Source organism: Methylomarinum vadi (assembly GCF_000733935.1).
Taxonomy (GTDB): Bacteria; Pseudomonadota; Gammaproteobacteria; order Methylococcales; family Methylomonadaceae; genus Methylomarinum; species Methylomarinum vadi.
In genome coordinates this window covers 3,806,887-4,268,259 of the sequence record NZ_JPON01000001.1, presented here as the reverse complement: position 1 = coordinate 4,268,259, position 461,373 = coordinate 3,806,887, and the positions used below count along the sequence as shown (strand labels likewise).

At 51.4% G+C, this 461,373-nt stretch carries 379 protein-coding genes, 8 tRNA genes and 15 pseudogenes (2 of these 402 cut by a window edge); 163 read left to right on the top strand and 239 right to left on the bottom strand.

The window, feature by feature from the left end; translation table 11 throughout:
• From EP25_RS22250 to EP25_RS0121125, 13 genes are all read right to left on the bottom strand, one after another.
• Window positions 1-82, bottom strand: partial view of a glycosyltransferase gene (locus EP25_RS22250; protein ID WP_036300845.1) — the 5' portion only. 7,898 nt of this gene lie to the left of the window's left edge; 82 of the gene's 7,980 nt are visible here — the first part of the coding sequence; it begins with the start codon at window positions 80-82; the stop codon falls past the left edge of the window.
• A gap of 141 nt (window positions 83-223) precedes the next feature.
• Window positions 224-1,417 (bottom strand): FkbM family methyltransferase, encoded by a 1,194-nt coding sequence (locus EP25_RS0121180; protein WP_152555708.1) that lies wholly within the window; start codon window positions 1,415-1,417, stop codon window positions 224-226.
• Window positions 1,414-2,700: a glycosyltransferase family 4 protein gene (locus tag EP25_RS0121175; RefSeq protein WP_031435691.1), complete on the bottom strand. Its 1,287-nt coding sequence runs from the start codon at window positions 2,698-2,700 to the stop codon at window positions 1,414-1,416. The genes EP25_RS0121180 and EP25_RS0121175 overlap by 4 nt, the downstream gene beginning before the upstream one ends.
• Window positions 2,697-3,095, bottom strand: coding sequence for a hypothetical protein (locus EP25_RS0121170; protein WP_152555707.1), 399 nt, complete (start codon window positions 3,093-3,095; stop codon window positions 2,697-2,699). The genes EP25_RS0121175 and EP25_RS0121170 overlap by 4 nt, the downstream gene beginning before the upstream one ends.
• A 33-nt stretch (window positions 3,096-3,128) precedes the next feature.
• Entirely contained in the window at window positions 3,129-4,157 is a 1,029-nt protein-coding gene (locus tag EP25_RS0121165; RefSeq protein ID WP_031435689.1) for a radical SAM/SPASM domain-containing protein, read from the bottom strand.
• 20 nt (window positions 4,158-4,177) lie between these two features.
• Window positions 4,178-4,924, bottom strand: coding sequence for an FkbM family methyltransferase (locus tag EP25_RS0121160; protein WP_152555706.1), 747 nt, complete (start codon window positions 4,922-4,924; stop codon window positions 4,178-4,180).
• Between the two features lie 9 nt (window positions 4,925-4,933).
• Window positions 4,934-5,830: an NAD-dependent epimerase/dehydratase family protein gene (locus EP25_RS0121155; RefSeq protein ID WP_031435687.1), complete on the bottom strand. Its 897-nt coding sequence runs from the start codon at window positions 5,828-5,830 to the stop codon at window positions 4,934-4,936.
• On the bottom strand, window positions 5,827-6,396 hold the full coding sequence (gene rfbC, locus EP25_RS0121150) for a dTDP-4-dehydrorhamnose 3,5-epimerase (protein ID WP_031435686.1): 570 nt from the start codon (window positions 6,394-6,396) through the stop codon (window positions 5,827-5,829). Before rfbC ends, EP25_RS0121155 begins: the two co-directional genes overlap by 4 nt.
• A 10-nt stretch (window positions 6,397-6,406) precedes the next feature.
• A complete protein-coding gene (rfbH, locus tag EP25_RS0121145; RefSeq protein ID WP_084191128.1) occupies window positions 6,407-8,014 on the bottom strand; it encodes a lipopolysaccharide biosynthesis protein RfbH in 1,608 nt (535 codons plus the stop codon).
• A complete protein-coding gene (locus EP25_RS0121140) occupies window positions 8,004-8,216 on the bottom strand; it encodes a hypothetical protein (RefSeq protein WP_031435684.1) in 213 nt (70 codons plus the stop codon). Before EP25_RS0121140 ends, rfbH begins: the two co-directional genes overlap by 11 nt.
• 22 nt (window positions 8,217-8,238) lie before the next feature.
• On the bottom strand, window positions 8,239-9,324 hold the full coding sequence (gene rfbG / locus EP25_RS0121135) for a CDP-glucose 4,6-dehydratase (protein WP_235185970.1): 1,086 nt from the start codon (window positions 9,322-9,324) through the stop codon (window positions 8,239-8,241).
• Window positions 9,285-10,058, bottom strand: a complete 774-nt coding sequence (gene rfbF, locus EP25_RS0121130; protein ID WP_031435682.1) for a glucose-1-phosphate cytidylyltransferase — start codon at window positions 10,056-10,058, stop codon at window positions 9,285-9,287. The genes rfbG and rfbF overlap by 40 nt, the downstream gene beginning before the upstream one ends.
• A 468-nt stretch (window positions 10,059-10,526) precedes the next feature.
• A complete protein-coding gene (locus tag EP25_RS0121125; protein WP_031435681.1) occupies window positions 10,527-11,963 on the bottom strand; it encodes an MBL fold metallo-hydrolase RNA specificity domain-containing protein in 1,437 nt (478 codons plus the stop codon).
• 287 nt (window positions 11,964-12,250) lie between these two features.
• Here EP25_RS0121125 and EP25_RS22720 point away from each other — a divergent pair, with 287 nt between their 5' ends.
• Complete coding sequence (locus tag EP25_RS22720) at window positions 12,251-12,571, top strand: hypothetical protein (RefSeq protein ID WP_051906957.1); 321 nt, start codon at window positions 12,251-12,253, stop codon at window positions 12,569-12,571.
• 483 nt (window positions 12,572-13,054) lie between these two features.
• On the opposite strand, the gene EP25_RS0121115 is transcribed toward EP25_RS22720, so the two are convergent.
• The 12 genes and pseudogenes from EP25_RS0121115 to EP25_RS0121055 form a co-directional block, all read right to left on the bottom strand.
• Window positions 13,055-14,914, bottom strand: coding sequence for a SurA N-terminal domain-containing protein (locus EP25_RS0121115; RefSeq protein WP_031435680.1), 1,860 nt, complete (start codon window positions 14,912-14,914; stop codon window positions 13,055-13,057).
• 97 nt (window positions 14,915-15,011) lie between these two features.
• Window positions 15,012-15,088, bottom strand: a tRNA-Asp gene (locus EP25_RS0121110).
• A 6-nt stretch (window positions 15,089-15,094) separates the two neighbouring features.
• Window positions 15,095-15,170 (bottom strand) — tRNA-Val (locus EP25_RS0121105).
• A gap of 13 nt (window positions 15,171-15,183) precedes the next feature.
• Window positions 15,184-15,456, bottom strand: a complete 273-nt coding sequence (locus tag EP25_RS0121100) for an HU family DNA-binding protein (RefSeq protein WP_031435679.1) — start codon at window positions 15,454-15,456, stop codon at window positions 15,184-15,186.
• An 816-nt stretch (window positions 15,457-16,272) separates the two neighbouring features.
• A complete protein-coding gene (lon, locus tag EP25_RS0121095) occupies window positions 16,273-18,696 on the bottom strand; it encodes an endopeptidase La (RefSeq protein WP_031435678.1) in 2,424 nt (807 codons plus the stop codon).
• A 199-nt stretch (window positions 18,697-18,895) separates the two neighbouring features.
• The gene (clpX, locus tag EP25_RS0121090) at window positions 18,896-20,170 is read right to left on the bottom strand and encodes an ATP-dependent Clp protease ATP-binding subunit ClpX (RefSeq protein ID WP_031435677.1); all 1,275 of its coding nucleotides are present in this window, start codon (window positions 20,168-20,170) and stop codon (window positions 18,896-18,898) included.
• A 163-nt stretch (window positions 20,171-20,333) separates the two neighbouring features.
• Window positions 20,334-20,765 (bottom strand): annotated as a pseudogene (tnpA, locus tag EP25_RS0121080) (IS200/IS605 family transposase).
• A gap of 814 nt (window positions 20,766-21,579) precedes the next feature.
• Window positions 21,580-22,215 (bottom strand): ATP-dependent Clp endopeptidase proteolytic subunit ClpP, encoded by a 636-nt coding sequence (gene clpP / locus EP25_RS0121075; protein ID WP_031435676.1) that lies wholly within the window; start codon window positions 22,213-22,215, stop codon window positions 21,580-21,582.
• A gap of 139 nt (window positions 22,216-22,354) precedes the next feature.
• On the bottom strand, window positions 22,355-23,653 hold the full coding sequence (gene tig / locus EP25_RS0121070) for a trigger factor (RefSeq protein WP_031435675.1): 1,299 nt from the start codon (window positions 23,651-23,653) through the stop codon (window positions 22,355-22,357).
• 109 nt (window positions 23,654-23,762) lie between these two features.
• Window positions 23,763-23,847, bottom strand: a tRNA-Leu gene (locus tag EP25_RS0121065).
• Window positions 23,848-24,033: 186 nt separating this feature from the next.
• Complete coding sequence (locus EP25_RS0121060) at window positions 24,034-24,900, bottom strand: ion transporter (RefSeq protein WP_031435674.1); 867 nt, start codon at window positions 24,898-24,900, stop codon at window positions 24,034-24,036.
• Window positions 24,897-25,472 (bottom strand): NADPH-dependent FMN reductase, encoded by a 576-nt coding sequence (locus tag EP25_RS0121055; RefSeq protein WP_031435673.1) that lies wholly within the window; start codon window positions 25,470-25,472, stop codon window positions 24,897-24,899. Before EP25_RS0121055 ends, EP25_RS0121060 begins: the two co-directional genes overlap by 4 nt.
• A gap of 23 nt (window positions 25,473-25,495) precedes the next feature.
• Between EP25_RS0121055 and EP25_RS0121050 the strand changes: the two genes are divergently transcribed.
• On the top strand, window positions 25,496-26,248 hold the full coding sequence (locus EP25_RS0121050; protein ID WP_031435672.1) for a ceramidase domain-containing protein: 753 nt from the start codon (window positions 25,496-25,498) through the stop codon (window positions 26,246-26,248).
• Here the strand turns inward: EP25_RS0121050 and EP25_RS0121045 are convergent, their stop codons facing one another.
• The 4 genes from EP25_RS0121045 to EP25_RS0121030 form a co-directional block, all read right to left on the bottom strand.
• Window positions 26,249-27,124, bottom strand: coding sequence for a ribose-phosphate diphosphokinase (locus tag EP25_RS0121045; RefSeq protein WP_031435671.1), 876 nt, complete (start codon window positions 27,122-27,124; stop codon window positions 26,249-26,251).
• A gap of 9 nt (window positions 27,125-27,133) precedes the next feature.
• Entirely contained in the window at window positions 27,134-28,669 is a 1,536-nt protein-coding gene (locus tag EP25_RS0121040; protein WP_031435670.1) for a thymidine phosphorylase family protein, read from the bottom strand.
• A gap of 443 nt (window positions 28,670-29,112) precedes the next feature.
• Window positions 29,113-29,565: a Fe-S cluster assembly sulfur transfer protein SufU gene (gene sufU / locus EP25_RS0121035; RefSeq protein WP_031435669.1), complete on the bottom strand. Its 453-nt coding sequence runs from the start codon at window positions 29,563-29,565 to the stop codon at window positions 29,113-29,115.
• Entirely contained in the window at window positions 29,565-30,788 is a 1,224-nt protein-coding gene (locus tag EP25_RS0121030) for a cysteine desulfurase (protein ID WP_031435668.1), read from the bottom strand. The genes sufU and EP25_RS0121030 overlap by 1 nt, the downstream gene beginning before the upstream one ends.
• A gap of 87 nt (window positions 30,789-30,875) precedes the next feature.
• Between EP25_RS0121030 and EP25_RS0121025 the strand changes: the two genes are divergently transcribed.
• On the top strand, window positions 30,876-31,442 hold the full coding sequence (locus EP25_RS0121025) for a Uma2 family endonuclease (RefSeq protein WP_031435667.1): 567 nt from the start codon (window positions 30,876-30,878) through the stop codon (window positions 31,440-31,442).
• On the opposite strand, the gene sufD is transcribed toward EP25_RS0121025, so the two are convergent.
• From sufD to EP25_RS0120975, 10 genes are all read right to left on the bottom strand, one after another.
• Window positions 31,437-32,759: a Fe-S cluster assembly protein SufD gene (gene sufD, locus EP25_RS0121020; protein WP_031435666.1), complete on the bottom strand. Its 1,323-nt coding sequence runs from the start codon at window positions 32,757-32,759 to the stop codon at window positions 31,437-31,439. The two genes, EP25_RS0121025 and sufD, sit on opposite strands and share 6 nt — an antisense overlap.
• Window positions 32,759-33,508, bottom strand: a complete 750-nt coding sequence (gene sufC / locus EP25_RS0121015; RefSeq protein WP_031435665.1) for a Fe-S cluster assembly ATPase SufC — start codon at window positions 33,506-33,508, stop codon at window positions 32,759-32,761. Before sufC ends, sufD begins: the two co-directional genes overlap by 1 nt.
• Before the next feature lie 72 nt (window positions 33,509-33,580).
• A complete protein-coding gene (locus tag EP25_RS0121010) occupies window positions 33,581-33,967 on the bottom strand; it encodes a type II toxin-antitoxin system VapC family toxin (RefSeq protein ID WP_031435664.1) in 387 nt (128 codons plus the stop codon).
• The gene (locus EP25_RS0121005; protein WP_031435663.1) at window positions 33,964-34,191 is read right to left on the bottom strand and encodes a hypothetical protein; all 228 of its coding nucleotides are present in this window, start codon (window positions 34,189-34,191) and stop codon (window positions 33,964-33,966) included. The genes EP25_RS0121010 and EP25_RS0121005 overlap by 4 nt, the downstream gene beginning before the upstream one ends.
• A 171-nt stretch (window positions 34,192-34,362) precedes the next feature.
• Entirely contained in the window at window positions 34,363-34,587 is a 225-nt protein-coding gene (locus EP25_RS0121000) for a hypothetical protein (protein WP_031435662.1), read from the bottom strand.
• A 3-nt stretch (window positions 34,588-34,590) separates the two neighbouring features.
• On the bottom strand, window positions 34,591-36,036 hold the full coding sequence (sufB, locus tag EP25_RS0120995) for a Fe-S cluster assembly protein SufB (RefSeq protein ID WP_031435661.1): 1,446 nt from the start codon (window positions 36,034-36,036) through the stop codon (window positions 34,591-34,593).
• 21 nt (window positions 36,037-36,057) lie between these two features.
• On the bottom strand, window positions 36,058-36,507 hold the full coding sequence (locus tag EP25_RS0120990; protein WP_031435660.1) for an SUF system Fe-S cluster assembly regulator: 450 nt from the start codon (window positions 36,505-36,507) through the stop codon (window positions 36,058-36,060).
• 84 nt (window positions 36,508-36,591) lie between these two features.
• Entirely contained in the window at window positions 36,592-37,011 is a 420-nt protein-coding gene (locus tag EP25_RS0120985) for a hypothetical protein (RefSeq protein ID WP_031435659.1), read from the bottom strand.
• Between the two features lie 76 nt (window positions 37,012-37,087).
• A complete protein-coding gene (locus EP25_RS0120980) occupies window positions 37,088-38,770 on the bottom strand; it encodes an ABC1 kinase family protein (protein ID WP_031435658.1) in 1,683 nt (560 codons plus the stop codon).
• A gap of 14 nt (window positions 38,771-38,784) precedes the next feature.
• On the bottom strand, window positions 38,785-39,414 hold the full coding sequence (locus tag EP25_RS0120975; RefSeq protein WP_152555705.1) for a DUF6781 family protein: 630 nt from the start codon (window positions 39,412-39,414) through the stop codon (window positions 38,785-38,787).
• Between the two features lie 385 nt (window positions 39,415-39,799).
• Here EP25_RS0120975 and purE point away from each other — a divergent pair, with 385 nt between their 5' ends.
• Window positions 39,800-40,297: a 5-(carboxyamino)imidazole ribonucleotide mutase gene (gene purE / locus EP25_RS0120965; protein WP_031435656.1), complete on the top strand. Its 498-nt coding sequence runs from the start codon at window positions 39,800-39,802 to the stop codon at window positions 40,295-40,297.
• A complete protein-coding gene (locus EP25_RS0120960) occupies window positions 40,294-41,388 on the top strand; it encodes a 5-(carboxyamino)imidazole ribonucleotide synthase (RefSeq protein ID WP_031435655.1) in 1,095 nt (364 codons plus the stop codon). Before purE ends, EP25_RS0120960 begins: the two co-directional genes overlap by 4 nt.
• Window positions 41,389-41,468: 80 nt before the next feature.
• Here EP25_RS0120960 and EP25_RS24095 read toward each other — a convergent pair whose 3' ends face one another.
• On the bottom strand, window positions 41,469-41,594 hold the full coding sequence (locus EP25_RS24095; protein WP_268745426.1) for a hypothetical protein: 126 nt from the start codon (window positions 41,592-41,594) through the stop codon (window positions 41,469-41,471).
• A gap of 673 nt (window positions 41,595-42,267) precedes the next feature.
• On the opposite strand from EP25_RS24095, the gene EP25_RS0120950 reads away from it, so the two are divergent.
• Window positions 42,268-42,915, top strand: coding sequence for a DUF4339 domain-containing protein (locus tag EP25_RS0120950; RefSeq protein ID WP_031435654.1), 648 nt, complete (start codon window positions 42,268-42,270; stop codon window positions 42,913-42,915).
• 95 nt (window positions 42,916-43,010) lie between these two features.
• On the opposite strand, the gene EP25_RS0120945 is transcribed toward EP25_RS0120950, so the two are convergent.
• From EP25_RS0120945 to EP25_RS0120935, 3 genes are read right to left on the bottom strand one after another with little or no spacing between them, the layout of a single operon-like run.
• The gene (locus EP25_RS0120945; protein ID WP_031435653.1) at window positions 43,011-44,078 is read right to left on the bottom strand and encodes a DUF763 domain-containing protein; all 1,068 of its coding nucleotides are present in this window, start codon (window positions 44,076-44,078) and stop codon (window positions 43,011-43,013) included.
• A gap of 16 nt (window positions 44,079-44,094) precedes the next feature.
• Window positions 44,095-45,669, bottom strand: a complete 1,575-nt coding sequence (locus tag EP25_RS0120940; protein WP_031435652.1) for a GTPase — start codon at window positions 45,667-45,669, stop codon at window positions 44,095-44,097.
• On the bottom strand, window positions 45,650-47,392 hold the full coding sequence (locus tag EP25_RS0120935; RefSeq protein ID WP_031435651.1) for a GTPase: 1,743 nt from the start codon (window positions 47,390-47,392) through the stop codon (window positions 45,650-45,652). The genes EP25_RS0120940 and EP25_RS0120935 overlap by 20 nt, the downstream gene beginning before the upstream one ends.
• A gap of 118 nt (window positions 47,393-47,510) precedes the next feature.
• Between EP25_RS0120935 and EP25_RS0120930 the strand changes: the two genes are divergently transcribed.
• Window positions 47,511-47,930 (top strand): hypothetical protein, encoded by a 420-nt coding sequence (locus tag EP25_RS0120930; RefSeq protein ID WP_031435650.1) that lies wholly within the window; start codon window positions 47,511-47,513, stop codon window positions 47,928-47,930.
• Between the two features lie 72 nt (window positions 47,931-48,002).
• On the opposite strand, the gene EP25_RS0120925 is transcribed toward EP25_RS0120930, so the two are convergent.
• The 5 genes from EP25_RS0120925 to EP25_RS0120905 form a co-directional block, all read right to left on the bottom strand.
• Window positions 48,003-48,659 (bottom strand): DUF2959 domain-containing protein, encoded by a 657-nt coding sequence (locus EP25_RS0120925; RefSeq protein WP_031435649.1) that lies wholly within the window; start codon window positions 48,657-48,659, stop codon window positions 48,003-48,005.
• Window positions 48,660-48,664: 5 nt separating this feature from the next.
• A complete protein-coding gene (locus EP25_RS0120920; RefSeq protein WP_031435648.1) occupies window positions 48,665-49,219 on the bottom strand; it encodes an amino acid kinase family protein in 555 nt (184 codons plus the stop codon).
• The gene (pabB, locus tag EP25_RS0120915) at window positions 49,219-50,592 is read right to left on the bottom strand and encodes an aminodeoxychorismate synthase component I (protein ID WP_031435647.1); all 1,374 of its coding nucleotides are present in this window, start codon (window positions 50,590-50,592) and stop codon (window positions 49,219-49,221) included. Before pabB ends, EP25_RS0120920 begins: the two co-directional genes overlap by 1 nt.
• Window positions 50,593-50,709: 117 nt before the next feature.
• Window positions 50,710-51,759 carry a hydantoinase/oxoprolinase family protein gene (locus EP25_RS0120910; protein WP_031435646.1) on the bottom strand — a complete coding sequence of 350 codons (1,050 nt, stop codon included), beginning with the start codon at window positions 51,757-51,759 and terminating at the stop codon, window positions 50,710-50,712.
• Window positions 51,759-52,769: an ATP-grasp domain-containing protein gene (locus tag EP25_RS0120905; protein WP_152555704.1), complete on the bottom strand. Its 1,011-nt coding sequence runs from the start codon at window positions 52,767-52,769 to the stop codon at window positions 51,759-51,761. Before EP25_RS0120905 ends, EP25_RS0120910 begins: the two co-directional genes overlap by 1 nt.
• Here EP25_RS0120905 and EP25_RS0120900 point away from each other — a divergent pair.
• On the top strand, window positions 52,764-53,459 hold the full coding sequence (locus tag EP25_RS0120900; RefSeq protein ID WP_031435644.1) for a HisA/HisF-related TIM barrel protein: 696 nt from the start codon (window positions 52,764-52,766) through the stop codon (window positions 53,457-53,459). The two genes, EP25_RS0120905 and EP25_RS0120900, sit on opposite strands and share 6 nt — an antisense overlap.
• A 36-nt stretch (window positions 53,460-53,495) precedes the next feature.
• On the opposite strand, the gene fae is transcribed toward EP25_RS0120900, so the two are convergent.
• The 8 genes from fae to EP25_RS0120860 all read right to left on the bottom strand — a co-directional run bounded on the left by fae (window position 53,496) and on the right by EP25_RS0120860 (window position 60,662).
• Window positions 53,496-54,005 (bottom strand): formaldehyde-activating enzyme, encoded by a 510-nt coding sequence (gene fae, locus EP25_RS0120895; protein ID WP_031435643.1) that lies wholly within the window; start codon window positions 54,003-54,005, stop codon window positions 53,496-53,498.
• 104 nt (window positions 54,006-54,109) lie between these two features.
• Entirely contained in the window at window positions 54,110-54,970 is an 861-nt protein-coding gene (locus EP25_RS0120890) for a triphosphoribosyl-dephospho-CoA synthase (protein WP_031435642.1), read from the bottom strand.
• Window positions 54,967-55,887, bottom strand: a complete 921-nt coding sequence (locus EP25_RS0120885; protein WP_031435641.1) for an ATP-grasp domain-containing protein — start codon at window positions 55,885-55,887, stop codon at window positions 54,967-54,969. The genes EP25_RS0120890 and EP25_RS0120885 overlap by 4 nt, the downstream gene beginning before the upstream one ends.
• A gap of 42 nt (window positions 55,888-55,929) precedes the next feature.
• Complete coding sequence (mch, locus tag EP25_RS0120880; RefSeq protein WP_031435640.1) at window positions 55,930-56,913, bottom strand: methenyltetrahydromethanopterin cyclohydrolase; 984 nt, start codon at window positions 56,911-56,913, stop codon at window positions 55,930-55,932.
• 4 nt (window positions 56,914-56,917) lie between these two features.
• Window positions 56,918-58,021 carry an ATP-grasp domain-containing protein gene (locus EP25_RS0120875; protein ID WP_084191126.1) on the bottom strand — a complete coding sequence of 368 codons (1,104 nt, stop codon included), beginning with the start codon at window positions 58,019-58,021 and terminating at the stop codon, window positions 56,918-56,920.
• Between the two features lie 4 nt (window positions 58,022-58,025).
• Window positions 58,026-58,988, bottom strand: coding sequence for a beta-ribofuranosylaminobenzene 5'-phosphate synthase family protein (locus EP25_RS0120870; protein ID WP_084191125.1), 963 nt, complete (start codon window positions 58,986-58,988; stop codon window positions 58,026-58,028).
• 59 nt (window positions 58,989-59,047) lie between these two features.
• The gene (locus tag EP25_RS0120865) at window positions 59,048-59,737 is read right to left on the bottom strand and encodes an HAD family hydrolase (RefSeq protein WP_036300838.1); all 690 of its coding nucleotides are present in this window, start codon (window positions 59,735-59,737) and stop codon (window positions 59,048-59,050) included.
• The gene (locus EP25_RS0120860) at window positions 59,727-60,662 is read right to left on the bottom strand and encodes a hypothetical protein (protein ID WP_031435636.1); all 936 of its coding nucleotides are present in this window, start codon (window positions 60,660-60,662) and stop codon (window positions 59,727-59,729) included. Before EP25_RS0120860 ends, EP25_RS0120865 begins: the two co-directional genes overlap by 11 nt.
• A gap of 325 nt (window positions 60,663-60,987) precedes the next feature.
• Here EP25_RS0120860 and EP25_RS0120855 point away from each other — a divergent pair, with 325 nt between their 5' ends.
• The 4 genes from EP25_RS0120855 (at window position 60,988) to EP25_RS0120840 (ending at window position 66,914) form a co-directional block, all read left to right on the top strand.
• Complete coding sequence (locus EP25_RS0120855; RefSeq protein ID WP_031435635.1) at window positions 60,988-62,547, top strand: Re/Si-specific NAD(P)(+) transhydrogenase subunit alpha; 1,560 nt, start codon at window positions 60,988-60,990, stop codon at window positions 62,545-62,547.
• A 12-nt stretch (window positions 62,548-62,559) separates the two neighbouring features.
• A complete protein-coding gene (locus EP25_RS0120850) occupies window positions 62,560-64,011 on the top strand; it encodes an NAD(P)(+) transhydrogenase (Re/Si-specific) subunit beta (protein WP_031435634.1) in 1,452 nt (483 codons plus the stop codon).
• Window positions 64,012-64,266: 255 nt separating this feature from the next.
• Window positions 64,267-65,652 (top strand): hemolysin family protein, encoded by a 1,386-nt coding sequence (locus tag EP25_RS0120845; protein ID WP_160172765.1) that lies wholly within the window; start codon window positions 64,267-64,269, stop codon window positions 65,650-65,652.
• Window positions 65,649-66,914, top strand: coding sequence for a hemolysin family protein (locus tag EP25_RS0120840; protein ID WP_031435632.1), 1,266 nt, complete (start codon window positions 65,649-65,651; stop codon window positions 66,912-66,914). Before EP25_RS0120845 ends, EP25_RS0120840 begins: the two co-directional genes overlap by 4 nt.
• A 233-nt stretch (window positions 66,915-67,147) precedes the next feature.
• Here the strand turns inward: EP25_RS0120840 and EP25_RS0120835 are convergent, their stop codons facing one another.
• The 9 genes and pseudogenes from EP25_RS0120835 to EP25_RS0120795 all read right to left on the bottom strand — a co-directional run bounded on the left by EP25_RS0120835 (window position 67,148) and on the right by EP25_RS0120795 (window position 74,401).
• Entirely contained in the window at window positions 67,148-67,996 is an 849-nt protein-coding gene (locus EP25_RS0120835; protein ID WP_031435631.1) for a hypothetical protein, read from the bottom strand.
• 118 nt (window positions 67,997-68,114) lie between these two features.
• Window positions 68,115-68,546 (bottom strand): annotated as a pseudogene (gene tnpA / locus EP25_RS0120825) (IS200/IS605 family transposase).
• 63 nt (window positions 68,547-68,609) lie between these two features.
• A complete protein-coding gene (locus EP25_RS0120820) occupies window positions 68,610-69,206 on the bottom strand; it encodes an SMI1/KNR4 family protein (RefSeq protein ID WP_152555703.1) in 597 nt (198 codons plus the stop codon).
• Window positions 69,184-69,510 (bottom strand): reverse transcriptase N-terminal domain-containing protein, encoded by a 327-nt coding sequence (locus EP25_RS23125; RefSeq protein WP_084191124.1) that lies wholly within the window; start codon window positions 69,508-69,510, stop codon window positions 69,184-69,186. The genes EP25_RS0120820 and EP25_RS23125 overlap by 23 nt, the downstream gene beginning before the upstream one ends.
• 565 nt (window positions 69,511-70,075) lie before the next feature.
• A complete protein-coding gene (locus EP25_RS0120815) occupies window positions 70,076-70,546 on the bottom strand; it encodes an REP-associated tyrosine transposase (protein ID WP_152555702.1) in 471 nt (156 codons plus the stop codon).
• A 256-nt stretch (window positions 70,547-70,802) separates the two neighbouring features.
• Window positions 70,803-71,609 (bottom strand): response regulator, encoded by an 807-nt coding sequence (locus EP25_RS0120810; RefSeq protein WP_031435628.1) that lies wholly within the window; start codon window positions 71,607-71,609, stop codon window positions 70,803-70,805.
• A 7-nt stretch (window positions 71,610-71,616) separates the two neighbouring features.
• Window positions 71,617-72,201 carry a c-type cytochrome gene (locus tag EP25_RS0120805; RefSeq protein WP_235185969.1) on the bottom strand — a complete coding sequence of 195 codons (585 nt, stop codon included), beginning with the start codon at window positions 72,199-72,201 and terminating at the stop codon, window positions 71,617-71,619.
• A complete protein-coding gene (gene soxC / locus EP25_RS0120800; protein WP_031435626.1) occupies window positions 72,188-73,456 on the bottom strand; it encodes a sulfite dehydrogenase in 1,269 nt (422 codons plus the stop codon). The genes EP25_RS0120805 and soxC overlap by 14 nt, the downstream gene beginning before the upstream one ends.
• A gap of 57 nt (window positions 73,457-73,513) precedes the next feature.
• Window positions 73,514-74,401, bottom strand: coding sequence for a LysR family transcriptional regulator (locus EP25_RS0120795; RefSeq protein ID WP_031435625.1), 888 nt, complete (start codon window positions 74,399-74,401; stop codon window positions 73,514-73,516).
• A gap of 420 nt (window positions 74,402-74,821) precedes the next feature.
• Here EP25_RS0120795 and EP25_RS0120790 point away from each other — a divergent pair, with 420 nt between their 5' ends.
• Window positions 74,822-77,215: a Lon protease family protein gene (locus tag EP25_RS0120790; RefSeq protein ID WP_031435624.1), complete on the top strand. Its 2,394-nt coding sequence runs from the start codon at window positions 74,822-74,824 to the stop codon at window positions 77,213-77,215.
• A 39-nt stretch (window positions 77,216-77,254) separates the two neighbouring features.
• Here EP25_RS0120790 and EP25_RS0120785 read toward each other — a convergent pair whose 3' ends face one another.
• The gene (locus tag EP25_RS0120785) at window positions 77,255-79,678 is read right to left on the bottom strand and encodes an EAL domain-containing protein (RefSeq protein WP_051906954.1); all 2,424 of its coding nucleotides are present in this window, start codon (window positions 79,676-79,678) and stop codon (window positions 77,255-77,257) included.
• A 51-nt stretch (window positions 79,679-79,729) separates the two neighbouring features.
• On the opposite strand from EP25_RS0120785, the pseudogene EP25_RS0120780 reads away from it, so the two are divergent.
• Together EP25_RS0120780 and EP25_RS0120770 are read left to right on the top strand one after the other, a co-directional pair.
• Window positions 79,730-80,637 (top strand): annotated as a pseudogene (locus EP25_RS0120780) (tyrosine-type recombinase/integrase).
• A complete protein-coding gene (locus tag EP25_RS0120770) occupies window positions 80,634-81,731 on the top strand; it encodes an IS91 family transposase (protein ID WP_036300033.1) in 1,098 nt (365 codons plus the stop codon). The pseudogene EP25_RS0120780 and the gene EP25_RS0120770 overlap by 4 nt, the downstream one beginning before the upstream one ends.
• A gap of 693 nt (window positions 81,732-82,424) precedes the next feature.
• On the opposite strand, the gene EP25_RS0120755 is transcribed toward EP25_RS0120770, so the two are convergent.
• From EP25_RS0120755 to EP25_RS0120710, 9 genes and pseudogenes are all read right to left on the bottom strand, one after another.
• On the bottom strand, window positions 82,425-83,672 hold the full coding sequence (locus EP25_RS0120755) for an IS256 family transposase (protein WP_031432313.1): 1,248 nt from the start codon (window positions 83,670-83,672) through the stop codon (window positions 82,425-82,427).
• 332 nt (window positions 83,673-84,004) lie between these two features.
• Entirely contained in the window at window positions 84,005-85,411 is a 1,407-nt protein-coding gene (locus EP25_RS22715) for a PAS domain S-box protein (protein ID WP_031435622.1), read from the bottom strand.
• Complete coding sequence (locus EP25_RS0120745; RefSeq protein ID WP_031435621.1) at window positions 85,408-88,260, bottom strand: chemotaxis protein CheB; 2,853 nt, start codon at window positions 88,258-88,260, stop codon at window positions 85,408-85,410. Before EP25_RS0120745 ends, EP25_RS22715 begins: the two co-directional genes overlap by 4 nt.
• A gap of 427 nt (window positions 88,261-88,687) precedes the next feature.
• Entirely contained in the window at window positions 88,688-90,076 is a 1,389-nt protein-coding gene (locus tag EP25_RS0120735; protein ID WP_031435619.1) for an MBL fold metallo-hydrolase RNA specificity domain-containing protein, read from the bottom strand.
• Between the two features lie 488 nt (window positions 90,077-90,564).
• Window positions 90,565-91,998, bottom strand: a complete 1,434-nt coding sequence (locus tag EP25_RS0120730) for a TAXI family TRAP transporter solute-binding subunit (protein ID WP_031435618.1) — start codon at window positions 91,996-91,998, stop codon at window positions 90,565-90,567.
• Window positions 91,999-92,560: 562 nt separating this feature from the next.
• A pseudogene (tnpA, locus tag EP25_RS0120720) lies at window positions 92,561-92,992 on the bottom strand (IS200/IS605 family transposase).
• Between the two features lie 187 nt (window positions 92,993-93,179).
• Window positions 93,180-93,290 (bottom strand): annotated as a pseudogene (locus EP25_RS23110) (IS4 family transposase); the annotation flags it as partial.
• 83 nt (window positions 93,291-93,373) lie between these two features.
• Window positions 93,374-97,891 carry a PAS domain S-box protein gene (locus tag EP25_RS22710; protein ID WP_051906953.1) on the bottom strand — a complete coding sequence of 1,506 codons (4,518 nt, stop codon included), beginning with the start codon at window positions 97,889-97,891 and terminating at the stop codon, window positions 93,374-93,376.
• A complete protein-coding gene (locus EP25_RS0120710; protein ID WP_051906952.1) occupies window positions 97,888-99,990 on the bottom strand; it encodes a PAS domain S-box protein in 2,103 nt (700 codons plus the stop codon). The genes EP25_RS22710 and EP25_RS0120710 overlap by 4 nt, the downstream gene beginning before the upstream one ends.
• Window positions 99,991-100,263: 273 nt before the next feature.
• On the opposite strand from EP25_RS0120710, the gene EP25_RS0120700 reads away from it, so the two are divergent.
• Window positions 100,264-100,488, top strand: a complete 225-nt coding sequence (locus tag EP25_RS0120700; protein ID WP_031435615.1) for a hypothetical protein — start codon at window positions 100,264-100,266, stop codon at window positions 100,486-100,488.
• Window positions 100,489-100,555: 67 nt separating this feature from the next.
• Here the strand turns inward: EP25_RS0120700 and EP25_RS0120695 are convergent, their stop codons facing one another.
• Window positions 100,556-101,329 (bottom strand): hypothetical protein, encoded by a 774-nt coding sequence (locus tag EP25_RS0120695; RefSeq protein WP_152555701.1) that lies wholly within the window; start codon window positions 101,327-101,329, stop codon window positions 100,556-100,558.
• Between the two features lie 215 nt (window positions 101,330-101,544).
• Window positions 101,545-102,216 carry a DUF2076 domain-containing protein gene (locus EP25_RS0120690; RefSeq protein WP_031435613.1) on the bottom strand — a complete coding sequence of 224 codons (672 nt, stop codon included), beginning with the start codon at window positions 102,214-102,216 and terminating at the stop codon, window positions 101,545-101,547.
• A gap of 48 nt (window positions 102,217-102,264) precedes the next feature.
• Here EP25_RS0120690 and EP25_RS0120685 point away from each other — a divergent pair, with 48 nt between their 5' ends.
• A complete protein-coding gene (locus EP25_RS0120685) occupies window positions 102,265-102,708 on the top strand; it encodes a hypothetical protein (protein ID WP_031435612.1) in 444 nt (147 codons plus the stop codon).
• Here the strand turns inward: EP25_RS0120685 and EP25_RS0120680 are convergent.
• The 4 genes from EP25_RS0120680 to EP25_RS0120665 all read right to left on the bottom strand — a co-directional run bounded on the left by EP25_RS0120680 (window position 102,667) and on the right by EP25_RS0120665 (window position 108,069).
• Window positions 102,667-103,269 (bottom strand): hypothetical protein, encoded by a 603-nt coding sequence (locus EP25_RS0120680; RefSeq protein ID WP_152555700.1) that lies wholly within the window; start codon window positions 103,267-103,269, stop codon window positions 102,667-102,669. The genes EP25_RS0120685 and EP25_RS0120680 overlap by 42 nt on opposite strands.
• Before the next feature lie 166 nt (window positions 103,270-103,435).
• Entirely contained in the window at window positions 103,436-104,503 is a 1,068-nt protein-coding gene (locus tag EP25_RS0120675) for an efflux RND transporter periplasmic adaptor subunit (protein ID WP_031435610.1), read from the bottom strand.
• Between the two features lies 1 nt (window position 104,504).
• Window positions 104,505-107,753, bottom strand: coding sequence for an efflux RND transporter permease subunit (locus EP25_RS0120670; protein WP_235185968.1), 3,249 nt, complete (start codon window positions 107,751-107,753; stop codon window positions 104,505-104,507).
• 142 nt (window positions 107,754-107,895) lie between these two features.
• On the bottom strand, window positions 107,896-108,069 hold the full coding sequence (locus EP25_RS0120665) for a rubredoxin (protein WP_031435608.1): 174 nt from the start codon (window positions 108,067-108,069) through the stop codon (window positions 107,896-107,898).
• A gap of 478 nt (window positions 108,070-108,547) precedes the next feature.
• On the opposite strand from EP25_RS0120665, the gene EP25_RS0120660 reads away from it, so the two are divergent.
• Window positions 108,548-108,847, top strand: a complete 300-nt coding sequence (locus tag EP25_RS0120660) for a hypothetical protein (protein ID WP_031435607.1) — start codon at window positions 108,548-108,550, stop codon at window positions 108,845-108,847.
• A gap of 65 nt (window positions 108,848-108,912) precedes the next feature.
• Here EP25_RS0120660 and EP25_RS0120655 read toward each other — a convergent pair whose 3' ends face one another.
• From EP25_RS0120655 to EP25_RS0120635, 5 genes are all read right to left on the bottom strand, one after another.
• Window positions 108,913-109,491, bottom strand: coding sequence for a Uma2 family endonuclease (locus tag EP25_RS0120655; protein ID WP_031435606.1), 579 nt, complete (start codon window positions 109,489-109,491; stop codon window positions 108,913-108,915).
• Window positions 109,492-109,578: 87 nt separating this feature from the next.
• Entirely contained in the window at window positions 109,579-110,358 is a 780-nt protein-coding gene (locus EP25_RS0120650; protein ID WP_152555699.1) for a hypothetical protein, read from the bottom strand.
• Between the two features lie 66 nt (window positions 110,359-110,424).
• Window positions 110,425-110,961 (bottom strand): REP-associated tyrosine transposase, encoded by a 537-nt coding sequence (locus EP25_RS0120645; RefSeq protein ID WP_031435604.1) that lies wholly within the window; start codon window positions 110,959-110,961, stop codon window positions 110,425-110,427.
• A gap of 79 nt (window positions 110,962-111,040) precedes the next feature.
• Window positions 111,041-111,385: an REP-associated tyrosine transposase gene (locus tag EP25_RS0120640; RefSeq protein ID WP_152555698.1), complete on the bottom strand. Its 345-nt coding sequence runs from the start codon at window positions 111,383-111,385 to the stop codon at window positions 111,041-111,043.
• Between the two features lie 157 nt (window positions 111,386-111,542).
• A complete protein-coding gene (locus EP25_RS0120635; RefSeq protein WP_031435602.1) occupies window positions 111,543-112,895 on the bottom strand; it encodes a prepilin-type N-terminal cleavage/methylation domain-containing protein in 1,353 nt (450 codons plus the stop codon).
• An 892-nt stretch (window positions 112,896-113,787) separates the two neighbouring features.
• On the opposite strand from EP25_RS0120635, the gene EP25_RS0120630 reads away from it, so the two are divergent.
• From EP25_RS0120630 to EP25_RS22230, 4 genes are all read left to right on the top strand, one after another.
• A complete protein-coding gene (locus tag EP25_RS0120630) occupies window positions 113,788-114,681 on the top strand; it encodes a hypothetical protein (protein WP_031435601.1) in 894 nt (297 codons plus the stop codon).
• 491 nt (window positions 114,682-115,172) lie between these two features.
• Window positions 115,173-116,555, top strand: coding sequence for a hypothetical protein (locus EP25_RS0120620; RefSeq protein WP_031435600.1), 1,383 nt, complete (start codon window positions 115,173-115,175; stop codon window positions 116,553-116,555).
• Window positions 116,552-117,181 (top strand): hypothetical protein, encoded by a 630-nt coding sequence (locus EP25_RS0120615; protein WP_031435599.1) that lies wholly within the window; start codon window positions 116,552-116,554, stop codon window positions 117,179-117,181. The genes EP25_RS0120620 and EP25_RS0120615 overlap by 4 nt, the downstream gene beginning before the upstream one ends.
• Window positions 117,157-118,959 carry an ATPase, T2SS/T4P/T4SS family gene (locus EP25_RS22230; protein WP_051906948.1) on the top strand — a complete coding sequence of 601 codons (1,803 nt, stop codon included), beginning with the start codon at window positions 117,157-117,159 and terminating at the stop codon, window positions 118,957-118,959. Before EP25_RS0120615 ends, EP25_RS22230 begins: the two co-directional genes overlap by 25 nt.
• Before the next feature lie 87 nt (window positions 118,960-119,046).
• Here EP25_RS22230 and tnpA (EP25_RS0120600) read toward each other — a convergent pair.
• Window positions 119,047-119,478: pseudogene (gene tnpA / locus EP25_RS0120600) on the bottom strand (IS200/IS605 family transposase).
• A 175-nt stretch (window positions 119,479-119,653) separates the two neighbouring features.
• Here tnpA (EP25_RS0120600) and EP25_RS0120595 point away from each other — a divergent pair.
• The 7 genes from EP25_RS0120595 (at window position 119,654) to EP25_RS0120565 (ending at window position 126,718) form a co-directional block, all read left to right on the top strand.
• Entirely contained in the window at window positions 119,654-120,031 is a 378-nt protein-coding gene (locus tag EP25_RS0120595) for a GxxExxY protein (protein ID WP_031435597.1), read from the top strand.
• Window positions 120,032-120,096: 65 nt separating this feature from the next.
• On the top strand, window positions 120,097-121,317 hold the full coding sequence (locus EP25_RS0120590) for a type II secretion system F family protein (RefSeq protein WP_031435596.1): 1,221 nt from the start codon (window positions 120,097-120,099) through the stop codon (window positions 121,315-121,317).
• Between the two features lie 104 nt (window positions 121,318-121,421).
• On the top strand, window positions 121,422-121,877 hold the full coding sequence (locus EP25_RS0120585) for a hypothetical protein (RefSeq protein WP_152555697.1): 456 nt from the start codon (window positions 121,422-121,424) through the stop codon (window positions 121,875-121,877).
• Between the two features lie 21 nt (window positions 121,878-121,898).
• On the top strand, window positions 121,899-124,229 hold the full coding sequence (locus EP25_RS0120580) for a DUF3438 family protein (RefSeq protein WP_031435594.1): 2,331 nt from the start codon (window positions 121,899-121,901) through the stop codon (window positions 124,227-124,229).
• Window positions 124,229-125,320, top strand: a complete 1,092-nt coding sequence (locus EP25_RS0120575; RefSeq protein ID WP_051906947.1) for a hypothetical protein — start codon at window positions 124,229-124,231, stop codon at window positions 125,318-125,320. Before EP25_RS0120580 ends, EP25_RS0120575 begins: the two co-directional genes overlap by 1 nt.
• A 125-nt stretch (window positions 125,321-125,445) precedes the next feature.
• Window positions 125,446-125,871, top strand: a complete 426-nt coding sequence (gene hemJ, locus EP25_RS0120570) for a protoporphyrinogen oxidase HemJ (RefSeq protein WP_031435592.1) — start codon at window positions 125,446-125,448, stop codon at window positions 125,869-125,871.
• A gap of 1 nt (window position 125,872) precedes the next feature.
• Entirely contained in the window at window positions 125,873-126,718 is an 846-nt protein-coding gene (locus tag EP25_RS0120565) for a sulfurtransferase (protein ID WP_031435591.1), read from the top strand.
• Between the two features lie 863 nt (window positions 126,719-127,581).
• Here the strand turns inward: EP25_RS0120565 and EP25_RS23095 are convergent.
• From EP25_RS23095 to tnpA (EP25_RS0120505), 10 genes and pseudogenes are all read right to left on the bottom strand, one after another.
• Entirely contained in the window at window positions 127,582-128,058 is a 477-nt protein-coding gene (locus EP25_RS23095; protein WP_084191121.1) for a protein disulfide oxidoreductase, read from the bottom strand.
• Complete coding sequence (locus tag EP25_RS0120550; RefSeq protein WP_235185967.1) at window positions 128,058-128,807, bottom strand: M48 family metallopeptidase; 750 nt, start codon at window positions 128,805-128,807, stop codon at window positions 128,058-128,060. The genes EP25_RS23095 and EP25_RS0120550 overlap by 1 nt, the downstream gene beginning before the upstream one ends.
• Window positions 128,804-129,463 (bottom strand): transglutaminase-like cysteine peptidase, encoded by a 660-nt coding sequence (locus EP25_RS0120545; protein WP_031435588.1) that lies wholly within the window; start codon window positions 129,461-129,463, stop codon window positions 128,804-128,806. Before EP25_RS0120545 ends, EP25_RS0120550 begins: the two co-directional genes overlap by 4 nt.
• Window positions 129,450-131,354, bottom strand: coding sequence for a bifunctional diguanylate cyclase/phosphodiesterase (locus EP25_RS0120540; protein ID WP_031435587.1), 1,905 nt, complete (start codon window positions 131,352-131,354; stop codon window positions 129,450-129,452). Before EP25_RS0120540 ends, EP25_RS0120545 begins: the two co-directional genes overlap by 14 nt.
• 16 nt (window positions 131,355-131,370) lie before the next feature.
• Window positions 131,371-131,757 (bottom strand): group II truncated hemoglobin, encoded by a 387-nt coding sequence (locus EP25_RS0120535; protein WP_031435586.1) that lies wholly within the window; start codon window positions 131,755-131,757, stop codon window positions 131,371-131,373.
• A 517-nt stretch (window positions 131,758-132,274) separates the two neighbouring features.
• On the bottom strand, window positions 132,275-134,215 hold the full coding sequence (gene ftsH / locus EP25_RS0120530; protein WP_031435585.1) for an ATP-dependent zinc metalloprotease FtsH: 1,941 nt from the start codon (window positions 134,213-134,215) through the stop codon (window positions 132,275-132,277).
• Window positions 134,216-134,339: 124 nt separating this feature from the next.
• On the bottom strand, window positions 134,340-135,122 hold the full coding sequence (locus tag EP25_RS0120525; RefSeq protein WP_160172763.1) for an alpha/beta hydrolase: 783 nt from the start codon (window positions 135,120-135,122) through the stop codon (window positions 134,340-134,342).
• Between the two features lie 133 nt (window positions 135,123-135,255).
• A complete protein-coding gene (gene bfr / locus EP25_RS0120520; protein WP_031435583.1) occupies window positions 135,256-135,720 on the bottom strand; it encodes a bacterioferritin in 465 nt (154 codons plus the stop codon).
• A gap of 25 nt (window positions 135,721-135,745) precedes the next feature.
• Window positions 135,746-135,946 carry a (2Fe-2S)-binding protein gene (locus EP25_RS0120515; protein ID WP_031435582.1) on the bottom strand — a complete coding sequence of 67 codons (201 nt, stop codon included), beginning with the start codon at window positions 135,944-135,946 and terminating at the stop codon, window positions 135,746-135,748.
• A gap of 402 nt (window positions 135,947-136,348) precedes the next feature.
• Window positions 136,349-136,780 (bottom strand): annotated as a pseudogene (gene tnpA, locus EP25_RS0120505) (IS200/IS605 family transposase).
• 123 nt (window positions 136,781-136,903) lie between these two features.
• Between tnpA (EP25_RS0120505) and doeB2 the strand changes: the two are divergent.
• The 5 genes from doeB2 to EP25_RS0120475 all read left to right on the top strand — a co-directional run bounded on the left by doeB2 (window position 136,904) and on the right by EP25_RS0120475 (window position 143,881).
• Complete coding sequence (doeB2, locus tag EP25_RS0120500; protein ID WP_036300827.1) at window positions 136,904-138,100, top strand: N(2)-acetyl-L-2,4-diaminobutanoate deacetylase DoeB2; 1,197 nt, start codon at window positions 136,904-136,906, stop codon at window positions 138,098-138,100.
• Complete coding sequence (locus EP25_RS0120495; protein WP_031435580.1) at window positions 138,084-139,355, top strand: aspartate aminotransferase family protein; 1,272 nt, start codon at window positions 138,084-138,086, stop codon at window positions 139,353-139,355. Before doeB2 ends, EP25_RS0120495 begins: the two co-directional genes overlap by 17 nt.
• Window positions 139,352-140,608 carry an ectoine hydrolase gene (gene doeA, locus EP25_RS0120490; RefSeq protein WP_031435579.1) on the top strand — a complete coding sequence of 419 codons (1,257 nt, stop codon included), beginning with the start codon at window positions 139,352-139,354 and terminating at the stop codon, window positions 140,606-140,608. The genes EP25_RS0120495 and doeA overlap by 4 nt, the downstream gene beginning before the upstream one ends.
• A gap of 15 nt (window positions 140,609-140,623) precedes the next feature.
• Window positions 140,624-141,985, top strand: a complete 1,362-nt coding sequence (locus EP25_RS0120485) for an NAD-dependent succinate-semialdehyde dehydrogenase (protein WP_031435578.1) — start codon at window positions 140,624-140,626, stop codon at window positions 141,983-141,985.
• Between the two features lie 360 nt (window positions 141,986-142,345).
• The gene (locus EP25_RS0120475; protein ID WP_031435576.1) at window positions 142,346-143,881 is read left to right on the top strand and encodes a hypothetical protein; all 1,536 of its coding nucleotides are present in this window, start codon (window positions 142,346-142,348) and stop codon (window positions 143,879-143,881) included.
• 80 nt (window positions 143,882-143,961) lie between these two features.
• Here EP25_RS0120475 and EP25_RS0120470 read toward each other — a convergent pair whose 3' ends face one another.
• Complete coding sequence (locus EP25_RS0120470) at window positions 143,962-144,396, bottom strand: DUF2750 domain-containing protein (RefSeq protein ID WP_235185966.1); 435 nt, start codon at window positions 144,394-144,396, stop codon at window positions 143,962-143,964.
• Between the two features lie 172 nt (window positions 144,397-144,568).
• Here EP25_RS0120470 and EP25_RS0120465 point away from each other — a divergent pair, with 172 nt between their 5' ends.
• Both EP25_RS0120465 and EP25_RS0120460 read left to right on the top strand, forming a co-directional pair.
• Window positions 144,569-145,033, top strand: coding sequence for a putative molybdenum carrier protein (locus EP25_RS0120465; RefSeq protein ID WP_031435574.1), 465 nt, complete (start codon window positions 144,569-144,571; stop codon window positions 145,031-145,033).
• A 67-nt stretch (window positions 145,034-145,100) separates the two neighbouring features.
• Entirely contained in the window at window positions 145,101-145,313 is a 213-nt protein-coding gene (locus EP25_RS0120460; RefSeq protein WP_031435573.1) for a (2Fe-2S)-binding protein, read from the top strand.
• Between the two features lie 113 nt (window positions 145,314-145,426).
• On the opposite strand, the gene EP25_RS0120455 is transcribed toward EP25_RS0120460, so the two are convergent.
• The 4 genes from EP25_RS0120455 to dapA form a co-directional block, all read right to left on the bottom strand.
• Complete coding sequence (locus EP25_RS0120455; protein WP_031435572.1) at window positions 145,427-145,864, bottom strand: Hsp20/alpha crystallin family protein; 438 nt, start codon at window positions 145,862-145,864, stop codon at window positions 145,427-145,429.
• Window positions 145,865-145,987: 123 nt separating this feature from the next.
• Window positions 145,988-149,848 carry a phosphoribosylformylglycinamidine synthase gene (gene purL / locus EP25_RS0120450; RefSeq protein ID WP_031435571.1) on the bottom strand — a complete coding sequence of 1,287 codons (3,861 nt, stop codon included), beginning with the start codon at window positions 149,846-149,848 and terminating at the stop codon, window positions 145,988-145,990.
• Window positions 149,849-149,890: 42 nt separating this feature from the next.
• Window positions 149,891-150,553, bottom strand: coding sequence for an outer membrane protein assembly factor BamC (bamC, locus tag EP25_RS0120445; RefSeq protein ID WP_031435570.1), 663 nt, complete (start codon window positions 150,551-150,553; stop codon window positions 149,891-149,893).
• Between the two features lie 4 nt (window positions 150,554-150,557).
• Window positions 150,558-151,433, bottom strand: coding sequence for a 4-hydroxy-tetrahydrodipicolinate synthase (gene dapA / locus EP25_RS0120440; RefSeq protein WP_031435569.1), 876 nt, complete (start codon window positions 151,431-151,433; stop codon window positions 150,558-150,560).
• Between the two features lie 207 nt (window positions 151,434-151,640).
• Here dapA and EP25_RS0120430 point away from each other — a divergent pair, with 207 nt between their 5' ends.
• Window positions 151,641-153,368 (top strand): DEAD/DEAH box helicase, encoded by a 1,728-nt coding sequence (locus EP25_RS0120430; RefSeq protein WP_031435568.1) that lies wholly within the window; start codon window positions 151,641-151,643, stop codon window positions 153,366-153,368.
• 59 nt (window positions 153,369-153,427) lie between these two features.
• On the opposite strand, the gene EP25_RS0120425 is transcribed toward EP25_RS0120430, so the two are convergent.
• The 4 genes and pseudogenes from EP25_RS0120425 to EP25_RS0120405 form a co-directional block, all read right to left on the bottom strand.
• A complete protein-coding gene (locus EP25_RS0120425; RefSeq protein ID WP_084191178.1) occupies window positions 153,428-156,661 on the bottom strand; it encodes an FAD-dependent oxidoreductase in 3,234 nt (1,077 codons plus the stop codon).
• Window positions 156,662-156,771: 110 nt separating this feature from the next.
• A pseudogene (gene tnpA, locus EP25_RS0120415) lies at window positions 156,772-157,203 on the bottom strand (IS200/IS605 family transposase).
• Window positions 157,204-157,259: 56 nt separating this feature from the next.
• A complete protein-coding gene (locus tag EP25_RS0120410; RefSeq protein WP_031435566.1) occupies window positions 157,260-157,676 on the bottom strand; it encodes a hypothetical protein in 417 nt (138 codons plus the stop codon).
• A gap of 221 nt (window positions 157,677-157,897) precedes the next feature.
• A complete protein-coding gene (locus EP25_RS0120405; protein WP_031435565.1) occupies window positions 157,898-158,530 on the bottom strand; it encodes an MlaC/ttg2D family ABC transporter substrate-binding protein in 633 nt (210 codons plus the stop codon).
• A 752-nt stretch (window positions 158,531-159,282) separates the two neighbouring features.
• On the opposite strand from EP25_RS0120405, the gene EP25_RS22700 reads away from it, so the two are divergent.
• On the top strand, window positions 159,283-162,870 hold the full coding sequence (locus EP25_RS22700; protein WP_235185965.1) for a response regulator: 3,588 nt from the start codon (window positions 159,283-159,285) through the stop codon (window positions 162,868-162,870).
• Window positions 162,871-162,872: 2 nt separating this feature from the next.
• On the top strand, window positions 162,873-163,880 hold the full coding sequence (locus tag EP25_RS0120390) for a response regulator (protein WP_031435562.1): 1,008 nt from the start codon (window positions 162,873-162,875) through the stop codon (window positions 163,878-163,880).
• Window positions 163,881-163,976: 96 nt separating this feature from the next.
• On the opposite strand, the gene EP25_RS0120385 is transcribed toward EP25_RS0120390, so the two are convergent.
• Entirely contained in the window at window positions 163,977-164,567 is a 591-nt protein-coding gene (locus EP25_RS0120385; RefSeq protein ID WP_031435561.1) for an LOG family protein, read from the bottom strand.
• Between the two features lie 279 nt (window positions 164,568-164,846).
• Complete coding sequence (locus EP25_RS0120380) at window positions 164,847-165,470, bottom strand: helix-turn-helix transcriptional regulator (RefSeq protein ID WP_031435560.1); 624 nt, start codon at window positions 165,468-165,470, stop codon at window positions 164,847-164,849.
• 204 nt (window positions 165,471-165,674) lie between these two features.
• Between EP25_RS0120380 and EP25_RS0120375 the strand changes: the two genes are divergently transcribed.
• On the top strand, window positions 165,675-166,043 hold the full coding sequence (locus EP25_RS0120375; protein ID WP_031435559.1) for a group I truncated hemoglobin: 369 nt from the start codon (window positions 165,675-165,677) through the stop codon (window positions 166,041-166,043).
• Between the two features lie 65 nt (window positions 166,044-166,108).
• Window positions 166,109-167,095, top strand: a complete 987-nt coding sequence (locus tag EP25_RS0120370) for a 2Fe-2S iron-sulfur cluster-binding protein (RefSeq protein WP_031435558.1) — start codon at window positions 166,109-166,111, stop codon at window positions 167,093-167,095.
• Window positions 167,096-167,392: 297 nt separating this feature from the next.
• Here the strand turns inward: EP25_RS0120370 and EP25_RS0120365 are convergent, their stop codons facing one another.
• Complete coding sequence (locus tag EP25_RS0120365) at window positions 167,393-167,809, bottom strand: hypothetical protein (protein WP_051906942.1); 417 nt, start codon at window positions 167,807-167,809, stop codon at window positions 167,393-167,395.
• A 546-nt stretch (window positions 167,810-168,355) separates the two neighbouring features.
• On the opposite strand from EP25_RS0120365, the gene EP25_RS0120360 reads away from it, so the two are divergent.
• Both EP25_RS0120360 and EP25_RS0120350 read left to right on the top strand, forming a co-directional pair.
• Window positions 168,356-168,937 (top strand): hypothetical protein, encoded by a 582-nt coding sequence (locus EP25_RS0120360; protein ID WP_051906941.1) that lies wholly within the window; start codon window positions 168,356-168,358, stop codon window positions 168,935-168,937.
• Between the two features lie 743 nt (window positions 168,938-169,680).
• Entirely contained in the window at window positions 169,681-171,828 is a 2,148-nt protein-coding gene (locus EP25_RS0120350; protein ID WP_031435555.1) for an FAD-dependent oxidoreductase, read from the top strand.
• Window positions 171,829-171,978: 150 nt separating this feature from the next.
• Here EP25_RS0120350 and gltA read toward each other — a convergent pair whose 3' ends face one another.
• Window positions 171,979-173,286, bottom strand: a complete 1,308-nt coding sequence (gene gltA / locus EP25_RS0120345) for a citrate synthase (RefSeq protein WP_031435554.1) — start codon at window positions 173,284-173,286, stop codon at window positions 171,979-171,981.
• Window positions 173,287-173,338: 52 nt separating this feature from the next.
• Complete coding sequence (locus tag EP25_RS0120340; RefSeq protein ID WP_031435553.1) at window positions 173,339-175,339, bottom strand: amylo-alpha-1,6-glucosidase; 2,001 nt, start codon at window positions 175,337-175,339, stop codon at window positions 173,339-173,341.
• Between the two features lie 188 nt (window positions 175,340-175,527).
• Here EP25_RS0120340 and EP25_RS0120335 point away from each other — a divergent pair, with 188 nt between their 5' ends.
• Genes EP25_RS0120335 through arsS form a run of 4 tightly spaced genes read left to right on the top strand, consistent with a single transcriptional unit; the run spans window position 175,528 to window position 178,905 of the window.
• On the top strand, window positions 175,528-176,574 hold the full coding sequence (locus EP25_RS0120335; RefSeq protein WP_031435552.1) for a methyltransferase domain-containing protein: 1,047 nt from the start codon (window positions 175,528-175,530) through the stop codon (window positions 176,572-176,574).
• A gap of 5 nt (window positions 176,575-176,579) precedes the next feature.
• The gene (locus EP25_RS0120330) at window positions 176,580-177,260 is read left to right on the top strand and encodes a hypothetical protein (protein WP_031435551.1); all 681 of its coding nucleotides are present in this window, start codon (window positions 176,580-176,582) and stop codon (window positions 177,258-177,260) included.
• Complete coding sequence (locus EP25_RS0120325) at window positions 177,257-177,943, top strand: TIGR04282 family arsenosugar biosynthesis glycosyltransferase (RefSeq protein WP_031435550.1); 687 nt, start codon at window positions 177,257-177,259, stop codon at window positions 177,941-177,943. Before EP25_RS0120330 ends, EP25_RS0120325 begins: the two co-directional genes overlap by 4 nt.
• Before the next feature lie 8 nt (window positions 177,944-177,951).
• The gene (gene arsS / locus EP25_RS0120320) at window positions 177,952-178,905 is read left to right on the top strand and encodes an arsenosugar biosynthesis radical SAM (seleno)protein ArsS (protein WP_031435549.1); all 954 of its coding nucleotides are present in this window, start codon (window positions 177,952-177,954) and stop codon (window positions 178,903-178,905) included.
• 9 nt (window positions 178,906-178,914) lie between these two features.
• Here arsS and EP25_RS0120315 read toward each other — a convergent pair whose 3' ends face one another.
• Window positions 178,915-181,614 carry a bifunctional diguanylate cyclase/phosphodiesterase gene (locus tag EP25_RS0120315; RefSeq protein WP_160172762.1) on the bottom strand — a complete coding sequence of 900 codons (2,700 nt, stop codon included), beginning with the start codon at window positions 181,612-181,614 and terminating at the stop codon, window positions 178,915-178,917.
• Window positions 181,615-181,907: 293 nt separating this feature from the next.
• Here EP25_RS0120315 and EP25_RS23540 point away from each other — a divergent pair, with 293 nt between their 5' ends.
• Window positions 181,908-182,075, top strand: a complete 168-nt coding sequence (locus EP25_RS23540; RefSeq protein ID WP_160172761.1) for a hypothetical protein — start codon at window positions 181,908-181,910, stop codon at window positions 182,073-182,075.
• A gap of 509 nt (window positions 182,076-182,584) precedes the next feature.
• Here the strand turns inward: EP25_RS23540 and EP25_RS0120300 are convergent.
• Window positions 182,585-183,865, bottom strand: a complete 1,281-nt coding sequence (locus EP25_RS0120300; RefSeq protein WP_031435546.1) for a hypothetical protein — start codon at window positions 183,863-183,865, stop codon at window positions 182,585-182,587.
• A gap of 774 nt (window positions 183,866-184,639) precedes the next feature.
• Between EP25_RS0120300 and EP25_RS0120290 the strand changes: the two genes are divergently transcribed.
• The 5 genes from EP25_RS0120290 to EP25_RS0120265 all read left to right on the top strand — a co-directional run bounded on the left by EP25_RS0120290 (window position 184,640) and on the right by EP25_RS0120265 (window position 192,097).
• Window positions 184,640-186,727, top strand: a complete 2,088-nt coding sequence (locus EP25_RS0120290) for a fused MFS/spermidine synthase (RefSeq protein WP_235185964.1) — start codon at window positions 184,640-184,642, stop codon at window positions 186,725-186,727.
• Between the two features lie 900 nt (window positions 186,728-187,627).
• Window positions 187,628-188,515, top strand: a complete 888-nt coding sequence (locus EP25_RS0120280) for an NAD(+) kinase (protein WP_031435544.1) — start codon at window positions 187,628-187,630, stop codon at window positions 188,513-188,515.
• Between the two features lie 2 nt (window positions 188,516-188,517).
• Window positions 188,518-190,197, top strand: a complete 1,680-nt coding sequence (gene recN, locus EP25_RS0120275) for a DNA repair protein RecN (protein ID WP_031435543.1) — start codon at window positions 188,518-188,520, stop codon at window positions 190,195-190,197.
• Window positions 190,194-191,216, top strand: a complete 1,023-nt coding sequence (locus EP25_RS0120270; RefSeq protein ID WP_031435542.1) for an agmatine deiminase family protein — start codon at window positions 190,194-190,196, stop codon at window positions 191,214-191,216. The genes recN and EP25_RS0120270 overlap by 4 nt, the downstream gene beginning before the upstream one ends.
• Window positions 191,213-192,097 carry a carbon-nitrogen hydrolase gene (locus tag EP25_RS0120265; RefSeq protein WP_031435541.1) on the top strand — a complete coding sequence of 295 codons (885 nt, stop codon included), beginning with the start codon at window positions 191,213-191,215 and terminating at the stop codon, window positions 192,095-192,097. Before EP25_RS0120270 ends, EP25_RS0120265 begins: the two co-directional genes overlap by 4 nt.
• 35 nt (window positions 192,098-192,132) lie before the next feature.
• Here the strand turns inward: EP25_RS0120265 and EP25_RS0120260 are convergent, their stop codons facing one another.
• Complete coding sequence (locus EP25_RS0120260; RefSeq protein WP_031435540.1) at window positions 192,133-192,447, bottom strand: H-NS histone family protein; 315 nt, start codon at window positions 192,445-192,447, stop codon at window positions 192,133-192,135.
• Window positions 192,448-192,526: 79 nt separating this feature from the next.
• On the bottom strand, window positions 192,527-193,285 hold the full coding sequence (locus EP25_RS0120255; RefSeq protein ID WP_160172760.1) for a DUF2914 domain-containing protein: 759 nt from the start codon (window positions 193,283-193,285) through the stop codon (window positions 192,527-192,529).
• A 140-nt stretch (window positions 193,286-193,425) separates the two neighbouring features.
• On the opposite strand from EP25_RS0120255, the gene EP25_RS0120250 reads away from it, so the two are divergent.
• The 4 genes from EP25_RS0120250 to EP25_RS0120235 are packed head-to-tail and all read left to right on the top strand — an operon-like array spanning window position 193,426 to window position 199,574.
• Entirely contained in the window at window positions 193,426-196,263 is a 2,838-nt protein-coding gene (locus tag EP25_RS0120250; protein WP_031435538.1) for a 2-oxoglutarate dehydrogenase E1 component, read from the top strand.
• The gene (odhB, locus tag EP25_RS0120245; protein WP_031435537.1) at window positions 196,253-197,473 is read left to right on the top strand and encodes a 2-oxoglutarate dehydrogenase complex dihydrolipoyllysine-residue succinyltransferase; all 1,221 of its coding nucleotides are present in this window, start codon (window positions 196,253-196,255) and stop codon (window positions 197,471-197,473) included. The genes EP25_RS0120250 and odhB overlap by 11 nt, the downstream gene beginning before the upstream one ends.
• A gap of 7 nt (window positions 197,474-197,480) precedes the next feature.
• Window positions 197,481-198,923, top strand: a complete 1,443-nt coding sequence (lpdA, locus tag EP25_RS0120240) for a dihydrolipoyl dehydrogenase (RefSeq protein WP_031435536.1) — start codon at window positions 197,481-197,483, stop codon at window positions 198,921-198,923.
• Window positions 198,924-198,935: 12 nt separating this feature from the next.
• The gene (locus EP25_RS0120235) at window positions 198,936-199,574 is read left to right on the top strand and encodes an MBL fold metallo-hydrolase (protein ID WP_031435535.1); all 639 of its coding nucleotides are present in this window, start codon (window positions 198,936-198,938) and stop codon (window positions 199,572-199,574) included.
• A 32-nt stretch (window positions 199,575-199,606) separates the two neighbouring features.
• Here EP25_RS0120235 and EP25_RS0120230 read toward each other — a convergent pair whose 3' ends face one another.
• Genes EP25_RS0120230 through EP25_RS0120220 form a run of 3 tightly spaced genes read right to left on the bottom strand, consistent with a single transcriptional unit; the run spans window position 199,607 to window position 203,871 of the window.
• Complete coding sequence (locus EP25_RS0120230; protein ID WP_031435534.1) at window positions 199,607-200,125, bottom strand: DbpA RNA binding domain-containing protein; 519 nt, start codon at window positions 200,123-200,125, stop codon at window positions 199,607-199,609.
• Window positions 200,126-200,134: 9 nt separating this feature from the next.
• Window positions 200,135-201,421, bottom strand: a complete 1,287-nt coding sequence (locus tag EP25_RS0120225) for a peptidylprolyl isomerase (protein WP_031435533.1) — start codon at window positions 201,419-201,421, stop codon at window positions 200,135-200,137.
• An 11-nt stretch (window positions 201,422-201,432) separates the two neighbouring features.
• A complete protein-coding gene (locus tag EP25_RS0120220; protein WP_327036942.1) occupies window positions 201,433-203,871 on the bottom strand; it encodes an LPS-assembly protein LptD in 2,439 nt (812 codons plus the stop codon).
• 271 nt (window positions 203,872-204,142) lie between these two features.
• Here EP25_RS0120220 and EP25_RS0120215 point away from each other — a divergent pair, with 271 nt between their 5' ends.
• The 3 genes from EP25_RS0120215 to EP25_RS0120205 are packed head-to-tail and all read left to right on the top strand — an operon-like array spanning window position 204,143 to window position 206,023.
• Window positions 204,143-205,144 (top strand): aminoglycoside phosphotransferase family protein, encoded by a 1,002-nt coding sequence (locus EP25_RS0120215; protein ID WP_031435531.1) that lies wholly within the window; start codon window positions 204,143-204,145, stop codon window positions 205,142-205,144.
• Complete coding sequence (gene murU / locus EP25_RS0120210; protein WP_031435530.1) at window positions 205,141-205,806, top strand: N-acetylmuramate alpha-1-phosphate uridylyltransferase MurU; 666 nt, start codon at window positions 205,141-205,143, stop codon at window positions 205,804-205,806. The genes EP25_RS0120215 and murU overlap by 4 nt, the downstream gene beginning before the upstream one ends.
• A gap of 10 nt (window positions 205,807-205,816) precedes the next feature.
• The gene (locus tag EP25_RS0120205) at window positions 205,817-206,023 is read left to right on the top strand and encodes a dodecin (RefSeq protein ID WP_031435529.1); all 207 of its coding nucleotides are present in this window, start codon (window positions 205,817-205,819) and stop codon (window positions 206,021-206,023) included.
• Window positions 206,024-206,114: 91 nt separating this feature from the next.
• On the opposite strand, the gene EP25_RS0120200 is transcribed toward EP25_RS0120205, so the two are convergent.
• The 3 genes and pseudogenes from EP25_RS0120200 to tnpA (EP25_RS0120185) form a co-directional block, all read right to left on the bottom strand.
• Entirely contained in the window at window positions 206,115-206,357 is a 243-nt protein-coding gene (locus EP25_RS0120200) for a Rho-binding antiterminator (protein ID WP_031435528.1), read from the bottom strand.
• Entirely contained in the window at window positions 206,354-207,400 is a 1,047-nt protein-coding gene (locus EP25_RS0120195; protein WP_031435527.1) for a hypothetical protein, read from the bottom strand. The genes EP25_RS0120200 and EP25_RS0120195 overlap by 4 nt, the downstream gene beginning before the upstream one ends.
• A 273-nt stretch (window positions 207,401-207,673) precedes the next feature.
• Window positions 207,674-208,105 (bottom strand): annotated as a pseudogene (gene tnpA / locus EP25_RS0120185) (IS200/IS605 family transposase).
• Window positions 208,106-208,184: 79 nt separating this feature from the next.
• Here tnpA (EP25_RS0120185) and EP25_RS0120180 point away from each other — a divergent pair.
• Complete coding sequence (locus EP25_RS0120180; protein ID WP_031435526.1) at window positions 208,185-208,526, top strand: HIT domain-containing protein; 342 nt, start codon at window positions 208,185-208,187, stop codon at window positions 208,524-208,526.
• On the opposite strand, the gene EP25_RS0120175 is transcribed toward EP25_RS0120180, so the two are convergent.
• Complete coding sequence (locus EP25_RS0120175; RefSeq protein ID WP_031435525.1) at window positions 208,515-208,913, bottom strand: flagellar basal body-associated FliL family protein; 399 nt, start codon at window positions 208,911-208,913, stop codon at window positions 208,515-208,517. The two genes, EP25_RS0120180 and EP25_RS0120175, sit on opposite strands and share 12 nt — an antisense overlap.
• A 147-nt stretch (window positions 208,914-209,060) precedes the next feature.
• On the opposite strand from EP25_RS0120175, the gene nagZ reads away from it, so the two are divergent.
• Genes nagZ through EP25_RS0120160 form a run of 3 tightly spaced genes read left to right on the top strand, consistent with a single transcriptional unit; the run spans window position 209,061 to window position 211,349 of the window.
• Window positions 209,061-210,080 (top strand): beta-N-acetylhexosaminidase, encoded by a 1,020-nt coding sequence (gene nagZ, locus EP25_RS0120170; protein WP_031435524.1) that lies wholly within the window; start codon window positions 209,061-209,063, stop codon window positions 210,078-210,080.
• Complete coding sequence (locus tag EP25_RS0120165; RefSeq protein ID WP_031435523.1) at window positions 210,073-210,618, top strand: hypoxanthine-guanine phosphoribosyltransferase; 546 nt, start codon at window positions 210,073-210,075, stop codon at window positions 210,616-210,618. The genes nagZ and EP25_RS0120165 overlap by 8 nt, the downstream gene beginning before the upstream one ends.
• On the top strand, window positions 210,612-211,349 hold the full coding sequence (locus EP25_RS0120160) for an S-methyl-5'-thioinosine phosphorylase (protein WP_407661380.1): 738 nt from the start codon (window positions 210,612-210,614) through the stop codon (window positions 211,347-211,349). The genes EP25_RS0120165 and EP25_RS0120160 overlap by 7 nt, the downstream gene beginning before the upstream one ends.
• Before the next feature lie 183 nt (window positions 211,350-211,532).
• Here the strand turns inward: EP25_RS0120160 and EP25_RS23665 are convergent, their stop codons facing one another.
• Window positions 211,533-211,700 (bottom strand): hypothetical protein, encoded by a 168-nt coding sequence (locus tag EP25_RS23665; protein WP_200875061.1) that lies wholly within the window; start codon window positions 211,698-211,700, stop codon window positions 211,533-211,535.
• A gap of 137 nt (window positions 211,701-211,837) precedes the next feature.
• Window positions 211,838-212,692: a TraB/GumN family protein gene (locus tag EP25_RS0120150; RefSeq protein ID WP_031435521.1), complete on the bottom strand. Its 855-nt coding sequence runs from the start codon at window positions 212,690-212,692 to the stop codon at window positions 211,838-211,840.
• 25 nt (window positions 212,693-212,717) lie between these two features.
• On the opposite strand from EP25_RS0120150, the gene EP25_RS0120145 reads away from it, so the two are divergent.
• Window positions 212,718-213,428 carry an ABC transporter permease gene (locus tag EP25_RS0120145; RefSeq protein ID WP_031435520.1) on the top strand — a complete coding sequence of 237 codons (711 nt, stop codon included), beginning with the start codon at window positions 212,718-212,720 and terminating at the stop codon, window positions 213,426-213,428.
• On the opposite strand, the gene EP25_RS0120140 is transcribed toward EP25_RS0120145, so the two are convergent.
• Window positions 213,422-213,898 (bottom strand): FKBP-type peptidyl-prolyl cis-trans isomerase, encoded by a 477-nt coding sequence (locus EP25_RS0120140; protein ID WP_031435519.1) that lies wholly within the window; start codon window positions 213,896-213,898, stop codon window positions 213,422-213,424. The genes EP25_RS0120145 and EP25_RS0120140 overlap by 7 nt on opposite strands.
• A gap of 61 nt (window positions 213,899-213,959) precedes the next feature.
• Here EP25_RS0120140 and greB point away from each other — a divergent pair, with 61 nt between their 5' ends.
• Window positions 213,960-214,454, top strand: a complete 495-nt coding sequence (greB, locus tag EP25_RS0120135) for a transcription elongation factor GreB (RefSeq protein ID WP_031435518.1) — start codon at window positions 213,960-213,962, stop codon at window positions 214,452-214,454.
• A 217-nt stretch (window positions 214,455-214,671) separates the two neighbouring features.
• Here the strand turns inward: greB and EP25_RS0120130 are convergent, their stop codons facing one another.
• Window positions 214,672-215,577, bottom strand: coding sequence for a LysR family transcriptional regulator (locus tag EP25_RS0120130; RefSeq protein ID WP_031435517.1), 906 nt, complete (start codon window positions 215,575-215,577; stop codon window positions 214,672-214,674).
• Window positions 215,578-215,802: 225 nt separating this feature from the next.
• Here EP25_RS0120130 and EP25_RS0120125 point away from each other — a divergent pair, with 225 nt between their 5' ends.
• Window positions 215,803-217,416, top strand: coding sequence for a proton-conducting transporter transmembrane domain-containing protein (locus EP25_RS0120125; protein WP_031435516.1), 1,614 nt, complete (start codon window positions 215,803-215,805; stop codon window positions 217,414-217,416).
• 134 nt (window positions 217,417-217,550) lie between these two features.
• On the top strand, window positions 217,551-217,898 hold the full coding sequence (locus EP25_RS0120120; protein WP_031435515.1) for a putative inorganic carbon transporter subunit DabA: 348 nt from the start codon (window positions 217,551-217,553) through the stop codon (window positions 217,896-217,898).
• 10 nt (window positions 217,899-217,908) lie between these two features.
• On the opposite strand, the pseudogene tnpA (EP25_RS0120110) reads toward EP25_RS0120120, so the two are convergent.
• Window positions 217,909-218,340, bottom strand: a pseudogene (gene tnpA / locus EP25_RS0120110) (IS200/IS605 family transposase).
• Between the two features lie 72 nt (window positions 218,341-218,412).
• Here tnpA (EP25_RS0120110) and EP25_RS0120105 point away from each other — a divergent pair.
• From EP25_RS0120105 to EP25_RS0120095, 3 genes are read left to right on the top strand one after another with little or no spacing between them, the layout of a single operon-like run.
• Window positions 218,413-220,716 carry a YbcC family protein gene (locus EP25_RS0120105; protein ID WP_084191118.1) on the top strand — a complete coding sequence of 768 codons (2,304 nt, stop codon included), beginning with the start codon at window positions 218,413-218,415 and terminating at the stop codon, window positions 220,714-220,716.
• A gap of 1 nt (window position 220,717) precedes the next feature.
• Window positions 220,718-221,692: a sulfate adenylyltransferase subunit CysD gene (gene cysD / locus EP25_RS0120100; RefSeq protein ID WP_084191117.1), complete on the top strand. Its 975-nt coding sequence runs from the start codon at window positions 220,718-220,720 to the stop codon at window positions 221,690-221,692.
• Window positions 221,692-223,020, top strand: a complete 1,329-nt coding sequence (locus EP25_RS0120095; protein WP_051906938.1) for a sulfate adenylyltransferase subunit 1 — start codon at window positions 221,692-221,694, stop codon at window positions 223,018-223,020. Before cysD ends, EP25_RS0120095 begins: the two co-directional genes overlap by 1 nt.
• Before the next feature lie 148 nt (window positions 223,021-223,168).
• Here EP25_RS0120095 and EP25_RS0120090 read toward each other — a convergent pair whose 3' ends face one another.
• The 4 genes from EP25_RS0120090 to surE are packed head-to-tail and all read right to left on the bottom strand — an operon-like array spanning window position 223,169 to window position 227,949.
• A complete protein-coding gene (locus tag EP25_RS0120090) occupies window positions 223,169-225,907 on the bottom strand; it encodes an Hsp70 family protein (protein WP_031435511.1) in 2,739 nt (912 codons plus the stop codon).
• Window positions 225,908-225,947: 40 nt separating this feature from the next.
• Window positions 225,948-226,532, bottom strand: a complete 585-nt coding sequence (locus tag EP25_RS0120085; protein WP_200875060.1) for a YqaA family protein — start codon at window positions 226,530-226,532, stop codon at window positions 225,948-225,950.
• Window positions 226,533-226,534: 2 nt separating this feature from the next.
• Window positions 226,535-227,194, bottom strand: coding sequence for a protein-L-isoaspartate(D-aspartate) O-methyltransferase (locus EP25_RS0120080; protein WP_031435509.1), 660 nt, complete (start codon window positions 227,192-227,194; stop codon window positions 226,535-226,537).
• Entirely contained in the window at window positions 227,194-227,949 is a 756-nt protein-coding gene (gene surE, locus EP25_RS0120075) for a 5'/3'-nucleotidase SurE (RefSeq protein WP_031435508.1), read from the bottom strand. Before surE ends, EP25_RS0120080 begins: the two co-directional genes overlap by 1 nt.
• Window positions 227,950-228,012: 63 nt before the next feature.
• On the opposite strand from surE, the gene EP25_RS0120070 reads away from it, so the two are divergent.
• Window positions 228,013-228,582 carry a Smr/MutS family protein gene (locus EP25_RS0120070; protein WP_031435507.1) on the top strand — a complete coding sequence of 190 codons (570 nt, stop codon included), beginning with the start codon at window positions 228,013-228,015 and terminating at the stop codon, window positions 228,580-228,582.
• Here the strand turns inward: EP25_RS0120070 and EP25_RS0120065 are convergent.
• Window positions 228,541-229,335 (bottom strand): undecaprenyl-diphosphate phosphatase, encoded by a 795-nt coding sequence (locus tag EP25_RS0120065; protein WP_031435506.1) that lies wholly within the window; start codon window positions 229,333-229,335, stop codon window positions 228,541-228,543. The two genes, EP25_RS0120070 and EP25_RS0120065, sit on opposite strands and share 42 nt — an antisense overlap.
• 226 nt (window positions 229,336-229,561) lie before the next feature.
• Between EP25_RS0120065 and EP25_RS0120060 the strand changes: the two genes are divergently transcribed.
• Window positions 229,562-230,377, top strand: coding sequence for an aspartate-alanine antiporter-like transporter (locus EP25_RS0120060; protein ID WP_051906937.1), 816 nt, complete (start codon window positions 229,562-229,564; stop codon window positions 230,375-230,377).
• A gap of 75 nt (window positions 230,378-230,452) precedes the next feature.
• On the opposite strand, the gene tnpA (EP25_RS0120055) is transcribed toward EP25_RS0120060, so the two are convergent.
• Window positions 230,453-230,884: an IS200/IS605 family transposase gene (tnpA, locus tag EP25_RS0120055; RefSeq protein ID WP_031432165.1), complete on the bottom strand. Its 432-nt coding sequence runs from the start codon at window positions 230,882-230,884 to the stop codon at window positions 230,453-230,455.
• 82 nt (window positions 230,885-230,966) lie between these two features.
• Here tnpA (EP25_RS0120055) and EP25_RS0120050 point away from each other — a divergent pair, with 82 nt between their 5' ends.
• Window positions 230,967-231,797 (top strand): aspartate-alanine antiporter-like transporter, encoded by an 831-nt coding sequence (locus EP25_RS0120050; protein WP_051906936.1) that lies wholly within the window; start codon window positions 230,967-230,969, stop codon window positions 231,795-231,797.
• A 27-nt stretch (window positions 231,798-231,824) separates the two neighbouring features.
• Here the strand turns inward: EP25_RS0120050 and EP25_RS0120045 are convergent, their stop codons facing one another.
• The 3 genes from EP25_RS0120045 to EP25_RS0120035 form a co-directional block, all read right to left on the bottom strand.
• A complete protein-coding gene (locus tag EP25_RS0120045; protein WP_031435503.1) occupies window positions 231,825-232,934 on the bottom strand; it encodes a DUF6765 family protein in 1,110 nt (369 codons plus the stop codon).
• 86 nt (window positions 232,935-233,020) lie between these two features.
• Window positions 233,021-233,260 carry a hypothetical protein gene (locus EP25_RS0120040; RefSeq protein WP_031435502.1) on the bottom strand — a complete coding sequence of 80 codons (240 nt, stop codon included), beginning with the start codon at window positions 233,258-233,260 and terminating at the stop codon, window positions 233,021-233,023.
• On the bottom strand, window positions 233,247-235,073 hold the full coding sequence (locus tag EP25_RS0120035) for a Na/Pi cotransporter family protein (protein WP_031435501.1): 1,827 nt from the start codon (window positions 235,071-235,073) through the stop codon (window positions 233,247-233,249). Before EP25_RS0120035 ends, EP25_RS0120040 begins: the two co-directional genes overlap by 14 nt.
• A 459-nt stretch (window positions 235,074-235,532) precedes the next feature.
• Between EP25_RS0120035 and EP25_RS0120030 the strand changes: the two genes are divergently transcribed.
• Window positions 235,533-236,885, top strand: coding sequence for a P-loop NTPase family protein (locus EP25_RS0120030; RefSeq protein ID WP_031435500.1), 1,353 nt, complete (start codon window positions 235,533-235,535; stop codon window positions 236,883-236,885).
• Window positions 236,886-236,926: 41 nt separating this feature from the next.
• Window positions 236,927-237,427 carry a hypothetical protein gene (locus EP25_RS0120025; RefSeq protein ID WP_031435499.1) on the top strand — a complete coding sequence of 167 codons (501 nt, stop codon included), beginning with the start codon at window positions 236,927-236,929 and terminating at the stop codon, window positions 237,425-237,427.
• Here EP25_RS0120025 and EP25_RS0120020 read toward each other — a convergent pair whose 3' ends face one another.
• Entirely contained in the window at window positions 237,428-238,927 is a 1,500-nt protein-coding gene (locus EP25_RS0120020) for an FAD-linked oxidase C-terminal domain-containing protein (protein ID WP_031435498.1), read from the bottom strand.
• Window positions 238,928-239,084: 157 nt separating this feature from the next.
• Entirely contained in the window at window positions 239,085-240,179 is a 1,095-nt protein-coding gene (locus EP25_RS0120015) for a DUF2066 domain-containing protein (RefSeq protein WP_152555695.1), read from the bottom strand.
• A gap of 105 nt (window positions 240,180-240,284) precedes the next feature.
• Between EP25_RS0120015 and purM the strand changes: the two genes are divergently transcribed.
• Entirely contained in the window at window positions 240,285-241,328 is a 1,044-nt protein-coding gene (gene purM, locus EP25_RS0120010) for a phosphoribosylformylglycinamidine cyclo-ligase (RefSeq protein ID WP_031435496.1), read from the top strand.
• A gap of 249 nt (window positions 241,329-241,577) precedes the next feature.
• On the opposite strand, the gene EP25_RS0120005 is transcribed toward purM, so the two are convergent.
• A complete protein-coding gene (locus tag EP25_RS0120005) occupies window positions 241,578-242,309 on the bottom strand; it encodes a PEP-CTERM/exosortase system-associated acyltransferase (RefSeq protein WP_051906935.1) in 732 nt (243 codons plus the stop codon).
• An 802-nt stretch (window positions 242,310-243,111) separates the two neighbouring features.
• Complete coding sequence (locus tag EP25_RS0120000; RefSeq protein ID WP_031435494.1) at window positions 243,112-243,963, bottom strand: PEP-CTERM sorting domain-containing protein; 852 nt, start codon at window positions 243,961-243,963, stop codon at window positions 243,112-243,114.
• Between the two features lie 869 nt (window positions 243,964-244,832).
• On the opposite strand from EP25_RS0120000, the gene EP25_RS0119995 reads away from it, so the two are divergent.
• The gene (locus EP25_RS0119995; protein WP_031435493.1) at window positions 244,833-246,443 is read left to right on the top strand and encodes an FAD-binding protein; all 1,611 of its coding nucleotides are present in this window, start codon (window positions 244,833-244,835) and stop codon (window positions 246,441-246,443) included.
• A gap of 2 nt (window positions 246,444-246,445) precedes the next feature.
• Here EP25_RS0119995 and EP25_RS0119990 read toward each other — a convergent pair whose 3' ends face one another.
• The 3 genes from EP25_RS0119990 to EP25_RS0119975 form a co-directional block, all read right to left on the bottom strand.
• Window positions 246,446-248,143: a tetratricopeptide repeat protein gene (locus EP25_RS0119990; RefSeq protein WP_031435492.1), complete on the bottom strand. Its 1,698-nt coding sequence runs from the start codon at window positions 248,141-248,143 to the stop codon at window positions 246,446-246,448.
• A 351-nt stretch (window positions 248,144-248,494) separates the two neighbouring features.
• Window positions 248,495-249,241, bottom strand: coding sequence for a PEP-CTERM/exosortase system-associated acyltransferase (locus tag EP25_RS0119985; RefSeq protein ID WP_235185963.1), 747 nt, complete (start codon window positions 249,239-249,241; stop codon window positions 248,495-248,497).
• A gap of 332 nt (window positions 249,242-249,573) precedes the next feature.
• A complete protein-coding gene (locus EP25_RS0119975; protein WP_031435490.1) occupies window positions 249,574-250,047 on the bottom strand; it encodes a cyclic nucleotide-binding domain-containing protein in 474 nt (157 codons plus the stop codon).
• Between the two features lie 501 nt (window positions 250,048-250,548).
• Between EP25_RS0119975 and EP25_RS0119970 the strand changes: the two genes are divergently transcribed.
• The 4 genes from EP25_RS0119970 to EP25_RS0119955 all read left to right on the top strand — a co-directional run bounded on the left by EP25_RS0119970 (window position 250,549) and on the right by EP25_RS0119955 (window position 257,402).
• On the top strand, window positions 250,549-251,445 hold the full coding sequence (locus tag EP25_RS0119970) for a MaoC family dehydratase (RefSeq protein WP_031435489.1): 897 nt from the start codon (window positions 250,549-250,551) through the stop codon (window positions 251,443-251,445).
• A gap of 216 nt (window positions 251,446-251,661) precedes the next feature.
• The gene (locus EP25_RS0119965) at window positions 251,662-252,939 is read left to right on the top strand and encodes a TolC family protein (RefSeq protein WP_031435488.1); all 1,278 of its coding nucleotides are present in this window, start codon (window positions 251,662-251,664) and stop codon (window positions 252,937-252,939) included.
• Window positions 252,932-254,260 (top strand): efflux RND transporter periplasmic adaptor subunit, encoded by a 1,329-nt coding sequence (locus EP25_RS0119960; protein ID WP_031435487.1) that lies wholly within the window; start codon window positions 252,932-252,934, stop codon window positions 254,258-254,260. The genes EP25_RS0119965 and EP25_RS0119960 overlap by 8 nt, the downstream gene beginning before the upstream one ends.
• A complete protein-coding gene (locus EP25_RS0119955) occupies window positions 254,253-257,402 on the top strand; it encodes an efflux RND transporter permease subunit (RefSeq protein ID WP_031435486.1) in 3,150 nt (1,049 codons plus the stop codon). Before EP25_RS0119960 ends, EP25_RS0119955 begins: the two co-directional genes overlap by 8 nt.
• Before the next feature lie 3 nt (window positions 257,403-257,405).
• Here the strand turns inward: EP25_RS0119955 and hypF are convergent, their stop codons facing one another.
• The gene (gene hypF, locus EP25_RS0119950) at window positions 257,406-259,658 is read right to left on the bottom strand and encodes a carbamoyltransferase HypF (protein ID WP_031435485.1); all 2,253 of its coding nucleotides are present in this window, start codon (window positions 259,656-259,658) and stop codon (window positions 257,406-257,408) included.
• A 385-nt stretch (window positions 259,659-260,043) separates the two neighbouring features.
• Here hypF and EP25_RS0119940 point away from each other — a divergent pair, with 385 nt between their 5' ends.
• From EP25_RS0119940 to EP25_RS22695, 3 genes are read left to right on the top strand one after another with little or no spacing between them, the layout of a single operon-like run.
• A complete protein-coding gene (locus EP25_RS0119940; protein ID WP_084191115.1) occupies window positions 260,044-262,104 on the top strand; it encodes a TonB-dependent receptor plug domain-containing protein in 2,061 nt (686 codons plus the stop codon).
• Window positions 262,086-262,727, top strand: coding sequence for a YfiR family protein (locus EP25_RS0119935; RefSeq protein ID WP_152555694.1), 642 nt, complete (start codon window positions 262,086-262,088; stop codon window positions 262,725-262,727). Before EP25_RS0119940 ends, EP25_RS0119935 begins: the two co-directional genes overlap by 19 nt.
• Window positions 262,728-262,730: 3 nt before the next feature.
• Window positions 262,731-264,863, top strand: coding sequence for a putative bifunctional diguanylate cyclase/phosphodiesterase (locus EP25_RS22695; RefSeq protein WP_051906933.1), 2,133 nt, complete (start codon window positions 262,731-262,733; stop codon window positions 264,861-264,863).
• Window positions 264,864-264,910: 47 nt separating this feature from the next.
• Here EP25_RS22695 and EP25_RS0119925 read toward each other — a convergent pair whose 3' ends face one another.
• From EP25_RS0119925 to EP25_RS0119845, 17 genes are all read right to left on the bottom strand, one after another.
• Entirely contained in the window at window positions 264,911-265,495 is a 585-nt protein-coding gene (locus EP25_RS0119925; RefSeq protein WP_031435481.1) for a PhnA domain-containing protein, read from the bottom strand.
• A gap of 198 nt (window positions 265,496-265,693) precedes the next feature.
• The gene (gene waaA / locus EP25_RS0119920; protein ID WP_031435480.1) at window positions 265,694-266,953 is read right to left on the bottom strand and encodes a lipid IV(A) 3-deoxy-D-manno-octulosonic acid transferase; all 1,260 of its coding nucleotides are present in this window, start codon (window positions 266,951-266,953) and stop codon (window positions 265,694-265,696) included.
• Window positions 266,954-266,996: 43 nt separating this feature from the next.
• A complete protein-coding gene (rfaD, locus tag EP25_RS0119915) occupies window positions 266,997-267,941 on the bottom strand; it encodes an ADP-glyceromanno-heptose 6-epimerase (RefSeq protein ID WP_031435479.1) in 945 nt (314 codons plus the stop codon).
• A gap of 5 nt (window positions 267,942-267,946) precedes the next feature.
• Window positions 267,947-268,393 carry a 50S ribosomal protein L9 gene (rplI, locus tag EP25_RS0119910; protein ID WP_031435478.1) on the bottom strand — a complete coding sequence of 149 codons (447 nt, stop codon included), beginning with the start codon at window positions 268,391-268,393 and terminating at the stop codon, window positions 267,947-267,949.
• Window positions 268,394-268,437: 44 nt separating this feature from the next.
• On the bottom strand, window positions 268,438-269,349 hold the full coding sequence (locus EP25_RS0119905) for a YybS family protein (protein WP_031435477.1): 912 nt from the start codon (window positions 269,347-269,349) through the stop codon (window positions 268,438-268,440).
• A gap of 15 nt (window positions 269,350-269,364) precedes the next feature.
• Window positions 269,365-269,592, bottom strand: a complete 228-nt coding sequence (rpsR, locus tag EP25_RS0119900; RefSeq protein WP_031435476.1) for a 30S ribosomal protein S18 — start codon at window positions 269,590-269,592, stop codon at window positions 269,365-269,367.
• Between the two features lie 26 nt (window positions 269,593-269,618).
• The gene (gene rpsF / locus EP25_RS0119895) at window positions 269,619-270,041 is read right to left on the bottom strand and encodes a 30S ribosomal protein S6 (protein WP_031435475.1); all 423 of its coding nucleotides are present in this window, start codon (window positions 270,039-270,041) and stop codon (window positions 269,619-269,621) included.
• 330 nt (window positions 270,042-270,371) lie between these two features.
• Window positions 270,372-271,577 (bottom strand): flagellar hook-length control protein FliK, encoded by a 1,206-nt coding sequence (locus EP25_RS22690; protein WP_031435474.1) that lies wholly within the window; start codon window positions 271,575-271,577, stop codon window positions 270,372-270,374.
• 28 nt (window positions 271,578-271,605) lie between these two features.
• The gene (gene fliJ / locus EP25_RS0119885; protein WP_031435473.1) at window positions 271,606-272,058 is read right to left on the bottom strand and encodes a flagellar export protein FliJ; all 453 of its coding nucleotides are present in this window, start codon (window positions 272,056-272,058) and stop codon (window positions 271,606-271,608) included.
• Window positions 272,055-273,428: a flagellar protein export ATPase FliI gene (gene fliI, locus EP25_RS0119880; RefSeq protein ID WP_031435472.1), complete on the bottom strand. Its 1,374-nt coding sequence runs from the start codon at window positions 273,426-273,428 to the stop codon at window positions 272,055-272,057. The genes fliJ and fliI overlap by 4 nt, the downstream gene beginning before the upstream one ends.
• Entirely contained in the window at window positions 273,425-274,162 is a 738-nt protein-coding gene (locus tag EP25_RS0119875; protein ID WP_031435471.1) for a flagellar assembly protein FliH, read from the bottom strand. Before EP25_RS0119875 ends, fliI begins: the two co-directional genes overlap by 4 nt.
• On the bottom strand, window positions 274,149-275,153 hold the full coding sequence (gene fliG / locus EP25_RS0119870) for a flagellar motor switch protein FliG (RefSeq protein WP_031435470.1): 1,005 nt from the start codon (window positions 275,151-275,153) through the stop codon (window positions 274,149-274,151). The genes EP25_RS0119875 and fliG overlap by 14 nt, the downstream gene beginning before the upstream one ends.
• A complete protein-coding gene (gene fliF / locus EP25_RS0119865; protein ID WP_031435469.1) occupies window positions 275,146-276,915 on the bottom strand; it encodes a flagellar basal-body MS-ring/collar protein FliF in 1,770 nt (589 codons plus the stop codon). The genes fliG and fliF overlap by 8 nt, the downstream gene beginning before the upstream one ends.
• An 18-nt stretch (window positions 276,916-276,933) precedes the next feature.
• Window positions 276,934-277,245, bottom strand: coding sequence for a flagellar hook-basal body complex protein FliE (fliE, locus tag EP25_RS0119860; protein WP_031435468.1), 312 nt, complete (start codon window positions 277,243-277,245; stop codon window positions 276,934-276,936).
• A 56-nt stretch (window positions 277,246-277,301) separates the two neighbouring features.
• On the bottom strand, window positions 277,302-278,675 hold the full coding sequence (locus EP25_RS0119855) for a sigma-54-dependent transcriptional regulator (protein WP_031435467.1): 1,374 nt from the start codon (window positions 278,673-278,675) through the stop codon (window positions 277,302-277,304).
• Entirely contained in the window at window positions 278,662-279,879 is a 1,218-nt protein-coding gene (locus EP25_RS0119850) for a sensor histidine kinase (RefSeq protein WP_031435466.1), read from the bottom strand. The genes EP25_RS0119855 and EP25_RS0119850 overlap by 14 nt, the downstream gene beginning before the upstream one ends.
• Before the next feature lie 108 nt (window positions 279,880-279,987).
• On the bottom strand, window positions 279,988-281,415 hold the full coding sequence (locus EP25_RS0119845) for a sigma-54 dependent transcriptional regulator (protein WP_031435465.1): 1,428 nt from the start codon (window positions 281,413-281,415) through the stop codon (window positions 279,988-279,990).
• Between the two features lie 338 nt (window positions 281,416-281,753).
• Here EP25_RS0119845 and EP25_RS0119840 point away from each other — a divergent pair, with 338 nt between their 5' ends.
• The 3 genes from EP25_RS0119840 to EP25_RS0119830 all read left to right on the top strand — a co-directional run bounded on the left by EP25_RS0119840 (window position 281,754) and on the right by EP25_RS0119830 (window position 284,143).
• A complete protein-coding gene (locus EP25_RS0119840) occupies window positions 281,754-282,998 on the top strand; it encodes an HlyC/CorC family transporter (protein ID WP_031435464.1) in 1,245 nt (414 codons plus the stop codon).
• A gap of 117 nt (window positions 282,999-283,115) precedes the next feature.
• Window positions 283,116-283,760: an FHA domain-containing protein gene (locus EP25_RS0119835; protein WP_031435463.1), complete on the top strand. Its 645-nt coding sequence runs from the start codon at window positions 283,116-283,118 to the stop codon at window positions 283,758-283,760.
• Between the two features lie 2 nt (window positions 283,761-283,762).
• Window positions 283,763-284,143 (top strand): PilZ domain-containing protein, encoded by a 381-nt coding sequence (locus EP25_RS0119830; protein ID WP_031435462.1) that lies wholly within the window; start codon window positions 283,763-283,765, stop codon window positions 284,141-284,143.
• Here the strand turns inward: EP25_RS0119830 and radA are convergent.
• From radA to EP25_RS0119810, 4 genes are all read right to left on the bottom strand, one after another.
• Window positions 284,137-285,513, bottom strand: a complete 1,377-nt coding sequence (gene radA / locus EP25_RS0119825) for a DNA repair protein RadA (protein ID WP_031435461.1) — start codon at window positions 285,511-285,513, stop codon at window positions 284,137-284,139. The genes EP25_RS0119830 and radA overlap by 7 nt on opposite strands.
• Window positions 285,506-286,594, bottom strand: coding sequence for an alanine racemase (gene alr, locus EP25_RS0119820; RefSeq protein WP_031435460.1), 1,089 nt, complete (start codon window positions 286,592-286,594; stop codon window positions 285,506-285,508). Before alr ends, radA begins: the two co-directional genes overlap by 8 nt.
• A complete protein-coding gene (gene dnaB, locus EP25_RS0119815; protein ID WP_031435459.1) occupies window positions 286,591-287,985 on the bottom strand; it encodes a replicative DNA helicase in 1,395 nt (464 codons plus the stop codon). Before dnaB ends, alr begins: the two co-directional genes overlap by 4 nt.
• A gap of 121 nt (window positions 287,986-288,106) precedes the next feature.
• The gene (locus tag EP25_RS0119810) at window positions 288,107-290,785 is read right to left on the bottom strand and encodes a bifunctional acetate--CoA ligase family protein/GNAT family N-acetyltransferase (RefSeq protein ID WP_031435458.1); all 2,679 of its coding nucleotides are present in this window, start codon (window positions 290,783-290,785) and stop codon (window positions 288,107-288,109) included.
• Window positions 290,786-290,888: 103 nt separating this feature from the next.
• Here EP25_RS0119810 and EP25_RS0119805 point away from each other — a divergent pair, with 103 nt between their 5' ends.
• Window positions 290,889-291,287 carry a hypothetical protein gene (locus tag EP25_RS0119805; protein WP_152555693.1) on the top strand — a complete coding sequence of 133 codons (399 nt, stop codon included), beginning with the start codon at window positions 290,889-290,891 and terminating at the stop codon, window positions 291,285-291,287.
• 386 nt (window positions 291,288-291,673) lie between these two features.
• Here the strand turns inward: EP25_RS0119805 and EP25_RS0119795 are convergent, their stop codons facing one another.
• From EP25_RS0119795 to tnpA (EP25_RS0119780), 3 genes and pseudogenes are all read right to left on the bottom strand, one after another.
• Complete coding sequence (locus EP25_RS0119795) at window positions 291,674-292,183, bottom strand: response regulator (protein ID WP_031435455.1); 510 nt, start codon at window positions 292,181-292,183, stop codon at window positions 291,674-291,676.
• A 7-nt stretch (window positions 292,184-292,190) separates the two neighbouring features.
• Window positions 292,191-293,750 carry a PAS domain-containing protein gene (locus tag EP25_RS0119790; protein WP_235185962.1) on the bottom strand — a complete coding sequence of 520 codons (1,560 nt, stop codon included), beginning with the start codon at window positions 293,748-293,750 and terminating at the stop codon, window positions 292,191-292,193.
• A 765-nt stretch (window positions 293,751-294,515) separates the two neighbouring features.
• Window positions 294,516-294,947 (bottom strand): annotated as a pseudogene (gene tnpA, locus EP25_RS0119780) (IS200/IS605 family transposase).
• A gap of 401 nt (window positions 294,948-295,348) precedes the next feature.
• Between tnpA (EP25_RS0119780) and EP25_RS0119775 the strand changes: the two are divergent.
• From EP25_RS0119775 to EP25_RS22685, 4 genes are all read left to right on the top strand, one after another.
• Window positions 295,349-295,720 (top strand): roadblock/LC7 domain-containing protein, encoded by a 372-nt coding sequence (locus tag EP25_RS0119775; RefSeq protein ID WP_031435453.1) that lies wholly within the window; start codon window positions 295,349-295,351, stop codon window positions 295,718-295,720.
• A gap of 357 nt (window positions 295,721-296,077) precedes the next feature.
• Entirely contained in the window at window positions 296,078-296,653 is a 576-nt protein-coding gene (locus tag EP25_RS0119765) for a protoglobin domain-containing protein (RefSeq protein WP_031435452.1), read from the top strand.
• 291 nt (window positions 296,654-296,944) lie between these two features.
• The gene (locus EP25_RS0119755; protein ID WP_235185961.1) at window positions 296,945-298,531 is read left to right on the top strand and encodes a sensor histidine kinase; all 1,587 of its coding nucleotides are present in this window, start codon (window positions 296,945-296,947) and stop codon (window positions 298,529-298,531) included.
• A 1-nt stretch (window position 298,532) separates the two neighbouring features.
• A complete protein-coding gene (locus EP25_RS22685; protein ID WP_051906931.1) occupies window positions 298,533-301,826 on the top strand; it encodes an EAL domain-containing protein in 3,294 nt (1,097 codons plus the stop codon).
• Between the two features lie 87 nt (window positions 301,827-301,913).
• On the opposite strand, the gene EP25_RS0119745 is transcribed toward EP25_RS22685, so the two are convergent.
• A complete protein-coding gene (locus EP25_RS0119745; RefSeq protein ID WP_031435448.1) occupies window positions 301,914-302,537 on the bottom strand; it encodes a DUF2202 domain-containing protein in 624 nt (207 codons plus the stop codon).
• Window positions 302,538-302,765: 228 nt separating this feature from the next.
• Here EP25_RS0119745 and EP25_RS0119740 point away from each other — a divergent pair, with 228 nt between their 5' ends.
• Entirely contained in the window at window positions 302,766-304,145 is a 1,380-nt protein-coding gene (locus EP25_RS0119740; RefSeq protein WP_036301483.1) for an NfeD family protein, read from the top strand.
• The gene (locus EP25_RS0119735) at window positions 304,145-304,879 is read left to right on the top strand and encodes a slipin family protein (protein ID WP_031435446.1); all 735 of its coding nucleotides are present in this window, start codon (window positions 304,145-304,147) and stop codon (window positions 304,877-304,879) included. The genes EP25_RS0119740 and EP25_RS0119735 overlap by 1 nt, the downstream gene beginning before the upstream one ends.
• A gap of 5 nt (window positions 304,880-304,884) precedes the next feature.
• Here the strand turns inward: EP25_RS0119735 and EP25_RS0119730 are convergent, their stop codons facing one another.
• Complete coding sequence (locus EP25_RS0119730) at window positions 304,885-305,355, bottom strand: YbhB/YbcL family Raf kinase inhibitor-like protein (protein WP_031435445.1); 471 nt, start codon at window positions 305,353-305,355, stop codon at window positions 304,885-304,887.
• A gap of 401 nt (window positions 305,356-305,756) precedes the next feature.
• Between EP25_RS0119730 and EP25_RS0119725 the strand changes: the two genes are divergently transcribed.
• Both EP25_RS0119725 and EP25_RS0119720 read left to right on the top strand, forming a co-directional pair.
• On the top strand, window positions 305,757-306,488 hold the full coding sequence (locus tag EP25_RS0119725) for a glycosyltransferase family 2 protein (RefSeq protein WP_031435444.1): 732 nt from the start codon (window positions 305,757-305,759) through the stop codon (window positions 306,486-306,488).
• Window positions 306,481-306,759, top strand: coding sequence for a lipid-A-disaccharide synthase N-terminal domain-containing protein (locus tag EP25_RS0119720; RefSeq protein WP_031435443.1), 279 nt, complete (start codon window positions 306,481-306,483; stop codon window positions 306,757-306,759). Before EP25_RS0119725 ends, EP25_RS0119720 begins: the two co-directional genes overlap by 8 nt.
• A gap of 463 nt (window positions 306,760-307,222) precedes the next feature.
• Here the strand turns inward: EP25_RS0119720 and EP25_RS0119715 are convergent, their stop codons facing one another.
• The 9 genes from EP25_RS0119715 to recQ all read right to left on the bottom strand — a co-directional run bounded on the left by EP25_RS0119715 (window position 307,223) and on the right by recQ (window position 318,714).
• Entirely contained in the window at window positions 307,223-308,488 is a 1,266-nt protein-coding gene (locus EP25_RS0119715) for a sensor histidine kinase (protein ID WP_031435442.1), read from the bottom strand.
• Complete coding sequence (locus EP25_RS0119710) at window positions 308,472-309,161, bottom strand: response regulator transcription factor (RefSeq protein ID WP_031435441.1); 690 nt, start codon at window positions 309,159-309,161, stop codon at window positions 308,472-308,474. The genes EP25_RS0119715 and EP25_RS0119710 overlap by 17 nt, the downstream gene beginning before the upstream one ends.
• Before the next feature lie 33 nt (window positions 309,162-309,194).
• Entirely contained in the window at window positions 309,195-310,778 is a 1,584-nt protein-coding gene (locus EP25_RS0119705; protein ID WP_051907034.1) for an ArnT family glycosyltransferase, read from the bottom strand.
• Window positions 310,779-310,879: 101 nt separating this feature from the next.
• Window positions 310,880-311,449 carry a cytochrome b/b6 domain-containing protein gene (locus tag EP25_RS0119700; protein WP_031435439.1) on the bottom strand — a complete coding sequence of 190 codons (570 nt, stop codon included), beginning with the start codon at window positions 311,447-311,449 and terminating at the stop codon, window positions 310,880-310,882.
• 2 nt (window positions 311,450-311,451) lie between these two features.
• Entirely contained in the window at window positions 311,452-312,384 is a 933-nt protein-coding gene (locus EP25_RS0119695; RefSeq protein ID WP_031435438.1) for a cation diffusion facilitator family transporter, read from the bottom strand.
• Between the two features lie 7 nt (window positions 312,385-312,391).
• The gene (locus EP25_RS0119690; RefSeq protein ID WP_051906929.1) at window positions 312,392-314,320 is read right to left on the bottom strand and encodes an LTA synthase family protein; all 1,929 of its coding nucleotides are present in this window, start codon (window positions 314,318-314,320) and stop codon (window positions 312,392-312,394) included.
• Window positions 314,311-315,018 carry a phosphatase PAP2 family protein gene (locus tag EP25_RS0119685; protein ID WP_031435436.1) on the bottom strand — a complete coding sequence of 236 codons (708 nt, stop codon included), beginning with the start codon at window positions 315,016-315,018 and terminating at the stop codon, window positions 314,311-314,313. The genes EP25_RS0119690 and EP25_RS0119685 overlap by 10 nt, the downstream gene beginning before the upstream one ends.
• Window positions 315,019-315,206: 188 nt before the next feature.
• Window positions 315,207-316,283 (bottom strand): lytic transglycosylase domain-containing protein, encoded by a 1,077-nt coding sequence (locus tag EP25_RS0119680; protein WP_031435435.1) that lies wholly within the window; start codon window positions 316,281-316,283, stop codon window positions 315,207-315,209.
• A gap of 292 nt (window positions 316,284-316,575) precedes the next feature.
• Window positions 316,576-318,714 carry a DNA helicase RecQ gene (recQ, locus tag EP25_RS0119675; protein WP_031435434.1) on the bottom strand — a complete coding sequence of 713 codons (2,139 nt, stop codon included), beginning with the start codon at window positions 318,712-318,714 and terminating at the stop codon, window positions 316,576-316,578.
• An 88-nt stretch (window positions 318,715-318,802) separates the two neighbouring features.
• Here recQ and gshA point away from each other — a divergent pair, with 88 nt between their 5' ends.
• Both gshA and EP25_RS0119665 read left to right on the top strand, forming a co-directional pair.
• A complete protein-coding gene (gshA, locus tag EP25_RS0119670; RefSeq protein ID WP_031435433.1) occupies window positions 318,803-320,389 on the top strand; it encodes a glutamate--cysteine ligase in 1,587 nt (528 codons plus the stop codon).
• Window positions 320,390-320,400: 11 nt separating this feature from the next.
• Window positions 320,401-321,123 carry a phosphoadenylyl-sulfate reductase gene (locus EP25_RS0119665; protein WP_031435432.1) on the top strand — a complete coding sequence of 241 codons (723 nt, stop codon included), beginning with the start codon at window positions 320,401-320,403 and terminating at the stop codon, window positions 321,121-321,123.
• Between the two features lie 111 nt (window positions 321,124-321,234).
• Here the strand turns inward: EP25_RS0119665 and EP25_RS0119660 are convergent, their stop codons facing one another.
• From EP25_RS0119660 to EP25_RS0119645, 4 genes are read right to left on the bottom strand one after another with little or no spacing between them, the layout of a single operon-like run.
• Window positions 321,235-322,038, bottom strand: coding sequence for an ABC transporter permease (locus EP25_RS0119660; protein WP_031435431.1), 804 nt, complete (start codon window positions 322,036-322,038; stop codon window positions 321,235-321,237).
• Window positions 322,039-322,040: 2 nt separating this feature from the next.
• Window positions 322,041-322,769, bottom strand: a complete 729-nt coding sequence (locus tag EP25_RS0119655; RefSeq protein WP_031435430.1) for an ABC transporter ATP-binding protein — start codon at window positions 322,767-322,769, stop codon at window positions 322,041-322,043.
• Window positions 322,766-323,728, bottom strand: coding sequence for a PQQ-dependent catabolism-associated beta-propeller protein (locus EP25_RS0119650; protein ID WP_031435429.1), 963 nt, complete (start codon window positions 323,726-323,728; stop codon window positions 322,766-322,768). The genes EP25_RS0119655 and EP25_RS0119650 overlap by 4 nt, the downstream gene beginning before the upstream one ends.
• Window position 323,729: 1 nt before the next feature.
• The gene (locus tag EP25_RS0119645; protein ID WP_031435428.1) at window positions 323,730-324,914 is read right to left on the bottom strand and encodes an ABC transporter substrate-binding protein; all 1,185 of its coding nucleotides are present in this window, start codon (window positions 324,912-324,914) and stop codon (window positions 323,730-323,732) included.
• A gap of 176 nt (window positions 324,915-325,090) precedes the next feature.
• Between EP25_RS0119645 and EP25_RS0119640 the strand changes: the two genes are divergently transcribed.
• From EP25_RS0119640 to EP25_RS0119615, 6 genes are all read left to right on the top strand, one after another.
• Window positions 325,091-325,495: a PilZ domain-containing protein gene (locus EP25_RS0119640; protein WP_031435427.1), complete on the top strand. Its 405-nt coding sequence runs from the start codon at window positions 325,091-325,093 to the stop codon at window positions 325,493-325,495.
• Window positions 325,496-325,624: 129 nt separating this feature from the next.
• Complete coding sequence (locus tag EP25_RS0119635) at window positions 325,625-326,470, top strand: MOSC domain-containing protein (RefSeq protein WP_031435426.1); 846 nt, start codon at window positions 325,625-325,627, stop codon at window positions 326,468-326,470.
• 114 nt (window positions 326,471-326,584) lie between these two features.
• A complete protein-coding gene (locus tag EP25_RS0119630; RefSeq protein WP_031435425.1) occupies window positions 326,585-328,246 on the top strand; it encodes a glutamine--tRNA ligase/YqeY domain fusion protein in 1,662 nt (553 codons plus the stop codon).
• Between the two features lie 82 nt (window positions 328,247-328,328).
• On the top strand, window positions 328,329-329,207 hold the full coding sequence (locus EP25_RS0119625; protein WP_031435424.1) for a fructosamine kinase family protein: 879 nt from the start codon (window positions 328,329-328,331) through the stop codon (window positions 329,205-329,207).
• A 50-nt stretch (window positions 329,208-329,257) separates the two neighbouring features.
• A complete protein-coding gene (locus EP25_RS0119620; protein ID WP_031435423.1) occupies window positions 329,258-330,034 on the top strand; it encodes a TIGR01458 family HAD-type hydrolase in 777 nt (258 codons plus the stop codon).
• Window positions 330,035-330,344: 310 nt separating this feature from the next.
• On the top strand, window positions 330,345-330,956 hold the full coding sequence (locus tag EP25_RS0119615) for a FlgO family outer membrane protein (RefSeq protein ID WP_031435422.1): 612 nt from the start codon (window positions 330,345-330,347) through the stop codon (window positions 330,954-330,956).
• Window positions 330,957-331,091: 135 nt separating this feature from the next.
• Here EP25_RS0119615 and EP25_RS22680 read toward each other — a convergent pair whose 3' ends face one another.
• Window positions 331,092-333,530 carry a mechanosensitive ion channel domain-containing protein gene (locus EP25_RS22680; RefSeq protein ID WP_160172757.1) on the bottom strand — a complete coding sequence of 813 codons (2,439 nt, stop codon included), beginning with the start codon at window positions 333,528-333,530 and terminating at the stop codon, window positions 331,092-331,094.
• A gap of 240 nt (window positions 333,531-333,770) precedes the next feature.
• Entirely contained in the window at window positions 333,771-336,038 is a 2,268-nt protein-coding gene (locus EP25_RS0119605; protein WP_031435420.1) for a DNA internalization-related competence protein ComEC/Rec2, read from the bottom strand.
• Between the two features lie 45 nt (window positions 336,039-336,083).
• On the opposite strand from EP25_RS0119605, the gene EP25_RS0119600 reads away from it, so the two are divergent.
• The 5 genes from EP25_RS0119600 (at window position 336,084) to EP25_RS24195 (ending at window position 344,379) form a co-directional block, all read left to right on the top strand.
• The gene (locus EP25_RS0119600; protein WP_235185960.1) at window positions 336,084-336,758 is read left to right on the top strand and encodes a MarC family protein; all 675 of its coding nucleotides are present in this window, start codon (window positions 336,084-336,086) and stop codon (window positions 336,756-336,758) included.
• A 125-nt stretch (window positions 336,759-336,883) separates the two neighbouring features.
• On the top strand, window positions 336,884-337,366 hold the full coding sequence (locus EP25_RS0119595; RefSeq protein ID WP_327036941.1) for a DUF2062 domain-containing protein: 483 nt from the start codon (window positions 336,884-336,886) through the stop codon (window positions 337,364-337,366).
• Window positions 337,367-337,491: 125 nt separating this feature from the next.
• Window positions 337,492-339,693 carry a cation:dicarboxylate symporter family transporter gene (locus EP25_RS0119590; protein ID WP_031435417.1) on the top strand — a complete coding sequence of 734 codons (2,202 nt, stop codon included), beginning with the start codon at window positions 337,492-337,494 and terminating at the stop codon, window positions 339,691-339,693.
• 449 nt (window positions 339,694-340,142) lie between these two features.
• Complete coding sequence (locus tag EP25_RS0119585; RefSeq protein WP_036300810.1) at window positions 340,143-342,428, top strand: bifunctional diguanylate cyclase/phosphodiesterase; 2,286 nt, start codon at window positions 340,143-340,145, stop codon at window positions 342,426-342,428.
• A 13-nt stretch (window positions 342,429-342,441) separates the two neighbouring features.
• Window positions 342,442-344,379 carry a sensor histidine kinase gene (locus EP25_RS24195; RefSeq protein WP_031435415.1) on the top strand — a complete coding sequence of 646 codons (1,938 nt, stop codon included), beginning with the start codon at window positions 342,442-342,444 and terminating at the stop codon, window positions 344,377-344,379.
• 460 nt (window positions 344,380-344,839) lie between these two features.
• Here EP25_RS24195 and tnpA (EP25_RS0119570) read toward each other — a convergent pair.
• Window positions 344,840-345,271 (bottom strand): annotated as a pseudogene (tnpA, locus tag EP25_RS0119570) (IS200/IS605 family transposase).
• Window positions 345,272-345,399: 128 nt separating this feature from the next.
• On the opposite strand from tnpA (EP25_RS0119570), the gene EP25_RS0119565 reads away from it, so the two are divergent.
• The 6 genes from EP25_RS0119565 to EP25_RS0119545 all read left to right on the top strand — a co-directional run bounded on the left by EP25_RS0119565 (window position 345,400) and on the right by EP25_RS0119545 (window position 349,654).
• Entirely contained in the window at window positions 345,400-346,596 is a 1,197-nt protein-coding gene (locus EP25_RS0119565) for an integrase arm-type DNA-binding domain-containing protein (protein WP_160172756.1), read from the top strand.
• Between the two features lie 122 nt (window positions 346,597-346,718).
• On the top strand, window positions 346,719-348,065 hold the full coding sequence (locus EP25_RS0119560) for a Fic family protein (RefSeq protein WP_031435413.1): 1,347 nt from the start codon (window positions 346,719-346,721) through the stop codon (window positions 348,063-348,065).
• Between the two features lie 84 nt (window positions 348,066-348,149).
• Window positions 348,150-348,881 carry a DUF6387 family protein gene (locus EP25_RS0119555; protein ID WP_031435412.1) on the top strand — a complete coding sequence of 244 codons (732 nt, stop codon included), beginning with the start codon at window positions 348,150-348,152 and terminating at the stop codon, window positions 348,879-348,881.
• Between the two features lie 77 nt (window positions 348,882-348,958).
• Window positions 348,959-349,174 carry a helix-turn-helix domain-containing protein gene (locus EP25_RS0119550; protein WP_235185959.1) on the top strand — a complete coding sequence of 72 codons (216 nt, stop codon included), beginning with the start codon at window positions 348,959-348,961 and terminating at the stop codon, window positions 349,172-349,174.
• Window positions 349,171-349,311, top strand: a complete 141-nt coding sequence (locus EP25_RS24280) for a YqaJ viral recombinase family protein (RefSeq protein WP_084191109.1) — start codon at window positions 349,171-349,173, stop codon at window positions 349,309-349,311. The genes EP25_RS0119550 and EP25_RS24280 overlap by 4 nt, the downstream gene beginning before the upstream one ends.
• Window positions 349,312-349,393: 82 nt before the next feature.
• Window positions 349,394-349,654, top strand: coding sequence for a hypothetical protein (locus EP25_RS0119545; RefSeq protein ID WP_152555692.1), 261 nt, complete (start codon window positions 349,394-349,396; stop codon window positions 349,652-349,654).
• A gap of 317 nt (window positions 349,655-349,971) precedes the next feature.
• Here the strand turns inward: EP25_RS0119545 and EP25_RS0119535 are convergent, their stop codons facing one another.
• From EP25_RS0119535 to EP25_RS22675, 12 genes are all read right to left on the bottom strand, one after another.
• The gene (locus EP25_RS0119535; protein ID WP_152555691.1) at window positions 349,972-350,598 is read right to left on the bottom strand and encodes a PEP-CTERM sorting domain-containing protein; all 627 of its coding nucleotides are present in this window, start codon (window positions 350,596-350,598) and stop codon (window positions 349,972-349,974) included.
• 473 nt (window positions 350,599-351,071) lie between these two features.
• Window positions 351,072-351,968 carry an Ntn hydrolase family protein gene (locus EP25_RS0119530; RefSeq protein WP_031435407.1) on the bottom strand — a complete coding sequence of 299 codons (897 nt, stop codon included), beginning with the start codon at window positions 351,966-351,968 and terminating at the stop codon, window positions 351,072-351,074.
• Window positions 351,969-352,115: 147 nt separating this feature from the next.
• Window positions 352,116-352,191 (bottom strand) — tRNA-Asn (locus EP25_RS0119525).
• 18 nt (window positions 352,192-352,209) lie between these two features.
• Window positions 352,210-352,286, bottom strand: a tRNA-Arg gene (locus EP25_RS0119520).
• 77 nt (window positions 352,287-352,363) lie between these two features.
• Window positions 352,364-352,454: transfer RNA gene (locus EP25_RS0119515), tRNA-Ser, on the bottom strand.
• A gap of 9 nt (window positions 352,455-352,463) precedes the next feature.
• Complete coding sequence (gene csrA / locus EP25_RS0119510) at window positions 352,464-352,655, bottom strand: carbon storage regulator CsrA (RefSeq protein WP_031435406.1); 192 nt, start codon at window positions 352,653-352,655, stop codon at window positions 352,464-352,466.
• A 97-nt stretch (window positions 352,656-352,752) separates the two neighbouring features.
• Window positions 352,753-353,979, bottom strand: coding sequence for an aspartate kinase (locus EP25_RS0119505; protein ID WP_031435405.1), 1,227 nt, complete (start codon window positions 353,977-353,979; stop codon window positions 352,753-352,755).
• Between the two features lie 34 nt (window positions 353,980-354,013).
• Complete coding sequence (gene alaS / locus EP25_RS0119500) at window positions 354,014-356,626, bottom strand: alanine--tRNA ligase (RefSeq protein WP_031435404.1); 2,613 nt, start codon at window positions 356,624-356,626, stop codon at window positions 354,014-354,016.
• A 59-nt stretch (window positions 356,627-356,685) separates the two neighbouring features.
• On the bottom strand, window positions 356,686-357,150 hold the full coding sequence (locus EP25_RS0119495; protein ID WP_031435403.1) for a regulatory protein RecX: 465 nt from the start codon (window positions 357,148-357,150) through the stop codon (window positions 356,686-356,688).
• A 179-nt stretch (window positions 357,151-357,329) separates the two neighbouring features.
• Entirely contained in the window at window positions 357,330-358,376 is a 1,047-nt protein-coding gene (recA, locus tag EP25_RS0119490) for a recombinase RecA (RefSeq protein WP_031435402.1), read from the bottom strand.
• Between the two features lie 164 nt (window positions 358,377-358,540).
• Entirely contained in the window at window positions 358,541-359,608 is a 1,068-nt protein-coding gene (locus tag EP25_RS0119485; RefSeq protein ID WP_036300805.1) for a cytochrome-c peroxidase, read from the bottom strand.
• Window positions 359,609-359,695: 87 nt separating this feature from the next.
• Window positions 359,696-360,274: a DUF1264 domain-containing protein gene (locus EP25_RS22675; RefSeq protein WP_031435400.1), complete on the bottom strand. Its 579-nt coding sequence runs from the start codon at window positions 360,272-360,274 to the stop codon at window positions 359,696-359,698.
• A gap of 146 nt (window positions 360,275-360,420) precedes the next feature.
• On the opposite strand from EP25_RS22675, the gene EP25_RS0119475 reads away from it, so the two are divergent.
• From EP25_RS0119475 to EP25_RS0119435, 9 genes are all read left to right on the top strand, one after another.
• Complete coding sequence (locus EP25_RS0119475; RefSeq protein ID WP_084191108.1) at window positions 360,421-361,086, top strand: alpha/beta hydrolase; 666 nt, start codon at window positions 360,421-360,423, stop codon at window positions 361,084-361,086.
• Window positions 361,087-361,162: 76 nt separating this feature from the next.
• Window positions 361,163-361,603 (top strand): NUDIX domain-containing protein, encoded by a 441-nt coding sequence (locus EP25_RS0119470; RefSeq protein WP_031435398.1) that lies wholly within the window; start codon window positions 361,163-361,165, stop codon window positions 361,601-361,603.
• Between the two features lie 20 nt (window positions 361,604-361,623).
• A complete protein-coding gene (locus EP25_RS0119465) occupies window positions 361,624-363,261 on the top strand; it encodes an aminoglycoside phosphotransferase family protein (RefSeq protein WP_152555690.1) in 1,638 nt (545 codons plus the stop codon).
• Entirely contained in the window at window positions 363,249-364,139 is an 891-nt protein-coding gene (locus tag EP25_RS0119460) for a GAK system ATP-grasp enzyme (RefSeq protein WP_031435396.1), read from the top strand. The genes EP25_RS0119465 and EP25_RS0119460 overlap by 13 nt, the downstream gene beginning before the upstream one ends.
• A 1-nt stretch (window position 364,140) precedes the next feature.
• A complete protein-coding gene (locus EP25_RS22215; protein WP_036300802.1) occupies window positions 364,141-365,235 on the top strand; it encodes an HprK-related kinase B in 1,095 nt (364 codons plus the stop codon).
• Window positions 365,232-366,206, top strand: a complete 975-nt coding sequence (locus tag EP25_RS23655; protein WP_200875059.1) for a histidine phosphatase family protein — start codon at window positions 365,232-365,234, stop codon at window positions 366,204-366,206. The genes EP25_RS22215 and EP25_RS23655 overlap by 4 nt, the downstream gene beginning before the upstream one ends.
• Window positions 366,206-366,901, top strand: a complete 696-nt coding sequence (locus tag EP25_RS0119445; protein WP_031435393.1) for a histidine phosphatase family protein — start codon at window positions 366,206-366,208, stop codon at window positions 366,899-366,901. The genes EP25_RS23655 and EP25_RS0119445 overlap by 1 nt, the downstream gene beginning before the upstream one ends.
• Window positions 366,834-368,228, top strand: a complete 1,395-nt coding sequence (locus EP25_RS0119440) for a metallophosphoesterase (RefSeq protein ID WP_084191106.1) — start codon at window positions 366,834-366,836, stop codon at window positions 368,226-368,228. Before EP25_RS0119445 ends, EP25_RS0119440 begins: the two co-directional genes overlap by 68 nt.
• Entirely contained in the window at window positions 368,225-368,494 is a 270-nt protein-coding gene (locus EP25_RS0119435) for an amphi-Trp domain-containing protein (RefSeq protein ID WP_031435391.1), read from the top strand. The genes EP25_RS0119440 and EP25_RS0119435 overlap by 4 nt, the downstream gene beginning before the upstream one ends.
• 22 nt (window positions 368,495-368,516) lie before the next feature.
• On the opposite strand, the pseudogene EP25_RS0119430 reads toward EP25_RS0119435, so the two are convergent.
• A pseudogene (locus EP25_RS0119430) lies at window positions 368,517-370,391 on the bottom strand (sensor histidine kinase).
• A gap of 79 nt (window positions 370,392-370,470) precedes the next feature.
• Here EP25_RS0119430 and EP25_RS0119425 point away from each other — a divergent pair.
• Entirely contained in the window at window positions 370,471-371,145 is a 675-nt protein-coding gene (locus EP25_RS0119425) for a LuxR C-terminal-related transcriptional regulator (protein WP_031435389.1), read from the top strand.
• Between the two features lie 265 nt (window positions 371,146-371,410).
• On the opposite strand, the gene EP25_RS0119420 is transcribed toward EP25_RS0119425, so the two are convergent.
• Window positions 371,411-371,656 (bottom strand): hypothetical protein, encoded by a 246-nt coding sequence (locus tag EP25_RS0119420; protein ID WP_031435388.1) that lies wholly within the window; start codon window positions 371,654-371,656, stop codon window positions 371,411-371,413.
• A 469-nt stretch (window positions 371,657-372,125) separates the two neighbouring features.
• Complete coding sequence (locus tag EP25_RS22670) at window positions 372,126-372,791, bottom strand: cold shock domain-containing protein (protein WP_051906919.1); 666 nt, start codon at window positions 372,789-372,791, stop codon at window positions 372,126-372,128.
• 367 nt (window positions 372,792-373,158) lie between these two features.
• On the opposite strand from EP25_RS22670, the gene EP25_RS0119400 reads away from it, so the two are divergent.
• The 5 genes from EP25_RS0119400 (at window position 373,159) to EP25_RS0119380 (ending at window position 378,917) form a co-directional block, all read left to right on the top strand.
• Complete coding sequence (locus EP25_RS0119400; protein WP_031435386.1) at window positions 373,159-375,525, top strand: hypothetical protein; 2,367 nt, start codon at window positions 373,159-373,161, stop codon at window positions 375,523-375,525.
• A 152-nt stretch (window positions 375,526-375,677) separates the two neighbouring features.
• A complete protein-coding gene (locus EP25_RS0119395; protein WP_031435385.1) occupies window positions 375,678-376,325 on the top strand; it encodes an START domain-containing protein in 648 nt (215 codons plus the stop codon).
• A gap of 360 nt (window positions 376,326-376,685) precedes the next feature.
• Window positions 376,686-377,279: a hypothetical protein gene (locus tag EP25_RS0119390; protein WP_152555689.1), complete on the top strand. Its 594-nt coding sequence runs from the start codon at window positions 376,686-376,688 to the stop codon at window positions 377,277-377,279.
• A gap of 125 nt (window positions 377,280-377,404) precedes the next feature.
• Window positions 377,405-377,785 carry a DUF4870 family protein gene (locus tag EP25_RS0119385; RefSeq protein ID WP_036300797.1) on the top strand — a complete coding sequence of 127 codons (381 nt, stop codon included), beginning with the start codon at window positions 377,405-377,407 and terminating at the stop codon, window positions 377,783-377,785.
• A 274-nt stretch (window positions 377,786-378,059) separates the two neighbouring features.
• Window positions 378,060-378,917: a pirin family protein gene (locus EP25_RS0119380; RefSeq protein WP_031435382.1), complete on the top strand. Its 858-nt coding sequence runs from the start codon at window positions 378,060-378,062 to the stop codon at window positions 378,915-378,917.
• 179 nt (window positions 378,918-379,096) lie between these two features.
• Here EP25_RS0119380 and EP25_RS22665 read toward each other — a convergent pair whose 3' ends face one another.
• From EP25_RS22665 to EP25_RS0119325, 12 genes are all read right to left on the bottom strand, one after another.
• Window positions 379,097-379,795: a cell wall hydrolase gene (locus tag EP25_RS22665; RefSeq protein ID WP_051906917.1), complete on the bottom strand. Its 699-nt coding sequence runs from the start codon at window positions 379,793-379,795 to the stop codon at window positions 379,097-379,099.
• A gap of 332 nt (window positions 379,796-380,127) precedes the next feature.
• A complete protein-coding gene (locus EP25_RS0119370; protein WP_031435380.1) occupies window positions 380,128-380,844 on the bottom strand; it encodes a M48 family metallopeptidase in 717 nt (238 codons plus the stop codon).
• A complete protein-coding gene (locus EP25_RS0119365) occupies window positions 380,844-384,128 on the bottom strand; it encodes a type I restriction endonuclease subunit R (RefSeq protein WP_031435379.1) in 3,285 nt (1,094 codons plus the stop codon). Before EP25_RS0119365 ends, EP25_RS0119370 begins: the two co-directional genes overlap by 1 nt.
• Before the next feature lie 23 nt (window positions 384,129-384,151).
• Window positions 384,152-385,315, bottom strand: coding sequence for a Fic family protein (locus EP25_RS0119360; protein ID WP_031435378.1), 1,164 nt, complete (start codon window positions 385,313-385,315; stop codon window positions 384,152-384,154).
• A 247-nt stretch (window positions 385,316-385,562) separates the two neighbouring features.
• Window positions 385,563-386,099 carry an REP-associated tyrosine transposase gene (locus tag EP25_RS0119355; protein ID WP_031435377.1) on the bottom strand — a complete coding sequence of 179 codons (537 nt, stop codon included), beginning with the start codon at window positions 386,097-386,099 and terminating at the stop codon, window positions 385,563-385,565.
• Between the two features lie 244 nt (window positions 386,100-386,343).
• Window positions 386,344-387,636 carry a restriction endonuclease subunit S gene (locus EP25_RS0119350; RefSeq protein WP_031435376.1) on the bottom strand — a complete coding sequence of 431 codons (1,293 nt, stop codon included), beginning with the start codon at window positions 387,634-387,636 and terminating at the stop codon, window positions 386,344-386,346.
• On the bottom strand, window positions 387,627-387,962 hold the full coding sequence (locus EP25_RS23970) for a hypothetical protein (protein ID WP_235185957.1): 336 nt from the start codon (window positions 387,960-387,962) through the stop codon (window positions 387,627-387,629). Before EP25_RS23970 ends, EP25_RS0119350 begins: the two co-directional genes overlap by 10 nt.
• Window positions 387,963-388,038: 76 nt before the next feature.
• Window positions 388,039-390,024, bottom strand: a complete 1,986-nt coding sequence (locus EP25_RS22210; RefSeq protein WP_235185956.1) for a type I restriction-modification system subunit M — start codon at window positions 390,022-390,024, stop codon at window positions 388,039-388,041.
• A 158-nt stretch (window positions 390,025-390,182) separates the two neighbouring features.
• A tRNA-Ser gene (locus EP25_RS0119340) sits at window positions 390,183-390,270 on the bottom strand.
• Between the two features lie 192 nt (window positions 390,271-390,462).
• Window positions 390,463-392,355, bottom strand: coding sequence for an ATP-binding cassette domain-containing protein (locus EP25_RS0119335; RefSeq protein WP_031435375.1), 1,893 nt, complete (start codon window positions 392,353-392,355; stop codon window positions 390,463-390,465).
• Entirely contained in the window at window positions 392,346-393,572 is a 1,227-nt protein-coding gene (locus EP25_RS0119330; protein ID WP_031435374.1) for a competence/damage-inducible protein A, read from the bottom strand. Before EP25_RS0119330 ends, EP25_RS0119335 begins: the two co-directional genes overlap by 10 nt.
• Window positions 393,569-394,480 (bottom strand): AEC family transporter, encoded by a 912-nt coding sequence (locus EP25_RS0119325; protein ID WP_031435373.1) that lies wholly within the window; start codon window positions 394,478-394,480, stop codon window positions 393,569-393,571. The genes EP25_RS0119330 and EP25_RS0119325 overlap by 4 nt, the downstream gene beginning before the upstream one ends.
• 257 nt (window positions 394,481-394,737) lie before the next feature.
• Here EP25_RS0119325 and pyrF point away from each other — a divergent pair, with 257 nt between their 5' ends.
• Together pyrF and EP25_RS0119315 are read left to right on the top strand one after the other, a co-directional pair.
• A complete protein-coding gene (pyrF, locus tag EP25_RS0119320; protein WP_031435372.1) occupies window positions 394,738-395,460 on the top strand; it encodes an orotidine-5'-phosphate decarboxylase in 723 nt (240 codons plus the stop codon).
• 131 nt (window positions 395,461-395,591) lie between these two features.
• Window positions 395,592-395,668: transfer RNA gene (locus tag EP25_RS0119315), tRNA-Arg, on the top strand.
• A gap of 134 nt (window positions 395,669-395,802) precedes the next feature.
• Here the strand turns inward: EP25_RS0119315 and EP25_RS22660 are convergent.
• Window positions 395,803-398,790 carry a S8 family serine peptidase gene (locus tag EP25_RS22660; RefSeq protein ID WP_051906915.1) on the bottom strand — a complete coding sequence of 996 codons (2,988 nt, stop codon included), beginning with the start codon at window positions 398,788-398,790 and terminating at the stop codon, window positions 395,803-395,805.
• Between the two features lie 331 nt (window positions 398,791-399,121).
• On the opposite strand from EP25_RS22660, the pseudogene tnpA (EP25_RS0119305) reads away from it, so the two are divergent.
• The 4 genes and pseudogenes from tnpA (EP25_RS0119305) (at window position 399,122) to EP25_RS0119285 (ending at window position 403,054) form a co-directional block, all read left to right on the top strand.
• A pseudogene (gene tnpA, locus EP25_RS0119305) lies at window positions 399,122-399,553 on the top strand (IS200/IS605 family transposase).
• A gap of 394 nt (window positions 399,554-399,947) precedes the next feature.
• Window positions 399,948-402,215: an esterase-like activity of phytase family protein gene (locus tag EP25_RS0119295; RefSeq protein WP_036300793.1), complete on the top strand. Its 2,268-nt coding sequence runs from the start codon at window positions 399,948-399,950 to the stop codon at window positions 402,213-402,215.
• A gap of 163 nt (window positions 402,216-402,378) precedes the next feature.
• On the top strand, window positions 402,379-402,519 hold the full coding sequence (locus tag EP25_RS23525) for a hypothetical protein (RefSeq protein WP_160172754.1): 141 nt from the start codon (window positions 402,379-402,381) through the stop codon (window positions 402,517-402,519).
• 106 nt (window positions 402,520-402,625) lie between these two features.
• Window positions 402,626-403,054 (top strand): efflux RND transporter permease subunit, encoded by a 429-nt coding sequence (locus EP25_RS0119285; RefSeq protein WP_031435369.1) that lies wholly within the window; start codon window positions 402,626-402,628, stop codon window positions 403,052-403,054.
• A gap of 41 nt (window positions 403,055-403,095) precedes the next feature.
• Here the strand turns inward: EP25_RS0119285 and EP25_RS0119280 are convergent, their stop codons facing one another.
• From EP25_RS0119280 to EP25_RS0119270, 3 genes are all read right to left on the bottom strand, one after another.
• On the bottom strand, window positions 403,096-403,434 hold the full coding sequence (locus tag EP25_RS0119280) for a type II toxin-antitoxin system PemK/MazF family toxin (protein ID WP_031435368.1): 339 nt from the start codon (window positions 403,432-403,434) through the stop codon (window positions 403,096-403,098).
• Complete coding sequence (locus EP25_RS23965; protein WP_235185955.1) at window positions 403,434-403,619, bottom strand: hypothetical protein; 186 nt, start codon at window positions 403,617-403,619, stop codon at window positions 403,434-403,436. The genes EP25_RS0119280 and EP25_RS23965 overlap by 1 nt, the downstream gene beginning before the upstream one ends.
• A 356-nt stretch (window positions 403,620-403,975) precedes the next feature.
• The gene (locus tag EP25_RS0119270) at window positions 403,976-404,575 is read right to left on the bottom strand and encodes a Uma2 family endonuclease (protein ID WP_031435367.1); all 600 of its coding nucleotides are present in this window, start codon (window positions 404,573-404,575) and stop codon (window positions 403,976-403,978) included.
• 819 nt (window positions 404,576-405,394) lie between these two features.
• Here EP25_RS0119270 and EP25_RS0119255 point away from each other — a divergent pair.
• Window positions 405,395-405,913, top strand: a complete 519-nt coding sequence (locus EP25_RS0119255) for an REP-associated tyrosine transposase (RefSeq protein ID WP_051906914.1) — start codon at window positions 405,395-405,397, stop codon at window positions 405,911-405,913.
• Window positions 405,914-406,219: 306 nt separating this feature from the next.
• On the opposite strand, the gene EP25_RS0119250 is transcribed toward EP25_RS0119255, so the two are convergent.
• Window positions 406,220-408,019: an ABC transporter transmembrane domain-containing protein gene (locus EP25_RS0119250; RefSeq protein ID WP_031435365.1), complete on the bottom strand. Its 1,800-nt coding sequence runs from the start codon at window positions 408,017-408,019 to the stop codon at window positions 406,220-406,222.
• A gap of 229 nt (window positions 408,020-408,248) precedes the next feature.
• Between EP25_RS0119250 and EP25_RS24315 the strand changes: the two genes are divergently transcribed.
• From EP25_RS24315 to EP25_RS0119235, 3 genes are read left to right on the top strand one after another with little or no spacing between them, the layout of a single operon-like run.
• Window positions 408,249-408,893 (top strand): LexA family protein, encoded by a 645-nt coding sequence (locus tag EP25_RS24315; protein ID WP_031435364.1) that lies wholly within the window; start codon window positions 408,249-408,251, stop codon window positions 408,891-408,893.
• Between the two features lie 12 nt (window positions 408,894-408,905).
• On the top strand, window positions 408,906-410,201 hold the full coding sequence (locus EP25_RS0119240) for a Y-family DNA polymerase (protein ID WP_031435363.1): 1,296 nt from the start codon (window positions 408,906-408,908) through the stop codon (window positions 410,199-410,201).
• A gap of 45 nt (window positions 410,202-410,246) precedes the next feature.
• Window positions 410,247-410,828, top strand: coding sequence for an NUDIX hydrolase (locus EP25_RS0119235; RefSeq protein ID WP_031435362.1), 582 nt, complete (start codon window positions 410,247-410,249; stop codon window positions 410,826-410,828).
• A 166-nt stretch (window positions 410,829-410,994) separates the two neighbouring features.
• Here the strand turns inward: EP25_RS0119235 and ggt are convergent, their stop codons facing one another.
• A complete protein-coding gene (ggt, locus tag EP25_RS0119230) occupies window positions 410,995-412,548 on the bottom strand; it encodes a gamma-glutamyltransferase (RefSeq protein WP_031435361.1) in 1,554 nt (517 codons plus the stop codon).
• Window positions 412,549-412,700: 152 nt separating this feature from the next.
• Between ggt and EP25_RS0119225 the strand changes: the two genes are divergently transcribed.
• Both EP25_RS0119225 and EP25_RS0119220 read left to right on the top strand, forming a co-directional pair.
• Complete coding sequence (locus EP25_RS0119225; protein ID WP_031435360.1) at window positions 412,701-413,081, top strand: cupin domain-containing protein; 381 nt, start codon at window positions 412,701-412,703, stop codon at window positions 413,079-413,081.
• A gap of 64 nt (window positions 413,082-413,145) precedes the next feature.
• Window positions 413,146-413,562 carry a VOC family protein gene (locus tag EP25_RS0119220; protein WP_031435359.1) on the top strand — a complete coding sequence of 139 codons (417 nt, stop codon included), beginning with the start codon at window positions 413,146-413,148 and terminating at the stop codon, window positions 413,560-413,562.
• Between the two features lie 60 nt (window positions 413,563-413,622).
• Here the strand turns inward: EP25_RS0119220 and EP25_RS0119215 are convergent, their stop codons facing one another.
• The gene (locus EP25_RS0119215) at window positions 413,623-414,219 is read right to left on the bottom strand and encodes an amidohydrolase family protein (RefSeq protein ID WP_200875058.1); all 597 of its coding nucleotides are present in this window, start codon (window positions 414,217-414,219) and stop codon (window positions 413,623-413,625) included.
• A gap of 79 nt (window positions 414,220-414,298) precedes the next feature.
• Here EP25_RS0119215 and EP25_RS22200 point away from each other — a divergent pair, with 79 nt between their 5' ends.
• Window positions 414,299-415,879, top strand: coding sequence for an IS1182 family transposase (locus EP25_RS22200; RefSeq protein ID WP_051906911.1), 1,581 nt, complete (start codon window positions 414,299-414,301; stop codon window positions 415,877-415,879).
• Between the two features lie 75 nt (window positions 415,880-415,954).
• Here EP25_RS22200 and EP25_RS0119205 read toward each other — a convergent pair whose 3' ends face one another.
• From EP25_RS0119205 to EP25_RS0119165, 8 genes and pseudogenes are all read right to left on the bottom strand, one after another.
• Window positions 415,955-416,599 carry an amidohydrolase family protein gene (locus EP25_RS0119205; protein ID WP_200875057.1) on the bottom strand — a complete coding sequence of 215 codons (645 nt, stop codon included), beginning with the start codon at window positions 416,597-416,599 and terminating at the stop codon, window positions 415,955-415,957.
• A gap of 228 nt (window positions 416,600-416,827) precedes the next feature.
• Window positions 416,828-418,141 carry an IS1380 family transposase gene (locus EP25_RS0119200; protein ID WP_031435356.1) on the bottom strand — a complete coding sequence of 438 codons (1,314 nt, stop codon included), beginning with the start codon at window positions 418,139-418,141 and terminating at the stop codon, window positions 416,828-416,830.
• A gap of 89 nt (window positions 418,142-418,230) precedes the next feature.
• Window positions 418,231-418,362 (bottom strand): annotated as a pseudogene (locus EP25_RS23315) (IS1380 family transposase); the annotation flags it as partial.
• A gap of 1,016 nt (window positions 418,363-419,378) precedes the next feature.
• Window positions 419,379-420,293 carry a 3'(2'),5'-bisphosphate nucleotidase CysQ family protein gene (locus tag EP25_RS0119190; RefSeq protein ID WP_031435354.1) on the bottom strand — a complete coding sequence of 305 codons (915 nt, stop codon included), beginning with the start codon at window positions 420,291-420,293 and terminating at the stop codon, window positions 419,379-419,381.
• 14 nt (window positions 420,294-420,307) lie between these two features.
• A complete protein-coding gene (locus EP25_RS0119185) occupies window positions 420,308-421,285 on the bottom strand; it encodes a phosphotransferase (protein WP_031435353.1) in 978 nt (325 codons plus the stop codon).
• 636 nt (window positions 421,286-421,921) lie between these two features.
• On the bottom strand, window positions 421,922-424,987 hold the full coding sequence (locus EP25_RS0119175) for an AAA family ATPase (protein ID WP_031435351.1): 3,066 nt from the start codon (window positions 424,985-424,987) through the stop codon (window positions 421,922-421,924).
• On the bottom strand, window positions 424,984-426,117 hold the full coding sequence (locus EP25_RS0119170) for an exonuclease SbcCD subunit D (protein ID WP_031435350.1): 1,134 nt from the start codon (window positions 426,115-426,117) through the stop codon (window positions 424,984-424,986). The genes EP25_RS0119175 and EP25_RS0119170 overlap by 4 nt, the downstream gene beginning before the upstream one ends.
• A 49-nt stretch (window positions 426,118-426,166) precedes the next feature.
• Window positions 426,167-427,003 carry a hypothetical protein gene (locus EP25_RS0119165; RefSeq protein ID WP_031435349.1) on the bottom strand — a complete coding sequence of 279 codons (837 nt, stop codon included), beginning with the start codon at window positions 427,001-427,003 and terminating at the stop codon, window positions 426,167-426,169.
• 146 nt (window positions 427,004-427,149) lie between these two features.
• Here EP25_RS0119165 and EP25_RS0119160 point away from each other — a divergent pair, with 146 nt between their 5' ends.
• The 3 genes from EP25_RS0119160 (at window position 427,150) to EP25_RS0119150 (ending at window position 432,260) form a co-directional block, all read left to right on the top strand.
• Complete coding sequence (locus tag EP25_RS0119160; RefSeq protein WP_031435348.1) at window positions 427,150-428,199, top strand: helix-turn-helix transcriptional regulator; 1,050 nt, start codon at window positions 427,150-427,152, stop codon at window positions 428,197-428,199.
• Window positions 428,200-428,334: 135 nt separating this feature from the next.
• Complete coding sequence (locus EP25_RS0119155) at window positions 428,335-429,498, top strand: cysteine desulfurase family protein (protein ID WP_031435347.1); 1,164 nt, start codon at window positions 428,335-428,337, stop codon at window positions 429,496-429,498.
• A gap of 233 nt (window positions 429,499-429,731) precedes the next feature.
• Window positions 429,732-432,260, top strand: coding sequence for a DNA phosphorothioation-associated putative methyltransferase (locus tag EP25_RS0119150; protein WP_031435346.1), 2,529 nt, complete (start codon window positions 429,732-429,734; stop codon window positions 432,258-432,260).
• A gap of 398 nt (window positions 432,261-432,658) precedes the next feature.
• Here the strand turns inward: EP25_RS0119150 and EP25_RS0119145 are convergent, their stop codons facing one another.
• From EP25_RS0119145 to EP25_RS0119135, 3 genes are all read right to left on the bottom strand, one after another.
• Entirely contained in the window at window positions 432,659-433,192 is a 534-nt protein-coding gene (locus EP25_RS0119145) for an REP-associated tyrosine transposase (RefSeq protein WP_031435345.1), read from the bottom strand.
• 255 nt (window positions 433,193-433,447) lie between these two features.
• The gene (locus tag EP25_RS0119140) at window positions 433,448-433,771 is read right to left on the bottom strand and encodes a type II toxin-antitoxin system RelE/ParE family toxin (RefSeq protein ID WP_031435344.1); all 324 of its coding nucleotides are present in this window, start codon (window positions 433,769-433,771) and stop codon (window positions 433,448-433,450) included.
• Window positions 433,759-434,016, bottom strand: a complete 258-nt coding sequence (locus EP25_RS0119135) for a type II toxin-antitoxin system Phd/YefM family antitoxin (RefSeq protein WP_031435343.1) — start codon at window positions 434,014-434,016, stop codon at window positions 433,759-433,761. The genes EP25_RS0119140 and EP25_RS0119135 overlap by 13 nt, the downstream gene beginning before the upstream one ends.
• Before the next feature lie 429 nt (window positions 434,017-434,445).
• On the opposite strand from EP25_RS0119135, the gene EP25_RS0119130 reads away from it, so the two are divergent.
• Window positions 434,446-434,784, top strand: a complete 339-nt coding sequence (locus tag EP25_RS0119130) for a UPF0175 family protein (protein ID WP_031435342.1) — start codon at window positions 434,446-434,448, stop codon at window positions 434,782-434,784.
• Between the two features lie 41 nt (window positions 434,785-434,825).
• A complete protein-coding gene (locus tag EP25_RS0119125) occupies window positions 434,826-435,260 on the top strand; it encodes a DUF3368 domain-containing protein (protein ID WP_152555688.1) in 435 nt (144 codons plus the stop codon).
• Window positions 435,261-436,091: 831 nt separating this feature from the next.
• On the opposite strand, the gene EP25_RS0119120 is transcribed toward EP25_RS0119125, so the two are convergent.
• The gene (locus tag EP25_RS0119120; protein ID WP_031435340.1) at window positions 436,092-437,636 is read right to left on the bottom strand and encodes an ATP-binding protein; all 1,545 of its coding nucleotides are present in this window, start codon (window positions 437,634-437,636) and stop codon (window positions 436,092-436,094) included.
• A 186-nt stretch (window positions 437,637-437,822) separates the two neighbouring features.
• Window positions 437,823-439,403: an IS1182 family transposase gene (locus EP25_RS22195; protein WP_051906908.1), complete on the bottom strand. Its 1,581-nt coding sequence runs from the start codon at window positions 439,401-439,403 to the stop codon at window positions 437,823-437,825.
• 470 nt (window positions 439,404-439,873) lie between these two features.
• Here EP25_RS22195 and EP25_RS0119110 point away from each other — a divergent pair, with 470 nt between their 5' ends.
• From EP25_RS0119110 to EP25_RS0119100, 3 genes are all read left to right on the top strand, one after another.
• The gene (locus EP25_RS0119110) at window positions 439,874-440,380 is read left to right on the top strand and encodes a general stress protein (protein ID WP_031435338.1); all 507 of its coding nucleotides are present in this window, start codon (window positions 439,874-439,876) and stop codon (window positions 440,378-440,380) included.
• A 156-nt stretch (window positions 440,381-440,536) separates the two neighbouring features.
• Window positions 440,537-440,905 (top strand): NifB/NifX family molybdenum-iron cluster-binding protein, encoded by a 369-nt coding sequence (locus EP25_RS0119105; protein WP_031435337.1) that lies wholly within the window; start codon window positions 440,537-440,539, stop codon window positions 440,903-440,905.
• Window positions 440,906-441,004: 99 nt separating this feature from the next.
• Window positions 441,005-442,417 (top strand): cytochrome c peroxidase, encoded by a 1,413-nt coding sequence (locus EP25_RS0119100; RefSeq protein WP_031435336.1) that lies wholly within the window; start codon window positions 441,005-441,007, stop codon window positions 442,415-442,417.
• 439 nt (window positions 442,418-442,856) lie between these two features.
• Here EP25_RS0119100 and EP25_RS0119095 read toward each other — a convergent pair whose 3' ends face one another.
• Genes EP25_RS0119095 through feoB form a run of 4 tightly spaced genes read right to left on the bottom strand, consistent with a single transcriptional unit; the run spans window position 442,857 to window position 449,050 of the window.
• Entirely contained in the window at window positions 442,857-443,792 is a 936-nt protein-coding gene (locus tag EP25_RS0119095) for a SufB/SufD family protein (RefSeq protein ID WP_051906906.1), read from the bottom strand.
• A complete protein-coding gene (locus tag EP25_RS0119090; protein ID WP_031435334.1) occupies window positions 443,779-444,501 on the bottom strand; it encodes an ATP-binding cassette domain-containing protein in 723 nt (240 codons plus the stop codon). Before EP25_RS0119090 ends, EP25_RS0119095 begins: the two co-directional genes overlap by 14 nt.
• 4 nt (window positions 444,502-444,505) lie before the next feature.
• Window positions 444,506-446,494, bottom strand: coding sequence for a heavy metal translocating P-type ATPase (locus tag EP25_RS0119085; protein WP_051906903.1), 1,989 nt, complete (start codon window positions 446,492-446,494; stop codon window positions 444,506-444,508).
• Between the two features lie 24 nt (window positions 446,495-446,518).
• Entirely contained in the window at window positions 446,519-449,050 is a 2,532-nt protein-coding gene (gene feoB / locus EP25_RS0119080; protein WP_051906901.1) for a Fe(2+) transporter permease subunit FeoB, read from the bottom strand.
• Window positions 449,051-449,413: 363 nt separating this feature from the next.
• On the opposite strand from feoB, the gene EP25_RS0119070 reads away from it, so the two are divergent.
• Both EP25_RS0119070 and EP25_RS0119065 read left to right on the top strand, forming a co-directional pair.
• Window positions 449,414-450,112 (top strand): metal ABC transporter ATP-binding protein, encoded by a 699-nt coding sequence (locus EP25_RS0119070; RefSeq protein ID WP_031435331.1) that lies wholly within the window; start codon window positions 449,414-449,416, stop codon window positions 450,110-450,112.
• A gap of 5 nt (window positions 450,113-450,117) precedes the next feature.
• Window positions 450,118-450,888, top strand: a complete 771-nt coding sequence (locus tag EP25_RS0119065) for a metal ABC transporter permease (RefSeq protein WP_031435330.1) — start codon at window positions 450,118-450,120, stop codon at window positions 450,886-450,888.
• 11 nt (window positions 450,889-450,899) lie between these two features.
• Here EP25_RS0119065 and EP25_RS0119060 read toward each other — a convergent pair whose 3' ends face one another.
• Together EP25_RS0119060 and htpX are read right to left on the bottom strand one after the other, a co-directional pair.
• Entirely contained in the window at window positions 450,900-451,124 is a 225-nt protein-coding gene (locus EP25_RS0119060; protein WP_031435329.1) for a DUF2835 domain-containing protein, read from the bottom strand.
• A gap of 40 nt (window positions 451,125-451,164) precedes the next feature.
• Entirely contained in the window at window positions 451,165-452,040 is an 876-nt protein-coding gene (gene htpX, locus EP25_RS0119055) for a protease HtpX (protein WP_031435328.1), read from the bottom strand.
• Window positions 452,041-452,150: 110 nt separating this feature from the next.
• Between htpX and EP25_RS0119050 the strand changes: the two genes are divergently transcribed.
• The 9 genes from EP25_RS0119050 to EP25_RS23310 all read left to right on the top strand — a co-directional run.
• On the top strand, window positions 452,151-453,266 hold the full coding sequence (locus tag EP25_RS0119050) for a PQQ-dependent sugar dehydrogenase (RefSeq protein WP_031435327.1): 1,116 nt from the start codon (window positions 452,151-452,153) through the stop codon (window positions 453,264-453,266).
• Window positions 453,263-453,868, top strand: a complete 606-nt coding sequence (locus EP25_RS0119045) for an NUDIX domain-containing protein (protein ID WP_031435326.1) — start codon at window positions 453,263-453,265, stop codon at window positions 453,866-453,868. The genes EP25_RS0119050 and EP25_RS0119045 overlap by 4 nt, the downstream gene beginning before the upstream one ends.
• Before the next feature lie 106 nt (window positions 453,869-453,974).
• Window positions 453,975-454,871 carry a tRNA 2-thiocytidine(32) synthetase TtcA gene (gene ttcA / locus EP25_RS0119040; protein WP_031435325.1) on the top strand — a complete coding sequence of 299 codons (897 nt, stop codon included), beginning with the start codon at window positions 453,975-453,977 and terminating at the stop codon, window positions 454,869-454,871.
• Window positions 454,872-454,873: 2 nt separating this feature from the next.
• Window positions 454,874-455,593, top strand: coding sequence for an SAM hydrolase/SAM-dependent halogenase family protein (locus EP25_RS0119035; protein ID WP_031435324.1), 720 nt, complete (start codon window positions 454,874-454,876; stop codon window positions 455,591-455,593).
• Between the two features lie 64 nt (window positions 455,594-455,657).
• The gene (locus EP25_RS0119030) at window positions 455,658-457,292 is read left to right on the top strand and encodes an AMIN domain-containing protein (protein ID WP_051906900.1); all 1,635 of its coding nucleotides are present in this window, start codon (window positions 455,658-455,660) and stop codon (window positions 457,290-457,292) included.
• A 251-nt stretch (window positions 457,293-457,543) separates the two neighbouring features.
• Window positions 457,544-458,359 (top strand): hypothetical protein, encoded by an 816-nt coding sequence (locus EP25_RS0119025; RefSeq protein WP_152555687.1) that lies wholly within the window; start codon window positions 457,544-457,546, stop codon window positions 458,357-458,359.
• A 91-nt stretch (window positions 458,360-458,450) separates the two neighbouring features.
• The gene (gene galE, locus EP25_RS0119020) at window positions 458,451-459,497 is read left to right on the top strand and encodes a UDP-glucose 4-epimerase GalE (protein WP_031435321.1); all 1,047 of its coding nucleotides are present in this window, start codon (window positions 458,451-458,453) and stop codon (window positions 459,495-459,497) included.
• A gap of 56 nt (window positions 459,498-459,553) precedes the next feature.
• Window positions 459,554-461,134 (top strand): peptide chain release factor 3, encoded by a 1,581-nt coding sequence (locus EP25_RS0119015; protein WP_031435320.1) that lies wholly within the window; start codon window positions 459,554-459,556, stop codon window positions 461,132-461,134.
• A 171-nt stretch (window positions 461,135-461,305) separates the two neighbouring features.
• Window positions 461,306-461,373 carry the beginning of a hypothetical protein gene (locus EP25_RS23310; RefSeq protein WP_152555686.1) on the top strand. It continues 202 nt past the right edge of the window, so only the first 68 of its 270 coding nucleotides appear in the window; its start codon is at window positions 461,306-461,308; the stop codon falls past the right edge of the window.

The window sequence follows — 461,373 nt, the reverse complement described above, 5'->3', positions numbered from 1 at the left end:
ACCAGGACTTCCAAAAGGAGATTTCCGTATGCAACGCTTTTTGCCATCGTTCGTAGCTGGATTCGTGATTGGAGTTGGACATGACCTATAACCTTACTAATTATGATTGTTGCCGAATATCTCCAGGCACCGAGAATTCAGCGGTATGTGTAGTTGACGCTCAAACATTCATTACAATTGTAGCTGCTGCATTTCCCGCCATCGTGTTTCGTCGAATCGGAACTCATGAAGCTTTAGCCGGATAAACCGTTAACGGCTTGCCGCCTACCCGTTCATTCGGCAACGCGTAAAGCACAGCACCCGTACCGCACCATCCGTGCATTCTGAACAATAACCGATACTCCGGTAAACAGTGCCAAAACCAAAGCGGTATGCGCCACAGACCATCGCTATTGTGGTATACGGTAACTGCGATGATCGGTCGGTATTGTTGCAGCGTACGCGCGCCTCCTTCCAGCGCGTTGAGCTCTCCGCCTTCCAGATGAAACTTGGCGAATGTTACCGGGATATCCAATTCATCCAGGGTGTGGGTTCGGACGATGTGCGACGCACCGGATTGCAAACGCGACGCCATGTCGAATCCTTCAGAAAACGGCTGACCGGCATTTTTTTCCGCCAGTGCGGTTTGCAGAACGTCGATTCTCGTGGCCAGCGTTTCCGGTAATTTCGATTTCCACTCGCGCAATCTTTCGGCATTTCGAGGGTCGGCCTCGACCGCCGCGATGCGGCGGAACGAACCGCCGGTTTCATCGACGAATCGCTGGCTCACCACACCGTTCCACGCCCCGGCGTCGAGAAAATATTCGTGATCTGTCAATAATGATGTCACCGGCTCGATAAAATAACGGTCGCCGATCGACACCGGAGCGCCGCTAAAACGCCATTCCGCGCGCGCCAGACGCCAAGCCAGAAATTGAAGATAGGCGGCCCGAGACCAATCGTCCCGCCAACCACGAAGTACGCGTTCGATATTACACCAATCGTCGTCGGTCAATAGGCCGGCGAACCAGCCGTTGCTCATCGGCAAACGATCGGCGTAAGCCTGTAACAGGTCGTAAACCGGATAGATATGTCGCCAGCCCATCGTCTCCAAGAAATCACGCACAGGCTGGTACGGGGTGGTCACGATACAGACCGCAATCATGAAATCACGGCGATCGGCAAGCGGCGAGTTATCCGGCTCAACGACCGGAATTCGCCCGTTTATAGGCTCGGACCGCGGTTGGCGATCTACCGCATAGACGACGTCGATATCTAGCCGTGCAAACAAATCCGCCGCCAATTGCCCCAAGTTGCCTGCACCGTACAAAACCAGCGGCCGATCCACTGGGCAAGGCTTTAGCTTCGAGGTGCCCCTGCGACTTTTTAGATCGGCCAGCATCTGCAGCGACTGCTCCAGCCCCGGCAGTTCACTCATCGCCAAGCCCCCAGTCGCTCCGCCCACGATGCAAGACGCCGGTCAGCGGGGAAAAAGTGGCGATAATGAAATACCGAACTCTTGGTTTTTTCGTACAAAAAATGCGGCCCGCGAACCATTTTCCGGGTATCTGACTGGCCGGAAAAGCGCCAGCTTTCGTTCCCTTGGCAGGCGAGAAACCAATCCGCCGGTGTCGTTCCGAACACCGCTTTGAAATCGAACGACCTTTTCGGCTCCTGCAGTACGGCTCGATAATGGGCGGTTAACTGATGGGCGGTTTTTTCGATCGAAAATCGTTTGCGAACATCACGCGCGGCATTGACCGACATCCTGATCCTTTCGACATGATCTCGGCTCAGGCGCTCGATCGCGTCGGCAAAGCCTTGCGGGCCGTCGACGATTAACCCCGTTTCTTGATGCTTGACCAGGCAACTTTCCGCCGGGTTGTTCATGACCACCGGCACGACGCCCATGGCCATCGCTTCCAACAGCGCATTTTCGGTCGTGCCGTAATGCAACGGATTGAGTAAATAAGCCAAGATGTCCAATTTTCTCAGCTCCGTCGCTACATCGGCGACATAGCCGTTGAGCTGCAATCGTCCCGCCATACCTCTGGCTTCTGCATCCGCGAGCAGGGGGCCTGCGGCGCCGGAATCGCCGATAACATGTAAGCGGAACGACGAATTTTTGACTGCGTCAAGATAATCCGACAGGTCAGGATGCAACTTGGCATAGTTCAACGTGCCGACGTATCCGATTATAGGCGGTTTGCGGCCGCACCGCACCGGGGCCGGCGGCATGTCGTCGAAACCGCCCGAGCTAAAGACGGCCGCTACCCGACGCCGATCCGACTCGTCCAGCGCGGCCAGGCCGGGACTTTGCCAGGAACAGGGAGAACTCAACAAAAAACGGTGCGGCAGCCTTGCAAAAGAAGGCGGAATCTCGGGAGCATGCAAACCCGAAACATGGCTCCAAACAATCAAGCGCATCGCCGGCAGATCTCCCCACGCCAGTATTTCGGCCAATGCCGGATGATGCCACCATTCCAACTGCACGATATCGGCGGATTCGGCGTAACGGCGCAATTGCTCAGCGTCGGCGCCGACCTCGACACGGCCGCCGTGGCGCCGAACATGGTCGACGAACTGGAGTTTTTCGGGAGGTTCCAGAATAGCGACGGTATGCTGGATTCCGTCTTGGCGCTTGGCCGAAAACTCGACCAGCCGGGACAACACCTTTCCCACGCCACCGCCTAAGTGGGCCGCGATATGGAGCACCTTCATAAGGCGTTCAAAACCCCACGACCGGCTTCGTAATCCGCCAATAGGCCATGCCCGACGGCTTGCTCATGCCAACACGGATCGCAGGCGACGATATCCTCAAAACGACACGTTGCCTGCGCCGCCAAATGGCGTAAAGGCACCTCAACTTCCCCCTTGCAAATTGCATCGATGTCGGGACAAAGCTCCTGCACCTTTCCGAAAGCTGCCGACGGCAAACCGCCTCCCGCCACAATCAGGGTCGTCGCCGGAAAGTGTGCCTGAATCACCCGAGCGATGTTTTGTAGATAACGGAGGGAAACGTTGTATAGCGCGCTGATACCCAATGGCGGCAAGACGCTGGAGCGATTGTCGGCGCGATATTCGTCTACGTTGAAATACGGGGGAAGTATGAACAAAATGCGCTTCCTTACCATGACCGCCCCTCCTCGTCAACGCATCGCATCGGCGGTCGCCGGTACGATACGTTGCAACAACGACGCTGCATGAGCGTCAATATTGTCGGGCAGACAATGGCTCAATTGACCGCAATCGGCGCAAGTCGAATTATCCTTGCGACACCCCCGAAGGTGCGCGATACGATGACGCTGCATTGCTTCGCCGTTCCAAATGGCTTTCAGGGTCTCGGTGCGCGTGTCGCCAACAACCAGCTTGCGCGCCCAGTCGAGAAAACACAAACTGACCGTGCCGTCGGTATTCACCGCCATCGAGTAAAAAATATAGGGGCAGACCGCCACCTCCCCGATCTCGTTGCCGTATATCCCTTCGGTTATCTGGATTCCGGTGCGCTCCTCGACGTCGAAGGTCGGCCAGCAGGGAGCGAAATTCTCGATGAAAACACGATCGGCGATTTCGCCGAAGATGTCGAAAAATTGTTGCCGGTCGTCGTCGCTCAGTATATCGCCCGGAATCTTGATGCAAATCTCGCAATCGCCTTTGCGCTCGTACAATCGCCGAATATTGTCGACGAAACGCTCTAAATCCACACGGGTCCGGGTGAATTCCCAAAACTGCGCGTCGGACATGCCGTCGACCGAAATATTGATCCGGTCGATGCCGGCATCCAGAATCGGTCCGACCTTATCGGGGGTAAGCAGATAACCGTTGGTCGTCGTATCGATATATTGAACATGGCCGCTGGCCTTGGCATAACCGACCATGTCGGCGAAACGGCTATGCAATAGAGGCTCACCTTCCTTATACAGGCGAAGCACCTTTAACGGATTGTCGAATTCTCCGAGGTCGTCGATGACTTTTTTATAGACATCGAAATCCAAGCGTCCCTGCCAGCGTCCGGTGGACTTGATCAGTTCCCGGTCGCCAGTCGGACAGAATGTACATTGAAAATTACAGGTGTTGACCGGATCAATGAAAAGAACGAACGGCGTGCTCAGCGGGATGACGTTTTGCAGCGGTGTGCGGTCTTCGAGATTGATTCGGGGTTTGATGGTTGCCTTCATCGTCTTGTTGGTATTTCTGGTCAGATCAATTTATCGGGAGAACCGCAACGAGCATGGATATCCCACCACACTCCGGGCGGTGACCTGCGCTCGTTATCGCGGCTACGAACCTGCTGCTCGTAGAGATGCAAGAACGATGCCGGATCATGCCATTCCCCCGGCACTTGCTCCCCCAGCGGACCCGAGCTACCGGCCGGAAACCGATGGTTTACCGCCTCATCAGCCAACTCGGCGACCAGGGCTTGATTGGACAACTTAAAACCGTCGTAGCCCAATGCCGTCAATTTTTCGACATATCGGAAACCGAAACGACAATCCTCCATGCTGATATAGGCAGGAATGTAAGGCAGCGGCTCGAGCTGATCGATCACGCTTTCGTCCACACCTTCGACATCAATCTTCAAAAAATAGGGGACGCCGTGCAGGGCAAACAAATGGGCGAGAGGAACGCATTCGACTTGAACAGCCTCTGTCCCGCCTCCGTTGCGATCCGCCCATTGAGACTCCAGACTGCTCCAATGGGAGTTCTCTCTGCTGATATGGAAAGGCACCCGGCCGTAGTCGTTCCATATCGCCAACTGGTGAATAGACAACCGACCCGACCTGATTTCACCGTCGAATCTCGCTCTCGCCTCGCTCGCCAACCCGGGATTCGCTTCGACCGCAACCACCCGGACGGCCTTTTTCAGATAATAGGCGGTATCGTCGCCGTTATTCATCCCCAAATCGAAAATCAATCCGTTGCTGCGCACATATCGCTTATTCACATCGAGTCCTCAGTCACTATTGTTTGTCGCCGCTTGCCTTAACCGTCTCAATCCGTCCGACAGCTCGATTGCCGGCCGCCATCCCGGCAAACATTCGGCTTCCTCCCACGGCCTGAAAATTTCCCGCTCGCGATAAGAGCGTGCCCCCCAACGCACCCTCACCGGGTTATCCGGATTCAGCGCATTGAACGAATCGACCAATTCCTTAATCGTCACCGCTCTGGCGGACGGCAGACGATAAATCCTGCGTTCTCCCTTCGCCAGCTCGGACACTCTGGCGCAGGCAATTTTAAAGCCTTTGCAAAGATCGTCGACATGGACCAGATGGATACGCTGCTCGCCGCCGGACATATCCAATATATCGTTCGACTCGGCATATAACTTTAGTAGATTAAGCAATTTCAGTCTGGGGTCGCCTTCGCCGTAACTTTCGTAAAGATGCAGTTCCAACAAGCGCAACCCCGTCGAACTCAGATAATATTCGGCCAGGGTCGAGAAAGCCTGTTTAGTCGCCGCATACAGATTAACCGGACAGTATCCCTGGTTCCGGTAATGTTGCCACGAGGTACCGGCGTACACCAAGGCGCCGCACCCCGCCTCGCGCATCGCATCGAGCAAATAGGCGCCGAATTCGACATTCGATTTGACCAACGCGCCGACATCTTCATAGCGGTGTTCGGAAACATAATGCGCAGCCAAATGGACGACCACATCGGGGAGGAATGCGCTTACTGCCTCTCGGAATCCTGCGCCGTTTTGATCGACTGTCCAGGTACGGATGCTCAAGCCTTCGAACGCGTTCGACGCTTGCCTCGATAGACAGGCAACTTCATGCTCTTGGGCAAGCAAATAGGGAACTAAATGGGAGCCTAGAAAACCGGTCGCTCCGGTAACCAATATCTTCATGCCGGACGATAAACGAACGGAGACCGGTAATCTTGAAACGGCGGATGAGTTTGATCGCGCTCGGACAAAATCGGACGCCCGGTCGCCCACGGAATATCTAGCGAATCCCAGCGTATGCCGGCATCGCATTCGGGAGAATAGGTCTTGGATACCTTGTACATCATCGTCGCCTGCTTGCTCAACGTACAAAAGCCGTGGGCCAAACCGCTGGGAATGTAAAGCATGTTGCCTGTCTCCGCCGAAATTTCGAACACCTGGTAATGCCCGTAGGTCGGCGAACCGCGCCTCAGGTCGACCACCGCATCCTGTACTTTGCCGTACGCGCAATAAACCAGTTTCACCTGATCGTGCGGGGGATGTTGAAAATGCAGCCCCCGAATAACACCCAGCGTCGATACCGAATAGAATTCCTCGGCGTAGTTGGTTTCCAGCCCCAGCTCTGCAAAACTAGGCTCATGGAATGTTTTAACAAAGGCTCCCCGGTGATCCTTAAAGCGGTTCGGCAACAGTTCGACGCATCCCGGGATACGCGACTGATAGACCTTGAATAACGAACAAGCGCTCATAACCGTCTACTCACACTCTCTTGACGAAGTCCTTCAATCGATCGTAAGTGAAATCCAACATGTCCTCGCTCAATCCCGGGTACAGTCCCAGCCAGAAACTGTCGTTCATGACCCGGTCGGTGTTGTCCAGTGCGCCGCAGACCCGGTACTGCCGACCCTTCATGTAGGGCTGTCGAAGCAAATTGCCGGCAAACAGCAAACGGTTGCCTATCTTGTTTTTAGCCAGAAAGCTTAACAAGTCCACCCGGGAAATCGCCGACGGTCGACGAATAGTCAGGGTGTAACCAAACCACGAGGGAGAACTAGCGGCACTCGCCTCCGGCAGGATGAAAAAATCCTCCAATGCCCTGAATCGCCGTTGCAGATGGTCGAAATTTCGTTTTCGCGCGGCGATGAATTGAGGTAGCCGATCGAGTTGGGCCAAGCCGCAAGCGGCCTGCATGTCAGTAATCTTCAGGTTGTAACCCAAATGCGAATAGGTGTATTTGTGATCGTAACCGAACGGCAGATCGCCCAGCCGCCAGCCGTAGCGCCGCCCGCAGGAATCGTCGTGACCGGGCTCGCAATAACAATCCCGTCCCCAATCCCTCACGCTTTCGATGATCTTGTTCAGTTTACGGTCCTGGGTAAAAACGATCCCGCCCTCTCCCATCGTTATCTGGTGGGCCGGATAAAAACTGCAGGTCGCAACATGGCCGAAGGTTCCGACATGCCGCCCTTTATAGGTCGAGCCCAGCGCATCGCAACAGTCTTCAATGAGCCACAAGCCGTGTTTTTGCGCAAGTTCGACGATTACATCGAGTTCGAACGGATTACCCAGGGTGTGGGCGAGCATGATCGCTTTGGTTTTAGGCGAAACCGCTTCGGCAACTTTTGCCGGATCGATATTGTAGCTTGGAATCTGGATGTCGACGAACACCGGCACCATGCCCAATTGAAGGATCGGATTGACCGTCGTCGGAAAACCGGCGGCCACGGTGATGACTTCGTCGCCGGGCCTTAACGCTTTCTCCCCCAACTTCGGGGAAGTCAACGCGGCTAGCGCCAATAAATTGGCTGAAGACCCCGAATTGGTCGTCGAAGCGTAGGCCACTCCGACGAATTCCGAGAAACGTTTTTCAAAAGCGTCGTTGAAGCGCCCGGTGGTCAACCAACCATCGAGGGCGGCTTCGGTGATCGCGGCAATTTCCTGGTTCCCCACGACCTTGCCCGATACCGGTACCGGCGTTGTGCCAGGTTCGAATGTCTTTGGTCGATAGGTCTCGTCGCAATAAGGAACGGTCTCCCTAACGACATTATGTCTTAACACGTACCGGAGTTTTTCCGGGCTCAGCGCGGTGGCTTTGTTTACTACGATTCGGGCGGGAAGCCGATACTGGTTTTCCAACCGGATGTAACCGGCCTTAGGTAGAGGCGGGCAGCCTTCGGCGTAATCGCCCTCTTCGATTTTGATCGACCAATCCTGTTGACCAGAGCCAACGGTAATAAAAGCGAAGCGTACGTCTCCGTACTGATCCTGAGCACTCAGCGCCAGCGCCGGCCTTTTTCTTCGCGCCGCCGGATCGGTAAACGGAAATGGTAAAACGCAAATATCTCCGGGCGCGATCTCACAGATCATTCCATACGTCCTCGTCACGGCTCGCCAATACGTTTTGTGCAAACCCCGAGCGTTCTTGCGCTTTCAACAGGCCGTTTTCGTGGCTCTCGGCCTGGCAGGCGGGCGAAACGGCGATTACAACCTGTTGCGATGCGTATTGCGCGAGATTTAATTCGACCAGTCCGTCAACCGGAACGTTAACAACAAATTTTTCTGCTTTCATGAAGATTCACTCGATAGGCAAGTTAAGCAAAATACTCCCGAATCTGTTTCCGGCAAAAAACCGACATATCGACGCCCGCGCTCTCCGCCCGATACCAATCCACGGTTTTCTCCAAGGCTGTGGGCAACGACCAACGCGATCGCCAGCCCAACCTGTCGCGGGCTTTAGTGCTGTTTAACCTTAATGCGCCGGCCTCATGAAAGCCTGGTTTTTCTTCCACTGCCCAATTCGCGTACTGCCATTTCCCGGCGAGAAACTCGACCAGCCATTGGACCTGCCGCATATCGCCCGACTCGGGCCCGAAATTCCACGATTCGGCATACGCATGCCCGCCGTTGAACAATCTTTCCGCCAACAGCAAATAGCCGGATAACGGTTCCAGCACGTGTTGCCACGGCCGAACCGCTTGCGGATTACGTATCTTGACGGAACGGTTGTTTTGAAATGCTTCAATCACGTCCGGCACCAGGCGATGTTCGGCCCAGTCGCCGCCTCCGATAACATTTCCAGCTCTGACACTGGCGATGGCCGCACTCGTGGACTCGAAAAAAAAGGAATGCCGGTAGGAGGCGATCAACAACTCCGCGCAGCCTTTGCTGCTGCTGTACGGGTCGTGACCGCCCAAGGGATCGTTTTCACGATGCGGCTCGCCGGCCTCCATACTCTCGTAACATTTATCGGTCGTCACCATCACCGCGGCGCGAACCCCTTGGCAGGATCGAATAGCCTCCAATACGTGCAAGGTTCCCATGACGTTCGTTTGATAGGTTTCGACCGGATGATGGTAACCATAACGCACTAAGGATTGCGCGGCCATGTGAATCATGATGTCCGGGTTAATGGCCGACACTGTTTTTTTGACTAGCGAAAGATCGCGAATATCGCCGTGGAGCGATGTCATTCGTTTGCCGACGTCGGCACGCTCGAATAAATTGGGCTCGGTCGGAGGCTGGAGAGACAAGCCGTAGACATCGGCCTCCAACATCTGCAACCATAGCGACAGCCAGCTGCCTTTGAACCCCGTATGTCCGGTAACCAGGACTTTTTTGCCTCGCCAGAAGGTTTCGTTTATTCCCATATTTTCCAAGGCGCGTAACCCGAAACCCATAGGCTTTCCAGATAATTCTTATCCCTCAACGTATCCATGGGCTGCCAGAAATCCTCGTGTTTGAAAACGGCCAATTGCCCTTCCCCGGCCAGCCGTTCCAATGGTTTCTGTTCCCAACCGGTCTGATCGTCGTCAATGTAATCGATGACTTTCGGCGACAACACGAAATAACCGCCGTTGACCATCGCGTTGTCGCCTTTCGGTTTTTCCTGGAACGACACCACGCGACTGCCGGAAGTTTTTAAGGCGCCGAACTTCGCCTGCGGGTAAGTCGCCGTAATCGTCGCCAATGTGTTTTGCCGCCGATGAAATTTGATACTCTCGGTAATGTCGATATTTCCTATCCCGTCGCCGTAAGTAAAACAGAATAATTCTTCGTCCTGCACATAGCTTTTCACCCGCTTCAAGCGCCCGCCGGTACCGCTGTCGTCGCCGGTATCGACCAAGGTGACTTTCCACGGTTCCGCTTTGTTCTCGTGGACGTGCATCTTGTTGCTGGCCATATCGAAAGTAACGTCGGACATGTGCAAAAAATAATTGGCGAAATACTCTTTAATGATGTATCCCTTGTAACCGCAACAAATGATAAATTCGTTGATGCCGTGGCACGAATAGGTCTTCAAAATGTGCCACAATATAGGCTTGCCGCCGATTTCCACCATCGGTTTCGGTTTGATATAGGTTTCCTCGCACAGCCTAGTGCCCAATCCGCCTGCTAAAATAACCGCTTTCATGATTCCCCATAGCCAATAATTATTTGCCAGTCAGCATAATATTAGACGAGAAAACAGGCGGCCGGGCCATTCCTGTCCGCAATCGGCGTTTATGTACCTTAATTGCCGCTATGATGTTTAACTTGTTCCCCGCCTTATGGTAAAGAGGGCGCCGTGAGAAATATTGAAGATGCGAGCAAAGCAAAAAACGGGCTCTTTCCTTTTGAAGATCAATTAACAACAGTTTTTCTTTGATTGATGAAAGGCGACTATGCATATCAAAGGTTTGCATTATACCATACCATTGCATAGGCGCGATTTACGCCTTCCGCACTTACAACGCAGATTGGTTTACTGCGCTTGCCTTGTTCGATACAAGCTTTCCTCCCAATTGCTCGCTCTTGTCATTTTTCAATGGCTTGTGCCCGTAACGACGCAAATACCGGTTTCGTCTGATGTTAAACAAATCGTATTTGTTGTTAGGGCGTATTAAGCCAAACTACTGCCGCCACACATATGTATCTTAATCCCCGCGAACTGCGATCGTAATTGCTTCTGCAATGCCAATTTGGCCGGCTCGTCGCCATGCACCAGCCGGATTTCGCTAGGTTTAAACCGCATCCCAGCGATAAACCGAATCAGAGCGGATTGGTCGGCGTGGGCGGAATAACCGCTCAGGGTATAAACGCCGGCATTGATGGTATAACGGCGCCGGTCCAATTCGACGTAGCCGTTCTTTTCCGCATACTGCTGAATGTCCCGACCGGGCGTACCGGCCGCCTGATAACCGGAAAACAGGATGTCGGTGCGGTTGTCTTCGATCAATGCTTTCAAATAATTGACGATGCGACCGCCGGAACACATGCCGCTGGCGGCGATGACGACGCACGGACGGGCGGTTTTGCGTAGATAATCCACCGTCATCAGATGCTCGTCGTGGCTGTCGATCGTCGTGATTTGCTCGAACGATAACGGATGCCGGCCCTGCCGTAGCTTGCGGCGGGCCTCAGCATCCCAATGCGGTTTTAGTTTTCGGTATGCCTCGGTAAAGCGGTGGGCCAACGGCGAATCGATGATGATTTCCAAATCGTCCCAGTACAGTTTCCCGGCAAGCAAGCGGTCTTGGTGGCGATAGATGATATCTTCCAATTCGTATAGCAGTTCCTGTGTTCGGCCGATGCTGAAGGTCGGTATCAAAATAACGCCTTTGTTACGCAGACAATGTTCGATGCACTCTTTTAACATCGCTTTGCGCTGCCTGCGGTTTTCGTGGTTCCTGTCGCCATAGGTGCTTTCCAACACGACGATATCGGCCCGATAGGGCGAACGCGGGGACGGCAGCAGCGGCGTATAAGGCCCACCCAGATCGCCGGAAAAGACGATACGCTGTTTGTTCGCGGCAGTGTTGACATCGCATTCGATATACGCCGAACCGAGAATATGGCCGGCAGGCTTGAATTTAAGCGCGAGTTGGATACCCTCCCCGTCCGATAAGGGAAGCCGGTATTTTTTTCCGTAAGGGACGGCGACGATTTTTTCCTGCAACAACCGGAGGAATTTATCCAATAGCCGAGCATCGCGGGTAAAGCCAATCTTCACCGCATCTTCGAGCACCAACGGCAACAGGACCGCGGTCGGTTCCGAACAAATGATCGGGCCATCGTATCCAGCCGCCAACAAATAAGGTATTCTGCCCACATGATCGATATGGCAATGCGTGACCAATAAAGCCCGGACGGTGTTAATAGGAAAATCGATCGCGAGATGTTCGAAACCCGCGCCTTGCGGCGAGGTTTCCGCCCCTTGAAACAAACCGCAATCGATCAATACGGAATTATTGGCATCGACAAACAATTGGTGACAGGAACCCGTCACGCCATCAACAGCGCCATGATGGATTATCGATGGATACGAATTTTTCTTCATAAGCGTCTCTTGGTTTCCTAATCATAGCGCGAAGGGTGATAAGGTTTGCAATATGTTCTCGGCTCTTTCACTTGCCGACATAACTAAACCCAGCATTTGGAGAAGTTGTAAAGTAAGTATTCAGCATGAAACAATCCCCCATATTTCATAGAGCAAAGTCTCAATCAGATCAGGATATAGTAGCCCTCATAGCCACATAGTCGACTGACCACTCATTTGACGGTGATAATATAGATGTAGAAGCCACAGGACTCCAAGCGAAATCATTTCTCTCTCAGGAACAGAATTTGTCACCGGCGTTGCGTTCCACCTTGAATATCCTTTTATTGGTTGTTCAATTGCTGACCAACCGACTAACACTCACAGTCGAAACAGCAGCAAGGCTGCCTTCAACCGATCCTACTCGACCGCGTAAAGCGTCAACAAAGGATGCAACCAAGACGCGCGGCAGTCAAGCAGGTAATGTCGGCACGACGTTGCGACTCATTGATGATCCCGACGACATTCAAATGCTCAAAATCGAGCGCACCTCGTTGCCGCCGGGCGACTACCATGAAGTCGGGTTTCAGCCTCACCAAGTATTCGACCTCGATATCCGGCGCGTATGACCGAAAACCGGCCGTAAAACCTGGAAGATAAAGTGGTCAACGCTTTACCGCGCCTTTTCCTGAGACAGTCAATAAAACGGTTCAATACGGCAATGGCGTCAAGGTGTAAGCCGTCTATCTGTCACAATTCCAATTGACCCCATATCTGCTGGCTCAGGACTATTTTCAAGATCAACTCAATTTACCGATCAGTGTCGGCACGCACTAGACTTTTAACCAGCAGGCCTATGCGCTGCTGTAACAGTTTGAACAGAAACTGCTCGCCTCTCCGTTATTGCATGCCGACGAAACTGGCATCAACATTGATGGCAAAAATAGTGTCTGCACGAAGATAAAAAGAGACGAATACTTTCTACCTTTTTGGCTACTTCGTCTACAACCTTATGAATATTGAAATTTACGTCTTTTTATCTCTAGATCACGAAATTGGGCCGTCCCCCCTCTAAGCCGAGGTACGACCCATATTGACTGTGCGCCTAAACGCTATTCTTGCCGGATGGATATATCGGCCTGACTTTCCAATTCGTTCAATACGCCGGAGAACGTCGTTTGGCCCAGGGCTTTGGCGAGGTTTTTCTCCGCCAGTTGTTGTTTTTGCTTGTCGCTTTCGGTCATCACTCCAGCGGTCACCTTTGACAAACTGGCGACTGTTTGCGAGCCGTCCGCTGACTCGGCCAAAATAATGGTTGGCTTTCCATCTACCGGTTTAGCGGCTTTAAAGATGGCCTGATTAATCGGCCAAGGCAACTCCCCGCCGTTGCGGGTCAACCCCTCGACCTTCTTGGCCGTTAACTGGTATTTTTTAGCCGCATCGTCAATGCTCTGTCCTTCTTGCAACGCTACTTTTATTTCCTCCGCCTTGGCAAGGGTGAGTTCACGCGCTTTCTCCGCCTGCAAAGCATTTATAATGGCCGGCTTGACCTCCGCCAATTCACGAGACATTGCCGGTTTATGCTCTTTTATTCTTAACACCACCAGCCTATCGCTACCCAGCTCGACCGGCTCGCTATTATTACCTTTCAACACATCTTCGGAAAATGCCATGTTCCGGATAGCTTCCTCGGCCGCGATACCTTCACCGCTATTGCGGCCAAACAATCCGGTTTGTTTAGCCGGAATACCGACGGCATCTTCAACTGGCTTTAAACTACCGGGGTTCTCGAAGCTGACATCCGTGAGTATTTCACCCAATTCCAGGAAACGATTTTCCGCCTCGGCCCTTTTATAAGCTTTGCTGATTTCAGCTTTTACACTTTCATACGGTTTAACTTTGCCCGGCTCCAACTCAGTGACTTTGATCAGATGGTAACCAAACGCCGTTTTTACCGGCTCTGAAACTTCGTTCAGCTTTAATTTCATCGCGGCATCTTCAAAAGCTTGTTCCATGACACCAGGCTCGAACAAGCCGAGATCCCCTCCTTTTTTAGCGGTTAACGTATCGTCGGAAATCTTGGCGGCCAAGGTTGCGAAATCCGTATCTTTCAACTGTTCTTTTGCTTTCAAAGCTTTTTTTCGCACCTCTTCCTCTTTTTCACCGTCCTTGAAAGCAAATAAAATATGACTGATCTTTCTACGCTCTTTCGTCGTGTACAGGTCCTTATGCTCCTGGTAGTAAGCTTTCAGCTGCTCTTCGCTGGCATCGATATCCCGGGCCAACGCATCCAGCGATAACTCGACATATTCGATTGCCACCTGCTCTTCCGTTTTAAACTCATCCTGATGCTGCCGATAATAAGCCTCGATCTCGTCATCGCTCGGTTGTTCGGCGACCTTCATCAGCGGTACGGTGATGTATTCGACATCGCGTTTTTGATTTTGTATGGCAAAAAAGCGATCGATGTCGGCCTGAGTGACGAAACTGCTTTCGGTAATGGCTTTTTGATATTGCTCCATGACCAAGGCTTTTTTGATGCGGTTGACGAACTCCGCCGACGACATGCGTTGCGCCCCTAATAAGGCCTTATACTGCTTCTTGTCGAACTTGCCATCCGTCTGAAAATATTCCAATGATTTGATGAATTCCCGCGCGGTTTCATCGGTAACCACCAAACCTTCATCCTGGACATGCTGCAGCAACACTTCGTCACGAATCAGTTTATCGAAAGCCTGTTGCTTTATGACTTCCTCGTCAAACTTCATTCCGGCAAGATTCTGCGCATATTGGGAGTAGGCCCTGTTCAGATCATTCTGGTAAAACTCTTTATCGCCTACCGATGCGATTGGCGCTTCTTTACCTCCCCCCAAATAATTTTGAATCCCCCATAACGCAAAAGGGACACAGATTAATATCAAAATGACCCATGCAAATATGCCCTGCGACTTTTCTCTAATTTTTTGTAGCATTGTTCCTGCCTTTTACAGAATGAAAGCCCGTTCATTCAGGCTATAACAAATTTCATGCAAAAAAAACCCCGAACCAACAGGTCCGGGGTTTATTATCTGGCGGAGCGGACGGGGCTCGAACCCGCGACCCCCGGCGTGACAGGCCGGTATTCTAACCATCTGAACTACCGCTCCAAAGTCTGGTGGGTGCTGAGGGGATCGAACCCCCGACCCTCGCCTTGTAAGGGCGATGCTCTCCCAGCTGAGCTAAGCACCCGACTAAAGAGAGACTAGTTTACAGCATCTTTTAAAGATTTACCAGCTTTAAATGAAGGAATTTTTGCCGCCTTGATAGTAATTTCCTCACCCGTTTGGGGGTTGCGACCTTTTCTTTCGGCTCTTTCTTTAACTGCAAAGGTACCAAAACCGACCAACGCGACCGAATCGCCGTTTTTGAGAGCGTCTGTGATGGCATCGATGAAGCCGTCCAAGGCACGGCTTGCGTCTGCTTTTGTCAATTCAGCTGAATCCGCGATTGCATCAATAAGTTCCGATTTATTCATTTATTTCCCCTTAGGATGTTAATTATTAATTGTTTACTTAGATTTATACCCGTTCGCTCACTGCCTCTCCTACAGTTCTATTTATCGACAATAAAAAAAATCCCTATCATGGCAATGACATGACATTTTGTTTTTCAAAGGGATAAATATTGATCTGCGTGCAGCGCGCCGACCTAAATCATAAGCGCTTATCTTGTGAACTACCCGTTTCTAAAAAAAAACTAACCCCAGCGTCTTATCAGAAACGTTGATATTTATATCAACTGGTCTTTGTAAGTGTCAAGCTTAAAAACCTTATAGCCCTTGATATTTATGGATTTGCGGGATATTTGGCCTATTTCAGCTCAACGCGAACTTTTTCTTAAACATCGAACGCAAATTCTAGTCGAGAAAAGAAAAAAAAGGAAAAAACCAATCAAAAAACCAATCATTAATCCTTTAAATTTTTTGGTCTCGATTTCCCACCCAGTAAATTTGCCTTATAAGCTCAATACCCATACATTTCGTGTAGCTTCAAGCCGTCTTCTGGGCTATTGTTCTGCTCTCATCAAATTTAGGCACCTTAAAACTTTCACCCTCCGGTCGGAGCCACAAAAACCATGCGGATGCGCTAAGCGCATCATGTCGCAATCGATGCGGTAGTTCGTAGCCTGGATGCAACACAGCGGAATCCGGGAATAGCGTGGTTACCAGGTCCCGCATTCCGCTATGATTCATGAGGGCTACGAGCCTGGTGTAATTTAACTTTCCCCGCAGGTTGTTAGTCGCTATCGCCTCTTCCCATTTGCAGCGAAGGGGCTTCGCCAAAACGACTTTTTAATGCGCCATAACGGTTTGCTCTTTTTTAGCCGCTTTCTTCCGCTCTCTCCCTACCGGTAATTTGTCTCCGTTCGGGGATGGCATGTGCTGCAAGGCGACTTCCAACACCTCGTCGATCCAACGTACCGCTTTGATTTCGAGGTTTTGTTTAATATTTTCCGGAATTTCGGTCAAATCTTTTTCGTTCTCAGCCGGAATCAACACGGTGGTAATGCCGCCCCGGTGCGCGGCCAGCAGCTTTTCCTTCAACCCGCCGATCGGCAAGACCTCCCCACGCAAGGTAATTTCTCCCGTCATCGCAACGGTTGCCCGCACGGGCACCTTGGTCAATGCCGAAATAATCGCCGTACACATGGCAATACCCGCGCTAGGCCCATCCTTCGGTGTGGCACCCTCCGGCACATGGATATGAATATCATTTTTTTGGAACATTTGTTCATCGATACCCAAGCCTGGCGAGCGGCTTCTGACAACGGATACGGCGGCCTCGATCGATTCCTTCATAACATCGCCCAATTTACCGGTCGCCAATTGCTTGCCTTTGCCGGGCATGACCGCTGTTTCGATGGTCAATAACTCACCCCCCACTTCCGTCCAAGCCAGGCCGTTAACACGCCCAACCTGATCCTCGTCTTCGGCGACGCCATAGCTGAAGCGTTTAACGCCCAGATATTTATCCAAATTGTCGCTGGCAACGACTTCCTTGCCGGTGCTGTTTTTCAATAACAAATCCTTGACCACTTTCCGGCAGATTTTGGAAATTTCCCGCTCCAGACTGCGTACTCCGGCTTCACGGGTGTAATAACGGATAACGTCCTTAACCGCTTCTTCGGTAATCTCGATTTCGGAAGGCTTCAAACCATTATTCTTGATTTGCTTAGGAATCAAGAAACGGATAGCGATATTGATTTTTTCATCCTCGGTGTAACCCGCTAAACGAATCACTTCCATTCTGTCCATCAATGCCGCGGGAATATTCAATGTGTTGGCTGTAGCCACGAACATCACGTCGGACAAATCGAAGTCGACTTCCAGATAATGGTCGGCAAAGGTATGGTTCTGCTCGGGATCGAGGACTTCCAATAAAGCCGACGCCGGATCGCCACGAAAGTCGGCCGCCATCTTGTCGATCTCATCCAACAGGAACATCGGATTACGCGTTTTTACCTTGGCCAAGTTTTGTAGAATTTTGCCCGGCATGGAGCCGATATAGGTACGGCGATGCCCTCTAATTTCGGCCTCGTCCCTAACGCCGCCTAAAGCCATGCGCACATATTTGCGGTTGGTGGCGCGGGCAATCGATTGACCTAACGAGGTTTTACCAACGCCAGGCGGTCCAACCAGGCATAAAATCGGACCTTTGAGCTGTTTGACCCGTTGTTGCACGGCCAAATATTCGAGAATCCGCTCTTTTACCTTTTCCAGACCGTAATGTTCCGCTTCCAGCACCTCTTCCGCCAATTTCAGATCATGGCGCACCTTGGTTTTCTTTTTCCACGGCACACTGACCATCCAGTCGATATAATTGCGTACCACCGTGGCTTCGGCGGACATCGGCGACATCAGTTTCAATTTATTCAATTCGGCATCGGCCTTGGCTTTCGCTTCCTTGGACATACCGGCTTCCTTGATCTTTTTTTCCAGCTCTTCGATCTCGTTGGCGGCATCGTCCATTTCGCCCAGCTCTTTCTGAATGGCCTTCATTTGCTCATTCAGATAGTATTCCCGCTGGTTTTTTTCCATTTGTTTTTTCACCCGCCCGCGAATTCTTTTTTCCATTTCCAGCAAGTCGACCTCGCCTTCCATTAAGGTCATCAATGCTTCCAATCGTTTGGCAACATTCGCCATTTCCAGCATTCTTTGCTTTTCCTCGACTTTCATCGACATGTGCGCGGCCATGGTATCGGCCAAGCGGCTGGGATCGTCGATGCCGGCCAGCGAGTTCAATACCTCAGGCGGAATTTTATTATTCAGCTTGACATATTGGTCGAATGAATTGATCGCGGTACGCTGCAACACTTCCAACTCCTGCTCGGAAATATCCAACACTTCTCCGATTTCGCTGACCGTTGCCGCCAAATACCCATCAATCTCTCGATAGGACTGTACATTGCAGCGCTGACTCCCTTCCACCAGCACCTTGACGGTACCGTCGGGCAGTTTCAACAATTGCAGAATATTCGCCAAGGTGCCCGCCTGATATAAGTCGTCGAAGCCAGGATCGTCTATATCGGCTTGTTTCTGCGCGACCAGCAAAATTTGTTTGTCTTCCTTCATCGCCGCATCCAATGCGTCGATCGACTTGTCCCTACCCACGAACAATGGAATCACCATATGCGGATACACGACCACGTCACGCAAGGGCAAAACCGGAATCAAGTTGTCTTTCATTAATAAATCGGTCATTTCAAATGTTTCCATTAACGGAATCTCAAGGTTACATCGAATAATGTAATGAATATGGTGTCACTTATGCAAAAAGCAAGCGTTCAATAAAATCATCGGCACAAAAAAAGGGCGCTATCGGTAAAAACGCCCTTCTTTCACGGAAACTGCTGTCTTCGATTAAAAAATCACTCTGTCACCGACGCTTGCAATCGAGCACCCCCATAAATCAGCCTTACGAATCCGATGCCGCTTTTTTCTGTTCAGTTTCATAGACCAAAATTGGTTCGGACTCACCTATTATAACGCCTTCGTCAATCACAACTTTTTTAATGCGATCGTTCGAAGGTAGCTCGTACATAGTATCCAACAGGACATTCTCGACGATGGTACGCAAACCTCTGGCCCCGGTTTTCCGCTCCATCGACTTACGAGCGATTGCCAGCAACGAATCTTCCCTGAACTCGAGCTCCGAGCCTTCCATCTCAAACAGATGTTGATATTGCTTCACCAAGGCGTTCTTAGGTTCGGTTAGAATTTTTACCAGGGCAGCTTCATCCAACTCTTCTAATGTCGCGACCACCGGCAAACGGCCTACAAATTCAGGAATCAGGCCGTATTTGATCAAGTCTTCCGCTTCCACTTCGGCGAAAACTTCCCCGATATTTTTGCTATCGTTCTTACTCTTGACTTCGGCTGAAAATCCGATGCCTCCTTTTTCGGACCTCGATTTGATCACCCTGTCCAGCCCGGCAAAAGCGCCGCCTACGATAAACAAGATATTCGCGGTATTAACTTGCAAAAACTCCTGCTGGGGATGCTTTCGGCCACCTTGCGGCGGCACCGAAGCAACCGTGCCTTCGATCAGTTTCAGCAACGCTTGTTGAACACCCTCGCCGGATACGTCGCGCGTAATGGAAGGGTTGTCCGATTTACGGGAAATTTTATCGATTTCATCGATATAAACAATGCCGGTTTCCGCTTTTTCAACATCGTAATCGCATTTTTGCAGGATTTTCTGAATGATGTTCTCGACATCCTCGCCCACATACCCCGCTTCGGTTAAGGTGGTCGCATCGGCAATGGTGAACGGCACATCAAGCAATCTTGCCAGCGTTTCGGCGAGCAGCGTTTTCCCCGAACCGGTCGGCCCTATCAGCAAAATATTGCTTTTCGCCAATTCGACTTCGTCTTTTTTGCTTTTGCTACGCAACCGCTTATAGTGGTTGTAGACCGCAACCGCGAGAATCTTTTTAGCGTTTTCCTGGCCGATAACGTAATTATCGAGTTCTGCCTTGATCTCTTTGGGTTTCGGCAATTGTCCACTGCCAATCGCGGAATCGTCCTCGGACAATTCATCCCGTATGATGTCGTTGCAGAGCTCTACACATTCATCACAGACGTATACTGAAGGTCCGGCAATTAACTTTCTGACTTCATGCTGACTTTTGCCGCAAAATGAACAATACAGCAGCTTTTCATCATCATTGCCGTTTCGGTCTTTACTCATATACTTAGCTCCTACTCAACATCAGACCCGATGTATTCAATGTCTCAACAATGCAAGAATATATCGAATCTTAGAAAATATCCACTAAACAACCACCCGCTCAAGCGGGTGGGTTCCAATAACGGACTGAAAGTCCGGATACGCGTCGACTAAACGACGCGTCTTAGTCGGGCTCCATCTTGAAATTATCGTTTGGATTAGGTTCAAAGTGATGCTCCAAATATTGCTTTATCATCTCATCAGTCATTTGCCCCACTGTGGCGCAAAAATAACCGCGGGCTCAAAAATGTCGACCCCAATATCGCTTTTTCAAGTGCGGGAACTCTTCGAACAGATAGCTCGAAGTTCGTCCCTTGATTCGCCTCATGATTTCGCTTGGGGCCATAGTCGGCGGCGCACTCACCAAAATGTGCACATGATCTTTGCTCACGACACCTTTGATAATCCGTATCTCAAAGGCTTCGCATGTCTGCCGCACCAAGTCTCTCACTCGTTCGGCTATTTCATCCTTCAGCACTTTATAACGATACTTCGTAACCCAAACAAAATGATACTCAATTTGGTAAACCGTATGGCTGCCGTATCTATAGTCCATCGCCACCTCCTTGGGCAAATTATCGCAGCTAAAGCTGACCGGCTAAAGCCGGTGGTTTAAACCTTATGATGGATAATTAATAGCTTAACCCAGCCTTATGGCTGTAGTGCCATATAATACATAACCTATTGATTTTAAAAAACATAAAATCATGCCACTTTTCATATTTGCAGTGCTATGAAATTTATTTTCCTTTAATTATCAAATGCTTAAAATATTACCAACAAAGCTAGGTTAACAATCGAGGCCCAACAGCGCAATTGTTAAATATGGCGCAAGAGGATAGCGCCCGCTTGAAGAAAACAGGAAGGAAGTCACATTGCTAATCTAAGTCCCAACAAAAAGCAACACTGTCTGCCAAAAACCAGGTTGCCATCAGATAAAGGTAAACAACCGTCCTCTTGCATGGCGACATATATTGTTCGCACTTCAAATTTCGGTTCTTTTGATGCCCTCATCCAACCTTCGCCCGAAGGGGCGAAGGTATTAAGGTGCCGAAGTTTGAAGTGCGATGACTATAATTGCTTAGGTTTAGCCTTATGTTTACTAATTACGACAAGTAAGGACTATGCTGAAAATAACTTTCCGATATGGTTCCCATACTCTGCGTGGAAACCCAATCAGGGACGCTCCAGCGCCCCGAACCGCAGAGCGCGGGAACGATACTGCAGATCCCGGAAGATATTGACAGCCGTATCCTAAGCAAATTCGATAAATCCAGATTTTACCTGAATACCCCCCGCTCCGACGGTAGATTGCTTAGCAAACGAAGCGGAGTAGCGAAATGAAATAGAAACCGGCGAAAGACTTACGATTAAACTTGGCGATGTGCCAACACTTTATCGATCAAGCCGTATTCCGCCGCATCGGAGGCGCTCAGGAAATTATCCCTATCGGTATCCTGCTGAATCTTTTCCAAACTTTGCCCGGTGTGGTGGGATAAAATCCGGTTCAATCTGTCTCTGATTGAAAGGATTTCCCGGGCATGGATATCGATATCGGAGGCTTGCCCCTGGAAACCGCCCAACGGCTGATGAATCATGACGCGGGAATGCGGCAGACAATATCTTTTACCGGCGGCGCCCGCAGTCAACAATAAGGCGCCCATGCTGGCCGCCTGACCGATACACATGGTGCTGACATCCGGCTTGATGAATTGCATGGTGTCGTAAATCGCCATGCCGGCAGTCACTGAACCGCCAGGTGAATTGATATATAAATGAATATCTTTATCAGGATTTTCCGATTCCAGGAACAATAACTGGGCCACTACCAGATTGGCCATATAGTCTTCGACCTGGCCGACCAGAAAAATAACCCGCTCTTTCAACAATCTCGAGTAGATATCGAACGAGCGTTCACCACGCGCAGTCTGCTCAATGACAATCGGCACCAGACCTCCGGCGGCCTGCGGCGCGATTATTTTATCCGTTTCATTATGATGACTCATTATGCGGTATGACCCTTTGCTTTAGTTTACATCCGAAAACACCGATCCATGGCAGTTTCTCCAGCGGAACCGGATCAGTATGACTTACCAGTCCCCTCTATTTTCGTGGTGACTTCTGTCGCGTATCGGAAACAACGAATTATTGTTCCTTACTCATCACGTCGTCGAATTTGACCGTTTCGTCGGTCACTTTAGCCTTGCCGACAACCCATTCCACCGCCTGGTCTTCCAACACCATTTGTCTGACATCGTTTAGACGACTGTCATCGCCATAATACCAATTAATGACGTCTTCCGGTTTTTCATAGCTTGCCGCCATGTGCTCGACCGTCTCACGAACCTTATCGTTATCGATCTTAAGGTCGTTTTTCTGGATAATTTCACCCAAAATCAAGCCCAGCGCCACACGTCGCTTGGCCTGGGCCTCGAACATATCATTAGACAAGCTGAGGTCATCTAAATTCATGTTTTGTCTTTTGGCTTGTTCCTGATAAGGCTTCATCAATTGTTGGATTTCTTGATCAACCAATGCCTTCGGAATGGTCACCGCAATGTTTTCGTACAACGCATCCATCACAGCATTTTTCAACTTACCTTTTAACGCCTGTTCCAGCTCTCTTTCCATATTGTTTTTAACGTCGGCGCGGAAAGCATCCAGTTCGCCATCTTCGATACCATAGGACTTGATAAAGTCGGCATCCACTTCAGGTAGCATCGGCTCTTCAACCTTGACCATTTCGATATCGAATTTCGCCGCCTTACCGGCCAACTTTTCGTTACCGTATTGCTCCGGAAAGGTGACATCAAATGTCTTGCTGTCGCCTGCCTGCAAGCCAACCAACTCCTCTTCGAATCCGGGAATCATTTGCTTGTCGCCTATAACGACCTGATAATCTTCGACCTTGCCGTCGGTAAAATTCTCACCCTCACACTCGCCGGCGAAATGAATGGTTACTCTATCATTTTCCTGTGAAGCGCGCTCCACTTCACTCCAGCCTTTTTTCTGTTCCTGCAACCTGCGGATCATATTATCCAGGTCGCTCTCTTCAATAGTTGCATCGGCACGAGTGATTTCAAGCTGATCGACGCCATCCAATGAAATTTCCGGGTAAACCTCGAATTCGGCGATATATTCCAACCCCTCGGAATTGCCGGACGGCTGTATATGTGGATGTCCCGCCGGCACCAAATCCTCTTGCTTTAGCGCTTCGAAATAGGTGTTCTGAATCAAATCGCCGGCTACTTCCCCTCTGACGCGTTCGGCAAATTGTTTCTTGACGACCGAAAGCGGCACCTTGCCAGGACGAAAACCATCGAGTCTGACTTCTCGCGCCAGTGACTTGAAGCGCGCTTCCATTTTTTCCTGAACGACTTCTTCAGGGACGCTGACAGTCATCTTGCGGCTCAATTCGGATGTCTTTTCGACAGAAACTTGCATTACTTTACCTCAAAAAATTAAATGTTCGGTTGTGTCCTGGATACCGGCAATCGGCTTTATGAAGCTGGGAAATTAACGGTGGCCATCGTTAACTAAATACTGGGGATAATGGTGCGAGCGGAGAGACTCGAACTCTCACGGGCTACCCCACTGGAACCTAAATCCAGCGCGTCTACCAGTTCCGCCACGCTCGCAATCTTAAAGAGCTCGCCATTATAAACATCTGCATAGCTAAATACAACTGAATATTGAAGATTTTATCGAGCGATTATTTTGCCGGTACGAATAATTTTCTGTTTCAGAGTTCCTTCGCAAGTCCTTCATGTTTAAAATAAAATTTACCGTTGCGGAAGTTTGTCATCCTTGGCACGATGCAAAAGTTAGTCCGAATCCAATGGATGTCCGCAGTATTTACAGAACGAGGCATCATAGTCGTGACCGGTCTCTCCGCAATCGGGACACGCTTGATTATTGATCTCCTCCATTTTACCGACCTTCAACAATTCGGCACTGTAGATACCGGTGGGCACCGCGATAATGCCGTAACCCATGATCATGATGGTCGAGGCGATTATCTGGCCCAACGGCGTTTGCGGGGCAATATCGCCATAACCCACCGTGGTCAACGTAACAATCGCCCAATACACGGACTTAGGGATACTGGTAAACCCAGCTTCGCTTCCCTCCACCACATACATCAGGGAGCCGAAAACGATCACCAACGTACAAACGGTATAGAGAAACACCAGAATCTTATGGCAGCTTTGGCTCAGGGCCTGCATCAAAATCTGTGCTTCGCTCAAATACTCGGACAGTTTCAAAATCCTAAAAACCCGCAGCAAACGCAACACCCGCACGATCAGCATATATTTGATGCCGGGAAACAAAAAATTCAAATAGGTCGGAATGATCGACAGAAAATCGACAATGCCGAAAAAACTCCGGCAGTATAACCAAGGACGGCGTACGGAGATCAAACGTAGCGCATACTCCACTGTAAACAATAGAGTAAAGAACCACTCTGAATAAAAAAACCATTGCGCGAAGCGTTCATGCAAAGTACTCACACTGCCCAGCATGACCGACAATACACTGCACACAATGCTGATAATTAACACCAAATCGAAGATTTTGGCCGGTCTCGTTTCCGCGCCAAAAATGATGCTATGCAATGATTCGCGCCAAGGCGACAGCACCTCTCCCTCGTTATAACGCGGTTTTTTCGGAGAGGGTTTGCGAGGCTTCATCGCGCTTGTCTATCTATCGTTTCAGCCAATTTTTGCCCCAAATCAAGCACAGCCTGGTGTTGTTGCTTGTCCACTAACGAACCGTCTTCGGCGAAAGCCTGCGCGGCCTTGGCAATAGCCTGTTGATCGGGCAATACGGTCACGCCGATATTGTTGAGCAACAAGCGCAGAAACACCAGGCCGCGTAAGCCGCCCAGCGCCCCAGGCGATGTCGCCATAATGGCCGCATACTTCCCCTTGTAGGCAAGCAGCGGCGCCTCATCAACACTTTCCTTACGGGAGGCCCAATCAATCATGTTTTTTAGCAAGGGGCTGAAGGCGCTGTTATATTCCGGCGAAGCGATCAGGAAACCGTCATGGGCAATCAATAAATTCTTAAATTCCCTGGCCTTGTCGGGCATGCCTTGTTCCTGCTCCAGATCCTGATTGAAGATAGGCGCGGGATAGTCGGCCAAGTCGATGATCGTGACTTCCGCGCCTGCTTGCTCGGCCCCTCGCGCGGCGATGGCCGCCAGTTTTTTGTTATACGATTGCTTCCGGCCGCTACCGGCGAATGCTAATATCTTGTTCATGTCACTTCCGCTCGATTATCAAAATGCCGACTAACAAAGCCAACCGGTCATCTGTTGTTCTGCTGCTGATTGGATTTATTGTTCTGTTCATCGCTATTGTACAGACCACCGATCCTTTGCCTCAAGATAACGCATACCATCAATTCGCGGATAAGCGCCCCTGGCTGTCGCTACCTAACTTTTTCGACATAATCAGCAACCTGCCTTTCGCCGGGATAGGAGTGGCCGGACTGATCCTGTGTTTAAAGGACAATCCTCGTTTAATCATTGTATCCTGGTCTGTATTCTTTACCGGTCTGACGCTAGTCTGCATTGGTTCCAGTTATTACCATTGGCAGCCGAATAACGCAACCCTGTTTTGGGACCGCCTACCGATGACTATCAGCTTCATGGCGCTATTGGCTGCTTTGTTGACGGAAAATGTCTGGCCGCGCCGGGAACAACTGCTGCTGCCTTGCGCGTTACTGCTGGGGTTATCCAGCGTCGTGTACTGGCGTGTCAGTCACGACCTGCGTTTTTACGCCTTCGTCCAATTCGGTACCCTGCTTGCGATACCGCTAGTCGTGATGGTTGGCAAAAAACGTTATACCCACCGCCATTACCTACTCTACGGCCTGCTATTCTACATCCTCGCCAAGCTCTTCGAACTGAACGATCGCGAAATCTTCCGGCTGACCGGCCAATCCCTCAGCGGCCATACCCTGAAACACCTGGCGGCGGCCGCGGCGACCTATTGTGTCTACCGCATGCTAAAACAGCGTTCCGCCCTCGTTTAACTACATAATGACCCTGACCGCCCGCGCCAACAGCTCGTTCAGATAAATACAAGCGGTCGAGTGGCTGATACTGTCGCTGCTCCAAATATGTCCGACCCCGGCCTTGTTAATATGTTGTTCGGCATCACCGCAAAACAATGGATGAGTCACCACGGCGCAGACTTGTCCCGCACCCGCCGCCATCAATAATTCTGCAGCCTGAGCCAAAGTTCTGCCGGTGCTCGCCATATCATCGATAATCACGACGGATTTATCGGCGAAGTCAAAAGCCGGCAGGGTGACCGACACATTTTTATCGCCGCTGCGCCGTTTAGTCGCCACGGCGTAATCGAAGCCGATCTTGTCGGCGATCGCCGCCACCCATTGTTCCGATTCGTCGTCGGGACCTAACAACACGGCATGAGTTAGCTGTTGCTTTAAAAAACGCGCAATGGGTTCGGCGGCCGTCAGGCTGACTGCATTCTGCAACGGGATAGCCTGATCGAGCGAAGAGATGCGATGCAAATGCGGATCGACGGTGATGACATCGTCGAACAAATTGGCCAACAACTGACCGACGATGCGTTGACTGACCGCTTCGCCCGGTTGATTGGCGATATCCTGGCGCATGTAGCATAAATAGGGCGCCACCAGCGTCAATCGTTTCGCGCCTAACTGGCGGGCCGTGTTTGCCGTCAGCATCAACTCGATAAGCTTATCATTGGGCTGATTGAGACTGCGGCAGACAATGACATGTTCGGGCAAATCGACAGGCAAGCGCACCAAACTTTCACCGTCGGGAAAATGGTGCAAAAACACCTCTTTAACCGGAAGATTCAAGGATGCCGCCAAACGTTGCGCCTGTGGTAAATAATCGGAAAAAGCGAGAATCAACATGGCGGCCACCTAAAAGGAAATCTGCGGCTTAAGTAACTGCGCATCATCGCCGATCCGATAGCCGCTGTCATGGCGGGCCAGGCTTTTGGCGAATTTAAAATCGGCCTGAAATTCGGCATGAATGCGATATAAAGGCTCGCCCTTTTCGACTTTATCCCCCATCTTCTTCAACAAATCCACCCCGGCTTTTTTATCCATCGGCGCCCCGGCCAGACGGGCGATTTTAGCCGTCTGGAAATTATCGATATCGGTCACCACTCCATCTTCATCCGCCAATACTTCATAACATAATTCGCCGGGCTTTAAATCGATTTCCTTTTCCCCTTGCGCCTTAATGATTTCATTCATTTTCGTCCACGCCCTGCCCGACTCCAGAATGTCCCGAGCTATCGCATAACCTTGCCCGCCGCGAACATCGGGGTCGAACTCGATGATGCGTCCGGCCAATTGCAAAGATTTTTGCCGCAAATCGGGTGGCGCACTAGGATCATTATTGAGCACCTTCATGATATCGCGTGCTTCCAATACCGGCCCGATCCCCAAACCGACAGGCTGGCGACCGTCGGTGATCATGACTTCTAAATGCAAATTCAGCCGGTCGCCGACAAACTCGAATAATTTCCTGAGCGCCAACGCTTGCCGCATATGCCTGACCTTGGCCGTCGGCCCGACCGGAATATCGACAATCAAATGGGTCGAACCGGCGGCCAGTTTTTTCGACAGGATCGACGCCACCATTTGCCCTTGCGAATCGATGCCCAGCGGACGCTCCACCGAAATCAACAAGTCATCGACCGGCGCCAGCTTGGCCGTCCCTCCCCAGGCCAGGCAACCGCGTTCTTCGTGAACAATTTCCAATAACCTCTCCGGCGTGAGGTCGACACTGGCCAATACTTCCATCGTATCGGCCGTTCCGGCCGGCGAGGTGATCGCCCGACTGGAAGTCTTCGGAATCAACATGCCGTGAGCCGCCACGATCGGCACCACCAGCATCGAAGTGCGGTTACCGGGAATGCCCCCGATACAATGCTTATCCACCACCAATGGTTCGTGCCAATCCATGCGCTCGCCGGAGTTCAACATGGCCCGGGTCAGATACAACAATTCATCGCGATCGAGATTATTTTGCCCGGTGGCGACCAAGAAAGCGGCCATTTCCATTTTTGAGTAGCGGTTTTCGACGATATCGAGAGTAATGTTATTGAAGTCATCCTGGTCCAAGCGTTCGCCATTGATCTTGCGCCGAACCGCGTCCATTGATTTAGGCGGTTCGGCATGATTGACCGTTACCAAACCGCCCTCATCCAAATTCAATTGGCTAAAAGCTTGTTCGGACAAGCCTAATTCGCCTGGCAGCACAATACTATTGTCATCGACCACGTTCAGCACCGACAAGACTCTGTTGCCATTGGCGCTGACTAAAATCTTAGACAAGGCCTGAAATCCTTCGGCCCGATAAATCTCGCATTCGCGGTTCATGTAAGCGACGTTTTCATGGTAAGTATCGATTCCCACCCGCCGGATTTTTAACATATCAACACTCATAACCTGCTCTTCTTATCATTATTTTATCGGCAGCGCCTAGTTGTAATATTAGCAGGCATTAATAGCAAGGATGGAAGAATTGATGTATTGATTATGCAGGAACTATGAAAGGGCAAAAAGCGGAGAATAACTAACTGAGATAACAATGCAGCGGGACCTCGGAACCGTGCCATCCCAAATTCGGCCATACACTGAATAGGTTAGGCACCCCGCGTTTTGTTGCCTTGGGGGTAGGCGGAATTCATCCTTGTAGCCTGGATTTCGGCGCTCCCTGCCGAAATGACGAAATTTAATAGAAGACACGAAATTTAATAGAAGATCGGGAAATGAAGAACGCAATCTTCAAAATCAATTAGCAGCCGAATCCATTGGCCATGCCGTTTATTCAGCCCGGCATGAACCTTTGACTGGGTTTAATTTCGTTCTATAGTCGTGAGCGTCAATCACTCGGTGGAGACCGATTTTTCCTCGTTCTTGATCGCCGCGTCGAGGGTATGCCAAGCCAGAGACGCACATTTGACCCGCGCGGGATAATCGCGCACGCCGGCCAGTACGGCCAATTTTCCGATCGCCTCCAGATTCAATTTTTCATCTTTGCCCGTTACCATTTCATGAACCTGATGAAACAATTCCTCCGCCTCGGCCATGGTCTTGCCCTTGATGATCTCGGTCATCAACGATACCGAGGCCGTCGAAATGGCGCAACCGGACCCTTGGAAACTGGCATCGGTGATCACATCGCCATCCAGTTTCAAATACAAGGTCAAGCGGTCGCCGCACAACGGGTTGAATCCCTCCACTTTCCGGTCCGCGTCTTCGATAACCCGAAAGTTCCGCGGATTCCGGTTGTGATCGAAGATCACTTCCTGGTATAAATCACGCAATTCGTCAAACATTAGCCAAACACCTCAATTAGGGATTTAATTCCTTCGATTAACACATCGACCTCTTCTTTGGTATTGTACACCGCGAACGACGCCCGCGCCGTCGCCGGTACGGCGAAGAAATCCATCACCGGCATCGCGCAATGATGCCCCGCCCTGACCGCGATACCGAGACTGTCCAGCATCGTGCCGATATCGTGCGGATGGATTTTATCCAGCACAAACGACAGGATCGCACCTTTGTGCTCCGCTTCGCCGATGATGCGCAAACCGTCGATTCGTCTCGCCTGCTCGGTGGCGTAAGCCAGCAATTCGGCCTCATAGGCGGCGATGTTATCCATGCCTATTTCGGATAAATAATCGATCGCCGCGCCCAGACCGACCGCATCGGCGATGCTGGGCGTGCCGGCCTCGAACTTATAGGGCAACGTATTATATTCGGTTTCCTCGAACGTTACTTTTCGAATCATGTCGCCGCCGCCTTGGTACGGCGGCATCGCTTCCAACAACGCCTGTTTTCCGTACAGCACGCCGATACCGGAAGGCCCGTACAGTTTGTGGCCGGAAAAGGCGTAAAAATCGCAATCCAGATCCTGTACATCGACCGGCATATGCGGAATCGCCTGGGCGCCGTCCAATAAAACGGGAATATTCCTGGCATGCGCGGCGTCGATGATTTGCTTGACCGGATTAATCGACCCCAAGGCATTGGACATATGTACGACCGAAACCAGGCGGGTCTTGTCATTGAGCAGTTTCTCGAATTCGTCGTAGATCAGCTCGCCGTGCCGATTGATCGGCGCAACCTTCAGTACCGCGCCGGTCTGCTGACACAGCAATTGCCACGGCACGATGTTGGAATGATGTTCCATCGCGGTAATCAAAATCTCGTCGCCTGCACCGATATTCGCCCGTCCGAAAGTCTGCGCCACCAGATTGATCGCTTCGGTGGTCCCCTTGACGAAAATGACCTCCTTGGTGCTGGCGGCATTGATGAAATGCTTGACCTTCTCGCGCGCGCCTTCGTAGCGGTCGGTCGATTTGACGCTCAAGGTATGCACGCCGCGATGCACATTGGAATATTCGTGCCGGTACAAATGCGAAATACTGTCGATCACCGCATTGGGCTTTTGACATGTCGCGGCATTGTCCAAATATACCAAGGGTTTGTTACGAATTTTTTCCTGCAATATAGGAAAATCCGCCCGGATTTTATCTATCGGTAACGCTGTCATTATGCTATTGATTGTTAAAATTAATATTTGATTTACTCGAACTGCCGATTTATAGTTTTTTTCAAGCCAAAACCATTGCAACGAATTATGACGCCTTCCACTGCCCCTTTGCGAAAACACCTGACCGACCTGGAAGAATGGCACAAAATGGGCGAATCCGGCATTTTCCCGCCCGACAGCCACCTGGAACTTATTAACGGAGAAATTGTTGAAATGTCGCCGATAGGTTCCAATCATGCCGGCCATTTAAAAAGGCTCAATCGCTTATTGAATACATTGCTTAAAAAAGAAGCCATCGTCTCCATTCAAGACCCGCTTCAACTTGGCGATTTCTCGGAACCGGAGCCGGACTTGATGCTATTAAAGCCTAACCCGGATTTTTACTGCTCGCGACATCCGCAGGCCGGCGACGTTTTGCTGCTGATCGAAGTCGCCGACAGTTCCCTGGAATACGACCAGACCCATAAATTGCGCCTATACGCCTTACACAACGTTCAGGAATATTGGTTGTTGAATCTGAACGATTCCTGCCTGGAGGTTTATCGCCGTCCGCGCGGTGAAACCTACGAGGAAAAGACCACGCTGCGCGACGGCGATACAATCAATCCATCGCTATTGCCGGATATCGCCATTCAGGTCGCGGCCATATTATAACCATTCCATCTCGACCCCTTGCTGGGGGAATCGCTGCAGCACCTGAGCCAAAACCAGGTCATGCAGGCCCTTGATGTCGACCTTGTTGACCATTTCGTTGGCGAAGGCGAAGGTCAGCATGTTTCGGGCCGTCTTTTCATCGATACAGCGCGATTGCAGATAAAACACCGATTTTTCGTCCAACTGCCCCACCGTCACGCCGTGCGAGCATTTGACGTCGTCGGCATAAATCTCTAGCTGCGGCTTGGTATCGGCCTCGGCGTCATCGGACAACAGCAGATTGCGGTTATTCATTTCCGAGTCGGTTTTCTGGGCGTCCTCGGCGACAATCACCCGACCTTGGAACACGCCTCTGGCCCGCTGATCCAATACCCCTTTGTACTGTTCTTTACTGATGCCCTGAGGCTTCAGATGGTTGATGCGGGTATGATTGTCCAGATGTTGACGCTTGATACCCAAGTACAAGCCGTTCAATTCGCATTCCGAGGCGACATCCAGATCGCAATGAATATCGTTGCGCGCCAACAAACCTCCAAAGGCGAAATTATGATGTTGGAAACGACTGTAGCGTTCCTGCTTGATATACGTTCCGCCGAAATGATATGCCTTTTCCGATTCGGTTTGCAGCTTGTACAATGTCAAGCTGGCATTCTCGCCGACGAACACCTCGCTAACCGCCGCGGTCAGATAAGCCTGTTCCGCCCCGGCATAAGTCTCGACGATTTGCGCTTCGGCCATGCGCTCGACAATCGCTAGATGGCGTGTGGTCGCCAGTAAATCAGGCTGCGTCACCATATGCAGAAGTTGCAATGGTTTTTCCAACACAGTTTTCGCCGGCACCTGCAAAAACAGGCCATCGGCGAACCAGGCGCCGTTGAAGGCGACCAAGCTGTGTTCGTCATGGGCAACAGCCTGTCCCAGATAGCGTTGTACCGTCTCGCCGTTCTGCGCCAGGGCATCGGCCATGCTCTTGACCACCACGCCTTCCGCCAAACCTTCCAGGTTCGACAATTCCGGCGCATAGCGGCCATCGACGATGACGACCGTCCAGGCATCCGTCAAACGATATGACGCCAACCAATCGGGATCGATCGGGGCCGCGTACTCGGCAACGACCGGCGTAAACAGTTTCTTTTCGATCGCCGAGACATTGGTGTAACGCCATTCCTCTTCGCGAATGGACGGAAACCCTTTGTTCGAGAATTCCTTCAAAGCCTCGGCACGGAAGGCCTGCAACCAGGGCAGATCATGGCCAGGCAGGCGTTCGATGTTTTCATATTCGGCCGCGTAGCGGCTCGTGGCTTGTTCGATACTCATCATGCCGCCTGCTCTTCAACCCAGCTATAACCTTTTTCTTCAAGCTCCAGCGCCAGCTCCGGACCGCCGGACTTGACGATGCGGCCATGCGCCAGCACATGAACGAAATCCGGCTTGATATAGTCGAGCAAGCGTTGATAGTGGGTGATCATCAGAAACGAGCGTTCCGGCGAGCGCAACGAATTGACGCCGTCGGCGACGACCTTCAATGCATCGATATCGAGACCGGAATCGGTTTCATCGAGTATGCACAATTTCGGCTCCAGCACCGCCGCCTGCAGAATTTCGTTGCGCTTTTTCTCGCCGCCGGAAAAACCTTCGTTGACGGCGCGGTACAAAAACTTTTCGTCCATCTGCAGCAACTTGACCTTGTCCTTGACCAGCGTCAGAAAATCCATCGCATCGACTTCATTCAGGCCGCGATATTTGCGGATCGAATTCAAGGCCGCTTTCAGCAAATAGATATTGCTGACGCCGGGAATTTCGACCGGATATTGAAAGGCCAGGAACAGCCCCTCGCGGGCACGGATTTCCGGGTCCAGCGCCAACAAATCCTGGCCCTGATAACTGACCGTACCTTCGGTCACGGTATAGCCGGACTTGCCCGACAACACATGCGACAAGGTGCTTTTGCCGGCGCCGTTAGGCCCCATAATCGCATGCACCTCGCCCGGATTGATCTGCAAATTCAAGCCTTTCAGAATGGCTTTGTCGTCGACGTTGACGTGAAGATTTTCTATGCTAAGCATTTATCTAATTACCTATAAGTTCAGTAAGCCGGATAGAGCAATGCGCTAGCCGGAATTTAATTTCAAAAGTTGTTAAGCGATAATCGAAACCGGATATTCAGCAAAACTACCGTCAACCGTGACAATGGTCATCGATTCTTGAATGGCCTGCGCAATCAAAAGCCGGTCGAAAGGATCGCGATGAACGGCCGGCAAGGCTTGCAAAGCTTCGATATGAGCCAGTTCAATTGGCAACACAATCAAGCCATTATCCTGTTGCTGAATATCGAGCATATCCCGCCAAGGCGTATTGAATTGCAACTTGCCTAATTGCTGTTTGATTTGCATTTCCCAAACCGACGCCATGCTCAAATACAGCGCGTTATTCTCATTTTCACACGCTAACCGTACCGCCTCGGTTATTTTTTCAGGCGAAGCGTTTAACCAGAGAAATATATGCGTGTCCAGTAATAATTTCACGCACCATTACCTAGCCAAAATTCGTCCGGTAATTCCGCATCAAAATCATCGGCGATTTTGATTTGTCCACGAAATTGTCCAAACCTGCGTTTCTTTTTGACATCGGCTTTAGGCTCCTCAAGAAGAACAATGACTTTGACTCGTTGACAAGGCCAATCTTCGGGAACGTGCAATTGGATTTGGTGCTTTTCATCGATGTCAGCTTGTAATTCAATAACTTGCATGACGAGCCCTCATTTCTATTTCGTTATCTCAACGTTCTTTAAATCAGTAAGGATTAAGTAAAAAGTAAGGTGGGCAAAATTCTATGAAACCCCATCATTTTAATATTGTTGGTTTCACACACGGAACGCGAGCGTTACACTCCACGCGATCATATTTGACTAAATATATCCTCAATGGTCCCTATCACCTTTCTTATAAATCCATTTCTCAATCATACCTTCATTGATAGTTTTCAGATGTTTTCGAATATTTCCACTAGCTCTTTGCAATGCGCCATCGCTTATCATGGCACTTGGATGAGGCATGGCAACAAATTTCGATTTTGCTTCTCTTTCCTTAAATGAATTCCATTTTTCCAGGTTGAAAGGAGTGAATTGCCATTTTATCGTCCCCATAGTTCAACCGACCGCGCCTTCCAGGCTGATACCCAATAGGGCCTGGGCCTCGACCGCGAATTCCATCGGCAATTCCTTGAATACTTCCTTACAAAAACCGTTAACGATCATCGACACGGCATCCTCGGCCGAAAGCCCGCGCTGTTGACAGAAGAATAATTGGTCTTCGCTGATCTTGGAGGTCGTCGCTTCGTGTTCGACCTTGGCCGAGGGTTGCTTGACCTCGACATACGGAAAGGTATGCGCGCCGCAACGGTCGCCGACCAACAGCGAATCGCATTGGGTATAGTTGCGGGCCTGATCGGCGCTTTTCGCCACCTTAACCAGACCGCGATAAGTATTTTGCGCTTTGCCGGCCGAAATACCCTTCGACACGATGGTACTGCGAGTGTTCTTGCCGATATGAATCATCTTCGTGCCGGTGTCGGCCTGCTGCATGTTATTGGTCAAGGCCACCGAATAAAACTCGCCGACCGAGTTATCGCCCAACAAAACGCAACTAGGGTATTTCCAAGTAATCGCCGAACCGGTCTCAACCTGGGTCCAGGACACCTTGGAATTCACTCCACGGCATTCGGCCCGCTTGGTCACGAAATTATAGATACCGCCCTTGCCGTCCTTATCGCCCGGATACCAGTTTTGCACGGTGGAATATTTGATTTCGGCGTTATCCAACGCCACCAGTTCGACCACCGCCGCATGCAATTGGTTTTCGTCGCGCATCGGCGCGGTACAACCTTCCAGGTAACTGACATAACTGCCTTCGTCGGCAATGATCAACGTCCGTTCAAACTGGCCGGTATTGGCGGCATTAATGCGGAAATAGGTCGACAACTCCATTGGACAACGCACGTTTTTCGGAATGTAGACGAAGGAACCATCGGTGAACACGGCCGAGTTCAGCGCGGCGAAGAAATTGTCGCCGGTCGGCACGACGCTACCCAAATATTGCTTGATCAGTTCGGGATAATCGCGAATCGCTTCGGAAATCGGACAGAAAATAACGCCGGCATCCTGTAATTTGTCTTTGAATGTCGTCGCCACCGACACGCTGTCGAACACCGCATCGACCGCGACACCGGCCAGACGCTCTTGCTCGTCCAGCGGAATGCCGAGTTTTTTATAGGTTTCCAGCAGTTCCGGGTCGACCTCGTCCAGGCTCTTTGGTCCTTCCTTCTTTTTCGGCGCCGAATAATAACTGATCGCCTGATAATCGATCGGATCGATGCTCAGCTGCGCCCAATCCGGTTCCTTCATGTCCCGCCAGTGCCTGAACGCCTTCAAGCGGTATTCGAGCATAAACTCGGGTTCTCCCTTGACCAAAGACAAGCGACGTATGACATCCTCGTCCAAACCCGGCGGGAAGGTGTCCGCTTCCAGCTCGGTCACGAAACCTTGCTTATATTCCCGGCCGATCAGTTGTTCGATTTCTTGCGCACTTGAAGACATAAACACTCTTTAAATGATGAATTAGCGATATAAACTGGTTACGGGAATGGTGACTTCCCGCGGCGTTGTCACCGGCAGAATCAAATCCGCCAGCGTTACCGATTCCAGCGCATTAAAAATTTTTTGATTGATCAGGTTCCAGCCGCCTTGAATATGACAACCACTGGCCTGCTCGCAGCTTCTATGCGAATGACTGCATTCGGTCAGCGCAATCGGCCCTTCCAAGGCACTGATCACGCTAGCCACGGTAATTTTTTCCGGCGACCTAGCCAAAACGTAACCGCCTTTAGCGCCGCGTACAGAATTCAATACGCCGGCCTTCGCCAGCATTTTCAACACCTTGCTGACGGTTGGCTGGGCAATGCCGGTCATTTCGGAGATCTCCAAAGCCGCATGTGTTGCCGCGTTATCTTTGGCCATATGACTCAACACCACGGTCGCATAATCAGTCAATTTACTCAGCTTTAGCATGACCTCTCCTCCCAATTGTGGACCATTTTAGTCCTAATTAATTCCATAGTAAAGCCCTTGGTTATTTGCCAGAGTAAAAATTTGTTATCTAGGCTTGATCGTCAAAGCGCCAATAGCGACGCCAATATCGAAACCACGGCCATATCCCGCTAAGGCCAACGAAACTTCCCCCTTGGTCATCACGCGCCCTTCAACCGACTTGGTCGCACCGGCATGGCCATCCAGAAAGGCATAGGTCCCGAAGACCTCTTGTATGTTTTTGACCTCGGTAATCACCCCGGTACCGTGATTGATCTCCGACTTGCCGATGGTAAATCCTCCCCCTCGGCTGATTATGGAAACATTGGCGCGTTGACCGTTGCGGCAACTCACCAAACCCTGCCCTTTGTATTCCTTATAAACAAAGGACCATCCCTGTAGAGAATAAGTCAAAGTGCAGGTAGTCATCTGCGCCGCAACCGACAGTGGCAAGCATAATGTCAGGATGGTTAATAGATAACGCATGTCTTCCCCTCACTTTATTCAAAACAAACAGTATGTCAATGCAAGATTAATTCAAGCTGAAAAGCCTCTTATTCAATCATCGGCTTTTACCACTGCGCCAAATGGAAAACAATAACCAGATGCCACCCATGGTCGCAAATAAATAACCAAAAAAACCGAAAATCGGCAAGCCCATAATCTCCGGCCCACCGCGGACGGTCATGATAATCGAGGTACCGATAATCAATGCCGCCGTGACGATGCCCATGGTCAAACGACTGATAGCCCGATCAGTCTTATCGATAAAATAATCCAAACGGCGAACGTTGATATCAACTTGTATCGCGCCTTTACGCGACGCCCGCAACAATTGGTGCAATTCCTTGGGAAAACTGGACAGCATGTCCACCACGCTGATTAAATTGCGCCACCCGCGTTTGGCGATGGCGTCCGGTTTGTAGCGGGAAACCATCAAATCGCGAATATAGGGCGAGGCAAACTCCAGAGTTTGAAACTCCGGATCCAAATGCCGCCCCAACCCGTCCAGCGTGATATAAGCCTTGATCAACAATGCCAAATCGGGCGGCAACGACAGATTGTGGTCGCGCAGGATGGACATCAAATCGCCCATCATCATCGGCAGGCTCAAATCCTTCAACGGCAGCGAGCTGTATTGATCGACAAACGCTTCAATCTCGATCGCCAGGGCCTGCTCGTCGGTCTTGATGACATCCGACCAATCTTCCAAAATTTCGACGACCTTTGCCGGCGTTTGGTTGACCATTCCGTAGAGAAAACTGACCACCTGCTCGCGGCGTTCCTCGGTCAAACGGCCGACCATGCCGAAGTCAATAAAGGCAAGCTTATTGTTGGGTAGAAAAAAAACATTGCCCGGATGGGGATCGGCATGAAAAAAACCGTCTTCCATGATCATCTTAATGACCGCATGCGTACCGCGTTCGGCCAACAGCTTTCTATCCAAGCCAGCCTGATCAACCATAACCAGATTCTTCCCTGGAATCCCATGTATGTATTCCTGGACATTAAGCCGCTCTCCGGTCCATTCCCAGTAAACCTTGGGAATGACGATATTGCTGTCTTCCGCCAGATTTGCCGCCACTCGTTCGGCGCTACGGCATTCGGCGGCGAAATCGAGCTCACGACGCAATGATTGCGTAATCTGCCTCACTACCTCGCGCGGATGATAGCGCCTGAATTCGACGGCATCCGCTTCGATAATATCGACCAAACGTGCGAGCAAGCGTAAATCGGCTTCGATGATCCGCCGAATCCCCGGGCGCCGGATTTTCAGCACTACTTCAGTGCCGTCCTGCAACACCGCCCTATGCACTTGCGCCAATGACGCCGCGGCGATGGGCTTCTTGTCGACTTCGAGGAAAATTTCGTCAATCTTGCCTCCCAGGTCGTCCTCCAACTGCGGCAGCAACTCGGCAAAATCCATGGGCGGCGCCTGGTCCTGCAACTTACCGAATTCAGTGATAAATGGCTCGGAAAACAAATCGACGCGCGTCGCCAGAATTTGACCGACTTTGATGAAGGTCGGTCCCAGCTCCTCCAACACCCGTCGCATGCGCGGCGCGGTATCCATTTTGCCGTATTCGTCGGCATGCTGCCAATGCAACGTTCTGCCAACTTTTTCCAGCGCATTGCCGATGCCCAACAAATGCACAAAGCTGCCAAAACCGTAGCGTATCAAGACGCCGGCAATTTCCTGTACCCGCCCCAGATCTCGAGCAGCATTGAGCATTTCCCACAGCATAAATGTGTCCTTGCTTATTTCTTGTCTTGTTCGGGCTGCAGGCTTTCGGCTATTCCCGCCAGGATGCCGCTGCCTATCTTGGCCAATGTTGCCGCCGTATCACGCGCCGTGGACACAGCCGAGCTTTCACCCGTTACGGTAATATGCTTGATCGATTCCAACATGGATTTGGTTTCGCGACCCACGGCCGTCCCTTTGATTTGCATGTGTTTGAAAAAATCTTCGGCAACTTCCGCTGCCATTCCGCCGCTTTCCTTGGCGATATCAGCGATCGTATCCAAAAACATTTCCTCCAACCCCTTCAAATCGTCCATCGACTTCTTCAGGTCGGTCTGGGAAAAATTTTCCATTCTCGAAGAAGCCTCCTCTACGGCTAGCTTCGTGGCTTCGGCCGTACTGGCCAAGGCATCGTCGAGGGCTTTTGTCGATTGCTGCAAGACATTCCTGGTCGAATCGTATTGCTTGTTCATGCCAGAACTGATCCCCTTGCCTACCGCCTTAACGACATCGTCGATGTTTTCCCGATCGAGTTCCCGCTCGGTCAACGCCTTTAACGTAATAGTTCTTACTTTTTGATATATATCCTCACCCGATTCAATGGCTTCGCGAACCGTATCTTCGACTTGTTGCGCAGTATCGTTCATATTCATACCTTATAGAGTTGGAAACAGATCAACCAGACAATTTGACCAGGCGATACAATGGATTAGTTCGAAACTGTCTCTGCATAATTTTTATCTGGCCGAGTTCGATTTTAAGACAAATAACGCTTTCTTGCTTGCCTGAATAAAAATAAGGACATGTTTTCGCAATTAATCCAGCTAGCGCTTTCTTACATAAATGCTATTTTATGCGATAATAGTAGGTTTATTTTTGGCGCAAGCTTATGCGGAAGCCTTTTCGGACAGCACCACTATCGACCCGGCAAACCGGGCAATAGTGTCGAAGATGCCCGTAAAGCTAATTGATCCGATCGCTTTCGCATGTTTCGAATGAACCGCTATAAATGCTAATACAGGAGATTAGGGCATGACAGCATTGATTGGCATTATCATGGGCTCGACTTCCGATTGGGAAACCATGCAGCATGCCGCGCAAACCCTCGAACAATTGAATATACCCCATGAGGTGGAAGTGGTGTCTGCGCACCGGACTCCTGACAAATTGTTCAAATACGCCGAAACAGCGGAAGGCAAGGGCCTGGAAGTCATTATTGCCGGCGCCGGCGGAGCCGCCCACCTGCCGGGCATGACCGCGGCCAAGACCGTGTTGCCGGTACTGGGCGTCCCGGTGCAATCGAAAGCGCTTAACGGCATGGATTCGTTGCTGTCGATCGTACAAATGCCCGCCGGAATTCCGGTCGGCACCTTGGCCATCGGCCGCGCCGGCGCGATCAATGCCGCCCTGATGGCCGTCGCCATCGTCAGCAACAAACATCCCCAATATCGCCAATCATTGCTCGATTATCGACAACGACAAACCGACAAGGTAACAGCCAATCCCGACCCCCGCAAGGTAAACGCATGAAAATAGGCATTTTAGGAGGCGGCCAGCTGGCCCGCATGATCGCCCTAGCAGGCTACCCTTTGGCGCAAAATTTCATCATTCTCGATCCCGGCGCCGATGCCGGCGCCGTCCCCCTGGGCGAACACCTGCATGGCGCCTACGACGACATGAAGCTAGTGGCGGAACTGGCTAAAAAAGCCGATGTCGTGACCTATGAATTCGAAAATGTACCCGCCAAGGTTGCCGAATTCCTCAGTGATCACACGCATATTTATCCGCCGGCCAGGGCGCTGGAGGTCGCACAAGACCGACTCACGGAAAAAAACTTTTTCCATCAATTAGAAATCCCCACCGCGCCGTTCGCTCCTGTCGACAGCCTGGAAGATCTGCAGCAGGCGATGACCGAAATCGGTTATCCGGCCATATTGAAAAGCCGGCGCCTGGGTTATGATGGCAAGGGCCAAGTGGTCCTCAAGTCGGCCGAGCAACTGCCATTTGCCTGGGCATCGATGCAAGGCGCAGCCTCGATCGTCGAAGGCTTCGTTCCATTCCAACGCGAAGTGTCGATCATCGCCGTCCGTAGCCCCAGCGGAGCAACTGCGTTCTATCCATTATCGGAAAACCGACACAGCGGCGGTATCCTCCGCGTCGCCGAATGCCGAGAAGACGATCCGCTGCAAGCTTCCGCCGAGGACTTTGCAACCCGCCTGCTGGAAGCATTGAATTATGTCGGCGTGATCACCTTAGAATTGTTCGACATGAATGGCCAGTTGCTAGCCAACGAATTCGCGCCACGGGTGCATAACTCCGGCCATTGGACCATCGAAGGCGCCGAAACCAGTCAGTTCGAAAATCATCTGCGCGCAATCCTGGATCTGCCGCTGGGTTCGACCAGGGCGCGCGGCCACACTGCCATGGTCAATTTCATCGGTGGCGTGCCGGACAGCGAACAAGTGCTGAAGATTCCCAACGCCCATTTGCATCTTTATGACAAGGCAGCGCGCAAGGGCCGCAAAGTCGCCCATGCCACGATCCGTTCCGACGATATCGAACAATTCCGTCAATCATTGCAGCAATTGATCGTGTTGGCCGAAGCGAGCGACGATTCTTGATTAATGCATGTTAATTGCTTAATGAAAATCGCCTTACTTTATAAATAGCTTGTAGCGTGCGGTGAGGTACGAACCGCACGCTACAGAGCCATCTGCAAGACAGCCTCAACCACGCCCTCGGCCCGACCGGCGACCAAGGCCAACTGACCGCCAGCCCAAAGCTTCGAAGCCTGGGGCAAGGCCAGCCAACTCGATAACTTCTCCACGCCTGATATTCAGGCTTCTAAATTGATTAACCGGCAGCTAACGAATCAACCGCTGTCACTATTCCTGCGTCGTAGCAGTCCGCTATTGGCCGAAGCCCTCCATCGCAATTTTCAACCCAAAGCATTTTTGCCATCGAAAGATCAAATCCGGCTCGGGACTCGATTTGTGTGAAAGCTTCGATCGGGTGGGCTTTTTATGCCCGACAAATTCGACTAATCAAAACTACGCGGGCTGCTGAAATTTGATGTGAAAGAGATAAAACCGAAAAAAGTCGGCCAACCAATGGAGTGATGAAAGACAAAGGACTCATTACGAATTTAATTTTCATCCGACCCCAACTAAAACGGAGTATGAATTTGATTAGACCATGAGCAGATCTCATCACGCTATCGATGCCAGTCAACCATTCTGACCGGCAGAGGTTTCCTTGTGGATTTTTCGGAGAACGAACTCAAAATTCATCATTTCCGCTCGAAAATCCCAAGACGATTGCGCCCACATCCTTAGATAACGAAGAAACTGCAAAACACCTTGCCAAACAGACCGGCTTGGAGTAGCTTTAACCATTGAACGGGTTGGAAAGTGGCGTTGGAATCCCTGTTCATCGCAAGATAATTTTACTTCTTCAGATATTCTAAGCCAAAGAGGCTGGTATCCGAAAAGGGGGAAGAGATGAGTAAAGATTATTTTTTCAGCAAAAATAATCAACAAACCGGTCCGTTGGACCTGGAAGCGATCAAAAAGAAGATCGCGGAAGGCACCATCACCTCTCAGACACTCGTCTGGCGCGAAGGCATGGATAATTGGAAGCCTGCCGATCAAATCCAGGAATTATCGACATTCTTCAAGAGCGGCGCCAAACCGCCTCCCTTACCCCGAAATCCGAAGACGCCCCCACCGCTGTCTGATGACGATATCCCTGCAGGATTGACTCCCTTTGAAGAAAAGGCTTATCGATTTGCGAAAGCCATGTACCCTCCCTGGAAAGGAAGGCATTTTCCGATCGGTGCCTATGTTCGGAAAAACCCGAAGCACGCTGTTTATGTAGTAGCCGGGACGTTCGCCGCCATGATCGCTGTCCTTATCCTGTTCGTCTTTTCTCTATCTTCCGACAAGGAACAAATCCAACAGTATACTCAGGGCCCGCAGGAAATGCCGATGGGCCAGACGCCCCCTCCGGGCTGGCAGGCCCAACACCGGGCTATAATGGATGCGCAACGAGAGATCGGCCAAATGAGTCACGACGCCTACATTTACAAGCGCGACCGGGAGGATAAAATGGATGATTTTCGCCGGAAGATGGAGACAAACGACGATTAGCCAAATTGTCGGGCAACGAAAAGCAGTTGCCCGACCTACCCTAAGTTAATCCATTAGAAAGCTCAGCAATGAGGGACTGATATATTCCCTTCCGCTTACCTCAGCCTTCCCAACCGTTTCAACGCATCCAGTTTCTCGCTGCGATCGAGTTTTGCCCGATTCAGGGCGTTGTGCAACACTTCGATCGTGCGATCGTAATTCTCCCGGTCCACCGGAAACGGCGTACCGTCCTTGCCGCCATGGGCGAAAGAGAAACGCGCCGGGTCCCTGACGCTGGTCTTGGTGCCGTATATCAATTCCGCCGTCAAAGCCAAGGCCCTCAGCGTTTTCGGGCCGACGCCCTGAATACCGAGCAACGTGGTAAAATCGGCCGGCGCCTCTTCATAGGTTTTTAGCAAGATTTTGTGGAGATACTTGGAATTAATATCTTCGCTGCGCACCCAATGCCGGCGCGGCATCAGCAATTCCGGCCGCCGTTGCAGCACTTGTTCCATTTCCCTTTCCGGTTGCGCCGCCAGTTGCGTGACCCGTTCCCGGGAAATCTTGCTTTCCCGGGCAACAAAATTCAGCACCTTGCCGCGATGATCGCAACACACGGCGCTATGCGGTTCGTTGACGAAATCGGTTTGTTCGTTGCCTAGCCAATGGTAACGCCTGGCCATCCCGGAAGCCTCGTTCATGCCCTGCTGCACGACGCACCAGCGACCGTTAGCGGTGAAGAAAAAAGCATGGTGATAAATCTGGTAGCCGTCTTGAACGGCGGAGCTGTCGACCTTGGCCGACAGCCGGCTGGCCGAGACCAGTTTTTCGCCGTCATAGCCGGTAGTTTCGCATGTGCGGCGAATCTCGTCGGGCGTCTTGCGCGACACCTTGCCCTTACCGCCCGCCGCATAAAAGTTCAATTCGCGTTCGAGCCCCTTGATACCTTCCTTGACCGCGCCGCAAGTGGTGGTCGTTACGCCGCTGGAATGCCAATCGAATCCGAGAACGCAGCCGAAAGCCTGAAACCAAAAGGGGTCGGATAGCCGCTGCAACGCGCCTTCGGCACCGAACTCGGCCACCAAATGACAAATGATCTCGCGCGCCAGCCGGGTCATTCGTTCGAATAGCCAGCGCGGCGCCCTACCGCCGTGCAAAGGCAATTGACTGTAACCGGTTCTCATTAGAAACAGTCGACCGCTATTCGATCAGCATGCGTTCCAGTTGACGGTCATGCTGCAACGGCTTGGACGATTCGGCCCTTTCCCGGCACGCGGCAATCAATTCCGACAATTGACCATACAACAACCGATGTTGCCGTATGTCGTTTTCCAAGGCTTGCTTGATTTCCCCTTCTATTTGCACAAAAGCGGAATCCAGGCCTTTTTTAAGCCCCGCCAACGCCGCCTTTTGCAATGACGGCTGCAGTTTCTTATGTAAAAAATAAGGCGCCAGCCAACTGAGGCCGATCAATAAGACACTGTGTATGGCGAAATCGGTGCCGAGATAAGACTTCCCGGTTTGCGCGCTCTGGTAAAAACCGGTCACGACCAAATAACCGACCAAGGTCATGGCCGCCAACGGCAAGACGAATTCGGCAAAGCGCAGGAACTTGATCAAAAAACGTTGCAGACTATTGCCAGGCCGGATTAAAGCTTTACGGCAGGACAATTCCGTCTGCGTGCCGATGATTTTGGCCGCGTTTTCCCGTAACGGCGCCAGCGCGGCTTTCAACGGTTTGGCCGGTATATCCAGTTGTGCGGCCTTCACGACCATGCCATCCAACAAATCATTGAAGCGGCTTTGCGCCCAATCATCCCATATTGAAATATCCGGCTTGCCCCCGCCTTTTTCCGCATAGGCGCTCGCCAATTGCATCAGCGGCCAGTTAAAACCCTCGCTTAACAACTGTTCGGTTTTTTGCCATTGCTGGTTACAACAATCCTGCAAGCGCTGAAAATCCAGTCCCGCGAGACCTTTTTGGCATTGCTGCATCGTCTCCAGCAATTGTCGGATGCGCACCTCCCGGCCGCGCTGTTCCAGCTCCTGCAAACTGTAACCGGTCGACAATCGGTCCAATTGATCCACCAGTTCGCCGAACTCATCCTGTGTGTTTTCGGTACATATCGTGCGATAAACCAAAGGATCTTCGAAACCGGCCTTGGCCAGCTGCCGCCTGAAATCCTGATATTGCTCGGTTTGCCCCCTATCCCATTGGTTCAAAACGAACAACCAGGCATGGCGAGCGCCCTCGGCCAATAACAACCGCCAGGCTTTGTTATCTCGATACCGCTCCGGACTGACGACATAGAGCAATACGTCGATATGCGGCAGCCATTCCAGCACCAACTGTTTGTTACTCTGTTCAACGCTGTCGAAATCGGGCATATCGACCCAAATTATATTGCTCTTGCTATCGTCCCGATGGCGACTGATCGTGATTTTTTCCAACGGCAAGCCGGCCGGCAATTGTTTCAGAGCGACCGCCTCGTGATGGTACAAGGTAACTTCCCGCGAGGTTGGCCTTTCTATGCCGGTCCGGGCGATCGCCTGGCCTGCCAAACGATTCAGCAACGAACTCTTGCCGACGCCAGTCCCCCCCATGAAAGCGACTATCAACGGCCGGCTGTCGATATCGGCGAATAAATTGTCGGGCGTGCGCGTGTCGATCGATAGAATTTCCTCAGCCTGTTCGGGTTCGAGTCGCCTATCCGCGATCGCCTGTCGGGCCCAGGCCTGGGCGCGCCCTACCAAGTCAGAGTATGCGTAAGCCATGTTTTTTCTCTTTTAAATACTGTTCAGCCTGTTGTAATTGTTCGGGAGAAATATTGAAGCGTTTATGGCCGGCCAAATGTTCCGGCAACCGATATAAGGCTTGTTTTAATGTGTCTTCGAATAATAAGGCCGTAACGGTCTCCAGTTGATGCTGTTTCAATTCCGCTTCCAATTTGTTCATATAGCTGCCGATCGCACTTTCCGCCAACAACGAGGTGACCGACAACATCGCCGGCGTCAACAACAGATCATGGACGCCGATCCCGCCGGTCTTGATCGCCAACGCCATCGCCGTGGCATCGGTCGTGATGCGGGTCGCGCGTAGCGCATTCAGCGTCATCGGCTGCTCCAGCAACTTGTTGTACAGGCGATGGGCGGTCGCCTCGACATCCTGTTGAAAATTGGCATGGTAATGCCGCACTTCGGTCTCGTATTCTTGCAGAATAAGCTGTTTGCGCTTCCTGAGAATGTTGCAGGCATCCCGCCACCAACCGTGATCGCCCGTCTCCGTCTCGGCTTTTTGCAACAACCGGTCGGCCAACTGGATAATGACATGTTCGCCGATCTGCTGCAGCAAGCTGACTTCCTGGCTAACCCCGTCCAGCGATCTGTTTTTGCCCAATTCGATCAGTTTCCTGACCGGCCAGGTCATGACGCGCCGGGTTTTACTCAATACCTTGGCGATGCCGGGAATTTCCAGCAGATTGAGCAACTCCAACAACGCCGTTTGAAAGGTCAGATAATGATGCGGATGATCCAAATAATCGCGTTGATATTCCTTGACTGCATTGGCGAGACTACGGTCCACCATCGCGCGCCAATTTTCACTCGCTTGCCGTTCCGCGTAAACGGGCTCCAGCCAGGATTGCCAATACTTGCTCAAAAGTTGCTGTTGGTACAACGCATGTTTGGTGGGCGCCACTTTTTTAACCAGACCTGAAAACATCGCCCCGGCCGACTCCGGCCAAAGCGGCGCGCCGGTTTGCTTGTTGAAAAACAGCGGCACGACATCCGGAAACGCATCACGGCGAACCTGCAACCATTTTTCCTTTAACGAGGGAACGATGAACTGTTCACTGCCTTCGATCAGCTTGTTCAAACAAATCAATGTCGGCTGATGGAAGGATTCGATGGTCGCCATGATTTCCCAAACCGATTGATCGGCATATTTCTCCTTGCTGACCACCAATACAACGATATCGGCCAGGGCGATTGTTCTGATCACGCCCTCCTTGTAATCGGCCGAGTCGATGGAATCGAAGTCGGGGGTGTCCCATAACACGCAGTCAGGTAATAACGCGGAACTGGCCGCAGTATGCGCCAAAGAATAACAATCGTAACGGGAATTGCTCAGTTGCTGTTCGGCCAATTGCTGAAAACGGCCGAAATAGTTTTGTAGGCCGACACAATCGTCGATGGCGGTATTATGACAAAAACCGTGCGGATGCACGGTATAGCCGGCCAACGGACTGACTCCGGCGATTTCATCGCCCAACAATAAATTGACTACCGAGCTCTTGCCTGCCTGGGTAGGACCGATGACGGCAATTTGCAAGGGAAAGTGTTTTCTCGCTTCCTGTATCTGTCCCTTGCGAATAAAAGCTTCGGCATAGATCAGCTGTTCAACGCGTTGCTGGTATTCGGTGAGCAGCGGTTCCCTCTCATTCATTTGGCCGATGACGGCCTGATAGCGCTGCTTAAGAATTTGGATAAATTCCAACATATAATATGGGCTTGGGTTTATAATAACCGAGTGATTTGCTTTGTTTCAAACCTGAAGTAAGCTCATCATTATAATTATAAATACCAGGTTTGTTTATCTATTCATCGAGGTTTGATCTATGAAACTCTCCACTCCTATTGTTATTTTATCTCTGTGCGCCTTGTTACTCGGCTGCTCAAAAAGCAACGAAATCAACGGCCGTAGTTTACGTACCGCGAATAGATCGGTCAGCTTCATTAAAGACCGCCTGCCTGTCGAACAACGGGTCGCCTTCGAAATTTCGTTCTGGTCGCTTCGTGATGCAATCCGAAACAATGAAGAATTTTTGGACACGATCGACGGCAAAACGCCGGAAGAGATGATCGATCTGGGCAAAAAACTGTTTCAAAAACGAAAAAGCGAAGGCTACAAGGATTATGAACAATTTGCCAGCTGGGAACAGATGATCGACCATTACACTCAGGAACGGATCGATCAGAACCGACGCAAAAAAGCCGATCCGCGCGACCGACAAAACAACGTTTTGTACAAGCTGTAAGCCCTTGAGCGGCTACACGGCTTTCTCTCGAATTTAGTAAGCATACTAGGCGGGATGCCTTTGCATCCCGCTTCAACTGCCGGGATTCGGCAAGGCTTTTTGTTCGACCAATGTCGACACAAACTGGCTTGCCTCGTTGATAGTCTTTTCCATGATCGCGATCAGCTTGGAAATATCGATGCTGATTTCGACGAACTCATGCTGCAACGCGGCGATGGCCTGCGCGTTCAAATTATGCTTCAGAAACAAGACCTGATCCTGAAACGCGCCCAACACCGGATGAATACGAGCCTCGGCCTTGCTCAGAGCCGAAATCAGTTTCTGATATTGACGCCTGGCCTTAGTGAGTTGCTGCCGGCTACGTGCGCGTAAGGAACGATTACTGTAAAGTTCGAGTTCCGCCTCCCATTCATTGAACAAAGCTTCGCTGACTTCCTCGATCAATTTGATCCGATGACTGACTTCATCGCTCTTGCTGCGGCAAAATTCATACTGCTTTTTTAATTGTTGGTAACGGTACTCCAGCGACAAATCCGGCAAGCTTAATAAGGTCTTAAATTTGTGCAGGGAATCTTCGAATTGATCGCGGCTGTCTTGCAAACTTTCACAGGCTTGGTCGACATGGACGACGACAATATCGCGTTTGTGATGGCCGAGCAGCGACTCTCGCCCTTTATAATAAACCTGCCGCATGCCTTTGCGGAAAATTGTTTTGAATAGCTTATACATGAAGGTTACAACTGCTGTGGATTGAGGAAATGAGTAGTAAAAGACGCTTGTCCGCTATAACGATGAAAGGCTCGGTCGACGATCCCCAGCGCCTGCAATTGCTCGAGACCGGCCCTGTCCGGCAATGGCGCGGCCTTGACCAGGAACAGTTCAGAGGCCTCTAATCGCGCCGCCAGCCACGCCGCGAGACTATCCGATGTCACCTCCCAACTGGCGGGAACGCCGCCTTGGTCCAACTCAGCCACTTGCGGCGACCAGATCACCACAGGCACACGATTGAGTTCGTCCGCGATCTCGCCGACGAGAGAAACAATCCGCCAATTCGGCCTTAGAGTTTGCAGCAATAACGCCATTTGCTGCATCGCCAGAATCGCCATACAATGCGCGGCCCGGTCATCGAAGCGCCATTGGCCTTGCGCCATTCTGACCTGATCGGCAAAAGCGCCGCCACCCGGCACGATGACGACAGACCGCCCCCGGGAACGGCGATCGACTCGTTCCAGGCTGTCCAGCAAACCGGTCGAATGGCTCAGGCTTCCTCCCAACTTAATGACTTCCATCAGTGCCGAAAATATTCCAACAATTCCAACAACGCGGCCGCCTTGTCGAAACTCTCCTGATATTCCTCTTCCAGCACCGAATCGTTAACGATGCCGCCACCCGCCCAGAAACGGATCATGTCATCGGAATGGACCAGCGTGCGTATGGCGATATTGGTATCCATATTGCCGTCGAAACCGATATAACCGATCGCACCACAATACACGCCCCGGCGATTGGGTTCCAATTCCTCGATAATCTCCATCGACCTTATCTTTGGCGCTCCGGTTATCGAGCCGCCGGGGAAGCAACCCCTGAGTAAATCCAGCGCATGGTGTCCTTCCGCCAGCATACCCTTGATCGTGCTGACCAAATGATGCACCGTCGCATAGCTTTCCACGGCAAACAATTTTGGCACCGTTACCGAACCTTTTCGGCAATTCTTGCTGATATCGTTACGCAGCAGATCGACGATCATCACATTCTCGGCCCGATCTTTCAGGCTGGCGGACAAGGCGCTGATCTGCAACCGGTCCTGGTCCAGCAGCAATTTTCTAGGACGGGTCCCCTTGATCGGCTTGGTCTCGACTTCGCCGTCGGTGACTTTCAAAAAGCGTTCCGGCGATGAGCTGAGCACCCTCACCTCGGGGAAATTGATATAGGCGCTGAACGGTGCCGCGTTGATTTTGCGCAACTGTTGATAGGCCAACCAGGGATCGCCACTGCAGTGGCTGACAAAACGCTGCGCTAAATTGACCTGATAACTGTCTCCTTCCTTGAGGTAATGTTTAATTTTGGCGAAGGCTTTGGCATAGTCTTCCTTGTCCATATTAGAACATGGCTTATCCAGTACCTGGAATTGTCCAAGCTCAGGGTAAGCCGGTAACAGGCTGAACTGGTCGATCAAGGTTTCCCAATCGTCTTCCTGGGTTTCATGGCCGACCAGCCAGCTTTCCTGGCGTTTATGATCGATGATGACCGCCCAGGAATAAATACCCACGGCCATCTCGGGAATGTGTTCGGCGTCTTCGGCGATGATCGGCAATTTTTCCAGCCGGCGCGCCAAGTCATAAGAAAAATAACCCAGCGCGCCACCATTGAAGGGAAGATGATCGATTGATTGCTTTTTCTCACCCAATTGTTGTTTGAGTAATTCGAACGGGTCTTCCCTGGAGATAACACAGTGCCCTCCGTGTCTGATTTCCGTCTGTTCACCCTGGGTAACCAAGGTGCATAGCGGGCCGGCGGCAATGATATCGAAGCGGCCCTGACTGCTTTTCGGATAACCGCTGTCGAGAAAAACCGACCACGGTTTGTCGGCAAGCGGACTAAACAGCCGGGCGCTATCGGCAAAATACGGCAGGGGATGTTTAAGTTGTTTAGAAGTTAACATTCAATATGCCTGCCCTTGCCCCGATAAAGTGAAAAGATGAGCGTGTTGCAAGAGCATGTTCTGGGATTACGGAGATCGCTTCGGTAAATTGTGACAATTCTATAACAGCCGTTCGAATTAACAAACCCTAAGCGCCAGACTGGCGACCGCCACCGCCGGCGCGCAATCGCCACTATCGATTTCCACATCCGACTCAACATCTCCGATCAGCTCGTTAAAATCCCGATAAACATAACCAAACTCATTGGCAATTTCCTTGACCAGAAAACGCCCGATCCCGGCACCGACTAATTGGACATTATCCAGCCTGCTCAATCTGGACAACTGCTTTAGGCACCCCTCCCCGATTTGCCTTTTCTGAATATCCTTCAAATGTTTGGCGAAATCCAGCCAAAGAGACCAGTCCTCCTCGACAAAATCATAACCTGTCATGCGCGACAAACGCCGGGCGCTGGCCAATGGCGTCTTCTCGCCGCCATCGGCCGTTTCACTTTGATCGTGCACTTCTTTCAAGTCTCCGGTCAAACGATAGACATCGGCCATCGTGGCGAAATATTCGGCCATCAATCCCATGCTTCGGCCCTTGAATACGGCCTGGCGGGCAAGAGCCATCACCGGCGTCCTGACTATGCCGGTATAGACCAGTTCGGACGAAACCAGCCGCTGATAATCAGTACTCCCCAACGGAGCGACTTTATCATCGGCAAATAACAAAATATCGGTTGTGGTACTGCCAATGTCAACAAACAGCCCCGCATCGACCCGTTGCGCTGCCAACAAAGCACTGGCCAGCCAGTTCATAGAGGCGATATCGAGGCAATCCTGTTTCGATAACGACGTGGTCGCGGACAAAAATCCGCGCTGCCTGGCATAAATCCAGCAGCTATCCGGGGACAAAAAGTCTTGCATGGCCGCGACGATCTCTCTGACACCCTGTTCTCTGCCAGCGAACAAATCGACCAGCTCGCCGGTCATGGTCAGGGCATGACGACATTCCCTGCATTGAAACTGCTGCAATACCGCTTGCACGGCCTGGCGCAAATAATCCATTCCTTTCCATAATGGACAGGAGTAAAGCGCAATATCGAGCACCTTCCCCTCACTGTCCAACAGAGCCGCCTTGAGATGCGCCCCGCCAATATCCCAACCAATTATTTGTTGTTGCATCAATGAATACCCGCGTGAATATCGACCGTTATCGTTTGGTTGACGTTTTTACGAAGTGCCGGCGCCTCATCCAGCAATTTTATAACCTGCTCGGCAACATTGATGCCGGTCGCGGCCTGGATACCGCAATAGGAAGTGGTCAAACGCGGATTGATTTCAAGCACGACCGCGCCATACTGTTGCGATTCGATTAAATCGATACCGGCATACCCCCATAATCCGGGAATCGCCACCGCAACCTGCTCTACCAGCGCTTGGTAATCGCTGGCAAGCTGATCGGCCACATTGACTCGGCAGGCCGTCAACTGTAAACGGCCTTTATCGATTAACAGTTCTTGTTCGTTACAGCACAACAACCAGCCCTGGCCATGACGGAACAAACAGGACAAACTCAGCGAACGCCCGGGCAAATAAGGCTGCACGACAAGGTGTTCCGCCCTAGCCGGTTTATCAACAACTTGCTGCCATTCTTGCCGACCTAAAACGACAAAACTGCCTTCGCAACCGACACCATCGTCTGGTTTGACGACCATGGCGTCATGATCCAATGGACTGACATCAGCTAAATACTTAGTCTCGACAGCATTGATCTTGGATCGAAGAAGGTGCCGGCAAGTCCGATATTTGCTCGCGCATAACCTTAACGCTGACGGCGTCGATAATAGTGCACCTACTTTCGTTTTTTTGGCCAATTCGGCCAACGAGGACAATACATCGTCCGTTTCCGGCGCTATCGGCCAGAACAAATCACAGTCAGGCAACATCATTTCTACGACGAACTGATACTGCTGGTTTTGCTCTAGGTAGACAATGCGAGCCCTCTCGGGCACATCCTCCAAAGAACAGCGCCGGTCGAGCAAAATAATCGGCTCGATATCAGGCAACGACTTCAATTCCCTAACTAAAGCCTGTAACATCATCTTTCCTTCCCTTGCCAGGGAATCCGGCAACGGCCGACCGGCCAAACCGCCGCCGCAAATGAATTCGAACAACAAAACTTTCAAATGCAAATAATCCCCGTAATAGATTTAAAAGATGGTCATGTCGTCCACGCCCGTCACGGCGATCGCGACCGCTATCAGCCGCTCAAAACCCCCCTGTGTTCCTCTTCATCACTTTGCGCCGTGATGGAGACTTTTCTGGACTTACATGACTTTGATACGTTTTATATCGCCGATCTTAACGCCATTACCCGGCAAGGCGATCACGCCGAACAAATTCACGAGCTAAGCGACCGTTATGGCAATATCCAGTTCTGGCTGGATAACGGTAGTCAATTAATGGAAGTGGATGAACCCCGCGCTTCAAACTTAACCCCCGTCATCGGCACCGAGTCACAGCACCATTTAGGTGTAAAGCCGCGACAGAATTATATTCTATCGCTCGATTTTACCGGCGAGGAACGCCTGGGCCACCCGCTGTTATTTGAAAACAAGGATGTCTGGCCGCAAAATGTCATCATCATGACTCTGGCACGGGTCGGCAGTCATAGCGGCCCCGATACCGTTAAACTGGCCGAATACAAGAAAAAACACCCCGACAAACAATTTATTGCCGCCGGCGGAGTCCGTGACGGTAACGATCTAAAACGATTAATCGACATCGGCATCGATAAGGCCTTAGTAGCCAGCGCCCTCCATTCCCGCGCCATTACCGGCGAGGACATCAAAAAACTGCAGACAAAAAAATACCCCGTATAACCGGGGTATTTTTTATCCACTGTCGGTAAGAAAAACTTACTTTGCAGCGAATGGGTGCTCTGCAGTTGCTTTTCCGGCAACGACTTCAGACGCAGTAGGAGTACCAGCAACAGCGCGCTCGATAGCTTCTTTTGTCGCTTTGTAGTTGTACTCTTGGATTTTAGCGTCGTCATCGGCCAACCAGTGAATGAATACACCTACACAAACGAACAAATCGTCCGCTTCGTCAGCTGGGATAGTGCCATCTTCTACAGAATCAGCAACAGCCATCGCAACACCACGTTGAGCAGGACCGAACATTTGTACGGCTTGCTTGGAGCCTTTGATGGTTACCTTGTTGAACATAACAGTTGCTGGTTTAACCATCAAGTTAGGGGCAACCACTGCCAACAGACTGGAGAAACCGTCTTTATTGTTTGTCAAACAGTTAGCAAAAGCGGACTCGGCAGCGGAACCACGAGGCCCCAGAATCAAATCGATATGAGCAACTTCATTACCATCGCCAACCAAAGACTCGCCAACGCGTACGTTGTTGATTTTAGCCATTTACCTATCTCTCCAAAAAAAGTGAATAAAGAATGAATAAAGAATGAATCAAAAAACCGACATTATTTATGTCTTATTGTTACAGCCAATTCCTTTTCGCCGGATCAACTGGACACATCACCGATCAACTGTTGCAAAAACACCGCCAGCACTGTTGCAACGGTTATATCAGCTGTCGTGCCCGGATTGATACCTTTCGCCTTGAACGCTTCATCGATGCCATGCAGCATCGGTAGCAGCGATTCAGGATTACTGACCGTGAGCAAGGACTCATGAACCCTTTTCATTTCGCCCGCTACCCAGTCTGTATATTGCTGGCCATATTTCCGTTCAATATGGCTATCAGCGTAGCGTTCCAACATGCCCGCATAGACAGACAACGCCGCCCAATTCCGATCACCAAATTTCGCGAAAGTGGCATTATACATGAAAATAGTAAATCCAAAAATATCTTTATAATTTGAAGCAAATTGATAAGCGATTCTATCTTTGTTACCAGCTATTTTCATGGCCTCGGTCAGAGTCACCGTTGCCTCCTGCCTGACATCTTGCTCGCCGGAATCGCCTAAGCCGCCTGGCGAAGCCAGCACGATGGCCTGGAACACCCAATCGGCATCCCGACGGGTCGTGTTCGCCAACAAGCGACACACGGCTTCGCGCAATGACTGTCCTTGCTCCAGATCGGCGGCGACTTGCAGCAACGGCGCGCATAACAGGATGATCCCCAAATTGGTATTACAGCCTACGGCCTCACGGGTCGCCTTTACCGCGTAATAAATTTTCTCGCCCAAAGAATAATTGGGATCGGTGATCGGTTCTGAACTTACCCGGTAACTGATTCTGAAATCCTCGACCGTCATGTCATGGCCGTCACTATGCACACTGACATTGCCCGGCTTGAAGGCAAGCAACTCCACCTCGCAGGCCTCTTCATAGGCCGAGATTAACTGCTGCCGATTAATCATGAGGCATCGGCACTCTGAGTCGCCTGATTGGCACTTAGATAACGGGAAAACAAGTCTTCCGCCAAACACTCGGCGATATTGAACCCGCAAACGCTCTCCAAACCTTTCCAGGCCGGGATGCTGTTGACCTCGATAATTTGATACCGCCCCTCCCTGTCCCTGATGATATCGACGCCGGCATAATCCATCTCCAACGCGGTGGTCGCTTCGACCGCAAGTCGTGCCAGTTCGTCGGTTAGCTCGACAGCTTCGCAACTAGCGCCGCGGGCGACATTGTTCAACCAGGATTTACCGCGCCGGCGCATCGCCGTCAGCGCCCGGCCGTTGACCACAAACACCCGGGTATCGGAATAACCTTCGCCTTCACAATGAACAAAACGCTGCAGGTAATAAATCCCCCGGCTACTGGTCAGCCAGAACAAATCGGTCATTTTCTCGATACGGCGAATCCCCTCGCCCTGAGAACCGAACAACGGCTTGCTGATCAGCATATTGCCCGCCTTCAGCTCGCGTTCGGCGATCGCCAACGCCTCGCCCCGCTCCCTGGCGATCCAGGTAACCGGTGTCGGCAAACCGGCGCGATGCAACAGAAACGTAGTCATTCCCTTATCGACGCTGCGCTCGACCGCGCGCCCGTCGTTATAAACCGGCACGCCGGCCAATTTCAGCGCGTGCAGGATGTCCAGGTAGAACACCACCTCTTCCAACGAACCTCCCGGCACGCCGCGGACAAAAGCGGCATCCGGTAAAGTTTGCTCGAAACCGGGAATGACTATTGGCAATCCTTCGTCGCCGAGCTGCATTCTGCACTCGGTCAAGGAAACGTATTCTCCGCTGAACCCCCGGTTGGCGAAGGCCAGGCGCAGTTGCCTGCCGTGCCAACCCGGATCATCGGTAAAAATCGCTATACGGCCCAATCGTGTGTTTCAAAAAAAGTGATAATCAGGAACGGCGCAACCTTAGGCGCCGAATGACAAATCGAGCAACTCGTTATCCAGCTTGCCGGCGCGGAAACTTCTGCCGGATTCGACCGCCGTCACGATGACGCTGGCCGGACTAAACAACATGCCGTCGATCTTAAAGAAATCGTAATTATAAGACTTGAAGACTTCGGCGAACGGTTTGCCGTAATCCTTGGACGTCGAGCTCGGCAATTCCTTGGCCAATTTTTCAGCCGCTTCATCGCTACCCTTGACGTAAAGCTGGACCTGGCCGGCGAACAGAATGGCGTCATTGGTGCGACCCATCGCCTTGACGAAATCCGGATGCGGCGGACAAATCGGCGCACTACCGCTACCGTCTATGATGTTTTCCAATGGAAAATGCAATTCGTGGGCCTTGTGCATGGCCACTTCCAGCACCCTGCCGACCACTTGCACGCAGCCCGCCAGACTGCTGGTCGGGGTTACGATAATGGTCAACTTTTCGGCGGCGACTCCGCACGCGGCGGCGATTTTTTCGACGATGGCCAGCGGCGGTACGGCATCGTTTTCGATTACCAGCACCGTGCTGTCGGCGCTGTCGCGATAATCCAGTTCCTTATAAAGCTCTTCGACCGGCTCGACGACGCCTTCCTTGACTTTGGTTGCCATGGCTCGGGCCGGGCCGGAACCCAAGGCGTAGTATTTTTCATGCGACAGACTCCAACCGGCATATTGACTGCCAAGACAGGCCAGTACCGGATTCGTGCTATGCACATTGACCGTCAACGGCCAGTTTTTGGTATAACAACTGTGCGACAATGAAACAGTGCCCATGCCGCCCAGACAGATTTCGGTGATGATACGGCCGGCCTCCAGGCCGCCAGGCGCGTTAATACCCGCATCGATAATCGTGCTGCCACTCTCCAGCGTTTTGACCTCGATTCTGAATTTATCCGCTTGCTCGATCAATTGCTGAACCAAAGGTTGGGTGAGTTGATTAACGCTCGCTGTGTATTGCATGATATTAACTACCTGTGTTTAAAAGTTTTTCGACAACCTGTTGTTTATTGCGTAGACGATCCATCAGTTGCTGCCGGTTTTGCGCGCGGGCAATGATACTGCAAATCGGTTCGCCCTGCCCAATTCTCGACCCCGACCTGGGCCGGTCGGCCGTCCATCGCGGCCAAGTAATTTTTTCATCGATCAGGATTTCTCGTTCGGCGTAAACAATTTTATAGGCCGACAGCCGCTCAGGACGAACCGCTTCAGCCACCGTCCCCCGCAAAACGGCTTTTATATGGGCCTCGATGATATCCTCTCCATACAACTGCAGACTCGCCGGCGGCCTGGCATTGACCTCCAAGGCGTAACAACGCCCGTCCCGCAATATAAAATCCAAACTATTCAGCCCCCGTAGCCGAAAGCATTGCGCAAGTTTTGCCGCCCAGCCGGCGACCAATAACCGAACCGGTCCTGGCAATTCCGGCCAGGAAAGCACACCGGCAAACAAAAACGGCTGCGACGAATTGTTAGCGCAGAGCAACTGTCGCTGATAGCCGACGATGGCCACCCGACCTTGTGCGGCCACGAACAAAACCGACATCGCCATGCCATCGATATAGTGTTGCCAATAGCACGATTCAACCCCCGCGACCGAATCGGGCCTATAACGATGAATCCCCAACCCGCCTTCACCGGCCAGCGGTTTGACCAACCAACGACCTTCCGAGACGGGCGGCGTGAACGAGACGGCCGGATGCGCTATACCCAATTCGTCGAGCCGTTGAAAGAAAAAAGCCTTATCCTGCACCCTGGCGAAACGGCTCGCGGCATTACCCAGAAGCGTAAACCGGCCTTGCAAAAAATCCAGGCTCGGCAAATTGCTTTCAAAGCCGCTACCGTAAATGGCATGATTCAGGCCATGCCGGCTTTTCATCGCCAGAACCGGTTCTTGGATATCGGCCAACGCCAGCCCCGGCACAAAACAATAATCCAAGGCCATGGCCCGTGTATCGCTATCGCCATAACAATCGATCGCAACCGCGTCATAACCGGCTTCGGCCAAATAACCGGCCAGCATACGCGCGGATTTGGCGATGACCAGAATTTTGCCGGGGAAAACGGCCAAGACCTCAAACTACCGAGACATTCGCGCTGCTATTCCGGGCGCTGGCCACGGCGAAACTTAAATGGGGAACTTCAGAAAAATTACGCTGTAATTGCATTAATAAAGCCTCGGCCTTGTCAGCACCCTCAACCGCACAAAAGCCGGTGGGACCCCAAGATGTCTGGCCGATGGCAACAGCGCCCTGCCGCTCCAGCCACGCCATCGCCTGGGCCACTTCGGGACTGGTAAATACGCCGCCCTGCACCGAAGCGAAATGCTCGCCGACGGAACGTTGCAATTGCGTCACGACATCGCCGAAGCCGACGATATCCTGCTCGGCAAGGGCCGGCAGCCCTTGCATCAACAACAAATAACATAACCGCGCCGCTTCCTGTTGCGGAAACGGCGGTAGCTCCTTAAAGGCGGCGACTTCCTGCTTGCCATGCAGCCCTTGCCCCCTATCGTCGAACGCCAGAATGAACCGCCAGTGCTCCGGCACATCCATATGAACGATCATCGGCGGCGTCGTGGTCGCTTCGCCGCGGCCGCCGTCTACGACAAGCCCTCCTTGCTCGAACACGCCGATGCCGATTCCGGAACGGGCACCGCGGTCGGTCAACTGGGCGATTTCTCTCACCGACAAACCCAAATCATAATAAGCATTCAACGCGGAGCCGATGGCTAGCGACAGTTGCGTGCCGGAACCCAAACCAATATGCTCAGGAATCGCCGAATGAATCGTAATCGCAACCGTTTCCGGGACTTGCAATGTATTGCATAACGCTTGGGCACATTTCTCCGCCCGTCCCGCAACCGATCCGTACACCTGTAATGCGTCGGCTGCCGACAGGGTCAGACGAGTACTGATTTCATTCAGGGCCATGCCGATACTGCCGAAATGGCGCCCCAATGCCCCGCTCAAATCGATAAAGCCCATGTGCAGCCGGGCCGGAGCAATCACCGAAACTTGTCTATGCTGAACCTTCAAAACCTACCTAATTATCGCCGGGCCAATAGCCGACCCGGCAGCCTTTGAAAAGCTATTTATTATACAGGATCGAAAACGTTGAGTCGGACAAATTCGGCCAGTTGCCCTAAATCGGTAAACGTGAAATCAGCGGTCTCGACACAATCGAAGGCGGCCGGAAGCACTGAAGGTATGAAGGCGATCCTGGCGCCGGCCTGCTTCGCGGCAAGAATGCCGGCTCGGGAATCTTCCACAACCAGACAGCTGGATATCGGCACATTCAACAACGAGGCGGCGCGATAAAAAATATCCGGCGCCGGCTTGCCTTTTGCCACTGAATCGCGGCTGACCACTAAGGGAAAAGTATTATCCAAGCCGGCATAGCGCAGGCATTCCAACGCGTTATGATTAAGGCTATTGGTCGCCAGGCAAAAAAGTAACTGCTTGTCCAGGACAATCCGCAACATGGCGGAAAACCCTTTTTTCACGGCGATTCCCTTAGTCGCGACGTGCTCTCGCCAGCATATTCCGCTAAGCCGGTCGAATTGATCGCGGTCGAAATGGCCGCCACACTCGGCGGCGACGCGTTCGATGACGTTACCATAATCGAAGCCCGATAACGATAGACAAAAATCATCGCCTAGCCGAAAGGCCATTTTCGCTGCCGCCTGCTGCCAGGCGGCAAAATAAGTGCTTTCGGTATCCAGTACCAAACCGTCCATGTCGAAGATGACAGCCTTGAGACGAGACAATCTCGGTTCAGATTTCATGCAACACTTTAATATATTCTCCTTTCGCTTCCCTGCTCGATCCGACCACCAACCATTTACGCCCCTCCATCGTCTGTTCCAGTTGCCCGGAAACTTCGACCGACTCGCCTATTCGAGCCTGGCCGGTATAGGTCGCAGTAAAGCACACTATTTTATCAATCTCGTCATGATCGATAGCAAATTCAGCCGGATAATCGAAGGCTAAGCGATCATCGATCACTCGGGCCTTAATTGTCACCGCGCCGAGCTTTGTCATGTTACCGTGCGGTTTATGACTTTTCTCGACGATCATGCTCAAATCGACCTTGCGGCGATTAAACATCGCCTTGTTAAATTTGCGCCGCTCATGGCGCACGTACTCCGGCAAATTCAAATGGCAATCGCGGCGCCGATAGGATTCAAGCCAATCTTGCTCGGACAAGGCTTGACACTCCCCTTGCCGCAACAAGACTTTTATCGCTCTTCGGCCTTGCCGAAAGGTTTCTCGGCCGTAAAACACTAAATCGATATCGGAAGCGGGATTGTGGAAGGCGGGCAATAAGGAACCGGTCACGCCAACATCGTCCAATACCACGCCTTGCTGTTGTAATAACAAGCATAATCGTCGGCAATCATCCTCGACTTCGTCCTTGGGCTGTTGAGCCATTAACTGCGCCAGTCTATGTCTGGGTCGAAAATGCTCGTTGATATTGCAAACCGGTACGCCATGGAGTTTGGCATCCAACTTTTTCGAATGGCACAAATAGTGCGGGTAAGCCTGTTGCAGGAGAAGATTAGCCTCGGCAGTATGAACCTTTCGCCATTGCCGATAGCTCCGCACATAGCGTAAAAAACACAAGACCTTACCGTCCTCGACCACATCGCTCACAACTGCAAAGACCAGTCCTTCGGCCGTCGCAATAAAATCTTTGGGGTTGAACCTCATCGATTACTGTCTAAATTTAACGAAATCATTGAATTGATTCTTTATGAAAAAAGCGCACATATTCGGCAACTGCATTAGGAGACCTAGAGCAGCCTAATAAATTCATTGGCTTGCCGATATGTTCATTGTATTGCATTGTAAAACAATATTGGCCATCCACCGAAAAAGCGTTGAAAAAAAAGAACCAATCTCCTATGCTGCAAACAGGATTTTCCGCTGTCAGGCGCCGGCCTTTGATTGCACATCTTGAATGCCTAATTTTAACGGCGCGTGATACAAATCTTGCTGTTCTCACCCTTAAGCCTCGACCACTGCAGGAGAACGTATGAAGATCGGTATACCAAAAGAAATTCACGAAGGTGAAAAGCGTGTCGCGACGACACCGGAAGCAGCCGAAAAACTCATCAAACTGGGTTTTACAATCAGTATCGAAAGCGGCGCCGGACTCAGCGCCGACACTACTGACGAAGCCTATCGCGAAATCGGCGTCGAAATTGCCGAGAACGCCAAAGCCATTTGGGCAAATTCCGATATTATCCTGAAAGTCAGGGCACCGGAACGACACCCCGAATTGGCCATCGACGAAGTGGAGTTGATGAGTGAAGGACAAATTCTGATCAGTTTCATCTGGCCGGCACAGAATGAAGAACTAATGCAGAAACTGGCGGCCAAAAAAGTGACGGTATTGGCGATGGATAGCATCCCGCGCCTATCCAGGGCACAAAAAATGGATGCGCTCAGCTCGATGGCCAATATCGCGGGTTATCGCGCCGTCGTCGAAGCGGCGCAACACTTCGGACGCTTTTTCACCGGGCAAATCACGGCGGCCGGCAAGGTCCCTCCTGCCAAGGTGTTGGTAATCGGCGCCGGTGTTGCCGGGCTGGCCGCCATCGGCGCCGCCAAAAGCATGGGCGCCATCGTCAGAGCCTTCGATACCCGCCCCGAGGTCAAGGAGCAAGTCGAGAGCATGGACGCGGAATTTCTGATGCTGGATTTCAAGGAAGAAGGCAGCGGCAGGGGCGGTTACGCCAAAACCATGTCCAAGGAATTTATCGAAGCGGAAATGGCCCTGTTCGCCCGCCAGGCGATGGAGGTGGACATCATCATCACGACCGCGCTGATTCCCGGCAAACCAGCGCCGGAATTAGTGACCACAGGGATGGTGGAATCGATGAAACACGGCAGCGTCATTGTCGATTTAGCCGCCGAACAAGGCGGCAACTGCGCACTGACGGAAAAGAACAAGGTCGTCGTCAAACACGGCGTCACCATCATCGGCTACACCGACTTGCCCAGCCGCTTATCCAATCAATCCAGTCAGCTTTACGCCACCAACTTGCGCCACCTATTGACCGATTTATGCCCGGAAAAGGACGGTAATGTCTTCATCAACATGGACGATGAAGTGATTCGCGGCGCCACCGTGATTCTGCAAGGCAACATCACCTGGCCTCCGCCACCGCCGACCTTGTCGGTCTCTCCGGCGCCGCAAACCGAGGCGCCGGCGGCCAAACCTGAAGTCGAGGAAGCGCCCGGCCGCTTCACGGCCGTGAAGCAATTTCTTCCGGTAGCTCTTGTCGCATTGCTGTTATTCACCGTCGGCATGGTCGCGCCGCCCGCCTTCATGGAGCATTTCACGATCTTTGTACTGGCGTGCTTCGTCGGCTATCAGGTCATCTGGAACGTGACGCCGTCGCTGCATACGCCGTTGATGAGCGTGACCAACGCAATCAGCGGCATCATCGTCATCGGCGCATTGATTCAGGTCTCTTCGTCGGATATGACCATCGTCATCCTGGCGGGGCTAGCCATACTCATCGCCTCGATCAATATCGCCGGCGGTTTTCTGGTGACCCGCCGCATGCTTGAAATGTTCAGAAAATAGGAGATCAGGATAATGTCACAAGGTTTAGTCACAATGTCTTACATTGTCGCCTCCATACTGTTCATTTTGAGCCTAGGCGGCCTAAGCAACCAGGAAACGGCCCGACGCGGCAATTACTATGGAATGGCCGGCATGCTTATCGCCATCCTTGCCACCGTGGTCAGCGACGCCGTTTCTTCCTATACCATTCTGATTGTCGCCCTGTTGATCGGCGGCATGATCGGCGTGTTCGCGGCCTTCAAGGTGGAAATGACGCAAATGCCGGAGCTGGTCGCGCTAATGCACAGCTTGGTCGGTATGGCGGCGGTATTGGTCGGTTACGCCAATTTTACCGACGCTTCCTCGCCCTTGGCCGGCGTCGAAAAAAGCATTCACGAGGTGGAAATTTATATCGGCGTTCTGATCGGCGCCGTGACCTTTTCCGGCTCGGTGATCGCGTTCGGCAAACTATGCGGCAAAGTCACCGGAAAACCGGTTTTACTGCCGGCCCGCCATTGGCTGAATTTGCTGTTGCTGATTATCGCAATCGGTCTCGGCTATTTTTTTCTGCAAGGCGGCGAAACCGGCGGCGGCTATCGTCCATTCCTGGATTGGGCCAACGACTTATTCACGCAAGGCGTTGAAACCAGCGGCGGCACCTGGCCATTGATCCTGATGACCGTTATCGCGCTGCTGTTCGGCATCCACATGGTCATGGCTATCGGCGGTGCCGACATGCCGGTCGTGGTCTCGATGCTGAACAGTTATTCCGGTTGGGCCGCCGCCGCGACCGGTTTCATGCTCAGCAACGACTTACTGATCATCACCGGCGCCCTGGTCGGCAGTAGCGGCGCCATCCTCAGCTACATCATGTGCCGGGCCATGAACCGCGACTTCCTCAGCGTCATCGCCGGCGGTTTCGGCAATGCCGGCGGGGAAGCGGCCGAGGTCGAAGGCGAGGTCCAGCCCATCGATATCGAGGAAACCGTGCAACTGCTGCGAGACGCCAAAAACATCATGATCATTCCGGGTTACGGCATGGCCGTGGCGCAGGCCCAGCATACCGTCTACGAGATCACCAAGATTTTGCTGAACCAAAGCAAGAATGTTCGTTTCGGCATCCATCCCGTCGCCGGCCGCATGCCCGGCCACATGAACGTCCTGTTGGCCGAAGCCAAGGTGCCCTATGACATCGTGTTCGAGATGGACGAAATCAACGAGGATTTTCCCGATGTCGATATTTCCATCGTGATCGGCGCTAACGACATCGTCAATCCGTCCGCAACCTACGATCCCAACAGCCCGATCGCCGGCATGCCGGTATTGGAATGTTGGAAAGGTCATGCCACGATCGTGCTGAAACGCAGCATGGCCTCCGGTTATGCCGGCGTCGGCAACCCGTTATTCGTCCATGACAAAACCCGTATGCTGTTCGGCGATGCCAACGACAGCCTGCAAGGTATACTCAGGGCTTTGCAGAACTAAACTCGGTCGCCGCCGTGGCTGTTTCACCGAACAGTCACGGCTTTCCGTTTACTCAACAGTTTTTAACCGAACCTTCATTCCTACCTGAGTTTATTGGTTAACCGCCCGTTGACACAAAATTGACATGGATGGCTGCTAAACTTGACCGGTACAGTTTTAGTTGCAAAATTGGATATCATCTCGTGGCATGGAGATTAGTTACAGCATTTCTCCGAATCCTTTTCTAAAACCAAGCTCTACACCGCAGGATTGATATTGGACACGTATCTCGCCCAACTGACTGTATTCTGGAACGATTTTATACTCTTCCTCACTCCAGACAGTGAAAAGCTGCGCGACGGCGGAATTATCGCGCGTTTAATCGTTCAGGCATTGTTGCTGATTGGTTCGGCGTTGTTCTCGAGTTCCGAGACAGCCTTGTTTTCGTTATCGAGACTGGATTTACAAAATCTGCATAATCAAAATCATCCCCAGTCATTGACCATCCACGCCTTATTAGAGCAACCGCGACGATTAATTATCTCTATCTTGTGCGGCAATGAGTTGATCAATATCGCCGCCGCCGCCAATATGACCGTGATTCTGGTCGAACTATACGGCGAAGCCAAGGCCGGCTGGATCACACTGTTTGTTATGGTGCCGTTATTGCTGGTTTTTGGCGAAGTGACTCCGAAAACCATCGCCGTTTCCAATCCGGTGGGTGTCAGCACCCGTATCGTCGTTCCGGTCATCCGCAACTGGATCCGGATCGTCGCCCCCTTGCGCTGGGTAGTGTGGAGAATTTCGGACCGGGTCACCAATTTTCTGGTCGGTCAGGAAAAGTCGCCCGACAATATTCTGCACGTCGACGAATTCCGCACCCTGGTGGACGATGTCGTCAAAACCGGCCAATTGGGCAGCAGCCAAAAATTGATGATCTTCAATCTACTGGAAGCCGGCGCTACTGAAGTGGTCGAAATCATGATCCCGCGCACCAAAATGCCGTTCATCAATAGCAAATGGCCGGTCAGCAAGGTCATCACTTATTTTCGTCAACACAAACAACATCGTATCCCGGTGTTCAAAAACCATCATGATAATTTGCTTGGTTTCGTGCATGCCGCCGATATCGCCGCCTTATTGCTGGAACAAGACAACCTGGACGATCTCGACCTCGCCGCGCTGATTCACCCGCCGATCGTCGTACCGCTGACCAAAAAGGTCGACGAAATGTTCGATTTCTTCAAACTAAACAATGCCAGGGCGGCAGTCATTTTGAACGAATTCGGCGGCGTCGAGGGCATGGTGACATTGGAAGGTGTACTGGAATTCGTGTTTGGCGAAATCTGCCCCAAGACCGAACTGCCGGGCGTCGTCCATGAACCGAACAGCGATATCTACGAGGTTCCGGGCGATATGAAGCTAATCGAATTCGAGGATTTGACCAACTTCGTCATCGACGATGCCCGCATGACCACGGTCGCCGGCGTCCTGTTCCGGCGACTGGACCGCTTGCCTCAAATCGGCGACCAGGTGCAATTGGACGATTATGTGCTGACCGTGCTGGAAATGGACGGACACCGCATCGCCCGGGTGCGGGCATCCCGTGGCGAAAAAATAAAGGCCTCGACCAGCATTAAGGAAGAAGGAGAACAAGCATGAACGCCTTACTGACACTGCTGCTAATGTTGTTTCTGTTGCTGTTGAAAGGTTTTTTTTCCGGCTCCGAGATCGCCCTGGTCAGTTCCGACAAAATCAAGCTGAGACACCAGGCACGGCTGGGCAACAAAGGGGCCCAGTCCGTGTTGAAATTATTCAAGACACCCGACATCCTGCTCGGCACGACGCTGGTCGGCACCAATATCGCCACAGTGGCGCTGACCACTTTGGGAACCTTATTGCTGGTCGACGTGTTCGGCGAGGACGCCGATCTCTTTGCCCTGCTGATCTATTCACCGTTATTCCTGATTTTCGGGGAAATCGTACCGAAAAGTATTTACCAGCAACATGCCACTTTGATCGCCCCCTATCTCGTACGAGTCCTGTCGGTCTTTACCTGGCTGTTTTTCCCGGTAATTTTCATTTTCTCCCGCATCGCTCGTCTGCTGGCACGGCTGGCGGGCAGCGTCAAATCCGATTCCAGCCTGTTCATCTCGCGCGAGCAAATGCGCTCCTTGGTGGAAATGGCGGAAATGGGCAGTAACCTCGATGTATTCGATCGTTACCGCATCAAACGCGCGATCCGTTTTTCCGACACCACCGTCGGCCAAGTCATGACACCGGTCGCCGACATGGTGGCGCTGGACAAGGACAGCTCGCTGGGAAATGCTGTCAGACTGGCCAAATCGCTCAGCTTCAACGACATCCCGATCTACGACGGCAATATCAGCAACATCATCGGCATTTTGTCGTTGACACCCTGGGAAGTCATGGAGCTGGACCTGAACAACGACAAATTGTGCGAAATCATCCGTCCCGCCTTATTCGTGACCGAAAACCAATATCTGGAGGAGTTGTTTCAGCTGTTCGACAAACAAAACTGCCAAACCGCCATCGCGGTCGACGAATTCGGCACCTGCATCGGCATGATCAATAAACAGGATTTATACGAGGAAGTCGTCGGCGATCTCGAAGACACCCCGGAAGACCAGTCCCGCCGCCGCTACCGCACCCGCATGATGTACCAGAAACTCAGCGAGGACGCGATATTGCTCGATGCCAAACTGCCGATCTCCGAAGTCAACGAAATTCTGGGCACCGAGATCAACAGCCAGGACTATTTTTCCCTGGGCGGCTTGATGCTGGCCCATCTGCATCATTTGCCGGCGGTTGCGGAAAGTTTCGAAGACTATGGTTTCCGCTTCACGATAGACGCCATGAGCGACCGGGCGATCAAAACGGTGCGCATCGATAAGATAACCTAACGAGCAGAACCCTGAACTTTGTCTGAAATCTTGAAACGATAGTTCCAATTCCTCCTGGCATCGAGAGGCTAAATTCGGCCATTTTACGACATCAAAATTTTCAGCTTACAGCGTCTACAACACAGTAAGCTGTCGTTCAACATAGAGCTAACCAGATCAATGGAGCATAACGGAAGTGGGTTTGCTTTAGCGTTTTTTAAGCAAAATTTGTTTCTGCTTATTCGGCCGAACCGCTAATGCATTCCACCTTCCGCGGGTTGTTCAAAAAAAGACCGGTAAAGCTTAGTCATACTTTTTGCTGTTGAACGAATTCTGTCATCTTTCGATTGATCAGACTGCATCTGTTTAATTGCTTCATAATAACGCGCCGCTTGCTGATGGCTCGATGACTGCTTTTCCTGTAGGAGTTTTCCCATTTTTTCTACCGCAACCCCAAGGACGGCGAGGCGGTCGGCAAATTTGTGACTGTGGAATTTTGCTAAAATTTCTTCCATTGTTAATTGAGCAAAAAGCAAAGTATTTTTACGAATTTGATCTTCTTGCTGATTGAAGGGACTTTGCGCTACATAAACAATTTTTTTGACCCGGTAGTGATACGTTCTTGTAACCGGCTTATCGCGTACCAACACGATGGAATGAAGCGGTGGAACCAAACGTTCCAGTTCAACTTCATGAATATCCCCTAACGGATATATTTCTCTCGTGTATTTTATTTCCTGGTCGATGATGGCTTCCAGATCACCAAAACGATCCTTAATAACCAAAACCAGTCCTTGTTCAGCCACATATTGCCGCTCGATAATCACCTTGATTGTTTCAAACTGAGAATAATTGAATGGCAACCATTGTTGGAATTTCAACATCAGTGTGTTGGAAGTCGCTCCCGATCGACGATAATCACCATCATTAAAACCGGCAGCCTGCCGCCAGGTTAGCGGCCATAGCGCCGTTCTCTCATCATCAAAATATTTGATCCCAATTTCGTCTATATCTGCCGGTTTGTTTAGATATGTATCCGGACTAACCAGTGATCTGATTTGCAAGGCCACGGCTTCATTGAAATATAAAACGCCATTGACCATCTCTGTACACCCGGCAGTTTCCAGGCATCGAATTAGAAACTAAACAACCACCCGCTCAAGCGGGTGGGTTCCAATAACGGACTGAAAGTCCGGATACGCGTCGACTAAACGACGCGTCTTAGTCGGGCTCCATCTTGAAATTATCGTTTGGATTAGGTTCAAAGTGATGCTCCAAATATTGCTTTATCATCTCATCAGTCATTTGCCCCACTGTGGCGCAAAAATAACCGCGGGCTCAAAAATGTCGACCCCAATATCGCTTTTTCAAGTGCGGGAACTCTTCGAACAGATAGCTCGAAGTTCGTCCCTTGATTCGCCTCATGATTTCGCTTGGGGCCATAGTCGGCGGCGCACTCACCAAAATGTGCACATGATCTTTGCTCACGACACCTTTGATAATCCGTATCTCAAAGGCTTCGCATGTCTGCCGCACCAAGTCTCTCACTCGTTCGGCTATTTCATCCTTCAGCACTTTATAACGATACTTCGTAACCCAAACAAAATGATACTCAATTTGGTAAACCGTATGGCTGCCGTATCTATAGTCCATCGCCACCTCCTTGGGCAAATTATCGCAGCTAAAGCTGACCGGCTAAAGCCGGTGGTTTAAACCTTATGATGGATAATCAAAATAGGCGTTCGCCGAGAAATGCTCGAGTTTAAAGGTAAAGCCACTATGCCGAATCACCCAATCCTTACGCGGTCCATCGCCTTGCAATTCCAGCAATAAATAATCGCCGCTGTTGTTTCCTTCAACAACCGGAACTAGCAACGGATTAACAGGTTCCGCACTCAGATATTCTCCCCATTCCCAATAGACGCTGAACAGCCGGTCAGAAGAAATAAATCCGAAAATCTCCTGTAAAGCCGAATGGGAAACCCCGTCTTTCCAACGATATAAAGTTTTGATGGTTTCAGGCAAACGATAGGGTGCAAACCTTTGTTCCAAGCGACTAATTCGCTCTTCAGTAAGCCCTCGATCACTCGTATCCAAATAAATACCGTGTAATTTCAATGCTTGTTCAAAACGCGTCAGCAAGCTCTTATCGAAATTTACTGCCATTTTTTTATACGAAACGGTTGAGTTCCGATCCGGCTGCGAATGTCCTACCACCAACCAAATGGACAAAATGATAAACAAGCATACATTCATATTTCTTTTGATGCAGGCACACCATTCATACCTTTTATTTTCTAATACAGGATCCATTTTTAATTGCCCACTTTTTGTCCAGATACCGCCATTCAGAACATTCTACTGATTGACCGTTTGGGTCGGTTAACGACCTTTTCAATAATAGGGCCGTAAGCTGGGTTGAACAATGTGAAACTGCTTTGCCGCTAAACGAGTGAGTCAGCAGCCATTGTAGGGCTTTCACCTTGTTATGCCTGCCTTCCTGTGTGGCCTTCACAATACGCGCTTGCAGCCTCCTGACTTGACGTTGAACATCAGCCCAATTGATGCTGTGCCATGTAGCGCCTGAAGGCGCACACGCCTGTGTTGCAGCGCTCATTTGCTTTCCTTCTGAAAAAAAAGGTTCTACAAACTCTCTTGTGACGAGAGACCCAGTGGAAGTCTGCCCGCTTTCGCGTAGAATGATGTTTCAACCCCTATCCACCCGATTACAAGGCGGCATTCGCTTTTTCCACTTTCCTTTACCCACACTTCCGCCGGCGTTCCTTGCGGTTCGTCTGCCCCTGTTCAGGGCGGAAATACGGGCTTACCGTGTTTCACATCCGTTACACGAATAGCCTAGACCCTGCCTATTCCCCGGAGATCTTTGTCCCTGTGTCCGCACACTACAAACGAACAGCCGATCACATACCTTTTGGTTCAAGCCTATCAGCATCTTGGGCTTGTTTTACATAACGAGGTTTATCAACAGTTCACCTATGTTAGTCTTACTATCCAGCCTATCACCCCAGCCACCTAATGCTGGCAGCCTTTGGAATCACCTCGCGGCTCTTCCTTATCTTGCGAAGGGCTTCATTGTCTCGATGGCTTCAAACCAAGCCGTTACCAGCTTCGCTTGCATCGGTAGGCTATCGTTGAGGGAACAACGAGTCTCACTGCCTCTTTCAAGGTGAGACAATAACGGATGTGACTTCACGTCGCACGTAATGAATATAATCAAAATGCCGCTGAAAATCTCTATCATCTCGGATTTGGTGCTCCCAATAACGGCGTTGCCATAGGCCACGTTCTTTTTTACGCAATCGACTGCCGGATACTCTTTCGCCTTTCTCGATAGATCTGGAAAAATGCGATTTGATCAAACGCCAACGCAGCAAATAATCGTCGTCTTCGGGTAATCGCCAAATACAGTGTGCATGTTCAGTTAATATCACTATGGCTTCAATGATCAGGGGATGGTGTTGTTTCGTATATAGGAATGCTCGGCGTAAATCGTCGACATGACGAACCAGCAAGTCATTATGTTTTTGTTGAGCAAGATTGACGGTAAAGAAATAAACGCCGCTTTTTGCATGGCTACGAATGTAAGTACGCATAATTGATTCATTCATAAGCTGGGTTTCATTATCATTCAACCCAGCCTACTTCTGCAAACCCAACATTGGCTTATTGTCAATTTGCCGACATTAATAAAACTAGCCAGCGTAGCTCCGATTAGCGATAGCGTAATCGGAGGAATGTTGACTTCGAAATGTGCGATTACGCAAGCTAATCGCACCTTTTTGAATGACAGCTTATTTTGCCTTTTCCTGTCCCCGAAACTTAAATCTTATCTGGCGACAAAAGGTCGAACCCAGACAAACCATACCAATTACGGTCTAATTCACTTTATTATGCCTCCTCCAACACCCTAAACAACATTTCCTTTACCGTTTGCGGCTCGAACGGTTTGTCGCAGATCGCGGAAACGCCCGCTTTGGCGACACTGTTCAAACGAGCTTGGTTTTGTTCGCTGGTCACCATCAGGATCGGGATGAAGGCATTTTTTAAGTGCTGGCGGATGGCGTTGACCAGTTGCTGCCCGTCCATTTCCGGCATGTTGTAATCGGTCACGATCAGGTCGAATTGCTCCTGGCATTCGCCGAATATCTGCAGGGCTTCCAAGCCATCGCCCGCTTGTTGGATATGTTTGATTCCCAGGTTAGTCAGCACCCGGCTGATATGCTTTCTGGCCAAGGCACTGTCGTCGACGACCAATACCCGGAGATTTTCCGTGTCATAATGGGCCAATTCCATTTCTTGCGGATCGATGTATTGTACGGTCGCGCTCAACGCATTCTGCAAGTCGACCTTGTGGAAAGGTTTGGGCAGGATCGCCACGACACCGGCCTGTTTGATCGAATCCAGCACGGCAAAATCGGTTTCGCTGGAGATCAGCATGAAAGGAATGTCTTTAGAGGATTCGCCGCCCTTGATCCGCTCGACCAATTCCGTGGCGGTCATATCGGGCAAGTACATGGCGCTGATTACGAGGTCGGGACGGTACTGATGCACTTTCGCCAATGCTTCTGAGCCCGTTGCTACGCCGTCGATTCTATCGACTCCTTCATCGTGCAAATGGTTAACGATGATTTTCAACTGCGTTTTGGACGGTTCGACCAGCAATATCGACAAGTCCGCTATGTTAATCGCATGCATGAGTTAGTTAGTGTTGTTGATAAACATTGATGAATCCATCCCGGTTCGGCATTTTTACCTTGGCTAAGGTCGAGGCATTCATGACCTCCAACTGATTGATTATCCCGTTCAAATAAAGCAAATAGGCCGTCACTGCGTAGATTTGATCGTTATCCAGGCTACCTGGGGCATCTAACGGCATGGAACGCCGGGTAAAATCGAACAGGGTCGTCGCGTAAGGCCAGTAGGTTCCGATCGTTTTGTCCGGCGGCTCGTCGGTCAGGCCGTGGGCCGCTCCCGCCAGCTCTTCGGCGCTGCCGCCGCTTCCTTCCTCGCCATGACAGCTTTGGCAATGGCGTTGATAAATCGCTTTACCGGTTAGCGCGTCACCCTGTCCCGGCGGCAGACCGGTACCGTCGGGAAACACGTCCAGATTCCAGGCTTGTATGAGTGCTCTCGGTGCAGGCTGGCCCAAACCGGGACCCTTTTGCCGGCATTCGGCGGTTTCTGCAGCCGCCAGCAGCACGAAAAACAACAGCGCGATCTTGTGCGCTTTCCTGCGAACCATTAAAGCCGTTAACCTGCTGTACTGCGTATGTTCAAGCATAAACATGGCTCACCTCTCCGCGTTCGGAAACTTCCCAGCTGACGATGGCATTGTAATGAAAATAACCGTGCCTACCTCGTTGTTCGATCAACGCATCCCGCTCCGGCTGGATATAACCGCTTTCATCGATGGCGCGGCTTTTCAACACGGTTTTTTGCCCGTTCCATTGCCAGGGAATGCGGAAGCGGGTAAAGCATTTCGCCAGCACAGGCGCTTGCAGCTCGGCTTCGGCCCAACTCTTGCCGCCATCGGCCGAGACCTCGACCTTAGCGATGCGGCCCCGCCCGCTCCAGGCCAGTCCGCTGATTTGATAAAGGCCCGGCCGTTCTAGCCGATGCCCGAAGGAAGGATTGGTAATCAACGATTTCGCTTCCATGACGAAACTGAACTGACGCGCCTTGCCGTCGGGCAGCAAATCGGTGTATTTGGCGGTTTCGTTGCGCGCCATGGTCGGCCGATTGGTGAGATGCAAGCGCCGCAGCCACTTGACATGGGTAACGCCTTCCCACCCCGGAACGATCAGGCGCAATGGGTAACCGTTTTCGGGGCGGATACGTTCGCCGTTCTGATACAAAGCCAATATACAATCATCCAGGGCCTTTTCCAGCGGAATGCTGACATTCATGACGGCGGCATCGGCGCCTTCGGCAATGAGCCACTTCGCCCTGCCCTTGACTTTCGCTTCTTCCAACAGGATGCGCAACGGTACGCCGGTCCATTCGCTGCAGGATGCCATGCCGTGAAAATAACCGACCGCCGTTTGAATGGGTTCGCTTCGCCAACCGGCGTTACTATTGCCGCCGCATTCGATAAAACACAGTTGAGAAGACATCGGATAACGCAGCAGGTCTTCCATGCTAAACAGCAGCGGCTTGTTGACCAGACCGTGCAACAACAAACTGTGATGTTGCGGGTCGATTTGCGGCACGCCGTTGTGGTGGCGTTCGAAATGCAAACCGCTGGGAGTGATCGTGCCTTCCAAGTCATGCAACGGCGTCCAGGAAACTCCGTTGCCCGGCGCCATGCTATTGGCCATGACCCAGCGGATGGTCCGCCTTTCGTGCGGCGAAGGCTGGCCGTAATTGGAAAAAGGTTGGCCGGGCTTCCGCATCCAAGGTTGGCGCGACTTTTCATGTTCCGAGGCTGCCATGGAATCGGCCGTCATCGCCGCGATGGAAAAAACCAGCCCTTTTTTCATGAACAGGCGGCGATCGAGCAACCCACCGCCGGCGACTGTTTGCATTACAGATTTTTTATCCATGCCTTCCCCCATGTGTTGACGCAGCAACGCCCGTTACCACAACATAGCAAAAATTCGCTAGGATTTAGCAAAATATTTGATTAAGAATTCGACAAAACTCGACAACTTCGCCGGATAAAAGCGTCTTTGCAAATAGGTCGCGTACACCGACAACGAAGGCAGCTTGTATTCTGGCAGTACTTCCACCAGCCGCCCCTGCTGCAGATAATCGTGGACCGACAGCTTTGGCGCCCGCATAATGCCCATGCCCAGGGTTGCCGCCTGTGATAAGGCGCGGCCGTTGTTAGTCGCGAAATACCAATCGATTTTGATTTTTCGCGTCTCGCCTTGATCATTGAAAACCCAGTAGTCGCCATGCGGCGTGTTGACATAATGCAGGCAGCGATGCTGGGCCAGTTCCTCTAAATTCTGCGGAGCCCCATTTTGCTCGATGTATTCGGGCGAGGCATACGTACCCAATTCGGTATCGGTGATCTTACGGGCCACGACCCCCGGGTCCAGGCAATCGGTCACTAGGATGACCATATCGAAACGACCGTCGCGCAGATTTTGATACTTATTGTCGAGAGACATCAATATTTTGACGTCAGGATATTTTTGTTGATAAGACTCGATGGCGGGAACCATATACAAGCCGCCGAAATCGATGGGGGCACTGATTTTCAAGACCCCTTTTACGCTCCCCCCCAATTGCGCGGTCGATTCGTCCAATTCGGCCAAATCCTCCAAAAGCTGCTTACTGCGAGTATAGTAAGCTTGCCCGGCTTCGGTTAAATTCAGACTGCGAGTGGTTCTGTTTAACAGCACAACGCCCAAAGACTGTTCCAATTGGGACACATATTTACTGATCATCATCGCCGACAGATTCATTTCCCTGGCGACCGCTGCGAATGTACCCAGCTCGACAATACGACAAAAAACCCGCATATTGTTTAATTTGTCCATCGATACACCCTACTTATAAATCTATAATTTATGATTTATAAACTAAATTGTCGTTTATGCCAAAAATTCCCTTTAATATAATTGGAACCGGAGATAGTAGAGCATCCGTTTGGATTTTCGATGTGTGGAGCTGGTTCGAAGTCATTCGACTTCGGCCGGCAACATATGGCGGATTTCCGAGCGGATCTTTTTTTGTGACCACTACACCTTTTTCCACCTGTAAACATTTCAGTACGGTATATTGCCGTATCTCGCCTCGCTACATCACACGATACTAACTCGACGGCATAAGGCGGCAATAGCGCTCCTTGCCACAAAGGCAAAGGCCCCCTCTCTCCCGGCAATAAAGACAGCCCTTTCATGGCTGTGCTATTATTTTTGAAAGCCAGCCTTCCTTTTTCTTCTTATCGAACAATTGCCATGAAAAAAGCTCTCGACCCAAGTGAACTGTACAAACCTTGTAACATCGAACATTTTCACTTCAAGAGTACCGAAGAACTGGAAGACGTCGATATTTTTCTGGGCCAGAACCGCGCCACCGATTCCATTCAATTCGGCATGCGGGTCGGCCAGCGCGGTTACAATATTTTCGCTTTGGCGCCCTCAGGAACCGGCAAACTCACCACAATCCAACAACTGGTCAAACAGGAAGCCGCCCAACAACCGGCGCCTTCGGATTGGTGTTATGTCAATAACTTCAGCGCGCAAGCCAAACCCAAGGCCATAAAATTCGCCTCCGGCAAGGGCAAGGAATTTCAGGATGACATGGAACAATTGATCGACGAACTCAGCGTTGCGATCCCGGCCGCCTTCGACGGTGACGAATATCGCTCCAAGACCGAGGAAATCGAGGAAGAATACCGGAAACGGGAACTCAATGAAATCAATCAACTGCGCGAAGAGGCAATCAATTCCCACATCATCCTGACCGAAACCCCGACCGGTTACGCCTTCGCGCCGGTCGACGACGAAGACAAAATCATCAGTCAAGAACAATTCAACAAGCTGGACAAGGAAAAGCAGCAACAGTACCAGAAAAGCATTCTCGAGCTGCAACAACGCCTACAAAAACTGCTGAAAAAATTTCCCGCCTGGCGCAAGGAAACCAAACGCAAGCTGCAAAACCTTAACCGCGAAGTGGCGGCACTGGCGGTCAACCATTCCATCCATGATCTCAAGGAGAAATACGCCAAGCATCCCGAGGTGCTGAGTTACCTGGAAGATGTCGACGACGATATTCTGCAGCATGTCCGCGACTTCATTCCGCATCGCGAACAACAAATCGTCCTACCCTTCATGGAAGCGGCCCAGGAATCCAATCCGTTCAAGCGCTATCATGTCAATCTGATTATTTCCAATGGCGAACGTAAATCGGCACCGGTGGTGCTGGAAGACCATCCCAACTATGCCAACCTATTGGGGCGCTGCGATCATCAAGCCTACATGGGGGCCTTGGTCACCGATTTCACGATGATCAAACCCGGCGCGTTGCATCGTGCCAACGGCGGCTATCTGATCATCGATGCCCGCAAACTGTTGATGCAACCTTATGCTTGGGAATGTTTGAAGCGGGCGCTACAAGCCGGCGAAATCCGTATCGAATCCCTGGAACGCTCCCTTAGCCTGGTCAGCACCTCGTCGTTGGAACCCGAGCCGATCCCACTGACCCTGAAAGTAATCATCTACGGCGACCGACTCATTTATTATTTGCTCAACCTATACGATCCCGAGTTTCAGGACCTGTTCAAGGTCCCCGCCGATTTCGACGATAGTGTCGACCGTATCGATAAGGAAAGCGATTATGCCAAACTGATTGCGACCCTGGCCAGGCGCGAAAAACTGCGGCCTTTTGGCCCGCAAGCCGTTGCCAGAATCATCGAACAAAGTGCCCGCCTGACCGGCGATGCGGAAAAACTTTCCACTCATCTGCGCAGCATCAAGGATTTGTTGACCGAATCCGATTATTGGGCGGGGTTTCATGGCCATGACATCGTTGCCGGCAGCGACGTCCAACAAGCGATCGAGCATAAAATCCATCGACTCGACCGCATTCGCGAAAAAATGTACGAAAATATCCATCGCGGCACCGTCATGATTGACACCGACAACCGCGTGACCGGTCAGATTAACGGTTTATCGGTACTGCAGTTAGGTGAATTTATGTTTGGACAGCCTTCCCGCATCACCGCAACGACTCGATTAGGCAACGGCAAAGTCGTCGATATCGAGAAGGAAACCGAATTGGGCGGCGCCATTCATTCCAAGGGCGTGCTGATTCTATCCAGTTTTATCGCTTCCCGATACGCCCGTAAAACCCCATTTTCACTGACCGCCAGCTTGGTATTCGAGCAGTCCTATGGCCAGGTCGAAGGCGACAGCGCCTCGCTGGCGGAACTATGCGTCATTTTATCTTCTCTGGCGGAAGTGCCGCTGCGTCAGGACCTCGCCATCACCGGCTCGGTCAATCAATTGGGCCAGGTCCAACCCATCGGCGGCGTCAACGAGAAAATCGAAGGCTTTTTCGATATCTGCAAGCAAAAAGGCCTGACTTGCGAGCAAGGCGTGATTATTCCGGCCAGCAACGTGAAATATTTAATGTTACGCTGGGATATCGTACATGCCGCTAAAAACGGCCAGTTTCATATCTATGCGGTTGAAAATGTCGATGACGCGTTGGAGTACCTGACCGACATAGAAGCCGGCCAACAAAACGAACAAGGAGAGTTTCCGCCCGAATCGTTCAATGGCCGGGTACAAAAACAATTGGAAAGCTTCAATACCCTTAAACAAAAATTCCTGGCCAAGGAGAAATAAATCATTGGCCTGTGAGATGATTTGTTTCAGGCAGGTAAATCAGTTTTTGAACTGGAAATCCTGCTCCAGGAAAGCTTCGAAATGTTCCACGACGACCGGGGCGGAAAAATAAAAGCCCTGGCCGTAATCGCACCCCATGGCGTGCAACAAGTCCCTTTGTTCTTCTTGCTCGATCCCTTCCGCGATAACCTCGATATCTAAAGCATGCGCCATCTTCACCATGGCCTTGCACAAGGCCAGATTTGTTGAATCCTCGGTCAAACCGTTAATGAACGATTGATCGATCTTGATGAAGTCGATGTCGAATTGCTGTAAATTGGCCAGCGATGAAAAGCCCGTGCCGAAATCATCCAAGGCTATTTGCACGTCATTCTCGGCATATCGATCCATTTGTTTACGAACCGATTCGCCGGAATCCAACAATAAGCTTTCGGTAATCTCAATGATGATGCTCTTTGCCTGAATACCTTTTTCTTTTAGATAGGCCAGCCAACGATGCTGTGTTTCATGATGGACATGAAATTGCAGGGGCGATTTATTGATACTGAGTTGCAAATCGGGTTTATATGCCTTTTGCCACGCCTCGACTTGCCGCACGCTTTCATAAAACACCCAATTACCGATTTCATGAATGATACCGCTGTCCTCGGCAATTCCAATAAATTCATGGGGATTGACCACGCCACGCTGCGGATGGCGCCAGCGTATCAAGGCTTCCGCCTTCTGCACCTTGCCCGTGGCAAGCTCGACGATGGGTTGGTAAGCCAGCTCGAATTGCTGACTGATCAGCGCGACTCTCAGGTCATTGGCGATACTGATTCGATGCTGCGCTGCATCTTGCATGGAACGGGTGAAGTATGCCAAACAATTGCGACCGTTTTTCTTTGCTTGATACATCGCCTGGTCGGCATTACGCAACAAATCTTCCCTGTTAGTCGCATCATCAGGATAGATCGTGATGCCGATACTTCCCGATACATAAACCACTTCCTCCCTCACCACAAAAGGTTGCTGTAGTTTTCTCAGAATGTCGCCGGCTATACGCTCCGCGATATCCGGCGCACCGATATTTTTTAAAATCACGGTAAATTCATCGCCGCTGAGACGGGCAACGGTATCGGATTCACGCACGGAACTCTGCAACCGCCTTGCCACATCGACCAATAATAAGTCGCCACATGAATGTCCCAGGGAATCGTTCACCTCCTTGAATTGATCGAGATCGATGAACAATAATCCCAATTTTTGCCGCTCGCGATGGGCGGCCTTCATTTCCTGTGAAAAGCGATCATAAAACATTTGCCGATTGGGTAAACCGGTCAACACATCGAAATTGGCCTGGCGCCACACCGCTTCCTCGGAGGCCTTTTTCTCGGTGATATCGAAAAACAATCCGATGCGGTAGTGCACCGTTTGATCGGGGTTATAGACATTGTTGATCGTTAACCATTCGGGATAGACGGTACCGTTTTTTTTTCGGTTCCATATTTCGCCATGCCAACGTCCATACCTGTCGATGTCCTCCCACATTTGCCGGTAATACTCATGGGAATGGCGGCCCGATTTCAGGATTGAGGGTTTCTTGCCGACGACATCCCTCAGGCTATAACCAGTAATCTCGGTAAAAGCCGGATTGATGGTAATGATGTTATTGTTGACATCGGTGACGATCATGCCTTCGCTGCTGTTTTGGAAAAGGAGATTGGCCACTTCCCGTTCGGTGATGTTGACATGGGTTCCGACCATGCGTAACGCCTTGCCCTGATTGTCCCGACTGATGACCTTGCCGCGGGTCAGAACCCAATAGCAGGTGTTGTCGGAATTAACGATGCGGTGTTTGTTGGCAAAGGTTTCTGTCTCGCCATCGAGATGATCTTGCAGGTCTTGTTTAAGTTGTGCCAAGTCGTCCGGATGTATCTTGCTGAGACGACCTGAAGAAGACTGCTCGTTGCTAAGCAGGTCGAACAGCGGCAAATTACAATCGGAATGGCTGATTTCCCCACTATTGATATCCCAGTCCCACATTTCATCGCCCGCGCTTTCCATGACGAACTGCCAGCGCTGCTCATTGATGTGTAAAGCTTCCTCGGCCCGCTGGCGGGCAATTTTCTCCTGCATCAGTTCCAGCATACGGGACGACAAACTGTCGTACATTATCAACACGGTATCGATCAATACATCGATCGAGGAACTCATCTGTTCTTCGGCCCGAACCTTGGCGTCGGCAAGAGGCATGCCGGATTCGATTGACAAGACAGTCAACGCCATACGCCGGTCCTCGTCGAGGATATGAAAAGCCAGCCAATGAGTCAGAAACTTGACGATGTCGTTGATCATCTCATTCCGACTCTTATTATTCAACTGGGCTTCAAGCTCGGCGACCTGGTCGACAAACGAGTTGGACGAAGCCGCTAACGCGGAGAAAAGCGGCAGTAGCCGGTAATTTATAAAATGTAATCTCACGCCCTCTTTTAAGAGGGATTATTCCATGACGAATCATGAGGTTACGCGACAATGACAACATCATTCGAATCCCATTTCAAGCAAAACTATCAAAGCCATCTGAAACACCTCAAACTTAAAGGGTTGCAGCCCAAGACGATCGAGGCCTATGCCCGTGCGATTCGACGTATCGGCCAGTATTTCAACGAAGACATCAATGCGTTGACCGAACAGCAACTGACCGATTATTTCACCGATTTGCTGGAGTCGCATTCTTGGAGTGCGGTCAAGTTGGACCTGTACGGTCTCAAGTTTTATTACACCCATGTACTGCGCAAGCCTTGGGTCGCGCCGCAGTTGGTCAAGCCGCCGAAGGCGCAACGTTTGCCGGATATCGTCACTGTCGACGAGGCGCGGTGTATCTTCCAGTCCACGCGTATTCTCAGTTACCGGGTGTTCTTTTTCACGCTCTACAGTCTAGGTTTGCGCCTCGGCGAGGGATTGCGTCTTGAGGTTGGGGATATCGATGCCGGTCGCCAACGCGTGCATATCCGAGATGCCAAGGGCAATAAGGATAGACTGGTGCCGTTGCCGGCTGCCACCCTGGATTTGCTACGCCGCTTCTGGCAAGTTCACCGGCATCCGGTCATGTTGTTTCCCAATCGCCATGGCGGTTTGAAGGGCGCGCAGCGCGCGCAGAGCCCTTTGGATCGCGGTGGCGTGCAAAAGGCTCTGCGCCAAGTCGCGCAAGACTGCGGTTTAAAAAAAAGATTACCCCGCACTGTCTGCGGCATAGCTATGCCACACATTTGATTGAAGCGGGCGTCGATCTACTGGAAGTGCAGAAAATCCTCGGTCACCACAGTATCCTCACCACTGCCCGCTATACTCACCTGACCGACGGCACGAATCAAAATACCGGCCAGTTGATTAATGCCTTAATGAATGGCTTCGACATCGACTGGGGGGCGGTCAAATGATCTTGCTTTCCGCCATCATCCAAACCTTCGAAGCCGAGTTTCTGGTCGCTTACCAGGGTCGCTTGTCACCCAGTCAGCGTCAGGCGCTGGCCGCGATGAAACACTGCCGCACGTCGCAAGGCCCTGTGATGTTGGCGCAATGCGATGATTGCGATCGGCAACGCTTGGTGCCGCATTCCTGCGGCCATCGCAGCTGCCCGCATTGCCAGTCGCACGAATCGCAACAATGGCTGGAAAGGCAGTTGCAGAAGCAGGTGCCGGCCGAATATTTTTTGCTGACGTTTACTTTGCCCAAAGAACTCAGGCCGTTGGCCTGGCAACAGCAACGTACGTTGTATGATCTGCTGATCCGCTGTAGTTGGGATACCGTCAACACCTTCACCCGCAACGATCAACAGCTTCAGGGCAATGCCGGTGCTATTGCTGTGTTGCATACCCATTCCCGCCGATTGGATTACCATCCGCATGTACACTTGGTGATGCCGGCGGCCGCCATCGATCCTGATAAACGACTGTGGCGCACCAAACAGGGTAAAAAGGGCCGGAAAGGCTATTTGTTCAATCACAAGGCAGTGGCCAAAGTGTTTCGGGCCAAATTGCTTGAAGCGATCTCGCAGGCCGGTTTGACATTGCCTGACTACTATCCGCAACAATGGGTCGTTGACGTCAAGTCGGTCGGACGCGGCGATAAAGCCTTGGTTTATCTGGGACGTTATCTCTATAAGGGCGTTATCCAGGAAAAGGACATTATTGCCTGCCGAGATGGCCAAGTAACCTTCCGTTACCAGGACAGCAAAACCAAAAAGTGGCAGACTCGAACACTACCCGGCGTGAAGTTTCTGTGGCTGATGCTCCGCCATGTTCTGCCCAAAGGCTTTAGGCGGACTCGCAACTTCGGCTTTTTGCACCCCAACAGCAAACGGCTGATTCGTCTGCTGCAAGTCTTGCTCGGCGTCAATCCCAATCGTGCTATCGCTTGGCTCAGGCCCCGCCCGAAACTCCAATGCCCATGTTGTGGTGGAACCCTGCAGATTATCAAAACGCGCATTCTCGGTTCTTCGGCTGTCATGGCATTGAATTCGACCAAAGCGTAGAGGCAAAACCGGTTATGTAAGCGGCATTTCTCACTGACCCAAACCGATCATCGGGCATTTTAGCACCGAGGCTTTCGTTCGGTCTGAATTCAGGGCAAAATGCCGCTAAAATCCGAAATTCCGGGTGTGATGATCAGCATCACGCCCATTTCAGCCCGTTTATCGACGTCAACGCTTGAAATGGGCCAACACATCCCCCAATCCTTCGAAAAGCTATTTTCTTATATAACGCTCCCTCCGAATACCGGGCTTGTCCAACAAACGGTTCAGATTGTGGCTCGCTCCGCGATTACAATCTAACCTTATTCGTTATGCTGCAGGCCATTTCCTTCATTAGGGAAGAACAGACGAAAACCGATTTTACCTTGGCTGTTTCCACCACTTATCTGCCATGAACCTAATTTCTCTTTGATATACTGCATCTTAGCGTCCAACCTTTTCTCTGATACAAAATAAAACGATTGTGCGCGTCCTGCTGACAGCTCTTATTGTTTAACGAGCAATAACATCCCTGCGCCGAATATGAAACGGATTAAACAGAACTGATAGGATTAACCTAAAAAAATTAACCCTCAAATTCTTGATAGTTATTAGCGTTGCCTCGCACCATTTTTCGCATTTGCTTTCGACTGGCTTCAAAGCTATTGTGCCTAGAGGCAGGAGCTATTGTCAAATCTGGTGTATAGAAGAGAATCAAGCGGCGTCCTGTTTTTGATCTCCCGTTTGTTTAATACCGTCGACGAATTTCACGCCGGTAATCACATCGGCTAAATGTTTATAGCCCCTAAGCCGAAACCATCTTCTCTGGGCTGTTTCGATCAGTTTAAACGCCATCGCCAACGTGGTTATCCGGCTGCCGCAATTCTTGGTCTTAGTCGTTCTCAATCTCACCGTAGCAAAGACGGACTCGATCGGGTTGGTCGTTCGAATATGCTGCCAGTTTTCAGCAGGATAATCATAAAATGCCAACATCGAGGCTTTGTCTTTTGCCAAGCATTCCATAGCCTTCGGGTATTTCGGACTAAACCGTTCGAGGCAGTGATCAAAGGCTTGATAGGCCGCCTCCCGCGTCTCGGCTTGCCAGATATTGTGCAACGCCTCTTTAACCTTGGGTTGCATGGCTTTGGGCAATTTCTCCAGTACATTGGCTGTCTTATGCACCCAACAGCGTTGCTGGTCGGTCTGCGGCCAAAGCTTAGCGACGGCTTTCCAGAAACCGAGAGCGCCATCTCCAATCGCTAATTTCGGGTCCGTAGAGAGGCCACGCTGCCTTAAATCCATCAACACCTCTTCCCAGCTCGCAGCCGATTCCCGGTAGCCATCGACTAAGGCGATGAGTTCTTTGCGCCCCGTTTCATCGGAACCAATGATGACTAGTAGACAGAGTCGATCATCCATTCTGACGTTGCTGTAAATACCATCGGCCCAGACATACACATATCGTTTATTACTCAGATCCCGACGCGTCCAGTCCCGATAGTGATGCTCCCAATCCTGCTTGAGCCGACTGATCGTCGCAGCGGATAAGCCAGGAGCGTCCGATCCCAATAGGTGTTTTAAGGTCTCCGGGAAATCTCCCGTCGAGATTCCTCGCAAATACAGCCAAGGCAGAAATTCCTCGATGTTCTTGCTTCGCTTCAAATATGGCGGCACCAAGCGACTGTTAAACTTGATCCCCGAACCGGATCGATCCCGAACCTTCGGGACTTTGACTTCAATATCACCCAGCCCTGTTTGAATTGAACGTTCAGGCAAATAACCATTTCTAACGACCGCTGCCTTACCTTCGTCGGTCTTCAGCCCGCTATGCTGATCAATAAAGGCTTTTACTTCCGCTTCAATCGCTACCTCCAGCATTTTACGGGCACCGTCTCGCAACACTTCTTGCAACGGATCATTTTGCTCTAGCTTATTCAGGTTGATGACATTACTATGTACCATGGTGGTGTTTCCTTCTCGTTTGGTGGTTGATCTGGCGAGATCTTAGCCAAACAGGTTACACCGCTTTCTTCTCAAGTCATACACCAGAAATGATCATAGCTCTAGAGGCAGTTGAGCCGTTCGAGATACAACGCTCTGAAAAAATCAAACTTTTTTCATGCTGCGCGATTGAACGAAAAAGCAAGCGCTTTCTCAAGCTTTTGTGATTTATTACAAAGTATTGTTTAAAAGAGGAAATTCGACAAGTTGCAAAATAGAGGAATAATTAGGCATAAAATGGGTAATAAAAACACCCACTTTAGATGTTGAAATTGGCGTTTAGAGACGTTCGGTTATTCAGTTAACGAATCGAGATAACTTCTGAGGTTAGCATTTTTGCCATCCAAGCATAGTTTTTTACGGATATGCTTTCGATGACTACTCACGGTGCCTGGGGAGATATTTAATGCGGTGGAGATCATCTTAGTGGACAAACCTTGTCTAACCAATGAAGCCACCTGTTTTTCCACCGGCGTCAATTTTTGATAGGCTACTGCTAGATTCGCACTGCGCCCATATGATTTCACTAAGTTCAAGAGATTGGATTCTAGTATGGTCATTAAATGAGAAATTTGCGACTGTTTTTCGCACATCTTTTTCAATTTTCTCAATATAGGCAGGACTGTCGTTTCCACCTCTTGTGACAACAAGAGCTGCGCTTCGGTTTTGTCCGATTCTCTCTGTTTCAACATGACATTAAGCGCTGTGTTGACAGCTACCGTTTCCTCTCTTGTCTTTTCAAGTTCTTCTATTGTCGACACCACCTGGTTCGCCAAACGTTGACGGGACTCGAGTAACACAATTTCGGCCTGCTTTTGCGCGGTAATGTCGGTAAGCGAAGCCACATAGTGCGTAATATAACCACCATTATCAACTACCGTCCTCCAAGTAAGCCAACTCGGAAAAACTTCGCCATTTTTCCGTTTTATCCAAACTTCCCCTTGCCAGTATCCATTTTCTGCAACGGTTGCCCATAATGTTTTATAGAAATCCTCGTCATACAGGTCAGGACGAAGAAGGTCGGTCTCTTTACCTATAACATCCTTGCTGCTGAACCCCGTTAATCGGCTGAATGAATGATTGACGCGTAAAATGAATTTTTGAGCATCGGTTACAATAATGCCTTCTTGAGTTTCGAATGCCGCAGCGGCAATGCGCTGTTCTTCCTCTGTTTGCTTACGTTGACTTATATCGATAAGAGTGATGCGAAGCAGTGGAGAATGATTTTCAGATTCCGACCGACGACAATCAAGTTGAGCATGAAAAAAAGTATCACTGGACCGCCGGATGAGTAATTCGCAAGTTCTTTTCTCCCCCCTTTGCATCACTTGTCGAAAAAATCGATACCAACGATCTTTGTCCTTATCCGCGATAAACAAAGCAAAAGGGCGATTTATAAGACGCTTACGTTCAGTTTTGAGTTGCTTCACTGCGGAAAGATTAATTTCAGCAATGACACCTTGCGCGGTGAGAGAAAGATAGCCTACTGGGGCAAAATCATAAAGTTCCAGATAATGAGCGCGTGAAGCTTCCAATGCACTATGAGCTTGCCGTAACTCCTCGTTTTGCATTTCCAATTCAATTTGATGTAATTGCAGTTCTTGCAAAATCTTGTCAGAGGAGGTTTGGTCCGCGCTTTGCTCAAAGCTAGTTTCTGTCAGTTGACGTGATCTTCGGGGCTTTTGATTGTTCTCATTCACTTCTCGACCTCAATCGCTAACAATATCAGTTTAGATTTCACCTCCTTGTTAATTGGACGGCAGGCATTTAACCTCACCTTGCGCCGTCCAATGTCGGGAAAATCACATTCAACGGCATAGTTGCTTAAATGTTGTTCATCCTGCCGGATAGTTTCAAATAAATCGTGCAAGGACGGCATATTCCAAGGACATTGATCAATTTCATTAATTCGATAACCAATACTCTCTTCAGGCCTAAGCTGAAATTCCTGATGAAAAGAAGGACTGGCCGCGATGATTATTAAATCACCATCAAGGACAATGAATGGTTCAGTGACCGTATAGGCGATGTTTTCAGCCAACAATCTTGTTTCTTGCATGGCTACCGCCTTGATTCGCTCAGTGATATCGGTAAAAGCCATCACTACCCCATCCACCATATTATCCAATGTAAGATAAGGCTGGATACGAACCATCATGAAACTATCACTGCTAACTTGAATTTCATGTTCGTAGGGAGCAAGTGAAACAAGCACAGCTTGGGCGGCAACCAATAGCTCATCTGCTCCTGCAACTGGCTTGATGTCATTTAGCGAACGACCTATATCCGTAGGAACCAATCGATAGATCCGTTCTGCCTCGCGAGTATAACTTCGTATTATTAGATCTCGATTAAGAAAAATAATGCCGACGTTAATGTTTTCCAACAAATTTTTCATATCGTTCTGCATGTCGGCCAGCTGCTCGATTTTGGAATGCAGTTCGGAATTAACGGTAATCATTTCTTCATTGACCGATTGCAACTCCTCTTTGGATGTCTCTAATTCTTCATTAGTCGATTGAAGCTCCTCATTGGTCGCCTGCATTTCTTCATTGGCTGCTTGCAATTCTTCAACGGTAGCTTGATGGTTTTCTTTCAAATTCGCTAACTCATACTCCAGTTGATCGATGCGCCTTAATTCTGCCGGTTTGACGTTCTGTTCATCCGCCGGCTGACTAATTTTGCGAATAACATCCTGAAAACTGACTAACAATAAGTCTTGCTTATAATCGATTTTCGGCATAGGCCGAACGCTAAGGTTGACAGCGATATAATTATGAGCGGTTCTAACTTGGGCTTGTCGGTCTATAACTGAAACCCCTTTCTTTACCGCTTTTTGAATGGCCTTGCGTAATTCGGATGCCAAACCTTCACGCGCCATTTCTATGATATTAAGACTTGCATGTCCTGGCGCAGGACGTAAATATTTACCGGTATCGCCGTGGACATAGAGCGCGTTTCCTTTGAGATCGGTGATAACTGAAGGAGGGGCGAAATATTGCAGCAGCAGCCGACGGGTAAGTTCGACCAAATCAATTTCCTTTGATTTATTACATTCCGCCATTAGAGATTTGTCCCCTCTCTCTTTTCGTTTAGCGAAATGCGAAATCACGGCACGATGAGAAACTAACGAGTCACTTTTACTGTAAATTTTCCAATTACGATTTACCGTTGAAAACAAATCCGTATGATTACCGATATTTTCCGATGGAGACAACAACAAAATACCTCCTGGATTCAGCGCATAATGAAACGTTTTGACCAATTGATTTTGGTGCTCGGGTTTCAAGTAGATCAAAAGGTTACGACAACTGAGAAAATCAAGTTTAGTAAAAGGAGGGTCATTCATCACATTCTGAGTAGCGAACACCATCATTTCTCGAATCTCTTTCTTGACCCGATATCCTGTATTTTCTTTGTGAAAAAAGCGATGTAATCTTTCGGGTATAACATCTTGAGTAATATTAGGCGGATAAATACCCGATCGTGCAAAAGTGATTGTTTCTTCGTCCAAATCGGTCGCGTAGATTTGCACTTTGAATCCTTGCAACTTCTTATCCATTAATTCCCTTATCAACATAGCAATGGAGTATGCCTCTTCACCGCTAGCACAGCCCGCCACCCAGACGCGAAACACATCGCTATTCGATTTATTCATAAAAAGCCGAGGCAAAATTTCCTTCTGCAAAATGACAAAAGCTTCGGCGTCGCGAAAGAAACTAGTGACATTGATCAACAATGCCTTAACCAAAGCATGTGCTTCGTCCGGATTTTCCTGTAAATAGCGCGCATAAATATCGCTATCATCGATATTGTGCTGCAACATGCGGCGCTCAATGCGGCGACTAATAGTCGTTTCTTTATATAAGGAGAAGTCGTGCCCCGTGATACTGCGTAATTGACACAGGATATGATTAATACCACTGACAATCTTTATTTCCTTTGCCGGTTTCGTGCGACTAAATTGAGCTCGCACTCCTTGCAATATTGCGTCCGGCATTTTTTTTACCGGAAGGACGTGACAAGCATAACCAGACTTGATTGTGCTTAAAGGCATGCCATCATATTTTGCCGTCTCCGGGGATTGCGCCAAGGTAAGGCCTCCCGCGCCAAGGATGGCACGCAATCCCAAAGTGCCATCGGTACCGGTCCCGGAAAGGATAATACCGACGGCATTTTCCTGCTGATCCTCAGCAAGCGAACGAAAAAAAGCATCGATCGGCATGCGCTGTCCTCTTGGTAACTCGGGAAGCGTCAATTGGAGGAAACCATGGAAGATCGCCATATCTCGATTGGGAGGAATAACATAGACGCAATTGGGCTCAACCAAAGCTTGATCTTCTGCCTCAAGCACAGGCATTTTGGTAGTACGTTGGAGAATTTCGACGAGCAGACTATCGTGGCTAGGATCCAAATGTGGGACCAACACAACAGCCATACCACTGTCAGTCGGCATGCAGCTTAAAAATTGCTCGAACGCTTCTAAACCGCCAGCTGATGCGCCAATACCGATTATGGGGAAAAATTCAGATGTGCTGTTAGAAACCATAAAAATTCTTGCTAACCCTAAGCATCGATACGATTACATTATTGTTACTCACGTTTATGTATATCGCCATTAGCCTCTTAGCCCGCGTGAAGCAACGCGGAATGCAGGATTTCGTAACCACGCCATCCCGGATTCCGCTACGCTGCATCCAGGCTACGAACTCCTTTTGTTTCCGTTTATTAATGAGGTGCTTATTTAACACCGTGGAGTGATCTGAATCCATATCATCATCAAATTCCGGGAGTGCTTGAGGAGGCGCCAGGGTTCGGCAAAGGCTTTGTCAGTACAGGTTTTTGCTCCTGCAAAATCTGCATTCCACCGTCCTTGGCGGTCAGATGCAGGCATAGAGCCTACAGGGACGCATCCACGGCGCCAAATTTTAATCTCCGATGAGTATAATTTTAATTGTCTGTTCCACAATGCTCTGTCATAACGCGAGCTTTTGTTGAAAATTTGGTTTTACCACATCGCTCTGATATTTATCCTGTAATCGCTGCGCCAACACATCCATTGCTTCGGGCTCGCCATGTACCAGGACGACGCGCGGTCGGTTCTCGAAATGACCGTACCAATCCAGCAGCCCTTGTTGATCGGCATGCGCCGACAAGCCGCCGATCGTATGTATCTGTGCCTTGACCTGTATGGTCTCGCCCCACAAGCTAATCTGTTGGGCACCATCCACCAAGGCGCGGCCTAAGGTCCCGCTGGCCTGGAAACCGACGATCAGAACATGCGCATCTTGCCGCCAAATATTGTGCTTGAAATGATGCTTGATCCGGCCGCCGGTACACATGCCGCTGCCGGCGATGATAATGGCGCCCGATTGAATCTGGTTGATCTTCATGGAATCCTCGCTCCGTTGCGAGCGATGCAGATTCGGCAGCATGAAAGGGTTACCGCTCTGTTGATAGACTTGTTTGGCCCGCTTATCGTAGACCTTGGCATGCCGGAAATAAACGTCGGTGGCCTCTATCGCCATCGGGCTGTCGAGAAACACTTCCCAGTCGTCGATCTCCCATTCCTTGAAATTTTGTTTGAAGACATACAGCAGCTCTTGCGTCCTACCCACGGCGAAAGCCGGGATCAGGATATTGCCTTTGCCGCTGCGCGCATTGGAAATGATTTCTCCCATCTCCTGCCAGGTCTCATCCCAGTTTCGGTGCAGACGGTCGCCGTAAGTACTCTCCATGACGACCAGGTCCGCGTGCCTAATAGGTTTTGGATCGCGCAGGATAGGCGCGCCGCGATGCCCGAGGTCGCCACTGAACACGATCTTGCGGGTTTTGTTGCCTTCGGTCAGCTCCAATTCGGCAATCGCGGAACCGAGGATATGGCCGGCATCATGCAGGGTCAATCTTACGCCGGGCAGAATTTCCTGGGCTTCGTCGTAATCGAGCGAGCGAAAATGTTGATGCGCCTCCCGCGCCTCGTTGCGGGTATACAAAGGCTCAAGCAATTCGAGTCCTTTGCGTTCGCGCTTTTTGTTTTCCCATTGCACCTCTTTTTCATTGAGATAGCCGGAATCCTCCAGCATGATTTTGCACAAATCGACCGTCGCTCGATGGGTATAAATCTTGCCGCTATATCCGCGTTTGATCAATAATGGCAAGCGGCCGGAATGATCGATATGGGCGTGGGTCAACACGACGGCGTCGATCGCCTCGGGATCGAACCTAAAAGGATCGCGGTTATGCCGCTCATGATCGGAGGAACCTTGAATCAACCCGCATTCAACCAACAGCCGATATTCGCCGACATGAATTAAATAACAGGAGCCGGTTACCTCCCGTGTCGCGCCAAGAAATTCAATCTGCATCTGACTCTGCTCCTAATTAATTATTATTTGTGTATCGAGCAATCTTTGCCAATCCGGCGCGATTCGCGGTCCCGAATGGACTAACCAAAGAGCCAATCAATTACGCTCATATTCGCTGATTCCCGTTAATGATGCTCCGCATCATCGGTTTCAGTCAACCCTAATCATGGGCTAAGAACTCAAAAATAAAGACATCGCAAAACATGAAACCAAACCCATTGCGTTATCGTGGACCGACCGAAACAGGCTTGGCACAAGCAGTTAAATTCGTTACTCTCGAGGATAAACAGTCGCTTGTTGGTTAATCCACTGACACATTGTTCAACCCAGCCTACGGCCCTGCAACTTGCAACGAGGCAGACCGACCGCTTTTGGCCGATTAATTAAGCCCGTCATAAATTTTCAATCGATTAGCTAAGCGATGCTATCCATGGACAAGCGAATGCTTTTCTTGCTACGCATTTTTTCGATTTTCTGCGACAGAAATGCTATTCGCCGACCTTGCTCTCCGGTGTCAATCTCTCACGCAGATCCCGCAGCGCATCGAGGGTTGCATTCATGATAATCTCTTGGTCCCGGTAGCCCATTTCCTCGCCCAGGGGCGAGAACACCGACAGTGACTGGCGGCGGCATTTCTCCAGGTGCCGGTTGTAGCTAGCAATGAGTGAGTCCAGTTTGTTTAGGTCTAAGGAGCGCCCAACCTTTTGTGGATTGAAATGACGAATCTCGTCGTTGCTTACACGCTGGCCGAACATCAGGTACATATCGTTTTCTAACGATACTCGGGTGAGGTCGATAAGGGCCAGGCGGTGGTTATTTATAAATCCAGCCAGGTTGAAGAACAGACTCACCGCCATGATGGTGTAGACCCAGTTGCTGGGCGGCATGATATCCACCAGCCAAGGTATGTGCTCATCGGCAAATTCTGCACCTTGATTATCGAAGAAACCACGAGCCGATTCCGAAAGCGTGAGATTGTTGGGTATCTGTGCGCTCCGGTTGCGGTCAATGAATTTCGGATAGGCCCGAGCTATCAGGGACATTAGCCCGATGATGTCGGAATGAGCGGCGCAGCCGTTACTGATGAGAAGAGTGTCAAGGCGAAGTAGCGGTTTTTCCTCGGCTGGCAGAACCTTCACCGGGTCGTACTGACCAGCTACCAGAGTGCCGTAGTTCATGAACGGGAAACGCCGAGCCAGGGCTTTGGTCTGCTCTAGGCCGACAATTTGCAGGCCCTTTTCTCTCACTGCTGTTTGGATCAGTTCTGCATCCTCTTCTATGACAAAAAAAGCCAGGTCCAGCTTTCCGGTTGCGGCTAGCTCGGCCTGCCGTTTCAAAGGATAGTGTTCTAAAGTGATGTTAAGCGAAGCCAAATCCTTACCTCTAAACAGACGCTCTGCGAGAAAGGCGGCACCGCTATGCTCAGGACCGACGCTGATTCGCATATCCTGCATGTCTTTGAGTTTTCGGATCGTGTCCGCATTGCGGCCCAACAACATGAGGGCTTCCGTACGCCCGACACGTCCAATCAGTTCCAGGCCAGGGTAGTCGGCCCAGTTAAAACCGTCCTGAACCAAACCAAACTGTATTTCGCAGGATTCTTTGGCAGCGACTAACCGTTGAAGGTTGTTCAGCGACCCATTGCTGGCGACGTTCTGGATCCGCCCCTCGGTCTGTGTTGCGGCACCAGCAAGTTGCTTGATCGCTGCATGGTATTGTCCCTCAGTAGATCCCGAGAGTATGGCAACGTCCAGGTAGGAAAGATCGGTGCTTAGATCCAACCCTCGGAAAAACAAAGCCCCCAAAGCTATGGCTATAGCGAGCACCGAGGCCCTTAGCGCGAAGCGGCCCCATAGCATCATCTTGTGTCGGGATACCAAGTCGGCCGTTTTCTCCAAACGTTTAGCAGTTCTTTTTGGCATCGGATGGCATGGCTATAGCTATTTCTTGAATCATGCTGATTATAAAAAGGTTAGGAAATTCAATGGCATTGTGCAAATTTTAATTATAAGTCATCCAGAGTAATTCAACCAAATGGTTCAAATCATGCTTTTATAAGCTCTCTAATTTTATTAGGTATGCGCCATTTTGTATGAACGCATAGGTGTAATCCTACTGACAAATTTCGATTTTTTCAGTATTACTCGAAAATTGATTTTGTCACCAGGATACAGACTGATTGAATTTATAAGAGTCAGGCAAATAATTCGACGGTAAATACCTACAGACATTCCGGCATGAACTGCCGGAATCTAGTGCTCACGAATGAGTATTTATGCAACATGATTTATTGCCAAGGACTTATTCAAGAATAGATTGCCTAATTTAAAGGTCAAAACGTGATAATTTTGTAGGGAATTGATATCTTGATTTATAAGAAATAACAGATAATTCAGATTCTGATACTAAACAACCACCCGCTCAAGCGGGTGGGTTCCAATAACGGACTGAAAGTCCGGATACGCGTCGACTAAACGACGCGTCTTAGTCGGGCTCCATCTTGAAATTATCGTTTGGATTAGGTTCAAAGTGATGCTCCAAATATTGCTTTATCATCTCATCAGTCATTTGCCCCACTGTGGCGCAAAAATAACCGCGGGCTCAAAAATGTCGACCCCAATATCGCTTTTTCAAGTGCGGGAACTCTTCGAACAGATAGCTCGAAGTTCGTCCCTTGATTCGCCTCATGATTTCGCTTGGGGCCATAGTCGGCGGCGCACTCACCAAAATGTGCACATGATCTTTGCTCACGACACCTTTGATAATCCGTATCTCAAAGGCTTCGCATGTCTGCCGCACCAAGTCTCTCACTCGTTCGGCTATTTCATCCTTCAGCACTTTATAACGATACTTCGTAACCCAAACAAAATGATACTCAATTTGGTAAACCGTATGGCTGCCGTATCTATAGTCCATCGCCACCTCCTTGGGCAAATTATCGCAGCTAAAGCTGACCGGCTAAAGCCGGTGGTTTAAACCTTATGATGGATAATTAAACCAGCAAAGCCAACATTAGACCCATCCCTTTATACCCAAATCTAAGTTTCCCGCACACAGCGCGTATACCCATGGCGAAGTCAATGACGCGCTGTAATCCTTGCTAGAGTGATTTGGCGCCAAGCTCACCATCGCCTTTGCGCCCCAAGAATCCACCCAAACTCGCAATCAATCGAATCGCTTCATTGAGTTTGGGTGGTTCAGGCGGCAGGGGGTTCAAACGTTGATCTCCAAGATCGATCCGTGATAACTCTTCCTTGAATCATCCCGTGGTGACTAACATCTCCCCATGCAAAAAATTCAGATCTTACCGTTTTTGGTGACTTGTGTATAACGGGATGTTTTAGTCCTCTTCAGAAACTGTTCCATTTCTGCTGCGGGCATCGGCTTTCCAAAAAAATACCCTTGGGCCTCGTCGCAACCGAGTGCTCCCAAAACTTCCAATTGCGCTTCGGATTCAACTCCTTCTGCAATTACAACTAGATTTAGCGCATGCCCTAAGTTGATTGTGGCGGTAGCGATTACTTGGTCGTCCTGGTTAGTTACCAAATCACGCACAAAAGACTGATCGATTTTCAGTTTGTCCAGCGGAAAACGCTTGAGATAGGACAAGCTCGAATAACCGGTTCCAAAATCATCAACCGCAATTTTTACCCCCATTACTTTTAACTCATTCAATATGTTTAGTGTCTTTTTGACATCCTGAACCAGAATACTTTCGGTAATCTCGATTTCCAGGCAAGAAGCAGGTAATCCAGTATCCCGTAAGATGTTGCCGATCGTTTGCAATACATTTCCATGTGAAAACTGACGAACGGATAAATTAACTGAAACGGTTACTTCGGTCAGATCAGCCTCCTGCCAAGCCCTATTTTGACGACAAGCTTCCTTTAACACCCATTCGCCTATCGCTACTATTAGGCCTGTTTCTTCAGCTATCGGAATGAATTTAGCCGGCGATATCGATCCCATTTCCGGATGTTGCCAACGGAGCAGCGCCTCCATACCAATTAATTCACCTCTGCTAAGATTGATCTGTGGTTGGTAATGCAGGGAAAGCTCATTGTTTGCAATGGCTTGTCGAAGCGCGTTTTCGAGCTTCAGGCGCTCCATCGCATAGGCATTCATCTCCATAGAAAAGAAATGGAATGAATTGCGCCCAGAATCCTTGGCTTTATACATTGCGATATCGGCGTTTTTAAGCAATTCCTCGAAAGTAATACCATCCTTTGGAAAAATCCCAATTCCAATACTACAGGTAATTTGCAGCGAATGTTCCGCGATGCTGTAAGGCTCGCACACTACCGCCAACAACTTCCGTGCGACGCGAGCCGCTATGGAGCTATCAGCCGACAACAGTAACAAGAACTCGTCGCCACCAAGGCGACATACTGTGTCAGTATCACGTACAACGTTGTAAAGACGCTCGGCGACCATCTGTAATAATTGGTCGCCAAAAACATGTCCCAATGAATCGTTAATGTTCTTGAATCGATCTAGATCGATAAAAAATAATGCGAGCTCCGTGTTGTTACGTTCCGCCAAAGCAAATGCTTTTTGAGCTTGCTCGCGCATTAATATCCTATTAGGCACACCTGTTAAAGCGTCATAATAGGCAAGTTGCTGGATACGCTGTTCAGATTCCTTGTGTTGGGTGATATCCGCCGCTAATTTTACGTAATGGGTAATTTCACCTATTTCAGAACGTACAGCCGATATTGCAGAAAGGGACGGATAACTATCGCCAGCCTTGTGCCGCACCCAAAGTTCTCCTTGCCAATATCCCCATTCGTTGATGTGCTTCCACATTGCTTTATAGTAGGCATTATTATGGAGCCCCGATTTGAGCAATCTGACGTGCTGACCGATTGATTCCTCGGCAGTGTAACCAGTCATTTCGGTAAAAGCCTTATTTACCGCGACAATATTTAGACTCGCATCGGTAATGATGATAGATTCATGACTGGAATCAAACACCGATGCCAAAAGCCGCAAACGTTCCTCACTGAGCTTACGAGCAGAAATATCGGTGTGGGTGCCAATAAAGCGCAAGGGATTTCCATGTTGGTCGTATTCTACAACCGCTCCCATCGCCAAAATCCATTTCCATTCGCTATCAGCGGTACGCATTCGGAATTCGGCTCGAAAATTGTTTCGCTCTCCAGAAATGCAACCGCTATAAGCGGCCAGCCATCCGGCGCGATCATCCGGATGAATGCGCTGAAAATAGTTCTCTGCATCTTCACGAAAACCAACTGATTCATAGCCTAACATCGATGCATATTGGGCGTTGTAAGTTCTTTCTCCAGTGTTGATATTGACATCGTATATGCCTAGCCCGGATGCAGCGATTGCCAAATTAAGGCGCATCTCGTTTTCTCTGACGGCTTTTTCGGCTAATTGGTGTTGCTCTTCAAGGACAAAATTGTCAAGCGCGATAGAGATATCAGTCGACATATCGTCTAGCAAGCGGACAATGTCTTCGGTAAAAAAATTCAACTCCTGGGAATAGAGGGTCATTACCCCAATAACAGCTCCTTGTTGCCGCAACGGAAATGCGGCTGATGATCGGATTCCGGCAGCTTTGGCGGCTTGTTGCCATGGAATGGTTCTAGGGTCGGTCAAAAAGTCATTACAGACTTGATGAATTCCTTCGTGTAAGGCTATCCCGGAAGGCCCTCTCCCCAAAAGCGATTGCGAATCGCTGGATATCGAAATGTTGCGCACATATGACGAGCAAGGCCCAAATACCGATATTGGCGCCAAACTATGCGTCTTTTCGTCAACCAACCCGATCCAGGCGCACGCTAATTCACTAAATTCCACTGCAATACGAACAATATTTGAAAACAGTTCATTCCTAGATCGAACGCGGACAATGGATTCATTCGTTTCGGCCAGCGTGGCATATAGTTTGTTCAGACGCTCGATGCGCGCTTCAGCACGTTTGCGTTTGCTGATGTCTTGGACAGTGCCAACTACGCGTATTGGAATCCCAGCCTCGTTACAAATAGTTCGGCCTCTTTCGTGAATATGCTTGATAGATCCGCCATTCGTCAGTAACTGGTACTCCAAATCGTAACTCGTTGGCTTTTTTATTGACTCGGCATGCACCTTAATTACCAATGCTTGATCATCTGGATGTACGAATTCCAGAAAATCTTGATGAGTCGCACTGAATTCTGAGTACGAAGTTTCGAAAATACGATAGACTTCATCTGACCAGATAAGACTCTGGTGCTCAATATCCCGTTCCCAACTTCCCAGTTGCGCGATTTCTTGAGCTTCGGCAAGGCTTGCTTGACTCTTGCGTAAAGCATCCTCAGTACGTTTTCTTTCGCTCATATCACGGAGAAAGGCAAGCAATCTTTCGTCAGGTAACTGTCGAACATTTACCTCTCCGACAAAAACCGAACCATCTTTACATCGGAACCGCCACTCGCTTTTTACCGAGACACCTTTCTTAAGGCGTGCAAGTTCAGGCTCAACGCGCAATACTTCCTCGGGAGAAAGGATGTCGGGAATCGACAATTGTAAGATTTCCTCACGTGAGTAACCGAGCATTTCGCAACCGGCAGCATTAACATCCAGATAGTTTCCTTCTTTGTCTGAGGTGAAAATACCATCGGTAGCTTGTTCGACCAATGTGCGAAAACGCTGCTCGCTGGTACGCAGTTCTTCTTCATGCCGCTTACGTGAGGTAATATCACGAATGCTACAAAAAACCAGAATACCATCTGCCGCATTTAAGGTGTTTAGACTGACATCAATGGGAAATTCCGCTCCATCCTTGCGTACACCATACAATTCCAATCCCTCACCCATTGATCGAGCACGAGGATGACCCAAATACTTTTTTCGGTGCTCTTTATGCTGTATACGCATCCGCTCCGGTATCAGTTTTTCGACGAGTATCCCTGCCATTTCCTCATGCCCGTAACCGAATAACATTCCAGCCTGCGAATTCGCCAAGGCAATTTGCCCCTCGGCATTAATAACTAACATCGGCTCTGGAACTGATTCCAATAAACTGCGGAATTTCTGCTCGGCGATACGCCGCTCGGAAATATTTCTTACAATGGCTGCCGCGCCCACGACTTTACCGGCCAGATTCTTCACAGGAGAGACGCTAAAGTCGACAGATATCTCCAAGCCATCGTGGCCAATTAAAATGCAGGGATCGCTGTACACAACCTCGGTATTTTGATGAAGCGCCTGAACAAAGGGGTTATCCAATGCCCGCCGAGTTTGACCATCAATCAGTTTTATGCTCTCCGCAGAAATCCCATGCATTTCATCAATACGCCATCCCGTTAACGATTCGGCGATCGGATTCAAGAAACGGATGCAGGCTTGCTTGTCGGTGACAATCACACCGTCATGAATACTGTTCAGGATAGTCGCATAGGTAATCTGATTCTCTTGCATCTGTCTTTCCATGCCATGCCGATGAATCGCCATCGGTATGGTGACCATTAAATCCCTTTCCTGGAAAGGCTTGAGAATGTATCCAAATTGCGCAATGTTTTTGGCACGATTGAGCGTTGCTTGATCCGAATGTGCAGTCGCATAAATGACTGGGATATCCAAAGACGTATAAATTTGCTCGGATGCCTCGATTCCATCCATCTTGCCCTTAATCTGGATGTCCATTAACACTAAGTCGGGCTGCGTCTGCGTAGCAATATCAATGGCCAGTACCCCCGTGTCGGCAATCCCAACGACTGTATAACCGAGCCGTTGCAGTCTATCCTGAATCTCTTCTGCAATGAGGGCTTCGTCTTCAACGATTAGAATACGCTTTTGCGTCGTACTCATGTTCTCTCTCCATGGGAAGCCAATGGAACAGTCAAACGCGCTTCTGTCCCAGGATCAGTCGGCATAAATTCGATTTGACCGCCGACCTGTCGGGCTAAAGATCGGATTAGACGCAATCCCAAAGAGGGGGAGGTGTCGACATCGAGATTTGTTGGAAATCCTATGCCATCGTCGCACACACTTATGACGCAAAAGTCATCTGCGCGGCGTATGACAATTCGCATTTTTCCTGCCTGCGATCCGGAAAATGCGTGCTTTACAGCATTTGTTATAATTTCATTCAATATCAATCCGCACGGGACAGCCGTATCAATACCCATCAGCACGACATCCATCTCAGTCGTCAATTGAATGTGGTTCGTAACTCCGTAAGTGCTGATTAATTGCTCGCTCAGATTCTTGGCATATTCAGCAAAATTTACCGCCGCCATATTTTCCGAGCTATACAAACTTTCGTGTACTAGAGCCATTGAACGCACTCGGTCTTGACACTCCTGCAAGATCGTTAGCATCGATTCGTCGCTTGTATAGGTCGATTGCAAATAGAACAAACTGGATATGACTGCCAAATTGTTTTTGACCCGGTGGTGAATCTCCTTGAGTAAAACGTCCTTCTCTCGAAGAGACTCTAGTATTTTTTGCTCGGTTTGTGTTCGCTCGGTGATGTCGCGAATGGCGCTGGATACTAACACACCCTCTTCAGTTTCCAGTGGACTGAGACTGATCTCAACGGGAAATTCCGTCCCATCTTTTCGCAAACCATGCAATTCTAATCCGGCGCCCATCGGTCGCACTCGCGGGCCGTGGAAATATCCCTCTCGATACGCCGGATGCTGCTCCCGAAATCGTACCGGAATTAAAATTTCAACATACTGTCCCAGCAACTCCGAACGCTGATATCCGAATAGTTTTTCTGTCTGTGAGTTTACTAAGACAATTTTGCCCATGGCGTCGACAATTACCATGGCGTCAGGCGCTGATTCGAGCAAACCGCGAAACTGTTTTTCTGCCCGCCGGCGCCCGGTAATATCCGCAACTATTTTAGACGCACCAATAACATGGCCGTTAGCGTCTTTTACGGGCGACATGGTCAGCCAAACTTCGATTAGTCGGCCATCTTTGTGACGTCTTATAGATTCGTAGGGTTCAACGCGCTGGTCATTACGAATTAATTCGAGTATTCGCGCTTCTTCTTCCAAGTGATCGTCCGGAATTAGCATCGTGATATTCTGGCCGATTGCTTCGTCAGCTCGGTAACCAAACAGACTTTCCGCGGCAGGGTTCCAGCTCAAAATAAAACCGTCAAGATTTTTGCCTATGATTGCATCGGTTGCCGATTCAACAATGGCTGCGAGCCGTGAGCGTTCGTTTTCCGTACTTCGACGCTTACTGATATCGCGAATTGCAGCGGATACCAACACACCGTCATCTGTCTCTAATGGACTTAAACTGATTTCGACAGGAAATTCCGTTCCATCCTTCCGCAAACCGTACAATTCCGTTCCTGCTCCCATAGGCCGCACCCGCGGACCATCAAAGTAATTGCGACGATGTTTAACATGTCTGCCACGAAAGCGTTCCGGGATCAGATTCTCAATATGATGCTCCAACAACTCTTCCCGGCGGTAACCGAACAGTTTTTCTGTCTGTGAATTTACAAGTACGATTTGCCCCATGGCATCGACGATTACAATGGCGTCCGGAGCCGATTCCAAAAGGCCTCGGAACTTTTTTTCAGCCCGTCGCCTTTCTGTTACGTCACGAACTACACATAAAATGGCATGTTCATCCTTATCGCCTATCGGACTAAGCATAATATCGACCGGGAACTCGCTGTTATCCTTGCGTCGACCGAACAACTCCAAATCGGCTCCCATTGGTCGGGGACGGGGATTGTTTAAATAGCTTGAGCGGTGCTGACGATGGCATGTCGCGAAACGGCTTGGTATTAGAACTTCAATTTCTTTTCCAATGAGTTCGTTTCTACCGTACCCGAACATTGCTTCTGCTTGAGAATTTGCTTCTGAAATACAGCCCAATTTACTTACAACCAATAAACCATCCGGAGTATGGTCAAATATCCGCTTATGAATATCCATTAATGTTTATTTCATTATTTTTATTATGGAAAATAAACCTCTTATCTTTATAATACCAACTAAAGCGTCGGAGCCAAGAAACCGGAATAAGCAATTGATATATAAGGAAAGATACATTCTAAATGAGATGTAATATGGGGTGTTTTGAATCCAACACCACACTTCAAATAGAAAGCTTATGCATCGTGCCACACAAATTACTGAACTTCCAGCCTTGACCGTCGATTTTTTGAATCGCAGCGATTTATTAATGGATAACATCTTTGCGAGCCTTTGGAAGCAAATCGGGATGAAAACCTTCTGCATCGCGCCGGTTTCAAGAAGCACTCGGGAACGCCCATCGATGAAGTGTTTTATGCACTGACGCTGTGGTTGAAAAAGGCGTCGGTCGAGGTGTTTGTTCGCGAAGGTTTACAAGGCGGCATGGGCAAAGATGTGCTTTACGACACGATGAAGCGGGAGGATTTGAATTGGCGTAAACGCGAAAAGGTGCGCTAAAAAGAATGTGCCGACGCAAGGAGGCGCATCCTATCGGAGCACCTTATGGGCTTGCCTAAATAACCGGTTAACTATCGTCGTTCGCCCCCCAGGATGGATCGTACATAAAAGCTTGCCAATTATGTTTCATAAATTCAGAGATTAAATCCTCCGGCGGGCCGTTCCGCCCTACCCGGCTAAGTACCGTTCCGTATTCCTGCAGACTGATGTTTTTCCATCGAAGAAACCGACAACGCCGGATAACCGACTGATTGCGGGTAAACGACATTATCGGGGAAGAACCGTGACGCTGCCGTATCAAACAAACGACGGCTTCCCTCAACAATTGATAAATACCGCGTTTGCGATAACGAGGCAAAATGCACGTCTTGGTGATTTCAAAGACCTCGCGTCCATCGTCCGTTTTTCCACCCAGTTTGTATCCAGAAACACCGACCATGTTATTTTCCACCAATGCTACAGCAAGTTGGGACTGCTGCAGAAGCTTTAGCGCATCCTTAAAAGCCCATGCGCGCTCTTGATGCAAAGTCCATCTATCAAACCAGATACTAGGGTAAAGCCGGTATAAAAATCGATCGCCGAATTTCGATTGCCGTTTAGAACAACGAAGGCCGATCCATTCAAGCGCCTGACGCAGAAAATCATGAAGACGTCCGCGTAGACGCCAGAATAAGATGTCGGGAGCATGATAAGTGGCATCGCTTTCCATCTCGATCAGCCGTTTCAATTCCGGCAAATGCGAACGTAATACTTCGGCAGCCCGTGCACCGACATAGATGTCGAGGCCGGAATGAACTTGTTTGTGATGCTTTCCCATTGTGAACGTCTTTCCATTCAGCACATTGGACGTTTCTTACCGCCATTTATTCCCGACGGTAAGTAAAAGTGCTTTTACCAATACCGTGTTTCCGGCCGCTCAAAAAAATCAGCAACCGGGTTTCGCTTCTTTCCATATCCCCACAATTTGGTTTTCGGTTACTCGTTTGTCCATAGACAAAAAATTGTATCGCGCTACGTTTCCGCTGTATTAATTTTGGGGATATTTAGGCTATTCGATTATCCCCAGTCCGAATCAAAATCATCGAAACCGCTTTCGTCCAAAAAACTATCGTCAGCGTTGCTGGAAAAATAATTATCGCTCATATCGCTATCGGCTAATTGATCGGAATCGCCGTAATAATTATTGATAACGGTCTGCTCGCCTACTTGCTCATCGGCGGCGGATTGGTCCCACGATGAGGGTGAACCATGATGGCCGAGTAGATTGCCAATGCCATGGTATAAAAACGACCCGGCTACGACACCCGCCGCCGTGCTGGCGATATTGCCCAAAAAGCTGGAACCGAACCCCGCTCCTGGGTTCTGCGGCGACATCCGAGAAAAATTAGCATTGTCCGACGCCGACGGAACCTGATAACTGTCAGCGCCTGGGACACTGTTCTCTTTCTTAGGCGTTGCCCACGGATCGTTATGCAGAAAGTCAGAGCCGGATGCCGTAGCATTCTTTTGCTGCCGCAGTTGCTGTTGCAAATCCGCGATTTGAACTTGGGCGGCGTGCAGTGCCTGATCCTGTATCAGACACTTTTGCACCAATAAATAGGTCGCATCCGGCTGATTGCTAATCGCGCTGCTAATGTATTTGTCCGCCTCTTGATCCTTTTCGGTAAGTTTCACGTCAACCAATTGCTGTAAAAATTGACTGAGTTTTTCGCGTTCTTGTGTATTCATAATAACTCCGTTATTTAGCTAATAATGCCAATCTTGTAAGAGAATGAATTGCTGTTTATCTTGGAAGACCTTAGCCTCTTAGAATCGAAAGTTCCAATTGCAGACATTGACCATCCAACCAGCCACAAGTTCTCCTTCGATAGGGACAAAAAAGAACGTTTTCGCCTGATCAACCCCGATGAGATATTTCACAGAATCTTCAGCGCCGTCCCCTTGGAATGGCATCTCGTGCAAGGTAAACGAGTCGTCGCCGGATTAGGCAGCCTTCCCGCCAAGAAACCGGGGTTTGAGCAGAAAGGATTCTTCGCCAAACTTAAAAATTTCCTGACTTTTACTGACCAGGGAATTGCCAGCGCAGGTAAAGACCATGTTTTGCCGGCACCGGTCGCGCTGACCCTGGTATTGCTGTTCAACGAAACCGGCGGAGCGTCAATTGGTTACAATGGCCGATTAACGCATTTCATCCAGCAACAGCTTGATTTTGTCCAATAGCCGACGCTGTTGTGCCGGAGGCAATGTTTTCAAGTCCCGTTCGAAATCGGCCAGGCTATAACCGGCCTGCCCGTTTTCCTGCCCCGGTAACGTCACGCCGCAGTCGGCCAGGACTTGGCCTATCGGTTGCGCGGCGCCCTGCAGGGAGATCTTGCTGGACAGCACCGTCCTGATGATGGTGTGAACGCGAATAAAAATCGACTGGCCGGATAACACATCCTCGACGATACGTTTTACCTGTTCATCGGTATAACCTCGCCGCTTGGTATCCGGATAGGTGCGCATTTTCAAGGCCACCGGCTCGTTGTCGTCGATTTGATAGTCGAAATCGAAAGCGCTGCCCTTGGAAGTAATCAAATTGTAGGAGTCCAGGGCGAATTGCAATTGTTTGTTTTTACAGACGACCTCCAATCTCAGCGTGTCGTACACGCCGCGCCGAGGCAACGGCGAACGCGCCAGGCTGTAATTCACATTGGTCAATTTATCCCATTCTTGATGATAGCTCCACGACTCCATATCTTGCCGGGTCTCGCCTTCGGACAACGTTGCAAATGCCAGCAAAAGCCACCCTATGACGGATTTAGTGCAATTGCTTTTACAATTTAAGCGCTGAAACATATTTTATGCACCTTTCACTATTCAAAGCCAAACTGCTTTTTATCATACCAGCTAACGGATAGCTTTCTACTGCCGTGCATAATCATGACTTCGAATCGTTCATTCGGGTTTACCGATCCGCTAGATCTTCCGGCGCCACCAACTGCTCACCATCTTGCAAGCCGCTGATTACCAACACGCGATCGTTGCTTTTTTCCCCTAAACGCACAAAGCGTCTTTCCACGACACCGTCACGCCACACCCACACTACGTCCAATTGTCCGACGCGTTTAATGTAACGGGCCGGAATCAACAATTTCCGCTCCACTCCCAACGGGATACGGATGCGGGCAAACATGCCGGGCAATAAATGGGAATCGTGATCGATTTTCGCCTTGACCAGAAAACTACGCGAACCGGGTTCGGCGGCCGGAACGATCTCCTCGATGACGACCGGCATTTTCCGACGCAAGGCATCGATCTCGGCTTGCAACGTTTGCCCCGGTTGTAATTGCAATGCCAACGATTCCCTGACATAGGCCGCAACGCGCAGCTTATGCGGATCATAAATCGACAACAGCCGCATCCCCGGCGTCGCCATATCGCCTTCTTCGACGAAATGATCGACCACTAATCCAGAAAATATCGCTAGAATCTCGCTATAGCCCAAGGCATGTTCAGCCTCGGCCAGGCGTTCGCCGGCGGCGGAATATTGAGAACGAACACTATGATATTCGGCCGTGGCCGCTTCCAATGCGGCCAATGTCGCGCTGTGTTTGGCGTATAAATCGCGGGTGCGTTGATAATGTAATTTCGCCCGCTGTAATTGCGCCGATAAGGCATTGCGCTGATCGCGGGCCTGCGCAACACGGGCTTTCAAATCGACATTATCCAATTCGATGAGAAGATCGCCCTTGTCGATGCGATCGCCGGCATGTACATGCACATGTTTGACCCGCGCCATGATTTGCGAGGCAACCGAGGCGGATTGTTCGGATTGCAGCGTGCCGGCGATTTCCTCAAATTGCGGCAGCGATTGCTTTTTCACTTGCCATGTCTGACCTTGGTAGGCCGGGCCGGCCGCGAGCGTAGCCGGCGCAATTTTGTCTTCGAATGCCCCGGCCATCCATAAAATCATCAACACCAGCAAAGCCATTGCCGCCAGCGCCATCAACAAGGTTTTCGTTTTATTATTCATGTCATTCCGCGTAAATCAGGTAATAAACCGTCGGCACCACCACCAGCGTGAACAACGTGGACGCCAGGATGCCGAAGATGATGGCGATGGCCAGGCCGCTGAAAACCGGGTCCAACACGATGACGATATTACCCAGCAAGGTGGTGCCGGCTGTCAGCAATACCGGTCGCATCCTGACCGCACCGGCCTGCAGTAAGGCATCGCGCAGTCCCATGCCTTCTTCCCTGGCCTGAGTGATGAACTCGACCAATATCAAGGAATTACGCACGACGATGCCCGCCAGGGCGATCATGCCGATCATCGCCGTCGCGGTAAACAAGACCGGATCGGGGCTGCCGTCGATAAAGCGTTCGCCGAACTGGTTGAGCAGCCAAAAACCGGGCATGATGCCGATGATCGTCAGTGGAATCGACGACATGATGATCAGAGACAGGGTAGCCGAATCGGTTTGTATGCGCAGCACGAAAAAGATACCGACCAGGGCAAAAGCGAACGCCAAGCCCATGTCCCGAAACACGCGCACGGTGATTTTCCATTCGCCCTCGCCGCTCCACGACAGCGTCACGTCATCCGGCAAATGCCAAGGCATGCCGCCGCCCGAAGACAGAAAACTGCGTCGCTCCCAGGAAGGCGCGTCGGTTTCGCCGCCGCCCATATCCGCATTGACGTCGGCGATGACCTCGGCCGGCGTGCGCCCTTCCAGTTCGGCCATAACGTAAACGACCGGCCGCAAATCCTTATGAAAAATCGGCTGGTCGGCGGGGATTTCAATAAATTCTCCCAATTCATGCAACGGCACCAGGTTGCCGCCCCGCCCCTTGATCGTCAACGAGTCGAAGTCATGCCGACTGCTGCGATCCGGCTTGGCCAATTGCAACTGCAAAGCGACCGGCTGCACTTCCCGCTCCAGATTGAGATAACCGGCTACCCGGCCCTGATTGGCAATACCCACTGTCGCCGCGATATCCTGGGTGGAAATGCCGGACAGGGCCGCTTTTTCCTTGTCGGTTCGATAGCGCCAACGCTTTTGCGCGGCGGCGACGCTGGAATCGATATCGACGACGAATGGTTCCTGGGCCAGACGGTGCATGACGCCTTGCGCGGCCTGTTGCTGTTGTTCGTAGGCGGTGAAGGTTTTACCGTAAATCTCCGCCACCAGCGTACTCAGCACAGGGGGGCCTGGCGGCACCTCGACCACCCTGACCGATATGCCATCGTGGTTGAGTGGCGCCAATAATTTCCGCAGCCGCAACAACACCGCATGGGACTGATGTTCGCGCTGCAGTTTCGGCGCCAGGGTCAGGCGGATATCGGCCAGATTGGGCGCGATGCGGTAATCGTATTGTCTCACCAGACCGTTAAAATCGATTGGCGACGGTTTGCCGACATAAGCCGCCTGGGCGTAGATTTCCGGCAGTTGCCCGGCCAGCGTCATAGCATGGCGGGTGATCGCCGCGGTGTATTCCAGATTGCTGTTTTCCGGCATATCGACGATGATCTGCATTTCATCCTTGTTGTCGTAAGGCAGCAGTTTCAACGGCACCATCCGCAACACCGGCAACATGGCGGTAATAAGGAACAACACAATCATAATCCCAACCAGCAACCAGGCCGACCGACGGCTGGCGATGCAGGGTTGAATCAAGCGCGCATAAAAACCCTTCATCGCTGTCGAAGTACCGGCATCCTCGACCGGCTTCAGCGCCTTGCTGGCCAGCCAGGGCGTCACCATAAAGGCGACCACGGTCGACAGCGACACCGCCACCGGCACGTTGAACGCCATCGGCGCCATATACGGCCCCATCATGCCGGTGATGAAAGCCAATGGAATGAAGGCGAGGATAATCGTGATCGTCGACATCAACAAGGCCGGGCGGATCTCGGCCATCGCCGCGATGATACGCTCGAACTGGCTGCCCTGCCCCTGGCGCATGAAGCGTTCGATGTTATCGATGCCGGTGATCGGGTCGTCGACCAGCAGACCGAGCGCCAATATCAAGGCAAACAAGGTCACCCGGTTGATCGTGTAGCCGAAAGCCATGTCCAGCGCCAGCGTTGCGCCATAACAAATCGGAATCGCCAAACCGACCACCAACGCCGGCCGCCAGCCCAAAAAAACGCCAATGAAAATCACCACGGTGGCGATGGCAAAAGCGAGACTGCTGGTCAGGTTGTTGACCTTGTCGTTGGCCGTTTTACCGTAATCGCGCAACACTTCCACCTGCACTTCCGCCGGCAATAATTTGCTTTTCAAATCCTCTATACGCCGATGAATATCGTTGGCGACAGCGACGGCATTGGCGCCGCGTTTTTTCGCTACCGCCAGCGTCACCAGCGGATAATCGTCCGGATAGCCCCGGGCCAACGGATGATTTTCGGCAAAACGCAACCAACTGTACTCGTCGACTTCGGCCGGCCCGTCTTCGATCTCGGCCACATCCTGCAAATATACCGGAACGCCGTCGACCCGATTGACCACCAATTCCCGCAGTTCCCCTGCCGAATAAAGAAAATCGCCGACTTCCAGTTGTACAGATTGTTGCCCTATTGACACCAAACCCGCCTGATGCAACTGATTGCCGGTTTTAATCGCAAGCAGCACCTCTAACGGCGAGGTGTGTCGTGCCGCCAGACTCTGCGGATTCAAGTAAATATTGATACGGCGCGGACGGCCGCCGCTGACGGTGATTTGATTGGTGTCCTCGATCTGCTGTAAATCGGTGGAAATTTCGTCGGCGAAGCGGCGCAGTTCGTAATCGCCGTATCGGTCGGGTTGTTGGCTCCACAAGCCGATCACGACGATCGGCACATCATCGACTTCGATCGGCTTGACGATCCAGTTGCCGACCACGGCAGGGACCTTGTCCTGATTGGAATACAACTTGTTGTAGACATTCAGCAGGGAATCCTCGCGGTCCTCGCCGACATAGAAACGCAGCGTGACGATGGCCTGGCCGGTCACGGAGCGGGAATAAACATGTTCCACGCCCGTTATCTGCGACAACAACTTTTCCAGCGGCACGGTGACTTGCTTTTCCACCTGCTTGGCCGACAGGCCGGGGGCTGATACCAAGACATTGGCCATCGGAACGACGATCTGGGGCTCTTCCTCGCGCGGCGTCAGCATTAACGCGATCACGCCCAACGACAACGAAACGATAAAAAAGAATACCGGCAGACCGCCGCGCAAGGCGTAAGCGACCAGGCGATCCAATAAATGATTATGAGTGGAGGAAGGAGATGTATTCACCGGCATCCATTATTAAATAACTCTAATATTAGATGCATGGTAATTAGGTTGCGCCGGAATTGTCAATTTCCGACCCGCTGATGGAGCGGCCGTCCCTGGCCGGCAATGCCGTTATCAATAGCTAACGGCAATATTATTGATCTTATTTCACCAAGGTAAACATCACCTTAGCGGCGCCGCAGCCTGGGCATTCCCAATCGTCCGGCAAATCTTCCCAGCGTGTTCCGGGAGCGATACCGTTTCTGGGATCGCCTTTCGCTTCGTCATAAATGTGACCACAGGTTTTGCATTTATATTTTTTGAATTCTTCTGCCATTGTTCAATCCTTATTATTAGCTAATAAAAACCTCTTGATTGTAACCAAACAATTCCAGGAAAAAAACCATGAAATTTATAGTTGATTGCCAATCTCGTTCGGTGATGACGATTCAAAAGAAACATCAATTTTTTTCCTTGTCATTTCACTTGAAAGGCCTGCTTACTGCCACACAATCAAATTGAAACAGCGACGAATAGCATTTCATCTCTCCACATCGATCACCATAAAAGCATAAGAAACTTTTAGCACCGATCAAGCACTAATGTATTAAATGACTGACAAATACGAGAGGGTTTTGAGGTTATAAAACCTTGGCTGCAAGCACCTCACTGCGGCTAATATCGGAAAATTTCATTCAAAAAATAACTCTAATCGAACAACGAAGTTTTTAACCACAGCTTTTTCCGGTTACAATCACTTGTAAGCCATTGCTTTCGTTACTTAAGTTGCCAACCAAACTCTTTATATCAACGTTATGACTTCCAGTAATTCCAAGCCTTATAGCAGACGCCAGCAGGAGCGGCGGGTGAAAGAAAGGCGCGCCGTCGATTACCCGTTCGGCAGTCCGGAATGGCTAGCCTGGGTGCAGCAGGAACATTTTTTATGGCCCAAGCAGGACCGCCGTCGAGGCGACCGGCGGGTTGAAGACCGAAGGAAAAAATCCAACCACGCCAACCAACGAAACGCAAGCCGCCCACTACAACTGCAAAATCTGTTAAGCGAGGAAGAAAAACGCATGATAGCCGAGTTGATGCGGAAAAATCATTCCGATTAAATGAGGGAAGGCGGCGAAATCGGTTGACCATTCACCAGCTTGAAATAATATGCAAAGACCGGTAGTTAAGCTGTCCCAACTTCCTCAAACTCGACGTTCTCGAATATTCCGGTAAGAGGTACGGACAAATCCAAACTTTTGAATTCGCAGAATTCGTCGCGCACCGAATCGTGCAATAACCAATCATTGTCCGGAGTCCGCCGATAAAACTCCAACCGTTTCGTTTTGATATCGACAATGACATATTCTTGCAGCGAGGCCAATAACCGATACGCCGCAAACTTTCCACCCCGGTCGAAGGCTTCGGTCGACTCGGACAGAACCTCGACGATCAAGATGGGATGAGACAAAAACTGCTCGGCCTTATGATCCTCTTCATGACAAGGCACCATCACATCGGGATAAAAAAAAGCATCCGCCCGCTCGACACGCAATTTCATGTCGGCGATATAGGCCTGGCATGGCTTACCCTTCAGGCGTTGTTTAAATGCGGCAAAAACATTGCCGCTTACCACAACATGTTCACGGCGGGCTTCGCCCATCGCGAACACCTCGCCGGCAATATATTCGTATTTTTCCTCCTGCCCTTCTTCGCAAAGCAAATAAGCATCGGTGTCAAAAATCGGTTGTTCGGCCTGTTGCATAAAATTCTCCAGACAAATACCGCCTTATATCGGTCGGTGTATAACACAGCATGGATATAGCGATTTTAGGGGATGCTTACATCAGCATCACAGTTGATCGCAAGGAATGTTGCCGTTTGCATAGGGATCGGGCATTCTTAAATACAACACGCGGTCATCGCCACGGTCACTCGCATTCGGATTATTGTGAATTGCCGTATCGATCTTCGCATCGCCGGGCGCTATACCCGCACCTGGACCGGCTGAAACCAATCGAGCATATTCCAGCTCGTATTTTCCAGTCACTGCATTGTATGGGACCTGTAAAACAATAGGCCGATTCCATGCATCCATTGCCTGTGCGTTTAGCGAATCATTAATGATGGCGTGTACTTTCCCTGATGTATTGGTGGCCGGATCGTAAATCTGGGTTGCAAGACTAGCAAACGAACTATCAATACCGGAATTAGGGATCTGTCCGCTCATCAAATAAGGACCACGCCAACCTACGCCGGTCCTCGGATTATAGTCACGCCATTCCTCATCGGCATCGAACACACCATCGAAATTTATCGTATCGCTATTATGCGTATCTGAATCGTCATCCAATCCGTTATCTCGATTGAACAAATAATGTAGGTTGTATCCTGTCGTAAAGTATCGATCACGCGGATATTCCCCCAACAAATCCCCATAAAACCCCGGCCCCGAAGCTCCACCCATGATGGCCTCCTTCACCGCCAGCATCGTCGCATCGGTCGCCTGGCACATCGCCATACGTCCGGTGCCACCGACATAGGGAATCGCCAAACCGGCCAACGCAATCAAGATCAGCAATACAACCGTCAACTCCATCAAGGTCATGCCTGATTGATTTCTTAAACTCATCATTTATACGTCCTTACGACTTTATTAACATTCCGTAGGATGGGTAGAGCGCAGCGAAACCCATCATTAGATATACTCCCAAATATCCAATTTTTTATCGCTATGATCCACTCCCCAATTCGCCGGATAAAAACCCTGTTTGACAAACTTCATAAAAGAGGAATAAGGCCAATCGACTACCCGCGATACCCAACCATGCTTGACCGGATTGTAATGAATATAATCCACATGACGTTGAAAATCGGTCTCGTCCCGAATCGCATGCTCCCAAAAACGCCGCTGCCAAATTCCGCGCTCCCCTTTTTTCTCCCGACTGTCCGACCTTGCATCAATCGACGGCAATTGCCTCGAAAAATTTGCTTTGATCTGACGCCAACGCATGGAAAAATCGCAATCGCCATCGGGCAACGTCCAGATACAATGCAAATGCTCCGGCAGAATCACGATCGCATCGATGTGGAACGGGTGCCGTCTATTCACCTCGGCAAAAGCCACCCTCAATTCATCGACATGATCGACCAATAGCTTCGAACGCCGATCATACAACGCCACGGTAAAAAAATAACACCCTCCCTCAATTCTCAATCGTCGGTAATTGGTCATACGACCCACCTATATGACATGTATTTACAGAAGTGTAGGATGGGTAGAGCAACGCGAAACCCATCGTTTATCCAGGACATCAACCTGTATCAAACTGATGGGTTTCGGCTATCGCCTCTACCCATCCTACCTTGCTGCCCGACCTTGCATCAATCGACGGCAACTGCCTCGAAAATTCCGCTTTGATCTGGCGCCAACGCATGGAAAAATCGCAATCGCCATCGGGCAACGTCCAGATACAATGCAAATGCTCCGGCAGAATCACGATCGCATCGACGTGGAACGGATGTCGTTTTTTCACCTCGGCAAAAGCCACCCTCAATTCATCGACATGATCGACCAATAGCTTCGAACGCCGATCATACAACGCCACGGTAAAAAAATAACACCCTCCCTCAATTCTCAATCGTCGGTAATTGGTCATACGACCCACCTATATGACATGTATTTACAGAAGTGTAGGATGGGTAGAGCAACGCGAAACCCATCGTTTATCCAGGACATCAACCTGTATCAGACTGATGGGTTTCGGCTATCGCCTCTACCCATCCTACCTTGCTACCCATCCTAGCTTGATAAATTTACCAGTTAATGGATATAAGTTGATCACCAGGAATAATAGGTATTTTTATATCCGGTTTAAGTTTTAATTCACCGCCTAACTCTGGAGCAGTAGTTCCTGTACATTCAAACGATTTCATGCCGTAACAATGGTTTACACCACCGATAACTTTCCATTTTCCTGAATTAGCGACACAATTTGCTTGTGTAAATGTTGCACTGGAAAATGTATCAACACAAGTTGCCGGGTAAGTGGCAACCGTGTCGGCAGCATTGCAGTTCGCGGTATCAGAACTGTAGACACCTATAAGCGCCGAACCTACAGGCAACTTTGATCCAGCATTAAAACCGAATGTTATCAACTTCGATAATCCATCTTCGGTAATCGGTACAGAATTATTGCTAAAGCCACTATTGATTTCCGTAGCTCCGGTTGTGGCATTAATTGCTCTATAAGTCACTTTCAGACAAATGTTCTCAGAATTGAATGACCATATTCCGCCGTTTGTTAGACAAAACGCTTTGGATGTGGGCAATGAGGCTGTGCAATCCGTCCAAGTTCCTGAATTATTGAGGCAATCAGTTTTATTGGTTTCCGGCCCGCTACAACTCCCTCCGCTCCAGTTGGCTGCAGTACAAACTGCTGATTCCTCAATAACTGATGCATCACAAGGAACTGGCACGGCTGGAGAGTAAGAAGCGGAAATATTTGCGGTAATTCCAGCTTCTATGTTTTTTTTCCATTCTTCTTCTAACACAGCGGCTTTTAAATCTTCGTCGAAACCCATTCCTCCGACAATCTGGTTTTTCCCTAAGCTTTTTATAATCAAGTCATTGCCAGTAATTGAATATAGCCATCCAAAATCAAAATCAGAAATATTTTGGGACTCTCTGCCCCAACCATCTGTATAAGTATCGGGATCCGTTACTCCTGATGAAATACGTAAATAAGGACCATTCCATCCAAAACTTAATGTGTCACTCGTTCCGGCGGTATACCCAGTCTGATTAACCCAACTATCCGCAGTTATGGCATTACAGTCCGCCGCCGCTGTTCCTGAGGTAGTTTCATCAATAGTTCTATCAACCGTGCAATAATTTTGGTCCACCAATTCCCTTAAATTTACCGGCAATCGCCCCATATCCGCCACAAACCCCGAGATATCGGGCTGGCCGTTGATGGTACGCTTCGGGTTGCCGATGATGGCGGTGCGGATGCTTTCCAGGCGGTCGCGGGTTTGTTCGTAGCGGGCCGAATAGCCGATATCCACCGTGGAACGGATGGCGATGGTGCCGACGACCGAGATCAGCATCAGCACCACCAGCAATTCCAGCAGGGAAAAACCGTTTTGAATGGATAAACGTGGCTTCATCGATTGAGCAAAAAATTAAAACATTTAAGCAATAAATATACCCATGAAGCAATCCAAGCATAAATGATGGGGTCACAGGATTTTGGCAGGTACGCAAGCTTCGCTTTAGCTCCAGCATTTGTCCTGCCTTATTTCACTCAGAATTTGGCAAACAATAACTTCCCGATGTAGATACCCTATTCTGCATCGTAACCTAGACCGTAACGTTCCTCTCCCGGAGAGGAGAATGTCGAAAAGGGATGGCGAACCGAATGTAATAAAAGGTATCTTTTTGATTATGTTGGGTTACGCTGCGCTAACCCAACCTACAGTCTGGCTTTTATGGCAACCTCCGGAGCGCGAGAACGGCCGCTGGAAAATAATTTACGACCAGTTCCTAGGGAGAACTTGACGGACTCTTTTCGCCGGTTAAATTGGAAAGGAAGGGGTAAGGCGACGGAAATTTCAGCCGGCCTTGATCGGTGTCGCTGACGCCCTGTTTCTACTGCGGGCTGATTACCGGTTATAAAGCCTTGATGGGTTTTACCCGCAGGGTACAAGCTACTTAGGCGCTAGCATTCGACGAGCAACGGCAAAAATGCGGGATATGCCGCAGCTGAAATAGGTTATTTCACACAGTTTTTTATATTTCTGGGCAACCTCAAGCATTGTTCGCTCAACAAAAACAGCGAGTTAACTTGTTGGCACGGTCTCTGCTATATATCAACCGTCTAACAAGTTCGTTCGCCTCAGGGATGAGACACGGCCGGGACCGGCCGTAACGGGAGGAGAGTCACGAACATGGGGGAAGGGCTTCCCCCCCACTGCCGGGCGCTCTGGTACAGCTAAGGGCAGTGACTTCGTTAGGGTCACTTAAACCATTAACTAACGAGAATACGGGGAGAAACCCTACATGAAACATTATAACAAGATGGCCCGCCAAGCGGGTATGACCTTAATTGAATTGACCGTCGTCCTGCTGGTGTTGGTCGGTTTGGCCGGTCTATTGATTCCTTATGTCGGCGGTTTTGTCGGCCGTACTCATGACTCATCCGGCGCCGATAGCTTAGCAGAGGTTGCTAAAGCAATTGCAGGCTATGACGCCAAATATCAAGGATATCCAGGAAACCTAGACAGACTGATCGATTCGACGGGTGCTGCAACAAGTTATTTGATGAATAACGCAATTGTTGCGCCAGTTAACGTTAATGCAACAAACACACAATCTTTATTCAGAGCCGGGATTACCTCGCTCAGAGGCATGTGCGATGATGCCGCGGATGCCGACTGCACTGCATTCAATCCAACATTCAACTATAACGACAGCACAGGCGATTGGGCCATAAACATGATGGGAGCTATTAATGGTGTAGCGCCGGCTGCGACTGATTTTTTATTAACTGTTCATCCTGATGAAGCCGCTGCTACTGCGGCTGCTATTGCTAATCCCGGAATTAACAACGTTGAACACATCTGTGGCATCCAAAATGCTGCCGCTGACACAGATGGTGACGGCACGGTAGATAACATCTATGTCATGTTGGGAGTGGGACCTGAAAGTGACATGATTGGACGCACTATACAGCAAGCGCCGGTTCATTTCGCTCAAGTCGGCGCGATGAATGCGAACAACCGTTACAACCGTTTTGTGGCAATCTTTAGAGTTGACAATGATAATGACGTGGGTCGAAACGGTTCAGCCGACAATGCCACTTTACTATGTACAGCCATGGCTATGTCGGATATCGAGGGCCCTCAAGCATCTTTGCAACGCTTTTATGATCGCGCTGATCAAGAAGGTAGCTAATACCTAGTTAAATAATGTTTTGAACTCGATGACGAATTCCAAAACATAGCAAGTAATTAGCAAGTAGCCCGAACGAAACCATCGCGTAATACGGGAAAGCCGCAAACGTCTTTTCCCGGATTCTGCCAACGTGCCATCCGGGCTACTTGGAGCGACACCTTCCTACTCACCGGACCGCAAACCTCCCCTCGGTTTTTCGTGGTCCGGTTTCGTCTAACAAGGATTTAAGACTACCAACCCAGGGACTTCTTAATTAAGGACGATTTTGGGACCGGACAGGGATGCCGGTTCCCCTTTTATACCGCTGCATTTTCGTCGAGAGTGCAGCGGTATGATTGTTTTCGATGAGCGGACTTTTAACGAAGAATTTGGAAGGGTCGATCCGCCCCAGATCGGCGAATTTTATCGACCTGACGATGGGGTTCCCTGCTTTCCGTCCATCCTGCGAACTCGATGTTTTTTGGCTTTATAGATAAGAATTACAATAAGCAATGAAGCTCCCCAGTTTTGGCAAGCGCGCCGCCCACACCCTGCTGTTCATTACCGAAGTCAAGACTTTCCGCGTCGATGCCGACCGCAAGGGCGTTCTGCTGACCGATCTGGAAACGATCGAACGCGGCTGCGAAGAACCGGCCAGGCTGGCGAAAACACTGCAAAAAATCAGCGATCAAACCGTCCCGTTCGGCCGCAAACTGTGGCTGTTGTTCCTGCGCCTCCCCACCCATCTGGTCAATGTACCGAGCCTGCAAGTGCAAGGAGTCGACGAAAACACATTGACGCAGGCACTGCAATTCGAGCTGGAAGGCATCACCGGACAGTCCTCGCAAGACAGCCGTATCGCCTTTCGCTTCGTCAGGAGCGACGACGACATGAGCGATTATTGGTTGACCCAGATCGATCAATTGGCGCTGGACGATCTACTTAAGGCGGCCAAGCAATGCAAAACCAAGCTGGCCGGCCTGCTCCACCCCGGCGGCCTGCCGCTGGCATTGGCCAAGCCGGAGGCCCCGGAATGGCTCAGACTGGAAGCCTGGCCGAATCAGCTGCATGTGTTGCGGCAAACCGAGGATCATTCGAACCTGCAGGTCTTTTCTTTCGACAACCCGCATTGGCGCTCGGAACTGGAGCAATGGCTGGATGACGCCGGGACCGACACGCCCCGTGAAACCCTGCTGAACAACAAGCTTGAAGTGCTGCCCGACAGCGACGCGCAATTCCGCCTGAACGAGGAACACGACCTGAATGCCTGGCTGGGATTATGGGCGCAGACCTTGATTGCGACCAAACATCCTCCGATTCCGCTCATCACGCCGCCGTCCCGCTACAATCCCGATATCGCCTGGATGGCCGGCACCGGGGGCGGCGCCCTGTTGTTGTGCCTGCTGCATGCCGGTTGGTTCATCCAGCAAAGCCGTCATTACCAGGCCGAAGCCGATGCCTTGAGCCAAACGGACCGCTCCATGCAGGCGTTGCGCAAACAGATCAATCAGAGCCGGGACCAGAAAGCGGCGTTGGAAAAGAAACTGGGAAAACTGACCGGCGATGCCGATCTGATCCCCAACACGCTGGCCACGTTGCAGCACCGTCCCGCTCGATTATTGCGGGAACTGGCCAATGGCCGCGACCAGGAACTGGTGGTGGAAACGATCGAACAGCGCAACAACGACATCGTCGTCACGGGGGTAACCTTGAAGCCGCATCTGGCCAATCAATTGGCGAGCCATTTGCAAGCCAACCTCGCCGACCTGAATTGGCAAGTGCAGGCGCCGACCAAAGTGGCGATGGATTTATTCGAGGATCACGGGCCTTGGTCGTTCGAATTGAGGCTGATCGACGAGGGCATTCCGGGCTTCGGCGAGGACGAGAAGTCATGACGATGACGCCCGAACAACAACGCGAACTGTGGCTGAAGCGGATATTGCCGGGACTGCTGATCTCGGTGATCTATTTCGTCTTCATCAGCGGCATCGTCAGCGACCAGGCGAAAACCGCCGAGGACGCCTACCGCCTGCTGATGCAACGGGGCATTTCCAGCGCCGCCCTGCCGGGACTGGAAAATCAAAAAAACCGCTTGCAGGACGAGCTGTTGAAGCTGAAGCAAAAGGACGAAGCCGTGCAAAACGGACTGTCGGAAAAAGCCGGATTTCTTTATGGGGGCAACGACAGTCATGAGGCGATCGACCGGATCGCGCTGCTGCTGGATCAGCACCGCCTGCGCATCAGCGAGGAATCGGCGAACGAACGAAAACAACTCGCCCATATGCCGCAATCCATCGTGGATGTCCGGCAATGGCTGAGCGACGCATTGAAGATGGACGACCAAATCAGGACTCATCGCATCCGTTTTGTCGGCCGCTACGTGGATGTCTACGCCATGCTGCGGCAGCTGGCCGATGAAAAGATCAAGGCGCTACCGGTATTTTTGACCATGGGCAATCTGCCCGATGACGAACAACACGAAGTGGGACTGAAACAATGGATGCTGGAACTGTGGATTTGAAACACTCGGCTTCGTCCGAAGAACTGCGCACCAACGAAAGAGAAGCGATAGCCGGATGGAATGCGACGATTTTCCGGGACGGCGACGCCAGTCTCGTACACGGCTTCGTCGCCGACATCACCGGCAGCGGCGCCCGCCTTGTCGTCAGCGACGAGGTCGACTGGATCGGGGAAAACGTCAGACTGACCTTGCACGTCGAGGCGGAAAACCGCCGTTTCACCCGCATGGCCGAGGTATGCTGGCTGAAACAATACGGCCAGAACGTACATTTCGGCGTGCAATATGTCGATCATGTCGGTTTCGACCCGGAAAGCCATCAGTTGAACATCGAGGATGTCAAGGTTTGTCCGACCTGCGCCCTGAAACTGCCCGGCAATATCGCCTTACGACAAAAAGCACTCCCTTTTTTGTTACAGGACGATGTCACTCATGTCGCCTGCAGCGGTCCGGCCAATTCGCAAACGGTCAAATTACTGGAACGTTTCCTGAAAACGGAAATCAAGCTGTGGCGGGCGCCCACGAACTTACTGGAAATTAAGTTAAAGCAAGTTTACGGCAGCAACCCGGGACAAATCCAGGCCCTGCCCAACGCCGTCGCCGGAGAAAACAATCAGGCCGCCGCCGTCAACCTGGGCGACGACCTGCTCTATGCGGCCTATATGCGCCAGGCTTCCGACATTCATATCGACCCCAACTTCGACGGCGCGACCATCCGCTTCAGAACCGACGGCCAACTGGAGGTCTACAACAAGATCAACAGCCATGTCTACACCGAATTGGTCAGCCGGCTAAAGGTCATGGCCAGCCTCGATATCGCGGAAAAACGTTCGCCGCAGGACGGCCGTTTTTCCCATCGATTCGTCGCCGGCGAACGCCGCATCGACGTCCGGGTCGCGACGCTCCCGACCAAGTACGGCGAGCGGGTCACGATGCGGCTGCTGGCCGTGCAAACCGATTCGCTGACGTTGGACAAACTGGGCTTCACATTCAGGCATCAAGAGTTGATCGAGACCTTCCTGCGTCGAATACAGGGCATGATGATCATGACCGGGCCGACCGGAAGCGGCAAGACCACGACCCTGTATGCCGCGATCCGGATGCTGATGGCCGAGCGCAACGTCAACATCATAACGATCGAGGACCCGATCGAATACGAAATCGCCGGCGTGGCGCAATGCGAGGTCGACGCAAATGATAAGGTCAGTTTCGGCAAGGCGCTGCGCAGTATTCTGCGGCACGACCCGGACGTCATCATGGTCGGCGAGATCCGCGACAAGGAGACCGCCGACATCGCCATCAAGGCGGCGCTGACCGGCCATATGGTCTTGGGAACGTTGCATACCAATTCCGCCGCCGCGACCGTGACCCGCCTGCTGGATATGGGCGTCGAACCCTACCTGGTGGCAGCGGCCCTGAGGCTCGCCATCGCGCAGCGATTGTTGCGCCGTCTGTGCAAGCATTGCCGCATCGCGCGCCCCCTGACGGAGCTGGAGGCGATCACGATCGGCCGTCCCGAGCTGGTCCAGAAGAAAATTTACGATCCCTGCGGGTGCATTTATTGCGGCGGCAAAGGCTATGCCGGCCGCATCGGCTTGTATGAGATGCTCGAATTGAAAGAGGACTGGGCGCGTTCGGTGGCCGACGGCGAAGGCGAGGCGCAACTGGTGACCAAAATGCGCGATGCCGGCATCAAGAGTTTGCTCGACGATGCGATCGACAAACTGTTACACGGCGAAACGTCGATCGGCGAGGTGATACAAATTGCTTCGTCGTGGTGATTTATGGACTAAACAACCACCCGCTCAAGCGGGTGGGTTCCAATAACGGACTGAAAGTCCGGATACGCGTCGACTAAACGACGCGTCTTAGTCGGGCTCCATCTTGAAATTATCGTTTGGATTAGGTTCAAAGTGATGCTCCAAATATTGCTTTATCATCTCATCAGTCATTTGCCCCACTGTGGCGCAAAAATAACCGCGGGCTCAAAAATGTCGACCCCAATATCGCTTTTTCAAGTGCGGGAACTCTTCGAACAGATAGCTCGAAGTTCGTCCCTTGATTCGCCTCATGATTTCGCTTGGGGCCATAGTCGGCGGCGCACTCACCAAAATGTGCACATGATCTTTGCTCACGACACCTTTGATAATCCGTATCTCAAAGGCTTCGCATGTCTGCCGCACCAAGTCTCTCACTCGTTCGGCTATTTCATCCTTCAGCACTTTATAACGATACTTCGTAACCCAAACAAAATGATACTCAATTTGGTAAACCGTATGGCTGCCGTATCTATAGTCCATCGCCACCTCCTTGGGCAAATTATCGCAGCTAAAGCTGACCGGCTAAAGCCGGTGGTTTAAACCTTATGATGGATAATTAAAACCACGGAATGATGAACCGCGCTGCCACAAAGGCACAAAGTTTCCAAGACAAACATTTCTCGGCGGCTCTATTGTGAGACAACAAAAAGCAACAATGAACGAAAACCGGATAACAGAACAGATCATCGGCTCGGCGATCGACGTTCATAAAACACTGGGGCCCGGCCTGCTCGAATCCATCTATGAAGAGTGCCTAGCCATTGAACTCGGCGAGAAATATCTGAATTTTCAACGCCAACTGTCATTACCGATTCAATATAAGAATCATACGCTCAAGGATAACTTCAAGATCGATATGGTGGTGGAAAATAAAATCGTGATCGAGCTGAAAGCGGTGGAAAGACTGATGCCGGTCCATGACGCCCAGTTACTCACCCGTCTCAGGCTGACCGGATGCAAGGTCGGCTTGTTAATTAACTTCAGCGTCCCTCTGTTACACAAAGGAATCAAACGCCTAGTGAATGATTATTAATTGCGAAGCAGGTGCAATCGTAAAACTCTGTGTCTCTTAATCTCTGTCGATATCATTTTTTAACCATGCCTGTTTTCAGTTATTCGGCCCGCGACCGCAGCGGCGTACAACGGAACGACTCGATCGAAAGCCCGTCTCGCGAGGCGGCCATCGCCAACTTGCGGAGCCAGGGCCTGCTTCCGCTCAAGATCGCCGAGGTCAAGAACAAACAAGAAAGTTCCGCCTCCTTCAGCTGGAATCCGCTGGATTACCGGTCCATTCGTCCGGATGACATCGAGCACGAATTCCATCAGATGGCTGTGATGCTGCGCAGCGGCATCAGTCTGCTCGATGCGTTGAACATGACCGCCCGTCATTGTCGCATCGGCGCCCGCGGCACCTGGGTGGATCTTGCCAAGCGGATTCAGCAGGGCAGTTCGTTTACCGATGCCTTGTCGCAGCACAAGATTTTCAGCAATTTCACGATCCAGCTGGTTCGGGTTGGGGAACAGACGGGCCATCTGAACATCGTCATGGACCAGGCCGCAGAGGAAATGAAAGCCAGCCGCAAGCTGAAAAAACAAATCGTCTCGGCATTGCGCTATCCCGCCTTCACTCTGTTGTTCGCGATCGGCCTGGTCGTCTTCATGTTGACCAACATCATTCCCGAAATCAAAAAACTACTGCAAATCATGGGCAAACCGATGCCGCCGATTACGCAAGCATTGATTGATCTGTCGGACTGGTTTCTGGCCAACGGCATCTTTGTGGGGGTCTTTATTGGCTCCACCCTATTTACTCTTATTGCGTTATATCATGTCCCCAGAACCCGCTGGTGGATGGACCGCATCGCCTTGAAGCTGCCAATATTTGGCTATGTATTCAAACTTTCCGGCACCGTGCTGTTCGCTCGCGCGATGGGGCTACTACTGCGCAGCGGCGTGGTGATCGTCGAAGCACTGGAAACAATGGAAAAGTTGCACGGCAATCGTTTTATGGCCAGCAAGGTCCATATTGCACGCAACCGGGTCATGCAGGGCTCGTCGTTAACCGAGCCCTTGGAAACCGATAGCGGCTATATGCCTTTGCTGCTGCAAATGGTCCGGGTCGGTGAAAGTTCTGGAACTCTGGATGAGATTTTAATCGAAATGACCGACTATCATGACGAGCTATTGCAACAGGCGATAGCTAAATTGACCGGGATGATCGCACCGCTGATGACTATTTTCGTCGGAGGCATCGTCGGCTTCGTATATGCCGCGTTTCTGGTCGCGATGTTTTCCGCTGCCGGGGGGAGTCCTTCATGATGCGCAGCCTACTTATATTATTATTGCCAAGCCTTGCGCTGCCGGTTGTTGCCGATCATTCGACAACGCGAAATTCCATTTACAGCAAGCACTCGCAGATGACGGTGGAAAAGATTAACCAGACCACCGAAATGCAGCGCGACCCGACCGTCATCGTGGATAAGCTTAAAGACGCTTTCAAAAGTACTTCAGGCAGGCCTGCCCCCAAAACCGAACAGGCGCCGTCGCTGACGCCGGATAGCGGCGCCATTAAAGATCCCACGCAAATGACCGGGAGCTTTAGCGAAGCATTAAAACGCTTATCGGCCCGGCGCGGCGGCAGCGGCGACACCGAATTTAAATTGCCCGAAATCACACTGGCGGCAAAAACCTTCAGCGAGGACGGCAAAAACTCCTCGGCATTATTGAGCATTAACAAAAAACTCTATTTTGTTAAACCCGGCGGTAACTTTTCTTTTATGCAGGATAACGCAATCTATGAAATAGCGGTGGAAAGCATCGACATGCATACCGTACGCATCCGGATTTTTCCTCTGAATGAAACGTTGATTCTACGCTAAATAGGTATTTCAGGAATATTTATGAACCGCTTTTTCAAAAGCAGCATTTGTGGCGCGTTTATCGCCGTGACTTTAATGACCCCGGCTACCGCCTGGCCGGCCGCAAAAAACAATCCCCCTATTATCGAACGCATCGAGTTCCATGACATACCAATGGCGGAAGCCTTGCGACTTTTATCCGACCAATACCGGTTGAATGTGATTACCTCGAAAAAAGCCGCCGACGTCAGGGTGACGATGTTTCTGAACAAGGTCACCCCTGAAGATGTGTTGGAAACCCTGGCCAAGACCTATAATCTCTGGTATCGCAAGGACGCCAATTCGAATATTTACCGCATGTACACGGCGGAGGAATTTCGCCTCGGCAACGTCGAGGCTAACCGCGAACATGTCAAGGTCTTCACCGCCCGTTATCAGAACGTGCTGTCGATCGCCTATGCCGTTCAAAACCTGTATCCGGAACGGGTGCAGATGGCATTAGGTCAGGAGCAGGATGAAATCTATCAGGATCTGCAAAACCGTTTCCGCCGTTTCGATCTGCTCGCCAACCGAAGCACTATCGATACCGGCACCAACAACGGCGGCGGCAACAATAATTTGAATAACAACAGCAACTTTAACAACCAAAACAACAATAACCAAAACAACAATAACCGGAACAATCGCGGCAACCGTTCCGGCCGCGGCAACTTTCAAGCGAATAACCGAGGCAATGTTCTTTCGCTGCTCAGCAACGAGGAATTGCAAAAAAACCTACAGGACGTCATTTCCGGCAATATTCAGGCAAGTACCGGCCAAATTAGTCAACATATCCAGGAAGACGCGCCGATCTTCCTGACCTTGCTGAAAAACCAAAACAATATTCTGGTACGAACGCGCGATCCGATGGCGATCAGAGAAATCGAAAAATTGATCGGTAACTTGGACAAGCCGCCGATTACGGTTTTACTGGAAGTAAAAATTCTAAGCGTTGCCTTGAACGATGACTATAGCTCCACGTTCGAGTTTTCTATCGGTGACGACAATATCAACATCACCGAAAGTAGCGATCCTAATTTCACGTCAATAGCAAATAATGCCACCGATCTTGTACGGGGTGCATTGGGGGATCCATCGATTGTAGCGGGTTATCTCTCGAAAAATCTTACGGCTCGTCTCAAATTATTAGAGGATGAAGGTCGCATCACCGAACTGGCAACCCCGGTGGTATCGACCGCCAATCAGGAAGTAAGCCGGATTACGTTGGCCGAAGAACGGCCCATCACCGTCGATTTCAACGTTTCCACCAGCAATACGACCGCAACGGGATCCGGTACAGTCGTCAATCAAATACGTAATGACCCCGTGGTGGAACGCCAGCAGATCGGTACGACTTTGATCATGACGCCGAGCATCAGTAAAGACAACAGCGTCAACCTGAACCTGCTGATTGACCAATCGGCGATCAGTCCAGTTCAATCCGAAATTCCCGTCGATACGGGGTCCGGAACCATACAAAATGTACCGGTCGATGTCGTTTCGCGCAAAAGCTTTGCCGGCAATATCGTCATTCAAAACAACATGCCGGTGGCGATCGGCGGCCTGATCACCGAAAGGGCCAGTGACGCCGAGAAAAAAGTGCCGGTACTCGGAGATATCCCAGTGCTTGGCATGCTATTTACCGACGAACTGAGGGAACGCAAACGCGAGGAACTAATCATCATCATCCAGCCGCATATCATGAGCAATGGCGAAAAGGATTTTAAATTCAGTAAGGATTTTCTGGACCGCAACAGTGTGCATCCCTATACCAAGAACCAAGACAATCTCGATATTTATTCCAACGACGGCGGGGTACACAAAGACTACAAGCTGGAACAGCCTTATAAGGAATATCGTTTTCAGGACAAACAGGACAGTCATCGCTGGAACAGTCCGGAACAGGAACGGAAAAAACAACGAAAAGCTGACAAACGAAAAAATGCCGCACAGCAAACCTATATCGAGCTGACAAAATACGCCTCCAAGGCTGTCAGATTACCCGCCCACGAACGGGAACAAGTATCCGGTATCCGCCCCACGGAATTGGCGCGGAAAAACGATGTCGACTTGTTAAAAATAAACAACGGTAGCCTGCGTGCCGTTCCGGTTGCCAGTTGGAAAAAAGGCGGCGTGCATGTTACGGCATTGGAAGTACATAACATTTCCTCTTCGCCGGTTAAGGTCGATCACCGCAAACTGAACGGCCGCTGGTTGGCTTCGACGATCGAGGACACCACACTGGCACCGGACAGGCAATTCGGCGATTCGACCTATTTGTATCTGGTTTCCGCACAACCTTTTTGGGACATCATCGACAAGGCTGGTCAATAATGCAAAACAAGGTTTTATTTTCCGTCGGTTGTTTGCTTCTTGCCGTGCAAGGAATTGGATTCGCCAACAATCGAGCGTTTAACTCAGACAACCTCAATATTGAGTTTTTTGATCCCGGTGCAGAAACGGCCGACGAGGGCCCTGCCCTACATATGGTGATTTACCGGGAAGAAGATCAAGCAGCTATGGAAAACCCTAACGATAGCCTAGCGGATGAGATCACTGAACAAGATGTTCTGATGGAGTTTTATATTAACAGCGGCTATCGCCAGGATGAATTAGATTGGAATATTGCTTCTCCGATTGGAACTCCCAATATTCTCTCGGAATTAAGCTGGGATGACCTTGAAATCGTAACATTCGGTCTGGGTGCAACGATGTATTTACCAGCCAATATAGTCTTGGATGGAAAATTTACCTATGGCCGCATTTTTAATGGCGATAATCAGGATTCAGACTATTGGGGTGACAATAGAACCCAGGAATTCTCCCGTTCCAATAACAATGCCGACGAAGGAGACACAATTGATGCTTCCATTGGTTTAGGTTACCGATTCAATATGATTCCATCCTCACGCCGTTTCAAAAAACCAGTCCTGAGTTTCACTCCCATGTTGGGATTCTCCTATCACGAGCAGAATCTGAAAATAAGAAACGGCAAACAAACTATTCCGTTAAAGTACAATTTTGGCGGGCTGAACAGCAGTTATGATGCTACTTGGTATGGTCCTTGGGCTGGTTTCGATAGTGAATTAAGCATCGTGGACCGAGTCAGCTTTACTACCTCCTTTCAATATCATTACGCCTTTTACGAAGGCACGGCCAACTGGAATTTGAGAGAGGAATTTGCTCATCCGGAAAGTTTTAGTCATGAAGCCAAAGGCGCAGGTTTAGATCTATCGTGGGGCAGTTTAATTCGGCTCAATGATAACCTGCATTTAACCTTGTCGGTTGATTACAAAAACTGGAAAGCCGATAACAAAGGATTTGATACCACTTATTTTTCGGATGGAAGAATTCTGGAAACAAAACTTAATGAAGTGAACTGGGAATCACTAGGCGCCAACTTAGGAATGCAATTTAGCTTTTAATTAGAAAAGCGAGATAGAATCACCAGAATGCATGTTCTAGCTCTGCAAGGACTTTAAGGAATCTATCGGCTCTGAAGAAAATAACATGTCATAATTCATCATCATGCAAAAACGAAGGACAACCGATGCTCTGGTTAAAAGCATTACATTTAATTTTCATGGTGACCTGGTTCGCCGGCCTGTTCTATCTGCCCCGCCTGTTCGTATATCATGCGATGAGCGAGGACGCGATCAGCCAGGAACGCTTCAAGGTTATGGAACGCAAGCTTTATTTCGGCATCATGACGCCCGGCATGATTATCACGCTGATTTTCGGCGTCTGGATGCTGCTCGATTACGCCTGGGCCCTATACGGTAGCAGCGGCTGGCTGCACGCCAAATTGACGCTATTGCTACTGTTGGTCGTTTACCATCTTTTCTGCGGCAAATGGCTGTTGGATTTCAAACACGACCGCAACCGCAATTCCCATGTTTTCTTCCGCTGGATCAACGAAATCCCGGTGCTGTTTTTGTTTGCGATCGTCATTCTGGCGACGGTGAAACCATTCTGATATGAACGGCTCGGCATTGATCAGTTGCGAGGAATTACGGCAAAATCCGCACTCGGATAAACAAGTCATCCTCGACGCAACTTTCTTCCTGCCCAGACAACAGCGCAACGCCAAAGAAGAATATCGCCAATCCCATATTCCCGACGCGCTGTTTTTCGATATCGACGAAATTGCCGACCCAAATGCTCCGTTGCCTCATACCCTGCCCAACGCCGAGCGGTTCGCGGAGGCCGCGGGAAAGATGGGCATCGCCGACGATACGCCGGTCATTGTCTACGACAATAATCATTTTTTCGCCGCGGCCCGTGCCTGGTGGATGTTTCGAGTTTTCGGCCATGACCATGTCAAGGTATTGGACGGCGGTCTGGCCCGCTGGGGGCAGCTGGCCTATTCGGAAGAATCGATGCTCCCTTCGCCCAGGCCGCAACGATGCTTCGGTGCCCGTTATCGCTCCGAACTGGTCTGCGATATATCAACGATGAAGCAGATTCAACAAGATTCCGGCCGGCAAATAATCGATGCCCGTTCGCCCGAAAGTTTTCAAGGACGACGTTCCCTCAGCGAACCCGGTTTACAGCCCGGCCATATACCTGGCAGTATCAACATCCCCTATTCCGGCCTGACCGACTCCGAACAACGCCTGCTGCCGCCCGCTGATCTGCGCGAATTGTTTAGCGCCGCCGGAGCCGATTTGACCGAACCCATCGTCACGACTTGCGGTTCGGGCGTGTCCGCCTGCGTGCTGGCGCTGGCCCTGTATCGACTGGGAATAGAGATTGTGCCGGTCTATGACGGCTCCTGGGCCGAATGGGGACGACACCCCGACACGCCGAAACAAACACTTTGAATGCAAGCCGCGGCTTTATTTCTCGTTTCAGTCTGCTTCATAGCGGGCTGCAGCAAAATCGATAGCCGTATCACACTAGAAAATCCATTCGCATACCCAGGCTCCTCGGTCGCCGATGGCAGGCTGGGATCTTTCGGCCAAAACGATACCGGCGACTGCTTCTTTCTGGCCGCCTTACTCGCGCTGGGGCAGGACGCGGACGGTCGAAAATTGTTGTATTCGACTATCCGCCCAGCCGCAAGCGGCGATGGCTGGTCGGTCGTGTTTCCCAACTTTCCCGCCCAAACGATCCCCGTCGACAGGCAGGAACTTGAAAACTATCGCCTGCGCAATTCGGACGGCGACGGTTTCTCTCCTCCCGCCCTGGGCGATCCCGATGTCGCGATTTTGGAAATCGGCGCCGACAAATTCTGGAAACAACAAATCAAAACGGAAGGCTTATGGGACGATGTGCCGATGAATGCGCTATTCCTGTTTTCACGCGGCGAACAATGGTTGCTCCTGAACCGCGACCGGGCAAAAGGGGCAACCATTGCCGACATCGACAAATACAGGCGATTCGCCGGCAATGCTGTCCACGAAATCCCCATCGCCACCCAGGAACAGGCAAATATTGCGTTACGGCGAATCCTTGCCGACGATACCGACGGCATCAGCATGGTGCTAATCGACTACAGCGACTACCATGCCGCCGCGATCGTCGCGATCGATTTTGCCGACGGCAGCTATCTGACCCTGGACACCGACCGAAACAGCCTCGAAAAGCACGACCTGGACGATCTCGCAAAAGGCTTGGCCAGTGCGCGTTACGCGCTCAACTATGCTGAATTTTGGGCGGCAAAGAAGCCTTTCGATCGTATGCTTCACCAGCCGCTCAGCCATAAGCGAAAACGGATCCCTAACTCGCTACTGAAGCCAACGGAAGTCAACCAAATATCGCCGTCGCCGCCGATGAAAAACAATGCCGGGACGCCTTTAACTCCATAATGCCCGGCTATCTCGCCATCGGTATCGTTGACGACCGGCCATTGCAGGCCATGTTGACGCAGATAGCTTGTAACCGCACCGTCATCGCCCGACCTGACCGCGACAGTGATGCCGGGATAATCGCGTAACACTTCATCCATCGAGCCTTTCATCATATTGCAGATGCCGCACCATTCGGCCCAGAAATAAATGACGGCCGGTCCTTTTTCGATAGCCGCCATGGCCTCGCGACCGCCCAGGGTTTTCTGCAATATAGCCGGAGGCTGACCGGTCGCCAATCCGCGATTAAGAAAAAATTGGCCGCCGAAGATCAAAACGGCAACGGCCAGATAAAACAATATTTTCTTGACCATCACAATCCGAGCATCAAGCTTTGACCGTGCTGTTTCAACCAACCTCTTCGTTGCCGGTAATCGGGAAGATGATCCGCCACCAGTTCCCAAAAATCGCGCGAGTGGTTGCGGTGGCGGATATGGCAAAGTTCATGCACGACCACATATTCCATGACGCTCGGCGGTGCGATGATCAACAGCCAATTGAGGTTGATGTCGTTGTTCACGCCACAACTGCCCCAGCGGCTCTTCTGGGTCTTGATGCGCAACGAACGGGGTGTGAGCCGATGCTTATCGGCATGCAGCTTGATATAGCGGTGGCCTTCGGCCCTCGCTTGCTCCTTCATCCATTTGATCAAGGCGACGCGGATCAACTCGCTATGCCCCGCTACCGTCGAATCAGGACTATGGGCGATAAAACCGTTTTCCTCGGCAAACTCGATCTTAATACGGCGCAATGCGCTCGGCTTGATGATCAGCGGAAAATAATCGCCTTTGAACGGAATCTTGGCGCCATCGCCATAACTGGCCGGCGCCAGTTTGGCGATGCCTTGACGATGGCGCTGCATTTTTTCGACGGCGGCACTGATCCAGTCCCGTTGCGCGTAAACAAAATCATGGATTTTACGCTCCGCGACCTGTGGCGGCGCGACCACCTCTATCTTGGCGCCGGTTACGACGATGCGGGTTTTCTTGGCGCGCTGACTGCGGCGAATTTGATAATCGAATGGCAAGGGTTTGGCGGAAAGGCCACGAAAAATGTGTTTCAAAACGATTGTTCCAGCATGCGTTGTTTCAGTTGAGACCACAAATCCAGACGGTCGGAATTACCCACTAGGCGATCGTGGCCGCGTTTTTTCGCCAGCCACAAGCCGATACCGTTAAAACTGTAGACCGGCAGCAGGTCCGTCCTTCGATCGGCCGTTTCTATGCTCGGAATCAAATTATCCAGCACCATCGGCACGGCGCGCGGGGCGGCAAAATAAGTCAACACCATGTGCGCTTGATTGAGCCGGATCGCCTTGACGTAGGTCAGGCGCATTTTGTCTTCCGGCACGCCCAATTCCTTCAAGGTGAAATATTTGGCGATGCTATAGTCCTCGCAATCGCCGGCCCCCCGTGCCAAAAATTCCACCGGTGTCGCCCAATAATCCAATTTACCCCATAAATCGCTGTCGTCGACGAAGCGAAGCCGGCGATTGAAAAAATCGTTTACGATGCGCAACTTTTCCGGTTCCGGCAATTCTTTCGCCGTCTGCATCAACTTTTGCCACTCTTGCACGCGTTCGGCCGCCGGCTGTCCGTATTTTTGCCGCAAACTCTCCAACAGCGCCTGGCTGACTTCCAACGTCGCCGACACAACCAAGGCCCATAGCAGGCCGAACAGAAAGAGGCTCGGTCTGTGTTTGAGGTTAGCGGCTGGCACCGGTAATTCCCATTCCCTTCAGGATGACACAATCCTCTTCGGCCGCGACGTCTTCGGCAAACAGCGTAATATTCAGCAGCTCGCTGACTTCCGCCAGCGTTTTGACGAATGCCTGTTTTTTCGGGTCCTCATCGATATGCTGCCCGATCTCGCGGGCCAAACGGATATAGTCCGGTTTCAGTGCCTTGCACAATGAAACGGACATGGACTGGGGGTCGAGGCGTTTGATAATCACTTTGGCCCCCAATTCATGCACGAACTCTATGAATGCGCGATAAACGTCCTCCTCCTTGGCGACGGCATAGGCAGTCAGACTGAACACCAGTTTGCCGGCTTCCTGGGGCCTGCTTTTCAACCGCTTGCCCAACCAGGCACGAAACTCGGCACTTTTTACCGTGCGCGTCGACAGATTGACGGCCAACGCGTGCCGGCATTGCCGTTGCAAGAGAAAACTCAATACTTGATCGGTCACCTGGGTTTCCAGCGTGACGATCTTGGCGAATTTTTCGGCGATGGAAATAAAGGTCGCCATCGCGATCGGCTCGCCCTCGCCATCATAGGCACGGGTAAAGGCCTCTTCCATCAACAGGCAATCGTCATGAAAACTGGTGATACGACTGACGAATTCCAGCTCATAGCGTTTCAAATCGATGCATTCGAACACCAGTTCTTTCCAGGCGGCAATATCGCGGGCCGGTTTTTGACTGGTTCTGATGAAATAGCCGTTACTGCCGATGATTCTGGCTTGTTCATAGGCTTCGTAGGCAGACTCCAATAGGGTATCCGCGGTCGTCACGGCGCAATACGGCGCCACACCGATATGGGCCACATCGTTTTTTTGATAGCGTCGGCCGAAACGGGCGAATTCCGTGCTTAATTGTTCGGCGCATTGTCGAGCTTGGTTGATATCGCCACTTCTAAGCAACATGACGAATTCGGCTCCGTAAAAACGATAACAATTGGCGACTCCTTTGGGTAATTGACGGCAACAATTTTCCAGCAACTCGGCAAAGTCCTGGATATACCGATCGACTTTTTCATAGCCTTGTTCGTTGACAAAGCGGGTCAAGCTATCCAGTTTGACTATATAAATGTACGCCTCTGAATCTTCCATGAACAAATGTCGCAAATCGTTTTCGAAGACCTCCTTTTTATGCAAACCGGTCAAGTCGTCGCGCAGCATTTGATCGCCCATGTCTTTCAGTTTCAGCTGCAACTTATCGATGATGGCAGCCACCTTTTGCGACATGCTGTTCATCGCCTGAGTCAGGTTTCTGACCTCGGTGGTCCAGGGAATGTTATCGATCGTGCTGAAATGGCCATCGGCAATCGTCACGGCCAGTTGCTCGAGTTGCTTTAAAGATCGCAAGGCCATGCGTAAGGCAAGAAGCAACAAAATCAGCGCCGCCGCGAAAACCGCAGCCGAATAATAAAAGGCGCTTTTTACTTGTTCATAGAGTTTGTGATAGGCATAACCGGGATTGACCGTCACCGATACGGTCCCCGTCACCTGCCAACCGGTGCTGATCTCGCTCTGCGCCTCGGCCAGTTTCATCGGCAACCATTCGATAAACCACTCCGGCACGCCTTTTATCTGCTGGTCATCGCGCAACTCGACCAATTCCTTGCCATCCACATTGACCAAGCGGATTTCCCGGTAATAGCCCCGGTCGAATATGGCCTGGATCATCGTTTCGATGACGGGGTCTTGTTCGTCCCTTAGATAAGGACTCAACGATAAGCCCAACGATGTGGCGGTATCCTGGGCATGAATGGAAGCCTCGCCTTCCAAATAGGTCTTTATATTTCTGACGCTCAACACAAAATTGATGCTGAATATCAGCAAAAACAACAAGGAAATAAGGATGACCAGTTGTTTCGATAAAGACATAATAACCGCCGGGAAGTTATTGATTAATCATATGGCTGGCCAGTTGCGCCAAGGCCTGGCGTAAACCGTCGCGCAAGCTCGGGTCCATCTCGACCTCGGCAAGCGCCTTGTTCATGCATAGCATCCACTGATCGCGTTCCGCCGGGCCGATGGCGAAAGGAAAGTGCCGCCGTCGCAACATCGGATGGCCGAATTCCTCGATAAACAGATTCGGCCCACCCAACCAACCGGACAAAAACTTAAAGAGCTTGTCCTTTGCCACCGCCAGGCTTTTTGCGTGCATTTTTCTTATGCCTTCGGCTTCCGGCAGGGTATCCATATAAAAATAAAAGCGGTCCACTATACTTAAGACCGCTTTTTCGCCCCCTATCAGTTCATAAGGCGTGATTGTGTGTTCAGACATGTGTAAATTAATCGATTGTTCGATGTCGATGCGTCATTTTAACCCAGCTTTGTCAATGTAGTGCCATAAGTCTTCAAGCCATTGATTAATATGCATTAAAAATCATGCCACTTTTCTTGCCTGTAGTGCCATAAAATTATTTTTTCATTATTTATCAATATATTACAGATTTCAATGCTAAGACTGGGTCAACTGTATATACTCCAGCGTTCAGCAAAGATGATACGGATGCTGCGAGGGTAATGACCGCGCTAAAAACGGTGAACTAGATACGATTGAGAGAAGGAGGGATGATTCTTGGCACTCTATGCAATCCGATCGATTCATGACATTCGGCAAAAAAAATACGCAATTGACGATACAACCGGAAGCGGGCGAAACAACCATACTTTAACCGTCTTTGCCAATGCCCCCTATGAGAGAGGTTATGGTGACGGCAAAATCCTAAATATTAGGATCGGCGATAGTCGCTGTTCGGGAGTGCAAACAAGCACTCCCGTTGTGTCGACGACACGGATTATTTCTTCAACAATTCGGTCAACTCCTCGCGACCGATAACTTCTCGCTCCTGCAATAAATCCGCCAACTGGTCCAAGATCTTGCGCTGTCTGGTCAGAATATCGCGCGCCCTCTTCTGCGCTTCGTCGATAAGTGCTTTGATCTCGCTGTCGACCAATCGTGCCGTTTCCTCGCTGTAATTGCGCTGCTCGGTTTCCTCGGTGGGAAGGAACTGCAGCTGCTGGCGTTTGCCATAAGTCAGGGGCCCCAGCTTCTTGCTCATACCCAAATAACAAACCATGTTACGGGCGATTTCGCTGGCCTTTTCCAGGTCGTTCTGGGCGCCGGTGGAGATGCTGCCGAGAACCAGCTCCTCGGACATGCGCCCACCTAGCAGTATCGCCAACTGGTCTTTCAATTCATCCTCGGTGGACAGGAATTTTTCCTCCACCGGTAGCTGCAGGGTAAAGCCCAGGGCCGACACGCCCCGCGGAATAATGGAAATCTTATGTACCGGCTGGCCTGTCGGCACCTGCTCCGCAACTAGGGCGTGGCCCGCTTCGTGATAGGCCACCCGACGTTTCTCGTCGGGGCTCAAAGCGCGGTTTTTCTTTTCCGGCCCGGTCAGAACCCTATCGATGGCGGCTTCGAAATTAGCCATCGTCACTTTGTCCTGCTCGTGACGCGTGGCGATGATCGCCGCTTCATTGGCGATGTTGGCAAGATCCGCCCCGACTAGGCCTGGCGTGCGCCTGGCGATCACGGCGAAATCGATGTCTTCGGCCAGGGTCAAGTGCTTGCAATGCAGTTTCAGGATTTCAACCCGATCCAGCATATCGGGCTTGTCGACAACGATTTGCCTATCGAAGCGCCCCGCCCGCAACAATGCCTTATCCAGCACCTCCGGCCGGTTGGTCGCGGCCATCACGACGACGCCGGAGGACGGATCGAAACCGTCCATTTCGGTCAGCAATTGGTTCAAGGTTTGCTCCCTTTCGTCATGGCCTCCCATCACCACCGGACCGCCCCGGGAACGTCCGATGGCATCGAGCTCATCGATGAAGATGATGCAAGGCGCTTTCTGTCTGGCCTGTTCGAACAATTCCCGTACCCGCGCGGCACCGACGCCAACGAACAACTCGATAAACTCGGAACCGCTGATATTGAAAAACGGTACCCCCGCTTCGCCAGACACGGCCCGTGCCAGCAACGTCTTTCCGGTTCCGGGCGATCCGACCAGCAAAACCCCCTTGGGCATGCGGCCACCCAGTTTCTGGATTTTTTCCGGGGTGCGAAGAAAATCGATCGTTTCCTTCAATTCCTGCTTGGCATCGTCGGCGCCGGCGACATCATCGAACGTTATCTTCGAACCGGTTTCTGGATGAATGCGGATTTTATTGCCGATATTTAAAAATTCGCGACCGGGGCCGCCGGCCGCGGTACGGCGAAAGAACCAGGACCAGATGAACACCAAAATAACCATGGGGATAACCCAATTGAACAGGATGTTACCCAGCCAGCTTTCGCTGCTTCTTACCAGATATTCGACATCATGGCTTTCCATCAGCTCGGCCAGTTCCTCGTTCCATAACGGGAACGTGGTAAATTCTTCGCCGTTCTTCATATTACCGATCATATATTTCTCGGTAACGACCACCCTTTCGACTTGGTTTTCCTTAACCGCCTTCAGAAATTGGTTGTAGGGAATTTCCTCCCGGCTTAACTGCTCCGCATTGTTGAATATCGACAACAGCATGATGACGGCCAAGGCAATAGCCAACCACCGCCATTTTCCACGGGCATTCTGCTTCTTATCCGAAGGTTGATTGATGTCGTATTCGGTTTCCTTGGACGAAAGCTTGTCGTCCACAAATGACAACAATTTTTTCAGCAATTGATAAAGATTGCCAAGGAAAGCCTTTATATAGCTCAGGAAATCGTCTTGTTTCGAATTATCCATTACCCAATGCCTCGTTATAAAATTTTTTTTAACAATATACCTTTATCTCATCGACATGCAAGACAAATACGACATCGGCTTTAGGGGGCAATAATTTGCCCTTAAACCAGCGAACGCGAAAGCGCTATTTATTTGATTTAACATCTAAAAACTGGCCGATTATTCGATAATAACTCGGACTGAGGGAAATGGAATTGTGATCGCTATCGGGCAAAACGTGAACCTCGCGTTGCCGTTCAGGGAATCCGGCAATCAGATTGTCCGTACTCCACGATTCTATAATCCGGTCATTCTCCGCCGCCAGAATTAAAACCGGAATTTTGATTTTTGTTGCCCGGGCCAACGAATCGTAGCTGTCGGTTAAAATCCATGAAACCGGGAAAAAAGGGAATTTTTTCTGCGCGACATTCTCGATGCTGTCGAAAGGCGTAACCAACACCAGTCTGCTGATATTTCGTTGCGCGGCAAGATAAGTCGCCACACCACTGCCTAAACTTCGGCCGATGACGGCTATTTCCGTATGCAGCGGCTTGAGCCGGTCATAAATACTGAGCGCATCGCTATAGAAAGCGGCTTCGGAAGGTTCTCCGTTACTTCCGCCATAGCCCCGATAATTGATCAAATAAACGGTTTTTTCGGGCAAGACTTCTGTAAAACGGGGCGCATTGAAGCCCACCGCTTCCGCGTTGCCGCCGAAATAAAGCACCGCTCTGCCATGCCCGGGATTGACGACGAACAACTTGATATTAGTGCCGTCTTCTACGCGAATGTCTTTCTCAAGCAGGCCTGGATGAGCAATATACGGAGTTGGATGATAGAGGAAAAAATCCTGGAAAAAGTACAAAAAACCGCCAAAGGCTATGTAGTTAAGGGCTATCAAGCCAATGAAGGTTTTATAGGCTTTCACGATGAGACAGGTTGTTTAATTACTGGCACCGCCCCGTTTGTTTAAACCGGCACATAGCTGACAGCACATTGTCATCACAATCGTTGGCGTTTCGACGACTGTCCGCAAACAATCCGCCGAAACGAAGAGAACTTTACATCTGCGATTGCAGATAATTTTGTAAACCGACTTTATCGATCAATTCCAGTTGTGTCTCTAGCCAATCGATATGCTCTTCCTCGCTCTCCAGGATAGCGGCAAAAATTTCCCGGGAAATATAATCCTTAGCCTCTTCGCAATAGGCGATGGCCTCTTTTAACAAGGGCACCGCCTGTTGTTCCAATTTCAGGTCGCACTGCAGCATTTCCTGAGGATTTTCGCCAATCAGCAACTTACCCAGGCTTTGCAGGTTCGGCAATCCCTCCAAAAACAAGATGCGTTCGATCAAGCGATCGGCGTGTTTCATTTCATCGATCGATTCATGATATTCCTTGTCGTTGAGCTGATCGAATCCCCAATTTTTATACATTCTGGCATGCAAAAAATATTGGTTGATGGCCGTCAACTCATTCTCCAGGGCCTTGTTCAAATAGTCTATGACTTTAGTGTCGCCTTTCACGCCGTTCTCCCGTGTGTCTTTGAAATTAAGCCGCTAACTCGTTCGTTGCTTCATTAAGCTTATGCTCCTTATTATGATTAAGCAACTCACGAATGTCCTTATTACATTTTCCACAATCACCGCCCACACCGAAACATTCAAACAACTGACGCCGTGTACATAAACCCTCGTTAATCGCTAATTCCAACTGACTGTCGGTTACCGCTTTACAGATACAAACATACATAGCTAACCCTCATCAATTTTTTGCTAATGATAACAATTATTATTTAGATGTAAAGCAATAATTTTTCAATACGGTATTTTAAGTTCTAACCGCTTAGCGCCTTTACGACATCTTGCATAATTTACGCGATCTGTTTCAGCTAGCTCCTATAAGAACAGCCTTATTCCACCTAGTCTTCTTGGGGGCAACATTTATCTGGATAAGGCCTCTGATTTCGCAACTCCTTACACCCTGGCACAACCCTTGCTCAAAAACTTTATTAACAAGTGCATTGAATTCAATACGCACCAAAATGTCACATAATTGCGTGGTAATCGCACCAACTAAACAACCACCCGCTCAAGCGGGTGGGTTCCAATAACGGACTGAAAGTCCGGATACGCGTCGACTAAACGACGCGTCTTAGTCGGGCTCCATCTTGAAATTATCGTTTGGATTAGGTTCAAAGTGATGCTCCAAATATTGCTTTATCATCTCATCAGTCATTTGCCCCACTGTGGCGCAAAAATAACCGCGGGCTCAAAAATGTCGACCCCAATATCGCTTTTTCAAGTGCGGGAACTCTTCGAACAGATAGCTCGAAGTTCGTCCCTTGATTCGCCTCATGATTTCGCTTGGGGCCATAGTCGGCGGCGCACTCACCAAAATGTGCACATGATCTTTGCTCACGACACCTTTGATAATCCGTATCTCAAAGGCTTCGCATGTCTGCCGCACCAAGTCTCTCACTCGTTCGGCTATTTCATCCTTCAGCACTTTATAACGATACTTCGTAACCCAAACAAAATGATACTCAATTTGGTAAACCGTATGGCTGCCGTATCTATAGTCCATCGCCACCTCCTTGGGCAAATTATCGCAGCTAAAGCTGACCGGCTAAAGCCGGTGGTTTAAACCTTATGATGGATAATTAACCCACTATGCCCTTGCATTGGCGGAATTAACGGGAGCAGCTCTATGACAAGCTATTGGCAGGAAACCATGGAACAGGCAGTCACTGTACGTCGCCAGTTACATGCCGATCCCGAACCTAGCTGGGAGGAAACGCGAACCGCCGAAAAGATACGCCAGATATTGACGGCAATGGACATCGCTTGGCGTCCCTGTGCCGATACCGGCACCGTGGCCTGGTTGAACCGATCCGGAACCAAAGCGCCGCATATCGCGCTGCGCGGCGACATCGACGCGCTTTCCATCCACGAGCAGTCCGGCAAGGATTGGTGCTCGCGCCAGACGGGATACATGCATGCCTGCGGCCACGATGGTCATACCGCCACACTCCTCGCTACCGCGCGCTGGCTCAAACATCATGAACAACGACTGCCCGGTCCCGTCACCTTGCTGTTTCAACCGGCCGAGGAAGGCGGTCACGGCGCCAAGCGCATGATAGAGGAAAGCGCCTTGGAAGGCGTCGACGAAATCTATGGTTGGCACAATTGGCCGGCGCTGCCGTTCGGCAAACTGGTCTGCCCCGATGAGCTGGTCATGTGCGGAAACGGCACCTTCGTCATTACATTGACAGGCGTAGGCGGTCATGCCAGTCAGCCGGAACTGTGCCGTGATCCGGTGCTGGCGGCCGCCGCAGTCGTCATGGCTCTGCAACAGATCGTCGCCCGCCGTCTTGCGCCGCAACAAGCCGTCGTGGTCAGCGTCACATCGATAGAAGCGCCCAGTCAACCTACCGTCATTCCGCAACGGGCCGTGTTGCTTGGTAGCATACGCGTGCCCAACCGTACCAGCCGCGACCGGGCCAACCAACTGATTCGCGAAATCAGCCGGCAAACCGCGCAAAGCTACGGCGTCGACTGCGAGGTAGAAATTCTGCCGCGCTATGACGCCACCATCAATCATCCGACACAGGCCGCCCGCGTTCGCAATCTTTGGCAAGAGGAATTCGGCACCGATGGTTTGGACCGGCAAATCCCTCTTCCCATCATGGCCTCGGAGGACTTTCATTATTACTTGCAGGAAATTCCCGGAGCCTTTGCCTTAATCGGCTCCGACGACGGCCAGGATCACGCCTACCCCTGCCACAGCCCCCACTACGATTTCAACGATCGTTTAATACCCTACGTCACGCGCCTGTTCGCGCGCCTGGTGGGCGCACCCGTGCCCCCTTCAACCAAAGGAGATCAATATGAGCATATTCGATGAGCGAGAATCCGAGATCCGAGCCTATTGCCGGCTCTATCCGGTGGTATTCGACAAAGCCAGCAATGCCCGGCAAACCGACGAGGACGGCAACGAATACATCGATTTCTTCGCCGGCGCCGGCGTGCTCAATTTCGGCCATAACAACGAGCGCATGAAGCTAGCGGTCATCGATTATATCCAAAACAACGGCGTCACCCATAGCCTCGACCTGCACACCACCGCCAAGCGCCGTTTCATGGAACGATTCGTTCAAGTCATACTGGAACCGCGCGGCATGCCTCACAAACTGCAATTCATGGGGCCCACCGGCACCAACGCGGTCGAGGCCGCGCTAAAACTTGCCCGCCGCGCCACCGGCCGGCGCGAGATCGTCGCCTTCAGCCACGGTTTTCACGGCATGACGCTCGGCGCGCTCAGTTGCACCGCCAATCAGCATTTTCGCGCCGCGGCCGGCGTGCCGTTGGAGCATGTGCGCCATTTTCCGTTCGGCTGCGAGAAAATGTGCCCGGGTTGCCAATTAGGCTGCGGCATGGCCAGTATCGAGCAGTTGCGCGCCTATTATCTCGACAGTTCCAGCGGTATCACGCCACCGGCGGCATTCCTGGTGGAAACGATACAAGCCGAAGGCGGGGTCAAGGTCGCCAGTAAAACCTGGCTGCAAGCTCTGGAAAAACTGGCGCGGGAGCTCGATTCATTGGTGATCGTCGACGAAATCCAAGTCGGCTGCGGCCGCACCGGGTCGTTTTTCAGTTTCGACGATCTCGGTATCGACCCGGACATCATCTGCCTAGCCAAGGGAATCGGCGGCATGGGCACGCCAATGGCGATGAACCTGGTCAAACCGGAAATCGACCAACACTGGTCGCCGGGCGAACACACCGGGACTTTCCGCGGCCAGGATTTGTCCTTCGTCGCCGGCGCCGAGGCATTGGCTTATTTCGAGGACGACAGTCTAATGCAGGAAGTCCGCAGCAAAAGCCGAATCATGAACGAAGCCATGACCGCCCTGGAAAAACGCCATACAGCAGTCGAGATCAGCGGCAAGGGAATGATCATCGGGCTCGATGTCGGCGACGGCAACCGGGCCAAGGCCATCGTCGAAGAATGCTTCCGGTCCGGGCTGCTGATCGCCAGCTGCGGCACCGGCGGACGAGTCGTCAAATTGATTCCTCCGTTGACGATTCCCGAAGACGACCTGAAAGACGGCTTGGACATTTTGCTAAGCGCAACCGATAAAGTAATGGAGGCCGCATGAAACAACGTGACGACATGACCTTTCCTTTCGAGGAATATCAGCGCCGTTTGACCGAACTGCGCCAGCGCATAGAACAACGGCATCTGGATGCGGTGGTCATCAGCGATCCGGAAAACATCATGTATTTGACCGATTACCAAACCACCGGCTATTCCTTTTTCCAGGCGCTGGTCATCCCGTTGGACGACGAACCCTTCATGATTACGCGGGCGATGGAGGAATCCAATATCATCGCCCGCACCTGGGTCGAACGCACCCGCCCCTATCCCGATACCGGCGACGCGATACAAATGCTGGTCGATGCCTTGAAGGAATTCGGTCTGGCCGACAAACGCATCGGCTATGAACGCAACAGTTACTTCTTCCCCGCCTATCAACAGGACCGTGTGCATACGACGCTGACCGAAGGCAAACTGCTGGATTGTTTCGGCATCGTCGAACAAGGCCGTATCCGCAAGTCCGCGGTCGAAATCGAACTGATGCGCAGGGCCGCTGCGGCGACCGAGGCCGGCATGCGGGCCGGCATCGACGCCTGCGAGGTCGGCGCCAGCGAAAACGACATCGGCGCCGCGATCAGCGCCGGCATGTTCCGAGCCGGCGGAGAACCGCCTTCGGTCATGCCCTACGTCACCTCCGGCCCGCGAACGATGATCGGCCACGCCACCTGGGAAGGCCGCTGCATTCAGGCCGGCGAACATGTATTCCTGGAAGTCGGCGGTTGTTATCGCCGCTACCATACCGCAATGATGCGTACCGTGGTTTTAGGTAAATTATCCGACTCGATGTACAAAGCCCAGGAGCGGATGAAGCAGGCGCTGGATGCGGTTCATGAATTTGTTCAGCCGGGCATGACCGTCTCTGACGTGGACAACCTGGTTCGCAACATCATTTCCCATAACGATGTCGGCGCACAGCTGATTACTCGCTCCGGTTATTCGATCGGCATCGCTTTCCCGCCGAGTTGGGACGAAGGCTATATCGTGAGTCTGAAACAAGGTGACTCGACCGTGTTGGAACCCGGCATGACCTTCCATATCATCCCTTGGATGTGGGGCGTGGACGGCGACAAAACTTGCGGGATCTCGGATACCATTCATATCACCGAAGACGGTTGTGAATCATTCTTCACGCTGGAGCGAGATTTTGTCGTGAAGCCGGCCAAGGCCAATAAAAAGTCACTTAGCGTAGAAAAGACCCCGCCTCAGCAAACTTCTAACAAGAAAGTCGTCGAAGAGGCCGTCACTAGTACATAACAAAAGGAGGTTACCATGCTGATCGCAACCAATCCCTACACCGGTGAAAAAATAGCCGAATACCCCAGCCTGAACGAAACCCAATTGCATGAACGCATCGCTTTGGCTTACCAGGCCTTTCCCGCTTGGCGCGCGACAACTTACTCGGAAAGAGCCGAGGTGTTACGCGCCGTGGCCACCGTACTTCGAGAACATAAAAGCCGATTGGCCGACCTGATGGCCGATGAAATGGGCAAACCGGTCAAGGAAGGCGGCCCCGAGGTGGAAAAAGCGGCCTTGTGCGCCGACCACTACGCCGAACACGCGGCAGACTACCTGGCCAACGAGGTATTGGCTTCCGACGCCTCGCTCAGTTATGTATGTTATCAACCGCTCGGCACCATCCTCGGCATACTGCCCTGGAACGCACCGCTGTGGCTGGCGTTCCGTTTCCTAGCCCCGGCGTTGATGGCAGGCAATACCTGTGTCTTGAAACACGACCCCCATGTCCCCGGATGCGCCGCCGCGATCGTCGAAGCCTTTGCCATGGCCGGCGCACCGCACAATATCGCGGTCAATCTGCCGGTGACCACGCCATCGGTTGCAGCGGCGATACGAGACCCCCACATCGCCGCCGTCTCTTTCACCGGTTCCAGTGCCGGTGGCAGTAAAGTCGCCGCGCTAGCCGCCGCGGAACTGAAACCCTCGGTTTTGGAACTGGGCGGGTCCGACCCCTGTATCGTACTGGCAGACGCGGACCTGGAACGCGCCGCCGATGTTGTGACATTGTCGCGCATCATCAACGCGGGCCAGTCCTGTATCGCGGCCAAACGAGTCATCGTCGAACAAAGCATCCACGATGACTTCGTCCAGCTCCTGAAAACTCGCCTGGAAAAACTGAAGTTAGGCGACCCGCGTTCATTCGATAGCGACATCGGCCCGCTGGCCCGCGACGATCTTAGACGGAATTTACACCGTCAAGTCAGCGAAACGATCGCGGTCGGGGCCCAATGCCTGCTTGGCGGCGAAATCCCGGCGACTCCCGGTTTTTTTTACCCGGCGACGCTGTTGACTGGCGTAACGCCAGAAATGGCCGCATTCCGCGAGGAAACCTTCGGCCCGGTCATGACCGTCATAGCCGCCGACGATTTCGGGGCGGCAATAGGCCTGGCCAATGACACCGATTACGGCCTCGGCGCCAGCATATGGACGGAGAACGACGAATTGGCGCAACGCGCGGCTAAACTGCTGAATGCCGGGCAAGTCGCCGTCAACGGTATCGTCAAAACCGACCCGCGCCTGCCCAGCGGCGGCATCAAACGTTCCGGCTATGGCCGTGAGCTGGGGCCTCATGGCATCAAAGAGTTTGTCAATGCCAAGCAAGTTTGGATCAAATAAAATCCTTCCGCAAAGCGACGACGAAACCCAATATCTGTAAAAATGGGATAAATGTTAATGATATGATTCGACCTTGAGCCAACATTGAAAATTCGACTTCAATTATCCTTTTGCATGTTGACAGAGTCCGTATTTCAAAATGCTCATTCACCATCGTCAAGATAACTTCGGTCGCCCCTACCCGCTTATGTCCGGTTATAATACGCATTATCGAATCCGTGACACGCGACTGCCTTCAAGGCTGACTGCGTCCAGCCCAAAAGGCCATCGTTTCATGACAAGCATGTTGAGTATCAAACCGGAATCGACGTCTTCCCTAACCTCGAAACGTTAAAAACAGTATGTAGGAGCGACTGCAACATGACCGCCGAATTCTTGATTTACCTTGTAGTGCAGATTGTCGGAACCGGAGCCGCATTCTATCTCGCCTATCGATCCTTCCAAAAACGCCGCATTCAGTTAGGCGCCGAACCGACCCTGCCTCAATACTTCATTCGCAGAAGCACCTACTGGATAGGCATCGCATCGTACTGCACATCAATGGCGATCCTGTATTTATTACTGACCTGGCAGTGGCTCCCACTGGAACCGTTGGTCACGCTGATCGTGAAAAACCTGCGTTCGCAAGAATTGGTAAACCTGCTGAACGGTTTGGACGGCAGCACGATTATCCCGTTGATTGCCGCCGGCCTGTTTCTTTTTCTTATCTCGTGGGAAATCAAACTCAATCCCATCCTTATCCTGCGGGACAGCATTCATGATGCGTTTGCCATACCGACCAAAGCGGTCGAGGTTTACAATGCTTTGATAGCATCGAGACTCTCAGCGGTCGACGACGATTTGAAAAAACGCATTGCCGACCGCCTCCTCGTGGCGAGTATCGACCCCGGCGATTTCGATAAATCCAGTAATACCGTCGAATATAAATGGGCGCATAACTGTCTTCTTTTCGACCAAATCCAAAATTACGCCAACCAAAACTCGTTTCGTCGTTTGTTTAATGAGCCGTCTCTGAAATGGGGAACGATCTGTATCTCTTACAATGAAATGTCCGAGAAAATCGCGGTCTGGAAGGAAGCGGAGCCTCATTACACCAAGACGGTAAAATTGATTAAGGAACTCGATCAGCTCACCGGCCTGCTCTGCCGGCTGCTCGCCTGCCTAGTGGTATTCGGCAGCGCCAGCGAAGACGACATCTGGCGGACGGTGAAACAACTTGGCGGCAATGTTCACGAAGCCCGCCTGAAACACACCTATAAATACGTCATGCTGTTCACGGCCGCGGCCACCATCGGCGTCATGCTGGGTCGGGAAATTTCGGTTTTTCTACACAATACGTTTCTTTATCCCAACCAACCGTTAGAACATTTCGATGACACCACGCTACGCTGGATCGCCTATGTCATTCCGATGTATGTCCTACCGATCACACTGGTTTTTATCTCGCGAACCCTGACCTTCCGGCGGCAAAAAGAACAGTCCGACCGCTATTACGGTTTTTACATGACTATGATGATTCTAGGGTTCATCGTCAGTACGACGGCATCGGTCCTGGTTCTTGAGTTAACCTTGTACCATCGTGAAGATTTCAATTTTCTGGAAAGCTTCATTCAACATATGCGCTGGGGCATTCTACCCGCTTTAGTGTGTGGTTTCGTGGCCTATCGAATGGATACGCCCGCCAGTGAGTCGGAAACTCTACCCGAAATTATACTGGGTGCCGTGTTGCGTTTTATCGGCTGGGGTTTCGTCGCTGTTGTCATCATGCTTTATACGACCGACGATTTGACCCTGGATGAACCGAATCTGCGCTTTACCCTGGTGGGCACGGCCTTTTTCGTCATCGGCCTGATAGGCGCTTCCGCTCGCTTCAAAACAGCCAGGCCGGAGGATTAACGAATTGGGGAGAGTTTAGGGGGCCTACCTGAATATTTCGACGGCGCTTGCTTTTCGATACAAGAATACGCGTTATCGTCTTAACCCTCCATCGTATATTCACCCGCATCTATTATTCCTTCGAGAATACCGAACAATTGCCGAGGCGTCACCAAACTCCCTCGGCCTGTTTCGCGCGGCATCACTTCCAATACCACGTCATTCTGTTCCAACCGCGTCAATGTCCTTTCCATGAAGAACTCCAACGATTCGGCCACGGGAATCATGACTTCCCAGTCGCCTACGGCCGCTTCCTCGGCATAACGTTTATAGGCGAAAAGCGGCTGGATTTCCCGGCCGTCCCGCCCGTAGGTCATCCAATAGGCGCCTCCTTCCTTGAGCCCCCACACTTCTTCGGTCTCATAAACCCGGGAAATGAAATATTCCAGTAATTGTGCATCCGTCATAGCCGGAATTGCAGCATATTCGTCTTCGTAAGGTTCGTAACGCATCGTAAAACCATTTACCTTTAACAAGATATATCCTAACAGCAATATCTGAACCAACAAACCGCCGCCTTTTTAATCAATGAGATAACCGACTTTTGCAAAAATTTATCGGCTTAACCCGAACGCGGCATAGTACAATAATGTACGGTTGTGTGATACCTGACAAAATCTAACATGCGTTGCCCTGCCGTCTAAAATCATGGCGATAAAAATCATTTCCGGTGGACAAACCGGCGTCGACCGGGCTGCGTTGGACGCAGCCTTGTCCGCCAATGTTCCCTGCGGCGGTAGCTGTCCGGCCGGCAGGATGGCCGAGGATGGCAATATCCCATACCATTATCCTGTAGTCGAACTGGCCGGCGCCGACTATGACCGAAGAACCGAACAAAACGTCATCGACAGCCATGCGAGCCTGATCATTTATTTTTCGCATCTATTCGGCGGAACGCTCAAAACGCTCGAGTATTGCCAACAACACCGCAAGCCTTATTTGTTGCTCGACGGCGATTCGGTCAACAGTTCACAGGCCGCGCAACGCATAACGGATTTTGTCCAGCGCCACTCGGTTGCCTGCTTGAATGTGGCGGGCCCCAGAGCTAACGATGCAGAAAATGCCTATGAATTCACGCTGCAAGCGGTAAAAAAATTTTTAGCAACCCGATAGTTGCAGTTATCCCTTTGTTCGGTATCATGGTTTTATTTTTTTTTACGAGTTTTACCAAACGCTGATAATGAATCCATCCAACCGGGAAGAAGAGCAAGAAGTGATTTGCGATTGCAGCGGCACGACCGCAGCGAAAATCAAGCAATTGATTGACCAGGGCGTCGACAATTTGGAGCGGATTTCGAGAATCACCGGCGCCTGCTCCGGCTGCGGATCGTGCGACAGCACGGTGATGGAATTATTGGAAGAACACGCCAAATCAGATTGCGGCACTCATTAAAAAATCCGCTACAATTCAAGATCCGCCGCAGAACTTACAGATTGCCGGCAATTATTCCTCAGCGTAACCCGCTTGCGTGTAAAAAAACGGAGCCCGAAGGCTCCGTTTCCTTTTTATTCTTCCGAAGCAACACTGATTTTCTTCGGCTTGACCGCTTCCCGTTTGGGGATGACAATTTCCAGCACGCCGTTTTTGGACTTGGCGCTGATGCCTTCTGGGTCAGCGGTATCCGGCAGGCTGAAACGGCGGTAGAAGGAACCGTAGGAACGCTCGATGCGTTTATAGCCTTTCTCCTCGGTCTTGGACTCGCTTTCCTTCTCGCCTTTGATCGTCAACACGCCATCTTCCATGCTGACATCGATTTCTTCCGGCTTGACGCCAGGAATATCGGCATGCAGCACGAAACGATCGGATTCTTCCTTGATATCGACGGCCGGCGCCCATTGCGCAGTGGCGATAGAGCCGCCTTCGGCATCGCCTTCATGCATGCGCTCCAGCTCGCGTTGTAGTTGATTCAACAGGTTCCAGGGTTCATAACGGACTAAAGCCATAGTTTCCTCCCATCCTTAATAGGACATTGAGTGTTATTAAATAAGGGCACGGCACATAGCCGCACCCCTGTAACCAAAGGAAAGCTTTCTTTACCCGTATATATGGTAGCGTTTTTTTAAATTTCAACCCACCCAAACGCGCGCGTTTCTGAACATGCGCATCCAGGCGCCGTCCTCGCGCCAGTCGTTCGGATGCCAGGAATTCTGCAGCGCCCTGAAACAGCGCTCCGGATGCGGCATCATGATCGTAAAACGACCGTCGGTCGTCGTCAGGCCGGTGATACCAAGCGGCGAACCGTTCGGATTGGCCGGAAAATCGGTTGCCACGTTGCCGTAGTTATCGACATAACTGAGCGCCACCTGCGCCTCTTCCGGACTGCCGGAAAATTCGGCGCGCCCTTCTCCGTGCGCAACCACGACCGGCAGCATCGATCCTGTCATACCGGCGAAGAAGATCGACGGCGATTCCTGCACCTTGACCATCGCGACGCGCGCCTCGAACTGCTCGGAATCGTTGCGCTTGAAGGCCGGCCAGTGCTCGGCGCCGGGGATGATTTCCTTAATGCCGGACATCATCTGGCAACCGTTGCAAACGCCCAGGCCGAAGGTATCGGGACGCTTGAAGAAGGCCGCGAACTGCTCGCGCGCCCTATCGTTGAACAGAATCGACTTGGCCCAACCGCCGCCCGCGCCCAACACGTCGCCGTAGGAAAAGCCGCCGCAGGCCACTAAGCCTTTGAAATACTGCAAGTTCACGCGACCATGGATGATGTCGCTCATGTGCACGTCGATGGCCTTGAAACCGGCGCGGTCGAAGGCCGCCGCCATTTCGACATGGCCGTTGACGCCCTGCTCGCGCAGGATCGCGACTTTGGGCCGTTCGGCGTTGCTGAATGCGGCCGCGACATCGTCATTGACGTCGAAGCTCAATTGTGCCGACAGGCCCGGGTCGTTGTCGTCGGCGATACGCTCGAACTGTTGTCTGGCGCAGTCCGGATTGTCGCGCAAGGCCTGCATCCGGTAGCTCAGTTCCGACCAGCATTGCTGCAGTTCGGCGCGATTGTTGCTGTAAAGCAGCTGGCCGTTATGGCTGATCTTCAGCGTCTGATTATCGGTCACCCGGCCGATCTCGAACGTGCAATGGCCCAGTCCGGACAACAACAGCGCATTCAGAACCTGTTCGCGGTCTTCCTTGGCGACCTGAATCACCGCGCCAAGTTCCTCGTTGAACAAGGCCGCCAGCGCGTCGTCGCCCAGCAAATTCAGATCGAGATCGACGCCCTTGCGGCCGGCGAACAGCATTTCCGTGACGGTGGCAAGCAAGCCGCCGTCGGAACGGTCATGGTAGGCCAACAGTTTGTCCTGCACGTTCAGGGTTTGAATCGCGGTGAAAAAGGCTTTCAACAGGGCCGGGTTGACGTCCGGCGCTTCGTTGCCCAATTGCTTGTAGACTTGGGCCAAGACCGAACCGCCCAGACGGTTCTTTTTCTCGCCAAGGTCGATCAACAGCAATACGCTGTCCCGGTCTTGCAGTTGCGGCGTCAACGTGCGGCTGACATCGGCCACCGGCGCGAAGGCCGTGATAATCAACGACAACGGTGACGTCATCGTCTTCTCGCCGTCCTCGTCTTGCCAGACCGTCTTCATCGACAGTGAGTCCTTGCCGACCGGAATCGAGATACCCAATTCCGGGCACAGTTCCAGGCCGACTGTCTTGACGGTGTCGAACAGGGCCGCATCCTCGCCTTTGCTGCCGGCTGCCGCCATCCAGTTGGCCGAAAGCTTGACCTGGCCCAGTCCGTCGATGCGGGTCGCGGCCAGGTTGGTCAAGGCCTCGGCGATCGCCATGCGGCCCGAGGCCGGCGCATCGATCAAGGCCAGCGGCGTGCGCTCGCCCATCGCCATCGCCTCGCCGGTCACGGCATGGAAACCGGAGGCGGTCACTGCGACATCGGCCACCGGCACCTGCCACGGACCGACCATTTGGTCGCGCACCACCAGACCGGTCACGGATCGGTCGCCGATATGGATCAAAAAACTCTTGTCGGCCACGGCCGGAAACGCCAAGACCCGTTTGACCGCCTCGTCCAGCGTCACATCCGTCAGATCCAACGCCGACAAGACCTTGTCTTCGTGAGTCACGTCCCGGTGCATTTTCGGCGGCTTGCCGAACAACACCGACATCGGCAGGTCGACCGGCTTTCCGCCCAGCCACTTGTCGCTCAGGGTCAGATGCTCTTCGTCGATGGCTTCGCCGATCACCGCATACAGACAGTGTTCGCGCTCGCAGAAGACCTTGAATTGGTCCAGCGATTCGGGCTTGATCGCGACGACATAGCGCTCCTGCGCTTCGTTACACCAGATCTGCATCGGCGACATGCCTTTGTCGGCGTTTTGCACGTCGCGCAGCTCGAAGCGCCCGCCTCGGTCGCAGTCGTGGATGATTTCCGGCACCGCATTGGACAAACCGCCGGCACCGATATCGTGGATCGAGATGATCGGCGTCTGATCGCCCAGGGAATTGCAATGATTGATCACTTCCTGGCAACGCCGCTCCATTTCGGGATTTTCCCGCTGCACCGAGGCGAAATCCAGTTCCTCAGCGCTTTCGCCGGAAGTTTGCGACGAGGCCGCACCGCCACCGAGGCCTATCAGCATGGCCGGCCCACCGAGGATGATGATCAGCGCCCCGGCCGGTATCGGTTGTTTATCGACCAGCATCGGCCGGATATTGCCCATGCCGCCGGCAATCATGATCGGCTTGTGATAGCCGCGATAGACATTGGCCTCGCCGGTTTCCGAGGGTTGTTCGAAAGTACGGAAATAACCGGCGATATTCGGACGGCCGAATTCGTTGTTGAACGCGGCGCCGCCGATCGGGCCTTCGAGCATGATGTCCAAGGCGGAAGCGATGCGACCCGGCTTGCCGAAATCTTCTTCCCAGGGTTGTTGGTAACCGGGAACTTTGAGATGCGACACGCTGAAACCGGTCAAACCGGCCTTGGTCGCAGAACCCCGTCCGGTCGCGCCCTCGTCGCGGATCTCGCCGCCGGAACCGGTCGCCGCGCCCGGATGCGGGGAAATCGCGGTCGGATGGTTGTGGGTTTCGACCTTCATCAAGATATGCGCATCTTCCACGACATAACCGTATTCGTGGGTGTTGGCGTCGCGGATTAAAACCTTGGTTTTCGCGCCTTCGACCACCGAGGCGTTATCGCTGTAGGCGGACAGGATGCCTATCGGACTTTTTTCGGCGGTATTGCGGATCATCTTGAATAACGACTGCGCCTGCTCGACGCCGTCGATGGTCCAGTCGGCGTTGAAAATCTTGTGGCGGCAATGTTCTGAGTTGGCCTGGGCGAACATCATCAGCTCGACGTCGGTCGGGTTCCGGCCTAGTTCGGTGAAGCTGTCGGTCAGATAATCGATTTCGTCGTCGGACAAGGCCAGGCCCAACTCGCCGTTCGCAGCGACCAGGGCCTCCTTGCCCTGCTCGATGATCGCAACGGTTTGCAAAGGTTTGGGTTCGTGTTCCTCGAACAAATCCAGTCCCGACGCATCCTCGACCACCGTTTGAATCATGCGGTCGTGAATCAAATCGTGTAGGTGCGCTTTGCTTTCGCCCGCTAATGGATTTTTAGCGGCGACACGGTATTCGATGCCGCGTTCGATGCGCCTAACCTTGTCCAAGCCGCAACGTTCGGCGATCTCGCTGGCCTTGCTCGACCAAGGCGAAATGGTGCCCGGTCGCGGTATTACCAGGAAAGTCTCACCCTGCACCTCCTTCGTTGGGGCTGCGTAACCGTAATCCAACAAGCGTTGCAGAATATGCCGCTCTTGCACCGTTAATTCGGTTGCGGCATCGATAAAATGCACATAACGGGCCGAGACGGTTTCGATGCTTCGATCGATGGCCTGCAAATCGACCAACAATTTGTTGAGGCGGAAATGTGAAAGAGCGAAAGTTCCGGGAAATGTGATCATGAGTCTGGTATGAATGAAAGGAAATTCTGAAAAGTCCGAAGACTATTTTTTTTTCTTTGCGTCTTCGGCAAGATCTTCGTTGATCGTATCGCGCAACAGGGTCAGCAGTTTCATGGCCGCCCCCTGCGAGCGGGGCTGATCATTTTTATCCAGTACAATCACCTCGGTCATGAGTGCATTTTTTTTTGCCATTCGGATATGAAATTCCTTTTCCTGAGTAGGATCGTCCCCGAAAAAAAACACCAACTCATCCCAAAGGGCCCCGTCTTCAACCTTACGGGCTTTCGGATCGTACTGGACGTCGTAACTATACTGATCTTCATTACGGCTGAGGATTTCTATCGAATGATGACTGAGCGCCTTGCCGACATAACGCCAGGCGATCGCGATAGGCTGCTCGATACGTAAACGGGTCGCGCCACCGTCGTAATCGACCAGTTCGACCGGAATGAATGTTGGGGCGGCGGCAGGGGTGGAAGGGATGGCGGCATTGGGTATGCCGGTCGGCTGCCGATCAATGGGTTCGGCCAGCAAAGCCTTATCGCTAACGGCATTATCCTTTAGATCAGGGGGTATCTGCAGCGGCGCAATCTCGGTGGAATACTGATAGTCCTTTTCCTTATCGGGAAAATAACTCTTAATCGCCGAACAGCCGCCGAGCACCGACCCAACCGCGACCGCCAGAATCCCAATTCTACCCATCATTAACTTAAATGGCCCCAGCCTGGCGCATCGCATCGCGCACCGCGTCGTAACAGTCTTCCGTCAGCCAGGTCAACGGCAAGCGGATGCCTTTGGCCATCAGCCCCATTTCGGCGACGGCCCACTTAACCGGAATCGGGTTGGATTGGATGAAAAGCGTCTTATGCAGCGCGGCCAATTTTTTGTCGATGGCCTCGGCGATCTCGCGGTCGCCATTGATGGCCGCACTAATCATTTCATGCACCAATTTGGGAGCGACATTGCCGGTCACCGTGATACTGCCGTTACCGCCGAGCAGGCAGAATTCGCGGCTGGTGGCGTCATCGCCGGTGTACAGGGCAAAGTCATCGCCGGTCAATTCGCGAATTTGCTTGACCCGCTGCAAATCACCAGTGGCTTCCTTGACGCCGACGATGTTGCCGATACGGGCCAATCGGCCGATCGTTTCCGGTAGCATGTCACAAGCGGTGCGGCCCGGCACGTTGTAGAGAATCTGAGGAATGTCGACCGCTTCGGCGACCGCCTTAAAATGCAGATACAAACCTTCCTGGGTCGGCTTATTGTAATAAGGCGTCACCAGCAGACAGGCGTCGGCGCCCACTTCCTTCGCTCTTGCCGTCAATTCGATCGCTTCCGTCGTGGAATTGGCGCCGGTCCCGGCGATCACCGGAATTCTACCGGCGACGAAATCCACCACCGCTTTGATGACATCGCAGTGCTCTTCTTCGTCCAGAGTTGCAGACTCCCCTGTAGTGCCCACTGCGACCAGTGAATCAGTGCCTTGCTCTATATGGAACTCAACCAACTTTTTTAAGCTATCCTTGTCCACGGCCCCATCTTCTTTCATCGGTGTTACTAAAGCAACGATGCTACCTTGAATCATGCAAATCTCTCATCCACAATTAACATTAAAATCTTGCCATTATACCAAGCAAACCATAAAAACCCAGTCGCTTCGTTGAATTGTCGGCCACGGCATGCCCCTCTCTCCATTCGAATAATAATTCTATTGAAAACTACATAATTATCATATAATGAGCGGTTATCTTCGTATCAGGCGAAGTCACTTCTTTATTTTGCAGGTTTTTTCATGTCCGACTCTCATTCCCCCGCCACTTCTTCTTTTCAGGATCTTGGCTTATCGACTCCCGTACTAAAGGCACTGGAAAGCGTCGGTTACGAAACACCTTCGCCCATACAAGCGCAAATCATCCCCTTCATACTGGCCGGCCGGGACGTCCTCGGTCAGGCGCAAACCGGCACCGGCAAAACGGCGGCTTTCGCCCTGCCGGTTCTGTCGCGCCTCGACCTGTCGCAAAAAGATCCGCAAGTCTTAGTCTTGGCGCCAACCCGGGAACTGGCCATACAGGTCGCCGAAGCCTTTCAACGCTATGCCTCTCAGTTAAAGGGGTTTCATGTCCTGCCCATCTACGGCGGGCAGGAATACAGCACACAACTGCGACAATTGCGGCGCGGCGCCCATGTCATCGTCGGCACGCCTGGCCGGGTCATGGACCACATGCGCAAAGGCACGCTGAAACTGGATAACCTGAGCTGTCTGGTTTTGGACGAAGCCGATGAAATGCTGCGCATGGGCTTTATCGACGATGTCGAATGGATACTGGAACAGACGCCGGCCAGCCGGCAAACGGCGCTGTTTTCGGCGACGATGCCGGCGGAAATCCGCAAAATCGCGCAGCAGTATTTGGACAATCCCGAGCAAATCACCATCAAGGTCAAGACCACGACGGCGGAAAACATTCGCCAGCGTTACTGGTTCGTCAGCGGCACGCATAAACTCGATGCCCTGACCCGCATCCTGGAAGCGGAAAGTTTCGATGGCATGATCATTTTCGTCCGAACCAAGACCGCCACCGTCGAGCTGGCCGAAAAGCTGGAGGCACGCGGTTATTCGGCCGCCGCCATCAATGGCGACATGTCCCAGGCCTTGCGCGAACGCGCCATCGAAAGCCTGAAAAACGGCAAACTGGACATCCTGATCGCCACCGACGTCGCCGCCCGCGGATTGGATGTCGACCGCATCACCCATGTCGTCAACTACGATATCCCCTACGATACCGAATCCTATATCCACCGCATCGGCCGGACCGGACGCGCCGGCCGCAGCGGCGATGCGATTTTGTTCGTCTCGCCCCGGGAAAAACGCCTGCTGGGCAATATCGAACGGGCCACTCGGCAAAAAGTCGAGGAGATGCAGCTTCCTTCCACCGAATTCATCAATAATGCGCGCATTAAGCGATTTAAACAGCGCATCACCGATACGCTGGCGAGCGAGGAATTGAGCTTTTTCGTGCAATTGGTCGAACAATACCAGGTCGAACACGATGTGCCCGCCGTCGAGATCGCCGCCGCCTTGGCCAAGCTAACGCAAGGCGATACGCCGTTGCTGCTGAAAGAATTGCCGAAAAAAGCCCGCAAGCAGGAGGCGCAAACCAAACAAGCAAACCAACCGAAGCTGAGTCGACCCAAAAAAGAGCGGCAACAAGGCGCGCTTGCAATGGAGCAGTTTCGCTTGGAAGTTGGCAAAAGCCATGGCGTCAAGCCGGGCAACATCGTCGGCGCGATCGCCAATGAAATCGGCCTCGACGGCGAACACATCGTCAACTTGAAGATCGAGGAAAACTACAGCACCGTGGAAATGCCCGCCGGCATGCCGAAGGAACTGTTCAATGCTTTGAAAAGAGTCCGCGTCGCCGGTCAGCCGCTCAATATTTCCAGAACCGACCCCTCCTTGCTGAAAAAGGCGAAAAGCAAAAAACGCGTGGGATCGAAATCGAAGCGCGGAAAAAGCAAGTAGGCACGTGGAATACTCGTTGCGGCATCGCGAGATGACGGGGTTGCACCCCCCCTTTGAACTCAAATCCGTCCCAGCAGATAGGCCAACCACAAGGACGACAGTTTTTCCTGCACCGAGTTTTGCCGTAGCCGGGCGTGCAGATTGTCGAAATCGACCCGGTCCAGTTCCTGATCCTGGTTGTAGCAGGAATAAACGAAATAGGGTTCGCCGGTTTCCGGGTCGATATGCTTACACAGACATTGGGCACAGACCCCCTTCATCATGCACTGCATCGGCGAATTGATCGAACCGATCGCCTCGTGGTGTCTCTTGAAATATGGCTTTAGCGCACCGTAACGGGCTTGCTTGACGGCCGCCATCATCCTATCGGAACCGATCACGATCATGTGATCGACATCGTCTAAATGAATCGGCGTCGCCCCCAACCTTCCTTCGGCATAGGCCTGCATGGCTTCGATGATATTGCCGACGAAACTTTTATCCTGCGGCCGGATCGCCGGGATCGGCGTATTACCGGGAAGTTTGTCGACCGACCAGACGATCAAATCGGCCGCGGCTTCGATTTCCTCGACCTTGAACACGTCCTCGCGATTTTTGTAACCGGCGAAATAAATCACCTGGTTGCCGGCGGCGCGCAACGCCTTACCGATGGAAAACAACACGGCATTACCGAGGCCGCCGCCAATCAACAAAACGGTTTTGCCGGACGGAATATCGGTCGGCGTGCCGGTAACGCCCATGACCACGATCGGATCGCCCGTTTTCCAGGTCGCGCACAACCGCGTCGAGCTGCCCATTTCCAACGCGATCAACGAAATCAGGCCGTTGTCCTTGTCGACCCAGGCACCGGTCAGCGCGACCCCTTCCGAAGCCAGCACCGTGCCCTCCTCCACCGGCGCCAAGGTTTCGAAATTCTGCACCCGGTAAAACTGGCCCGGCGCGAACTTCCGCGCCGCCAACGGCGCCCTGACGATGACTTCGATGATGGTCGGCGTCAAGCGGTTAACCGCAACGACATAGGCGCGCAACGCATCATCCAAGCGCGCCTGGAATTGCTGCAATTGATGTTCACGTTGATCTTGCCCCGAGGGATCGAGCTTGGCAATATCCCTGGCGAACAGCTCGACGATATAGGGATATCCGTCCTTGGCGCCGGCCATCGCCTTGACCACGTTGCCGGCATAGACGGGATGATTGTCGCCGTAAAAGGAAATATATCTGCCTTGGCGATGATAGGAGGTGAATGGTGCCGGTTTACCGATCTTGGGCTGTGTCGTGTCGGCGATAGGCCGCAACTCCGGCCGGCTGCTTTCTCCTTCCGGCTCATGGCGCCGATAGAACTTGCCGTCCATCTCGAAAGTATCGGGATGCTCCGATTCGTAAATGGTATTGGGCGAGGTGCCGGCGGCAATGAACAGGCTTCGCAGTGTTACCTGCAATTCATCGATTGCCCGCCAACACCCCTCTTGCTGCTCCAGCTTCTCGAAGCGCACCGCTTGTAAATGACCGTAGGCATCGGGGATTGCTTCAAGCGGACTCAACCCTTCGGCCAGCATGATACCTTCCGCCAATGCTTCGTATATTTCCTCGTGATTTTGCCGGTAGGCAGGGGAATCTTTGATGCCTTTGCGATAAAACAGCGTCACACCCCCCCATTTCTTCAATAAAGGCAAAAAATCGGGCATTTCGCCGGCCGCTTCGGCACGGTTGCGCTCCAATTGGATCAGGCGGCCGTGCGCCAAGAATTCATCGAGAATCAAACACTCTTCTTCATCGTAACGGGCCCTGACCGCATCCTCGCCATAGACCGCCACCAACTTTTCGTAGCGGTGGAGGATTTTTGCTACCTGTACCGGATAATAAGCCAGCAGTTCGGTGGCGGTGTCGACCGCGGTCAAGCCGCCGCCGATCACGCCGGCCGGCAAGCGTACCTGCAAATTCGACAACGAAGCCTCCTTGGCCGCGCCGCTCAATTGCAAGGCCATCAAAAAGTCGGAGGCCATGCGGATGCCGCGGATCAGGTTGTTTTTCAGCTCGATGATGGTGGGCTTGCCGGCGCCGCTGGCGATGGCGATGTGGTCGAAACCTATGTCCCAGGCCTCGTTGACCGTCATCGTGCCGCCGAAACGCACGCCCCCGTAGCAGCGGAAGGCGGAGCGGCGTAACAGGTTCAGATAAATGACCTTGAGAAAGTTCTTGTCCCAGCGCACGGTAATGCCGTATTCGGCCACCCCGCCGAAACCGAGCATGACCCGCTTATCCAAATCGTCGTACAAGTCTTTGAAATCATGAATCGGTTGCGGCGGATTCTGGCCATCTCCGACTAAATATTCCGGCAACGGCTCGATCTTCAGCCCATCGATGCCGACCACGCCGAAACCTTCGTTCAACAGATAATGCGCCAGCGTATAACCGGCCGGCCCCATGCCCGCCACCAACACGTTTTTGCCGTTGTAAGGCAAGGCGCAGGGGCGTTTGACATTCAGCGGATTCCAGCGCGTCAACAGACTGTAGATCTCGAATCCCCAGGGCATGAACAATACATCGGTCAACACGTTGGTTTCGATTTGCGGGATGTTGACCGGTTCGGTTTTCTGGTAGATGCAGCCCTTCATGCAGTCGTTACAGATGCGATGACCGGTGCCGGGGCACATGGGATTGTCGACTATGATCAACGCCAGCGCGCCGATATTGTCGCCCTGACGCTTGACAAGATGCATCTCGGAAATCTTTTCCTCCAGTGGACAGCCGGTAATGGTGACGCCCAGGGGATTGCTCTTAAAACTACCGTCTTTCTTGTTTTTCATCCCTTTGGCGTAGGAATCGGTGGCGCGACCATGACAATAGATGCAATGATCGACTTCGTATAAAACCCGACGCTGATCGAAACGCTTGTCGGTCAGGGCGAAACCGTCGCGGCGACGGTGGTGATAAGGCGCAGCGGTCCAAGCCCGGTAACCCGACTGCGGAATGGTGGCATGTTCCACCAGATTATTGAAATCGGTTTTCTTCGGCGTCTTGAAACTGACCCAGTCACTGACAAATTCCTTTACAACGGGATCTAACAACGCGGCATAGCTCCAGCGACGAATGATATCCAGCAATATTTCGGAAAATTCCACCGGACTTTCCGCTTGCAACGTATCGCCCAGCACGGCAACCGTCTCGGCCCTGGAATGCAGGCGTTGTTTAAAAACCGTCATGTCTTCAACTTTGCGCAATTGCATCAAATCGGCCACCAATTGGCCCAGCGACGCTTCCGGGTCATGTTGCCAGGCAACGGGACTGATCATGGCGGCAATCAACCGGTCGAAGCGTTGACGACTAAACAACCACCCGCTCAAGCGGGTGGGTTCCAATAACGGACTGAAAGTCCGGATACGCGTCGACTAAACGACGCGTCTTAGTCGGGCTCCATCTTGAAATTATCGTTTGGATTAGGTTCAAAGTGATGCTCCAAATATTGCTTTATCATCTCATCAGTCATTTGCCCCACTGTGGCGCAAAAATAACCGCGGGCTCAAAAATGTCGACCCCAATATCGCTTTTTCAAGTGCGGGAACTCTTCGAACAGATAGCTCGAAGTTCGTCCCTTGATTCGCCTCATGATTTCGCTTGGGGCCATAGTCGGCGGCGCACTCACCAAAATGTGCACATGATCTTTGCTCACGACACCTTTGATAATCCGTATCTCAAAGGCTTCGCATGTCTGCCGCACCAAGTCTCTCACTCGTTCGGCTATTTCATCCTTCAGCACTTTATAACGATACTTCGTAACCCAAACAAAATGATACTCAATTTGGTAAACCGTATGGCTGCCGTATCTATAGTCCATCGCCACCTCCTTGGGCAAATTATCGCAGCTAAAGCTGACCGGCTAAAGCCGGTGGTTTAAACCTTATGATGGATAATTAACGCGCTATCCCAGTTTTCGGCATCTTCGTGTTGAAAGTGCTTGTCCAGCTTGGCAACGACCTCATTACGATAAACAAACACCGTATCGAATTCTTGACGTATGTGCTTGACTTGATTGATACGGTCTTCATCCACATCGAACAACCGGGCTACGAATTGCCCGACCAACGGCGCCATTTTGACCAGCAATTCGGAAACATTGACCGGATCCATCCCATTGCCTTGACAGCTACGGTAATGCTCGTATTCGGAAAATAAACTGGGGTCGTGGTGCCTTACCGAGCGATCGAACAAAGCCAACAAATCCTGCAACCGGTTGGCATCGTATAAATCGCCATAGCTGAAACCGGTCAATCCCAGTTTTAACGAATGGTTATTGGCGAGCTTTCGCATGGCTGTTTTCCTACATTGGCACAAAGAGATCGTTCAGTTATTAAGGCTCATTCCCGACCAGCAATTCTCAGTTTGAGCATTTTAGCGGTGTTTAGGGCCTGAGGCGTGTCTGTCGAGGAACGCCGTGAACCCGTCCTTGGGGGCTTGACGGCGGCATCCTCGCCAAACACCCCCAAGCCCTCTCTGTTATCCAAATTGGGAATTGCTGCATTCCCGACACGCTAAATCTCTTCCTTGGGATTGGCCCTATTATTTTTGTCCACCAGTGTTTGAATAACCCCCTCGAGCGAACCGGTTTGGGCGATTTCTTGGTTGAAAGTCGAACGATAGTTCGTCACTAAACTGACGCCTTCGATGATAATATCGTACACCTTCCATTCGCCTTGCTTAGTGAGCAACATCCGGTAATGAATATTGACAGGCTGTTTACCCGGTTGATGGACTTGGGTTTTTACGATGGTCTTACGATCATCCTTGGTATCGTTATAGGGTTTGAAGGTAAGAGTCCATTCCTTGTATTCAAGAAATGCCCGAGTATAGGTACGTACCAACAGTATTTTGAATTCCTGCATAAAACGCTGCCTTTGTTCCGGCGTCGATTTACGGATATTCTTGCCTAAAACCAGCAGCGATACCCTACGCATATCGACGAATTTGGTTACGATACCATCGACGAATTTTGTCGCCTTGGCGAAATCATTTTGATAGGCCGGCTGTTGCAGCGTCTTTTCGATTTGCTCCGAGCTGGTTTCGATGACTTGCCGCGCTTGGGCGACATCCTCGGTCGCCGGAGCCGCGGAAGACATCACGATGAGTCCCCAAAAAAACAACGGCAGCAATGGTTTGTTAATCATAATTATCTCCAGAATAAATAGAGTATTGCCCCTTTCCTAGGCAAAATAAAAGAATCATTTCGTCACGCCTTATTTTTCTTTTATATCTTATTGTTAGTAAAGCTGCAGTTACTCATAAAGCCAATGGCCGATCGACTACAACTATATCGTTAGTTCCGGTGCATCGAAACAAATTTAATGGCGAATTCTTAATCACACTTTAATTGCACGTTGCGGGAAAAAAAATCAGCCGGGATCTTCAAACAACCATTACGAAATCTTGCTGTTCAGTAATTGGACAGACTGCCATCCCCGGAGTTTTTTGTATTGTGTTTTCAACAAATTGAGACGCACTTAACAATTAAATTCGGCGAATTATATTAGCCTCCAATTTTGGTGTTTATTTTTTTCCATGTTTTCACAACAGCAGAAAAAGGAAACACAGGTCTGCATTTAGAACTCGCCATTAATGCTTAAGTGTTCAAACGCGCTTATCACCTTCTTCGATCCCTAACAAAACAACTATAACCAAGCAGTTGGCATTGTTTTCATAAAAGGATAAGTGAACGGGTTCCGATTATGTTCTTCATTAACTCGAAAAGAATTTTTCGCGACGCCAATGCCACAGCCCCTGGAAGCATCAAGGAATTTCTGCTGTTATTTCTTCCGATCTGTATATTAGTTGCGGCAAGGACATGGCTATTAGGCGACTCACGCCTTCAGACGGAATTGTCCATGGTTAAGGCTGAAGAAGAAGCTATGTGGACCTCGGCATGAGCCGCCTCGACCAGGCGTTAGCCATACCGATCCGTCATCTACTCAGTCTGAACCATGAACAACCGGTGCGAGGTGTGTATGAGGCCTTGACAAAAACGGATCCCAAACCGATGGAGAACGCCTTTATCTCGCTGATGTCGCGCAATCCTAGTTACGACAAGGCGCGCTGGATCGACCAGCATGGCATCGAACGGATCAGGGTAAATAACAGAAGGGGAACACAATACCTGGTACCTGGCAACGAGTTGCAAGACAAACACGACCGTTATTTTTTCAAGGATGCCATGAAACTGAATCGCGGTGAAATCTACATTTCGCCTCTCGACCTGAATATGGATAACGGCAGCATCGAGGTTCCCTATAAGTCGACGTTACGCGTTGCCACGCGGCTCTTCAACGCGGCCGGTGCCGCCCGCGGCATACTCATTATCAATATCGCCGCCAGTTCCATGCTGCAAGCCTTCGTCGCTAGCGCCGGCCCAGCGGCAGACCGTTTAATGCTGCTCAATAAAGACGGTTACCGGCTCAAGAGTCCCGATTCGAGCGACGAGTGGGGATTCAAGTTCCAGCGAAACGACACCCTAGGCAGCCGGCATCCGCAGGCGTGGAAGCAAATAGCGAAACTGGATTCCGGACAAATACGCCAGCACGATGGCCTTTGGACCTGGAATACCGTTTCTCCTTTACCGGTCGGCAATAATTGGTTGGGGCATGATATCCGCTGGAAAGAGGTCTCCCATTTGCCCGCCAGCGATTTGGCCGCGCTGGCCAAACAAGTGTGGCCGGCCAAGATCGCCAGCGCCTTGATCCTGCTGGCGTTATTCGGTTTCGGCATCGCGCGACTGGTACAATCGAAGAACGCTCGCGGCGAGGCGGAAAAGGCTGCGGCACTGGCACGCAGCGAAGTGGAAGCGGCACATCGCCTGCAAGAAGCCCAGGCCAGTTTTCGAATGTTGTTCGAAGCCAATACCAGCGGCCTATTGGTGGTGAATGGCGATGGCCTAATCGTGATGGCCAATCCGGCCTTCGAGAATATGTTCGGCTATCCGCTGGCGGAAATCATCAACCGCCCCGTGGAAATACTGCTGCCCGAACAAGAGCGGAAACAACATCAGGCTCGACGCCAGCAGTATTTACGTCAGCCCAGTTCCCGCGCCATGGGCGCCGGTCGCGACCTGTACGGCACCCACAAGAACGGCAAGGTGTTTCCGATAGAAATTGGTTTGAGCCCCTATCGCGACAACGATCAAGACTTCGTGCTGGCGACGATCGTCGATATTTCCGAACGCAAACGCATACAGGACGAACTGGTTCGAATCAATGACGCCTTGGAACAACGCGTCGAAGAACGAACTGCCGAACTACAAGCGGCGCAACAGGAGGCGGAACGCCTGGCCAACATCAAGGGCAATTTCCTGGCCAACATGAGCCATGAGATACGCACCCCGCTGAATGCCATATTGGGTTTGGCCTATCTGCTGGAGCAAGCCCAGCTAGAAACGGAAGAACACGATTTGGTCAAGAAAATTCGCATCGCCGGTCGTTCCCTGTTAGGTATCATCAACGATATTCTCGATTTTTCCAAAATCGAATCCGGCCGTTTGGAAATCGAACAGACGCCCTTCCGGCTGAACGACGTACTGGATAATGTCGCCACCCTGATGTCGGTCGTCGAGTACAGCGACAATGTCGAATTACTCATTGGCCCAGCCCCGGAAGGTATGGAATTCCTGCGCGGCGACGCCTTACGACTCGAACAAATTCTGGTCAACCTGACCAGTAATGCGCTCAAATTTACCCGACACGGCAATGTGACATTAACCGTAACACCTATTACGAGAAACGATGACAAGAACGTCTTGCGTTTCAGCGTGAGCGATACCGGCCGAGGCATCGCCAAGGATAAGCAAGAGGAAATTTTTAGTGCATTCAGCCAGGAAGATACATCGACGACACGACAATTCGGCGGCACCGGTCTCGGACTGTCTATCTGCCGCCGTTTAGTACAAATGATGGGCGGCGGAATAGGCGTCAGCAGCGAGTTGGGCCAAGGCAGCGAATTTTGGTTTGAACTGCCGGTGGAAGTGATCGAGCCACTCGAATATGTGCATCCAGAAATGACTTTCCAGAACGTGCTGATCGCCGAAGATCATCCGGTCGCTCGGGAAATGCTGGCTGCCATGGTCCGTAGCTTGGGTTGGAATCCGGACGTGGTTTCCTCGGGTGAAGAAGCCATCGAACGCATCAGGGTTGGGGCGGAAAACAATAAACTTCCCGACTTAATTCTGTTGGACTGGCGCATGCCGGGCATGGACGGACTCGAAGCGGGACAGAAAATCAAGGCGATTCTAGGCGATATTCCCAACGCCCCCATCATTGTGATGGCCACGGCCCATGATCGAAATCTATTGAGGAATGAAGCGGGAACGGGGCTGGCCAGCGCCATTCTAAGCAAACCGATCACGGCATCGGCGTTATACAATGCGCTCTCCGAGGCAAGAAAAAACCTCGCCGGAAAAACCTCCACCAAGAGCCCCCTCACAGCGGCTAACGGGCGACGGCTGGAACGATTGCGTATTTTGGTGGTGGACGATAGCGAAATCAACCGCGACATGGCGAGCCGAATTCTGCAATCGGAAGGCGCCATCGTGGAGTTGGCGGACGACGGCCAATCCGCCTTGGCATGGTTAAAGAAAAATCCTCAATTAATCGATGTAATATTGATGGATGTCCAGATGCCGGTGATGGATGGCTATACCGCAACCCACGAGATCCGCCAGTCGCTGGGACTCACCGCCCTACCCATCATCGCCTTGACTGCAGGGGCTTTCAAGAACCAACAGGCTGCCGCGATGGCCGCGGGCATGAACGGCTTTATCGCCAAACCATTCGATGTAGAGGACCTGATCAGCCGATTGCAAACGTATGTCGATCAACAACAAGATGTCAAACCGGAGCCAGTCGCCCCCATACCGGCCAATCAAGACGCTGCCGATTTACTTCCGCTCATCGATATGCGTCGCGCCATGAGCAGCTGGGGAGATAATACGACCTATTGCAAATATCTGCGCAAATTTGCCGATACCCACGGTCGCGACGGCCTCGAGATCGGCGACTTGGTTAGCCAAGGCAATCTCGATATGGCGCTCGCTTTGACCCATAAATTAAAAGGAACGGCCGGCAACCTGGCAATGATGGCCGTTTGGAGTCAGGCCGAAGAAATCGAACGGATTCTTTCCACCTCAGGAGAAATGGGCAGTCGCTTGGAAAGATTACAGTCGGCTCTCGACGATACATTTTCTGAAATCCGGCGACTCACCGAAACCTCCCATTTACAGCAAGCGGAGATTTCCTGTGTAACGAACAGCGAAGCTCCCCGGCAGTGGCTGCGGGAACTATTACAGGCACTCGATAAGGACAATCCCGATGATGCGGAACCTTCGTTGCTTGCCCTGGAGAAAATATTGCCAAAACCGATGCTGGACCCTATCCGCGAACTGATTGATAACTTCGACTTTCGCGCCGCCGAGGAACAAACCAAACACCTTATGACACACTTAAAGATCGAAATGCAGGACGACTAATCATGATCAACGGACCCATTTTATGCGCCGATGACGAACCCTATAACCTAGGCGTTTTGCGCATGGCGCTGAAGCAGTATCATTCCCTGGTATTTGCCCGCAACGGTCGGGAAACCCTCCAGGCCGTCAACAAACATAGCCCTTCCTTGATATTGCTCGATGTGCAAATGCCTGACATGGACGGTTACGAAGTGTGCCGCCAACTCAAGAATGATCGAGAAACCGAGAGTATTCCCATCATATTCGTCACCGGCATGACACAAGAAATCGACGAACAGGCCGGCTTCGAGGTCGGCGCGGTCGATTACATCACCAAGCCGATTTCGGCCCCCATCGTTCAGGCCAGGGTGCAAACCCACTTGTCGCTGGTTCGGGCCGACAAACTCGAAAAGAGCTATCACGATGCCATTCACATGCTAGGCAAGGCCGGGCATTATAACGATACCGACACCGGTGCCCATATCTGGCGAATGGCCGCTTACGGTCGTGCCATCGCCGAGGCAGTGGGTTGGGATGAAGAAAGTTGCAAGCTACTGGAATTGGCCGCGCCTATGCATGATACCGGCAAAATCGGAATTCCCGACGCCATATTAAAAAAACCGGGAAAACTCGATGTTGACGAGTGGCATATCATGAAAAGCCATGCCAGTATCGGTCACGGCATCCTCAAACAGAGCAACGCCCCGATCTTTCAACTCGCGGCGGAAATCGCGCTGAATCACCATGAAAAATGGGACGGCACGGGTTACCCGCATGGTTTATCGGGCATGGCAATTCCTGAATCGGCCCGCATCGTCGCCATCGCCGACATATTCGATGCCCTTTCCATGAAACGCCCTTATAAAGATATCTGGCCACTGGACAAAATTTTGGATTTCTTGGCTCAAAACGCCGGCAACCATTTGGAATCCCGTTTGGTCGAGGCGTTCATGGACATTCTGCCAAAAATTCAAGAAATCAAGGCGGAATGGGATGCCCGCGAGTTGGCGGTTGAAACGAATTTTTCCTGATCAATAGGTCAAAAAGGAGCGAAATCAGTCGATTCCATTGCTTGGTTCGGCAAGTGCGAAACTATTCTCTAACCGCAGGTTTTACAAGTTTGACCTTTAGGTCTCGTCCTTGCCTACCCAATGGGCTACTTCCGGCGGCCGATAAGCACTGTAACGGTCCAACAACCGGCCGGCCTCGGTTTCCACGATCAGCATCGCTCGCTGATGGGGTTTAACGAACTGTTCCGCCAATACATGGTCCATGAACCGGACCAAGGAATCGAAATAGCCTTCCACATTGAGGACCCCGCAAGGCTTATGGTGAAAACCCAATTGTCCCCAAGTCCAGATTTCGAACAATTCCTCCAGGGTGCCTATGCCGCCGGGAAGTGCTATGAAGCCATCCGCCAGTTCGGCCATCAACATTTTGCGTTCGTGCATAGATCGGGTAATATGCAGTTCGGTCAGACTATCGTGCGCCACTTCCTTATGCGCCAAAGCCTTGGGAATCACCCCGACCACATCGCCTCCGAGCTGCAACACTCGATCGGCCACCGCCCCCATGACGCCGATGCTGGCGCCGCCGTAGACCAACTGGATGTTTCTTTCGACCAAGGTTTCGGCCAGGTCACGGGCGGCCGAGGCATAAGCTTCCAACCGTCCCGGACTGGAGCCGCAATAAACGCAAATACTTTTTATTTGATTCATGTTTTTTCCGCCATCATGAAGCATCGCTATTGAAGTAAGGCATTGTATAGCTTAGTGAGTATGCATCTCATACCTTTTCAAATTCGGCAAAGCCGCAAGCTCTGAAAAAATGTAAGTATTGTCTGACCTCGGGTCGCGCATAACGAACACATTTGAGCTTGGGAAAATGAAAACAAAAAAGCATCGGACAATACGGCCCTGAACCCTTACGTCCACGTCGGGATAACCAAATAGCTTACTTTCATCGCACGCTCACCGCAAATGCAAACTAATCCAAAACTAGGTCTTGGTAACGAATCGGCAGGAACAACCGTCTTTCGCCATGCACTCGACCTGTTCCACCGGGTTGTCCAGTAAATGTCCGATCAACGCGCGATCGAATTCGCATAATTCCGTGTGCTGTTGAGCCAAATCGTGAAAAACGCAATTGATTGCGGAAATCGTGACGGTATCGCCCTGTTGTTCGATATCGGCCTGATACCCTAGTTTATGCATTATCGCCGTCAACGTTTGCGCCTTCTCATTCGCATTCTGGCCGAAAAACTGCCCTTCCAGACTGGCGGCTATCTTACGCCCTAGGCGCTGCATGAAAGCCGAAAAGGCTTCGGACCCCATTTCGTGTTTCATTTCTTCCAGGACTAAGTTGCAAAACCAAGAGTATTGCTTGGTGAAATGATTGATACCTTTTTCGGTCAGGACGTAATTACGCGCCGGACGGCCTCCGGTGCTGTTCAAATAAGTCGCCTGAATCAAGGACTGACTTTCCAAGCCGGATAAATGCTGTTGAACGGCATTGCGCGAAATCGCCAACTTTTCGGCCATCGCGTCAATGCTTAAACCGCTCTTGGTGCTTAACAGCAAAGTAAGGATTTGTTCCTGCCTGGATGGAAGTTGATTATGCATTGATGGTTTTTCCCTAACGTTTACCGGAGTCAATATATAGCGTACATAAAGTATAACTAACGGCTTATTTTAGTCTTTATGAGCGAATAGAAGGAAATTATTATAAACTTTTATAATATAATTATTGCATAAGTTACGTATCGATTCTATACTAGTCTCGCATTTTATAGATGCTTTTTTCACTAGCAACAACAGGGGTAGATAATGACCGAATCACTTTATGAACAACTGGGCGGCGAAGCAGCCGTCAATGCGGCGGTCGATATTTTTTATCGCCGCGTATTGAACGACTATCGCATCAACCGCTTCTTCGATAACGTCGACATGGAAGAACAAGCCGCCAAGCAGAAAGCTTTTCTGACCATGGCCTTCGGCGGCCCCAATAATTACACCGGCGCCGATATGCGCCAGGCTCACGCCAAACTGGTCAAGAAAGGTCTGGACGACAGCCATTTCGATGCCGTCATGGAACATTTGAGTGGCACCCTGGAAGAGTTGAACCTGCCGCAAGACTTGATCGGTCAGGTTGCCGCGATTGCCGAAAGCACGCGCGAAGACGTATTAGGCCGCTAACCACTATCGCGCCTTAATAATTACCAGGGTGATTGTTAAGGCGTACCCAGGATGCAGAATCGATCATGACTGTCAGAAAAATCAAACTGGACGAACAAACCGTCCTATGCCAACCCGACGAGCCCTTATTGGATTCCTTGTTGCGGGAAAATATCGAAATCAGCCACGGCTGCCGACAAGGGGCCTGCCAAAGCTGCATGCTGAGGAGTTTGAAGGGCAAGCCGCCCGCCGAGGCGCAACACGGCTTGAAAGAAGGCTTGAAACGACAAAACTATTTCCTCGCCTGCTTGTGTTATCCGCAGCAAGACATGGAAATCGCCTACAGCCATCATCGCGACTATGTGACTTACGCCACCGTGAAAGCGAAGCAGATGCTCAATCCGGAAATCATGCAATTGGTCATCGAAACCGACGAGGGGTTGGATTATTACGCCGGACAATTTGTCAACCTGAAACGCGAAGACGGCCTGACCCGCAGCTATTCGATCGCCAATCACCGCATGCATGGACGTCAGTTAAGTTTTCATGTCAGACGATTGTCGGGAGGACAGTTCAGCGAATGGGCCCACCAGGAATTGCAAGTCGGCGACCGCCTGGCGGTTTCCGAACCGCAAGGACTTTGTTATTACCAACCGGGACAACCCGAGCAAAACCTGCTGCTGATCGGCACCGGCAGCGGGCTGGCGCCGCTGGCCGGCATCATCAGCGAGGCGCTGCATGACGGCCATCGGGGCGACATTCATTTGTATCACGGCAGCAGCGATTTAAACGGTCTGTATTGGGTCGAGGAAATGCGTTCGCTACAACAACGCTACGCCAACTTTCATTACACGCCTTGTATTTCGCGAGGCGAGCCGAACCCCGACAAGGCCCGCGGCCGCGCGCATGAGGTCGCATTTAAGGACTTAACGGCGTTGAAGGGCTGGCGCGTGTATTTATGCGGTCATCCCGACATGGTGGCGGCCAGCAAGCGTCAGGCTTTTATGGCCGGGGCTTCGCTGTCCGACATCTATGCCGACGCCTTCCATGTCGCTTCCAGTTCAGTGGACTAATACCGGCTCTCCGAGATGATCGAACCGCCCGCCTAGCAGGATTTCATTCCGACCTTTTTGCCTCGACACTAAGTCATCACCGCAGGTGCTAGCTATGCGAAGTACCAATCTAATCAGCATTTACTAAGACCAAGGCAAATCACATTCCCTTTATGGCACTGAGAAACCTAGAATAGATTTATTCAGCGCCCCAAAAACGACTTTTTTACCGTCCCGACCGAAATTCACGGTAAAAATAGAACGTTTTAAGCGTATTTAGTGTGAGAGTTTATTATGACACTTGTAATCGATCATCGTTTAATTAAAACCGCATCCGCCATTACCCGGAACAAGTTTTGCCGTAACATCCAAACCGTTGTTATTACAAAATTCATAGTTTCCGTTGCCGATATCATGCACGGAATAGCAGTAGTTAAAATTACCGCCGCCATAGGAGTAGCAAATACCTCCGGCGCGATTAGATAAACGCCAGGTACCGACCGATGTAGTCGGATCGACCGGATCGTTCGGGCCTTTCTTGTAATCGATCAGATCTCCTCCGGGTTCGTGATATTCTTGCCATTGATCGCCATTGGCCTTTTCGGCGCAAACGGTTTTATCAACTAAGATATTGTCTATACTTAAGTCTAGCTGAGTCGCTGCATCGCAAACCGCAAAAGCTTCCCCAGACACGGCGATAGATGCTGCTAATCCTAGGACGATAACATATTTCATGGCCTTGCCTCCAATATAAAACTTTCAGATGAGATAGATTGTTCCAATTTAAAATTCTGGCAGTAGTGCTGACACTGGGAGAACACTCTGCCATCTATATATTGGTGGTCTTGCCTGCACCGTAGAGTTAATCGCTCTGGCCAACAACCTACCTCGTTTCAAGGCCAGTGGTTATTAACCTGATTACTAATTTTTCCTATACTTAGATGCGTAAGGGAAATACCACAATATTTCTTTTATAAGCCAATCATATTGTATTTTCAATTTCGTATCTAATAAATGTTAGTCGAATTGTATAACTTTGTTGACACATGGATTCATTATTCCTCGCATGGGAATTTCTGTGCGTGGAAACACAATTCTTATAATCTACTAAACTTTAAAACGTTGTGCGCAATCCTGGTCTAACCACAAAATTCTGTCAGTTTTTTTTACAAACATTTAAGCACAAACCAGATTCGCGAAACCTAAGTATTGATTAAGCAACATAAATTAACAAATGGCTTGGTAATTGCATTTATATCACATACAGTTAAGGAGATCGCAATGCAGACAATACAGGTTATTTTTCAGATTCTTCTGGCTCTCTATGTGATCGGAGCTACAGGAGTGGTTCAAGCCAGTTTCGTGGATTATTATGATGTCGGAAACTGGACCACCAATATCGATCCGTTCGGTTCGGATGCATCGATCGATCTCAGCGACGCACCGAATTCCATTACCCTGATCAGCGGAAACAATGGAATAAGTTACCCCGGGTTCTTGTCGAATATCGACTTTAGCATAACCGCCCAAGCTACAAGCACAATCTCTTTCGATTGGACTTACGCAACTAATGATAGTGATGGGTCTGCTCAATGGGACCCATTTTTTCTGTTGCATAACGGCGATGAATATTTAGTGTTATCAGGTTCTAACGCCGTGAATCAAACAGGGCATTTTGAATTCGACGTCCAGGCCGGTGATCTGATCGGATTCCGCATGCAATCGTTAGACAGCCTCTTTGGCTCAGCTTCAACGACCATTAGCAATTTCAATACCCAAGCGCCAGTGCCGGCACCCGGAGGCCTTCCCCTTCTCGCTATTGCACTCGCAAGTTTGAAAGCATTTCGCCGCAAACGCAGTTAGATCCGGTTTGAAAATCTACCGATCCTTTTCCACGAAACGGCAAAAGCGACGGTATCCTCGCATCCAGTGCGGCCGGGCTTTATCGGCAAAGGCGCTTCTAAGTTTTTCGGTTTTCAATTGGCTGCGGCCATAATAATCCGCTTGCATCATAAGTTACGAACCCAGCCATTTTATTGTTCATTCCCGGTTTCCGGCCGATACTTCAAATGACGCCCTTTAAATCGGCATGACGATTCTCGAACGAATCGGACAAGCCTGCGAAGCCCGATGTCACAAAAGGATCTCGGTTGCGCGCAAAATCTCACGGGCAAAAATGAAATCCCGCCTCGCTCACTTCTAGCCACAACGGCATAAGGTTCGATACGGGCGACCATTTTTGCGCCCTGGCATTGCACTTTACCGCATTAGGCTAATCTTATTTAAAATTTCGGCACAGAAATGCCTGTCAGAGACGCTGTTAATCCATGAAGGCTTTAAAGATAGAATCTCCTGAACCCGCAGGTCCAGTCCGGCTTGCCAGCGCTGGCCGAGTTAGTTCGTGCAGCACCAACACGATGTAGCGACGAATCGATAATGGAAGACCACGGTCGCTTGTAAGTAATCGACCATTTATTCGACCAACAAACATCGCCGATCAATTTAAAAAGAGCGAATAGCATGTGCGGAAATCATCCTGGTAAAGAGATCCGGCCCCGGCCAAGCACTGACAACCACACGGCACTCCTAGCGATAGAGCGTGCTCCATGAAGTTATCGAAATGGCTGTTGTTATTGTTAATCGCGGTTGCTGTCGCGGCGTTTATTGCGTTCGATCTGCACCAGTATCTGACCCTGGAAACGTTAAAGACCAAGCAGGCCGACATCGAAGCCTACCGAAGCGCGCATCCGGCCCTGGCCATCACGGTCTATGCCTTGGTTTATATCGCCGTTACCGGCCTATCGCTACCCGGCGCGACGGTTTTGACCCTGGCGGGCGGCGCCATATTCGGCCTGCTCTGGGGCAGCCTGATCGTTTCCTTCGCTTCCACTATAGGCGCGACGCTGGCCTTTCTCGCCGCGCGCTTCGTGTTTCGCGATGCGGTCAAGGCCCGTTTCGAGAAACGCCTGCAGACCATCGACGAAGGCATCGCTCGCGACGGCGCCTTTTATCTGTTCACGTTACGGCTGGTGCCGCTGTTTCCGTTTTTCGCGATCAATCTGGCGATGGGATTGACGGCGCTTCGAACTTGGACCTTTTATTGGGTCAGCCAGGTCGGCATGCTGGCCGGCACCGTCGTTTACGTCAATGCCGGCACGCAACTGGCACGGATCGATTCGCTGTCCGGTATCCTGTCGCCGGCGGTGTTGGGCGCGTTCGTGCTGTTGGGGTTGTTTCCGTTAATCGCAAAAAAAATGGTAGAAGCGATACGGCGACTGAGGGTCTACCGACATTGGCCAAAACCCAGGCAGTTCGACAATAATCTGATCGTCATTGGTGCCGGTTCCGGTGGCCTCGTTACGGCCTATATCGCGGCGGCGGTCAAAGCCAAGGTCACGCTGATCGAGAAGCACAAGATGGGCGGCGACTGCCTGAACACCGGCTGTGTACCGTCCAAGGCGCTGATCCGTTCGGCCAAATGGCTGTCGCATCTCAAGCGCCACGAAGAATTCGGCATCAAGCAGGCCCAGGCCGATGTCGATTTCGCCGCCGTCATGGAACGGGTGAAGCTGGTGATCAAAACCATCGAGCCGCACGATTCGATCGAACGTTATCGCGGGCTCGGCGTCGAGGTCGTGACCGGCGAGGCCAAAATCCTTACTCCGTGGGAAGTCCAGGTGACCACGGCTGAGGGCGTGAAAAAGCTGACTACCCGCGCCATCGTCATTGCCGCCGGCGCCCGTCCGTTCGTGCCGCCGATCCCGGGCCTGGACAAGATCGACTATCTCACTTCGGACACTATCTGGAATTTGCGAGCGCTGCCGAAGCGGCTATTGGTGCTTGGCGGCGGGCCGATCGGCTGCGAATTGACGCAATGTTTCGCCCGCCTGGGCAGCCGGGTCACCCAGGTGGAAATGGCAGAACGCATCCTGGCACGCGAAGACCCGGAAGTGTCCGAGACGGTCATGCAGCGCTTTAAACAAGAAGGCGTCGACATGCGGGTCGGCCACACGGCCAGGGAATTTGCCGTCGAAAACGGCGAGAATATCCTGTTCGCCGAACACGAGGGGCAAACGGTCAAAATCCCGTTCGACCAAGTACTGGTCGCGATCGGCCGCGCCGCCAACGTTACCGGTTACGGCATCGAGGAACTCGGCATTAAACTATCGCCGCGCAACACTATCGCCACCGATCCGTTTCAATGCACCAATTACCCAAACATTTACGCGGTCGGCGATGTCGCGGGACCCTATCAATTCACCCATACCGCCGCTCATCAAGCCTGGTACGCGGCGGTGAACGCCCTGTTCGGCGGATTCAAGAAATTCCGCACCGACTATTCGGTCATTCCGTGGTCGACCTTCACCGACCCCGAAGCCGCCCGGGTCGGTCTCAATGAACAGGACGCCCGGCAACAAGGCGTCGCCTATGAAGCCGTAACCTATGGCATCGACGACCTGGACCGGGCCATCGCCGACGGCGAGGCGCATGGTTTCGTCAAGATTCTAACGAAGCCGGGTAAAGACCAAATTATCGGCGTTACCATCGTCGGCGAACATGCCGGCGATCTGATCGCCGAATTCGTGCTGGCGATGAAACACGGCATCGGTTTGAATAAGGTGCTGAGCACGATCCATATCTACCCGACCCTGGCCGAGGCTAACAAATACGCGGCCGGCGTCTGGAAGAAAGCGCATGCGCCGGAAGGTTTGCTGCGCTGGGTCGCGCGTTATCACCGCTGGCGTAGAAGATAAATTCGACCGTGTATTCCACTGGAAAAGACCGATTAATGGTTGAAAGCAAAAATCAGATCCGCTCCGATTAACGTAATCGGAGACATGATTGGCTCAACATTGTTATCCCTTCTTCGATTACGCTGAACAAGAAGAGCCGCGTGTGTCGCCTTAGTGATGCTTCCTTACCGCGATCGGCTCGACATTGCGCCGGGGCTCTCCGGTATAGAGCTGCCGTGGCCGGCCGATTTTTTGCTCCGGATCGGCGATCATTTCGTCCCAATGGGCGATCCAGCCGACGCTGCGCCCCATGGCGAACATCGCCGTAAACATATTACTGGGGACGCCCAGCGCCTTGAGCACGATGCCGGAATAGAAATCGACATTCGGATAAAGCTTTTTATCGATGAAATAATCGTCTTCGAGCGCAATACGCTCCAGTTCCATGGCCAGCTTGAACAAGGGGTCATCTTTTAGCCCCAGTTCATCGAGCACTTCATGACAGGTTTGCCGGATCAGTTTGGCGCGAGGATCGTAATTTTTATAAACCCGATGACCGAATCCCATCAAACGGAATGGATCGTTTTTGTCCTTGGCCTTTTCGATATATTGGCCGATATTCGAGCTGTCACCGATTTCCTGCAGCATGTTCAAGACCGCTTCATTGGCGCCGCCGTGCGCCGGCCCCCACAAGCAGGCGATGCCGGAAGTCAAACAGGCGTAAGGATTGGCGCCGCTGGAACCGGCCAGGCGCACGGTCGAGGTCGAGGCGTTTTGTTCGTGATCGGCATGCAGGACCAGGATGCGGTCGAGCGCTCGCACCAACACCGGGTTCTGTCGGTACTCTTCGCACGGATTGCCGAACATCATGCGCATGAAGTTCTCGACGTAGCCGAGATCGTTGCGCGGAAACAAAAACGGCAAGCCAATGCTGTACTTATATGTCATCGCAATGATAGTAGGAATTTTGGCGATGATGCGGATTGCCGACAAATCGCGGTCTTCCTGCGAATTGATGTCCAACGCGTCGTGATAAAACGCCGACAGCGCGCCGACCACGCCCACCATGATCGCCATCGGATGGGCATCGCGGCGAAAGCCCTTTAAAAAATAATTGAGCTGATCGTGTAGCAAAGTATGGTAGGTCACGCGATGAACAAAACCATCGAGTTCGTCCTCGTTGGGTAAATCGCCGTAAAGCAATAAATAACAGACTTCCAGAAAACTGCAGCTCTCGGCCAACTGTTCGATCGGATAGCCACGGTAGAGCAGAATGCCGGCCTCGCCGTCTATGTAGGTGATTTTCGACGCGCAACTGGCGGTCGAGGTAAACCCCGGATCGAAAGCAAAAAGTCCGCTTTCCCGATAAAGCGAGCGCATGTCGACGACATCCGGTCCGAGCGACCCCGATAACAGTGGTAGCGAATAGGAACTTGAGGAATTATCGTCGTTTAACGTGTAATGCCGTTTGTTGTTCATGGCTTGATCCTCCGAAAGACTGTTATCCTTTCGGTGGACTTGTTTTTAGACGTTAAGTTCTATCTTGGCGAGCAAGCGTCAGCCAAACCCGCAAGACTTCGGCGACACTCCAAGCCTGGGCGAAACAACCACGGGGCAGAAAAGGCGGAATCGCGTCGAAGATTTCAGCAATTTGTCCGAGACAGCCTTCGTTAAGATGCTGCCGAAAAGGTTCGAGAAACGACAACGCCTTTTCGCGATCCCGATACACCCGGTAATGCGCATCGACAAAGGGGCCTATCAGCCAAGCCCAGACCGTACCCTGATGATAGGCGCCATCCCGCATCTTGCGATCGCCTTGATATTGGAGAACGTAGCCTGGATCGCTGTCGGCCAGGCTGCGCAGGCCATAAGACGTCAGCAATTCCCGCGCGCATAGGTCGACCACGGCCCGTTGTTGTGCCTCGCTAAGCGGGCTGTGCGGCAAAGACACTGCCAGCAACTGGTTGGGGCGCAACCTTCCATCGTAAAGTCTGCCGTCGCCATGAAGCTCCCCTTGTTCGCCGTGGATGACATCGTACAGACATTGCCGGTCCGCGTTCCAAAACCGGCGGAAGCTTGATTTGACCCGTTGCGCGCTGTGTCGATAGTCTTCGGCCAGGTCTTCTCGTCCGACTTGGGCGGCCAATCCTTCCATGACCGATAAGGCGTTGTACCAGAGCGCGTTGATTTCCACGCATTTGCCGCTGCGCGGCGTCACCACCCAGTCGTCCACCTTGGCGTCCATCCAAGTCAGTTGCATGCCGGTTTCGCCCGCCGTCAACAAGCCGTCTTCGGAATCGACCCGAATGCCGTAGCGGGAGCCCCGCCTATGCCAAGCGATGATATCGACCAAGACCGGAAACAGCTCGGCAGCCAAAGCGGCGTCGCCGCTTTCATGCGTGTAGCGATCTAGGGCGTGGATGAACCATAAGGTCGCATCGACGGTGTTGTATTCGGGATCACCTCCCTGATCCGGAAAGCGGTTCGGAATCATTCCGGCGCTAACGTAACCGGCAAACGTGCGCAAGATGTCGGCGGCGATAGCGAAATGTCCCAAGGCCAGCGTCAATCCCGGCAAGGCGATCATCGTATCGCGTCCCCAATCGGTAAACCAGGGATATCCGGCAATCACCGTTTTTCCTGCCGAATCCCGCCCGCTTCGGCGATCGACGATGAATTGCTCGGCAGCCAAAGCGAGTTGTTCGATCCATTCCGGCACATCGTCCGGTAACGCTTGCAACCAGTGTTGGCGTTTGCTTTGTATTTGCCGAGCGACTCGATCGTAATCCTCTGCCGCAGACACGTCCCCGGTCAACAGCACCGTCGCTTTTTCACCTTCGGCCAAAGTCAGATGGAACATCCCCGGACGAAACAAATCTTCCGTGTCATCCAGGCCGCGTTGAGTTTCCTGCCGGTATTTGAAATACCGGTACCAGAAAAAGCCGGGAATATATTCGCCCCGATCGCAAACGACCCGATAAACTTTTGCGCCGGGAAAGGCGATCACTTCGAAGCCACCTTGAATTTGATGAATTGCCGGCGCCAATTCGCCCTGTTCGAGGCCGTGATAATCACGATAAGCGCAAAGCGGAGTCAGGTCGAACGATATACCGGCCGATGCCCGGAGAATTTCGATAGTGGCCAATGTGGTATTACTGCCTGGCTGCATGACGACGCGTTTTTCGATCAGCGCATCGGCAATGGCATAGCGCCAGACCGGCAGGCCCTGGTCGAGGCGGAACGATTCCAGTAATGTAAAGCCCTTGGGCGCGATTGTTCCATCCGCGAATACATTGCTAAAGAGGTCGTAGCGCCGCTTCAGGTAACAGGCGGCCACATCGAGCTTGGAAACCAGGAGAACCCGGCCCGTCGGTGGACTCAATGCCGCCATTAACAACCCGTGGTAACGGCGGGTATTCGTCTCGGCAACCGTACCGCAGGCAAAACCGCCGATACCGTTGGTAACCAACCATTCGTGAGAGATGGCCTGTTCGAAATTGCCGCAGGCAGCCCGCCCTAGCTCAAAAAACATCATTATCTGCTAATGGCATCGAATGGCCTCCTATGGAAACTTGACTGGTTATCCCTAAAATGTTTTTTGGATACGTTAAATTTGATTATATGAAACTATGTGGAACAATATAAGTCGTTATCAGAAATGATAAATCGCATAGACTCATAGTCAATCTTTTATGGAAAGCAGAATCAATCGGAGTTCGCATGACTGATAGCGCCATCAGTGAATCTGTACAAAATTATTACGGCGAGGTACTGCAATCCAACGCCGACCTTAAAACCAGCGCCTGTTGCACATTGGATACGATGCCCCGGCATCTACGCCCCTTATTGTCCGACTTGCATCCGGAAGTGACCGCACGTTTTTACGGTTGCGGTTCGCCATTGCCTCCAGCACTGGAAGGCTGTACCGTGTTGGATCTCGGCTGTGGCTCCGGCCGCGACTGTTATCTGTTATCGAAACTGGTCGGCGAATCAGGCCGTGTCATCGGTATCGACATGACCGAGGAACAGCTGGCGGTCGCCAAGCGCCATTGCGACTGGCATGCCGAACGCTACGGCTATGCGCAGTCCAATGTCGAATTCATCTATGGCCTTATCGAGGACTTAGCAACTGCCGGTATCGCCGACAATTCCATCGATGTCGTCGTCTCCAATTGCGTGATTAATTTATCGCCCGATAAACGCCGTGTTTTAAAGGAAATTTTCCGCGTATTAAAGCCAGGCGGAGAACTCTATTTCTCCGATGTCTACGCCGACCGCCGCATTCCGCCAGCGCTGAGAACCGATCCGGTGCTGTTGGGGGAATGTCTGGGAGGCGCCTTATATTGGGAGGATTTTCGCCGCATCATGCAGGAGCTGGGTTGTCCCGACGTGCGCGTGGTCAAGGAAAATCCAATCAATCTGGACGACCCCGAGGTCGCCGCCAAGATCGGCATGGTGCATTTCCGTTCGGTCACGGTGAGGGCCTTCAAAATGCCGCTGGAAGACCGTTGCGAGGATTTCGGCCAGATCGCCGTTTATAAAGGGACGATCGGCGAGCATCCACACGCTTTCGACCTGGATGACCATCACCACCTGGAAACAGGGCGGCCGCTAAGGATATGCGGCAACACTGCCGACATGATCGGCTCCAGCCGTTATGCGACTCATTTCGATATCGTGGGCGACAAATCGACCCATTTTGGCCTGTTCGATTGCGCCCCCCCCAATACCAGCCGCAACCTGGAATCCGGATCCGCCTGTTGTTAAGTACGATGATTGCAATCAGTCAATTGAGCATCGTCGTGCCCATTGGCCCCGGCGATACGTCCTGGCAGGTTCTATTAAACGATTTGGCGGCATTCGGTTCCTCTCCGGAAATCATACTGTCCGCCTGTGAACCGCAACCCGATGGCATCGAACTACCAGAAAACGCCTGCTGGCTGTGTGGCGCACAAGGCCGCGCGCGGCAACTCAATAACGGCGCCCAAAAAGCGCAACGCCCGTTCATCTGGTTTGTGCACGCCGATACTCGCTGTGGCGAGGAGGTCAGGACCTGCTTGCTGCATTTTATCGAAAGTGACAAGGACTATCTGGGTTATTTCAAATTGAGTTTCGCCGCCGACGGGCCGGCATTGACCCAACTGAATGCATGCGCCGCCAATATTCGCTCGAAATTACTGGGACTGCCATTCGGCGACCAGGGATTTATCGTCAAAAAATCTATTTTTTTTGCTATGCATGGCTTCGATGAAACAATAAGATTGGGTGAAGACCTCGATTTTGTCGTACGTTTTAAAGCATCCGGTTTACCAATAGGTGAACTTCCGGCTATGCTTATCACTAGCGCCAGACGTTATCGCCAGCAAGGCTGGCTAAAGACGACCCTGCGTCATCTGTGGTTGACCTGGCAATTGACCCGACAATCAAAACAACGCTTGAGCGAGGCCTCATGAGTGGAGCAATAGCCATTTTCGTGAAGACGCCGGGATTGTCGCCGGTCAAGACCAGACTGGCGCCCTTTCTAGGAAAAAAATTGGCGGAAGTGTTCCACCTAGCCTCAACCGCAGCCGTGCGGGAAGTCGTGCAGAAAACCTGTAAGCAGGAGGATGTCCAGGGTTATTATGCCGTGGCGGAACAAACAGGCTTAAAACATTCATATTGGCAGGACTTGCCTTGTGTTTGGCAAGGCGAAGGCGGATTGGGCGAACGCATGGCATATGTTTATCAAACCTTGCTAAACAAGCACGATTTCGTTATTTTGATCGGCGCCGATATTCCGCAAATGATCGCTGGTGAACTACTTTCGGCATGTGTCTGGTTAAGCCGGGAAGAACATGCCCGCATGGCCTTCGGACCGAGCGTCGACGGCGGCTTCTGGTTATTCGGCGGCAATTGCGAAATTCCACAAAAACTCTGGACCGAAGTCACCTACAGTCGAGAGGACACCGGCACTCAATTTCTGAATAAAATCCGAAAATTTGGCGAGTTAAAGCAGATGGATTTGTTACAGGATGTCGACGACACGGAAGATATGCTTCAACTTAAACAAACGTTGCAGGAAATGCCGGAACCTTTGCCGGCCCAACGCGCATTGTTACGGCTATTGTATGCTTTACCCGAACCTTCTTCGCCTTGAGTTACCAGATGCGTGACGTAAAACCTTTATTACTTAAAAGTGATTTCCCCCCTATCCGAAGAGGACAATTGCAGACCCTGCAAATGAATCTGGGTTATCTGTGCAACCTGAGCTGTACCCATTGCCATGTGAATGCCGGTCCGAAACGGACCGAATTGATGTCGCGAGAAACCATGCTTACCGCATTGCAATTTGCCGAACGCTATCGATTAGAGACGCTCGACTTGACCGGCGGTTCGCCGGAGATGAATCCCGCTTTTCGTTGGTTGGTACGGCAGGCAAAACAACGGGAATTACATGTGACGGACCGGTGCAATCCGACTATCCTGATGGAACCCGGTTATGAAGACATGGCCGAATTTCTGGCCGAACAACAAGTGGAGGTAATCGCTTCCCTGCCCTGTTATTTGGAAGATAATGTCGATGCGCAACGCGGCAAGGGTGTATTCAAAGCCTCGATCGCTGCCTTGCAGAAACTGAATAGTTTGGGTTTCGGCAAACCGGGCGGCGATTTAGTCCTGAACCTGGTATTCAACCCGCAAGGCGCCTCCTTGCCACCGCCCCAGCAAGAATTGGAGCAAGCTTACCGAGGTTTTTTACAGGATCAATTCGATCTGCAATTTAACCGCCTTTTCACCATCACCAACATGCCGATACAACGCTTTGGCGCGGTGTTGGCGGCAAAAGGACAATTCGCGGCTTATATGGGTCGCCTCAAACAAGCCTACCGCGCGGAAAACCTGGAACAAGTCATGTGCAAGACCCTACTGAGCGTGGATTGGCAAGGTTATGCGTACGACTGCGATTTCAATCAAATGCTGGAACTGCCTTTGTCCGGCCGCCCCACCCATATATCCCAGTTATTGGAAAACATGCCGGACTCGATGCCGATCGCCGTTGCCGACCATTGCTACGGCTGTACCGCCGGACAAGGCTCGAGCTGCACCGGCGTATTAAATTGATGCGTTATTTCAATTCAACGCCAATTTAACTCCCTGATGAAGAAATAAGTCGACAGGCGCGGTCGGTTTGGAAAACCAGAAGCCCTGCACCGCATCGCAACCGTTATCGATCAAATATTGCAATTGCTCTTTCGTTTCCACTCCCTCCGCGATCACTTTCTTTTTCAAGGCATGGGACATCGCGATGACGGCATGGACCACGGTCTGGTCGGCCGCGCTATGCAAAACATTACGGACAAAGGATTGGTCGATTTTGATAAAACTGGCCGGCAATCTCTTTAGATAAGCCAACGAGGAATAGCCCGTACCGAAATCATCGATGGCGATCAGTATGCCGGCATTCACCAGTTGTTCCATGGCCTTGATCGCGACATCCGGCGTTTTCATCAACGCGCTTTCGGTAATTTCGATTTCTATCCATTCCCGCCGGGCCTCCGCGGCATCGATTTGTTGGATAATATTCTTGGCCAATTCCAAATTTATCAGCTCTATCGCGGAAATGTTGATGGCGATTTTGCCGAAATCGATCCCGGCCTCGAACCAGCTAACAGCCTGCCGGCAAACCCGATTGATGACCCAACGGCTCAACTCGGCGATCAGCCCGGACTCTTCCGCCAAGGGAATGAATTCCAGCGGTGAGATCGGCCCCAAATCGGGATGATTCCAACGCATCAGCGCTTCGTAACCAATCAAGCGGTGGTTTTGCGCGCAATGTTTGGATTGATAATAAACCTGCAATTCGAAATCGTCATCATAGCGTTGCAGCGCCAGCGCCTGGCGCAGGCCTTGCTCGAGCAACAGTCGGCGATTGGCGATATCCTGCATATCGACCGAGCAAAACGCGTAGCCCTTCTTCTCCTTTTTGGCAAAATACATGGCGTTATCGGCATGTTGTAATAAAGTCTCCGCATCAATGCCGTCTTCTGGATAAATCGCTATGCCGATGCTGGTACCCAAAATAAATTGCTGGCCGTTCAAGTCGTAAGGCGCGAGCAGTTGTTGCTGTAATTTTTCCGCGACAATCTTTGCCGCTTCGGTGTCTGAGCCTGGCAAAATCAAGGTAAACTCGTCGCCGCCCATACGTGCGGCCATATCTGATTCGCGCAATACCGATTTTAACCTGCCCGCCGTCTCCCTGAGCACTTCATCGCCCGCGGCATGGCCGAGACTGTCATTGACCATTTTAAATCGGTCCACATCGAGAAACAGCAAGGCCATCGTTTCCTGTTGCCGATGCGAAAGCGCGATCATTTGTTCAAGCCGGTCGGTAAACAAACGCCTGTTGGCCAAGCCGGTCAAATCATCGTAATACGACAACCAATTCAGGCGGTCGCAAGCCTGTTTCAACAAGGTTATATCGTGAGCGATTCCCTCAACGCCGATACAGTGGCCATCATCATCGAGTAGTTGATTTTCCAACACTTCCAAACAATGCTTCTTGCCCTTGCTGTCGAGTATCTCCACTTCATAAGGGGGAACTTTCTCGCCATTCAGGCAACGCGCGGTATAGTCCTCGACTTTTTCATTATTGGGATGGTCGGTCAGATAAGTGCTGATATGCGTCAGCATTTGTTCGACCGGATAACCGAGAATCGTAGTCACCGACGGACTCAAATAGGTGAATACTCCATTCAAATCGTGTTGGTAGAAAAAATATTCGTCCTCCAGGTTTTCCACTAAACTACGGTATTTTTGTTCGCTGTTGCGGAGCTGTTTGGTGCGTTGCAGCACTTGGTTCTCAAGGTCCTGCTTCAGCAGGTTAAGTTCGCTATTGGCTCGTTGCAGTTTCCTGCCTGTACTCGTGATGCGCCGGTTCTGGCGCTTGATTTGCCCAATCCAGACCAGCAGAATTAATAAAAGCAATAATAACGTAGCAACAACCTTGGCAATGGTTTCATAATCGATCGGCAATTCGTCCGGCGCATACCATTTTTCATTGATGGCTTTTTTCTCCTCAAGACTCAAGGAATCCAATCCCTTCTGTAAGATCCCCGCCAATAACGGCCAATCGCTTCGTACTGCAATACTTTCATTGGAACTGTTATGATCATAAAAGGCTGGAAACTTGATCTGACTGAACTGGTATTTATTCTGCAGGTAATAGCTGCTGGCGAAGAAAATAATGGCGGCATCGGCCTGTTGATTTTCGACGGCAATCAGCGCCTCGCGCATGTCGTCGGCATAAAAAGGCGTAATGCTGGGGATTTCTTCTAAAATTCTGAGCGAATATTGGTAATTCTTCACCAGGGCAACCGTTTTACCGGCCAAGTTACTGCGATCTTTGATTTGCTGATTGTTCTTATGTGTCACAATGACCAGCGATTTGAAAACATAGGGTTTGGTGAAGGCGAATTGAAATTGCCGTTCCGGTCTGTCGACCATGGTCGCAACGACATCGATCTGTTTATCTAGCGCGGCCGGATAGATATCCGTCCACAAGGTCCTGTCATCGATCTCGAAACGAATATTCAGTTGGCGGCTGATCAATTGAATGGTTTCGACGGCGATACCTTGCAATTGGCCTGATTGATCGACAAAACTGTAGGGAGGAAAATGGCCGTCGAAGGCGATACGAATAGGCTGATGCGCCTCCAACCAAGCTTGTTCCTCGGCGGTCAATGTAACCGATTGTAACGCGGCAGATTGTTGCTGCGCCTGTGCCGTTATTATAGGTTGATTTTGGCGCACGAACATAAGCCCCAGAGTCACGACAACTCCGGCCAAGATAATCTTAACGGCCCTTGACACAAGCTTCTTTTGGATTGACATAATAAAAAATCTTAGACATCGAATCTTACATCTTACTTAAACTTAATCGAACTTAAGTTAAGTGGTTCGCAAATAAGCGAAAAATAAACCTATCCGATGACTTGACAACCGGGCGATAAATAACCACTTAATCAATGAGATTACCGCGAAGCGACATTGGTTCCTTAACTTGCGGAGTGCTAAAAAGTTTTATGCCTGTGCACTCAACCAAGCTTCCAGCAAGAGGTGAATAAATGTATTCGTTTTTACCAGACAAATCCTACGCCAAGAAATTGATCAGGCCTTGGAAGATTTCCAGCTTTGCTATCGGAATGGGCTGGCTGCTTTATGGCGCCCTAAACTATGAAATCGCGGACTGGGATGTAGGAATATCATTGATTATGGATGGGCCAACTTATTAATGGCTCCCTGGAGTATCTATATCATTTTGTCTGCGATCAGGCATCGACCTAAATCCTGGATGTGGCATATATTAGGCGCCCTGCCAGCTTGGCTATTTGTCGTAGACTGGATCTATATGCTTTGTCACATGGCAATGGGAAATCAAACGTTCAGAGAAGCAAACTTTTATGCCTCCTCGGCTCTCTATTTGTTAGCAGGCGTAATCTGGCTTTACCGCGGTTCGCTTAAAGAATTCCTGGAAAACCTTAAACAGATAACGGACAAATGAAATGGAAATTTGATTCCTGGAATTTTAGCGAAGTTATCGATTTAAAAAGGCCGGACACGCTAACGCCGAGTCCGGCCAGCACAAAAAACATTATCTTAGCTTTGTCAATGTAGCGCCATAACCCTTTAAGCCATTGATTAATATAAATTAAAAATCATGCCACCTTCCTTACCTGTAGTGCCATAAAATTGCTTATTCTTTATTTATCAATATCTTACAAATTTCAATGACAAGGCTGGGTTAAAATTCCTTGGCATTCCATTGATAAGATCCTATGACTGCGTCGCATAACCCGGCTTCCTGCCCTTCTACCCAACCTTGACCCTCATCGAATCCGGGCGGCAAATCGGCTTCTGTCGGGCCAAACTGCCGAGTTCTGCATCCTTTCGACCTGGGGTTCTTGCAACAGCATTGTAACGCCGCCACATGTTTTTTCACTCGTGCCGCATCGACTTTAATCGGCGGCATCCAACTGCTGTTCCGCGAACTCACTGTCAACCATGAACTCAAGGTCGAATCTGGATGATCGGTCGCGGCATTGAAGATATAGCCGCAAGTACCCGACGTCGTCATTTTGTGACAGCTGGTGCAAAGTTGTTGCTCTCCGTCTATCGAATCGGTCGTCACCTGGAGAATATCGGCATTGTTGAAAAAATTCTTGAAAGGGTCGCCTACCGCTAAAAATGGTAACTTGGCCATCGAATAAATATCCGGTAAACCATGTTTGGAATTGATATAAGGACTGTACTTGAAACCGTGGGCATTGTGGCATGCTACACAACCGGCGGAAGCGGTTTCCTCGGGAGATTTGAAGGCTTCATTCGCGTCGCGATACCAAAGTTCCTCGGGAAAATCTTGCGGCGGCCTTGCCTGGGCGGGATCGAACAGTTTTAAAAACTTTTCTTTACTCGGGAGAGGCTTGTCTAATGGCGGTAAGAAACCAACAACGGCAGTGCCATATTGCGTAATGTAACAGCTTTTTCCAGTCTTGGTATTGCGCAAAATAATGCCAATATCATTGAAAGTGTTGTAAAGATAATAAAGTTCTTTCTTTTCGTCACTAGAGGCATTTTCGTATTGCTCCTTGCGTTGATGCTGATTCATGCCTAGATTGGCCTTGGTTTTACGAAACCAGTTTTTCTCCAATTGATTGCCTTTTTGACGGCAATTTAACACCATAACGTTTTCGTTATCGAGTTTACGAACCTGTAGATGCGAATAAGTCCAACAGCCCATGTCTCCGCCTAACCAATGCGGGTTATCGCATTTTTTACCGAATGACAATAATTGTTCCCAGTTATCCGATTTTATTTCCTGCTCGTCGACATAAATAGGGACTTGTTTACCGTCCAAACAGGATAGAAGCGGCAATTGACCGTTAATCCCAAGTTCGGTCTTGCATTCTTCGACATATTGATAGACATCGTAATCCGAAGAAGATTTTTGACCATCCGGAATCAACAGGAAAAATGAAACGATCCCTAAGATTATCAGGGACAGTAATAATGCAACAGTTTTCATATTTCACTACCTCTTAAATTGTTAGGTTTATTATAGAAAAGAGGTTGTTATTTATTTTAAACCATCAACAATCATCCCTAAATTGCAAGACTGTCATGATTTCAGTTTGTCCCACGACAGAGTTTTCTTGACAAGTTCATAACGCTTAACCCAGCTTTGTCAATATAGCGCCATAATCCTTCAAGTCTTTGATTAATATACATTAAAAATCATACCACTTTCCTTAGCTGTAGTGCCATAAAATAATTTATTCATTATTTATCAATATCTTACAAATTTCTATGGTAAGGGTGGGTTAACATATATCCATGCAAGCAAACGCTGAAGTTACTCATGTCTGCCAAAGAATAAGCTTATATAGCGACCTCCCTGGTTTCGTCAATTTAATCGATAAAATTCAGCCTGATACTAAAAAATAAGATCGCTGATAAATGATAAATTAGGACTTGAAAAAAATTTAATTCGGTCATAATATCGCAGCGAAATGCTCAGGATATTTCGTTTGATTTATCTAAAGCGAAAACTTACCAAAACAAATTTAAACACAAGAGGTGTTAACCAAGCTCGACTGAAATTTTCTTCGTAAATTAACTAACTAGGCGGTGACGTGTGGATATTATTCAACAAAGTGAAATAAGACGCGACATATCTCCTATCTTCTTATTCGCGTTGACCTTATTCAGCAGTGCTTCATTGATGTTTGTTTTACAACCGATGTTCGGGAAGGCACTCCTGCCCTTATTGGGAGGCTCTGCTTCCGTGTGGAATACCTGCATGGTTTTTTATCAGAGTGTTCTCTTTCTGGGCTATCTTTATGCCCATTTGCTTTCCACTCGGTTGAGTTATCGCAAGCATCTATTGATACATGCTTCGTTATTAATCATTAGCCTGTACTTTCTCCCGGTTGCGATACCGGAAGGCAGCAGGCCGCCCATTTCGGACAATCCGAGTATTTGGCTACTAACGACCTTGTTGGTTTCAATTGGCTTGCCTTTTTTCATCCTCTCGACCAATTCGCCATTGTTGCAGAAATGGTTTTCCAAACTCGGCCACCAAACGAGTAACGACCCCTACTATTTGTCCATAGCCAGCAATTCCGGCAGTTTGATTGCCTTGCTTAGCTATCCTTTTTTATTGGAACCCAGCATCGGTATTACTCAACAACAGCAATGGTGGAGCATCGGTTTTCTATTGCTTACTTGTCTGATTGCACTCTGCATGATGCTGTTGAAAAAAGAACATTTTCAACATTCCGCCATACAGAAAAAATCGACAACCGTTTTATTGCAAAAGCCAAGCCTCAAGGACCAATTCGAATGGTTGTTGCTGGCTTTCGTCCCCTCTAGTTTATTACTGGGCACGACCAACTTCATCAGTATCGATATCGCCACAGTGCCGCTATTGTGGGTCATTCCCCTAGCCCTGTATTTATTTTCTTTTATTTTGGTATTTTCCGGGTACGGCGAAGCCATTCATAAAAAAATCGTTTTGATGCAACCCTGGGTAATCGCGTCCTTTCTTATTTATTATTTTTCACATCAGAAACTCGCCTACTTTTCGCTGGAGTTATTGTTACACTTGGCGGTCTTCTTCATCTCCGTCATGGTGTGTCACGGAGAGCTCGCTAAGAAACGGCCGTCTACCGATTACCTGACCCAGTATTACTTAATCATGTCATTCGGCGGTATGCTCGGCGGCATCTTCAACAGTTTTATCGCGCCGTTGATCTTCAGCTCGATTTACGAATACCCCTTGATGATCGTCTTGGCATTGTTGCTAAATCCCATTCATAAAAGCGTCAGGCTGTATTTAAAAGAACATTTCGCGAAAATCATATTCAGTATTTATATTTTCACCTTCGCGCTAATTTTATCGATCAATATCAATCACTTTAACAGCGCCTTTCTGATCGGCTGCGCTATCATCGCCTTGATGACCATCGCTTATTTTTTCTTCAGAAATATCGCGCTCTATTTCCCGTTAATCGGCTTACTCGTTGTTTCCTGCGCAGTCCCGGAAAAGCAGCAAAGAGATCAATTGTTGCACCAAAGCCGGAATTTTTATGGTGTATTGTCCGTCAAGCAGATTGCCGACTACGATGTTGGCGACAGCAAGGAAAAGGTGCACGAGATTTATAGCGGCACCACGAAACACGGTCTGCAAGTGGTCAACGATTCGAGTCGTCAATGTACGCCAAATGGTTATTACAGCCCGGCCGGCCCTCTCGGAGCCATTTTCTCCAACTACGACAGCCGCAACGATAATTGGCGCATTGGCGTCGTGGGTTTGGGTGCCGGTGAAATGGCCGGTTATTCGAAAGCCTCGCAAAGCTGGACATTTTTCGAACTGAATCCGGCGGTCGTCGATCTCGCCACTAATTCCGATTACTTTACGTACCTGACGCAGTGCATCGACGATTACAATATTGCAATTGGCGACGCTAGAATCACGCTGGAAAAGCAACCGAACAGCTACGATCTATTGGTCATCGACGCCTTCACTTCCGACTCGATACCCACGCACTTGCTGACCAAAGAAGCCATGGAACTTTATTTTTCCAGACTGAACAATGACGGCCTGCTGGTCTTTCACATATCCAATCGTTATCTGGAATTGAAAAAGGTCCTGGCCGATCATGCCGAAAAGTTAGGCCTTACCCTGTTGGTGCAGGAGTTCCGCCCTGAACGGGAAATCCCTTTGGCCTACCGTTCCGATTGGGCTATTTTGGCTAGAGACGGAAAAAATCTAGAACCGCTACTCATTAGCGATAGCGAACAACGCTGGATAAAGCCAGGGCATTACGCCGATGCCCGTTCCTGGACCGACGACTTCACCAGCATCATGAACGTATGGAAACAGTAATTTTATAAATTGAGGCAAGAGGGGCATGGGCACGAGTTTGTCTTTGCCCCTCGAATAAACCATCGGTTTTCAATCACTTCTTCGATGTAATCCATTACCCCTTTGCGCGTTTTTGCGTTGCGACTTGCAGTTGATTCAGGTCATCCTCAATTTTGCCAAGCGACTCCTTTAACGTAACGACCACCCCCATCACTTTTGTTATAGTACTCCGTTTCCGCAATCGTTTTCAGGGCGTCATGCGCCTTTTAAGCCTGACCCTCGCCAACACCTTACCTAGCTTGGGAGGCCGAGGCCATTAATGCTTGAATCGTGGGACTGACTTGTTTTTTGGCATGGGCCAATTTCACTAAAGGCAGCTTCTAATAATTCAAAATTTGGCTATTTTGATGTGTGTAAGTTATCGAAAAAATTGGATGGCCAAATTCGCATAACGTTATTTTTAGAGGCTGCCTAAATTACGATCGATGACTTGAAAAGTCATTAGACTTAAGATCTTTGATCGAATGTTTCACTTTTTTCGCAATACTTCCTCGGCGCTGACCCGTTTCAATCGTTACCTCATCCCAAATCTTTTCTACTTGTTGCTTATCTATTTAAACCTCGCTTAATTTTTTATTATGGGTTAATAACAGGTATTATCGTACTCATTGTTTTAAACAAGGGCCTTATTGGATGGAATCGACTGCAAGGATGCTGTCGTAAAGCCTCCAAGGAAGGATTTACCTAGCACCTAAATATACGAAGATGATGAGCAAAGCCAATAGTCTATAGAATTTAGGTGCTGGGTGAACGGCGTCCTCTGATAGACGCCCTTGAGCCGAAATTTGGCTAACCATGAGTATATCTTCTTTTTTTTAGATTTTTGTATAATCCGGATTTATCCAGCCACTAGCACACGCAATGCAACTATCCCCATTTCAGACCATCGGTATAATCGGTAAACCCAGCGACCCCGGCATTGCCGAAACTTTGAATAGATTGTACCGTTTTTTAGTCGACCGGCATTTCACGATATTTATCGACGAGCGTAGTGCGGAATTCATTAACGAGGGCACTTGCCAAAGCTGCCCGATAGAGAATTTGGGACAGCATTGCGATCTAGTCATAGCATTAGGCGGCGACGGGACTTTTTTGTCCGCCTCGCGCGCCATCGCCTCCTACGATATTCCGTTGATCGGTGTCAATTTAGGCCGCCTGGGCTTTCTGGTCGACATTTCTCCGGAACAGTTGTCCGCTAAGCTCGATCTGATTCTGCAAGGCAAATACCGTGAAGAAAAACGTTATTTATTGCGCGCCAAAATTATCCGCGACGGCCAAATCATCCACCAGCAAACCGCCGTCAACGAAGTCGTCGTTCACCGCTGGGTCACACCTAGCATGATCGAAATCATCACCACTATCGATGGACTTTATTTGAATACGCAACGCTCCGACGGCCTGATCATTTCGACGCCGACCGGCTCGACCGCCTATTCGTTGTCCGCCGGCGGCCCGATTCTGCATCCGGCATTAAACGCGCTGGTGCTGGTACCGCTGAATCCGCACATGCTATCGAACCGGCCGTTGGTCATCGACGACAATGCCGAAATCGAAATATGCTTCAGCCAAACCAAGCAAATCAATGCCTTGGTCACCTGCGACCATCTGGAAATACCGGAAGTCCTGATCAGCGATAAAATTTTGATCAAAAAAGAAGCAAAACCGATTAGAATTTTGCATCCTGAAGACCACGATTTTTTTCATATTCTCCGAGAAAAACTGAACTGGAGCCGCGGTTACAATATTTAATCATGCTAGTTAATATCACTATCAGCGATCTCGCCGTCGTCGACCAATTAGACCTCGATCTTGAGCCCGGCATGTCGGTGTTGACCGGCGAAACCGGAGCCGGAAAATCCATCTTGCTGACCGCGTTGGGCTTGGCTTTGGGCGACCGTGCCGATTCCGGTTATATTCGCCCCAATTGCAAGCGCGCCGAAATCAATATCGAATTCGATCTGCATGATGCGCCAGCGGCGCAAAACTGGCTGCAAGAAAACGAATTGGATGACGAGCAGCATTGCCTGATTCGACGCGTCATCAATCAAGACGGCCGTTCCAAGGCTTATATCAACAATCGCCCGGTCACCCTGCAAACGTTGCAAGACCTTAGCCGCCAATTAGTGGAGATTCACGGCCAACACGCCCACCTGACCTTGCTGAACGGCGAGGAACAACGGCGCCTGTTGGACGGCTTTGCCGCCAACGACAACATGCTGGATGAATTGAACGCCGTCTACCGAAGCTGGAACCAAAGCAGACGAGAGCTCGATAAACTGCTGAAGTCCCGCGACGACCGGAACGAACGAGAGGAATTACTAAGCTACCAATTGGAAGAGCTCCGCCACCTCGATCTGGACCATTTCGATTACCCGGCGCTGGCCGAAGAGCACAACACCCTGGCCAATCTCGGCCAGATCCTAAACGTAGGGCAACAACAACTGGATATTCTTTATGAGAATGAACAGCAGTCGGTTAATCAAATGCTGAACCACAGCATTCAGGCCTTGACCGATCTCAGCCGATACTCTTCCGATCTCGGTGCCATCGCCGAACAGTTGAACGGAGCACAGATTCAGATCGACGAGGCTTCGCATCAGCTGCGCCGTTATCTGGAATCGCAGGAGGCCGACCCGCAACGCCTGAATTGGCTGGATGAGGAAATCGGCATTGTCCATAATCTGACCCGAAAACATCACTGCGAACCGGAAGCCTTGCCCGAAACTGCCTTACAGATGGAGCAAGAGCTGAACAATCTAACCCACAGCGACGAGCGCATCGAAGCATTACAACAACAGTGCGAGCAATTGCTGCAGAAATATCGCCAACAGGCCGAAAAATTGAGCCGGCGACGCCAACAATACGGTCAACAATTGTCCGACCGGATTTCCGCGATGATCCGCGATTTAGGCATGCCGCACGGCGAATTTATCGTCACCGTCGATTACGAGGAAAACGCCAAACCGACGTTGAACGGCAACGACCGGATCGAATTTTTGGTCAGCGCAAATCCGGGATTGCCGGCCAAGCCGCTGGCCAAAGTGGCCTCCGGCGGCGAACTATCGCGCATCAGCCTGGCCATACAGGTCACCACCAGCACCGACAAGACCACGCCGACGATGATTTTCGACGAAGTCGATTCCGGTATCGGTGGCGGGATCGCCGAAATCGTAGGCCAGAAAATGCGTAGCCTGAGCGAAAACCGCCAGGTCATGTGTGTGACCCATTTACCGCAAGTCGCGGCCCAGGCGCATCATCATCTCTTCGTCGCCAAGAACAATAACAAGAACATGACGTCATCCACGGTCAGATCATTGAGCGAGGACGAACGCATCAGCGAGATCGCCCGCATGTTGGGCGGCGTCAAACTCACCGAAAAAACCCTGGCCCATGCCCGGGAAATGCTTAACTCAGGAGACTCTATTCAATGATCCGTTTTCCAGCCGAATGGGAAGCCCAATCCGCCGTCGTTATCGCCTGGCCACACCCAAGTGGCGATTTCACCAATCTGACAGCGGTGGAAGATAGTTACCGCTTCATCGCCGCAACCATCGCTCGTTTTCAGCCGCTATTGATCGTTTGCAAGAACGACGAGCATCAACAGCGCATCGAAGCACAATTGGATAGCAGCGATAAAATCCGTTTCATTCAGGCCGACTATAACGATATCTGGCTGCGCGATACCGTTTTCCTGACGGTCGAAAACAACGGCCAAGCCGAATTGCTCAACTTCCGTTTCAACGGCTGGGGTAACAAATACGAACATGGCGCCGACAATGCGTTGAACAAGACTTTGTTGCGGCACGCTGTTTTTGCCGGCCTTCCTTACCGCGACATCGACTTCGTACTGGAAGGCGGCAGTCTTGAATCGGACGGCCGAGGCACCTTGCTGACCACCGCCAACTGCCTGCTGAACCCAAACCGCAACCCCGAGTTTAATCAACACGCCATTACCAGACAACTGGAAAAACAGCTAGGCGCGGAACGCATTTTATGGGTGGAACAAAGCAATCTGGCCGGTGACGACACCGACGCCCATATCGACACCCTGGCCCGCTTCTGCAGTGCGGATACCATCGCCTACACCGCATGCAGCGACAGGAAAGATCCGCATTATGACGAATTGAAACAAATGGAAGCACAGCTCAAGACCTTTCGGACCACCTCAGGTCAGGCCTATAAGCTGGTTCCTTTACCGCTACCGCAAGCCATTTTTGATCCGAGCAGTCAACGCCTGCCCGGTAACTACGTCAACTTTCTTATCATCAACGACGCGGTGATGGTGCCGGTTTACGACGACCCGATGGACCAAGTGGCACTGGACAGGCTAAGCGAATGTTTCCCCGATCGGGAAATCATCGCCACTCCTTGCCGCCCCATTATTCATCAATACGGAAGTTTGCATTGCATGACCATGCAATTTCCGGCCACCGTGGATTTAAAACTATGAGTAAACGATTGAAAGTCGCCGCCATTCAGCAACCTTGCGGATTGGACCGTGAATCCAATCTGAATTATTCGATTCAACAAATTACGCAAGCGGCCGAACAAGGCGTTGACCTGGCGGTATTACCGGAATTGCATTTAGGTCCTTATTTCTGTCAAACCGAAGATACCGAGGTATTTAAACAGGCCCAGCCTATTCCCGGACCGACCACGGAAATATTAAGTCGGGTCGCCAAAGACAATAGTATTGTTATTGTCTCGACAATATTCGAGCAACGCGCTCCCGGTTTATATCACAATACCGCCGTGGTATTCGATAAGGACGGCGATATTGCCGGTAAATACCGCAAGATGCATATTCCCGATGATCCCGGTTATTACGAAAAATTCTATTTCACGCCGGGGGATTTGGGTTTCAAGCCGATTAATACCTCCATCGGTAAATTAGGCGTATTAATCTGCTGGGATCAATGGTACCCGGAAGCCGCACGCTTAATGGCGCTGGCGGGCGCAGAGATATTAATATACCCGACCGCCATCGGTTGGGATTCTAACGATAGTAATGAGGAAAAACAGCGGCAGAAAAATGCCTGGATTACCGTGCAACGAGGCCATGCGGTGGCTAATGGTTTGCCTGTTATTTCCTGTAACCGTATCGGATTCGAACCTTCGCCGGATAATAATGGCGGCATCGAATTTTGGGGGTATAGTTTTATCGCGGGGCCTCAAGGCGAAATACTAAGCGATGCCGACGACAAACAGGATACGATATTAATTTACGATTTGGATATGGAAAGAAGCACGGCGGTCAGAAATATCTGGCCTTTTCTGCGAGACCGCAGGATCGATGAGTTTGCCGATTTAAGCCGGCGTTTTATCGATTGATACAAAGGCAGGTTGCCCTGCCTTTGATTGCATTGTCAGATCAAGAACTCAGACTTGTCGTGACCTGCATCGATCAGGGCTTGCATCCATTTCGGAGCCACCCCTCTACCGGTCCAGGTCTCGGCGGGGTTGTTCGGATTGCGGTATTTTGGCGCCACCTTGCTGCCTTTACGAGACGACCTGCCATCCTCTTCTTTGATATCTACGCTGACTCCGATCGAAGCAGCCAATTCCTTGATTTGTGCAATGACCTCTTTCCGCTTACTCGCCTGTTTTTCTTTTAATGCTTTTTCGGCATTTTGAATAACGCTCTGTAATTCTGATTCAGAAAGATTCATATACTCGGTCATAATTATCCTCTTAACAATAAAAAATACCGCAGAAGTATAACATTATTTAATAATAATAAAAACCCTATAACTGAACCTTTCAGATAACATCAAACTCAATTTCGCCAAGAATATTGCCTTTTATATCAGTTAACATTACAACCCAGTGGCCTTTCCCAGAATATGTAATCAATTTACTAGTCACCGCACGCCAACGATTACCTAATATATGTATCTTTCTCTTAAATACCGACTTATCGTTCCGCAACCAATGATGAAATAAAACCTCACCTTTCATGTTATTAATTTCGGTAAAAAAGAAAACGCCTATCGCCCTGTTCTTATCGGCAAGAATAGGCAACGACACCTCACCGACCGGTTCTTTGTTATTTAATGCTTTTGCCAATATTAACCGGGATATTCTCTCATCCTTTATTAACGGCACTACGGTGCTTTGAGTTTCTTTTTTATTTACCTGCTTAACCGAACTTTGCTCGGTTTCGTTAACCGTGACCGGTTTTGTCGGATTTTGGCTTTGTTGTTTTTCGTTAATACCATTAACCGCTTTATTTTCCTTAACAACTTTCTTATTTGAAATGGTGTTTTGCTGGCTTTCTTTATTTGCTTTTTTTATGTGCTCATTTTTTGCCAATACCGGTTGCGAGAGTGTTTTTTGTTCAACCGGAACAGGACTCAGTAACCAATAGGTTAACAGTCCTCCCATCGACACTATCAATACCAAGGCTAAGATTATTCTGCCGAGATGCCACTCAGTTACCATATGAGGTTGGGGCTCGGACTGCTTTTTCTGTTTGGATTTATCGTAATTGATCTTTATTACTACTTTATTTTCTGTCATAACGTTTCCTGAAATGGATGGCTTCATCCCCTCGTTCCGTGCGGAACGATAAATTTTCATATTATCCGTTGATTCGACTTGGTAATATAGCATTTTAGCCCTAAGATACGGCTTAGACTTGCTGAAAACAGGAACTTCACATGAGCAACCTTCTTAAATTGTTTCGAGAGTCATCAGCACTTTACGGCAATAATGCCGTTTATATAGAGGAGCTCTATGAGCAATTTCTGGAAAATCCCGACTCGGTTCCGGAAAGCTGGCGACAACGGTTCCGGAAAATGCAAGACAAGGAAAAAATCGACATTCCCCATAGCCCGATTGTCGAACGTTTCGAGCAGCTGGCCATCTCCTCGCCCGGACGTTTAGCCAAATTACAAGGTTTTACCGAGGAAAGCGTCAAGAAACAATCTGCAGTAGCCAGACTGATCAATCATTACCGGGTACGTGGCCATCAGATTGCCGCCAACAATCCGTTAGGCAAGCATGAAGCGATTCCCGCCGACCTGGAACCAGCCTATTACGGCCTGGCCGAGCCCGACATGGACACCTTGTTCGATGCCGGCACCCTGTACGGCTTCGACCGCCTGCCGCTGAGAGAGATCATCAAAATCCTCAAGGGAATTTATTGCGGCAGTATCGGCACCGAATACATGCACATCGTTGATACCGAGTCGAAACGCTGGATCAAGACTAAACTGGAAAGCACCCGGCCAGGCCTGGCCGACAACCCCGAAAAGCAGCGTTGGACGCTCAAATTATTGATCGCGGCGGAAGGCATCGAAAAACACCTGCATCGTAAATACGTCGGCCAAAAACGCTTTTCCCTGGAGGGCGGCGAAAGCCTGATTCCGATTCTCGACGAACTCATCCAAAGGTCCGGCGAAAAACACGTAAAAGAAGTCGTCATCGGTATGGCCCACCGCGGCCGCCTCAATGTCTTGGTGAATATCCTGGGCAAAAGCCCGGCCGCTTTATTCGGCGAATTCGAAGGCACCCACGTTTCTTCCCCCGGCGTGCTAACCGGCGACGTCAAATACCATTTGGGTTTTTCCTCCAACCTGGCCACGCCGGGCGGGCCCATACACGTGACGCTGGCCTTCAACCCCTCGCACCTGGAAATTATCAATCCAGTGGTTGAAGGTTCGGTCAAGGCCCGCCAGGATAGGCGCGGCAAGGGCAGTATCGACACCGTGATACCGGTGCTGATCCACGGCGACGCCGCTTTCGCAGGCCAGGGAATCGTCATGGAAACGTTGAACATGTCGGAAACGCGGGCCTTTTCCACCGGTGGCACCGTGCATATCGTCATCAACAACCAAATCGGCTTTACCACCAGCAATCCTTTCGACGCCCGTTCCACCCTGTATTGCACCGATGTCGCCAACATGATTCAAGCACCGGTTTTCCATGTCAATGGCGATGATCCCGAGGCGGTGCTGTATGTCACCCAATTAGCGTTGGAATACCGCATGCAGTTCCACAAGGATGTTGTGATCGATCTGATATGTTACCGCCGCCTAGGGCATAACGAAGCCGATGAACCGGCCGCCACCCAGCCGATGATGTACAAACAGATCAAGCATCACCCGACCACCCGGCAAATATATGCGGATAAGCTGATCAAGGCCGGCATCCTGCACGAAAAAGAAGCCCAGGCGATGGAAACCGACTATCAACAGATGTTGGACGAGGGCCAGGTCGTCTCCCGCCCGACCCTCGGCAGCGAACTGTATTCTTATTCCAGGCAATGGGATATTTTCCTGCATGCGAATTGGGACAGCCCGGCGGATACCCGCGTCGCTTTGGAACGCATCCGCTATTGCAACGACAGGATGCAATGCCTGCCGGCGGGATTCGAATTGCATCCGCGCGTCGCCAAGGTCATGGAAAACCGCAATAAAATGGCCGCGGGCGCATTACCGCTGGACTGGGGCTTCGCCGAAAACCTGGCTTACGCGACCCTGCTGCTGGAAAATTTTGAAGTACGCCTGACCGGGCAGGATGTCGGTCGCGGCACTTTTTCCCATCGCCATGCCATCATCTACAACCAACTCAATGGCGAACCTTATATCCCGCTACAACATCTCGATAAACACCAGGCCAGGGCGCAAATCTTCGATTCCTTGCTATCCGAGGCCGGCGTGCTCGGTTTCGAGTATGGTTACAGTTCGACCGAACCGAACAAATTGGTGATCTGGGAGGCTCAATTCGGCGATTTCGCCAACGGCGCCCAGGTCGTCATCGACCAATTCATCAGTTCCGGCGAAACCAAATGGGGCCGTCTCAGCGGCCTGGTGATGTTGCTGCCCCATGGCTTCGAGGGCCAGGGACCGGAACATTCTTCCGCCCGTTTGGAACGCTTCCTGCAACTGTGCGCCGATCATAATATCCAGGTTTGCTATCCAACCACGCCGGCGCAAATATTCCATCTGCTCAGGCGCCAGTTGATCAGGCAATTCCGCAAGCCTTTGATCATCATGAGCCCGAAAAGCCTGCTCCGGCACAAACTGGCGATCTCCACGCTGGAGGATCTGACCAGCGGACGGTTTTTACCGGTCATCGGCGAACAGGATGATATCGATCCCAAGGAGGTCAGTCGTTTGATCTTGTGTTCGGGCAAGATCTATTACGACTTGGTGGAAGTACGCCGCCAGGATGAGTTGAAACATGTCGCCATCATCCGCATCGAACAACTCTATCCGTTTCCCGATGTGTTATTCAGAAAGCAATTGAAAAAATATCCAAACGTGGAAAGCATCGTCTGGTGTCAGGAAGAACCGAAGAACCAGGGTGCCTGGTATCAGAGCAAACACCATTTCTACAACAACCTGACGAAAGACATCACCATAATCTATGCCGGAAGGCCTCCTTCCGCCGCGCCTGCTGTCGGCAATTTCAGAACCCATATCAAAGAACAACGCGCCGTCGTACACGCAGCTTTATACGGACAATCCGAAGGAAATAATAATGAGCTTTGAAATTCTGGTCCCGGACCTTCCCGAATCAGTCTCAGACGCCACTCTGGTCAGCTGGCACAAACAACCCGGCGACCTCGTCAACAAAGACGACAACCTAGTCGACCTGGAAACCGACAAAGTCGTGCTGGAAGTTCCCGCTCCCATTTCCGGTGTGTTAAGCAAGATACTGAAGACCAACGGTTCGACGGTAGTCGGCGGAGAAGTTCTAGCGTTAATGGAAGAAAAGGAGGTGGTGGAAACCGAAGCGGAAGAAGGCGGTGCCGAAGAAGAGGTGCAAGGCGAGGATATTCCGCTGAGTCCGGCCGTGCGCCGCTTGATCAATGAAAACCAACTCGACCCGCATGCCATCTTAGGTTCCGGCAAACACGGCCGTATTCTGAAAACCGACGTTCTGGCTTATCTGGAAAAACAACAAAAAGCCGATCGCAAAGCGGAGAGAAAAGAAGAATACAAGGAACAACCGATTGTCGACGAAGAAAACAATTTTTCCTCGGTTAGCGCTTCCAGCCTGCGTCCGGAACAACGGGTCCCGATGACACGGCTGCGCGCCAAAATTGCCGAACGGTTGCTGCAGGCTCAACAAAACGCCGCCATGCTGACCACCTTCAATGAGGTCAACATGCAGGCCGTCATCGACCTAAGACAACAATATAAGACGCGTTTCGAACAAAAGCATAACGTTAAACTCGGCTTCATGTCGTTCTTCGTTAAGGCCTCCATCGAAGCGCTCAAGCATTTCCCGGCGGTAAACGCCTCGATCGACGATAATGACATCATTTACCATGGCTATTACGATATCGGCATCGCCGTTTCCACGCCCCGCGGCCTGATCGTTCCGGTTGTGCGCGATGCCGACCAGCTGGATTTTGCCGGAATCGAAAAAAGCATCGCCGATTACGGCAATAAAGCCAAAGCAGGATCGCTGACCGTCGAAGACCTCACCGGCGGCACGTTTACCATTACCAACGGCGGTATTTTCGGCTCGATGTTGTCGACGCCGATTCTGAATCCGCCGCAGTGCGCGATTTTGGGAATGCATGCCATCAAGGAACGTCCGGTAGTCGAAAATGGCGAAATAGTGATACGGCCGATCATGTACCTTGCCCTGTCTTATGACCATCGTTTGGTCGATGGCAAGGAGGCGGTGCAATTTCTGGGAACCATCAAGGAATGCTTGGAGTCTCCCGCCCATTTATTACTGAATATTTAGCATGCCTATGTCTTCTATAGCCAGTTATGATGTAATTGTCATCGGAGCCGGACCGGCCGGTTATGCGGCCGCCATCCGCTGCGCCCAACTCGGTCTGAAAACGGCCTGTATCGACAACTGGCGCAATCATAAAGATTCCGCCAGTCTAGGCGGCACTTTCATCAATGCCGGTTGCCTGTCGTCGATGGCCCTGCTGGAGTCGGCGAAAATCTATCACATGCTAGTCAAGGACAGCGGTTCGCATGGGATCGGCTTCGACAACCTGAAGCTGGATGTCAAAAAGATGGTGAACCGTAAAAACCGGACAACCGAGACTATCAGCCGCCAAATCAAAACCATTTTCGATCATTACGGAATCGACTGCATTCACGCCCACGGCAAACTCATGTCCGCTTCCCAGGTCGAGGTCAAACCATTGGATCAGCAGCCCGGCTATCTCATCGAAGGCAACAATATCATTCTGGCAACCGGCTCCAAACCAATGAGCCTACCCTGCGCGATGCTCGACAACGAACTGATCATCGACACCACCCAAGCTTTGAACATGACGGAAAAGCCGAAAAAACTCGGCATCATCGGCGCCGGTCCAATCGGCCTGGAAATGGCCGGTATCTGGAACAAACTGGGGTCTAAAGTCATCATGCTGGAAGCGCAGGAAACTTTCCTGACCGCAGCCGATCAGCAAATCGCTCAGGAAGCCTATCTCCTCTTCAGCAGCCGGCAGGGCCTCGACATCCGCCTTGGCGCCCGCGTCGTCTCCTCCCGCATTGAAAACAATCGGATCAAGCTGGAATATCAGGACCACGAAGGCAATCACCATCTTACGCTGGATAAACTGATCGTCGCTTCGGGCCGATTGCCCAGTTCAGAAAACCTGGCCGCAGCGGAAGTCGACCTGTTACTGGATGAAAACGGTTTCGTTCACGTCGATGAAAATTGTTGCACCAACATTCCGGGAGTGTACGCGATAGGCGACCTAACCATGCTAGGTCCTATGCTGGCCCATAAAGGCCTGGAGGAAGGGGTCTTTGTCGCCGAGCAGATCGCCGGCAAGCATAGCGCCATCAACTATGACTACATTCCCAATGTCGTCTATACCGATCCTGAAATCGCCTGGGTCGGCCAGACCGAGCAAACCCTGAAAGCCATGGGCGAAAACTACCGGGTCGGCTGCTTCCCTTTCAGGGCCTCGGCCCGGGCGCAATCGCTGGGACGCCCCGAAGGCATGGTCAAAATCATTACCCAAGCCGATACCGATATCATCCTCGGCGTGCATATCATCGGAGTTAGAGCTTCAGACCTGATCGCCGAAGCGGTACTAGCGATGGAGTTTTCCGCCAGCGCGGAAGACCTGGCCCGAACGATTCACGCCCACCCGACCATCTCCGAGACCCTCCACGAAGCTGCTTTGTCCCTGGCCAATCGGGCATTACACATGCCGTTTGAGTGACCATAAAACAACATGAGATTTTCGATTATTCCTGTCACACCGTATCAACAAAACTGTTCCTTATTGATTTGCGAACAAACCAATCAGGCCGCGGTCGTCGACCCCGGCGGAGACCTCGACCTAATCTTACGCCGAGTCGACCAGGAAAAGGTTGAATTGCAATCCATTCTGGTCACTCATGGCCATCTCGACCACGTCGGCGGTGTCGCGGAACTGGCGATCAGACTGTCTTTACCGATTTATGGCCCGCATTTCGAGGACAATTTTTGGATAGCGGCGCTGGCGGAACAATGCCAAACCTTCGGTTTTCCTCCGTGCGAAACCTTCGCGCCGACTCGTTGGTTACACGATGGCGACCACGTAAAAGTGGGTAACGAGACGCTTCGCGTCATCCATTGTCCAGGCCATACGCCGGGCCATATCGTTTATTTCAATGCAAAAATCAGACTCGCCATCGTTGGCGATGTGCTGTTCAAGGGTTCGATAGGCAGAACCGATTTCCCCAAAGGCGATTTTCCCACCCTGATCGCCTCTATCCGCAACAAATTATGGCCGCTGGGCGAAGACGTCGCCTTCATCCCCGGCCACGGCCCGATGTCGACCTTCGGCGAGGAAATGCGTTCGAATCCCTTCGTTGGCGAAGCTGCCTGACAGCCCATGCTGTCTTTCGTCCTTCATCAACATTAAGCCGGATTACGAAATCGCCTGAATTTCCGTTGCGATTTCAAACGCTTGATATTCAGTTTTTGCCGACGGATTTCCACTTCGCCCAATAATTGAAAAATATCGGCCGGCATCCCATCGGGCAGTTCGACGAGGGTATAGTGATCACGAATGTCGATCCGACCTATTCTGTTTCTGTCCACACCCGATTCCGCCACCAATATATCTTTGATTTCCTCGGGCTTGACTTGATGGCGACTACCGACTTCCAGCCGATAGCGGACGCTCTTTCTTTTGGGCGCGCTTAGAGGTATTTCGAAATTTAAGCTATGCGTACATTCGGAGTGTGTTTTTTTGACCGATTGATACAGATTCGGCTGGCTTAGATAAACCAAAGCGGCGGCGCAATCCAACATATCCAATTTCAACTCCGCGGCAATACGTTGAATCAGGTCACGTTGCTGCTGCAAATTCTCTGAGCAAAGCACCTTTTGCAACCGTTTCTTGAATTTTTCTTCTTTTTTGTGTTTTGCCTGCATTCATCTACCTTACAAACGGTCCAGATTGATATCGACGAAAGCCTCATCTCGTAATCGCCTGAGCCATAATTCGGTTTCCTCTTCGATCTTACGGTTGCGGATTTCCTCGCGCACTTGGTTTTTCTTGAATTCAACGCTGTTATCCCGCTTCTCTCTGTCCAAGACCTGAATGATATGCCAGCCGAACTGGGTTTGTACCGGGTCGCTGATTTCATTGATCACCAATTTATTCATCGCCGCTTCGAACGGCGGCACCAAGGCCCCCGGCCCGACCCAATCCAGGTCGCCGCCCTTGATGGCGGAGCCTTTATCATCGGAATGCGATTTCGCCAAAGTGGCAAAATCGTCACCATCCATGATGCGTTGTTTCAAGGCCAACAGCCTTTTCTTGGCTTCTTCGTCATCGATCAACTCGTTGGTTTTAATTAAGATATGGCGGACCTTGGTCTTAGTGACGATATGTTTCTCCATGCCCTCCATTTCCAACATCTTGATGATATGGAAACCGCTGGGACTGCGAATAGGATCGGACACCTCACCCCGGCTCATTTTACTGACGGTATCGACAAATAGGGTCGGAATTTGCCCCAATGTTCGCCACCCTAAGTCACCGCCGCCGAGCGCATTGCCGCTATCCGAAACACTCATCGCCATTTGCTTGAAATTCTCGCCGCCCCGCAGTTCGTTGACCACCCGCCGGGCCTTGTCGCTGGCTTTTTGTATCACCGTTGCCGAAGCGGCTTCCGGAACAGAGATTAAAATATGTCCTAGTCGATATTTGATCTTCTCCTGGCCGACCCTGCCCTGTGTTTCCAAATAATGCGCCACCTCCCGATCGGTCACCTTAATGCGGGAACCGATTTCCCGTGCCCGCAATTGATTGATAATAATTTCATTACGGATACTTTCCTGAAACTTGGCAAAGTCCATCCCCTGATTTTGCAGTTCGTTACGAAACTGCTCGACCGTCATATTATTGCGGGCGGCAATATCGGCCACCGAGGCGCGCAGCATCTCGTCACTGACGCTAATGCCCGACTTTTCCGCCATTTGCCGTTGCAGTTTGTCGAGAATCAAACGTTCCAGCACTTGCTTCCTGAGCACGAACTTCGGCGGCACCATAACATTATTAGCCCGTAATTTTTGCGCGATCGCGTAAGCTTCCTCGGATAATTCGCGATCGAGTATCACATCGTCCTCGACCACGGCAACGATTCGATCCAATAATTGGGCGCCGGCGCTCAAGCTATTAAGCAACAACAGCAACAGAATGGTCAGATAACTGATTCTCTTCATCACGATTAACTCTAATACTCCGGCTTACGATAGCCAAACAAATTTCTTTCGAGGAAGTCGTCGACCTTATCGCCGAAACTCCCCAAGCCTTTCAGTTCCAATTGCACGAATACGGCATTTTGCGCGGTGGTTTCCACCGATTGACTGATATTGTTGACAAAACGTCTGCCAACAACACGAAAACGCCAACAACAACTTTCTTTTTCTAGACCAATAAAACTTTCCACAGTTTGATTATATTTCAAAGAATATTGCCAGCGGCCAACGGCATACCAATTATCGTAAAGCGGCCAGCGGAACGACATATCGCTTTGAATGATGGTCGCTTCCAGGTTGGGATTGTCGCGCCGATAACGATAGCCGAGATTGATGATCTGCTCCGGTTGATTACGATAACGCAACATGCCTTGCCCACGGGTAATATCGTTAACATCGGGATTCCATTGAATCGCCGAGGAAAAAGACCAATGATTGGTCAATTGCCCACTGGCTTCGACAACTAAATTGGAAAAAGGATTGGTTTCCGGGTTAGTTCCCGTTAAGACGACCTCGCGGTCGCGAAAATAAAATATTTCGCCGACACTTAATTTCAAGCGCTCCAGCCCAGTCACCGAATCCACCATACGTGAAGTCAATGCCAGCGTCACCTGATTGGCGTCCTGGACCCGATCGGGGCCGTTGAAACGATTCTCCCGGAACAAACTGTAAAAATTGAAATCGTACTGCGACGTGTCGAAGAGCGGTATATCGCTTTGATCCTCGTAGGGTATATACAAATAAAAAGCGCGCGGTTCCAAAGTATGGAGATACGACGTATCGCCAAATTCAAAATCACGTTCGAAAAACAAGCCGCTGTCAACCGATACGATAGGCAAGGTGCGGCTGATATTCGGGGCTTTGCCGGGCAACTGGTTTTCCAGAATATAATCCGTATGTTGCAAGGAAAATTTGGGGGTGAAAAACGCCCCGGCGGTTTGCAATGGAACACTGATAGACGGTTTCAAATTAATGCGTTGTCCGCTGACCGTACTGCTACGATAAAAGTAGGTGTATTGATTTTCCATCGCCACGTCCAGCGGAAACTCGTCGAACGAATGATTCAGATTCAATTGCAGTTGCGGATATTTTTGATACGGTTTATCCGCATCGGTGATAGTTCTATCGATCGTTTGGTAATGCTCCATCCTGGCGATAAACGACACCCAATCCTGGTTGTATTGCAGGTCGGCGTAACTTCTGACATGGCGGGTATTGGAAAAACCGAGTGCGTTGTTCAAGTCGTTGAAATAATCGTCGTCGGACACGTAATTCAGATCCAGATTGGAGGTAATACCGTGCGTGAAGTTGGACTGTGCCTGCAGACTGGCCGAATAACGGGATTCCTTCAACAAACTGTCATAGGGTAAATACTCAAGACCGAGAGAGCCGCGCGATAGTTCCGTCAAGTAGCGGAACTGAGTACGCAACATCCCGCCCCGCTTGGACATGTACCGTGGGGTAATAATGACATCGTAATTCGGCGCGATATTCCAATAATAAGGCACTTCTACGTCAAAGCCGTTCTTTTCGGTGCTGCCCCAACTCGGCGGCAAGATACCGGACAAGCGGCGATCGTCGATAGGAAACGCAATATAAGGAGTATAAAGCACCGGCACTCCCTTGAATTCCAGCCAGGCATGCTTGGCCGATGCCTTACCGGTCTCCCGGTTCATTTTCAACCTATCGGCATGAATGACCCAATCCTGGTTACCGGGCCGGCAACTGGTGAACGACGCATCCGCATATCTCGACAATGTCTTGCTGTCACGATACATCACTTCGGCCCCACCGCGGAACGGGCCGCTCGGCGTTATGAATAGCGCGTTACGCAATCTGGCTTCGTCGGTGGCTAATTTCAATAACACCGAATCGCTATACAGAGACAGCTCATTCTCGCTGTAGAATACATGGCCTTGGGCATCCATCGTTTCGGAAACGGTATCGTAACTGGCCATGTCGGCCATGATATGCTGGTCGGCCCGCCTGATATCGACATTCCCGAAAAAACTGGTGATATCCCGGTCGAAGACCTCCGAATAATCGGCATGCACATCCATCGGCGCGCTCTCGCGTAAATCATTGTTTACACCGGAGACTTCCCTGGCTGGCGAAGGCCCTCCGCAATTTTGCCAGGGATCGTAGGGAAGTTGCGATTGCAGGGTTTTGAATATTTCCTCCTGGCTATAATCATAAGCCGGTTTCAACCAGGCGTTGTCATACGCTTCGTTTTCCACGACTCTGGCTTTGCCTTTCGGGTCCGCGCCTATCAAGCTGCAATTCCAGGTTTCTTCCTCGGCGTTCTCATCGCTGGCCCGGCAGGTCCAGCCCGGCCGTTTAGCGACCGATCTGGGCGGTTTGATATAGACAGGCCTTGGTTTTTCTCTTTTTGGCGCGGGTTTTGTTTCGGCCAAAGGGGTAACTTCAATAGATTGAGACGGCTCGGGTTCACTCTGAAGTTTTTCCGCTTGCCCTTGGCTTACGCAAGACCACTCACCATCCTTATTTTTTTCGCAATCCCAAATGTTGTTTTCCGCTATCGTCGATTTGCTGACAAGGTAAAGAAAAAAAACGGACAATAAACGGAAATGCATAAATGCGTTAGGAGTTAGTGGCTAATTGAGTCGAAAATCGAATAGAATGCAGTCGTGTATTTTACCTTAGTTTAGCGAACGATTATAAATAATGTACCAGGCGACAGCGGATCTTCGTTCCAAGGCCATTCTAAGCTGGCTCAACGAAAAGTTGCGTTTCAAAATTGAAAGTTTTGAACCGGCGTCCAACGATGCCAGTTTTCGGCGTTATTTTCGCGTCATTCATGCCGGTGGGCGTCATATCGTCATGGACGCACCGCCGAACAAGGAAAACACCGAACCGTTCATCCGCATCGCCGGTTTATTAAAACAGGCCGATATTCATGTGCCCGACATTTATCGCCAAAATCTGGCCGAAGGCTTTTTGTTATTGGAAGACCTGGGTTCCCAATGTTTCCTGGACCGATTGGACGAGAAAAGCGCGGACTCGCTGTATCAAAGTGCTTTCGACAGCCTGTTCAAATTACAAACACAAGCCGGCTTGGAACAGTTTCATCTGCCGCGATACGACGAAGCCCTGCTGCAACGCGAACTGGATATTTTTTATCAATGGTTTCTCGGCGACCTGCTTGCCGTCACCATGCCGAAAAGGGTAAAGGGATTTCTCGACGCCTTTCTAATCGAGTCGGCCTTGAGCCAACCGCAAGTCTGCGTCCACCGCGACTTTCATTCCCGTAACCTCATGGTCTTGGGAGAACGCTCGCCCGGCGTGATCGATTTCCAGGACGCCGTGATCGGCCCAATCACTTACGATTTGGTATCGCTGCTGCGTGACTGCTATATCAGCTGGCCGCCACAACAAGTCGAGCAATGGATGCGGCAATATTACCGACGTTTGCAGGCTGCCGGCTTGATCAGTGTCGACATCGACAGATTCCGCCGCTGGTTCGATTTAATGGGGCTGCAACGACACCTGAAAGCCATCGGCATTTTCGCCCGTTTGCATTTGCGCGACCAAAAACCGGGTTATCTGGCCGACATTCCGCGAACGATGAACTATGTCACGCAAGTTTGCGGCGTTTATCCCGAATTGGCGGACTTCGCCCGGTTTTTGCGCGAACGCGTCTTACCCGTCTATCAGGACAAGCTATGAAAGCGATGATATTGGCCGCCGGACGCGGTGAACGCATGCGCCCCTTGACCGATTCCACCCCGAAGCCGTTGCTCGAGGTCGCCGGCAAACCTCTGATCCAATACACCATCGAAAACCTGGTAGCGGCCGGCTATCCGGAAATCGTCATCAATCTAGCCCACCTGGGACGGCGGATTCGGGACTATTTCGGCAACGGTCAGGCGCTGAGCGCGAATATCGTCTATTCCGATGAAGGCGACAGCGCGCTGGAAACCGCCGGAGGTATCATCAAGGCGCTACCCTTGCTGGGAGAACACCCTTTTTTGGTCGTCAATGGTGACATCGCCTGCGATTTTCCGTTATCCTCGTTACATCAAAGACGATTCGATCTGGCCCATCTCGTCCTAGTCGATAATCCGCCCCATCACGCCGACGGCGATTTTTCTATCGCGGAAGACGGGAAACTATCGGAACACGGCCCTAAAAAACTAACATTCAGCGGCATCGGTCTTTATCGCCCGGACTGCTTTGTCGGAATCGCGCCGGGACCGCATAAATTGGGCCCCATATTACGCAAACACATGCTATACGGCCGTATCAGCGGCGAAAAACACTCCGGTTTCTGGATGGACATCGGCACCCCCGAACGCCTGCGGGAACTGGAACATCATTATCAACAGTGAGGAGTTCATCATGTCTGACCATGTCTACAAAAAAATCGAATTGACCGGCTCTTCCAGCGCCGGAATCCAACAGGCCATCGAAAACGCCGTCGCCAAGGCCTCGAAAACGATCAAGAACATGCGCTGGCTTGAAGTCATCGAAACCCGCGGCCATATCGAAGAGGGCAAGGTCGCGCATTGGCAGGTCACGATCAAGATCGGCTTTACCATTGAATAATCGCAAAAGCCGAATAGGGTTACACTGATTAAACCAAGCCTCTTGGTTTTTCCGTCAGTTAACCCTCTTTTGAAAAGTCCTTCTTATAACCCTAAAAATCGACTGTTTTAAAAGCAGGGTTCGCGGAAAGCACTTCCAATCTGGATAATCGATTCAGTTCGACCCGAGAGCCATTATCCATCAGCAAATATTCCCGTCTTTCCTCGTCAACCGCCGTATCGACCGCCTTACCCTCGACAATTTCACCGTTCTTCAATGTCAAGCGAACACGGTAACCGTACAGACAGGTGATTTCGATATAGTCATGTAACTGACAGGAGATTAATTGCGTCATAGTTTGAAGCGTATGTATTGACGAAGTGGAGAACCGGCGGCCCAGACGAAGGCCTCGGTGTAATAATGCATCAAGGCCAAATATCCCAGCAGTCCGAGGGTGATTGCCTTGTAGATTTCGGTATCGAACAGAGTCCTCGTGATCCAATTGACCAGCTCATCCCCATAAGCCTGCAACAAGAAAGTCAACACGAACGACAGCAGCGGCAACACAACAAACACATGTAGATTACAGCGGGCGGCGGCGTGATACAGCCAATTACGCGGTTGCCGATAGTGTTTGTTGTAATCATGGGTGACATAAAAGATATAGGCGGTCGCGTCGTGCACCAGGCGGGGAATCAAGATCGCCAAAAAATAATACTGCTGGGTATACAGGTAAAAACTACTGACGATCAACAGCGTATTGGCCCACATGAAGAATTTGCCGAAGGTGGTCCCTACCTTATGCTGACAGGCGATCGAAGCAGCCACCAGCAAGGCCGACAAGGCCGCCGCAATCCGTCTGATCCATTCCGCCTGCTCAGGTTCCAGGCTGTTTTTCAGGAAAATCCCCATGTAGATGAAGATCCCCGCCGCCACGCTGAGCCATAACAATACATAAAAGGCGTAAGGCGGCAAGCGGCAAACCGCCTTGCCGATACCATGTTGTTGCTTTAAGACATGATATACCGTCCAGCAGGCGGTAATGATATACAGCACCTTGTAAGGAATGAACAAGCTGCCGATGCCGAAAAAGACGATGATGAATGCCGTCATCGCAAATATCTTAGTTCTATAAAAAACCAGGTATTCGCGGTTACTGGTCAATAGAATGGCACTAGCGACAATATGCGGCGTGCCGAACAAAATTTGGAACAAGACATAATGGGTGGGACTGCTGGGCAAATGGTGCAATAAATACTCGCCCCAATACGCGCCATCCACCCATTTAATCAATAGGCAAATCGGGATAATCGCATACAGGCCCATCAACACACGAAAGGAAACCGCCAGTTTATTGTCGTTGATATCCCGTTGAATGGAAAAACTTCGCGCCGACATGATACAACCCTTGTTTATTATTATCGTTATACTGGACAAATACCTTGAATAAGAGATAACGTCCTTAAAACACACGAACTTAATTATTACGGTATTAACCGCTATAACTCAAGAGTTATCATGACATTTCAATTACATCCCCGCCTGGAACAGGATTGCATAGAAATCGGCCGCCTCGAACTTTCTCGTCTGTTCTAAACAACCACCCGCTCAAGCGGGTGGGTTCCAATAACGGACTGAAAGTCCGGATACGCGTCGACTAAACGACGCGTCTTAGTCGGGCTCCATCTTGAAATTATCGTTTGGATTAGGTTCAAAGTGATGCTCCAAATATTGCTTTATCATCTCATCAGTCATTTGCCCCACTGTGGCGCAAAAATAACCGCGGGCTCAAAAATGTCGACCCCAATATCGCTTTTTCAAGTGCGGGAACTCTTCGAACAGATAGCTCGAAGTTCGTCCCTTGATTCGCCTCATGATTTCGCTTGGGGCCATAGTCGGCGGCGCACTCACCAAAATGTGCACATGATCTTTGCTCACGACACCTTTGATAATCCGTATCTCAAAGGCTTCGCATGTCTGCCGCACCAAGTCTCTCACTCGTTCGGCTATTTCATCCTTCAGCACTTTATAACGATACTTCGTAACCCAAACAAAATGATACTCAATTTGGTAAACCGTATGGCTGCCGTATCTATAGTCCATCGCCACCTCCTTGGGCAAATTATCGCAGCTAAAGCTGACCGGCTAAAGCCGGTGGTTTAAACCTTATGATGGATAATTAATGAATGACAACCAGTATCCCTGGTGTCTGCTGGTGCCGGAGAGAGAAAACATTCTGGAAATTTACGAACTATCCCAGCAAGACCAACAACAATTGCTCACCGAATCCAGCCTGCTCAGCAGCAAAATGGCTGAAATTTACCGGGCCGATAAGATGAATATCGCCGCCATCGGCAACATGGTGCCGCAACTGCATGTGCATCATATCGTCCGCTACCGTACCGACAAGGCCTGGCCGGCGCCGGTGTGGGGACACTCCAACGCCCTTCCCTATGACAAGAAACAAATCAAGGCAATGGCCGCGCAGCTGCGAGAGGCGCTAAACAATGCTTTAATTGACTAAAAATTCGGTAAAGAAAACGTCGCGGAAACCGTCGCTGTTGTCATATTTGTCCAACGCATCGGTAATAGCGCGTTTGGTCTTCAAGCGCAATGCCTCGCGCTGCTCCATGGTTTGTAAGTCATCGACCGACATGCCGCTGTAAAGCATAATGAGTTCGTGACGAAGCAAGGGCATGTGTTTCTTGACTTTCTCGATGTACTTATCGCCCTCGATCAGCAATTGCACGTTAACCATCATGTATTTGCGTCTTTCCGCCAGATTGACGGTAAATTTCGGCTTCATCTCCAGATATGCTATATCCGGTATTTTTTCCGGCTGTTCTTCTCCCTCGGCATGGGCTAAACCCGTAAAGATCGTCAAAGCTAACAACAAAACAACTACACGCACGGTTTTTCCTCATATAATGTCCGGGCTGGTTTTCAAACCCGGGATAAGCAATTCCAGCCGGTAAGCCAAGGCTCAAGCCGAATTAACCTTTGTTAAAATTTTTCGGAAACGATAACCAGTATATTCCAATTTTTTTCGTTTACCACCATGACTCAACCACTAGCCGTCGGCCCGATCATGATCGATATCGAAGGACAATCGCTCAGCGAATACGATCGGGAAAAAATCCGCCACCCCAATACCGGCGCGATTATCCTGTTCTCGCGCAACTACGAAAACCCATCCCAAATCAACGAATTAATCGCGGATATACGCCGCAGCCGGCCGGGGGATATTTTAATAGCCGTCGATCAGGAAGGCGGCCGCGTGCAACGTTTTCAAGAGGGCTTCACCCGCCTGCCGGCCGCTATGCATTACCAACTCCAACCGGAACTGGCCGAAATGGCCGGCTGGTTGATGGCCATGGAACTCCTCGCGGTCGGTGTCGATTTCAGTTTTGCGCCGGTGCTCGATGTCGACTGCGGCATCAGTGACATCATCGGTGACCGTTCCTTTTCCAGGGACTGGCGACTGGCTAGCCGTTATGCCGGCAATTTCCGTAACGGCATGCGCAGAGCCGGCATGGCGGCGACCGGCAAGCATTTCCCCGGCCATGGTGCCGTCGCACTGGATTCGCATCTGACATTACCAATCGACCAACGCAACCTGGACGACATCCGCAACAATGACTTGCAGCCATTTAAACAATTGATCGCCGATGGTCTGGAAGCGGTGATGCCGGCCCATGTGGTCTACCCAGCCGTCGACGAACTGCCGGCCGGCTTTTCCCCCATTTGGGTACAACAAATCTTGCGCGATGAATTAAAATTCAATGGTGCTGTGTTCAGTGACGACCTGAGTATGGCGGGTGCCGCCAGTGTCGGAGACTTCCCCGAACGCGCCCGTTTGGCGCAACAAGCCGGCTGCGACATGCTGCTGGTATGCAATAATCCGCAGGCGGCCGAACAGGTATTGGAAAGCGTTCCGATCAAAAACGATGCCCAACGAAATACCCGGCTGAATGCGATGCGCGGCAAGCCGCTGATGAACCGCGAACAACTGCTGGCCTCGGAGCAATGGCGGCGGGTTTCCGAACAAATTACTGACTTTTACCAGACTCATGCTTAACGAAATCAAACAGGTACAACAAACCGCCGAAATGCTGCACAGCGAGCAAGAGGTGGAACATGCAATCGACAAAATGGCGGATCAGATCAACCAGTTTTTAGGTGACCGCAATCCGGTATTGCTATGCGCGATGAACGGCGGCATCGTCACCACCGGCAAATTATTGACCCGGCTTAACTTCCCGTTGACCGTCGATGCCGTTAACGCCAGCCGCTACCGCAATGCTACCAGCGGCGGCGACATCAAATGGTTGCTGAAGCCGGTCACTCCCTTGCAGGGACGAACCGTCTTGATCGTCGACGACATCCTCGATGAAGGTTACACCCTCGACGCCTTGATCCAATTTTGCCAGGAACAAGGCGCCCCATCGGTCTATAGCGCCGTCCTGGTCGACAAGAAACTAAACCGCCCCAAACCGGTAACCGCCGATTTCGTCGGCCTGGAAGTAGAAGACCGTTACTTATTCGGCTATGGCATGGATTACAAAGGTTATCTCAGAAACGCGGCAGGTATATTTGCCTGCAAGGAAACATCATGACACTGGCAATCATCGGCGGTACCGGGTTGACTCAAATCAGCGAACTCCATATCACCGGCCGGCAACAAATCGACACGCCTTACGGGCAAGCCTCGGCCGACTTTATCCACGGCGAACTGAACGGTAAGTCGGTCGTCTTTCTGGCACGCCATGGCAATCCTCATAGGATTCCACCGCATAAAATCAATTACCGTGCTAACATCTGGGGTTTGCAAGCATTGGGAATCACCCAGATCGTGGCGGTCGCGGCCGTCGGCGGCATTAGCGATGAAATGGCACCTTCCCGCATTGCCGTGCCCGACCAATTGATCGACTATAGCTACGGACGGGAACACACTTTTTTTGCCGACGACCTGGAAGAAGTCACCCATATCGACTTTACCCAACCGTATACGCCGGCGTTGCGGCAACGACTGTTGGCAGCCGCCGACAATGCCGGCATCGAAGTGATCAATTATGGGACCTACGGCTGCACACAAGGCCCCCGATTGGAAACGGGCGCCGAAATCATACGGTTGGAACGGGACGGTTGCGATGTGGTCGGCATGACCGGCATGCCGGAAGCGGCGTTGGCGCGGGAGCTGAATATCGATTACGCGGCGTTGGCAGTAGTCGCCAATTGGGCGGCCGGCAAAACGGAAGGCGAAATCACCATGGCCGAAATCGAGCGCCATTTGCAAAAAGGCATGGCGGATACCATGAATTTATTGAAAAAACTGATTGCGGGATAGTCCCGAGAGGACAGGCTGCACCGGAAGAAGCAAGGTGCAGCCTGTCAAGAGGAGATAGGTAGAACTAGTGTGTTTACAAATGCCCTTTCGGGGCATTTAATCCATTCTCACTCGCCATTGGGGAGAGAAAATGCCGGTACTTCCTTGTACCGAATCGGTTGTCATAACAAACAGGACAACTGATTACTTATTTCGATATGCTGAATTACTGGAGTCTTCAGCAATCAATTCAGCGGCTCGATCGTATTTCGCGCTTTCTGAATTTTTGACCATGAAAATCGCGCCCGCAAAGAAGACAACGCCGATAATGATATAAAGCCAAAAATTATCTTTTTCTTGTACTTCACTCATTGTTATTACCTTTTGTAGTTATGTAAGAAAAATGCTGAATTGACTTCAACGCTAGATATAGTACAAAAAGTAAGGTTATTATTTTTGACCCAGATCAAAAAATTCCTTATTAATCAATTAAGTATCGACACAATACATTATTCCAACTGCTCGACCCGATAGCCGCGCTCCAGTAATTGTTGAATCACCCCTTCCCTGGCGGCAAGATGCAACGCGCCGACCAGGACAAATTCAACTTGCGGCGTCGCCAGCATTGCTTCGATTTTCGGCAACCAATCATTATTGCGGAAAACCAATAATGATCGATACAGTTCCGGAAATTCATCCCGCATCGGTGCGATGCCGATACGCTCCAGTCGCCGCATGTCGCCTGAACGCCAGGCCGCCTTCATGTCTCCCATCAACGCCGGCAATTGCTCTAGTTCCTCGATGGTACTCAAGATCATTTCATCCTCTTGTCCCTTGCCCATGTTGGCAATCAAGTCTATCTGTTGTTCGACCGTTTCCAATTGCCCCAAGCGCTTGCCCTCGCGCAATGCCCTGTCATTAAAATAATTATCGACGCCTGCATCGGCCATCCCCAAACGCTGTAACTCGGCCATCGTCAACGTCATTGCCGCCATCGGCGGTTTGAACTGTTGCAAAATTTCCAGCGATAACGTCGTCTTGGCGACATAGGCAACCAGTTTTCGATAAGTCTCTGCCGACAAATCGTCCCTCAATGAGCGTTCGTTCCGGTACATCACTTTGCCCAGCAATTGTTGCTGCGTTTCCGGATTCGCCATCGCCGCCAAATCGGTTTCCAACACCAATATTTCGGCCTGGCGGTAAGCCTGTTCAAACTCTCGCGGCAGCGGATAATCCTGTCTGCTCAAAACATGAATGGTCCCGCCAATATACAGCTCGGATTGCCCCTTGCTGACCTTCCACACGGCTGATTCCGCGGCGCACTGTAGCGGCAACAGCAACCATAGTAAAATAAACCCACGCATCATTATCGTCCCCCCGTAAATCTATATGAATAATATCCAAACCATCCCCTTACAGAATCTGGCGCTGACCTTTGTTCCGGTATTGGTTGTGCTCGTCATTCTGTTTAAATGGCAGCAAGGCCTTGGCCATGCCAGTTATGCCCTGGCCAGAATGCTTACCCAATTGCTGTTGATCGGTTATTTGTTGAATTATATCTTCAAGTCCGATTCGCCTGCCGTGACCTTGTCGATATTGGCGGTGATGATTCTTTTTTCCTGCTGGATCGGACTCGGCTCGATCAAGTCGAAGCGGAGAAAATTGTTATTGAAAGCCATCATCGCGGTGCTGGCGGGAGGAGGAGCGACCTTAGGAATCATCATCCTAACGGTGCTGGAATTACAACCTTGGTATCAGGCCCGCTATGTCATTCCATTGGCCGGCATGATTTTCGCCAGTTGCATGAACAGCCTCAGTCTGGCGGCGGATCGTTTTCAGGCGGAGATGGCAAATGGTGCGGCCTACGTCGAAGCGCGAAATCACGCTTTCCATACGGCCATGATACCGACCATCAACGGTCTGCTGGCCGTCGGCCTGGTTTCTTTGCCGGGCATGATGACCGGACAGATTCTGTCCGGCGTTTCACCTTTTATCGCCGCCAGATACCAGATCATGGTCATGGCCATGATCTTCGCTTCATCGGGGCTGACGGCGACTTGTTTTTTGTCCCTGTTAAGAAAAGACTACAGCCATCAATGATGGCCGCCTTCGCCGTGAATATGGCCGTGGGCAATCTCGTCCTCGCTCGCTTCCCGGACATCCATTACTTCAACGTCGAAGGTCAGGGCCTCGCCCGCCAACGGATGATTCCCGTCGATCGTCACTTCCTCGCCATCGATATGAATGACGGTAATGATGCCGGGACCGTGGCTGACTTCTGCTTGGAACTGCATTCCCTCTTCCACCGGCATATCGCCGAACATGCTTTTGGGGACTACTTGAATCATCTCGGCGCGTTTTTCGCCGTAAGCATCTTCCGGCTCGACCGTGACATTGAATTTGTCTCCAGGCGTCTTGCCAGTCAATGCATCCTCCAAACCGGAGATGATATTGCCCGCCCCGTGTAAATAAACCAATGGCTCAGAGCCCACGGAACTGTCCAGTGTCTCGCCGACCGAATTGGTTAATGTATAATGGATAGACACGGCCGTGTTATCTGTAATCTGCATGGCAACAACCTTAATGCTTAACTAAAAACTTTCTATCATACCTGTTTTACAAATAAATTACATGTCCCGTTGGCGACCACCTCGACCCAAATCATCTCCTTATATCACCCAGGAAGGCTATCGAGCCCTGGAAAATGAATTAAAACAGCTTTGGGAAAGACGCAAGGACGTCACCGCCGCCCTTTCGGCCGCCGCGGCCGAAGGCGACCGCTCCGAGAACGCCGAATACATCTACCGAAAAAAAGAACTGCGCGAAATCGACCGGCGCATCCGCTATCTGCAAAAACGCCTGCCATCTTTGACCATCGTTTCCGAACTGCCGGCCAACCGCGAGCAGATTTTTTTCGGCGCCTGGGTAACCTTGGAAAAAACCGACGGTTCGGAAGTGACCTACCGCATCGTCGGCCCCGATGAAATCGACTCCGGCAAAGGCTATATCAGCCTCGATTCGCCGTTAGCGCGCGCCCTGTTGAAAAAAACGCTGGACGACGAAGTCGTTATCCGCAATGAACTGCGGGAAACGCGCTATTATGTGGTCGATATTGATTATCGTTGACAGGCAAAAAAACACAATTCATCTTCTTCGCACATGTATTGCACCTCATTTAACCAAATGATGGCAAAACTGAGATCAAAATTGCCTGCATCAGTGGGAATGCACAATCTGCATGAAGCAAAACTCCGCCCTGCTACCAACAATCTTCAAAACCTCCGAGGAAATAGCCATTGCTTCAGGCGAGCTGCGGTTCGTATAAAATAGGGAAGACTAAGCTTTATCCGCTAGCATTGCCGATCTTATCCCGACTACTCACCTTCAATAACTCCCGCACCATGGCATTGGGAAAACGGCGGTTCGGGGTAATGGCATAGAAACGTTCACGAATCGCGGAGATCCGATGTTTTTCGACCAAAATCCCCTGGCGTAGCTCATCCTGAACCACAACCGGCGGCACCAGCGCCAGATGCCCGGAATCGCGTGCCAGCAACCGCAGCATGGCCATATCGTCGACTTCGGCAATCACCTGTGGTCTGATCCCGGCCTGCTCCAGCAGGAAATCGAACGCGGCGCGGATTTCACTTTCCATGCTCGGTAGCAACAGCGGTATCGTTGCCAAGTCCTCGGGAAAGCGCAACATTGGCTCACCTTCGACCGGCTTGCCGACCAGACTGACGGCCTGTTCATCCAGCAAATGACAATGCCAATTATTTTCGGCGTCTCGCGGTATCGGACGGTTGGACAGGACCAGATCGAGGGTATGGGTATGCATTTGCGCCAGCAATTCACGCAGGCTGCCGGAGTGCAAAACCAACTCGATATCGCTGCGAAGCAGCAGCGAGCGCACCAGTTCCAGCTGAAAATTACGCGACAACGTCGATACCGCACCGATACGCAGCAGTTGCCGCATACTGGCCGGACGGCCATGCATAAGGCTGACCAGTTCATCCCCGGCCTTGAAAATGGCATTGGCATAATCCAGGGCAATTCGCCCCGCTTCGGTCAAGTGCAGACGCTTTCCCTCCCGATCAAACAGTTTTTGTCCCAGAGAATCCTCGAGCTGGCGTAGTTGAATACTCAACGCCGATTGCGATACATGCAGTTTTTCAGCGGCCCGAGTCAGATTGTTTTCGTTGGCGATCATCCAGAAATAGCGCAGATGGTGATAATTCAGTGCGGCCATATATAAATAAAATAGAACGATTATTTAAATTTTATATATTGGATGAATTAATAACAGATTGCTAGTATGGCGACCAGATTAATTTTCGCTAATAAAGGAGATTTCCGTGCCTTATTCAATACTTTACCCCCATTCCAGGGCCTCCGCACTCGTTCTACTGGGGCAGACCAGACACTTTATTCCACTGCTAGCCTGGCTAACGTTAGCCCAAAGGGAGGAAGGCGCATGCATACTCTAATCGCACTCTTAGTCGTCTTAGGACCCAGCCTAATGCTGGCACTGCTATTCATTTCCAATCATTGGGCGGACCGTCATCCTCAGACGATGAACAGGATCGGTGGCACCGCCGCCATTGCCGCGCTGACGGCAAGCCTGTTTGCCGTCAGCGGCTACCTATACACCGGTAGAGTCGACCAAAACATCGCCGGCCTGGATATCTACTTCGACTCTCTGTCCGCTACCATGCTTGTGCTGGTCGCCGCCATCGGTACGATCGTGATTCGTTATGCGCGCAATTACCTGGATGGCGACCCCGGTCATGGACATTTTCAGAAATGGCTGGGGATAACCGTCGGTTCGGTACTGATCCTGGTGGTCTCCGGCAATCTGATTCAGTTTACCCTCGCCTGGATGGCGACCAGTCTGAGTCTGCACCGCTTGCTGCTGTTTTATCCGGAACGCCCCGCAGCGCGGATCGCGGCACATAAAAAATTCGTCATCAGCCGCCTCGGCGACATCAGCCTGATTGCGGCCATGTTCGCAATCTACCAAGCTTTCGGCAGCCTCCATTTCAGTGAAATTTTCGCTGCGGCCGATGCCTATCGCTGGCCTTATGCTGACGAGAGCGGCACTTATCTAACCTGGGCGGGATTTGCCCTGGTACTCGGCGCCGCTCTGAAATCGGCCCAGTTTCCGTTCCATAGCTGGCTACCCGAAGTCATGGAAACGCCGACGCCCGTGTCGGCATTGATGCATGCCGGCATCATCAATGCCGGCGGCTTCCTGATCGTCAGAATGAGCCATGTCATGGTACTGACGCCGGCGGCTTTGAACCTGCTCGCCGTTATTGGCGCCGTCACCGCCCTGTTCGGCGCACTGGCGATGCTGACCCAAACCAACATCAAAAAATCGTTAGCCTTCTCCACGATCGGACAAATGGGTTTCATGATGTTGCAGTGCGGCCTCGGTGCCTTTTCCTCGGCAATCCTGCATATCGTCGCTCATGGACTGTATAAGGCCCATGCCTTTCTCTCAAGCGGCAGTATCGTCGACATTGCCAAATCGTCTTGGACACCGGCCCCACGCGCGGGACGACATCCGGGAGAGTTACTACTGGCCTTCTTCGCCGCTTCCTTGTTGACTTATTTTTGTGCCCTGGGCTTTGGCCTTAGCCTGGCGGAAGAACCCGGGATAATCGTGCTCGGGGCGATTTTACAAATAGCACTGACTTATCTGCTATGGAATGCGCTGGAAACCGACACCGATCTGACTCAAATATTGCGAGGCATCGGCCTGGCGGCCGGCGCCGGTGTCGCCTATTTCAGCCTGCAGATATTGTTCATGCACTTGCTGAACGATGCCATAGCGACCGTCGCGCCCGCCCGCGGCGTATTCAGCTGGCTGTTGCTGGCCACGGTCCTCGCCTGCTTCATTTGGGTGCTGATGTTACAGGTGCAGTTTCCGGGGCCGGCCGCGAACCGAGTCTGGCAGGCCGCTTATGTCCATTTTTACAACGGTTTTTACATCAGCAGCCTGGCTAACCGATTGTTACAGCGGATTTGGCCGGACAGAGGAAGCCAGCCGTCCATGCGCTCACCGTCCGCCCGCCAAGACCATTAACGCCCGCGGCGTTTTAGCCGCCGCGAATCCGGAGTCATTAAAGGGCCGGTTGGGTGAATACAGTGCCTAATTTAAATGCCATCCCAAGGACGGTGAGGGCTGGATACTAAACTTATGATTAGAGGAAATTGACGATGAACTCTGCCACCCCATTGTTACACCTACAAAAGAATCACGTTGGACTGAACAAAGATAGGGTAGATCAGCCCACCCCCGAGCTGAAACGGGCGATCAAGCAAGCCTGCCGCCGCATCGCCCCGTTATGGCCTTTGCAGCATTTTGTTGCAGTCAATCCTTTTCTGGGGCTGACCGACCTCGATTTCAACAAGGCATGTACAACCATGCACCGCGTCGCTCATGGCGACATGGTGATGTCGGCGCAATTTTATGCCGAGCAGTTCAGCAAACGCCGACTAAACAACCACCCGCTCAAGCGGGTGGGTTCCAATAACGGACTGAAAGTCCGGATACGCGTCGACTAAACGACGCGTCTTAGTCGGGCTCCATCTTGAAATTATCGTTTGGATTAGGTTCAAAGTGATGCTCCAAATATTGCTTTATCATCTCATCAGTCATTTGCCCCACTGTGGCGCAAAAATAACCGCGGGCTCAAAAATGTCGACCCCAATATCGCTTTTTCAAGTGCGGGAACTCTTCGAACAGATAGCTCGAAGTTCGTCCCTTGATTCGCCTCATGATTTCGCTTGGGGCCATAGTCGGCGGCGCACTCACCAAAATGTGCACATGATCTTTGCTCACGACACCTTTGATAATCCGTATCTCAAAGGCTTCGCATGTCTGCCGCACCAAGTCTCTCACTCGTTCGGCTATTTCATCCTTCAGCACTTTATAACGATACTTCGTAACCCAAACAAAATGATACTCAATTTGGTAAACCGTATGGCTGCCGTATCTATAGTCCATCGCCACCTCCTTGGGCAAATTATCGCAGCTAAAGCTGACCGGCTAAAGCCGGTGGTTTAAACCTTATGATGGATAATTAATGATGACGATCTGAATCAAGCCATCGGACTGAGCGAACCGACCGTTTTAACCGACCCCAGCGCGGCCGGCTGCAAAGCTGCCTTGGACGACATGTGCGCTGGAGATGACAAGGTCATATCCGCCGAGTTGTTACCTACCTTCGCCGATTTCGTCGACGCCGATCAAGGAACGACCTGGGCCAGCTTCATCACCGACGAAATCTCGAAATGGTGTGCCGCCTATTTCGATCAGGGCCAATCCGCCTGGCGCATGCCGTGGCGAGCGCTACCGTTGTATCAGGCCTGGAAGCGCGTCGCCCTGCTGGACCGCAACCCGGAGATCGCCGGTCTGGCTAATTTTCGTCTTGTCATCGAAACCTTGCCGGATAACTCCGAAGAGGCGATCCAACAGATGCTCAAGGTTTGTCGCCCGCCCGAAGAAAATCTTCCTGATTTTCTACACCGGCAGTTAATGTCTGTCTCGGGTTGGAGCGGCTGGATTCAATATCAAATGCGCGAGACATTCCGGCATGACCGGGAGAAAGCAACCTTGGCCGATCTGCTCGCGATCCGTCTGGCGTACGATTATGCGTTAGGCCGCGCCCTCGGTGAGGACAGCGTCGTGGCCTGGCGGATTAGTCTGGACGACGTTCTAGCCACGTCGACATCGGTAAATCAGCGGCTGGAACTGTTGAACGTATTCCAATTAGCCTATGAAATCGGTTATCAACGCGAATTGTTGGCGACACTGCAGCCGGCCTCCACCGAAACAGTCGCCGCTTCCGCTGCGCGCAAGGCTGTGCAGGCGGTATTTTGCATAGACGTACGCTCCGAGGTCTATCGCCGGGCCTTGGAAACAGTCTCGGCGGAATCAGAAACATTGGGTTTCGCCGGTTTCTTCGGTTTTCCGATCGAGTACATCCCGCTGGGGCACCCGCGCGGCAACTCGCAATGCCCGGTCCTGATCTCGCCGAAATTCAGTATCCGCGAAAGCGTATCCGGTGCCACGGTGTCCGAATTGGGTGAAATCCTGGAAAAACGGTGGTTGCGGAAACGGCTCTATAAACTGTGGAAGTCATTCAAAAACTCGGCGGTATCCTGTTTTTCCTATGTTGAGATTGCCGGTTTACTGTTCGGCATCAAATTGTTTACCGACACCCTCGGCCTGACTCGACCGGTGGCAAAGCCAGGTACGGCCGGACTGGACAAGGCTATCGTGCGCCGTATCGGACCATTGATCAATCGGCAACGCGGTCGTCTGGTGGCCGGGGGAGCGGTGGTCGAAACCGGCATCGCGTTGAGCGAACGGATCGAGCTGGCGCGCAATGCCCTGCAAGGCATGGGTTTGACCGGCAATTTCGCGCGGCTGGTGTTACTGTGCGGACACGGCAGCAGTACGGTGAACAATCCGTACGGCTCCGGCCTCGATTGCGGCGCCTGCGGCGGCCACAGCGGCGAAGCCAATGCGCGCGTCGCGGCGGCGACGCTGAACGACCGCGAAGTACGTTCGGGTCTGGCCGCTCAGGGCATCGTCATTCCGCGCGACACCTGGTTCGTGGCCGGCCAACACGATACCACCACCGATGAAATACATCTGTTCGACCTGGACAACGCTCCGCAGGCGTTCGCCGCCGAGCTGGCGCAACTGAGCGCCTGGCTGAACCAGGCATCACAACTGGCGCGCCTCGAACGGGCGGGCGGACTGGGAATCACGTCGCGAGATCAAGCCGATGTGGCTCAAGCGATAACCGCTCGCAGCCACGACTGGTCGCAAGTACGCCCGGAGTGGGGCTTGACCGGCAATGCGGCCTTCATCGCCGCCCCCAGGGAAAGAACCCAACAGGCGACATTCAACGGCCGGGTGTTTCTGCATAATTACGACGCCAGGCAAGATAAGGACGGAGCGATCCTGGAGTTGATCATGACCGCGCCGATGGTCGTGGCAAGCTGGATCAATCTGCAATATTACGCATCCACGGTCAATAACAAACTGTTCGGCAGCGGCAACAAGGTGATCCACAACGTCGTCGGCACTTTCGGTATTTTGCAGGGCAACGGCGGCGATCTGCAGGTGGGCCTGCCTTGGCAATCGGTACACGATGGCCAGAAGTTGCGCCACGAACCGCTACGACTGACCGTATTGTTAGAAGCATCCGCGCTCGCGATTGAAAATGTGCTGAATAAACATGAAGCGGTACGGCAATTGGTCGACCACCGCTGGTTGCACCTGTTTCGCATCGATCCGGACAATGGCCGCTGTTACCGCTATCTCGGTAACAGCGCTTGGCAACAAGTTGAGACAGCGGAGGCTCATTGACATGAAAACCCCGACAGCAATTCAATTGAACGCGAGTTCATCCCAACTCGCGAACCGTTCCGATCGATGGCAGCATCAAGCGCAAGATGATCATTTGGATTTATTGGAGGCCGAAGCCATATTCATTATGCGCGAGATTGCCGCGGAGTGCCGTAATCCGGTTCTGATGTTTTCCGGCGGCAAGGATTCCGCGGTCTTGCTGCATCTGGCCTACAAGGCATACTATCCCGAACGGATCGGCTTCGCGCTGCTGCACATCGATACTGGTCACAACTATCCGGAGGTGATCGAATACCGTGACCGGATGGCTCGACACTATGGCTGTCGTTTGCATGTCCGCAGCGTCGAGGATTCGATCCGCGCCGGTTCGGTGCGGTTGCGTGATGCGCTGGAATCGCGCAACCCGCATCAATCGGTGACCCTGATGGAAGCCATCGCCGAATGGGATTTCGACGCCTGCCTGGGCGGCGCCCGCCGCGACGAGGAAAAATCCCGCGCCAAGGAACGGGTGGTCAGCGTACGCGATGAATTCGGCCAGTGGGAACCGAAAAACCAGCGCCCCGAACTGTGGTCGCTGTATAACACCCGGGTCGATGCAGGCGAGCATTTGCGGGTATTCCCGATCTCCAACTGGACCGAGTTGGATGTGTGGCAATACATTCAACGAGAAGACATCGCCCTGCCCGAGTTGTATTTCGCACATCGCCGCGAAGTGATCAGACGCGGCGACCTGCTGGTTCCGGTCACGGCATTGACGCCGGCCAGGGAGGGCGATGTTGTCGAAACGGTCAGTTGCCGTTTCCGCACCGTCGGCGATATTTCCTGCACGGCGCCGATTGAATCCTCGGCTGCGACGCTGGCCGATATTATCCAAGAAACCCGACAATGCCTGATCACCGAACGCGGCGCTACCCGACTGGACGACCGCGCCTCGGAAGCGGCCATGGAACAACGCAAGAAAGAGGGGTATTTCTGATGAACATCGTTTCCATCGCACCAAGCAACCAACACGAAATCGCCGACAACGCGCCATCCGGCCTGCTGCGCTTCATCACCGCCGGCAGCGTCGACGACGGCAAGAGCACCCTGATAGGCCGCTTGCTCCACGACACTAACAATGTGGCGGCCGACCAGCTGGAGGCTGTCCGCGCTCATTCGCGACAACGCGGCCTCAGCGAACTGGACCTGTCGTTGTTGACCGACGGCCTGCAGGCGGAACGCGAGCAAGGCATCACCATCGATGTCGCCTATCGCTATTTTTCGACCGAGCGGCGCAAATTCATCATCGGCGACTCGCCGGGGCATGAACAATACACCCGCAACATGGTCACTGCGGCGTCGAGCGCCGATTTGGCCATTTTACTGGTCGATGCCCGTAAAGGCGTGGTCACGCAAACCCGTCGTCACGCCTATCTCGCTCATCTGCTCGGTATTCAACAATGGATACTGGCGATCAACAAGATGGACCTGATGGACTGGGATGAAAGCGTCTATCGTCAGATCGTCGATGACTTCAACGCCTTCGCCGGCCAACTCGGCGATCCCAAGATTCAGGCGATCCCCCTGTCGGCCCTGAGTGGCGACAATGTCGTGCAAGCCAGCGCTGCGATGCCCTGGTATCAGGGACCGACATTGCTCCGGCACTTGGAGCAGGTTCCGGCCAGGTGGCAATCCAGTCCCTCGGCGCTGCGTTTACCGGTGCAGCGGGTCGCCCGGATCATGCTTGGCAATGGCGCCGAGCAATCGGCTTCCGGAATCGATGCCGAGTTTCGCGGCTATCAGGGAAGCCTTGCTTCGGGCACCCTGCAGGAAGGGGATCTTATTATGGCGTTGCCGTCGGGGCGCACGGCACGGGTTCGCAGCCTGCAATCGGCCACCCGCAAGGTAGGACGCGCGGAAGGGCAAAGCGCCGTGGTCATTACCTTGGATGACGAGCTGGATATCTCCCGTGGCGACATGCTGGTCGCCCCCGACCATCCTCCCCGGGTCGTCAAGGAAGTCATCGCCGATCTCTGCTGGCTGGCGGAAGAGCCGCTGCAACCCCGGCGCAAATATTTAATCAAGCATACGACTCGCACGGTCAACGCCCTATTCGCCGAATTGCAGCACCGGATCGAGGTCAATTCCCTGGTATCGGAACCCCATCCTGAAACGGCGGCGATGAACGACATACTGCGGGTGCGCATCAAATTGCAGCAGCCGCTGTTTGTCGATCTTTATGCCGACAACCGGATAACGGGAAGTTTCATCGTCATCGACGCCAGTACCCATGCCACCGTGGCCGGCGGGGTCATTGTTAGTTAAACGCGAATAAAGCGCGCTTTATTCACTGTCGAATAATCGAAGACAATGACAAATCGGAGTCTGCGTTCATTACTCGGCAGGTTTCTTAAGAAGGGGGTAAAAGATAATATCTTCGCACGGCAAACAATGCCGTGGTAATGATGAAGACTCAACCGATTAACTTTAAACCCGGCGGAAGCGCTTCGCCATAGATTTGCTTCTCCTGTTGTTCATCCAACTGCGTGAATTCCTCGACCATGGCGATCCATGAGGACGGCAGCTTGCTCGAGCGCATTTTGTCGAGCACTTGTTCGCGCATGTCGTCATCGATATCGCGCGCACGGTCGCCGCTGTTGCGCGCGATCATGGTTGCGGCGAAACCGGCCTGCGGCACTTTCTTCCAATCGACGGTTAACAATTGCTCCAACCACACTGACACGGTAGTGGCGGGAACGACATTATGGCTACTGCCGTGAAAAGGCACCCGCGAACCGATACGCCCCACCGCCCACCAGGTTTGCTGCGGTTCGCTGGCCTTTTGCAGGCGTTTCAGCAGCCATCCCCCCAATTCAGTCTTTTTCTCGACCGGCAGGCGTTCCAATACGCCGGCCAGGCGCACCATATCCTCGTAGCCCCTTGTCTTGATTTGTTTGGCCACCCCTGCCTGCCGGGCCGCAGCCGGATTAAGGAATTTGGCGATATCTTTCAACAGCCGCTGCTGGGCCTCTGTGTCGAGGCCGCCGGCGATACGCCGCCACAGCGTCCACCACTCGCTCCAGTTCTGCTGTTCGTTGACGAACTGGATGCCCTGTTGGTAGGTTTTCCATAATTGATCGACACGCCAATCGTCCAGCGGATAACCGAAGCCGGGACGCAGGCAGAAACCGGTCAGGCTGAGCCAGACCCTTTCATGGTTCTCCGAACGGCGCCGGTTCTTCAGGCCGTCCAGCAATACCGCGAACAGGGCTCGCAATAATGGCGTATCCCACTCTGCCCGCCCCATGCCCAGCGCTTTCTCCAGATCGGCGCGCAGGCTTTTGACCGCCTTGGGATTTACCTGTTTGGATTTGGCTCCGAACACCCGCTGAATATTCTCGGCCGCCTGCTCGAACTGGGGCGGCAGCTCGACATCGCCGCTTGCGGCGACTCCTTTTTTACGCAGCTGAAATTCGACATCCCAGCGACGATTTTCATCGGCTATTGCAACGCATTGAATCTGCAATGTGCCGATTTCGGTATGCGTTGCCACCAACTGCACCGCCACTTCGGCTTTGTCCTCACCCTCGAAAGCCACGGCCAAAGGCGGCAGAGAATGGAAATAGTCATCGTCGACGTCGACCAATTGTCCGGGCCGGTAATCGCCGTCGCCGCTGTGGGAAACCAGATGAAAACGGACCGGCTGCCCTACCCGTAAGGCGAATTGTTGCCCGCTCAGGCGAATTTCGTTGCCTTCTTCGCTGCCTTTCGGCAGGATACAAACGCCCTGCTGCTGTTGCTTACCGCTTTCGATCAGTAAAAAATAGCTGCGCGCGGAACCGCCGCCGATACGAATGTTTTTTTCCCGGCGCGCCACCGCATAGCTGACGGCGCCGTAGGCCACCGCCAATTCCGGATGGTTGTTTTCCAGCAACTTCGGCGATTTGTCGCTCCAACTGTTGAGCAGATCAATGACCCGTTGCGTCAACGGCTGACTGCGAAATACCCCGCCATTCAGCAGCAACGCATCCGGCGCGATGCTGTCCTTGCCTAGGGCCTCCTTGGCCGCATTGCCGTGCATATGCAAAAAAGCGGCGATATGTTTGCTGACGGCCGGTTCCGCCGCGTACGGCAAACCGAACTCGACCACCCCGCTTCGCTTTTTGTCCGGCAATTCATCGATAGCGGACAACGGGAAAAAACCGTCCAGCGCGATATTTCTGACTTCATCCCGTGTCAATGATGTGGTCCGGCTGCCGCCGATCAGACGGGAGCCGCCTCCCAACAGCGTCACGTTGACCTGCTCCGGCGCGTCGTCGGCCAGTAGTTGCTCTTTGGCGATGCGGCATTGCTCGATTAATTGGGAAAAATCGGCCGTCGACAATTTTTTCTCGCCTGGATTCAAGCGCCCTTCCGCCAGGCGCGCCAAGGCCAGGTCGATATTATCGCCGCCTAGCATCAAATGGTCGCCGACCCCGATCCGGGTCAATTTCGGCTCTTTTTCGCCGGGCTCGACCTTGATCAGGGTCAGGTCCGTGGTGCCGCCGCCGACATCGCAAACCAGCAGCAAATGCACATCGGCCAATGCCTGGCGGATATTCCCGGCGTGCCGGCGCAGCCAGTCGTAACAAACCGCCTGCGGTTCTTCGAGCAACCGGACATCGGCCAAGCCGGCAATGCGAGCGGCTTCCAAAGTCAACGATCTGGCCGCCTCGTCGAACGAAGCAGGCACGGTGATGACGATATCCTGTTCTTCTAAAGGGGCGTCGGGAAAGCGATGCCGCCAAACGTTACGGACATGGGCCAGATAACTAGCGCTGGCGTCCAAGGGCGATACTTTGTCGATCTCCTCGGCGCTGCCCCACGGCAGAATGGCGGCACCATGATCGACTGCCGGATGAGACAGCCAGCTCTTGGCGCTGGTCACCAGACGTCCCTGGGTTTTCGCACCCAGCAGCCGGGCGGCCTCGCCGACGACGGCCTTGTCACCGGCCGGCGAAAAGCGGATGTCGTCCTCGCTCAACTCGCCCTCGGCGGGGTGATAGCGCACGGACGGCAACAGCGATCTCGGCGCCACCTGTCCCGGCGCCACCAGCTGATCGATAGCGAAAATATCGATTTCATGCGCAGCCAGGTCGGCGCGGCTATAGGCGACGGCAGTATGGGTCGTCCCCAGATCGATTCCGACTAGATATTGAGCTTGTTTATCCACGGTACTACTTGCTTAGGTTGTTCCACTTGAATAGCGATGATTAAGAAAACCCACCGAATTTATAAACAATGGCGCCAATCGCGACGATGGCGACGACGGCCCATCCTATCCTGTCCATATAGCGGCGCAGGCCCGACTCCAAACGTTCGCCGCCGGCTGCGATCAACAATGCCAACAGAAAGAAGCGCGCGCCGCGGCCGACGAAGGAAGCCGCGACAAAGGGCAGAAACAACATCTGCAAGGCCCCGGCGGCAATGGTGAAGACCTTGTAGGGAATCGGCGAAAAGCCGGCGACGAACACGGCCCATACCCCCCATTGCTGGAACCAGTTTTCCGCCAACAGGTATTTTTCCCAGTATCGGCTTTGCTGCAACCAGGGCGAGATGCTGTCGAACATGAAATAACCGATGGCAAATCCCAACATACCGCCGAGGGTCGAGGCCAGCGTGGTCAATAACGCCAAGCGCCATGCCCTGGCGGGCTGGGACAACGACATCGGTGCCAGCATCACGTCCGGCGGAATTGGAAAAAAAGACGATTCGGCAAAGCTCAGCACGGCCAGATATTTGGCGGCATGACGATGCCTGGACCAAACCAGGGCCTTATCGTAAAGTTTCTGAAACATGGTCAACTGGTCCCCGATAAGAAGGGAACGAAACTGACCCGTTCCAACACTTCGTCTTCAAATCCCTTGTCGCTATAGGTGATCCGATGCAATTCCTGGCGCTGTCCCTGCCCGACCGGAATCACCATGACGCCGCCCGGCGCCATTTGTTGCAACAGCGTTTCCGGTATTTCCTGCGGCGCGGCGGCGGCCAGGATGCCGTCGAAAGGCGCGTTATCGGGCCAGCCCCAACCGCCGTCGCTGTGCAAATAACTGACGTTTTTCAATTTCAACTCCCACAGGTGATCCCTGGCCTTTTTCAGCAGCGGCCCGATGCGTTCGACCGTATAAACCCTGTCGACCAGTTGCGCCAGAATGGCGGTTTGATAGCCGCAGCCCGTGCCGATTTCCAACACCTTGTGCAACGGGCCCTTTTGCAGCAACAACTCGGTCATCCGGGCCACGATATAGGGCTGGGAAATCGTTTGGTTATGGCCGATCGGCAAGGCCGTATCTTCATAGGAGCGGCTGGCTAAAGCTTCGTCGACAAAAATATGCCGGGGCGTTTCGGCCATGACGTTCAAGACCTTGGTATCCCTGATACCCTGGTCATGCAGGCGCCTGACCATGCGTTCGCGGGTCCTGCGCGAAGTCATACCGATGCCCATCAGGCGTTGGTTCATCATGTCTCATCCTCCAACTCCAGCCAATGCCCCAGGGTATCGATGCGCTCGTAACGGGTCAGGTCCAGTTGCAGCGGCGTTACCGACACATAACCGTTATTGATCGCGAAAAAATCCGTTCCCGGCCCGGCGTCTTGCTCGCTGCCGGCCGGGCCGACCCAATAAATGTCGCGTCCGCGCGGGTCACTAGCCTTAATCATGCCTTCCGCGCGGTGGCGTTGCCCCAAGCGGGTGGATTGATACCCCTGCAATTCGGCAATCGGAATATCCGGCACATTGACATTCAACAACGTATCCTTCGGCAAGGGATGCTTGACGATTTTTTTCATCAGCGTGACGGCAACATGGGCGGCGGTATCGAAATGCTTCGGGTCGCTGGCGGCCAAAGAGACCGCGACCGCAGGCAGGCCGAGAAAGCGTCCTTCGGTGGCCGCCGCGACGGTGCCCGAATATAGAACGTCATCGCCCAGATTGGCGCCATGATTGATGCCGGCAAACACCATGTCCGGCTCATCGGCCAACAGACCGGTGATAGCCAAATGCACGCAATCGGTCGGTGTCCCATCGACGCGGATGAAACCGTTTTCGGATTGGATCGCCCTGAGCGGCGTTTCCAGGGTCAAGGAATTGCTGGCCGCGCTGCGGTTTCTATCGGGGGCAACGACGGAAACGTCGGCATAACGGGACAATGACTCGGCCAACGTGACGAGTCCCTGCGCCAGATAACCGTCGTCATTACTGATTAAGATGTGCATGCGATTCTAAAACACTATAAAATCCGCCATATTAGCAAATATTCCAGGATAAATTCAGCTAGCGTGGCAAAAAAAATACTTTCTGCGGAGGATTCCGAATTATTCAGACAAACCATCGGTAAAGTCCAGCCCGTCAAAAAAGACAACGTGGTACTGAAACCGGCAAAAAAGCCCCCGCCCCGTCCGAAAACCAGAGAATTGGAGCGGGACAACCCGTTGCAAAAAACACTCGTAGCGCCGCTGGAAATCCTCAGCAATGAAGACAAACTAAGTTTCCTCGTTCCGGGCCTGCAGAAGAACGTATTGAAAAAGCTACGCAAAGGTTACTTCGGCCTGGATGCCGACATCGATCTGCACGGCCTCGGCACCCACGAAGCCAAGCTGCGACTGTTAAATTTTCTCCATCATTGCCTCGAAAACGGCTGCCGTTGCGTGCATATCATTCATGGCAAGGGCTACCGTTCCCCCGATAGCCTGCCGGTGCTGAAAAACGAAATCAACTTATGGCTACGCCAGCACAAGGACGTATTGGCATTCTGTTCGGCGCCGCCCAAGGACGGGGGCACCGGCGCCGTGTTCGTGCTATTGAAGTTAGCGGAGAAATACGGCGAACAATACGACACCGAGTACTAAGCGGTAATAAACGAAAGGCATCACGCCGATCTTGGCCAACAAGCGCAAAAACCAACCGATGGTGAGATAGGCCACCACGCCGGAAACCGCTGCGCCCAGCGCGATCAAGTCCCATTGCACCGGTTCCTGACTTTGGTATAGCTCGATGACATGCAGCATGCCGGCCAGAGCGATGACCGGAATGGACAGCAAAAAGGAAAAACGGGCCGCCTGCTCCCGCCGTAAACCGGTGATCAACCCCGCCGTAATGGTGATACCCGAGCGCGACGTGCCGGGGATCAACGCGATAGCCTGAAACAAACCGACCAGCACCGCATCCAGCAAGCTAATCTGGCTGCGCTGCTCTTTGGCCCGTTTCTCGGCCCACCATAACAGCAAGGCGAAAACGATCGTGGCCGCGGCGATCACCAGGGGCGCGCGCAAGGCTTCGGTCACCGAATCGGGCAAGGCAATGCCGACCAGGCCGACCGGAATGGTTCCGAGTCCGACATACCAGGCCAATTTGGCGTCATCATTCAACCCCTTGCCGAATAGCGAACCAAACCAGGCCGAGAGAATTTGCGCCAAATCACGGCGATAGTAGGCGACCACCGCGGACAAGGTGCCGACATGCACCGCGACATCGAAGACCAAACCCTGGTCCTGCCAACCGGAAATCACCGGCAACAGAATCAAATGGGCCGAACTGGAAATCGGTAAAAACTCGGTGAGACCTTGGAGTAAAGCGAGCGCTATTGCTTGAATGATGTCCATAGTAATTGTATATAAGGTAGAAAATGCGCTGACGGCGTGCAAAAGCACGCCATTTTAATGGATAACGGCGCGCAATAATAACACCTTGTCAGTCTTCCGCTCGCTTTGGGAACAACATTGTTTATCGGTTGGAAACTGAAATCTCGGCGGCGATCACATACAATAGAGTTTTTCGCCGCCCAAACGATAACGTTCGCGCCCGCGACAATGCACTTCTGGACAAAAAATGGACTGGTTCGACCCGCATTCAATTTCCTACACCGTGCTGATCCTGAGCCTGGTAATCTCTTCCGGCCTGGCCCTCGGGGAGATCCCACTGTTAAAACTGAAACTGGGCATCGCCGGCGTGTTGTTTTCCGGCATCGCTTTCAGCCATTTTGGCATCACCTTGGACGGCCACCTAATGCATTTCGTCCGCGAATTCGGCCTAATTCTGTTCGTATACGCCATCGGCCTGCAAGTCGGTCCGGGATTCGTCAATTCTTTCCTCAATTACGGCGTGCGCCTCAATATCATGGCCGCTAGCATCGTGCTGATGGGGGCGCTGATCGCCGTCATGGCCAGCCACTATGCCGGGATAGAAATTCCGGTCGCGGTCGGCCTGTTTTCCGGCGCCACCACCAACACCCCTTCGCTGGCCACCGCCCAGGAAATCCTTGGCCAAGTTCCCGACGTCGACGCCAATACGCTGAAACAGCCCGGCCTGGGTTATGCCGTCGCCTACCCTTTCGGCGTCGTCGGCATCATCCTGTCGATGCTGATCGTCAAACAAGTTTTTTCCATCGATGTCGCCGGTGAAGCGGCCGACTTCAAAAAACAGCAAAAGAGCTCGACCAGCAAACACATCGCCAAGGACCTGATTATCGAAAATCCTAATCTGAATGGCCTGACGATCGCACAAATTCCTTTTTTCGATGCGATGGACGCTATAGTCACCCGCATCGCCCATGACAATCAAGTCACTATCGTCACCAATGAAACCGTGCTGCAAAAAGGCGATTCGATTCGCGTGGTCGGCAATCCGGAAAACATCGACAACTAAACAACCACCCGCTCAAGCGGGTGGGTTCCAATAACGGACTGAAAGTCCGGATACGCGTCGACTAAACGACGCGTCTTAGTCGGGCTCCATTTTGAAATTATCGTTTGGATTAGGTTCAAAGTGATGCTCCAAATATTGCTTTATCATCTCATCAGTCATTTGCCCCACTGTGGCGCAAAAATAACCGCGGGCCCAAAAATGTCGACCCCAATATCGCTTTTTCAAGTGCGGGAACTCTTCGAACAGATAGCTCGAAGTTCGTCCCTTGATTCGCCTCATGATTTCGCTTGGGGCCATAGTCGGCGGCGCACTCACCAAAATGTGCACATGATCTTTGCTCACGACACCTTTGATAATCCGTATCTCAAAGGCTTCGCATGTCTGCCGCACCAAGTCTCTCACTCGTTCGGCTATTTCATCCTTCAGCACTTTATAACGATACTTCGTAACCCAAACAAAATGATACTCAATTTGGTAAACCGTATGGCTGCCGTATCTATAGTCCATCGCCACCTCCTTGGGCAAATTATCGCAGCTAAAGCTGACCGGCTAAAGCCGGTGGTTTAAACCTTATGATGGATAATTAAAAATGCTGATCGGTCCGGATTCGCCGCTCGACCTTAACGAGACTTCCAGTAACTTGTTTCTGCAGCGTTTCGTCGTCACCAACAAGGAAGCCATCGGCAAAACCATCGCCGAGCTGCGAACCTATTACGCGGTCACCATTTCCAGGATACAACGCCCCGAAATAGAATTGATTCCAAGCAAATCGACTCGCATCCATTTCGGCGACGAACTGCACGTGGTCGGCTCCCGCGAGGCGTTAACCAACATCGAAAAAGTCCTCGGCAACTCCTTGGAGCAAATCGATCACCCTCAAGTCATGCCGATCTTTATCGGCATCACGCTGGGCGTTATTTTGGGCAATATCCCAGTGTATATTCCCGGCGTACCGTCCGCCGTCAAACTGGGCCTGGCCGGCGGTCCGCTGATCATCGCCATTTTTCTCAGCCGCGTCGACAGTTGGGGAACGATGACCTGGCACATGCCGAAAAGCTCCAATATCATTTTGAAGGATATCGGCATCGTCCTGTTTCTGGCTTGCGTGGGCCTGAATGCCGGCGACCAGTTCCTGGCCACGCTGATCGAAGGCGACGGCCTGAAATGGCTGGGCGTCGCCGTGCTGATTACCTTGCTGCCGCTATTGATCGTGGCGCTGGTCGCGAGACTCTATTTTCGCGTCAATTTCCTCTCCATCTGCGGCCTGCTGGCCGGCAGCATGACCGACCCTCCGGCGCTGGCATTCGCCAACAGCTTCAACCCGTCGGCGGCCGTCTCCATCGCCTATGCTACGGTCTATCCGTTGGTCATGATTTTAAGAATCATCTCGGCCCAGTTGATGATTTTATTGTTTATGTAAAAAACGGCCATTTTGGACAAGCCTGGGTCATAACACCACGATGCCGTGCCTCGGCAATAATTGTTTCATCGTATAGTCGCGGTGATACACGGCGGCCTGATGGAAACGATAAACCTCCTGCCCAACGACCGTTTGAGAATTCGGCAGCATGGGAAATTGCAGCTTTTGTTGTTCCCAATCGTGCGCAGTGTAGCTCAGAGCATGCTGCTCCTGGGGATCGGTTTCGAACAGTTCCTGATTCAGAATGGCCTGCTTCCATGCCGCGATACGCCCTTGCATATCCGCTTCCAAGCGGATGATGGCCGAGACTTTGCCTTTTATCTGGGCAAAATCGACCGATTTCGCCCGAATTCCGGCTTGCCCGGCAAACCGGCTGAACGCGTCATGCAGCTTTTCCGCGCCTTCCAGATAGGTTGCGGGATTATCGCGCCAACCGGAATCCCTATTGTTTTTTTCGTAGGTAAAGCGCCATTTCAAAAAGGGCCGGTCCGGGAAGGTGGCGACCCCGCCGTGGCCCAAGGCACCGACCGCGTCCTCGGCGGTTTCACTGGCTATGCGCCGCCAGTTATACACCAGAAAGCTGGGCAAGTACTTTTTCAGGAACTTGCTGTATTTAGTCTCGAGGTAAACCTTCATGTCTTCGCTTTGGACATCGAGTTGAAAGGAATCCCCCCTCACCTTGTTACGCGTGGAACTGACCCCGGAAAAACCGTAATGGGCGAAAGTATCGGCATAGACATGCGCCATCACCCCCATCAATGCCAGGCCGTATTCCTCCTTGACCGAGACGGCGTGTTCTATGTGGTTGTTAACCATGATCCGAGCCAATTGGCCGTCTTTTTGGCACTGCAGTTTTTCCGACAAGCTCTCTCCGACGTTGCCCGGATAAAAATGGAACGGCACCCAAACGTTGCGCTGTTCGGTCAAATCCCGTTTGGCGTTTCTAATGGCCTGGGCGTTTGTGTGGGCGGTGGCAATGGCCTGTAGCATGCCGCCATCGTCGTGTTGTTCGCTATTATTGGCGGTCGCATCATCGACGTATTGCGCCGCATAGGCGATCACCCGGGCATGTTTGACGGCTAAGCCGGCTGCTCGGGCCATGGCATAAGTGCCATAATAATGCATATCTTCTTGCATGGTTTCCCCCCCTAATGGTTATTGTACTGGCATTCTTTCGCGGCCTTTCCCAGCTCGATTCTGGTTCTGTTCCGTATGCCTACGCCTCATAGCTGTTTTAATACCTCTATGCCCTTTTCAATCTGGGCCTGGATGATATCCGCTTCCATGCGCAACGCCTTCTTGAGCTCCTCGTCCCTGCACTCGTTGAGCATTTTGGTCGTTTTACGATGTTTGTTTTTCAGCTTTTTGATAACCCCTCTGATTTCAACGGCTTTATCCCTTTTTTCCTTTTCATCGGCGTTGAAAAAATCCTGCAATAGACTCAACAGTTTAATTTTGTTCATAGTTTTCATCCGGTTTGGGGTTAATGACTTCGAGCAACTCATGGTCGCTCAAGGCCAAAGCCTGCTCGGCCTTAACCGACTTGGTCGCGTAATCGACAAAAACGGTTTGCGCCATGCTTACCAGATTGGCCTGGATATCGTAGACATAGGCATTGTCATTCAATAACGACGTCCCCTCGTCGGCGCTGATCTTATGCTCGCGAATCAGGTTTTCTATGGTTTCGATGGCGATGCGGCGCTGATCCTTGATCGTGCCTTTCAACATATCCAGCGATAATAGCGGCAATTCATCCGCGAATTCACTGTTTTTGATTCTGTCCAACTCCCGGATCACCAAGGCAATCTGATAACGAATCCGGCCATATTCCTCGATCAAATTATGGTTGTAGGAATGGCTGCTTTTGAGCAAATTTTTTTGCAGGTGTTTAACGCCCTTAACCGCCTCCACCAGTTTCAAATTGGCTTCCCGCAACCAATGAAGTCGTCCCGACTGCTTTAACTCCCAGGTAAACCTGGCCTGACTGATAAACTCGATGATGGCGCTGTACAGGCCTTTAACCGTGCGATTGTAGGCCTCATCGATATCGTATTCGCCGATCCGCTTATATTTACCGATAATTTCATGCAGATCCTGCTCGGAATACACATCGCGCCGATGCAAGCCAATGACCTTCAAAATGATGTGTGAGGAATTTTCATACAAATGGAGCGTTTCCTGTTGCACCGACTCCACCGCCGTATCCGGGAACTGCAATGCCGATGGCGTTAAAAAACGCGGTTGTTCGACAGCGGCCTTTTTTTCCCGCATCACCTTTTCCAAAAACTTCGCCATCAATCCAGCCAACGGTAACATGACAATGACACCAGCCAGATTGAATAAAGTATGGAAGCTCGCCAGTTTCAACGTATAGTCATGGCTGTCGATACCGGCGTACCCACAAAACCGGTCGACCAGCCAGACGAATTGGTCCAGCAAGACGATAGCCAAAGCGCCGGTGAATACATTAAATAACACATGGGCTCCCGCCAGGCGCTTGCCTTTGATATTAGCGCTGAATGAACCGAGCACGGCGGTGATCGTCGTCCCCACATTGGAACCGATAGCCAATGCCAGCGAATTTTCATAGGTGATTTGCTGGGCGGCCAAGGCGGTAATGATCAGCACCATGGTCGCCCCGCTCGCCTGTATGATCACGGTAACGGCGATACCCAGCAGCACAAACACCAACAGCCCGCGTTTGCCACCCATCGCATACTGCGCCAGGTCGATATGGTCTTTAAAGGCATCGAAACCTTCCTTCATGTAATGGATACCCAGAAACAAAAATCCCAACCCAATCAAAACATGCCCCAGTCCCTGCAAACTCATGGATTTATTGAATTGCAACAAGACACCGAAGGTCAACAACGGTAAGGCATAGGAGGAAATGTTGACCTTCAGGCCGAAGCCAGCCACCAACCAGGCGCCGGTCGTCGTACCGAGATTTGCGCCGAAGATGATGCCGATGCCGGCCGCCAAATCGAGCAAGCCGGCGCTGATGAAGGAAATGACCAACAACGACAGCAAAGAACTGGATTGCATCAGGGTCGTGGTCGTGATGCCGAACAACAATCGCTTCAGCACATTGTCGGTCACCGAACGCAGGATTTTTTCCAGGACGCCGCCGGTAAAAAATTTAAATCCTTTTTGCAGCGACAACATGCCAAACAAAAATATGGCGATACCGGCAACAATGGTTTTGAAATCGGCGCTCAGCCAGAACCCCACAGCCAACAGTCCTAAAAACAACAAATAGACGCCGCGTTTGAACATACCCCCAATCCTCGCAATTCGTTTTTATTTTATCCCTGTATTTAGTCCGGATTACTCCGAACGCCTCTTCCCTATGCATTTTAGAGAGGATAAACTTGAGTGTATGACTTTTTCGCAGGACAGTCTAAGAAAAATTGAGCCGCAAATTATGTTACTTGCGGCATAGCCGAGAGTTTACCTAATGATTAATTTATAAAATAACGGCTATCGCGGTTAACCATTGTCTCGCCCGAAGTCGGCAACGCCTCTCGCCGACAGCAAAATCAATAGGTTGTTTGCAAAACAACAAAGGCGCCAGCGAATTTCCGAGTTTTACACGTCATGCCCAACCATGCGAACGGCCCGGAAATAATCCTCTTCCAGGCAAAAAAAAGCCAGATTGTTTCTATCTTTGAACCTTGTCGGTGTATACTCTGAGGTCGCTTTTTTAAACCACTTACGATAATAGGCTTTAAACTGATGGCTGAAAAAACAGTGAGCAAGCACCTGATTAATCTTGAAAAACATTTTGCGGCCAGCAACCCTGTTTTGCAAAAAGCAACCAAGGTGTTTCACGAACTCGACCAACTGGAATTCGATTTGGGGCTACTCGACAAGGACGAAACCACCGCCCGCAAGAGTTCCTGGTGGCCTATTATCAGCACTTTGGGAGGCCACTCGCCGGCAAAAAACGATTTCATCAATCGTTATCTCGGTGTCCAATTACACTCGACCGGCCATAAGTTCACCGTGCTTCAATACACGCCACAAACCACCACCGCCACCCTACCCGGTTCGGCGCTGGATGCCGATCACCGTCTGCCTTTTTATCAAGTCAGCCGCGACATCGAGCAAGTCGCTAAGGGCGAAGGCGCCAAAATCAATGCCTACCTGGAATTAGTCACGGTCAATAGCGATAAGTTGCGGGGCAAACTTTTGGTGGATGCGCCGATCCTGAGTTCGCAGTCGGATAACAAGATCAATACCTTGCTCAACCGCCACGTCATCGAGATGTCCGATCTGGTCTTGGTCTTCACCGACCTGTTCGACGCCGAGCCGGAACTGATCAACGATACCATCAGCACTATCATCGCACATCAGGACTCGAACAAGTTTCTTTATGTGATCGACCATTCCGAAATCAGTTTGGATTTTCGCAAGATCAACGAAATCACCACGTCATGGCGGCGCAGACTGGCCGAGTTAGGCATCAATACCGGCCAATTCCTGGTGCTTACCGACGCCAATGACACGTCAACGATCGACCGCCGCATCGCCAATATCGACAATGATCGTTCCTACCGCGTGCTAAGTTCTTTGGAAAAGAGTATCCGCGATATCGACGACGTCATCATTCCCGAAGTCGGCGATGCCTTATCGTCGTGGAAGGAGCGCTCCAATGCCTCCACCTTGATTGTTCTGGGATTTTTGGTCACGTTGATGCTGTTCGCGGAAATTTCCGTCGGCATCCTGGACTTTTTCCTCGACCCCATCATCGGCCCGATTATTCTATTGATATTAATTGCGATTCTGACGCCGATGCATTTAATCATCAGCCGGGTCCATGCAAAATTCATCGTCAACAAATTGCACGACCGACAAAAAAAACTCAATCTAGCCGAAAATCTGGCCGGCTTGTTCGAAAAAAGCCTCACATTCTGGCGCACGTTGTTGCCGATGAAAGAACCGGTTGCCAAAAACAAGAAAACCAGGGCAAAATTAGCCCAATTGCTTGAACAAACTAAAGATCTGGTACAGGCGTTGAACGACCAGTTCAGTCATTATCAGGACGACAGCTTTAACGACTACAGTATTTCCAGCGACAACCAATAAAATAATAACAATAATGAATGGACAACTGAGTTTAAGCTACCATGGGTACTTTTAGACAGTATTTGCCGCTATGCTGGTTCGCGGCCAACCCTCTCGATTTAACGAGGTCTGTTGGTTTTTTTAAGCATAACCTATGGTTTTATTTCGTCGTTGAACTGTTTATCCAGGTCAACATGATCGATAATTTCGAGGCGGTTTTCGAAGTCATACTGGAAACGGGGTTGACCCTGTTATTCGTCGGCATCGTTCTGTTCTTGAATAAGTCGACGCATTCCTATATCCAAGTCACTTCGGCGGTTTTATTTTGCGAAAATATCATCGCGGTACTTGCCGTGCCGGTGATGGTATGGCTCACCATGACCGACAACGAGTTCAGTTATCTGTTGATGTTTTTATTGATTTTATGGGATTTCTCGTTGGTTGCCTTCGTTTACAAAAAGGCACTCGGCATCAACACGGCGGCCGGTTGCGTGGTCTCTCTGTTTTATTTCTCCTGCACCTACGGCCTTGCTTACGGCATCACCACTATATTCATCGGTTAGTCAGAACCGCTCCAAGTCGGGATGAGGCAATTCACCGCGATGCACATGCATGGCACCGAACTCGGCGCAACGATGCAGGCTTGGCACCGCCTTGCCCGGATTCAACAAACCCTTTTCATCAAAAGCCAGCTTCACGGCATGAAACAAGGCCAATTCCCCTTCCTTGAATTGCAGGCACATGTGATTGATTTTTTCGACTCCCACGCCATGCTCGCCGGTGATCGTGCCGCCCACTTCGACGCTTAAGCGCAAAATATCCCCGCCCAAGCGCTCGGCCTTTGCCATCTCGCCCTCGTTATTGGCATCATACAGAATCAAGGGGTGCAAATTACCGTCGCCGGCATGAAAGACGTTCACCACGGGCAAGGCGTAGCGGTCCGACAATTCGGCGATTTTTTTCAACACACGGGCCAAATAACGACGCGGAATCGTGCCATCCATGCAATAGTAATCGGCTGAAATCCTGCCCACGGCGGGAAACGCCGCCTTACGTCCTGCCCACATTTTTTGTCTGTCCTGTTCGGAATCGGCAACCCTAACCTCAATGGCGCCTTGCCGTTGCAGCAGCTGGCTTGCTTTCATGATATCGGACTCCACCTGTTCCTCGGTACCGTCCATCTCGCATAACAAGATGGCTGCCGCGTCCAGCGGGTAACCGGCACGAACAAAATCCTCGGCAGCCCGGATGGCGGCCTTATCCATCATTTCCAAACCGGCCGGTATCAGGCCTTCGGCAATGATCGCCGCCACCGCGTTGCCAGCCAGCTCGATCTCGTTAAACGCCGCCAGAATCACCTGAGCACACTCCGGAATCGGTAACAGTTTGACACTGATTTCGACAATCACGCCAAGCATGCCTTCGGAACCGGTCAACAACGCTAGCAAATCATAGCCCGGGCTGTCCAGGCCATGATCGCCAATCGTAACCCGTTCGCCGTCCATTGTGACGATTTGCAAACGCAAAATATTGTGCGTGGTTAAGCCGTATTTTAAACAATGCACTCCACCCGAATTTTCCGCGACATTGCCGCCAATGGAACAAGCAATTTGCGAGGACGGATCCGGCGCATAGTAAAGTCCATGTTGGGCTACCGCCTGGGAGATAGCGACATTCCTCACGCCCGGCTGCACCCGGGCGAGGCGGTTGGCGGCATCGATGTGCAAGATCCGGTTGAAGCGGGCCATACTCAACAGCACGCCGTTATCCAACGGTATCGCGCCGCCCGCCAAGCCGGTCCCCGCGCCCCTGGCGACCACCGGCACGCCAAGCCGATGGCATACGCGCAGTAGTTGCTGAACTTGCTCGACGCTATCGGGCAACACCACCAGCCAGGGCAGACATTGATAAGCGGACAGCCCGTCGCACTCGAAGGCGCGCAGTTGTTCGGTTTCGGCAAGAATGGCGGAATCCGGCAAGAATTGACGCAGCGAAGCAATCAGCGCCTTTTTGCCGACAGTATGCGTGACTCTCTCCGAGCCATGGGGGTGAATGGTACTCATTTATACTTATCCCGCTTCGAATTTCGGCAGTGCCCGAGAAGGCACCGGAGTGTTTTACGGAGGTCTTGACAGCATGGATACAGACATGAAGCCTACATGAACCTATTTACCCAGCACCTAAATTAGCGAAGAAAATAATAAGGTTAGGATGATTGCCCTATTCATCTCGTACCAGCCGATATTTCAATTCATAGCGACTCAGTTCGGCGCCCGGCACTGGCGCCAACACATTTGCGGCGGTCAGCGCCTCGGCAAGCAGAACATCACTGCCTTCGTACTTGATCTTGTAAATATTGTAGCCGTTCTCGACACTGACCCAGTTGACCGATTTGATCAGCGCCACGGATTGCAAAAATTCGGTGACTCTGACCATGTCGGTCATCGTTTTTACGCCTTTGATTTTGAGTCTGATAAAACCGCTTTCCGCTATTTCCGGCTTGACCGCGTAATACTTCGACAACACGTCGTAGACTCCCTGCATGCCGGATAAGGTCACCTCCGAAAGCGCTGCGCAAGGAGTAGCCCATTGTTCGATTTTTTCATCGAAATACAAAGCCCATTCAGCTTCCCAGCATTTCCCTTTTTCCACCAGGCGCCCCGCGAGCACCGAAACCACATCGTAACGCTCGGACGCGGCCAATAATTGTGTCGAATCGTTACTCAACACTTCGCTGACCGAAATTCTTTGCTGCTCTTCGAGGTCCAACATCGGAAAAATAAGCGGCAAGCCTTTTATGCGAGCGGCGCGTGTCAGGGCGTTTTCCAGTTCCGGCATGCTATCGGCCTCGTAAAAACGGAGCTTATCTTGACGCTCGACCACCAGCCAAGCCAAGGTTTCGGGCCTAATCTCGCTCCAGATCCCGACATTGCCTGAACGCAATAATTCGAGCAATTGTTGCTCATCGAACAAAACCCGCATCAAGCGGGACCTTTCATCGCGCTGCCACTTGCTGGATATCATCGCATATTGAAATTGACGCACATAATGGGAGGCTCCGGCAAGCGCCGTTTTCACCACCGGCGTCTCCATGACCTTGTCGGCTGCCACGACCCGCCCGAGAACGACGGCCAGGGCTTCCCGAATCGCCTTATTGCGGTCCTCGTTGGAACGGCTTTTTGCCAACACTTCGGTCTCATACAAACCCTTGACTTCCACCGCCCAAACATTGCCGACACCCAGCAAAAGCGCCAGCATTAATAACGCGCTAAACCCTCTCAACTCTTTCTCCAAGCAAAGCGTTAAACTTCTCACTTAAGCACAAACTCCTTTCGACTGTCCAACCATCTTCCTTTAGCGGAATCTATAGTACAATAGCGGTTATTCTAACCTTAACTTTAGCTAGTAGAGTACTGGACATTGAGCGAGCAAAAGCAAGATAGCCTGAATTATAAAAGTGCCGGCGTCGATATCGAAGCCGGTAACGCGCTAGTCGAGCGCATTAAACCGATCGCGGCGAAAACCCGGACGGCCGGCGTCATGGCCGGACTAGGCGGATTCGGCTCGATGTTCGAACTGCCGCTCGACCGCTACAAAAACCCGATCCTGGTTTCCGGAACCGACGGCGTCGGCACCAAATTGAAACTGGCGCTCGAACTCGGCATTCATAATACCGTCGGCATCGACCTGGTCGCCATGTGCGTTAACGACATCATCGTGCAAGGCGCAGAACCCTTGTTTTTTTTGGACTATTTCGCGACCGGCAAACTTGATGTCGACACGGCGGCGGCAGTCGTCGAGGGGATCGGCAAAGGCTGCGAACAAGCAGGCGCCGCCTTGGTTGGCGGCGAAACCGCGGAAATGCCGGGCATGTACGCCGAAGGCGATTACGACCTGGCCGGATTTTGTGTCGGCATCGTCGAAAAAGCTAACATACTGGACGGCAGTAAAGTCAAAGCCGGCGACAAACTGATCGGCATCGCCTCTTCCGGCCCGCATTCCAACGGCTATTCGTTGATCCGCAAAATCATCGAGAAAAGCCATGCTTCCCTGACCGATGACTTCAACGGCAAACCACTCGGCGAAACGCTGCTGGAACCAACCCGCATTTATGTCAAACCGTTGCTGGAACTGTTCAAACAAGTCCCGGTGCATGCCCTGGCCCATATCACCGGCGGCGGCATCACCGAAAACCTGCCCCGGGTATTGCCGGAAGGCCTCAGCGCGGCAATCGACCTGTCCAGCTGGGAAATGCCGGAAGTTTTCAAATGGCTGCAACAACAAGGCAACATCACGCAAGCCGACATGCTGACCACGTTCAACTGCGGCATTGGCATGATTGTTTGCGTGGCAGAGGAAGATGCCGAGCAATCCATAGCTACGTTGACGGAACAAGGAGAAAGAGTTTTTAAGGTGGGAGAAATCGTTGTTGGCCGAGGTAAATCCGACGTGATTTATCGTTAGACTTGGTTGACTGACTCGACCTGCATTACCGTAATCCAGCAAGCTTACAGAACGATAGAGGCTAGTCCATCATTTTCGACTAATTGTGGATATAAAAAACTTTAGGACGGGCTGGGGATCCCGTCCTCTCAAAGCCCCTTACCGGCGCAGATACTCAATAAAACGAATTAGCATAAATTTATACTGCCTTAAAGAAAACCAAATTTATGCGAACTAATACAGCACCTTAACCGAACCGACGGAATCAAACTAGGCGGCTTGCTCTTGCGGCAGTGCTACTTCATCATCCAACTCGGAAAATAATCGATATCCTTTTTTAAAATCATTTGTCCAAATATCATTACTTAACACTTCATTCAGATCGATTTTGAATGGATAGCGCTCTCCTCGATAGTGACACCCATTCCCAACTAAGCTCATTTTTGCACCTACCCTACTGATAATACGAGCCAAGGCCTTCGTACTTAAAAAATACCAATTATCAATATTTTTTTCTTCGCTATAGATACTGGCCGCTCTAAACAACCCCCAAATCAAACTTTGATTGATTTTTCTACGATTGTAAAAATCTATGACATTTTTACCTTGTGCCGGCATGTCGGCCTTGCCGTTCAATCCCAAAGGCGGTTCCTCGTCGGTTTTTCTCCTACGGATTTCCTTGACCAGACAAAGCCGGGAAATCTCGATATCGATATTATTAGATTCATGAGGAGTGTTTAACGAACAGTGCTCTTGCAAAGGTAAGGCACCATCTTGTTTGAACACCATGCGCATCGCCCCCACCCATTGTTTCGTCTCTTTATGTCTGACTAAAAAATGCACAGCATTGTCGTCCCAGCGGTCTTTTTCTTGTTCCGACGAAAAATTATTCTTGTCTTCGAATCCCATTTCTTCGCAATAAACTTGATAACGCAATTTAAAATGTTCTTCTCTTCCTTCGGCTGTATCGGCCAAATAAACATCGAAATAATCGTCAAACATAACATTTACCCAATAAAATTAAAAAAAGGACCCTTTAATCCGGACTTAAACCGAATAATTAACTTTGGTCCATTAAATCAAGGAAACATTAAATTTTTCTTAACTGAGATTCATTCTAGTTGCTATCTAAAATATTTCCCCTAGAAAGCAACCAAGAATAGCGATATCGGAATGAAAGGCGCAAACGAACAATGTTCACAAGAGAGACGTGACTCGATCCACATGGTGTTAAGCGGCCGAGACGTAATCAAAAACTCAATCACTACCCAATTATGCTTCATATCACATTTATCAAGTGGCCACGGTACAGCTTTCAGAGGCATGACAGCGGCCTCCTGGATGAAGTAAAACAGGCTCAGGCCACCAATGATCCGTAGACGCCGGTTTGGGTTAAGGAATAAAAAGAAGAAAAAGTCTAAAAATGCTGTGACTGACTTTCAATTGCGTCACTGGGATACTTGGCAGCATCATACGGCTTAATATGATGTAGGGAACTTCTCTTTCTGATCAAATAGAAACACCCCGGTCACCACAAAACTTGCCTGCAGTCATTCAATAATTTTGCGAATGGACTAAAGCACCTGCGTCGAGGGTAACGACACATGACAGAATAATCGCTTACATAATCAGCAAGCGGCATTATTAGAGGCGAAAGGTCAATGAATTGCACGTCAGACATTCTCAGGCGGCATTGGAATGAAATCTGACAAAGAACTTTCTATAAAAAAACGCCCGTCTTTATTAAGACGGGCGTTTTAAAACCAAATATCTAATGGTAATAATTTATAGTTTCGGTATTGTGTTACGCGAATATCCGGCGCTTGAAACCAAGACCCATTAGACCCAAGCCTAACAGAGCCAAGGAAGCGGGCTCAGGAACATAGGTGGTGTTACCAATAACGGCGCCGTTACCCCCATTTGAATATTTTGATGCTAAATTAATAGTATTGGGGTCTGTTCCAAAAAACGCACTACCATTGTAGCTTAGAGATTTAGGGTCAAACACATCCGCCGCCGTACCGCCGATTATATCAAATGTCGCTTCAACAAAACCGGAAGTAATATCACCGGATGTAAAGAATAAACTAGCGATATCCAAATCCAACCATACTCGATCACCGATCGCCGCATTTGCCTCGGCCAAAGAGCTGATTGGCACGGACAGGTTATCGATTGAACCATCATCTATGTATATGCGGGCCCACGCGTTGGTCAAATCAAAAGTTTGATCCTTATTTAACCCAATGCCGCCAAATGCGTAAGTCAATTCACAACTCGGACAAAAAGAGTCTGCAGAACCACCAGTAGATGATGCTGCAATAACGTTCATCAACGGATCGTTGATCCTGTAGAACTCGCCCCCTCCTGTAAGTTCATATCCTGTTGCATCACTGCTAGTTGGATCGAGTGTGGCAAAGACCGTTCCGATGGTTACTGCATCGTTATAGTTACCTAATGAACCGATCGAGTTTCCATTAGCGGTTGTTGTATACCACTGGGTGAAATCGAATTTGCCTATAAAGTCTTGTTCTATTGGCGGGGTAGATCCATCATCCCAATTGGGATCGAAAACTACTCCATCCACATTAAGTGCATTGGCCTGACTGGCTAATGCAAATAATCCTGCTGTTGCGATTAATTTGATTGCTTTCATCGTACTTTCCTCTGGTTTAAATACAACATTCGTTAAACAAATTACATGCCATAAAATTAAAATATTTTTAAACCATTAATTATTATAACTTTTTTATCCGACACTCCATTTATTATTCCTTGAACACTTTATCAAATGTAAAAATATCTGACACTCAAACCAAGAACCTTCCCTAATTTCGTTCTAACCGAATCAATACCCACTTGCCTCCAGACTCATTGACAGTCAGAGCGATTCGAATAGCGATCAATGAGTGAACTTTCTTGAAAAGAATTATAAGGCTAATTTACTGGGCCTGTGCATAGCGTTACATAAAATAACGATAGACACTTCTCGCTTGCTCTCGAATATCCTCAAAGCTTGTCCCACTCGGTGTTTGGAAAAGGGCGGCATACCATCGGAGATTGTGTCTCAACTTTATGACGCGACGCCCGCTATCCGTAAAAAATCAATTATCAATCATTTCTCCTTATCCAAGATGACGTCTATACTCACCTTACTGAGTAACGAAAGCTAACGGCCGACTGTATTTTCGAAATTGCTGGCTGGACAAATTAGCCAGTGTTTAAGCCTTTTTGCGCCAATTGCGAAGCTGAAGCTCTAAACACCTAAGTTCATTGGAAAAGCTAAGCCAACATGAGCGTTATCGTTTTGTAGTTCTATGAAGATTAGCCAAACAAGGATATAGCCATGACTGATACTCGACATAAACTTTCAAATCTATCATTTTTTTAGACTTTCTCAGATTTTTGCCGCCTATTAACAAATCTAAAGGCTTATAGCTAACAGCGCACAAGCAAATTCCGGGAACCTAAAAAACATTTCAGGCGATGTTAAATTAAACAAACATTAACCAACTTGAAGATATCATGACTAACACTCAAATTGAAGCCGCACTTACCGCCTGGAAAAATGCCCTGGGCACTAACGCCATTGTAAATGATATTGACACCCTGCGGATTGGCGCCGCCAATTGCATCGGCATTCAACGCCATATTCCAGCCATACTCTATCCTAAAAGCGCTCAGGACGTGGCACAAATTGTAAGGATAGCGGGACAGTATAAAGTCCCTCTCTATCCTTACAGTACTGGTCGCAACTGGGGTTATGGCTCGTCTAATCCGACAAGGGACGATTGTGTACTAGTCGATTTATCCCGCATGAAACGTATTATCGAATTCGACGCCGAAATCGGTTTATTAACAATAGAGCCTGGCGTTACGCAGCGTATGTTGGACACCTATCTAAAACAACATCGATTGCCGTTTATGGTTCCTGTTACCGGTGCCGGCCCAGATTGCAGTTTAGTCGGCAATGCTTTTGAACGGGGCTATGGCATTACTCCTTACGCCGATCATTTTGGTGCGGTGATGGGCTTGGAAGCGGTGCTGCCGAACGGTGATACCTATCGCTCCATGCTATCGGGATTAGGTGGCGAAATGATCGATAAATCATTTAAATGGGGTATGGGCCCTTATGTCGAAGGACTCTTATCACAAAGCAACTTCGGTATCGTTACACAAATGACTATTGCTTTGGCCCCATTACCGGAACGCGTCGAAGCTTTTTTCTTCAGTGTAAAAAAAGCTGACGAACTGGAATTAGCGGTAAAAAAAATTCGTCAAGTATTACGCGAGGTCGGCGCTGTAACCGGCTCGATTAATCTGATGAACAAACACCGAGTACTGTCAATGTCCGAATCCTATCCCAAAGATCGGCTCGGACCAGACGGTTTAATACCGGAATCGGTTTTGAAAGAAATGATGCGCCGCAATCAGGTTATGGAATGGACTGCCGTCGGCGCCATTTATGGCAACAAACAAATCGTCGCGGCAGCACGGGGACAAATACGCAAGATATTACGGCCAGTTGCCAAACGCTTGATATTCTTTACTCCCCGTTTGGTTAAATTCATGCATGGCACGGCGCAAACGTTACCGATAATTCGCAATTTACACTTAGTCAACGTACTTGGAACGTTACACAAAACCATGCAATTATTCGCCGGCGAACCAAGTGAAATCGCTTTGCCTTTGTCGTATTGGCGTTCCGGTACATTACCTCCCGATGGCAAGCCGATGAATCCAGCGCAAGATGGTTGTGGCTTGATATGGTATTCACCGTTGGTGCCTATGAAACCGAATTTAACTCGGGAGTATGTAAACATGGTGACCAATATTTGTGTCAAGTACCGCATTGAACCACTTATTACATTAACCAGTCTATCCGAACGTTGTTGGGATAGCACTGTTCCCATTCTTTATGACCGTCAAAACCCCGAAGAAATGGAACGCGCACAAGCCTGTTACAAAGAATTGCTAGAAAATGGCCGTAAGTTAGGATTTATCCCTTATCGTTTAGGCATACAATCAATGAATTTTCCCGAAGAAAATAACGCGGTTCCTGAAGTATTAAAAACAATTAAATCAGCTATTGACCCGAACCATATTATTGCTCCAGGTCGTTATGGATTAAGTTGAAATCAAGGCTGCAACCGTCGCAGCAATGCTTCGGCCGCAGCCTTTTCGGAAAAATCTAGATTGCCTTGCAAAGCCGCCTGTAAAATCGAGCGTGCACGTTGCGAATCACCGTTTTCTGCGTAAGCCTCGGCCAAATGATAATGGATATCGCCGGCCTTAGGGGCTAGCTTAACAGCTTGTTCCAATAATTCGATGCCTTCTTCAGGCTTACCCTGTCTTGCTAAAATTGTTCCGTAAGTGTCAACTATTGCCGCTGTCTCCGGCGCTTTTCGATACGCTTTCTCGGCTAATTCCAAGGCTCCAGGATTGTTTTGCTGCAGATACAACCATGCTAAATTGTTCATCGCTAAGACGTTATCAGGCTTTTTATTCAGCATCAAACGATAGTGTTTCTTGGCCAATTCAAAACGCTGTTGCCGTTCGTAAATATTAGCTAATTTAAAATGGAAGGTTAAATTACTGGCATCTTTATTTAGCGCCTTTTCCAGCAAAGCAATGGCATCACCGGTTTTCCCTTGCTCATTTAAAATATCCACCATTTTCAACAATAATTCGTCATTGGGATTCAGAGAATATGCTTTACGATAACTGGCGAGTGATTGATCGAAGTCCCCTTCCGCAGAATAGATTTTGCCTTGCAGCGTTTGACTCAAACCTTTTTTTGGCGAAAGTCTTTCTATAGTACCTACTAATGCCTCAGCATCCTGATAACGTTCAAGTTTAATTAAAAACGCTACTTGTTGAAGGCGCACTCGAAGATTATCTGGCGCGATGACAGCTATTTCATCCAATAACGTAACGATTGCTTTTTCCTGGTCGGGTTGTCCCATCAGCAATCGGACGAGTAAAAACCGACTTTGAATATCCTGTTTTTCCTCCTCAATCAGTTTTTTTAGCGTGTGTTCGGCATCCAAAAATTGTCTATTAGCGATTTGAGCCTGCGAAAGCAAAAACAACACGCGGCTATTATTTGGCTCACGTTGTACGAACTCTTCGGCGAGAGCAAGAAATGCCGGAGCCTGTTTACGTGCCAGATAAAATTGACCAAGTGCTGCGGCAGCTTTGATTTCGCTGTTTATCGCCCCCCGGGCTTTCTGGTAAGCGGATTTTAGCCATTGTTCCAGCGCTACCTTATCGTGCTGTTTATTAGCGATATCGGCCAACACGAAATAAGGAGTCTGGAATTTATCGTTAATAACTAACGCACGCTTGGCGTAATAATGGGCTTGATCCAACTGGTTTTCTCCTAACTCCAACATCGCTAAGCTAACTAGCGCACGTTGATCGTTGGGATTCATTTCGATTGCCCTGAGTAGATTTTTCCGAGCTGCAGGTTTGTTGTTTTCCATTACGTCTAATGTTGCACTAAGACCATAGAAAAGAGACTGATTAGGATATTGTTTAAACAATGCTTCAATTTTTTCTCGAGCCTCTTTTACATGCTTTTGCTTAATCATTTTGACAACAGTCTCATAATGATGCTCGAGTTCCGTGGAATCGGTTTCCAGACTTCCTAAATAGTCGGGAAAAGGATCGTCCGAGTTGAAATGCTCAAATTCCATTTCATTCGACGTCCCTGATTCGTCAAAAACCTCAAAAGTTGCCGAGAACGTCGGTTGTGTTAGCATCAAAAAGATGCCAAATGTGGCGAGTTGGCGTAACAAGATGGAGCTAACAATTCTGTTAATAGTTTTTTTCATAGGGACTCATATTAAAAGTTTAAACATGACTGGCATTTTTTATGAATTACAGCTTTGCAAGCAGAATACCTACTTGCAACAACAGGCTAAGATTACAGTCCGAACAGTTTTAAAGAATTTAATGCGATAATATTCGACACGAAACACCATTGGAGACAAAAAACGGTTAAGAAATTTAAATGCTTCAATCAACTACAACAAATTAAAGACGGATTAGCGCATTCTCATTCTTTATCGTTTCCTAGTCCAATCCTAAAATATCAAGAACATCATTTTACCTTCATGTTGAACTAATTTAAGTTATGAAATTTTTGGATTAGTTCAATACAATCACATCCGATTGAATGCGGTTTACAAACGATCCCCTATTTCGATTTGCTCAAAAATCCATCGATACAACTCTTTTAAATCCGCCTGCATGTTATCAAGGGCTGACTGAGTCTGGATAAAATAGGGGGCCCTGATGCCATGGTAATCCATATCATGACCAACCTTATTGAATACGATACCTGAGCGTTTCATCAATCTAGGCAAAAAAGGTTCCATCATGGCGAAAACATTCGTTTTTCCGCTGATATCCGTCATGGCGGTGGCCGCCAGAAATGCGGCGACGGCGATGAGGGAAAAGGTTCGTTGTTCCTGTTTCGAAAAATCCAGTCCTTCTATTTGCCCAAAACGGGTGAGTGTTTCCCCGGAACGTTTGCGGAATGTTCTATCGACAGCCAATCGGGATATTTCACAGATTGTAGATCTATCTAAATTCATGTTATCGATAAATTCTTGATCGAGACTATCTTGGCAATGTTGTTCAAGGGGAAGCTGACATGGTGCGCCATTATTATCGAAAGCAGGAACCAACCGCACGCAACCGGCGGGTAATCCGCTAGCTTTGTGAGTTATCAAACAATGCAAGGAAAAATCATCGTATTCGTCGGTTTCCTGTTGCTGTGGATATTTATCGACCTTCTCGTAATGAAATTCGTCGCAATAAACCCTATATCTAACACCGTAAACTTTGCTTTTTTGTTCCGATGTTTTAGCAAACTCTACCGAAAAGTAGTCCTGAAAATTTTTCGTGATACTCGAATTTTCATTCATCATGCTTCCCCAAAATAATGTTTTCCGTATGGAAATACACTTTCACTGCCCATTTAGATCTCCCTGTCAACAATCCGGAATGTTCATCAAACAAAAATGAGCCTTAATTTGCGCTTTGATGAAGGGACTTTTTACCAAACGATCGGTTTGCCCTAGCCCACACCGGTTCAATTCAAACCACATGAAAATTATAATTTAGCTCAATCCATTGCCTCTGGATTTTTGCATTCTTTGCCGCAACTCCATGTTTTTTTTTGCTCAAATAACTTTTCAAAATCAATCCATACGGCGAAATTTTCGATTCATAACAGAAAAAGTTGAACCAATCACGGTCAAAAATCACTATCGACGCCTCGCACCTTTAATCCCCAGGCGGTCAGGTTTTCTATCCTTCGATTGGCCATACCCAATCGATTGATCATTATTTCAAATAGATTTTTATAGAAAAGATAGCCGAGTACAGGATTATCATCCAAATAAACGCTAAATGCCGCCCCTTCGATTTCCAGCAATTCGACATCGCTTGCCGCCGTCACTGTCGCAGTGCGAATCTGTGACTGATGCAGGCAAATTTCCCCGAAAATAGAACCGCTTTCCAAATCGCATACTCCGGCTTGAATGGTTTTCTGATTTTTCACTTGGACATCGCCGGTGACCCGCAATACCCCTGTTTCAATATAGAACAACGACTCACCAATATCGCCTTTTTTTACGATGACGGTTCCTGCATCATAATTCCGTCTATGCCAAGCCACGCCCTCCTGCAATTGTCGGGCGGCAAGAATTTTTTTCAGTAAATTTTTCAAACCATTCCCCTCCTTCTATATTCAATCCGATAATTGTCGCGAATTGACCATTACGATTTACTTTCCTTTCGGATACTTTATTTACAACCAATTTAATCCTGTTCACATCAAAATTTAGTTTTTTTCTGTCCTTATCCCGCCTTCTCCCGGAGGTTAAAGGTTTTAAGGTACCGAATTTTGATGAGCAATGATATGATCGATCGTTGGGTTATCCCCTTAGCACAACATCTAAACGCTTTTGCCCGAAATTCTTAAAAGAATAGTCGTGACAAGGTTGCCATACTAAATACCTTAAAAAACTAACTTTCTGATTTTGTTTCGCTAAACTTCGTACTAATGCCCTATGGCCAAAAAATACTTACGGTTCTACTTTTATGGTGAACGCGAAGAAAGGACACGCTTATCAACTTGGATTTAGCAGTTAATCCGAAGCCCTTTCAGCGTTAGTATAGACGGTAACAGATTAAAATTCTTATTCTTCTTGTTGCAGGAGAACAGCAGATGAATGAAATTAATCCGGAATTTTGCTTTCAGCAAATTCATATCGATGTCGCCCGTAATGCAACGGATGATTTCAATCTATTCCACGACCCGCATAACTGGCATCACATTAAAAACAATCCTTTCAACGGGCCTATAGTGCTTGGATTCCAGCTGGTTTCGTTGGTTGAAAAGCAAATTACCGATTTCCGCGAGCTCAACAACGAAATATCTCTGATTCATGAAAAAGCACTGCGTTACAGTAATTATCAATTCACTTTTGCCAATGCGGTTAAACCCGGCGAACAGGTCACAGTCGATATCAAAAAATCGCAACTCGCTGAAAACGATGGAAAAACCGTATTAAGCAACCGTGTAGCGGTTAAAACCGATGGACGTCTGGCGCTGATGGGCTATAAAAAAGAGTCGTTTGAACCGCTTTTTCTGTCCGATAAAAATATCTCCACTTTCGGCAACTTACGTCTATTGCCAGACCGGAACTATCTGCAAGAACACGGATTTTTCCTAAAACGCAAATTCATGAACACCAGCAATGCCAAAAACTTTTTATGCGGTTCTTTTACCGACCAATCGTTGTTCTTCGATGAACTTAATAATAAAGCCAATTTTCCGGAAATATTTCCCTGCAGTCTCATTTCCTGCGCATTGTTGGAAAAAGCGTTAAAAAATAAACATGATTTCGAGGAAAATCCGATGGTTTATACGACACACAAGATTTCCATCGATCGCGTTTGGCTGCGTCAATTAAAGAGCAATGATGTCCTTCACATACTGGCCAAGGAAATACCGCAACAAGCCGATTCCTATGAATGCTACGGCTTAATACGGGATAACCGAATTCTTTATCGGGGCATCATTTCCCTGACATCGTTACAAAATATCCTGAAATCAGGCTAACAATAAACTAGTGTTCTTCAACAACCCTTGATTGGAGCGCAATACTCGATTTATTGCGGTTTTATGCCACAAAATTAAATGCCCGCTTTACGGATATGGTTTTCCGAATCAACCACTTCAGCGCTGACCTCGGTTTTTCGTACTTTATGTCCTAGACGGTGATGTATACGACTATAATGAATAGTATCCGGATCATATTGGATTTCGCCAGACGCCATGCCAATTCGCACCTATTTTTCCTTGCTCTGTTTGCTGCTTTTCAACGGTATGGTGATTGCCCAACAAAACAATGAGGTCACCCTTTCTTCCGCCCTGCAACTCGCCACCCGCGACAATCCCAACCTGGCCCAACTAAGAGCCCGTTCCGAGGCGATGGCCAGCATTGCGCCGCAAGTCGCTGCATTGCCCGATCCGGTCATCAGTTTCAGCGCATTGAACCTGCCTACCGACACCTTTAATTTAGGCCAGGAAAACATGACCCAGCTGCAGGGCGGGATTTCCCAGGCCATTCCCTTCCCCGGCAAATTGGCGCTCCGCGAGCAAACGGCGCAACACGAGGCCGAAGCGGCCGCGCACAATGTCGTCGAGGCGCGCTGGCAACTGATGCGCGAAGTCAAGCAACAGTGGTGGAATTTGTTTTATCTGGACCGGGCGCTGGCGATCATCTCCGCCAACCAGAATCTATTGCGCCAGTTTATTAAGATCGCCAGCACCAAATACGAGGTCGGCGAAGGCCTACAACAGGACGTGTTGTTGGCGCAACTGGAATTATCGAAAATGCTGGAAAACGAATTGTCCTTATCCGGCGCCCGCCGTAACACTGCCGCACGATTGAATGCCCTCCTCAACCTGCCGGCCAATCATCCACTGCGCCTACCGAAACAAACCGAGGAAAACTTGCCCAGCTTGCAAACAGAAGACGCCTTGTATACCACCGCGGAACAGCGACGGGCATTGCTGTCGGCGCAGCAACAACGGATCAAGGCGGCCGAATCGCGCTTGCAACTGGCGGAACGGGACTATTATCCGGACTTCAATATCGGCGCCTATTACGGCGGCCGGGAAGACATGCCGAATGGGCAGGAACGCGCCGATTTCCTCAGTTTCAGGCTAAGCATGAACGTGCCGCTATTCGCCGCCGACAAACAAGGCCGGGCAGTCGATCAACGCAGCAGCGAACTGATGCAACAGAAATACGCCCTACGTGATGAATGGAACCGAACGCGAGCACAGATTTCCCAAGCTTACAACGATTTCCAGCGTGCCAAGCAGCAGGCCCAGTTGTTCAAAACCGGCATTATCCCGCAAGCCAGGCAGACGGTTTCTTCCATGCTGGCCGGCTATCAGGTCAACAAAGTCGATTTTCTCAATCTGGTGCGCAGCCAAGTGACGTTGTTCAATTACGAAACCCAATATTGGAAAACGTTGGCCGAGGCGCATCAGGCCCTAGCCCAACTCACCGCCTCCGTCGGCAAGGAAGAGATCTATGAATAAATCCTTGCTCATTACCGCCACCCTAATGCTGATTGTTGGCTTGGCCGTTGGTTATTGGTTGGCCCCCAAACGCATGGGTGTCACAACAGATTCCGAGAGAACCGAAAAGCGACCGTTGTTCTACCGCCATCCGATGAACCCGGAAATCACTTCGCCTGTTCCGGCCAAGGACGACATGGGCATGGATTATATTCCGGTCTATGCCGAAGAGCAGAAAGGACCGCAAGAAACGCCCGGCACGGTCATTATCGATGGCGGCGTCGTGCAAAGCATCGGCGTGCGTACAGCGAAAGCCAAACGGGAAACGCTGTCCCATGTCATCCGCACGGTCGGCCGCATCGGTTATGACGAAGAGCTACTGGTCCGCCTGCACCCCAAGACCGAAGGCTGGATCGAGGAAGTTCGGGTCGATAAAACCGGCGATTGGGTGCGACAAAACGACGACTTGCTCAGCATCTATTCACCGCAACTGGTCGCCAGCCAGCAGGAATACTTACTGGCATTGAACAATCTAAAAGCGCTGGAACAAAGCCCTTTCGAGGACATTCGCCGCGGCGCCGAAGAACTGTTGCAAAGCTCTCTGGAACGATTAAAGCTTCTGGATGTACCGGAGCATCAACTGCATGACCTAATTCATCAACACAAAATCCGTAAAAGCCTGCATATCCATTCCCCGACTGCCGGTATCGTCATGAACATCGGCGCGCGCGAAGGCCAATATGTCACCCCCGCCACCGAGTTGTACATGATCGCCGACCTGACCCGGGTCTGGGTCTATGCCGACATCTACGAATACGAACTGCCGTGGGTCAAACCGGGCGATCCTGTCGACATGCACTTGGCCGGCGTGCCGGGGCGCATTTTCAGCGGCCATTTGGCTTATATCTACCCCTATGCCGAAGCCAGAACGCGAACCATCAAGGTGCGTTTGGCCTTCGACAACCCCGATCTGCTGTTGAAACCGGAAATGTACAGCGAGATCACCATCCATGCCGGCAGCCTGGCAAACAGCATTACCATTCCTTCCGAGGCAGTGATCCGCTCAGGCGCCCGCAACCAGGTCTTCGTCGTCACCGCTCCCGGCCGTTTCGAACCGAGATTGGTCAAACTAGGATTGTCGTCCGGGGGCAAAGTGGCGGTGTTGGACGGCATCGAACCCGGCGAAGAAGTGGTGACGTCGGCGCAGTTCCTAATCGACTCGGAATCCAAACTACGCGAAGCCGCCGCGAAGATGATCGCGCCCAAACCCCAGTCAAAAAATGGCGAATCCATGCCTATGCAGCACGAACATAACGCCACGAAGAGCCCGGCGCATGATTAGCAGGCTGATTGGCGCGGCCCTGCGGGAACGGTTCCTGGTCTTATTGGCCGCCATGATTCTCGCCGTCACCGGTTTCTGGTCGTTCAACAGTATGCCGTTGGACGCGATACCCGATTTATCCGACGCGCAGGTGATCGTTTTCACCGAATATCCCGGCCAGGCGCCGCAAGTGGTCGAGGACCAGGTCACCTATCCTCTGACCAGCGCCATGCTGGCCGTGCCCAAGGCTAAGACCGTCCGGGGTTACTCTTTTTTCGGCCTGTCGTTCGTGTATGTGATTTTTGCCGACGGGACCGATCTCTATTGGGCCCGATCCAGAGTATTGGAGGCGCTCAATTATGTCGGCAAGCGCCTGCCGCAAGGCGTCAATCCGAGTTTGGGCCCGGATGCCACCGGCGTCGGCTGGGTCTATGAATATGCCCTGGTCGATCGCAGCGGTTGGCACGACTTGGCGCAGCTGCGTTCGCTCCAGGACTGGTATCTTCGTTACCCGTTGCAAAGCGTTCCGGGGGTCGCCGAGGTCGCCTCGATAGGTGGTTTCGTCAAGCAATATCAGGTCGAAGTCGACCCCAACGCCCTGCTCGCCTACGGTATTCCGCTGGCCAAAGTCAAACGCGCCATACAGCGTTCCAATAACGATGTCGGCGGCCGCCTGGTGGAAATGGGCGAAACCGAATTCATGGTACGCGGCCTGGGTTATATTCACGACCTGGAAGACATCAACGCCATCGCCTTGGGCGTCGATGCCAACGGCACCCCGGTGCGCTTGCAGGATGTCGCCCATGTCCATATCGGCCCGGAACTGCGCCGGGGCGTGGCGGAATTGGACGGCATCGGTGAAGTGGCCGGCGGCATCGTGATCATGCGCTTTGGCGAAAACGCCCGCCGCACCATCGACGGGGTGAAACGAAAACTGGAGGAACTTAAGCAAGGTCTGCCGGATGGCGTGGAGATCGTTCCGGTTTACGACCGCGGCAGCCTGATCGAGCGAGCCGTCGCGACGCTGAAAACCGCATTGGGCCAGGAACTGCTGATCGTCAGTATTCTGGTCGCGCTGTTTTTGCTCCACCTGCGCTCGTCGCTGGTCATCATCATCACGCTGCCGCTAGGCGTGCTGATGGCCTTTATACTCATGAAATGGCAGGGACTGAACGCCAACATCATGTCGTTGGGCGGCATCGCCATCGCCATCGGCGACATGGTCGACGGCGCCATTGTCATGGTCGAAAACGCCCATAAGCATCTGGCCGAGGCCGCTGCGGCAAAGCGAGCCGAACTAAACCCGCGAGAACGCTGGCAGGCTATTGGCAAGGCCTCGCGCGAAGTCGGCCCGGCCTTGTTTTTCTCGTTATTGGTGATCACCGTCTCCTTCCTGCCGATCTTCGTCATGCAGGCTCAGGAAGGCCGATTGTTCAGCCCGCTGGCTTTCACCAAATCCTATGCCATGGCCGCGGCGGCGATATTGACCGTCACTTTGGTGCCGGTACTGATGGGGTATTTCATTCGCGGCAAGATCATCCCGGAACAGAACAATCCGAGCAACCGCATCCTGCATGCGTTGCATTCGCCCGCTCTGCATTGGGCCATGAACCATCGAGCAGTAACGCTGTTACTGGCCGCGATATTGCTGGCGTCGACCGCCTACCCGCTGGCCAGGACCGGCAGCGAATTCATGCCGCCGCTGGACGAGGGCGACATTCTTTACATGCCGACCACTTTTCCTGGTATCTCGATCACCAAGGCCAAGGAACTGCTGCAGCAGACCGACCGCATCCTGAAAACCTTTCCCGAAGTCGAACGCGTATTCGGCAAGGTCGGCCGCGCCGACACCGCCACCGACCCCGCGCCGCTGTCGATGCTGGAAACGACGATACGACTAAAAGCGAAGGAGCAATGGCCCGATCCGAATAAGACCACGGCCGAATTGATGGCCGAGATGGACAAGGCCATCCGCTTTCCCGGTCTGGCCAACAGCTGGACCATGCCGATCAAGACCCGCATCGACATGCTGTCGACCGGCATCAAGACACCGGTCGGCATCAAAGTCTCGGGGCCCGATTTGAATGTCCTGCAACAATTGACCAAGGAGATCGAAGGAACGATGAAGGCACTGCCGGACACGTTGTCGGCTTTCGGTGACCGCGCCGTGGGCGGGTATTATCTTGATTTCGACATCAAGCGCGAGGAAGTGGCCCGTTACGGGCTCACCGTCGGCGACGTCCAGGACGTGATACAAAGCGCGATCGGCGGCATGAACGTCAGCGAAACGGTGGAAGGTTTGCAGCGTTATCCGATCAATCTGCGCTATCCCCGGGAACTGCGCGACAACCTGGAAAGCTTGAAACGCGTGTTGATCGCCACTCCCGGAGGCGCGCAGATTCCGCTGACCCTGGTGGCCGATCTGCATTTGCGGCGCGGCCCGCCGGCGATCAAGAGCGAGGATGCCCGCCCCAATGCTTGGGTCTATGTCGACCTGAAAACGTCCGATATCGGCGGCTTCGTCGCCCAGGCCAAACGCACGTTGGCGGAACAAGTATCGCTTCCGCCCGGCTACACGGTCGCTTGGTCCGGCCAATTCGAATACATGGAACGGGCGCTGCAACGATTGCGCATCGTCGTTCCGCTGACCTTTGTCCTGATCTTCGTTCTGCTCTATCTAACGTTCCGTAATATCAGCGAACCGGTCATCGTCATGCTGACCATTCCGTTCGGCCTGATCGGCGGTGTCTGGCTGGTGTACTGGTATGGCTTCAATCTGTCGGTCGCGGTCTATGTCGGCTTCATCGCCCTGGCCGGCACCGCCGCCGAGACAGGTGTGATGGTGCTGAACTTTATCGACATCGAAGTCGCCAAACGGCGGCAGCAAACACAAAGCCGGCTGAGCGGCGAGGAACTATGCCAAGCCGTCGAAAAGGCCACCACGCTACGCGTGCGTCCGGTCGCGATCACGGCCTTCTCGACCATGATCGGCCTAATCCCGATCATGTGGGCCTCGGGCGCCGGCGCCGACGTCACCCAACGCATAGCGGCGCCGGTTCTGGGCGGCATGCTGACCGTGCTGGTGTTGAGCCTGCTGGTGTTTCCGGTCGTTTACAGCTTGCTGTTGGAATTCCAGGAGAAACGCCGCTCGCTCGAAACGTGAGACTTACTTCCTGTTAGCGGCCTCGATCACTTGACCGAAACAAATGCCGCCATCGCCGGACGGCAGGCTTTCGTGCAAATAAACCTCGAACTCTTGTCGATTCAATGCCGTTAGCGCTTGTTCGGTCAGCAACCGGTTCTGAAACACGCCGCCCGACAACCCGACCCGTTTGACGCCGTGTTTGCCGCGTATAGCGAGCGCCTGATCGACTATCACGTTAGCCAGACTGGCATGGAACATCGAAGCCCGTTCGGCAAGACCAACGTCCCGGTCCAATAGCAAAGGCAACAACGGCGCCCAATCGCTGATTAATAACCCGGAAGTCGTCGAACCAAGGGGCAGCGATAGCGCTTCGGCGCCGGGGCGGCTGATGGCCTCCAAGCGCATCGCGGCATGGCCTTCGTAACTGGAAAACTGGGCCACGCCAGTCAGCGCCGAGGCGGCATCGAACAATCTTCCGGCCGAACTGGTAACCGGGCAATTGATGCCCCGTTCCCACGCTTTACGAAGCAACGCGCTACTCGGCGGACTATCCGGCCATGCCATCCCTTGTTCCCAGCACAGCGCTTGGGCGCAACGCCAAGCTTCACGGCTGGCCTTATCCCCTCCCGGAAGTTTAAAAGGCCTTAACGAGGCGACGCGGCGCCAATGGCCGGGAGAACCGAGCAGGGCTTCACCGCCCCAGATCGTTCCGTCTTCGCCATAACCGGTTCCGTCCCAGGTAAAAACCAAAAGGGGCTCTTCTAGCTCATGTTCCCCCACCAGCGCCGAGGCATGGGCATGGTGATGATAGACCGGCACGACCTGTAAATCCTGCCGCTTCGCCCACAAATTGGAATAGTAAGCCGGGTGAGCATCGCAGACGATCGTCCGGGGCGTAATGTCGTAGAGCCGACAAAGGTCGGCAATGACCTGTTCGAATACCCGCTCGCTGCGTAACGAGCCGAGGTTGCCGATATGCGGCGAGATCACGACCCGGTCGTTGAAAGCCAACGCCACGGTGTTTTTCAAATCGGCGCCGATGGCCAGGACCGGCTGCTCCAGACGAAAAGGCAATTTTTTTTCCACCGGCGCCACGCCTCTACCGATCCGCAAAGGCCGCACCTTACCGGCGATAGCGCGGTAAACGGAGTCATCCGCCGGCCGTCTTATCGGCCGGTTGTGGTGCAAAAAAGCGTCCGCGATGTGGCCTAATCGCGCCGTCGCTTCATCGTTATCGATCAAAACCGGCTCGCCGCTCAAATTGGCCGAGGTCGCCACCAGCGGCTTGGCGTAACCCTCCGCCAACAAATGATGCATCGGGCTGTACGGCAGCATCACCCCGATTTCGTTCAAACCCGGAGCGACGGCTTCGCTCAGCCAAGCTTCATTGCGTTTGCGCAGCAATACGATCGGCCGTGACGGCGAGCAAATCAGGCGTTGTTCAGCTTCGCCGAACTCGGCCAGGCGCCCGACCCATTCCAGCCCGTCATCCCCACGCCAAGGCACCAACACGGCCAGCGGTTTGTCGGGACGGGGTTTGCGCTGCCGCAATCGGCCGATAACCTCGGGGTCACCTGCGTCGCATAGCAGATGATAACCGCCCACCCCCTTGACGGCGACGATGAATCCGTTTTGGATTGCGTCCAAACAAGCCGACAAGGCCTCTTCGTTGCCGTGGATATCGGCCGCTCCCGGACGAGTGAAAGCCAAGCTCGGGCCGCAGCGGGCACAGGCTAAGGGTTGAGCGTGGTAGCGCCGATCAAGCGGGTTTTCATATTCGTCGCGGCAGTCGCGGCACAATGCAAAAGCGGCCATGGCCGTATTGGGACGGTCGTAAGGCAGGCGATCGATCAATGTGTAACGGGGCCCGCACTGCGTGCAATTGATGAACGGGTAACGATATCGTCTCTCGACCGGATTCCGCATTTCCGCCAGGCAATCGTCGCAAACGAAATAATCCGGTGGAAGGTGGATGTCGGCTTCATCGCCCACCTCGCTGGATTCAATAATAAAGCCTGTCAATCCGAGCGGGGCCGCCGAGGCAATTCTGGGATAATCGGGTCGGGCGAGCGGCGGAGCTCGATTATACAAGGCGTCGGCAAATGCCGCTAGCGCCGAACCCGCGCCTTCCACCCTGATTTCCACCTGACCGCTGCGGTTGCGTACCCAGCCGGCCAAACCAAACTCATCGGCCAGTCGGTACACAAAGGGACGGAACCCGACTCCCTGCACCCGACCGGATATAACGATCTCTTTTGCCTCTATTGCGTTCATTTAACGATTCCCTGATCAGTAATCGATGACCACGACCCAGCAACTTAGCGACGGCGTACGGGCTCTGATTATCGCCGACAAGTTGAGAATAACAATCAATTGACTACAATATTATGAGTATAAAATTACAATGTAATATAAATTAGGCCTGCCTACTCGATTGAATGCTACTGTTAACCCTAAATCTCAAATAATTCCATGTTATTGACTCTAAATTTTTCATCATTATCATGCCGGGTTTTATTCGAGTTAAATCCGGCCCCGACGCAATGAAAAGCAAGGCCTTAGACAATCGAACCGGACACCGTTTTTTAGGCGTGCGGTTTACAGCAATTCGATTTATTCGAGACGTCGACGAACCGACCTATCCGGATCAGATGAGCTAATGCCCTCTTCATTATCTTCTCTTACTTTTTTCGATGGCGACAGGCCACCCCACTGCCATGGCGATGCCCGTCGCTGGAGCTTGGTGCCAGTTTCTCTGCTGGTGCTGCTCGGTTCGATAACCTCCGGCATGTGCGGGCATCCCGCTCAAGAATCCGGGAACAATAGTTATGCCGACATGTCCCTCAAGGAGTTGATGGACCTCGAGGTGTTCAGCGCCGCCTCGTTACTGCCGACCGAACAAGCCAAGGCGCCGGGCACGGTTTACAGTTTTCATCGCAAGGATTTCGTCCGTTTAGGCGTCCGCAGGCTCGACGATTTATTAGCCTATGTGCCGGGCTTCCAGCTGAGTCAATACCGAAAACGCCATCGCTCGATCTGGGCAAGGGGACAAATCGACCGCTATAACGATAAACTGGTGCTGCTGGTCGACGGCGTACGCCGGCAACATGTTTATTACGGGCATTTTTCCCTAGGCGATAATTTTCCGTTAGAAAAAATCGAGAAAATCGAAATCATTCTGGGGCCGGCCTCATCGCTCTATGGCGCCAATGCCTTCGGCGGCATCATCTCGGTGACCACCCGGGATTTCGCCGCCAAGCCTCGAATCGAGGCCAGCGCCGAGGGCGGCAGCAATGCGCGCGGCAAGGGTACGCTACTCTACAACAGTTCCCGATTTCAAGCTTTCGGCAGCTATCTGGAACAAGATGCGCCGTTCAGGGAAGACCGACAAAGTTTCATCGGCGGCGACACACTACAACCTCTCGACGAGGATTACGCCAATCTGTTCGTCAAAACCTCTCCGTTCGACGGCTTTACCCTCAGCCTGGATTATTATCGCAATAACACGCCATTTTTGTTTATTCCCGACACGCAAAATGCCTTCATTGAAGAAGATTCGTTAACCCTGACGACGCTATACGAGGCTGGTGACCTAGAGCAAGGTAAAATCCAAGCCAGTTTTTATTATACCTGGGATTACGCCCGGGAATACGAGATCGAACAGCAAACACACACTTTGGGCTACCAGGAAAATCAGGATGCGATCAACGCGGGGGCCACCGTGACCGGATTCAAGCGCCTGCTGGACGACCATGTTCTGGCGCTGGGTTTCAATTGGATGCGCAGCGAAGCGGTAGACATGAATTTCGTGCGCCGCTTCCATTATAGCCAGGGCTTCCTCGCATCCCCGGAAAGCGGTTCCCTGTTGAATGACCCAACCGTCAGCAATGATGACTATGCATTTTTCCTACAGGAAGTATGGAGCATTAATTCGCAATTCGACCTGACCCTCGGTATCCGCTACGACAGCTTCGAACAATTCGGCGACCATCTCAATTATCGCGGGGCCTTGGTGTATAAGCCCGACGACCATCAAAGCCTTAAGTTGCTTTATGGCACCGGCATTCGCACCCCGACCTTCAGGGAATATTTGAAGGTTCTGGAAAACACCGACTTCGTTGCACCGATCCCAACCCCCGAACGCATAAAATCACTGGAATTCAGTTATCAATATCAATGGGAACGCGCCAACTTCAGCCTCACGCTTTTTCAAAACAAAGTCGACAACTATATCCACGAAATTCCGACGCCGGGCGGTGCCGATGAATACTTCGCCAATAGCGAATCGCCTTGGCGGCTGCGTGGCGTCGAAACGCTCGTTCAATTCCAGCCTTTAACCAATCTGGACCTGCGCCTGAGCGCCGCCTACCTGCACGCCAAAGATAGTAACAACGGCAAATTGCCTTATTTGGCGACATGGAGCGGCAGTTTCACGGCCAATTACAATTACCTACAAGATCACCGCCTGGGGTTTTCACTGTTCTATAACAGCAACCGTCCCGACAGCAACGATTTTCGAGACGATAATCCCGATGCGTTTTTGCTGACCAATGTCTTCGCTTCAGGGAGCCTTATCCATAATTTTTCCTACAGCATTGGCGTCGACAATTTATTCGACGTTCGGGTTTTCGATCCGGCCGGCGATTTCGGCAACCAATTCAATACAGAACGCAGCGATCGGGAAGTTTGGGGACGCATCAAATGGAGTTTCGAGCCTTGATCGAAACCGAGTTGATCGCCGACGCCCGCGCCCGAAGCGATGGAGCCGCGAGCAACGGCGGGTTTCTTTCTCCGGCTGCCATTTTATTGCTATGTCTCGTCATCGGGCTGACTTTCAGTTTCGTTGTCAAGGCCGATGACTCGAGCCGCATCAACCGGGTCAAAACGGCATTTATTCTTAATATCGCGCGTTTCGTGTCATGGCCAGCCGAAGTGCTTGCCGATGGTAGTGCCGAAATATCCTTATGCCTGTATCGCAACAATCCGATTCGACAAGCCATTGAATCTATCGCGGGCGAAGAAGTCTCCGGCCGACGAATCGTCATCAAGCAACTCCATAGCTTGACGAAAAATGATGCTTGTAACATTTTGTTGATCGGCCAAGACGAATTGCAAGCCTACTTGAGCGAAACGCAGCCGGACCCGAACCGTCCAGTATTGACCATCGCCGACCTGACCGATACCGATTCGCACACTCACCGGCATGACGGCATCCTGGTGACGCTGATTCGTAACGGCGCGCGCATCGGTTTCGAGATCAACTTGCAAAAAACGCGCGAGGTCGGCCTGCGCATGAGCTCGGAATTGTTAAAACTAGCCATTATCGTCGGCGACGATCCCTGACCCATGAAGATACTCGGCAAAACCTCGATCAGAAGAAAACTGATGCTCATGCTGTTGCTGACCAGCAGCAGCGCCTTGTTGTTGTCGGCAGCCGGCTTCGCCGTCAATGACTGGCTATCGTTGCGCCGCTCGATGTTCGAGCGGCTGCACGCCCAGGCTCAGATTATCGGCAACAACAGTATCGCCGCGCTGACTTTTGCCGATCCGGAGTCCGCCGCCAATACGCTAGCCAGCCTGAAGAACGAAGCGGATATTGTCGCCGCGGCGTTGTTCGGAATAGAAAATCAATTGTTCTGCCATTATCAGCGGGATAATGGCAGCGCTATTCCGCGCCATTTGCCAAGGCATGCTTCGGGCGCCATCGATGGCAATTTCTTCGTGGTTGCTCCCGTTATCCTCGACGGCAGAACAATCGGCCATATCATGCTGATTTCCGATCTCAGTTATTGGAAAGAACGGCAATATTTTCATCTGTTCATCGCCGCAGCCGTGCTGTTACTATCGTTGCTGCTAGCGCTGCTGCTTTCGAGCCGACTGCAGCGGCTGGTTTCCGAACCGATTCTGCAACTGGCGGCAACCGCGCGGCGCGTCACCGAACAGCGCGACTACGGCCTGCGCGCGGAAAAACTATCCGCCGACGAAATCGGCACGTTGGTCGATGATTTCAACGGCATGCTCAGCCAAATCCAACTGCGGGACCACGAACTGCAGAAAATCCGCGATCAATTGGAGGAGAAGGTTCATGCTCGGACTCTCGAATTGAGCGAACTCGCCCAGCAGTTGGAACATCAGGCCTATCACGATACGCTGACCGGGCTGGCCAACCGGATTACGTTCGATGACCACCTGCGCTTGGCTATCGACCAGGCCCGGCGTTACGGACAGCGCCTTGCCGTCATGTTTCTCGACCTCGACCGCTTCAAAGTGATAAACGACACATTGGGGCATGTGGTAGGCGACAAATTATTGGTACAGGTTGCTCAACGCTTGTCGGCCTGTATCCGCGACAGCGACACGCTGGCTCGTCTGGGTGGGGACGAATTCGCCGTACTCCTCACCCAGATCCGGCATGATACCGATGCCGCCGAGGTGGCCTGTAAACTGACCGAAGCGATTGCCGACCCCATCCAGGTGGATGGCTACAGCCTGCACGTCACGACCAGCATCGGTATCAGCCTTTTCCCCGAGGATGGCGGTCTTGCCGAAGCCATCGTCAAAAACGCCGATACGGCCATGTACCGTTCCAAGGACCGGGGCCGTAATCAATATACTTTTTTTTCCTCCGAGATGAATTCCCGTGCGGTCCGCCGCCTTGCTCTCGAAACAAAACTGCGACAAGCGATTGCCGAAGGAAATTTAAGTATTCATTATCAACCACGGCGCGACACCCATACGTTAGCCATCATAGGCGTCGAAGCATTGGCTCGTTGGCATGATGCCGAGGAGGGTCCGATTTCACCGGCGGAATTCATTCCCTTGGCCGAGGAGTGCGGCCTGATCGCGGCGATCGATGAATGGGTGCTGGAACGCGCCTGTAAGGAAATGCTGCCTTGGTGCACGAATCCGGATACGCCCATTCGGTTGGCAGTCAATCTATCGCCGGCCCAATTCATCCGTGAAGACCTTTACGATGTCGTCGCCGCCATTTTGCAACGAACCGGATTCCCGGGTGAACGGTTGGAACTGGAAATTACCGAGAGCCTCTTCGGACCGGGCAGTGTCGACGCTTGCAGCGTATTGAACCAGTTGTGTGAATTAGGCATAGAACTGAGTATCGACGATTTTGGCACCGCCTATTCATCTTTGAGCCGGCTTAAACAACTGCCCTTGCATACGTTGAAAATCGACAAGTCATTCGTACGCGATCTCGGCCAAGACCCCGACGACGAGATCTTGGTCAGGACCATTATTGCCATGGCCCATAATCTCAATCTCAAGGTCGTGGCCGAGGGGGTCGAGACCGATCGGCAATATCTGTACGTCAAACAATACGGGTGCGATACGGTCCAAGGGTTTCTGTTCGGCTGCCCGATCCCCTACCCCCAATTAATGATGGAACTGGGCGATATTCATCCGCAAAGCCGGAATGCAGCCCCTACCCCTGCTTACCTACAGCCACAACGGCTTAGGGATTAATGCAACAGTAAGCACATGCTATCAAGCCGTTACAGTTTCCAAAAAACTCATTTGGCTTTCTTGACAAACTTGGTCAAAATGACGATTTGCTGACCGTTGACGCGCCCCTCGATCTGTTCCGGATTGTCCGCCACCAGTGAAATACCCCGCACCGCGGTGCCGCGCTTGGCGGTAAAATTAGCGCCTTTTACGTTCAAGTCCTTGATTAACGTCACCGTATCGCCAGCTTCTAACAGCGCGCCATTGCTGTCGACATGCCTGACGCTATCGTCTCCCCCAGCCTGTCCTTCGTTGCCCGCTTTCGCCCAAGCCAAGGTCTCACCGTCCAGATACAACATCTCGAGCAAATCCTGCGCCCAACTTTCGCTACTGAGGCGTTTCAACATACGCCATGCCATGACCTGCACTGCCGGCACCTGGCTCCACATACTGTCGTTCAGGCAATGCCAATGATGCACGTCGACCTTGTCCGGATTGTCGATTTGTTCACGGCAAGTTGCGCATAGCAGCACGCATGTGTCGACGCCTCCATCGGAACTCGGCGGCACTTCGTAAACGGCAAGATTGTCAGCGGCGCCACATAATTCACATTTGGATTCACTACGGGTATGCAATGCGTTTTCTGTATTCATTAATTCTGGTGTTATTAAGTTTAAAAATGACAATTTGAAAACGCGACTTGAAAACGCGACGCGTTTTCGATAGAGAAGACCGGCAGTCCGCCGGATGTTTAATCCTTTTCCCGAATATAGAGAGATTTGGTTTACGCCGAAACCAATATCGCGACTAGCAACGTTGCTTTCCTCCTTGTCGCTTCATTCCGTTAACCCTCAGAGATAACGCGCCAGCGTCTCGGCAATCTGACGCGTTGCCCCCTGATTTTGCTGCAAAAATTCGCTGCCACGCAGGCTGATGGCTTGTCTGAATTCGTCATCGTCATGCAATTTTGTTACGGCAGCGATGATTTCGTCCTCATTCCGGCACTGTAAAGCGGCCCGCCTTTGCAGGACATTATCCGCGATTTCCTTGAAATTGGTCATATGCGGACCGAACATCACCGGCAAACCAACCGCCAAGGGCTCCAGGATATTATGCCCTCCCACCGGCACCATGCTGCCGCCCACAAAACCAATATCGGCCGCGGCATAGAGCATTTTCAGCTCGCCCATGGTATCGGCCAGATAAAGATCCGTTTCGGCCGTGCAATAATCTTCCCCGCTGCGGGCCACCGTTTTCAGTTGCCTTTCCTCGGCCAAGCGCTTGACGCTTTCAAATCGCTCCGGATGGCGCGGCGCGATCATTAACAGCAACTCGGGAATGTCTTTCTTAAGTCGCCGATAGAGATCCATAAAGATTTCGTCTTCCCCTTTATGGGTGCTGGCGATAATCCAGGTAAAGCGCCCGGGGAACAATTGCCTTTGCAATAGCCGTCCCTCATCAATGACGTCTTCGCCAACCGTCACATCGAATTTGATATTACCCGCAACCAGGGTTTTCTCCGCCGGGGCGCCGATCTCGATAAAGCGCTGACGATCCTCTTTCGTTTGCGTCAGCACCGCGGCAACATTGCATAAGGCTGGCTTTATCAAGGCCGGAATCTTTCGGTAAGCTTTAGCCGAACTGGCCGATAAACGGGCATTAATAATGAATAAGGGAATCTTGCTTTCGCCGCATTGGGCGAACACGTTCGGCCAGATTTCCTTTTCCATGATAATCGCCAACTTTGGCCGGAATACTTGCAAAAAACGCCTAACCACCGGCGGCAGATCATAAGGCAGATAAACATGTTCGACACTGTCGCCCAATACCGACGCTACCCTGGCTGACCCCGTGGGCGTGGTAGTCGTGACGAGAAAGGCTTCTGCGGGACATTGTGCCTGCATCAGCTTTATCAAGGGAAACACGGCCTCCGCCTCGCCGACGGATACGGCATGAAACCAGATGACGTTCGAGGGGTATCGCTTGGAGTAGACGGCCAGTCTCTCCAACCAGCGCTTACGGTATTCCGGCGCCTTAATGCCGCGCCAATACAAGCGCAACAAAACCAGCGGCAATAGCAGACTAAATAAGCTCGAATATATTAATCGCATAGAGATCCCCGTGAACAGATAGATCTATTCTACCGGAATGTCTCTATTGGTTTAACCACTCCATATACAGTCGAACGCCTTGCTCCACTGTTTTAAATGGGTGTTCACATCCCGCCGCGCGCAGTTTTTCCAGGTTAGCTTCGGTGAAACTCTGGTAATAACCGCGCAAATTTTCCGGAAATGGAATGTACTCGATTTCACCCCGTTGATGATAGGCGATCACGGCATTGGCAACGTCGTTGAAGGTCTGGCTACGACCGGTGCCGGTATTATAGATGCCAGAAACCTGAGGATTCTGCAGAAACCACAAGTTAACATCGACCACATCGCCAACGTAGACGAAATCGCGCCGTTGTTCGCCATCGCCGTAGCCATCGCAACCTTCGAACAAGCGGACACGATCCGATTCCTTGATTTGGTTATTCAAATGAAAGGCGACACTGGCCATGCTTCCTTTGTGCTCTTCCCGGGGACCGTAGACATTGAAATACCTCAGGCCGACAACCTGGGCGGTCAAATTGGCCTGGAATCGCCGCACATACTGATCGAACTGGAATTTGGAATAGCCGTATACATTCAGCGGTTTCTCGAAGGCGAGTTCTTCCTTGAAATGCTTATCGTCGCCATAGACCGCGGCGCTGGAAGCATAGATAAAGGGAATCTTGTGTTGCTGACAATAATGAAACAGCACTTTGCTGTATTCGTAATTATTTTCCATCATGTAACGGCCATCCCATTCCGTTGTCGTCGAACAGGCCCCTTGATGAAAAATTGCCTTGATTGTTTCCGCTTGAAAGAAACCTTGTTGCAACTTTTGCAAGAAGGTTTCCCGGTCCAAATAATCGATAATTCGGCAATCGACCAGATTCTTGTATTTGACGCCGTTACTAAGATGGTCGACTACCAGAATATCATCGTAACCCTGCTGGTTTAGGCCCAGCACCAAATTACTGCCGATAAAGCCTGCTCCGCCGGTTACGATGATCATCTTACTTACTCGGCTTCGACAGTCACCGGTACGGTTACGTCGACATCGGAGTGCAGGTTGATGTCGATTTCGTATTCCCCCACCTGACGGATAGCGCCTTGCGGCAGGCGAACTTCGTGTTTTTCCACTTTAGCGCCCGCTTCGGTAATCGCCTCGGCGATATTTTGCGTACCGATAGAACCGAACAACTTACCTTCTTCGCCGGCTTTCTGTTTGATGATAACTTTCAGTTTGCCAATCGCCTCGGCCCGTGCTTGAGCAGCAGCCAGTTTTTCCGCCGCAGCTTTTTCCAATTCCGCACGGCGCGTCTCGAATTCCTTGATTTTTTCCTCGGTCGCTGCAACAGCCTTGCCCTGAGGAATCAAATAATTGCGACCGTAACCGGCTTTAATCGTTACTTTGTCACCCAGATTACCCAAATTGGCAATCTTTTCCAGAAGAATAACTTCCATCGCTTTATACCTCGTTTAATCGACTCTTCGTCGAATTAGCGGACTCATTTAGTGTCCGTTTGATTTGAAATTTTATTGCGTAAGTCCAGCCAAGTATCGCCCAATCCGAACAAAGCCACGGCGATCGCCACATGGGGTATCATCACCAGGGTAATGTATAGAAACGGCACCATGAAACGACCACTCTTCGCCTTCGCGAAGGCATCGTGTAACGCTGCCGTGCCGGTAATGGTGTACAGCACGAACAACAACACAATCACGTTCCAACAAGCTTCGGCCACCTTACCCGACAAAGCCAGCGCCATGGCCACCACAACCAATGTCGCCAACGCCAGTTGCGGATGCAAGCGCAGCGACAAGAATTCACTGCGGAAACCGCCGGGATTGTACAGCACCGCCTGCCACCAGCGCGCCAAAAACAAGCCGAATAGAACACCGTAAACAATCCCAGCGGCGATCGCACCTGTCATCAGGCGGGAAAATCTAACGAGGGATTGAGTAATTTCCTCGGCCGGAACACCGGGCTGAGTGAGCATCGGTTGAAACATCACGTTCAACACATTGTTCCACAACGCGGCAGGGGCGGGATGATAAAGGTAAAAACCTATCACGCCCAAAACACCCAAAATCACGGTGATTTCGATGGTTACGGCCAATTGCCGTCCCTCGCGTAAAACAATCGCGATCAGCCAAACCGGCAGCCAAATCACCAAGCCGTACAACAGGGCAATGTGGGAGCCGATGGGCAAGAACATGCCTAATATTGCCGCGGCCACGCAGGAGGCGATCAATACCCACAGCCCTTCTCCGGCCCCACGCCGTAAAGTCACCAGTGCGACGGACGCCGAACTTACAATACTGACGGGAGGAAAAAGCAAAGCCAGCAAGGCTAACGAAGAAGCGACCGTCGTGGCCTGAAAACGCCCCTTCATGATGTAACCCGCCAGAAACTTCACTTTGCTTCCCGTATGTTACTTATGTGCGTCGCAATAAGGCAGCAAGGCAATATAACGGGCCTGTTTGATTGCCTTCGACAATTGTCTTTGATACTTCGCACTGGTTCCAGTGATGCGGCTTGGAACGATTTTACCGGTTTCGGTAATGTATTCGCTCAACAAGTCCAGGTTTTTGTAGTCGATCACGACTGCCTCTTCGCCACTGAAACGGCAGAATTTTTTGCGTTTTACGTTACGTGCCATAATAATCCTCGTAATCCAATTGTTAGTTATTCAGCGTCGGAAGTGTCCGCGTCTTCGTCCAGCTCTTCCTCTTCCTCATCACTCTCTTCTTTAGCATCCGCTGAACTGGATTTTTCCTCTGCCGCCCCGCCTTCTGCGGCAATGATCGGCGAAGGATCGGTGATGGCTTCCTGTCTGACCAGAGTCATGCTACGTAAAATAGCGTCGTTAAAGCGGAAACCGCTTTCCAATTCATCCAGCGTGTCCTGGTCGCACTCAATATTCATCAGCACGTAATGCGCCTTGTGAATTTTTTTAATGGGATACGCCAACTGTCTACGCCCCCAGTCTTCCAGGCGATGTATATAGCCGGAAGCTCCCTCGATCGTCGCTTTATAGCGCTCGATCATGGCAGGGACCTGAGCACTTTGATCAGGGTGTACCAAAAAGACAATTTCATAATGTCGCATAGTCGCTCCTTACGGTTAAGCCTCTCGCTACGTCTTAAAATAACGATGAAGCAAGGATGGGCGGATTGCCCGATAAAACGATCAATTATAAAAAGATATTAGCTTTGATGCAAAATTGATTTGCATCACTCCGCTATCGGGATATTTAATAGTGTAAAGATAGAGATTGACGGCCTTCGCTGCCAGAGAACTTGAGATCGTAGAATAGCTGGGGAAGCATTGCCCGACTCCCTCCCGAACCTACCGGTTCCAGCCAAGGCAAAATACGACTCGCCTTGGCTTGCCGCTATTCCACGCTTATGCTGTAGTACCGCCCAGGTCAACGACCGCCTAGGCGAATAGACTTAAAATGCCTTGGCTGGCAATCGCTCGGCCCGCTTCGATTTCATCGGCGATGGTTAGCGGTTCGGCATTTTCTGTAAGCTGTCCGCCGTTCTGGTGACTGCGTTGATCATTCGCCATTTGAGAAAAATTGTTGCCTTGCCTTTGTTCCGAATGCTGCTGGGATATATCCACGTTCACCAGATTCAATTGCTGCGACCCCAGCATTTCCCGTAACCTCGGTATGGCTGCCTCGATGGCTTCCTTGACCACGGCATGATGCGTGGTGAACGCGACCGAGGTCTGCTCTTGATGGACATCGACCCGAATCGATACCGGACCTAAATGGCGCGGGTTCAAATTCAATTCGGCGGAGGGAATGTTTTGTTTATGCATCCATACTATTTTGTCGGACAATTCATTGCCCCATTGCGGATGAGCGAAATGCCGCCCCATAGGCGCCAATTCGTTTTTTTCGACTGCGACCGCACGATTCAGCAGGGCGATATCCGCCGCCATTTTGGGTATTGCCTGCTCGTGTTTCGGCATTTCCTGCTCGTGAGAATCGCTCACATTTTTCTTAAGCGGCAAAGACTCGTCGTTATGTTTTTCCTCGACTTCGGGTAAATTTTCCTTGGCCATAGCGGTCCTATCCTGTTGCACCTTCAGCGTTTCCTCTTTGGCTTGATTATTCGGCGAAATCGCCGGGGCAAGCGTTTGATTCTTTTCTTCCTTAGCCCCAAACCCGGACAATGGCAGCGGGCCGGACGCTTGCTTCTCCCTCGCGTCGTCAGGCGCAACCGGATTTACCGAAGCTTGAACGGCAACCGGCGAAGAGTTTTGCAACGGCACGACAGCTTCCGCCACCAACTGGGCCAGCTCGTCGACATCCTCCGAGGCTTCCGTTGTGCCGATGGTTTTCAGGACTTTGGCCAACGCCTGCAAAGTCGACTCGAGGTCGATATCGTTTTCTTCGCCGACAGCCGGCAAGTTCTTGCCGGAAAAGACGGCAAGCTCTTGCAATAGTGAAAGTCCGGCCTGGTCGGATGACACGGGCAGCGTTTGCTGCGTTTCCTGCAAGTGGGCAATTTGCTCTCTCAAGGCGGAAGAGAATCCCTCAGGCAAACTGCCGTCTTGCAGCCAGGTAGCCGGCAATTGTTCCGCTCCGACCAACGCGGTAAAAAATGATTGTAAACCGGACGCTTCAACATTCATGATCGCTCTCCAAAAAACCCGCCCTTAATCAAGCAGTTCCCATGCCATTCTTGCGTCCTGCCCTAGAGGCCCGCTCATCCTGCTCCGCTTGCTCCCGCTTGTCGGCCAGTTTCACTTCTTCCAAGACCGCCCGTTCACCAATTTTTTGCAGGCTCTGGGTTTTGCGATGATTTTGCTCCCAGTTTTTACGAAACCGCAGCAACTCCTTGTTTTTATCTTCAACGGTTTGCTGTTGCGCTGCGATCGCCTTGTCCAACTTGTCGATAAAAGCCCGAAACTCCAGCAATTGCCCGATAGACATTCCCCGGCTTTCGGCTGCGTCGAATTTTTCCGCATATTCACGCCGATAACTGCGTAGATTGCGCAATTGTCCCTCCAGCGCCTGTTTCTGCTGCTGGCAAGCGCCCAATGCCTGCAACGATTGCTTTTCCTGTTGCGCCTGTATATCGATAATAACTTTAAATCGTTCCGATTTTTTCATGTTCTCTCCTTATCCGTCGCCGTTTCTACGCCTAAAACCAACGCCAACTCGCTTAGGCTCCTGCTGATATCCACCGACTCGTTCATGTCCTGTTGCAAAAATTCCATAATGGCAGGATTCTTGGCGATCGCTTGGTCGATACGGGGATCGGATCCCGGTTGATAGGCGCCGACACTGATCAGATCCTTGTTTTGTTGATAAATGGAATATAAGCGCCGCAACTCACGGGCCATTTGCATATGCTGCACCTCGACGATATCCGGCATGACGCGACTGATCGAGGCTTCGATGTCGATGGCCGGAAAATGGCCCGATTCGGCCAGCGTTCTCGACAATACCACATGGCCATCCAACACCCCTCGCGCGGCATCCGCAATCGGATCATTGGTATCGTCGCCCTCCGCCAATACGGTATAAAACGCCGTAATCGAGCCTCCTTGGACATCGCCGTTGCCAGCCCGTTCCACCAAGGCCGGTAATTTAGCGAATACCGAAGGCGGATAACCCTTGGTGGCCGGCGGTTCGTCGATGGCCAGCGCGATCTCCCGATAAGCCTGGGCATAACGGGTCAGGGAATCCATCAACAACAACACGTCCAAGCCTTGATCGCGAAAATATTCGGCAATACTGGTGGCCAGCATCGCGCCATGCACCCGCATCAGCGGCGAATCATCGGCCGGCGAGGCAACCACCACGGCCCTTTTCATGCCTTCTTGGCCAAGTATCTTCAAAACGAACTCATTGACCTCGCGGCCCCGCTCGCCAATGAGCCCGACCACGACGACATCGGCCGTGGTAAATCGCGTCATCATGCCCAGCAATACGCTTTTGCCGACGCCGGTGCCGGCGAACAAGCCCATACGTTGACCGCGGCCGACACTGAACAAGGCATTGATAGCCCTAACTCCGACATCCAACGGTTCGCGTATTGGTTTTCTGGACAGAGGGTTGATGGTACCGCCTGACAGCAATACTTTGGCATCCGTATTGAGCGGGCCCTTATTATCCAACGCTTCGCCGCTCCCGCTTAGCACGCGTCCGAGCAAGCCGAAACCGACCTTGGCCAAACTATTCGTCCCCAACGGAATCACCCGGCATCCCGGTTCCAGGCCATGGGTATCGCCGGTAGGCATCAGATAAATTTTACTGCCGGCAAAACCGACCACCTCGGCACCGATACGCGCGCCATTCTTGCCTTCAACCTGGCATAGCGAACCGATGGCCGCCCGGCAACCTTCCGCTTCCAACGTCAACCCCACCATCCTCGACAAACGGCCCTCGACCACCAACTCCGGGGTTTCGTCCAGGCGAGCGATATAGGGTCTCAAACGTTGCAGCCAGTTTTCGGTTCGGTTAGCGCTAGGTATCATGGGGTTTGATCTCCGCGCCTTTCTCCGCCCAATACCTTGGCGACAATGGCCGCCAAGCGATTTTCCACCGTGGCGTCGACATGCGAGGCGCCGCTTTCGACGATACAACCGCCCCGCATCAGCAGCGGGTCTTCCCGAATTCCCCAGGGGGGTGACATTTCGTCCAACACCAATGCCTTGCGAACCAGTTCGGCATCTTCGGGGTGCAAGGTCAACGTGATTTTACGACTCGCCAGCGGTAGCGCCTGCACGGCTTCCCTGACTACCGCGACAATCTGCCCCGGATCGACCTTGATTTCCCGGCGTAGCAACTGCCTCGCGATACCGATCGCCAACTTTACCAACTCCCGCTCGACTTGTTCATCCAATTGCTTAAACGGCTCGGCCAACGCCTCCAATAAGCTGACGAATTCAGCTGTCTGTTTGCGTAACAAATGCACATTGTCGTCGTAACCCTTTTTCGAACCTTCGTCGAAGCCCTGTTGAAAACCGGTTTTCTTGCCTTCTTCGATCCCTTCCTCGCGCCCCTGACCAAACCCCTCCTTGCGCCCTTGCTCGTAAGCTTCGTCATAGGCCTGTTGCTGCATGGCTTCGATTTCTTCAACCGTCAAAATTCGGGTTTCTTCATTGTCAACCGGTTCGGAACGAACCTCGCCAAAATTTTCCAAGCCAGACCATGTATCCAGCTTTTCCAACTCGTCCTGGGAAAATCTTCCCGGCTTAGACCAATTCATCGCCTCCACCGCCTAGCGACAATTCACCGGAATCGGCCAGTTTTTTGGCAATCGACAGAATATCCTTCTGCGCCATTTCGACCTCGCTCAGCTTGGTTGGCGGTGACGCTTCCAAATCGTCCTTTAACATTTCCGCCGCCCGTTTCGACATGTTACTAAAAATCTTATCTTTCAACCTGTCATCGACACCGCGCAACGCGACCAGCAATTGATCGGTGGAAACTTCTCGCAACAAGGTTTGAATACCGCGATCATCGACGGCGACCAAATCTTCGAACACAAACATCTTGTCTTGAATTTGCTGCCCCAGATCCGGACTGGTTTCATTGATATCCTCCATCATCGATTCGCTGATGGAGCCCTCCATGAAGTTGAGGATGTTGGCCGCGGCATCCACGCCGCCGACCACCGAGGACTTGACGCTATCGCTGCCGGTCAACTGTTTCTCCATGATATCATCTAGCTCCCGCAAGGCTGCCGGTTGCACCCCTTCCAGCGTGGCGATCCGCATCAACACATCGGAGCGCAGATTCGAGGGCAACAATGTCAACACTTCGGCCGACTGGTCGGCATCCAACAACGACAAAATAATGGCGATAATCTGCGGATGCTCCAACCTGATCAAATCGGCGATGGCTCGGGTGTCCATCCATTTCAGCTGTTCGATCCCTTTGCTGTTGGCGCCTAGCAGAATCCTGTCGATGATGCTGCCGGCTTTTTCCGCCCCCAAGGCATTAGTGAGCATGTTGCGGATATATTCGTCGGAATCCATGCCCAGCCCGGTTTCGTTTTTGACCTGCGAGATAAAATCTTCCAATACCGAGTCGACCATGTCCGACGATATGGGCCCCAGTCTCGCCATGGTGGAACCGACCATTTGCACTTCCTTGGGCCCCATATTTTTCAAGACGGCGGCGGCTCTGTCCTGACCTACCGCCAGCAACAGCAACGACGCCCTCTCCGCGTGATTTAACTTACCTTCCTCAGCCATCGTCTTTCAACCATTCCTTCAACACCTGAGAAACCAATTTCGGGTCCTCGTCTATCAACTTACGTACATATTCCAGCCGCTTTTCGTAGCTTTGCGGCGCATCCAGCAACAGTAAATCTTCCGCGCCACCAGCCAGGGCGACTTGGTCGGGTGTCCCGCTCGGGCCGACAGGCACGGCCACCGGCTTACCCCTTTCATCGAATTTGACCACGCCTCCCATCGCTTCCGCTTCTTCCCGCACTTTCGCCAATTCCTCGACCAATGCCTTATCTTCTTGCCTGGCAACCAAGCCCCGCAGGGTCGGGCGTAAAACTCCGAAGACCAGGAACAACACTACCGCGACGGCTATTGCTTGTTTCACCGCGTCGTTAAACCAGCTTTGCTCCCATAGCGGCAACTCGGGCAGCGGTTCAGGCTCGTCTTCGGCCCGGAAGGCGACATTAGTGACCGTAACCTGATCGCCACGGGCATTGTCGAACCCGACGGCCTGCTTGACCAGCGCCGTCATCTGATTAATGTCTTCACGCGAATAGGGCTGTCTGGCCCTATTCTCTCCTTCGCCGATAATTTTATTATCGACCACGACCGCGACCGACAGGCGCCGTAAATCTCCCGTCGCCAAACGAGTATGAGTGATGGTTTTATCCAGCTCGTAATTGCGGGTTGCGCTTTTGCTGGCCGAGGTCGGAGAAGACGAGGATGGCGTACCGGCCGGAGCAGTCGGCGCCGCTCCGCCGGCCACTTCCGGCGCTACGCCGGCCGGTGGCGGTTGATTGGACAACGCACCGGGGACACCTTGCACCGCCGACAATGAATTTTGTTCTTCCAGCGTTTGTTCGCTGCGCAAAGCCGGCAAATCGGGATTGAACATTTCCTGGGTACGTTCGGTCACCGTGAAATCGACATCGGCGGAAATTTGCGTGCGGAAACCATCGCTGCCAACCAATGGCGTTAAAATATTTCGAATCCTTTCCATCAAATGTTCTTCGATGTTTTTCTTGTATTCGAACTGTTTGGAAGTCAAATAAACCTCGGCCGAACTGTCTTGACTGCTCAATAACCGGCCTTTCTGGTCGACTACGGTCACCTGGGTGGATTCCAACATCGGCACGCTGGATGCCACCAAATGCACAATCGCCTCGATTTGCTCCTTCTCCAGCATTCTGCCTCGATACAAGTTGACGATGACCGACGCGCTCGGTTTCTTCTGTTTGCGCACGAATACCGATTGTTTTGGCAAGGCCAACAACACGCGGGCGGACTTGACGTTTTGAATGGTCATGATCGTGCGGGCAATTTCGCCTTCCAGCGCACGTTGGAAGCGCATTTTCTCGACACTCTTGCTGGTGCCGAAACTGGTTTCCTTATCCAGCAACTCATAACCGGTACTGGAACTGCGCGGCAACCCTTGGGCGGCGAGCTTCAACTTCAATTCGCGCACATCGCCGGACGGCACCATGATCGCGCCGGAACCGGTGTCCACCTGGTAATCCACCCCCAGTTTATCGAGCGCATCGATAATTTCGGCCGAATCCTGTTCGGCGATATTACTGAAAAGCAAATCATAGGAAGGCGTCTGCGACCACAGCACCACCGCCATGCCGATCGCCACGCTCAATGCCAAACCGAGCATCAGACCGAGTTGACGGACGGTCGACAGTTCCATCAACCCCTTAAAGGCGGGATGTATCGTCTGCCCCGTCGAAACCAGTTGGGATGATCCTTGTATGTCGGCCGCGCCGTTATTGTTTTGCTCACTCATGGCTGCAAACGATTAACCTTACATCGGCATGTTCATGATATCTTGATAGGCCTCGACCAGCTTATTGCGCACTTGCACCATGGCCTGAAAAGAGACACTGGCCTTTTGCGAGGCGATCATCACTTCCGCCAAACTGACATCGGGGTCCCCCATTTCGAAAGCCTTGGCCATTTCCGAAGAAGTTTGCTGGGTATCATTAACCGCATCGATTGACTGTTTCAATACCGCGGCAAAATCACCGTCACTATTGGCTGGCTGCGGTTTAGCGCCTGCCTCGATCGACATAGCGCGCATTTGCGCCAATACTTGGTCAATATTCATCTCAGTCATGTCGTTTACCCATTAATCTTTACCTGCCAAACTTTCAAGCATTTTTCGGGCCACACCTAACACGGCAGTGCGACACCCGATTCTTTCATGCGGGCCAATTTGTAACGCAATGTGCGCGGACTGATGCCAAGCTTTTCGGCAGTCATTTTACGGCTGCCATTTACCTCGTTCAGCGTTTGCAGGATTATTTTTTCCTCCACCGACCTGACCCCTTCTCCTAACGTGCTGATTTCATTCTCCTCTTTTGCTTCATGCACGTGAATGATATTGCCGGATTGTTCGACGAACGAAGTCCCAACATCCAGCGGCGCTTCTTCGAAGATTAGCTCATCCGCGCCGATTCGGCCATCCCGTTGCAGAATCAACGCCCGCTGGACAACGTTTTCCAATTCGCGCACATTGCCCGGCCATCGATAACACTGCATTTTTCTGACCGCCTCGGCGCTGAAAACGGGTAAATTATTGCCGCCGGCATGATGTTTCTGCAGCAATTCGCTTGCCAATGGCAAAATATCGTCGACCCGTTCGCGTAACGGTGGAATTCGCAGCGGAAACACGCTCAAACGGTAATATAAATCCTCCCGGAAACGCCCCTGATCGACATAATCTTTCAGCTTACGGTTGGTCGTCGCCAAAATTCTGACATCCAGCGTGACTTTTTTCTGACTGCCTAAACGCTCAATCTCCTTTTCCTGCAGCACCCTCAATAATTTAGCCTGCAACGCCAGGTCCATTTCCGAAATCTCGTCCAACAACAATGTGCCGCCCTGCGCCTGCTCGAACTTGCCGGCCGAAGCCTGAACCGCGCCGGTAAAGGCGCCTTTCTCATAGCCAAACAGCATGGCCTCCAGCATATTCTCCGGTATCGCGGCGCAATTGATCGCGACGAACGGCCCGTCGTTGCAACGCGATTGTTGATGAATATAACGAGCCAAGACTTCCTTGCCCGTACCGCTCTCGCCTTCCAATAAAACGGTCACATCGGTTTGCGCCACTTTGGCGCTGAGCGCATATAGCTGACGCATTTTACCGTCGGCCAGGATATTCGCCTGGACCGGCACGGTTTCCCGAACGATGAAGGGAGCGACTTTATCCACCAGCATGGCCGCCTCGAACGGTTTGATCAGATAATCGACCGCGCCGGATCGCATTGCTTCGACGGCTTTCGGAATCGTTCCGTAAGCCGTCATCAGCAAAACCGGCGTAGCCGGATAATGCATTTGCATATTATGCAGTAATTGCAATCCATCCATCATCGGCATTTGCACGTCGCTGACCACGAGCTTGAAGCCATGTTTCGCCAACTTGTTCAAGGCCTCGTTTCCGTTGAGCGCGGACATGACCCGATACCCTTCGACTTCCAAGGTATCGCGCAAGGCTTCGCACAAGGCCGAATCATCCTCAACGATCAAGACATCATACTGTTTCATAATCTGTAACCTCATTCTCGACGGGAGCGCTCGCATTGGATAACGTGACCGAATAGTGATTGATACAAGGCAGCAACAGCGTAAAAACCGTTCCCTGGCCGAGTACCGAGCGGCATTCTATCGAGCCGCTATGGGCACTGACCACGCTGTCGACCACGGCCAGGCCCAGGCCGGTACCGCTGCTTTTTGTCGTATAGAAAGGCTCGAACAGTCGTTGCCGTTGCTGTTCCGACATACCGACTCCGTTATCCTCGATACGAATCCCCAGGTTATAGTCGTCCTGCCGGAAAACCGTCATGGAGATTTCGCCATCATCGCCGCAAGCCTCCGAGCTATTGTTCAAAAGGTTCATCAATGCGCCGCGCAAGGCATCCTCGTTACCCAACATGGCATCGGCCTCGACACGATTATCCAATTGAAAAAGAATCGGACGTTCGGCCATGTTTTCCCGGACGAACTCCAGCAGATTGTTCAAGGAAAAACTTTCCATGCTCAAGCGCCCTTGCTTGGCGTATATCAGCATATCGTTGACCTGTCGTTCCAAATGATGCAGCCGCTCCAAAATCTTTTGGGAGAAGCGCTGGCGCTTATCGTCGTCGACGGCAGGCTTGTTCATTTGCGAGGCATAGAGAATGGCCGTCGCCAGCGGCGTCCTGACCTGATGGGCCAGACTGGCCGCCATTTCGCCCATTGCCGTCAAATGTTTCTGGCGGGCCAGCATCGTCTCTAAAGCGCGCAATTCACTGACATCAGAGAGCAGAATGATCTGCCCGGACTCGTTGTCCAAAAAATTGCGCGTCATAGTGACTTGCCTGCCGTCCGGCAGCTGGCGTTCGTGCGGCGTATCGCCGACTTGAGGTAAACGGCGCCGCATCACCGCCGCCCAATTTTCGCCCAGCAGCGGTTCGCCGAGAAAGTTAATGGCCAGCGTATTGCAATCGATCACTTGGCCGGCATAATCGAGAACGATCACGGCCGCCGGCAGCGCCGCTAAAATCTGTTGCAGACGCGTCGCAATTTTTTCCTTTTCCACCAAAGTTTTCAGGCGTTCGCCACGCGCAGCGGCTAATTCCCGATTCAGCCTGGCGACTTGGGCTTCGAGCCCCTGGTAAGAAGCGCTCAGATTTTGCGATAACTGATTGAAGAGATGAAAAGCATCGGCCAGGCGCTCCGCCTTTACCGCTCGTTGGTTATTGGTCTTCATTTTTACTGAGGTTCCGTCATTGACAAAACCTTACAAGCAAAAATAAAGCCAACTTATTATCACTTAAAATTCAATAAATTATGGAGAGCAGTCAAAATTCCGACACGATTAAGACAAATCGTATTTGCGTAGCTTTTCGACCAGGGTGGTTCTACGCATGTGCAATAACTTAGCGGCGTGTGCCACGACCCCATTACATTCCTCCAGCGCCTGTTTGATCAAGCCGCTTTCGAGATCACTCAAATATTCCTTCAAATCCATTCCCTGTTCGGGTAAATGACTGACCGGAGTCAACAGCGGTTCCTTTTTCCGGGACACATGAACTTGCTCTTGCGCCTCAGGCACCTCTTCTTCCTCGATCAACACGTTAGCTTCGACCCCTTCGGGCACCTTATAGCTACGGAATTTTTCCGGCAGATCGTCTACATCGACGAGGGCATTAGGCCGGATAATCGCCAACCGCTCCATCAAATTGGACAACTCGCGCACGTTACCGGGCCAATCATGCTGCATCAGCACCGCGAGCGCGGCTTTAGTCAGCCTAACCGAATCGCGCTTGGCCGCCTCCATTCTGCCATTCAAGTCATGGACCAAATAAGGGATATCTTCCGGCCGTTCGCGTAAGGCCGGCATTTCAATCGGAAACACATTGAGGCGATAGAACAAGTCTTCGCGAAACCGTTTTTCCCTGATTTCCTCTTCCAACTGGCGGTGGGTCGCGGCAATGACCCTGACATCGCAATGCAGGGTCTTATTGCTGCCGACCCGCTCAAAGGTCCTTTCCTGCAGCACCCGCAGCAGCTTGACCTGCATCGGCATCGGCATGTCGCCGATTTCATCCAGAAACAGTGTTCCGCCTTCGGCCAGTTCGAAGCGGCCTTGCCTGGAGGTCAACGCGCCGGTAAACGCGCCTTTTTCATGACCAAATAATTCGCTTTCCAATAGTTCGCCAGGAATGGCGCCGCAATTGACCGGCACGAACGGCTTGTCGCGGCGCGGCGAATGGCGATGCAGAGCTTGCGCCACCACTTCCTTACCGGTGCCGGATTCACCGAGTATCAGGACCGTTGCATCGGATCCTGACACCTGGTCGATCAACTCGCGGATTTGCCGAATCGCACGGCTGTTGCCGGCCAGCCCTTTATCGGCCTTTTTTTTCTGGGTCATGCCTACAAACTGTTCGATGGCCGGCAACGACGCTAGCGCATCATTCAATACCGGATATGTCGACGGCCATTCCAGAACTCTCGTAACCGAATCTTGTAGGGTGCTGGAAACTTGCAGAATTTTTTCCTTTCCGACCAACAAAAAAACCGGTAGGCCATCGACCCAATCGCGCACCGCTTGAACGACCGCCCCCTGCCGGTCTCCACCGCCAACAAAAACGGCGCGGCAATTTTCACAATCATCTAATGAGGGTTCAAAATCTTCCGACGTCACGCATTGAACCTCATACTCCAGGAAATTAAGTATGACTTCAAACTGCTGCGCTCTCTCTTGATCATCATCGATTAACAAAATACTTGGCAAAGCCATGCGTTATCACTCGTCAATAGTTGTAATCGCTTATTCGGATTACCTGCAAATTTAGTTTCACGGCAATCTGTCTGTTCCTCTTGTTCTGGTGCCAGATAGGCAAAAAAGAAAATAGGCATTATTTTTGCCTCTTCCCAGACATGTTGCATGCCATTAAGTTAAGCATCGAATTCCCAAGTTGTCAAAACACCATGTTTTTTATAAAGTTATAAAATAAATTTAATGTTATAACTAAGAAACTGATGCAATCAGTTGGTTTTTTATAGGCTCAGGCACTTGACAATTTTTTCTCAGCATAGAAACTAGATGTCTGTTTAATCAACTCGAGTTTCTTTTCTTTGAACGACATATCCCTGACCGTATTGTTCGGTATTTTAGTCGCATTACTGTTACTTTCCGCTTTTTTCTCCGGTTCCGAAACCGCGTTAATGACGCTAAACCGCTACCGCCTGCAGCACCTGGTCAAACAGAAACATCGTGGCGCCGCTAGAGCAAACCGATTATTGAAAAGGCCAGACCGACTGATCGGCCTGATATTGCTGGGCAATAACTTCGTCAATATTCTCGCTTCATCGTTGGCAACGGTGATTGCAATACGCATAGGCGGCGAACAAGCGATTGCCGCCGCTGCGGGCTTACTGACCCTGGCGGTGCTGATTTTTTCCGAAGTCACGCCCAAAACGCTGGCGGCGATCAAACCCGAAGCCCTGGCATTTCCGGCAGCCTGGATTTATACGCCGTTACTGAAACTATTTTATCCGGTGGTATGGCTGGTCAACCTGATCGCCAACCTGTTATTGCGTCTGTTCGGCATTAATGTCGCCAAAATCAAAGAGGACACGTTGAACAAGGACGAATTAAAAACCATCGTATCCGACGCGGAAGACCTGATGCCGGCCCGTTACCGCAATATGCTACTGGGAATTCTGGACATGGAATCCGCCTCGGTCGAGGATATCATGACGCCAAGGAACGAAATTGTCGGTATCGACCTGGAAGATCCCATCGAAAAAATTATCGAACAATTACAAAACAGCCCGCACACCCGCCTGCCGGTCTATAAGAAAAGCATCGACCGCGTCATCGGTTTTCTGCATTTGCGCAATGTGTTGTCGCAAACCAGTCACGCTGACTTCAACAAGCAAAATATCACCGACCATTTAAGCAAACCTTTTTTCATCCCGGTCAATACCCCTCTGCACAAGCAAATTCAGTGCTTCAAGGCGGAGAAACTGCGCATCGGCCTGGTGGTCGACGAATATGGCGATGTACAAGGTCTGGTCACGCTGGATGATTTACTGCAGGAAGTAATCGGCGAGTTGATCATCGATGAAGCGGATGTGACGCGACAAAAAGATGGCGGCTATCTGGTCGACGCCAGCATTACCATTCGAGAATTGAACCGTATCACTAAGTGGGATCTACCGATCGAAGGTCCGAAAACGCTGAACGGTCTGATTATCGAATTCATGGAAACGATCCCCGAACCCGGCACCAGCGTTAATTTGTATGGTTATCGGCTGGAAATTATCAAGCGTGATGAAAACGCGATAAAACTGGTCAGATTCCATCCGCCGGAATAACAACCGCTCCCAATATTTGCCGTTTTTTGTCTGCCTTCACGATTCCAACCATTTATTGAGCAAGGATAAAATTTACGTCTATACTAAGGCGTGAGTAGGGATCATTTGACTAAAACAATGGCAAAATTCACCGTTTTTTTTAAAGATAAAGCAATCAACTCGGAAATTTTCGATTCGGGTGTCGTGCATATTGGCCGAGATGAAACAAACGATTTGAGCGTCGACAGCCTGGCGGTAGCGCCTGCTCATGCCGCTGTTATTATCAAGAATGACAAATGCATCATCAAGCAACTGAACGACGATTTTCCATTGATCATCAACAATACGCCGACCAAGGAGGCAGTGCTGCAGAATAATGATCGTATCAACATTGGTAAGCACTCTATTGTTTACAGTGTGACCGAATCGATCAGCGATATGGCGCGAAACAAAGCCTCGGACAAAGACATCAGTTTTCTCAATGAAAAACTGGAAGAAAACATGAAGCCAACGGAAGCCAATCTACAGATCATGAACGGCCCGCATATCGGCCGAATATTGTCATTAAAGAAGTCCATGACCCGCCTCGGCAATAACGATTCCGGGATTGTTGCCATATCCAGACGTAAGGAAGGTTATTTCATTTCCACCCTGGAAAATCCCAATGGATGTCCATTGACAGTTAACAAGCAACCGTTGGGCGAACAATCGATCCCGCTGAAAAATAACGATATCATCTCGATTAACAAAGTCTCCATGCAGTTCTTTGTGACGAATGCTTAGTCATGAACTTAGATAAAAGCGAGGAAAGACGCCGCTATCACCGGATCCTGTATACGGCAAACGCGAATTTGAGCGACGGCCGGGAAAGCTATCCATGCAAGGTTCTGGACTTATCCTTGCAAGGCTGCTTGCTCCGTTTCGAAGAACCCTGGACAGGAAACACGGATACCCTCTATACGTTGTCGTTACAATTGTCCGACAGCATCGACATCAAAATGGAACTACGCATCTGCCATGCCAGCAGCAACGAGATCGGCTGCAAATGCGAACATATCGATATCGACAGCATATCGCAATTGCGCCGCCTGATTGAACTTAATTTAGGGGACAGCGTTTTATTGGAAAGGGATTTGCTCGCGCTATCCGGTCTCGACGCTCACTGATACAGCTCGGCTAACACGCCCAATGCCTGCTGTATATTGCTTACCGCACTGATTTGCAAATTACTCACACCTTGTTTCGGCTTGTTGGCTTTGGGAATCAACGCCCGTTTGAAACCATGCTTGGCCGCCTCGTTCAGGCGAGCATGACCATTCGCAACCGGGCGGATTTCGCCATTCAAACCGACTTCGCCGAAAATCACCGTGTCATAAGGGACCACTCTATCCTTCAGACTGGAAACGACCCCTGCCATGATTGCCAGATCGGAACTGGTTTCGCCGACCTTGATGCCGCCGACGACATTGGTGTAGATTTCATCGTTGCCGGTAAAAATGCCGCCATGGCGAGACAACACCGCCAGCAACATCGCCAGCCTGTTCTGGTCTAACCCTACCGCCAAACGCCGTGGATTACCGTACTGGCTTTCCGTCACCAGGGCCTGGATTTCCACCAGCAACGGCCGCGTACCTTCCCACAACACCGTCACGACGCTACCCGGCGCCGGCTGGTCCGCGCGAGTCAGAAACATCGCCGACGGATTCTTGACTTCCTTCAAGCCGCTACTTTCCATCGCGAAGAAACCCAACTCGCCGACGCTGCCGAAGCGGTTCTTGTCCGAGCGCAACACGCGGAAGCGGGCATCATCGGTGGACGACAGCACCACCTGCGCATCGACGATATGGCTCAAGGTCATCGGCCCGGCCAGCGACTGGTCCTTGGTGACATGGCCAACCATGAAGATGCTGACATTGTGGCGCTTCGCATACTGGGTCAGATAACTGGCCGATTCACGCACCTGCGAGACCGAGCCCGGCGCGGAATCGGAATCGAGCGTGAACATGACTTGGATCGAATCGATGATGACGACTGCGGGTTTTTCCTGATCCAGTATGCTACAAATTTGTTGCACCGAGGTCTCCGCCAGCATTTTGATGCCGTCGGTTTTAATACCTAAACGATGGGCGCGTTCGGCAATCTGTTGCAGAGATTCCTCGCCGGAGACATAAAGCACCGGAATGTGCCGCAACGCGATGCTGGCAATGGCTTGTAATAAAATGGTGCTTTTACCGGCCCCGGGCGCGCCGCCTATCAACACGACGCTGCCCTTGACGATACCGCCTCCCAGCACGCGATCGAATTCGCGCAGCCCGGTCGAGATTCGTTCCGCCTGCGCCAGGTTGACGTCGGACAGCAACTGCACTTCGGAGCGGCTGCCGGCATAACCGGAAACATTTTTGCGTTTTCCGGCCGTCCCCAATTGCACTTCCTTGACCGTATTCCATTCCCCGCATGCGCTGCACTGTCCCGCCCAGCGCGGGTAATCCGCTCCGCATTCGGTACAAACAAAAGCCGATTTCTGTTTTTTAGCCATGTTCTCGCTCGACAATACGCACTCGCTGGGTGATGCCGCACAGTAAGGTGTACGGGATGGTGCCGGCGGCCTGGGCGATTCTTTCCACCGGCAGACCGGCGCCCCACAGCGTCACGGGGTCGCCCGGCTTTGCCTCCGGCTGGCTCTGCAAATCGACGGTAATCATGTCCATCGATACCCGGCCGATTAGCGGCACTTCACGGCCGTTCACCAATACCGGGGTTCCCGACCTAGCATAGCGTGGATATCCGTCGCCATAACCGATCGCGATGACGCCCAACTGGGTATCCCTTGGGCAAACCCAACCACCGCCGTAACCGACCGACTCGCCGGCTATCACTTGCTTGACGGCAATGACGCGGGATTTGAGGCTCATGACCGGCCTCAAGCCCTGTTGTTCGGCCTCTTGGCCGATAAACGGCGAACAACCGTACAGCATGATGCCAGGCCTAACCCAATCCGACAACGTCTCTCTCCAGCCTAGAATTCCGGCCGAATTGGCGATATTGCGCGGCCCCGGGTAATCCTTGGTCAATTCGTTGAACACGGCGACCTGCCGCGGCGTATTGCCGTCATACAAATCGTCGGCCGTGGCTAAATGCGTCATCAAGCCTACCGGCCGATTGACACTCTGGCAACCCGCTAGGCGCTTGTAAGCCGCCTCGACCTCGCGCCCTTTAAAACCGAGCCGATTCATGCCGCTATCGATCTTCAACCAGACCGAAATCAGTCCCTCTCCCCGCCGCTGTTCCAGCAAATCGATCTGTTGCGACGAATGGATTACGGCATCGAGATGATATTGGTATAGCCCCTCCAATTCCTCGGCGCAAACAAAGCCTTCCAGTATTGTGATGGGTTTATCGAAGCCCGCTTTGCGTAAACGTATGCCCTCGTCGGCCCGCGCCAAGGCGACGGCATCGACTTCAGGCAATAACAGAGAAGCGATCCGCAGCAAACCGTGACCATAGGCATTGGCCTTGATAACGGCCATGATCTTGGCATTGGGAGCGTGGCGCTTGGCGATTTGCAAATTGTGGCGTACGGCCTCGAGATCGAGCAACGCATAGGCAGCCGGAATCATTCATAATCCTCATAGCCATAGCTATCGCCGACGAAATTCTCGAAGCGCGTGTACTGCCCCAGAAAAGTCAGGCGCACGGTGCCGAGCGGACCGTTACGCTGCTTACCGATAATCACCTCGGCGATGCCTTTGTCGGGACTGTCTTCGTTATAGACTTCGTCGCGGTAGACGAACACGATCAGATCGGCGTCCTGCTCGATCGCACCGGACTCGCGCAAATCGGACATAACGGGACGCTTGTTCGGACGCTGCTCCAGGTTCCGGTTCAACTGCGACAGCGCGATCACCGGCACATTCAGCTCCTTGGCCAAAGCCTTCAAGCCGCGGGATATATCGGAGATTTGCTGCACCCGGTTATCGCCGCTGGTAGGCGACTGCATCAACTGCAAATAGTCGATCACGATCAGCCCCAACTGTCCGTGTTCACGGGCCAGTCGGCGGGCGCGGGAGCGCACCTCGGTCGGCGTCAGGGCCGGCGTATCGTCGATGAACAACTTGGTTTCAGCCAGTAGATTGATCGCCGAGGTCAGTCGCGGCCACTCGTCATCTTCTAGCTTACCGGTTCTGACCTTGTGCTGATCGATCCGCCCCAACGACGACATCATCCGCATCGCCAACGCCTCGCCCGGCATCTCCATACTGAATACCGCAACAGGCTTGTCGCCGGAAATGGCGATATTTTCCGCCATGTTCATCGCGATCGTGGTTTTACCCATCGACGGCCGGCCTGCGACGATGATCAAGTCGGCCGGCTGCAGACCCGAAGTCATCCCATCGAAATCGGTGAAGCCGGTACTGGCGCCGGTGATGTCGCCTTCCATCTCGAACAAGGTTTCGATCTTATCGACCGCCTCCGCGAGCAAGGTCTTGATCGAACTGAAACCGCCTTGGCCACGCTGCCTCTGCTCGGCAATTTTGAACACTTGGCGTTCGGCATTCTCCAGCAATTCGGCGGTTTCCCGCCCTTCGGGGTTGAAAGCCGAATCGGATATCTCGGTGCCCACGTGTATCAACTGGCGCAACACCGATTTATCGCGGACGATATTGGCGTAGGCGATGATATTGGCCGCGCTGGGCGTATCCTTGGCCAACATCCCCAGATACGCCAGGCCACCGCAATCCTCCAGCTCGCCGCTGGCGTCCAATGCTTCCGACAGCGTGATCACGTCAAACGGCTCCTGCTTGTCGGCCAGCCTGGCAATGGCACGGAAAATCAATTTATGGTCCTTGCGATAAAAATCCTGTTCGGACACCTTATCCGACACGCTATCCCAGGTCTGGTTATCCAGCATCAAACCGCCCAGGACCGACTGCTCGGCCTGAATCGAATGCGGGGGGACTTTCAGCGAATCGACCGCATAGTCGGTGTTAAGTGAGTAAATTTCGGACATACTTCGAATGATAGAATCAAGATGGAAGGCAGCAGGTCAAGGACGAAATCGAGGCCGTCAAATAAACTTGGTGCCCTTAATGTGCGCTGCAATCGGCGGCTAAAAAAATGTTTATTATACCCTACTCCCGCAGATCCTTGATCACCCGAACGACTTCATAATCATCTTCGATCGGCACCGTTATGAAGCCCAGCTTCTTAGATAGCGCGAGCATCGCTTTGTTGACCGCCAGCACCTCGCCTTCCAATTGCCGCAGCCCCTTGCGCCGGGCCGCATCGATCAACGTTGTCATCAGCTTGACACCGATGCCCAGGCCCTGGCAATCATCGGAAATGACGATGGCGAATTCCGCGGAATAGCCGTCCGGATTGATCATGTAGCGGGCCACGCCCAACTCATTCGGCATCGCCTCATCCTCCGTGACGACGACAAAGGCCATTTCCCGGTCGTAGTCGATCTGGGTAAAACGCACTAACATATCGGGGGTCAATTCCTGCAGCGATTGCATGAAACGAAAGTATTTACTGCGCTCGGACAGACGTTTGACGAAATCCTGTTCCAGCACGGCATCCTCCGGCCTGATCGGCCTGATGCAAATAGTCACGCCGTTGACTAGCCTAAAATGCTGTGTCAGCTCGGACGGATAAGGATGAATGGCCATGTGCTGATAAGTCCGCGGCTGTGGCTGCGGATGAATCCTAATCTGGACATCGACGGCGCAAGCCCCGTACTCGTCGACGATCAACGGGTTGATTTCCAGCTCGCAGATGTCGGCCATTTCACTGACCAGAGTCGATACATTCAACATCACCTCGATCAGCGCATTGCGATTGGCGGCCGGCAAATGACGAAATTGCTGCAGATATCGTCCGGCCTTACTGCCGGCAATCATTTGTTCGATCATGTAGCGATTCAGCGGCGGCAACGCCACCACCTTATCCTGCAAGATTTCCACCAGTGTACCGCCCATGCCCAGGCTGACGGCAGGACCGAATACCGGGTCGGTCAACATGCCAAGCATCAGCTCCCGCCCGCTGGAAGATCGCACCATGCTTTCCAGATTGATATTGATGTCGCTCAGCCGGGGATAGCGTCGCGCCAACATTTGCCTCAAATCGTGATAATGGAAAGCCAAATCCTGGGCATTATGGATAGGCAAGCGTACGCCGCCGATATCGGTTTTATGGCGGATTTCCGGCGTATCGACTTTCAACACCTGCGGAAACGGCAATTGCGAGGAATAATGCAAGGCCTGCTCTAACGTTTGCGTCGGCCACGTCTGGTTGACCGGAATGTGGAAAGCCGCCAGAACCTGTTTCGATTCAAACACATTCAGTTGCTGGCGCCCTTGCTGGCGCACGCTGGCGATAATGGCGAACACCTTGTCCCGGTCCGGTTCGGATTTTTGCGCCTCCGGCAACGGAATCTGTTTCAGCAATATCTGATTGCGGCGGTACTGGGTCAGAAAGGAAAACGCATCGACCGCGGCTTCCGGGGTATTGAAATGGGCGACATGGCTATCGGCGAACAATTCCCTGCCCTGGCGCACTTTTTCGCCGCCGGTCCAGGAGGCCAGCACGGGTTTATTAACGCATCTCGCTTCGTCGATGATGGCGCCGGCAATTTCGGTCGGCTCGGTCAATGCCTGCGGGGTGACGATATTCAACACGCCGTCCACGGCGCTGTCGGCCAGACACTGGCGCAAGGAGCGACGAAACCGTTCGGCGCTCGCATCGCCTAACAGGTTCAACGGGTTATCAACGACGCACGCGGCCGGCAAATGCCGTTGCAACGCCTGCACGCTGCCGGGCGACAATCTGGCGACCTTGATGCCGGCTTTTTCGGCTTGGTCGGCGCACATGATGCCCGGCCCGCCGGCATTGGTAATGATGGCCAGGCGATTATCGACGATACGGTAATTATGGGTCAGGATACGCGCCGCCGAAAACAATTGAGCGATGCTGTTGACCCTGACCACACCCGCGCGGGCGATCGCCGCGTCGAAGACATCGTCGCCGCCGACGATCCTGCCGGTATGCGACATCACCGCCTGGGCGCTGGCCCGATAGCGTCCGGACTTAATCAAGACGATCGGCTTGATACCGGCGGCGGCCTTCAAACCGCTGAGAAAGCGACGGGCGTTATGCACGCTTTCCACATACATGACGATGCTGCGGGTACGGCTGTCGATGCTGAGAAAATCCAGCACTTCGCCAAAATCGATATCCTCGGCGTCGCCGATGGAAATAACGGTGGAGAAACCGATGTCTTGCGTTTTGGCCCAATCGATGATCGCGCTGCAAACGGCGCCGGATTGCGACAACAAGGCGAGACTGCCCGGCTTGATCGTGTCGTTACTGTAGGTCAGATTGAAATTGCGTTCGGGCCTGGCCAGGCCATAGCAATTGGGCCCCATGATACGGATGCCGTTACGGTGCGCCAGTTCCAGCATCTCTTGCTTCAGCGACGGAGTATCGATCTCGGGCAGTTGAAAACTGCAGCAAACCACCACCGAGCGGATATTGCGTTCGACGCATTGCCGCAACAACGACAATACCGTATGCGCAGGTGTCGCGATGACGACCAGTTCGACCAGATCGGGAATGGCGTTAATATCGGCATAGGCGGGATTACCTAGGATGGTGGTATGACGGTGGTTGACCAAGTGGATACGTCCTTGATATCCGGCCTGGCGTAAATTGTTATATAAATGGAACCCGACACTATCGGGACGTTCCGATGCTCCGACAATGGCCACCGATTTAGGCTGAAAAAAACCACTCAGATAATGCGGCCCCACATTTCCTCCTGCCCGAAAGTCGTTTGACTTCAGCTTAGCTTAAGAATGTCACTTTACCATGGTTGGTGTGAAAGTCATTATCAACTCGAATCGAGGCATCATTATGAAAAAAACAGCACTATTAATGACATCTACCCTACTCCTCGCCTTATTGACCGCCTGCGACCAAAAACAAGAGGCAGCCGAGGAATCCGCATCCAGTTCCGAACCGGCCGCAACAGCGGTAGCACCGTCACCGGCGCCCATGGCGCAGCCATCTTCTCCCACTCAGCAAACGCTCGAGCAAGCCGGAAAGGCGGTATCAGAAACGGCGCAATCCGCCAGTGAAAGCATCGGCGAAAGCGTGGATGCCGCGAAGGAGCAAGTCAAACAAACCATGGACACGGTGACCGAATCGGTCGTCGACACAGCCGAGGAAACAAAGGCAAAAACCGAAAGTGCGCTCACCGAGACCCAAAAAAGCCTAGAGCAGGCCATAGAGAGCGGCCCGAAAAGCGAATAAACGAGCCAAATCGACTCAACCGATTGTCGAAAAAAATGGGTTAGCCGGCATTACGTCCGGCTTTCCTCTTGAAATGCCGATCGCAGCGGAATTTAGCCGAGAATATCGAGCGGGAAGACAGTGGTATATCAAATCAATTATGATGGTTTAGACCAAGCTTCATGAGCCAACAAAGCCTCCAGGTTTCTTCTCAATTCGGCCAGTTCCCTGGACTTAAAAGAATTTTTAGTTTTCTGCAAGACAGAGACTGTTTCCTGCAAGGCCTCGATCAGACGCTGCGGTCTATGGCACCCCATCGTCAAGCATGCATCTCCGGATAATTTTTTATCATCTTTTAAGGCATTCAAACTTCTGTGTAGATCGATGACCGATTTGGTAATCGTCAACTAATTGCTGTTCATGAAATCGTTCAAGGTATAGGACGATTTATTTTTTGCCCGAGAACTTTCCATCTGAAATGTTTGCAAGGTGTTTTCCAACTCTCGGCATTTATTTTCGATCAACGCACGGGCTCGGCTAGGTGCCGTGAATTGACCGATGGCCTTATCGACATGCTTGAATAATTCCTCGCAGACAAAAGGCTTGACCAGATAGGCCGACACCGAAAGATTCACGGCATCGATGGCCGTATGAACGTTAGGATAGCCCGTCACTAGAATCACGGCCATCGACTCTTCTTGTTCGGCAATCTCTTTGATCAACGCCAAATCATGGTTGCCGGGCATCTTGATATCCGCAATCAGCAGATCGAAACGTTCGCTTTGCAACAGACTCAAAGCCTTGTGTGCATCGCTGGCGCATTGGCAGCTGTAGCCTTGGAGACGTAATAAATCGGCAGTCGATTCCAGAAAGGTCGTCTCGTCGTCCGCGATTAAAATGTTGCCTGTCTTTTCCATGATGAAATCATTTATTTTTATAGTAATCAAGAGGGATAGTTAATTCGCTGATTAGCCCGCCGGTCATCTTATTCGTCAGCTTCATTTCGCCATGCATCAGCTTGACGAAATTATCGACGATGGTGAGACCTAGTCCAAGACTGCACGACTGGCTATCGGACTTTGTGGAATAAAAAGGTTCGAATAATTTTTCCAGTTGCTCATCGGTAATGAAAGTTCCTTCGTTTTCGATCATGACATAAAGCTCGGCATTCCGTCTCTGCGCATCTATTTTGATCGTCGATTGACCGGGCGAATGATCGACCGCATTCTTAATCAAATTGAACAATATTTGCCGGACCAAATTCTCTTGCAACTTGACGTAACATGTCTTGTCCGCCGAGATATGATCGATGTTTACCTGTTTTTTTCCCAATGTGCTCAATAGGATGATTTCCTCGATCATCATGTTGCAATCGAACTCGCGCGCCCGGGCATCTTCCTGTTTATACAACGAATAAAGCTGCTTGGTAATCAGGCTGATCCGGTCAATTTCCTTGTCGATCAAGTCTACATAACGAAAGAACTTGTGAGTGTCGGGAATTGCGCTTTTCAACAATTGAAAGGAGTTTTTGATGCCGGCCAAGGGATTATTGATCTCATGCGCCACCCAGGCAGCCATGCGGCCAATGGCGACTGATTTTCGTTGCTCGCTGCGTTGTTGTTCCAACAGCTTGATTTTTTCGGTATGGTCTTTTAATTGCTGTTCGAGTTCTTCCGACGCATTGACCATAGTGCTGACATCTTCCTGGATCGCGACGAAATGGGTGGTTTCGTCGTTGCAGTTTTTGATCGGAGCAATAGATTCTTTGACCCAGAAATGCTGTCCGTTTTTCTTCTTGTTGCGTATCGTGCCATACCATTTTTTGCCGGCCGTAATAGTATTCCAAAGGTCGGCATAAATCGAAACTTCGGTACAGCCTGAAGAAAATATCCTTGGCGTATGGCCCAACACTTCCTGTTCGCTGAAGCCGGTAATTTCCAAGAGTTTGGAGTTAGCGTACTCGATGGTGCCTTTGGTATTGGTAATGAAGATGGGACAAGGGCTCTGTTCCACCGCGCTACTCAATATATGCAATTGTTCATGCGTCTTAACGATGTCGCTGACATCCATGAGTGAACCGATTACTTGCACGATTTCGCCATTCCTCCCCCTCTGTACGACCAATCTTTCATGCAGCCAGCGGTACTCGCCATTCTTATGCAGACAGCGATATTGGTTGTTAACGGCATTCTGGCTCTGGCAAAGACCATAACTTTCCATCACGTTGGCGACATCCTCCGGATGCACCCGACTCATCCAAAGCTTAGGGTCGACGAGATATTCCCGAACCGTAAACCCCGTGATTTTTTCGATAGCGGCACTGATAAAAGCCAGATGTAAATGGCAATTCGGGTCGGTAAAAAACGAGGGGGAGTCGTTATCCTCTCTCGGCGACAAAATGTAGATAGCCGTCGGACTGACATTGATAACAGCCCTCAAATGGGTTTCTTTGTTGCGATATTCCGATTCAACTTTATTTCTCACCATGATTTCTGCGCCAAGGGCTGATAACGTTGTTGCGTTTTGCATAATTTTGTGTAAATAGACTTCGATAAAATGTAAGTGTTATGACCATAAGCCCCTTATATGGCTAAATGAAATAAGCGCACGCCTCGTCGCTAACTCACTGCAAAGCCTCCCTTCATTCTTGCAGACATGTTCTCTTACATAAAATTTCCATCTATAACAGAAATCCTTAATTTCAACAACAAAGAAAGGGTTTTACTCGCTACGATCTTGCTCCGACTTGTTTGCCGATCTCGGAAAAAACCCATTAACGCGGACAACATTATCTGAAAAAGGCAATATAAGTGTGCTTCCGAGCTGAACGGCAAACACAAACCCTATAAGCCAGCTGACGAAAAGCCCGTTAAGCCCTGTTATATGAAGGTTTGCGCTTGAAATGCATTAAACGCCGGGAGATAGAAAAGAAAGGATTTAAATTAGGCAACACAGACCAAAAAAATTGCCGCATACCATTACCGCACTAGTTTATAGCTGTTGCCGATGTTAAGGAAATGTGATTAATTCAGTATTTCCTGGAATGCAGGGACGCACGACGCTGAGAAATTCAGGACGAATTTATTCAGCACTTCCTTGAATTTAGCGGCCTTTTTAATAAAAAAGCAGATTGAAAACTTCCATGGCGGTCACATTTATTGCATGTAACACTAAACAACCACCCGCTCAAGCGGGTGGGTTCCAATAACGGACTGAAAGTCCGGATACGCGTCGACTAAACGACGCGTCTTAGTCGGGCTCCATCTTGAAATTATCGTTTGGATTAGGTTCAAAGTGATGCTCCAAATATTGCTTTATCATCTCATCAGTCATTTGCCCCACTGTGGCGCAAAAATAACCGCGGGCTCAAAAATGTCGACCCCAATATCGCTTTTTCAAGTGCGGGAACTCTTCGAACAGATAGCTCGAAGTTCGTCCCTTGATTCGCCTCATGATTTCGCTTGGGGCCATAGTCGGCGGCGCACTCACCAAAATGTGCACATGATCTTTGCTCACGACACCTTTGATAATCCGTATCTCAAAGGCTTCGCATGTCTGCCGCACCAAGTCTCTCACTCGTTCGGCTATTTCATCCTTCAGCACTTTATAACGATACTTCGTAACCCAAACAAAATGATACTCAATTTGGTAAACCGTATGGCTGCCGTATCTATAGTCCATCGCCACCTCCTTGGGCAAATTATCGCAGCTAAAGCTGACCGGCTAAAGCCGGTGGTTTAAACCTTATGATGGATAATTAACCAAGTGTTTTAGTATGCTATAAATTGAATCGAATCAAAACTTTCTGGTTGTTGTCGGCGTAAACACCGGACAACGAACCGAAACCAGTGTGGACTGGTTTCAAACCTTGTCGGATTGGATAACAGGCCAATCAGTCGAAGGCACACAGACATCTCTTCGAGCCCGTATCTCGAGTTGATGTCTGTGTGCCTTTTTTTTTTGGCCGAATTTTAGGAATGCATTCGTGGGAGATTGCTAAGGCGGTCGATGCGCCGAGGAAACATCTCATTAACGGATGTTTCCGCAAACAAACTTAAAACCATAACCAAAGAGGGCAAACGATGTACTTGGAAATACTAAAATCGATCATGAACCAATTGAAACACAGCGCCGCAGATATCGAAATCGAAGCATCGGAAATCGTAACAACGGACGGGCTGTCAATGGCCGCTTTGCTGCCCGAGGGTTTCAACGAAGACCGCGTCGGCCCCATGTGCGCGGGAGCATTTGCCTTCGGACAAGGAATCGCCGAAGAATTAGATTTAGGCGAATTGGGACAAATCATCATTAAGGGGAGCAAATGCTCCACGCTGATCAACGTTGCCGGCGATCAAACCATCCTGACGATGAAGGTGAAATCGGACGCTTCAATGGATAATGTCAGTCGAGCCGTTAACAGTGCGGCGGAGAAAATCAGGCTGAAGTCCCTATGACATTTTCACCCCTCAAACCATAAACAATCCACTCACAAGAGTATGACGTTCATGCGATACCAGACTTGCGCCATAAGGATTACTGATATCAAGGTTCCGAAGTGCCACGGCATTCAAACATCGAGTTCGCTCGAACTCGGTGTTTCATTGACCATTATTACAGCACCATAAGGCATGTCCGACATCTGCCTTAAGGGTTGCGAAGACTCGGAAGCGCGAGCCAAGAGATCGGATTTACTCAATGAGAAGATGGCATCGAATAACAATGTCTACACACTAATTGCTGGCAGCGCCAGGGTCATAAATCTACCGGCCGGCATCTTTGCCGGGTGATAAAACTAATAAAGGTACTTAACTATGAGAGACATACAGCAGATTACGGCGGAAATTTTTGCATCGATGCCGAGTGAAACACGATTTAGTCAAACGGATGCCGCTTTGATCAAACAACACAAAGAACTGCTGCTGGGATTGGAGGATGATTTAACCAAAGGTTTTTACGACACGCTCTACAGCCATCAACAAACCTTGGAAATTCTCCAGCAGGAAGATCGGTCCAAGCGAGAAAACGTCTTGCGTTCGTGGTGGCAAAAGACCATCACCAGTGACTTTGACGACACGTATTGGGAATGGCAAGTATTCGTCGGCTTAGTTCATATCAAGCAAAAAGTCAGTAACCCGATGATGATCTCGATGTGGGGCTGGATATTGACCGCATTACGCAGTTTGCTCAAGGAACATCTAAACCAACCGGATCTGGATACACTCATGGTGGCCTTCGAAAGGTTGGCCGCCACCATTCAGGCTTTAACGGCGGAAAGCTTTTTGTCGAATTATGTTCAAGCGATTGAGCAAGCGACCGGTTTCAATAATAAATTGATAGACAGAATGGTGAATCTGCAAATTGACGGTCTGATAGCCAAGAGAGCCTGATGTTCAACACCTGCACGCCCCTTCTTCCACCTGTTAGAAGCCGCTACCATGTACGGCTACATTTCGAAGCCGGTAAAATCGCGTACTTCATGCCAACAATCTCAATCTTGAGCGGGCGGCAGGTTGACATAACGGAACAAGACGATAAATCAATTGCGGCATTGATGACTGTCGAAAACTTCAAGCCATTGCTTCATTCGGCTACGCTCGGCGATTCTTTATATAAGTTGATTAAGTATGTTCGATGACAACTTCCTACCCCATGGTTATTGTCTAAATTGGCAAGATGAATTGATTTGGCTGTACACCATTTTTAACGGCCTGATCGCCCTGGCCTATTTCTCCATCCCCCTGGCCTTGCTCCATTATGTCAAGGCGCGCAAGGATTTATATTTTCCTTGGATCTTTATATTATTCGGCCTGTTTATCCTGGCCTGCGGCTCTTCCCACATTCTTCATATTTTATCCCTTTGGCAACCCAACTACAGATTGCAAATCGTCATCGACGGCATCACCGCCGTCATTTCCATCGTCACGGCATTCGCCCTATGGAAACAGATGCCACAGATTTTAAGCATTCCCAGCCCAGCGCAACTGACCGACCTCAATCGGAATCTGAACGATGAAATCACGCTTCGCATCCAAACCGAACAGGATCTTCGCAAGAGCCAGAGTCGACTGGAACAACGAGTCAACGAACGAACTCATCAGCTCAACCAAGCCAATGAACTGTTGAATGAAAGCCAAAAGCGATTGAGCACCATTATCCATCATGTGCATGCCGTGATCTGGAGCATGGATGAAAACCGGCAAATCACCTTCGTTTCCGATTACATCAGACAACTACTCGGTTACTCGCCCTCGGAACTGTACGACCACCAATCCTGTCTGCAAAAGATTCATAAACGTGATCATTTTAAATTGATCCGTGCTATCTCCAAGGCATTAACCCAGCAGACCCCGAGCCATATTAAATGCCGCATTCGGCATCTCGAGAGCGGTTGGCGTTGGGCATGTATCAGCATCGCACCGGTCAAATTCAAACAAGAGATTTTACAGATCGTCGGCTTCGTCCATGACGCGCATCAGGATTATTTACAACAAAAGCAAGTCCGGGTCATGAATAAGCAACTGGATCGAAGAGTCAAACAAGCCATCGCCGAAAACTTGAAACAGGAAAAAGTGATCGCCAGCCAAGCCCGCTTTGCTGCGATGGGTGAAATGGTTGCCAATATCGCTCATCAATGGCGCCAACCGCTCAATTCCTTGGGTCTGATTCTGGAAGATATTCAAGACGCTTATCGGCATGATGAATTGGACGGAGATTATTTGAGCCAGTCTATCAACAAGGCACTGCAGAAGATCGAACGCATGTCTTCAACTATCGATTTGTTTCAATCGCGCTTGGGCGGCAAAATCAATAAGACCTATTTTCCGGTTGTCGACGTCATCAACGACACCGTCGAACTGATCCAGGATTACCTGACCAGTAAAGGCATCTCGCTGTCGGTTGAGGCCCGAATCCAAACTTACGCCTATGGCTCGCCGGACGAACTGAGCCAGGTTTTGCAGAATCTCGTCGCCAATGCCCGGGACGCCATTTTGGATAACGATCGTTTGGACAAGAAAATCCATATCACGTTATCCGCCATTGCCGAGCAAGCCGTGATCGAAATTACCGATAGCGGCGGCGGCATTGCCCCTGCTATAAAAAACAAGATCTTCGATCCGTTTTTTTCCAGTAAAAACAGCGGCCGCGGCATCGGTTTGTACATGGTCAAACAACTGGTCGAACAAAGCCTGGAAGGCAGTATTACCTTGGAAAATCATGACCAAGGCACCAAAGCCACGATTACCCTGCCGAATAGGATCGTATAAAATGTCTAATCAAAACAATACGAAACCCCATGCCATGAAAATTCTGCTGGTCGATGACGAAACCGATACGCTGGAGGTCATGGGACGCTATCTAATGCGGCAAAAATTCGAAACGATCTTGACCAGTAACGAAGAGGAAGCGCTAATCCAGTTTGACAATAATCGGCCCGACGTCGTCGTCTCCGATTTATGCCTGGGGCAAGGCAACGGATTATCACTGTACAAAAGGATTTTAGCCAAAAACGTCGATGTCCCGTTTATTCTGGTTTCCGCCTATGCCGATAAAGAAAGCCTGCTGCAGGCATTCGAGCTAGGCATAGACATGGTCCTACCCAAACCGGTACGCATGCATGATTTAATGAAAAACATTAGCGAAGTGCGTAAGGAAAGCGCCAAAATCATGAGGATCGAGCAGCAGTTGCATGAACTCAGTCAGCTATACAGCCAATCACAACACTATTTGCAACACATCGAAAACCGGGCCCGCCGCCTGCTCACGCCGATCCGTGATTTGAGTAACAATGTGAAATATTTTTCCAAACCGGCCGGCTCCGTGAGCGGTGACTTGTTCTCCGAATACAATGATTCGAACGGCCTGCATTATCTATTTTTGGCCGATTCGGCGGGACACGGCGTCGATGCGGCGATGCCCGCCTTGTTTGTTCCCTCGCGCTTTACCGAGCTGGCCAGAAAAAAAATGGCGATCCAATTCATCGCCAGCGAATTGAATGAAGAAATCTATAAACTGAAGCTAAACGATTTTTTCGTCACGATTACGTTAGTCTGTTTCAACCGCATTCAAAACAAATTGCAAGTCATCAACTGCGGCAATCCGGCCGCCTTGCTGATCGACCAGAACGGAAAGCTGTTGGCGAAGTTCGATTCCAGTGAAATACCGCTGGGCATCCTGCCTGCGGTCAAGTTTCATCCGCAAGTAGAGGAATTCGACATCAAGCAACTCTGTAATTTGTATTGCTATACTGATGGCCTGGTCGACCTTGAGAATGATCACGGTAAATCGCTAGGCCAGGATTATATCGAAGAACAATTAAGCGCCATCAATAATCAATTCCGTTTCGATGAATTGTTGACACAGCTGAGCGATGGCATAGAACGCAACAAAGACGATATCACCATGTTGGATCTTGCGCTGGCCCCGGAAGCGAAATATTCCGAGCTAGCAACCCCGCAGTTCGAAAAGGATGAACCAACCAATATATTGTCCGAAGCAAAAATTCTCTTCATTCAGGATGAAGATAAGAGCAAGTCGGTCTTTAGCGCCTATTTGAAACGCCGCGTCGGTCATTTGTTCTATACCCATTCTCATCCCGAAGCCGTTTGTTTATTCAATGAATTCAAACCGGACCTTATCCTGCTGGATATCGATCTGGCGCGTCCGGAGGGCATGGCCTTGATCAAAATCTTCCGGAAAAACAGTCTGACCACACCGATCGTAATCTTTGATTTGCAGGAAAATAAAATCAAACAGATGTCAGAGTTACTCAGCTACCGTATCGATTCCGTCATCAACCGACAGGATAAATACAATTATGTGCTAGACAAATTGAAAAATACGTTAATAGAGAACAACTCGTTACAAAAACAACTACTCTCCGGCCTGGCATTCCAATATTCGGACAACGCGATGCTCATCACCGACGGACAGATGAAAATCTTGACCGTCAATGAAGCATTTACCGACATTACCGGCTATGCGGAAGTCGAGGTCATCGGCCGCACGCCAAGAGTCCTCAGTTCCGGCCGCCATGGACCTGGATTTTACAAACGAATGTGGAACAGCTTAATTAAGCAGCAGCAATGGAGCGGTGAAATCTGGAACCGGCGCAAGAATGGGGAAATTTACCTCGAGTGGTTGAGTATCAATGCCGTCAAGGACGAGAAAGGCGTTATGCAATATTTCATCGCCAATTTCCAGGACATAACGCTGCGTAAGAAAAAAGAACGTCGCATCAATTTTCTCGCTTACAACGACTCCCTGACCGGTTTGTCCAACCGCTCGCAATTCTACGAGCGTTTATCGCAATGGTTGTTGCTGGCAAAACGTAACCAGCGTTTATTTGCCGTTTTATTAATCGATCTCGACCATTTCAAGGACGTCAACGATACCCTCGGCCACGACTCAGGCGACAAACTGCTGCAGCAAGTCGCCAAGCGCATGAAGCACTGCTTACGAAAATCCGATCTGGTGGCTCGCCTCGGCGGGGATGAATTTGCCGTGTTGTTGGCGGAACCGCATACAAAATCGAATGTCGCGGAAATAGCGAAAAAGCTGGCCAATGAAATCGCCTGCCCTTTCCAGGTCGATGGCAATAAGTTACGCATCAGTTGCTCGATCGGTATCACTTGTTTTCCCGATGACGGAGACACCTTGGAAACGCTGATAAAAAACGCCGATATCGCCATGTATCAGGCCAAGAAAAACGGCCGTGCGAACTTTGAATTCTTTAAATTGGAATTGAACGAGCAATTAAGGCATAAAACGGAAATCCGCGATTCGCTTTTTAATGCAACCAAAAACAACGAGTTAGAACTACATCTGCAACCCAAAATCGACATCGGTCGCAATCGCTTAATCGGCGCAGAAGCCTTGATTCGTTGGCAACATCCGCAACAGGGTTTGCTGATGCCGGATGACTTTATCGATATCGCCGAAGAATCCGGCCAAATCATTCCGATCGGCGAATGGATCATCGAGGAAACCTGTTGCCTGTTGGAATCCCTAAGAGACAAAGGATGGCAATTTCCGATCGCGATCAATGTTTCCCCAGTGCAGTTCCTGCGGGACGATTTTTCCAAAATATTGGCGAAAAAACGGGAAGAGTTTGCAATACCGGCCGACCTTATCGAAATCGAAATCACCGAGTCACTGTTACTGCATAATCAAAACTCGATCATCAAACAACTCAACGCTATCAAGAACATGAGACATAAGATAGCGATCGACGATTTCGGCATAGGCTATTCCAGCTTGAGCTATCTGAAACGTTTTCCCATCGACATTCTAAAGATTGACCGCTCGTTCATGCCTTCGCTGATCGACGAAACCAATGAGAATCGCACACTCACGATCGCCATCATCGAAATGGCCAAGGCGCTTGGCCTCGACATCATCGCGGAAGGGGTGGAAAGCCAGGAACAATGTCGCTTTCTATTGGAACACGGCTGTTCATTGGCCCAAGGATTCATATTCAGCAAAGCCCTGGATTATGCGGCTTTTATCCAATACCTCGAAGGACAATCTAGCGAGGATTGCCCCAGAGATGCCCTTCACTAATGCAAGACCGACCAGGGTCGCTGAAAGCTGCCACTCAAAAAGGCCGGGCTTCATTGCCCGGCTTGCAAGAAGCTTTCACAATGACGCTTACCTTCCTCCCCTTTCCATCGGCGAATCGACGATCTCGTCGACTTCTTCTTGGCTCAGCACTTGCGCCTCGTAGACCAAGCCTTCATCCTCGATCTTACCGACAAAGGCCCTTAAATGGTTACGCGACCCTTTCAAGAGGTTTTCATAGACGGTGATAATGTCTTCATGATCCATCATGTCGATGGCTTCCTGTATGTCGCGCATATCAACCTCTTCGATCAAGGCGCCGACGTAAAGCGCCGCCATGCGGGATGTGTCGCCGCGTTCAATCAACTGGTCGAATAATTGTTGCAAATCGGTATTGGTAAACAGGCCGATTCCATCGATGACCGGATCGGGCAAATCGTATTTTTCCAACAACGACTGGATCGCATCCATATGCGATTGTTCGGAATCGGCAATATTGTTGAATACCTCATCCTGCCAGAATTGATAAAACGTTAAATACACATCCCTGGCCATTTTCTCCTCTTCCCGCATAAACAGTAGCGACTCCGCTTCGGCGGCACTCAACGGTTGATTGCCGCCAGCCTTTTTTTGTCCGCTGTAGGCGGGACCAGCTGCAAAAGACAGTACCAATGCGACTAGTAAACCAACGATTGACCATTGAACCTTAGACATAACCATTCCTCATAACAGATTAAGAATATTCAAATAAGTTACACTACTTTTCATAAAACATCATTAGAACATACTGATTTAGCGATATTCTTCACGTTTTTTTATTCCTAGCGGATTTCAAGAACAGAAAGTTTACTCCCGCAATACAGGGCTAGGTCTGAAATCGTTGCCGCTATTAGTCTGTGGGAGTAAACTGCAACTACCGCAATTGAAGTGGATTACACGGTTATGTTATTCACACGATATATTCGGTTTGGCTTGTTGATGCTGTTGATTGTCACGGCAACCGTTCATGGTGAAACTGAATCGAATCAGACGACCACGCAAGCGGTCATTATTCAATTAGATATTCACGACGTGATTGGACCGGCGACGGCCGATTATTTCGAACGTAACCTGCAAAAAGCCATCGATGGCAAGGCCATGGCCGTTTTGCTGCAAATGGATACGCCGGGCGGTTTGGACGTTTCGATGCGGCAAATCATCAAGCAAATAATTTCCTCCCCTATTCCTGTGATCAGTTATGTCGCTCCTGGCGGCGCACGCGCCGCCAGCGCCGGCACTTACATTCTGTATGCCAGCCACATCGCCGCGATGGCTCCGGCCACCAATCTGGGGGCCGCCACACCGGTGCAAATCGGCGGTTTCGGCAGTCTAGGCGACGACAAGGAGAACGGTAATAACAAGGAAGGCAACAAAAAACCGTTGGACGACCCGATGTCGCACAAAATGGTCAACGACGCGGCCGCCTATATTCGCGGCTTGGCCAAAATGCGCGGTCGCAATGAACAATGGGCAGAACAAGCGGTGCGCGAAGCCGCCAGTCTTTCCGCCGAAGAAGCGCTGAAACTGAATGTCATTGACATCCTGGCAAACGACGTCGACGACCTATTACGTCAACTCCAGGGAAGAAAAGTCAAGGTAAATAACCGGGAAATCACATTCGATACGTCCCGAGTCGTCATCAAAAAAATTCAACCCGACTGGCGCAGTGAATTTCTCGCCGTCATCACCAATCCGAGCATCGCTTATATCTTACTGATGGTCGGTATCTACGGACTGGTGTTCGAATTCTCCAATCCGGGTAGCATCGTGCCCGGCACGATAGGCGGAATTTGTCTGCTACTAGCCCTTTATGCCTTGCAGTTATTGCCGATCAACTATGCCGGCATGGCCCTGATTCTATTGGGAATCGGCTTGATGATCGCCGAAGCTTTCGTGCCCAGTATCGGCATTCTCGGCCTGGGCGGCGTGGTCGCCTTCGTCATCGGCTCGATCATTTTGATGGACACCGAGGTGCCGGGGTTCGGTATCGACCTGGGTTTGATCGCCGGATTCGCCCTGAGCAGCGCGGCCTTTTTCATCATTGCCATCGGTCTGCTGATCAAGTCCCGGCATAGACCGATCGTTAGCGGCAAAGAAGAAATGCTGGGCTGTGTCGGCGAGGCGCTGAGTGATTTCAGCGGTACCGGCATGATCCGGATTCACAGTGAAAATTGGCGAGCTCGATGTAGCCGGCCACTACATAAAAACGAGAAAGTTAAAGTCACGGCCATCGAGGGTTTGATGCTCCGCGTCGAACCGATACCACATGAGGAGGAAGAGTGATGTTTGCAAATTTCGGTTATATCTTTTTAAGTGTTTTGCTGGTCTTGTTGATCAGTTCCTTTCGCATCCTCAGGGAATACGAACGCGGCGTCATCTTTATGCTCGGTCGTTACTATAAGGTCAAGGGGCCGGGCTTCATCATCGTGATCCCGTTGATTCAACAAATGGAACGGGTCGATCTGCGCACCATCGTCATGGATGTGCCGACACAGGACGTCATTTCCCGCGACAACGTATCGGTCAAAGTCAACGCCGTGGTTTATTTCCGCGTCATTGAACCGGACAAGGCGATCATCCAGGTGGAGAATTTTTATGACGCAACCAGCCAGCTGGCACAAACCACGCTCCGTTCGGTGCTGGGGCAACATGAACTGGACGAAATGCTGGCGGAACGCGACCGTTTGAATATCGACATCCAGACCAATCTCGACCAGCAAACCGATGCCTGGGGCATCAAGGTCTCGAACGTCGAAATCAAACATGTGGATCTCGACGAAAGCATGATCAGGGCCATCGCCAAACAGGCGGAAGCGGAAAGGACGCGGCGCGCCAAAGTGATCCACGCCGACGGTGAAATGCAGGCGGCGGAAAAACTGCTGCAGGCCGCGCAAATGTTGGCGTTACAACCCGAGGCGATTCAGCTGCGTTATTTACAAACGCTGACCGAAATCGCCGGCGACAAATCCTCCACTATCGTCTTCCCTTTGGATATATTGAAGACACTGAAACAGTAAGGGTGTTAGCGTTGGTAGGTGCCGATCAACTGGACCTGGTCGATGATGTGGCCTTGCATGGCCTTTTCCAATTCGGCCTTGCTGGGTCGCTTCAGATCGGGCAACACCACATCCAATGCATACAGCTTATGGAAATAACGGTGACGACCTTTGGGTGGACAAGGCCCGCCATAACCGGTGCGCCGCCAATCGTTACTGCCCTGTAAAGTACCTGCGGGAAGATCGCCAGCAGCGACCGCCTCTGGCAAGCCGGTTGAAGTTGGCGGCAGGTTATACAACAGCCAATGCACCCAAGTCATTTTCGGCGCGGCGGGGTCGGGCGCATCGGGGTCGTCGACAATCAACACCAAACTTTGTGCACCTTCCGGCACACCGGACCAGTTCAAGGCAGGCGAAATATCCTCGCCGTCGCAAGTAAAGCGTTGGGGAATCTCATCCCGATCAGCGAAACCGGAAGCGCTTAGGGTAAAGGGCATGGCGGACACTCCTTCGGCAGAGTTGACAACCGAATGATAAAAAGTAGCGCAAAAGAGTAGCACGAATAACCGACACGAGGCCAATAAGTTAACGTTTTTCATTTCAATTCACCTCAACGAACTCACCAATCCGAACAAAGGAGTAACATAAACTTAACTATCGTGGCAAGCAAGAAACGATTACCAATTTTAAGTTTGGTTCACATCAACCCGCTTCTATTCTCTCCTGTCTTACCAAGTGTCGAAATGACCTAATTACCCTTTACTCATTTAATGAAAATTAAAGCTTAAAATATTATAATAGTTTCGATTTTTGGCGGCTTATCTTATTCGCACAGCTTGCTTCTTTTCAGACAGTAATTCCGTTCCTAAAGCCTATAAATTATATTGGAGAATGATTGTTGGAAATCTCAGTTGTCGTTCCGGTTTTTAATGAAGCCGAGAACATTGAACCTCTTTTGCATGAAATCGTCGACGCAATGGGGCCATCCTCAACCTATGAAATCATTTATATCGATGACGGCAGTAATGATCAAAGTCCACAAATTTTACAACAGGCGGCGCAACGGATAACCAATTTACGGGTGTTGCGTCACCGGCAAAGCCGCGGCCAAAGCGCTGCAATCCACAGTGGCGTCATGGCAGCCAGATACAACATTATCGCCACGCTGGACGGCGATGGCCAAAACGACCCCGCTGACATTCCGCGTTTGTGGCAAGTTTTCCAACAGCAACGCAGCGAAAACCCCTCGCTTTGGATGATCGCCGGATGGCGCAAACAACGTAACGATAGTGCCTGGCGGCGCATCAGCTCCAAAATCGCCAATAGCGTCCGTTCCACGCTACTACACGATAACACGCCCGATACCGGTTGTGGATTGAAATTATTTCTGCGCGACCAGTTCTTATTGTTGCCTTATTTCAATCACATGCACCGTTTTTTGCCGGCTTTGATGATACGCAACGGCGGCCAGGTCATCTCGGAAAGCGTCAATCACCGTGGACGCACCAATGGCCAATCGAAGTATGGCACACTAGACCGCCTGCTAGCGGGGATCATCGATTTACTCGGCGTGATGTGGTTAAACCACCGCGCGAAAAACGCCGAGGTAGAGGTAATAGGCAATGACTGAAGAAATGATTTGGATTTCCATAGGGTTCTTGGGGCAAGGCCTCTTTTCCGCCCGCTTTCTGGTGCAATGGTTGAAGAGCGAACGGGCCAAACGCAGCATCATCCCACACGCGTTTTGGTACTTCAGCATCGCCGGCGGACTCACCCTGCTGATTTATGCAATACATCGCATGGACCCGGTCTTTATCGTCGGCCAAGCCAGTGGATTGCTCATTTATTCACGCAATTTGTATTTCATCCAGCGGGAAAAAAAACGCCTGCAAGTGGAATGATAATGTCCTCACCTGAGTGACCGGGCATTGCACCCGGTCTCAATTGTTCGAAAGGACCCGATAATACAGAGTGTTGCCAACTAAATAATCCTTAAAACCTCCGGCAAACACCGACAAGATTAAGTTTTTAACCTTGATCTTGTCGCCCCCCTAATATATTCGCCTTTAGTGCTCAATCCCGCCAACTCGGATATGCCACTTTCCTCTATCGGTAATACCAACGCACTGTAATGATTGAGGCAGGTATCAGGCGGCCAGCGGTCGTGTTGTTCAATAACCGCTTTCCCTTTGAGCAACAATCGAACCCGACTAGCCGACGATGGACTGCCGATATACAGAACCAGTTTCGCTTCAATATTATGACTGCAACGCAAAAACTGATTTCAAATGGAATAAGATAGCTTAGACATTGACATAGGGTGAACCAGCAATCAGCAATCGACTACAAACTGCTGAGGGATAGTCATTGATTGTCGAAGATGAGTATCACCGTCGTTCCCTGGCCGGGAACACTGTCGATGGATAACCGCCAATGATAGTACGCGCAAATACGCTGTACCAATGAAAGACCCAAGCCCTGTCCATCGCTTCCCCTGCCTTTGTAGCCTCTTTCAAAGATATGTTCCATATTTTTTTGCGCAATACCTTGGCCGGAATCGGCAATTTTCAACATCCTATCCGTGACCTCGAAACCGATCCCCCCTTCTCTAGTGTAGGAAAAGGCATTCTTGATGACATTGCCGAGAACAATGGAAACCATGGCTCTTGGCGCTCGAATCAATGGGCGGGAAGTAATTTTTTTATAAATTGTCACGGTAGATGGACGCATTGACTCATAATCGTCCAGCAATTGTTCCAACACATTAACGAGATCGGTGATTTCCTCCATTCGCGCGGAACTTTCCGGTTCTCGCGATAAAATCAACAAAACCTGCAAACGCTCGCTCATTTCATTGGCCGCCCTCTCGATTCGCCGCAGTCTCGTTTCAAAATCTTCCGGCAAATCTTGCCGTAACAACAACGATTCCGTTGCGGTTTTGATAATCGTCAACGGCGTTCTCAATTCATGACTGGCATTGGCGGTAAACTCCCGTTCCCGTTCAATCAGGTTTTTGATCCTATTAACATACGTGTCGAATTCGGAAGCCAAAAATCCAACCTCGTCCTGGGCATAATTTTTTACTTCTATCGCCTCCCCATTGTTTAAATCGAGTGCCTTGACCTCATCGGCCAACGTCATGACAGGCCTCAACACTCTTTTGGAAAACCACAAACCATAAGCGGTTGCGGCCCAAACGATCAAGGCACCGCCGGCAGCCAGAAAAACGATCAAATTGATTTCCAGCGACTCCAACGCCTGATCGTTATAGAGAATGTAATAGCGCGCACCATTTTGTTCGGCAATTCCGACATCATGCATACTGCCCCGAAACACGACGTCATAGGTACCGGGCGGATAGGCCGATAAAAAATCGAGAAATTCGACGGGATGATCGGCATCGATCTTATAGGTCTGCCAATGCTTGGCAAATTGTTGGGTCAACGCCGGGTTGCGCCGATTACTTTCGATAAAATGGTCCAGCTCTTCCAACAGAAAATTATCCATGAACTGTCTTTCCAGCATATCGAAGGAAACGACAAAGAACAGGACAACGAGCAGACTGATCAAAAACCCCAGTAATGGATAGGTTAAAAAAATCCGGTAACGGATATTAAGACGATAAGGCATGCCTGCACTGAAGCTTGTAACCGATGCCGCGCACTGTTTGCAATAAATTTTCCGTAAACGGTTTGTCGATGGCGCTACGTAAATGATGAATATGGACTTTTAACACATCGGCATCGGGCGGATTATCCCCCCAAATTGTAAAGGAGATTTCATTTTTGCTAACCACTTTCGGGCTGCGCCGCATCAGCAATTCCAATATTTGAAACTCAATCACCGTCAATTCTATTTCTTTGCCATCACGCTTGACCTGATGCGTTTCCAGGTTTAACTCCAAGTCGGCGCAACGTAGAATGGATGTTGTTTGCCGACCCCCTCCCCGTCTGGCCAATGCTTGAATTCGCATCTGCAATTCTTTCAACGCAAACGGCTTTACCAAATAATCATCCGCTCCATGCTCGAACCCCAACAACCGATCGTTCAACGTATCCCTAGCCGTTAACATCAACACAGGTTGCCATTTACCCGCATCATCCCGCAATCGCCGACACATTTCTAGACCGTCCATGCCCGGCAACCCCAGATCCAGAATCAGCACGTCGTAATCGTTGACCACGGCGAGGTGTAAACCGGTGATACCATCGAATGCGGTGTCCACCACATGACCTTGGGTTTCGAAAAAATCCGTCAATTCCAACAATAAGTCGCGATTGTCTTCAATAATCAACAAGCGCATGTTTATGAACAGAATTTGAATTGTACATGCTAATTATGACAATGATGGATGTCGAAAAATAGCAACATTTTGCCCCCTGTCGGCATGCCGAAATAACAGTTTCCCGGCTATCTCGGGCAATTTCCGATCAAACCGGATGATTAAATACGTTCCGGGATACGAAGCCTCCCATTCGGCGATACTATTTATCGGCTGAATAGGCTGCCGCAAGCGTGCGGCAAAATGATACTCGCCATGATATTTACCTTTATACAGTATTTTTCCACCCTGTTGTTGTATGCCCGCGAGCACTCGACTGGTATCGCTCACATCGTGTCGCTCGCCGGCAACCTGAAAATAACCGCCGGCAATGGTAAGAGAAACCACGGCCGTCAATAGGCTCAGTTTCGCAGTGGCCTCCAGTAAACTATTAGCCGGCTTTCGTGCCAACCCGACGGCAACCCCCAACAACACCAATAGCCATAATGGCGACAGTGCATGTAATATAGGCAACCAATCATATATTTCGTTCATCCCTGCAAAGACCAATCCTGCCAAGGCGAAAACGACAATGAGCCAAAACAGTACCCGGTGATATTTTTGCCACCCCTCCGCTTCCTCCGACAAGCGATCAATCAAACGCGCCAAGAGCAGAGCAATCGCCGGAAACAAAGGCAGCAAATAATGCACACGTTTGCCGCTAATCAGGCAGAAAACCAGGATTACCGGAACAATCCAGTACAGACAAAACTTAATCCCCCCATCCAAGGGTTTGACGTTCACAAACCCTCGCCACACTGGGGGCCAAAGTATCCACGGCAACAGCAATAACGGCATTAATTTGAAATACCACCACCAGGGTAACTGATGCGCAAACGACTTGACGATTCTGCCGCTGGTTTGCCCCCATAAAATGGCCCGCCCGTAGTCCTCGCCTCCATAATATGCAGCCGGCAACGCCCAACATAACGCCAATCCGATACCGAGCAATAATGCCCCGAAAATGGCGCCATACCATGTTACCCAGGTCATTCTTTTCGGCAAATCCCGTTGCCATAACGGCGCCATCAATACGATAAACAACAGGTGCAACAAAACCACCGGCCCCTTGCCTAAAATTCCCAAGGCGACCGTCATGGCCAGCATCAGCCACCGCCCCCACGTCAAGCCTCGGACCGCTATGGCATAAAGCAGATAGATCCCGAGCAAGACAAAAAAGCTCAGCATCACGTCGAACATCGTCAACGTGCTGCTAATCGCCCAGAAGAAAAAACCGAACAAGATGAATTGGCTTAATTGTGGAATCGCCGGTCGCCCAGGCCACAACAGCCCGGCCAAGCGCCCCATTAAAGCCATGCTTAATAAAGAAAAAGCCGGAGCAATCAAACGCGGCGTCCAGTCGTTGACGCCAAACAACAACCACCCTAAATGCATCAACCAGAAAAATAACGGCGGTTTATGGCTGTATGGCTCGCCGTTTAGATAAGGGACTAAAAAGTCGCCTCTCAACCACATTTCCCAAGCAACCGCGACATAGCGTGTTTCATCGATCGGCAATAACGGCCGAATGAATAAATCGATCACGAAAAAAGCGCTCGCCAACCAATAAGGCAAATATTTGTTTTGGATGATGCTCACCGTCTTGTGATCTATAAAACTTCCGCTAAAGTCGTTCATTTTAAGGCTTTTTTCCTTCATTGCTTAAACTATTCATCTATCTTCCGCTAGCCCAAAACACTTCAATCATTTTCAACATCGCTGTTTTTATAACCATGCCACATCGACCTAACCAGATTTTCACGATGAACGAAGCTTTCCAATAACACGCCCAACACATGCAGAACGACTAACAACAAGGTAAAATTGGCGCAAAATTCATGCGCTTCTTCCCACCAGTCCTCGTACTTCTGACTGACCATGCCCGCTAATGGTCCCGACCCTTGATCGGCGGCATAAACGACCAGGCCGCTCAACGTCGTCAGGAGTAAAAAAAACAGCAACAATACAATCATCCAGGCGCCGGCCGGATTATGGCCGAGGTAACGCCGGGCCTTGAACGCCATTACGTCCTTCAGGTAATGCCAGGCCGTAACGGGAGAACACAGAAAATCGGCAAAACGGGCGTAACGATTGCCAATGAATCCCCAAATAATACGAAACAACACCAGACCGCCGGCCGTGTAGCCGGCCCAGACATGCGCCGTCAAAAAATCGTCTTCGCTAAAATAGGCTATAAAGAACGCCAATACCAGCGACCAGTGAAAAACCCTGACGGGTAGATCCCAAACCAATATTTTTTGATGACTCATGCTTATTCCTCGGGTAATCGATTAAAATGCCGCCAAGAGGCCATATCCTCTATCGGCTCCAAATGGGTATCGATATCGATAATATCGAAGCGATCCCGGATTTCGTTCTCGATCCGTTCCACCAGATCGTGTCCCTGCTTAACCGACCAGTCGCCCGGCACCAATATATGGACCGACATGAAGCGCCGATTGCCGGCATAACGTGTGCGCAAGGCGTGATAATCGACGCCCTGCTGCTGGGCGAACCGATCCAGAACGAACCTGATCTTTTGTTGTTCGCGACTGGTCAACGAAACATCCATCAAACCGGCGACAGTGCGCCGCATTAATCCGATACCCGACCAAATAATATTCACGGCCACCAGCATGGCGATGATCGGATCGAGTATTTCCCATCCCTGATAACCCAGCCATTCCAGTATGGCGATCGCACCGACACCGGCGATCACGCCGGCCGTCGTCCACACATCGGTCAGCAGATGCCTGCCGTCCGCCTCCAGGGTGATCGAACGGCGCCGCTTGCCGACCCGTATCAGAATTCGCGCAACCAATAGATTGATCAATGAAGCCAAAAAAGAAACAGCCAGACCGATATCCAGCTGTTGTATAGGTTGGGGGTTTTGAACTCTGTTCAAGGCTGCCGCGATGATGCTGAGCGCGGCCAGCATGATCATGACGCCTTCGGCGCCGCTGGAGAAATATTCGATTTTTTCATGGCCGTAGGCATGTTTTTGATCCGGCGGCTTGGCGGCGATCGTCAACGCCAGCAAAGCGATCACGGCGGCGGCCAGATTAATCAATGACTCCAGCGCATCGGACAACAATCCCACCGACCCTGTTAACCAGTAGGCATAGGATTTCAACAAAATTGTTGCAACAGCGGCCGCGATCGACAGCCAGGCGTAGCCAACCAAGGAGTTAGTTAAACGAGTCAAGAGTTGCTCAATACCGGTTCAAACGATGTGTCCAAATATAATCGGCTGCCTGATAATATGCCATGTTTTCCGCAACTAAATCTGACGCTTGTTCCGGCTTGAGTTGAACGGCCTTGGCGAGCGGGTCCTCGACGACGAAAACTTGCCGCCGGGGGGCCAAATAAACCAGCTTATCGTTCTTGAACAAGCCCAGTTTCTGATAGTTACCGATCAGCGCTCGTCCTTGTTGCGGCCGCATTTTCAGAATATCCTTCCCAAAAAAGCGGCTTTCATAGCTGAAATTCAACAAGCCCAATAGAGTGGGTGCGACATCAATCTGACTGGACAAAGTATCAATTTTGCCAGGCTGGATATTTTTGGGCGAGTACATAAACAGCGGAATATGATATTTATCCACCGGCAATTCGGCCTTGCGCGCGCTTCCGGCACAATGATCGGCGACCACCACGAAAACCGTGTCTTCAAACCAGGGCCTATTTTGCGCCGCTTTAATGAATTTTCCGATGGCATAATCGGTGTATTTTACGCCTCCGGAACGCCCGGTACCCGAAGGAATATCGATTCTGCCCTCGGGATACGTGTAGGGGCGGTGATTACTGGTGGTCATGATCTGAAATAAAAATGGCTTGCGTTGCGCATAATCGCTGTCGGCCTCCTTCAGGGCGCGGCTGAGCAGATCGTCATCGGCGACTCCCCAGGCATTTTCGAAATGAATTTCCTGCTCGCTCAGATCGGTTTGATCGATGATACGGTAACCGTTTCCGGAGAAAAAAGCGTTCATGTTATCGAAATAACCGCGTCCGCCGTACAAAAACACCGTATCGTAGCCTTTTTGCTGAAATACCCGCCCCAGGCTGAACATCTTGGCATTGTCCGGCCGTTTGACGATGGAACGGCCTGGCGTGGGGGGAATCGACAATGTCAACGCTTCCAGACCGCGGGTGGTACGGGTACCGGTGGCGTAAAAATTAGTGAACAACAAGCCCTGGTCGAACCATTGGTCCATGAAAGGCGTTAGATTCTCGTTATTGCCAAAATGCCTTAGGAATTCGGCGCTCAAACTTTCGACGGTAATCAACACGACATTCAAATGTTTTTCCTCGCCACCGCCGTCTACATACCTGGCTATTTCGTATAACGGTAACGAATCACCCCCCTGGCCGCCGTTTCCTACCAATCGCTTGATTTGCCGGGACAGTTCCTCATCGTCCCCCAAGGCATAAAAACGGTGGTAGTCGATTTCATTATTTTTGAATGCGGCGAAAAACTGATAGGGACCATTGGCCGCTATTTCATTGATAAACCGGTTACGGGAGATGTCATGCCAAGACTGGTCGATCGCCGCATAACTAATTAACGGCACCAGCAACAAACCCAGCGTGATTTTGAAACGGCTGGAAAATTTGTCTTCTACCAGCAAATGGGTCTGCACTTTTTTCCGGCATAGGGCGAATGTCACGACCGACACGACAAAAATAGCGCTCAACAATCCGGTCAGCGGATAGGATTCGATAATATTATTGACCACCTCATGGGTGTAAATCAGATAATCCACCGAGATAAAATTGAATCGTACCCCGAATTCGCTCCAAAACAACCATTCCGCCGCCATATCGAAATACAAGGCGTACAGGCAAGCAAAGAACAAAACATAGACGATCACTTTGTTAACCATTGAACGGTAAAAGCGATTCGGCACCAGCAGCAAATAAAGCGCGAAAGGAATCAGCAAATAACTCAGAAAGGCGACATCATGGACCAACCCGAGCAATAGCGCCGCGATTACTTTATAAAATGGCTCGTCGATATCTGCATAATGTCTGATCAACAAGATTAAGCGAAACAGGGCAAATACCGGCAAGCTGACGACGAAAGCCAGTGTCAGAATACTAAAGCGGGATTTCATCGATCCGTGCCGCAAACTGTTTATTTCCATTGCACGTCCCTCCAGAAAAGAACTACAAATAAAATCAGCGAAGAGAACCAGCAAATCGCCAGCGAAAAAACGTCATGACTAAGAAAATGGGCGCCACGCATTTGTTGGGTAATGCCAAACACCAAGCCCAGGAAAAGGCCGCTGAACAGCCCCGCAAAATGATATTCCGGCTTTATCAACAGCAGAAAAAAATACAAACTGAGCAAGGCATAGCCGCCGCCGGCATGGGCCGCCGGAAAACAATGGCCTATCGCCGCCGGATAACTGGCAAAGTCGAACAACCGGACATAAGGTTTGTCGCCGCCAAATAACGACAAATCCCAGGGACAATAAATATGGGTGCTGTTTTTCAAGACGGCGATCAAGGCCGGGCCGGTGACACTGGCGATAAACAGAAACAGCAACATTTTGCTATAAGGCCGTAACGGCTTGATGAAACGTGATAACAGCAGAACGGACAATGCCAAAGCGCCCAAGCCCATATCGACAATCTGCCCCCAATCATGCAGAACGGTCTTGGTCAGCCAATGATCGCGCCATGGCCAGCGTTCAACGCTTGCATCATAAAAAAAGTCGGCCAAATCAAGATCTAGGCGGAAAAATTCCAAAATGGAAAAAACCAGCACAAACGCCATGAAAGGAAGAAGAAAATGAGTCAGAATAAACCGATCAAACTGATACTGAATTCGAGCCCGCAACGCTTTGTTCCTGTTGTTGAATCAAGAAAGCCCGAATTATAAAAAGACCTCGGTTTAAAGAGGGTTAACCTAAGGTTAAATTTGGGTTAACAGCGAATGAAAAAACCAAACGAGGAAATAGCGATTGGGAAGAGAGGACTGGCGACGCCTACCAAAAGGCCTGTTCATCCGCCGACTACCGTAGCGGTTTAAAATACATCGTCATGTAGCCCCGGTATGCCAATGCGCTGGATGAGTGGCGCATTGCCGGCTTTCTCATAAGGCAGCATTCGCCCCTGTTGCCGCCAGATTCTGAATGCCAGCGCATAAGATAAAACCCGTATCGGGTAATCGCGCGGCAGTTCCTTGAGATAAGGCTGTATCGTGACAAAATCGTTGACGCCGTAGCGATCCATAACAAACCGCAGACCGCCGTTACGCGGGCCAATGTTGTAGGCCAACAAGCCAAGGAATAGATCGTCATCCATTTCGCGCATGTAATAATGCAATGTCGCCGCGGCGACGAAAGCATTATGACGGGGAACGCGCAACGAAGGTTTCGGCACGTCGAGGCGTATCGCGGCTTCTTTTAGCGCGGTCCGCGGCACGCGGGTTACTTGAAACAAGCCGCGCCCGCCATCGCGGCTGTCCCTTGGCCTAAAAGAAGACTCGGCCGCGGCCACGCCCAGCAGCAAATCGGGATCGATGCCAAAGCTTTCGGCCGCCTCCTCAACGACCGTCCGATAGGCCTGGCTGCGCTGAACCATTCGTTGCAGGGGACCGTTTCCATGACGGCGGTAGGCCGCATAAACCTGGTGCGCCAGCGTGATACGGCGGGCTTCTTCCTTGGCCCCGACCAGCATCTTGAACTGAACGAAGGCGGGAGCCATATCGCCGTAGCTAACGGACCAAGCGGCGAACAGGGCCGCACCAAGCGACAACGCCGGCGGCAAGAAAGCCGTCAAGCGTTGCAGCGGACGCCGGAGTTTCCACCAGCCCAGCATGAAAAATCCAAGCAACCCCGCCAGAATCAATACGCCGACGATAAAAGGCAGCAAATGAGTCAACAACGCGGTGCCGGCAAACCAAGTGGAGGTATACCCTAGCATGACGGCGATCGCCAAGGCCGCCAACACCAGCAAGCCGGTTATTTCTAAAATCGCCAACATGGCCAGGCGCAGGAAACTGCCAAGCGTTTTATCTTGTTTCGGGGAAGCGCGTTTGGCGGATCGAGGCGATTTGTTTTTTACGGAAGAACGGGATTGTCGTGAAGTCGGTTTTGCCATAGGCCGGAGTCAAAATAGGGCTTTTAATTGCATAATGGCATCCTGTCAACGCGAAAGCCGAGTCCGGCCTAGCGGCTCCCTTACGATCAGGATAGTCTACCGGTTTCCGTCATGTATTGCCGCAATCAGGATTTTCCTTAATGTCGAGGCATCCGTCCTATAATGCGCTTTAACACGTTTCGGAAGGGCCGATAGGATACCATATTAAAATTAACCGGAGTAAGCGGAGCGATTTCCCGCTTTATCTTCGGCCTAACTGCTTTAATTACGCTTCGCCTCTCTGTTCTCCTCTCTATACCTGCCGCTGTAAATTGGCTCGAATACAACGCAAGACGCCGTAACTGTAGATACCGTCGAAATGTTCGAACACCGGCTTCAGGGCGTTTTTTTGCGCTTCCGGCAGATTCAATATCACCTCTTCCACTTGCCTGATTTCCGCTTCCGGTAGAGCGACCACATCGGCGAGAACCACCGCCCCTTCCTCCAAGGCATGGGCGAGATGACTGTAGATCGTGTCGGGTTTGAGTTCGCGCTGCCGCGCAACCTGCTCCACCGTATAACCGAGCCGAAACAGCGCGACGCTTTCGGCCACGCTGTCGCCGAGTTCGTCGCCCCGGTCGTCGCGAAACTCATCGATCACGGCGAGAAACTCGTCGCCGTATAGCGCCAATTTTCTTTCGCCGACGCCGGAAATCAGGGCCATTTGTCGATGATCGCGTGGTTTTCGTTCCAGCATCTCCATCAAGGTGGCGTCATGGAAGATGACATAAGGTGGCACATCTTGCTCATCGGCCAGCTCACGCCGTCTGGCCCGCAACGCGTTCCATAACAATTGATCCGTTTGATTGCCGAATTCCCGTCGCTCCCCGCGTTCGCGTTTGCTTTTTTCGGGTTGCTTATCCTTGCGCAACATCAGCGTCTGCTCGCCGCGCAATACCGGCCGACAGGCCTCGGTCAGCTTGAATGCGCCATAGCCTTCGAAATCGATTTCGACCAGTCCCTTGGCGACCAGTTGCCGGAACACCGAACGCCATTGTTTTTCGTCCAGTTGTCTGCCGATGCCGAAGGTGGACTGCTTATCGTGGCCGAAACTCCTGACCCTGTCGTCGGCCTTGCCCAACAACACATCGATCAAATAGCCCACGCCGAAACGCTGCCCCGTACGGTAAATACAGGACAAGGCCTGCTGCGCCGCCACCGTGCCGTCCCAGGTCTCGACCGGTTCCAGGCAGGTATCGCAATTGCCGCAACCTTGTTCCAGCGCATCGCCGAAATAGGCCAACAAGGTCTGGCGGCGACAGCCGACCGATTCGCACAAGGCCAGCATCGCGTCGAGCTTGTGGTACTCGACCCGCTTGTGCACTTCATCGGCATTCGATCCGGCCAGCATCTGCCGCAACGTGATGACATCCTGCAAGCCGTATGCCATCCAGGCATTGGCCGGTAGCCCGTCGCGGCCGGCCCGGCCGGTTTCCTGATAATAAGCTTCGACGCTTTTCGGCAAATCCAGATGGGCGACGAAGCGCACGTTGGGTTTATCGATACCCATGCCGAAGGCGATGGTCGCGACGATCACCAAGCCTTCTTCCATCAAAAAGCGATGTTGATGGCGCTGCCGCAACTCGTTGCTCATGCCGGCATGGTAGGGCAACGCGTTGATTCCCTTTTGGTTCAGCCAATTGGCCGTGTCCTCGACCTTCTTCCGCGACAGGCAATAAACGATGCCGGCATCGCCCTGGTGTTCGGCGCGAATGAAGCCGAGCAGTTGCTGGCGCGCGTTCTGTTTTTGCACGATGCGGTAGCGGATATTGGGCCGGTCGAAACCGCTGATGAAAACCTGCGCCTGCTCCAGGGCCAGCCTCTGTATGATCTCCTGCCGTGTGCGCTCATCAGCGGTCGCGGTCAGCGCGATGCGGGGCACGCCGGGAAATTGCTCGTGCAACAAGGACAATTGCAGATAATCGGCGCGGAAATCATGCCCCCATTGCGACACGCAATGCGCCTCGTCGATCGCGAACAGGGCAATGTTAAGGCGCGCGAATAAAGCGCGGGTGCGTTCGGTCGTCAGGCGTTCCGGAGCGATATAAAGCAAATCGAGCTCGCCGTCCAGCAATTGCCGTTCGATGCGCTGCACGTCGTCGAAACTCAACGTGGAATTGAGAAAGGCGGCCCGCACTCCCAATAGATGCAAGGCGCTGACTTGGTCCTGCATCAATGCAATCAACGGCGATACGACGATGCCGACACCTTCCATGACCAACGCCGGTATCTGATAACACAGCGATTTGCCGCCTCCGGTCGGCATCAGCACCAACACATCCTGGCCGGCAATCAGTTGTTCTATAATTTGCTGTTGTTGTCCCCGGAAACGGTCGTAACCGAAAACGGCATGCAAAATTTCCGCGGGGGTCTGGGAGACGGCCAATTCCATCGCTTTCTTGATAATGTTTCTCAAATGTAGTCGAACCTTTATAATAGGACGATTATATCAAGACTAGAGGGCACTAATGCCCACATTAATGAATATAAACACACAGCCAATTCCAGCTCGACTTCAATACCTCATCGATCAACAGCAACAGCATCTGCTGAGCCGCGGTTTGAAGGGAATCGAAAAAGAAAGTCTGCGGATTTCCGCCGACGGCATGATTTCGCAAACCGACCACCCGGCCGCCTTGGGCTCGGCATTGACTCATCCTCACATCACCACGGATTACTCCGAAGCGCTGCTCGAATTCATCACACCGCCCTTCGTCGATGTGCGGGACTCCTTAAGCTATTTAACCGACATACATCAGTATGTTTACGAACACCTGAATAACGAAATGCTGTTGACGACCAGCATGCCCTGCGGCATCAACGGCGACGAAAGTATCCGCATCGCCGAATACGGCTCGTCCAATATCGGCAAAATGAAACATGTGTACCGGGTCGGCCTGTGGCACCGCTACGGCCGCACCATGCAGGCGATCGCCGGCATTCATTTCAATTACTCGGTGCCGGAGGCATTGTGGCCGCTGCTGCACCGGCACAGCGGCTCTCCATTAGCGTTGGAGCAATTCATCGCCGATGCCTATTTCGGCCTGATCCGAAACTTTCTCCGTCAGGGATGGCTGATTTTGTATCTGTTCGGCGCCTCGCCGGCCATCTGCAAAAGCTTTTTCAAAAGCCGTCCCCATCTGATGCGGCAGTTCGATGAATTCGACCGTTATACCTTGTACCATCCTTACGCCACCTCGTTGCGCATGAGCGATATCGGCTATAAGAGTAAAAACCAGGCCGATCTAAAAATCGATTACAACTCGCTAAACGGCTATGTCGGCAGCCTCGGCAAGGCGATCGAAACCCCCTACCCCGAATATGAAAAAATCGGCGTCAAGACCGACGACGAATATCATCAGCTCAACGCCAACATCCTGCAGATCGAAAACGAGTTCTACAGCATCATTCGCCCCAAGCAGATTGCCAATTCCGGCGAAAAACCCACGCTGGCCTTGAAACGCCGGGGCGTGCGTTACGTCGAAATCCGTTCGCTGGATCTGGACTTGTTCAACCCGATCGGCATCGACGACGACAAATGCCGTTTTCTCGAAGCCTTCTTATTGCATTGCCTGTTGCAGGATAGCCCGCCACTGGCCGATGAAGAACGGCCGATCAATAATTTCAACCAACTGACGGTCGCTCATGAAGGGCGAAGGCCCGGCGTCGAATTGTTGAACGGCGGCCGGAAAGTAGTGTTGAAGGAGTGGGCCGAAAAAATTCTCCGGGCGATGGAGCCGATTTGCGAAATCCTTGATTCGCAAAACCCCGACCGACCATACAGCCGCGCCCTGGCGCAACAACAAAAACTGGTGGCGAATCCTGACCTGACGCCTTCGGCCAGAATCCTCGCCGCCATGGCGCAAAACCGGCAACCCTTCGGCCGTTATGGCCTGGATACTTCGGCCGAACATCGTCTTTTTTTCAAAAACCGTAAGCTGTCCACCGATATCAACCGCCAATTCGACGAAATGGCACTGATGTCGCATAGCAAGCAACAGGAAATCGAAGCCAATAATCACCTAGACTTCGACCAATTCTTGCACAATTATTTCGACCAAAAATAACCAAACCAATCATGACTTCATTCGATTTACAGCAAACGCAAACCGAATTACAAGACAAAAACCCTCGCATCATCCTCAGAAAGGCCCTGGAAAACTTCGACAATATCGCCATTTCCTTCAGCGGCGCCGAGGATGTCGTGCTGATCGACATGGCCATAAACATCCGCAAGGATGTCCAGGTCTTCACGCTGGATACCGGCCGTCTGCATTCGGAAACCTACCGCTTCATCGAAAAAGTCAGAAAACATTATCAGATCGATATCGACGTGCTGAGCCCAAACCGGGAACTGCTCGACCGCTTCGTCAAGGAAAAAGGCCTGTTCAGCTTTTACGAGGACGGCCACCAGGAATGCTGCGGCATCCGCAAAGTGGAACCGCTGAAACACAAGCTGGCCCAGCTCGATGCCTGGATCACCGGCCAGCGCAAGGACCAAAGCCAGGACACCCGCGCCGACCTGCCGGAAGTGCAAACGGACACGGCCTTTTCCGCGCCCGGAAAAGAATTAATCAAGTTCAATCCACTGACGAACTGGACCTCGGCAAAAGTCTGGGACTACATCGAAGCCTATCAGGTGCCCTATAACGAACTGCACGAAAAGGGCTTCACCAGCATCGGCTGCGAACCCTGCACCCGCCCCATCCTACCCAATCAACACGAACGCTCGGGACGCTGGTGGTGGGAAGCCGGACATAAGGAATGCGGGTTGCATGCGACGAATTTGAAAGAGTCGTAAATAGTAGGTTGGATGAGCGACATCCGACACCTCTCCACCGAAGCAATGTGATTTGTTGACGGCGGAAGACGCTACGCTTTTCCGCCCTACACTGTTCCTCAAAGCTATCAATCACCCTCCGCCCTTGCGCACCATCATGCCCTTGGAAGGATTGTAGCCGAGCACGGCGATTAGCATAAAAACGGCGAAGGCCGACGCGGTATAGATCAAGGCGTATTCGTTGTATTGCTCGTAAAGGGCGAAGCGGATCAGTTCGACCGCCTGGGAAAAAGGGTTGTATTGCGCCAGGGTATGCAGCAGTTCGCTGGACTCTTTGATTTTCCACAGCGGATACAGGGCGGTGGACATGAAAAACATCGGGAATATGACGAAATTCATCACCCCGGCGAAGTTTTCCAGTTGTTTGATGAACGACGACAGCAGCAAGCCCAGCGCCCCCAGCATCATGCCGGACAGCACCAAGGCCGGCAGCACCCATAGATAACCCTCCAATGGCGGCCGGATATCGTAAAGCCAGGCGATGCCCAAAAACACGTAGACCTGCACGATCGACACAGCGGTGCCGGCGATCAGCTTGCTCAACAACAGAAACCAGCGCGGTAGCGGCGACACCAGCAGGATGCGCATGCTGCCCATTTCCCGGTCGTAGACCATCGACAACGAACTCTGCATGCCGTTGAACAATTGAATCATGCCGATCAGGCCCGGCGTGATATACACCTCGTACAAAATATAAGTCTCGTAGGGCGGCTCGATGGCCAGGCCCAACGCGGCACGAAAGCCCGCCGCAAAGATGAACAACCACACCAGCGGTCTGACCAGCGCCGAAATAAAGCGCCCGCGTTGCCTCAGGAATCGCCATAATTCGCGGCCAATGATCCCCCACATCGCGCGCCAATAATGCAAGATCGCCATGCCTACCCCCTGGTCAACTTGGAAAAGACTTCATGGATGGTGGCGCCGGTTTTCTCTAGCAACCGTTCGACATTACTCTTCGCCATGACTCGGCCTTTATGCAAAATAATCAATTGGTCCTCGGGATAAATTTCATCGATCAAATGGGTCGCCCACAGCACGGCCAGATCGGTCTCCTCGACCAGTTTGTGCACGTGCTCGACGATGCCGTGGCGGCTGGGCACGTCCAGGCCGACGGTCGGTTCGTCCAGCAGCAGCAATTTGGGTTGATGCAGCAAGGCGCGAGCGATCTCCACCCGGCGCCGGTGACCGCCGTTCAGTTGCCGAACTTTTTCCTTGCGCCGGTCGTACATTTCGAAACGTTCCAATTCCTCCTGGATGCGCCGATTGGCCTGCTTGCGGCCGATGCCGTGCAGCGCGCTGTGGTAACGCAGATTCTGCAGCACCGTCAGATCCGGGTCCAACGTACTCTGTTGGAACACGACGCCGAGCTGGGCCAGGGCCTTACGGCTATCCTTTCTAACGTCATAACCGCACAGCTTGATGCTGCCCTGGCGGCTGTCGTAAAGCCGGGTGATCAGCGAAAACAGCGTACTCTTGCCGGCCCCGTTCGGCCCCAACAACATCGTGCATTCGCCGACCTCGACACTGAAGCCGACCTCGTCCAGGGCTTTTTTGCTGCCGTAAGCGAAACTGAGTTCGCTGATTTCCAATGCGTGTTGTGTCGTCATGGCCTAGCCACCACGCCCCAGGGATAACGGCCTACCGCCACCGACTTGGTGACTTTCTGTTCCTCCAGGTCGATGATGGAGATGTCGTTGCTGACGCCGTTGGTGGTATAGAGGCGCTTGCCGTCGGGCGAAAAAGCCAAATTCCACACCCTTTGCCCGACCAACAGATATTTTTCCACCTCATAGGTTTGCGCGTCGATCACGGCGATCCGGTTGGCCGGGCCCATGGCCACATAGCCCCAACGCCGCTCCCGGTCGATCACGACACCGACCGGCTGGATTTTGTCGGCGGTCACGCCCGGCACGTCGAGGCGAATTTTCTTGACGATCGCTTGCGTGGCCGTATCCAAAATCATCAGCGTTCCGGCGATCTCCGAGGTCGCCCACAATTGCTGGCCGTCGGCGGTGAAACTGGCGGCGCGGGGACGCGGGTCGACCAACGTGTTAGCGACGATCTTATTGGTCTTGGGGTCGATCCAGTGCAGCATATTGGTCGTCTCCGAGGCGCTAACCACCCAGCGATTGTCGGGACTGACCGCGATGCCTTCCGGTTCGATGCCGACCGGTATCTGTGCCACGGCTTTGCGTTTGGCAATATCGATCACCGTGACCAGATTGTCGTCCTCGTTGGAGACGTAAAGCAGACTGCCGTCGGGATTCAACGCGAAGGTTTCGGGATCTTCGCCCGATGGTAGGCGGCCGATCTCGGCGAAACTGTCGGCGTCGATGATCTTGATCGTGTCATCATCGCTGATCGCGATATAAAGCTGCTTCCGGTCGGCGCTCAAGGCGATGCCGCGCGGGCGCTGCCCGACCTCGAAGGTTTTAACCAGTTTACCCTCAAGCGGGTCGACCACGGCAATCGCATTGTCCTTCTCCAGCGTCACGAACACGGTTTCCGCCGCGGCAGGGGCACTGGCCAATACCGCAGCCAAAATCAGCCTATTCCATCGTCTCATGTTATTTTCCTCGTTGGCATTTCGTTTCGGGTTGATCATAGCCGAGTGTATCCAGCTCGCTGCGCGGATGCAAAAAGCCTTCCAGCGGCGCCACCGAAACGATCGAGCGCGGCGCGGCCAACAATACCGGTTGTCTTAATTGTCCGCTCCAGGGTCTGAACGACAATGGCTTGCCTTTATACCCTTGCAAGGCGAATTGTTCGCCCAATAAATAATCCTTAACCGGCTGCAGCTGGTTCGATTGGGTGCGCACGGTCGCCTCGCCGATCGCCCGCACCGCCAGATAGGCGCCGTAATCCTCTTCCTCCATCCAGCGGCCGGTGTGTTCCTTGAAGCGGTTTTGTATCTGCACGGCACCCCATTGTTCATGAGTTCTATGCCAGGATGTCGCGACCAGCCCCTGGGTGCCGACCACCAGCCTTGGCAACCAGGTGCGGTAAGCCAGATATTCGCCGAACAAGCCCTGCTCGTCGGCCACCACCAGCACATCGTAGTCCTCGCCCTGGGTAAACACCGGTACGTCGGACTGTGCCGTGCGCCGCGCATCGTAAGTGTGGGTCCAGTTCTTCTCCGCAACCAGTTTCATGCCGAAGCGTTTCGCCGCCCGTTTGACCGCGGCGGCGTACAAGCCGTCTTCGGGACTGGGTCCGATGACCAGAAACCATTCGCGCCAGCGTTTCTTCAACATATATTGCGCCAAAGCGTCGGCGCGCATCGCCCGGCTAGGCAGCATATGCAGCAGATTGGCCCGGCATTGTTCGTTGCGCAGTGCATCGTCGGTCGTCGAGGCATCGAACAACAATTTCTGTTGCGCCGCCGGCAAGTCGGCCAACTTCAGTAGCGAGTCGGCCTTGAGATTCAGCACGACGAAGGCGTAATCGGCCCCGACCTGGTCGTTGAAGGCCTTCACCACATCGGCGTCCGCCGGCAACATGACCTTGGTCAACTGGTAATCCTGGCCGGTGAACTGGCCGGTGGTATTGTTATCGTCTATCGCCAGTTCGGCGCCCGCCATGCCCTTGCCCTGGATGAACGGGTCGAGATTGGACAACGCCGGGGGAACGGCTTGTTCCTGGGTTAAATAAAAAATTTTAATCTGTTGTTTTGCCGCCGAAATCCCGGAAAGAGGATAAGCAAGCAAAAGCAACCACAGGATGGATACGAAATAATGTCTTAGGAATTTCATTGAATGCTGTTTACTGATTCGGCACAGGTAAGCAATTTTAACGTATAAAAGCGTCATAAAGCATCCGCGAAAAAATGCTGGGAATACGGCATTGTTTGTGAGGGCCTGCGGGCAATATTGAATTTCCCGAATTTGCAACGATACTTAAGCATACACTTTCAATCGAATGGCGAGTAATGTCAGACAATAACGAAGATCTTGATACCGAAAACGACATATTTGCGCTGGATATGTCCGACGGCCTGGTGGAAAGCAATAGGCGCGCCGCCGTGCGCTATGTACGCCAGGATATTACGGCCATTTTGATCAAAAAAAGCCTGTTCAGGGCACAAGAAATTCTCGTTCAATTAATCGACATCAGCAGCAAAGGCGCGACCATTGCCTGTTCCGATAAACTTAAACGCAAGAACAAGGTAAAACTGAGTTTAACCTTCCAAGACGGCAAACGATTCACCCTGCCTGCTACGGTGGTCCATGCGGAAGACGCTCCGCAAAAACGCTACGGGCTGAAATTCGAACGTTGTAACGACAAATTGGGCGACTACCTGCTATCCTCGCAAAACGATTTGATTTTCAAGTAAACGCTGCGTACAAACCTCCATTTACAGAACGTTATGAATTAGACAAAATGGCTGCCACCGAAACATCAATCATGGCGGAACGACACAACGTTCCCCAGGAGCCAAACCGACCGATCACCTGAAAAAACTATGAACCAACCGTTTTTAAGCCAAATTTACCTCTATCCGGTCAAATCCCTGGGTGGCATTCGCGTCGAGCGCTGGCCTGTCGACCATCGAGGATTGGTTTACGACCGGAAATGGATGCTCATCGACCGGCATGGACGTTTCTTGAGTCAGCGACGCCTGCCAAAAATGGCGTTGATCAAAACCCAACTAACAGGCGACCAACTGGTTTTAACCACACCGGATCAAAGGCAAATCGCACTTTCCGTCAACTTCGCCGGCGGCGAGACTCTCGAGGTCAGCCTCTGGCACGACCTTTGCCAGGCCCGCACCATCAGCGACGAAGCCGACCGTTGGTTGAGCGATTTCCTGGATCATGACTGCCGGCTGGTTTACCAACCCGATGACAGCATCAGGCCGGTCGATCCCCATTATGCGCTTGCTAGCGATCAAGCGGCGTTTTCCGACGGCTTCCCATTTCTGATCGTTTCGGAGGCCTCTTTACAATCGCTGAACAAGGCCATGCAACTGGAACTGTCGATGAGCCGTTTCCGTCCCAACCTGGTGATCGATGGCTGTGCCGAATACGCGGAAGACGGTTGGCGAGAGATCAGCATCGGCCATATCGGCTTCAGGCTGCCGAAACCCTGTTCCCGCTGCAACATCCCGGCAATAGACCCGGAAACGGCCGACATCGGCAAGGAGCCGCTGCAAACGCTCAATCGTCTACGTAAATGGAACAAACAAGTCTATTTCGGCCAAAACGCGCTACACAACAATGGCGGCGAACTCACCGTCGGCTCTCCTGTCACCGTAACGGCCACCGGCACTAAACAACCACCGTTACAGTTGCCTGGAAATAGCGTGTAGACCATGCCCCGCCTTTGCGGACCGTAGACAAACTCGCTAAAATAGCGCCATTCCGAATGCCTACTACACAGGTAAAATCCCCTTTTAACCAACCCTTCCACGTAATATAACTCAATGTCGACAAGCGAAAACCCTGTTTCATCCAATTTTATCAGACAGATCGTTGCCGCCGATTTGGCCAGCAATAAGCACAACGGCAAAGTGGCGACCCGTTTTCCTCCCGAACCGAACGGTTATCTGCATATCGGACACGCCAAATCGATCTGTCTTAATTTCACGATCGCCCTGGAAAACGGCGGCACCTGCAATCTGCGCTTCGACGATACCAATCCCGAGAAAGAAAGCGTCGAATTCATGGAAGCGATCGAACGAGATGTACATTGGTTGGGTTTCCAGTGGGCCGGTAAATACCATGCCTCCGATTATTTCGAACAGCTCTATCAATATGCCGTTCAGCTGATCAAATCCGGTGACGCCTATGTCGATAGCCTGAGCGCCGAACAGATTCGTCAATATCGCGGCACGCTGACCGAGCCCGGCAAGGAAAGCCCGGACCGCAATCGTTCGATCGAGGAAAACCTGGACCTGTTCCAGCGCATGCGCGCCGGCGAATTCGCCGACGGCCAATACGTGTTGCGCGCCAAGATCGACATGGCGTCGCCCAACATCAACATGCGCGACCCGACGATTTATCGCATCCGCCGCGTGCACCATCAACGCACCGCCCACGAATGGTGCATCTATCCGATGTACGATTACACCCATTGCATTTCGGACGCAATAGAAGGCATTACCCATTCCCTGTGCACCCTGGAATTCGAAGACCACCGCCCTCTCTATGACTGGGTGCTGGATAAACTGCAAACCCCTTGCCATCCGCAGCAAATCGAGTTCGCCAGATTGCAACTGGAATATGCCGTGATGAGTAAGCGCAAACTCAATCAACTGGTCACCGAAAAACACGTCGGCGGCTGGGACGACCCGCGCATGCCGACCATTGCCGGCCTGCGCCGCGCCGGTTACACGCCGTCCTCGATCCGGGATTTCTGCGAACGTATCGGCGTCACCAAAAAGGATTCCTGGATCAAGATGGGGGTACTGGAAAATTCCATCCGCGAAGACCTGAACGAACATGCGCCGCGGCGGATGGCCGTGTTAAAGCCGCTGCGCGTCGTCATCGACAACTATGCCGACGACGCCGTCGAGGAATACGATATCGCCAATCATCCGCAAAAACCGGAAATGGGTACCCGCAAAGTGCCTTTCGGCAAAGTCGTTTATATTGAACAAGATGATTTCGCCGAAGTACCGCCGCCAAAATTCAAACGTCTGGTTCCCGGCGGCGAAGTCCGGCTGCGCGGTTCCTACGTCATCAAATGCGAGGAAGTGATCAAGGACGAAGCCGGCAACATCGTCGAGCTGCGCTGCAGTTACGACCCGAACACGTTGGGCAAGAACCCGGAAGGCCGCAAGGTCAAAGGCGTCATCCATTGGGTTTCCTCCGCCCATTCGATTCCGGCGGAAGTTCGCCTGTACGATCGTTTGTTCAAGGTCCCCAATCCGGATGCCGAAGCGCATTTCCTCGATGCGCTGAATCCGAATTCCCTGGAAATCCTGACCGGCTGCCGGGTCGAAGCCAGTCTGAACAGCGCCGAGCCGGAAAGTCGTTACCAGTTCGAACGTACCGGTTACTTCTGTGTCGATTCGGTGGACAGCACGGCGGAAAAACTGGTATTCAATCGTACCGTAACGTTGCGTGATACTTGGGCCAAATAAACCTAAGCCCAACCGAGCCTGTCTTGCCAGACAGGCTCGGACTGCATGCAATGCTTTCAACTGCAATTAGCGGGAGCGTGCCATGAGCATACAAGAGTTAATCCCCCACCTTGAAAAAACAACAGGGCAATCATTAGGCAAAGGCCGCCTCAGTATGCTCAGCGGCGGCGACATCAATACCGCCTATCAATTGCAGACCAATAGTTTCTCTTGGTTCGTGAAAGTCAACCGGCCGAGCCTGGCCTACATGTTCGAGGCCGAAGCCACCGGACTGCAGGAATTGGCCGAATCAAAGACCATCAGAGTTCCGCACGTCATCAACCATGGCCAAACCGACCACTACAGTTACTTGGTACTGGAACACATCGATTTGGGACGGCTCGGAAGCGAATCGGCCCATCTGTTTGGCGAACAACTGGCAAACCTACACCGACAGAAACGACCGTTTTTTGGTTGGCATATCGACAATACGATCGGCAGCACTATCCAGCACAATGATCGCCATGACGATTGGGCCGAGTTCTGGAAGGAAAAACGCCTGTTGCAACAATTGCGCTTCGCGGCCGACAATGGTTACGGCGGCAAGCTGCAAAGCAAAGGAGAAAAACTGGCCGATAAAATCGGCGCATTTTTTACTTCCTACCAGCCGCATCCTTCATTGTTACACGGCGATTTATGGGGAGGCAATGCTGCAGCGGACCGGGAAGGCCAACCGGTCATTTATGATCCGGCCTGTTATTATGGCGATCGTGAAGCCGATATCGCCATGACCGAACTGTTCGGCGGCTTTGGCAGCGCGTTTTACGCCGCCTACCGCGACAATTATCCGTTGGATTCAGGTTACGAAACGCGTAAGATCCTGTATAACCTATACCATATCATCAACCATTTGAACTTATTCGGCAGTGCTTATCTGCATCAAGCCGAATCGATGATCGAACGCTTACTGGCGGAAACATGAGACCAGATTAGGAAAACGCATTTTCAACTTTACCTTCCGGTTCGAACGATATGATCGATTTATCTCCAATCCGCGGCATACTTTTCGACATCGATGGCGTGTTATATGTCGGACCGAACATTATCGACGGTGCCATCGAGGCCGTGGCCGAATTAAAACAACGCGGTTATCGTTGTCGCTTCATCACCAATACCAGCACTCTTTCCCGGGCCTCGTTACACAAGAAAATGACCGATCTGGGCTTTGACATCACCGACCGGGAAATCATCAGCGCCACGCGCGCCGCCGTCATTTATTTGCAACATTTTGTCGACCCGGTCTGCCATCTATTGCTTTCCGACGATGTCAAATACGACTTCCGCCAATTCAGGCAAGTCGATGACAAGGCCGACTTCGTTATCGTCGGCGATATCGGGGACGCCTGGTCCTACAAACTGCTCAACACGGTTTTTAACGAATTAGTCCACGGCGCCGAATTGATCGCCATTCACAAGAACCGTTTCTGGCAAACCGAACACGGCCTGCAAATTGATATCGGCGGTTTCATCAGTGCTCTCGAATACGCCAGCCAGAAACAAGCCACGATCATCGGTAAACCGTCGGCCGAATTTTTTCAATCGGCGCTGACCGACCTGGAATTGCCGCCGGAGCAAGTCGCCATTGTCGGCGACGATATCGACACCGACATTGGCGGCGGCCAAAACGCCGGCTTGACCGGCATTCTGGTCAAGACTGGCAAATACCGGGATACTTATGCCAAACAAAGCCCGATCACTCCCAACCTGACCATCCTCTCGATAGCCGAATTACCCAAAGTGTTACCTTAGAGACAAAGTATTGAAATTGAAAACCCTAATAATTTCAGACAGGCTCCCAAACCTTTCGGCTATCGCTAAGCTTGATGTTGCCGCAACAATTCCGAATGTAACAATGCGAGTTTGTATGCCCCTTGCTACGCCCAAGCCAGCCCCGCGCATTTTACTGCTATAATTTATTTTGATCGAAAACTGCAACGATAGCAGCCACATATTGAAGCTAGAACCATGCTGCCATTGTTGACCGGACACGAACAGATCGTACTTTGACTAACCCCGTGTTTTAGGTTGTGATAACCCGATATTTAGATGGAGACCAATGATGTTGAAAAAAACGACACTAACCTTTTTATGCCTATTGGCAGTCTCATTAGCCGGTTGCAGCCGGTATTATTATTGGGATAACGAGCCTGACGACAAGAACCTGGTGGATGTCAGCTATGATGCGGTGGACAACCTGCTGCAAAACCTGAAAAAACCACTTCCCGCCGGCAGTGTGGTCGTAATCAACTCCTTGGTCAATGTCGATGATTTAAGCCAATCTTTCTCTTTCGGCCGTATTCTTTCCGACCAGATTTCCTCGGCTTTTCACCGCTCCGGCTATCGTATCGTCGGCATGGAACTGCCTACCGAAATTTTCGCCAAAAACGACAGTGGTATTCTGTACTTAGCCGACGAAACCAAACAAGCATTAAACGAAACCGGCGCTTCGGCTTTAGTCATCGGCGTCTTCGCCCCAGGCAAACGTAACGCTTATGTTTCGCTTAAGGTTTACGATATCGCCAGCGAAAACGTTATTTCCAGCAACGACTTTTCGGTACCGATGGGACCGGACACCAAAAAACTGCTAAAACCCAAAAAGGTCGACGAAAACGAAAAAGAACAGGCCCAGGAGACCAGCACCGACCCGATTCCCCTGGAATCTCTTGAATAACAGAACTAACATCCAGCTCCACCCCCGCCGTACAAGAAGCCCCTTTTGTAAGGCGGGGGTGGTTCTTTCTCCGGTAACAACCGTTCTGGCAACTAGGGCTTACCTTGGAAGAAGGTATAGCCCTTCTCTCTCCCCTTAGAAAGGTAGACCGGCCTCAGCTACGTTTTGCAGATAAATGGATTGGCTGGGATAGGCGAACTGAATGTCGTTGTCCTGGAAGCGTTTGAATATCTCCAGGTTTATGGCTTGCTGAACGTCCATGTAAAGATTGTAATCGGGGCTCAATACATAGTAGACGGTCTCGAATAACAGGGCAAAATCACCGTAGGAAGCAAAATGGGCGCGATCAAAACGGGTATTTTCCCTCTCTTCAATGATCTCCCGTATCATGTCGGGTATCTTGCTCAGCGTTTCCTCCGGCGTCTGATAGATCACCCCGATCTTGAAAACCACCCGCCGTTCGTTCATACGTTTGAAATTGCGAATACGCGTATTGAGCAAATCGCCGTTGGAGCAGACGATTTGTTCGCCGGAAAGGCTGCGTATCCTGGTGGTTTTAATGCCGATATGTTCGATGGCACCGAAAAAATCGTCGAATACAACGAAATCGCCGACGACAAAAGGCTTGTCGAGAACGATGGAGAGGGACGAAAACAAATCATTAAGGATTCTTTGCAAGGATAACGCCACGGCGATACCGCCTATGCCCAGGCCGGCCACCAACGCGGTCACGTCTATGCCCAAACTCTGCAGTATCAACAATAAAGCGAACGACCACAGAATCACTTGACTGGCGAAATTGAAAATAGTCAACGCGCCCATGCTGGCGCCGTCGCGCTTCGTGCGGCGGGCCAGGATCAGGAAGACCCAGCTACGCACCAGGCCGCTGCCCCAAACGGCCGCCTGGAATACGATCGCAACCTTGGTTAAATCATAGATCGTCTTTTTGCTTTCCAGGTCCAAGGTTAAAAACCGGGAAGCGACAAAAACGCCTAACATCAAAAAGAAAATGCTGTTCGCCCGCTTGATGGTATTCAAAAAACCGCCGGCCAAGGATACCCGGCCCGGTTCTTCCAGATATTTCAACCGCCGGATCAGAATCCAGCGGATGAAATACAACAGCAGAAACGTCATGAGCAAAGAGGCCAACGCACGCGACCATGCCAGCAAGGTATTATCATAAACCTTGTAATTCATCGAGACTTCCAACCAATCGCGCCATGATCTGAGCGAGGTTTGCACATCGATTTCGTCGATCAGTTTTTGCTGCAACCGCCGGTAATTTTCGAACGCGCCCAGCAATGATTGAATGGAATCGATGATTTGCACTACCTGTTCGCGCTGCCGCGCAATGGCATTATCGGCACTAGGGGCCTGGGTATTATCGATCTTGCCCTCCAATGACGCCAAGCGGGTTTGCCAATCGCCCAACCAAAATCTAAGATTGTCTTCCTCTGGCCCAATCTGCTCCAATTGTTGCTTGGCGCTCTTCCTCCATTCCGCTTGTTGCGACGATTCAGCGTTGCCATTGAATACGGCATAGCGCCGCTGCCAAATCAGTTTCGAGGCATCGAGCAAATCGTCGCGGCGGGCGGCATTTTCGCTCTCATTCTTCAATGCCTCGTATTTAAGTTGCAGGGTATCGCTTTCCATCTCTATGGCCCGCCTTTCGGCGGGTGTCGCGCTAAACATTTTTTTTCGCGTCTGCTCCAGCCGGCTTTTGACGAAGGCTTGCTGTTCCTTGGTGCGGGAAACAACCCGCTTCAATTCGAACTGTTCCTTGTCGATTCGCCGCAATTGCTGCTGCAATTCATTGGCTTCAAAGCGGGCATGCTGGTACAAAAAATCGACGCGGTTTTGTAATAAAGCCAGATAAGCTTGATGGACGGATTGTTCCATGCGCTCGCTGCGTAATGCGAGCCGGCGCAGAACTTCGACTTGTCTAGCCGACTCGAGTTCGATTCTGGCATTTTCCAAAACGATATTCGGCTGATTAGACTCCACGTCAACCGAAGCTTTTTCCAGGTCGGCGACCTTTTCTTCGCTTTGCCGCGTGTCGCTGACGGCTTGCTCCAACGCCTGTTCCGCCAGTTCTATTTTCGAACTCAGCGTCTTTTCGCGGCGGGATTCGATATTCAATTCGTCGCGGCTTCGATCCAGCTCCATAAAGGAATGCGTTTGACTGGACACCAGCGCTTGCCGGAGCTTATCGTTCTCCGCTTCATATTGTTGTTTCTTGACTTCTAAAGCCAGTAACCTGTCCAGCTCCTCGATCTGCTGTTCATAAACGCCATCAAGTTGGGCATAACCTGCCGCTAATTGGTCGCGAGCCGACTGAGTGCTGCCAGCGAAGCTCTTGGAGGCCTCTTCGGCTTTCTGTTCAAAAAACTTGCGGCGCGCCTTGACCTTTTCCAACAATTGTTTCGCGTCCTGGTTCTCCAGGTCCTGTTGCGAAATGTCAGGCGCGGAAAATGCGCCCGCCGCTTGCTGTTGCTGCGGAAAGGCCGGCGGGATCATTGACCACAGTATGGCCGCGATAATAAACCTATACAATATGTCAAGATTTTTAACCATGAATGACTCCTCGGTTTGTATCTGATTCATCGTAAGTGGTATCCGCATTTCGATCTTTATACTATGACATGACGACATCGATGCAAAAAGCAAAGCCGCGACACCGAAAACTGTCTTTCTAAAGGCAGCCTCTAATAATTCAAAATTTGGCTATTTTGATGTATGTAAGTTATTGAAAATGTTGGATGGCCAAATGCGCATAACGTTATTTTTAGAGGCTGCCTAAAAAGTTTATCGCCATTATCGCGTATGCCAATACCTGCGGTATTTCTCTCTGCTTGCCTCGATCACCAAGCTCTTTCGTTGGGTAGTCAATAAAATTGCCCCCTCCTCGGCCGTGTTTAGCCAGTCTATCCCTCGATCGGCGTAACGTTGCAACACCTGCCGGTTCGGCAAAGAAAAGCGGTTGCGATAGCCTGCCGATATCAGGACAAGGTCGGGATTAACTTTGTGCAAAAAAATGCCGCTAGACGATGTCTTGCTGCCGTGATGGGGCGCCAGCAAAATGTTGCTGGATAATTCATCGCCATAATTGTCGACCAACCATCGTTCCGCCGGTCGTTCAATATCGCCGGTCAGCAACAAGGAGTAATGGGCCGTGCTGATTTTCAGGACGCACGACTTGTCATTATCATGAAACAGAACATCGGACTGCGGGGGCGACAACATGGTGAATTTTACTCCGTCCCATTGCCACTGTTGCCCGCTACGGCATGAACTCGCCGAGTAACCTTGTTGTTCCGCCGGCAAATTACCGCTAACCTGACCGACCGTCATCGACGCCAGAACCGATTCCAGGCCACCGCTATGGTCATTGTCTTCATGGCTGATCAACAACTTGTCTATCCTGGTAATGCCGCGGAAATGCAGATAAGGCAGAACGGCCACGGACCCCATATCGAATTGACGGGAATATCTCGCTCCGGTATCGTAGAGCAAGACATGATCGTGGGTTTCGACTACGACCGACAACCCCTGGCCGACATCCAACACGGTCACCCGGCTTTCGCCGACGGGGGGGTTCTCGACCGGCACGCATAGCAAAGGCAACCATAAAACCAACCCGATATAGCGGCCCGGAAAACCTTTAGGCGCCAATAACAAGAACACTCCCAGCAACGCCAGAATCACCGCAAACAAAGGGGGTTGAACCGTATTCAAGGCAGTCAACGGCATACCGGCGCTGGCAGACAGAAACAACCACAGCCAGTGTAACAGCGAGTCGACCAAAACGAATAATAATTCCGCCAAACCGGGAAAAATAAACAATAATAGCGTTGCCAACAAAGAAAGCGGTACGACAAGCCAGGCAATTAGCGGCACCGCCAACAAATTGGCCAGCGGCGCGATCAACGAAACCTGTTGAAAATAAAACATGATCAACGGCGCCAGTCCCACCGCCGTCACCCAATGAATTTTAATTAGCGAGCGCCAATAACTCAGATGCCCGAGCCTCGCGGACAGTGTGTAAATAATTAACAAAACGGCCGTAAAGGACAGCCAGAAACTGGCCGATAACACGGACATCGGGTCCAGCACCACCACGACACACAGCGCAACGGCCACGGTTTGAAGCGGCGTTATGTGGCGTTGGCGGTACAGTGCCAACAAAACAACAGTCAACATCAGCACAGCTCGCCGGGTCGGCAAAGCGAACCCCGCCAACGCGGCATAGCACAATGCCGCCAGCAACGCGCTAATCGCGGCGACGCGCTGCGGGGACACCGATAAGGCCCCACTATAAGCCCAAATTTTTACGACCAGAAAATAGACCAGGCCGGCCACCAAGCCGATATGCAAACCGGAGATGGCTACCAAATGTACCGTACCGGTTTTACGGAATACATCCCATTCATCCGCTGACAATCCAGAACGGTCTCCGATCGTCACTGCCTTGATAATGCCAGGATGATGACGAGCTGACTGCATTTGCACTAAGCGGTCCGAAATCTTTTGCCGCCAATACGAAACCGGGTGGGCAAAATGATTCTCTCCCAGTAAATCAGGAGTCGGCCGGTCGCGGACATAGCCTACGGCACCGATACGATTGCTAAACAACCAGCGTTCATAATCGAAGCCGCCGGGGTTAGCCAGGCCATGCGGACGTTTCAGCTTCACCGTCAAGCGCCAATATTGGCCCGCTTTAATCCCGGTCTTTGGAAAATACCAGCTCAAGCGGATTTTTTGGGGTAAATCAGCTTTCGACCGCGTCACGATAAAATCGAACTTTACGCGATTCTCGTCCCGTTCCGGCAATCCGTCGACATAGCCCTGCACTTCGATTTCCCTACCCTCTAACTGCGTTGGCAACACATCATTGAGCGAGTTCATGGCGAAGGCTGAAGCCCACAACATACCACTAACCAACATCATAAGTCGCCAGCAATTGAACCAAGAAAAAAAGCCGGCCATAATTAATAAGATGGCTATTTGTCCGCCGTTTGGCAAAACAGCCAAATGTTGCACGCCAAGCACTCCCAGCAAAAAAAACAGCACCGCTAGAATCATAAGCGCCGGGTTTGCGGTAGCGAATATTCGGACAACAATGCTAAGATGGCGGGCGTTTTTTCCAATGCAGCCTCTACCGTCATGCTGGAAACCATCACCGTCGCTCTGGCCACTTTTTTCGCCACCATCGGCCCAATCGATGTCGCCATTGTTTTTGCCGCGTTAACTTCGCAAATGAACAGCAGATTTCGCTTACTCATGGCGTTGCGCGCTACTTCCCTTGCCTGGGGCATTTTGACGTTATTCTTTTTGATCGGCGAACCTTTGCTCCGTAGTTTTGGCATTTCTCTGGCGGCATTACGAACCGCTGGCGGTATTCTATTATTATTGATTGCCATCGACATGGTTTTCGCCCGTAGTTCGGGAGCGACATCGACCACTGACCAGGAAACTCAAGAAGCCGTGACCCGCAAGGATATTTCCGTGTTTCCGCTGGCAACCCCGTTAATCGCCGGCCCGGGCACAATCGGCAGCGTCATATTATTGACCGCCAATACCGAAGGGGTTTACCTGCAACAGTTAGCGGTATACGGCGCTCTGCTGGCCATTTTAGCGTTTACGTTTTTCTGTTTGATCACCGCCGGACAAATTCATAAATTGCTCGGTTTGACCGGCATGTTTGTTATCAGTAGGGTTTTCGGCGTCTTACTTTCCGGGTTAGCGGTGCAATTTATATTTGACGGTATCAAGGAAAGCGGCTTGCTGTCGACGATCAAATAACCCTGTCCCGAGACCGATTTGTTATCAACCATTATAGTTAATCGCTTCGTCATTAAAACCTGATAGAATTGGGACTTTCTCAACAGCACCACAGTATCATGCCTAAAAATATTATAAAAAAGTACATGCCTGATCCTGAGAAGCTGAAACAACATAAAAGGCTTCAGTTTCTGGGCGAACGCCTGCATGAACCCAATCTCTGGCATTTAAACCGTCGTTCGGTTGCTCTCGCATTCGCCATTGGCCTGTTTGTGGCCTGGGTTCCAACCCCCGGACAAATGGCCATCGCCGCGGTGGGCGCTTTTTATTTCCGCGGTAACCTGCCAATTTCGGTCGCCCTGGTTTGGATCACCAATCCCTTGACCATGCCGCCGATGTTTTATTTTGCCTACATCGTCGGTCTATTTCTGTTGGGCAAGGACTTGCCCGATGCGAATTTCCAATTTTCCATCGACAACGTGGTATCCAGTATAGGCGATATTGGCGGACCGTTTTTGTTCGGCTGTCTGATTCTGGGCCTGATTTCGTCTTCCGCCGGCTATTTTGGCATGAGTTTACTTTGGCGTTATGTCGTCACCAGACGCTGGAACAAACGCAAGAATCGCTAAAAGTAATACCAATCGGAGTGCCCGGCTCCTTCCGGGCGCAACCACTTCCTAACTCACGAATACTATCCCTTTCCCCGCTAACCAGTATCTATCCAAGACCCATCCGCTTAGTCTCAATCAACACCATGAGCCCTTCGACCGATCTTGCCATCAGCGAACCCAAGCCCTCCCGTTTCTCCTCCACCTGGTGGATCGTCCTCAGTTTATTGCTGGGCATCGGCGTCGGCTTGTTTTTCGGCGAAGATGCGGCAAATTTGCAGATTCTCGGCGATATTTATATCGGCCTGCTGCAAATGACTGTCCTCCCCTATATTCTGTTCGCATTGATCGCCAATATCGGGCTGTTGAATTATTTCGAAGCGCGCCTGTTAGCGAAACACGGCTTACTGATATTAATCATTTTATGGTCGATCGGTATTCTCAGTGTTTGGGCATTTTCGTTGGCACTCCCGCATACGGAAACTGGCTCCTTTTTCAGCACGCTACTGACCAAGGCCCCGGCAAAACTTGAATTTATCGATCTATTCATCCCCGCCAATCCCTTTCTCTCCTTATCGCAAAATGCCGTGCCGGCGGTCGTGTTGTTCAGTATGTTATTCGGCATCGCCTGTATCGGCTATACGGAACGAAAATCTTTGTTACAGCATTGCGATCAAGCGGCCAAGGTATTACTTAGGGTTAACAGCTTCGTCGTCAAGTTGACGCCTCTCGGTGTCTTCGGCATCGCCGCCAGCGCCGCCGGCACCTTGACTCTGGAAGAATTTTTCCGAGTCCAGGCCTATGTCTTGATGCTGTTGCTGGCTGTATTGCTGGTGACGCTTGTCGTACTGCCGTCACTGATCATGAGTTGCACTCCCTTCAGCTACCGGCAAATCTTCCGCGCCTCCCGCGATGCTCTGCTGACCGTTTTTGTCGTCGGCAGCATCTTTGTCGTCATTCCGATGCTCACCCAAGGCGTTTGTCACTTGCTCCGGCAAAAAACCATGCCAAGCGGCGAGCATGCCCGGATACCCGATATGATATTGCCGTTAGCCTACCCGTTCCCGGACATGGGACGTCTGCTCAGCCTGGTTTTTATCGTCTTCGCCGCCTGGTTCTACGGCAGCCCGCTGACGTTCTTCGAATATCCCGAAATGTTAAGCATCGGCCTGTTCCTTAGTTTCGGCAAATTGATCACGGCCATTCCTTTTTTACTCAACCTGTTCCGTATTCCCGACGATATTTTCAACTTATTCCTGACCGTTGGGGTTATCTGCCGGCGCTTCGCCGATGTTGCCGGTGCGATGCACTTGCTGACGTTCACGATTCTGACGACGGCAATCATGACCGGTATCTTCAAGATCCGCTGGCGCAAATTAATATGGAGCATAATCGTCATTCTGCTGAGTTTCGTTCTTAGCATCTCATTGTTGAAATATTACCTGGTTTACAGCGGCATCGGTCAACCTAGCTCTAATCAACAAATCGAAAGCATGCAATTGCAACCCAGCAATGTAAATGTCAAGGTTTTCAATTATTCGTTTCCTAACCCTGTTCCTCTGGGCGACGGCCAGACTATCCTCGACCGTATCCTACAGCGCAAATTGATACGTATCGGTTTCATTGAGGATGACCTACCGTTTTCCTACTTCAACAAGTCCAATCAATTGGTCGGCTTCGATGTGGAATTGATGTATCAATTGGCGGACGACCTGGACATCGGCATCGAGTTCATCCCCTATGAAAGGGAATATCTGCTTCAAGATATGGAAGAAGATCGTTTCGATATCGCGATATCCAGCCTCACTGCTAACCCGCATTTGCTCGCTAGCCGCCAATTCTTGTACAGCAGCAGTTATCTGGACACCCATTTCGCCTTCGTCGTACCAGACCATCTTCGTACTGTTTTCAGCGATGCCGATAGCGTCCGCGAGTTGAAAAATTTCCGCGTCGGCATCAGAAACGGCAGCGTATTCGTCGACCATATCAAATATCACTTCCCAAATTTGCAGGTCGACGAACTAGATTCCGAGGCGGATTTTTTCGCCGTCGAATCATTTCGGCAAGAGGCATTGGTCACCTCAGCCGAAGGGGGCTCCGCCTGGACCCTGCTCTATCCTGGCTATCATGTGGTTGACCCACTGCCCGGAAAAGCCGGCGCGCCGTTAGTCATAGCAATTAGCGGCTTAGATCTGCAACTGGAAAAATATCTTAACACTTGGATCATGCTGAAACGTCAGAGTGGGGATATTCAACAGTTATTCGAGTACTGGATTCAAGGGAAGACCACGAATGCCCATAAACCTCGCTGGAGCATTTGGCACGATGTGTTAAAGAAATCCGAGTGAGAGTTTTACTCGTCGACTCTCGGTTTTTATATCCTTCTTACCGCCACTAGACGGAGCGAAGAAGAGCTTCGTGTTTTAAAACTTACAAGTTCACAATTACACCCATTCAGGCGTTGAGTATTTCAAACCGGTCGGAAATTTCGGGATAAATCTTCTATGGCTGGCTTAGAACAAAAAAATCAATAACGACTAAACTAAGTCGTATGTAATAGATCAAAATCATTCAAAGACAAGGTACGCATTTACGATTTCACCGCTATCAACTGATTCGTTTTCTTGCCTAATTATTGAGGAATAAGACCAACCGACTTTCGCTAGCGTTAGGCATTTACGGATTACCTATTACCTTAAACGGGTCCAATTGCACTTTAGCTCAATAGGCTGTCGATTGATTTAATGTGAGTGAATCGAAATAAGCGTATCGTCTAGACCTTCTAGGAGAATCGGCTATGCACGCTCCCGATGACAATAAATCACCTAGTATTACTGAAGAGGATGATGAAGATTTATTTAAATTTCAACCTGAAGAAACCTCTTCGCTAATCAGTTCACTCCCGCCATGGTCTGTTCTTACCGTCGACGACGACCGTGATTTTCAACGAACCACAGCTTTTGCCCTGGATGGCATCAAGATTTTCAATCGTCCAATCGAATTGACTCAAGCCTTCAGTATGGCCGAGGCTTCCACGTTACTCGCAACCCAGCAACGTTTTGGCGTGGTATTACTCGATGTCGTCATGGAAACCGATTACGCCGGACTGCGCCTAGTCAAGGCTATCCGTGAAGTACTGGGCAATGCCGAAATCCGCATTGTCTTGATCACAGGTCAACCCGGCATGGCGCCGATGCGTGATGTCATGAGCGACTATGACATCAACGAATACTGTACCAAATCGGAACTCACCACCTCCCGGCTGATAGCCATATTGACTTCCGAACTAAGAACATTCGACCAGCTCAAAACCATCTCCACCGCCCGACGCGGTCTGCAACTGATTGTCGAATCCAGCAATCGCCTACTGAATAAACATGATTTGACAAGCTATTGCGATGCGGCGCTGACTGAAATCGCCCTTTTACTGGGACTCAACCCAGAAGGCGTCATCTGCGCGCGGGCTGACCAAATCTACCAACAACCGGACGACCACAAGATCATTATCGTAGGCGCTGCCGGCAAGTTGCGTAATTTGATTGGTAAAAGCATACGAGAGCTCCCCGATAACAAGATTGTCAACGGCCTGCTCAAAGCCATCCACGCCCGCAATAATATCGAACAAGACCAAGCCAGCATTTTGTTCTTCCCCAAGGAAATGTCGGGGGCGGACTTTGTGATTTATTTACCCACCGAAAGAACATTACTGGACACCGAGCGCCAACTGCTACAAGTATTCGCTAGCAACATTTCGGGTGGCCTACATAACGTCGCGCTATTCAGCCGCCTGGACCAGCTAGCCTATTCCGATAATCTACTGCGGATTCCCAATAAAAACGCTTTAATAAGGGCGATCGATCGCGCCTTGTTAACCGAACAAAGACCCCGCCTATTGCTATTAATCGTAGACCTCGATGATTTCGCCCGAATAAACCATACATTCGGTCTTGCCTATGGCGACGCTTTATTACGCCAGTTCAGTCATCGCTTGTGCGAAACATTGGCCGCACCAACCCTTGTTTCCCGTCTCGGCGATGATGTTTTCGGCATTCTGGGTTCTTACGAGCATGTATCTGCATCCCTAGTAAAAAGCGCGCTCGACCGCCCATTTGAGATTAACGGCATCTCCCATTTGATGACGGCTTGTATAACCAGTGTCTATCTCGACTCGGTCGAAGGTAACGCGCGCGACGCTATCAGACAAGGTTTGCTGGCCCTAAAAGAGGCCAAACGCCAGGGACCGGGCAATTCGATGGTCTATGATAAAAACTTGGAAAATTCGGCGATCAAATGTTTTCAAATCTTGCACGATCTGCAACAGGCTTTAACTGATCAACAATTATTCCTAGCCTATCAACCCAAAATAGATCTTTCCAGCGGGGAGATTGCCGGAGTCGAAGCGTTGATACGCTGGAATAAAGAAGGGAGGGCCATACCTCCGAGCGACTTCATTCCCATCGCCGAAGCCTCTACTTTGATTCACAGTATCGGAATCGTCGTACTCACGGAAGTCTGTAAGGCGATAATTACCTTACAACAAATTGGATTGACACCCCCAACCTTTTGTATCAACGTTTCCGGTAAACAATTTTCCGATACCGCATTAATACCGTCGATACTCGACATACTTTGCAAACACAATATTTCTCCTAACCATATTGAACTTGAAGTCACCGAAACGGCAATGATGGAATCCTTCGATAGGGTTTCAATGGCGCTCCGCGAATTTCGTAAAACCGGCGGTCACGTGGCGATCGACGATTTCGGCACCGGTTATTCCTCACTGAAATATTTGAATGAACTGCCGGCGGATACGCTGAAAATCGACCGATCCTTCGTCGCCCAAATCGAATCCAGCCATGACCATGGCAGCATCGCCTCGATGGTAATAAAACTCGCCCGCAACCTGGACATGCAAGTCATCGCCGAAGGCGTCGAAAACGAAACCCAAGACCGTTGGCTACGCGATAACCATTGTGACCTGGGACAAGGCTGGCTTTATGGTCGTCCCATGACTTTGGATGTGTTGATCGACTGGTTGCAAGAGCGGTCACTACAAACGATGCAACACTCTCAATCCTAAAGACAGTTCAATTATGCCGACACAGGAAACGCTGCGTAAACGCCTCTGGCAAGTACGCTGGAGATTGCTAGGTAATTTTGTACCGTTTGCAGCTATTGCCGTCACATTCGCAGCGATCATCGGCAAAATGCAGGTGGAAGAAGCGATGCTCAATCTACGCACCGCTGAAGTCAATGCTGTCGCCAGAGGCGTCACCGCGATCACGCGCGGCATGGACCACATGCCGCGCGATATTCGTTTCCTCTATCTCTTGAACGATATTCCCGCAATCGTCAGCAAGCCTTCCGCTCCGGTCTTACGCCAGCTGGAGGCTATTTTCATCGCTTTTCTCAATGCCAGCGGCACTTATTCTCAAGCGCGTTGGATCGATGCTACGGGGCAAGAACGGGTACGCGTCGATCATAACGGCGAATGGACGTGGATTGTGCCCTACAACACGCTGCAAATGAAGAAACACCGCTATTATTTTCAGGAAGCCATGAGATTGCCTAATCACGGCATTTTCATTTCGCCGATGGACCTGAATATCGAACATCGCAATATAGCTATCCCTTATGAACCCACACTACGCGTCGCCACACCGGTAGTCGACCAAAAGGGTCGGCGCCAGGGAATTCTGATTCTCAACCAAAACATGAGCGATGACCTGTTCCTATTGACCAACTTTGGTGTGAACAGCACGATTACATTGGTCAATGAGCAGGGGTTCTGGCTGAAAGGCGAACATAAGAGCGACGAATGGGGACATTCTCTGGACAAACCTGAACTCAGTCTCGCCTTTCGACATCCCGAAGCATGGCGAAAAATTTCTCGACAAAAATTAGGACAATTCGAAATAGCCAGCGGATTATGGACTTTCCGTCGGGTGGAAATGATGCCCGACAAACTGATCAGCTCGGCAGACCATCTCTTGAATTATCCACGCTTAACCGTGATTTCTAAGATTCCGACCACGAAGCTCGTCGAATTACGACGCGGAGTCATGTTGCCAACGCTGTCTATGCTATGTCTCACCATCATAGCGCTATTTTTTCTTTCCGCTTCACGGGCGTTATCCTGGCAGGCGCGAAACTCAGCACGCCAACTTATTAAAGCCAGGGCGAAGGAACTGGGTGAAACCAACGCCCGCTTGGAACAAGCCTATGCTAATTTGCGCCTGACCCAGGACGAACTGATCCGTAGCGAGAAACTATCGGCTTTGGGGTTGATGGTGTCTGGCGTCGCCCACGAAATAAATACGCCACTCGGCGCCGCGCTAGTAGCGGTTTCCAAAACACAAAGCGCCGGCCAGGAACTGGCACAGCGCTTTAGCGAAGGCCTTCGCCGGTCGGATTTGGAATCTTATCTGAAATTACAAGATGAAGGCCTAAGCTTGGCAAGCCGTAATTTAGAGAAAGCCGCCAAATTAGTTAATAGCTTCAAACAATTGGCCGTTGACCGGGCCAGCGAGGACCGACAACGCTTCAACTTAGACGAACTGGTCAATGAATGCTTATTGTTATTTCGCACTCCGGCTAAACGCGCAAATATTGAATTAATCACCGATGTTGAATTGAATATCGAGATGAACAGTTACCCCGGTCCTCTCAGTCAAATTCTGCATAATTTAATCGATAATGCTATGGTCCACGCCTTCAAAAACCGACCGGGCGGCCGTATCAATATTTACTCAGGAAAAAGCAATGAGCCTGGATTCATCCGCCTCAATGTCGACGATAACGGCAACGGTATTGATCCGCACACAATACAAAAAATATTCGACCCATTTTTCACTACCCGGCGCGGCGAAGGTGGAATGGGCTTGGGACTGCATATCAGTCACCATATCGCCAAAGAAGTGCTCGGTGCCAACTTAAACGTAACGAGCTCCCCCGAGCGGGGAACTTGCTTTACTTTAGATATGCCGCTTAGGGCACCGGGGCATCCTGAAAACAGCAAGGAGAATATTTAAGTCCTATGAGAGAGACATACCAACTCGCAGCTATTCCGTCTCATCGATAATATTAATAAACCGAAATTTTCGGTTTATTAGGAAACGAGGCATAAAAAAAGGGCTTAGATTTTACTCTAAGCCCTTGTTTTGTATGGCACCCCCGGACGGGCTCGAACCGCCGACCTAGTGATTAACAGTCACCAGTCCATCATCAATTCAAGCCATTGAAACATCTGAATTTATTACCATATCTTATTGTTTTATAAAATGAATAAACATTTCTTTACATTTCCATGGATTTCTTTAAAATACTAAAAACAGCAAAAAAAGGTTGACCAGAGGTTGACCAGAAATATCACCGTTTTTAGAACGGGTGACTTCATTAAGAACAGGTGATTACTAAACAACCACCCGCTCAAGCGGGTGGGTTCCAATAACGGACTGAAAGTCCGGATACGCGTCGACTAAACGACGCGTCTTAGTCGGGCTCCATCTTGAAATTATCGTTTGGATTAGGTTCAAAGTGATGCTCCAAATATTGCTTTATCATCTCATCAGTCATTTGCCCCACTGTGGCGCAAAAATAACCGCGGGCTCAAAAATGTCGACCCCAATATCGCTTTTTCAAGTGCGGGAACTCTTCGAACAGATAGCTCGAAGTTCGTCCCTTGATTCGCCTCATGATTTCGCTTGGGGCCATAGTCGGCGGCGCACTCACCAAAATGTGCACATGATCTTTGCTCACGACACCTTTGATAATCCGTATCTCAAAGGCTTCGCATGTCTGCCGCACCAAGTCTCTCACTCGTTCGGCTATTTCATCCTTCAGCACTTTATAACGATACTTCGTAACCCAAACAAAATGATACTCAATTTGGTAAACCGTATGGCTGCCGTATCTATAGTCCATCGCCACCTCCTTGGGCAAATTATCGCAGCTAAAGCTGACCGGCTAAAGCCGGTGGTTTAAACCTTATGATGGATAATTAAAAAATGCGTCACCTAAAAATCACCCGTTCTGACGTAGGAGCTGAAGAAATGGCTGAAAAAATCAATTTCACGCAACAAAGAATTGAAAACCTTCCATCTCCAGGAACCGGAAGAACTGATTATTACGATACAACATGCCCTAAACTGACTTGCAGAGTCAGCAACACGGGAAATAAGAGTTTTGTAGTTCTAAAAAAGAACGAAGCGGGAAAAGTTCAACGCATTACTTTAGGGCGTTTCCCTGATATTTCTGTTTCCCAAGCGCGTAAGTTGGCGATCGAGACACTATCCGAATTAGCGGATGGCATTGACCCCATTGAAGAAAAACGCAAGAAACGTTATCAGGCCATTACTCTGCAACAACTTTTTGACATTTACCTGGAGGACAAGCCGGAACTTCGGGAAGCTTCGAAGTTGGACTACAGCAGAAAACTGAGACAAGGCTTTTCCGATTGGCTGAATAAGCCGATCAACGAAGTCACCCGCGATATGGTCAAGGCGCGGCGTAACAGCTTCACTGGCGGACGGGATAACAAGATGCGCGTGTTGCGTTTGCTGATGACTTACGCATACCAAACCCTAAAAGCCATTGAAGAAAACCCTGTCGATATTTTGAAAGAAGGCAAGCTTTGGGCGAAAGCAAAGCGGAAAAAACGGATGATCCCGAGCGACAGCTTGAAGGATTGGTATGAAGCTGTTTTAAGCCTGGATAACGAAAAAGCCAAAGTCTACCTCTTGTTATTACTACATACCGGCTTAAGGGATCAAGATATCCGCTATCTGGAATGGAAGGATGTTGACTTCAAGAATGATTGCTTTGTCGCCCGTGACACCAAGAACCATACCGACTTCACTGCCTACATTGCGCCCCAAGTAAAGCCATATCTCAGAAATCTGCAAAGTCTTACCGGTAATGACCGTTATATGTTTCCTGGTGAAACCAAAGACGGCGTGATGGGGATCCCACGTAAACCTATAACCCAAGTCTGCAAACAAACTGGCATTGAGTTTTCCAGCCATGATCTAAAACGCACCTTCCTGACAATCGGTGAGGCGGCTATGATCCCCTTCTCTCTACTCAAGGCCCTGGCGAATCATAAGACCGATGGCGACGTTACCGGCGGCTATATCAACCCAGAAGCCAAAACAATGAAGGCTGCAACGTTCAAAATCGCCGATTACATCCATCAACACACCGCACCAGCAAATGATAATGTGATTACTCTAAAATCAAGCGGCCAGTAGCAGGAGATTTTTTTGAATCAATATTTATCAGATTTTCAGAAATTGATAAAAACTGATAAGACTGCTAAATTATCTATCAATTTATAGAAAATTGATAATTATTGATAGTTTTTTATCATTCCATGAAAAAACCGAACTCCCCTACTCCGCCGGATGAACTGCTGGAAAAACACATCAACGCAATGAACAAGATATTGCGTTGCAAATTAACGCCTCTTCACAACGAGAAATACATCCATTGGGACAAGCTTCGGCATCTTTCCCCTCCAGACGATCTAACACACGAACAATGGTGGCTAGGCATTAAGTTTGCGCGTATGACTCAGTTCAAAGAGCTGCCAATTTTAAACGTGCGGGATTCACCCTTTGAATACATGCTTACTGACAGTGCATTATCGATGCTACATAAAATCGATAGCCAGGCCAGCGGGAGAATCGGCTTTTCGTCATCAGTCACCACAGAGGAAACCAGGGACCGGTTTATTTTTAACTCATTGGTTGAGGAAGCTATTACCTCCAGCCAACTCGAGGGTGCATCAACCACCCGGCAAAACGCTGTCGACATGATCCGCTACCAACGTAAGCCGAAAGACAAAAGCGAAAAAATGATCATGAACAATTACATTGCCATGAACATGATTCGTGAAATGATAAACCAACCATTGACCTTTGAAAGTCTGATGAACCTTCATCGCGTATTGACTGAGGAAACATTGGACGATCCAACGGCCGCCGGTAGGTTGCAAAAGCCCGGAGAAGAACGGGTGACCGTAGTAGACAATGCTTCGATGAAAGTCTTGCACAATCCGCCGCCAGCAGAAAAATTGCGGGAGCGAATCGAAGCCATGTTGAAGTTCGCCAACGAGACAGAAAGCGAAACCTTCATCCACCCTGTCATCCGAGCGATTATCCTGCATTTCTGGTTAGCCTATGAGCATCCTTTCTTAGATGGCAATGGTAGAACCGCAAGAGCATTATTTTATTGGTCCATGCTGCGTCACGGCTACTGGCTATTCGAATATATCTCCATATCCAGGATTCTAAAAAACGCTCCGGCCAAATATGGTCGCTCCTATCTAGAGACGGAAACCGATGACAACGATTTGACTTACTTCATCAACTATCAGTTGGAAGTCATCGACCAAGCACTTCAAGACTTGGAAAAGTATTTGGAGCGCAAAGCAAAACAGGTGAAACAAGCTGAAAAACTACTCAAACATTCCAACTTGAATCACCGAGAACTTGCTCTGATAAGCCATGCAATCCGCCATCCTGGACACGAATACTCAGTAAAATCCCATCAAGTCAGCCACCGCATTGCTTATGCGACATCTCGAGCGGATTTGATACATTTACACAAATTGGGATTATTGGAACAACGGCGCATTGGCGCTAAAACATTGGAATTTATTGCTCCGGATAATCTGGAGGAAATCATCCGAGGTATTGCAATAGACCGGTTTATCTGAACCTATCTCGACGGGGAGAAAAGCCGTTCCTTTGCGGCCTGGTTCAGATTCTTTTCAAAGGACTGACACTGTAAGGGGTGTTTTATGGAAAAACCTAATTGGTTCGATCTGGAAAATTATCGTTCTTTGGAACAATTTAACCTAAAAGAATGGTGGGTACAGTTAGAGCTAAGGAGAGATATTCGCGATTTTTTTAGCTATGGATACTCCACTAATACTAAATATGAAAAATTTGTAACCAAAGTTGTAGAAGAAATAAAAAAAAGCGGTATTGTTAAAACATATCTTGTAGAGTTGGAAAATATTGGAAGTCCTTTAAAACCAACTGTTCGTGACATAAGTGCATTGGAGATATTTTCTTCGAGCTCTCTTATTCAGAGCAAAATGCCACATAATTGTTATAGCGATGAAAGTTTTGATAATTTACTAAGTGGTATTGATTGCACTTTTAATGAGTCGAAAGGACATTTATTAATCAATTTGGATGCGTCTGATGAGCAATTAAAAAGAGATTTTGGAAATTGGTTAAAAACTAAGAAAAGACCATCAAGCATTTATAAGAATAAAACTAATTTCAATACCCGTAATATTGAATCCTGGATAGATATGCGATTGCTACCATTTATTGATTTATCGATTATTTTCGAAGCTGAAAATATTCCATATAACATAGAAGATTTTGGTAGATGGCTTTTTAGTGACGGAACAAAATATCAAGACAGGGAAAATTTGCTCAAAACTATAAGAACGCGTGCGAATTGGCTAATCGACTCATCGACGCTTTCTCAAATGATTACACAGCTAGAAAATTTTTAGCCATTTTTTTTTCCTATTTTCTAATCTTCTCTTTCCTTACCATCTTCCACGTTACTTAACCAATGTGGAAGATGACCATGACACAAAAAGTCACATTAACCGATGATGAGCTGGTAGACCAAACCACAGCAGGCCGCCTGCTCTGCATACCACCTGCAACCCTCCAAAAATGGCGCAGTACCGGAGAGAATAATATTCCGTTCGTTAAGATCGGGAGAAATGTTCGCTATCGGACGGTTGATCTTCGGGAATATATCGAGCGCCACACCAAGCGCAGTGGAGTGGCGGCATGATCAACCACGCACAGCGCTTAAAGTCTATCGGGGCATCAGAAGCCGCGGCAGCCATTGGAATCAATCCCTACTGTACACAGGTCGATCTATGGATGGAAAAAACTTGGGATAAAAATTCACTTCCACCGATGCGTTAGGATTGTAACTGTTCAACTTGGCCAGAATCGGTGTTCAAATAAATCAGAATACGCACCGGGAGGGAAAAACGACGATTTGAAAATGAGCACGACTGATCTGGATGAAGTTAATTGCCGACTGGATGATGTAGAGAGCTGGCTATATCCTGCCCTTATTGCACTAGGAGAAGCTGTTTCAACAATCGATAGCGATGAGATAGAAAAAGCAAATATGCAGCGCATCGGCTACTTGATTTCAACATTGACCGAATTGACATATCGGGTTAAAGGATTGAAGAACCGTATTGATGAGAGAATCGCTATAGCCAACTACACCGAACAAAACAAGCAGGAAAATGCTTGATTGTTGTTTGATTGAAGCTTGATTAAGAACCGGTCTTTTGGCCGGTTTTTTATTGGTGGAAATGTCAAAAACAGGTATATTTTTACAGTTTCACTGTTTCTTCTTACGAGGGTTAAGACAATGAAATTTCCAGAAGAACTAAAGAATGTCGCGCTGGTAATAGTTTTGTTGCTAGTCCTCGGAATGGTTGTTTATATCTATTCCACAGCTACCATGAGCATGGGGGATTTTTCTGGAAACGGTAGATAACACTAGAGTAATTTGACAAAAAACTATCCCCACCGAAGCGGGGTGATGTTTACGACTTTAGCTCATCCTTAGGCGCCCCGCTTCTTCATCCGGGCAAATCCAATACCTGCGAACCCGAAGAACATTAGGGTCAGCGTAGCGGGTTCAGGTACTGTAGCGGATTCTTGGCCGTTGGATGGAGACCAAACCGCATAAACCATGGTCTCCGTTGTCAACACTACCTCATCATACCAATACAGTTGGGTAGGTTGTCGTGCAACAATGTGATCACAATTGCTCCAACAATCTGGAGCGGTGTTCCAAGCGCTCCTCGCGTCGATCTCATCACCGACAACATCTACCCAAAAAACAGTGATAGCTTCGCACAAAGACCAATTCTGACAACCATGAGTCAACGAAGGATCAGAGTCAAATCGGTACCCATCTAAATCTATAAATACCTGCGACAATAAAGCGTTTGAGGCAATGGCAGCATCTGTCTCAACCTGAAACAAAAAGTCCCCTGGCTCGTCACAACCATCAAATAAGTTCGCGCAGGTATCGTCGATAAATTGAACGTCATATAACGATTCTCCTACAATGACACCAAACGCACCCATAAGCTGTCCGTTTTGTATATCTAAAGTTGCAGCTCGTACCGGTGCAGTTAGAGCGAACAAAATTACGCAAAGAGGTACAAATATTTTGTAGTACAAGACTATTCCTTATTTTTGTTTGAGCCAGAGGCAAAATTCGTTCCATCCACCGCCGCCTTGTGGGCTAAGGCGGTAAATAGTAGGGCTACGACACTCGATTTGTGTAGTAATGATTTGTGGATTGTAAGCAAATCGGATTCCTCGAATACCTAATCCACCAATAGAGCAATCGATCCGATAAAGAGAATTGACCAAATAATCAGAAAAAGACCCGTACTTGCAGTAGTATCACTATAAGTTGTCGTAAAGCTTTTTCACACTTATCGCTCCGAAACTAATTCGAACATCACCCCATCCTCTTACCGCCGTGATATTCCCGAGCAAGTCCATTGCTGATCAAACTCGCGGCCAGGCTTTCGCCATCTCGAAAATATCCGGCAATGAATCGCCGCCATTAACTATTTTGACGGTCTGTGATTTGAAAAGCGAACTTTAATCTTAAGTTTAGCTGGTTATGAATCATTCAAAAATCGTTAGTGCTCACGTGCAACTCCGCTAACGAATTCCGTGGGATCATTATGCAATTGAAACAATGTTTCAGGAGTCGAAAGATCATCAATCTGATAAATACATCCTGGAGCAGTTACCACCTCTTGAATTGGCTCAACATCTTGATGCAAGCGAACATCTAATTTGGAGCACCACTCTTGGTCATATTCTATCCGTTCCGCCATCGGCCATGTTGGCCGCGCGTTCTCCGTCAAATCTATGCCGCGATAGAATAGCCTGTCATCAATTGAAATATGAGGCCATGAAAAATATTGATCGCCGTAATTGCAACATCCAAGTGAAATGGCACCTCCAATAGTGGGAAAGGCAGAAAGTTCACTCATATAGTAGATAAGAGATAGTCCAGTCGAAATTAACGACTTTCCTTCTTTCTTTGCTAATTCAAATCCTTGACGTATAAAATCGCAGGCTTCCGCAGTTCCAACCGGAAAAAATATAGATCCACCTTTCTCGACATTAAAGAATCGAACTGAATTTTCTATTTTAGAAATAATTACGATCGACAAAGAAGGTAGCCCATTGTCGAGGAAACCTACGACGGTAGCTTTGCAACACCAAGACTCCGGTTCACAGGCTCGCTTGAGAAAAAAGGCTAATAGTCTTGTGGTATCGTAGAAACCCATCCGCTTATCGCTTTTTCGATTATGGTTATCTACAATCTGCCGAACAATATCAGCGGCAGATATCGCCGGCAATGCGTTCCCGGCTACTACCATTGCGCTACTTCCACCCAATTCGAATGTTTTTACTCCTGCATCTGAAATCGTATTGCCATTATGAGAAAGGCGACTATCTGCCGCGACTGCTACGATTCTTCCAACCTCTTCGTTCCAAGCTATCGCGCCAAACCCAATGGTCATTAATTACTCCTTTTTTGCCAGATCAAGCCTACTTAAAACTATTCTGCAAGTTTCTATAAATTTCAATTCAAAGTTGACCAGAGGTTGACCTCTAGATTTCAGGCATAAAAAAAGGGCTTAGATTTTACTCTAAGCCCTTGTTTTGTATGGCTCCCCCGGACGGGCTCGAACCGCCGACCTAGTGATTAACAGTCACCCGCTCTACCGACTGAGCTACAGGGGAATAATTCTTTTTTCTCAATGGCGCGCCCGGAGAGATTCGAACTCCCGACCGCTCGGTTCGTAGCCGAGTACTCTATCCAGCTGAGCTACGGGCGCCTTATTGAGCCGTTTATTATCCCTTTTTACTAATTTTGAGTCAAGCTTTTTTCCTTAAAATTTTGACTTTCAGTTAATGGCGGAGAGTGAGGGATTCGAACCCTCGATGGGCTTTTGACCCATACTCCCTTAGCAGGGGAGCGCCTTCGGCCTCTCGGCCAACTCTCCTAAACCTTTTTACTCGTCAGAGCTCGATGAATCAGCCTGTTCTTTCTTGATTCTCTCGTAGATCTCTTCTCTATGCACTGACACTTCTTTTGGCGCATTTACACCGATGCGAACCTGATTACCTTTAACGCCCAGAACGGTGACAGTAACGTCATCACCGATCATCAAGGTCTCTCCAACCCGCCGAGTTAAGATAAGCATACTATCTCCCTACGTTTCCTAATGATTGTCCGCCATTCGTGCAATGACCAAACGAGCCGTATATGATACCTCTCTTTTTAGTAAAAAGGAAGGCCTTTTATTGTTCTTTTTTATCCAGCCCGAATGCTTTGTGCAAGGAACGAACAGCTAGTTCTAAGTATTTTTCATCAACCACAACAGAAATCTTTATTTCTGATGTGGAGATCATTCTAATATTAATTCCCTCTTCTGCCAATGTTTTAAACATCGTGCTGGCAATTCCGGCATGAGAACGCATACCGACGCCGACAATCGATACCTTGACGATGTTATCGTCGCCCGTTACCCGTCTGGCTCCCATGTCGCTGCAGACCTTTTCCAGGATCGCCATGGCCCGCAAATAATCGTTGCGATGGACGGTAAAGGTAAAGTCGGTGGTCGCATCTTCGGCGATATTTTGGACGATCATATCCACTTCGATATTCTGATCGGCGATCGGCCCTAGAATTTTCGAGGCAACGCCCGGCAAATCGGGTACGCCGGTCACGGTCAGTTTGGCCTCGTCCTTGTTAAATGCAATTCCTGAAACTAAAGCTTTTTCCATTTCCGATTCCTCATCATAGCTAATTAGCGTACCCGGCCCCTCTTCAAACGATGACAACACCCTTAACGCAACATTATATTTTCCGGCAAATTCCACCGACCGGATTTGCAAGACTTTCGACCCCAGACTGGCCATTTCCAGCATTTCCTCGAAGGTAATCTTGTCCAGACGTCTTGCCTTGGGCTCGACCCTCGGATCAGTGGTGTAAACACCGTCGACATCGGTGTAAATATGGCATTCGTCGGCCTTGACCGCAGCCGCCAAGGCCACCGCTGTAGTATCCGAACCGCCCCGCCCCAGGGTCGTGATGTTGCCGTGCTCATCGACCCCTTGAAAACCGGCGACGACAACGACCCTGCCGGACTTCAGATCGGCATGTATTTTCCTGTCGTCGATTTCCTGGATGCGCGCCTTGGTGTGACTGCTGTCGGTCAAAATCCTGACCTGGGCGCCGGTATAGGAGCAGGCTGAACAACCCAGTTCATGCAACGCCATGCACAGTAACGATATCGTGACTTGCTCGCCGGTAGAAAGCAGCACGTCCATCTCTCTTTCGGTGGGCTGCGTTTGTATCTCCTTGGCCAAGGCGACCAGGCGATTGGTTTCCCCGCTCATCGCCGAGACCACGGCGACAACCTGGTCGCCCTGGTCACGGGCTTTTTTTATTTTCTCGGCGACAGCCTTGATCCGTTCGACCGAGCCGACGGAAGTGCCGCCGAATTTATAGACATAAAGAGCCATGCTAAAAAGTGATTATCGAATCCAATAAAACGGCTTAAGCGCCCAGTTGTTGTTTAACCCACTCGGGCACTTGCTTTAACGCCGCATCCAGATTGGAGGGATCGTTGCCGCCCGCCTGCGCCATATCCGGGCGGCCGCCGCCCTTCCCGCCGACCTGGGTGGCAACTGAATTAACCAAATCGCCGGCTTTCAGGCGGGACGTTTGATCTTTCGAGACGCCGGCAATCAGGCTGACTTTATCGCCTTTGACTGTCGCCAAGACGATCGCGGAGCTGCCCAATTTGTTTTTCAACTGATCGACCATATCGCGCATGGCTTTCGGATCGACATCCTCCAATTTGACGGCCAACACGTTAACCCCATCGACCTCGACGGCCTGACTGCTCAACTCTCCGCCGGCCGAACTGGCCAACTTTCCTTTCAGCTTTTCCAGTTCCTTTTCCAGCGTGCGGTTTTTCTCCAGCAATTGCTGGACTTTTTCAGCCGCCTTGTCGGGCGCACTTTTCACCAAACCGGCAATGCTGCCCAAGACTTGGTCGCGAGCGGCCAGCCAATCCAAGGCCGCCTGCCCGGTGACCGCTTCCAACCTTCTGACGCCGGCAGCAACGCCGGTTTCGCTGATGATCTTGAACAGACCGATATCCCCAGCCCTGTCGACATGGGTGCCGCCGCACAATTCGGTGGAAAATTCGCCGATCCGCAACACCCGGACCTCATCGCCGTATTTTTCCCCGAACAGCGCCATCGCACCAGCCTTGACGGCCTCATCCTTAGCCATGATCTCGGCCGAAACCGGGTTGTTCAGTCGAATTTGTTCGTTGACCAAACGCTCGATCATTGCGATTTCGTCGGCCGTCAACGGTTCGAAATGGGAAAAGTCGAAGCGCAAACGCTCCGGATTCACCAACGAACCTTTTTGCGCGACGTGCTCGCCCAAGGTTTTTCGCAATGCCGCATGCAGCAGATGCGTGGCGGAATGGTTCAACTGGGTCGCCATGCGTTTCTCGGCATCGACCTTAACTCGACAGCTCGAATCTTCGTTGATTTCACCTTGAATTACGATGCCCTTGTGTAAAAATAAATCGCCGCCCTGCTTTTGCGTATCGCGTACTGCAAACACCGCGCCGTCGACTTCGATGCGCCCGCTGTCGCCGACCTGGCCACCGGACTCCGCATAGCACGGGGTTTGGTCCAATACGACCACGCCTTCCTCGCCTTCCTGCAAGCTAGCGACCGGCTGGCCTTGTTTGAACAAGCCGACGATCTTGGCCGAGCCTTCCAACTGTTGATAACCGGTAAATTCGGTCTGGCTGTCCAGCTTGATATCCTGATCGTAATCGGCCGCGAAATGCCCGCCGGCACGCGCCCTTTCCCGTTGCGCCGCCATTTCCACTTCGAAGCCGGCATGATCGACGGTCAAGCCATGTTCGCGCGCGAAATCCGCGGTCAAGTCGACCGGGAAACCGTAGGTGTCATAAAGCAGGAATACGACATCGCCCGGAATCACCTTACCGTCAAGTTTGGCGACGCAGGACTCCAACACCTTCATGCCTTGTTCCAGGGTTTCGGCGAAGCGTTGCTCCTCTTTTTTCAGTACCCGTTCCACTTGCTCTTGGGCCTGCTTCAATTCAGGATAGGCTTCGCCCATTTCCGCCACCAACGGGGCCACCAATTTATAAAAGAAGGTGTCGTGGATACCCAGACGATAACCGTGGCGGATCGCGCGGCGGATGATCCGGCGCAATACGTAACCGCGCCCCTCGTTGGACGGTAACACGCCGTCCGCGACCAAAAAGGCGCAGGAACGGATGTGGTCGGCGATCACTCGCAGCGAACTGTTGTCCAGATCGGTGACATTGGCCAATTGCGCCGCGGATTTCAGGATGTTTTGAAACAGGTCGATTTCATAATTGCTGTGCACGCCTTGCAGCACCGCCGCGATACGCTCCAACCCCATGCCGGTATCGACCGAAGGTGCCGGCAACGGCGTCAGGTTGCCGTCTTTATCGCGGTCGTATTGCATGAACACGAGATTCCAGATTTCGATATAACGGTCGCCTTCCTCGTCGGGACTGCCCGGAGGACCGCCGGCGACGTCTTCACCATGATCATAAAAAATCTCGGTACACGGACCGCAGGGGCCAACATCCCCCATCGACCAGAAATTATCCTTGGCGCCGATGCGGGAAAAACGCGCCGGGTCGACCTTGATGTCATCCAGCCAGATAGAGGCCGCCTCGTCGTCTTCCTCGAACACGGTGACCCACAGCTTTTCCGCCGGAATACCCAATTCCTTGGTCAAAAAATCCCAGGCATAATGAATCGCGTCTTTTTTGAAATAATCGCCGAAGCTGAAATTACCCAGCATTTCAAAGAAAGTATGGTGGCGAGCGGTATAACCGACGTTTTCCAAATCGTTATGCTTGCCGCCGGCGCGAACGCAACGCTGACTGGTCACCGCGCGAGTATAATCGCGTTTCTCCCGCCCCAGGAACACATCCTTGAATTGCACCATGCCGGCATTGGTAAACAGCAAGGTCGGGTCATTGCCAGGCACCAACGAACTCGATGGCTGGACGGAATGCCCTCTTTCGCGAAAAAACTCCAAAAATGCGCTGCGCAATTCCGCGCTGGTCATATTTTTCATCATGTTCAGGTTTACTAACTACTCATTATTTATTGCTTAACTCGAACAGCACAGACATGTTACCGTTCCAGCCTAATCCCCATGTGCACGAACAACTTTTTGATCATTTCCCCGCTGAACCCCCTTTGTTGTAAAAAGCGGCTGCGTTTAAGCCACTCTTTGGCCGGCAAATGCTTGTCCACGCTGTATTTTCCCAAATAAACGTTTTCCAATAGCTCGCTCCAACTTCCGGCCAAATCCTCGACCAGCCCATCGAGTTCACTGTATTCGACGCCATGTTGCTGCAATTCATAAGCAATACGCAACGGACCGTAGCCTTTCTCTATTCGTTGCCGGGCATAACTATGCGCGTAACGCTCATCGCTTTGCCAACCTTGCTCGGCCAATTCCTGAACCACGCGCTCAGTGTCCTGCCGACCGAAACCGCGAAATGCCAGCTTATCCAGCAACTCCTTTCGGCTGTGTTCGCGCCGAGCCAGCAATCTTAAACAAATATCTTTAATTTGTAGATCTTTTTCTGTCACGACTCGCTACTAAAACAAACGATAACCCGCAGCGCTACCGACATAAAAGCACCCGTCATTGGCAAGTTAAACAAAGCATCCTTATGTCTAACAGCTTGTGTTGTAAACACTGGCGCTTGGCACGAACTCGATTGACGATCGCAAACACCCTTGGCGGCGTCCTAAAAACCACTTACGGCTCAATCGGAATCCGTCTCTTGGTTTTCGGCTGACTCGGCCTCTTTGGTTTTCTTAGTGCTGCCAAATACCTCTGCCCTGATGGCGCCTTCCAACTCCTTCGCTTTGTCCGGATTATCCTTCAAATATTGTTTGGCATTGTCCTTGCCCTGACCAATTTTTTCGTTGCCGTAGCTGTACCAGGAACCGGCTTTTTGAACGAAACCGTATTGCACGCCAAGGTCCACTAATTCTCCGTAAAAAGAAACCCCTTCGCCATACAGAATCTCGAACTCGGCCTGTTTGAAAGGAGGCGCCACCTTATTCTTGACGACCTTGACGCGGGTGTCGTTACCGATGACTTCATCGCCTTTCTTGATCGAGCCGATGCGGCGAATATCCAACCGCACCGAGGAATAAAATTTCAAGGCGTTACCGCCGGTCGTGGTTTCCGGATTACCGAACATCACCCCAATCTTCATCCGCAATTGGTTGATGAAGATCACCAGGGTATTGGAGCGCTTGATATTGGCCGTCAGTTTGCGTAACGCTTGCGACATCAACCGCGCCTGCAAGCCCATGTGGGAATCGCCCATCTCGCCCTCGATCTCCGCTTTCGGCGTCAACGCCGCAACCGAGTCGACGACCACGATATCGACGGCGCCCGAGCGCACCAACATGTCGGTGATCTCCAATGCCTGCTCGCCGGTATCGGGTTGCGAAACCAACAGATCGTCGACATTAACGCCGATCTTTTCCGCATAGATCGGATCCAAGGCATGCTCGGCATCGACGAAGGCCGCCGTTCCGCCCAACTTTTGCATTTCGGCAATGGTTTGTAACGACAATGTGGTTTTACCGGATGATTCCGGCCCGTAGATCTCGACTATCCGGCCGCGCGGTAACCCTCCGCAACCCAAGGCGATATCCAGCGACAAGGACCCCGTGGAAACGACCTCGATGTCTCGACTCGCCACCACATCGCCCATCCGCATGACGGAACCTTTACCAAACTGTTTATCAATCTGCATTAGCGCCGCACCGAGCGCTTTCTTTTTGTTTTCGTCCATTGTCTGACCGGCTGTGTGAATCGTTTGCAAAAACTAAACCCGGTATTATCACATAGAGCGACGAAGCGAAACAGTCTTGCGGGAAGAAAAAATCAGGAAAAGAAAAATCGCATTTTCCTTGATCGAACGCTGAAAAAATCCAGGACGGATAGCTGCAGCATTTACTAAGGTAAACCTGGATTATCGGGCATACTATTCAAGGAATGCAGGAAGGCAATCAAATCTGCTTTTTCCCGTTCAGTCAAATGCAATGGAAATATGGCCGGATCCTGGAATCGATTGTTATTGCCTCCTTTATCGTAATAATCGACGACTTCCTCCAAAGTTTGCAAACTGCCGTCATGCATATACGGCGCGGTCAAGGCTACGTTGCGTAAACTGGGGGTCTTGAACTTGCCGATATCGGCGACCACCTTGGTCACATTAAAACGCCCCAGCTCAGCGCGTTGTTTGGCCGTCAAGGGATATTGTTCGGAATTTTTTCCCTGGCGTAAAGCCTCGACAAACTCATCGATGACCGGCGACAGCTGTTTGGAACCAATACCGATATTGTAGAAGCGATTATCGCTGAACAAGGCGTGGTTCATCGAAATTTCATGGCAATTGGCGCAATTGCCCTTGCGCCGGAACACCAGCAGGCCTCGAGCTGCGCTGGTCGTTAAACGGCTGCGATCGCGGCCGAAATAATAACGGTCGAATGGCGAATTGCCGGCGATCTGAGTCCGTTCGTAACTGGCGATCGCCTTGGCCACATGCCGCGCCGTTATTTGTTGTTCGGTAATGGCAAAAACCCGCATTAAACGGCGCCGATAATCGCTATCCCGTTTAACGACAGCCAGTATTTGCTCGCGGTTCTTCAAACCGTGTTCGATTGGATTCAGCAACGGCCCCAAGGCCTGTTGTTCCAAGCTGGCGGCACGGCCGTCATGAAACAAGCTCCGATAAAAAGCGGCATTGATGATGGTCGGCGTATTGCGCAAGCCCCGCTGCCCGGCAATTCCTTCGGCGACACTCAATCCATCGCTGAATGCCCTGTCCGGTCGATGGCAACTGGCGCAGCTGATCGAGCCGTCGCTGCTGAAACGGCCATCATGAAAAAAATCCCTGCCCAGGGCGATCTTATCCGCCGTTTGCGGATTATCGGCAGGAATCTCGAGTGGCGGAAGGCCCAGTTGGTTATCGGCGTCGACCGATCCACTCAGCAACACTCCAAGCAGTAAGATAATGTGCATAAGCGCCTCCAAAAAAAAGCCGGCGGCCTGGGGTTAATCAAGTTCCGCCGGCGGAGGATGTACCGAAGGCACATCAAGAGGGGGGGGTTATTCTTGCTCAGGCATATCCTGAACAACAAGAATATAAGGCTGGCCTAAAGGAAACTTGTCGGTCGGCTTTTTAAAATAAATCACCTTACCGTAAGTTTCGTTGATAGCCGGTAAAATCGCCGCCGCCTCTTCCGCGGTCAAATCGGGAAAAGTCGCATGAGCCCGTGGCACTTCGGTCCGATGATAATGCCAATATTTTTTCTCTTCTTCCGGTAGGCCATTGAATTGTGCGGTCGTGATGATGTATTCGAAACCGATCGGCTTGTCCTGGTCTTTCATACCGGTATGAAACATCAGGCACAGCATGGTCTGGTCTTCATAAGCCTTGCAATGATGATGTACGACAGTCTGCAATTTCGGGTCATGAACATGGTGCGTATCCGGCGGCAAATGGCGGATGGCCTGAATGTGCAGATCGTTAAATCCCAAATGGTTGGGATATTCCTTCTGCCGCGGGTTCATCGTCTCGTTATAGCGTCGGTGACTGTCCGACACGATATCCTTCGACTCGGTGGCGTAAACACTGTTTACGGCGGTGAATAAAATAGTAGCAATCAGTAAATTTTTTGTTTTCATGGCAACCTTTGCTAGTTTTGTTGAATTGACAGAACCTCCTTAGTGAAGAACAAATGATCGGCCAAACCAATCAGTCATCCTATTATTCAGAATATACTAATATTTAAACCAAGTAAATAACTTGGTTATTAACTCGTGGAAAAATTATGAAATTATTTATTTTTGCCATCCTGGCATTACTCTCAACCAGCCTTTGCGCAACCTCTCGAACTCCTGAAATGGTATCTTTCGGCACCGCCGACGGCGGCACCATTCATGCCGATTACTATCCTGCCAGTGGAACGATGGCTGTGGTTCTCGCCCACGGCGCGATATTCAACAAGACGAGTTGGCGTGAATTAGCCGGACAATTGAGCGCCAACCAAATTGGCGCCCTGGCCATCGATTTTCGTGGCTACGGAAAATCCAAAAGCGGCGGCAGAGCAAGCGACCGTTTCCAGGATATCCTGGCCGCCATGCGTTATCTGCACCGGCAAAAAAACATCGAACAGGTCGCGGTCTTAGGCGCCAGCATGGGCGGTGGAGCGGCCGGCACTGCGGCCGTGCATGCGCAAAAGGGAGAAATCTCGCGTCTATTGCCATTATCCCCCGTCTCGATCGCAAATCCCGAAAAAATAAATGCCGGCAAGATTCTTTATATCGCCAGCGAGAAAGAAGCCGGCATCAAATCGATCAAGGCGCAATACCAACGGGCGCCCTCGCCCAAGCGGCTCGAATTGCTGCCAGGCAGGGCCCATGCCCAACATATCTTCAATACGAAAGAAAAATCCGCGTTGACCGCCACTATCATAGAATTTTTGCGCGAACAATAAGCCATCTATCATTGTCATAATTAGCCTAGAGGCGCCATGTTATGATGACCTAAAAACACAATAACGCTGGCAATCAATGGAAAACCTCTATCCCACCATCCGCAATACCGTACGCGCCGTCATCATCAAAAACGGCCGAGTGCTATTGCAGAAAAAACTGGATGAGCACCAGGGAATCCGCTATACCCTGCCCGGCGGCGCGCAGGAAACCGGCGAAACCCTAGAAGAAGCACTACAACGCGAATGCCTGGAAGAAATCGCGACTCGGGTCCTGCCCGACAAGGTCGTCCACATCAGCGATTATTTCAAACACAAACAACTGCCCGAACCGCATACCCGCCATCAATTGGAAATCCTGTTCCGCTGCCGCGTTCCCGATAGCTATGTTCCGCAGAACGGCAGCAAACCCGACAAACACCAGATCGCGATCGAATGGATCGCTATCAATGAGTTGTCACAGCACAAGCTGTCACCGGATTTTCTGAGCGACGTCCTGCCGAAACTGGCTACCGGTTGAACCGCTACAAAGGCAGACCATTGAAGCCCCAATTGAGCAAAAGCCTGCGTAACAACCTGAGATTCTTGCTGGCGGAAGCCGGTAACCAGGTTGTCGGGCTGCAAAATTACATTGCCCAAAACCATGACGGTTCCGCCGCCGAATTATTGGATCGCGGCGGTTATATCTTCAACCTGAAGGCGCGCATTCATAACGCCTGTTATCAACAAATGCAGAAAACCGCTAATAGCGAAAGCGAGAGTCTGGTGTTGCGCGCGGTCGACCATATCGCCAACCACTTGGAACGGATCGCCGAGCTGTGCAGCGATTGCAACCATCATGTCGCCCAACTGACGAGCCGAAAAAGTCTCTGTAGCGACGAATCGATCCAACTGCTGGATCGTGTCGCTCTGGGTATCAGCCTGATCGAACGTGCGCTATTCGATCGCGACACGCAGCTGGCCGTTAAAATCGGCGAGGCGCAACGCGCTTTGGACAAACACTGTCAACAACTGCTCGAACGTTGCGGCGCCTCGCTGAATGACAAAAAACATAACGACGACCTGGTTTCGTCGTTATTCGTGTTGCAAAGCATCAAGCATATGGGCAACACGCTACTGAAAATCAGCGAAACGATTTTATCCGCTTGCCTCGGGCAGCCGATTACGATGGACCGCTATCTTTCCCTGTCCGGCTTCGTCGACCATCTGCAGAAAAGCGGTGGCAACAAACTGATCGTCGAAACCATCGCCGAGACCCGATCCGGATCGGCCGTCTCCGGCATTAGCGAAACCGACAAAGACGACGTTATCGCGATCTTCAAGGACGGCAAAAAACACAAACTCAAGGAAGAGCAAAAAAGCGTGGAAAACTGGCACGAGATCTATCCGGGCATCGCGCCGAAAATTCTGTCTTATCGCAAACAAGGGCGCTCGGCCGCGTTGCTGATCGAACACTTACAAGGCACCACCTTCGAAAATATTCTGCTGCAGGGTTCCGATAAACTACAGAAAAAAGCGCTCACTCAACTGACCGAAACCCTGCACGATATTTGGCGGAAGACATTACGCCAACAGGATTTCAACGCCCACTACATGCTGCAACTGCAAAAGCGTTTGCCTGACGTCTATGCATTGCACCCGGCGTTTCAACAAAGCCGCGGCCTGATCGCCGGCATTGCCATGCCGTCATTCGATAAGCTGGTGAAACGCTGCCAAAAGCTGGAGAAAAAAATCGCCGCCCCTTTTTCCGTCTATATCCATGGCGACTTTAACACCGATAACATCATCTTCGATCCGCTAGAAAATAAGATCAACTTCATCGACCTGCACCGTTCCCGTTTCATGGATTATGTCCAGGATGTTTCGGTATTCATGGTTTCCAATTACCGGCTGCAGGCCCTGGACCAGTTTCACCGGCAACGGGTGCTCAAGGTCAATCTGGCCATGTACCGTTTCGCCGCCGACTTCGCCCAGCGCCGTAACGACGCCAGTTTCGAACTGCGCCTGGCGCTGGGGTTGGCGAGATCGCTGGCGACCTCGACCCGATTCACGCTGGACAAGACCCTGGCCAGGGCGATGTTTTACCGTTCCCGTTATTTGCTCGAACAGGTGCTGCAATGCAAACATTCCAGCACTTACCACGTACCCATCAAGGAGATTTTTTCTTGGCTAATCTAAAAATAGGCGTTGTCGGCCTGCCCGGCAAATGGTCCACGGAAACCCTGGCCGACACCGTCGCCGCGAAAACCGGTTTCAGACTGGTGATCGATATGAATCAGGTCACGCTGAACCTGGCGACACAGGAGCTTTTCTACAAGGGTTGGAATTTATGCCAATTGGACGCCTTGATCATCAAAAAAATCAGCGCCAATTATTGTCCGAACACGCTGGACCGGCTGGAGCTTTTGCGCGTGGCCGAAAACGCCGGCGTCGCCGTCTTCAGTCGCCCGGCCAGCATCCTGCGCTTGATCGACCGCCTCAGTTGCACGGTAAGCCTGCGCAACGCCGGCATACCGATGCCGCCCACCCGCGTGACCGAAGACATCTACGAAGCCATCGCCACCGTGCAGGAATTCGGTTCCGCCATTTTCAAACCGCTTTATTCCACCAAGGCGCGCGGCATGAGCGTGATCAGCGAAACCGACGGCAAGAATAAAATCCGCAAGGCGATCGAAAACTTCAAGGCGGACAACCCGATGATGTACATTCAGCAGAAAATGGACCTAGGCGGCCAAGACATGGGCTTGATGTTCCTGAATGGCGAATATCTGGGCGCCTATGCCAGGGTCAGCAAAAACAAATCCTGGAACACCACGATCAATAGCGGCGGCAGCTACGCTCCGGCCAACCCGTCGGCTGAAATCATCGCCCTGGCGCGGCGGGCGCAGAGTCTGTTCGACATGACCTATACCACCGTCGACGTGGCCGAGACCGAAAACGGCGCGTTCGTGTTCGAGGTGTCCGCGTTTGGCGGTTTTCGCGGCGCCAAGGAAGGCCTCGACCTGAACGTGGCCGATCTCTATAGCGATTATGTCATCGCCAGCATCGGCCGCTGATATGGAATTAACGACTGTAAAGTCACGCTTGCTGCGGGATGCGAGACCGGATGCCGCCAAACTGACACTGCAATGCGCCGGCTACCGCGTTACCGTGCTGAGCAATTCCGCCGCCTTGCTCGGCGTATTACGCGATTATTTCCACCCGTTTCTCTGTGACGCCACGGATACGGATATCACCGTTCAGGCCATCGAGTCGCCGATAGTCCAGCTGCCCTATCCGTTTCGCGACTGGAAACGGGAAGCCGGCAAAAGCGGGCGCAAGGACGCCTATTTCGACTTTACCGGCGGCCGCCTGATCCGCAAGGTCCGCACCGGCATGCTGTTTCTGCAAAGCGAGTCCGACTGCATCGCGGCAGGCCCTTGCCTGGCCTATCCCAACCAGGTCATCAATTTCATCAATGCCCAGATCATGAACCGGCTACAGCATCGAAACTGGCTGATCTGCCATGCCGCGGCGGTGGTTAAGGGCGACCGGGCCTATGCCATCGCCGGCTTTTCCGGCGGCGGCAAATCCACCTTCATGCTGCATTTGCTGGAAGACCGGAACATCGATTTTTTGACCAACGACCGCCTGTTCATCCGTCGCCGGCAACACAGCATCGACGCCGTCGGTATTGCCAAACTGCCGCGCATCAATCCCGGCACCATCGTCCACAACCCGCGCCTGCACAAACTGATTCCGGAACGTCAACGACAACACCTGCTGGCCCTGCCCAGACAGCAACTCTGGCAACTCGAGGACAAATACGATGTCGATATCGACGATTGCTACGGCAAAGACCGCATCGCCGACAGGACTCCCCTGCAAGCGTTTATTGTTTTAAACTGGAGACACGACAGCGAGGAAGCGACCAAAGCGACTGAGGTAAATCTGAGCGAACGGCGGGAACTGCTCGCGGCCATCATGAAATCGCCGGGCCCCTTTTACCAACAGAACGACGGCCGCTTCCTCACGGGAGACGAAAAACCGAACGAGGCCGCCTATCTGGCCGAACTCGGCGACATTCCCGTGTATGAAGTGACCGGACGCGTCGACTTCAAGGCGTTGCAGGACTTCTTCCATCAGCATATTATTCGGGAGACTGGACAATGAACAGGCAATTATTGTTAATGCGCCACGGCAAATCCGATTGGCGCGTGGACGCGGACGATTTCGACCGACCGTTGAAAACACGCGGTAAACGCGGCGCCCAGCGCATGGGCGTGTGGCTGCTGCAACAAAACCTGGTGCCCGATTACATCATCAGTTCGCCGGCGGAACGGGCCAGCAATACCGCCGCCAAGCTGACCAAGGCGATGGGCCTGACCCGGCAACATATCCACTATGACGCCCGCATCTACGAAGCGGACATCGAACAATTGCAAGCGGTGCTGGCCGACTGTCCGGCGCATAGCCATCGCGTTTTATTGGTCGGTCACAATCCGGGGCTGGAGGAATTGTTGTTGCATCTGCACGGCAGCGACATCGAACGGCCGGAAGACGGCAAACTGCTGCCCACCGCCACGCTGGCGGTGCTGAAGATGCCGGAAGACTGGAGCGAACTGAAACCCGGCACAGCCAAACTGACTTCCATCACCCGCGCTTCGACCCTGTCCGAAACCTTTCCGTTCAACGGCATTGCCGGCCTGGAACAACGCTTGAGGCCCGCTTATTATTATTCGCAATCGGCGGTCATCCCTTATCGGATTAAGAATTCGGAATTGCAGCTCCTATTGATTTCCTCCAGCGGCAAGAACCACTGGGTCGTCCCCAAGGGCATCATCGAACCGGGCTGCTCGGCGCATGCCTCGGCCGCCAACGAAGCCTGGGAGGAAGCCGGCGTGCGCGGCATCGTCAGCGAGCAAATGCTGGGCTGCTATCAATACCAAAAATGGGGAGGCACTTGTACCGTACAAGTCTTTCCGATGCTGGTCACCGACTTCATCGGCGACAGGGAATGGGAGGAGAGCCACCGCCACCGCGAATGGTTTACGTTGAAGAAAGCGACCCTGTTAATCGAGCAACAGCCATTACAAGCGATGTTTGCCGCGCTAGCAGCCGCTCTGGGCCAAGGTAAAAATTAATGCCGCGCAGCATTGCCGCCCTGATCCGGCACGGCGACTATCGCCAATTGCCCGATACGCCCAGCGCCCATCAACCCTTTGCGCTGACCGAGCAGGGCATGGCTCAGGCGGTGCGGGCGGTCGAGTTGTTACAACAACACAGCCGGCAACTGAATTGCCCGATTGACCCGGCCATCGCCTCTTCGACCCTGTTGCGGGCCTGGCAGACCGCCACGATCATCGGCGAAAACCTGCCCGACATGGAAGCCGGCGTGCAGCAACATGAGGAGTTGGCCGAACGCTGCGTCGGCGCCGCCGCCAATCTCAGCATGGGACAAATAACCGACATCCTTCGCCACGATCCGCGTTACCGAGAGCCGCCGGCCGACTGGAAGTCCAACAGCCATTATCGTTTGCCCTTTCCCGGCGCCGAATCGCTGATGCAAGCCGGCAAACGTGTCGCCAAGGTATTGGCCCGGGAAATGCGGGCAATGCGCCAGCAAAACCGGGGCGATCGAATCAAAGTCATCGTCGGTCACGGCGCCGCCTTCCGCCATGCGGCCCATCACCTCGGCATACTGAAATACGACCAAATCGCCCGCCTCAGCATGTATCATTGCCGCCCCGTTTTACTGGAACTGCACGACGATGACAGCTGGTCCCATATCGGCGGGGACTGGAAAATCAGACAGCAAAGCGAAAACCACATCGATTAACGCCATGCGTAACCCTCTCGACCTACCCAAATACAAAGGCCTTAAATGGATACAAGCCGACCTGCCGACCAAAGCGCAAAACTGGCCTTTGGGTAAATTGCATTCCTCGGACAAGGATCAGGACAGCCCGGCCGGACTGGAGCAACAACTGGCGCAATCGCAGCAGGAATATCCCTGGATCTGGCCGAAAGCACCGATCCTGTTCTTTTCCGACCTGCATGCGGATACCGATGCTTTCCTAGCCTCGTTGGTCGCATCCGGGGGCATCAAAAAAACCGGCCCCAAAGACCATCAGTTCAAACTGACCCGGAACGGCCGCAAGGCCCACTTCGTCATCGGCGGCGATTGTTTCGACAAAGGCCCCAGCAATCTGCGACTGCTGCGCTGCATCCGTCTACTGATCGAAAAAGGCGCCCGAGTGCATATCCTGGCCGGCAATCACGATATCCGTATCAAATTGGGGCTGCGTTCGGTCGACATGAGCAAGGACCCGAACAGCGAACACTTTTTCGTGCGCATGGGCGCCAAGGCCATGCCGTTTCTACGGGAAATCCGCCAACACTATTTACAAGGCGACGATGCCTTGCACGATATCCCGGACGAAGAGGAATGCCGCCGGCGCCTGTACCCTTCCGCAACATGGTTCGAAACCTTTCCGACTCAGGCCGAAGGAATCATGCCAAGCAAAGCCATCGACAAGGAATTGAAGCGTTTGCGCGAAAAGCTGGCCGATTTCGAGCAAGACCTGCACAAGGCCGGCCTGGACCTGCGCATCGCCTATGCCGCCGCTCGGAAGTGGCAGCAATTGTTCCTGCATAAAAACGGCGAATTCTACTGGTACTTCGACAAAATGCGCCTGGCTTTGCAGAAAGGCTCTTTTTTATTCGTTCATGCCGGACTGGACGACAGCGTCGCCCGGTTGATCCATAAAAAAGGCGTCAAACACCTGAACCAACAATTCAAACGGCATCTTAACGATGAAATGTTCACCTTCTATTACGGCCCCCTCGCCAATACCATCCGCACCAAATACCGCGACGTGGACCGGCCGATGACCCGGCAAGGCGTCGAACAATTGCGGCAAAAAGGCATCCACGCCATCGTCCATGGCCACAAGAACATGCGCTACGGTCAACGCATCATGCTGCGCAAGGGCATGGTCAATTTCGAATGCGACGCCTCGGTCGACCGCAACACCCGGAAAAAAGAAAATATCGGCTGGCAGCACGGCGCCGCCGTGACGATCTTCCAGCCGCAGGGCCGGGTACTCGCCATCAGCACCGATTATCCCTATATCAAAGTATTCCAACCACCGGCTTTATCATGAAACCAAGCAAGAAAAGTTTCCAGCACGAATCGATCCAGGACGCCAAAACCATCCAAAAAATCCTCAACGCCATCAGCGAAGGTATCGGCAAAGGCGAACTACAATTCAGCGACGAGGACGACGAAATTGTGTTTCACCCCGAAGGACTGATGCAGTTGAAGGTCAGCGCCGCCCAGGACGGCAACCAACAACGCTTCAACATCAAAGTCAGCTGGCAACTCGATAGCGAAAAACTGAAGAATAAGTCATTGAAGGTGAATGGATAGACAAAGATTGAAACCCGCATCGTCACTGATTATCGCTCGACTGAGAAACAGGCACGATAATCGAAAAACGAGACCCCTTGCCTAAAATCGAATCGACCGCAATCTCCCAGCCATTGCTAGCGGCCAATTCCTTGACGATAGCCAATCCCAACCCTTCTCCGACCGAATCGTCGCCTTTGCGGTAGGGCTCGAGTATCGTTTACAAAGCCTCCGGCGCAATACCGCAGCCATTATCGTAAACGTCGATCCGCAGCCGGTCGGATAGCCGCCTACAGCCGAGCAACAGTTTCGTCCCCGGCGCGCAATGTTTGATGGCATTGGCGACAAAATTCGACACGATGCGGATAAGCGGCATCGGCGTACACGATAATTCGACCGAGCACGGCATGACGTGAAATTGTAACCCTTTGTCGCTCGCCTCCTGGTGAAACATCTTACCCACCGAATCGGTGATCATGGCCAGGGGATAAAGTTCGACTTTCGCTCTGGATTCGGCCGCAGGCCTTGTTTCGGCCAAATACTGGTTGCACAACTGTTCGATATAACCGAATGCGTCGTGCAGGTGCTGGCGTACATCCGGACTTTGTTCCCGCGCCATCACATCCATCGTCGAACGCAACGACAGTAACGGTTGCCGAATGTCGTGCGAGGCCGTGGCCAATTGTTGTTGGCGTTTATTCGCCAGCTCCCGGGCCTGGGAATAGCGTTGTTCGGACTCGAACAACGCCCGGTTCAATTCGGCATCGCGTTTGGCGCTTTCCAATTCCCTCTGCAGCGCTTGTTCATGATCGTTGCGCAGGCCGCCCAAATGGATCGCAAAGGTACCCATCGTCGTTAAACTGACCAATAAATAGATACCCCGGTTTAACGACACGACCATCCATTCCGACAACGCCGAGCTGTCCAGAAACAGCGTAAATACATAGCAAGTCGCCGCGATCAGCAGCAAGGCCGTGTAAAAAGCCAGCATATTGCGTTTGCTGCTTCGCGACATCCAGGAATAAATACAATAACCTTGAGAGCCCAACATCAGGATCATGGCGATATAATTGACCGTCATCATGGCGACATTGCCGCTGAACGGTATCAGCAACAACATAAACAGGCACAGAACTGCCATGAACCGGCAAAAACCCTTAAACGGCTTATGGATAGCCGTTTTTTCCACGGCCAGCGACGACAGCAGAAAGCCCGATGCCGAGAAAACCAACGCCATCACCAAGCCGGAATACAGATTCCATTGCGGCCAGTCCGGCCACACATATTTAAAGGCATAGCCTTCTATTATCGCCAGGAAAAACAGGTATTCCAGAAACAGGATCCCGTAAAGCAACACGATGCGGCTGCGCATGGCGATGCCGAAGAAGAAAAAGGTCGCGATCAGCGTAGAGCTGAGACTATAAAAGATCGCGGCTTGAACGGTTTCGAGATGAACCTGATTGACGAATGCCGAATCCATCACTAACGAGATCGGCAGAAAGCTCACTCCCCTGGGCCGGTATTGCAGCAAAAATTCCGATTGCTGGCGGGCGGGTAATGTAAAGGCGATAGTGTTGAGTTTTATTCGCTTGTTGACGCGACGGCTAAAGGATTGCCGGCCATTGTGCTTAAGCAGCGTGACAGCCCCCTGCTCGGTCAACAAATAGGCATTGAGCAGCGGCACGAAAGGCGCGCCGAACACCAGGCGGCGGGTTTTAGTTTTTGCGGCATCATGATCGACGGACAGCAAAATCCAATAAACATCGTCCGAATTGCCGATATTGAAGGCTTCTCCCGATACGGTCTGATATTGCCCTTGCCGAAACCGATTGAGTGCGGACTGCAGGTTCAGCGTATCGTCCGGGTCATGAAGATAGCGAAATTCGGTGATCCGTTGACTGGCCGACGGCAAGGGCATCGCCGAATCGGCAAAAGCCGGGCTGCCGAGTATAAGCAATATGCTAATATACAGCCAACACGCAAAGCGGCGAACCGTGATGAAAACCAGACCCTTAAACATGCCATACCGCGCCATTATCGCCGACGATCACGAAATCGTCAGACAGGGTCTGCGCACCGCGCTGGAAACGCCGGGAATGGTCGAAAGCATGGGCCTTAAAGTCGTCGCCGAAACCGCTAACGGCATCGATACCATCGCCGAAGTGAAAATTCATAAACCCGATTTGCTGTTGCTCGATATCGCGATGCCGTTCGCCGACGGCACGGAAGTGCTCCCGGAAATCAAACGCTGGAGCCCCGCTACCCGCATCGTCGTGGTCACCGGCAGCAACGGCGGAGGGTTGGTGTGCAATCTGCTCGAAACCGGCGTCGACGGCATGTTTTACAAGGGAGCGTCGCTGGACGAGCTGTATCGAAAACTGCCCTTGATCCTGCGCGGCGGCCGCTACATCGCCGACCCCTTCCTCCAAGCCATGGAAAAACAAGATGCAGCGCAGTCGTTGACGGCGCGCGAACGGCAAATTCTGAACATGATCGTCACCGGCAAAACGAACAAAGAAATGGCCGAACTTCTGTTTATCAGCCCCAAAACCGTCGATAAGCACCGCACCAGCCTGATGACAAAATTGCATGTTCATTCGCTCGTAGAATTGCTCGCCTATGCATTGCGCGAAGGGTTAATCGATCCGGCCAATATCAGCGGACAGAGTTAATACTGTAGGGGGAAAGCGAAGAAATGACAATGGGGTGTTTACCCCGGTTGTAATGACAAACTTTCCGTCACCACAACCTGCAGGAACCTGATCTGGTCGCCGAATTCGCGCAATCGGCTTGATACGAAGCAGCCTATGCCTGTCTTGAGCCGGCTCTCAGCGAGCTAATACGAATGAATCGGACCTTGAACTCTCCGATTGAATATATTTTCAGAACGACCGAATCTCGGCATCAATACGTCAACAGCTTGATGCGGTCTATCGTTTATAACTTAGCATATTCCTCATCGAAATCCTTGGCGGCTGCATCCGTGAATGCGAAATTCTTGCGGATATAGGCAAGAGTCCTTTTTTCGGTGTCGGTCACTCCCTTCCCGTCATTGGCGGACTTGAAAAGGTCGGCCACTTCATCCTTGGACAATTTACCTTCACCGGCTCCAGTCGTGTGATGTTTTGCTAAATCCAGGAGCTCCTTCTCGTATTGTTCTCCATCGATGCTTACATAGGCCATGGTCTATCTCCCGTTTGCTTGGTTGTATTAAAGAATATATCAGCCCGCTAATAAATCCAACTTATTAATATGCCAGAATTTTAACCTCAATTAATCGTTCTCGTCAGATAAAACCTTCGAAAAAGAAGACGGACACCGTCACTTGCCGAACATGCCTGAAATTATTTGGTTGTTAGTGCGTTTTCGCTTCGTCTCGCCAGGGAGGTTTGATAAGAACTACCGGTCCCCAGCAAGACATTGGTTTCGTGATCACGAAGATCGATAAGCAAGACAGCATCATGCCGAACAGAATGATTGAGCGTCTGAACTTTTTCATGATTGTCGTGGAGCCCGTAGCTCCGATTAGCGAAGCGTAATCGGAGAACGTAATCATAACATTCGTGCGATTACGCTAGGCTAATCGCACCTACCGTACTGCGCCAATCTTGGTAGCTTAACGTCAAATTGACCAGTTGGTTAAGTGACGGCTTTAAGACAACCATTGATATAAACCTACTCCCGCAAAAACTGGTATTAACGCAAGAATCATTAAGACTCCAAAACAACCTCCAGAACGACTTAAATTAGAACGGTCGACTTGAGCAGGATTATCAAGAAGCCATTGCTTATGACACGAGCTACAATAAAGTTTTAGGAAACCGTTATTCCAAGCCTTTATTGTTCTGGCATCATGCGTTGCAACTTTATTACAGCGAAAACAACTAAATATTTTATCTTTTGGTTTTTTCTGTCGATTCAGTAAAACGATTGCTACTAATGCAGGAATACCACTTGGCACCGCGTCTTCAATACGTTGTGACTTGAAAAAAACAAAACCAAAAGCAATTAAAGAAACCAACAATACAAAAATGAATAAATAATCAAAAACATTTTTTTTAGGTGGTTCGATATTTTTTGCTTTACGCTTATTCTGAAAATTTGAATATGTAGCGATGCCTTCGATACCGACTGCCCGAGCTTTTAGTCTATTTTGAGAATCACGGCTAACTTCATAATTAACATTATCACCGACTTGCGGCCTTCTTGCCTGACTTTTGAAAGTAGAAATATGAAAAAAGACTCTTTCCGAGCCATCGTCAGGAGTAATGAAACCAAAGCCTTTTTCATCTTTCCACTGATCGATTTTTCCTCGCATAAGCTTCCTATTTGATATTTTTAAGTAACTTAACCATTGATTGTCAGGTCGATTTTCACCGATAAGTTGATATCAACCGACAAACCGGGCAGATCGGCCTGAATAATATTGGGAATGACAGTAAGCGTTAAGCTGCTAGTTGTCAAGCTCCCCCCCCCACATTGCCTGCTCTTCCCCGGATCGCCCCGACTTATTCAATCCCGAGGCCACAGCGGTCATCTTCGCCATGCTTTCCGTCCAATCATCCAGACCAATAAGTTAATTGGCAAAATGGGGGAATCACCCCATACCTTGAAACGCGGTCTCCGACCAGAATGTAGCCACGTTGCGAAGAAACGCAATGCCGACCAACTTTTGGAGACCTACAATGAAACATTCCATCCTGAACAAAACACTGTTGGCGATACCGGCTTCATTGGCCTTGAACCTGTTTGCCGCCACCGATTCCCTGGCCGATAGCGGTATCGTTTGCGACATCGATTATTGCAGCATCGAAATTCATTCCTCGCTGAGCATCAGTGCCGCGGTCGACCATTTTTATCGGGAAGCGGACGGCCGTTATGAAATGGCCGGCGATTTGATCGTCACCACGCCGGCCGGCTCGGTCGATCTGTTGGATGCCGACCTGATTTTCCAGCAAAACCCGGAAGGTTCTGAAATCGCTTACGAAGTCTACGGCACCGCCAAGGCGCCCTTCCCCGCGATTCCCCTGCTCGGCAACGGCAGCGCTTCCGCCCGGCCTGTCGCCGCGGTCGGACTGGTTGGCCGCGACACCCTGCAATCGTTACTGGCCTCGGGACAAAAACCGCTGCCGCTGGCGGAAAACCCGAAAGATCCGGAAGGCGACCCGACGGATATCAAACAACCCGCTTACCTGTTTTTCCATTTCGCCAGCGGTTTGTCGTTCGATATTCCTTTGAATCAGTTGCTCAATAGCGACAACGAGAATTTCGGTTTTTCCGTCCCCGGGGATCGCAGCATTACACTGGTCTTCGATCCGCAAGAGCCCTATTTTTACCTGTCTTCGGATTCCCTGTTCGATTTCAAGGAAGGCATGCAACAAGCCATGCAATGGGCCGAACAGGAGAATAGCGAAAAAAATCTCCCCGCGGACAGTACCGATAATACCTCCGCGAGCGATCTGATCGACAAAATTCCGTTGCCTCAACTCAACCAGCTGGCCTGGTCCAGCGAAGGCGGTATCCCCTTGCGGATGGAAACGATCTGGGGTTTACCGAATGTCGTCGGCAATATCAAAGGCCATTTGTTCGTCGATGCCGCCATGCCTTTATACAAATTCTTCGAACTGAACGGCGAAATCGTCACCTCGATCGGCAAAGAGGGTTACACCCAGGCCGGAAACGGCGACTTGGCGGTCAATTTCGACCTGATTCCCAATTTGCTGCACTTTAATTTCAATCTCGCCCGGGCCAGCGCCGGGGTCGTCGTCAACGCGGACGAACAAACCGGTTTTTTCAGCGGCATCAAGAAACCGGATACGTCGTTTCTGCCCGATTGGGTTCCGATTAAACCGACCCACGAAACCCAATTATCCGGCTATATCAGCAGCGCCTCCCCTCACCTGAGTTATCTTAGAGCCAAAGGCCAATTCGGCTTTTCACCCAAGTTCCTGTCGAACCTGATCGGCGTCGAGCTGAACGACATCGTCCTGAATCAGTCCGAAATGCGCATCGGCGCCGCAGGCATCTGGCTGAAAGGCAAAACCAGCGCCAGCATCCATCCGGCGATAAAGCTTAACAAGTCCACCGATGTCGAAATTTATCTTCCATTCGCCAATCTTGCCGACACTTCGATCAAAATGTCCGGCGAAATTATGGTGCTGGGAACCGGCATCTCGCCCGCCACACTGGAAATCAGCAAACAGGGATTTTATATCAACGGCCAATTCAGCACGCCGTTGGCGGTGATCGGGTTAAGCGGCGAAATCTCCGGCAGCGGGCCGGCCTTGGCGGGCGTCAGCAAAATCATGCTGCCGCTGGATAAAATCACCAACGCCTTGAGCGATGCCCAATACGCGGTCGCTGTCGCCAGAGACAAAGTCAATGACATACAAAGACTGATCGATGTCGAGATCGCCGCCGTCGTCGAACGCCGCGAAAGACATGCGCAAAACCTGCAAACGGCCCAAGACGCGCTGTCGGCCGCTCAATACGAAGTCAACCGGATACAGTCGGCCATTAATTATCAATACGACCTAATCAGCACGTACCGCAAACAGATTACTAATAAATACAATTGGTATAAGAGCCAGCCATGGTATAAAAAAACCTGGGCGTGGGGTGTTTATAGCGCCTACAAAACCTATAAATACGGTCAAATCAGTGTCGCTTACACGGCTATCGGCGCCCTGGAAGCAACAAAACTGACTGCTGTGGCCGCACTCGAAGTTGCCAAATATGCGTTGAAATTGCTCGAAGCCGCGACAGAAACCTTCCCGGTCGAAATGGACCCGAAAGTCGCCGCCTTGATCGTCAGCAAGGAAGCCGCCAACCTGGTATTGCTATCGGCCGAAGAAGTGTTGAAACGCTTTCCGGTCATCGACTTTAATGCCGGAACCGATCTGTTGCTGTCTTTAAACAACAGCGGCTTGCACGGCGAGGTATCGATGATCGTCAACGACAGGAACCTGGTCGGCGGCAACGTCACATTCGATCCCGTGCCGAAAGCCTGTATCGAACTGGCCGTTGTCGGCGAGCTTTGCACGCCGTTCTAACCTATCTCGGCATTGCATCATAGTGCGGCGGAATACTTGCATTCCGCCGCTTTGCTTTCGGCGACCGAAAAAGAGACCCGTAAAATTCAGGGTTATTGACTGGATACCGGCAACGGATATAGTCTTGTTTCAACATACCTAGTGTCATGCCCATGCCAATCAGATTCATTCAACTCGTGCTATCCGCGACCCTCAGTTTCGACGCATCTGCTTACCAAATCGACTGGTCGGAAATCGACGTGGGCTCCAACGTCAAGGTGTATGCCGGCCGCGTCGAGGGACTCGACTTGGTCGCTTTCAAAGGCGTGGACATTTTGCATCATTCGATGACCGACATTATCTCGGTCCTTTCCGACATCGAAAAGGCCGACCAATGGATCAATGGCATGGTCGAAGCCGATATCGTCGAAATACTGGGACCGACTACTCGCATCGATTACAATCGGCAACATCTTCCCTGGTCCCTCAACGACCGTGATTTCGTTTTCAAAATCACCACCCGACTCTCAGACGACCGACAACAAATAATCTTCGATCTCGCATCGGTAGAACATGAGCAAAAGCCTATCCGGCCCAATATCGTCAGGGGACATTTACTAAAAAGTTACCTAAAATTAAGGGCGCTCGCGGCAAACAAAACGGCCTTGGAAATCATGATGCTGGCCGACCCCAAAGGCGCGCTGCCAGTTTGGTTGGTCAACCTGGTTAATCGTCAATGGGCGCCCAACACCATCAACGGACTACGAAATTATCTAAAACAACATTATCGGCCGGAAATAAATACCGTCGATTATCGTTAAGTTGTTTCGGCTGACCGATGTCTCTCATTTCTTGCTCGCCCTTTAAGCATTGGCGCAATGCATGTCCGGACCGTGACAAGCCGCGTTGAATCGGTAAATGGTGCGAAATCGCCGGGCTTGAAGTATAGTTGCCACGCCCTAAGCCATTAGGCAAATTGCTTAGGGTAAGCCCGCAAGCAGAGCGAAGGCTGTAACGTGATTTACACTACAAGGACAACAAATGAATAAAGGCAGCCTCGAATAATTCAAAATTTGGCTATTATGATGTGTAACTTATTGAAAATATTGGATGACCAAATGCGCATAACGTTATTTTTGAGGCCGCCTAAAATTATAAAGTTATGTGGATTTGGAACATTAATGGCGACAATGACCGGGTGCATGACCTTTTCCGGTGACAAGCTTTCCGAGCTGGAACCGATAAAACCATTGGCGTCGCCGAAAATAGATACCACCGTGAGCCCGGACTACCAATACGACATCGACGTCATGCAAGTCATCACTAGCAACAAGGACGGCAGAATGGTCAACGAACGGGTCATCGAACTACCCTGGAAGGACAACGGCTATATATCGGAAGCAAACTACGTCAAACTGGGCGAGTTTACCGGCAACGCCGATTACAATTTGACCCTGTCGGGCCGCCATACCGTCGATTCCAGCACCGCCATGCAGATTATCAGCGGCCTCACCCTGATGCTTATCCCCTACACCGTCGACCAAGAGTATGATTTGGTCTATACGTTGGAAAACGTCAAAACCGGCAAAACCTATACGGCGAAAGCCAATGAAACCGAATCCATGGTGGGATGGCTGCTGTTCTTTCCGGCTTTTCCGTTTTCGATGCTGGGCAGCATGAATGCGATGGAACACCTTTCCGAACACGTCTATCAGGATTTCGTCAGCCAAGGTGCCTTTGCTCCGGAACCTGCCGGGAATAACGAAACCGAATAGGGCATCTTAGCGCTCCGCCTACCCGGCTCATCGGTCGATTCCCAGTCTGGAATCAATTTGTAACGATTTATTGCAACTAAACCTCCTTTCATTCAGTCCTAGAAACTGAATGAAAGGAGGTTGCTATGAAATCATTATCCACTCATCATCAACACGAAGATCGCAATTCCGATTACAAGAACCTGGCGAGCACCATCTACTTGTTACAGGCCCTCGCTTTTCTGTTAGGCGGAATCACCTTTATTATCGCGGCCGTCATCGGCTACCTGAACCGCCGTCATGTCGAAGGCACCTGGCTCGAGTCGCACTATCGATGGCAAATCAATACGTTCTGGGTCGCCTTGTTCTCGGTCATCATCGGTGCGACAACCATGCCTTTACTAATCGGATACGTCGTCTTGATCGGCGCAACCATCTGGACAATCCATCGCATCGCCTATGGCTGGATTGCCCTGGGCAAAGAGAGTGAAGTGAAGCCGGTTTTTTTCAAAAACTCGCGTCCTTAAATAGAAACTAAAGACTGACTGTCAATAGACCTGCTTCTCTAATTCGCAAAATCTATTTGCCGGCATTAGGGTCGATAACTCCAACGTTCATGCCTGAACAGGTGGTTGCTTCAAGTCATAGCGGCGATCTATCAATCGGGCATTAACCCTACCCCCTGAATCCGCCTGGGGTTAAGCCAAAAACGGACTTTGAAGCACTTACGCATTTTATCGTTAGTGACGCAATGACCGGCAATGCGGTTATCCTTGTCCCTATCCATCACCGGAGCGCATCATGAGCACACGCACACTGCAACAAGTCATTCCAGCGATCGCCACTTCCGACGGAGCAGGCGTCAAGCTGCTGCGTAGCCTGGGACAAAGCCAAACCCTGCGCGTCGACCCTTTCCTGATGCTGGACGAATTTTCTTCCAGTCAAGCCGACGACTATATCGCAGGTTTTCCCAGCCATCCCCACCGGGGCTTCGAGACCGTCACCTACATGCTCGACGGCCACATGTTGCACGAAGACCATCTCGGCAACCGGGGAGATTTGCAGGCCGGCGGCGCGCAATGGATGACTGCGGGGCGCGGCGTTATTCATTCTGAAATGCCGCAACAGCAAAGCGGTCGCATGCGCGGATTCCAACTATGGATCAATCTGCCGGCGATGGAGAAGATGAAACCCGCCGGCTATAGGGACATCCGGCCGGAAGAAATCCCGCTGGTAAGATTACCCGACGGCGGCGAAATAAAAGTGGTCGCCGGCAACGTTATCATCGACGACAACTTCGTCGGCGGCCCCATTCAAGGAATCAGTACCGAACCGTTGTTTCTGGATGTGCGTTTGCCGGCCGGCGGGCAGTTTAAACAAGATATCGCCACGGAACACAATGCCTTCGTTTACCCCTATGAAGGACATGTCGAAATCGGTGCCCAAAACCAAAGACGTCCCCTGCAGCCGCATACGGCAGGGGTTCTATCTTCGGGGGAAACCATAGAAATCCGATCCCCGGATCGGTCGGCCGCCTTTCTGCTGTTGGCGGGACGTCCGCTCAGGGAGCCGGTCGCCCAGTACGGGCCGTTCGTCATGAATACCCGCGAGGAAGTGGAACAGGCGATGAGCGACTACCGAAAAGGACAGCTGGTGTAATTGATTATCTTCTTTCCCGCACGCCGCCTAGGAACAAAACGAAAATCCGCATTTCCACCTATCCTGCTGGCCCGTTGCTGTTATCAAGTCTACAGGGAAATTTTCACGCGTGCAGAGAGACCAAGTGTCCACGGCCCAACTTATAGAATCATAGAAAAAAGACTAAAAATTTAAGAATCCTAGGTATTATCGAGCTTCGTATTATTACGAGCGACCTTCGAATAGCGCGGAGCATTTTTATAAAAAATATGCCTTCCTATTTTTGGTCCACGCCGCAGAGCCTTTTTCCAATACGGGTTGACATATTCGGCATGATACCAGAGCGCACCTTGCGTTGGGTCGGTGGATTTACCTGAATATATTTCATGAGCGATGCGAAAGCTTTTATACCAGGACGCAAGATTGGTCGGCCTGTCGGAGCGGCCATCGCACCACCAGGAAAACTGGCAACGATTTAATTTGCGCTCGCCGCCTTGCTTTACCACTCTACAAATTGAATTGGGAAATTTTGCATCGCCAACACGATTCATCACGACGTGACCGACCGCTTTTTGGCCTAATTCGGACTCTCCCCGGGCTTCGAAATAAATATTCAAAGCGAGACAATAAATTTCTTCCAGATTCTTTGCATTTTTTAAATTTGTACTATTCTTAGCTTTAACATTGTTAATCAGATTTGCGATGTTAAAGGTAAAAATATTGTTACTGGAAAAAAATTTTGTTTTGTCGTGTTTTTCAGCAGGATCTGTCCGGTTTTCAACCTGTACGATGTTTTTATCCTGAAGAAATATTGGCCATTCATGATAGACACGGGTATCGTCGAATGGCTGGCAGTTTAGCCATAAAAGCATTAAACAAGCATTATTAAGCGTAATCATCTCCAACCCCTAATTCAATTAGAAGGTAAATACGTCAAAGACGTGGACCCTAAAATACAATCCGATTGATCAAAACATCGTCACATTGAGTATATCTGTAATATACCTATTCAATTAATTACATAGTGGCAGGCATTCTCACATATTGTTAATACCGATGATATTGTACATTGGTACTAAATCATACTCGATCTATGCGATTTCTGGGTAAAGGTTTCCGCGCCCCATGGAAAATAAGGAATTTCTCGATATAAGCTTCATTGGGCGTTATCGATAAAGTATTTTTCCGTATTCTTTCCTCTTTCCCCCGCGCTACACCTATTTTTACCGGCTCAATAATCCCATCGTTCATGCCTAACCGGCAACCTATTCAACTCATCGCGGCGATGGCGCCAATCGGGCATAAAGTGATCCATCAAGCCGATGAAACGATCGTTATGCGTTGGCTCCAACAGATGGAGCATTTCATGCACGACGATATATTCCAAACAGTCCTGCGGTTTCTTGACCAGTTCGGTATTGAGCCGAACGCTTTTACCGGCCGGATTGCAACTGCCCCATTTGGTTTTCATGCGCTGTACGAAGAAACGCTCGACCTTGATACCTAAAATCGGCTCCCACTTATCGAGCAAAGACTTAACCGCTTCTTTCAACGTTTCCCTGTACCAATCTTCGAGCACGCTTCGAATATTCTCTCGATCGCTGCCGGGCCTGACCCTGACCACGATCTTGCTATGCCTTAAAAACACGCCCAAAAAATCGTCGGTATAGTCGATACGCAACAGATAACGCCTGCCCCACAGATAATGGCTTTCTCGGTTCAAGTATTCGCGCGGCGTTTCCCGTTCCTGTTCGATTAACTTCCGCCGTTGCTGCTTGATCCAGGGCAACTTGGAAATCGCGAAAACCCGGATCATATCGAGCTTCATGCGCTCGGGTGCGGATATCCGCACCTTACCGTCGGGCGGATAGACGCCGAGATGGATGTTCTTGATGTCCTTGAAGACGACATCGACAACGATATCGCCCAATTCAATCCGGCTGACCATCAATACTCGCCTTTATGCTCGAAGATGATCTTGAAGATGCGCTCCACCTCGTCCACGTCCTGCAACACGCCGTACAACGCCGCCTTGATAACCTGCTCGCGGGCCTGAACGCCGCGCCAGCCGTCGGGCCGCACCTGCTTGACCGTTTCGTCGATCTTCAGTGCCAAATTCAGCACAGAATCCCCGGGGACATTGTATTCTTTCTCGTTCCTACGCGCCGCGTGGGAATGCCTATCCGGCGCGTTGCGCCCATTACCCCCTGCGATTATCTCCCTCGCCCCTTCGGCGACTTCCTCGGCGTTTGCACCGCAGCGCGGTATCCGCTTCGATCCTACGCAGCGCGTAGGATCGAGAGAATCTTCGCCGGAAACATTGTATTCAGCGCGTTCCTCGACCTTTCCGGCCGCTACTTTCAGATTGTTGTACAGCGCCCGTTTCCCCGGCGTATCCAATTTCTGGGGCGTATCGTCGCCTTTTCCGGCTTGCACCTTCTTCGCCAGTTCGGCGATACGCTGCAGAAATTCCTCGTATTCGATGGCCTTGGCCTTGCGCAGCGCGATGATCTCATCGAGCAGCGCCGACATCTTCTCGTAAAATTCGGGATCGTTCAGGTGTTCCTTGATGATCTTGCGGCGGACGTTGTTCTCGATGGTCTCCGAAATTGCGTTCTTGTTGCCTTTCAACCCGCCCAGTTGCTTATTGATGGCCTCGGCGATGCCGGTCTTGACGACCAATTCCAGCAGCGGGATGTCGTCGAACGGGGAAATCTTGCGTGGTTCCTCGGCCTGAATGTAGGTATCGATCAGATGCCGCATGTCGGCCTCAAAGGCTTTCAGGTCCAGCGTTTCGCCGCTGGCCTTGCGGATGATCTCGCGGATTGCCAGATACCGGTCGATGCGCTGCTTGATGCGTTGAATGTCGTCAGCACAGTAACCGGCCGTGTCCAACTCGCCGGATATGTTGGCATAGGCACGTACCAGCGAGGCGGTCGCCTTGTAGAACGCGGTGCGTTGCGGCTCGCGTTCCTCCAGATCGGACTGAATCTCGGTATTGCCGCAGAAATAATGGATATGCTCCAGCTCGCCTCGGGGCGGTTGCACCGGCTCGCACAACAAGGCCAGAGTTTCCAGCGCCTGCTCCAACCGCTCCTTACCTTTCTTCAGCCGGTCCTGCATTAAGATGGCCGGATCGGCGCCGCCGTCGCTGTGATCGAGCTCGGAGGTGTACACCGAAATGGCGTTGTCGACTTTCTCGAACAGGTTCTTGTAATCGACGATGTAACCGAAATCCTTGTCCTCGCCGTCCAGCCGGTTGGTGCGGCAAATGGCCTGAAACAGGCCGTGATCCTGCATCGATTTGTCGATATACAGATAAGTGCACGGCGGCGCATCGAAGCCGGTCAGCAGTTTGTCCACCACGACCAGCAGTTTCATGTTGGCTGGCTCTTTGGTGAACAACGCCTTCGCCCACTCCTCGTAGCTTTCGGTCTTGGTCATCCCCGGCCTGGCTTCGACGTCCAGTAACAATTCTAGGTAAGTGTTGTAAATGAATTGTTTGTCGGTTTCGCTATTGGCACCGGTTTCTTCCTTGCTGACATCCTTGGCCATCGGGTTGTAGGACGTCACCACCGCGCAGCGGCCCTTGAATGGCGTTTTCTGGAACAGCGTGAAATATTTGCAGGCTTCGTAGATACTCGACGCCACCAGGATGGCGTTGCCGCGCTCGTTGGACAGGCGCGGCTTGACGCCAAAATCGAAGATGATGTCGCTGACCACTCGTTCCATGCGCGAGCGCGAACTGAGCACCTGCTGCATCGTGCCCCATTGCTTTTTCAGCTCGTCCTTCTGCCAGTCGTTCAAGCCCTTGGTCTTGGCCTCGAACCAGGCGTCGATCTTGTCGACCGAACTCAGCTTCTGATCGATGTCGCGCGCCTCGTATACCAGATCGAGCACCACGCCGTCCGCCACCGCCTCGCCGAATTTGTAGGTATGGATATAGCCCCCGAATACCTCCAGACTGGTGGCCTTGTCCTTCTTCAACAACGGCGTGCCGGTAAAACCGATGAACACCGCATTGGGCAGCATCGCCTTCATAATCCGGTGCAGCTTGCCGCTCTGGGTGCGGTGGCATTCGTCGACGAACACGAACAGCTCGCCCACCGTCGGGCTGGGTTGTGCCTCCAGGTCTTTGATGAATTGCTCGAAGTCGTCGACGTCCTTCTTGCCAAATTTATGCACCAGCGAACACAACAACCTAGGCGTTGCCTGACCGAGCTGTTGCAGCAAATCCTGGCCGCTGTTAGAGCGTTTGATCGGTTCGCCGGCCTCGGTGAAGACCCGCTCGATCTGCTTATCCAGCTCGTCGCGGTCGGTGACGATCGCGACGCGAGCATGCGGATTGTTCTCCAGAATCCATTTGGCCAGCAACACCATCACGATGCTCTTGCCGCTGCCCTGGGTATGCCAGATGATGCCACCTTTGCGTTGTTTGACATGCCGCTGCGCCGCCTTGATGCCGAAATACTGATGCACGCGCGGCAGCTTCTTCACGCCGCCGTCGAACAATATGAAATCGTGCATCAGCTCGACAATACGCTGCTTGTCGCACAGCTTGAGCAGATACTTGTCCAATTTGAAGCGGCTGTTATCCTCCTCATTCTCTTTCCAGGTCAGAAAATATTTTTCCTCGGTGCCGATCGTGCCGTAACGCAACCCTTCGGAATCGTTGCCGGCGAACACGAACTGCACGGTGCTGAAGAACCGGGCGTTGAATTCGGGCTGCTGGTTGGAAAGGTTCTGGCGAATGCCGTCGCCGATGCTGACCCGGCTGTTCTTCAATTCCAACACGCCGATGGCGATGCCGTTGATATACAGCACCAGATCGGGCCGGCGTTCGTGGTTGCCGTGCAAGGTCACTTCCTCGGCGATAGCGAAGTCGTTGTCTGCCGGATTCCACCAGTCGATCAGATGCACGGTTTCGGTATCTTTGTCGGCCTCGGTCTTGACCGGCACACCATAGCGAAGCAGATCGTAAACGGCCTGATTGTTGCCGTAGAGACCGCGATGATGGTTATCGGCCTCGCTGCGCAGCTTATGCAGAGCCACAGCGATTTGCGCAGGAGTATAACCTCGCATGGTCAAGTTAGCGCTAAGATAAGCTTCCTCGATATTGCTATTGCCGCCGCGGTCACGCCAGTCGCCCAGATAGTCATAACTTAGTTCGTCGCGGAACAAGGCGATGATGCGATCCTGGGTGACGCGTTCGGGTTGGCCGATAATCTTCATGCTACATATCCATGTTAACTGCTTTAGGAATTGCTGATATTGAGTGATGCAGGGATAAAGCCTTCATTCGACAGCGCCAGAATCACCCCGCGTATCAAATAACTGCTGCTAAACCCGATGGTATATTGGCGAGCGCCCTCCTTAATGGGTTGTAACATGTGACGTTCGACCAGTTTCTTGATCTGATAGGTACGCTGTGGGGCGGTCATTCCTGGCATTGCTGCTTCGAAGTCGGCTGCCTTGGCAATTCCAATTTTGGCTGCGATATGCAGAATCTTTTCCTCCATCGCCGTGATCAGTTCTCGTTCCCTCGCATAAGCTAACGCCGGAGACAGAATTTTGCTACTCAAATAATGAAAATCGGCCAACTTATCGACTTTACGCAACTCATCCAGTATGCCTTGCAGCACATAAATACACCACCTTTCCAACCCCTCACTTGCACCTTTATCGGCTTCGGCCAGCATGGCGTAATACCGATCCCTATCGTTACAAAACACCGCTGTAGGATTCAGCACCCGACCGCCGGTTTCAACGTTAAAGCCATACTTGATCAATAAAGCATAGGTCAAAAGCCTAACGACCCGACCATTTCCATTACCAAACGGATGTATCCAGCCGAATCGATGGTGGGCCAAGGCGACTTTGATGAGGTCGTACTTACGCGGGTGATCGGTATTGATAAATGCCACCAGTTCCTGCATATAATCCGGCACTAGAATAGGCTCCGGCGGCAAATGCTCGGATTGGGCAATTTGTACCGGTTTATGCCGATAAGCGCCTGGCGTAGCATCGCCTTCGCGTTCCAGATCGGTAACGGTCATGCTGTGCAATTCACGGATGAAATACTCGGTCAGTTCATCGCCGCTATTGAAATGCTCTTCAATGAAGCTCATCGCGGTCTCGATGTTGCTCATTTCCCGCAGTTGATCGGACGGTTGCTGCTGGCCGCCTTCTAGTTTACTTTCTACATAATCAGCCAAGGTCGTATGATTACCTTCGATACGCGCCGACCCCAAGCTTTCCAGCATGTGGAAGATATATTTCAGTTGAAAGAACACCTGGGGCGGTGTCGAGCCACCCAATTGCAAGCGCCGCAAATGTTCCAGCTCCGTTAACACATCCACCAGCGGCGAATCGAAAGCCGGATTGAGTAGCTTTAGATCATGGTGGTTAAATGAGGGCATAACGATGATTTTCTTTAATCCTGCTGTTCACACATCTTTGATATTACAATATAAATTGTTTTAAATCATATAATTATAGATTAATCCGTAAAAACTTATCTTTAATCTTCAGCTAGATTATCTTGAAAAATCGCTATAAGGAAGTAAAAAAGTTTCCATGAGGCTTACCGATTTCTTGTTCCCATTTATGCCCTGCGGGTGCACTGCACATGTCGATTCTTTCTTGTTCCCGCGCGCCGCGCCAAACTCACAACCATTCTTTATAAACAGAAATCAAACCACTCCGCCCCGCATAATCCTTGGCGCTGGAATAACGCCAATGTTCCGGCTCGTCGACATAACCACGCTTGACCGGGTTGAAATGGATATAGTCCAGCTTTTGCCGCAGCATCTGCTCGTTTTGAATCAGTTGAGGATGCGACCCTTCTTCCCAGCATTGATAATCTCCATCTTGTTTATGCGCCTTACGGAAAAAAGCCATCTGCTTTAACAGACGTTCGGCCCGGCATGACTGTAAATGATCGATCAATTGCCTGGCCGTATAGGATTTAAAATGCGCGACTTCCGTGCGTAGACTATCGGCTTGCACGATCAAATGCAGATGGTTTTCCAGGATGACATAGCCATACAACTTCCAGCCGCGATGTTCCTGTCGATAACTCAAAGCATTGAGGATAATATCGACCGTTTGCGGGCGCGTGAACAACGGCATCCAATTCAACACCGTGCAGGTTAGAAAATGGGGAGCTTGTTCTTCGCGGATCGTATAGCGACTGCGTCCCATAATAAACACCTCCTCGTCTAAGGATAGCGCAAGAACAATGCCTACCCGGCGCGCTGCGCCCACTACCCTTTCGCTGGTCGTTGCCTGATGCTTTTACGCCGTTGCGAGGTGCTGACTGGGTTTTCTCGTCCGCCGGTCAAGGAGGACTACCTCGGCATTTGCACCGCTGGCGCGGTACTGACTGTGTTCCTATTTATGCCCCGCGGGTGCGCGGCGCGTGGGAACAAGGGTCTCTGTCTGCCGCTCACACCAGCCGAATCCGGCCGCTCAGCAGTTCCTGCATCATGCCTTGCTTGAGTTGTCGCGCCTTGGCCAGCTTGCTTTCCAGCGCGGCGATTTCGGCGGCCATGTCGCTGAGGACTTTGGCTATGGCGGCTTGTTCTTCTTGTAAAGGAAGATAAAACTCCATAGCTTTCAAATCAGGCAACGAAATCCCTTTTACAGTACTACCGCTACCTAGCTCGTCAATTTTCAAAGCATTTAATTCAAACCAATAATAAAGAAATTTTATATTCACATACCGCTTTGTGAAAAGTGCCTTAAGGTCTTGATTAATTGCTACATCCACTTCGTAAATTATCGCTTTTCCCAAAGCCATCCTCGTTGACGTAATCAATGTTCCCTTTGGAATTAGATTTGACGAGCTATTGATAAGTCCTTCAGAAGAGATATTTTCTTGTGTGTGATATGGATGAAAGGATGCAAAATCCTTTACTGTAGCCCAAGGAATTTGATTACCCCAATATTTTGGATTCGATCTGCTTGGTGTTCCCCCACCAACTATTTTATCGAGTACATCACCCAATCGCTTAACCTCCCACTCCCCACTAAACCCCGGCAAACGCTTCTTTCCGGTCAGCAATTCCTGCATGGCGCCTTGTTTGATCAGGCGCTTTTTGGCGATCAGTTGCTCCAGCGATTCGAGCAGCGCATCCACATCGCTCAACGCCTCGGCGATGGCTTCTTGTTCGGTTAAGGTAGGTGGAATTGGTACAATAACATTTCTAAGGATATTTTGATTTAAAGATGGCATGGTCGTTCCAATCGCGTGCTGTAGAAGCCATCCTTTGATCCGAGAACTTTGAAATTGAAACCCTAAATACTTATCGTAGCAACTATTAGCAATTCGAACATTTATTCCATCTGATCCAAGAAACCATCCATCTTCCTTTTGTTGAATAACTGCTGAACGGTCTACCCCACCTTTTCTGCCAAAAACAATATCTCCACATTTCAATACAAATTGCGGTAACCGTTTAACAATTAACTCTGATACACGAGGTGTTTCCTCCGTGATTCCTAGGAATCCTTCTCGAATCTCCCCGACTGATATTAATGGAACACCATCATCGGACGCGGAATATTCCGAAGCTTTAAGAAGAGTTCCAAAAGGTCCAGTCTTGATTACAGCAAATTCATGGAGCAACTTAATTTCCCAATCCTCCGGAATCAATCCGACCTCGGTCTGTTTATATCCCTTCGGCACCAGCTCTCCGGCATCGGCCAAATACCGGGCGCTCGCCTCCTTCAATTCCATGCGAACCCCATCTTCTGCAGATGTTGGTTGACCTTGGTTTCCAATTCAGCGACGCGGTCGTTCAGTGTGGGCAGCGGCGTTTCGTAGCGTTCGGCCAGTTCCTTGACGCGACGGGTCAGGGCCTGGCTGATGCGGTCCATTTCGCCGTGGATGCGCTTGTCCAGCTCGGCCAGCCATTTGTCGTCCACGGCCAGCGTCTTGATGTCGGCTTCGCGCAGTTTCGGATAGTGGGCGTAGCTTAAAGCGTCCAGCTCGGCTTCGGCGTCCTTGAGCCTGCGTTTCAATGCGCTTTCCTGATTGTTAAGCTGCAACCATTGATTCAGCACGTTAGCTTCTTCCAGAGCCTTGAGGTCATCTTTGAATTTCTTATATTGTGTAGCAACACCGGCCTTGTTAATTTTCTCAAGATCCGAAAAGGCCCCTTCCTCGCCACCGTGTTCCTCCTCCAGTTCGGCCAGTTGGGCGCCGACGCTTTCCAGCTCGGCTTGCAGTTGTTCGATCGCCTGTTGTTCTTCGGCGAAATAACGGGCGACGATCAGGGACTTGGAGCAGGTCGCAGGCCCAGCCCTTGTCCTTTTCCTTGCCCTTCTTGTCGGTCTCGATGATGCGATAGGTCTCGGCCTTCCAGCCGTCGGCGGCGATCAGATAGCAGTCGTCCTGCATCGTTTCGGCCCAGTAATTCATCAGATGCTGGTAAACGTCGTATTTGTCGATCAGCGGCTGCCCGGCGTAATGCGCCAGCAGATCTTCGGACAGCTCGGCGATCAGGTCCTTGGGATGGCAACCGGCCTGCAAGTCCTTTAGTTTTTCCTCGCTGCGCTTACACCAGACATCGAAATGCGCGTTCATGCCGGCGATGAAGGCGGAAAATTCGTCGTGTTGATAGATCGCCGTTTTGATCGCCGCCTTGTCCACGGCCAGATCCAGATAGCCGGGACGGTTGGGCTTGAACAAGGCGCTTTTCAGATTCGGGCACACCGACCAGTAGCGTTGCAGCGCGTCGATGTCGGCGGCCGGAATGCCGCCTTGCAGATGGCCGGCGATGTCCTGCAGATCTTCGGCTTCGCTGTTGTCGATGTAACGCGGCAGGTTCAGGTTGAATTCGTTTCGTTCGATTTCGTCGAATCCGACCAGGCGCGAGTATTTGGGGATTTCCAACTGTTTCGTGAAAGCGTCGACGATCTTGTGGATGTCCATGGACCGCAGGCGGTTCTTGTTGCCGTCCTTCATGTAGCCGGCACTGGCGTCGATCATGAAGATGCCTTTGCGGGCCTGGGCTTCTTCCTTGTCGATGACGATGATACAGGCCGGAATGCCGGTGCCGTAGAACAAGTTGGCCGGCAGGCCGATGATGCCTTTGATGTAGCCCTTGCGGACCAAATTGCGGCGGATGTCGGCCTCGGCATTACCGCGGAACAGCACGCCGTGCGGCAGAATGCAGGCGCCCTTGCCGGTGCTTTTCAGCGAGCGGACGATATGCAGCAGATAGGCGTAATCGCCCTGCTTCTCCGGCGGCGTGCCGAAAGCTTGGAAGCGTTGGTGGGGATCGTTCAGCGTGTCGACGCCATTGCTCCAGCGTTTGTCGCTGAACGGCGGATTGGCGACCACATAGTCGAAGGTCTTCAGATTGTCGCCGTCCTTGAATTTGGGATCGGCCAGCGTGTTGCCCTGATAGATCAGCGCGGTCGCCTGGTCGTGCAGGATCATGTTCATGCGCGCCAGGCCGCTGGTGGCGGAATCTTTCTCCTGGCCGTACAGCGTGACCTTGGCCTTGGCTTCGTCGCCGACTTTCAACAACAGCGAGCCGGAACCGCAGGTCGGATCGTAGACCGTGGTATTGCTGCTGGTGTCGGCCTCGCGGATGCCGATGATTTGCGCGATCACGCGGCTGACTTCGGCTGGCGTATAAAACTGACCCTTGCTCTTGCCGCTGTCGACGGCGAAATGGCGCATCAGGTATTCGTACGCGTCGCCGAGGATGTCGTCGCCTTCGGCCCGGTTCTTGGAGAAATCCAGGTCCTTGTTTTCGAAAATGGCGATCAGGTTGGTCAGCCGGTCGACCATTTCCTTGCCGCTGCCCAGCTTGTTGGCGTCGTTGAAATCCGGCATCTCGGACAATTTATTGGCCGCTTTCAACGGCGCGATGACCTTCTTGTTGATCTGGTCGCCGATGTCGGATTTGCCCTTCAGCAGCACCATGTCATTGAAACTGGCGCCTGCCGGTACGGTGACGGGCGCATAAGGGGCGCCGGCGTATTTGTCGCTGATGTATTTGATGAACAGCATTACCAGCACATAGTCCTTGTACTGCGATGCATCCATACCGCCGCGCAATTCGTCGCAGCTTCTCCACAACGAGCTGTACAACTCGGATTTTTTGATAGCCATAGGTGTATTTGTTTCGTGTCCGCCGATGTGAACGCTAAAAATTAGTGTCGATGTCGCCGCAAAATATGCGCAGGCAAACGAATAATTTATGTAAGTCCTTACACCTAAATAGGACTATCGAAGATTGGCTAGGCTTGGGACTATCGTTGACGAGTTAATGGCGGAGAGAGAGGGATTCGAACCCTCGATACGTTGCCGTATACACACTTTCCAGGCGTGCGCCTTCGACCACTCGGCCATCTCTCCAAATTGAACTTTCAGCGAGTGCTGAAAAGCCGCTTAGAATACTGTATTTCCCTTCTCTTTGCAAGCACGGCAATCCGATTCCGAACCATTTTTGTCTCGCATCGCATGGATGAGGCCACTCACCAATCAAGATACCTCCTGAAGTCTGCATACCGGCAATCCGTGCCGGCTTGGCGAGCACCAAGAGCCGGATTATCCCTGTAGCGCGTCCAGTTCCTCCCAGCGCTGATAGGCTTGTTCCAGTTCCTGGTCGATCTGCTCCAGTTCCGCCAGTTTGGCGTTGATTTCGTCCTGGTCTTGCTTATAGAAATCCGCTTGGTTGATCAATTCGTTCAGTTCGTTTTGCCGGGTTTCCAGCCGGTCTATCAGGTTCGGCAGTTGCTCCAGTTCCTTTTGTTGCTTGAAGCCCAGTTTCTTCGGCTGAGTGCTTTTCGGTTTCGGTTTTTCCTTTTTGACGGTTTCGCTGCGTTGCTGCTCGGCCTGCTCTTTTTTGCGTTGCTGGTCGATGCGATGCCAGTCGGCATAGCCGCCGATGTATTCGTTGACGACGCCATCGCCTTCGAACACGAAGACACTGGTGACGACGTTATCGAGGAAGGTCCGATCGTGGCTGACCAGCAGCAAGGTGCCTTGGTAGTTGACCAGTTTTTCTTCCAGGATTTCCAAGGTTTCCAGGTCGAGGTCGTTGGTCGGTTCGTCCATGATGATCAGGTTGGCCGGCTTGGTGAACAGGCGCGCCAGCAGCAGCCGGTTTTTTTCGCCGCCGGACAGGCTTTTGACGGGGGAACGGGCCCGAGCCGGGGCGAACAGGAAGTCGCTCAGATAGGACATGACATGGCGCTTGGCGCCGTCGATCTCGATGAAATCGCTGCCGTTGCCGACCGTGTCGGCGACGCTGACTTCGGGGTCGAGTTGTTCGCGCAACTGATCGAAGTAAGCGACTTGCAGCTTGGTGCCCTGCACGACCGTGCCGGAAGTCGGCTCCAGTTGTTGCAGCAGCAGTTTCAACAAGGTTGACTTGCCGGCGCCGTTCGGCCCCAGCAAACCGATCTTGTCACCGCGCTCGATCAGTGTGGAAAAGTGCGTGATGATGACCTTGTCCTGATACTGAAAACTGACATCGGTCGCCTCGATAACTTTCTTGCCGGAAGCTTCGCCTTTGCTCAACGACAGCCGCGCCGCGCCTTGGGTATTACGGCGCTCGGCCCGTTCCGCACGCAATTTCTTCAGAGCCCTGACCCTGCCTTCGTTGCGGGTGCGGCGCGCCTTGATGCCTTGCCTGATCCAGGCTTCTTCCTTGGCCAGCTTCTTGTCGAATTCGGCATTCTGGTTGGCTTCCTCCTCCAACGCGGCGGCCTTTCGTCGCAGATAGTCGTCGTAATTGCCGGGCCAGGAAACCAATTGTCCGCGATCCAGATCGACGATGCGGGTGGACAGCCGTTGTAAAAAGGAGCGGTCGTGAGTCACGAACAATACCGCGCCCTGGAAGGCCAAAACCTGCTCTTCCAACCAGGCTATGCTCTCGAAATCCAGATGATTGGTCGGTTCGTCCAACAGCAGCACTTCCGGTTCGATGACCAGGGCGCGCGCCAGCGCCACCCGCCTTTTCCAGCCACCGGAGAGGCTGCTGATTTTAACATCGGCCGGCAAATCCAATTTACTCAGCGTCGCTTCTACCCGTTGCTGAAAATGCCAACCGTTGTCGGCCTCCAGTTTCTGCTGCATGTCGCCCAGCGCCTGCAAGGATTGTTCGCTGCCGTCCATCTTTGTCAGCATGTCATGATAGCGCACGATCAATTGCCCCAGCTCGCCCAAACCGCCGGCGACCGCATCATAGATGGTGTCTTCATCTTCTAACTCCGGCGACTGTTCTAGCCAGGCCATTTTCAGTTCCGGTTGACGCCAGATCTCGCCGGCGTCGGCATGCACCTTGCCGGCAATAATCTTCATCAAGGTCGATTTTCCCTCGCCGTTGCGGCCGAGCAAGCCAACCCGCTCGCCGGCATCGAGTTGGAAATTGGCATTGTCCAGCAAGGCGTGGGTGCCGTAGGCGATGGAAACATTGTTTAAGCGTATTAAAGGCATTTGTTTTGTAGATAACGTCTGAGTAAATCCAGGGCCAAGATGGCAGACTGGTTCTGTTTGCGATGCTGCGCCCCGCCGGTGCTAAGTTGGCTTCGATACAATCCGTCCGGCGTGAGGAGCACATTATACAGGTCTATCGATGAATCCTTATCGCGGAATTGTTCCGGAGCACCCCGGTAAAGCTGTACCAGCGCCAAGTCACAGCCTTCCCTTTGTTGTAGTTGCCGCGCACAGGTTGCGGCGATTTGCATGATGTCGCTGGAATCCGGCTCCACCTCCATATCGACGGCGATAGCTTTCAAGGAATTCCTGAATAACGCCGACCTCAGCCACGGTCTACCGACACATTTGGCGGCAACCATTCCCTGACTGGCGGTTTCCAGCACGCTCAAGCTAAGTTTTTTTCGCTGCATCAACTCGTCGATCACATCGACCAAACCGCCCTGCTCGCCTTCCAAGCCGTCGACGGCGAATACATAATCGCCGATGAACGCTTTAGCCTTTGTCACACATTGCGCCATCGTTTGCCGGTCGAAGCCGGCAGGAAACAACAGTTTGGTTTGCACTTCTTCGGGATTGGCGCGAAAACCGAGTTGTACCTGAGCGGGCAAATCCAATCCGGTCAGCTTTTGCTGGATGTCCGACTCGCCGACGCCGACTGTCTTTAAAGTCACCAAAGTATCGGGTTGCAGCGTGAAATTTTGTTGTAAGGTTGGCGCGATCGATTCGTTGAATAAATGTTTCATCTCGTACGGCACGCCGGGCAGGAAAAAGAAGCGGCAGCGCCTTTGTTGCAGGGAAAAACCGGGCGCGGTGCCCCAATGATTGTCGATGCGGACGGCCCCTTGCGGCAAAAAGGCTTGCTTGCGATTGGCCTCGACCATGTCCCGATCGCGCCGGACATAATATTGGCGTATTTGCGCCAAGGCTTCTTCATCGAACTGTAACGGGCGTTCGAAGGCTTCGGCCACGGCTTGGGAAGTCAGGTCGTCAACCGTAGGCCCCAGTCCGCCGGTGCAGATGCAGCAATTGGCGCGCTCGGCGATCTCGCTCAATAGTTGTTTGAGATCCTCGATATCGTCACCGACGGCGCTGTGCCGTTTGACGGCAAAGCCCATTTCCACCAGTTGCTGCGACAGCCAAGCGGCATTACTGTCGACGATATGCCCGCCAACCACCTCCTCGCCCTGAGAAAATATTTCCGCAATCGGTTTCATAACATTTGGTACCAAAAAGGAAGGGTCAATAAACTGAGCAACGTCGTCACCGTCACCGCCATCGCATACAGGGAACTATCGAGTCGGTAGCGGTCGCAGAAAACGATGCCCAACACCATGCTGGGCATGGCCAAATCCAGGATTGCCGCGGCGCGGTATTGATCGTCCATGGTCAGAAATTGCGCTAAATAGATCAGTAGCAAAGGCATCAACAACAGCCTGATGACGACGACCGGTACGATGTAGGGCGCATTGCGCCATCTGACCGAATCCCATCGCAATGCCAAACCCAACGAAAACAACATCAGCGGCACCACCGCCGCCGATAATTTCAACAACATGCCCAACAACCAATCCGGTGCGGGAACGTCATTGACATTCAACAGGACGGCCAGAATCGCGGCGCAAAAAGGCGGCGTGGTCAGAAACGACAGGATGAATTTCGGCTTATCGTCATCCTGCCCATAATGACGGGCGATCATGATGCCGATCGTGAACAACAACGGTCCTGCGGCAAAATAGTCCAGTTGAATGGCGACCGACCTGGCCCAGCGACCGAAAGTCTGCTCCAGCACAGGCAAACCCAGATAAGTCACGTTGGGGAACGAGGATGCCAGTAGCAAAGCCCCTTTCTGTGGATTGTTGAATTTGAACAGCGTGGTCACGGCCCAGGTAATCAACAAACCGAAGACGATCGCGCTGATGCCGAAAGCGCTGAATTCGATCGACTGCAGACCGATGTCCGCCGACCACAGCACTTCCAACACCATCGCCGGCAGGAAGAGATAATAAACGACGGTAGTCAGCACCTTGCGCGCATGATCGGCCGACAAGCCGCCGGGCGACAACAATCGCCAGCCGGCTCCGCAGGCCATGATCAATGCCATTTGTATTAGATTCGTACTCATGTAGCGATTCGTTGTGGTGATCGCGCATTTTACCATTCACGATCAAATCGAGTTACGGTAATATGGACGTGTCGCAAAAATCCCGTAGGATGTGCTGAGCGAATGCGATGCGCATCATCCGCGTCCGATGCGCTTCACTTTGTTCAGCACATCCTACAACTGCGCGCGTAGATCGTACAAAGCTTTAGCGTGTACGACAGCTCAGGCTTTAAAGCCTTGTGTCTACCTTTATCAAACTTCATCACAATCTATCGGACATGACAGACTCATTTATCTCGAATAAACCCATCCCCGTACGCGAACGTTTAATCATGGCGCTGGACGTGCCCAGCATCCCCGAAGCACAAGCATTGGTCGAAGAACTGGGCGATTCGGTCGTCTTCTACAAGGTCGGTATGGAATTATTCATGTCCGGCGATTATTTTGCTTTCATCGAGTGGTTGAAGCAACGCAATAAAAAAGTCTTCGTCGATTTAAAATTTTTCGATATTCCGGCGACGGTCGGCCGGGCGATTCGCGCGCTGAGCCTGAAAGGCGTCGATCTGGCCACGATCCACGGTAACGATTCCATCATGGAAGCCGCAGCCAAGGAAAAAGGCAATTTGAAAGTCTTAGCGGTCACCGCGTTGACCAGCCTGGACCGCGGCGACTTGGACGATCTGGGTTTTCAATGCGACATCAAGGAATTGGTGCTGTCACGCGCCAAACGCGCCTTGCAGATCGGCTGCGACGGCATCGTTTCTTCCGGCTTGGAAGTGGCGATGATCCGTAAAGAACTCGATAACCGCTTGTTGGTCATCACGCCGGGCGTCAGACCGGTGGACAACCGCGAGGACGACGACCAGAAACGCGTCGTCAGCGTCGAGCAGGCCTTCCAGAACGGCGCCGATTACATCGTCGTCGGCCGGCCGATCCGGGATGCCGCAAATCGCAAGGAAATGGCGGAAAAGATTCAGGCGCAGATTCTATCGGTATTTTAAGGCCCTTTTTTTAATCGCCCTGCCTTGAATATTTACCCTCCAGAGATTATCATTGTCGGCCTTTCGGCTGGAGGGTAAATGCCCAAGCACATTTCCCGAAAATCCAGTATAATTGTCCTTCATTTCTTTTAGCGCCCGTAGCTCAGCTGGATAGAGCGCAGCCCTCCGGAGGCTGAGGCCAGAGGTTCGAATCCTCTCGGGCGCGCCATTATGACATCTTCCTTGTTACTCGATTTTGATTCGGCGACCATCCAATTTGACGCCGAATTTTAATCTACGAAGGATACGCCATCTTGCATACTGATGGAATTAATTCGCTGTCGAAATCAAGTTCCTTAGTACTCATTGGCAATCGGGATCCGCTCCGTCAATCAGTCCATCGCCGTCATTATCAATCCCGTCTCCACATTTATTTCGGCCTTTTTCCGCCGCAACTGTACCTGAATCGCCCCCACCTGAGCTTCCACTCGATCCATTCACGGGCTTATTTTTGTTACTCAGAGTCAATGCCGCGTTCGCAGAATTTTCAGATCCGCTATTATCCCTGACTGTTAGGGACACTGTATAGGCAACGCCGGTTGCAGGATAAGTGTGTGTCGGGTTTTGTTCTGTCGACGAACTCCCATCCCCAAAATCCCAACTCCATTGTTGAATAGCATCGCCCAGGTCCGGATCCGTACTCGCATCGGTAAAGGTACAAACCGTTTTTTTGCACAAATAATCGAACGAAGCCGTGGGCGCTGTATTTGCCGATGGAGCCGCCTCGGTGGTAAAGCTCCAAGTCGCCCCTGTAGTCGTCCCATTTTCATTGATTTCATCGACCCTCCAATAATAAGTGGTCGAATAGGCGAGGGTCCCAGGGACGAATGAGGTGCCAACCTGGTTTCCTTGGTACTCGCTGGCGTCTGGCGTGCTGTCGGTGCCAAAATATATATCATGAGAGGTAGTCAGGGATCCGGCAGACCATGTCACATTTGAATTAACCCCTATGCCGTTGCTTCCATTTGCCGGAGACGGGTTCGATGCCGGCCCAGGCGGGTCGGCCGGAGGAGGCGGCGCTATCCCATAGGCCTCCAACTGCACGTTGTCGATCTGCCAAAGATAGGCGTAATCCGATAAAGCCGAATTATCATAACGAAACCTTAGCTTGACGTCGGCGTGACCGGCGGCGGCCCCGGTAATATCCAGGCTGACTATAGTTGGAATTGCAAAGCCTTGAAACGACCACACGTTATTCCAGCTCGTTCCGCCATTGGTGCTGACATCGACATTGATCGATTCTAATAAATAAAAGCTAAAGTAGCTGTTGAAGCGCAAAGCCACTCCCGTCGCGGCAGAGAGATCCAACGAGTGGGTCACCAACGAGGTAGTGTATAAATTGTATGAACTGGCGTTCGCCATAGCGAATTGGCCGCTACCTCCAGTCAATTTATCCAACCATGGATCTCCCGGAACCGGTGCCGCGACCTCCCAGCTAACGCCGCCGGCGGTTTCCACCGACCAGCCGGCAGGTAGACCGCCGGAGAAATCTTCATCGATGAACAGAGACGATCCGTTAGGCGGAGCGGGTATAACACTGATGATAAGAGAATAATTCTGAGGACCATTTTGCAAGGTGCTTTTATGGCTGACTTCAAGTGTATACGTACCCGTCCCGGCGCTTGCGATCTCCACCTGCTCAACATTGTCCCGAAAATTGTCGCCGTTGGTCGCAGCCGCGGCGGGGTTAGCGGGATCCAACACCCAGGGTAGATAGGTTGAAGGTCCCCTTATGATTCGTAGATCCAAATCATTGACTAACATGAGATCGGAAGGATCCAATGCCGGCGCGGCCGGCGTGCCGGGAGGATCCGTCCAAACCAGCGTCGCGGTTATCAGAGAATCATCTTCGCTAACATCGATCTGAAAAGTGTCGGTAATCCCGTTAGCGAGACTTCCTTCAATGATCCTGTAATTGGGATTGCTTACGCCGTCCTCGGAAATCACTTTAGCAGCAGTTTTGGTGTTCAACAGGCCCCATCCAAAGGCGTAATCCGGGCCATCGGCGTCCCCCGCCTCATCGGCCGTATGAATGGCCAGCGCCTTGAGTGTCGCGCTGCGCATGAAGTTGCCGGCACCGTGAATATCTTCATAATGCTCCTGGAGCAAGAGCAACGATCCCGTGACGTTGGGGGCGGCCATCGAAGTGCCGATCGCGGCGGCATAAGTATTTGAGGGATATGTCGAAAGCAACAACCAACCGTTCCCGACTACATCGGGCTTGATGCGACCGTCGTCGGTAGGGCCCCAACTGCTAAAAGGAAGCATGGAAACCTGCGAGGCCCCGGCTAAAGGCAGATAGCCGTCGACAAGGTCGTCAACCGCACCCACCGTTAAAATGTTTTTCGCGACGCTGTGGGTAGGCAAGCAATCATAGCCGGCCGGAGCGCAATCCGGCTCTCTTTGCTCAGTAGAAGTACCAAGAGTATTGCCGTCCTGATCGATCACCGTATATTCCTCGCCGGCTGCAGGCCCCGTATCCCAACGGTCGTTACCGGCAGCCTTCACGATCAAATAGTAAGGCGCATCAAATGCAATCTGGTCCCATAATTGAGCTTGGCTATCGTAATAGCCGAAATTAGGATCCTCGGTGCCCGTGCCGCCGATCCACCACCATTCGTCCGGGGCAGCGCCGCCTAAATATATCCAGCCTGCGGCAATGCCATAAGAATGGTTGGAAAGCAATAATCCGCCGGCAGCCGCACCCGCCATTTCCGAACTGTCGAAATTCCAATCCCAAGCATCGAGTTGAGCGGCGTAAGCCATTCCTTTAACTCTTGGATCCAATACTTCGCCAGAAGCAATCAAAGTCCCGGCAACGTGGGTCGAATGATCGCTGATTGTCGTGGCGCCATCTTTCTGCGTGACGCGCGGGTAAAGATCCCAGTGATCCGCTTGAACAGCACCGGCATCCCATTCGCCCACGGTCATGCCCGTACCTTCGAGATTGAGACCGGCAGAGCCCCCCGGCCACACCTCGTCGGTTGAAACGGTATCCGCGGCGTCAATATTGTTCGTGATGTAAAAAGCGGGACCGGTTGCAGGCGATATCCGCTGGAATTCCAACACCTTGCCGTTGGGTAATTCTTGTCTGACGGGTATGCCCATGAGTTTTGCCGCTTCCCTTACTTTTTGATAATCAATGTCGCTTCGTTCCTTAAGTTGTTTGGCTAACGCCTGTAATTTGGTTTTATTGGTGGCTGAGACAACAGCGTTACGCGCCGCAGTTTGGAAACTTACGCTAAAAAACGCGATTATGAGCGTCAAACCTAGACCTACTTTGAACTTCATCGCACCGTCCCCTTTTTATTGTCCGAGGGCTTTTCCCATCTCTTGAACTCAATGAAAAAAACATATTTGTGAAATTATGGTATTGATTGTCAAACCATAATCTTCTCATCGGGATAGGTCTATTGTACTTTTGTACAGTTCTGGCATTTAGTTTGTCTATTGAGTCACGTTATTCATTTGCGAGTGAAAAAAGGCCTGTTTAACAATTCGGTTCATCCGCACGATTTACCTGATCCCATTGCAGAAAGCAGTTGATTATCCATCATAAGGTTTAAACCACCGGCTTTAGCCGGTCAGCTTTAGCTGCGATAATTTGCCCAAGGAGGTGGCGATGGACTATAGATACGGCAGCCATACGGTTTACCAAATTGAGTATCATTTTGTTTGGGTTACGAAGTATCGTTATAAAGTGCTGAAGGATGAAATAGCCGAACGAGTGAGAGACTTGGTGCGGCAGACATGCGAAGCCTTTGAGATACGGATTATCAAAGGTGTCGTGAGCAAAGATCATGTGCACATTTTGGTGAGTGCGCCGCCGACTATGGCCCCAAGCGAAATCATGAGGCGAATCAAGGGACGAACTTCGAGCTATCTGTTCGAAGAGTTCCCGCACTTGAAAAAGCGATATTGGGGTCGACATTTTTGAGCCCGCGGTTATTTTTGCGCCACAGTGGGGCAAATGACTGATGAGATGATAAAGCAATATTTGGAGCATCACTTTGAACCTAATCCAAACGATAATTTCAAGATGGAGCCCGACTAAGACGCGTCGTTTAGTCGACGCGTATCCGGACTTTCAGTCCGTTATTGGAACCCACCCGCTTGAGCGGGTGGTTGTTTAGTTCAAGGTATTTTAAAAACAGCCTTTCGATTCCAAGTCTTATAAAGTCGATGATTGATTGAGTTCAATGTTGGCCCTCCCCTTTGTAATACAGAAATACCGATTCGATTGAGAATTTCCGCACAACATAGCCTCGGATAATCATCCACTTCGCATCGCAATAGCGATTGACCTCGAGTCGCACCACCTTTCTTTGCCCTTGCGGTATCTGTTCATGACAGTCATTAAACTGTCATGTTGCTTAAGTAAGATGCCTGTTTTTATCGGACAACATGTTTTATTCCCATTCCCTTAGTTACCAAAGAAGGTGGTTTTAATGAAAATTTGCGCTCCGCCCTATCTATCAGTCATTTCAGGACTGATATTGAGCACCTCGATCACACTGGCGCCACAAACTAGCCATGCCGGAAAAGACGATAAAGTTTTCAATCGTATCGCAACGTTTCCCGTCTATTTGAATACCGACATCAACGAAGAAACCGTTGCGGAAATCGTCGATGTCAGTGAAGACGGAAAAACATTGGTTTACACCGATAGCGAAACAGGCAAGCTCGGTTTCGTGGACATCAAGCAAGCCAATAAGCCGAAAGCGCTCGGCGCGATTGACGTCGGTGGCGAACCAACCTCTGTTGCCGTAGCGGGAGACTATGCATTGGTTGCGGTGAATTCTTCAGAAAGTTTCACCAACCCCAGCGGTCACCTGCATGTGGTCGATATCAAGACCCAAATTATCGTCGCAACGCACGATCTGGGCGGTCAACCGGATTCAGTCGCGGTTAGCCCCGATGGTCGGTACGCGGCCGTAGTTATCGAGAACGAACGGGATGAAGACCTGGGAGATGGCGCCCCACCGCAATCGCCTTCAGGGTTTCTGCAAATCGTCGATCTGGTCGGTGCTCCCGATAACTGGAATTTACGCTATGTAAATCTTGATAGCCTGGCCGATTTGTTTCCTTTCGATGCGGAACCGGAATATGTCGACATCAACGGCAAAAACATCGCCGTGGTCACGATGCAAGAAAACAATTATATCGTCATGGTTGACCTGGCTACGGGTTACGTCATCAATTCTTTTCCCGCCGGTACAGTCGACTTGACCGATATCGATATAATTGAAGAGGATCCGGCACTGATCAGCCTGACTGGTTCTTTGTATGATGTTCCCCGGGAACCGGACGGCATTACCTGGATTAGCGACGACAAGTTCGCCACTGCGGACGAGGGCGATCTTTATGGCGGCAGTCGCGGCATGACAATTTTTAATACCGCTGGCGATGTATTGTACAGCTCGGCTAACATGCTGGAACATCAAGTCGTCCGTACCGGCCACTATCCGGACAATCGCTCCGAAAACAAAGGCAACGAACCGGAAAATGTCGAATTTGGCGATTTCGGCAACGAGCGTTTTCTGTTTGTGGCCTCCGAACGCTCCAGCGTGGTTTTCGTTTATAAGGTCAAAGGCAAAAACGAGGAAGTCGAGCTGGTGCAAACCTTACCGGCCGGTGTCGGCCCTGAAGGAATCAAAGCGATTCCAAAACGCGGATTATTGATCTCGGCCAGCGAAAATGACGCTCGTGGCGACAAATTCCGCGGCACGTTGACTATCTATAAACTGCAAAACGGCGAAGCCGACTATCCTAGCATCATCTCGGCTAACCGCTACGACGGCACGCCGATTCCATGGGCGGCATTATCGGGCTTCGCTATCGATCCGAATAATGACGACGTTATATACACCATCCATGACAGTTTTTTCCAACAAAGCCGTATTTATGCCATGGACGTGAGCCGGCATCCGGCCGTTATCACCGATGAAATCGTGCTGACCGACAACGGTTCGACTGTAGATCTGGACCCCGAAGGTATTGCCGTCAGCGCCAGCGGTGACGGCAGTTTTTGGATTGCCTCCGAAGGGGCCGGATCCGTCGATGATCCCGATCGCGAAGTCACGAGCAACAACGTTGTGGTGCATGCGCATGCCAATGGCGACATTATCGAAACGATCAAGTTGCCTGCCGCCGTCAATGCCAAGCAACGCCGCTTTGGTTTCGAAGGCGTGGCTGCCGTCATGGAAAGCGGACACGAGATCCTTTACGTGGCATTTCAACGCGCATGGGTAGGCGATCCGGAGCCCAACAACACGACGGACGGCGGTAAAGTGCGTATCGGGCGCTATGACACTGTGACTGGCGATTGGGGTTTTGCTTATTACCCGCTCGACGTTCGACAATCCCCAAACAAAGGTTGGGTCGGCTTGTCCGAAATCACCGCCTTGGGTAATGGCGAGTTTGCGGTTGTCGAACGCGATAACCAGGCCAATAGCGATGCCCGCATCAAGAAAGTCTATAAGTTCTCTCTGGCCGGCGTAATATTCAAAGCCGAAGGAGAGGTATTCGAGACGCTCGGCAAAACGCTGGTACGAGACTTACTGCCGGACCTGGAAGCGACTAACGGCATGGTGTTGGAGAAAATTGAAAGTCTCGCGGTAACCCGCGATGGCGACATGCTGTTCGCTAACGACAATGATGGCGTGGACGATTCAAATGGCGAAACCCAGTTGATACGGATCAAAAACGCCTTCTGATCCATTCAAACCTGACGGTATTCGGATCAAACATAAAGGCCGGCTTCCAGCCGGCCTTTTTTATTGCCCCTACCCTTACAAACAAGCCAGTTATTGCTGGTCGCATAGCCTACCAATCTGTTCCCCTAATATTCAAACACCGCCAATAACGAACACAGCCTTATTGGATCTCGAACTGCAAGCTGGCGAGCCGGGCGTAAAGGCAGCCTCTAATAATTCAAAATTTGGCTATTTTGATGTGTGTAAGTTATTGAAAATGTTGGATGGAAAAATGCGCATCACGTTATTTTTACAGGCTGCCTAAATCTTCCGGCGAGCCGGTTTCGACGATACGTCCCTGGTTGAGGAAGTAGCGTGGTAATACGTAGGGCCGATTTCAGTTTACCATCGATGACTCTGGATGCCCGTTCTTGTGCCTTTGGGTACCCCGGCGGGCATTTCCTTTCGGTCTCATCGGCGCGGTATGGGGCCATGCATTGCTAGGAGTATCTCTGACGTTAGAGTCTTACATCGCGCTGTTCGCCGTGGCCGGCGTCGTCGTCAACGACAGCTTGGTATTGGTCGCCTTTATCAACGAAGAACTGCCTCGTCATCCCGACATTCAGCAAGTATTGCGGCAAGCTGGGCAAAAGCGCTTTCGACCGATTGTACTGACAACGTTGACCACATTCTTCGGTTTGATACCGCTTCTGACCGAACAAGGCCCCGACGCCGAAACTATCATGCCGATGGCGGTCTCTCTCGCCTTTGGCGTATTGTTTTCGACTCTAATCACTTTACTGCTAGTTCCAGTCAGCTATCGGATTTTAGAGGATATCAAAAAGTGTATAGCTAAATGATCAGGGACGCTCCAGCGCATAGCGCCAACCGTTGTTAAGTTTCATATTGATAGAACTAACTTTAAGCCTTCGTTTAAAGACACTAGCTTTTTGGATGACAGTTTGCCCGCTCTATCAACTAAAAAAGATTTATCGAGTGTTAGCAATTGAGAGACATTAATTACCGATTCCTTAGACAATCCCGATTCTTTCCTTGAAATCGCAAAGTTACCCGGTGCGTCAACTAACCGAATATTTAAGGTCACTACCGCCACTATGACTGTGTTGATCTTGCTGATGTTGAAATCATTAGAAGAAATGATAACAACCGGCCGCTTATAACCGGGCACCGACCCTCTTGGCTTACCTAGGGAAGCCCACCATATTTCCCCTCTTTTCATCACCATTCTTCTTTCGAAATAGAGCGCATTTGCATGGTATCGAGCGCCTCATCCAATGAGGCGGTTTCTTCGCCATAAATCTCGTTCAGTGCTTTCGTAACATTCTCATTTTTATGGGAATCCATATATTCGGCGATGGCTTTAGAATAAAGCTCGCTTCTAGAGATCCCCAAACGGTGGGCCAAACCTTCAGCGGCTTGGAATATCGAGTCTGGTATTTAGATGGCGGTTTTCATAACAATAAGTGTGACCAGCGTTATACCAAAGTCAAGCGTGGGTAGTTGGAATAAATGGAAGTCGGAGTAAAATTTAATTTCCGAACCACAGAGCGGTTCAGTCTTCATTCCCACACAGAGTGCGAGAACGATAGCGCAGATCCTGGAAGTTATTTACATACAAATCTTTAGAAAGTAAAATAAGGGAATAACGCATAACGATAAATCCAATCCCCAGGCGGCACACCTATTTCTTTCATAGAAAATATACAATCGGAGAGTCATTTCACGGGTATTATCGAAATTAACTTACACGACCTTAAACGTCAATCGTTAGACGGTCTTTTTTCTTGTTTAAATTCCCGCATATCGCCGTTGTCGACACGGTCGTAGATTTCCTCAACCGTAAGAGTTACACCAATGGACTCAAAGGTCACCGAGTCGCCGAGAAAATAATATTCCGATAACCAATGTTTGTTTTTTCTAAGCACCTGAACTGAGACAAAGTCCGATTCAATCATCACATATTCCTTTAAAGAAGGGAGATTGCTATAACGCAGCAGTTTGATGGTGGTATCGGTTTTTCGAGTTGATCTCGATAACACTTCCACAATGATCACCGGCGTTGTCGAGAAATAATCATCGCCACTCATAATGCCGCAATCCACTAACACATCCGGGTAAACGTAATCGTTGCCTAAACGCACTTTCATATCCGCCATGAACGTCGCGCAAGGAGTCCCTTTAAGCTCGTTTCGAAAATTACTAAGAATATTCACAGCGATACAATTGTGGTTATATCCTGCACCGGCCATCGCATAAACCCGGCCATCGATGTATTCGCGTTTGACCTCGGAAGCTTCCTCGCTTTTCAGGTATTCTTCTTCACTTAGATAAACGTTACCACTGTCTTTTGTTAACGCCATAAGCAATGCTCCTAATGGTCGTGATGCTGACGTTATTATGGCATGACCTTTGCCGAATCCAATAACCACTTACGCCCCCTTTGGCAGACCTTGGGACAGTGAAGAATCAGTCGGGATAAAACAATTAAACCGTAGATCACGTTGCCCATTCTTTTCCGCCATTGCCACCACTCAACCTTGCCAAACCAACCCATCGCAAGGGTACGGGTTACGTGACAATCCGATGCGCCAATTGATTTGTCAGGGAACGCTGTCGCGCACCCTGACCTACCAGTTTCCCGGCCATTGCTGGCATTTGCCGTAGGTCACGTTGCCCGGTCCCTTGCGCCATTGCCGTTCAACCTTGCCAAACCAACCCATCGCAAGGGTGCGGGTTACGTGACAATCCGATGCGCCAATTGATTTGTCAGGGAACGCTGCCACGCACCCTGACCTACCAGTTTCCCGGCCATTGCTGGCATTTGCCGTAGGTCACGTTGCCCGGTCCCTTGCGCCATTGCCGTTCAACCTTGCCAAACCAACCCATCGCAAGGGTGCGGGTTACGTGACAATCCGATGCGCCAATTGATTTGTCAGGGAACGCTGCCGCGCACCCTGACCTACCGATTTCCCGACCCTTGACGGCATTTGCCGTAGGTCACGTTGTCCGGTCCCTTGCGCCATTGCCGTTCAACCTTGCCAAACCAACCCATCGCAAGGGTGCGGGTTACGTGACAATCCGATGCGCCATCGAATTGTCTGGTCACGCCGTCGCGCACCCTGACCTACGAATTGGTCAAAGCATTCCGCGACGAGCAAATGTGTCTATAATCCATATTTATGACCGATATTCGACGCTACCCGCCTGACAATCAACCGGTGTTTATTACCGCTGTTTGTCATCGGCGAAATCCAGTACTGGCTAATGACGCAGACAAAGAATTATTACTGACCGTCATGCGCGAGGTCAAAGCGGAGATGGCGTTCCGGGTTTTGGCCTATGTCATACTCGATGATCATTTTCATTGGCTTATCAGGGTGGATGAAAAAGACGCGCTATCTCGAATCATTCAATCGGTGAAATTGCGTTTTTCTCATCGTTGGAAACAGGCAAGAAATATCAAAACGCCAACTACCTTATGGCAACGTCGGTTTTGGGACCATATCATCCGCAATGCCGAAGACCTGAATCGTCACATGGATTACATTCATTACAATCCGGTCAAACATAAAATTGTCACTGACCCGGCCGATTATCTGTGGTCATCTTTTCATATTCATCGGTCTAAAGGCCGTTATCCTGAAGGCTGGGGGAAATATTTTATGCCCGAGGACATCAAATCGATGATTTTGGAATAGATTTGTCAGGAAGCGCTGCCGCGCACCCTGACCTACCGATTTCCCGACCCTTGACGGCATTTGCCGTAGGTCACGTTGTCCGTTCCCTTGCGACATTGCCGTTCAACCTTGCCAAACCAACCCATCGCAAGGGTGCGGGTTATGTGACAATCCGATGCGCCAATTGATTTGTCAGGGAACGCTGTCGCGCAACCTGACCTACGAGCTAAGACGAAAGATCGCATTTAAGAGCCAATCCATCTGCTGGACATAACCCCCTTTAAAAGAAGCAATTTTCAGGATTGACGCCCTATACTGTGTGTTGCCTTATCGAATATCGAATTGCAAGCTGGCGAGCCGGGCGTAAAGGCCGCTTTGCTTGCGTAAATCTTCCGGCGAGCCGGTTTCGACGATGCGTCCCTGGTTCAGGACGATGATGCGGTCGACCTGCTTCACGGTGGCCAGGCGGTGGGCGATGATGAGCGTGGTGCGTCCCCGCATCGCGGCGTTCAATCCCTGCTGCACCAAGATTTCCGATTCCGCATCCAGCGCGCTGGTGGCTTCGTCGAGCAACAACAGCGGCGCATTTTTCAGGATCGCACGGGCGATGGCGAGGCGCTGACGCTGACCGCCCGATAACCGGGTGCCCCGTTCCCCCAGAAAGGTCCGATAGCCGTCCGGCAGACGCTCGACGAACTCTTCCACTTGGGCCGCTTTGGCGGCGGCCAAGACTTCCTCGTCGCTGGCGGAAGGCCGGCCGTAACGAATGTTCTCCAACGCATTGGCCGAGAAAATCACCGGCTCCTGCGCCACGATGGCTATATTGTCGCGCAATTCGCGCAAGGAAAGCCGGCGTATATCCTCGCCGTTGAAACATATGCGGCCATTGGTGACGTCATAAAAACGCAACAGCAGTTGGAACAAGGTCGTCTTGCCCGCGCCGGAAGGACCGACCAGCGCGACGCTTTCGCCGGGGCGGATTTGGACAGTGATGTCGTCCAGCGCCGCCGCCTGCATTTGCGCGGGATAGCGGAAAGTAACCTGCTCAAACCCAATCTCGGCCTTTCCGGATCGCGGCAGCGCCTGGGGATGGGGCGACTCGGCAATGGTCGGGGTTGCCCGCAGCAGTTCCAACAAGCGTCCGGCGGCACCCGCCGCACGCATGACATCGCCCCACACTTCCGCCATCGTGCCAACGCCGCCGGCAACCAATAACGCATAGAGAACGAACGACGCCAGTTGCCCGCCCGTCATCTGCCCCTCGTTGACCAGGTTGGCGCCGATCCACAGCACGAAAATTATGGTGCCCATCACCGCCGTGATGATCAACGCCGTCAGCATCGCCCGCACACGAGTACGCTTGATTGCCGTCAGGAAGCTGACTTCCGCGCGCCCGGCAAAGCGTTCGATTTCTCGTTGTTCCTGGGTATAGGCCTGCACCGTCGGCACCGCGTTGAGTATTTCGCCAGCCAAGGCCGAGGCGTCGGCAATCTTGTCCTGCGACTCCCGCGAGAGCTTTTTGACTCGACGACCGATGACGAGGATGGGCAATACCAGCAACGCCATCAGGCCTAGATTCAGGGAAAACAGATGAAAACTGGTCACCGCCAGCATGATCATGCCGCCGATAAACTGGAACAGGCTGCGCAGCCCCATCGAAATGGAACTGCCGATCACGGTCTGAATCAAGGTGGTATCGCCCGTCAGACGCGACAGCACCTCCCCGGTTTGCAAGGTCTCGAAAAATTGCGGGGACTGGGTCAATACCCGGCCATACACCGCGCTGCGCAAATCCGCCGTGACGCGTTCTCCGATCCAGCTCACATGGTAATAGCGCGCCGATACGGCCAACGCCCACAAGCAAGCCAAGCCGAACAAGGCGGCGAAATGTCCGTTCAGACTCAACGAACTCAATAAGCCACCACCGGCATTTTGCCGCTGGCCGAAGCCGAAATCGATCAGGTCGCGAAACGCCAGCGGCACCAGCAGGATCGTGGCCGACCCCAGGCAAAGCAATAGGAAAGCCGACACGATCCTGAGGCGATAAGGACGTATGAAAGGCCACAACGCATTAAAAGAGGAAATGCGGTGAGTGGAATCTGGTGAAGTCGGTTTAGAATTGGACATCCGCGCTATTCATTGAAGATGGAGGTTTTATTTTCACATTTTTTGCAGAGTCAAAACGAGCGAATATTCGAAGGAACGTATCAAGCCCAGCGCGGCTTCATTTTCTCGGGCTTGCCGAGTAATAGCGCCGCGTCACCATTTGGATTCCTGCTGCAAAATTTTACTTGTCCCTCGTCTTTAGAATACCGTACACTTTTCATTATTCCAATCGCTATCCCGGTATTTTCTTATGACTGACATTCCCTCTTCCAATCGCGGCGGCGCCCGTCCCGGTGCCGGCCGCAAGAAAGGCTCCAACGTTTACGGGGAAAGCACGCAGGCGATTCGGGTGCCGGAAAGCCTGCTTCCCGAAGTGAAGTCCCTGTTAGAGCGGCGTAAGCAACAAGCCGAGATAAAAGCTAAATTGCAGGCTTCCGCCAACCCTTCCTCATCGCCGGCCAGCGAAGCCTTGGCGAAGCTTTTGGTCCCCGCCCGCTCCCTCAGTTCGGTAAAAGCCCCCTTATACTCGGGTAAGGTCGCTGCCGGCTTTCCTTCGCCGGCCGACGACTATGTCGAGAAATCGCTGGACTTGAATGAGTTATTGATTCAGAAACCGGCGGCGACGTTTTTCGTCCGCGCCGAAGGCGAATCGATGCTGGGCGCCGGCATTCATCCTAACGATATTCTGGTGGTGGACCGTTCGCTGAAACCGACGGTCGGCAAAGTCGTGATTTGCGCCCTGAACGGGGAACTGACGGTTAAGCGTTTGAAACGCATCGGCCCGGACAGTCTGGTACTGGGGGCGGAGAACCCGGCCTATGCCGATATTGTCGTCAAAGAGGATATCGATATGGTGATTTGGGGCGTGGTGACCAATGTCATCCATGCCGTCTAGGCGATTTGCCTTATGCCCGAGAACAAACTCTTCGCCCTCGTCGATTGCAATAATTTCTATGTCAGTTGCGAACGCGTGTTTCGCCCGGATTTATGGCATAAACCGGTCGCGGTGCTGAGCAACAATGACGGCTGCATCGTCGCCCGCAGCGCCGAGGTCAAGGCCCTGGGCATCAAGATGGCGACGCCGGTTTATCAAGTGCGACACCTGATCGAGCGCCACCAGATCCAATTATTCTCTTCCAACTATGCGCTCTATGCGGATATGTCGCAACGGGTGATGCAGTGCCTGGAACAATTCACGCCCGACGTGGAAATCTACTCCATCGATGAATCGTTTCTGGACCTGTCCGGGCTGCGCTGGCGGAATCTGGATGCCTATGGCAGGCAGCTGAAACAAAGGGTGCAGCGCTTTACCGGCATTCCGGTCTGCGTCGGCATGGCCCCCACCAAGACGCTGGCCAAGCTCGCCAATTACGCCGCCAAGAAATGGCCGCGAACCGGCGGCGTGCTGGATTTATCCGATCCGCTTCGGCGGCAAAAACTGATGCGTTTGACCCCGGTTGAGGAAGTCTGGGGCGTCGGCCGGCAAACGGTCAAACGGCTCAACAATATGGGCATCAGAACGGTCGACGATTTGGCCCGGCAAGCGGCCGACCAGATTCAGGCGCAATTCAATATCGTCATGGCCCGCACGGTACTGGAACTGCAAGGCGTATCGTGTCTGTCGCTGGAAGAGATGGCGCCGAAACAGCAAATCGTCTGTTCGCGCAGTTTCAAGCGGCGTTTGGGCGAACTATCGGAACTGGCCGAAGCCTTGACCAGTTTCTGCGCGCGGGCCGCCGAAAAATTACGCCAGCAACACTCGGTAACCGGATCGGTCACCGTCTTCATCCGCACCAACCCCTTTAATCCCGAGGAACCGCAATACCAGCGTTCGGCCTACAAAGCCCTGGCGCAGGCGACGCAGGACACCCGCGTGATCGTCACGACCGCCAAGCAACTGCTGCACGGCATCTTCAAAGCGGGCTACCGTTATCAGAAATGCGGCGTCCTGCTGGGTCATATCCAACCCGCCCAGCCGCCCTTGCAACAGGATTTGTTTCGGTTCCTGGACACCGGCGGTTCGGAATCCGCCGCCATGAGCCGGCAATTAATGGCTACCGTCGACAACATCAACCGCCGTTTTCCCAAAGGCATTGCCGTCAGCGCCGGCAATATCGGCAATCACTGGCAAACGCCGGTCGAGTATTTATCGCCCCGCTATACGACCGACTGGCAAGGGTTGGCGCGCGTCTTGTGCCGCTGACAATAAACAGGCATTATGGCGACAGCATAATCCTGGAAAAAGGGAATGAATTCCTTACACGCCCTAGCGCTCGCCCTCTCTCTGTTTCTACTAAACGCTTGTTCGCTCCATGGCGAACGCCCCGCCCCGGTCGGCGCGGGCATTATTGCCGTCGCCTGTAAAAACGATTCCGCTTTCTACCTGCTAGCGCGCGAACGCGATGTTCATCGCATTGGCTGGGGACATCTGGGCGGCACGCATGAAGAAAATGAACCGCTGCTCGCCACCGCGTTACGGGAGTTTTACGAGGAATCCAACTGCAGTTTCAACCTCGATCGTCCGCGCTTATTGCGACTCACCGGCCCTTCACGAAGCGGCAATTTCTCGACTTACCATATGAAAGTCGAATACCTGCCGCTATCACGTATCACGCAGTCACCTGTTTGTCGGACCGTCGAACGGGACCAATGGGTCTGGGTCCGGCGGGCCGATCTGCTCTCCGCGCTACGAGCGGCTGCACGTCCGGCGACGGTTTTGGTGGCCGAGGGCGAACAGCGCTCTATTCGGCTGTGGGATGCCGCCGCTAATGCACTCCGCCAAGCGCTTATCGATAACGTCATTCCAGAACAGGACCCTTGCATTCCTTAGGCCTGGTCGCTAATGATTTCCCTCATGGCACCCATGTTCCTGCATAGAAACACCCTTGCGGCACGAGACGCAGAGTGCCCTCCAGATGCGTATACGCCCCGGAGTATGGGTACGATTTCGTTGGGCGTTTCGGGAATTTTTTTACCGAGGCCTAAACCGGCATGCGTTAGGAAACCTCCATGGCAACTCCGCCACGTCGCGGATCGCCGATGCCGAAAAAACCGTCCGCCGAACGGCTGACCGAATGCGTTCCGCCAAAGAATAAATTGAGACCGGGCCAGACCTGATAGTTCGGATGGTTTTTAAGGAGTTGCGCGATCGCGTCGTCGGCAAAACCGCCTTCCACGCTGAGCAATCCGCCTTCATGGTGCAACCTGGGACTGGTAACCGCCTGGTCCAGCGGCATTTTAAAATCGATCACGTTGAGCAAAACTTGCAGGATGGCCGTGCGCAGCCGGTTGGAGCCTCCCGACCCCAGCGCAATCTGGCGCTTATCCGGAAGCGTTACGATGCTAGGCGCCATCATCGAAGTCATCCGCTGATCGGTCGGCCAATGATGAAAACCTTTCGGGTTCAGGTCTTCTTCGCCCAGCATGTTATTGAGCATGATGCCCGTACCGGGAATAAACAACCCGCACCCCTCGCCATTACTGGTGGTCAGGCTGGCGATATTACCCCGCCCGTCGATCACGCTGATTTGCGTGGTGCCGCGGGAACACATCGCCGCGGTTTTGATTTGGCTGCGATAGGTTTCGAGGACTTCCGGGTCCAGAACATGTTCCGCCGGATGAGGCGAATTCTCGTTCAGGTAGGCGTCGATACGCGCCTTGTTGGTCATGTCCTGAACATTCGCCAACAAATCGAGATAGGGGGCCGAACCATAGCGATAACCAGACAGGTCGAACGATTGCAGCAATTGCAAGGCGAAGGCGATCAACGTGCCTCCCGAGCTAGGAGCGGGATTGGTCAAAACGTTTGCCTCGCGATAAGCGATGGACAACGGCGTTCGCTTGACCAGTCGATATTGTTCAAAATCTTTGCTGTCAAGATGGCCGCCCCGTTCGGCGCACAATCTCGTCACGGCGCCAGCAATCTCGCCCCGATAAAAAAACGCGTCCCCTTCCTTAGCCAACACCTCCAGGCAATCCGCCAACTCTGGCTGATACAACATTTCCCCTTGCTGCAGCAAACAACCTGGCCGGACTTTACTCGTGAAGATTTTCTGCGTCTCGGGATACTTGAGGTAGATGGTCTTGACGATATCGAAGATATAGGCCTGAAAAGCATTCATCGCCACGCCGGCGCGCGCGAGTTCGATCGCCGGTTGTGCCAGCACCGTCATCGGCAAGGAGCCTAATTCGCGGTGAACCTCGAACAGTCCCTTGACGGTGCCCGGTGTCGCGATCGAGCCCACGCCGATATGGAATTCCTGCTGTACGGTGCCGAAGTCGGCGGAAATCGGGAAAAAATCGGTTTCGGCGACGGCGCGCTTGAACTGCGGCGTTTGTACGAAAAAATCATACAACGTATTGTCGCCGGTAGCGGTCCGCGCCAGCAAAAAACCGCCTCCGGCCAATGAAGAGAGCACCGGCTCGACCACACAGGCGGCCAAATGCGCCGCGATTACCGCATCGAAGGCATTGCCTCCTTCCGCAAGAATGAATGCCGCCGCTTTCGCGGTTTGCTCATGCCCCGCCGCCGCCACGCCTTTGTTATGCATGTTATTTCTGACTCCGACACTTTATCGTCAAGAAAACAAGCATATCATGCTATCTTTCATTTTTAGCATTGCCGTTCTACGTGTTCCGTCCGGATATCGATCATCCGGCGGACAATGCCTATCGCCCTAAAAAAATCATTCAGGAGTCAGCCGTGGCGAAGTCTACCGCAACTTATTGGAATACCCTCAGTCCCGAAAACCGGACACGCTGGACGCCGGTCGAGGGACTGGAAGGCATGGCCGAGGAATTAACCCTCAGCATCGATCCGGTCAGCGGCGAATATACCCGCTTGACACGGTTTCTTCCGCAGGCGGACACGTCGCTGTTCGGTGCCAAGGCGCATGATTATCCGGAGGAAGTGTTCATCGTGAGCGGCCGTCTATACGACCAGGCATTCGACCGTTGGCTGGAAACCGGCCATTACGCCAGCCGTCCGCCCGGCGAACTTCACGGGCCGTTCAAAACCGATATCGGTTGCGTCGTTTTGGAAATCTCGTTTCCCAATCGCGCGCAATCGGATGGAATCGCATAACCCGCGGCATGCCGGAATATTTTGATTTAATAGGCGTTAAACAAACAAAAACGGAGGCCATCACATGCAATGCCAATTCGATCATATCGTACTGAACATCGAGGACGATGCCAAAATGCTGGCTTTTTATTCGCAGGTGCTGATGCTGGAGCCGGAACGGATCGACGAATACTTTGCCGGCGACGTCCCTTTTCCGTCCGTCAGGCTTAACCCGGTGACGGTGATCGATCTTTTCCCTAAAGCCTTGTGGGAAGGCGGGCAACAAAAAGGCCAAGCGAACTTAAACCATTTTTGTCTTACCCTGGACAAAGACGACTGGCAAGCCCTCCTGGAAAGGCTTGAAGCCAATTCCGTTCCGATTGAAGAAGGGCCGGTGATTCGTTGGGGCGCCCAAGGCAGCGGCACTTCCTTTTATTTCCGCGATCCGGAAGCGAATTTAATCGAAGCGCGTTACTACGATCGATCAGCCGGTTCGAGCTAAAGAAAATCGGCCAGCGGCACGGCAAGGAAAATTTCATTTCCCTCACCGCCTGCGGCCGCACTAATCGGCGAACTGCGGAACTGTTCGCGGTTTGCGATGATAATTTATTCGGTGCTTCGAAAAATTATTGACCACCAGTTTACCTCCTGACATGACGAGGTCCGGATATTCCATCAACTTGAACCGTTCAAGCGCATTGCCTTTGATCGCGATCAGGTCTGCCGGTGCATTGGGCGTCAGGGTGCCCAAGCCCTCAATACCGGTGTCCAAATGCTCGGCAGCCGCGGAGGTTGCCGATTTAAGGACATTCATCACATCGGGAAAGTCTATCGCTTCGCCGCTGCCCAAATGCAACATCAAATGCATTTCTTCGCCGTTGATCCCCCAGGGCACGTTGTCGTGTGCGATCTCAGAACCGTAAATCATTGGAAATTCAAGACCGTATTGGGCGAATTCCTGATAGATATGGCCAATATGGTGCGCATTCGCATAAAGTCCGTCTCCGCATGACGCCAGCGTGTCGATGGTCGTAATAAATTTCATGCCATGGTGAATCGCTTGATGCAGCAGTTCACCATCGATCGCGGCACAGGGTATATGCGCCATCGTATCCAAGCCGGCATTGACCGCAATCTGAAAACCTTCGTTCTCCCCCACATGAGGGTGTCGTAAAAGCCCCCCAACCAGCTACACATACGGTAAAATACCCCTATCCAAACCTATTAGAAATAGATCAATGGCAGCCGAAGCGAACATTAGACCCGTCAAGACATTGTATAGCGCCAAGCAATATTCGCTATTCGATGAATGCGAGGTTGAACCGTTACCTGAGTTGATCGCTCAATCGATCTCAAGCGAACCGATGGCCCGTTTTGAAGCGCCCGACCCGCGCGGCTTATCGATCAACGGTAAACCGCTCGGCGAACATCTGGAGCACGCCGGCTTAACCATCCCGTTGAAATTGCGCCCCTTCCTGCAATCGCTATCCTTCGCCGAGTTCGAAGCCCGTTATCGGCCCGGCGGGCGTCCGCCGTATGCGCCACGTGCGATGGTGGGGATTATTCTCTACGGCCTGTTACAAGGCATCAGCAGCCTGCGCGACTTGGAGCGTTTAGCTCGAGCCGATGTGGGGTGTTGGTGGCTAAGTGGCGGTATCATGCCGGATCACTCAGTCATTGGCCGTTTCGTCCATCAGCATGCCGAATCATTGACGACCGAATTTTTCGATCAACTGGCGCGCCGTACTTTGAAAGTCACAGGCTCAGGCACGACGACGTTGGCGGGCGACGGTACCGTGATCGAAGCCATGTCCTCCCGGTTTCGATTGATGAAGGAAGAAGCGCTCAACCAAGCCTTGGCGCAAGCGAAGGAAGCCGCGCAAGCCAACCCAAACGATGCGGCTGCGACTAAGCGTTTGAACGGTCTGGAACAAGCCCAAGCCGAGCTAAAGTCTCGCCAGCAAAAACAAGCCGCCAAAGGCAAAGATCCGGCCAAGACCCAAGTACAAAGCAACGAGCCGGAGGCGGTATTACAGCCGCAAAAGAACTCCAAAGACTTTCGCAGCAGTTATAAACCGTCGGTATTGGCGAACGACAATCGAGTGATCGTGGCTTGCGACGTTCATCCTTCCAGTGAAACCGAGGTGGTGCCAGGTTTACTGGATCGCGCCCAAGCCCTGGGAGGCGTCGAAACAGCTCTGTTCGATGCTGGCTATTTCAGCAATGGCGTCTTGGATACTGCTGAGCAACACAACATCGAATTGCTTTGTCCGGAAGGCCAAAGTGAAGGAGACGATTGGAACAAACAATCCAACAAACAAATCCCCAAAAGCCGCTTTATTTATCAGGCCGACGACGACACTTATTGCTGTCCGGGGCAACAACGCTTGACTCGCCGTCACACCTGCAAAGGCGGTAAAAGTGGCCATGCTTATACCGTCTACGCCTGCGATGCCTGTTCAGACTGTCCGCTGAAATCCCAATGCACGCGTAGCGAAAGCGGTCGCACCCTCAAACGCTATGACAGCGATACCCAAAAAGAAGCCCTGCGCCTGAAAATGGCCCAGCCCGAACCTCGGCAACGCTATCGGCAGCGGCAGGCCATGGTGGAGCCAGTCTTCAGTCAGCTACGCGGTCGCCAAGGCTTGAATCGCTTTCGCCGTAAAGGTTTGGCGGGCGTCAAAGTGGAATTCGCCTTGCACGCCATGGCCTACAATCTGAGCCGCGCATTAGTGGCAGCTCTTTTTCGCGCTTTATATCATTGGCTTAGCCGGTTTATGAGCTCGTTTGACCGAAAGTTCGACAGTTGTCATGGTTAAACTACTGACTTGCCAGCTTCGCCGGCCGTGGGAAATACGGCCGGTTTCCAGTGGTAAATCAAAGAAATTGGGGTTTTACGACAGCCTCACATGGGCAAGGACTTTTTTGCCTAAGGCATGGGCTTCGTTGACAATCCATTCGACCTGCTCTTCCGACAAAACCGGCCAGGGGGCTTCGGGCACGGCTCCATGACCATGATCCATCATCCAGGGCGCTCCGGCTTCCCCGCCCACTTCCAACGCAATCTTGATCGCGGAGGCACCGCCCGCCACCAAATTTTGGACAATTGCTCTGACTTCGTTTTCCGTGGCATTTGGTGCAATGGCCAGTCCCACTTTGTCATACCCGCCGACTTGGTCATCGGGAGTAAAGATGTTCAGCGGATAACCGCCTTGGGCTTGAAGAATCGGACCGGTAGTCAACAAACGCAACGAGCCATCGCCTCCTTGTGGCGATTGCAAGGGGCCGCCGCCGGTGTCTTGGGCCGTGGTGATCCCATGCTCCAAGACTTTGTCGTGTCTGACATTTTGAAAACTGATATGCGCATGCGATTCGATAAAACCCGGCATAATGGTGGCGTCGCCCAAGTCATACTGCCTGGCACATTGCGAGCTCAGTTCAGCATAATCTCCAACCGCCGCAACTTTGTCGGCCAATACCAGCACACTTTTGTTAAATTGAACGTTATAGCCATCGAACAAACGATCCGCAGTCAACAATTTGCAAGCATCGGGGTTTGGAGCCGCGGTTGCCGCATTGGAAATTAACCCGGATATTTCATCAGTCCCTTGAAACCCTATCGAAACCCTCATTTGTTTTAAAACATGCGATCGTAAGGAGAAATTGAGCGGTCAAAAAGGGAATTAAGCGTTGATTTTCGTTTTTCAGGCGCAACTTCCCCTTACCCCATTGTTTATCAGCGTGCCGGGCACAGCACTTTGTTTGTACTAATCAGGGCACAGGCGCTGACAAACGGATTTAAACAGGGATTGAAACGGATACTGACTGCTGAACAGCAGTCGAATACGACGGGTGTTACGAATGATGACGGCACCGATTTTAAACAATTTCAGGCGAATGGTGGCGCAAGTGGCTGTCGCTAGTTCGGTATTTTTGAGGGCGATTCGGCGAATCGCATGGATCAACGTATAGGCCAGTGTCGATAACAGCAAACGAAACTGATTCGGCCACCACAGGCTGCAACTGGTGCGGTCGGCAAACAGATCCAATTGTTGTTCTTTAATCCGGTTTTCCATGTCGCCTCGCGCACAGTAAACGGTTTCATAGAGTGTTTGTGCATCGCCGTCCAGATTGGTTACGACATAGCGGGGATTACTCCCTTGGCTCATGTGTTCGGCCTTAAGAATGACACGGCGTCGGCGTTTCCAGGTGCCGGCTTTATAGTGGAAATCGGTAAAGAGACGCTGTTTCTGCTGTTCGCTTTGGAACTGTTGCCGGGCTTGTTCAATCCAGGGTTGGCTTAAGCGCGTTAAGCGTTTATTTTTGGCCAACCCGACAATATAGTGAACGCGATGCCGCTCGCACCAACTCAGCATCTTATGGCGACAAAAACCGCCATCGCCGCGAAACGTGATGTCAACGTCCGGCCAAGCCTGACGCAAGCGCCGAACCAGCAAAGCCAGAATCGCCCAGCTGTGCTTGGCGCCATCAATATTGCTGGGACGTAGATAACTGACCAAGCAGTGATGGCCGCAAAAGACATACAACGGCAGGAAACAATAGTGCCGATAGTAGCCATGAAAAAAACGTCCGTCCTGTTCGCCATGAACCGGATCGTCGGTGGCGTCGAAATCCAGGATCAACGATTTCGGCGGTGTCTCATACGAAGCGATAAACTGTGCCAGCAACTCCTCATGAACTCGCCACATCAAGGCGCGATCCGCCTGCTGCTCAAACCGGCACAAGGTGGATCGGCTGCCCAATGTCTGATCCTTTTCCACCGCCGTCTGCAAGGCGATATCATTTCTGAGCGTGTCATGATCATTCAAATCCTCATACCCACACGCCAAGCCATAAACCCGTTGACGGAGCAGGTTGATCACAGAGTGTTGCACGCGGTCAGGGGCTCTGGCGTCAGGAATCTGCGCCGCTATCCGTTCGGTTAACCCTAACTGCTGGTCAACCGCTCGTAACAACAGCACACCGCCATCACTGGTGATCGCTCCACCACTGAATTGGGCGTCTATTTTACGGCGTTTTAAGGGAGGAAATTCTATCTGAGCTGGAGTACAATTTGTCATGGGCAAGTTGTTGGTTAAATTCAATCTAAGTAACTGAATTTTATCAAATATCAACAAACTTGCCTGCCTCTATCATGAAATATTCGGGCTAACTGCTGGTCAACCGCTCGTAACAACAGCACACCGCCATCACTGGTGATCGCTCCACCACTGAATTGGGCGTCTATTTTACGGCGTTTTAAGGGAGGAAATTCTATCTGAGCTGGAGTACAATTTGTCATGGGCAAGTTGTTGGTTAAATTCAATCTAAGTAACTGAATTTTATCAAATATCAACAAACTTGCCTGCCTCTATCATGAAATATTCGGGTTAATCCCTGGCAAGCCAGAATCGTGAAGGCCAACGTTTTTACATTGAATAGTCGATTGGTATGTCGCATAAAAGTCCTCGTAGGCATTAATTATTATTTTCATAATGAAATGGTGTCGATCTATTATGATCTGCATTTCATTTGTTTTATAAAGTAAATCAATTGGTTGAAATCTATCGTCTCAAACCAAGATCATTTTACCGGGCGGGAGTTATGCGTTTTTATGCCAAACGTAGTAATTCTTATGAGAAACGTATTTTCTTCGAGGGAGGGCAAGTTGCCTACGATGGTCAGCCCGCATGAAGCATCGCGGAATGCGGGACCTTGGAACCACGCCATTCCCGGATTCCGCTACGCTGCATCCAGGCTACAAATTTTATATGAGTCGGTCATTCCGGCAGGGATTGCCGGAATCCAAGCAACAGGGATGTTTTGAGCGCACCCTCCCTGGCAAACGAACTCATTATTTGTTCGTTTTTTGCCTATTGCCCCGTCAACAGGCAACTGTTGCTGGAATAGCTCGTAACCCGCATGAAGCATCGCGGAATGCGGGACCTCGGAACCACGCCATTCCCGGATTCCGCTACGCTGCATCCAGGCTACAAATTTTATATAAGTCGGTCATTCCGGCAGGGATTGCCGAAATTCAGGCGACAGGAATGTTTTGAGCGCTCCTCCCTGGCAAACGAACTCATTATTTGTTCGTTTTTTGCCTATTGACCCGTCAACAGGCAACTGTTACTGTAATAGCTCGTAACCCTCATGAAGCATCGCGGAATGCGGGACCTCGGAAACACGCGATTCCCGGATTCCGCTACGCTGCATCCAGGCTACAAATTTTATATGAGTCGGTCATTCCGGCAGGGATTGCCAGAATCCAAGCAACAGGGATGTTTTGAGCGCCCCTCGCTGGCAAATTTTGCGGTACTAGCTGCTTACTCCACCCTTAGACATCAACCGGTTATGTAAATCAACCATGCGCCCGGCCAAATCCGAATCGCTGGCAAACAAGACACCGCAATGATTCATAAACGTCGAACCGCTAGGATTCAGCTCGAAAGGCCTACCTCTGCTGTCGCTGACCGGTAATCCTGCCTCATTAAAGAGGCAAGCCGTCGCCGCATAGTCCCAAATGCTGCCGCCTCCTTGTTGAGGTTTAGGGAATTTGAAATAGCAGGCCGGCGCTTTGTCCAGTACCCGGCAGGCGTTCATCGCGGCCCCGCCTTGCAGGACCAATTCCGAACCCGCGTAACCTAAATCCTTGGCGAGACGTTCCAATTCGCCCGACACGGTTTGATATAGCGGGTCCCTGGCGAAGCTCTTGTCGGTGATAAAGGTGGCCTTCCGGCCGCTCGAAGGTGGTGAAACGGCTGCCGCTTCGATGTTTTGGCCGCTACGCGAAAGACCCCGCCCTTTAACCGCCCGATAAAGGGTTCTGGCAACGGGATCGTAGACCACTCCGATTTGCGGCGTTCCGTCGCGGCCGACCAAGGCGATCGACACCGAATAGCCCGGCACCTGTTCGATAAACGGTAAGGTACCGTCCAGCGGATCGATGCACCAGAAAAAGTCCTTATTCAGCCGCTCCCGGTCGTCGGGACTTTCTTCCGTCAACAGCGCCAAATCGAACATCGCGCAGGTCGGCAGTAGGTTCTGCAAAATGACCTCCTGGCTTAAATGATCGACTTCCGTCACCACTTGCGCCGCCAGACTGGTTCCGCCTTGCTTGGTTTGCACGGCAACCTCGCGTGACGAATGGTTGGCGATGACTTGCCCGGCCTGATAAGCCGCCGCAACCGCGCATTGACTGAGTAAAAACAAATTATCCGCGGACAACCGCATCCCCTTCTCCCCCATTAACCGTTCAATTGCGCGACGACTTCGCGGGCCAGACGTTCGCTGTAACTGTGGATTTTCCAATGACCCGGACTCCAACCTTTCAAGAAACGATGGAAATCGGTCCACGCGACCGGATACAAAGCCCGCCAGTCTTTTTCGATGGCTTCCGCATCGATTGCTTTGCCTTTGGCCGGCAAGGCGCTCTTGAGGACTTGAAAGTAACTGTCCAGTAATCGTTCCTCATGCTGCTGGCATTCGTCTTCGTCCAAGCAACTGCCGATGAAATAAGCCACGTCCTTGATGCCGCAACCGCCGCCGACATATTGAAAATCGACGGCCGCGACATTTCGGCCGTCGCGGGAAAAGCAAAAATTGGCCAGTTTGGCGTCGCCGTGAACGAAGGTTTGGAATGGACTGCTGCGCAGTTTTCGATCGATGGCCTCGGCGGCATTTTTCAACGCGCTATCGTCCAAGGCCGCCAATTCGTCGGGCCGGGTTTGTAGATGCCAATAGGTGCCGGTCGGCCAAAGCCCCTCCGGTCGTTCGCCCAGGAAAGTGGCATGAAAATTCGCCAACCAACTCAAACAGGTTTGCATTTCAACCTCGTTTACCTGCGAGCGGCGTTCGGCGAAACCGGCGGCATCGAGATCTTCCAGCACGATCAACAGTTCGTCGTTGCGTTCGATAAACGCCAAACAAGCGGGCACCCGGCAAGATTCGTCGCAATGCTTGCTCCAGTGATGATACCAAGCCGTTTCGACTTGGTAGGAATGCATTTTCCGTTGGTGCGATATATCGGTATTCCAGCCGCGCGGATGATTCCCCTGAGCGGCAAGTTGAACATGCTTGACGATCACGCTGTCCGCCGCACCGCCAGTCAATCCGTAACGGACGATACTGCCGTAACCGCTCCAAAGGCTTTGAATGACGCCGATTTCGTGCATGGTTTCGGCTTGGGTGGCGTTAAGAATGATTTGTTGGATATCCTCGGTCATTGGTCGGGGTTATGGTTCACCATAATAAATATCAAAAGAGTATTGTCATCCGCTCTTTTTCGGATTTCGCAATTTGGTCTGTCATTATAAGCGACCGAGGGAATTAAGTTACCTCCGGTATCGCCGAAGGTTTATTGAGTTACGCCCTCAATGGGCTCTTCTTGTCGGCAAACCACGTATCCAGATTGAGTGCTCGAGATATTCCTCCTGTCTCTTACAACAAATTCATCCAATTCAACTATCGGAAAAAATAGACCCGTAGCCCGCGTGAAGCATCGCGGAATGCGGGAACTCGGAACCACGCCATCCCGGATTCCGCTTCGCTGCATCCAGGCTACAAATTTTATATAAGTCGGTCATTCCGGCAGGGATTGCCGGAATCCAGGCGACAGGAATGTTTTGAGCGCACCCTCCCTGGTAAACGAACTCATTATTTGTTCGTTTTTTGCCTATTGACCCGTCAACAGGCAACTGTTGCTGGAATAGCTCGTAGCCCGCGTGAAGCATCGCGGAATGCGGGACCGCGGAAACACGCCATTCCCGGATTCCGCTACGTTGCATCCAGGCTACGAACTACCATGCCAGTCACACCGCGATTCCCCCAAAACTTCGCCGTGGTTCGGCGCATCTACGGACTTATGAAAACCCGACCGTGCGAACGGTGCTGCCATGGCGCGAACTGACGACATCGAGCCGCAGCGCCATCTGTTCCTTCAATTCGCTGACATGGGAAATGATGCCGATCATACGACCGCTGGCTTGCAGGTCGATCAGCGTTCTGATCGCCAAATCCAGCGATTCGGGATCGAGGCTGCCGAACCCTTCGTCGATAAACAGGGTATCGAGCTTGATGCCGCCGGCATAGGACTGCACGACATCGGACAAACCCAGCGCCAGCGACAAGGCCGCCATGAACGATTCGCCGCCGGACAGCGTCGCCACGGGCCGGGTTTTGCCGCTATAACCGTCCTCCACTTCCAGCTCCAGGCCGGACGCTTTATTGCCCTTGGCACGGTCTTCCTTGCGCACCAAGCGATAACGGCCCTTGCTCATCTGGTTCAGGCGCGCCGAAGCCTGGATCAGCACGTCGTCGAGCAGCACGCTCAACACGAAGCGCTGCAGGCTGATCTTATTGCCGGTCTGGCCGTTGGCCACCTCGCTGAGCGTGCCGTAAACGGCATATTGCGCTTCCAGGGCTTGATGTTTTTGATGGGCTTTGCCCAGCTTGACCTTAACATCCTGCAATTGGTTATGCCGCGCTTCCAATTTACGCCAGGCCTCGTCGGCTTGCTTGAACAAAGCGGTTTTTTCGGTAATTTGATGATCGAGAGCCGCCATATCGGGCGCTGTTTGTTCCGACAGTTCCGCTTGCAGGTCGGAGACGGCACTTTTCAGCTCGGTCAACTGGGTGTGGAATTGTTCGATGGCGATTTTCAACTGTTGCTGCTCTGCTTCCGGCAACAAAGCCCGCTGGAAAGCCTCTTCATCGGCAAAGTCGCTGTTTTCCAACGCGTCATGCCAACGCTGTCGGACTTCCGTTTGTTGCGTCGACAACTCCGCATGGCGTTCTTTCAAGGCCTCGTTTCTGGAAATGGCCTTGTCCAGATTGGAGCGTTTCTCGGCATGGATCTGCTCGGCCGCTTCAACGGCGTCTGTTAACGTTGTGATACGCGCTTGCAACGATGCCGAAGCATCGGCCAGGACCTTGGGTTCGCGGTAGGCTTCCGGCAACAGTTGTTCCAGTTGCTCGGCTTTGGAACGGGCACCGATGAACTGCTCATTATCGGCATCGACCTTGGCTTCCAACTCGGCCAACGTGGTTTCCATCGCCTTCAGTGATCGTTTGATCTCCGCTAGCCGACTATCGAGCGCTTTCTGTTCTTGTTGCCGTTTGAGCAATCTTTGCACCTCGGCTGCCGCCTGATTGTACGCCTCCGTCATTTTCTCCAGCGGTTGTTCGGCGAGTTGCGCCAATTGCGTTTCCAGTTGCGCGATTTCCTTGGCCTTGCTGCCGGCTTCGTGATGGGCGGCATCCCATGCCTCCTTGGCTTGCTGCATGACTTCGGCGGCGCGATTTTCCATGGCCCGCGCCTCGTCGACCTGCTGTTTGGTGACTAAAGACTCGTCCTTAGCCGCCGTGGCGGGCGCCGGATGCTCCTTGCTGCCGCAGACCGGACACGCCTCGCCGGTCTTAAGTTGGCTGGCCAATAAAGCCGCCTGCCCCGAATGCCAGGCCAGTTCGGTTTGCCGTGCCTGTTTCTGCAGTGTCTCGAATTCGTTTCTTTTAGACTCGAACCTGGCCCCACATTCATTTTCGTTGTCGATCAGCTGCGTTTGCTGGCGCCGACATTCTTCCAACTGCTTGCGTTGCTCGAGCTTCTGCCGCAAGGCTTCCTGTTCGATCTGTTGGTCGGCCAACGCTTCCAGCTCGACGGCGATATCCGCCACTCGCGCCTCTTTCTCGGCTTGCTCTTCTTTTAATGCTTGCACTTCATTTTTCTGTGCATGCAAGGCCTCTTTGCCGATCACCAGCGTTTTTTCGGCTTGCCGTAGCGCCGCTCGCGCCGTCGCCAGCTCGACGATACGAGCTTCATGTTGTTGCAATTCAACTTGCCGTTTTTTCAGCTCATCGACTTCGGCAAAGGACTGCCTGGCTTCCTGCAATTGACGGTTGGTGGTTTGTTCTTCGGTTCCCGCGATGCGAATAGCGTTCTCGCTGCCGGACAATTGCTGATCCAATGTTTTCAGCTCATCCGCCTTGGCCCGGAAGTTGTCGAACATAGGGCGAATTTTATCGGCTTGTTGCGCCTGCAGCAGCCGCTTCTTTTGAGCTTTCACCTCGGGTTCCAATGCCCGCTTAGCAGCCAACGCTCGCTCTTTCTCCGCGAGTTTGTCGAAACGTCCTTGCAACATCATGGCCTGTTCTTTATCGCGCGCGGCCTGTTGCTGCCGTGTTAATGCCTGCTCCTTTTGCTTAAGCGCAGCGGACAGTTCCGGCTGCAGCGCGGCCAATGTCTCGTCGACCTCCGCTTCGCTGCCCAGTTCGACGCTTTGCAGAATACCTTTGATCTGGTTGCGGTGCTGCTCCACTTCCTGGCGGATGCCGGCCGCCTGCGCTTTCAATTGCTCCTCGATGCGCTTGTAGATATGGGTCTGGAACAATTGGCCGAAGATCTTTTCCCGCTCTCTCGAATCGGCCAGCAACAATTCGCGGAATTTGCCCTGCGGCAGCACCATGACCTGGCGAAACTGATCGACATCCAAACCGATCAGGGTGCGGATGCTCTCGGTGGCATCGGTGACGCTTTTGGCGACCATCAGCCTGCCGTCCGCGGAACCGTCGAGCTGCCATAGCTGGGCCTCGGCTTGCTGGGTGGTGGTTCCTTCCCCCCGGCTTTTGGGTCGTTCCTGAACGGGGATACGTCGAATGCGATAGGTTTTGTCGCCCAGCGTGAAGTCCAACCTCGCCTCGGTCAGCACATCGGCCTCGGCAAAATCGCAACGCATCTGCGCCGCCTCCCGTTCGGCGCCGGTCGTTTGTCCGTATAAAGCGAAACAAATTGCATCCAGGATCGAACTCTTGCCGGCGCCGGTCGGACCGTTGATCAAAAACAACGGATTGTCGCCCAAGGCTTCGAAGTCTATCGTTTCCGTGCCGGCAAAAGGCCCGAAGGCCTGCAGCGTCAGTTGCAAGGGTTTCATACACGCTCTCCTTCGCCTTTATGCAGCGTGGCGATGGTCCGTCTGACGGCCTCGTCCTGCTCCGGCGTCAATTCCTGTCCCGCGACCTGTTGGAAAAAGTCCCGAAACATCTCCAGTTCGCCGCGTTTCAACTTTTCCCGGTCGGCACGTTGTTCGCCGGTCTCCATCATGCCCGGCTTTTCCAAGTGCAATACATTGGGATAGACCTCGCGCAATTTCCCCATCGGATCGAGGATCGCATGCTTGTCGGCCAGCCTGATCAACAGATAATCTTCGTTGTTGGGATCGGTTTTGCCTTGTTCGATCAGTGTCGCCAGTTCGCCTTCCAGAACGCGCATGTCGCGCAGCGGCTGCAGCGATAAGTGGGTGGCGGATTTGAAACCATTGCCGTCCAGCTCGACCAGGGTCACGCCCTTGTTATGATGCTGTTCGGAGAAACTGTATTTCAGAATCGAGCCGGAATAACGGATGTGCTCGCAACCTTTCCATTGCGGGCTGTGCAGATGACCGAGCGCGACATAATCGAAATCCGCGAACGGTTCGGCGTCGACCCGGTCCGCGCCGCCGATCGATAAGGGGCGCTCGGATTCGGACTCGGTCGCGCCGTCGATGAAACAATGGCTCAGCAGCACGGCCGGCCTGTTGCCCGCTTTCGCCGCCTTTATTTGTTCGACGAGATAGCCGTGCGCTTCGTCGTGGCCGGTCACCTCGACGCCGAAGCGGTTGCGGACGGATTCGGGATCGTTGTACGGAATGCCGTAAAAAGCGACATCGCAAAGCACCACCGGCTCGGTGATCCGGCCGAGATCGCCGAGAATATGCAGGCCGGCTTTACTGAGTTGCCGCGAAGCGAAGCGCAACCGTTCGGCGCCGTCATGATTGCCGGGAATAATCAGCACCGGCACGCCCAGTTCGCTGCAAATGGTATGCAACACGTCGTCGAGCAGCTCGACCGCCAGCGCCGGCGGCACCGAGCGGTCGTAAATATCGCCGGAAACGATCACCGCATCGACCGCTTCGCGTTCGATATGGCCGATCAACTGCGCCAACACATGGCGCTGGTCTTCAAGCAAGGAAACATTGTGAAACTGGCGCCCGAGATGCCAGTCGGAGGTATGGATGAATTTCATGGATATATTGTAAACCTAATCGGGATCATGCAGCGTTGCGAACGATATTTTAAGCCAACAAACAATTCAGCAATAAGCCGTCGAATTCCTGGCTGTGTCGGCGAATGACCTGGATGAAAAACTGAACCTGCGCATACAGTTTTGGGCTGTCGTACAACACCTCGGGCGCAATGTCCGCCCGGTGATAAACGCGTTTACTGGCCAACTTTTCCGCTTTTTTGATCGACACTTTGTTGCAATAGCGCCCGAGCTGTTTTAAAAATCGCCTGGAATTGGGATCGGTATGGTGGAACAGTTGCAAGAACACCAATTGATCGAACAAACGCTGCGTATTGGACAATAGTTGGCAGAAATTCAGCGGTTTCGTTTGCGGCATTTTTTTAAAATAAAACTTCGCCATGCGAAACCATTCCCGGCCGGACAACCCCTCTTCATCCTGGCTATGGTCGTCTAACGCGCCCTTGATCAATCCGGAAAGGTCTAAATCCGATTTCGAGCGATTGACGATGACCGATACGATGACGATGTTATCCGGACAATAACCGCGATCGTTATCGATTCGATCGACCGACCAATCGGTGTCGGCATTTTCCGCAAAGGTAAAAGGCACATCGGTGACGGGACAGACGCCTTTGGTTTTTTCGTATTCGCGCATTAAATCCCTGGCGGTAATCGTCACGTCCAGCTCCTTAACCAACGCTCTGTCGCGAATGCTTAGCAGTTTTTTCTCGAACATGTCCGGCATTTTTCGACTGACCTGCTGGTATTTGGCGGCCGCATAACCATTGCGTATTTCTTCCCGGTGCCGATCGGCAAAACGGGAAATATCCAGCGGTAATTGAAACCGATAATGATCGAAACCCAATTCAAAGGCTAAACTGTACATAGCGCGCTCCTGATAATCAAACATGGTTATTCGCATCGAACTCGACATTCAGCATACAATCCAGCCCTAACATTTTGCGTCAGGGTTAAACCGTTTTTGAAATTCCTACGCCTTCGATCAATTCATTCATACAGGGAAGCAACGACATGAGTAAGCAGAAATCCCAAGCAACGCAACAACGACGCAGTCTGGTTCTGGAAAGCATTCGCCGCCTTAGCGGTAAAAGTCTACGTTGGGTGACGGGAAGCGAAATTGTCCGGGATTTAACGGCACAGGGATACGACGTAGCCGCCCACCATATTCGGCGAGATTTAAAAGCCTTGTTGCCGCTGCATCCGCAGTTGGAAGTCAACGACAACAGCAAAGGCGACGAAGGCCCCGTCAACGGTTTACCCTTCGGTTACCGCTGGGTCGGAACCGATGTCGAGCCAAGCACCGGCTTGACGTTGCCGGAGGCTTTGTCATTGGTGATGGTCGAACGTTATCTGGGCCAATCGTTACCGGTATTGCTCACCCAATCGCTAAACGATTTATTTGAAAAAGCCCAGCAGACTCTGGACTTGCACAAGAAAAGCCAAGTCACCCATTGGCCGGATAAAATCAGCGTGATACAACCGGCGCAAACGCTGTTACCGCCCGATATCGATTCCGCCATATCGGCGACGGTACACGAAGCCTTGATCAAAGAAAAACAACTTGAAGTCACCTATCAGTCGATTCATCGTGAATCAGCCAAGGAAAAAACCTATCGTTTGCATCCATTGGGCCTGATCCAGCGAGGGCCGGTCACCTATTTGGTGGCGATGGCCAACGATTATGAAGACGCCTATATTTATGCGCTGCACCGCATCCTATCGGCCAACTCACTGGAAGACGGCAGTCGACAAAAAAGCGGTTTCAACCTGAATCATTACGCACAAAAACGAGGTCACTTCGGGTCGGGCGAATCGATTCTATTTAAAGCCAGAATCGTTAACAATCTCTCCGATACCCTTCAAGAAACGCCTTTGCATGCCTCGCAATCGATCACCGAAGACGACAATCCGGGCTACAAGATCCTTCAAGCGGAATTGCCGAATACCTGGCAACTGCGCTGGTGGATTCTCGGCGAGGGAGACAGAATTGAAGTGTTGGGGCCAAAAACTTTGCGCGATGATATTGCCGAAACATTGAGAAACGCGGTTAAGCAATATTGATGATCATAAGTTTACTTCTCACGAATTAAGAACACTCGCATCGTTTCATGTAGACTCGAATTTCTTACGCAACATACCTTTTTGTTAATTTTGTTAGAATGCTTTCTGTTACTTTAGCAACCTAAATATCTAACCTTGGATACACCTATATATCTCGATTACGCCGCTACCACGCCAATGGCGCCCGAAGCCGTAGAGGCAATGCTTCCTTATTTAACAAAAAAAGGTACATTCGCTAATGCTTCAGCCATTCAACACTGTTTTGGCGAAACCGCGGAAGCGGTTGTCGAACAGGCGCGTAATGAAATCGCCGAATTATTGCGCGCTAAAGCCAGGGATTTTGTATTTACATCAGGCGCCACCGAATCCAACAATCTTGCCATTAAAGGTATCGCGCAAACTTATCAAGACCGAGGCAAACACCTCATTACCTCGGCCATAGAGCATAAATCGGTTTTAGACACCTGCAAAACTCTGGAAACTCAAGGCTTCTCAATCACCTATTTGCGCCCTAACAGCGATGGCCGCATAGACTTGAATGACCTTTTAAACGCCATCACGGACGAGACGATTCTGGTGTCGATCATGCACGTCAATAACGAAACCGGCGTGATACAACCGATCGAGGAATTCGCCGAGGCGCTTGCCGATAAAGACCTATTTCTCCATGTCGATGCCGCCCAAAGCGCGGGAAAATTAGCAATCGACCTATCGGCTACGCCTATCGATCTACTATCGATGTCGGCGCATAAATTTTACGGCCCCAAAGGCATCGGCTGCCTGTATATTCGCAATCGTAAGCAAACCGGATTGACGCCGTTATTGCATGGCGGCGGTCAAGAACAGGGCCTGCGCCCCGGCACTTTGCCCACCCATCAAATAAATGCGATGGCGGCCGCTTTTAAGCTTGCTCATAAACAGATTGCCCAAGACTTCACGCATTGCAAGCGTTTGAAGCAAACGTTATTAGAAATTTTGCAACAAATCGACGGGGTCGCCCTTAACGGCGACCAGGACCACATATTGCCGAATATCATCAACGTCAGTTTCGACCAGGTCGGTTCCGACTCACTCATTATCGCATTACGGGATCGACTCGCCATTTCCTCGGGTTCGGCCTGTAACAGCGGCGCGATCGAAGCCTCGCATGTTTTGCGTGCAATGGGAATCGAAGGCGATAGACTCTACGGCGCCATCCGGATAAGCTTGGGTCGTTACACGACCGAAAAAGAAATCCGACAAGCCGGACAAATCATTATCGAGGAAGTCGCCCGCTTAAGAGAGCTCGCTCAGATTTAATCGGTCATATCGATGTTGCGTAGCCCGTATGCAGCGGGGAAATTGCGGCACCATCCCGGATTCCGCAGGCTCCATCCGGGCTACTTAACTAATGTAACCGGTTATCGATGTTAAATGTGTAGCCCGTATGCAGCGTAAGCGAAATACGGGAAAACGGAGCCCCGGATTCCGCAAGCTCCATCCTGGCTACTTAGCTCCCCCGGCACCGTGGTCGATTCGCATAGAGTAGAGTCATGTTAGGTAAAAAAGTCGTCAACAACGTTTATTGGCATACCAGCTTAACGCCCGAGCAAGCGTCTAAAATTCAGGCGAAAATAGCAGAGGCGGAACGCTTGGCTCAGGTTCGAGCGGATGTCGATTACAACGTCGTCAAATGCGATCTCAACAGCCAAAGACTGTCCTTGCTCTATTATTTGGACTTTTTCGATACCCCGTTTCCGGTATTGAACAAAAGTTACCGTATCGACCTGGACCAACATCGCGTCGAAAAACGCAATTATGACACCTCGTTGAACCCGCCTATCCTGCATCGCAAGGAACTGTTGCTGAGCGAACAGCATCCGCGCGTTTCAGACTACAAGGAACTCACCGCTACCGCCGAACAACTCGGCCTGTTCGATAATCCGGTCGCAATTGGTTTTAAACAAGCCTGGGAGAACCTGATTGCCGAAAAAGGCTTTCGGTTGATCGATGGCGAATTCATGCCAATCGGCAATCTGGAAAGCGATATTGAACAACCCAATGAAGCCGTCCAAACCAACCAAATCTCACGCCACTTGACCGCACTCTCGCGCAGCAATCTATCCGCTCCGATGCAATGTCTGGCCCGACATGGGTTTTTAGACGGTAATTTATCCGTGTTCGATTACGGCTGCGGCAAGGGCGACGATATTCGCAATCTCAGCGCCAACGACATTCAGGTATCCGGTTGGGACCCGCATTATGCCCCCGACCAACCCAAGCAAAGAGCCGATATCGTCAACCTAGGCTTTGTCATCAACGTTATCGAGAATATCCAGGAACGCCTGGAAGCCTTATTAGGTGCCTACGAATTAACCCAACAAGTCTTAGTCGTTTCGGCCATGCTGTTTAACCAGAACGCCTTGAAAGGGCAAGCTTTCAACGATGGCGTCATCACGCAGCGCAATACCTTTCAGAAATATTTCACCCAGACCGAACTCAAGGAATTCCTCAGCGAAACCTTAGACACCGACGCGATTCCGGTCGCCCCCGGAATCTTCTTTGTTTTCAAGGACAAAGACGCCGAACAACGCTTCTTGCTCGATCGCCAACGCAGCCGTCGCAATCTCCTGCGCCTGACACAACGCCCATCGTCGCCCGCCGAACCAAAACTATCGCGCAACGAGGAAAAATACCGGGCCTACCGGCATTTGCTCGATCCGCTGTGGCAACAAACTCTGGAACTAGGACGCCTGCCGGAAAAGACTGAAATCGATTCCTTGGTCGAACTCACAGCAGCCTTCGGCACTGCCAACAAAGCCCTGCGCTTCATGCTGAATCAGTTTGATGAAGACATGCTAGAACAGGCCCGCCTAAGCCGCATCGATGACTTGCTCACCTACTTCGCCTTGCAAACCTTTTCCAAACGAAAAGCCTACAAACATTTGGATGCAACCCTGCAAAAAGACATCAAGGCCTTCTTCGGCGATTACAAAGAGGCGCTTGCCCAAGCTCAAACCGTACTATTTCAAATCGGCAATGCGGAACTCATTGAAACCAATTGCCAACAGGCCACCGAACAAGGCTTAGGCTATCTCGACGACGAAAATGCCCTGCATCTACACACCAGCGTCGTACAGCAACTGCCCGCTGTGTTAAGAATCTATATCGGTTGCGCAACCATTCTTTACGGCGATATCGAACAAACCGATTTAATCAAGATCCATAGCCAATCCGGCAAACTCAGCTTGATGCGTTACGACGATTTTGAAAATCAACCGTTACCTCGCCTGCTCGAACGCGTCAAAATCAATCTGCGCGCCCAAACGTTCGACTTGTATCAATACGGCGACGAATACGAACCGACGTATCTCTATCTGAAGTCTCGCTACATAAACGAGGAATTCTCGCATTACGCAGAACAACTTAACTTCGACGAACAGCTGCAAGCTTTGAATTTGTTCGATTTAAGCGGATACGGCCCAAAACCCGAAGAGTTTCAACAAACCTTGGAACAACACCGCTGGGAAATCAACGATTTCGAACTGATTCGCTGCCGCAGCCTGCCCAGCCTCGACAATCCGTGCGGCAATTATCTCACCTATCGCCAACTGATCGAATGCGGCGAAACCCAGCACAGCAGCGGCTTGCCCAATCTACCCAAACAAGCCGACAGCTACACCGCGCTTTACGAATTAGCCACCCACATACTTGATCCGGTCATCGACTATTTCGGCATGATTCGGCTAACTTACGGCTTCTGTTCACACGAATTAGGCAGATTGATTAAAAAACGGGTTGCGCCAAAACTCGATCAACATGCCGTGCACGAACTCAATACGCGCAAGAATCTCATTTGCCCGCGCCTGGGCGCCGCCGTCGACTTCATCGTCGAAGACGAAGACATGCGCGAAGTCGCCGACTGGATCGCCGAAAACACCCCATTCGATCGATTGTACTTTTACGGCGATGACCGGCCCATACATGTCAGTTATGGACCAGAACAGAAAAGAGAATATGTGGATTTGGTGATGACCGATTCGGGGCGGCAAGTTCCCAAGAAACGACGCATAACTCATTAGCAATTTAAGCGGGGCGGGTTATTCAACCCGCTCCTAACGTTTCTTAGCTTAAATGGTTTCTACGCTTTGCGTCACCGCCATTAAGTTGAAGCCAAGTATGGCTGACATTGAATATATCCATGTAATCTGGATGTCGGCATTATCCTTGTGCCTTTTAGGGCATGACGACAAGACGGCTTAACTTAGGATGAAGTAGGAAATAATTTTCCTACACTCGTTCCCACGCTCTGCGTGGGAACGCAGTCTAAACCGCTCTGCGGTTCGGGGCTCCGGAGCATCCCTGTCTAAGTTACCACGCAGAGCATGGTAACTTAGACAGGGAAATTATTTGTTCGCTGTTTCCCAAGCTCCAGCTTGGGAAAGCCACCCCGAAAGGGAAGCTCCAGCTTCCCGAAACCTCACCACTCTCGGATAACATTGATCAAACCCTCCTGACCCAGATAATTACGCGCACTGGAATAGCGCCAATGCTCCGGCCGATCGACATAGCCGCGTTTCACTGGGTTTTGATGGATATAGTCCAACTTCTGCCGCATCACTGACTCGGACTCGATCAGTTGCGGATGACTGCCTTCCTCCCAAACCTGATAGCGGCTTTCCTGCTTGTAAGCGCGTTTGAAAAACGCCAGCATATGCAACAACTTGCCAGACCGCTGTCTCTCCAAATACGCAATGATTTGTTTCGCTGTATAAGACTTGAAACGCTGCATGTCGTGATTCAAATCTTCCGAAGCGGCGATCAAATGCAGATGATTTTCCAGGATGACATAACCGTATAATCGAAAACCGGCCGTTTGCTGAAGAAAGCGCCAGGAGTCCAGCACAATGCCGACCGTTTGCGGGCGCGTGAACAGCGGCAACCAGTAATTGATCGTCGCCGTCATAAAATGCGGACAGTTATTAATGAGAACTCGGTAACTGCTTCTGGACATTTTATGCTCCGATAGATTTAGATGGGAAGCTGGAGCTTCCCGCACCCGTTTCCCAAGCAAGAGCTTAGGAAACAGCATGAATGGTTACTACGCTCCGCGTTACACTCGTGAGCGTCCCCAGTTTGAGTTGCCACGCAGAGCATGGTAACTATCGGGAAGTTATTTAGCTTGATACGAATAGCATCGGATTAGAATTTGGTGAACAGTGGTACTTGAACCTTCATATTTTTTGTACCCTATTGGCGTCAAGCAATGTTATTTATTCAGCTTTGCCTTTTCCTCAATCAAATAATTTCGGAGCATCCTTTCCGCTCTCATTACGTACAAAATCAAGACTTTTTCCTGTTCGACTTGGTAACGATAGAAAACCCGACAAGGACCAACGATAACTTCTCTATATCTTGAATCGGTTAATTCAGGCGGTATTCTGCCCGACTCAGGAAATTGCTCAAGCCGTTCAACAACGGAAAAGACTCTTTGCACCAGACTCCGCGCAGCCGTGAAATTATCCAACGCAATATATTCGGCAATATCATTCAGATTAGCTACAGCAGGCTCGGTCCAAACTATTTGAGCCATTTACTCATTTTATCGATCGCTTCTTGCTGGCTGAATGTGCGATTTTCCATAACAGCCATTTCCCCTCTGGCAATCCCTTCAAGCACAGCTAATCGATTTTGCATCAGTTCGTAATCGTCTACATCCACTAAATAAGCAGATGGTTGCCCATGTTCGGTAATTAGCACGGGCTCTTTTGTCTCATGCAAGTCCGCCAGAATTTTAGTAGCCTGGCGTTTCAAAGTGGTTACAAGTTCAACTTTCATAAAAAGTGATACTACTCTATCACTTCCCGATTAACAAGGTATGGGCCATAACAGAAACGGGTATATGCGGATTTGGCCGTAACCGGTTGGTTCCGGGCGGCAAGTACATTAAGCGGGATGGGTTATTCAACCCGCAACGAACGTTTTCCTTAGCTTGTCTGTCGTTAAAAAATCGTTCATGACCGGATTGCAAATCCCGTCATGCTGCGGTACCTGAGGAGTGCAGCATGCCGCATTACTTACATAAAAGGTTTCTCCGCTCTGCGTTAGAACCCAACTCAGAGCGCACCGCGTCCCGAACCACAAAGCGACTCAAAAGATATATTAGGGACGACCGGAAAAGTCGCTGTAATCCTCCCACAAACACCCACTTCTTGACGTAGTCTCTTAGCGTGGACTACACTTCGTTTTTTATGCCGAGTCCTAATCATGTATGCCACGAATGTCAGAAATTTAAAACGCAACCCGTCCGAGGCGCTACGTCATGCGGAACAGGAACCTGTTCTAGTGCTTAAAGGCAATCAACCCAATGCCGTCATCCTTCATCTTGAAAAATCGCTTGAACAGACCTGCCAACAATTGAGACCGGCTTTGGCTGCGAGTTTATTCAAAGAAAAAGTGCTGTCTTTAGGCGCGGCCGCCCAAGTCAGCGGTTTAAGCCTGTCAGAATTTATCGAACATTTAACCGATTTGGATATCGACTTGGTCGAGCCTGATAAACAAACGGAACATGAGTTGGATGCTTTGGATCAATGGCTGTCGTCATAGCCGATGCCGGCCCTCTGATTGCCTTGGCCAAGCTTGAAAAGTTGGATTTGTTGCCGGCGCTGTTCGGCAAAGTATTGGCAACTCAGGCTGTCGTGGATGAATGCTCAAAAGGCAGTGGGCATGATGCCGTTTTGATTCAAGAAGTTTTTCGGACTGAGGGCTTTCGATGTATCGATACGCCGGACTTTAAACACGCTTTGTCTCGCAGTCTTGGCGTAGGCGAACTTTCTTGTATCGAATTCGCATTACAACAATCAGCCGAATCGGTACTGTTGATTATGGATGATGCATTAGCGCGCAAACAAGCTTTACGTTTACAACTAAACATCGTCGGAACGGCGGCGTTATTATTCGTCGCCGAAAAAAAGGGTTTGATTGCCGACGCCGAGTCATTCATCGAATTGCTTAATAAGTCGGGCCATCGTATTTCGCCATCTGTCGTGACTATTTTAAAAAAGAAGCATTCCTCAAAATAATCAAGACCGCCGCAGTCCCTTTCACCGAATGACGACTATCCCTGTCGACACCAGGGCTCCCTCATTAAAAAATACCTGAATCAACACATTGGTCAATATCGTCATCCCTTTGGGCGTGGCGGATTATTTAACCCGTCCCAAACGTTTAACTTACTCGAGTGACGGTTGAATCGTTCAGAACCTCGTTGACCTGCATTTCGCATAGCGAACATGTGGGCTACTTGCTTTTCGCGCCGGGGGCAAATTGGGCGTTGTACATATCCAGGCGGATTGCCTGGCGGCGAAGATATTCGGATCTTGGGCCACACAAATTCGCGTATATTCGGTTGCGATGTCCTTCGTAGATGTAGGGCGGCTTCGCGAAGCAAGCCGCCAAAAAAACCGCCTCCGGGGCAAAATTGGCCGTGTACGCGGGGCGTGTTATTCAACTCCTGGGAAAGGAGAGGAGTCCATATCATCATCCTGCCTAGCGTATTTGTTGTTAATTTTCTGTTGTGCCACTCATTCATTTAATGAGGTAGCCCTGCTGTCGACACACTAAACCCTTGACAAATCATTGATCCCTTTGTCTGTTTCCATTACGCCATTCGCGTTCGTCACAGAAGTTGATTTGTTAGCCGCCAGTTAATTTTAGTGGTCTGCCCGTCTTGAAAGCATCCGATCCGGAGACAATCCGTGATCTTTATATCGACAACTCTACAGTACGCTACCTTATCGCTAATGAAATAGTTTCTATTTTAAGAATTTGGCACAACAAAGAGAATGAAAAGAATTTATAAGAATCGCATGAAAGAAGCATTGCATTCATCACAGTAACAATCGAATTTCGCGTTAAACAGCCTCCCAATCGAAACGGACGATGTTGCGTTCGGTTTTATCAAACTCGATACCGATCAACATAACCCGAAATTCTCCACTGGCGTATTTTTGCCAATATTTTCTTGCCTTGATCTGCGCCAATGCACGCCCCGCCTCGCCCTTTCCTTCCAGTACTTTAAATTCAATAATAAAGACCTTTTCCGCCAACTTCACAGTCAAATCAATCCTACCCTTATTGGTGACATCTTCCGCCGTCACGGTTAGCCCCAAAGCAGCCAAACAACAATACACGATGGAAGCATAATAACCTTCATAATGGGCCAACTGGTTTTGCCGATACCAATCATTCGAAATCGAGGCGAACAGCGCGGTCAAAGCCTGCCGCAATTGTTCCGGGTCGGCCTGCTCGAAAGCGTTATAAATGCGCATTTGCTGACGCGTCACGAGACCCGCTTGAGCATGCATCAAATCCCGCAGCAAGTGGCTGTTCAAGCTGGCCTTGACCTCGCGGTTTGGGTAGGTCAGATGATAAAAACACTCGCCGCCCAATTCTTCCACACGCTCGATAGTCAAATATCCGGTCTGAAATAATACGTTTTCCAGCGTGATGTCGTCGATATCGAAACCGGTCAGCATCGCATCGTCGACAACCACATTCTCCAAATCGGGAACAGAATACTGTCGCTCTCGAACCAACTTAATCAGAAATCCCGGACTACCGCTCTCGAACCAATAATTCTTGAACAAACGCTGTTCCAGATACAGCAACACATCGAATGGGTTATAGACCTTCTCGCCCAAAAAGTTATAGCCGTTATACCACTCGGCCAACTGGCTGAAGTCCACTCCCTGCAAACGCTCGTTGAACACAGATTTAATTTCCGCCAAAGTATAACCGCATAACGCGGCATAGCGGCAATCCAAAGAGATATCCTGCAAATTGTTCAAGCCACTGAACAAGCTGACTTTGCTGAATTTGCTCACACCGGTGAGTAACGCGAATTTGAGATAAGCGTCCCTGTCTTTGATCACAGAATAAATATTGCGCAGACCTTCTCTGATGGAAACGGCGCGCTCCGCATGTTCGATATTATCCAAAATAGGCTTATCGTATTCATCGACCAACACGACGACCCGCTGCTGAAATCGATCAGCCAATCGTTTGATCAATTCGGAAAACCGATTCGCCAGGTCGTCATGCTGCAACTCAACACGATAAAGCTCCGCCGTCTCGTCCAAAATTGCCCGAAAACGCTCGTCCAACATAGCCGCCGAACTGACGACACCCCCTCCGAAACTGATATGTATCACCGGATAACTCACCGACCAATCCCATTGGTCTTGCAAATATAAGCGATCAAATAAAGCCTTCTCGCCGGCAAAGACCGATTTAAGCGTGCTAACCAACAACGATTTGCCGAATCTTCGCGGCCGCGCCAGAAAATAATATTTACCCGAAGCAATCAGCTCGGCAATCAGCGGGGTTTTGTCGACATAATAATAATTACCGTCGATCAGTTCAGAGAATGTTTGAATACCAATCGGCAATTTTTTCATGATATGAGCAATAGCGCTTTAGAAAAAGTCATTCGAATAATGGGCAAAAATCAAGCATAAACATTCAAATATCCATTCCTTATTTCCTTCTCCCTATGGAGGCTGTCGTAAAACCCCAATTTCTTTGATTTACCACTGGAAACCGGCCGTATTTCCCACGGCCGGCGAAGCTGGCAAGTCAGTAGTTTAACCATGACAAATGTCGAACTTTCGGTCAAACGAGCTCATAAACCGGCTAAGCCAATGATATAAAGCGCGAAAAAGAGCTGCCACTAATGCGCGGCTCAGATTGTAGGCCATGGCGTGCAAGGCGAATTCCACTTTGACGCCCGCCAAACCTTTACGGCGAAAGCGATTCAAGCCTTGGCGACCGCGTAGCTGACTGAAGACTGGCTCCACCATGGCCTGCCGCTGCCGATAGCGTTGCCGAGGTTCGGGCTGGGCCATTTTCAGGCGCAGGGCTTCTTTTTGGGTATCGCTGTCATAGCGTTTGAGGGTGCGACCGCTTTCGCTACGCGTGCATTGGGATTTCAGCGGACAGTCTGAACAGGCATCGCAGGCGTAGACGGTATAAGCATGGCCACTTTTACCGCCTTTGCAGGTGTGACGGCGAGTCAAGCGTTGTTGCCCCGGACAGCAATAAGTGTCGTCGTCGGCCTGATAAATAAAGCGGCTTTTGGGGATTTGTTTGTTGGATTGTTTGTTCCAATCGTCTCCTTCACTTTGGCCTTCCGGACAAAGCAATTCGATGTTGTGTTGCTCAGCAGTATCCAAGACGCCATTGCTGAAATAGCCAGCATCGAACAGAGCTGTTTCGACGCCTCCCAGGGCTTGGGCGCGATCCAGTAAACCTGGCACCACCTCGGTTTCACTGGAAGGATGAACGTCGCAAGCCACGATCACTCGATTGTCGTTCGCCAATACCGACGGTTTATAACTGCTGCGAAAGTCTTTGGAGTTCTTTTGCGGCTGTAATACCGCCTCCGGCTCGTTGCTTTGTACTTGGGTCTTGGCCGGATCTTTGCCTTTGGCGGCTTGTTTTTGCTGGCGAGACTTTAGCTCGGCTTGGGCTTGTTCCAGACCGTTCAAACGCTTAGTCGCAGCCGCATCGTTTGGGTTGGCTTGCGCGGCTTCCTTCGCTTGCGCCAAGGCTTGGTTGAGCGCTTCTTCCTTCATCAATCGAAACCGGGAGGACATGGCTTCGATCACGGTACCGTCGCCCGCCAACGTCGTCGTGCCTGAGCCTGTGACTTTCAAAGTACGGCGCGCCAGTTGATCGAAAAATTCGGTCGTCAATGATTCGGCATGCTGATGGACGAAACGGCCAATGACTGAGTGATCCGGCATGATACCGCCACTTAGCCACCAACACCCCACATCGGCTCGAGCTAAACGCTCCAAGTCGCGCAGGCTGCTGATGCCTTGTAACAGGCCGTAGAGAATAATCCCCACCATCGCACGTGGCGCATACGGCGGACGCCCGCCGGGCCGATAACGGGCTTCGAACTCGGCGAAGGATAGCGATTGCAGGAAGGGGCGCAATTTCAACGGGATGGTTAAGCCGGCGTGCTCCAGATGTTCGCCGAGCGGTTTACCGTTGATCGATAAGCCGCGCGGGTCGGGCGCTTCAAAATGGGCCATCGGTTCGCTCGAGATCGATTGAGCGATCAACTCAGGTAACGGTTCAACCTCGCATTCATCGAATAGCGAATACTGCTTGGCGCTATACAATGTCCTGACGGGTCTAATGTTCACTTCGGCTGCCATTGATCTATTTCTAATAGGTTTGGATAGGGTTATTTTACCGTATGTAGCTGGTTGGGGGGCTTTTACGACAGCCTCCTTTTTGGGCGGGTAGCCTGTAAAAAATTCCTCGGTAATACCGGAAACTGATCTTTTCTCCGTCAACTCGACTGAAAGTGAACTCAAAAAGGGTTCGAAGATCTTTCAAGTATATTAGCTTTATGTTATACATCCTAAAGAGCATCGTTTTATAAAAAAATGTTGTCATGCTCGCCTGGAAGCGGGTATCCAGTTGCAGGGATGGTGCTCTTTAAACATCCCTGTCGCCTGGATTCATGCAATCCATGCCGGAATGACGGACTTAGGTATAAAGGCATGCCTAAAGAGTTAGCATTTAATTGCTCTGCAGCACTGTCCGAATCGAAATAGGGTGGATTTATACACTATCATTACCTGTAGTTTTTATAGGTCCAGCCAACAAACAGGAGACTACAATGAGAAGAATATATTTTTTGGTGCCGAACATCGACATTACCCGCAAGGTGGTCGAGGAGCTGCGCTCGCAAGGCATCGAGGACAGACACATGCATATCCTGGCAAAAAGGGACACGCCGCTGGAGGATTTGCCGGAAGCAAACGAATTTCAAAAAACCGATTTTATTCCGGCGGTGGAACGCGGCGCGGCATTGGGCGCAACCACCGGCTTATTGGCGGGATTGGTTGGTTTACGCTTTGCCGGCTTCGCCATTGCCGGTGGGCCAATATTGGGCATCTTGTTTTATGGTGCAACGATCGGCGCGATTATGAGCGGCTTGGCGGGACTACAGGTAGGCAACTCCAAAGTCAAACAATATGAAGAAGCGATCGAACAGGGAGAATTCTTGGTCATGGTCGACATCCCCAAGGAACGCATAGAGGAAATCAGTCAATCGATCACCAAGCATCACCCTAAAGCGGAATTTGAAGGCATCGAACCTATTTTACCGCCGGGTTATAAGTAACCGTTTAATAGTGCCATGCACTGGGTAGCCGGTCCGCGCCGGTTTAGCCCAGACTGTTTAGGGAATGAGCCGTTTGACATTGCGGACGGCAAGCAAAGACGCTCGAAATAGCTTTATTTTTATATTCTTAACGGAGAAAGAGGATATGACTCGTTTATGAAAATAGCCGTTGCCAGCCAAAATCGTAAGCAAATCACCGGACACACCGGACGTTGTAGGAAGTTCTGGATCTATTCGGTCGAAAACAATAGGGTGACCGATAAAATCTTGCTCGAATTTCCCAAGGAACAATCCTTTCATGAAAGTTCGCCATTAGCGCCCTCTCCTTTGGACGACGTACAGGTTTTGATTTCTGGCGGCATGGGGAGCGGTTTGGCGCGCCGGTTGCAGGAAAAGAATATCGAGGCCTTGGTGACGCTTGAAACGGAACCGGACAGTGCGGTCCATGCCTATCTCGACGGTACGCTAAAGACTGAACCCCTGGAGCCGCATGAGCACGAGCACAAACATCAGCATCGGACATAGAAACTATTGCGATAGAACCGTCCTTCATCATTCCTGATGCCGCACCAACGGAGTAAGCGATTAGGGACGTTAATCCCCTCAAACTAATGGGAATCAACAATGAAAAAAATACAATGGTTATTACTTATACTCGTGGCCGTCTTGTTATTCTTTCCAATTTCCAACCTGATCGGGCTGCAGGGTAAAAACGAACCGATTCCCACTGTTGCGGGCAGCTCCGCCAGTTTCGCCGAAGTATCGGGTATCTTGCAGGAAAAGTGCGTCGATTGTCATTCGCCCGGCATGACTCGGATGCCGATTTATGCCGATTTGCCGATCGCCAAACAGTTAATGGAGCAGGATATCGAACAAGCTTCGGCGCGCATGGTTCTGTCGAAAAAACTCTACAGCGGCGAGGAATCCTTTAGTCCGCTGTTGTTAGCTCGCATGGAGCATGTCGTCGCCAACGCCAGCATGCCGCCGCCGCTATATCTGCTGATGCATTGGGAAGGCAAGCTGACGCCCGATGAAAGAGACCGGATTTTATCCTGGATCTCCGAAGAGCGAAGCAAACTGGCCTGGAGCAAGGATTCGGCGGACGTTTTCAAGGGCGAACCGGTACAGCCCTTGCCGTTGACGGTGGAACTGAACGAACAAAAAGTGGCCCTGGGCGACAAGCTGTTTCACGATCGTCTGCTGTCCGGCGACGACACGCTAAATTGCGCCTCGTGCCATGACCTGACCCGCGGCGGCACCGACCAGGCGAAGGTCGCAACCGGCATCCGTGGCCAACAGGGGCCGATCAATTCGCCGACCGTTTATAACGCCATGTACAACATCGCCCAATTCTGGGACGGCCGCGCCAAGGATCTGCAGGCCCAGGCCGCCGGCCCGGTCGCCAACCCGATCGAAATGGGCGCGATCTGGGACGATGTCGTCGAAAAACTGAAACAAGTCCCCGACTATCAACAAGCCTTCGCCGAATTGTATCCGGAACAAGGCTTGAACAAGGAAACCGTCACCGATGCGATTGCCGTTTTCGAGGAGTCGTTGGTCACGCCCAACTCGCGTTTCGACCGTTATTTACGCGGCGAACCGAATGTTTTGAGCGTCGACGAACAGGCGGGCTATCAATTGTTCAAATCCAATTGCGCCTCCTGTCACTTCGGCCCGGCCCTGGGCGGAAGATCTTATGAAAAAATGGGCGTGAAGCGAGACTATTTCGAATTGCGCGGCGGCCCGTTGACCGAGGTCGACAACGGCCGTTTCAACGTCACCCATGACGAAAAAGACCGCCATTTCTTCAAGGTGCCGGTCCTGCGTAACATAGAACTGACCTATCCCTATTTCCACGACGGTTCGGTCGACACGCTGCCCGAGGCGGTGCGCATCATGGCCGAAGTTCAGCTCGGCAAGACCTTCACCGGCGATGAAATCGGCAACATCGTCGCCTTTTTGAAGACTCTGACCGGTGAATACAAGGGCGTGCCGCTCGCGGATTTGACCGCCGAGGATCTGAAGCAGCAGCCTTAAAAACATCGCGCCGGGGAGGCGCTCCTAGCCAACTTATCTTCTGGACCCCATGCTCCTGCTGCGTGGGGACCCGTCTGCGTCGCTTCGCGGCGCGGTACGCGCAGCGTCCCCTAGATGCGTTTCCACGCTAAAGCATGGAAACGATGAGGATAGAAGAAATCGGGTTAATATTTTTCCATATCCTAACGATCATGGCGCTTGGGCGCCACCCCAGCCGATGGAAGTGTCAAGCGCCTGATCGTTCCCTCTCCCCGACCCTCCCAGAGGGGAGATTAATGTACGCTTTGCGACTTTCATAGTAAAGGACAACGCCCTCGCATCGCGCCGAGGGCGGCGTTCCTACCTGCCTTCGAGGAAACTTCCCAGAGAATGGGATGAAAGCGGTTACTACAGCTGAATACGTTCACTGTCCGATGTTCGCCTCCCGTCCGTCGAACGCTCAGCGCAACATCCCCAGCACGATCATGTCGGTCGCCTGCTCCGGAGACAGGCCGTGGGCGATCAGGGTTTCCATTTGTTTCTTGTCGACGGTGCCGATGGCCGCTTCATGGGTGATTTTGGCCTGGGGGTGGCACACCTTGACCAGCGGCGTCGATTGCCCGACTGCCCTATCCTTGATGATTTCCAGGCAGTCCATGTGGCCTCTGGCGCCCTCGGCGCGGCCTTCGGTCGTGCCGAAAACTTCCGCCCGCGCGTCATCCTCCAAGGCGACCCGGCTCTTGATCATGCCGCGGGAAAATTTACCGTTCAGGCTGACCGTTTCATTGATGTTGATCAGGTCGTCGGCGTGGCCGAATACGCGGGAACTGAGTTCGACCATGGCATATTCCTCGGCCTGTACCGTTTCGTTCAAATCGAGCCGACCGACCAAGCCGCTGGTCAGGGAAAAATCCGCCGCATACCTGCCCTTGCGTGCGACCGTCACCTGACCCGTCGTTTTTACGTCGATGCCGGCGGAAAGGCCGTGGATATGGCCGTCGGTGAAACGCATGTCGGCGCCGGCGCCGACGTCGATTCGTTTGTCCATGCTGTGTCTGAGGATTTCGGCGTTGGCGAACAAACCATGGGCGATAAAGTGAACCCTGGCGCCGGCCTCCAGTTTGATTTCGATGCTGAAATGCTGCTCGCCTGTCCGTTGCAGCAGGCCGAAACATAAATGGATCGGCTTAAGCACCTGCATATTTTCTGCAATACAAATCCTGGCCGTCGTCGACTCGGCCTGTTGCTCAATCTGCATGGTCACGCCGGGAATGGTTTGCCGGCTCAACAGGCGTTGGCCGTCGGCGACCAGATGCGCGGTATCGCGATCGTTCAGAACATTGCCGTCCGCCCCGGCGCTGTTTAACCAAGCCGAATATTGTTCAATGGCTTGCATGGCTACACTCCTTTCCGTCGCAGACCAGGCAGTTTCGGGCCTTGTATTGGTCGATAATGGTTTCGGGCTGTCCGCTCGAAACGATTTTTCCGCCGCAAAGCAGCGAAGCCTTATCGGCGATTTCGGCGGCTTCCTCGCGGTGGCTGATCAAGAGTATCGCCGACCCCTGTTGTTTGATCCGCCGGATGACCGCCAGGATGCTTTTTATCGAGACCAAATCGATGCCGGAAACCGGCTCGTCCAGAATGCAGAGCTTGGCGCGCAGAACCCACATCGAAGCCAGTTCGATACGCTTTCTTTCGCCGCCGCTCATCGTTTTGTCCAACATGCGGTGCAGATATACGGCAGGATCGAGTCCGACCAGCTCCAGACTAGCGGCGGCAACGTCTTGACTCCGGCCCAGGCTCAGATAATCGCCTACCGTGATGCCCTCGAACAAGGCCGGTTCCTGCCAGGCCAGGGTAATCCCGGCCTTGGCCCGCCGTTGCATCGACCAGGAAGCGATATCCTGTCCGGCGAAAATAAGTTGCCCGCCGGCGGGGCGGTAGCCTTCGCTGCCCATGATCATCCGCGCCAAGGTGCTCTTGCCGGTGCCGTTGGTGCCGATCAGGGCGTGTATTTCACCGGCATCGATGGCCAGGTTCAAATCATCGAGTATCCGTTTCTGCCCTGCCGTGTAAACCAGATGGCGGATGTCTAATAGCGCCATCGCCTCAACTCTCTTGTTCCGCCAGCGTTTCGGGTTTGTCTGCCGCTTGTTCCAGTCGGCACAATTGCCGGCGGTTGGTGTAATCGTCCATTTTCTGGAACAAGGGGCCGACGAGGGAGCGTTCGATCGCGGAAAAATACAGGCGGCCCGCATTGACGACGACGAAGACCGAACTGACATGATGCAGCAGCGCGGCGAAAATCGGATTGAGCAGGCCGAATGTCGCCAGCGCCAGGCCCACGCTGTTGAAACCGACGGCCCACAAATAATTCTGCCGAATGATGCCGCCCATTTTGTGGCTCAGCTTAAGGATAGTCACCAAATCCTGGGCGTCCTGGCCGAGGATGACGACGTCCGCCGACGTGATCGCCAGATTGACGTTCTTATGCCCGCCGATGGCGATGCCGACATTGGCCGCCGCCAGGGCCGGCGCGTCGTTTACGCCGTCGCCGACCATCGCTACCCGGCCTCGTTGCTGAAATCGCTTGACCAGAGCGGTTTTATCCGCCGGCGTGCAATTGAAGAAATATTCGTCGGCGCCGATGTAATCGGCGACCCGTTTCGCTTCTTGCTCTTCGTTGTCGCCGGTCGCCAACACGACGTTTTCGATGCCGCACGCGCGAATCGTGTTCGCCATTCCCTGCATTTCCGCTTGCATGATGTCGCGGATCACGATCACGCCTCTGACGCGGTTATCCACCGCCACCCAAATGGCCCGGCCGGTATATTCGATAGCGGGCAGTTCGATATCGCGGCTGGCCAGGGTTTCGGCACTGCCGAGCAGGACTTCCTGCCCCTCTATCCGGGCCTTGATGCCTCTGCCCGGCAGGTCCTCGGCCTGTTCGACCGGTAACAAGTCGGTTATTTGCCGTTTAGCGGCGAAATTGACGATCGAGCGGGCGATCGGATGGTCGAAACGTTCTTCGACCGACGCGGCCAGGCGCAACAAATCCGGTTCCGCGATATCGATGGTGATGGTCTGGCTGACCTCGGGTTCGGCCATCGTCACCGTGCCGGTCTTGTCGAGTATCAAGGTTTTGATGTCCTGCATGTTTTCCAGCGGTTCGCCGCCGCGAGCCAGAATATTCGAACGCGCCATGCGGCCGATATTGGCGGCGAAGGCGGTCGGCGTCGCCAAGGCCCAGGCGCAGGGGCAAACGACCGCCAGCGCGGTCGCCATCAGATGCAGACTGCCGGTTATGAACAACAGCAAAAAGGCGTAAGCGGTGACCGAGAGCAGCAGGACCTGCACCGTGGTATCGGCGCGGCGCTGCAGCTCCGATTTGTTCTGCAGGCTGTTTTCGATCTCCCGGCTGATGACGGACAGAAACGATTCGTCGCCGTCTTTGGTCGCCTGTACTTGCAACGGCGCGGTCAGGTTAAGCGTACCGGAAACCACGGCGGCGCCGCGTTCCTTATACACAGGAAACGGTTCGCCGGTGATTACCGCCTCGTCAATCGACGAGGCGCCGTCGCTGATGTTGCCGTCCACCGGAATCATCGCCCCCTTGGGCACGATGACGATATTGTGCTTGCGGATTTGCTTGATCGGTATTTCCTTGACTTCCGCGCCTTGCAACACTTTGGCGGTTTTCTTCCCTTCCCCGATCAGGCTTTCGATTTTTTCCCGGTTCTTTCTGATGATCGTAAAGGAAATATACAGGCCGAAACCGATAAACCAAGCGACCATCGCCCCGCTCAACGGAGCGCCGTCGATCAGCGTGATGGTCATGACCAAGACGATCAGCAGCTCGGCCGAAACCTTGTGCATCAACAACACGCTTTTCAGCAATCCTTCCAGATACAAGGCCAGACAAAACAAATAAAACGGCATGCCCAGCCAGTAAAGTACGGGGATACGGTAAAGCGCGTCCAGGCCGAAAAACAGGACCGGGATGACCGCCGCGATGACCCGCAGCAACATGATGTCGCCGCGCGGACTGACTTTCAGTAGTTCGGCATCGATTTTGTCGAAATAAGCTTTATAAGACATGGCATGAAATCCCTTGGTCGAATGTTAAACGGAGTCGGAAGACTGAGCCCGCTGTCTCCCCCAATAGCGAAATGATAGCACTACGGCAACCACGAACACGGCGATACCCGTCAGCCAGAGCGTCGCAGCGAGCGGATGTCGGCTAAAGGTCGCCAATTGATAAAACGCCGTTGCGGTCAGATAGGCCAGCGCCGTCGCCCACAATACCATAAATACTGTCCAAGCCCGGCCCGACTCGCCATAGGCGGCGGAGGTCGTGGCGATACAAGGAAAATACAACAGCACGAACAGCAGATAGGCGAAGGCGCCGATTTGTCCTTGGAAATGTTGCTGCAGCGAGACGGCAAACGGCGTCGCACCAGGCGCCTGCGGCGTGCCTGACAACCCGAACATCTTGCTCAACCCGGCCGGTATGGTCAGCACGGCCCGCCGCAGAGCCTCGACCAGATCGTAATCTTGCTTGTGCATCCCCGATGCGGGAGCGTTCTCGCTATAAATCGTTTTCAAGGTGCTGATGACGACGACCTTGTGCAGGATGCCGGTGAACAAGGCCACGGTTGCCGGCCAGTTGTCCTCGGCGACCCCCAAAGGCGCCAATGCCGGCGTCACGACGCGGCCGGCCGCGCTCAGCACCGAACGTTCGATGTTGTTCGGTTTGAACGAACCATCGGTGCCCAATGATCCGAGCAGGTTCAAGATCACGACCATCATGATAATGATTTTGCCGACCCGGACGACGAAAGCCCTGACCCGGGTCCAGCTGTTGAGCCAGACGTTTTTCAATTTCGGCACATGGTAACTGGGAATTTCCATCATCACCAGCGAGAACTCCTCGCGCAGAAACGTGTGTTTCAACAATAATGCCGTCAACACGGCGAAACCCACCCCGATCGCATACAAGGTAAAGACGACGATTTCGCCGTTGTCGGGAAAAAACGCCGCGGCGAACAGCGTGAACACCGCCAGCCGCGCGCCGCAGGTCATGAAGGGATTGAGCAGGATGCTCAGCAGGCGGTCGCGGGGTTGCTCCAGGGTGCGGGTCGCCATCATCGCCGGGACGTTACAGCCGAAGCCCAGAATCATCGGCACAAAGGCCTTGCCGGGCAGACCCAGCACACGCATGAAGCGGTCCATCGCGAAGGTCGCCCGCGCCATGTAGCCCGACTCCTCCAGCAAGGAAATGAACAGGTACAAAAAACCGAGAATCGGCACGAACGCGGCCACTTCGCGTATGCCGTTTCCGACGCCGGCGGACAATACCATAATCAACCATTGCGGACTGTCCAATAAAGCCAGCACATGCGCCGTGCCGTCGATAAACAGCGCTTGGGCGACATCGTTGAAGAACGGCTTGAAGGCGCGTCCGAGTTTGATCGTGAACGTGAACATCAGGTACATTACGGCGAAGAAGATCGGTATCGCCAAAAACCGGTGCAGCATGATGTTGTCGATCTTATCGGACAGTGTCCGGTTGGCGGCCGATTTCCGTCTAAGCGTCTCCCGCACCAGATTACCGATAAAGCCGTAACGACTGTCGACGATCAGAATATCGGCCTCCTCGCCCGTTTTGTCCTCGATTTCCCGGCAAAGCCGTGCCGCCAGCTCGACCGTCTCGGCATCGGCATGGTCGAGGGCGAAACCGTCCTGTTCCAGCAATTTAGCGGCAAACCAGCGCGCATCGCCCTGTTGCCCCGCGAGTTGCCGTTCGACCCGCGGCTGTAATTGATCCAGCGCCTCGCCGACAACCGGGGGATAAACGAACGGCGCCTGCGACAACGGGGCCTGTTCGGCCAAACGGTTGATAGTCGACTTCAGGGTCCAGACCTGGTCGGTGCGGGTCGCCATCAACGACTCCAACGGACAAGCCAGGCGGCGGGCGATTTCATCGCTATCGATGACGAGGTCGCGGCCGCTGGCATCGTCCATGTTATTCAGCACCACCAGCAACGGCAGACGCATTTCCAGCAATTGAGTGGTCAGATACAGGTTGTGTTCCAGATGGGATGTGTCGACGATATTGATAATCAGGTCGGCCTGGCGCGACAGAATGTAGTCCCTGGCGATTTTTTCATCCAGCGAGGTCGCCATGGCGCTGACGTCCAGGGCATAGATGCCGGGCAAATCGACCACTTCGACCAGCTTGTCGTCGTAGCGGTAAAAACCGCTCTTGCGTTCCACCGTCACTCCCGCCCAGTTGCCGACATGCTGGCGGGCGCCGGTCAGGCCGTTGAATAAGGTGGTCTTGCCGCAATTGGGATTGCCGATGACGGCGACGGTGAAACGGCGGTCGGAAGGAAGGGGTTTGTTAGTCGTTGCATCATCCGGCAATTTTTCCACTTTCAGGCCGGCCACTTCGTTCCGGCGCAAACTGAGGTCGGTGCCGCGCACCCTGATCTCGACCGGATCGCCAAGTGGGGCGCTGCGGATGACCTCGAATTCAGCGCCAATCGTCAGCCCCATGGCCAACATTTTTTGCCGGTAAGGCAAAAAGCTTTTGTCGTAATCGGCAACGCGTCCGCGCTCGCCGACCTTCATCTCCCGCAAGCTTACCAACATGTTTAGCTGTCCTTTTATGGTCCCATTGGATAATGACCTGCTATCGCCAAACCATCATCGCAAGAATTAGAAAATTAGCTTTATCTTATGATTAATGCTAAAACAATTTCGCTTGAGTTTGCAAAGTTTATCCGTTGTTGTCGGGCAAACTCGGATAACGGACGAAATTTTGTTAATCTCGGCGATAAAGCTGTTCAGTTTGAAGGCGCTGTACAATAATAAAACCAAGTCGGCAATACGCCTAGTAGTCAACTAAAATCGGTTAACAGGATATTGGTCCGCCGCTATTGGATTTCTGCATCGACTGTCGATCGATTACGGCATAGCGTACTTGAATATTATTGCCACCACAGGAATAAGACGATGAATGAAAAAAACACACTATTAACGGTGCGCGACCTGCGGATAAATTATGGCGCGGAACCGATAATCAGCGGTCTATCCTTTACCGTGTCGCAAGGGGATATCTTGATTTTCCTGGGCCCGAACGGCGCCGGCAAGACGACGCTGCTTAGGGGCTTGCTCGACTTGTTGCCTTATCAAGGCGATGTCGAGTGGAATGCCCGCAAAATCAGTTACCTGCCGCCGCAGGAATTTCTGCAACGGCAAAATCTGCCGCCGCTGACGATCGAGGAATTCTTTGCCATCAAGACCACTGACCGTCAAGCGGTTCTGTCGATTTTCCAGGAAGTGGGGCTCGACGAGTCCTTGCTGGCCCATCAGTTCGGCCAATTGTCGACCGGCCAATTCCAACGCATGCTGATCGGTTGGTCGCTAGTGGACAATCCCGATGTACTGATATTGGACGAACCGACCTCCGGCATCGACGTCGGCGGCGAGGAGACGATTTACAGCCTGTTGTACCGCTTCTGGCACAAACAGAATCTGACCATAATGCTGGTCACCCACGACCTGAACGTCGTTTGGGAATACGCGACCCAGGTTATTTGCTTGAACAAGCAACAAACCTGCATGGGCAAACCCGACGAGGTGTTGACGCCGGAACAACTTAAACAACTTTACGGCACCGGCATCAAATTTTACAAACATCAACACGGATAACAGTCATGGTGGTACAAATTGTTCTTGCCCTGATCATGGGCGTGGCGGTCGGCGCGGTTTCCGGCTATCTCGGTTCTTTGATGCTGACCAAACGCATGACGCTGATGGGGGGGGCGCTGGGCCACTTGACCTTGCCGGGCGTTGCCTTGGCCTTGCTTTACGACTTCGATGTCTCGCTGGGAGCGATTCTGTTCCTCGGTTTCGGCGTGTTGCTGATAGGCGTGCTGGAACGTAAGACCTCGTTGCATTTGGAAGCATTGACCGCGGTGGTTTTTTCCGCCTCGCTGGCGACCGCGTTTCTGTTCTTACCCAAGGAGGAAACCGATATCGCCTTGTTGGGCGATATTTCAAACATTTCCTATATTACTCTGTTGGTGACGGTCCTCATTTCCGGAGGCCTTTATCTGGCCATCAAAGCCATTTACCCGGAACTGATATTGGCCGGAATTTCCCCCGATCTGGCCAAGACCAGCGGTATCGACCTGAAGCGCAATAACGTCATTTACCTGGTCTGTATCGCGATTACCGTCGCCCTGGGCGTTCGCATCGTCGGCGGCTTGATGACCGCCGCGCTACTGGCAATTCCGGCGTGTACCGCGAAAAATATCAGCGCCAGCCTGAATAGTTATGCGCTGATCAGCACCCTTGCCGGAGGCTTGGCCAGTTTGCTCGGTATCATCGTCTACGCCTTTTCCGGCATAGCGGCCGGGCCGATGATCATCATCGCCAGTGTCGTGTTATTTCTGTTTTCGGTGTTTGCATCCGTCAGAATATAGCTCGGCGCCGGTCAGCCGATTTTCCTGATGCCGAGAAATTTATGCCGCGGGGACAGCTCCATTTCAAAACGCCCCTGTATGCCTTCCTTGGTCAGAAAGGGTTGGATCTTGCCGGCCGGAAAATCGATGATTCGGCCGTCTTCGGCCTTGACCCGCACCGTTTTACTAATGCCCTGGTAAACGCTCAAGTAACGGTCGTAACTGATGCTCAGGTAGAAGCGGATAATTTGGTTCATGACGCAAAAACGCCGGCCTGAGCCGGCGTTTTGGGACAGATTAACGTTGGTTTTGCAATGCGGCGATGCGTTCCTCCAAGGGCGGGTGGCTCATGAACAGCCTGCTCATGCCGCCGCCGTTGATACCGAAAGCAGCCAGTTGGCCGGGTAAATCTTCCGGATTGTGCGCTCTTTGCAAGGCGCGCAACGCGCTAATCATCTTCTCCCGCCCCGCCAACTTGGCGCCGCCGGCGTCGGCACGGAATTCCCGATAACGCGAGAACCACATGACCAGCATCGAAGCCAGAATCGACAAAACGATCTGCATGACGATTTGGGTGATGTAATAGGCCGGACCGTAACCGCGTTCGGTCTTGAACACGACGCGATCGACCACGTGGCCGATGACGGTGGCGAAGAAATAGACGAAGGTGTTGACGACCCCTTGCATCAGGGCCATCGTCACCATGTCGCCGTTGGCGACGTGGCTGATCTCATGGCCGACCACCGCTTCGACTTCATCGGCGTTCATGCTTTGCAACAATCCGGTACTGACCGCGACCAAGGCATTGTTCCGGCTCATGCCGGTGGCGAAGGCGTTCGGTTCAGGTGCCTGAAAAACACCGACTTCCGGCATGCCGATGCCGGCATGTTTGGCATGTTGGGCAACGATGTTGACCAGCCATTGTTCGGTTTGATTGCTGGGGCGCTCGATGACATGCACGCCCATCGCCCGTTTCGCCGACCACTTCGACATGGCCAACGAGATGGCGGAACCGGTCATGCCGATAATGGCGGACATGATCAACAGGGCCTCCAGATTCAGGTTGACGCCCTGGGCATCGAGCGTGCTTTTCAACCCCAGCAAGTTAAAGATGACGCTGATGACAACCAGGATGGCTGCGTTGGTCGCCAAGAAAAGCAATATTCTCATCATGGTGTAGAACCTTTGGTTATTTGAGTTGTTTAAAATATGGGGATGCGAAATATTAAATTCAATCGATAGAGTGTTAAGATGCGGGAAAGTTTATTGCACGAGGTAAAAAAATGAAAATCCTTGCTTATTTATTGTCGCTGCTGTCCGTGACCCAGCTTGCCATAGCGGCCGGGGAGGACAAACAAGAAGTGCTTCGGCAATTGCAGTTGCCGCCGGGTTTTCGCATTTCGCTGTTTGCCGATGACGTGCCGAACGCCAGAACCCTGGCATTGGGGGACAAAGGCGTGGTTTATGTCGGGACCCGCCAGCAAGGCAGCGTTTACGCCCTGCAAGACGCCGACAAGGACGGTGTCGCCGAGCATCGCTACGAACTGGCCAAGGACTTGTATATGCCGAACGGCGTGGCCTATCGCAATAATCAACTGTACGTCGCCGAAACCAATCGCATCATCCGCTTCAACCGGATCACTCAGAGACTGGCCAAACCGCCGAAACCGGTCGTGGTTTATGACGATCGCCTCCCCAGCGACAAGCACCATGGCTGGAAATATCTGCGCTTCGGTCCGGACGGCAAGCTGTATACCGCCGTCGGTGCGCCCTGCAACATCTGCAATCCGGAAAAGGACATCTACGCCACCTTGGTGCGCTTGAACACCAACGGCAGCGACTTCGAGATTCTGGCCCATGGCATTCGCAATACGGTCGGCTTCGACTGGCAGCCCGGAACGGGAGCCTTGTTTTTCACCGAGAACGGCCGCGATTACCTGGGCGACGATTTTCCGCCGGACGAGTTGAACCGCTGGATCAAGAAAGGGCAGCACTTCGGTTACCCTTTTTGCCATGGCGGCACGATTACCGATCCGGAATTGGCCGGCAACCGCCGCTGCGACGAGTTCGTCGCGCCGGAATGGAAATTCAAGGCGCACATGGCGCCGTTGGGCATACGCTTTTATACCGGTAAACAATTTCCGGAACGTTTTCGCAATCAATTGTTCGTCGCCCAACACGGTTCCTGGAACCGCAGCAAGCCTCACGGCTACCGAGTGGCATTGGTCAACTTCAAGGACGGTAAACCCTATAAGGAACAGGTTTTCATCAGCGGCTGGCTGACGGAGGACGGCGAGGTCTTGGGAAGGCCGACCGATATTCTGCAAATGCCGGACGGCAGCCTGTTGATCGCCGACGACACCTTGGGCGTGGTTTACCGGGTCGAGTACAAAAAATGACGGAAAAGCGATTCGAAATCGTCAACAAGGAAACCATTTACAACGGTTTTTTCCGGCTGGAAAAATACCGGCTCAAACATACCTTGTTCCAGGGCGGCTGGAGTCAGGAACTGGACCGGGAACTGTTCCGCCGCGGCAATTGCGTCGCGGTGTTGCTGTACGACCCGGTCCGGGACGAGGTCGTTCTGATCGAACAATTCCGCGTCGGCGCGATCCTGCAACCGCAGCGGGCCTGGCTGCTGGAAATCGTCGCCGGCGCGATCGAGGAAGGCGAAAGCCCTGAGGAAGTCGCGCTGCGCGAGGCCAAGGAGGAAGCCGGCTGCGAAGTGCAGCAGTTGCAGTTGATCCAGGCCTTCTACACGACGCCGGGCGGCGCCTCCGAGTGGCTGAGCCTGTTTTATGGCCGAGTCGATACCCGCGGCGTCGGCGGCATACACGGCCTCGATCACGAGGACGAAGATATCAAGGTCAGCGCGGTCAAGTTCGACGAGGTTTACCGGATGCTGGAGGATGGCAAGATCGAATCGGCCATTCCGATCATCGCGATCCAGTGGCTGTATATTCATCGAGACAAACTGCGGGCCGAAGCGCAAGCCGTTTAACCCGCCCTGCCCTTTTGCCTTCCTCCTCGGAAAAATTTTAACCCTTTAATTTAAAAAGCAAATCATTCATAATGGCCGGTTTTTTTACAGGCATTACAGTTTTTGCATGAAAACGTTAACGGGATCGGCGAAATACAACTTCAACAAGTTGCAAAAACGCTTGCGGCGGCAAACCGGCCAGGCGATCAAGGATTACAACATGATCGAAGCGGGCGACCGGGTCATGGTGTGCCTATCCGGCGGCGCGGACAGCTACACCATGTTGAGCGTCCTGATGAGTCTGCAAAAAAGCGCCCCGATCGACTTCGATCTGGTGGCGGTCAATCTGGACCAGAAGCAGCCGGGCTTTCCCGAACACATCTTGCCGGAATATTTGGATAAACTCGGCATCGATTACCATATCATCAACCGCGACACCTACTCGATCGTCAAGGAAAAGATTCCGGAAGGCAAGACCACCTGCGGCTTGTGTTCCCGCCTGCGCCGCGGCACGTTATATTCGTTCGCCGAGGACATCGGCGCGACCAAGATCGCCTTGGGCCATCACAAGGACGATATCGTCGAAACCTTGTTCCTGAACATGTTCTACGGTTCCCGCATTTCGGCGATGCCGCCGAAATTATTGTCCGACGACAAGCGGAATATCGTCATCCGGCCATTGGCCTACTGCCGCGAAAAGGATATCAAACGCTATTCCGATTTAATGGAATTCCCGATCATCCCTTGCAACCTGTGCGGCTCGCAAGAGAATCTGCAACGCCAGAATATCAAGGCCATGCTGACGGAATGGGATAAAAAAGGCGGCGGCCGCACCGAAGCGATCTTCACCGCGTTAAAGAATATCGCGCCTTCTCAGCTGGGCGACACCGACTTGTTCGACTTCAAGAATCTGCAGATCGACCGATCGGGCGAGCGGCCGCCTTACGAATACGAAAGCAACCAGATCGTGGTTTCCAAGCTGCTCAATTGGCAGGACAACAGCTTGGACATCCTGGAACGCTAATTATGGCGATCGCGCTGTTCACCGATTTCGGCAGGGAAGGCCCCTATCTGGGGCAAATGGAAGCGGCAATCGAACAAATCGTCCCCAACTGCAAAGTCATCAATCTCGTCAGCAACGCGCCGACGGCCGATCCGCTGTTGAGCGCCTATTTATTGGCGGCACTGCGGCACAGTTTTCCAGCAGGAACGATTTTTCTCTGCGTGGTCGACCCCAGTGTCGGCGGTGAACGCGCCGCCGTAGCATTGAAGGCCGACGAGCAATGGTTTGTCGGTCCGGATAACGGCTTGTTGAATACGGTCGCGGCCCACGCCGGACAGCGCGCCTGGTTCGAAATCATCTGGCGTCCGCAGGATTGCTCGGCCAGCTTTCACGGCCGGGATATTTTTGCCCCGATCGCCGCCAGACTGGCGAACAATACGGCCGAAGACCGGCTGCGACCGCTCGACAAACCGTTGGCGGGTTGGGCCGAGGATCTGCCGCGGATCATTTATTTCGACCATTACGGTAACGCGATGACGGGGCTACGTTACCATGCCGATTGGCAGGATAAAACCATTGAGGTCAAGGGCCTTCGCATCGAACAGGCCAATACTTTCTGCGAGGTTAGCCAGGGGCAGTTATTCTGGTATAAGAATTCCTCGGGCTTGATAGAAATTGCCGCCAATCAGGACGATGCGCGAACCGTGTTGAATTTAAAGTTGGGAGATGAAGTGGGCTGCTGACACCTCTGGCGCCATGTGTCAAACTTACACTCAATATTGCTATAAACATGACTGCAACCTAACCATGCGAAATCTCAACGCGCTGCTGTTCAAGTTACTGTGCTTACTGCCATTGTCGGTAATGGCCGAGGTACAAGAAGTCGAATTGCTTCGGCTTGAGCCTATCGCGAAAAACCAAACGGCTTTTCATTTCAAGTTACCGGAGAACAGTCAATACACGTTGTTCACCCTGCCCTCTCCGCAACGCCTGGTGGTCGATTTCAGTCGGGCCAAAATCGTCGCGCAACCAATTCAACCCTCTTCCAGCATTATTCATCTCGCCGCTATTCGTGCCGCAAAACGAGGCAAGGATTCCGCCCGGCTGGTGGTCGACCTGAAGGATTCGGCGACCATTGCCGGGTATAGCGGCAGCACCGAACGAATCGACGGCTCGCGGAAATTAACGGTGGTTTTGACCACCGCGCCGAGATCCAGCGCACCGCTCACCGTGGCAGACAGCGGCATGATACAAACAGACGCCATGGAATCACCGGAGGAAGACACCATGCCGGAAATCCTCGAGGATTGGGATATCTATGGTTACGTCGGCGTGGAAAACCTGACTTTTTGGCATAAAGGCCTGGCTCCGGAACAGCATAAGAATTACGTATCAGGGGTCTTTCAAGGAAATTTCTACAAACAATGGGATGACGGCAGGCAAAGCTTCGCTTTTGTGCCGTTTTACCGTTATTCGCAATACGACAATCGCCGCACCCACTTCGATATTCGCGAACTAACCTGGGTTATGGTCGAGGAAAAATGGGAGCTTCGCACCGGTTTTCGCAAGGTGTTTTGGGGGGTCGCGGAAGGCCTACATTTAATCGACATCATTAATCAAACCGATCTGGTGGAAAACCCCGACACCGAAGACAAGTTGGGGCAACCGATGATCAACCTGGCCTTGATCAACGATTGGGGTACCGTCGATTTATTCGTCATGCCGGGCTTCAGGGAGCGAACGTTTTCCGGCGTCGAAGGGCGTTTTCGCTTGATCCCCCAAATTGCCGTCGGCGATGCGCTTTTCGACCGCCACGGCCTGGAAAAGCACATGTCCTATGCCGCGCGCTGGTCGCACTATATCGGCAATTGGGACATCGGCATCTCGCATTTTTACGGCATGAATCGCGAACCGCGTTTTATCCCTTCCTTTGACAGCCAGGGCCGTCTGGTAAAACTCCGCCCTTTTTATGAAACGATCAACCAAACCAGCCTGGACCTGCAAATGACCCATGAAAGCTGGTTATGGAAATTGGAAGCCATGGTGCGCTCCGGCATGGGTAAGACTTATTTTGCCGCCGTCGGCGGCCTGGAATATACCTTGTTCGATCTCTACGAAACCGGCCTGGACCTGGGATTTGTGCTCGAATATATGTACGATACCCGCGGTTCGAGAAATTTCTACGCCCCCTTTCAGGACGATTTCTTAACGGCGCTGCGCTTCGGCTTTAACGACGTGCAAAGCACCGAAATTCTGGCCGGGGTATTGTTCGACCGGACCAGTAACAGTAAATTCTACAATATCGAGGCCAGTCGCCGCATCGGCGATAGCTGGAAAATCGAGGCGGAAATGCGCATTTATGCCGGCTCGCCTGCCTATGACAGCCTTTATTTTTTGAGGCAGGACGACCACGTTCGAGTCGAACTCAGTTACCACTTCTAAATTCATCGGCATAATTGTCAGATTCTTTTACAATTTCCTTTATGACACTAGGCTCGGAAAATCAAACTTCTTTAATAATTAATGATATAGATTTTTGAGAATAAAAATTGCATATTTTTTAGAGTAATCTATCTTTCAATTTAATTCTTCAAACAAAATCATTGAATTTATGTAGTTTTCATATCTAATGATTTTCCACCTACGGTTTGGGCATGATTAAAAAAGGTATTTTCCTTTTAGGGATTATTTTAATGGGCATACCCTTTTGGCTTGCCATAAAAGGCCCTGGAAAATACGATCTTGTCGACAAAATAAACAAAGACATCGCCTTACATCCTTCCGCCGCGGGCCCTAGCGAGATCTTTACCGTTCTCGACGGCAGTCAATATAAAGGCAAAATTTATCCCTGGCTGGGTTACCCCGTCACTATTCTGTACGAAGACCAACTGCTTGGCGAAGGGGACAATGTCAACCAACCGCCGGACGAATTCAGAATCAAGGAATTGCTGCTGAAACACCAGGGTAAGAAACGCATCATTTTCCAGATCGACAGCTGGAAAATCACTACCGACAGCGAAGAGGACGAACTGGCCGAACTCCATATTTACTGGTATCTACAAGTTTTGGAATGGGCACGGGAAGTATTGCCTGGCGCGAATTTGGGATTCTTCGGCATGCCCTACTCTCCCTGGTTCGCACTGCAAAAACCCAATATTCGCATGCGCGATTACCAAAAAATCCTGGCCAGACTGACACCGGTTTTCAAGGCTTCCGACAGCCTCTATCCAACCTTTTTCGTGCAATACGGCGACTCGGAACATTTGTTCTACACCATGAGCATCCAGCTCTACATTGCCAAAAGTTTCGACAAGCCGGTCTACCCCATTCTTTGGCAAAGAGGGATGTTGCAGGACTCGGTGGAACGAGAAATATTACCCAGCGAACTGATCAACCGGCAATGCCAATTCGTGAAAAAATACGCCGACGGCATGGTTTGGTGGTCGGAGCTGGGGGAACCCTGGGTGGACGGCTGGTATTCCGAAGTCAAGGAACAGTGTTTTGAATGATTGAATGGACCGATTACAAACCGCACACCTACGCCGAATGCCGGCAAAAATCCTCATTAACTTCCAGATTAAACACTTTCTGCATTGAACAATGGATAAAACCGTACTAGTGACCGGCGGAGCCGGCTATATTGGCAGCCATGCCTGTGTTGAATTACTGGCGGCAGGCTTTAATGTCGTTATTGTCGATAATTTTTCCAACAGCAAACCGGAAGCGATCAATCGGCTGAAAATGATCAGCGGTAAAGACATTCCTTATTATCGCGCCGACGTTAGGGATAAATCCGTACTGAAAAGCATTTTCCAGACTCATGCCATCGACGCCGTCATCCATTTTGCCGGCCTGAAAGCCGTCGGAGAATCCTGCCAAATCCCTGTCAGCTATTACGATAACAATATCAATTCGACCCTGGTCTTGACCGAAGTCATGACCGAACACCGGGTCAAGCACTTAGTGTTCAGTTCTTCCGCAACGGTGTACGGCGATCCCCGGAGCGTGCCGATCACGGAGGATTTTCCTCTCAGCGCGACCAACCCCTACGGGCGAACCAAGTTATTTATCGAGGAAATCCTGCGCGACATTGCGGCGGCGGACCGTTTGAACCAAGAGAACGCTCCCTGGAAAATCGGCATATTGCGTTATTTCAACCCGGTCGGCGCACACCAAAGCGGATTGATTGGCGAAGACCCGAACGGCATTCCCAACAACCTGATGCCCTATCTGTCCCAAGTCGCGATCGGCAAATTGGAAGTCCTGTCGGTTTTCGGCGACGACTATCCGACCAAGGACGGCACCGGGGTCAGGGATTACATTCATGTGGTCGATCTGGCCCAAGGCCATGTCAAGGCGCTGGAATATCTATTGACCAAAGAGGAATCGGCCAGCGTTTGCGAGGCGTTCAATCTGGGCACCGGCAATGGTTACAGCGTTCTCGACATGATCCATGCCTTTAGCGAGGCCACCGAACAAAAGATCAATTACCGAATCGCGCCGCGACGCGCCGGAGACATCGCCGAATGTTTCGCCAATCCGGCCTTGGCCGCCCAGGTTCTGAACTGGAAAGCGGAGAAAACATTACAGGATATGATGGTCGACACCTGGCGCTGGCAGAAAAACAACCCGCATGGATACGAGTAAGAAGTAGAAAGTAATTTGCGTTATAATGGCATGTTTTTTTGAATCTTCGTCAAAGCATGTCAGCATTGTCCTCAGAAATCAACAGACGCAGAACTTTCGCGATTATTTCCCACCCCGACGCCGGTAAAACCACGATCACCGAGAAGCTGCTGTTGTTCGGCGGCGCCATTCAGCTGGCCGGCTCGGTCAAGGGACGTAAAGCCGCCCGCCATGCGACCTCGGACTGGATGGAAATGGAAAAGGAACGGGGCATTTCCGTCACCACGTCGGTCATGCAGTTCGAGCATAAAAACTGCATCCTCAACCTGCTCGACACGCCGGGCCACGAAGATTTCTCGGAAGATACCTACCGCACGCTGACGGCCGTCGATTCGGCTTTGATGGTGATCGATGTCGCCAAGGGCGTCGAGGACAGAACCATTAAATTGATGGAAGTCTGCCGTTTGCGCACCACGCCGATTCTGACCTTCATCAACAAACTCGACCGCGAAGGCCGCGAACCGATCGAGTTGCTCGATGAAGTGGAAAGCGTGCTAAAAATCAATTGCGCGCCAATGACCTGGCCCATCGGCATGGGCAAGCGCTTCAAAGGGGTTTATCACCTGTACAAGGATGAAGTATTGCTGTTCAGTCCGCATCACGAAGGCAAAATTGTTGAGGCGGAGGTAATCAAGGGACTGGACAACCCTAAACTGGATGAAGTCTTGAAATACCAGGCCGAGGAGTTGCGCGATGAAATCGAATTGGTCAAAGGGGCCAGCCACGAATTCAATCTGGAAGAATACCTGTCAGGAAATTTGACACCCGTTTTCTTCGGTTCGGCCATCAATAATTTCGGCATCATCGAGTTATTGGACGCCTTTGCCGAATATGCGCCGGGACCGATGCCGAGACAGGCCGAACAACGAGAAATTTCTCCCAACGAGGATAAATTCAGCGGTTTCGTTTTCAAGATCCAGGCGAACATGGACCCGGCGCACCGCGACCGTGTCGCTTTCATGCGAATTTGTTCCGGCAAATTCGATAGGGGCATGAAACTACATCATGTCCGCATTGGCAAAAACATCCAGGTGGGCAACGCCATCACTTTTCAGGCCGATAGCCGTAAAAACGTCGAAGAAGCCTACCCTGGCGATATCATCGGCCTGCATAACCACGGCACGATTCAGGTCGGCGACACCTTCACCCAGGGTGAATATCTAAAATTCGGCGGCATCCCCTACTTTGCTCCGGAACTGTTCCGGCGAGTCGTATTGAAAGATCCTTTGCGTTCCAAGGCTTTGCAAAAAGGCCTGACTCAATTAACCGAAGAAGGCGCTACTCAATTGTTCAGACCGTTAAAAAACAACGACCTGATCCTGGGCGCGGTCGGTGTACTGCAATTCGATGTCACCGCTCACCGTTTGAAGACCGAATACAATGTCGAATGCGTCTACGATGCAATAGGCATCAACACGGTTCGCTGGGTCAGCGCCGAAAACCCGGCAAAATTGGAGGAATTCAAGAAAAAGGCCTTTGACAACCTGGCCGAAGACGGCGGTGGTTATTTAGTTTACCTGGCCAACAGCCGAGTCAACCTGCAACTGACCGAAGAACGTTGGCCTGATATCACCTTTAAAGCGACTAGAGAACTCTAAGCGGAGACCAAGGTCGAATAGAAGTAGTTTGAGAAACAATCAGTTGACAATTGTTTTACAATTCTGCTACTTTTTATAATGTTATTTATCGAATAACAGGACGAAAGAAACCGGCCTTCGTTCCGGATTGATAGAAGTTCAGCTTGAAGCTCCGTAAGGAGGGAGGTTGTTATGAATAAAATAACGCCACATCTTTTGAGAGATTTGCACGCAACCCTACCTGCAGGAACGGAATGTTA

Bases quoted from the DNA above. Each gene is read 5' to 3' on its own strand.
- EP25_RS0121180 (WP_152555708.1), bottom strand. From the start codon at position 1,417: ATGAGTGAACTGCCGGGGCTGGAGCAGTCGCTGCAGATGCTGGCCGAT.
- EP25_RS0121175 (WP_031435691.1), bottom strand. From the start codon at position 2,700: ATGAAGGTGCTCCATATCGCGGCCCACTTAGGCGGTGGCGTGGGAAAG.
- EP25_RS0121165 (WP_031435689.1), bottom strand. From the start codon at position 4,157: ATGAAGGCAACCATCAAACCCCGAATCAATCTCGAAGACCGCACACCG.
- EP25_RS0121155 (WP_031435687.1), bottom strand. From the start codon at position 5,830: ATGAAGATATTGGTTACCGGAGCGACCGGTTTTCTAGGCTCCCATTTA.
- rfbC (WP_031435686.1), bottom strand. From the start codon at position 6,396: ATGAGCGCTTGTTCGTTATTCAAGGTCTATCAGTCGCGTATCCCGGGA.
- rfbH (WP_084191128.1), bottom strand. From the start codon at position 8,014: ATGATCTGTGAGATCGCGCCCGGAGATATTTGCGTTTTACCATTTCCG.
- EP25_RS0121140 (WP_031435684.1), bottom strand. From the start codon at position 8,216: ATGAAAGCAGAAAAATTTGTTGTTAACGTTCCGGTTGACGGACTGGTC.
- rfbG (WP_235185970.1), bottom strand. From the start codon at position 9,324: ATGGGTTTCGGGTTACGCGCCTTGGAAAATATGGGAATAAACGAAACC.
- rfbF (WP_031435682.1), bottom strand. From the start codon at position 10,058: ATGAAAGCGGTTATTTTAGCAGGCGGATTGGGCACTAGGCTGTGCGAG.
- EP25_RS0121125 (WP_031435681.1), bottom strand. From the start codon at position 11,963: ATGAAGAAAAATTCGTATCCATCGATAATCCATCATGGCGCTGTTGAT.
- EP25_RS0121115 (WP_031435680.1), bottom strand. From the start codon at position 14,914: ATGCTACAAAAAATTAGAGAAAAGTCGCAGGGCATATTTGCATGGGTC.
- EP25_RS0121100 (WP_031435679.1), bottom strand. From the start codon at position 15,456: ATGAATAAATCGGAACTTATTGATGCAATCGCGGATTCAGCTGAATTG.
- lon (WP_031435678.1), bottom strand. From the start codon at position 18,696: ATGGAAACATTTGAAATGACCGATTTATTAATGAAAGACAACTTGATT.
- clpX (WP_031435677.1), bottom strand. From the start codon at position 20,170: ATGAGTAAAGACCGAAACGGCAATGATGATGAAAAGCTGCTGTATTGT.
- clpP (WP_031435676.1), bottom strand. From the start codon at position 22,215: ATGAGTCATCATAATGAAACGGATAAAATAATCGCGCCGCAGGCCGCC.
- tig (WP_031435675.1), bottom strand. From the start codon at position 23,653: ATGCAAGTTTCTGTCGAAAAGACATCCGAATTGAGCCGCAAGATGACT.
- EP25_RS0121060 (WP_031435674.1), bottom strand. From the start codon at position 24,900: ATGAAGCCTCGCAAACCCTCTCCGAAAAAACCGCGTTATAACGAGGGA.
- EP25_RS0121055 (WP_031435673.1), bottom strand. From the start codon at position 25,472: ATGAACAAGATATTAGCATTCGCCGGTAGCGGCCGGAAGCAATCGTAT.
- EP25_RS0121050 (WP_031435672.1), top strand. From the start codon at position 25,496: ATGCCGACTAACAAAGCCAACCGGTCATCTGTTGTTCTGCTGCTGATT.
- EP25_RS0121045 (WP_031435671.1), bottom strand. From the start codon at position 27,124: ATGTTGATTCTCGCTTTTTCCGATTATTTACCACAGGCGCAACGTTTG.
- EP25_RS0121040 (WP_031435670.1), bottom strand. From the start codon at position 28,669: ATGAGTGTTGATATGTTAAAAATCCGGCGGGTGGGAATCGATACTTAC.
- sufU (WP_031435669.1), bottom strand. From the start codon at position 29,565: ATGTTTGACGAATTGCGTGATTTATACCAGGAAGTGATCTTCGATCAC.
- EP25_RS0121030 (WP_031435668.1), bottom strand. From the start codon at position 30,788: ATGACAGCGTTACCGATAGATAAAATCCGGGCGGATTTTCCTATATTG.
- EP25_RS0121025 (WP_031435667.1), top strand. From the start codon at position 30,876: ATGACGCCTTCCACTGCCCCTTTGCGAAAACACCTGACCGACCTGGAA.
- sufD (WP_031435666.1), bottom strand. From the start codon at position 32,759: ATGAGTATCGAACAAGCCACGAGCCGCTACGCGGCCGAATATGAAAAC.
- sufC (WP_031435665.1), bottom strand. From the start codon at position 33,508: ATGCTTAGCATAGAAAATCTTCACGTCAACGTCGACGACAAAGCCATT.
- EP25_RS0121005 (WP_031435663.1), bottom strand. From the start codon at position 34,191: ATGCAAGTTATTGAATTACAAGCTGACATCGATGAAAAGCACCAAATC.
- EP25_RS0121000 (WP_031435662.1), bottom strand. From the start codon at position 34,587: ATGGGGACGATAAAATGGCAATTCACTCCTTTCAACCTGGAAAAATGG.
- sufB (WP_031435661.1), bottom strand. From the start codon at position 36,036: ATGTCTTCAAGTGCGCAAGAAATCGAACAACTGATCGGCCGGGAATAT.
- EP25_RS0120990 (WP_031435660.1), bottom strand. From the start codon at position 36,507: ATGCTAAAGCTGAGTAAATTGACTGATTATGCGACCGTGGTGTTGAGT.
- EP25_RS0120985 (WP_031435659.1), bottom strand. From the start codon at position 37,011: ATGCGTTATCTATTAACCATCCTGACATTATGCTTGCCACTGTCGGTT.
- EP25_RS0120980 (WP_031435658.1), bottom strand. From the start codon at position 38,770: ATGCTGTGGGAAATGCTCAATGCTGCTCGAGATCTGGGGCGGGTACAG.
- EP25_RS0120975 (WP_152555705.1), bottom strand. From the start codon at position 39,414: ATGAACGATACTGCGCAACAAGTCGAAGATACGGTTCGCGAAGCCATT.
- purE (WP_031435656.1), top strand. From the start codon at position 39,800: ATGACAGCATTGATTGGCATTATCATGGGCTCGACTTCCGATTGGGAA.
- EP25_RS0120960 (WP_031435655.1), top strand. From the start codon at position 40,294: ATGAAAATAGGCATTTTAGGAGGCGGCCAGCTGGCCCGCATGATCGCC.
- EP25_RS0120950 (WP_031435654.1), top strand. From the start codon at position 42,268: ATGAGTAAAGATTATTTTTTCAGCAAAAATAATCAACAAACCGGTCCG.
- EP25_RS0120945 (WP_031435653.1), bottom strand. From the start codon at position 44,078: ATGAGAACCGGTTACAGTCAATTGCCTTTGCACGGCGGTAGGGCGCCG.
- EP25_RS0120940 (WP_031435652.1), bottom strand. From the start codon at position 45,669: ATGGCTTACGCATACTCTGACTTGGTAGGGCGCGCCCAGGCCTGGGCC.
- EP25_RS0120935 (WP_031435651.1), bottom strand. From the start codon at position 47,392: ATGTTGGAATTTATCCAAATTCTTAAGCAGCGCTATCAGGCCGTCATC.
- EP25_RS0120930 (WP_031435650.1), top strand. From the start codon at position 47,511: ATGAAACTCTCCACTCCTATTGTTATTTTATCTCTGTGCGCCTTGTTA.
- EP25_RS0120925 (WP_031435649.1), bottom strand. From the start codon at position 48,659: ATGTATAAGCTATTCAAAACAATTTTCCGCAAAGGCATGCGGCAGGTT.
- EP25_RS0120920 (WP_031435648.1), bottom strand. From the start codon at position 49,219: ATGGAAGTCATTAAGTTGGGAGGAAGCCTGAGCCATTCGACCGGTTTG.
- pabB (WP_031435647.1), bottom strand. From the start codon at position 50,592: ATGTTAACTTCTAAACAACTTAAACATCCCCTGCCGTATTTTGCCGAT.
- EP25_RS0120910 (WP_031435646.1), bottom strand. From the start codon at position 51,759: ATGCAACAACAAATAATTGGTTGGGATATTGGCGGGGCGCATCTCAAG.
- EP25_RS0120900 (WP_031435644.1), top strand. From the start codon at position 52,764: ATGCAAATAATCCCCGTAATAGATTTAAAAGATGGTCATGTCGTCCAC.
- fae (WP_031435643.1), bottom strand. From the start codon at position 54,005: ATGGCTAAAATCAACAACGTACGCGTTGGCGAGTCTTTGGTTGGCGAT.
- EP25_RS0120890 (WP_031435642.1), bottom strand. From the start codon at position 54,970: ATGATTAATCGGCAGCAGTTAATCTCGGCCTATGAAGAGGCCTGCGAG.
- mch (WP_031435640.1), bottom strand. From the start codon at position 56,913: ATGCAATACACAGCGAGCGTTAATCAACTCACCCAACCTTTGGTTCAG.
- EP25_RS0120865 (WP_036300838.1), bottom strand. From the start codon at position 59,737: ATGAAATCTGAACCGAGATTGTCTCGTCTCAAGGCTGTCATCTTCGAC.
- EP25_RS0120860 (WP_031435636.1), bottom strand. From the start codon at position 60,662: ATGAGGTTCAACCCCAAAGATTTTATTGCGACGGCCGAAGGACTGGTC.
- EP25_RS0120855 (WP_031435635.1), top strand. From the start codon at position 60,988: ATGAAGATCGGTATACCAAAAGAAATTCACGAAGGTGAAAAGCGTGTC.
- EP25_RS0120850 (WP_031435634.1), top strand. From the start codon at position 62,560: ATGTCACAAGGTTTAGTCACAATGTCTTACATTGTCGCCTCCATACTG.
- EP25_RS0120840 (WP_031435632.1), top strand. From the start codon at position 65,649: ATGAACGCCTTACTGACACTGCTGCTAATGTTGTTTCTGTTGCTGTTG.
- EP25_RS0120835 (WP_031435631.1), bottom strand. From the start codon at position 67,996: ATGGTCAATGGCGTTTTATATTTCAATGAAGCCGTGGCCTTGCAAATC.
- EP25_RS0120820 (WP_152555703.1), bottom strand. From the start codon at position 69,206: ATGGATCCTGTATTAGAAAATAAAAGGTATGAATGGTGTGCCTGCATC.
- EP25_RS23125 (WP_084191124.1), bottom strand. From the start codon at position 69,510: ATGAGCGCTGCAACACAGGCGTGTGCGCCTTCAGGCGCTACATGGCAC.
- EP25_RS0120810 (WP_031435628.1), bottom strand. From the start codon at position 71,609: ATGCATGCGATTAACATAGCGGACTTGTCGATATTGCTGGTCGAACCG.
- EP25_RS0120805 (WP_235185969.1), bottom strand. From the start codon at position 72,201: ATGTTTATGCTTGAACATACGCAGTACAGCAGGTTAACGGCTTTAATG.
- soxC (WP_031435626.1), bottom strand. From the start codon at position 73,456: ATGGATAAAAAATCTGTAATGCAAACAGTCGCCGGCGGTGGGTTGCTC.
- EP25_RS0120795 (WP_031435625.1), bottom strand. From the start codon at position 74,401: ATGGACAAATTAAACAATATGCGGGTTTTTTGTCGTATTGTCGAGCTG.
- EP25_RS0120790 (WP_031435624.1), top strand. From the start codon at position 74,822: ATGAAAAAAGCTCTCGACCCAAGTGAACTGTACAAACCTTGTAACATC.
- EP25_RS0120770 (WP_036300033.1), top strand. From the start codon at position 80,634: ATGATCTTGCTTTCCGCCATCATCCAAACCTTCGAAGCCGAGTTTCTG.
- EP25_RS0120755 (WP_031432313.1), bottom strand. From the start codon at position 83,672: ATGGTACATAGTAATGTCATCAACCTGAATAAGCTAGAGCAAAATGAT.
- EP25_RS0120745 (WP_031435621.1), bottom strand. From the start codon at position 88,260: ATGGTTTCTAACAGCACATCTGAATTTTTCCCCATAATCGGTATTGGC.
- EP25_RS0120735 (WP_031435619.1), bottom strand. From the start codon at position 90,076: ATGCAGATTGAATTTCTTGGCGCGACACGGGAGGTAACCGGCTCCTGT.
- EP25_RS0120730 (WP_031435618.1), bottom strand. From the start codon at position 91,998: ATGCCAAAAAGAACTGCTAAACGTTTGGAGAAAACGGCCGACTTGGTA.
- EP25_RS22710 (WP_051906953.1), bottom strand. From the start codon at position 97,891: ATGAGTACGACGCAAAAGCGTATTCTAATCGTTGAAGACGAAGCCCTC.
- EP25_RS0120710 (WP_051906952.1), bottom strand. From the start codon at position 99,990: ATGGATATTCATAAGCGGATATTTGACCATACTCCGGATGGTTTATTG.
- EP25_RS0120690 (WP_031435613.1), bottom strand. From the start codon at position 102,216: ATGAATACACAAGAACGCGAAAAACTCAGTCAATTTTTACAGCAATTG.
- EP25_RS0120675 (WP_031435610.1), bottom strand. From the start codon at position 104,503: ATGAATAATAAAACGAAAACCTTGTTGATGGCGCTGGCGGCAATGGCT.
- EP25_RS0120665 (WP_031435608.1), bottom strand. From the start codon at position 108,069: ATGGCAGAAGAATTCAAAAAATATAAATGCAAAACCTGTGGTCACATT.
- EP25_RS0120660 (WP_031435607.1), top strand. From the start codon at position 108,548: ATGACTTCCAGTAATTCCAAGCCTTATAGCAGACGCCAGCAGGAGCGG.
- EP25_RS0120655 (WP_031435606.1), bottom strand. From the start codon at position 109,491: ATGCAACAGGCCGAACAACCGATTTTTGACACCGATGCTTATTTGCTT.
- EP25_RS0120650 (WP_152555699.1), bottom strand. From the start codon at position 110,358: ATGAGTTTAAGAAATCAATCAGGCATGACCTTGATGGAGTTGACGGTT.
- EP25_RS0120645 (WP_031435604.1), bottom strand. From the start codon at position 110,961: ATGACCAATTACCGACGATTGAGAATTGAGGGAGGGTGTTATTTTTTT.
- EP25_RS0120640 (WP_152555698.1), bottom strand. From the start codon at position 111,385: ATGACCAATTACCGACGATTGAGAATTGAGGGAGGGTGTTATTTTTTT.
- EP25_RS0120635 (WP_031435602.1), bottom strand. From the start codon at position 112,895: ATGAAGCCACGTTTATCCATTCAAAACGGTTTTTCCCTGCTGGAATTG.
- EP25_RS0120630 (WP_031435601.1), top strand. From the start codon at position 113,788: ATGAAACATTATAACAAGATGGCCCGCCAAGCGGGTATGACCTTAATT.
- EP25_RS0120620 (WP_031435600.1), top strand. From the start codon at position 115,173: ATGAAGCTCCCCAGTTTTGGCAAGCGCGCCGCCCACACCCTGCTGTTC.
- EP25_RS0120615 (WP_031435599.1), top strand. From the start codon at position 116,552: ATGACGATGACGCCCGAACAACAACGCGAACTGTGGCTGAAGCGGATA.
- EP25_RS22230 (WP_051906948.1), top strand. From the start codon at position 117,157: ATGGATGCTGGAACTGTGGATTTGAAACACTCGGCTTCGTCCGAAGAA.
- EP25_RS0120595 (WP_031435597.1), top strand. From the start codon at position 119,654: ATGAACGAAAACCGGATAACAGAACAGATCATCGGCTCGGCGATCGAC.
- EP25_RS0120590 (WP_031435596.1), top strand. From the start codon at position 120,097: ATGCCTGTTTTCAGTTATTCGGCCCGCGACCGCAGCGGCGTACAACGG.
- EP25_RS0120580 (WP_031435594.1), top strand. From the start codon at position 121,899: ATGAACCGCTTTTTCAAAAGCAGCATTTGTGGCGCGTTTATCGCCGTG.
- EP25_RS0120575 (WP_051906947.1), top strand. From the start codon at position 124,229: ATGCAAAACAAGGTTTTATTTTCCGTCGGTTGTTTGCTTCTTGCCGTG.
- hemJ (WP_031435592.1), top strand. From the start codon at position 125,446: ATGCTCTGGTTAAAAGCATTACATTTAATTTTCATGGTGACCTGGTTC.
- EP25_RS0120565 (WP_031435591.1), top strand. From the start codon at position 125,873: ATGAACGGCTCGGCATTGATCAGTTGCGAGGAATTACGGCAAAATCCG.
- EP25_RS23095 (WP_084191121.1), bottom strand. From the start codon at position 128,058: ATGGTCAAGAAAATATTGTTTTATCTGGCCGTTGCCGTTTTGATCTTC.
- EP25_RS0120540 (WP_031435587.1), bottom strand. From the start codon at position 131,354: ATGTCTTTATCGAAACAACTGGTCATCCTTATTTCCTTGTTGTTTTTG.
- EP25_RS0120535 (WP_031435586.1), bottom strand. From the start codon at position 131,757: ATGTCTGAACACACAATCACGCCTTATGAACTGATAGGGGGCGAAAAA.
- ftsH (WP_031435585.1), bottom strand. From the start codon at position 134,215: ATGGATAATTCGAAACAAGACGATTTCCTGAGCTATATAAAGGCTTTC.
- EP25_RS0120515 (WP_031435582.1), bottom strand. From the start codon at position 135,946: ATGTATGTTTGTATCTGTAAAGCGGTAACCGACAGTCAGTTGGAATTA.
- doeB2 (WP_036300827.1), top strand. From the start codon at position 136,904: ATGACAAGCTATTGGCAGGAAACCATGGAACAGGCAGTCACTGTACGT.
- EP25_RS0120495 (WP_031435580.1), top strand. From the start codon at position 138,084: ATGAGCATATTCGATGAGCGAGAATCCGAGATCCGAGCCTATTGCCGG.
- doeA (WP_031435579.1), top strand. From the start codon at position 139,352: ATGAAACAACGTGACGACATGACCTTTCCTTTCGAGGAATATCAGCGC.
- EP25_RS0120485 (WP_031435578.1), top strand. From the start codon at position 140,624: ATGCTGATCGCAACCAATCCCTACACCGGTGAAAAAATAGCCGAATAC.
- EP25_RS0120475 (WP_031435576.1), top strand. From the start codon at position 142,346: ATGACCGCCGAATTCTTGATTTACCTTGTAGTGCAGATTGTCGGAACC.
- EP25_RS0120465 (WP_031435574.1), top strand. From the start codon at position 144,569: ATGGCGATAAAAATCATTTCCGGTGGACAAACCGGCGTCGACCGGGCT.
- EP25_RS0120460 (WP_031435573.1), top strand. From the start codon at position 145,101: ATGAATCCATCCAACCGGGAAGAAGAGCAAGAAGTGATTTGCGATTGC.
- EP25_RS0120455 (WP_031435572.1), bottom strand. From the start codon at position 145,864: ATGGCTTTAGTCCGTTATGAACCCTGGAACCTGTTGAATCAACTACAA.
- purL (WP_031435571.1), bottom strand. From the start codon at position 149,848: ATGATCACATTTCCCGGAACTTTCGCTCTTTCACATTTCCGCCTCAAC.
- bamC (WP_031435570.1), bottom strand. From the start codon at position 150,553: ATGATGGGTAGAATTGGGATTCTGGCGGTCGCGGTTGGGTCGGTGCTC.
- dapA (WP_031435569.1), bottom strand. From the start codon at position 151,433: ATGATTCAAGGTAGCATCGTTGCTTTAGTAACACCGATGAAAGAAGAT.
- EP25_RS0120430 (WP_031435568.1), top strand. From the start codon at position 151,641: ATGTCCGACTCTCATTCCCCCGCCACTTCTTCTTTTCAGGATCTTGGC.
- EP25_RS0120425 (WP_084191178.1), bottom strand. From the start codon at position 156,661: ATGATCAGTCCCGTTGCCTGGCAACATGACCCGGAAGCGTCGCTGGGC.
- EP25_RS0120410 (WP_031435566.1), bottom strand. From the start codon at position 157,676: ATGCGAAAGCTCGCCAATAACCATTCGTTAAAACTGGGATTGACCGGT.
- EP25_RS0120405 (WP_031435565.1), bottom strand. From the start codon at position 158,530: ATGATTAACAAACCATTGCTGCCGTTGTTTTTTTGGGGACTCATCGTG.
- EP25_RS22700 (WP_235185965.1), top strand. From the start codon at position 159,283: ATGAGCCGCCTCGACCAGGCGTTAGCCATACCGATCCGTCATCTACTC.
- EP25_RS0120390 (WP_031435562.1), top strand. From the start codon at position 162,873: ATGATCAACGGACCCATTTTATGCGCCGATGACGAACCCTATAACCTA.
- EP25_RS0120385 (WP_031435561.1), bottom strand. From the start codon at position 164,567: ATGAATCAAATAAAAAGTATTTGCGTTTATTGCGGCTCCAGTCCGGGA.
- EP25_RS0120380 (WP_031435560.1), bottom strand. From the start codon at position 165,470: ATGCATAATCAACTTCCATCCAGGCAGGAACAAATCCTTACTTTGCTG.
- EP25_RS0120375 (WP_031435559.1), top strand. From the start codon at position 165,675: ATGACCGAATCACTTTATGAACAACTGGGCGGCGAAGCAGCCGTCAAT.
- EP25_RS0120370 (WP_031435558.1), top strand. From the start codon at position 166,109: ATGACTGTCAGAAAAATCAAACTGGACGAACAAACCGTCCTATGCCAA.
- EP25_RS0120365 (WP_051906942.1), bottom strand. From the start codon at position 167,809: ATGAAATATGTTATCGTCCTAGGATTAGCAGCATCTATCGCCGTGTCT.
- EP25_RS0120360 (WP_051906941.1), top strand. From the start codon at position 168,356: ATGCAGACAATACAGGTTATTTTTCAGATTCTTCTGGCTCTCTATGTG.
- EP25_RS0120350 (WP_031435555.1), top strand. From the start codon at position 169,681: ATGAAGTTATCGAAATGGCTGTTGTTATTGTTAATCGCGGTTGCTGTC.
- gltA (WP_031435554.1), bottom strand. From the start codon at position 173,286: ATGAACAACAAACGGCATTACACGTTAAACGACGATAATTCCTCAAGT.
- EP25_RS0120340 (WP_031435553.1), bottom strand. From the start codon at position 175,339: ATGTTTTTTGAGCTAGGGCGGGCTGCCTGCGGCAATTTCGAACAGGCC.
- EP25_RS0120335 (WP_031435552.1), top strand. From the start codon at position 175,528: ATGACTGATAGCGCCATCAGTGAATCTGTACAAAATTATTACGGCGAG.
- EP25_RS0120330 (WP_031435551.1), top strand. From the start codon at position 176,580: ATGATTGCAATCAGTCAATTGAGCATCGTCGTGCCCATTGGCCCCGGC.
- EP25_RS0120325 (WP_031435550.1), top strand. From the start codon at position 177,257: ATGAGTGGAGCAATAGCCATTTTCGTGAAGACGCCGGGATTGTCGCCG.
- arsS (WP_031435549.1), top strand. From the start codon at position 177,952: ATGCGTGACGTAAAACCTTTATTACTTAAAAGTGATTTCCCCCCTATC.
- EP25_RS23540 (WP_160172761.1), top strand. From the start codon at position 181,908: ATGTATTCGTTTTTACCAGACAAATCCTACGCCAAGAAATTGATCAGG.
- EP25_RS0120300 (WP_031435546.1), bottom strand. From the start codon at position 183,865: ATGAAAACTGTTGCATTATTACTGTCCCTGATAATCTTAGGGATCGTT.
- EP25_RS0120290 (WP_235185964.1), top strand. From the start codon at position 184,640: ATGGTTTTTTATCAGAGTGTTCTCTTTCTGGGCTATCTTTATGCCCAT.
- EP25_RS0120280 (WP_031435544.1), top strand. From the start codon at position 187,628: ATGCAACTATCCCCATTTCAGACCATCGGTATAATCGGTAAACCCAGC.
- recN (WP_031435543.1), top strand. From the start codon at position 188,518: ATGCTAGTTAATATCACTATCAGCGATCTCGCCGTCGTCGACCAATTA.
- EP25_RS0120270 (WP_031435542.1), top strand. From the start codon at position 190,194: ATGATCCGTTTTCCAGCCGAATGGGAAGCCCAATCCGCCGTCGTTATC.
- EP25_RS0120265 (WP_031435541.1), top strand. From the start codon at position 191,213: ATGAGTAAACGATTGAAAGTCGCCGCCATTCAGCAACCTTGCGGATTG.
- EP25_RS0120260 (WP_031435540.1), bottom strand. From the start codon at position 192,447: ATGACCGAGTATATGAATCTTTCTGAATCAGAATTACAGAGCGTTATT.
- EP25_RS0120255 (WP_160172760.1), bottom strand. From the start codon at position 193,285: ATGACAGAAAATAAAGTAGTAATAAAGATCAATTACGATAAATCCAAA.
- EP25_RS0120250 (WP_031435538.1), top strand. From the start codon at position 193,426: ATGAGCAACCTTCTTAAATTGTTTCGAGAGTCATCAGCACTTTACGGC.
- odhB (WP_031435537.1), top strand. From the start codon at position 196,253: ATGAGCTTTGAAATTCTGGTCCCGGACCTTCCCGAATCAGTCTCAGAC.
- lpdA (WP_031435536.1), top strand. From the start codon at position 197,481: ATGTCTTCTATAGCCAGTTATGATGTAATTGTCATCGGAGCCGGACCG.
- EP25_RS0120235 (WP_031435535.1), top strand. From the start codon at position 198,936: ATGAGATTTTCGATTATTCCTGTCACACCGTATCAACAAAACTGTTCC.
- EP25_RS0120230 (WP_031435534.1), bottom strand. From the start codon at position 200,125: ATGCAGGCAAAACACAAAAAAGAAGAAAAATTCAAGAAACGGTTGCAA.
- EP25_RS0120225 (WP_031435533.1), bottom strand. From the start codon at position 201,421: ATGAAGAGAATCAGTTATCTGACCATTCTGTTGCTGTTGTTGCTTAAT.
- EP25_RS0120215 (WP_031435531.1), top strand. From the start codon at position 204,143: ATGTACCAGGCGACAGCGGATCTTCGTTCCAAGGCCATTCTAAGCTGG.
- murU (WP_031435530.1), top strand. From the start codon at position 205,141: ATGAAAGCGATGATATTGGCCGCCGGACGCGGTGAACGCATGCGCCCC.
- EP25_RS0120205 (WP_031435529.1), top strand. From the start codon at position 205,817: ATGTCTGACCATGTCTACAAAAAAATCGAATTGACCGGCTCTTCCAGC.
- EP25_RS0120200 (WP_031435528.1), bottom strand. From the start codon at position 206,357: ATGACGCAATTAATCTCCTGTCAGTTACATGACTATATCGAAATCACC.
- EP25_RS0120195 (WP_031435527.1), bottom strand. From the start codon at position 207,400: ATGTCGGCGCGAAGTTTTTCCATTCAACGGGATATCAACGACAATAAA.
- EP25_RS0120180 (WP_031435526.1), top strand. From the start codon at position 208,185: ATGAATGACAACCAGTATCCCTGGTGTCTGCTGGTGCCGGAGAGAGAA.
- nagZ (WP_031435524.1), top strand. From the start codon at position 209,061: ATGACTCAACCACTAGCCGTCGGCCCGATCATGATCGATATCGAAGGA.
- EP25_RS0120165 (WP_031435523.1), top strand. From the start codon at position 210,073: ATGCTTAACGAAATCAAACAGGTACAACAAACCGCCGAAATGCTGCAC.
- EP25_RS23665 (WP_200875061.1), bottom strand. From the start codon at position 211,700: ATGAGTGAAGTACAAGAAAAAGATAATTTTTGGCTTTATATCATTATC.
- EP25_RS0120150 (WP_031435521.1), bottom strand. From the start codon at position 212,692: ATGCGTGGGTTTATTTTACTATGGTTGCTGTTGCCGCTACAGTGCGCC.
- EP25_RS0120145 (WP_031435520.1), top strand. From the start codon at position 212,718: ATGAATAATATCCAAACCATCCCCTTACAGAATCTGGCGCTGACCTTT.
- EP25_RS0120140 (WP_031435519.1), bottom strand. From the start codon at position 213,898: ATGCAGATTACAGATAACACGGCCGTGTCTATCCATTATACATTAACC.
- greB (WP_031435518.1), top strand. From the start codon at position 213,960: ATGTCCCGTTGGCGACCACCTCGACCCAAATCATCTCCTTATATCACC.
- EP25_RS0120130 (WP_031435517.1), bottom strand. From the start codon at position 215,577: ATGGCCGCACTGAATTATCACCATCTGCGCTATTTCTGGATGATCGCC.
- EP25_RS0120125 (WP_031435516.1), top strand. From the start codon at position 215,803: ATGCATACTCTAATCGCACTCTTAGTCGTCTTAGGACCCAGCCTAATG.
- EP25_RS0120120 (WP_031435515.1), top strand. From the start codon at position 217,551: ATGAACTCTGCCACCCCATTGTTACACCTACAAAAGAATCACGTTGGA.
- cysD (WP_084191117.1), top strand. From the start codon at position 220,718: ATGAAAACCCCGACAGCAATTCAATTGAACGCGAGTTCATCCCAACTC.
- EP25_RS0120095 (WP_051906938.1), top strand. From the start codon at position 221,692: ATGAACATCGTTTCCATCGCACCAAGCAACCAACACGAAATCGCCGAC.
- EP25_RS0120085 (WP_200875060.1), bottom strand. From the start codon at position 226,532: ATGTTTCAGAAACTTTACGATAAGGCCCTGGTTTGGTCCAGGCATCGT.
- EP25_RS0120080 (WP_031435509.1), bottom strand. From the start codon at position 227,194: ATGAACCAACGCCTGATGGGCATCGGTATGACTTCGCGCAGGACCCGC.
- surE (WP_031435508.1), bottom strand. From the start codon at position 227,949: ATGCACATCTTAATCAGTAATGACGACGGTTATCTGGCGCAGGGACTC.
- EP25_RS0120065 (WP_031435506.1), bottom strand. From the start codon at position 229,335: ATGGACATCATTCAAGCAATAGCGCTCGCTTTACTCCAAGGTCTCACC.
- EP25_RS0120060 (WP_051906937.1), top strand. From the start codon at position 229,562: ATGGACTGGTTCGACCCGCATTCAATTTCCTACACCGTGCTGATCCTG.
- tnpA (WP_031432165.1), bottom strand. From the start codon at position 230,884: ATGGACTATAGATACGGCAGCCATACGGTTTACCAAATTGAGTATCAT.
- EP25_RS0120050 (WP_051906936.1), top strand. From the start codon at position 230,967: ATGCTGATCGGTCCGGATTCGCCGCTCGACCTTAACGAGACTTCCAGT.
- EP25_RS0120045 (WP_031435503.1), bottom strand. From the start codon at position 232,934: ATGCAAGAAGATATGCATTATTATGGCACTTATGCCATGGCCCGAGCA.
- EP25_RS0120040 (WP_031435502.1), bottom strand. From the start codon at position 233,260: ATGAACAAAATTAAACTGTTGAGTCTATTGCAGGATTTTTTCAACGCC.
- EP25_RS0120035 (WP_031435501.1), bottom strand. From the start codon at position 235,073: ATGTTCAAACGCGGCGTCTATTTGTTGTTTTTAGGACTGTTGGCTGTG.
- EP25_RS0120030 (WP_031435500.1), top strand. From the start codon at position 235,533: ATGGCTGAAAAAACAGTGAGCAAGCACCTGATTAATCTTGAAAAACAT.
- EP25_RS0120025 (WP_031435499.1), top strand. From the start codon at position 236,927: ATGGGTACTTTTAGACAGTATTTGCCGCTATGCTGGTTCGCGGCCAAC.
- EP25_RS0120020 (WP_031435498.1), bottom strand. From the start codon at position 238,927: ATGAGTACCATTCACCCCCATGGCTCGGAGAGAGTCACGCATACTGTC.
- EP25_RS0120005 (WP_051906935.1), bottom strand. From the start codon at position 242,309: ATGTTTGACGATTATTTCGATGTTTATTTGGCCGATACAGCCGAAGGA.
- EP25_RS0120000 (WP_031435494.1), bottom strand. From the start codon at position 243,963: ATGAAAGCAATCAAATTAATCGCAACAGCAGGATTATTTGCATTAGCC.
- EP25_RS0119995 (WP_031435493.1), top strand. From the start codon at position 244,833: ATGACTAACACTCAAATTGAAGCCGCACTTACCGCCTGGAAAAATGCC.
- EP25_RS0119990 (WP_031435492.1), bottom strand. From the start codon at position 248,143: ATGAAAAAAACTATTAACAGAATTGTTAGCTCCATCTTGTTACGCCAA.
- EP25_RS0119985 (WP_235185963.1), bottom strand. From the start codon at position 249,241: ATGAATGAAAATTCGAGTATCACGAAAAATTTTCAGGACTACTTTTCG.
- EP25_RS0119970 (WP_031435489.1), top strand. From the start codon at position 250,549: ATGAATGAAATTAATCCGGAATTTTGCTTTCAGCAAATTCATATCGAT.
- EP25_RS0119965 (WP_031435488.1), top strand. From the start codon at position 251,662: ATGCCAATTCGCACCTATTTTTCCTTGCTCTGTTTGCTGCTTTTCAAC.
- EP25_RS0119960 (WP_031435487.1), top strand. From the start codon at position 252,932: ATGAATAAATCCTTGCTCATTACCGCCACCCTAATGCTGATTGTTGGC.
- EP25_RS0119955 (WP_031435486.1), top strand. From the start codon at position 254,253: ATGATTAGCAGGCTGATTGGCGCGGCCCTGCGGGAACGGTTCCTGGTC.
- hypF (WP_031435485.1), bottom strand. From the start codon at position 259,658: ATGAACGCAATAGAGGCAAAAGAGATCGTTATATCCGGTCGGGTGCAG.
- EP25_RS0119940 (WP_084191115.1), top strand. From the start codon at position 260,044: ATGCCCTCTTCATTATCTTCTCTTACTTTTTTCGATGGCGACAGGCCA.
- EP25_RS0119935 (WP_152555694.1), top strand. From the start codon at position 262,086: ATGGAGTTTCGAGCCTTGATCGAAACCGAGTTGATCGCCGACGCCCGC.
- EP25_RS22695 (WP_051906933.1), top strand. From the start codon at position 262,731: ATGAAGATACTCGGCAAAACCTCGATCAGAAGAAAACTGATGCTCATG.
- EP25_RS0119925 (WP_031435481.1), bottom strand. From the start codon at position 265,495: ATGAATACAGAAAACGCATTGCATACCCGTAGTGAATCCAAATGTGAA.
- waaA (WP_031435480.1), bottom strand. From the start codon at position 266,953: ATGCGATTAATATATTCGAGCTTATTTAGTCTGCTATTGCCGCTGGTT.
- rfaD (WP_031435479.1), bottom strand. From the start codon at position 267,941: ATGATCATCGTAACCGGCGGAGCAGGCTTTATCGGCAGTAATTTGGTG.
- rplI (WP_031435478.1), bottom strand. From the start codon at position 268,393: ATGGAAGTTATTCTTCTGGAAAAGATTGCCAATTTGGGTAATCTGGGT.
- rpsR (WP_031435476.1), bottom strand. From the start codon at position 269,592: ATGGCACGTAACGTAAAACGCAAAAAATTCTGCCGTTTCAGTGGCGAA.
- rpsF (WP_031435475.1), bottom strand. From the start codon at position 270,041: ATGCGACATTATGAAATTGTCTTTTTGGTACACCCTGATCAAAGTGCT.
- EP25_RS22690 (WP_031435474.1), bottom strand. From the start codon at position 271,577: ATGAATGTTGAAGCGTCCGGTTTACAATCATTTTTTACCGCGTTGGTC.
- fliJ (WP_031435473.1), bottom strand. From the start codon at position 272,058: ATGAAAAAATCGGAACGATTTAAAGTTATTATCGATATACAGGCGCAA.
- fliI (WP_031435472.1), bottom strand. From the start codon at position 273,428: ATGATACCTAGCGCTAACCGAACCGAAAACTGGCTGCAACGTTTGAGA.
- EP25_RS0119875 (WP_031435471.1), bottom strand. From the start codon at position 274,162: ATGAATTGGTCTAAGCCGGGAAGATTTTCCCAGGACGAGTTGGAAAAG.
- fliG (WP_031435470.1), bottom strand. From the start codon at position 275,153: ATGGCTGAGGAAGGTAAGTTAAATCACGCGGAGAGGGCGTCGTTGCTG.
- fliF (WP_031435469.1), bottom strand. From the start codon at position 276,915: ATGAGTGAGCAAAACAATAACGGCGCGGCCGACATACAAGGATCATCC.
- fliE (WP_031435468.1), bottom strand. From the start codon at position 277,245: ATGACTGAGATGAATATTGACCAAGTATTGGCGCAAATGCGCGCTATG.
- EP25_RS0119855 (WP_031435467.1), bottom strand. From the start codon at position 278,675: ATGAAACAGTATGATGTCTTGATCGTTGAGGATGATTCGGCCTTGTGC.
- EP25_RS0119850 (WP_031435466.1), bottom strand. From the start codon at position 279,879: ATGAAGACCAATAACCAACGAGCGGTAAAGGCGGAGCGCCTGGCCGAT.
- EP25_RS0119845 (WP_031435465.1), bottom strand. From the start codon at position 281,415: ATGGCTTTGCCAAGTATTTTGTTAATCGATGATGATCAAGAGAGAGCG.
- EP25_RS0119835 (WP_031435463.1), top strand. From the start codon at position 283,116: ATGGCAAAATTCACCGTTTTTTTTAAAGATAAAGCAATCAACTCGGAA.
- EP25_RS0119830 (WP_031435462.1), top strand. From the start codon at position 283,763: ATGAACTTAGATAAAAGCGAGGAAAGACGCCGCTATCACCGGATCCTG.
- radA (WP_031435461.1), bottom strand. From the start codon at position 285,513: ATGGCTAAAAAACAGAAATCGGCTTTTGTTTGTACCGAATGCGGAGCG.
- alr (WP_031435460.1), bottom strand. From the start codon at position 286,594: ATGATTCCGGCTGCCTATGCGTTGCTCGATCTCGAGGCCGTACGCCAC.
- dnaB (WP_031435459.1), bottom strand. From the start codon at position 287,985: ATGTCCGAAATTTACTCACTTAACACCGACTATGCGGTCGATTCGCTG.
- EP25_RS0119805 (WP_152555693.1), top strand. From the start codon at position 290,889: ATGAAAAAAACAGCACTATTAATGACATCTACCCTACTCCTCGCCTTA.
- EP25_RS0119795 (WP_031435455.1), bottom strand. From the start codon at position 292,183: ATGGAAAAGACAGGCAACATTTTAATCGCGGACGACGAGACGACCTTT.
- EP25_RS0119775 (WP_031435453.1), top strand. From the start codon at position 295,349: ATGTACTTGGAAATACTAAAATCGATCATGAACCAATTGAAACACAGC.
- EP25_RS0119765 (WP_031435452.1), top strand. From the start codon at position 296,078: ATGAGAGACATACAGCAGATTACGGCGGAAATTTTTGCATCGATGCCG.
- EP25_RS22685 (WP_051906931.1), top strand. From the start codon at position 298,533: ATGTCTAATCAAAACAATACGAAACCCCATGCCATGAAAATTCTGCTG.
- EP25_RS0119745 (WP_031435448.1), bottom strand. From the start codon at position 302,537: ATGTCTAAGGTTCAATGGTCAATCGTTGGTTTACTAGTCGCATTGGTA.
- EP25_RS0119740 (WP_036301483.1), top strand. From the start codon at position 302,766: ATGTTATTCACACGATATATTCGGTTTGGCTTGTTGATGCTGTTGATT.
- EP25_RS0119735 (WP_031435446.1), top strand. From the start codon at position 304,145: ATGTTTGCAAATTTCGGTTATATCTTTTTAAGTGTTTTGCTGGTCTTG.
- EP25_RS0119730 (WP_031435445.1), bottom strand. From the start codon at position 305,355: ATGCCCTTTACCCTAAGCGCTTCCGGTTTCGCTGATCGGGATGAGATT.
- EP25_RS0119720 (WP_031435443.1), top strand. From the start codon at position 306,481: ATGACTGAAGAAATGATTTGGATTTCCATAGGGTTCTTGGGGCAAGGC.
- EP25_RS0119715 (WP_031435442.1), bottom strand. From the start codon at position 308,488: ATGCCTTATCGTCTTAATATCCGTTACCGGATTTTTTTAACCTATCCA.
- EP25_RS0119710 (WP_031435441.1), bottom strand. From the start codon at position 309,161: ATGCGCTTGTTGATTATTGAAGACAATCGCGACTTATTGTTGGAATTG.
- EP25_RS0119700 (WP_031435439.1), bottom strand. From the start codon at position 311,449: ATGAGTCATCAAAAAATATTGGTTTGGGATCTACCCGTCAGGGTTTTT.
- EP25_RS0119690 (WP_051906929.1), bottom strand. From the start codon at position 314,320: ATGGAAATAAACAGTTTGCGGCACGGATCGATGAAATCCCGCTTTAGT.
- EP25_RS0119680 (WP_031435435.1), bottom strand. From the start codon at position 316,283: ATGGCAAAACCGACTTCACGACAATCCCGTTCTTCCGTAAAAAACAAA.
- recQ (WP_031435434.1), bottom strand. From the start codon at position 318,714: ATGGAATTGGCCGTCTCCCAGACCCCCGCGGAAATTTTGCATGCCGTT.
- gshA (WP_031435433.1), top strand. From the start codon at position 318,803: ATGAATATAAACACACAGCCAATTCCAGCTCGACTTCAATACCTCATC.
- EP25_RS0119665 (WP_031435432.1), top strand. From the start codon at position 320,401: ATGACTTCATTCGATTTACAGCAAACGCAAACCGAATTACAAGACAAA.
- EP25_RS0119660 (WP_031435431.1), bottom strand. From the start codon at position 322,038: ATGGCGATCTTGCATTATTGGCGCGCGATGTGGGGGATCATTGGCCGC.
- EP25_RS0119655 (WP_031435430.1), bottom strand. From the start codon at position 322,769: ATGACGACACAACACGCATTGGAAATCAGCGAACTCAGTTTCGCTTAC.
- EP25_RS0119650 (WP_031435429.1), bottom strand. From the start codon at position 323,728: ATGAGACGATGGAATAGGCTGATTTTGGCTGCGGTATTGGCCAGTGCC.
- EP25_RS0119645 (WP_031435428.1), bottom strand. From the start codon at position 324,914: ATGAAATTCCTAAGACATTATTTCGTATCCATCCTGTGGTTGCTTTTG.
- EP25_RS0119640 (WP_031435427.1), top strand. From the start codon at position 325,091: ATGTCAGACAATAACGAAGATCTTGATACCGAAAACGACATATTTGCG.
- EP25_RS0119635 (WP_031435426.1), top strand. From the start codon at position 325,625: ATGAACCAACCGTTTTTAAGCCAAATTTACCTCTATCCGGTCAAATCC.
- EP25_RS0119630 (WP_031435425.1), top strand. From the start codon at position 326,585: ATGTCGACAAGCGAAAACCCTGTTTCATCCAATTTTATCAGACAGATC.
- EP25_RS0119625 (WP_031435424.1), top strand. From the start codon at position 328,329: ATGAGCATACAAGAGTTAATCCCCCACCTTGAAAAAACAACAGGGCAA.
- EP25_RS0119620 (WP_031435423.1), top strand. From the start codon at position 329,258: ATGATCGATTTATCTCCAATCCGCGGCATACTTTTCGACATCGATGGC.
- EP25_RS0119615 (WP_031435422.1), top strand. From the start codon at position 330,345: ATGTTGAAAAAAACGACACTAACCTTTTTATGCCTATTGGCAGTCTCA.
- EP25_RS22680 (WP_160172757.1), bottom strand. From the start codon at position 333,530: ATGGTTAAAAATCTTGACATATTGTATAGGTTTATTATCGCGGCCATA.
- EP25_RS0119605 (WP_031435420.1), bottom strand. From the start codon at position 336,038: ATGATTCTAGCGGTGCTGTTTTTTTTGCTGGGAGTGCTTGGCGTGCAA.
- EP25_RS0119600 (WP_235185960.1), top strand. From the start codon at position 336,084: ATGGCGGGCGTTTTTTCCAATGCAGCCTCTACCGTCATGCTGGAAACC.
- EP25_RS0119595 (WP_327036941.1), top strand. From the start codon at position 336,884: ATGCCTGATCCTGAGAAGCTGAAACAACATAAAAGGCTTCAGTTTCTG.
- EP25_RS0119590 (WP_031435417.1), top strand. From the start codon at position 337,492: ATGAGCCCTTCGACCGATCTTGCCATCAGCGAACCCAAGCCCTCCCGT.
- EP25_RS0119585 (WP_036300810.1), top strand. From the start codon at position 340,143: ATGCACGCTCCCGATGACAATAAATCACCTAGTATTACTGAAGAGGAT.
- EP25_RS24195 (WP_031435415.1), top strand. From the start codon at position 342,442: ATGCCGACACAGGAAACGCTGCGTAAACGCCTCTGGCAAGTACGCTGG.
- EP25_RS0119565 (WP_160172756.1), top strand. From the start codon at position 345,400: ATGGCTGAAAAAATCAATTTCACGCAACAAAGAATTGAAAACCTTCCA.
- EP25_RS0119560 (WP_031435413.1), top strand. From the start codon at position 346,719: ATGAAAAAACCGAACTCCCCTACTCCGCCGGATGAACTGCTGGAAAAA.
- EP25_RS0119555 (WP_031435412.1), top strand. From the start codon at position 348,150: ATGGAAAAACCTAATTGGTTCGATCTGGAAAATTATCGTTCTTTGGAA.
- EP25_RS0119550 (WP_235185959.1), top strand. From the start codon at position 348,959: ATGACACAAAAAGTCACATTAACCGATGATGAGCTGGTAGACCAAACC.
- EP25_RS24280 (WP_084191109.1), top strand. From the start codon at position 349,171: ATGATCAACCACGCACAGCGCTTAAAGTCTATCGGGGCATCAGAAGCC.
- EP25_RS0119545 (WP_152555692.1), top strand. From the start codon at position 349,394: ATGAGCACGACTGATCTGGATGAAGTTAATTGCCGACTGGATGATGTA.
- EP25_RS0119530 (WP_031435407.1), bottom strand. From the start codon at position 351,968: ATGACCATTGGGTTTGGCGCGATAGCTTGGAACGAAGAGGTTGGAAGA.
- csrA (WP_031435406.1), bottom strand. From the start codon at position 352,655: ATGCTTATCTTAACTCGGCGGGTTGGAGAGACCTTGATGATCGGTGAT.
- EP25_RS0119505 (WP_031435405.1), bottom strand. From the start codon at position 353,979: ATGGCTCTTTATGTCTATAAATTCGGCGGCACTTCCGTCGGCTCGGTC.
- alaS (WP_031435404.1), bottom strand. From the start codon at position 356,626: ATGAAAAATATGACCAGCGCGGAATTGCGCAGCGCATTTTTGGAGTTT.
- recA (WP_031435402.1), bottom strand. From the start codon at position 358,376: ATGGACGAAAACAAAAAGAAAGCGCTCGGTGCGGCGCTAATGCAGATT.
- EP25_RS0119485 (WP_036300805.1), bottom strand. From the start codon at position 359,608: ATGCACATTATCTTACTGCTTGGAGTGTTGCTGAGTGGATCGGTCGAC.
- EP25_RS22675 (WP_031435400.1), bottom strand. From the start codon at position 360,274: ATGAAAACAAAAAATTTACTGATTGCTACTATTTTATTCACCGCCGTA.
- EP25_RS0119475 (WP_084191108.1), top strand. From the start codon at position 360,421: ATGAAATTATTTATTTTTGCCATCCTGGCATTACTCTCAACCAGCCTT.
- EP25_RS0119470 (WP_031435398.1), top strand. From the start codon at position 361,163: ATGGAAAACCTCTATCCCACCATCCGCAATACCGTACGCGCCGTCATC.
- EP25_RS22215 (WP_036300802.1), top strand. From the start codon at position 364,141: ATGGAATTAACGACTGTAAAGTCACGCTTGCTGCGGGATGCGAGACCG.
- EP25_RS23655 (WP_200875059.1), top strand. From the start codon at position 365,232: ATGAACAGGCAATTATTGTTAATGCGCCACGGCAAATCCGATTGGCGC.
- EP25_RS0119445 (WP_031435393.1), top strand. From the start codon at position 366,206: ATGCCGCGCAGCATTGCCGCCCTGATCCGGCACGGCGACTATCGCCAA.
- EP25_RS0119440 (WP_084191106.1), top strand. From the start codon at position 366,834: ATGACAGCTGGTCCCATATCGGCGGGGACTGGAAAATCAGACAGCAAA.
- EP25_RS0119435 (WP_031435391.1), top strand. From the start codon at position 368,225: ATGAAACCAAGCAAGAAAAGTTTCCAGCACGAATCGATCCAGGACGCC.
- EP25_RS0119425 (WP_031435389.1), top strand. From the start codon at position 370,471: ATGAAAACCAGACCCTTAAACATGCCATACCGCGCCATTATCGCCGAC.
- EP25_RS0119420 (WP_031435388.1), bottom strand. From the start codon at position 371,656: ATGGCCTATGTAAGCATCGATGGAGAACAATACGAGAAGGAGCTCCTG.
- EP25_RS22670 (WP_051906919.1), bottom strand. From the start codon at position 372,791: ATGCGAGGAAAAATCGATCAGTGGAAAGATGAAAAAGGCTTTGGTTTC.
- EP25_RS0119400 (WP_031435386.1), top strand. From the start codon at position 373,159: ATGAAACATTCCATCCTGAACAAAACACTGTTGGCGATACCGGCTTCA.
- EP25_RS0119395 (WP_031435385.1), top strand. From the start codon at position 375,678: ATGCCAATCAGATTCATTCAACTCGTGCTATCCGCGACCCTCAGTTTC.
- EP25_RS0119390 (WP_152555689.1), top strand. From the start codon at position 376,686: ATGGCGACAATGACCGGGTGCATGACCTTTTCCGGTGACAAGCTTTCC.
- EP25_RS0119385 (WP_036300797.1), top strand. From the start codon at position 377,405: ATGAAATCATTATCCACTCATCATCAACACGAAGATCGCAATTCCGAT.
- EP25_RS0119380 (WP_031435382.1), top strand. From the start codon at position 378,060: ATGAGCACACGCACACTGCAACAAGTCATTCCAGCGATCGCCACTTCC.
- EP25_RS22665 (WP_051906917.1), bottom strand. From the start codon at position 379,795: ATGATTACGCTTAATAATGCTTGTTTAATGCTTTTATGGCTAAACTGC.
- EP25_RS0119370 (WP_031435380.1), bottom strand. From the start codon at position 380,844: ATGGTCAGCCGGATTGAATTGGGCGATATCGTTGTCGATGTCGTCTTC.
- EP25_RS0119365 (WP_031435379.1), bottom strand. From the start codon at position 384,128: ATGAAGATTATCGGCCAACCCGAACGCGTCACCCAGGATCGCATCATC.
- EP25_RS0119360 (WP_031435378.1), bottom strand. From the start codon at position 385,315: ATGCCCTCATTTAACCACCATGATCTAAAGCTACTCAATCCGGCTTTC.
- EP25_RS0119355 (WP_031435377.1), bottom strand. From the start codon at position 386,099: ATGGGACGCAGTCGCTATACGATCCGCGAAGAACAAGCTCCCCATTTT.
- EP25_RS0119350 (WP_031435376.1), bottom strand. From the start codon at position 387,636: ATGGAATTGAAGGAGGCGAGCGCCCGGTATTTGGCCGATGCCGGAGAG.
- EP25_RS22210 (WP_235185956.1), bottom strand. From the start codon at position 390,024: ATGGCTATCAAAAAATCCGAGTTGTACAGCTCGTTGTGGAGAAGCTGC.
- EP25_RS0119335 (WP_031435375.1), bottom strand. From the start codon at position 392,355: ATGCCTTTAATACGCTTAAACAATGTTTCCATCGCCTACGGCACCCAC.
- EP25_RS0119330 (WP_031435374.1), bottom strand. From the start codon at position 393,572: ATGAAACCGATTGCGGAAATATTTTCTCAGGGCGAGGAGGTGGTTGGC.
- EP25_RS0119325 (WP_031435373.1), bottom strand. From the start codon at position 394,480: ATGAGTACGAATCTAATACAAATGGCATTGATCATGGCCTGCGGAGCC.
- pyrF (WP_031435372.1), top strand. From the start codon at position 394,738: ATGACAGACTCATTTATCTCGAATAAACCCATCCCCGTACGCGAACGT.
- EP25_RS22660 (WP_051906915.1), bottom strand. From the start codon at position 398,790: ATGAAGTTCAAAGTAGGTCTAGGTTTGACGCTCATAATCGCGTTTTTT.
- EP25_RS0119295 (WP_036300793.1), top strand. From the start codon at position 399,948: ATGAAAATTTGCGCTCCGCCCTATCTATCAGTCATTTCAGGACTGATA.
- EP25_RS0119280 (WP_031435368.1), bottom strand. From the start codon at position 403,434: ATGAAAAGAGGGGAAATATGGTGGGCTTCCCTAGGTAAGCCAAGAGGG.
- EP25_RS0119270 (WP_031435367.1), bottom strand. From the start codon at position 404,575: ATGGCGTTAACAAAAGACAGTGGTAACGTTTATCTAAGTGAAGAAGAA.
- EP25_RS0119255 (WP_051906914.1), top strand. From the start codon at position 405,395: ATGACCGATATTCGACGCTACCCGCCTGACAATCAACCGGTGTTTATT.
- EP25_RS0119250 (WP_031435365.1), bottom strand. From the start codon at position 408,019: ATGTCCAATTCTAAACCGACTTCACCAGATTCCACTCACCGCATTTCC.
- EP25_RS24315 (WP_031435364.1), top strand. From the start codon at position 408,249: ATGACTGACATTCCCTCTTCCAATCGCGGCGGCGCCCGTCCCGGTGCC.
- EP25_RS0119240 (WP_031435363.1), top strand. From the start codon at position 408,906: ATGCCCGAGAACAAACTCTTCGCCCTCGTCGATTGCAATAATTTCTAT.
- EP25_RS0119235 (WP_031435362.1), top strand. From the start codon at position 410,247: ATGAATTCCTTACACGCCCTAGCGCTCGCCCTCTCTCTGTTTCTACTA.
- ggt (WP_031435361.1), bottom strand. From the start codon at position 412,548: ATGCATAACAAAGGCGTGGCGGCGGCGGGGCATGAGCAAACCGCGAAA.
- EP25_RS0119220 (WP_031435359.1), top strand. From the start codon at position 413,146: ATGCAATGCCAATTCGATCATATCGTACTGAACATCGAGGACGATGCC.
- EP25_RS22200 (WP_051906911.1), top strand. From the start codon at position 414,299: ATGGCAGCCGAAGCGAACATTAGACCCGTCAAGACATTGTATAGCGCC.
- EP25_RS0119200 (WP_031435356.1), bottom strand. From the start codon at position 418,141: ATGACAAATTGTACTCCAGCTCAGATAGAATTTCCTCCCTTAAAACGC.
- EP25_RS0119190 (WP_031435354.1), bottom strand. From the start codon at position 420,293: ATGCGGTTGTCCGCGGATAATTTGTTTTTACTCAGTCAATGCGCGGTT.
- EP25_RS0119185 (WP_031435353.1), bottom strand. From the start codon at position 421,285: ATGACCGAGGATATCCAACAAATCATTCTTAACGCCACCCAAGCCGAA.
- EP25_RS0119175 (WP_031435351.1), bottom strand. From the start codon at position 424,987: ATGAAACCCTTGCAACTGACGCTGCAGGCCTTCGGGCCTTTTGCCGGC.
- EP25_RS0119170 (WP_031435350.1), bottom strand. From the start codon at position 426,117: ATGAAATTCATCCATACCTCCGACTGGCATCTCGGGCGCCAGTTTCAC.
- EP25_RS0119165 (WP_031435349.1), bottom strand. From the start codon at position 427,003: ATGTACAGTTTAGCCTTTGAATTGGGTTTCGATCATTATCGGTTTCAA.
- EP25_RS0119160 (WP_031435348.1), top strand. From the start codon at position 427,150: ATGAGTAAGCAGAAATCCCAAGCAACGCAACAACGACGCAGTCTGGTT.
- EP25_RS0119150 (WP_031435346.1), top strand. From the start codon at position 429,732: ATGTTAGGTAAAAAAGTCGTCAACAACGTTTATTGGCATACCAGCTTA.
- EP25_RS0119145 (WP_031435345.1), bottom strand. From the start codon at position 433,192: ATGTCCAGAAGCAGTTACCGAGTTCTCATTAATAACTGTCCGCATTTT.
- EP25_RS0119140 (WP_031435344.1), bottom strand. From the start codon at position 433,771: ATGGCTCAAATAGTTTGGACCGAGCCTGCTGTAGCTAATCTGAATGAT.
- EP25_RS0119135 (WP_031435343.1), bottom strand. From the start codon at position 434,016: ATGAAAGTTGAACTTGTAACCACTTTGAAACGCCAGGCTACTAAAATT.
- EP25_RS0119130 (WP_031435342.1), top strand. From the start codon at position 434,446: ATGTATGCCACGAATGTCAGAAATTTAAAACGCAACCCGTCCGAGGCG.
- EP25_RS0119120 (WP_031435340.1), bottom strand. From the start codon at position 437,636: ATGAAAAAATTGCCGATTGGTATTCAAACATTCTCTGAACTGATCGAC.
- EP25_RS22195 (WP_051906908.1), bottom strand. From the start codon at position 439,403: ATGGCAGCCGAAGTGAACATTAGACCCGTCAGGACATTGTATAGCGCC.
- EP25_RS0119110 (WP_031435338.1), top strand. From the start codon at position 439,874: ATGAGAAGAATATATTTTTTGGTGCCGAACATCGACATTACCCGCAAG.
- EP25_RS0119105 (WP_031435337.1), top strand. From the start codon at position 440,537: ATGAAAATAGCCGTTGCCAGCCAAAATCGTAAGCAAATCACCGGACAC.
- EP25_RS0119100 (WP_031435336.1), top strand. From the start codon at position 441,005: ATGAAAAAAATACAATGGTTATTACTTATACTCGTGGCCGTCTTGTTA.
- EP25_RS0119095 (WP_051906906.1), bottom strand. From the start codon at position 443,792: ATGCAAGCCATTGAACAATATTCGGCTTGGTTAAACAGCGCCGGGGCG.
- EP25_RS0119090 (WP_031435334.1), bottom strand. From the start codon at position 444,501: ATGGCGCTATTAGACATCCGCCATCTGGTTTACACGGCAGGGCAGAAA.
- EP25_RS0119085 (WP_051906903.1), bottom strand. From the start codon at position 446,494: ATGTCTTATAAAGCTTATTTCGACAAAATCGATGCCGAACTACTGAAA.
- feoB (WP_051906901.1), bottom strand. From the start codon at position 449,050: ATGTTGGTAAGCTTGCGGGAGATGAAGGTCGGCGAGCGCGGACGCGTT.
- EP25_RS0119070 (WP_031435331.1), top strand. From the start codon at position 449,414: ATGAATGAAAAAAACACACTATTAACGGTGCGCGACCTGCGGATAAAT.
- EP25_RS0119065 (WP_031435330.1), top strand. From the start codon at position 450,118: ATGGTGGTACAAATTGTTCTTGCCCTGATCATGGGCGTGGCGGTCGGC.
- EP25_RS0119060 (WP_031435329.1), bottom strand. From the start codon at position 451,124: ATGAACCAAATTATCCGCTTCTACCTGAGCATCAGTTACGACCGTTAC.
- htpX (WP_031435328.1), bottom strand. From the start codon at position 452,040: ATGATGAGAATATTGCTTTTCTTGGCGACCAACGCAGCCATCCTGGTT.
- EP25_RS0119050 (WP_031435327.1), top strand. From the start codon at position 452,151: ATGAAAATCCTTGCTTATTTATTGTCGCTGCTGTCCGTGACCCAGCTT.
- EP25_RS0119045 (WP_031435326.1), top strand. From the start codon at position 453,263: ATGACGGAAAAGCGATTCGAAATCGTCAACAAGGAAACCATTTACAAC.
- ttcA (WP_031435325.1), top strand. From the start codon at position 453,975: ATGAAAACGTTAACGGGATCGGCGAAATACAACTTCAACAAGTTGCAA.
- EP25_RS0119035 (WP_031435324.1), top strand. From the start codon at position 454,874: ATGGCGATCGCGCTGTTCACCGATTTCGGCAGGGAAGGCCCCTATCTG.
- EP25_RS0119030 (WP_051906900.1), top strand. From the start codon at position 455,658: ATGCGAAATCTCAACGCGCTGCTGTTCAAGTTACTGTGCTTACTGCCA.
- EP25_RS0119025 (WP_152555687.1), top strand. From the start codon at position 457,544: ATGGGCATACCCTTTTGGCTTGCCATAAAAGGCCCTGGAAAATACGAT.
- galE (WP_031435321.1), top strand. From the start codon at position 458,451: ATGGATAAAACCGTACTAGTGACCGGCGGAGCCGGCTATATTGGCAGC.
- EP25_RS0119015 (WP_031435320.1), top strand. From the start codon at position 459,554: ATGTCAGCATTGTCCTCAGAAATCAACAGACGCAGAACTTTCGCGATT.